The 461,373-nt window shown below is 36.1% G+C and carries 425 protein-coding genes, 13 tRNA genes, 6 rRNA genes, 2 pseudogenes and 2 riboswitches (2 of these 448 running past the window's edge); of the genes and pseudogenes, 239 read left to right on the top strand and 207 right to left on the bottom strand.

Annotated features, from left to right (window positions below; genetic code table 11):
* The 4 genes from EG359_RS15295 to ypfJ all read left to right on the top strand — a co-directional run.
* Window positions 1-574: the 3' portion of a YfgM family protein gene (locus EG359_RS15295; protein WP_076353013.1), read on the top strand. It extends 134 nt beyond the left edge of the window; 574 of the gene's 708 nt are visible here — the last part of the coding sequence; the start codon falls outside the window, past its left edge; the stop codon is at window positions 572-574.
* A 3-nt stretch (window positions 575-577) separates the two neighbouring features.
* A complete protein-coding gene (ribH, locus tag EG359_RS15290) occupies window positions 578-1,096 on the top strand; it encodes a 6,7-dimethyl-8-ribityllumazine synthase (RefSeq protein WP_076353012.1) in 519 nt (172 codons plus the stop codon).
* 211 nt (window positions 1,097-1,307) lie between these two features.
* Entirely contained in the window at window positions 1,308-3,386 is a 2,079-nt protein-coding gene (locus tag EG359_RS15285) for an LTA synthase family protein (protein ID WP_076353011.1), read from the top strand.
* A 74-nt stretch (window positions 3,387-3,460) separates the two neighbouring features.
* Complete coding sequence (ypfJ, locus tag EG359_RS15280) at window positions 3,461-4,324, top strand: KPN_02809 family neutral zinc metallopeptidase (protein WP_076353010.1); 864 nt, start codon at window positions 3,461-3,463, stop codon at window positions 4,322-4,324.
* 67 nt (window positions 4,325-4,391) lie between these two features.
* Here ypfJ and EG359_RS15275 read toward each other — a convergent pair whose 3' ends face one another.
* The gene (locus tag EG359_RS15275) at window positions 4,392-5,246 is read right to left on the bottom strand and encodes a GLPGLI family protein (RefSeq protein WP_076353009.1); all 855 of its coding nucleotides are present in this window, start codon (window positions 5,244-5,246) and stop codon (window positions 4,392-4,394) included.
* Between the two features lie 145 nt (window positions 5,247-5,391).
* Here EG359_RS15275 and EG359_RS15270 point away from each other — a divergent pair, with 145 nt between their 5' ends.
* The 5 genes from EG359_RS15270 (at window position 5,392) to sufD (ending at window position 10,008) form a co-directional block, all read left to right on the top strand.
* Window positions 5,392-5,721 carry a HesB/IscA family protein gene (locus EG359_RS15270; RefSeq protein ID WP_027372006.1) on the top strand — a complete coding sequence of 110 codons (330 nt, stop codon included), beginning with the start codon at window positions 5,392-5,394 and terminating at the stop codon, window positions 5,719-5,721.
* 84 nt (window positions 5,722-5,805) lie between these two features.
* Entirely contained in the window at window positions 5,806-7,254 is a 1,449-nt protein-coding gene (gene sufB, locus EG359_RS15265) for a Fe-S cluster assembly protein SufB (protein WP_076353008.1), read from the top strand.
* A gap of 6 nt (window positions 7,255-7,260) precedes the next feature.
* Window positions 7,261-7,767 carry a GNAT family N-acetyltransferase gene (locus EG359_RS15260; RefSeq protein WP_076353007.1) on the top strand — a complete coding sequence of 169 codons (507 nt, stop codon included), beginning with the start codon at window positions 7,261-7,263 and terminating at the stop codon, window positions 7,765-7,767.
* Between the two features lie 18 nt (window positions 7,768-7,785).
* Window positions 7,786-8,529: a Fe-S cluster assembly ATPase SufC gene (gene sufC, locus EG359_RS15255; protein WP_076353006.1), complete on the top strand. Its 744-nt coding sequence runs from the start codon at window positions 7,786-7,788 to the stop codon at window positions 8,527-8,529.
* Window positions 8,530-8,700: 171 nt separating this feature from the next.
* The gene (sufD, locus tag EG359_RS15250; RefSeq protein WP_076353415.1) at window positions 8,701-10,008 is read left to right on the top strand and encodes a Fe-S cluster assembly protein SufD; all 1,308 of its coding nucleotides are present in this window, start codon (window positions 8,701-8,703) and stop codon (window positions 10,006-10,008) included.
* Window positions 10,009-10,077: 69 nt separating this feature from the next.
* Here the strand turns inward: sufD and EG359_RS15245 are convergent, their stop codons facing one another.
* Entirely contained in the window at window positions 10,078-11,001 is a 924-nt protein-coding gene (locus EG359_RS15245) for a DUF3078 domain-containing protein (protein WP_076353005.1), read from the bottom strand.
* A 223-nt stretch (window positions 11,002-11,224) separates the two neighbouring features.
* Window positions 11,225-12,151: a DUF3078 domain-containing protein gene (locus tag EG359_RS15240; RefSeq protein ID WP_076353004.1), complete on the bottom strand. Its 927-nt coding sequence runs from the start codon at window positions 12,149-12,151 to the stop codon at window positions 11,225-11,227.
* 249 nt (window positions 12,152-12,400) lie between these two features.
* Between EG359_RS15240 and EG359_RS15235 the strand changes: the two genes are divergently transcribed.
* The 4 genes from EG359_RS15235 (at window position 12,401) to EG359_RS15220 (ending at window position 16,361) form a co-directional block, all read left to right on the top strand.
* Window positions 12,401-13,168, top strand: coding sequence for a rhomboid family intramembrane serine protease (locus EG359_RS15235; RefSeq protein WP_076353003.1), 768 nt, complete (start codon window positions 12,401-12,403; stop codon window positions 13,166-13,168).
* 33 nt (window positions 13,169-13,201) lie between these two features.
* On the top strand, window positions 13,202-14,311 hold the full coding sequence (gene dprA, locus EG359_RS15230) for a DNA-processing protein DprA (protein WP_076353002.1): 1,110 nt from the start codon (window positions 13,202-13,204) through the stop codon (window positions 14,309-14,311).
* A 190-nt stretch (window positions 14,312-14,501) separates the two neighbouring features.
* The gene (gene gdhA / locus EG359_RS15225; RefSeq protein WP_076353001.1) at window positions 14,502-15,860 is read left to right on the top strand and encodes an NADP-specific glutamate dehydrogenase; all 1,359 of its coding nucleotides are present in this window, start codon (window positions 14,502-14,504) and stop codon (window positions 15,858-15,860) included.
* Window positions 15,861-15,992: 132 nt separating this feature from the next.
* Window positions 15,993-16,361: an iron chaperone gene (locus EG359_RS15220; protein ID WP_076353000.1), complete on the top strand. Its 369-nt coding sequence runs from the start codon at window positions 15,993-15,995 to the stop codon at window positions 16,359-16,361.
* 44 nt (window positions 16,362-16,405) lie between these two features.
* Here EG359_RS15220 and EG359_RS15215 read toward each other — a convergent pair whose 3' ends face one another.
* The 3 genes from EG359_RS15215 to EG359_RS15205 all read right to left on the bottom strand — a co-directional run bounded on the left by EG359_RS15215 (window position 16,406) and on the right by EG359_RS15205 (window position 18,353).
* On the bottom strand, window positions 16,406-16,714 hold the full coding sequence (locus tag EG359_RS15215) for a hypothetical protein (RefSeq protein ID WP_076352999.1): 309 nt from the start codon (window positions 16,712-16,714) through the stop codon (window positions 16,406-16,408).
* Between the two features lie 178 nt (window positions 16,715-16,892).
* On the bottom strand, window positions 16,893-17,381 hold the full coding sequence (locus EG359_RS15210) for a YkgJ family cysteine cluster protein (protein WP_076352998.1): 489 nt from the start codon (window positions 17,379-17,381) through the stop codon (window positions 16,893-16,895).
* Complete coding sequence (locus tag EG359_RS15205; protein ID WP_076352997.1) at window positions 17,382-18,353, bottom strand: ion channel; 972 nt, start codon at window positions 18,351-18,353, stop codon at window positions 17,382-17,384. It abuts the gene before it with no gap.
* A gap of 155 nt (window positions 18,354-18,508) precedes the next feature.
* Here EG359_RS15205 and EG359_RS15200 point away from each other — a divergent pair, with 155 nt between their 5' ends.
* Together EG359_RS15200 and EG359_RS15195 are read left to right on the top strand one after the other, a co-directional pair.
* Window positions 18,509-18,889, top strand: coding sequence for a group III truncated hemoglobin (locus EG359_RS15200; RefSeq protein WP_076352996.1), 381 nt, complete (start codon window positions 18,509-18,511; stop codon window positions 18,887-18,889).
* Window positions 18,890-19,268: 379 nt separating this feature from the next.
* Window positions 19,269-19,682, top strand: coding sequence for a fascin domain-containing protein (locus tag EG359_RS15195; protein ID WP_076352995.1), 414 nt, complete (start codon window positions 19,269-19,271; stop codon window positions 19,680-19,682).
* A gap of 144 nt (window positions 19,683-19,826) precedes the next feature.
* On the opposite strand, the gene EG359_RS15190 is transcribed toward EG359_RS15195, so the two are convergent.
* The 9 genes from EG359_RS15190 to hflX all read right to left on the bottom strand — a co-directional run bounded on the left by EG359_RS15190 (window position 19,827) and on the right by hflX (window position 29,344).
* Window positions 19,827-20,897, bottom strand: coding sequence for a calcium:proton antiporter (locus tag EG359_RS15190; protein WP_076352994.1), 1,071 nt, complete (start codon window positions 20,895-20,897; stop codon window positions 19,827-19,829).
* 66 nt (window positions 20,898-20,963) lie between these two features.
* Window positions 20,964-21,302 carry a DUF6122 family protein gene (locus EG359_RS15185; protein WP_076352993.1) on the bottom strand — a complete coding sequence of 113 codons (339 nt, stop codon included), beginning with the start codon at window positions 21,300-21,302 and terminating at the stop codon, window positions 20,964-20,966.
* Between the two features lie 28 nt (window positions 21,303-21,330).
* Window positions 21,331-22,566 (bottom strand): hypothetical protein, encoded by a 1,236-nt coding sequence (locus EG359_RS15180; protein ID WP_076352992.1) that lies wholly within the window; start codon window positions 22,564-22,566, stop codon window positions 21,331-21,333.
* Window positions 22,567-24,525: a hypothetical protein gene (locus tag EG359_RS15175; RefSeq protein WP_228434979.1), complete on the bottom strand. Its 1,959-nt coding sequence runs from the start codon at window positions 24,523-24,525 to the stop codon at window positions 22,567-22,569.
* A gap of 95 nt (window positions 24,526-24,620) precedes the next feature.
* Window positions 24,621-25,289, bottom strand: coding sequence for a hypothetical protein (locus EG359_RS15170; protein WP_076352990.1), 669 nt, complete (start codon window positions 25,287-25,289; stop codon window positions 24,621-24,623).
* 131 nt (window positions 25,290-25,420) lie between these two features.
* On the bottom strand, window positions 25,421-26,140 hold the full coding sequence (locus EG359_RS15165) for a DNA alkylation repair protein (RefSeq protein ID WP_076352989.1): 720 nt from the start codon (window positions 26,138-26,140) through the stop codon (window positions 25,421-25,423).
* Between the two features lie 34 nt (window positions 26,141-26,174).
* Window positions 26,175-27,461 (bottom strand): cation:proton antiporter, encoded by a 1,287-nt coding sequence (locus EG359_RS15160; protein WP_076352988.1) that lies wholly within the window; start codon window positions 27,459-27,461, stop codon window positions 26,175-26,177.
* Between the two features lie 27 nt (window positions 27,462-27,488).
* Window positions 27,489-28,118, bottom strand: coding sequence for a DUF4919 domain-containing protein (locus EG359_RS15155; protein WP_076352987.1), 630 nt, complete (start codon window positions 28,116-28,118; stop codon window positions 27,489-27,491).
* Window positions 28,118-29,344: a GTPase HflX gene (gene hflX / locus EG359_RS15150; RefSeq protein ID WP_076352986.1), complete on the bottom strand. Its 1,227-nt coding sequence runs from the start codon at window positions 29,342-29,344 to the stop codon at window positions 28,118-28,120. Before hflX ends, EG359_RS15155 begins: the two co-directional genes overlap by 1 nt.
* Before the next feature lie 194 nt (window positions 29,345-29,538).
* On the opposite strand from hflX, the gene EG359_RS15145 reads away from it, so the two are divergent.
* A complete protein-coding gene (locus EG359_RS15145) occupies window positions 29,539-30,246 on the top strand; it encodes a LytR/AlgR family response regulator transcription factor (RefSeq protein WP_076352985.1) in 708 nt (235 codons plus the stop codon).
* Window positions 30,247-30,783: 537 nt separating this feature from the next.
* On the opposite strand, the gene EG359_RS15135 is transcribed toward EG359_RS15145, so the two are convergent.
* The gene (locus EG359_RS15135; protein ID WP_076353413.1) at window positions 30,784-31,218 is read right to left on the bottom strand and encodes an META domain-containing protein; all 435 of its coding nucleotides are present in this window, start codon (window positions 31,216-31,218) and stop codon (window positions 30,784-30,786) included.
* 86 nt (window positions 31,219-31,304) lie between these two features.
* Here EG359_RS15135 and EG359_RS15130 point away from each other — a divergent pair, with 86 nt between their 5' ends.
* Both EG359_RS15130 and EG359_RS15125 read left to right on the top strand, forming a co-directional pair.
* Window positions 31,305-33,509, top strand: coding sequence for a S46 family peptidase (locus EG359_RS15130; protein ID WP_076352984.1), 2,205 nt, complete (start codon window positions 31,305-31,307; stop codon window positions 33,507-33,509).
* A 74-nt stretch (window positions 33,510-33,583) separates the two neighbouring features.
* Complete coding sequence (locus EG359_RS15125; protein WP_076352983.1) at window positions 33,584-34,057, top strand: YdeI/OmpD-associated family protein; 474 nt, start codon at window positions 33,584-33,586, stop codon at window positions 34,055-34,057.
* Between the two features lie 17 nt (window positions 34,058-34,074).
* Here the strand turns inward: EG359_RS15125 and EG359_RS15120 are convergent, their stop codons facing one another.
* Complete coding sequence (locus EG359_RS15120) at window positions 34,075-34,347, bottom strand: hypothetical protein (RefSeq protein WP_076352982.1); 273 nt, start codon at window positions 34,345-34,347, stop codon at window positions 34,075-34,077.
* 220 nt (window positions 34,348-34,567) lie between these two features.
* On the opposite strand from EG359_RS15120, the gene EG359_RS15115 reads away from it, so the two are divergent.
* A complete protein-coding gene (locus EG359_RS15115) occupies window positions 34,568-35,791 on the top strand; it encodes a spondin domain-containing protein (RefSeq protein WP_076352981.1) in 1,224 nt (407 codons plus the stop codon).
* A gap of 81 nt (window positions 35,792-35,872) precedes the next feature.
* Here the strand turns inward: EG359_RS15115 and EG359_RS15110 are convergent, their stop codons facing one another.
* The 11 genes from EG359_RS15110 to EG359_RS15060 form a co-directional block, all read right to left on the bottom strand.
* Window positions 35,873-37,408, bottom strand: coding sequence for a YifB family Mg chelatase-like AAA ATPase (locus tag EG359_RS15110; protein ID WP_076352980.1), 1,536 nt, complete (start codon window positions 37,406-37,408; stop codon window positions 35,873-35,875).
* A 166-nt stretch (window positions 37,409-37,574) separates the two neighbouring features.
* A complete protein-coding gene (locus EG359_RS15105; RefSeq protein WP_076352979.1) occupies window positions 37,575-39,404 on the bottom strand; it encodes a hypothetical protein in 1,830 nt (609 codons plus the stop codon).
* Window positions 39,405-39,586: 182 nt separating this feature from the next.
* Entirely contained in the window at window positions 39,587-40,546 is a 960-nt protein-coding gene (locus EG359_RS15100; protein ID WP_076352978.1) for a T9SS type A sorting domain-containing protein, read from the bottom strand.
* Between the two features lie 47 nt (window positions 40,547-40,593).
* On the bottom strand, window positions 40,594-41,994 hold the full coding sequence (locus EG359_RS15095) for an outer membrane beta-barrel protein (RefSeq protein WP_076352977.1): 1,401 nt from the start codon (window positions 41,992-41,994) through the stop codon (window positions 40,594-40,596).
* The gene (locus EG359_RS15090; RefSeq protein ID WP_076352976.1) at window positions 41,987-42,553 is read right to left on the bottom strand and encodes an RNA polymerase sigma factor; all 567 of its coding nucleotides are present in this window, start codon (window positions 42,551-42,553) and stop codon (window positions 41,987-41,989) included. The genes EG359_RS15095 and EG359_RS15090 overlap by 8 nt, the downstream gene beginning before the upstream one ends.
* Before the next feature lie 94 nt (window positions 42,554-42,647).
* Window positions 42,648-43,223, bottom strand: a complete 576-nt coding sequence (locus EG359_RS15085; RefSeq protein WP_076353411.1) for a DUF4840 domain-containing protein — start codon at window positions 43,221-43,223, stop codon at window positions 42,648-42,650.
* 264 nt (window positions 43,224-43,487) lie between these two features.
* Window positions 43,488-44,903, bottom strand: a complete 1,416-nt coding sequence (locus EG359_RS15080; RefSeq protein ID WP_076352975.1) for an efflux transporter outer membrane subunit — start codon at window positions 44,901-44,903, stop codon at window positions 43,488-43,490.
* Window positions 44,890-48,048 (bottom strand): efflux RND transporter permease subunit, encoded by a 3,159-nt coding sequence (locus EG359_RS15075; protein WP_076352974.1) that lies wholly within the window; start codon window positions 48,046-48,048, stop codon window positions 44,890-44,892. Before EG359_RS15075 ends, EG359_RS15080 begins: the two co-directional genes overlap by 14 nt.
* Before the next feature lie 29 nt (window positions 48,049-48,077).
* A complete protein-coding gene (locus EG359_RS15070) occupies window positions 48,078-49,196 on the bottom strand; it encodes an efflux RND transporter periplasmic adaptor subunit (protein WP_076352973.1) in 1,119 nt (372 codons plus the stop codon).
* A gap of 236 nt (window positions 49,197-49,432) precedes the next feature.
* Window positions 49,433-50,197 carry a LytR/AlgR family response regulator transcription factor gene (locus EG359_RS15065; protein WP_076352972.1) on the bottom strand — a complete coding sequence of 255 codons (765 nt, stop codon included), beginning with the start codon at window positions 50,195-50,197 and terminating at the stop codon, window positions 49,433-49,435.
* Window positions 50,194-51,252 carry a sensor histidine kinase gene (locus tag EG359_RS15060; protein ID WP_228434977.1) on the bottom strand — a complete coding sequence of 353 codons (1,059 nt, stop codon included), beginning with the start codon at window positions 51,250-51,252 and terminating at the stop codon, window positions 50,194-50,196. The genes EG359_RS15065 and EG359_RS15060 overlap by 4 nt, the downstream gene beginning before the upstream one ends.
* 290 nt (window positions 51,253-51,542) lie before the next feature.
* Between EG359_RS15060 and EG359_RS15055 the strand changes: the two genes are divergently transcribed.
* The gene (locus EG359_RS15055) at window positions 51,543-52,367 is read left to right on the top strand and encodes a universal stress protein (protein WP_076352970.1); all 825 of its coding nucleotides are present in this window, start codon (window positions 51,543-51,545) and stop codon (window positions 52,365-52,367) included.
* A 185-nt stretch (window positions 52,368-52,552) separates the two neighbouring features.
* Entirely contained in the window at window positions 52,553-53,029 is a 477-nt protein-coding gene (locus tag EG359_RS15050; protein WP_076352969.1) for a hypothetical protein, read from the top strand.
* A gap of 46 nt (window positions 53,030-53,075) precedes the next feature.
* On the opposite strand, the gene EG359_RS15045 is transcribed toward EG359_RS15050, so the two are convergent.
* Window positions 53,076-53,945: an ATP-grasp domain-containing protein gene (locus EG359_RS15045; protein WP_076352968.1), complete on the bottom strand. Its 870-nt coding sequence runs from the start codon at window positions 53,943-53,945 to the stop codon at window positions 53,076-53,078.
* A gap of 193 nt (window positions 53,946-54,138) precedes the next feature.
* Between EG359_RS15045 and EG359_RS15040 the strand changes: the two genes are divergently transcribed.
* Genes EG359_RS15040 through EG359_RS15025 form a run of 4 tightly spaced genes read left to right on the top strand, consistent with a single transcriptional unit; the run spans window position 54,139 to window position 56,040 of the window.
* Window positions 54,139-54,648 (top strand): hypothetical protein, encoded by a 510-nt coding sequence (locus EG359_RS15040; RefSeq protein WP_076352967.1) that lies wholly within the window; start codon window positions 54,139-54,141, stop codon window positions 54,646-54,648.
* Window positions 54,645-54,992, top strand: a complete 348-nt coding sequence (locus EG359_RS15035; protein WP_076352966.1) for a tRNA-binding protein — start codon at window positions 54,645-54,647, stop codon at window positions 54,990-54,992. Before EG359_RS15040 ends, EG359_RS15035 begins: the two co-directional genes overlap by 4 nt.
* A gap of 16 nt (window positions 54,993-55,008) precedes the next feature.
* Window positions 55,009-55,710: a 3'-5' exonuclease gene (locus EG359_RS15030; protein WP_076352965.1), complete on the top strand. Its 702-nt coding sequence runs from the start codon at window positions 55,009-55,011 to the stop codon at window positions 55,708-55,710.
* Window positions 55,711-55,713: 3 nt separating this feature from the next.
* Window positions 55,714-56,040: an SUF system Fe-S cluster assembly protein gene (locus tag EG359_RS15025; protein ID WP_076352964.1), complete on the top strand. Its 327-nt coding sequence runs from the start codon at window positions 55,714-55,716 to the stop codon at window positions 56,038-56,040.
* A gap of 118 nt (window positions 56,041-56,158) precedes the next feature.
* Here EG359_RS15025 and EG359_RS15020 read toward each other — a convergent pair whose 3' ends face one another.
* On the bottom strand, window positions 56,159-56,995 hold the full coding sequence (locus EG359_RS15020) for a sulfurtransferase (RefSeq protein ID WP_076352963.1): 837 nt from the start codon (window positions 56,993-56,995) through the stop codon (window positions 56,159-56,161).
* A 114-nt stretch (window positions 56,996-57,109) separates the two neighbouring features.
* On the bottom strand, window positions 57,110-57,958 hold the full coding sequence (locus EG359_RS15015; RefSeq protein WP_076352962.1) for a hydroxymethylglutaryl-CoA lyase: 849 nt from the start codon (window positions 57,956-57,958) through the stop codon (window positions 57,110-57,112).
* A gap of 189 nt (window positions 57,959-58,147) precedes the next feature.
* Here EG359_RS15015 and pepT point away from each other — a divergent pair, with 189 nt between their 5' ends.
* Together pepT and EG359_RS15005 are read left to right on the top strand one after the other, a co-directional pair.
* Window positions 58,148-59,395 carry a peptidase T gene (pepT, locus tag EG359_RS15010; protein WP_076353409.1) on the top strand — a complete coding sequence of 416 codons (1,248 nt, stop codon included), beginning with the start codon at window positions 58,148-58,150 and terminating at the stop codon, window positions 59,393-59,395.
* A gap of 5 nt (window positions 59,396-59,400) precedes the next feature.
* Window positions 59,401-59,967 carry an energy transducer TonB gene (locus EG359_RS15005; protein WP_076352961.1) on the top strand — a complete coding sequence of 189 codons (567 nt, stop codon included), beginning with the start codon at window positions 59,401-59,403 and terminating at the stop codon, window positions 59,965-59,967.
* A 35-nt stretch (window positions 59,968-60,002) separates the two neighbouring features.
* Here EG359_RS15005 and EG359_RS15000 read toward each other — a convergent pair whose 3' ends face one another.
* Window positions 60,003-60,350, bottom strand: coding sequence for a hypothetical protein (locus EG359_RS15000; RefSeq protein WP_076352960.1), 348 nt, complete (start codon window positions 60,348-60,350; stop codon window positions 60,003-60,005).
* Between the two features lie 234 nt (window positions 60,351-60,584).
* Here EG359_RS15000 and EG359_RS14995 point away from each other — a divergent pair, with 234 nt between their 5' ends.
* From EG359_RS14995 to EG359_RS14985, 3 genes are all read left to right on the top strand, one after another.
* Window positions 60,585-61,181 (top strand): porin family protein, encoded by a 597-nt coding sequence (locus EG359_RS14995; RefSeq protein ID WP_076352959.1) that lies wholly within the window; start codon window positions 60,585-60,587, stop codon window positions 61,179-61,181.
* 77 nt (window positions 61,182-61,258) lie between these two features.
* The gene (locus tag EG359_RS14990; RefSeq protein ID WP_076352958.1) at window positions 61,259-62,317 is read left to right on the top strand and encodes a sensor histidine kinase; all 1,059 of its coding nucleotides are present in this window, start codon (window positions 61,259-61,261) and stop codon (window positions 62,315-62,317) included.
* Window positions 62,310-63,044, top strand: coding sequence for a LytR/AlgR family response regulator transcription factor (locus EG359_RS14985; RefSeq protein WP_076352957.1), 735 nt, complete (start codon window positions 62,310-62,312; stop codon window positions 63,042-63,044). Before EG359_RS14990 ends, EG359_RS14985 begins: the two co-directional genes overlap by 8 nt.
* A gap of 75 nt (window positions 63,045-63,119) precedes the next feature.
* Here the strand turns inward: EG359_RS14985 and EG359_RS14980 are convergent, their stop codons facing one another.
* The 5 genes from EG359_RS14980 to EG359_RS14960 form a co-directional block, all read right to left on the bottom strand.
* Window positions 63,120-64,028: a DUF6268 family outer membrane beta-barrel protein gene (locus tag EG359_RS14980; RefSeq protein WP_076352956.1), complete on the bottom strand. Its 909-nt coding sequence runs from the start codon at window positions 64,026-64,028 to the stop codon at window positions 63,120-63,122.
* A gap of 137 nt (window positions 64,029-64,165) precedes the next feature.
* A complete protein-coding gene (locus EG359_RS14975) occupies window positions 64,166-65,362 on the bottom strand; it encodes a multidrug effflux MFS transporter (protein ID WP_076352955.1) in 1,197 nt (398 codons plus the stop codon).
* Window positions 65,363-65,541: 179 nt separating this feature from the next.
* On the bottom strand, window positions 65,542-66,363 hold the full coding sequence (locus EG359_RS14970) for a helix-turn-helix domain-containing protein (RefSeq protein WP_076352954.1): 822 nt from the start codon (window positions 66,361-66,363) through the stop codon (window positions 65,542-65,544).
* An 89-nt stretch (window positions 66,364-66,452) separates the two neighbouring features.
* Window positions 66,453-67,505 (bottom strand): thiamine-phosphate kinase, encoded by a 1,053-nt coding sequence (gene thiL, locus EG359_RS14965; protein ID WP_076353407.1) that lies wholly within the window; start codon window positions 67,503-67,505, stop codon window positions 66,453-66,455.
* 91 nt (window positions 67,506-67,596) lie between these two features.
* Complete coding sequence (locus tag EG359_RS14960; protein WP_076353405.1) at window positions 67,597-68,091, bottom strand: acyl-CoA thioesterase; 495 nt, start codon at window positions 68,089-68,091, stop codon at window positions 67,597-67,599.
* 114 nt (window positions 68,092-68,205) lie between these two features.
* Here EG359_RS14960 and EG359_RS14955 point away from each other — a divergent pair, with 114 nt between their 5' ends.
* Genes EG359_RS14955 through EG359_RS14940 form a run of 4 tightly spaced genes read left to right on the top strand, consistent with a single transcriptional unit; the run spans window position 68,206 to window position 71,408 of the window.
* Window positions 68,206-69,408 (top strand): BaiN/RdsA family NAD(P)/FAD-dependent oxidoreductase, encoded by a 1,203-nt coding sequence (locus tag EG359_RS14955; protein ID WP_076352953.1) that lies wholly within the window; start codon window positions 68,206-68,208, stop codon window positions 69,406-69,408.
* Window positions 69,409-69,438: 30 nt separating this feature from the next.
* Window positions 69,439-69,849, top strand: a complete 411-nt coding sequence (locus EG359_RS14950; RefSeq protein WP_076352952.1) for a hypothetical protein — start codon at window positions 69,439-69,441, stop codon at window positions 69,847-69,849.
* A gap of 6 nt (window positions 69,850-69,855) precedes the next feature.
* Window positions 69,856-70,494: a DUF2306 domain-containing protein gene (locus EG359_RS14945; RefSeq protein ID WP_076352951.1), complete on the top strand. Its 639-nt coding sequence runs from the start codon at window positions 69,856-69,858 to the stop codon at window positions 70,492-70,494.
* Window positions 70,491-71,408 (top strand): YARHG domain-containing protein, encoded by a 918-nt coding sequence (locus tag EG359_RS14940; protein ID WP_076352950.1) that lies wholly within the window; start codon window positions 70,491-70,493, stop codon window positions 71,406-71,408. The genes EG359_RS14945 and EG359_RS14940 overlap by 4 nt, the downstream gene beginning before the upstream one ends.
* Before the next feature lie 38 nt (window positions 71,409-71,446).
* On the opposite strand, the gene EG359_RS14935 is transcribed toward EG359_RS14940, so the two are convergent.
* The 3 genes from EG359_RS14935 to EG359_RS14925 all read right to left on the bottom strand — a co-directional run bounded on the left by EG359_RS14935 (window position 71,447) and on the right by EG359_RS14925 (window position 73,077).
* Entirely contained in the window at window positions 71,447-71,842 is a 396-nt protein-coding gene (locus EG359_RS14935; RefSeq protein ID WP_174567015.1) for a ribosomal maturation YjgA family protein, read from the bottom strand.
* Window positions 71,843-71,923: 81 nt separating this feature from the next.
* On the bottom strand, window positions 71,924-72,580 hold the full coding sequence (locus EG359_RS14930) for a thioredoxin family protein (protein WP_076352948.1): 657 nt from the start codon (window positions 72,578-72,580) through the stop codon (window positions 71,924-71,926).
* Between the two features lie 8 nt (window positions 72,581-72,588).
* On the bottom strand, window positions 72,589-73,077 hold the full coding sequence (locus EG359_RS14925) for a TlpA family protein disulfide reductase (protein WP_076352947.1): 489 nt from the start codon (window positions 73,075-73,077) through the stop codon (window positions 72,589-72,591).
* 150 nt (window positions 73,078-73,227) lie between these two features.
* Between EG359_RS14925 and EG359_RS22485 the strand changes: the two genes are divergently transcribed.
* From EG359_RS22485 to EG359_RS22480, 4 genes are read left to right on the top strand one after another with little or no spacing between them, the layout of a single operon-like run.
* Window positions 73,228-73,386, top strand: coding sequence for a hypothetical protein (locus EG359_RS22485; RefSeq protein ID WP_162926219.1), 159 nt, complete (start codon window positions 73,228-73,230; stop codon window positions 73,384-73,386).
* Window positions 73,387-73,418: 32 nt separating this feature from the next.
* Window positions 73,419-73,580: a bacteriocin gene (locus EG359_RS14920; RefSeq protein ID WP_123867412.1), complete on the top strand. Its 162-nt coding sequence runs from the start codon at window positions 73,419-73,421 to the stop codon at window positions 73,578-73,580.
* Window positions 73,581-73,627: 47 nt separating this feature from the next.
* Entirely contained in the window at window positions 73,628-73,792 is a 165-nt protein-coding gene (locus tag EG359_RS14915) for a bacteriocin (RefSeq protein WP_123867410.1), read from the top strand.
* 29 nt (window positions 73,793-73,821) lie between these two features.
* The gene (locus EG359_RS22480; RefSeq protein ID WP_164463070.1) at window positions 73,822-73,980 is read left to right on the top strand and encodes a hypothetical protein; all 159 of its coding nucleotides are present in this window, start codon (window positions 73,822-73,824) and stop codon (window positions 73,978-73,980) included.
* Between the two features lie 36 nt (window positions 73,981-74,016).
* Here the strand turns inward: EG359_RS22480 and mutS are convergent, their stop codons facing one another.
* Window positions 74,017-76,608 (bottom strand): DNA mismatch repair protein MutS, encoded by a 2,592-nt coding sequence (gene mutS, locus EG359_RS14910; protein ID WP_076352946.1) that lies wholly within the window; start codon window positions 76,606-76,608, stop codon window positions 74,017-74,019.
* Between the two features lie 124 nt (window positions 76,609-76,732).
* Here mutS and EG359_RS14905 point away from each other — a divergent pair, with 124 nt between their 5' ends.
* Window positions 76,733-77,263: a GNAT family N-acetyltransferase gene (locus tag EG359_RS14905; protein ID WP_076352945.1), complete on the top strand. Its 531-nt coding sequence runs from the start codon at window positions 76,733-76,735 to the stop codon at window positions 77,261-77,263.
* A 4-nt stretch (window positions 77,264-77,267) separates the two neighbouring features.
* Here the strand turns inward: EG359_RS14905 and EG359_RS14900 are convergent, their stop codons facing one another.
* The gene (locus EG359_RS14900) at window positions 77,268-78,146 is read right to left on the bottom strand and encodes a cupin-like domain-containing protein (protein ID WP_076352944.1); all 879 of its coding nucleotides are present in this window, start codon (window positions 78,144-78,146) and stop codon (window positions 77,268-77,270) included.
* 201 nt (window positions 78,147-78,347) lie between these two features.
* On the opposite strand from EG359_RS14900, the gene EG359_RS14895 reads away from it, so the two are divergent.
* The 10 genes from EG359_RS14895 to EG359_RS14845 all read left to right on the top strand — a co-directional run bounded on the left by EG359_RS14895 (window position 78,348) and on the right by EG359_RS14845 (window position 86,925).
* The gene (locus EG359_RS14895) at window positions 78,348-79,226 is read left to right on the top strand and encodes a bestrophin family protein (RefSeq protein WP_076352943.1); all 879 of its coding nucleotides are present in this window, start codon (window positions 78,348-78,350) and stop codon (window positions 79,224-79,226) included.
* 329 nt (window positions 79,227-79,555) lie between these two features.
* Entirely contained in the window at window positions 79,556-80,086 is a 531-nt protein-coding gene (locus EG359_RS14885) for an RNA methyltransferase (protein ID WP_076352942.1), read from the top strand.
* 187 nt (window positions 80,087-80,273) lie between these two features.
* Window positions 80,274-80,927: a CBS domain-containing protein gene (locus EG359_RS14880; protein WP_076352941.1), complete on the top strand. Its 654-nt coding sequence runs from the start codon at window positions 80,274-80,276 to the stop codon at window positions 80,925-80,927.
* A gap of 1 nt (window position 80,928) precedes the next feature.
* Window positions 80,929-81,795 carry an NAD kinase gene (locus tag EG359_RS14875; RefSeq protein WP_076352940.1) on the top strand — a complete coding sequence of 289 codons (867 nt, stop codon included), beginning with the start codon at window positions 80,929-80,931 and terminating at the stop codon, window positions 81,793-81,795.
* A 69-nt stretch (window positions 81,796-81,864) separates the two neighbouring features.
* Window positions 81,865-82,935, top strand: a complete 1,071-nt coding sequence (gene fbaA, locus EG359_RS14870; RefSeq protein ID WP_076352939.1) for a class II fructose-bisphosphate aldolase — start codon at window positions 81,865-81,867, stop codon at window positions 82,933-82,935.
* Window positions 82,936-83,029: 94 nt separating this feature from the next.
* Window positions 83,030-83,884 (top strand): acetyl-CoA carboxylase, carboxyltransferase subunit beta, encoded by an 855-nt coding sequence (accD, locus tag EG359_RS14865; protein ID WP_076352938.1) that lies wholly within the window; start codon window positions 83,030-83,032, stop codon window positions 83,882-83,884.
* Between the two features lie 54 nt (window positions 83,885-83,938).
* Complete coding sequence (locus tag EG359_RS14860; RefSeq protein WP_076352937.1) at window positions 83,939-84,448, top strand: DUF6973 domain-containing protein; 510 nt, start codon at window positions 83,939-83,941, stop codon at window positions 84,446-84,448.
* A gap of 193 nt (window positions 84,449-84,641) precedes the next feature.
* Window positions 84,642-86,045: a nucleoside recognition domain-containing protein gene (locus EG359_RS14855; RefSeq protein WP_076352936.1), complete on the top strand. Its 1,404-nt coding sequence runs from the start codon at window positions 84,642-84,644 to the stop codon at window positions 86,043-86,045.
* 58 nt (window positions 86,046-86,103) lie between these two features.
* Window positions 86,104-86,469 carry a four helix bundle protein gene (locus tag EG359_RS14850; protein WP_076352935.1) on the top strand — a complete coding sequence of 122 codons (366 nt, stop codon included), beginning with the start codon at window positions 86,104-86,106 and terminating at the stop codon, window positions 86,467-86,469.
* Between the two features lie 63 nt (window positions 86,470-86,532).
* The gene (locus tag EG359_RS14845) at window positions 86,533-86,925 is read left to right on the top strand and encodes a hypothetical protein (protein ID WP_076352934.1); all 393 of its coding nucleotides are present in this window, start codon (window positions 86,533-86,535) and stop codon (window positions 86,923-86,925) included.
* A gap of 15 nt (window positions 86,926-86,940) precedes the next feature.
* Here the strand turns inward: EG359_RS14845 and EG359_RS14840 are convergent, their stop codons facing one another.
* The 4 genes from EG359_RS14840 to EG359_RS14825 form a co-directional block, all read right to left on the bottom strand.
* Window positions 86,941-87,831 carry a ferric siderophore ABC transporter substrate-binding protein gene (locus tag EG359_RS14840; RefSeq protein ID WP_076352933.1) on the bottom strand — a complete coding sequence of 297 codons (891 nt, stop codon included), beginning with the start codon at window positions 87,829-87,831 and terminating at the stop codon, window positions 86,941-86,943.
* A gap of 24 nt (window positions 87,832-87,855) precedes the next feature.
* Window positions 87,856-88,254 (bottom strand): ExbD/TolR family protein, encoded by a 399-nt coding sequence (locus tag EG359_RS14835; protein ID WP_076352932.1) that lies wholly within the window; start codon window positions 88,252-88,254, stop codon window positions 87,856-87,858.
* Window positions 88,255-88,347: 93 nt separating this feature from the next.
* Entirely contained in the window at window positions 88,348-89,052 is a 705-nt protein-coding gene (locus tag EG359_RS14830; RefSeq protein WP_076352931.1) for a MotA/TolQ/ExbB proton channel family protein, read from the bottom strand.
* Between the two features lie 175 nt (window positions 89,053-89,227).
* Entirely contained in the window at window positions 89,228-89,689 is a 462-nt protein-coding gene (locus tag EG359_RS14825) for a hypothetical protein (RefSeq protein ID WP_076352930.1), read from the bottom strand.
* 170 nt (window positions 89,690-89,859) lie between these two features.
* On the opposite strand from EG359_RS14825, the gene EG359_RS14820 reads away from it, so the two are divergent.
* The 3 genes from EG359_RS14820 (at window position 89,860) to EG359_RS14810 (ending at window position 92,645) form a co-directional block, all read left to right on the top strand.
* Entirely contained in the window at window positions 89,860-91,656 is a 1,797-nt protein-coding gene (locus EG359_RS14820) for a DUF885 domain-containing protein (RefSeq protein WP_076352929.1), read from the top strand.
* A 184-nt stretch (window positions 91,657-91,840) separates the two neighbouring features.
* Complete coding sequence (locus tag EG359_RS14815) at window positions 91,841-92,296, top strand: DinB family protein (RefSeq protein WP_174567014.1); 456 nt, start codon at window positions 91,841-91,843, stop codon at window positions 92,294-92,296.
* Window positions 92,289-92,645, top strand: coding sequence for a hypothetical protein (locus EG359_RS14810; RefSeq protein ID WP_076352928.1), 357 nt, complete (start codon window positions 92,289-92,291; stop codon window positions 92,643-92,645). Before EG359_RS14815 ends, EG359_RS14810 begins: the two co-directional genes overlap by 8 nt.
* 6 nt (window positions 92,646-92,651) lie before the next feature.
* Here EG359_RS14810 and EG359_RS14805 read toward each other — a convergent pair whose 3' ends face one another.
* Window positions 92,652-93,272 carry an endonuclease III domain-containing protein gene (locus EG359_RS14805; protein WP_076352927.1) on the bottom strand — a complete coding sequence of 207 codons (621 nt, stop codon included), beginning with the start codon at window positions 93,270-93,272 and terminating at the stop codon, window positions 92,652-92,654.
* 33 nt (window positions 93,273-93,305) lie between these two features.
* On the opposite strand from EG359_RS14805, the gene bcp reads away from it, so the two are divergent.
* The gene (bcp, locus tag EG359_RS14800) at window positions 93,306-93,755 is read left to right on the top strand and encodes a thioredoxin-dependent thiol peroxidase (RefSeq protein WP_076352926.1); all 450 of its coding nucleotides are present in this window, start codon (window positions 93,306-93,308) and stop codon (window positions 93,753-93,755) included.
* A gap of 82 nt (window positions 93,756-93,837) precedes the next feature.
* Here the strand turns inward: bcp and EG359_RS14795 are convergent, their stop codons facing one another.
* From EG359_RS14795 to EG359_RS14775, 5 genes are read right to left on the bottom strand one after another with little or no spacing between them, the layout of a single operon-like run.
* On the bottom strand, window positions 93,838-94,371 hold the full coding sequence (locus EG359_RS14795; protein WP_076352925.1) for a GNAT family N-acetyltransferase: 534 nt from the start codon (window positions 94,369-94,371) through the stop codon (window positions 93,838-93,840).
* Window positions 94,340-95,005 carry a hypothetical protein gene (locus EG359_RS14790; protein ID WP_076352924.1) on the bottom strand — a complete coding sequence of 222 codons (666 nt, stop codon included), beginning with the start codon at window positions 95,003-95,005 and terminating at the stop codon, window positions 94,340-94,342. Before EG359_RS14790 ends, EG359_RS14795 begins: the two co-directional genes overlap by 32 nt.
* A gap of 32 nt (window positions 95,006-95,037) precedes the next feature.
* A complete protein-coding gene (locus tag EG359_RS14785; protein WP_228434973.1) occupies window positions 95,038-96,120 on the bottom strand; it encodes a mannose-1-phosphate guanylyltransferase in 1,083 nt (360 codons plus the stop codon).
* A 2-nt stretch (window positions 96,121-96,122) separates the two neighbouring features.
* Window positions 96,123-96,713: a SprT-like domain-containing protein gene (locus EG359_RS14780; RefSeq protein WP_076352923.1), complete on the bottom strand. Its 591-nt coding sequence runs from the start codon at window positions 96,711-96,713 to the stop codon at window positions 96,123-96,125.
* Window position 96,714: 1 nt separating this feature from the next.
* On the bottom strand, window positions 96,715-98,037 hold the full coding sequence (locus tag EG359_RS14775; protein ID WP_076352922.1) for a TolC family protein: 1,323 nt from the start codon (window positions 98,035-98,037) through the stop codon (window positions 96,715-96,717).
* Between the two features lie 185 nt (window positions 98,038-98,222).
* Between EG359_RS14775 and EG359_RS14770 the strand changes: the two genes are divergently transcribed.
* The 5 genes from EG359_RS14770 to EG359_RS14750 all read left to right on the top strand — a co-directional run bounded on the left by EG359_RS14770 (window position 98,223) and on the right by EG359_RS14750 (window position 101,687).
* Complete coding sequence (locus EG359_RS14770) at window positions 98,223-99,467, top strand: bifunctional folylpolyglutamate synthase/dihydrofolate synthase (protein WP_076352921.1); 1,245 nt, start codon at window positions 98,223-98,225, stop codon at window positions 99,465-99,467.
* A 42-nt stretch (window positions 99,468-99,509) separates the two neighbouring features.
* A tRNA-Val gene (locus EG359_RS14765) sits at window positions 99,510-99,584 on the top strand.
* 33 nt (window positions 99,585-99,617) lie between these two features.
* Window positions 99,618-99,692: transfer RNA gene (locus EG359_RS14760), tRNA-Val, on the top strand.
* 117 nt (window positions 99,693-99,809) lie between these two features.
* Window positions 99,810-100,433, top strand: a complete 624-nt coding sequence (locus EG359_RS14755) for a hypothetical protein (protein ID WP_076352920.1) — start codon at window positions 99,810-99,812, stop codon at window positions 100,431-100,433.
* A 132-nt stretch (window positions 100,434-100,565) separates the two neighbouring features.
* On the top strand, window positions 100,566-101,687 hold the full coding sequence (locus EG359_RS14750) for a glycosyltransferase family protein (RefSeq protein WP_076352919.1): 1,122 nt from the start codon (window positions 100,566-100,568) through the stop codon (window positions 101,685-101,687).
* Here EG359_RS14750 and EG359_RS14745 read toward each other — a convergent pair.
* From EG359_RS14745 to EG359_RS14730, 4 genes are all read right to left on the bottom strand, one after another.
* Window positions 101,677-102,648 carry a glycosyltransferase family 9 protein gene (locus EG359_RS14745; protein ID WP_228434971.1) on the bottom strand — a complete coding sequence of 324 codons (972 nt, stop codon included), beginning with the start codon at window positions 102,646-102,648 and terminating at the stop codon, window positions 101,677-101,679. The two genes, EG359_RS14750 and EG359_RS14745, sit on opposite strands and share 11 nt — an antisense overlap.
* A 2-nt stretch (window positions 102,649-102,650) precedes the next feature.
* Window positions 102,651-103,070: a SufE family protein gene (locus EG359_RS14740; RefSeq protein WP_076352918.1), complete on the bottom strand. Its 420-nt coding sequence runs from the start codon at window positions 103,068-103,070 to the stop codon at window positions 102,651-102,653.
* 129 nt (window positions 103,071-103,199) lie between these two features.
* The gene (locus tag EG359_RS14735) at window positions 103,200-104,294 is read right to left on the bottom strand and encodes a glycosyltransferase family 4 protein (RefSeq protein WP_076352917.1); all 1,095 of its coding nucleotides are present in this window, start codon (window positions 104,292-104,294) and stop codon (window positions 103,200-103,202) included.
* On the bottom strand, window positions 104,294-104,518 hold the full coding sequence (locus EG359_RS14730; protein ID WP_076352916.1) for a uroporphyrinogen decarboxylase: 225 nt from the start codon (window positions 104,516-104,518) through the stop codon (window positions 104,294-104,296). The genes EG359_RS14735 and EG359_RS14730 overlap by 1 nt, the downstream gene beginning before the upstream one ends.
* Before the next feature lie 151 nt (window positions 104,519-104,669).
* On the opposite strand from EG359_RS14730, the gene EG359_RS14725 reads away from it, so the two are divergent.
* Window positions 104,670-107,210, top strand: coding sequence for an ATP-dependent Clp protease ATP-binding subunit (locus EG359_RS14725; protein WP_076353397.1), 2,541 nt, complete (start codon window positions 104,670-104,672; stop codon window positions 107,208-107,210).
* 147 nt (window positions 107,211-107,357) lie between these two features.
* Here the strand turns inward: EG359_RS14725 and EG359_RS14720 are convergent, their stop codons facing one another.
* On the bottom strand, window positions 107,358-107,885 hold the full coding sequence (locus tag EG359_RS14720) for a hypothetical protein (protein ID WP_076352915.1): 528 nt from the start codon (window positions 107,883-107,885) through the stop codon (window positions 107,358-107,360).
* Window positions 107,886-108,097: 212 nt separating this feature from the next.
* Here EG359_RS14720 and mnmA point away from each other — a divergent pair, with 212 nt between their 5' ends.
* Window positions 108,098-109,285 (top strand): tRNA 2-thiouridine(34) synthase MnmA, encoded by a 1,188-nt coding sequence (mnmA, locus tag EG359_RS14715; protein ID WP_076352914.1) that lies wholly within the window; start codon window positions 108,098-108,100, stop codon window positions 109,283-109,285.
* Window positions 109,286-109,390: 105 nt separating this feature from the next.
* Entirely contained in the window at window positions 109,391-109,597 is a 207-nt protein-coding gene (locus tag EG359_RS14710) for a hypothetical protein (protein ID WP_076352913.1), read from the top strand.
* 422 nt (window positions 109,598-110,019) lie between these two features.
* Here EG359_RS14710 and EG359_RS22650 read toward each other — a convergent pair whose 3' ends face one another.
* The gene (locus EG359_RS22650) at window positions 110,020-110,763 is read right to left on the bottom strand and encodes a glycine-rich domain-containing protein (RefSeq protein ID WP_076352911.1); all 744 of its coding nucleotides are present in this window, start codon (window positions 110,761-110,763) and stop codon (window positions 110,020-110,022) included.
* Between the two features lie 119 nt (window positions 110,764-110,882).
* Here EG359_RS22650 and EG359_RS14695 point away from each other — a divergent pair, with 119 nt between their 5' ends.
* The 3 genes from EG359_RS14695 (at window position 110,883) to EG359_RS14685 (ending at window position 113,524) form a co-directional block, all read left to right on the top strand.
* Window positions 110,883-111,779 carry a hypothetical protein gene (locus EG359_RS14695; RefSeq protein WP_076352910.1) on the top strand — a complete coding sequence of 299 codons (897 nt, stop codon included), beginning with the start codon at window positions 110,883-110,885 and terminating at the stop codon, window positions 111,777-111,779.
* A gap of 149 nt (window positions 111,780-111,928) precedes the next feature.
* Window positions 111,929-112,135 carry a hypothetical protein gene (locus EG359_RS14690; protein ID WP_076352909.1) on the top strand — a complete coding sequence of 69 codons (207 nt, stop codon included), beginning with the start codon at window positions 111,929-111,931 and terminating at the stop codon, window positions 112,133-112,135.
* Window positions 112,136-112,297: 162 nt separating this feature from the next.
* Entirely contained in the window at window positions 112,298-113,524 is a 1,227-nt protein-coding gene (locus EG359_RS14685) for a DUF6051 family protein (RefSeq protein WP_076352908.1), read from the top strand.
* A gap of 90 nt (window positions 113,525-113,614) precedes the next feature.
* On the opposite strand, the gene EG359_RS14680 is transcribed toward EG359_RS14685, so the two are convergent.
* The 6 genes from EG359_RS14680 to EG359_RS14655 form a co-directional block, all read right to left on the bottom strand.
* Window positions 113,615-114,358 (bottom strand): LytR/AlgR family response regulator transcription factor, encoded by a 744-nt coding sequence (locus tag EG359_RS14680; RefSeq protein WP_084180352.1) that lies wholly within the window; start codon window positions 114,356-114,358, stop codon window positions 113,615-113,617.
* Window positions 114,359-114,418: 60 nt separating this feature from the next.
* Entirely contained in the window at window positions 114,419-114,691 is a 273-nt protein-coding gene (locus tag EG359_RS14675; protein ID WP_076352907.1) for a 2TM domain-containing protein, read from the bottom strand.
* A gap of 20 nt (window positions 114,692-114,711) precedes the next feature.
* Window positions 114,712-115,002: a 2TM domain-containing protein gene (locus tag EG359_RS14670; protein ID WP_076352906.1), complete on the bottom strand. Its 291-nt coding sequence runs from the start codon at window positions 115,000-115,002 to the stop codon at window positions 114,712-114,714.
* Between the two features lie 147 nt (window positions 115,003-115,149).
* Window positions 115,150-115,719 (bottom strand): methyltransferase family protein, encoded by a 570-nt coding sequence (locus EG359_RS14665; protein WP_076352905.1) that lies wholly within the window; start codon window positions 115,717-115,719, stop codon window positions 115,150-115,152.
* A gap of 116 nt (window positions 115,720-115,835) precedes the next feature.
* Window positions 115,836-116,141 (bottom strand): 2TM domain-containing protein, encoded by a 306-nt coding sequence (locus EG359_RS14660; RefSeq protein ID WP_076352904.1) that lies wholly within the window; start codon window positions 116,139-116,141, stop codon window positions 115,836-115,838.
* Window positions 116,128-117,459: a 2TM domain-containing protein gene (locus tag EG359_RS14655; protein ID WP_076352903.1), complete on the bottom strand. Its 1,332-nt coding sequence runs from the start codon at window positions 117,457-117,459 to the stop codon at window positions 116,128-116,130. Before EG359_RS14655 ends, EG359_RS14660 begins: the two co-directional genes overlap by 14 nt.
* A gap of 316 nt (window positions 117,460-117,775) precedes the next feature.
* On the opposite strand from EG359_RS14655, the gene EG359_RS22470 reads away from it, so the two are divergent.
* Window positions 117,776-117,937, top strand: a complete 162-nt coding sequence (locus tag EG359_RS22470) for a hypothetical protein (protein WP_164463069.1) — start codon at window positions 117,776-117,778, stop codon at window positions 117,935-117,937.
* A 121-nt stretch (window positions 117,938-118,058) separates the two neighbouring features.
* On the opposite strand, the gene EG359_RS14650 is transcribed toward EG359_RS22470, so the two are convergent.
* The 3 genes from EG359_RS14650 to EG359_RS14640 form a co-directional block, all read right to left on the bottom strand.
* Entirely contained in the window at window positions 118,059-118,718 is a 660-nt protein-coding gene (locus EG359_RS14650; RefSeq protein WP_076352902.1) for a hypothetical protein, read from the bottom strand.
* Between the two features lie 49 nt (window positions 118,719-118,767).
* On the bottom strand, window positions 118,768-121,017 hold the full coding sequence (locus tag EG359_RS14645; RefSeq protein WP_076353393.1) for a TonB-dependent receptor: 2,250 nt from the start codon (window positions 121,015-121,017) through the stop codon (window positions 118,768-118,770).
* A gap of 92 nt (window positions 121,018-121,109) precedes the next feature.
* Complete coding sequence (locus tag EG359_RS14640) at window positions 121,110-122,015, bottom strand: AraC family transcriptional regulator (RefSeq protein ID WP_076352901.1); 906 nt, start codon at window positions 122,013-122,015, stop codon at window positions 121,110-121,112.
* A gap of 250 nt (window positions 122,016-122,265) precedes the next feature.
* Between EG359_RS14640 and EG359_RS14635 the strand changes: the two genes are divergently transcribed.
* Window positions 122,266-122,769, top strand: coding sequence for a superoxide dismutase family protein (locus EG359_RS14635; RefSeq protein ID WP_076352900.1), 504 nt, complete (start codon window positions 122,266-122,268; stop codon window positions 122,767-122,769).
* A 52-nt stretch (window positions 122,770-122,821) separates the two neighbouring features.
* On the opposite strand, the gene EG359_RS14630 is transcribed toward EG359_RS14635, so the two are convergent.
* From EG359_RS14630 to EG359_RS14610, 5 genes are all read right to left on the bottom strand, one after another.
* Entirely contained in the window at window positions 122,822-124,951 is a 2,130-nt protein-coding gene (locus EG359_RS14630) for a carboxy terminal-processing peptidase (protein ID WP_076352899.1), read from the bottom strand.
* Window positions 124,952-125,270: 319 nt separating this feature from the next.
* Window positions 125,271-126,059, bottom strand: a complete 789-nt coding sequence (gene surE / locus EG359_RS14625) for a 5'/3'-nucleotidase SurE (protein ID WP_076352898.1) — start codon at window positions 126,057-126,059, stop codon at window positions 125,271-125,273.
* A 200-nt stretch (window positions 126,060-126,259) separates the two neighbouring features.
* Window positions 126,260-127,663: a radical SAM protein gene (locus EG359_RS14620; RefSeq protein ID WP_076352897.1), complete on the bottom strand. Its 1,404-nt coding sequence runs from the start codon at window positions 127,661-127,663 to the stop codon at window positions 126,260-126,262.
* A gap of 9 nt (window positions 127,664-127,672) precedes the next feature.
* A complete protein-coding gene (locus tag EG359_RS14615; protein WP_076352896.1) occupies window positions 127,673-127,906 on the bottom strand; it encodes a hypothetical protein in 234 nt (77 codons plus the stop codon).
* Complete coding sequence (locus EG359_RS14610; protein WP_076352895.1) at window positions 127,884-128,639, bottom strand: prolipoprotein diacylglyceryl transferase; 756 nt, start codon at window positions 128,637-128,639, stop codon at window positions 127,884-127,886. Before EG359_RS14610 ends, EG359_RS14615 begins: the two co-directional genes overlap by 23 nt.
* Window positions 128,640-128,700: 61 nt before the next feature.
* On the opposite strand from EG359_RS14610, the gene EG359_RS14605 reads away from it, so the two are divergent.
* Window positions 128,701-129,738: a GMP reductase gene (locus tag EG359_RS14605; RefSeq protein ID WP_076352894.1), complete on the top strand. Its 1,038-nt coding sequence runs from the start codon at window positions 128,701-128,703 to the stop codon at window positions 129,736-129,738.
* 51 nt (window positions 129,739-129,789) lie between these two features.
* Here the strand turns inward: EG359_RS14605 and fabG are convergent, their stop codons facing one another.
* From fabG to EG359_RS14585, 4 genes are all read right to left on the bottom strand, one after another.
* A complete protein-coding gene (gene fabG, locus EG359_RS14600; protein ID WP_076352893.1) occupies window positions 129,790-130,533 on the bottom strand; it encodes a 3-oxoacyl-[acyl-carrier-protein] reductase in 744 nt (247 codons plus the stop codon).
* 173 nt (window positions 130,534-130,706) lie between these two features.
* On the bottom strand, window positions 130,707-132,221 hold the full coding sequence (locus tag EG359_RS14595; protein ID WP_123867406.1) for a WG repeat-containing protein: 1,515 nt from the start codon (window positions 132,219-132,221) through the stop codon (window positions 130,707-130,709).
* A gap of 7 nt (window positions 132,222-132,228) precedes the next feature.
* Window positions 132,229-132,903, bottom strand: a complete 675-nt coding sequence (gene rsmI, locus EG359_RS14590) for a 16S rRNA (cytidine(1402)-2'-O)-methyltransferase (RefSeq protein ID WP_076352891.1) — start codon at window positions 132,901-132,903, stop codon at window positions 132,229-132,231.
* A 2-nt stretch (window positions 132,904-132,905) separates the two neighbouring features.
* Complete coding sequence (locus EG359_RS14585) at window positions 132,906-134,249, bottom strand: hypothetical protein (protein WP_076352890.1); 1,344 nt, start codon at window positions 134,247-134,249, stop codon at window positions 132,906-132,908.
* 61 nt (window positions 134,250-134,310) lie between these two features.
* On the opposite strand from EG359_RS14585, the gene EG359_RS14580 reads away from it, so the two are divergent.
* The 6 genes from EG359_RS14580 (at window position 134,311) to EG359_RS14555 (ending at window position 143,062) form a co-directional block, all read left to right on the top strand.
* Complete coding sequence (locus EG359_RS14580) at window positions 134,311-134,898, top strand: thymidine kinase (RefSeq protein ID WP_076352889.1); 588 nt, start codon at window positions 134,311-134,313, stop codon at window positions 134,896-134,898.
* Between the two features lie 185 nt (window positions 134,899-135,083).
* Complete coding sequence (locus EG359_RS14575; protein ID WP_076352888.1) at window positions 135,084-137,531, top strand: bifunctional UDP-N-acetylmuramoyl-tripeptide:D-alanyl-D-alanine ligase/alanine racemase; 2,448 nt, start codon at window positions 135,084-135,086, stop codon at window positions 137,529-137,531.
* A gap of 2 nt (window positions 137,532-137,533) precedes the next feature.
* Complete coding sequence (locus EG359_RS14570) at window positions 137,534-139,690, top strand: patatin-like phospholipase family protein (RefSeq protein WP_076352887.1); 2,157 nt, start codon at window positions 137,534-137,536, stop codon at window positions 139,688-139,690.
* 4 nt (window positions 139,691-139,694) lie between these two features.
* Window positions 139,695-140,114, top strand: coding sequence for an rRNA maturation RNase YbeY (ybeY, locus tag EG359_RS14565; RefSeq protein ID WP_076352886.1), 420 nt, complete (start codon window positions 139,695-139,697; stop codon window positions 140,112-140,114).
* Window positions 140,115-140,260: 146 nt separating this feature from the next.
* Window positions 140,261-142,123, top strand: coding sequence for a tRNA uridine-5-carboxymethylaminomethyl(34) synthesis enzyme MnmG (gene mnmG / locus EG359_RS14560; protein ID WP_076352885.1), 1,863 nt, complete (start codon window positions 140,261-140,263; stop codon window positions 142,121-142,123).
* A gap of 117 nt (window positions 142,124-142,240) precedes the next feature.
* Window positions 142,241-143,062, top strand: coding sequence for a class I SAM-dependent methyltransferase (locus EG359_RS14555; protein ID WP_076352884.1), 822 nt, complete (start codon window positions 142,241-142,243; stop codon window positions 143,060-143,062).
* A 447-nt stretch (window positions 143,063-143,509) separates the two neighbouring features.
* Here the strand turns inward: EG359_RS14555 and EG359_RS14550 are convergent, their stop codons facing one another.
* Complete coding sequence (locus tag EG359_RS14550; RefSeq protein WP_123867404.1) at window positions 143,510-145,420, bottom strand: glycoside hydrolase family protein; 1,911 nt, start codon at window positions 145,418-145,420, stop codon at window positions 143,510-143,512.
* 335 nt (window positions 145,421-145,755) lie between these two features.
* Entirely contained in the window at window positions 145,756-146,946 is a 1,191-nt protein-coding gene (locus EG359_RS14545) for a phosphoglycerate kinase (protein WP_076352882.1), read from the bottom strand.
* Between the two features lie 648 nt (window positions 146,947-147,594).
* Between EG359_RS14545 and rpiB the strand changes: the two genes are divergently transcribed.
* The 7 genes from rpiB (at window position 147,595) to tsaB (ending at window position 154,684) form a co-directional block, all read left to right on the top strand.
* Entirely contained in the window at window positions 147,595-148,029 is a 435-nt protein-coding gene (rpiB, locus tag EG359_RS14540; RefSeq protein WP_076352881.1) for a ribose 5-phosphate isomerase B, read from the top strand.
* A gap of 596 nt (window positions 148,030-148,625) precedes the next feature.
* Window positions 148,626-150,779, top strand: coding sequence for a ribonuclease R (rnr, locus tag EG359_RS14535; RefSeq protein ID WP_076352880.1), 2,154 nt, complete (start codon window positions 148,626-148,628; stop codon window positions 150,777-150,779).
* Window positions 150,780-151,061: 282 nt separating this feature from the next.
* Window positions 151,062-151,748, top strand: a complete 687-nt coding sequence (locus EG359_RS14530; protein ID WP_076352879.1) for a LysE family translocator — start codon at window positions 151,062-151,064, stop codon at window positions 151,746-151,748.
* Entirely contained in the window at window positions 151,745-152,674 is a 930-nt protein-coding gene (locus EG359_RS14525; protein WP_076352878.1) for a S66 peptidase family protein, read from the top strand. The genes EG359_RS14530 and EG359_RS14525 overlap by 4 nt, the downstream gene beginning before the upstream one ends.
* Before the next feature lie 41 nt (window positions 152,675-152,715).
* Window positions 152,716-153,087 carry a YraN family protein gene (locus EG359_RS14520; protein WP_076352877.1) on the top strand — a complete coding sequence of 124 codons (372 nt, stop codon included), beginning with the start codon at window positions 152,716-152,718 and terminating at the stop codon, window positions 153,085-153,087.
* A gap of 82 nt (window positions 153,088-153,169) precedes the next feature.
* A complete protein-coding gene (locus tag EG359_RS14515) occupies window positions 153,170-153,919 on the top strand; it encodes an SDR family NAD(P)-dependent oxidoreductase (RefSeq protein WP_076352876.1) in 750 nt (249 codons plus the stop codon).
* Window positions 153,920-154,003: 84 nt separating this feature from the next.
* Window positions 154,004-154,684, top strand: a complete 681-nt coding sequence (tsaB, locus tag EG359_RS14510; protein WP_076352875.1) for a tRNA (adenosine(37)-N6)-threonylcarbamoyltransferase complex dimerization subunit type 1 TsaB — start codon at window positions 154,004-154,006, stop codon at window positions 154,682-154,684.
* An 18-nt stretch (window positions 154,685-154,702) separates the two neighbouring features.
* On the opposite strand, the gene porW is transcribed toward tsaB, so the two are convergent.
* From porW to EG359_RS14490, 4 genes are all read right to left on the bottom strand, one after another.
* Entirely contained in the window at window positions 154,703-157,297 is a 2,595-nt protein-coding gene (porW, locus tag EG359_RS14505) for a type IX secretion system periplasmic lipoprotein PorW/SprE (RefSeq protein WP_076352874.1), read from the bottom strand.
* Window positions 157,298-157,444: 147 nt separating this feature from the next.
* Window positions 157,445-158,008 (bottom strand): Maf family protein, encoded by a 564-nt coding sequence (locus EG359_RS14500; protein ID WP_076352873.1) that lies wholly within the window; start codon window positions 158,006-158,008, stop codon window positions 157,445-157,447.
* 9 nt (window positions 158,009-158,017) lie between these two features.
* The gene (locus EG359_RS14495; RefSeq protein WP_076352872.1) at window positions 158,018-158,536 is read right to left on the bottom strand and encodes a KdsC family phosphatase; all 519 of its coding nucleotides are present in this window, start codon (window positions 158,534-158,536) and stop codon (window positions 158,018-158,020) included.
* The gene (locus EG359_RS14490; protein ID WP_076352871.1) at window positions 158,526-159,278 is read right to left on the bottom strand and encodes a Rossmann-like and DUF2520 domain-containing protein; all 753 of its coding nucleotides are present in this window, start codon (window positions 159,276-159,278) and stop codon (window positions 158,526-158,528) included. The genes EG359_RS14495 and EG359_RS14490 overlap by 11 nt, the downstream gene beginning before the upstream one ends.
* A gap of 182 nt (window positions 159,279-159,460) precedes the next feature.
* On the opposite strand from EG359_RS14490, the gene EG359_RS14485 reads away from it, so the two are divergent.
* The 5 genes from EG359_RS14485 to lepA all read left to right on the top strand — a co-directional run bounded on the left by EG359_RS14485 (window position 159,461) and on the right by lepA (window position 164,064).
* Entirely contained in the window at window positions 159,461-160,012 is a 552-nt protein-coding gene (locus tag EG359_RS14485; RefSeq protein ID WP_076352870.1) for an RNA polymerase sigma factor, read from the top strand.
* Between the two features lie 17 nt (window positions 160,013-160,029).
* A complete protein-coding gene (locus EG359_RS14480; protein WP_076352869.1) occupies window positions 160,030-160,572 on the top strand; it encodes a hypothetical protein in 543 nt (180 codons plus the stop codon).
* Between the two features lie 9 nt (window positions 160,573-160,581).
* Window positions 160,582-161,091 (top strand): hypothetical protein, encoded by a 510-nt coding sequence (locus EG359_RS14475; RefSeq protein ID WP_076352868.1) that lies wholly within the window; start codon window positions 160,582-160,584, stop codon window positions 161,089-161,091.
* Between the two features lie 90 nt (window positions 161,092-161,181).
* Window positions 161,182-162,207, top strand: coding sequence for a hypothetical protein (locus tag EG359_RS14470; protein WP_076352867.1), 1,026 nt, complete (start codon window positions 161,182-161,184; stop codon window positions 162,205-162,207).
* 60 nt (window positions 162,208-162,267) lie between these two features.
* Window positions 162,268-164,064, top strand: coding sequence for a translation elongation factor 4 (lepA, locus tag EG359_RS14465; RefSeq protein ID WP_076352866.1), 1,797 nt, complete (start codon window positions 162,268-162,270; stop codon window positions 164,062-164,064).
* 38 nt (window positions 164,065-164,102) lie between these two features.
* Here the strand turns inward: lepA and EG359_RS14460 are convergent, their stop codons facing one another.
* Window positions 164,103-164,747 carry a DUF1579 domain-containing protein gene (locus EG359_RS14460; RefSeq protein ID WP_076352865.1) on the bottom strand — a complete coding sequence of 215 codons (645 nt, stop codon included), beginning with the start codon at window positions 164,745-164,747 and terminating at the stop codon, window positions 164,103-164,105.
* Window positions 164,748-164,870: 123 nt separating this feature from the next.
* Here EG359_RS14460 and EG359_RS14455 point away from each other — a divergent pair, with 123 nt between their 5' ends.
* The 13 genes from EG359_RS14455 (at window position 164,871) to EG359_RS14395 (ending at window position 174,921) form a co-directional block, all read left to right on the top strand.
* Window positions 164,871-165,566, top strand: a complete 696-nt coding sequence (locus EG359_RS14455; protein ID WP_076352864.1) for an NUDIX hydrolase — start codon at window positions 164,871-164,873, stop codon at window positions 165,564-165,566.
* 271 nt (window positions 165,567-165,837) lie between these two features.
* Complete coding sequence (locus tag EG359_RS14450) at window positions 165,838-166,380, top strand: NADAR family protein (protein WP_076352863.1); 543 nt, start codon at window positions 165,838-165,840, stop codon at window positions 166,378-166,380.
* Between the two features lie 31 nt (window positions 166,381-166,411).
* Complete coding sequence (locus EG359_RS14445) at window positions 166,412-166,963, top strand: 2OG-Fe(II) oxygenase (protein WP_076352862.1); 552 nt, start codon at window positions 166,412-166,414, stop codon at window positions 166,961-166,963.
* A 76-nt stretch (window positions 166,964-167,039) separates the two neighbouring features.
* On the top strand, window positions 167,040-167,375 hold the full coding sequence (locus tag EG359_RS14440) for a hypothetical protein (protein WP_076352861.1): 336 nt from the start codon (window positions 167,040-167,042) through the stop codon (window positions 167,373-167,375).
* Window positions 167,376-167,377: 2 nt separating this feature from the next.
* Window positions 167,378-168,232 carry a hypothetical protein gene (locus tag EG359_RS14435; protein WP_076352860.1) on the top strand — a complete coding sequence of 285 codons (855 nt, stop codon included), beginning with the start codon at window positions 167,378-167,380 and terminating at the stop codon, window positions 168,230-168,232.
* Between the two features lie 3 nt (window positions 168,233-168,235).
* Window positions 168,236-169,306: an adenylosuccinate synthetase gene (locus EG359_RS14430; protein WP_076352859.1), complete on the top strand. Its 1,071-nt coding sequence runs from the start codon at window positions 168,236-168,238 to the stop codon at window positions 169,304-169,306.
* Between the two features lie 67 nt (window positions 169,307-169,373).
* Window positions 169,374-169,784 (top strand): ADP-ribosylation/crystallin J1, encoded by a 411-nt coding sequence (locus tag EG359_RS14425; protein WP_076352858.1) that lies wholly within the window; start codon window positions 169,374-169,376, stop codon window positions 169,782-169,784.
* A 55-nt stretch (window positions 169,785-169,839) separates the two neighbouring features.
* Window positions 169,840-170,475: a DUF4291 domain-containing protein gene (locus tag EG359_RS14420; protein WP_076352857.1), complete on the top strand. Its 636-nt coding sequence runs from the start codon at window positions 169,840-169,842 to the stop codon at window positions 170,473-170,475.
* Window positions 170,476-170,507: 32 nt separating this feature from the next.
* The gene (locus EG359_RS14415; protein WP_076352856.1) at window positions 170,508-171,194 is read left to right on the top strand and encodes a Sir2 family NAD-dependent protein deacetylase; all 687 of its coding nucleotides are present in this window, start codon (window positions 170,508-170,510) and stop codon (window positions 171,192-171,194) included.
* Between the two features lie 24 nt (window positions 171,195-171,218).
* On the top strand, window positions 171,219-171,701 hold the full coding sequence (locus EG359_RS14410; protein WP_123867402.1) for a hypothetical protein: 483 nt from the start codon (window positions 171,219-171,221) through the stop codon (window positions 171,699-171,701).
* A gap of 15 nt (window positions 171,702-171,716) precedes the next feature.
* A complete protein-coding gene (locus EG359_RS14405) occupies window positions 171,717-172,259 on the top strand; it encodes an RNA 2'-phosphotransferase (RefSeq protein WP_076352854.1) in 543 nt (180 codons plus the stop codon).
* 72 nt (window positions 172,260-172,331) lie between these two features.
* Window positions 172,332-173,063 carry a metallophosphoesterase family protein gene (locus EG359_RS14400; protein WP_076353391.1) on the top strand — a complete coding sequence of 244 codons (732 nt, stop codon included), beginning with the start codon at window positions 172,332-172,334 and terminating at the stop codon, window positions 173,061-173,063.
* A gap of 133 nt (window positions 173,064-173,196) precedes the next feature.
* Window positions 173,197-174,921: a M14 family metallopeptidase gene (locus EG359_RS14395; protein WP_076352853.1), complete on the top strand. Its 1,725-nt coding sequence runs from the start codon at window positions 173,197-173,199 to the stop codon at window positions 174,919-174,921.
* Between the two features lie 57 nt (window positions 174,922-174,978).
* Here EG359_RS14395 and EG359_RS14390 read toward each other — a convergent pair whose 3' ends face one another.
* Complete coding sequence (locus tag EG359_RS14390; RefSeq protein ID WP_076352852.1) at window positions 174,979-175,860, bottom strand: cupin-like domain-containing protein; 882 nt, start codon at window positions 175,858-175,860, stop codon at window positions 174,979-174,981.
* A 647-nt stretch (window positions 175,861-176,507) separates the two neighbouring features.
* Between EG359_RS14390 and EG359_RS14385 the strand changes: the two genes are divergently transcribed.
* Window positions 176,508-179,219 (top strand): Plug and carboxypeptidase regulatory-like domain-containing protein, encoded by a 2,712-nt coding sequence (locus tag EG359_RS14385; protein ID WP_076352851.1) that lies wholly within the window; start codon window positions 176,508-176,510, stop codon window positions 179,217-179,219.
* Between the two features lie 51 nt (window positions 179,220-179,270).
* Here EG359_RS14385 and EG359_RS14380 read toward each other — a convergent pair whose 3' ends face one another.
* A complete protein-coding gene (locus EG359_RS14380) occupies window positions 179,271-179,768 on the bottom strand; it encodes a DinB family protein (RefSeq protein ID WP_076352850.1) in 498 nt (165 codons plus the stop codon).
* Between the two features lie 159 nt (window positions 179,769-179,927).
* On the opposite strand from EG359_RS14380, the gene EG359_RS14375 reads away from it, so the two are divergent.
* From EG359_RS14375 to EG359_RS14330, 9 genes and pseudogenes are all read left to right on the top strand, one after another.
* Complete coding sequence (locus EG359_RS14375; protein ID WP_076353389.1) at window positions 179,928-180,836, top strand: GLPGLI family protein; 909 nt, start codon at window positions 179,928-179,930, stop codon at window positions 180,834-180,836.
* 181 nt (window positions 180,837-181,017) lie between these two features.
* Complete coding sequence (locus tag EG359_RS14370) at window positions 181,018-181,224, top strand: FeoA family protein (RefSeq protein WP_045501762.1); 207 nt, start codon at window positions 181,018-181,020, stop codon at window positions 181,222-181,224.
* Window positions 181,224-183,257: a ferrous iron transport protein B gene (gene feoB / locus EG359_RS14365; protein ID WP_076352848.1), complete on the top strand. Its 2,034-nt coding sequence runs from the start codon at window positions 181,224-181,226 to the stop codon at window positions 183,255-183,257. Before EG359_RS14370 ends, feoB begins: the two co-directional genes overlap by 1 nt.
* Window positions 183,258-183,475: 218 nt before the next feature.
* Window positions 183,476-183,772 carry a hypothetical protein gene (locus EG359_RS14360; RefSeq protein ID WP_076352847.1) on the top strand — a complete coding sequence of 99 codons (297 nt, stop codon included), beginning with the start codon at window positions 183,476-183,478 and terminating at the stop codon, window positions 183,770-183,772.
* A 14-nt stretch (window positions 183,773-183,786) separates the two neighbouring features.
* Window positions 183,787-184,487, top strand: a pseudogene (locus EG359_RS14350) (DUF4421 family protein); the annotation flags it as partial.
* Between the two features lie 70 nt (window positions 184,488-184,557).
* A complete protein-coding gene (glmM, locus tag EG359_RS14345; protein WP_076352844.1) occupies window positions 184,558-185,940 on the top strand; it encodes a phosphoglucosamine mutase in 1,383 nt (460 codons plus the stop codon).
* 51 nt (window positions 185,941-185,991) lie between these two features.
* A complete protein-coding gene (locus EG359_RS14340) occupies window positions 185,992-186,573 on the top strand; it encodes a Crp/Fnr family transcriptional regulator (protein ID WP_076352843.1) in 582 nt (193 codons plus the stop codon).
* A 139-nt stretch (window positions 186,574-186,712) separates the two neighbouring features.
* On the top strand, window positions 186,713-187,684 hold the full coding sequence (locus EG359_RS14335; protein WP_076352842.1) for a quinone oxidoreductase family protein: 972 nt from the start codon (window positions 186,713-186,715) through the stop codon (window positions 187,682-187,684).
* Window positions 187,685-187,891: 207 nt separating this feature from the next.
* Window positions 187,892-189,274, top strand: coding sequence for a tetratricopeptide repeat protein (locus tag EG359_RS14330; RefSeq protein WP_076352841.1), 1,383 nt, complete (start codon window positions 187,892-187,894; stop codon window positions 189,272-189,274).
* A 74-nt stretch (window positions 189,275-189,348) separates the two neighbouring features.
* Here EG359_RS14330 and EG359_RS14325 read toward each other — a convergent pair whose 3' ends face one another.
* Genes EG359_RS14325 through EG359_RS14315 form a run of 3 tightly spaced genes read right to left on the bottom strand, consistent with a single transcriptional unit; the run spans window position 189,349 to window position 191,305 of the window.
* Complete coding sequence (locus EG359_RS14325) at window positions 189,349-190,227, bottom strand: DMT family transporter (RefSeq protein WP_076352840.1); 879 nt, start codon at window positions 190,225-190,227, stop codon at window positions 189,349-189,351.
* The gene (aat, locus tag EG359_RS14320) at window positions 190,214-190,867 is read right to left on the bottom strand and encodes a leucyl/phenylalanyl-tRNA--protein transferase (protein WP_076352839.1); all 654 of its coding nucleotides are present in this window, start codon (window positions 190,865-190,867) and stop codon (window positions 190,214-190,216) included. Before aat ends, EG359_RS14325 begins: the two co-directional genes overlap by 14 nt.
* A 60-nt stretch (window positions 190,868-190,927) precedes the next feature.
* Window positions 190,928-191,305: a DUF3127 domain-containing protein gene (locus EG359_RS14315; RefSeq protein WP_076352838.1), complete on the bottom strand. Its 378-nt coding sequence runs from the start codon at window positions 191,303-191,305 to the stop codon at window positions 190,928-190,930.
* 179 nt (window positions 191,306-191,484) lie between these two features.
* Between EG359_RS14315 and EG359_RS14310 the strand changes: the two genes are divergently transcribed.
* The 10 genes from EG359_RS14310 (at window position 191,485) to EG359_RS14265 (ending at window position 197,408) form a co-directional block, all read left to right on the top strand.
* A tRNA-Leu gene (locus tag EG359_RS14310) sits at window positions 191,485-191,566 on the top strand.
* A gap of 4 nt (window positions 191,567-191,570) precedes the next feature.
* Window positions 191,571-191,646, top strand: a tRNA-Gly gene (locus tag EG359_RS14305).
* A gap of 5 nt (window positions 191,647-191,651) precedes the next feature.
* A tRNA-Leu gene (locus EG359_RS14300) sits at window positions 191,652-191,735 on the top strand.
* Between the two features lie 132 nt (window positions 191,736-191,867).
* Window positions 191,868-191,949, top strand: a tRNA-Leu gene (locus EG359_RS14295).
* Window positions 191,950-191,999: 50 nt separating this feature from the next.
* A tRNA-Leu gene (locus EG359_RS14290) sits at window positions 192,000-192,081 on the top strand.
* Between the two features lie 181 nt (window positions 192,082-192,262).
* The gene (locus tag EG359_RS14285; RefSeq protein WP_076352837.1) at window positions 192,263-192,700 is read left to right on the top strand and encodes a very short patch repair endonuclease; all 438 of its coding nucleotides are present in this window, start codon (window positions 192,263-192,265) and stop codon (window positions 192,698-192,700) included.
* 114 nt (window positions 192,701-192,814) lie between these two features.
* Window positions 192,815-193,141 carry a helix-turn-helix domain-containing protein gene (locus EG359_RS14280; protein WP_076352836.1) on the top strand — a complete coding sequence of 109 codons (327 nt, stop codon included), beginning with the start codon at window positions 192,815-192,817 and terminating at the stop codon, window positions 193,139-193,141.
* Window positions 193,142-193,144: 3 nt separating this feature from the next.
* Window positions 193,145-195,652, top strand: a complete 2,508-nt coding sequence (locus EG359_RS14275) for a DNA cytosine methyltransferase (protein WP_076352835.1) — start codon at window positions 193,145-193,147, stop codon at window positions 195,650-195,652.
* Window positions 195,649-196,209, top strand: a complete 561-nt coding sequence (locus EG359_RS14270; protein ID WP_076352834.1) for a hypothetical protein — start codon at window positions 195,649-195,651, stop codon at window positions 196,207-196,209. Before EG359_RS14275 ends, EG359_RS14270 begins: the two co-directional genes overlap by 4 nt.
* Window positions 196,206-197,408, top strand: coding sequence for a hypothetical protein (locus EG359_RS14265; RefSeq protein ID WP_076352833.1), 1,203 nt, complete (start codon window positions 196,206-196,208; stop codon window positions 197,406-197,408). Before EG359_RS14270 ends, EG359_RS14265 begins: the two co-directional genes overlap by 4 nt.
* 27 nt (window positions 197,409-197,435) lie before the next feature.
* On the opposite strand, the gene EG359_RS14260 is transcribed toward EG359_RS14265, so the two are convergent.
* Window positions 197,436-198,041 carry a helix-turn-helix domain-containing protein gene (locus EG359_RS14260; RefSeq protein ID WP_076352832.1) on the bottom strand — a complete coding sequence of 202 codons (606 nt, stop codon included), beginning with the start codon at window positions 198,039-198,041 and terminating at the stop codon, window positions 197,436-197,438.
* 185 nt (window positions 198,042-198,226) lie between these two features.
* On the opposite strand from EG359_RS14260, the gene EG359_RS14255 reads away from it, so the two are divergent.
* From EG359_RS14255 to EG359_RS14245, 3 genes are read left to right on the top strand one after another with little or no spacing between them, the layout of a single operon-like run.
* Window positions 198,227-198,592 carry a hypothetical protein gene (locus EG359_RS14255; protein ID WP_076352831.1) on the top strand — a complete coding sequence of 122 codons (366 nt, stop codon included), beginning with the start codon at window positions 198,227-198,229 and terminating at the stop codon, window positions 198,590-198,592.
* A gap of 43 nt (window positions 198,593-198,635) precedes the next feature.
* On the top strand, window positions 198,636-200,051 hold the full coding sequence (locus EG359_RS14250; RefSeq protein ID WP_076352830.1) for an aminotransferase-like domain-containing protein: 1,416 nt from the start codon (window positions 198,636-198,638) through the stop codon (window positions 200,049-200,051).
* Between the two features lie 13 nt (window positions 200,052-200,064).
* Complete coding sequence (locus EG359_RS14245; RefSeq protein ID WP_076352829.1) at window positions 200,065-200,550, top strand: GNAT family N-acetyltransferase; 486 nt, start codon at window positions 200,065-200,067, stop codon at window positions 200,548-200,550.
* 78 nt (window positions 200,551-200,628) lie between these two features.
* Here EG359_RS14245 and EG359_RS22775 read toward each other — a convergent pair whose 3' ends face one another.
* The 7 genes from EG359_RS22775 to EG359_RS14215 all read right to left on the bottom strand — a co-directional run bounded on the left by EG359_RS22775 (window position 200,629) and on the right by EG359_RS14215 (window position 209,592).
* On the bottom strand, window positions 200,629-201,621 hold the full coding sequence (locus tag EG359_RS22775) for a DUF4983 domain-containing protein (protein WP_262707019.1): 993 nt from the start codon (window positions 201,619-201,621) through the stop codon (window positions 200,629-200,631).
* A gap of 249 nt (window positions 201,622-201,870) precedes the next feature.
* On the bottom strand, window positions 201,871-202,482 hold the full coding sequence (locus tag EG359_RS22770; protein WP_228434969.1) for an alkaline phosphatase family protein: 612 nt from the start codon (window positions 202,480-202,482) through the stop codon (window positions 201,871-201,873).
* A 218-nt stretch (window positions 202,483-202,700) separates the two neighbouring features.
* Complete coding sequence (locus EG359_RS14235; RefSeq protein ID WP_076352828.1) at window positions 202,701-203,369, bottom strand: HAD-IA family hydrolase; 669 nt, start codon at window positions 203,367-203,369, stop codon at window positions 202,701-202,703.
* Window positions 203,370-203,375: 6 nt separating this feature from the next.
* Complete coding sequence (locus EG359_RS14230; RefSeq protein ID WP_076352827.1) at window positions 203,376-204,530, bottom strand: TIGR03364 family FAD-dependent oxidoreductase; 1,155 nt, start codon at window positions 204,528-204,530, stop codon at window positions 203,376-203,378.
* An 11-nt stretch (window positions 204,531-204,541) separates the two neighbouring features.
* Window positions 204,542-205,840, bottom strand: a complete 1,299-nt coding sequence (locus EG359_RS14225) for a DUF5690 family protein (protein ID WP_076352826.1) — start codon at window positions 205,838-205,840, stop codon at window positions 204,542-204,544.
* Window positions 205,841-205,849: 9 nt separating this feature from the next.
* The gene (locus tag EG359_RS14220; protein WP_076352825.1) at window positions 205,850-208,675 is read right to left on the bottom strand and encodes a TonB-dependent receptor; all 2,826 of its coding nucleotides are present in this window, start codon (window positions 208,673-208,675) and stop codon (window positions 205,850-205,852) included.
* A gap of 347 nt (window positions 208,676-209,022) precedes the next feature.
* Window positions 209,023-209,592 (bottom strand): helix-turn-helix domain-containing protein, encoded by a 570-nt coding sequence (locus tag EG359_RS14215; RefSeq protein ID WP_084180350.1) that lies wholly within the window; start codon window positions 209,590-209,592, stop codon window positions 209,023-209,025.
* 219 nt (window positions 209,593-209,811) lie between these two features.
* Here EG359_RS14215 and EG359_RS14210 point away from each other — a divergent pair, with 219 nt between their 5' ends.
* From EG359_RS14210 to EG359_RS14165, 10 genes are all read left to right on the top strand, one after another.
* Window positions 209,812-210,519 carry a response regulator transcription factor gene (locus EG359_RS14210; protein WP_076352823.1) on the top strand — a complete coding sequence of 236 codons (708 nt, stop codon included), beginning with the start codon at window positions 209,812-209,814 and terminating at the stop codon, window positions 210,517-210,519.
* Between the two features lie 3 nt (window positions 210,520-210,522).
* Window positions 210,523-211,926, top strand: a complete 1,404-nt coding sequence (locus EG359_RS14205) for a sensor histidine kinase (RefSeq protein WP_076352822.1) — start codon at window positions 210,523-210,525, stop codon at window positions 211,924-211,926.
* Window positions 211,927-212,112: 186 nt separating this feature from the next.
* Window positions 212,113-212,607, top strand: coding sequence for a hypothetical protein (locus EG359_RS14200; RefSeq protein WP_076352821.1), 495 nt, complete (start codon window positions 212,113-212,115; stop codon window positions 212,605-212,607).
* Between the two features lie 31 nt (window positions 212,608-212,638).
* The gene (locus tag EG359_RS14195) at window positions 212,639-213,466 is read left to right on the top strand and encodes a YoaK family protein (protein ID WP_076352820.1); all 828 of its coding nucleotides are present in this window, start codon (window positions 212,639-212,641) and stop codon (window positions 213,464-213,466) included.
* A 239-nt stretch (window positions 213,467-213,705) separates the two neighbouring features.
* The gene (gene mutL, locus EG359_RS14190) at window positions 213,706-215,493 is read left to right on the top strand and encodes a DNA mismatch repair endonuclease MutL (RefSeq protein WP_076352819.1); all 1,788 of its coding nucleotides are present in this window, start codon (window positions 213,706-213,708) and stop codon (window positions 215,491-215,493) included.
* A gap of 5 nt (window positions 215,494-215,498) precedes the next feature.
* Window positions 215,499-216,227, top strand: coding sequence for a rhomboid family intramembrane serine protease (locus tag EG359_RS14185; protein ID WP_076352818.1), 729 nt, complete (start codon window positions 215,499-215,501; stop codon window positions 216,225-216,227).
* A gap of 9 nt (window positions 216,228-216,236) precedes the next feature.
* Window positions 216,237-217,235 (top strand): endonuclease/exonuclease/phosphatase family protein, encoded by a 999-nt coding sequence (locus EG359_RS14180; RefSeq protein ID WP_076352817.1) that lies wholly within the window; start codon window positions 216,237-216,239, stop codon window positions 217,233-217,235.
* A 74-nt stretch (window positions 217,236-217,309) separates the two neighbouring features.
* Window positions 217,310-218,281 (top strand): endonuclease/exonuclease/phosphatase family protein, encoded by a 972-nt coding sequence (locus EG359_RS14175; protein WP_076352816.1) that lies wholly within the window; start codon window positions 217,310-217,312, stop codon window positions 218,279-218,281.
* Window positions 218,282-218,285: 4 nt separating this feature from the next.
* Entirely contained in the window at window positions 218,286-218,648 is a 363-nt protein-coding gene (locus EG359_RS14170; protein ID WP_076352815.1) for a hypothetical protein, read from the top strand.
* 23 nt (window positions 218,649-218,671) lie between these two features.
* A complete protein-coding gene (locus EG359_RS14165; RefSeq protein WP_076352814.1) occupies window positions 218,672-219,118 on the top strand; it encodes a hypothetical protein in 447 nt (148 codons plus the stop codon).
* 86 nt (window positions 219,119-219,204) lie between these two features.
* Here EG359_RS14165 and EG359_RS14160 read toward each other — a convergent pair whose 3' ends face one another.
* From EG359_RS14160 to mraZ, 17 genes are all read right to left on the bottom strand, one after another.
* Window positions 219,205-220,725 carry a GH3 auxin-responsive promoter family protein gene (locus EG359_RS14160; protein ID WP_076352813.1) on the bottom strand — a complete coding sequence of 507 codons (1,521 nt, stop codon included), beginning with the start codon at window positions 220,723-220,725 and terminating at the stop codon, window positions 219,205-219,207.
* A gap of 106 nt (window positions 220,726-220,831) precedes the next feature.
* Window positions 220,832-221,242, bottom strand: coding sequence for a BrxA/BrxB family bacilliredoxin (locus tag EG359_RS14155; protein ID WP_076352812.1), 411 nt, complete (start codon window positions 221,240-221,242; stop codon window positions 220,832-220,834).
* Between the two features lie 458 nt (window positions 221,243-221,700).
* On the bottom strand, window positions 221,701-222,147 hold the full coding sequence (locus EG359_RS14150) for a GatB/YqeY domain-containing protein (protein ID WP_076352811.1): 447 nt from the start codon (window positions 222,145-222,147) through the stop codon (window positions 221,701-221,703).
* 95 nt (window positions 222,148-222,242) lie between these two features.
* The gene (ftsZ, locus tag EG359_RS14145; protein ID WP_076352810.1) at window positions 222,243-224,156 is read right to left on the bottom strand and encodes a cell division protein FtsZ; all 1,914 of its coding nucleotides are present in this window, start codon (window positions 224,154-224,156) and stop codon (window positions 222,243-222,245) included.
* A gap of 78 nt (window positions 224,157-224,234) precedes the next feature.
* On the bottom strand, window positions 224,235-225,620 hold the full coding sequence (gene ftsA, locus EG359_RS14140; RefSeq protein WP_076352809.1) for a cell division protein FtsA: 1,386 nt from the start codon (window positions 225,618-225,620) through the stop codon (window positions 224,235-224,237).
* A gap of 67 nt (window positions 225,621-225,687) precedes the next feature.
* On the bottom strand, window positions 225,688-226,665 hold the full coding sequence (locus tag EG359_RS14135) for a cell division protein FtsQ/DivIB (RefSeq protein WP_076352808.1): 978 nt from the start codon (window positions 226,663-226,665) through the stop codon (window positions 225,688-225,690).
* Window positions 226,666-226,729: 64 nt separating this feature from the next.
* Window positions 226,730-227,107 (bottom strand): GxxExxY protein, encoded by a 378-nt coding sequence (locus EG359_RS14130; protein WP_076352807.1) that lies wholly within the window; start codon window positions 227,105-227,107, stop codon window positions 226,730-226,732.
* Window positions 227,108-227,283: 176 nt separating this feature from the next.
* Complete coding sequence (gene murC, locus EG359_RS14125; protein WP_076352806.1) at window positions 227,284-228,642, bottom strand: UDP-N-acetylmuramate--L-alanine ligase; 1,359 nt, start codon at window positions 228,640-228,642, stop codon at window positions 227,284-227,286.
* A gap of 74 nt (window positions 228,643-228,716) precedes the next feature.
* Window positions 228,717-229,814: an undecaprenyldiphospho-muramoylpentapeptide beta-N-acetylglucosaminyltransferase gene (gene murG / locus EG359_RS14120; protein WP_076352805.1), complete on the bottom strand. Its 1,098-nt coding sequence runs from the start codon at window positions 229,812-229,814 to the stop codon at window positions 228,717-228,719.
* Window positions 229,815-229,846: 32 nt separating this feature from the next.
* Window positions 229,847-231,085 (bottom strand): FtsW/RodA/SpoVE family cell cycle protein, encoded by a 1,239-nt coding sequence (locus tag EG359_RS14115; protein WP_076352804.1) that lies wholly within the window; start codon window positions 231,083-231,085, stop codon window positions 229,847-229,849.
* 57 nt (window positions 231,086-231,142) lie between these two features.
* On the bottom strand, window positions 231,143-232,468 hold the full coding sequence (gene murD, locus EG359_RS14110; protein ID WP_076352803.1) for a UDP-N-acetylmuramoyl-L-alanine--D-glutamate ligase: 1,326 nt from the start codon (window positions 232,466-232,468) through the stop codon (window positions 231,143-231,145).
* An 86-nt stretch (window positions 232,469-232,554) separates the two neighbouring features.
* A complete protein-coding gene (mraY, locus tag EG359_RS14105; RefSeq protein ID WP_076352802.1) occupies window positions 232,555-233,796 on the bottom strand; it encodes a phospho-N-acetylmuramoyl-pentapeptide-transferase in 1,242 nt (413 codons plus the stop codon).
* A gap of 44 nt (window positions 233,797-233,840) precedes the next feature.
* Window positions 233,841-235,301 carry a UDP-N-acetylmuramoyl-L-alanyl-D-glutamate--2,6-diaminopimelate ligase gene (locus EG359_RS14100; RefSeq protein WP_076352801.1) on the bottom strand — a complete coding sequence of 487 codons (1,461 nt, stop codon included), beginning with the start codon at window positions 235,299-235,301 and terminating at the stop codon, window positions 233,841-233,843.
* Between the two features lie 65 nt (window positions 235,302-235,366).
* The gene (locus EG359_RS14095; RefSeq protein ID WP_076352800.1) at window positions 235,367-237,358 is read right to left on the bottom strand and encodes a penicillin-binding transpeptidase domain-containing protein; all 1,992 of its coding nucleotides are present in this window, start codon (window positions 237,356-237,358) and stop codon (window positions 235,367-235,369) included.
* The gene (locus EG359_RS14090; RefSeq protein WP_076352799.1) at window positions 237,342-237,707 is read right to left on the bottom strand and encodes an FtsL-like putative cell division protein; all 366 of its coding nucleotides are present in this window, start codon (window positions 237,705-237,707) and stop codon (window positions 237,342-237,344) included. Before EG359_RS14090 ends, EG359_RS14095 begins: the two co-directional genes overlap by 17 nt.
* Window positions 237,708-237,746: 39 nt before the next feature.
* Complete coding sequence (gene rsmH / locus EG359_RS14085) at window positions 237,747-238,640, bottom strand: 16S rRNA (cytosine(1402)-N(4))-methyltransferase RsmH (protein WP_076352798.1); 894 nt, start codon at window positions 238,638-238,640, stop codon at window positions 237,747-237,749.
* A 47-nt stretch (window positions 238,641-238,687) separates the two neighbouring features.
* Window positions 238,688-239,146 carry a division/cell wall cluster transcriptional repressor MraZ gene (gene mraZ, locus EG359_RS14080; protein WP_076352797.1) on the bottom strand — a complete coding sequence of 153 codons (459 nt, stop codon included), beginning with the start codon at window positions 239,144-239,146 and terminating at the stop codon, window positions 238,688-238,690.
* A gap of 272 nt (window positions 239,147-239,418) precedes the next feature.
* On the opposite strand from mraZ, the gene EG359_RS14075 reads away from it, so the two are divergent.
* The 3 genes from EG359_RS14075 (at window position 239,419) to EG359_RS14065 (ending at window position 241,312) form a co-directional block, all read left to right on the top strand.
* A complete protein-coding gene (locus tag EG359_RS14075) occupies window positions 239,419-240,180 on the top strand; it encodes an alpha/beta fold hydrolase (protein ID WP_076352796.1) in 762 nt (253 codons plus the stop codon).
* A gap of 63 nt (window positions 240,181-240,243) precedes the next feature.
* Window positions 240,244-240,870, top strand: coding sequence for a ribosome biogenesis GTP-binding protein YihA/YsxC (gene yihA / locus EG359_RS14070; RefSeq protein ID WP_076352795.1), 627 nt, complete (start codon window positions 240,244-240,246; stop codon window positions 240,868-240,870).
* Window positions 240,860-241,312 (top strand): GNAT family N-acetyltransferase, encoded by a 453-nt coding sequence (locus EG359_RS14065; RefSeq protein ID WP_076352794.1) that lies wholly within the window; start codon window positions 240,860-240,862, stop codon window positions 241,310-241,312. Before yihA ends, EG359_RS14065 begins: the two co-directional genes overlap by 11 nt.
* Before the next feature lie 111 nt (window positions 241,313-241,423).
* On the opposite strand, the gene EG359_RS14060 is transcribed toward EG359_RS14065, so the two are convergent.
* The 10 genes from EG359_RS14060 to EG359_RS14020 all read right to left on the bottom strand — a co-directional run bounded on the left by EG359_RS14060 (window position 241,424) and on the right by EG359_RS14020 (window position 248,895).
* Complete coding sequence (locus EG359_RS14060) at window positions 241,424-241,639, bottom strand: TM2 domain-containing protein (protein ID WP_076352793.1); 216 nt, start codon at window positions 241,637-241,639, stop codon at window positions 241,424-241,426.
* Window positions 241,640-241,642: 3 nt separating this feature from the next.
* Entirely contained in the window at window positions 241,643-242,269 is a 627-nt protein-coding gene (locus EG359_RS14055; RefSeq protein WP_076352792.1) for a PH domain-containing protein, read from the bottom strand.
* Between the two features lie 17 nt (window positions 242,270-242,286).
* Entirely contained in the window at window positions 242,287-242,820 is a 534-nt protein-coding gene (locus EG359_RS14050) for an SH3 domain-containing protein (protein ID WP_123867400.1), read from the bottom strand.
* 6 nt (window positions 242,821-242,826) lie between these two features.
* Entirely contained in the window at window positions 242,827-243,894 is a 1,068-nt protein-coding gene (locus EG359_RS14045; RefSeq protein ID WP_076353387.1) for a type I restriction endonuclease, read from the bottom strand.
* 10 nt (window positions 243,895-243,904) lie between these two features.
* The gene (locus EG359_RS14040) at window positions 243,905-244,237 is read right to left on the bottom strand and encodes a YegP family protein (RefSeq protein ID WP_076352790.1); all 333 of its coding nucleotides are present in this window, start codon (window positions 244,235-244,237) and stop codon (window positions 243,905-243,907) included.
* A 143-nt stretch (window positions 244,238-244,380) separates the two neighbouring features.
* Complete coding sequence (locus tag EG359_RS22465; protein ID WP_164463068.1) at window positions 244,381-244,533, bottom strand: hypothetical protein; 153 nt, start codon at window positions 244,531-244,533, stop codon at window positions 244,381-244,383.
* Window positions 244,534-244,551: 18 nt separating this feature from the next.
* Entirely contained in the window at window positions 244,552-246,273 is a 1,722-nt protein-coding gene (locus EG359_RS14035) for a hypothetical protein (RefSeq protein ID WP_076352789.1), read from the bottom strand.
* A 68-nt stretch (window positions 246,274-246,341) separates the two neighbouring features.
* A complete protein-coding gene (locus tag EG359_RS14030; protein ID WP_076352788.1) occupies window positions 246,342-247,007 on the bottom strand; it encodes a response regulator in 666 nt (221 codons plus the stop codon).
* A gap of 13 nt (window positions 247,008-247,020) precedes the next feature.
* Window positions 247,021-248,661 carry a tetratricopeptide repeat-containing sensor histidine kinase gene (locus tag EG359_RS14025; RefSeq protein ID WP_123867398.1) on the bottom strand — a complete coding sequence of 547 codons (1,641 nt, stop codon included), beginning with the start codon at window positions 248,659-248,661 and terminating at the stop codon, window positions 247,021-247,023.
* A 54-nt stretch (window positions 248,662-248,715) separates the two neighbouring features.
* Window positions 248,716-248,895: a hypothetical protein gene (locus EG359_RS14020; protein WP_123867396.1), complete on the bottom strand. Its 180-nt coding sequence runs from the start codon at window positions 248,893-248,895 to the stop codon at window positions 248,716-248,718.
* A gap of 381 nt (window positions 248,896-249,276) precedes the next feature.
* Between EG359_RS14020 and EG359_RS14015 the strand changes: the two genes are divergently transcribed.
* Window positions 249,277-250,092 (top strand): hypothetical protein, encoded by an 816-nt coding sequence (locus tag EG359_RS14015; protein ID WP_076352786.1) that lies wholly within the window; start codon window positions 249,277-249,279, stop codon window positions 250,090-250,092.
* A gap of 42 nt (window positions 250,093-250,134) precedes the next feature.
* Here the strand turns inward: EG359_RS14015 and msrA are convergent.
* The 10 genes and pseudogenes from msrA to EG359_RS13965 form a co-directional block, all read right to left on the bottom strand.
* Window positions 250,135-250,765, bottom strand: a pseudogene (msrA, locus tag EG359_RS14010) (peptide-methionine (S)-S-oxide reductase MsrA).
* Window positions 250,766-250,943: 178 nt separating this feature from the next.
* Window positions 250,944-251,912, bottom strand: a complete 969-nt coding sequence (locus EG359_RS14005) for an ROK family protein (protein ID WP_076352784.1) — start codon at window positions 251,910-251,912, stop codon at window positions 250,944-250,946.
* 79 nt (window positions 251,913-251,991) lie between these two features.
* Window positions 251,992-253,200 (bottom strand): PepSY-associated TM helix domain-containing protein, encoded by a 1,209-nt coding sequence (locus EG359_RS14000; RefSeq protein ID WP_076352783.1) that lies wholly within the window; start codon window positions 253,198-253,200, stop codon window positions 251,992-251,994.
* Between the two features lie 51 nt (window positions 253,201-253,251).
* Window positions 253,252-255,366: a TonB-dependent receptor gene (locus EG359_RS13995; RefSeq protein WP_076353385.1), complete on the bottom strand. Its 2,115-nt coding sequence runs from the start codon at window positions 255,364-255,366 to the stop codon at window positions 253,252-253,254.
* Window positions 255,366-256,568, bottom strand: coding sequence for a PepSY-associated TM helix domain-containing protein (locus tag EG359_RS13990; protein ID WP_076352782.1), 1,203 nt, complete (start codon window positions 256,566-256,568; stop codon window positions 255,366-255,368). The genes EG359_RS13995 and EG359_RS13990 overlap by 1 nt, the downstream gene beginning before the upstream one ends.
* A gap of 39 nt (window positions 256,569-256,607) precedes the next feature.
* The gene (locus tag EG359_RS13985; RefSeq protein ID WP_076352781.1) at window positions 256,608-258,752 is read right to left on the bottom strand and encodes a TonB-dependent siderophore receptor; all 2,145 of its coding nucleotides are present in this window, start codon (window positions 258,750-258,752) and stop codon (window positions 256,608-256,610) included.
* Between the two features lie 41 nt (window positions 258,753-258,793).
* On the bottom strand, window positions 258,794-259,015 hold the full coding sequence (locus tag EG359_RS13980) for a hypothetical protein (protein ID WP_076352780.1): 222 nt from the start codon (window positions 259,013-259,015) through the stop codon (window positions 258,794-258,796).
* A gap of 150 nt (window positions 259,016-259,165) precedes the next feature.
* Window positions 259,166-262,240 carry a preprotein translocase subunit SecA gene (gene secA / locus EG359_RS13975; RefSeq protein WP_076352779.1) on the bottom strand — a complete coding sequence of 1,025 codons (3,075 nt, stop codon included), beginning with the start codon at window positions 262,238-262,240 and terminating at the stop codon, window positions 259,166-259,168.
* A 125-nt stretch (window positions 262,241-262,365) separates the two neighbouring features.
* Complete coding sequence (locus EG359_RS13970) at window positions 262,366-262,587, bottom strand: DUF2795 domain-containing protein (protein ID WP_002662059.1); 222 nt, start codon at window positions 262,585-262,587, stop codon at window positions 262,366-262,368.
* Window positions 262,588-262,723: 136 nt separating this feature from the next.
* Entirely contained in the window at window positions 262,724-263,752 is a 1,029-nt protein-coding gene (locus tag EG359_RS13965; protein WP_076352778.1) for a GDP-mannose 4,6-dehydratase, read from the bottom strand.
* Between the two features lie 88 nt (window positions 263,753-263,840).
* On the opposite strand from EG359_RS13965, the gene EG359_RS13960 reads away from it, so the two are divergent.
* Together EG359_RS13960 and EG359_RS13955 are read left to right on the top strand one after the other, a co-directional pair.
* Window positions 263,841-264,638 (top strand): DUF2797 domain-containing protein, encoded by a 798-nt coding sequence (locus EG359_RS13960; RefSeq protein WP_076352777.1) that lies wholly within the window; start codon window positions 263,841-263,843, stop codon window positions 264,636-264,638.
* Between the two features lie 34 nt (window positions 264,639-264,672).
* A complete protein-coding gene (locus EG359_RS13955) occupies window positions 264,673-267,333 on the top strand; it encodes a DUF748 domain-containing protein (protein ID WP_076352776.1) in 2,661 nt (886 codons plus the stop codon).
* Window positions 267,334-267,458: 125 nt separating this feature from the next.
* On the opposite strand, the gene EG359_RS13950 is transcribed toward EG359_RS13955, so the two are convergent.
* Window positions 267,459-267,809: a hypothetical protein gene (locus tag EG359_RS13950; protein WP_076352775.1), complete on the bottom strand. Its 351-nt coding sequence runs from the start codon at window positions 267,807-267,809 to the stop codon at window positions 267,459-267,461.
* Window positions 267,810-267,983: 174 nt separating this feature from the next.
* Between EG359_RS13950 and EG359_RS13945 the strand changes: the two genes are divergently transcribed.
* The 12 genes from EG359_RS13945 (at window position 267,984) to rrf (EG359_RS13890) (ending at window position 282,277) form a co-directional block, all read left to right on the top strand.
* A complete protein-coding gene (locus tag EG359_RS13945) occupies window positions 267,984-268,178 on the top strand; it encodes a hypothetical protein (protein WP_076352774.1) in 195 nt (64 codons plus the stop codon).
* Between the two features lie 121 nt (window positions 268,179-268,299).
* On the top strand, window positions 268,300-269,346 hold the full coding sequence (locus EG359_RS13940) for a PA0069 family radical SAM protein (protein ID WP_076352773.1): 1,047 nt from the start codon (window positions 268,300-268,302) through the stop codon (window positions 269,344-269,346).
* Between the two features lie 1,039 nt (window positions 269,347-270,385).
* Window positions 270,386-271,902: ribosomal RNA gene (locus tag EG359_RS13935) — 16S ribosomal RNA — on the top strand.
* 197 nt (window positions 271,903-272,099) lie between these two features.
* A tRNA-Ile gene (locus EG359_RS13930) sits at window positions 272,100-272,173 on the top strand.
* A gap of 87 nt (window positions 272,174-272,260) precedes the next feature.
* Window positions 272,261-272,334 (top strand) — tRNA-Ala (locus EG359_RS13925).
* A 204-nt stretch (window positions 272,335-272,538) separates the two neighbouring features.
* A 23S ribosomal RNA gene (locus tag EG359_RS13920) occupies window positions 272,539-275,300 on the top strand.
* Window positions 275,301-275,444: 144 nt separating this feature from the next.
* Window positions 275,445-275,552, top strand: a 5S ribosomal RNA gene (rrf, locus tag EG359_RS13915).
* A 1,557-nt stretch (window positions 275,553-277,109) separates the two neighbouring features.
* Window positions 277,110-278,626: ribosomal RNA gene (locus EG359_RS13910) — 16S ribosomal RNA — on the top strand.
* A gap of 197 nt (window positions 278,627-278,823) precedes the next feature.
* Window positions 278,824-278,897, top strand: a tRNA-Ile gene (locus tag EG359_RS13905).
* 87 nt (window positions 278,898-278,984) lie between these two features.
* Window positions 278,985-279,058 (top strand) — tRNA-Ala (locus tag EG359_RS13900).
* A gap of 204 nt (window positions 279,059-279,262) precedes the next feature.
* Window positions 279,263-282,025: ribosomal RNA gene (locus tag EG359_RS13895) — 23S ribosomal RNA — on the top strand.
* A gap of 144 nt (window positions 282,026-282,169) precedes the next feature.
* Window positions 282,170-282,277, top strand: a 5S ribosomal RNA gene (rrf, locus tag EG359_RS13890).
* Together the 16S, 23S and 5S rRNA genes with 4 tRNA genes alongside form the textbook arrangement of a ribosomal RNA operon.
* Before the next feature lie 424 nt (window positions 282,278-282,701).
* On the opposite strand, the gene EG359_RS23005 is transcribed toward rrf (EG359_RS13890), so the two are convergent.
* Both EG359_RS23005 and EG359_RS13885 read right to left on the bottom strand, forming a co-directional pair.
* Window positions 282,702-282,866 (bottom strand): bacteriocin-like protein, encoded by a 165-nt coding sequence (locus EG359_RS23005; RefSeq protein ID WP_449384909.1) that lies wholly within the window; start codon window positions 282,864-282,866, stop codon window positions 282,702-282,704.
* A 254-nt stretch (window positions 282,867-283,120) separates the two neighbouring features.
* Window positions 283,121-284,071 carry an isopenicillin N synthase family dioxygenase gene (locus tag EG359_RS13885; protein ID WP_076357161.1) on the bottom strand — a complete coding sequence of 317 codons (951 nt, stop codon included), beginning with the start codon at window positions 284,069-284,071 and terminating at the stop codon, window positions 283,121-283,123.
* An 84-nt stretch (window positions 284,072-284,155) separates the two neighbouring features.
* Here EG359_RS13885 and menD point away from each other — a divergent pair, with 84 nt between their 5' ends.
* Complete coding sequence (gene menD / locus EG359_RS13880; RefSeq protein WP_076357159.1) at window positions 284,156-285,832, top strand: 2-succinyl-5-enolpyruvyl-6-hydroxy-3-cyclohexene-1-carboxylic-acid synthase; 1,677 nt, start codon at window positions 284,156-284,158, stop codon at window positions 285,830-285,832.
* Here menD and EG359_RS13875 read toward each other — a convergent pair.
* Together EG359_RS13875 and EG359_RS13870 are read right to left on the bottom strand one after the other, a co-directional pair.
* The gene (locus tag EG359_RS13875) at window positions 285,829-286,455 is read right to left on the bottom strand and encodes an aminotransferase class IV (RefSeq protein WP_076357157.1); all 627 of its coding nucleotides are present in this window, start codon (window positions 286,453-286,455) and stop codon (window positions 285,829-285,831) included. The two genes, menD and EG359_RS13875, sit on opposite strands and share 4 nt — an antisense overlap.
* Entirely contained in the window at window positions 286,439-287,416 is a 978-nt protein-coding gene (locus EG359_RS13870; protein ID WP_076357155.1) for an aminodeoxychorismate synthase component I, read from the bottom strand. The genes EG359_RS13875 and EG359_RS13870 overlap by 17 nt, the downstream gene beginning before the upstream one ends.
* A 44-nt stretch (window positions 287,417-287,460) precedes the next feature.
* On the opposite strand from EG359_RS13870, the gene EG359_RS13865 reads away from it, so the two are divergent.
* From EG359_RS13865 to EG359_RS13850, 4 genes are all read left to right on the top strand, one after another.
* On the top strand, window positions 287,461-288,186 hold the full coding sequence (locus EG359_RS13865; RefSeq protein WP_084180546.1) for a hypothetical protein: 726 nt from the start codon (window positions 287,461-287,463) through the stop codon (window positions 288,184-288,186).
* A gap of 72 nt (window positions 288,187-288,258) precedes the next feature.
* Window positions 288,259-288,990: a beta-carotene 15,15'-monooxygenase gene (locus tag EG359_RS13860; RefSeq protein ID WP_076357151.1), complete on the top strand. Its 732-nt coding sequence runs from the start codon at window positions 288,259-288,261 to the stop codon at window positions 288,988-288,990.
* A gap of 18 nt (window positions 288,991-289,008) precedes the next feature.
* The gene (locus tag EG359_RS13855; protein ID WP_076357149.1) at window positions 289,009-290,085 is read left to right on the top strand and encodes an AI-2E family transporter; all 1,077 of its coding nucleotides are present in this window, start codon (window positions 289,009-289,011) and stop codon (window positions 290,083-290,085) included.
* Between the two features lie 19 nt (window positions 290,086-290,104).
* Complete coding sequence (locus EG359_RS13850; protein ID WP_076357205.1) at window positions 290,105-290,332, top strand: DUF3820 family protein; 228 nt, start codon at window positions 290,105-290,107, stop codon at window positions 290,330-290,332.
* 127 nt (window positions 290,333-290,459) lie between these two features.
* Here the strand turns inward: EG359_RS13850 and EG359_RS13845 are convergent, their stop codons facing one another.
* From EG359_RS13845 to EG359_RS13830, 4 genes are all read right to left on the bottom strand, one after another.
* Window positions 290,460-291,908: a T9SS type A sorting domain-containing protein gene (locus EG359_RS13845; RefSeq protein ID WP_076357147.1), complete on the bottom strand. Its 1,449-nt coding sequence runs from the start codon at window positions 291,906-291,908 to the stop codon at window positions 290,460-290,462.
* Between the two features lie 376 nt (window positions 291,909-292,284).
* On the bottom strand, window positions 292,285-294,276 hold the full coding sequence (gene uvrB, locus EG359_RS13840; RefSeq protein ID WP_076357145.1) for an excinuclease ABC subunit UvrB: 1,992 nt from the start codon (window positions 294,274-294,276) through the stop codon (window positions 292,285-292,287).
* Window positions 294,277-294,412: 136 nt separating this feature from the next.
* Complete coding sequence (locus EG359_RS13835) at window positions 294,413-295,702, bottom strand: M56 family metallopeptidase (RefSeq protein WP_084180545.1); 1,290 nt, start codon at window positions 295,700-295,702, stop codon at window positions 294,413-294,415.
* Window positions 295,703-295,704: 2 nt separating this feature from the next.
* Window positions 295,705-296,076 carry a BlaI/MecI/CopY family transcriptional regulator gene (locus EG359_RS13830; RefSeq protein ID WP_076357141.1) on the bottom strand — a complete coding sequence of 124 codons (372 nt, stop codon included), beginning with the start codon at window positions 296,074-296,076 and terminating at the stop codon, window positions 295,705-295,707.
* Window positions 296,077-296,181: 105 nt separating this feature from the next.
* Between EG359_RS13830 and EG359_RS13825 the strand changes: the two genes are divergently transcribed.
* Window positions 296,182-297,399 (top strand): PQQ-dependent sugar dehydrogenase, encoded by a 1,218-nt coding sequence (locus EG359_RS13825; protein ID WP_076357139.1) that lies wholly within the window; start codon window positions 296,182-296,184, stop codon window positions 297,397-297,399.
* Window positions 297,400-297,470: 71 nt separating this feature from the next.
* On the opposite strand, the gene EG359_RS13820 is transcribed toward EG359_RS13825, so the two are convergent.
* The 8 genes from EG359_RS13820 to EG359_RS13785 form a co-directional block, all read right to left on the bottom strand.
* Complete coding sequence (locus EG359_RS13820) at window positions 297,471-299,912, bottom strand: TonB-dependent receptor plug domain-containing protein (RefSeq protein ID WP_076357137.1); 2,442 nt, start codon at window positions 299,910-299,912, stop codon at window positions 297,471-297,473.
* A 162-nt stretch (window positions 299,913-300,074) separates the two neighbouring features.
* Window positions 300,075-301,232: a pyridoxal phosphate-dependent aminotransferase gene (locus EG359_RS13815; protein WP_076357135.1), complete on the bottom strand. Its 1,158-nt coding sequence runs from the start codon at window positions 301,230-301,232 to the stop codon at window positions 300,075-300,077.
* Between the two features lies 1 nt (window position 301,233).
* Window positions 301,234-302,310 carry an FAD-dependent monooxygenase gene (locus tag EG359_RS13810; protein WP_076357133.1) on the bottom strand — a complete coding sequence of 359 codons (1,077 nt, stop codon included), beginning with the start codon at window positions 302,308-302,310 and terminating at the stop codon, window positions 301,234-301,236.
* 284 nt (window positions 302,311-302,594) lie between these two features.
* Window positions 302,595-303,971, bottom strand: coding sequence for a tryptophanase (locus tag EG359_RS13805; RefSeq protein WP_076357132.1), 1,377 nt, complete (start codon window positions 303,969-303,971; stop codon window positions 302,595-302,597).
* 88 nt (window positions 303,972-304,059) lie between these two features.
* Complete coding sequence (locus tag EG359_RS13800; protein ID WP_076357131.1) at window positions 304,060-304,677, bottom strand: DUF502 domain-containing protein; 618 nt, start codon at window positions 304,675-304,677, stop codon at window positions 304,060-304,062.
* Between the two features lie 24 nt (window positions 304,678-304,701).
* A complete protein-coding gene (miaE, locus tag EG359_RS13795) occupies window positions 304,702-305,280 on the bottom strand; it encodes a tRNA-(ms[2]io[6]A)-hydroxylase (RefSeq protein ID WP_076357130.1) in 579 nt (192 codons plus the stop codon).
* Between the two features lie 75 nt (window positions 305,281-305,355).
* Entirely contained in the window at window positions 305,356-306,444 is a 1,089-nt protein-coding gene (locus tag EG359_RS13790; RefSeq protein ID WP_076357129.1) for an acyltransferase family protein, read from the bottom strand.
* Window positions 306,445-306,561: 117 nt separating this feature from the next.
* Window positions 306,562-307,449, bottom strand: a complete 888-nt coding sequence (locus EG359_RS13785; RefSeq protein ID WP_076357127.1) for a neutral zinc metallopeptidase — start codon at window positions 307,447-307,449, stop codon at window positions 306,562-306,564.
* 183 nt (window positions 307,450-307,632) lie between these two features.
* Between EG359_RS13785 and rplU the strand changes: the two genes are divergently transcribed.
* The 3 genes from rplU (at window position 307,633) to EG359_RS13770 (ending at window position 308,839) form a co-directional block, all read left to right on the top strand.
* A complete protein-coding gene (gene rplU, locus EG359_RS13780) occupies window positions 307,633-308,208 on the top strand; it encodes a 50S ribosomal protein L21 (RefSeq protein ID WP_076357125.1) in 576 nt (191 codons plus the stop codon).
* A gap of 12 nt (window positions 308,209-308,220) precedes the next feature.
* Complete coding sequence (gene rpmA, locus EG359_RS13775; protein WP_027372929.1) at window positions 308,221-308,478, top strand: 50S ribosomal protein L27; 258 nt, start codon at window positions 308,221-308,223, stop codon at window positions 308,476-308,478.
* A 193-nt stretch (window positions 308,479-308,671) separates the two neighbouring features.
* Window positions 308,672-308,839 carry a bacteriocin-like protein gene (locus EG359_RS13770; RefSeq protein ID WP_123867394.1) on the top strand — a complete coding sequence of 56 codons (168 nt, stop codon included), beginning with the start codon at window positions 308,672-308,674 and terminating at the stop codon, window positions 308,837-308,839.
* Window positions 308,840-309,167: 328 nt separating this feature from the next.
* Here the strand turns inward: EG359_RS13770 and EG359_RS13765 are convergent, their stop codons facing one another.
* Both EG359_RS13765 and EG359_RS13760 read right to left on the bottom strand, forming a co-directional pair.
* The gene (locus EG359_RS13765; protein WP_228435128.1) at window positions 309,168-311,651 is read right to left on the bottom strand and encodes a DUF5686 family protein; all 2,484 of its coding nucleotides are present in this window, start codon (window positions 311,649-311,651) and stop codon (window positions 309,168-309,170) included.
* A gap of 459 nt (window positions 311,652-312,110) precedes the next feature.
* Window positions 312,111-312,184: transfer RNA gene (locus EG359_RS13760), tRNA-Asn, on the bottom strand.
* Window positions 312,185-313,173: 989 nt separating this feature from the next.
* On the opposite strand from EG359_RS13760, the gene EG359_RS13755 reads away from it, so the two are divergent.
* Entirely contained in the window at window positions 313,174-313,356 is a 183-nt protein-coding gene (locus EG359_RS13755; RefSeq protein ID WP_123867392.1) for a hypothetical protein, read from the top strand.
* A 146-nt stretch (window positions 313,357-313,502) separates the two neighbouring features.
* Here the strand turns inward: EG359_RS13755 and EG359_RS13750 are convergent, their stop codons facing one another.
* The 5 genes from EG359_RS13750 to EG359_RS13730 all read right to left on the bottom strand — a co-directional run bounded on the left by EG359_RS13750 (window position 313,503) and on the right by EG359_RS13730 (window position 322,744).
* Complete coding sequence (locus tag EG359_RS13750) at window positions 313,503-318,554, bottom strand: T9SS type A sorting domain-containing protein (protein WP_076357124.1); 5,052 nt, start codon at window positions 318,552-318,554, stop codon at window positions 313,503-313,505.
* Between the two features lie 21 nt (window positions 318,555-318,575).
* Entirely contained in the window at window positions 318,576-318,791 is a 216-nt protein-coding gene (locus EG359_RS13745; protein WP_076357123.1) for a hypothetical protein, read from the bottom strand.
* 1,769 nt (window positions 318,792-320,560) lie between these two features.
* Window positions 320,561-320,634, bottom strand: a tRNA-Asn gene (locus EG359_RS13740).
* Window positions 320,635-320,715: 81 nt separating this feature from the next.
* A complete protein-coding gene (gene rseP / locus EG359_RS13735) occupies window positions 320,716-322,197 on the bottom strand; it encodes an RIP metalloprotease RseP (protein WP_076357122.1) in 1,482 nt (493 codons plus the stop codon).
* A gap of 106 nt (window positions 322,198-322,303) precedes the next feature.
* Window positions 322,304-322,744 (bottom strand): DUF6646 family protein, encoded by a 441-nt coding sequence (locus EG359_RS13730; RefSeq protein ID WP_076357121.1) that lies wholly within the window; start codon window positions 322,742-322,744, stop codon window positions 322,304-322,306.
* 186 nt (window positions 322,745-322,930) lie between these two features.
* Here EG359_RS13730 and EG359_RS13725 point away from each other — a divergent pair, with 186 nt between their 5' ends.
* On the top strand, window positions 322,931-323,683 hold the full coding sequence (locus EG359_RS13725; protein WP_076357120.1) for a nitrilase-related carbon-nitrogen hydrolase: 753 nt from the start codon (window positions 322,931-322,933) through the stop codon (window positions 323,681-323,683).
* Window positions 323,684-323,737: 54 nt separating this feature from the next.
* On the opposite strand, the gene EG359_RS13720 is transcribed toward EG359_RS13725, so the two are convergent.
* The 3 genes from EG359_RS13720 to EG359_RS13710 are packed head-to-tail and all read right to left on the bottom strand — an operon-like array spanning window position 323,738 to window position 325,840.
* Window positions 323,738-324,037 carry a thioredoxin family protein gene (locus EG359_RS13720; protein ID WP_076357119.1) on the bottom strand — a complete coding sequence of 100 codons (300 nt, stop codon included), beginning with the start codon at window positions 324,035-324,037 and terminating at the stop codon, window positions 323,738-323,740.
* Window positions 324,038-324,054: 17 nt separating this feature from the next.
* Entirely contained in the window at window positions 324,055-324,426 is a 372-nt protein-coding gene (locus EG359_RS13715; protein WP_076357118.1) for a rhodanese-like domain-containing protein, read from the bottom strand.
* 4 nt (window positions 324,427-324,430) lie between these two features.
* Complete coding sequence (locus EG359_RS13710) at window positions 324,431-325,840, bottom strand: MBL fold metallo-hydrolase (RefSeq protein ID WP_076357117.1); 1,410 nt, start codon at window positions 325,838-325,840, stop codon at window positions 324,431-324,433.
* Between the two features lie 354 nt (window positions 325,841-326,194).
* On the opposite strand from EG359_RS13710, the gene EG359_RS13705 reads away from it, so the two are divergent.
* The 13 genes from EG359_RS13705 (at window position 326,195) to EG359_RS13645 (ending at window position 341,135) form a co-directional block, all read left to right on the top strand.
* The gene (locus EG359_RS13705; RefSeq protein ID WP_076357116.1) at window positions 326,195-327,721 is read left to right on the top strand and encodes a helicase HerA-like domain-containing protein; all 1,527 of its coding nucleotides are present in this window, start codon (window positions 326,195-326,197) and stop codon (window positions 327,719-327,721) included.
* Between the two features lie 145 nt (window positions 327,722-327,866).
* Window positions 327,867-329,090, top strand: a complete 1,224-nt coding sequence (locus EG359_RS13700; RefSeq protein WP_076357115.1) for a 3'-5' exonuclease — start codon at window positions 327,867-327,869, stop codon at window positions 329,088-329,090.
* Between the two features lie 260 nt (window positions 329,091-329,350).
* Window positions 329,351-330,553 carry a diaminopimelate decarboxylase gene (gene lysA, locus EG359_RS13695; protein ID WP_174567039.1) on the top strand — a complete coding sequence of 401 codons (1,203 nt, stop codon included), beginning with the start codon at window positions 329,351-329,353 and terminating at the stop codon, window positions 330,551-330,553.
* 245 nt (window positions 330,554-330,798) lie between these two features.
* A complete protein-coding gene (locus tag EG359_RS13690; protein WP_076357113.1) occupies window positions 330,799-332,532 on the top strand; it encodes a thiamine pyrophosphate-dependent enzyme in 1,734 nt (577 codons plus the stop codon).
* Window positions 332,533-332,655: 123 nt separating this feature from the next.
* Window positions 332,656-333,135, top strand: coding sequence for an energy transducer TonB (locus EG359_RS13685; protein WP_076357111.1), 480 nt, complete (start codon window positions 332,656-332,658; stop codon window positions 333,133-333,135).
* A gap of 53 nt (window positions 333,136-333,188) precedes the next feature.
* Complete coding sequence (locus EG359_RS13680) at window positions 333,189-333,560, top strand: energy transducer TonB (RefSeq protein WP_076357109.1); 372 nt, start codon at window positions 333,189-333,191, stop codon at window positions 333,558-333,560.
* 238 nt (window positions 333,561-333,798) lie between these two features.
* Window positions 333,799-335,235, top strand: a complete 1,437-nt coding sequence (miaB, locus tag EG359_RS13675; RefSeq protein ID WP_076357107.1) for a tRNA (N6-isopentenyl adenosine(37)-C2)-methylthiotransferase MiaB — start codon at window positions 333,799-333,801, stop codon at window positions 335,233-335,235.
* Window positions 335,236-335,244: 9 nt separating this feature from the next.
* Entirely contained in the window at window positions 335,245-335,763 is a 519-nt protein-coding gene (locus tag EG359_RS13670; RefSeq protein ID WP_084180542.1) for a hypothetical protein, read from the top strand.
* Window positions 335,735-336,532, top strand: a complete 798-nt coding sequence (locus tag EG359_RS13665; RefSeq protein ID WP_076357105.1) for a tetratricopeptide repeat protein — start codon at window positions 335,735-335,737, stop codon at window positions 336,530-336,532. The genes EG359_RS13670 and EG359_RS13665 overlap by 29 nt, the downstream gene beginning before the upstream one ends.
* 36 nt (window positions 336,533-336,568) lie before the next feature.
* Window positions 336,569-337,858, top strand: a complete 1,290-nt coding sequence (locus EG359_RS13660; protein ID WP_076357103.1) for a sigma-54 interaction domain-containing protein — start codon at window positions 336,569-336,571, stop codon at window positions 337,856-337,858.
* A 14-nt stretch (window positions 337,859-337,872) separates the two neighbouring features.
* Window positions 337,873-338,574: a DUF4013 domain-containing protein gene (locus EG359_RS13655; RefSeq protein WP_076357101.1), complete on the top strand. Its 702-nt coding sequence runs from the start codon at window positions 337,873-337,875 to the stop codon at window positions 338,572-338,574.
* Window positions 338,564-339,115 carry an LptE family protein gene (locus tag EG359_RS13650; RefSeq protein WP_076357199.1) on the top strand — a complete coding sequence of 184 codons (552 nt, stop codon included), beginning with the start codon at window positions 338,564-338,566 and terminating at the stop codon, window positions 339,113-339,115. Before EG359_RS13655 ends, EG359_RS13650 begins: the two co-directional genes overlap by 11 nt.
* Window position 339,116: 1 nt before the next feature.
* A complete protein-coding gene (locus tag EG359_RS13645; protein ID WP_076357099.1) occupies window positions 339,117-341,135 on the top strand; it encodes a tetratricopeptide repeat protein in 2,019 nt (672 codons plus the stop codon).
* Window positions 341,136-341,182: 47 nt separating this feature from the next.
* On the opposite strand, the gene EG359_RS13640 is transcribed toward EG359_RS13645, so the two are convergent.
* From EG359_RS13640 to EG359_RS13625, 4 genes are all read right to left on the bottom strand, one after another.
* Window positions 341,183-341,782, bottom strand: coding sequence for a DUF4126 domain-containing protein (locus EG359_RS13640; RefSeq protein WP_076357097.1), 600 nt, complete (start codon window positions 341,780-341,782; stop codon window positions 341,183-341,185).
* Window positions 341,783-341,981: 199 nt separating this feature from the next.
* The gene (rnpA, locus tag EG359_RS13635) at window positions 341,982-342,353 is read right to left on the bottom strand and encodes a ribonuclease P protein component (RefSeq protein ID WP_076357095.1); all 372 of its coding nucleotides are present in this window, start codon (window positions 342,351-342,353) and stop codon (window positions 341,982-341,984) included.
* A complete protein-coding gene (locus EG359_RS13630) occupies window positions 342,353-343,078 on the bottom strand; it encodes a tRNA threonylcarbamoyladenosine dehydratase (RefSeq protein WP_076357093.1) in 726 nt (241 codons plus the stop codon). Before EG359_RS13630 ends, rnpA begins: the two co-directional genes overlap by 1 nt.
* Complete coding sequence (locus tag EG359_RS13625) at window positions 343,071-343,697, bottom strand: TatD family hydrolase (RefSeq protein ID WP_076357091.1); 627 nt, start codon at window positions 343,695-343,697, stop codon at window positions 343,071-343,073. The genes EG359_RS13630 and EG359_RS13625 overlap by 8 nt, the downstream gene beginning before the upstream one ends.
* A gap of 96 nt (window positions 343,698-343,793) precedes the next feature.
* Between EG359_RS13625 and EG359_RS13620 the strand changes: the two genes are divergently transcribed.
* The 7 genes from EG359_RS13620 to EG359_RS13590 all read left to right on the top strand — a co-directional run bounded on the left by EG359_RS13620 (window position 343,794) and on the right by EG359_RS13590 (window position 351,165).
* On the top strand, window positions 343,794-344,423 hold the full coding sequence (locus tag EG359_RS13620; protein WP_076357089.1) for a TetR/AcrR family transcriptional regulator: 630 nt from the start codon (window positions 343,794-343,796) through the stop codon (window positions 344,421-344,423).
* Between the two features lie 103 nt (window positions 344,424-344,526).
* Window positions 344,527-345,522, top strand: a complete 996-nt coding sequence (locus EG359_RS13615; RefSeq protein WP_076357087.1) for an outer membrane protein assembly factor BamD — start codon at window positions 344,527-344,529, stop codon at window positions 345,520-345,522.
* Between the two features lie 42 nt (window positions 345,523-345,564).
* The gene (locus EG359_RS13610) at window positions 345,565-345,888 is read left to right on the top strand and encodes a DNA-directed RNA polymerase subunit omega (protein WP_029298198.1); all 324 of its coding nucleotides are present in this window, start codon (window positions 345,565-345,567) and stop codon (window positions 345,886-345,888) included.
* A gap of 137 nt (window positions 345,889-346,025) precedes the next feature.
* On the top strand, window positions 346,026-347,234 hold the full coding sequence (coaBC, locus tag EG359_RS13605) for a bifunctional phosphopantothenoylcysteine decarboxylase/phosphopantothenate--cysteine ligase CoaBC (RefSeq protein ID WP_076357085.1): 1,209 nt from the start codon (window positions 346,026-346,028) through the stop codon (window positions 347,232-347,234).
* 36 nt (window positions 347,235-347,270) lie between these two features.
* Window positions 347,271-348,173, top strand: coding sequence for a type IX secretion system protein PorD (porD, locus tag EG359_RS13600; RefSeq protein ID WP_076357083.1), 903 nt, complete (start codon window positions 347,271-347,273; stop codon window positions 348,171-348,173).
* A 200-nt stretch (window positions 348,174-348,373) separates the two neighbouring features.
* On the top strand, window positions 348,374-350,023 hold the full coding sequence (locus EG359_RS13595) for a DNA repair protein RecN (RefSeq protein ID WP_076357197.1): 1,650 nt from the start codon (window positions 348,374-348,376) through the stop codon (window positions 350,021-350,023).
* A 203-nt stretch (window positions 350,024-350,226) separates the two neighbouring features.
* Window positions 350,227-351,165: a Dyp-type peroxidase gene (locus EG359_RS13590; RefSeq protein WP_076357081.1), complete on the top strand. Its 939-nt coding sequence runs from the start codon at window positions 350,227-350,229 to the stop codon at window positions 351,163-351,165.
* 120 nt (window positions 351,166-351,285) lie between these two features.
* Here EG359_RS13590 and fumC read toward each other — a convergent pair whose 3' ends face one another.
* The gene (gene fumC, locus EG359_RS13585) at window positions 351,286-352,680 is read right to left on the bottom strand and encodes a class II fumarate hydratase (protein ID WP_076357079.1); all 1,395 of its coding nucleotides are present in this window, start codon (window positions 352,678-352,680) and stop codon (window positions 351,286-351,288) included.
* Window positions 352,681-352,817: 137 nt separating this feature from the next.
* Here fumC and EG359_RS13580 point away from each other — a divergent pair, with 137 nt between their 5' ends.
* Complete coding sequence (locus EG359_RS13580; RefSeq protein WP_076357077.1) at window positions 352,818-354,425, top strand: fumarate hydratase; 1,608 nt, start codon at window positions 352,818-352,820, stop codon at window positions 354,423-354,425.
* Between the two features lie 94 nt (window positions 354,426-354,519).
* Window positions 354,520-354,804 (top strand): hypothetical protein, encoded by a 285-nt coding sequence (locus tag EG359_RS13575; protein WP_174567038.1) that lies wholly within the window; start codon window positions 354,520-354,522, stop codon window positions 354,802-354,804.
* Between the two features lie 93 nt (window positions 354,805-354,897).
* Here EG359_RS13575 and EG359_RS13570 read toward each other — a convergent pair whose 3' ends face one another.
* On the bottom strand, window positions 354,898-355,758 hold the full coding sequence (locus EG359_RS13570; protein ID WP_076357075.1) for a helix-turn-helix transcriptional regulator: 861 nt from the start codon (window positions 355,756-355,758) through the stop codon (window positions 354,898-354,900).
* A 145-nt stretch (window positions 355,759-355,903) separates the two neighbouring features.
* Here EG359_RS13570 and EG359_RS13565 point away from each other — a divergent pair, with 145 nt between their 5' ends.
* From EG359_RS13565 to scpA, 7 genes are all read left to right on the top strand, one after another.
* Window positions 355,904-356,956 carry a T9SS type A sorting domain-containing protein gene (locus EG359_RS13565; RefSeq protein ID WP_076357073.1) on the top strand — a complete coding sequence of 351 codons (1,053 nt, stop codon included), beginning with the start codon at window positions 355,904-355,906 and terminating at the stop codon, window positions 356,954-356,956.
* Between the two features lie 171 nt (window positions 356,957-357,127).
* A riboswitch (SAM riboswitch) is annotated at window positions 357,128-357,233 on the top strand.
* 93 nt (window positions 357,234-357,326) lie between these two features.
* Window positions 357,327-359,771, top strand: coding sequence for a TonB-dependent receptor plug domain-containing protein (locus EG359_RS13560; RefSeq protein WP_076357071.1), 2,445 nt, complete (start codon window positions 357,327-357,329; stop codon window positions 359,769-359,771).
* Between the two features lie 7 nt (window positions 359,772-359,778).
* Window positions 359,779-361,107, top strand: a complete 1,329-nt coding sequence (locus tag EG359_RS13555) for an APC family permease (protein WP_076357069.1) — start codon at window positions 359,779-359,781, stop codon at window positions 361,105-361,107.
* A 94-nt stretch (window positions 361,108-361,201) separates the two neighbouring features.
* Window positions 361,202-362,287 carry a peptide chain release factor 1 gene (gene prfA, locus EG359_RS13550; protein ID WP_076357067.1) on the top strand — a complete coding sequence of 362 codons (1,086 nt, stop codon included), beginning with the start codon at window positions 361,202-361,204 and terminating at the stop codon, window positions 362,285-362,287.
* Between the two features lie 84 nt (window positions 362,288-362,371).
* Complete coding sequence (locus EG359_RS13545) at window positions 362,372-363,037, top strand: hypothetical protein (RefSeq protein ID WP_076357065.1); 666 nt, start codon at window positions 362,372-362,374, stop codon at window positions 363,035-363,037.
* 105 nt (window positions 363,038-363,142) lie between these two features.
* On the top strand, window positions 363,143-365,245 hold the full coding sequence (locus EG359_RS13540) for a prolyl oligopeptidase family serine peptidase (RefSeq protein ID WP_076357063.1): 2,103 nt from the start codon (window positions 363,143-363,145) through the stop codon (window positions 365,243-365,245).
* Between the two features lie 176 nt (window positions 365,246-365,421).
* A complete protein-coding gene (gene scpA, locus EG359_RS13535; RefSeq protein ID WP_076357061.1) occupies window positions 365,422-367,554 on the top strand; it encodes a methylmalonyl-CoA mutase in 2,133 nt (710 codons plus the stop codon).
* Window positions 367,555-367,610: 56 nt separating this feature from the next.
* Here the strand turns inward: scpA and EG359_RS13530 are convergent, their stop codons facing one another.
* Window positions 367,611-368,339 (bottom strand): hypothetical protein, encoded by a 729-nt coding sequence (locus tag EG359_RS13530; protein ID WP_123867388.1) that lies wholly within the window; start codon window positions 368,337-368,339, stop codon window positions 367,611-367,613.
* A 695-nt stretch (window positions 368,340-369,034) separates the two neighbouring features.
* On the opposite strand from EG359_RS13530, the gene EG359_RS13525 reads away from it, so the two are divergent.
* From EG359_RS13525 to EG359_RS13510, 4 genes are all read left to right on the top strand, one after another.
* A complete protein-coding gene (locus EG359_RS13525; RefSeq protein WP_076357057.1) occupies window positions 369,035-370,426 on the top strand; it encodes an RtcB family protein in 1,392 nt (463 codons plus the stop codon).
* Between the two features lie 84 nt (window positions 370,427-370,510).
* Window positions 370,511-371,056: a hypothetical protein gene (locus tag EG359_RS13520; protein WP_076357055.1), complete on the top strand. Its 546-nt coding sequence runs from the start codon at window positions 370,511-370,513 to the stop codon at window positions 371,054-371,056.
* Between the two features lie 2 nt (window positions 371,057-371,058).
* Entirely contained in the window at window positions 371,059-371,757 is a 699-nt protein-coding gene (gene prfH / locus EG359_RS13515; protein ID WP_076357053.1) for a peptide chain release factor H, read from the top strand.
* Window positions 371,744-372,253 carry a tetratricopeptide repeat protein gene (locus EG359_RS13510; RefSeq protein WP_076357051.1) on the top strand — a complete coding sequence of 170 codons (510 nt, stop codon included), beginning with the start codon at window positions 371,744-371,746 and terminating at the stop codon, window positions 372,251-372,253. Before prfH ends, EG359_RS13510 begins: the two co-directional genes overlap by 14 nt.
* Window positions 372,254-372,292: 39 nt before the next feature.
* Here the strand turns inward: EG359_RS13510 and EG359_RS13505 are convergent, their stop codons facing one another.
* Together EG359_RS13505 and EG359_RS13500 are read right to left on the bottom strand one after the other, a co-directional pair.
* Complete coding sequence (locus EG359_RS13505; protein ID WP_076357193.1) at window positions 372,293-372,580, bottom strand: c-type cytochrome; 288 nt, start codon at window positions 372,578-372,580, stop codon at window positions 372,293-372,295.
* A gap of 21 nt (window positions 372,581-372,601) precedes the next feature.
* Window positions 372,602-372,895, bottom strand: a complete 294-nt coding sequence (locus EG359_RS13500; protein ID WP_076357049.1) for a c-type cytochrome — start codon at window positions 372,893-372,895, stop codon at window positions 372,602-372,604.
* A gap of 195 nt (window positions 372,896-373,090) precedes the next feature.
* On the opposite strand from EG359_RS13500, the gene meaB reads away from it, so the two are divergent.
* A complete protein-coding gene (gene meaB / locus EG359_RS13495) occupies window positions 373,091-374,083 on the top strand; it encodes a methylmalonyl Co-A mutase-associated GTPase MeaB (protein ID WP_076357191.1) in 993 nt (330 codons plus the stop codon).
* Here the strand turns inward: meaB and EG359_RS13490 are convergent.
* Window positions 374,080-374,628, bottom strand: coding sequence for a DUF4251 domain-containing protein (locus EG359_RS13490; RefSeq protein WP_076357047.1), 549 nt, complete (start codon window positions 374,626-374,628; stop codon window positions 374,080-374,082). The genes meaB and EG359_RS13490 overlap by 4 nt on opposite strands.
* Before the next feature lie 106 nt (window positions 374,629-374,734).
* Between EG359_RS13490 and EG359_RS13485 the strand changes: the two genes are divergently transcribed.
* Both EG359_RS13485 and EG359_RS13480 read left to right on the top strand, forming a co-directional pair.
* Window positions 374,735-375,541, top strand: a complete 807-nt coding sequence (locus EG359_RS13485) for a M48 family metallopeptidase (protein ID WP_076357045.1) — start codon at window positions 374,735-374,737, stop codon at window positions 375,539-375,541.
* Between the two features lie 86 nt (window positions 375,542-375,627).
* A complete protein-coding gene (locus EG359_RS13480) occupies window positions 375,628-375,939 on the top strand; it encodes a hypothetical protein (protein WP_076357043.1) in 312 nt (103 codons plus the stop codon).
* 37 nt (window positions 375,940-375,976) lie between these two features.
* Here the strand turns inward: EG359_RS13480 and EG359_RS13475 are convergent, their stop codons facing one another.
* From EG359_RS13475 to EG359_RS13420, 12 genes are all read right to left on the bottom strand, one after another.
* Window positions 375,977-376,588, bottom strand: coding sequence for an outer membrane beta-barrel protein (locus EG359_RS13475; protein WP_076357041.1), 612 nt, complete (start codon window positions 376,586-376,588; stop codon window positions 375,977-375,979).
* Window positions 376,572-377,381, bottom strand: coding sequence for an ABC transporter ATP-binding protein (locus EG359_RS13470; protein WP_076357039.1), 810 nt, complete (start codon window positions 377,379-377,381; stop codon window positions 376,572-376,574). The genes EG359_RS13475 and EG359_RS13470 overlap by 17 nt, the downstream gene beginning before the upstream one ends.
* Window positions 377,381-378,133: an MlaE family ABC transporter permease gene (locus EG359_RS13465; protein WP_076357037.1), complete on the bottom strand. Its 753-nt coding sequence runs from the start codon at window positions 378,131-378,133 to the stop codon at window positions 377,381-377,383. The genes EG359_RS13470 and EG359_RS13465 overlap by 1 nt, the downstream gene beginning before the upstream one ends.
* Before the next feature lie 96 nt (window positions 378,134-378,229).
* Entirely contained in the window at window positions 378,230-379,600 is a 1,371-nt protein-coding gene (locus tag EG359_RS13460) for an exopolysaccharide biosynthesis polyprenyl glycosylphosphotransferase (RefSeq protein ID WP_076357035.1), read from the bottom strand.
* A gap of 43 nt (window positions 379,601-379,643) precedes the next feature.
* Window positions 379,644-380,273, bottom strand: coding sequence for a 7-carboxy-7-deazaguanine synthase QueE (locus EG359_RS13455; protein WP_076357033.1), 630 nt, complete (start codon window positions 380,271-380,273; stop codon window positions 379,644-379,646).
* A gap of 7 nt (window positions 380,274-380,280) precedes the next feature.
* Window positions 380,281-381,165 carry a bifunctional 5,10-methylenetetrahydrofolate dehydrogenase/5,10-methenyltetrahydrofolate cyclohydrolase gene (locus EG359_RS13450; RefSeq protein ID WP_076357031.1) on the bottom strand — a complete coding sequence of 295 codons (885 nt, stop codon included), beginning with the start codon at window positions 381,163-381,165 and terminating at the stop codon, window positions 380,281-380,283.
* Window positions 381,166-381,192: 27 nt separating this feature from the next.
* Complete coding sequence (locus EG359_RS13445; RefSeq protein ID WP_084180541.1) at window positions 381,193-382,017, bottom strand: class I SAM-dependent methyltransferase; 825 nt, start codon at window positions 382,015-382,017, stop codon at window positions 381,193-381,195.
* A gap of 3 nt (window positions 382,018-382,020) precedes the next feature.
* Complete coding sequence (gene pgi / locus EG359_RS13440; RefSeq protein WP_076357029.1) at window positions 382,021-383,661, bottom strand: glucose-6-phosphate isomerase; 1,641 nt, start codon at window positions 383,659-383,661, stop codon at window positions 382,021-382,023.
* Window positions 383,662-383,865: 204 nt separating this feature from the next.
* The gene (locus EG359_RS13435; protein WP_076357027.1) at window positions 383,866-384,471 is read right to left on the bottom strand and encodes a hypothetical protein; all 606 of its coding nucleotides are present in this window, start codon (window positions 384,469-384,471) and stop codon (window positions 383,866-383,868) included.
* Window positions 384,461-384,970 (bottom strand): RNA polymerase sigma factor, encoded by a 510-nt coding sequence (locus tag EG359_RS13430; protein WP_076357025.1) that lies wholly within the window; start codon window positions 384,968-384,970, stop codon window positions 384,461-384,463. The genes EG359_RS13435 and EG359_RS13430 overlap by 11 nt, the downstream gene beginning before the upstream one ends.
* Before the next feature lie 24 nt (window positions 384,971-384,994).
* Window positions 384,995-385,870, bottom strand: a complete 876-nt coding sequence (locus EG359_RS13425) for a TraB/GumN family protein (protein WP_084180540.1) — start codon at window positions 385,868-385,870, stop codon at window positions 384,995-384,997.
* 151 nt (window positions 385,871-386,021) lie between these two features.
* A complete protein-coding gene (locus EG359_RS13420; RefSeq protein WP_076357023.1) occupies window positions 386,022-386,927 on the bottom strand; it encodes a DUF4349 domain-containing protein in 906 nt (301 codons plus the stop codon).
* A gap of 209 nt (window positions 386,928-387,136) precedes the next feature.
* Here EG359_RS13420 and EG359_RS13415 point away from each other — a divergent pair, with 209 nt between their 5' ends.
* Window positions 387,137-388,495 carry an acyl-CoA dehydrogenase family protein gene (locus EG359_RS13415; protein WP_076357021.1) on the top strand — a complete coding sequence of 453 codons (1,359 nt, stop codon included), beginning with the start codon at window positions 387,137-387,139 and terminating at the stop codon, window positions 388,493-388,495.
* 27 nt (window positions 388,496-388,522) lie between these two features.
* On the opposite strand, the gene EG359_RS13410 is transcribed toward EG359_RS13415, so the two are convergent.
* The gene (locus tag EG359_RS13410) at window positions 388,523-388,900 is read right to left on the bottom strand and encodes a MauE/DoxX family redox-associated membrane protein (protein ID WP_076357019.1); all 378 of its coding nucleotides are present in this window, start codon (window positions 388,898-388,900) and stop codon (window positions 388,523-388,525) included.
* 154 nt (window positions 388,901-389,054) lie between these two features.
* Here EG359_RS13410 and EG359_RS13405 point away from each other — a divergent pair, with 154 nt between their 5' ends.
* Window positions 389,055-389,300: a bacteriocin-like protein gene (locus EG359_RS13405; protein ID WP_076357017.1), complete on the top strand. Its 246-nt coding sequence runs from the start codon at window positions 389,055-389,057 to the stop codon at window positions 389,298-389,300.
* Window positions 389,301-389,413: 113 nt separating this feature from the next.
* Here the strand turns inward: EG359_RS13405 and EG359_RS13400 are convergent, their stop codons facing one another.
* Window positions 389,414-390,526: an AI-2E family transporter gene (locus tag EG359_RS13400; RefSeq protein ID WP_076357015.1), complete on the bottom strand. Its 1,113-nt coding sequence runs from the start codon at window positions 390,524-390,526 to the stop codon at window positions 389,414-389,416.
* A 214-nt stretch (window positions 390,527-390,740) separates the two neighbouring features.
* On the bottom strand, window positions 390,741-393,146 hold the full coding sequence (lon, locus tag EG359_RS13395) for an endopeptidase La (RefSeq protein WP_076357013.1): 2,406 nt from the start codon (window positions 393,144-393,146) through the stop codon (window positions 390,741-390,743).
* A gap of 260 nt (window positions 393,147-393,406) precedes the next feature.
* Between lon and EG359_RS13390 the strand changes: the two genes are divergently transcribed.
* The 11 genes from EG359_RS13390 (at window position 393,407) to serS (ending at window position 405,252) form a co-directional block, all read left to right on the top strand.
* The gene (locus EG359_RS13390) at window positions 393,407-395,560 is read left to right on the top strand and encodes a peptidylprolyl isomerase (protein WP_076357011.1); all 2,154 of its coding nucleotides are present in this window, start codon (window positions 393,407-393,409) and stop codon (window positions 395,558-395,560) included.
* Between the two features lie 129 nt (window positions 395,561-395,689).
* The gene (locus tag EG359_RS13385; protein ID WP_076357009.1) at window positions 395,690-396,640 is read left to right on the top strand and encodes an MlaD family protein; all 951 of its coding nucleotides are present in this window, start codon (window positions 395,690-395,692) and stop codon (window positions 396,638-396,640) included.
* 8 nt (window positions 396,641-396,648) lie between these two features.
* Window positions 396,649-397,977: a (Fe-S)-binding protein gene (locus EG359_RS13380; RefSeq protein ID WP_076357007.1), complete on the top strand. Its 1,329-nt coding sequence runs from the start codon at window positions 396,649-396,651 to the stop codon at window positions 397,975-397,977.
* Window positions 397,978-398,100: 123 nt separating this feature from the next.
* Window positions 398,101-398,724 carry a hypothetical protein gene (locus tag EG359_RS13375; RefSeq protein ID WP_076357005.1) on the top strand — a complete coding sequence of 208 codons (624 nt, stop codon included), beginning with the start codon at window positions 398,101-398,103 and terminating at the stop codon, window positions 398,722-398,724.
* Window positions 398,714-399,493: a (Fe-S)-binding protein gene (locus EG359_RS13370; protein ID WP_076357003.1), complete on the top strand. Its 780-nt coding sequence runs from the start codon at window positions 398,714-398,716 to the stop codon at window positions 399,491-399,493. The genes EG359_RS13375 and EG359_RS13370 overlap by 11 nt, the downstream gene beginning before the upstream one ends.
* Before the next feature lie 97 nt (window positions 399,494-399,590).
* Window positions 399,591-400,406: an FkbM family methyltransferase gene (locus EG359_RS13365; RefSeq protein WP_076357001.1), complete on the top strand. Its 816-nt coding sequence runs from the start codon at window positions 399,591-399,593 to the stop codon at window positions 400,404-400,406.
* An 82-nt stretch (window positions 400,407-400,488) separates the two neighbouring features.
* On the top strand, window positions 400,489-400,977 hold the full coding sequence (locus EG359_RS13360) for a hypothetical protein (protein WP_076356999.1): 489 nt from the start codon (window positions 400,489-400,491) through the stop codon (window positions 400,975-400,977).
* A gap of 6 nt (window positions 400,978-400,983) precedes the next feature.
* A complete protein-coding gene (locus EG359_RS13355; RefSeq protein ID WP_076356997.1) occupies window positions 400,984-402,096 on the top strand; it encodes a glycosyltransferase in 1,113 nt (370 codons plus the stop codon).
* A gap of 38 nt (window positions 402,097-402,134) precedes the next feature.
* Window positions 402,135-403,382, top strand: a complete 1,248-nt coding sequence (locus tag EG359_RS13350) for an oligosaccharide flippase family protein (protein ID WP_076356995.1) — start codon at window positions 402,135-402,137, stop codon at window positions 403,380-403,382.
* Window positions 403,383-403,396: 14 nt separating this feature from the next.
* Window positions 403,397-403,918, top strand: a complete 522-nt coding sequence (locus EG359_RS13345) for a hypothetical protein (protein ID WP_076356993.1) — start codon at window positions 403,397-403,399, stop codon at window positions 403,916-403,918.
* A gap of 65 nt (window positions 403,919-403,983) precedes the next feature.
* Window positions 403,984-405,252 carry a serine--tRNA ligase gene (serS, locus tag EG359_RS13340; RefSeq protein WP_076356991.1) on the top strand — a complete coding sequence of 423 codons (1,269 nt, stop codon included), beginning with the start codon at window positions 403,984-403,986 and terminating at the stop codon, window positions 405,250-405,252.
* A gap of 54 nt (window positions 405,253-405,306) precedes the next feature.
* On the opposite strand, the gene EG359_RS13335 is transcribed toward serS, so the two are convergent.
* From EG359_RS13335 to EG359_RS13295, 9 genes are all read right to left on the bottom strand, one after another.
* On the bottom strand, window positions 405,307-406,050 hold the full coding sequence (locus EG359_RS13335) for a hypothetical protein (RefSeq protein ID WP_076356989.1): 744 nt from the start codon (window positions 406,048-406,050) through the stop codon (window positions 405,307-405,309).
* A 22-nt stretch (window positions 406,051-406,072) separates the two neighbouring features.
* Window positions 406,073-406,798 (bottom strand): sulfite exporter TauE/SafE family protein, encoded by a 726-nt coding sequence (locus EG359_RS13330; protein WP_076356987.1) that lies wholly within the window; start codon window positions 406,796-406,798, stop codon window positions 406,073-406,075.
* Entirely contained in the window at window positions 406,789-407,241 is a 453-nt protein-coding gene (locus EG359_RS13325) for a FixH family protein (protein ID WP_076356985.1), read from the bottom strand. Before EG359_RS13325 ends, EG359_RS13330 begins: the two co-directional genes overlap by 10 nt.
* Window positions 407,242-407,250: 9 nt before the next feature.
* Complete coding sequence (gene ccoG / locus EG359_RS13320) at window positions 407,251-408,705, bottom strand: cytochrome c oxidase accessory protein CcoG (RefSeq protein WP_076356983.1); 1,455 nt, start codon at window positions 408,703-408,705, stop codon at window positions 407,251-407,253.
* 95 nt (window positions 408,706-408,800) lie between these two features.
* Window positions 408,801-409,682 carry a cbb3-type cytochrome c oxidase N-terminal domain-containing protein gene (locus EG359_RS13315; RefSeq protein WP_076356981.1) on the bottom strand — a complete coding sequence of 294 codons (882 nt, stop codon included), beginning with the start codon at window positions 409,680-409,682 and terminating at the stop codon, window positions 408,801-408,803.
* 9 nt (window positions 409,683-409,691) lie between these two features.
* Window positions 409,692-409,892 carry a cbb3-type cytochrome oxidase subunit 3 gene (locus EG359_RS13310; RefSeq protein WP_027373015.1) on the bottom strand — a complete coding sequence of 67 codons (201 nt, stop codon included), beginning with the start codon at window positions 409,890-409,892 and terminating at the stop codon, window positions 409,692-409,694.
* An 18-nt stretch (window positions 409,893-409,910) separates the two neighbouring features.
* The gene (gene ccoN / locus EG359_RS13305; RefSeq protein WP_076356979.1) at window positions 409,911-412,172 is read right to left on the bottom strand and encodes a cytochrome-c oxidase, cbb3-type subunit I; all 2,262 of its coding nucleotides are present in this window, start codon (window positions 412,170-412,172) and stop codon (window positions 409,911-409,913) included.
* Window positions 412,173-412,193: 21 nt separating this feature from the next.
* A complete protein-coding gene (ccoS, locus tag EG359_RS13300; RefSeq protein WP_076356977.1) occupies window positions 412,194-412,406 on the bottom strand; it encodes a cbb3-type cytochrome oxidase assembly protein CcoS in 213 nt (70 codons plus the stop codon).
* Between the two features lie 109 nt (window positions 412,407-412,515).
* A complete protein-coding gene (locus EG359_RS13295) occupies window positions 412,516-414,894 on the bottom strand; it encodes a heavy metal translocating P-type ATPase (protein WP_076356975.1) in 2,379 nt (792 codons plus the stop codon).
* An 88-nt stretch (window positions 414,895-414,982) separates the two neighbouring features.
* Here EG359_RS13295 and EG359_RS13290 point away from each other — a divergent pair, with 88 nt between their 5' ends.
* From EG359_RS13290 to EG359_RS13235, 12 genes are all read left to right on the top strand, one after another.
* Complete coding sequence (locus EG359_RS13290; RefSeq protein WP_076356973.1) at window positions 414,983-415,696, top strand: Crp/Fnr family transcriptional regulator; 714 nt, start codon at window positions 414,983-414,985, stop codon at window positions 415,694-415,696.
* A 63-nt stretch (window positions 415,697-415,759) separates the two neighbouring features.
* Window positions 415,760-416,575 (top strand): 3-methyl-2-oxobutanoate hydroxymethyltransferase, encoded by an 816-nt coding sequence (panB, locus tag EG359_RS13285; protein WP_076356971.1) that lies wholly within the window; start codon window positions 415,760-415,762, stop codon window positions 416,573-416,575.
* 3 nt (window positions 416,576-416,578) lie between these two features.
* A complete protein-coding gene (locus EG359_RS13280; RefSeq protein WP_076356969.1) occupies window positions 416,579-416,893 on the top strand; it encodes a hypothetical protein in 315 nt (104 codons plus the stop codon).
* 8 nt (window positions 416,894-416,901) lie between these two features.
* On the top strand, window positions 416,902-417,582 hold the full coding sequence (locus EG359_RS13275; RefSeq protein ID WP_076356967.1) for an RluA family pseudouridine synthase: 681 nt from the start codon (window positions 416,902-416,904) through the stop codon (window positions 417,580-417,582).
* 132 nt (window positions 417,583-417,714) lie between these two features.
* Window positions 417,715-417,811, top strand: a riboswitch (TPP riboswitch).
* 57 nt (window positions 417,812-417,868) lie between these two features.
* The gene (thiS, locus tag EG359_RS13270) at window positions 417,869-418,075 is read left to right on the top strand and encodes a sulfur carrier protein ThiS (RefSeq protein WP_076356965.1); all 207 of its coding nucleotides are present in this window, start codon (window positions 417,869-417,871) and stop codon (window positions 418,073-418,075) included.
* A 22-nt stretch (window positions 418,076-418,097) separates the two neighbouring features.
* Window positions 418,098-419,909 (top strand): phosphomethylpyrimidine synthase ThiC, encoded by a 1,812-nt coding sequence (gene thiC / locus EG359_RS13265; protein WP_076356963.1) that lies wholly within the window; start codon window positions 418,098-418,100, stop codon window positions 419,907-419,909.
* Window positions 419,906-420,496: a thiamine phosphate synthase gene (locus EG359_RS13260; RefSeq protein ID WP_076356961.1), complete on the top strand. Its 591-nt coding sequence runs from the start codon at window positions 419,906-419,908 to the stop codon at window positions 420,494-420,496. Before thiC ends, EG359_RS13260 begins: the two co-directional genes overlap by 4 nt.
* Window positions 420,469-421,209: a hydroxymethylpyrimidine/phosphomethylpyrimidine kinase gene (locus EG359_RS13255; RefSeq protein WP_076356959.1), complete on the top strand. Its 741-nt coding sequence runs from the start codon at window positions 420,469-420,471 to the stop codon at window positions 421,207-421,209. The genes EG359_RS13260 and EG359_RS13255 overlap by 28 nt, the downstream gene beginning before the upstream one ends.
* A 5-nt stretch (window positions 421,210-421,214) precedes the next feature.
* Window positions 421,215-421,835: a thiamine phosphate synthase gene (locus tag EG359_RS13250; protein ID WP_076356957.1), complete on the top strand. Its 621-nt coding sequence runs from the start codon at window positions 421,215-421,217 to the stop codon at window positions 421,833-421,835.
* The gene (locus tag EG359_RS13245) at window positions 421,828-422,604 is read left to right on the top strand and encodes a thiazole synthase (RefSeq protein ID WP_076356955.1); all 777 of its coding nucleotides are present in this window, start codon (window positions 421,828-421,830) and stop codon (window positions 422,602-422,604) included. Before EG359_RS13250 ends, EG359_RS13245 begins: the two co-directional genes overlap by 8 nt.
* Before the next feature lie 11 nt (window positions 422,605-422,615).
* Complete coding sequence (gene thiH / locus EG359_RS13240) at window positions 422,616-423,734, top strand: 2-iminoacetate synthase ThiH (protein ID WP_076357185.1); 1,119 nt, start codon at window positions 422,616-422,618, stop codon at window positions 423,732-423,734.
* Between the two features lie 28 nt (window positions 423,735-423,762).
* Window positions 423,763-424,473 carry a HesA/MoeB/ThiF family protein gene (locus EG359_RS13235; protein WP_076356953.1) on the top strand — a complete coding sequence of 237 codons (711 nt, stop codon included), beginning with the start codon at window positions 423,763-423,765 and terminating at the stop codon, window positions 424,471-424,473.
* A gap of 79 nt (window positions 424,474-424,552) precedes the next feature.
* On the opposite strand, the gene EG359_RS13230 is transcribed toward EG359_RS13235, so the two are convergent.
* Together EG359_RS13230 and EG359_RS13225 are read right to left on the bottom strand one after the other, a co-directional pair.
* Window positions 424,553-426,769 carry a TonB-dependent receptor domain-containing protein gene (locus tag EG359_RS13230; RefSeq protein WP_076356951.1) on the bottom strand — a complete coding sequence of 739 codons (2,217 nt, stop codon included), beginning with the start codon at window positions 426,767-426,769 and terminating at the stop codon, window positions 424,553-424,555.
* 100 nt (window positions 426,770-426,869) lie between these two features.
* Complete coding sequence (locus EG359_RS13225) at window positions 426,870-428,990, bottom strand: outer membrane beta-barrel family protein (protein ID WP_076357183.1); 2,121 nt, start codon at window positions 428,988-428,990, stop codon at window positions 426,870-426,872.
* Window positions 428,991-429,151: 161 nt separating this feature from the next.
* Between EG359_RS13225 and EG359_RS13220 the strand changes: the two genes are divergently transcribed.
* Together EG359_RS13220 and EG359_RS13215 are read left to right on the top strand one after the other, a co-directional pair.
* Window positions 429,152-430,159 (top strand): sensor histidine kinase, encoded by a 1,008-nt coding sequence (locus EG359_RS13220; protein WP_076356949.1) that lies wholly within the window; start codon window positions 429,152-429,154, stop codon window positions 430,157-430,159.
* Window positions 430,156-430,833: a LytR/AlgR family response regulator transcription factor gene (locus EG359_RS13215; RefSeq protein ID WP_076356947.1), complete on the top strand. Its 678-nt coding sequence runs from the start codon at window positions 430,156-430,158 to the stop codon at window positions 430,831-430,833. The genes EG359_RS13220 and EG359_RS13215 overlap by 4 nt, the downstream gene beginning before the upstream one ends.
* A 294-nt stretch (window positions 430,834-431,127) precedes the next feature.
* On the opposite strand, the gene EG359_RS13210 is transcribed toward EG359_RS13215, so the two are convergent.
* Window positions 431,128-433,395, bottom strand: coding sequence for an aconitate hydratase (locus EG359_RS13210; RefSeq protein ID WP_076356945.1), 2,268 nt, complete (start codon window positions 433,393-433,395; stop codon window positions 431,128-431,130).
* Between the two features lie 303 nt (window positions 433,396-433,698).
* Window positions 433,699-436,479 carry a bifunctional aconitate hydratase 2/2-methylisocitrate dehydratase gene (locus EG359_RS13205; RefSeq protein ID WP_076356943.1) on the bottom strand — a complete coding sequence of 927 codons (2,781 nt, stop codon included), beginning with the start codon at window positions 436,477-436,479 and terminating at the stop codon, window positions 433,699-433,701.
* A gap of 310 nt (window positions 436,480-436,789) precedes the next feature.
* Here EG359_RS13205 and EG359_RS13200 point away from each other — a divergent pair, with 310 nt between their 5' ends.
* The 8 genes from EG359_RS13200 (at window position 436,790) to EG359_RS13165 (ending at window position 446,269) form a co-directional block, all read left to right on the top strand.
* Window positions 436,790-437,560, top strand: a complete 771-nt coding sequence (locus tag EG359_RS13200; protein WP_228435125.1) for a WG repeat-containing protein — start codon at window positions 436,790-436,792, stop codon at window positions 437,558-437,560.
* A gap of 282 nt (window positions 437,561-437,842) precedes the next feature.
* Window positions 437,843-439,960: a TonB-dependent receptor gene (locus tag EG359_RS13195; protein WP_076356939.1), complete on the top strand. Its 2,118-nt coding sequence runs from the start codon at window positions 437,843-437,845 to the stop codon at window positions 439,958-439,960.
* Window positions 439,961-440,202: 242 nt separating this feature from the next.
* Window positions 440,203-440,955 carry a hypothetical protein gene (locus EG359_RS13190; RefSeq protein WP_076356937.1) on the top strand — a complete coding sequence of 251 codons (753 nt, stop codon included), beginning with the start codon at window positions 440,203-440,205 and terminating at the stop codon, window positions 440,953-440,955.
* Window positions 440,943-441,494, top strand: coding sequence for an acyl-CoA thioesterase (locus tag EG359_RS13185; RefSeq protein WP_076356935.1), 552 nt, complete (start codon window positions 440,943-440,945; stop codon window positions 441,492-441,494). Before EG359_RS13190 ends, EG359_RS13185 begins: the two co-directional genes overlap by 13 nt.
* 143 nt (window positions 441,495-441,637) lie before the next feature.
* The gene (locus tag EG359_RS13180; RefSeq protein WP_076356933.1) at window positions 441,638-442,567 is read left to right on the top strand and encodes a 2-hydroxyacid dehydrogenase; all 930 of its coding nucleotides are present in this window, start codon (window positions 441,638-441,640) and stop codon (window positions 442,565-442,567) included.
* 184 nt (window positions 442,568-442,751) lie between these two features.
* Window positions 442,752-444,014 (top strand): serine hydrolase domain-containing protein, encoded by a 1,263-nt coding sequence (locus EG359_RS13175; protein WP_076356931.1) that lies wholly within the window; start codon window positions 442,752-442,754, stop codon window positions 444,012-444,014.
* Between the two features lie 25 nt (window positions 444,015-444,039).
* Window positions 444,040-445,806, top strand: a complete 1,767-nt coding sequence (locus tag EG359_RS13170) for an Ig-like domain-containing protein (RefSeq protein WP_076356929.1) — start codon at window positions 444,040-444,042, stop codon at window positions 445,804-445,806.
* Between the two features lie 4 nt (window positions 445,807-445,810).
* Window positions 445,811-446,269, top strand: a complete 459-nt coding sequence (locus EG359_RS13165; protein ID WP_076356927.1) for a heme-binding domain-containing protein — start codon at window positions 445,811-445,813, stop codon at window positions 446,267-446,269.
* A 126-nt stretch (window positions 446,270-446,395) separates the two neighbouring features.
* Here EG359_RS13165 and EG359_RS13160 read toward each other — a convergent pair whose 3' ends face one another.
* From EG359_RS13160 to EG359_RS13140, 5 genes are all read right to left on the bottom strand, one after another.
* Complete coding sequence (locus EG359_RS13160; protein ID WP_076356925.1) at window positions 446,396-446,908, bottom strand: NUDIX hydrolase; 513 nt, start codon at window positions 446,906-446,908, stop codon at window positions 446,396-446,398.
* The gene (gene xerD / locus EG359_RS13155) at window positions 446,905-447,819 is read right to left on the bottom strand and encodes a site-specific tyrosine recombinase XerD (RefSeq protein WP_076356923.1); all 915 of its coding nucleotides are present in this window, start codon (window positions 447,817-447,819) and stop codon (window positions 446,905-446,907) included. The genes EG359_RS13160 and xerD overlap by 4 nt, the downstream gene beginning before the upstream one ends.
* A gap of 6 nt (window positions 447,820-447,825) precedes the next feature.
* A complete protein-coding gene (locus EG359_RS13150) occupies window positions 447,826-448,248 on the bottom strand; it encodes a deoxycytidylate deaminase (protein WP_076356921.1) in 423 nt (140 codons plus the stop codon).
* Window positions 448,249-448,299: 51 nt separating this feature from the next.
* Window positions 448,300-449,067: an enoyl-CoA hydratase/isomerase family protein gene (locus EG359_RS13145; protein ID WP_076356919.1), complete on the bottom strand. Its 768-nt coding sequence runs from the start codon at window positions 449,065-449,067 to the stop codon at window positions 448,300-448,302.
* Window positions 449,068-449,172: 105 nt separating this feature from the next.
* Window positions 449,173-450,660 (bottom strand): catalase, encoded by a 1,488-nt coding sequence (locus tag EG359_RS13140; RefSeq protein WP_076356917.1) that lies wholly within the window; start codon window positions 450,658-450,660, stop codon window positions 449,173-449,175.
* A 133-nt stretch (window positions 450,661-450,793) separates the two neighbouring features.
* On the opposite strand from EG359_RS13140, the gene EG359_RS13135 reads away from it, so the two are divergent.
* From EG359_RS13135 to EG359_RS13100, 8 genes are all read left to right on the top strand, one after another.
* Window positions 450,794-451,744, top strand: a complete 951-nt coding sequence (locus EG359_RS13135; protein ID WP_076356915.1) for a LysR substrate-binding domain-containing protein — start codon at window positions 450,794-450,796, stop codon at window positions 451,742-451,744.
* Window positions 451,745-451,979: 235 nt separating this feature from the next.
* The gene (gene metK / locus EG359_RS13130) at window positions 451,980-453,260 is read left to right on the top strand and encodes a methionine adenosyltransferase (protein ID WP_076356913.1); all 1,281 of its coding nucleotides are present in this window, start codon (window positions 451,980-451,982) and stop codon (window positions 453,258-453,260) included.
* Window positions 453,261-453,344: 84 nt separating this feature from the next.
* On the top strand, window positions 453,345-453,836 hold the full coding sequence (locus tag EG359_RS13125; protein ID WP_076356911.1) for a hypothetical protein: 492 nt from the start codon (window positions 453,345-453,347) through the stop codon (window positions 453,834-453,836).
* 197 nt (window positions 453,837-454,033) lie between these two features.
* Entirely contained in the window at window positions 454,034-454,624 is a 591-nt protein-coding gene (locus tag EG359_RS13120) for an RNA polymerase sigma factor (RefSeq protein ID WP_076356909.1), read from the top strand.
* 203 nt (window positions 454,625-454,827) lie between these two features.
* A complete protein-coding gene (locus EG359_RS13115) occupies window positions 454,828-455,523 on the top strand; it encodes a YjjG family noncanonical pyrimidine nucleotidase (protein WP_076356907.1) in 696 nt (231 codons plus the stop codon).
* Window positions 455,524-455,786: 263 nt separating this feature from the next.
* Window positions 455,787-456,236 carry a PepSY-like domain-containing protein gene (locus EG359_RS13110; RefSeq protein WP_076357181.1) on the top strand — a complete coding sequence of 150 codons (450 nt, stop codon included), beginning with the start codon at window positions 455,787-455,789 and terminating at the stop codon, window positions 456,234-456,236.
* Window positions 456,237-456,614: 378 nt separating this feature from the next.
* Complete coding sequence (locus tag EG359_RS13105; protein WP_076356905.1) at window positions 456,615-457,286, top strand: response regulator transcription factor; 672 nt, start codon at window positions 456,615-456,617, stop codon at window positions 457,284-457,286.
* The gene (locus EG359_RS13100) at window positions 457,286-458,572 is read left to right on the top strand and encodes a sensor histidine kinase (protein ID WP_076356903.1); all 1,287 of its coding nucleotides are present in this window, start codon (window positions 457,286-457,288) and stop codon (window positions 458,570-458,572) included. The genes EG359_RS13105 and EG359_RS13100 overlap by 1 nt, the downstream gene beginning before the upstream one ends.
* 84 nt (window positions 458,573-458,656) lie before the next feature.
* Here EG359_RS13100 and trpS read toward each other — a convergent pair whose 3' ends face one another.
* The 4 genes from trpS to EG359_RS13080 all read right to left on the bottom strand — a co-directional run.
* The gene (gene trpS, locus EG359_RS13095; protein ID WP_076356901.1) at window positions 458,657-459,625 is read right to left on the bottom strand and encodes a tryptophan--tRNA ligase; all 969 of its coding nucleotides are present in this window, start codon (window positions 459,623-459,625) and stop codon (window positions 458,657-458,659) included.
* A 121-nt stretch (window positions 459,626-459,746) separates the two neighbouring features.
* Complete coding sequence (locus tag EG359_RS13090) at window positions 459,747-460,607, bottom strand: hypothetical protein (protein WP_076357179.1); 861 nt, start codon at window positions 460,605-460,607, stop codon at window positions 459,747-459,749.
* A gap of 1 nt (window position 460,608) precedes the next feature.
* On the bottom strand, window positions 460,609-461,319 hold the full coding sequence (locus EG359_RS13085) for a hypothetical protein (protein ID WP_076356899.1): 711 nt from the start codon (window positions 461,317-461,319) through the stop codon (window positions 460,609-460,611).
* Window positions 461,320-461,345: 26 nt separating this feature from the next.
* Window positions 461,346-461,373, bottom strand: the 3' portion of a protein-coding gene (locus EG359_RS13080; protein WP_076356897.1) for a SanA/YdcF family protein. Its footprint extends 617 nt past the window's final position; 28 of the gene's 645 nt are visible here — the last part of the coding sequence; its start codon lies off the right edge, out of view; it ends in the stop codon at window positions 461,346-461,348.

Genomic DNA, 461,373 nt, shown 5'->3' with positions numbered 1-461,373 from the left:
ATTTGGAGCTTTGATTTTAGGGGTTTTAGGATTCTTCGCCTACAAACAATTTGTAGTTGCTCCTAAAAACGCTGAAGCTGTGAAAAGTTTCCTTGCTGCTCAGAAAAACCTTACAGACGGTAAAGAAAAAGAGGCTTTAGGTGGGAAATCTGCTGCAAACCCAGGTTTTGTAGGTACATATAACGAATATTCTGGAACAAGCATTGGTCAGCTTGCATCTTACAATGCTGGTCTATTAAAATTCAAGGAAGGAAAATTCCAGGAAGCTTACGATCTTTTAGATAAATTCTCTTCTGACAACAAAACTTTAGTAGCCATGAAATATGGTGCTATGGCAGACGCAAAATCAGGATTGAACAAAAATGATGAAGCTTTATCATTATTAGACAAAGCAGCGACTGCATCTGATGATCCGTATACTACTTACTTCTTCACAAGAAAAGCAGGTATCGTAGCATTAGGATTAAAGAAAAATGCAGAAGCTAAAAAATACTTCTCTGTAATTGACGAGAAATATCAGGACTACGACAACGGAATGTCTGATTCTTATATTGAAATGACTAAATATTATTAAAAAATGGCAACAGTTAATCTTTCCGATTACAAGCCACTTCATATAACTAATGCCGAAGATTTTTCTATCGGCATTGTTTTTTCTGAGTGGAATGATTTTGTAACGTACAATCTTCGTGATGCAGCTTTGGAAATCCTTGAGAAAGAAGGGGTAAAACCTGAAAATATTAAACTTTTCCCTGTTCCCGGAGCTTTTGAATTAAACTATGCAAGCATGCAGCTTTGCAAAGAAAGAAAATATGACGCTGTGATCTCTATCGGATGTGTAATTCGTGGAGAAACCCCTCACTTCGATTATGTATGTTCCGCAGTAGCACAAGGAATTAAGGATTGTAACATTATGACAGACACTCCTACTATTTTCTGTGTACTTACAGATGATACAAAAGAGCAGTCTATCGCAAGAAGCGGTGGTGATCTTGGAAACAAAGGTGTTGAAGCAGCAGTAACAGCATTAAGAATGATTGATTTCAAAAAGAAATTATCTGATAAAAAAGGAAATATCGGTTTTGGACACCCTTAACCTTTGCACACCTTAACAATACACAAGGACTATTTTTTAATAGTCCTTTTTTGTTGAACTATTTGGCAAAGGTCATTCATCTCAATTGACGCCCTCATTCTGATTAAAAAAACTCATAAATCTTATTAATAAAAGCTATGTTTTGATTTTTTTATATTAAAAGTTCTACACAAAAACTATCTTTGTGAAAACTAATATAGACAGTCAATACATGTTTTTAAAAAAAGTAAAACCGTTCCTATATTTAGGAGTTTTTTATCTTATTATTTCATTGATAATAAGAACCGTATTCTTTTTTCATCCTATTACTACCGCTAGTTTTGGATTTTTCGAAATTGTCAAGGTACTTTTAGTAGGGCTGGTGAATGATATTCTTGTATTCATTCTGGCCAGTGCAATTCTTGCGCTCTACTTCTTGTTTCTTTCCAATTCAAAATATAAAAAACCTTATGGGTATACTATATTTGGGGCATTCGTCTTATTCTTTTTATATATCTGGCTTGTTCCGAACAATATCTTCAAACAATATGGAGGTTCTGTAACAGAAGTAGCATTAACCTTTGTTGGAATAAAAACATTTTTATTCGGATTAATGCTTTTCTTACCTACTCAGAGAATTAAGATACGTAATGTTTTATACTTCATCACATTACTTTTATATGTTCTGCTCATCATTTTCAATGGAGTAAGTGAATACTTCTTCTACAATGAATTTGGAGTTCGTTACAACTTCATAGCAGTAGATTATCTGATTTATACCAACGAGGTTATTGGAAATATCATGGAAAGCTATCCTGTAGTTCCTTTATTCTCTGCCATCCTTATCGTAACCCTTACCATTACTTGGTTTATTTATAAAAAAACAAAGGATGAATTGCTGGATTTACCCAACTTTAAGCAAAAGATGATTCTGCTGGGATCCTTTATTCTCCTTTGTGGATTAAGTTTCTTGGCGCTTCCATCACTAATGCAGATTAAATCTGACAATGTTTTTGCCGATGAAATTGAAGCCAACGGACTTCCTAAGTTCTACTGGGCTTTTACCCATAATGAGCTGGATTATTTCCAGTTTTATTCACAACTTAATCAGCAACAGGCTGAAAAAAACTTCCTAAGCCAATATCCACAGCAGACATTGTCAAGGAATATTGTAGCTGAGCAACCTGAAGCGAAGAAAAATGTAGTTCTGATTTCCATCGAAAGTCTTTCTGCTGATTTTATGGAGCATTATGGAAATACTCAGAAGATCACCCCTTTTCTGGACAGTCTTGCTGAAAAGTCATTAATGTTTACCAATCTTTATGCTACAGGAAACAGAACCGTACGCGGACTGGAAGCTTTAACGCTCTGCATCCCTCCTACAGCCGGAGAAAGCATTATTAAAAGAGATGACAACAAAAATAAATTCACAACAGGAAATGTATTCAAATCAAAAGGATATGATGTTAAATTCCTGTATGGCGGATACAGCTATTTCGATAATATGCAGGACTTTTTCGGAGGAAATGGCTATGGAATTGTAGACAGAAATAACTTTAAGCCGGAAGAAATTACTTTCGCGAACGTTTGGGGAGTTGCTGATGAAGATATGGCCAGAAAAGCAATTCAGGTGATGAATGCTGAAGCAAAATCCGGAAAACCATTCTTTAATCACTGGATGACTGTTTCTAATCACAGACCATTCACTTACCCTGATGGAAGAATTGATATCCCGGGAACCGCAAAATCCCGTGAAGGAGGTGTAAAATATACAGACTACTCTCTAAAGTTGTTCTTTGATATGGCCAAAAAGCAGGATTGGTATAAAAACACAGTCTTTGTGATCATTGCAGATCACTGTGCATCCAGCGCCGGAAAAACGGAGCTTCCAATGGATAAATATAGAATTCCTGCTATGATCTTTTCGGAAGGATATATCCAGCCTCAGAAATTTGATGCATTAATGTCACAGATTGATGTAATGCCTACTCTTTTTGGATTATTGAACTTCAATTACCAGTCTAAATTCTTAGGGCAGGATGTTTTCAAAAAAGAGTTCCAGCCTAAGGCTTATATTGCTACTTATCAGGATTTAGGATTTGTAAAGGATGGTCGTTTAACAATCATTTCACCAGTAAAAAAGGCAAAACAATACTCTTTAGAACTGGAAAAAAGCACTTTGGCTCCTGAGTTTAAGCTTTATTATGATGAAAAGCTATTAAAAAATACAGATCAAAAGCTGGTAGATGATGCTATTTCAGCATATCAATCTACTTCTTATTGGCTGAAAACCAAACAGCTTAACCGATAAAAATCTAGACATTTTGTTCTAATAATTTTTATAGATTAACTTAAAATATTTAAATTCACAAAAAAGATATTACTATGAGATGGACAGACGACAGAGGCGGAAACGTTGAAGATCGCAGAGGCTCCGGAGGCGGAGGTGGCGGTATGATTGTAGGCGGTGGTCTCGGAACTTTAATTATAGCTGCAATTGTATTCTTTTTGGGAGGTGATCCTTCCGGTATACTGAATTCCGGCAGCATACAAACCTCAGGAGGATCCGGTGAAAAAAGAGAACTTACTGCCGATGAGAAAAAAATCGGTGATATGGTAGACATGATGACCACATGGAATGACCAAACCTGGAACCAAGTCTTTAAGGAAAATGGTATGACCTATACCAGACCCGCTGTAGTCCTTTTTGAAGAGACAACACAATCAGCTTGTGGAACTGCTCAGTCTGCAATGGGACCTTTTTATTGCCCTGCTGACCAGAAAGTTTATATGGATATGAGTTTCTTTAATGAACTTCAACAGAGATTTGGAGCCAAAGTCACTGAATTTACAGTAGCCTATGTCCTTGCTCATGAAATAGGACACCATGTGCAGACACTTCTGGGGACTACGCAAAAAGTAGACGCCCTTAGAAGAAGCGGAAGATATTCGGAGACAGAAATGAACAAGGTATCGGTTGCTACAGAATTACAGGCAGATTTTTATGCCGGAGTTTGGGCCAGACGTACAAATGATTCCAAACAGATTCTTGAACCCGGAGATATTCAGTCTGCAATAGATGCAGCAGAAGCAGTGGGTGATGACAATATTCAAAAAAGAGCACAAGGATATGTTAATCAGGAAAGCTTTACCCATGGATCTTCAGCACAACGTAAGGAATGGTTCATGAAAGGATATAATACCGGAGATATCAGACAAGGAGATACTTTCAACCAACTTTTAAAATAATTAGTTTTTAAAAGCTTTAGAAATACAAAAAATAGGCTGCCTCAAAAGTGAGACAGCCTATTTTTATTTATTGTAATTCAATTGGATTCGTATTCTTCTTGGCTTCCTCTTTTACTCTCCCCTCCATTCGTTTTCTCATATCAGCAGGATCTTGATTCCCTCCTCCTTGGCCTCTTCCTCCACCAATTCTTGTAACAGCAGCCATTCCACCAGGCCCACCACCTTGATTCATAAATGACATTGGGTCAGTTTTAAATTTTTGCTGTTGCTTAATAAAATCTGTTCTTTTTACTTTCAAAGTATTTCCAAACTGATTTAATGTTGGAAGCTCCGCAATCTTGTAATTCTTCATTAAATCAAAAGAATAATCTCCTTTATCATCTTCCACTTTTACAATTAAACCCGGCAATCCTCCAAATTTATAAGGTCCATCCTGATAAGGCAGGTCTGTAGTAAACCATGCCGTCCATTTTCTTCCTGCAAAATCCGTTTCAGCTTTTTGAACCTTATACTCTCCTAGTTTAGTTGTTTCTGAGGAAATTTTCCACGCCAATGGTCTATCTTCTTCATAAGAATAAATATCACGTCCTATTCTATCTTTAAAATAAGTCTTTTGATTCGTCTTATCTTTTTCCACAGAATAATTGATGTTGGTTCTTAAACTTTCCATCTGATCCCTGTTGATATTTCCTCTTCCACCACCGCCTTGAAAAGCTTTCTGCATAATGGAATCCCTTTTAATTCTGTTTTCAGAGTAAAAAATTGATTTCTCCTGAGAAATATCAAGATATGTATTTTCTGTTTTAATATCAGTTTTATTTTCAGCATCCGGCTTCATTGTTACCTGATATACAAATCTGTTCGTCTGTGCGGAAACCTGCTGTATAAAGAGCGCCAGCGCGATAATACCTATTTTTTTCATTCTAAGTCTATTTATGTTTTGGATTTCAAAACATTACCAAGGTTAAACTCATCAATGATAAAAATCGATAAAATAAAAATGCTGATTTTTATATCCTGATTTTTGTTCGTATTTTTGCGTCATTAAATCATTCTAAATAAATACAATGATAAAAGTATCAGACTATGCAAAGGAAAAAGCCATCCAACTTATGACGGAAGATGGTTTTAACCCTGCTGAAGATTATATAAGAGTTGGGGTGAAAAGCGGCGGATGCTCTGGTTTAGAGTATGTTTTAAAGTTTGATAACCAAAAAACAGACACAGATCAGATTTTTGAAGATAATAACATCAAAATTATTATAGATAAAAAATCCATCCTCTATTTAGCAGGAACCACTCTTGAATACTCAGGAGGATTGAACGGAAAGGGGTTTGTTTTCAACAACCCGAACGCATCCAGAACATGTGGATGTGGAGAGTCATTTAGTCTTTAGAGAAAAGACATAAGATACCAGATTCCTGGATTCAGACTTATTTCTGAGCCTTGAAATCTAAAATCTGAAATCTAAAAAATAATAATGAGTAAATATACTGAAGACGATTTAAGAGTCGATCTAGAAAATAAAAAATATGAATTCGGTTGGGAAACCAAAATTGATTATGAAGATTTCCCAATTGGTTTAAATGAGGATATCGTCCGTGCCATCTCTGCTAAAAAAGAAGAGCCGGAATGGATGACCGAATGGCGTTTAGAATCTTTCAAAATCTGGTTGAAAATGGTTGAGCCTAACTGGGCAAACATCAAGTATGAAAAGCCGGATTTTCAAGCTATCCGTTACTACGCAGCACCAAAGTCTAAACCTGAACTAGAAAGCCTAGATCAGGTAGATCCGGAATTATTGAAAACCTTCGAAAAGCTAGGGATTAATATTGAGGAACAAAAAAGACTTTCAGGGGTAGCCGTAGATATCGTAATAGACTCAGTTTCTGTGAAAACAACTTTCCAGGATACCTTGGCAGAAAAAGGAATTATTTTCTGTTCAATCTCTGAGGCTATTAAGAATCACCCAGATTTAGTAAGAAAATACCTTGGAAAAGTAGTTCCTAGAGGAGATAATTTCTATGCAGCATTAAATTCCGCAGTATTTTCTGACGGAAGTTTCTGCTATATTCCAAAAGGGGTAAAATGCCCAATGGAACTTTCTACTTACTTCCGTATTAACCAAGCAGGTACAGGACAGTTTGAAAGAACTCTTGTAATTGCAGATGAAGGTAGTTATGTTTCTTACCTTGAAGGATGTACAGCACCTTCAAGAGATGAAAACCAGCTTCACGCAGCAGTGGTGGAACTGATTGCTCTTGACAATGCAGAAATTAAATATTCAACTGTACAGAACTGGTATCCAGGTAATGAAGAAGGAAAAGGAGGTGTATTCAATTTTGTGACGAAAAGAGGACTTTGCGAAAAAAATGCAAAAATCTCATGGACTCAGGTTGAAACAGGTTCTGCTGTAACATGGAAATATCCATCTTGTATCCTTAAAGGTGACAATTCAATTGGTGAGTTTTACTCTATTGCAGTAACCAACAATCACCAGTATGCAGATACAGGTACTAAAATGATCCACATTGGAAAAAATACCAAGTCAACGATCATTTCAAAAGGTATTTCTGCAGGAAAATCACAAAACTCATACAGAGGATTGGTAAAAGTAATGCCTTCTGCAAAAGGAGCCAGAAACTTCTCCCAGTGTGACTCTTTATTGATGGGTAACGAGTGTGGAGCGCACACATTCCCGTATATTGAGATTAAAGATCCTACTGCACAATTGGAACATGAAGCAACCACTTCAAAAATTGGAGAAGATCAAATTTTCTACTGTAACCAAAGAGGGATTGATACGGAAAGAGCAATTGCTTTAATCGTAAATGGTTTCAGTAAAGAAGTTTTAAATAAGCTTCCGATGGAATTTGCTATTGAAGCACAAAAACTATTGGAAATTTCATTAGAAGGCTCAGTTGGATAAAACAATATGATAGCTACAGAAAGATTAATTTTAAGGAAACCTACAGAAGAAGATTTTGAAAGATTCTTTGAAATTAATCATGACCCTCAAACCAATATTCATAATCCAGGTGGACCAATGAGTTTTGAAAAAGCAGAAATCACATTTGCAAGAATGCTTGATCATTGGGAAAAGCATAACTTTGGAAGCTGGGCCATTGTTGAAAAGAACAGTCCAGAAAATATAATAGGTTTTGGAGGAGTAAGCTATAAATTCTACGGAGAAGAAGAAAAATTGAATTTAGGCTATCGTTTTGCTTCCGAGGCATGGGGGAAGGGATACGCAACAGAATTCACAAAGAAAACTATAGATTTTGGGTTTAATGAAGACAATAAAGACGAAATATTCGCCATTGTCCGTCCCAGCAATATAGCTTCTGTTAAAGTTTTGGAAAAGGCAGGCATGACACAAATTGGGACACTTGATGATGTTCCTGGTCAACCTGAAAGTTTAGTATATAGAATTCAAAAATAATTTGTTTAAGCAAATAAAATGTTAGAAATTAAAAACCTTCACGCCAAAATTGAAGATGGCGCAGAAATATTAAAGGGTATTAATCTTGAAATAAAGCCGGGCGAAGTTCACGCTATCATGGGGCCGAACGGAGCAGGGAAATCCACTCTTTCTTCTGTTATTGCAGGAAAAGAAGATTACGAAGTAACTGGTGGAGAAATCCTTTTCGAAGGAGAAGACATCAGCGAAGATGCTCCGGAAGACAGAGCACATAAGGGAATCTTCCTTTCTTTCCAGTATCCAGTGGAAATTCCGGGAGTTTCTGTAACGAACTTTATCAAAGCTGCTTTAAACGAAACAAGAAAAGCAAACGGATTATCAGAAATGCCGGCAAAAGAAATGCTTGCATTAATCCGCGAGAAGTCTGAAAAACTAGGAATCAAAAAAGATTTCCTTTCTAGATCATTGAACGAGGGATTCTCCGGAGGTGAAAAGAAAAGAAACGAAATATTCCAGATGATGATGCTTAATCCTAAATTAGCAATCCTTGATGAAACAGATTCAGGATTAGATATCGACGCTTTAAGAATCGTTGCAGATGGAGTAAATCACTTTAAAAATGAAGGAAATGCAGTTCTTTTGATTACCCACTATCAAAGATTGCTTAACTATATCCAACCTGACTTCGTTCACGTTCTTGCCAACGGAAAAATCATCAAAACAGGTGATAAATCTTTAGCATTAGAGCTTGAAGAAAAAGGGTACGACTGGCTTCTTAACTAAGAAGGAAATCGATTATTTCGGAGATCAAAAATTTTTCGCTGTCATTCTGAGTGAAGCGGAGGAAAATAAAGAGTCTCTAATATTAAAAATTTGGATTCCTTGTTCCTTGGAATGACAATATTTTAGTTCAAATAAAAAGAAAAAATGGTGCAAACCACAGATATACCAGTAATGGCATTAAAAGAACAAATTATAGAAAACCATAATGAGTTTTTGGAGAGTCTTCGTCACAGATTTCTGGATGATGATAGAAAAACTGCTCTTCAAAAGTTTGAGAAACTTGGTTTTCCGACAAAGAAAGACGAAGAATATAAATATACCAATCTAAAGGAGATCACGGAAAAAAATTATAATTTCTTTCCGAATGAGCACCATAACATCACCAAGGAGCAGTTCGATCAATTGCATCTGGGTGAGGAAAATTTCGATTGGATTGTTTTTGTAAACGGTAAGCTTCACAAAGAGCTTTCAAAGGTTTCTATTGAAAATGTAGAGTTCCTTTCATTCAATTATGCATTGAATGATGATAAGCATAAAGAGGTTTTTGAAAAATATTTCAATACAATTGCTTCCAAAGAACAAGCTTTCACTAATTTAAACCTTGCATACTGCAAATATGGTTTCTTCTTGAAAGTTCCTAAAAATGTGGTGATTGAAAAACCAATCCATGTTTTCTATATTTCTCAAAACCAAGAGGAAAATACATTCTACAACACGAGAAATTTATTGATCGTAGAAGATGGGGCAAAAGTAGAAGTGATTGAAAGCCACCATAACTTTGACAGTACTTATGTATTGACAAACTCGGTGACCGAGATCTTCGCTTATCCTAACGCAAAGGCTGATTGGCATAAGCTTCAGAATGATAACAATACATCATACCTTATCGACAGTACTTTTGCAAGACAGGAGAAAGACAGCTTAGCCACTGTAAATACTTTCTCTTTCGGAGGTAAACTGGTAAGAAACAACCTGGATTTCATTCATAATGGATCAAATATCAATTCATTCATGAATGGTATTACTATTATTGGAAAAGATCAGTTGGTTGATCATCATACAGCAGTTCACCACAACTTCCCGAACTGTGAAAGTTATCAAAACTATAAAGGAATCTTTGACGGAAATGCACATGGTGTATTCAACGGAAAGGTTTTTGTTGATAAAATAGCTCAAAAAACGAATGCATATCAGCAGAATAACAACGTTTTACTAAGTGAGGGAGCAAGCATTGATACCAAACCTCAATTGGAGATTTTTGCTGATGATGTGAAGTGTTCTCATGGGTGTACCGTAGGTCAGCTGAATGAAGATGCCTTGTTCTATCTTAGAGCTAGAGGAATCTCAAAGAAAAAAGCTCAGGCATTACTTTTATATGCATTTGCCAATGACGCGATGCAGAATATCGATATTGAGCCTTTAAAAGAGAAAATTTCAAAGCTATTGGCTGAGAAATTAGAAGTAGATATAGAGTTTTAAAAATTATATATATTGATACACAAAAGCACTTCAAAATGAAGTGCTTTTTTATTGTTATGATATTGACATTTATTTCTTAAACCAACTTTGGTTATCCTTATTATCTGAACGTTTCTTTCCATTATCAATGTTATAAGCCAAACCTACTCCTAGAGTTTGTTTCAACTGTGTTTTCCAGATCTGGTTGTGGTCATACAATAAGTCCAGAGTTACATTCGTAGAAATGTATTTATTGATCTTCATGCTTAAAACTCCGCTATATCCAAGAACCAATCTATCAGGATGATCCAGATAGTTTGAGAAGACAGAAGCGGTATTAAGTAGGCTGATATTCTCCATGATTTTCAACTTATACATCGCGGTTCCCAAGAAACCGAACTGGAAAAGAGAAGAATCACCATCATTTTTAAGGCCATAAGTACCCGCTTTCTGAAGATCCTTATCCAAAACAAAAGTCCATCTAGCATTTGCAGGACGCATAGTCACTGTAAAATTATCATTTGGACGATAGGTAACCCCTAGCCCTACATTTAGGTAACCTGGGGCCATAAAGTTTGAAATTTTCTTTGCATCAGGATTATTACCATCTTCATACCCTGGAGCAAACTGGGTTTGAAAACCTACTCCTCCAGAGAGATACCAGTTTTTAGCAAACTCTCTACCATAGTTTGTAGAAAGATTAATTACATCCTGCGTTTTTCTTACTCCTGTTCCTTGTGTATTGTTTTGTCCGTACCCTAGAATAATGATATTTTCCCAAAGATCCTTATTTTTTTCATAAGTCAGGTTATAATTAACACCGGCAAGCCATCCTACGTTGTTGGCTCCACCTCCTACCCAATTGGAAAAAGCCGCCTGATTAAGCATTAATGTGTTTTGTCCTTGAATAGACCAAGCTTTAACGGTATCTGTTGCGGGAGCATCCGTTTTAGTCTCTTGAGCCATTGCAAAAGCTCCAAAAGAAATAGAAGCGATCAATAAAACTTTTTTCATAATTAACGATTTCCTACAAATGTATAAATAATAATTTATGCCTGATTAAAATTCACTTTAAAATGAATTTAATAATAGAAAAATATTCTTTATAACACAATGAAATTTAGCATTTTAAAAAGCGTGATTTTAAACTCCAAACTTAAACCAACTTAAAATAAAAATAAAAAGCACCCCATAACTGAAGCACTTTTTAATTAAAATATAGTATTTGTAACCTTATTTATTTTTTTATCCACCATTGGCTGTCTTTCCGCTCAGATCGCTTTACCCCATTGTCCAAAGTATAAGCAAAACCAATTCCTAATGTTTGCTTTAGCTGGGTTTTTGCGATCTGATTATGATCATACAAAAGATCCAAAGTAATATTAGAAGAAATATACTTATTCACTTTTAAATTCAAAAGAGCTCCATAAGCCAGCGCCAATCTATCCGGACGATCCAGATAATTGGAAAAGACCGAAGCCGTATTTGTCAAATAAATATCTTCCATTATTTTCAGCTTATATATGGCTGTTCCCAAGAAACCGAACTGCAATAATGAAGAATCCCCGTCATTTTTCAAACCATAACTTCCGGCAAATTGAAGTTCTTTATCCATTACAAAAGTCCACCTGGCATTGGTAGGACGCAAAGTCACCGTCAGATCATCATTAGGCCTATAAGTGATACCCATACCGACGTTAACGTAACCAGGCGCCATAAAGTTCGAAATTTTCTTTGCTTCGGGATTATTTCCATCTTCATATCCTGCGGCAAACTGAGACTGTAAACCCGCACCTAAGGATAAATACCAGCTTTTGGAAAACTTTCGCCCATAGTTGGTAGAAACATTAATAACGTCCTGGGTTTTTCTTATTCCTTGCCCTTTGGTATCATTCTGGCCGTATCCAAGAATAATAATGTTCTCCCAAAGATCATTATCTTTTTCATAGGTGATATTATAATTGATACCGGCAAGCCAACCAACGTTATTGGCTCCCCCTCCTACCCAATTTGAAAAGGCAGCCTGATTAATCATCAAGGTATTTTTTCCTAATACTGACCAGTATTTTACCGTGTCTGCTTTCACGGAATCCTTTTTTAATTCTTCCTGCGCACTGGCATAAATCCCCACAAAAGAGGAAAGAATAAGTAAAAACTTCTTCATTACTCTAAATAATTTTCAATGCAAAAATATTAATATAATTTTTTTTAAAGGTAAATTTAGCCTTAAAGTATCTAATTTCATTAAAGTTTAATCCCTTAGCAACAAGATACTTCAATAAAATTGATGCCAAATAATAGACGTAAAAGTTAAAATTGATACCTTTTGTCTTAAAATCAGAGAGGTAGCAACCTATTCATCGACAAATTTTCCGAAATTTATCCTTGGCTTTTGATTTGACGTACAACCCTCATGTTTAAAAATGTAATCTCCAAAAAAGCAATTATATACCCCTTGCTGATGCTTTCTGCAATGTGGTTCGGATATTTTTTACAAATGCAGGGCTTTTTTGGAAGTTGCTTCGGAGCCATCATTCCATTGGTCCCTGAAGGGCTGCTTGGGATATTTACTTCGCCATTATTACATGGAAATATCGATCATATTATTGGGAACTCCATTCCAATCGCTGCATTGATGTTTTTGCTGTACCAATTTTATCCAATGGTGGCTAACAAGGTTTTTATTACAGGATGGATTGCAACAGGATTTTTGGTGTGGCTTCTTCCTCCTATTGACATCATGACCGGCGAGTATATGTATACCTGTACCATTGGAGCCAGCGGCGTAGTCTATGTTCTTGCTTTCTTCCTCTTTTTTAGTGGGGTATTCAAGTGGAATACAAAGCTTCTTACCATTTCAATGCTGGTTGTACTATATTATGGCAGTTTGGTTTGGGGAATGCTTCCTGAGGAGCTTTTCTATAATATGCAGGAGCCAAGTAAAATTTCATGGCAGGCTCACCTTTCCGGAGCATTAGTGGGAAGCATTATTGCCTTTATTTTTAAGAATGTAGGTGAAAAAAAGAAAAGATTCATTTGGGAATTCCCTAATTATTATAGTGAAAAAGACGATAAATTGTGGCAGGAATACAAGGAAAACCATCCCGATGATTTTCTGGAATTACCCTATAAAAAAAGAGACGATATTTGGGATCATTTGGATGAATTAAGAAGAAAATAAAACTTAATTTACTACATTTGATAAAAAACACACATGATTTCCGAAGAATATTTTTACGCAATTGCCCTACGCGAATGCAGCCATATTGGCGACATCAATTTCCACAAACTTATCCGAAATTTTGGAAGTGCTCAGGAAGCATGGAAAAGAGGTAAGAAAGAGTATAAAAAATTGGATGGAATGGGACTTAAGACTGTTTCTGACATTGGAAATGAAGAACATCTGAAGTTTGCAGAAAGAGAGCTTGAGTTTTGCGAAAGGAATGCTATTCAGATTAAGCTAAGACACCTGGGAGAAGCCCCCACTCTCCTTAATGAATGTATGGATGCACCGGCTATTCTATATCAAAAAGGAAACATCAACGACTCACTTCAAAAACTAAGTATTGTAGGCACCCGAAACATGACAACTTATGGCCAACAATTTATTGAGGATTTTTTCGGGGCAACCCAATCTGCAGCATATGCATCTGTGAGCGGTTTAGCTTTAGGGATAGACAAGGAAGTTCATGAACAATCTATTCGTCACCAAAAGCCAACCATAGCCGTTCTCGCCCATGGATTTCAGTTTTTATACCCGGCAAAAAACAGAAAACTTTCTGAAAAAATAGTACAGGAAGGAGGGGCTTTATTAACAGAATTCAATTCATCAAGAAAGCCGGATCGGGAAAACTTTATTCAGAGAAACAGAATTGTGGCTGGAATTTCCTCATCCACTATAGTTGTAGAGACTGGTTTTGGAGGAGGATCTGTGAGTACAGCAGCCTTTGCCAATGATTATAACAGAGATGTTTTTGCTCTTCCTGGGAAAATTACAGACGTCTGCAGCCAGGGCTGTAATCAATTGATTTTCCACAATAAAGCAACCGCTATTTCAACCGTAAAAGATCTCATCAATATGCTTGGCCTGAACAATCCTCAGGAAAAAATTGAAGAGTTGTTTCCCTATAGCGAGACTTTAATACAATTAACTGAAAATCAAAAATTTATTTATCAAAGTATTAAAGAGAATCCGCAGATTTCTTTGGATGATTTGGGACAGAAAATCGATATTCCTTCTCATAAAATTTTACCAATAATTTTAGAATTGGAACTTTTGGGGAAAGTAAAATCATTTTCCGGGAGACAATTTATTGCAAATTAAGAATTAATGATTTCTTAATATTGCATTATTTCATACATAACATTTCATTTTTAATAAAATTTGATCATTAATTATCAATTTAATAATATTCCGAAACATTATTATTTAATTTTTAACAATGTTGAAATAGAGTGTTGTGAATCTTGAAAAAAAAATTAAATTTGTTGACAATAATATTCAACCTTAATATATGGAACAATATAATATTGACCAGAAAATCCAAGAGTTTATTGCAAAAATTGAAGCAAAAAATCCTAATGAACCGGAATTCTTACAGGCTGTAAAAGAAGTTGCCGTAACTGTAATTCCATTCATTGCTACGAGAAAAGAATATACAGGAATGAAGCTGCTTGAAAGAATGGCTGAAGCTGAAAGAATTATTATTTTCAGAGTTCCATGGGTTGATGATAAAGGAGAGATTCAGGTTAACAGAGGCTTCAGAATTCAAATGAACTCTGCTATTGGTCCATACAAAGGAGGAATCCGTTTCCATCCTACGGTAAACTTATCAGTTCTTAAGTTCTTAGCTTTCGAACAAGTGTTTAAAAACTCTTTAACTACTCTTCCAATGGGTGGTGGTAAAGGAGGTTCAGATTTCGATCCACAAGGAAAATCTGACATGGAAGTAATGCGTTTCTGCCAGGCTTTCATGACAGAATTATGTAAGCACATTGGTCCTGAAACAGACGTCCCTGCAGGAGATATTGGTGTAGGAGCTAGAGAAATCGGATATTTATTTGGACAGTACAAGAAAATCAGAAATGAATTTACCGGAGTTCTTACAGGAAAAGGTCTTGCTTACGGAGGTTCATTAATCCGTCCTGAAGCTACAGGATACGGAGTGGTATACTTCGCTGAGCAAATGCTTAAAACAATTGGAGAGAACTTCCAAGGGAAAATAGTAACTGTATCAGGTTTCGGAAACGTAGCTTGGGGAGTTATCAAAAAGGCAACTGAGCTTGGAGCAAAAGTAGTAACTCTTTCTGGTCCTGATGGATACATCTATGATAAAGATGGTATCAGCGGAGAAAAGATTGATTATTTATTAGAGCTTAGAGCTTCTGGAAACAACAGAGCTGAGGACTATGCTAAAAAATATCCATCTGCTGAATTCCACGCTGGAAAACGTCCTTGGGAAGTAAAATGTGATGTAGCATTCCCATCTGCGACTCAAAACGAATTAGATTTAGATAATGCAAGAAAATTAGTTGAAAACGGATGTGTTTGTGTAACTGAAGCAGCTAACATGCCTTCTACACTAGACGCTATTAACTATTTCTTAGACAATAAAGTATTATTCTCTCCTGGTAAGGCTTCCAATGCTGGAGGTGTTGCAACATCAGGTTTAGAGATGACGCAAAACTCTATCCGTCTTAACTGGACTTCTGAAGAGGTAGATGCAAGATTAAAGGAGATCATGATCGGTATCCACAAAGCTTGTAGAGACTACGGAAAAGACGAAGACGGCTATGTAAACTACGTAAAAGGTGCAAATATTGCAGGCTTCGTAAAAGTAGCAGAAGCAATGTTGGCTCAAGGAGTTGTGTAACATGAAAAAACAAAGGTTGGGAAAAACTCCCGACCTTTTTTGATATAGCCTGTTCCCGGGATAATGGGAAAAAAGTAAAAAGTGAAAGGAGAAAGTGCTGCTATATGCAGCACTTTTTTTATTTTTATAATAATGAAAAATACCTTTAAAGATATTGACGAATACATCCTTATGTTCCCGATAGATGTTCAGGAAAAGCTTCTTGAGCTAAGAAGGTCCATTCACTCTCGGGTATCGGACCTTGAGGAATATATTGGATATCAAATGCCTGCTTTCAAATATATGGGTAAACCTCTGGTTTATTTTGCAGGGTATAAAAAACACATCGGATTCTATCCCGGCGCTGAGGGAATCAGAAATTTTGAAAAGGATTTTAAGGAAAGAAACTACAAATTTTCTAAGGGAGCTGTACAGTTTCCTATCAATGAAAATATTCCTTTGGATTTGGTTAATAGAATTGTAGACTTCAAAAAGGAAGAAATCGGGCAAAAAAAATCCTGAAATACAAGATTTCAGGATTCCGACTAGAGTTTACTAAAGTACGATCACTTTTTCTTTTTAGATTTCTTTTCTTGTTTTGTAGCTTCTGCAGGTGTAGTTGGTTCCGTTGCTGTTCCCGTGCTTGTAGTTGCTTCAGCTACCGGACTTGCTGTGGAGGATCCCGTTGTTGTACTTTGTCCACTTGTTGTAGAAGACGTATTCCATTCTGTTGTGGCTTCAGCTTTTTGAGGTGGATTTTGGGTTGTTGTTTGGGTATTAGTCGTGGTTTCAGTAGGCTTCTTCGTGTCTGTTTGGGCTGATACTGCGATTACTCCGACTAATGTAAATGCCGCCGTTAAAATTAACTTTTTCATAATGTAATATTTAAATGATTGTTTAAAGTAAACGAGCCATCATTTATAAAATTATGTGTAAGTATTTTATTTAACGGACTTTATAATTATTTAAGAGGATTTTGCAAAACAATATTGAGTCCCGAATTTTACTACTAAGTGTAAAAACATATCCTATCAACACACCATTAATAAGCCTTTATTTGGCTATATTCTTCATCATTTTCTCTACAAATACAAAGGCCGCCGGACAGATTACCGTATTCTTCAGCATCAAATGATTGATCTGATAAATTTTTTTACGATCTGTATGCGGATATTCTCTGCAGGCCTTTGGTCTTACTTCATAGATAGAACAGGTATTGTCATTATTGAGGAAAAAACAGGGAAGGTTCTGCAATACTTTGTCATCATCTTCATCTACCCTTAAAAACTTAGCTTCAAAATCAGCGGACTTCATACGAAGATGCTTGGAGATACGTTCAATATCCTTTTCTGTATAAAGAGGTCCTGTTGTTTTACAGCAATTCGCACACTGTAAACAGTCTATTTCTTCAAAAACTTCATCATGGGTTTCCTGCACAACATAATCAAGATTTTTGGGTGGTTTTTTCTTTAATCCATCCAAAAACTTTTTATGTTCTTTCTGCTTTTGTAAAGCCTGCTTTTTATAAAAATCTAAATTCATTTATTCTTTATTTCCTGCCTGAACAGGAAGTTCTGCTTTCTGATGTTCATTGATCTTATCCAAATCTAAAATGGTGGCAAGATTACCTTTATTAGGATAATACATCGGGACAAATTTTGCACCATAAACAATCTCACCTGTAACATAGGATGATCTTTGAACTACCGTATTTGAAAAAACTTCATCAAATGCACGTATCTGTACAATAATTTCAATATCAATATTATTAAAATCATTCTCTGAAAACCCATAAAACGGGGAATTTTCATCAATTTTATGAACAACGGTCCAATTCAGAGCTAAGGTGTTTATTTTGCTTAAATGAGTATCCAGTCTGTAAAAATTACTCTTGGGAACATCATTTTCAATCACTTCAATAGCCGTAGATACAATGACATCGGCGTCCGTAAGTGCATTATTTTTATAAGGAGCTAATCTGAACATTAAAGCGGTAGAATCCTGAAAAGGGGCTACCACTGCTATATCAGAAAATCTTAAATAAGCCCTTGGTCTTGAAAATCTCCCATAGAAAAGTCCCGTTGCAATGGCAAAGGTAAGCAATCCTAGAAAAGCTTCAAAAGTAGCTACCAAACTCGCCATAAAACCAACCGGAGCAATTCTTCCATAGCCAACTGTAGTAAAGGTCTGTGAGCTGAAAAAGAACACATCAATAAACTCATTCAGTGGATCACTCTTGTCTATTCCTGTAAGATGCTCTACCCCGATGAGGTAATAGATCATTGCAAATACAAGATTAATGAGGATATAAGCAACGACCAGATAAGAAATAAAGCGAAATGACGACAAATTCAGCATGGTATGGTACCAGCTCAACCTGTTGAAAACATTTACGCCTGTTCTCTTCACATTTGGAAGCCCATCCTTATTGATGAATCTCCCTGAGGCATTGCTTCCAAACCCACTGTTCTCAGTATTTTTCTGACGGATTTTTTTTCTGAATCCTCTTGCCATCTTTATATCATTTGTTTTTTAATAGTTTAATCAGAATAGAAAGTTTTATCCTTGACTTTTGCTCTATTCTAAATGCAAAGATAAAATATTGTTTTCATGAATTTTATCAATCGAATCATTACTTATTCAATTTGATTTTGCAGTACATTTGAATCATGAAAAAGCTGGAATCAAGAGAAGACATTGAACATCTTGTCAATTCATTTTATACAAAGGTAATAAAGGATGAAACCATTGGTTTCTTTTTTAATGATGTTGCCAAGGTAGATTGGGACAAACATCTTCCCAAGATGTATTCTTTTTGGGAATCTATTCTTTTTGGCCAGATGAGTTATAAAGGCAACCCTATGGGGGTTCATTTTCCAATCAATGAAATTCAGGCGATGGAGCAAAAGCACTTCGACCGATGGCTGGAACTATGGAGAACCACCATTGAAGAGAATTTTGTAGGTGAAAATGCAGACATGGCGATTTATAAATCTGAAAACATTGCCAAATTGATGGCTTTTAAAATGGAATTAGCCAGAAGACTTTAGCAAAACACATAATATATTTGGAAATACAACAGGTTTTCTATTATAACCTCTGCTACATTCAATACTATCCCCTTTTCAAAAATTATCACTCAAATTTATGCATCTTTTCATCTGAAATTTTTAAAATTTTTTGATCACTAACCCACAGCTTATTTCTAATTAAAAGTTGGAAACGTCCATCAATAATCAAAAAAAATAAAATATTTCACCATTCCGTTACTTTCACAAATAACTGATTTTTAAGTATTTCTACTGATTCGAAAACTATTTTTAATCTCTACCTTTACCTTATCAAAATTATTCAAGACGTCTTAAAACCAAATTTTGATTGCGGTATCCGAAAAGCAATTAGAGTAGGAAACTAAAAAACTCAGAAATCATGGAACTCATTAAAGAAAACGTAAAAACAGCTACAGTAGTATTATTACAAGCTCAAGGAAAAGAAAAAGGAAAATTCTTAAGCCATGGAAATGGAAATGTTTTCCTTCAAAACGGTATTCAGGGATTAGGCGAGGTCTTTATTCTTGAAGAATTATCAAATAATAGAGTCGCACTAAAATGCATTAGCAAAGAGAATGGATTATACTTAAGTCATGCTTTTGATAAATTATGGCTTCAGAAAGGCATTCAGGGAGAAGGAGAAGAATGGGAAATGAAAGTACATAGCCCTAATAAAGTTTCTTTTAACTGCTATGGTAAAGAAGTCGGTAAAACGCTTAGCCATGCATTTGATAAAATGTGGCTGCAAAATGGCTATCAGGGAGAAGGAGAGCTTTGGGAAATTCAAGATTAACAGTAATATACAGTCTATAAAAAAGGGGCTTACAATCAGAACAAAGATTGTAGGTCTTTTTTGTTATTTAACCATCTGAAAAATGTGATAAAGCGTATTAAACAGCATTATTCTTAGAATTTAAATTCTTTGTGAATTCACCTTTTAAGGGACAATCACCGTAAATATATAGGCTGCCAGGTTCACCAATAGAACTGTTCCATAAAGGATATTGGTTTTTCCACGGCTCAAGGAAAGCATTACAATAAATACAGATAAGGAAAGCAAAATTACATCTTTTTTATCCAATCCTAAAACCAAAGGAATATCATACATGATGCAAACGGTAGATACTGCAGGAATGGTAAGCCCAATACTTGCAAGCGCTGACCCTAGTGCCAGATTTAAGCTAGACTGAATCTGATTACTTCTTGCTGCTCTAATGGCTGCAACACCCTCCGGAAGAAGAACTACAGCAGCAATAATAACTCCTACAAGCGATTTTGGTGCTCCCAGACTTCGTACCATATCTTCAATGGTTCCGGATAAACCTTTTGCCATAAGAACTACAATAACCAAGCAAACCACCAAAAAGACAAAGCTTATAAGGGTTTTAGTTAACGTAGGTATATAATGTTCTTCAGGATGTTCGTCAGGAACTATAAAATAGCTTCTGTGGCGCAAGGTCTGTACCATCAGGAAAACACCATAGATTACAAGACAGGCAATGGATATAAAAATAAGCTGGGCTTCATTATAGAAAGGTCCATTGACGCTTGATGTAAAATTAGGAAGGACCAAAGTAAGGATAAGGATTGAAACAATACTCACCAGATAAGTGGTGGCAGAAGTTCTTGCAAAGAACTGTTCATGATATTTAACGCCACCTACCAGAATACAGATTCCTAAAATTCCGTTAAGAATAAGCATAACAGCGGCAAAAACGGTATCTCTTGCCAGCGTGATCGCCTGATCTCCGCCGGCCACCATCAGCGAGATGATAAGCGCAACTTCAATAATGGTGATACAAAGCGCCAAAATAATGGTACCAAATGGTTCCCCTACTTTATGAGCAACTACTTCGGCATGATGCACTGCCGATAAAACGCTTCCAATAAGTAAAATCCCGGCAATAACATCATGAATAACGTCACTTCCCATCAGTCCGGAAAAGTAGTACCCTACAGCAAGGATAGGAAAAATATAGGTATAATGTAAAAGTTCTCTAAGTTTCATAAAGCGACTACAAAATACAAAAAATCTATAACTTTTGAAATATTAAAAGAAAATATTAATAATATTTTAATGAGGCCAGAAATTAAAGTCCTGATAATCTGTGAACATATGAAACAGAAGCCCGATTCCTATAATTCTTATATTTCCTTTAAAGAACAGCAGCAAAAAATACACCGCAATGGCGTAATAAGAATGTAAAAAATGAAAACCTATACTTTCTCTTGACGGATCAAAGATCGGATTGGCAAAAAGATGGTCCAGATCTACCAACATGGTGGCAAGAAGAATAAAATACGCTTTTTTCCAATTTTTACGATAAAAAACCAATGCAATAAAGACAGGAAAAACAAGATGTAAAAAATAATGAGTAAAGGTTTTGAGCAATGCGATATCTGATAGAGCCATTAACGATGATTTTATCCGGTTTTTAAACTTACCATCGTAAAATTAAGGGTAATTCTCCATTTTTTGCTTTTATTTTCATCCAATAATCTTTTGATTTATTAACATACAACACGTAATCGATGTCAGAAATGATCTTTTTCTCGGTGTTACTCAATGTTTTCAAAGAAGAATACAATAAAGTACTATTTCTGATGAGAATGTAATTTTCTTTTTGCGGGGAAGATAGTGATACTGGCTTTCTGGTTGATTTTATAATAATCCCTTTACTATTTCGGCTGATTTCGTTTGGCAAGAAAGGGATTGCTGTGAATTGGTTTTCTTCATTGATCCATTTTTTAGACTGGAAATATTCCCATGTTCTATTGGGATCATCACTTTTGATGTCAATGATGTAATTCGGTTGAGTAATTTTTTGAAAGCTCTTCTTTTCAACTTCATTGAAATTATCATCATATTCATAGCTGATAATGGTGTCATTTATCTGTTCGAGATTTGAGGCGGCCTTTAAGGAAGTAAATTGCGAGGAGTCCGCAATGTTTTTATTGAAAAAACGGGTAAAGTTTCTGATGTTTTCCTTGTCTAGTTCCAGCTCCAGAAATTGATTCCCTTTCTGAATTTTTGAAGCAATGGTATTTAAAAATTGCAGATTTGAATTGTTTTTTATTTCAATTTCATCATCTTTTAGCTCAATAGAAAAATTTTGGATTTTCTGCCCTGAAAGAAAAGAAACACTCCCTGTGGTATTTTGAGTAAACTGATCTGCATTTAAAATATTTTTTGGTGAATCCTGAAAAATCTGCTTGTTTATGGCCCCAAAACCCGAATAGGAAGTCCCTACAATACATTTCTCACCTTCTATACTAAGAAAGACACGATCTTTTTGAAAAACATTCTTCCCTTTATCGGTAAACTTTTGCTGTTTTAAAAATGCAATAAATTTCTGTGAATCCTTAAGTTCTAGGACACTGTACCAATCTGAAACCCCAGTCCCTTTAAGGTGGAAAATTTGTAAAAAATCCGGGATTATGATCCCCGATTCTCTCAAAGAAGCTGAGCTTTTTCCTTTCGTTTTACTCCCCCATTGTGAAGGGGTGGTGATCAGGCTGAAAATATATTGCCTCGTCAGATTCTTTACATCTATTAAAACAACGGCATCAGCATTTTCAGGAATGAACCTGAGCTTCTTATCCTTATAAAAAAGCACAAAATAAGCCGTAACAGCCAGTAACAGAATAAACGAGGCAATAACTTTCTTTTTATTCATCTACAATATCTGTGGTTTTTTTTCCGAATCTTTTATTTTAAAAATCTCATTAAACAGATCAAAGAAATACATCAGACTGTTTTCAGAAGAATTTTTAATGTTATAATTCATTTCTGTTTGTATGCTCTCTCCTTTTACTTCAGTTTTATAATACAGTTCACCTACATTTTTTCTAAACAAATCCAATGTTTTTCTTTCCGAAGGACTTTTAAACTCTTTATCTAAACCAATTAAAAGCTTCTGCAGATCAAGTCTTCCTGATAAAGGATATTTTGAAGAGTCTTTTGCCCATTTTTTAGAAATATCAGATTGAGTTGTAGGAAGAATATTTTCTGTAGAGCTCATTATATATACAATACCGTCTTTTATTGTAAAGAACAATTGGTCAAGGTATCCTGCTGTCTTTTCGTTTTCTTTAAAAGAGTAAAACTCGCCTGTTTTTGTAAATTTTTTAGCCAGCTTTTTATTAGTTATCAATAGATTAAAAATACGTTTCCAGTAGCCTTCATTTTCCGTTGCAAAAGCGAACGTAAAGTTAGGAACCGCTACATCTTTGGTTTTCTTTACTTCCTTTTCATTATAATCCTCATCGTATTCGTAATCCGTATATTCTACTTTTTTGGATTTCAGTTCATTTAAAACGAAGATTCCGTTTCCTGGTGCAATTTTAGCAATAGCTTCTTCATCCAGAACAATTTTCATGGTCTCCATGATTAGTTCCATCTCTTTTTTGTACTTACTGTCACTGTCTCCAGAATCCTGAAGAAGGCTGTACATCAAATCAAAACATTTACCACCACTTACATTAACTGCATAGTAACCAACGCTTTTTTCATTGATGAGTTCCAGCAGCTTTTTATTTTTCTTGCCTTTGTAAATTGAAGCAATATTTTTCTGAATCTCGGTATTCTTGTGCTGATAATTATTGATCAGCTTTACTTTGTCATTATCAAAATACAGGTTATATGCAGAATTTGAGTTGTACATTTTCTGGAAAACCTGTCCAAAATCGTAGCGATTCATCATTTTACCGTAGATTCCGTCATTAACGATTCTTCCATAATCTGTATAAACGAAAACGTCAGAATTCGCATCTCTGAAAGTCAACATTTCTTTAGAGGCTTCCACTTCCAGGTTAGAGCTGAAATATTTGTCAAAATGATCTTCAGCATATTTTTTTACAATCTTGAAGTTTTCTCTGCGAATAGAATCCTGCTCTTTTTGGTAAGCCTTTTCTGATTCGGCATCTTCATACTCCGAGCCATAGCTTTCTTCTCCCTCTTCTTGTTCCGGAGTTAAAACATTCTCTTTTTCTTTAGGATATTTATGATGTTTTTGCAGGTATTTGATGTCTTTCTGAATTCTTGCGATTTCCCGATTGTTATCTTTGATGCTTTCTTTCAGGTATTGAATATCTTCTTTCAGGCTCTTTATTTCGTCTTTATAATCAAACGGTTTTTCCGGCTCATCTGCATAAGCATCTACGGCATCTACTGCTACTGCAACGCTGTCTATAGCTACTACTGCACTGTCTGCAACAGCTTCCGCAGCCCAAAGACCATTATAAGGCTTCGTATAACTTATCATGCTAAGCGCCGCACGGCTCCCATTCCATGCAATAAAAATATCATCATTGATATCTACGTAAGAATAGTTATTTCTCTTTGATACCTCCTGCCCTTTTCTCTTTACAGAATTAATAAACTCCTGAAACTTTTCTTTATTATCAATGATAAAATGCGTGTTGTAGGTCTTAATAGAATCATTAAAACTAGCATAGTGATATTGAACAGCATCATACTTGATTCCTGTTTTGGAATAATCTGACCATGAAAGCTTTTCTTTGCTTTTTTTACTTAATTCATTCAATAAAGGATTTAGTTTGTTCCAGTTGATTTTATTATTAAGCTGTTTCCCATTGACTTCCATATAAAATATAGCGTCATTTGGGACTTTCATACTATTTTGAGCCAAAGCTATGGTAAAGCCAAAGAGTAATAAAAAAATTATTTGTGTTTTTAATACGATAGATTTCATGGTGGAATGTTAGAAATTTATTGGAAAAGAATTGTGTTTTGTAATTGTTTTTTCTGAAGAATTACATCTAAGATATCAGCGTCCATTTTTACTGCTTTTTTATTTGGAGAAAGCATATAAGCGCTATTTGTCTGGGATTTTACCGTGCTTTCGAATTGCATTACGGAAGTATATGTGGCACCATTAAAAACTTCTTTGTCTGCCTTGCTCATCTTGTCGTAATCCGTTTTGAATGTATTCACTTTATTTCTCGTCAACACCTTTTTTTCAAGATTCTGACTGTAGATCTGTGTTGGAATCATTTTACCCAGCATATTCTGGGCCTTCAACTTCTCTAGCCCGGCATTGATATTTTCAATTTTCTTAAAATTACAACTCAGCTTGATGATGTAATTATCAAAATCCACAGAGGTTTTAACATTACTGATTCCTGGTGTTGCTTTGAAAATTTTAGAGGCTTCATTAATTTTATTTTCAATTTCTGACTTTTTAGGAACCTTTTTTCCATTAATGGTTTCCATTTTTGAAATTGAAGCAAGTCTTGTTTTGCTTTTACTCGCATTAAGAATAACAGTATATTCTCCTGTTCCGTCAGCTTTTAGATTAATCTTATCCAGAATATCAAAACAGCTTGTCAGGAATAATAAGGGTAGAAACAGAAGACATAACTTAAGAATATTTTTCATGATTGGGCTTAAGGCAGCAAAATTACTCAATTTCGGTCTTAAACTCTTACAATCTTTGATTTTTTGGACATAAATAGCTGTTTTCAGCTAGTTTTTCAAGAAGTGAAATGATACTACTGGGGCTTTTATTTTTAAATACGCCCTTTTAAATAATCCTGCCTTACTTCTTCATCCAGCTTTTCTATGGCATATCGCAGGCATGTTCTCGGTATTTCCTTATAATATATATTCAGATAACTGATTAGTTCTTTTTCATTTTTGTTTCCCATTTCCCGAAGCAGCCACCCATTTGCTTTATGCATCAGGTCATGGGAATGCTTTAGGTTTCTGGTTACAAATTCCTTGGTAAGGTCATAAGATCCCTTTTTCACGTAATGCATTGTTCCTACCACAGCAATTCTCTTATGCCACATCTCCTCTGCTTCTGAAAGGTCCCTCAAAATGCTTTCTTTCTTATTTTCAAAGGCATATCTTCCTAAAATCTTATAGCAGCTGGAATCTACTAAATCCCAATTGTTAACATATTTAAGGTGATTAAGATAAAATTTTACAACTTCATCTTTTATAGTATTCTCTTTTGTTTTCTCAAACTTCGAGATGAGCATGAAAAGAGCTGTCAGCCTATGTTCATGATATTTTGAAGAAAGCAATTCACTCAATTCTTCTAAATTGAGTCTTGAGTAGTATTCCTTGGCTACGGCTCTCTGATCAGGAACTTTCACTCCCAGAAACAAGTCTCCTTCACCATATTCTCCTTTTCCTGTTTTGAAAAACCTTGGAAAGAATTCTGCTTTTTCAGGTATGGATAAAACGGCTAATGCCTCCTTTATTTCTTTAACAATGCTGCTCATTTTGAATTGTTGTTAATTTTTTACTATCAACACATTAAGCTTTCTCTTCCAGAGCAATGTTTTCCTGCTCCTCCTCTTCCTTGGCAATTTTATTGGGATTTGCCACCTTAGCAATGGTAAGCCCCTGAACAATAATTGAGAATACAACTACACAATAAGTGATACTTAGAATAATTTCACTGTACTCACTCTTAGGAATAGACATTGCCAGTGCTATGGAAACTCCTCCTCGAATTCCTCCCCAAACTAATACTTTCACGGTTTGCGGGCTAAAGCTTCTTCTTAGGGATGTAAACTTCGTAGGTCCCCAGATTGAAATAAACCTTGCAAAAAGAACTACAGCAATAGCCAATACTCCAGGAATCATAAAGTGTTTCAGATCTTTAATCATCAAAAGTTCAAATCCTATAAACAAGAATAACACGGCATTCAGAATTTCGTCAATCAATTCCCAGAATTTAATCAGATAATCTTGGGTCACGGACTTCATTTTGAAACTTCTATTGAAATTCCCCATGAATAATCCCGCTGCTACCATCGTTAATGGTCCAGAAATATGCATCTGTCTTGCAATAAGATAACCACCCATTACAACAGAAAGAGTCACTAATACAGATATAATATAATCATCCACTTCGCGCATAAGCCTTGAGGTAACCCAACCCAGTAAAACCCCTAGTAGAATACCTCCACCAGCTTCTTTAAGTAAAAGCAGTCCAATACTTTCAACACCCAGATCCACTTCTTTTCCTACCGCCAGCTGAAGAACTACTGTAAAGACCACAACTGCCATACCATCATTGAAAAGCGATTCTCCTGCTACTTTTGTTTCCAGAGATTTGGAAACCTTAGCCTGCTTCAGCACACTTAATACCGCCACCGGATCAGTAGGCGAAATCAAAGCTCCAAAAACCAGACAGTAGATAAAAGGCAGATTCACTCCTAAATAAGGCAACAGATAAAACATACCGAAACCTACCACAAAAGTTGAAATGACAACTCCAACGGTGGAAAATATCAGTACGGGTCTGAACTGTTCTTTAAGGTCATTAATGTTAATATGAATTCCTCCTGCAAAGAGAAGAAAGTTCAACATGGCCCCCATCAGAATCTCTGTAAAATCAATACTTTCCATCAGATTATTAAGATGTCCGAATGTTCTTGGAAGTACCGTTTCTCCAAACATAACCAGGAAAATGGAAACCACAATGGCAATCACCATAATTCCGATGGTACTGGGAAGTTTTAAGAATCTGTAATTAAGATAGGCAAATATGGATGCTAGTACGATTAATGCTGAAAATGAATAATATAATTCCACTAAGTATTTTTTAATTAATTTGTAGTTCTAAATATCTAAATAAAGGACCTTAATATAGATTTTCTGCCCCTCCTTTTCCCACACATCAAACATTCCGTCTTTAGATGGTTTTGATCCTCTTGTATAATCCTTTCCTATATTCAGAATATTCAGCAAGATATATTCATCTCCTACAGAATTTACCAGATAGGCCGTCTTTTCAGACTTCCCATCTCCTGAGCTTTTTATTCCATCCGCAAGTGACCGGAACTGGCTTAGGTGGTGCATAAAATTATTTCCATCCTTTACAGAATCGTATGCCCTGAGAAGAATCAGCAGGATATCCAGATTCGTAGGATCTTTATCATACAAAGTCTTTCCCTGCTTGATGCATTCTTCGAAGTTGTTTTGCTTAAAGGCTTCTGCCAGACTTGCGAAAGCCTCGTCTGAAGTAGTTACTTTATCAGTCCTGAAATTTCTTCCGTAATAAAGATATTGAGCTTCTATACTGTCCAGAGACTTTGGATAGCCTTTGTACTTAAAAATAAGTTTCTCATACTTGTACGGAGAATCAGAATTATTGAAACTTTTCTCGATAGCTTTAAAATCCACTTTTGATTTCTGGCTGAACCCAAAAACCGAAAACATCATGAATAAAAGAAAAAAGTAATATTTCATTAATTGTTGTTTTCTTCTTCCTCTTCGTCATCAAAATACTCGAAAAGGAAATCGTTGTAAGGAAATCTTGAAATATGGATTTTCATGACCTCATCATAGATCATCTTTTTCATTTCCGGGAAGTTTTCCTTTGTAAGCGCAGATATGAAAACCGTAGGATACTTGGATTTTGCCATCCATGTTTTTTTCCATTCTTCAAGAGAAATATTTTTCTTTGAACTAGGTGTCAAATCATCTTCATCCTTCTTCTCATAGCTGAAATCATCAATTTTATTGAACACCATGATCATTGGTTTCTGATGGGCGTTGATATCCATTAAAATCTGATTAACAGAAGCGATGTGGTCTTCAAAACTTTCATGGGAAATATCTACCACATGAATCAGAAGATCTGCTTCACGAACCTCATCTAACGTAGATTTAAATGACTCTACCAATTGGGTAGGTAATTTTCTGATAAATCCTACAGTATCGGTAAGCAAAAATGGCAGGTTTCCAATCACCACTTTTCGTACAGTAGTATCAAGCGTTGCAAATAATTTATTTTCGGCAAAAACCTCAGATTTTGAAAGAGAATTCATCAAAGTAGATTTTCCAACATTGGTATACCCTACCAAAGCTGCACGAACAACCTTTCCGCGATTGTTACGCTGAGTGGCCATTTGTTTGTCAATAGTCTTTAATTTATCTTTCAATAAAGTGATTCTGTCACGAATAATACGACGGTCAGTCTCAATTTCCGTTTCCCCGGGACCTCTCATCCCGATCCCCCCTTTTTGACGCTCCAAGTGAGTCCACATTCTGGTCAATCGAGGCAAAAGATACTGATATTGAGCTAATTCTACCTGAGTTCTCGCATAAGAAGTTTGCGCTCGTTGTGCAAAAATGTCAAGAATAAGATTGGTACGATCCAAAATTTTAACTTCCATTTCTCTTTCCAGGTTTTTAAGCTGCGAAGGAGAAAGTTCATCGTCAAAAATTACCGTTCCTATTTCGTTTTCTTTTACGTATTCTTTTATTTCGAGTGCTTTTCCGCTCCCAATAAAGGTTTTGGAATCAGGCTGTGTTAATTTTTGTGTGAAGCGTTTTTCTACAGTTGCTCCAGCAGTGAAAGCCAAAAACTCCAGTTCATCCATGTACTCAACCAGTTTTTCTTCGTCTTGATTTTGAGTAATAATACCCACCAAGACTGCTTTCTCATAATTATGTTCTTTCTTTTCTAACATTAAGTTCTGTCTATGTTTATGATTTTTACAAGATAATATTTTTCAGAAAAAAAACAAAATCAATTTTTATTTAATAACATTTTTTAATATAAATTTAAGGTTAACCCCTATTGTTTTATAAAAAAATAATAACTTTATATAGCAATTTTCTGATTTTTAAACATTTGAATTAAAAAACTAATATCCAGAAGATCATGATTACCCATATTAGATGTATGATTATTGATGATGATGAACTGGACAGACTGGTTCTTCATCACTATATCAAACAGTACGAGAACATAGAAATTGTCGCATCTTTCGATTCGGCTGAAAGGGCAATACCCTATCTTGAACTTCCCATTGACCTTCTCATCACTGAGACCAATTTAAAGGGAATGAGTGGTCTGGAACTCAGAAAACTAGCCCATAAAGTTCCCGCTTGCATCTTCGTAAGCTCACATCCCGAACTGGCAGCCTGCGTTTTTGAAATAGACACCCTTGATTTTATTACAAAACCTTTAACCACGGAACGTTTTCACTATTCCATGCAAAAGCTTTTTGACTTTTTTAAAGTTAAAGAGAAATGTGAATGCTATGATGCCATTCTGGGACAGGACTTCATTAACCTAAAGGAAAGCGGAAATATTTTTCAGGTTAGAAAAACAGACATCCTTTATCTGGAGGCATTAAAGGATTATACCCGAATCATCACCCTTGAAAAAAAACACTGTATTCTGGATTCCTTAGGTAACCTTCTTCATAAAAGCTTTTTTGATTCTTTTGTGAGAATACATAGAAGCTACGCTGTACCCCGCCATCTCATCCGTGGAAAAAATTGCCATGAAATAGAATTGACACACCACATCAAGCTTCCTATCGGCAGAGCCTATAAGGACAATCTCTCTTTCTTTAAGCCTTAACAACCCATTGAACTTCTATAATAATTCACAAATTGTCATTGGTCGATTATTTCTGTCGTTGGTCTATTTTTCTATTATTCGATTATGAATGGGAGTAATTTAGTCTTCCCAAAATCCATATGGAAAATGATTTCCAACTAGTAATTTAAAAACTGTTATTTATGCAAAAATATTATTATTGTTTGGAATCCTGTTTGGTCTCTTTATGGGACTTTGTCAGGCTCCAGAAAAAATGAGCTAACAGGCCGTCGTAAGAAATGGTTCAGGACAGCTACTTCCCAATACAGCAAGTCTTGAAGACATAAAAAAAACCATTCCCAACAGACAGGTAAATCATAATAAAAAATTCTAGGAACACAAATAATACAATGATTGGGTTCCCCAATACAGCAACCCTCAAGGAAATAAAAAAACTATTCCCAAAAACTAGTGACCTCTCAAAAACTAATAACCCAAAAAGCTAATAACCAAACTAGATTTTTCAAACCAAAAAGAAGTCCGCTATACAGCGGACTTTTATATTTCGACCCCGAAACATTAATCCCAATCTGCCGCAACAAACTTCATGGAGTTTCCATTATCATCAGACAGCGTAAGAAAATGCCCCTCAATTGTGTATTTTGTCATGGTTTCCAATTTCTTCTGAAAAGAAGCTTCCAGACTCATATTCTGACAGGCTTTCATTGTGCTTACTCCTTGAGAAATTTTCACTTTTCCGTCTTTTTTAAATTCGAAAGTAAATGACATCCGGTTACATCCCATAAAGGCACTCCCTTGAATTTCACCATTTTCCATCTTGCCTGTTAAATTAACTTCAGCTTTATTGGCAACTAATTCTTCTTTGGAAAATCCGCCGAAAGAAATCATCATCCATTGTCTTTGGAGATAAGGATTTTTATCGGGTACTGCGGAACAATTTAAAGCAAGTCCTAAAAATAAAACTGCAAAAAGGGATAATAGTATCTTTTTCATGCGGATTATCATCCCATTTTCATACCAATCCGGGACAGAATCTCGTAAAAATTAGTAAATTAGCGACACAAAAATTTTTTTATAAAATGAAAAGACTATTTCTACTATTCACTTTCTTATTGGGCTTTGCTCAAATGAGGGCGGATGAGGGGATGTGGCTGCTAATGCTCATCAAAAGACTTAACGGTGTTGATATGCAAAAAGAGGGTCTACACCTAACGCCTGAGGAAATTTATTCAGTAAATAATTCTAGCTTAAAGGATGCTATCGTAAGCTTCGGTGGTTTCTGTACAGGTGAAATTGTTTCTGATAAAGGACTTTTATTCACGAACCACCACTGCGGTTATGGTGCGGTTGCTGCTGCTTCTACTCCAGAGAAAGACTATTTAAAAAATGGTTTCTGGGCAACGAAACAGAAAGACGAATTCAACGCAAAAGATCTTTACGTAAGATTTTTAGTGAGAATGGATGATGCTACTCAAAGAATCACTTCCAAGCTAAACAACAATATGACGGGAGCAGAGAGAAAAGCTGTTATTGATGCTGAAACAAGCGCAATTCAGAAAGAAAACTCTGAGAACGGAAAATACACTGTAGTTGTAAAAGATTTCTTTAATGGAAACGAATTTTATTATTTCGTATACCAAGACTACAAAGACATCAGATTAGTAGGTGCTCCACCTTCCTCTTTAGGAAAATTCGGTGGTGATACTGATAACTGGGAATGGCCAAGACATACTGCAGATTTCACAGTATTCAGAGTATATGCTGACGCTGCAGGAAATCCTGCTGAATATTCTCCGAGCAATACTCCTTTGAAGCCTAAGCACTTCCTGCCGGTTTCTCTTAAAGGAATTAAGCCTGGTGATTTCTCAATGATCTTAGGATATCCTGGAAGAACAAACCGTTACCTGACTTCTTACGGAATTCAGCAAATGGTAAACAAAGACTACCCGGCTTGGGTTGAGGCTTCTAAGACTGCTATGGATGTGATGAAGAAATACATGGATAAGGATAAGGCAACTCAACTTAACTATGCTTCTCAATATGCTTCTGTAGCTAACTATTGGAAAAACAGACAAGGAACAATTGATGCCGTAGAGAAAAACGGAACAATTACTGATAAGAAAAAAATAGAGGAAACGTTCAAAGCGTGGGCAGCAATGCCAGGAAACACTATGTATGATGGTGTTTTAGAAGAAATTGGAGCTTACTACAAGCAAACTTCTGACAGAAATGTTGAAAAAAACTATGCTGCTCAGTTCTCAAGAAATGCAAAGTATACTTCTCTAGCTCTAAATGTAGGTTCTGTGCTTAAGGCTTATGCTGCTCAGGATATGCAGGGAAGATTGGCAATGAAAGCAAAAACAGAAGCTGCTATTAAAGCTGCTTACGAAACTTTCAGCCCATCTTTAGAGGGAGAAATGCTTGCTGCAATGACTAGCCTTTATCAGGCAAGAGTAAACAAAGATGTGGCTTCTGCTACTATTTTAGGTTTAGATGCAAAAACTGTTTCTAACCTTGCTTATTCTTCAATCTTTGCTAATAAGACTTCTGCTACTAACTTTTTATTGAATCCTGATGCATTAAAGCTTGATGCTGATCCACTTTGGAAAGCGGCTAACGGTATTGCGGCAGACCAGAAAATGAGCAATGAAAGATTCGTTAAAGTAGATGATAATTTTGCAAAAAACAGCCGTCTATTCTTAGCTGGTCTAGTAAAAGCTATGCCTGAAAAGAAATTTTACCCGGATGCTAACTCTACTATGAGATTAACTTACGGTACTGTAGATAAACTTCCTATCAGAACTGACAGAAACTACTTCGGAGTTACTGATAACTATTATACTGATATGTCTGGTCTTGTTGGAAAATACAAGAAAGGTGACGAAGAGTTTGATCTTCCTCAAAGAGTGATTGATCTTTACAACCTTAAAGATTTCGGACAGTACGCTGATGCTAAAGGTTATATGCCTGTAAACTTCCTTTCTAACAATGATATTACAGGTGGTAACTCTGGTTCTCCGGTAATTGACGGAGATGGAAACCTTATCGGTATTGCATTTGACGGAAACAGCGAAGCATTAAGCGGAGATATCGTATTCGAGCCTGAATGGCAGAAAACAATCAACGTGGATGTTCGTTTTGTTCTTTGGACAATTGACAAGTATGCGGGTGCAAGAAGATTAGTTGATGAATTAAAGCTTGTAAGAGATGAAAATACTCCGGCTGATACAAAAACTAAAAACTCAGGTACTACAGCAACACCTAAGAAAACAAAGAAAAAATAATCTCATTTGATATATTTTTGAAACCGTGAAATTTACTTTCACGGTTTTTTTATTTTTATAGCAAAATATTGATCATGAATTCACCTATAAAATTCACTGCTGTTATTAAGCAAAATGGAGAAATGAATGCTGCATTTGTAGAATTTCCTTTCTCTACGGAAGAACTATTTCATACAAAGGGACAAGTAAAGATTAAGGCTACATTTGACAATAAGATTGAATACCGTGGAAGTTTGGCCAAAATGAAGTCTGATTGCCACATTCTGGGACTAACGCAGGAAGTCAGAAAACAACTCGGAAAAACCTTTGGAGATGAGGTTTCCGTTTGTCTTATTGAAGATAAAGAAGAACGTGTGGTTGATATTGCCAATGATATAGCCCTTATTTTTAATGAAAATCCCCAAGCAAAAGAATTATTCGATAAAATGAGCTATACCCACAAAAAGGAGTATATCCGATGGATTGAGGAGGCGAAAAAAAACGAAACCAGGGAAGCCCGAAAAATTAAAATGATTCAAATGATTTTGGATGGAAAAAAGGGGATTTAATGCATTTTTATTCATCATCAGCCTAAAAGTTCAACTTCTAAGTGCTGCCCTCCACCACCATTTGTAACAGTTATGAATCCGTCGTAATGGGCTATTTTTACTCCAAGATCATTCATTACTTCTTTAAAATAACCTTTCTTTTCTACATCATTGGATTGCCAGAGGAACTTTGCCAGTTGCCCTGTCTTATTTTGAAAGACTAACGTACTTCCAAACCCGAATGGTTTAATATCTACTACTGCACTTTCATTAGCCACAAAATCCTTTGCTAATACAATAAAATCACTCATTTAATAATATTCCGATTATTGATTTAATAAAAAATGACCTATATCTTTTTTTATTCTGAAGCAAATATCTCTCGATACGACGACAAAACTCGACGTATTATTTACAAAATAAAATCTCCTTGAACAATCTGGTTTTCATTATTCTAAAAAGTATTTAATCTTTTTTGTCAGGATTTTTAAAAGCGTGCGACTATACTTTCAACTATAAAAAATTATTTTTATGAAAAAGACCTTTTTTAAAATGACAGTATGTGCAGCTGGAATTATGACAGCATTTACTCTTTCATCCTGCAGCGATTCGGATAATAACATGATGGACATGTCTACTCAAAGAACCATCAGTTTTGAAAATGTTGTTACTCCTAAAGATTTTGTAGAAAGCGGAAGTTTTCAGGGAACAGGAACGGCTCCCGTCATTATGCCGGGCCAATCTGTATCTATTAAATTCAGTGCAGGAAAAGCTCAATCTTTGATGTTTGCTACTATGTATGGACTTTCCAAAGATTGGTTCTTTGCCTCTCAGCAGCCGGGAATAAAGTTGTTTGATACCAATGGAAAAGCCATCACCGGAGATGTCTCTTCAAGCGTATTGCTATGGGATAACGGAACGAAAGATAATGTAACAGGACAAACCGAAAGCAAACCTATCACCCAGGTTCCTAATATCAATGCCTCACAGCTGATGAAACTTAACCTTAATTACAATGAGATAACGTCTGAGTTTACTTTAACCATTACCAATACTTCTGGCGGGACAGCAAATGAAACGCCTTTCTCTCCCGGTGTTTGGGCTGTTTCCAATTACAATGGCTCTCAACTGCTGAATAGCGCTCCGTTCTTTACTCCCAACTCTTTATCCAATCCTGAAATTACAGATATAGCCCAAATGGGAAATATTGATAAGATGAAAGTAAAGCTTAATACAAATACAGGGATTATGACAGGATTATCACCGGCTTTGGTCGTAATTTATCGCGGGGATAAAAATCCAATTTATGAATTAGGAAAAATAGATAATGGAATGGGGTTAAAAGAAATTGCACAGTTTGGAAATGTCAGTAAACTTCAAAGCAGCTTACAATCTTTCCCGGGTATTAAAGGAATTTACGTTGCCGGAAATGCTCCTGTTTCACCGGGCAGTAAGATCATGACTAATTTCAAGGCAGATCCAGGTGATAAGATTGCTTATGTTACCATGTTTGGTTTTTCCAATGATTGGTTTTATTCCAATGAGGTAAATATTGATGCTACTGTAAAGGGTGATCTTAGTTCTAAAACAGCTTTATTCGATTCCGGCACCGGAGTAGACCAATATCCCGGAGCAGGAAACCGTCAGGCTTTATTCGGAGGAACTCCACAAAGTGAAACGATGGTTATTTCAAAGGTTGGAACTCAATATCCTATTCCTGCTGTACAAAACGTGATTAAAGTGACAGTAAATTAAACTTGTAATAGAAATAAAAGAAACCAGACTAATTTTTGTCTGGTTTTTTTAGCTTCAAAGAATTGATAAGCATTATTTTTACTAAGCATTCCAAAACTCTCGGTCTAGGCTTCTGTATTGTATGGCTTCGGAAACGTGATGAGAAAGGATTTTGTCAGATTCTTCAAGATCCGCAATGGTGCGGGATACTTTTAAAATCCTATCATATGCTCTGGCAGAAAGATTCAGCTTTTCCATTGCCAGTTTTATAAGGCTGAAAGATGTTTCGTCCAAATCACAAAATGCTTCAATTTCTTTGGGCCCGATCTGGGCATTACTACTGATCGTAAGATTTTTATATCTCTCATTTTGAATTTCTCTTGCTTTTTGTACTCTTTCTCTTATATCCTTACTTTTTTCGCCTTTTCTCTTCTCGGAAAGCTGCTCAAATTCTACTTTCTGGACTTCAATATGAATGTCTATCCTATCCAGCAATGGTCCGGAAAGCTTATTCATGTAGCGCTGCATTTCGTAAACAGAAGATGTATTGTTAGGATCATCCGGAAAAAATCCACTGGGACTGGGATTCATGGAAGCCACAAGCATAAAATTTGCCGGATAATTTACCGTAAACCTTGCTCTTGAAATGGTGACTTCCCGATCCTCTAGGGGTTGTCTCATTACTTCCAGTACTGTTCGCTTAAATTCTGGCATTTCATCAAGAAATAATACCCCATTATGAGCAAGAGAAATTTCTCCCGGCTGAGGATAGCTTCCACCACCCACCAACGCCACGTCAGAAATTGTGTGATGAGGTGATCTATAGGGACGAACAGTCATTAATGATGCCTCCGTGCCTATTTTGCCTGCTACAGAATGTATTTTTGTGGTCTCTAAAGCCTCTTTCAGCGTCAATGGAGGTAAAATACTGGGAACCCTTTTGGCTAACATTGTTTTACCACTTCCCGGAGGACCAATCAAAATGATATTGTGTCCGCCGGCAGCAGCAACTTCCATTGCTCTTTTTGCTGTTTCCTGTCCTTTCACTTCAGAAAAATCAAATGGAAAATCGTTAATCTTTTCATGAAATTCTTTTCTTGTATCCAGAATAACTTTTTCAATGGGTTTTCCTTCATTAAAAAAATCGATGACCTCCTTAATATTTTCTGCACCATATATATCCAAATCATTAACAATGGCAGCCTCCCTTGCATTTTGTATGGGAAGAATAATTCCTTTAAATCCTTCTTCCCTGGCCTGTATGGCAATAGGCAAAACACCTTTTATAGGCTGCAAACTTCCGTCCAGAGAAAGTTCTCCCATAATAATGTAATTCTGAATTTCTTCAGCCAAGATTTGATCTGATGCCGCCAGAATACCAATCGCAATACTGAGGTCATAGGCAGATCCTTCTTTTCTAAGGTCAGCCGGAGCCATATTAATGGTGATTTTCTTTCCCGGGATTTTGTACCCCACATTTTTCAATGCAGCAGAAATCCGGTAACTGCTTTCTTTAATGGCATTATCGGGAAGCCCAACCAAGTGGTACCCTACTCCTCCGGTATCCACATTTACTTCAATAGTTATCGTCTGTGCAGCAACTCCATGAATGGCGCTGCCATAAATTTTGATCAGCATGGTGTGTTTTTGAGGTAAATGTAATTAATATTTCATTTTGAAAAACACTTATTTAAATTGATAATATTCTAAAAATCAAATTTATTAAAGAATAAACAAAAAAAATCTTCCGGAAATTAATCCGAAAGATCTATATACTATCTATGTGAAATTTTTCCTGTTATGGTTATGAAATTTCAATAAAACTTCCCCAGGTTGTTTGATTCATAGCTTGTCTTCTCCAAATTTTACCATGATTATTAGGAGATGGATATAAAGTCTGATACACATGAGGGTAGTAATTGTCCGCTATATTCTCACGAGACATTTTTACTATAGCAGTTGGGTCTCCCACAAAACCTGTTGGCATCGTTCCTGTCATCTGAGATTGACTTTCGCCATACATTACCTTGTTGGGAGTAATACTGTCGAGTGTAGGATTATTATTTCCATTAACGAAATAATACAAGTTTACAGGTGAAATATTGGGACCATAAACATTGTCTTTTACCATGCTGGTGATAAGCTTTTCAGGAGTTGCTGAAGAAGAAGTAACCAATGGAAATTGAACATTGATTGCTGAAGATATAAATTCATTTTCTACAATTTTTCCAATTCCATGGGGATCGTTAATCGTAAGAAATGTACCTGAGAAGTTAAAAAATTGATTCTCAATGAGATTTATATTTTTAGTAGTTCCAACAAATGCCAGTCCATCCGGATTTTTGAAATTATCAAAAGTGTTTTTCTCAAAAGTTATATTTTTACCTCCATCAGCACGTATTACCGTCATGGTTTCTGAAGTCACATTTTTGAAGAAATTGTTATAGAATAATACACCATATGCTTTTCTTAAATCTCCAACACCTTCTGTATTAAGGATTCTGTTATTCTTGAATATCACTCCATAGTTTGAAGTCTTCGTCATAAAAATATCATTCCCTATTACAGACAAAGGAGCTAGCACATCTTGAAAATCACAATTATCAATAATATATCCTAAATGAGAAATTTTTTCTACTGTCCCTTTATAATTTCTCAAAAATAAAGTAACCGCCCCGTTAGCCCCTCCAATCTTTCTAAAACTGCAGTTTGAAATCACTCCTCTTCTTGAAATCGTATTGTCTGTATCAGGTTCTATATCAACAGCTCCTATCATATCGGGTCTGCAAATATTTTCAAAATTGCAGAAATCAATACTGAATCCATCACAGTAGTATAAAGAGATTCCCTGTCTGTTATCATTATTTACCCCATCAAAATTACATTTGTAAAAATTAACATCTCTATTATAAGCATCTCTGATGATAACACCTTTCTCTTCTTCCTTTAGTCCTCTACAAACGGCTACTCCATCTCCCATAAAGCCCACAAAAGAACAATATTCAAAAGTCACATTAGAAACACCATGCATACAAACCAGATGAAGTAATTCATCAAAACCTTTTTCATTAACATTACCACTAAACTTAGCTCCTATAAACTTAATATTCTTAATGGAGTTGGAATCATCGGTCTGGTTAGAGACCTGAGCATCAAACACAAACATCCCATCTGCTGCTCTGTACCTTCCGTATGTCTTAAGTATACCATTTGGATCCTTTGGAGTAGGGTTAGGAAATTGAATTTGAGTACCCAAATGTTGAATAAACTCAGCGTCATATGCCAATATGGTAATATTTGAGTATTTTTTAGTTAAACAATCCACATGGCTCAATTTGTATTTTCCGGCAGGGACAAATAGAGTTCCACCACCAATATCAGCGATAAATTCCAATGCTTTATTAAAATAAATGGCTTCATCATTGATTCCATTTCCTAAAGCTCCAAACCATTTCACATTAATTTTCCCATCGTGAATTATCCTACGGTAGTATTTGTTATTGATTTTCTTATACATTTCACCGTTCTTCTCACACATAATATCTGTAATCAGATTACCATTATATGTTTCCGTTGTTTCTAAAAAAGAGGTCCATTCTCCTGTGAACGGATCATTTAATTCTATACAATTCATTTTTTAATATTTAATAATTAAGGTTTTATAAATATATTCCTGTGGCACGCCAAAAATTGACGTATTATCAATAACTTAAAAATGTATAGAGTGAAAAAGCTATTATCATCACAAAAAAAAACGGCACAAAATTATGTGCCGTTCAAACCATTATTAAAAACTAACGAAAAGATTATTTAATCCTATTTTTTTATAAATTTATTTCTATAGACTTCTCCATTTTTACTTTTGGAAACAATGATATAATTTCCCGGAACCAAATGACTTACATCAACAGGTTGCTTATATTGGTGATCATTTTTCTTCAGAACCAGTTTTCCGGACATATCTATGATCGTAATCTCCTTATATACCTCTGATTCTTTTCCAATATAAAGGAATTGTGCTGTGGGGTTTGGGTATATATTAAGTGCATTACTTTTCAGTTTGATTTCTCCTGTACCCAGATCTCCACAGAAAGGCCAATTACCAAAGTTCAGCTGTACAAATGAAAACGGATCTAACATTTGGCATTGATTAGGACAGTATTCTGTACAAGCATAGAAGCCATATTTCCCACTCTTTTCTGCCTTATAGGTATCTCCTATTGCACCAGGAATAACACATGGGTCTCCTGTAAACGGAGCAGATGTAGAGGGAACGCATTTAAACCAGGTATGGGTTCCGTACACTACAGGAAATACGTTTTCAAACGTTACCGAAGCTCCTTCACAGATATTAGCTTCTCCTGTATCTGTAATTTCATAAGTTCCGGGGATAAATGTAGAGATCATAGCCGGAAGGCCATACATATAGCCATCTGCCATCACTGCCGGACTTTCGGCTGCACAATCACCATCGGTAACTTTTACCTTGAAGTAAAACAGCTGATCTCCTCCATTAATGGTTAATTGTTGTGAGGTAGCTCCGGGAATGGCAACCCAGGGGTTATTATTGGGAGTCTGCCACGTCCATTCCTGCTTGTACCATTGGTAGGTACTAAAGGTTTGTGTAGAAAGCACCTCATCTTCTCCCTCGCAGAACAGAATCTTCTCTGAAAATATAGCACCAAGTCTGGGACTGGTAATGGTAGGATTACATTGCGCTTTTAGATTCAGAAAACTGAACAATAAAAACGTTAAAAAAATTAGTTTTGTTTTCATATGTTGACATTTAAGTTTGATGTCCTTGGTAAGGAGCTATTAGTGCTCTAATCAATCAATAATCTGATTCCAAATTTCACATTAAAATGCAAAGGTTTTTCCTTATAGATTGTATTGGGAGAATTGTCATCCTTAAAATGATATCCTATTCCCGGCTCTGCATAGATTCCCAATCGGTTGATGACTTTTAACTGAAGTCCCACAGCCGTATTCACCGAAAACTGAAGAGGCTTGTGATCAATACTTTCCTTAGAAGTCTCTTTTACTTCATCATCCACTACATAGGTGGTTGTAATGCTTCCCGCTACCTGTTTCTCCACCAAAGCACCTCCTGTTACATATCCTGTAAATTTTCCTTTCTGAATCACATTGTAATTGACCTGAACCGGAATTCCTATATAATGAACAGTCTGATTTCCTTTAATATAATTAGCATTAGTTCCTGAATGAAGCTCAGAAGCTAGTTTTGTGTAGTTCAGCCCCGTTCCTATGCCCCATCTTTTGCCCAAATTATAATAAAGTGATAATCCGAATGTTACAGGAACCTTATGCCGTATTCTTGCTTCTACAGGCTTACTCTGGTTGGCCAGTAATATTTCCGTCAAAGGATCATCCACATACTCGGAGGCACTCCACACTGCTTCAATATTCATGGGTTTTCCATCCATAGAGGCATATCCGGGGAACTGTTGTTCCGCAGAATTGGAAGAAGCATTGCCTGTAAGCATGCTCAGCATCCAGGATTTATCTTTATGAGATTTTAAAGCCTTATTTTTCTTATGATCAGCATATTTTTCTTCTATTTTTTCCCTTTTAAAAAGACCCTCATCTGTTTCCTTTTCATCAATCTGAGCCTTTATCGTTTCATTCGCCAAAGGCAAAGCTGATGAAGCTTTATTCTCCTGTCGGAAAGGTTCTACGCTATCAGTATTGTGTATAATTACCTGAGATTCTTCATTATTTACGGTCTCCTTTCTCCCTATATCTTCAGGATTTATCGTAGATATGCTTTTCTCTGAGCTTATTCCGTTAAAATTATTTTGAACAAGAGGATTACCCATGATAGGCTTTCCCTCAACATTATTATCTTCCTGATCTTCTGAATCTTTTAAAACTGAATTTCTATCGGCTCCCTTATTTAAATCGGGATGATTCTTTGAAAAAGTCTTGTTATTATCCTCTTGTGGCAATATCTTCACGATCATAAAAACCAAAGCCGCCGCCGCTGCAATCCCTCCAATACGATAAAACAAGGATTTATATCCTGCATTTTCACCTCCTTTTTCTTTTTCCACCTCATCATTGACTACCGGAGCAACACCAGCCATGATCTTGTTCTCTTCTTCTAAGAACAATTCATCCCTAATGTCATCCCACAACCCGTCCGGAACACCCTCTTCATGGTCTTCCATTCTGCTTCGCAGGGTATTGAGCCATTCGTTATTCATATTGTGCTTTTTTTGACATTTTAAACTCTTTTATTTTCTGAACAAGCAGCCCTTTTGCACGATGAAACTGTGAGGCAGAAGAGTTTTCTGCAATTCCCAACAACAATGCAATTTCCTTATGACTCTTTTGTTCAAATACATACAGATTAAAGACTGTTCGGTATCCATCCGGAAGTGACCGGATGATTTCCATAATATCAGCCTTTGGAATTTCCTCAAAATCTGGTTCCTCTTCATTGGGAAGGTCGGGAAGATCATCTACCTCAACAGTTGATTTAAAGTCTCCTTTCTGCTTGATGTACTTTAAGGATTCATTTACTGTAATCCGGGTTATCCAGGCTTTCAAAGAACCACCTCCTCTATATTCAAAAGATTCTATCGAGCGGAACATTTTGATAAAACTGTTTTGGAGGACATCATGCACATCCTCTCTTTCAGACACATATCGGGAACATACATAGGTCAGATTACCGGAAAAAGCTCCAAAAAGCTCTTTCCAGGCGGCTTCCTCCTTTTGCAGAAGGCGCTTTACCAAAATCTGTTCTTTACTTTCTTCCATGTACTGCTCCAGTATCCGATATATTGATTAAAATTTTAAAGCAAAAATAGATTGCATCTTATAAATGCAATCCATTTATAGTAGTAACTATTCATTACATCTTCACACAGAATGGAAAATTATAATTAATAGCTTCATAAGGGGCTAGTACTGTACCATCTACGGTAATCTTATCTGCTATCAGGGCAAATCTCAACGATCCGTCCAAACCTACATAAAATCCTTTCTGCTTTGCTACCAATATAACTTCTGTCTTTTTGGTCACTCCATCCACAGGGATAAGGATTTCCATTACCTTGGGCGCAAAAAGCAGTTCTACTGCATTAATGGAAGTATTTACCGAGGCTGTATATTTAAGATCATACTTCACTTTTCCCATTGCTTTTATTGCCACTTCTGCCTTTACCGGATCCTTTACTACTGTTTTCACAATTTCATCTACCGGAAACTCTGCAAAGGCAATGGTATCTTTTTTTACTTTAAAATCCTTTATTTTTTCTGTTTTTACATTTCCCTGTATGGTAATCAGTCTCCCTTTATAATTTCCTTTAACATCATCCAGCTTTACCGGCGGAATTTCCGGGCCGTCATTATTACATGAGTAGAAAGTGAAACCTGTGAATACAAGTAAAATGGCTATCAAAAATTGAGATACTGTAAATTTCTTCATTACATTATTTTTTTCATTAAACATTAATTATTTCGAGTACTCATTGATATAAACCCTCTTTTTCAAAAATCTTGCATGTGTTTTTTTAAAAAAAGCAGATTTTTTTATAACTATATGATTTAATGAGTGTAAAAAAATCACTCTCAAAGAAAATTTTTCAAACAAAAAGCAAAAATACTTCTCAATATTATATTTTAAAGTTTGATTTAATGAAAAAAGGAAGCTGCATGGTACAACTTCCTTTTATGATTCATTATTTAAATGTTATTCTGCCCCACCGCCAAGCGCCCTGTAAAGGTCAACCTCAGCATTTAATCTTTCAAGGGTAACATTAATGGCCTCCAGATCATTCTGAAGCTTATTGTTCTGGGCTGTGATGACTTCCAGATAGGTTGCCATTCCGCTTTTATACAGCTTTAGTGCATCATTGATGCCTTTATCTAAAATAGCCGTTCTCTGTTCTAAAAGCTGTAGTCTTTCTGATGAACCCTGAGACTTTGCCATGGCATCAGAAACTTCTCCAACAGCAGTCATTACTGATTGTTTAAAGTTAATTGCTGCTTTTTCCTGTTCAATTAAAGCCGTTTCATAAGCTGTTTTTAATTCTTTTTTCTGAAAAATAGGAGCGGCAAGATTTGCTGCAACTGCCTTGGTAATAGATCCCGGGATATCAAACCATGAACTAAATTTATTGGAATTCACACCAATCTGTGGGCTCAGGCTGATACTTGGGTACATCGCAGCTTTGGCCAATCCTGTTTTTGCATTCAGACTGATGACATTAAATTCTGCTACTTTTAGATCCGGTCTTCGGCTTAACAGCTGAGCGGGAAGACCCTGTAAAAGTTTATTTTCAGGAATCATCATTTTCAGATTTCCTTCTCTTTCAATTTTAGCTGGATATTCTCCACAAAGGATGCTCAGTGCATTTTCCTGAACGGAAATATTCTGCTTGGCCAACGGAATCAATAGTTCAGCAGTCTTTTTCTGCGCTTCAGACTGCTGCACAGCCAATGAATTAATCTGCCCTGCCTTAAACTGAAGATCCATCATTTTAAGGGTATTGTTGCTTAATTCAATATTCTGTTCTGCAATTTTCAACTGCTCATCTAAGCTTATCAGGCTATAATAAGCCTGTGCTACCTGAACAATAATCCTGCTTTTTACAGCATTTAGATTTTCCTTTTGGGCAAAATACTCTGCAGCAGCAGATTCTTTCTGCATCTTGGCTTTCCCCCAGATATCAATTTCCCATGAAAGTCTTAGGGCCGCACTAAAGTCATCCATATACTTGGTTCCTACAAACTGCTCATTCAGCGATCCGTTAAGGGTATTTGTGGATGCCCAGCTACGGTTGGCTCCAGCAGTGAAGTCCAAAGTAGGCATTAGGGATAACTTGGCCTGTTTGTAGACAAGATTCAGTTGTTCTATGTTTTTCAGGGCAACATTCACTTCGTTATTTCGTGTTAAGGCTTTATCTATTAAGCCAATCAACTTAGGATCCTTAAAGAAAGTCTTCCATGGAAGCACCATTGTATCTCCTGTTACCTGCACAGATTCTCTATAGGTTTCCGGCACCTGAAGATCTGTTCTTGTATAGGATTTCCCTACGGCGCAGGACACCAGTACTGATGCCATTGCGCCTGAAATAAGGAAATTCTTTATATTAAATATTTTCATTTGTCAATTGATTTTGGATTACGGGATACTTCTTTTTGGATGAAAATTTTTCATCCAGATATTGGAAGAACATATACAGTACAGGAATTACAAATACTCCCAGAACAACTCCGCTCAACATTCCTATTGCAGCACTTACACTGATGGATTTATTTCCTGAAGCCATTCCTCCGGTAGAGATCATCAATGGAATCATCCCTACAATAAAGGCCAGTGAGGTCATAATGATGGGGCGCAGCCTTGCCTTTGCTCCCTCCAATGCTGAATCTAGAATGGAAAGTCCTGATTTTCTTCTTTGGACAGCAAATTCTACAATAAGGATTGCATTCTTGGCCAGTAGACCAATAAGCATGATTAATCCTACCTGTACATAGATGTTATTATCCAGTCCTATCGCTTTTATTCCAAGGAAGGCTCCTACAATTCCTGTTGGGATGGAAAGCATTACTGCCAAAGGAAGAATATAACTTTCGTACTGGGCTGCAAGAAGCAGATAAACGAAAAGTAAACATAATCCCAGAATGACAACAGTCTGACTTCCTGCTGATTTCTCTTCCAAACTTAATCCTGTCCATTCATAACTGTAGTCGGATGGAAGTTTATTCAATGTAGGTTCAATTTTATCCATCAAGGCTCCATTACTGATTCCTGGTTTCGGTACCACGTTGATATTAAGAGAATTGTAAAGATTATATCGCTGAACGGATTCTGGACCATATACTTTTTTCAAAGTGATTAAGGTATTGGCGGGAACCATTTCGCCTTTATTATTCTTGACAAAAATATCATTGAACGCCTGCTCATCCATTCTGAAAACACCGTCAGCCTTTATATTTACTCTATAGAACTTTCCGAATCTTGAGAAGTTCTGAGACTGATCTCCTGAGAAATAGGTCTGTACTGTTCCCAATAAATTAGCAATGCTTACTCCTAACTGCTTCGCTTTATCTTCATTTACTTCAAGCTCCAACTGAGGATAATCTGCCCTAAACATGGTATAGGCGTAGGCAACTTCCGGAACCTGCATTAACTGCCCAATTACATCATCTGCCTTTGCCTTAAGAACCTGTGGATCTCTACCCATACGATCCTGAAGAACAATCTCGGCATCATTTGTCACCCCATATCCTTCTACCGGCGGCATTCTGAAACTCATAACACTTCCTTCTTTGATTACAGACAACTTTCCATTAACGATATTCATGATTTCGTCAATATCCTGAACGCTACCCCTTTCCTTTTTAGGTTTTAATTTTACAAACCCCATGGCATAGGCTGGTCCCGCACTGTTACTCAACAGGTTGAATCCTGTAATGGATGTATTTTCCTCAACAGCGTCTACTGTTTTTAAAATGGCATTGATCTTATTGGAAACCTCAGTCGTTTTTGTTAATCCCGTTCCTGGCGGCATACTTAATGAATAGATAAAGAATCCGTCATCTTCCATTGGAACAAAACTCTTGGTTGTACTTGTCATAAGCCATGCTGACAATCCTATAATCCCTGCTACCAAACCTGCTGCGATCCATTTGCGTCCAATTAAAAATCGTACTCCTTTTGCATAACGGTCTGTCATGTTACTAAATCCTGCGTTAAATGCAACGGCAAATCTTTGCCCGAAACCTTTTGGTTTTCCGCTTTCTTCTGCATGATGGTTTTTCAAAAATACAGCACATAAAGCCGGTGTTAAAGTAAGGGCATTCACTGCTGAAATAATAATGGCAATGGCTAATGTATAGGCAAACTGCTTATAAAATAATCCTGCCGAACCTGACATAAACCCGATAGGAATGAATACCGCAGACATTACCAGCGTAATTGAAATAACAGCTCCTGTAATTTCACTCATCGCCTTGTGGGTGGCATCTCGTCCTGAAAGGTCTGTTCCTTCCATATTACTGTGAACGGCTTCCACTACTACAATGGCATCATCGACGACAATCCCAATGGCCAGTACAAGGGCAAACAATGTCAATACATTGATGGTGAATCCTAATACCAAAAGGAAGAAGAATGTACCAATAATGGCTACAGGCACTGCAATTGCAGGAATAATGGTAGATCTGAAATCCTGTAAAAAGATAAATACCACAATAAATACTAGGATAAATGCTTCTATCAGGGTAGATTTTACTTGTCCTGTTGCTTCATCCAGTCTTTCCTTGGTGCTCATTACCTTGGTGTATTTTATCCCAGGAGGAAATGACTTCGATAATTGATCAATAGCTTTATTTACTCCGATTTCAATTTCATTGGCATTGGATCCTGTAGTCTGCATAATGGCCACCGTAACCGCATTTTTACCATTGGAAAGGTTATCTCCACTGTTATTGATGGATCCAAATTCTACACGGGCCACATCTTTAAGCCTGATTACATTGCTGCCATCATTTTTAACAACGATATTTTCGTATTGTTCCGGTTTATTCTTTTTCCCTTTATATCTGATAACATATTCCAAAGCGGCATCAGATTCTTCACCCAATTTACCGGGAGCAGATTCTAAACTGTGATCTGCAATAGCATTGGAAACATCTGACGGTTCAAGCCCATAAGAGGACATCTTCTGTGGATTAAGCCAAATTCTCATGGAATAATCCTTAACTCCGAAAATCTGTGCCTGTCCTACTCCTTTTACCCTTTTGATCTGCGGGATAAGGTTGATATTGGCATAGTTCTGAAGAAAGGTTTCGTCATACAGTTTATTGTCTTCAGTATAAATATTGAAAATCAATACCATACTGTTCTGCTGCTTGGAGGTTGTTAATCCCATCCTTACCACCTCCTGAGGCAGTATCGGAGTGGCCTGCTGTACTCTGTTCTGAACATTGACTGCTGCCTGATCGGCATTGACTCCTTGCTTGAATATAACAGAGATTGTAAATGTTCCATCATTACTTGCTGTGGATTTCATGTAGCTCATGTCTTCCACTCCATTAATTTGTTCTTCTAACGGAGTTACCACGGAACGAATGACCGTTTCACTGTTTCCTCCCGGATAAGAACCGGAAACCGTAATAGTGGGTGGAGAAATATCCGGAAATCTGGTAACTGCCAGCTGGTTCAGTCCTATGATCCCCAAAATGACAATAATAAGGGATATTACTGTCGCCAGTACCGGACGATCTATTATCTTTTTTAACATTTTCGAATTTTCTAAGAATGATTATAAAATTATTTTGAAGGAATCACTTTAGCTGCAACCGGAGCCCCATCTGTAAGGGCATCTATCCTATTGATTGCAATTTTATCTCCTGCATTCACTCCATTTTTTACAAAGTAATCCTGAGATGTGCTTCCTGATACTTCAATCTGAGTCATCTTCACTTTATCTTTACCTTCAAGTTTATAGACAAAGAATTTATCCTGAATATCCTTTACCGAAGTCTTTGGAAGCCTGACAACCCCATCCAATGCATTGTGAAGCATCACTCTGGCGGTTCCTCCTGATCTTAGCAACTTATCAGGATTTTGGAAAACTGCTTTCATCTGAATACTTCCTGTATTTTTATCAAAGTTTCCACTGGCATTTTCCAGCTTTCCTTTGAATGAGTAGGTGGATCCGTCTGCTAAAACAAGTTCTACGTTGTCTACACTTCCACCTGAAGCTGCAGCTCTGCTATGGGCAATAAAGTCTGCTTCGTTCATTGAGAAGTAAACATTTACACTACTGATGTTTGAAAGCGTTGTTAATGGAGACGGGTCAGACGGACTGATGAGGTTTCCTACCCTGTTCGGGATTCTTCCTATGTATCCGCTCACCGGTGCCTTGATATAGGTAAAGTTCGCATTGATCTTTGAGGAACCCAATGAAGACTGTGCTTGTGCCACTTGTGCTGATGCGGCCTTAAGACTTGCCTGTGCTGTCTTCAGCTGCATATCGGAAACAACTTTTCCTTCTACCAATGGTCTTAATTTTTCAACTTCTAGTCTTGCTGTTTCCTGAGAAGCTAATGCGGCTTTTAATGCAGCTTCATTGGTATTAACCTGCTCATTATATACGGATGGGTTAATCCTAAATAAGGTTTGCCCCTTGCTCACGTATTGTCCCTCTTTTATATATACAGCTTCCAGGTATCCTGTTACCTGAGCCTTAATGTCTACATTATCCTGTCCCTCTATACTTCCCGGGTATCCCGTAGAAACATCTGCATTTCCGGATTTCACCTGGATAAAGTCGGTAGGAAGTGCCGGCTGCTGTTGGGCATTTTCCTGACCGTTCCCAGAACCACAGGAGTACAGTATTACTGCTGCTGTAAGTGAAAGTGCCAGATATCCTTTTCTGTAATTCATAACATTTGATTTTAAATTTTACAACAGCAAAATAAATTCATATAATAGGGATATTCATCTAAAAATCTGGTGAAACGTAATTAATCGCAGGTGAAGCGTATGATACCAAAAATGAAAGGAAAGGGAGCTTTTCACTCTATTCAGAACCATTAAATAGCGCTTTTTGCTTACGTATGGAAAAGATAAAAGCTGCCTTAATAAGACAGCTTTTTATATAATGTATGTTTATTTTCTAACTAATAATCCATCCAGGATTTGAATATGGATGCTTTTTCTCTGCTTACGATAACTTCCATTTCCGGTTGTTTTCTGAGTTCCAGTTTAAGCTTACCATTAAAGTGATTGAAGATCTGTTTTACAGAATCTATATGGATTATAAATTGTCTGTTTGCCCTGAAAAAGAATTTCGGATCCAGTTGTTTTTCAAGCTCTTCCAATGTTTGCGGAATATTCTCTACAATACCTGTATTTAGCATTGCCTTACTCATTCCCAGTTCTGTATAAAAGTATAAAATGTCTTCTGCTAAAACCGTTTTATAGCCATCACGGTGTGTAATGAGAAAACGTTTTCTATAATCTTTCGGCTGGATATAATTGAGTAAGCCCTCTATTGCTGAGCCTACTACGGGAACAGATTCCATAAAGGTTTCGTAGCGCTTGAGAGCGGCATCCAACTCTTCTTCATCTATAGGTTTTAAAAGATAATCGATGCTGTTATATTTAAAAGCCTGTACCGCATATTCATCATAGGCTGTTGTGAATATTACTGCACTTTTAATTTCATGTTTATTAAAGATCTCAAAACTTAACCCATCTGCCAGACGAACATCCATCATAATAACATCCGGCACCACATTGTTTTCCAACCAGTTTACCGTAGATGTAATTGAATCTTCTACGGACAATATTTCAATATGGGGTCTTAGCTTTAGCAATAGTCTTTTCAGCCTATCTGCATTGGGCCTTTCATCCTCGACTATTAAAATTTTATTAATCTTCATATCAATGGAAGTTTTACAATAAATTTATCTTCAGTTTTTTCTATTATCGGTTTTGTGTACCCCAGAATCTCATATCTTGTGATGATATTGGTAAGGCCAACTCCTGAGGAATCCGGCTTATTAATCAGTGGTAAAAACGTATTGGAAACAACCAGTTCGCCGATAGAATTTGTATATACATGAATCTCCAGTGGATTTGCCTTTGAGGTTTGGTTGTGCTTTATTGCATTTTCAACCAATAACTGTAGGGATAATGGAAGGGTGTACATAGATCTGTACTTATCCTGAATATCAATTTTAAATATTACTCCCTCACCAATTCTTTTTTCAATCAGGAAAATATAAGAATCCAAAAACTTTAGTTCCTCTTCTACGACAATGATGTCTTTTTTGGAATTCACCAGAAGATATCGATATACTCTTGCAAATTTTTCTGAATATTCATACCCCAATTGCTGGTCTTCCAAAATAAGTTCCGACAAAACACTGAGATTATTAAAGATAAAATGCGGGTCTATCTGTAGCTTAAGTGCCTGAAGTTCTGCGGCCATTGCTGCCTGCTTATGCTTGGAAGCCCTTACTTTATGCTGGGCAGCTTCTACGGCTGTTTTTTTCCAGTTTTGAAGTAAATAATCCACCGTGTTAAATCCACTGATGATAAGGGATATCACAATATTGGTGGCTACCCATTGCCCTAATAATGTATATTCTTTTCTGGAATCCATTTCCGGCAAGTTGTCTGAGGTACAATCTACAATAGCATTAATGATCATAACGATCAGGACACTTCCTACAATCTGAAGAAACCCCTGGATTAGTAATCGCTTTATCGTACGATCTTTCCAAGGAAGTAACTTATTAAGGGTCAAATCTATGAATATACTAACCTCTGAGATGATTACCGAAAAAAGAAGTACCCAAAGGGCATCTTCAATTACCATTTGCAACGGAGTCTCTAAGTATCCTTGCCAAACGGGATCAAAGGGGTCAATCAGATAAGAAAAGCCACAAAAAGCAATGACAGCTACAGCCCAGATCACCAGCCTCCTTTTCATTGCAGAAAGTATTTTTTTACTCCGTACTATATTTTTTCTAATGGTCGAAACCCTACTCATATCCGAGACTTTGTGAGTGTAAATATAGAAATAGATTTTAGAAAGGAATGGCCTATTTTGAACGAGACCGCCAAAACGCGACCTGAAACATACAATAGAAAGGTTCAAATGGAAGCCAACGTTTCATCACCAGAAAAATACATTTCATCATCACTTTATGCAATGTCACCATATTTTTAATGAGATAGAAAGGCATCCCGCCTTAGTTTTGCAGTATCAAATCCGGTACAATGAAAACTATAATTGTCTGCACAGATTTTTTTCAGGAAGCTGAAAATGCCACTCATTATGCGGCCTCCATAGCTAAGGAGAACCAATATAAGGTCGTTCTGTTCAACTTACAGAGCATTTCCATTCATGCTTTGAATGCCCAGGTTTCTACTGATTTTTTTTATGAACAAACCCTTAAAAATCAAATAAAACTTGCTGATAAGGCAAAAACAATCAGTACATTATACAATATAGAAACAGAATATTATCTGGCCTCAGGAAACTTTATTGAAGAGCTTAATAATTGTATACAAACCACCAAGGGCGATTTCATTGTTATGGGAATGGCAGAAAAAACGCTTGAGCAAAGGCTATTGGGAAATACAGTAACGAAAGCCATCCACAGGATAAAAACCCCTATATTGATTGTTCCCGGGCATATAGAATATACAGGCATCCGAAAAATTCTTTTTGCTTATGATAACCACAAGTCCATGACCTGGTCTGCCATGAATGATATTTATTATTTCATCAGTGAATTCAGTTCCGAGATAGAGGTATTCAATGTAAGCGAAAGTCTGGAGGATTTTACAGAAGTCATTGAAGACATCGACTTAAATTCGGGATACAACATGGACGATATTAAGTACAGTTTTAAAATGACCCAGTCTATGGAAATCATCAAAGCCATCGAAGAAGAAGTTAAGCTTACCAATGCTGATCTGCTTACCATGATCCCTTACAGATACAACCTTGTGGAGTCTCTTTTTCACCGAAGCAAAACCGCCATCATGGCGTACAAAAATAAAGTGCCTTTATTATCAATTCCTTTAAACATAGATTAAGAATCAATAAAAATCTGTACACTTTTGAATTATCCTTTTTGCCTTTAAAGGCTAAATTTTACACTTAATCTTGTTTAATAGGACCGAAATAGATTTTCGGTCCTATTTTTATTTTAATTTCATATTATTGCTAACGGAGCAAAGAGGCTTCTATGAATATATTTTAATTAACAACAATAACCATTATGTCCCATCTTTTTCTTTCTCATAGATATCTTATTATTTTCGTTTTATTTATTGGATGCTCATTATCAGCCCAAAATTTTAAATTACAGAAAGATATCAGCAAGCAATGTATGCAAAAGATGAGGCTGGTTTCAGATAAAATTGTTTTAGCTAAGAACAATTTTGAAATGTATATTCCATCCGAAATAATCATAGATCCGCTTCAATCCACCATCATTACCAATGTTCAGAAACCGAATAAACAAGAAAAGACAATAACCAACTTTATCATTAAGGAAATTAAATGTAAGATGAATGAAGATATTACTTCAGGAACTATAACCTATATGGTAAAAAATAATAATCCAAAATCAGTTTATCCCCAAAACGGTTTTATCTTAAAAGCAACAAGTGAGGGATTGACTTTTTTAAGCAGTACCGATCCAGCAGATGATACACCTGTGATGCCTATAATGAAATTTGAAATTATGAAGTAGTTCTTCAATAGAAAAACACTTCAAACGGAAATTGGCAAGTCTTTTTTTAAGAAACCAGTTCCATTAATGCTTCATAATAGTTTTCCAATAGGTGATGATCTTCATTCAAAAATAAATAGGGTTCTATCAGCTCTAATTCCATTAAATAAAATGAATTATTAATTAAAACACCATCCACTCTTGCATAAAGTGTTGATTGTGGCAGGCTTTTTAAATAAGCTCCTGCCTGTTCTACATGCAGCGGCTCTGGGGCTGGATAGCTAATGCTTCCGCCATGATAGTGCTGCACTCTGAAATCACCTTCTTTAGGAGTTTTTAAAGAACAGTGGCTATATTTTCCATTGAAAAACAGGAACGACCATTCTCCATTTTTAATTTCCTCCACAAATGGTTGTACCATATAATCCTGCTCTTTCAGAAGCTGTTCAATTTCTGTGGATCGCTCATTAAAATTATCCTTACTGACTGTGATCGTATTTTGTGCCCCTGCACTTACGCAAGGTTTTACCACCAATTTATCGGTTTTAAAAAGATCAAAAAAATGATTATCAAAAGATGAATCTTTGTCCAGATATTCTGCCGGAATTACAGGAAGCCCCTTTTCAGAAATATCCTTGAGATAATGTTTATCACTGTTCCACGTAATAATTTCTACGGGGTTTAAAACTTTAACACCCAGATCCTCAACACGTTCCAGCCAGTCCAAAAACTCTTCTAAATGGTTATGGTAGTCCCACGGAGATTTAATAATTGCCACATCAAAACTGCTCCAGTTTACATTTTCATCATTCCAGATTGTGGGAACAACGTCCAACCCTTTGCCTTTTAAAAAATTAATGAGTTCTGTATCTTCATCATTCGCCACTCCCTGAGAAAGTCTCGCTTCTTTTTTATAACCTACTATTGTGATTTTCATGCGTCTATTATTATATATTTATCTTAAGTAAATTTCGGAAGATAACATGAATAAGCACAGACACAGATTTTTTTAATTGGACGGATACAATTGTAGGATTTAAAAATTATTTAATCATTCTCTATTTGTCACCTCTATAAACATTACTAATATTCTCAATATTTTAATACATTTGTTATAAAACATATTCCCAATGAATTTCGAGCAAATCCATCTACACCTTGATGCCTACAAGGAACATAACCAGATTTTGGATGCCGCAAAGTATCTGATTCACTCCTTTAATCTGGAACATGAAAATTTTGCGGGTTTTGGATTCAGGGAAGAGCTTTCTCCCACCTCAATGCTTCTTACAGCAGAGGGAGAATTGGGCGGGCCACAAACCGTAATGATTCCCAGAAATTTATTTGATTTTGACCTGAATCTTGTCCTGAATATGGTAGCCCACGAAATGCTTCACGTAAGACAAAAGGCTCCCGGACAGGTGATCGAAGACAAAAATGAAAGAGAGTTTCAGGCCTATTACGAGATGCTTTTTCATAAGGTTTTCCCAAAGGTCCCTGAGGTTTCAGATTTTCATAAAAAATTCTTTGGAAACAAGGCTTTGGAATATTATAAAAGAATGGGTGAAAACTCAGTCTTACAACAAAAATATGAAGAACAGAAAACAGAAGTAGAACATTTAATTAACGCATTACCATGACCACAAAACCAGACATCACTTGGGCAGATTTTGAAAAAATAGACATCAGATGTGGAACCATCCTTTCAGTAAATGATTTTGAAAAGGCAAGAAACCCGTCTTATCAGCTGGAAATAGACTTTGGAGATCTGGGAATCAGAAAATCCGCAGCTCAGATCACTTCTCTTTATGAAAAAGAAGAACTGGTGGGAAAACAAATTTTAGCAGTTGTCAATTTCCCTAAAAAACAGATTGCCAACTTTTTTAGTGAATGCTTGGTCTTAGGATTATATGGAGAAGACAAAAAAGATGTCACCCTTTTAAGTCCCTCATTGCCCACAAAAAACGGAATGCAGGTAGGATAGCAAATAAAAAACACACATGATACAGAACATACCATTAGAAAGAATCTTATTCCTTGATATAGAGACCGTTCCACAGGCTGGATCCTGGGACGAATTATCAGAAACCGAGCAGTATCTCTGGGACAAAAAAACAAAATTCCAGAGAAAGGAAGATATTTCTGCAGAAGAATTCTATGACAGGGCCGGAATTATGGCGGAATTTGGAAAAATCATCTGCATCACCATCGGAATGCTTGAAAAGAATGAAACTCTTAAAATTAAAAGCTTCTCAGGACATGATGAAAAAAAGATGCTTCAGGAATTTGGAGAAGTCTTCAACAGCCCGAGGCTTCATAATGTAATTCTCTGTGCGCACAATGGAAAAGAATTTGACTTCCCATGGATTGCCAGAAGATACCTCATCAATGGAATGCAGCCTCCCGCACCGTTCCAAATGTTTGGAAAAAAACCTTGGGAGGTTCCTCATATAGATACCATGGAACTGTGGAAGTTTGGGGATTATAAAAGTTTTGTATCATTAGAATTATTGGCTCATGTCTTTGGTATTCCTACTCCAAAGGATGATATCGACGGCTCAATGGTTTCATCAATTTACTACATAGAAAAAGACTTGCAGCGAATTGTTGACTATTGTGAAAAAGATGTCTTAACTTTGGCAAATATTTTCCGACGTATGCGTCAGGAAGATTTGTTGAAAAGGAATATCAATCTAGATTAAAAAATGAAATTTACAGACGATCAAATTGCTGACATTGGTGAGGAAATCATCAGCGTGCTAAAAACCGTATATGACCCCGAAATTCCGGTAGATATTTACGAATTAGGGCTTATTTATGATGTACAGATCTCCGATGATGCTGACGTAAAAATTATAATGACACTTACTACTCCTAACTGCCCCGTGGCAGAGACTCTTCCTCAGGAAGTAAAGGACAAGGTAGCAGAAGTAGAGAATGTAAAGAGTGTTGATTTAGAACTTACTTTTGAACCGAGCTGGAATAAGGACATGATGAGTGAAGAAGCTAAGTTTGAACTAGGAATGCTATAAAATTTCGGTATTTTCTAAAAAGAAAAATACTATTGTTCAATAGTATACTCAAATAAAAAGGATGTCAGGTTATGACATCCTTTTTTGTATCATTAAAACCAAGAACTTAGGGTTTATTTTAAATTTCTTTTGCTATTTCTTTTCCCTCTCTCCTGCTCCATTCGCTCCATGAGCCTACATATAGTTTCGGTATTGGAAATCCTGCATAATCCATTGCTAAAATAGTATGACATGCCGTAACTCCGGATCCACAATGAATAATCAGATTTTCAGGATTATTCTTCAGTAATTCGTGATATTTTTCTTTTAAAATTTCAGGGCTTAAGAACAATCCATTTTCATCAAGATTTTCAGAAAAAGGAATATTGATAGCTCCCGGAATATGCCCTGCAACCAAATCAATAGGCTCAGATTCTCCTCTGTATCTATAGGCATCCCTTACATCAATAACTGTAGAGGAATTACTTTTCAATTGACTTTCAACCTCTTCAAGGCTTGAAATTGGAAATATCCAATCCTCTTTTTTAATCAATGGAGCTTTTTCAAATATTTCTTCTCCTGATGAAAATTCTATGCTTTCCTTTTCGGCAGACTGTATTCCTCCACTAAGAACCTGTACGTTTTCCAACCCAAAGGATCTTAGCATCCACCAGGCTCTTGCAGCTGCATTAGAACCGTTTTTATCATCATAAATAACAATGTGGGAACTTTCAGCTATTCCAAGATTTGAAAGAGTTGTTGCAAATTTTTCAATACTTGGAAGCGGGTGTCTTCCTCCAAAAGCGGCATTTTCTCCTATCTCAGCCAGATCTTTATCCAGATCAATGAATCTTGCTCCTTTAATGTGCTTTTCCAGGTAGCTTTGCTTGATATCTTTTCCGACTCTTGCATCAATGATGATGAGGTTTTCTGAAAAATTTTTCTTTAACTCGGATGATGAAATTATTGGAGACATTGTATTAATTTTTGGTTTGATTTTAATTAAATTTTGGCTAAAGCCATGTGTATATTAATATAGTAAAGCGGGCTAAAGCCCGCTCCTATTGATTTTTTTATTTTTTATAACTATTTAAAAATGAAAAATATCCTTAGCCTTGTTATAAGAGCTTTCAAAATTCAGCAGATTCAGTTTATGGTCTGCTTTTTCAACACTCATAAAATTAATCACCTGTTCCGTAGGCATATTTCCTACAAGATCATCCTTGGCCATGGGACATCCTCCAATACCCTTGATTGCACTGTCAAATCTTCTGCAACCTTTGTCGTAGGCCGCTTTTAATTTTGAATAAGATTCCTCATAACGATTATGAAAGTGTCCTCCGAAGTTAATCTCAGGGTATTTTGATGGGATTTTTTCAAATAAAAGAGCAATTGTTTCCGGTGTTGCCACTCCTGTTGTGTCAGAAAGCAGAATATCTTTTACACCAATGTCCGAAAATCTTTGTGCCCATTGGTCTACATCTTCCCACTTCCACATTTCACCATAAGGGTTTCCAAAAGCCATGGAGAAGTAAATATTTAGTTGTTTTCCTTCACTTTTTACCAATTCCAGCATTTTAATGATTTCATCAAAAGCCTCTTCCTGACTTTTATTGGTATTTCTATGCTGAAAGGTTTCAGAAATAGAGAATGGAAATCCAAGAATATCCACCGACTCATGTTTCAACGCTTTTTCAGCTCCTCTATAGTTTCCAATAATGGCAGAAACTTTTGTCTTGGAACGGGATTTATCAATATTTTCAGCCACCTCATCAGAGTCAGCCATCTGTGGAATTGCTTTTGGAGATACAAAGCTCAGACAATCCAATACATCAAAGCCAACATCCATTAAGGAGTTGATATAATCTATTTTTTTACTGGTAGGGATAAACTCTCCCCATCCCTGCATGGCATCTCTAGGACATTCGGTAAGAAACATTTTTACTTTTTGATTTTCTCAAATATAATAAAACTAAACTAGTTCGTATACTGTACATACAAATCTAACACTATTTTGATTTTCAAATATTTATATCTGATTTATAATTTCAATAATTGATATTCAGTCGCAAATAACGTATTCTGAGCGCCAAATTTGCTAACTTTGTTAAAATTTATGATCAATCTGATGAGTACAATAGAATTCAATCCATTATGGAAAGAGAAATTACTGAACCGTTTTCTTAGCTATGTAAAAATATATTCAACCAGTGATGCAGAAAGTGAGGCTACTCCTTCTACTCCTCGCCAGTGGGATATTGCCAATTACATTACAGAAGAGCTGAAAACGATCGGTCTGGAAGATGTTTCAATTGATGAAAACGGGTATATTATGGGCTATGTTCCATCTAACCTGGAAAATGATAACAGACCTACAATTGGGTTCATTTCACACTATGATACATCACCGGACTTCAACGGAGAAAATGTAAAACCTCAGGTTTGGGAAAATTATGACGGAAATGATCTTCTACTGAACCAGACTACCGGATTCACATTATCTTCTTCAAAATTTGAAAGTCTAAAAAAATATATTGGTCAGACGTTAATCACAACAGACGGGACTACTCTTCTTGGTGCTGATGACAAGGCTGGTTGTGCAGAAATTGTAACGGCTGCCGAATATCTGATTGCACACCCTGAGATTAAGCATGGAAGAATTGCTGTAGGATTTACTCCTGATGAAGAAATCGGAAGAGGTGCACACAAGTTTGATGTAGCTAAATTTGGTGCTGAATGGGCCTATACTATGGACGGTGGAGAAGTTGGAGAATTGGAATATGAGAACTTCAATGCTGCGGGAGCTGTGGTAAAAATCCACGGATTAAGCGTACACCCAGGTTATGCTTACGGTAAAATGGTAAATGCTGCATTATTAGCTGCTGAGTTTATCCAGATGCTTCCTGCCAACGAAACGCCGACTACCACAAAAGGGTTTGATGGTTTCTATCACTTAATGGATGTTACCGCTGATATTTCAGAGGCTAAACTTCAATATATCATTCGTGACCATGACGCTGATAAATATGAGGCAAGAAAGAAATTCTTGGAGGAAAAGGTTGCCGAATTTAACCAAAAACATGGTGAAGGAACTGCTGAGGTAGAAATCAAGGAGCAGTACAGAAATATGAAGCAGCAATTCGAGGGCAAAATGCACATTGTAGATCTTGCTGCCAAGGCAATGACTGAAGCTGGTATTGAGCCTAAGATTAAGGCCATCAGAGGAGGTACAGATGGCGCACAGCTTTCTTATATGGGTCTTCCTTGCCCGAATATCTTTGCCGGAGGAATTAACTTCCACGGACCTTACGAATATGTAGCCCTGGAAAGTATGGAAAAGGCAACCGGAGTAATTATTAATATTGTAAAAGCCTAATTGAGATGAATAAACTCCTAGCATTAGCATTTATATTTTCGTTTGCTTTCGGAAGTGCCCAGGTTTCGGGATTTGAGAAAGCAGACTCTAAATATGAAAGAAAGAAAAAGGCCCTGTATAACAAATATCCTAAGCCTAATGATTTAAGAACTAAGCTAGAGTGGCTTCTTACTGAAGATAAAATAACATCCTATAAAAATGCCCTTGAGAAAATTTCTGAAGACGAAAAGAAAGCATTAGCCAATGACCCGCCTATTAAAACAAAGGTGAGCAAGGAAGCTGAATACGAGGGCGGAAAAGCAGCTTTTCAAAAGTCATTGTATGAGGCTGTAGATCTTACTTTCTTAAACTATACTTCAGATTCTTATAAAGCAACCTTAAGCTTTGTAGTAGATTCAAAGGGAAATGCGCTTAATGCTCAGGTAAAGGGAAATAATGACGATGTAAATGCATTTATTGAAGCTGCTTTCTACCGTATCAGAGAGAATGGCAAGTGGAAACCTGCAGAAAGCAATGGAAAACCTGTATCATCCATGATTTCGATTCCTTTGGTTTTAACATTCAAAAAATAAGAAAAAACCCCAGTACACCCTACTGGGGTTTTCTTTTAATCGGAAATCATATCCAAGGACTTATAATATTGGTATTTCTTGTTTTCATCTTTCTTATATATCCTTGTTTCCCTGGAGTTTTTATCCTTACTCAAAGAATCTCCAACCAATGAAACTTCCTTCACCCATCCTTCATAAAAAGCTAAGTGCATGATGCTTCCTGTTGATAAATATAAATCATCAAAACCTCTGGACCCGGGCTTTTGAGTTAGGATAATTCCATTATATGTACTTTCATATTCCTTATTGAAACTATACTTTTGGGCAATCTTCAGTCCTAAATAGCCTAAAATGATTAGCCCAATTACCATAATAGTGCTTAGATAATTTTTCTTTTTCGCCATATCAATTTTGGAATAAACTCCTGTCCTAATAAGGACAAGATACTTCGAATTTAGTGATTATTTACAATTATTTCTCCATGGTTATTCATTCTTATGGATGAATACAAAAACCTTTAATTTCCTTTCTTTCCATATCTACAACTCATCAATATCCCATTGCCATTCGTCAAATAAAATTTTATGATCCTTGCCAGAGTCGTTGTTTTGCATCAAATTTTTAATAGTAATCAATTTATGAAACAACAATTTTTGGCACTCAGCTCATTATTTTTATGTATTACCTGCTCCATTGAAACGCATGCACAACAAACACCTGCTTTTCATATTGGAGTAAAGGGAGGTGCAAATTTTACAAAAACCTCAACGGAATCTTCTTCCTTGGAAGGGAAATACGGTTTCGGTTATCAGGCAGGGGTAATGACAAGATTAGACATTGGAAGCCTGTATGTACAAGGAGAGGCTCTATTCAACAAAAGAAAAACATCCTACGATACAAAAGACGGTGGTTCTGCAAAACTTACTTGGAATGCCATTGATATCCCAGTGGTCATTGGTTATAAACTGGTAAATACAGATGATTTTAATGTAAGAGTATTTGCCGGCGGAGTCTACAGCTATGCATTTAATAATAAAGTATCCAGCTCACAGGCTTTTCAGGAGGGTTTTAAAAATTTTGATAAATCCAATATTGGTGTCACAGGAGGTGTGGGTGTAGATTATAAGAACTTTACGGTAGATCTGAGATATGAAACCGGGCTTTCAAACATCAGCAAGGAATTTAAATCCAAGCCACATAGTTTTAGTCTTGGGATAGGTTATTTTCTATTCTAAAAACTTAAATTATCTTTACTCATTAGAAACTGCGGCTCTGCAGTTTCTATTTTTTTATTAAATTATTTTAAGCTTCTATGACAAAATCATTTGTTTTAAGAGAACACATATTCACCTTTATTTTCTGGCTTGTTTTTACGATTGTATTATGGTGCAATTTCCAAACCGACACAGACAAATACCTCGCAAGCATTCAAGCTGTTATCATTGCTATCAGTTCTTTTATGTTTACCCATTTTTTAACCAATAAACTTCTCCCAAAAGCTTTACGGGCAAAAAAAATGAAAAGGTTTCTGATCCAGACAGTAATGGTTATTTTTCTTTTGAGTATCATTTTTTCTGTTATTTTCACATATCTCGAGGTTTCTCCAAAAAGACAGCTCCCTTCAAAATTTTGGGATCACATTCCCTTTTTATGGAAGGGCTTTTACATGTCTTTACCCGCCTCTTTTTTGATCAATGGCTCTGCCTGTGGCATCAAATTCTATAAGGAACACGGAAGAATAGAGCGAGATCATATCCTCCTTCAGCAGGCCCATCTTGAAAATCAGCTTAAGCTTCTTCAGGATCAGATCAATCCGCATGTGGTATTCAATATCCTTAATCATATTCATATCCTGATGAAACGCGATACGGAGCTTGCCGATTTTTTACTGATGAAGTTTTCAGATATTCTGCGGTATCAGCTGTATCATTGCAATCAAAATCTGGTTCCGCTGGATAAGGAAATTGAATATCTTCAAAATCTTGTTGAGGTGGAAAAGCTAAGGTGGGGAAATGAGCTGGATGTAAAGTCAACCTGGGAAATCGGAAGCAAAAAGGCTTTTATTGCTCCCTTACTTTTGGTTCCTTTTATTGAAAACGCCTTTAAATATGTTTGCAGGCTTCCGGGACATAAAGGCTACATTAAAATCAATTATAAGGAGGAAGCCGGAAATCTCTCTTTTTATGTAGAAAATTCTTATTCTGACGTGGCCATGTACAAAAAGAAAGACGGAGCCGGCGGAATTGGTCTTCAAAATGTAAAAAAACGATTAAAACTACAATATCCGGATTCTCATGACCTGAAAATTGAATCTGATGGTCTTGTTTATAAAGTAACTTTAACCTTAAAACTCTCTGAAAAAAATGAGTAATATGATTCCTAAAATGAAATGTCTGATTGTAGATGATGAGCCACTGGCAAGGTTCCATCTTAAGGAATTGGCAGATCAGATTGATTTTTTATCCGTGGAGGGAGTGTGTGCCACCGCACTGGAGGCAGATACCAAGGTAAAGGAAAGTGAAATAGATCTTCTTTTTCTGGATATCAATATGCCTTACCTTAGTGGTCTTGAGTTTTTGGAACAGCTTGAAAATCCACCTTTATGTATCCTTACAACAGCTTATTCAGAATATGCATTGGAGGGATTTCGGCTACAGGTAGCCGACTATCTTTTAAAGCCTATTGCCTTTAATCGTTTTTATCAGGCAGTGAATAAAGCTCAGCAACAGTTTATTATCAATGAAAAATTAAGAAAGAATACGCCTTTGGATGATCCTTTTCTGTATGTAAGACAATCTGATACGTTCATCAAGATTTCCTGGGTAGATATTTTATTTGTTGAAAGCATGCAGAACTATACCAAGCTTCATTTTAAGGATAAATTCCTGGTCATCCATCAAACCATGAAGGCTATTGAAGAATCCTTGCCCACCGATCATTTCTTCAGGATTCATAAGTCATTTTTAATCAACATCACCCATATTGACATGATTTCCGGAGGGCGTTTATTCATTAATAAGATAGAGCTTCCTATCTCCCGCACCCGAAAAGAAGAATTGCTCAATCAGGTAGTGTATAAGAAGTTGATTAGTAAATAAAGGAAAAAATAAGGGCTGGAAGAGAGAAATTGTAGTAATCTGAAGATCACACACTTCTTTCCTCCAGCCTTTTTATTAAGGTAAATTCCAGCGTATTGCAAGGGCAGCATAGAATGTACTGGTAAACTTGGGATCTGCTATTTTTTTGTCTTTAAAAATGCTTGAGATTTTTCGCTCACTCTCACTGAAGTTTCTCAGTAAAGTTGATCCACCTGTAATACCGAGGCTCAATTTATCATTGATCTTTATTTCCGGTCTTAGACCTGCCGTAATCTGCTGATAACCAAACATCATAGATTTTCCGTCCTTATTTCTTTCTACTGACATTCCACTGAGGTTCACTACTGCCTTTAGGGTAAGGGCATCTGAAAATTGATATCCTGCCTCTGCTCCTTCAGGGAAGTTAATCTTGAACTTGACCTTTCCGTTGGTTTTCCAATCAAAATAAATCCATGGCAAAACCATTGGCGTTCCAAAGGCTGTTGTAAGCACTGGCCCTCCTCCTAAGGCAAGGTTTGGATTAAAATGTCTGATAAACAACACTCCTCCTTGTCCCAATATATCATCTGAACTGATTCTTTCCAGATCGGTATACAATCCTACTGAAGCCATCATCATCATACTCCATTTCTTTCCTAAGGGTCTTATGTGTTGCAGCCCAACCTGAGCATTCAACATTTCACTCGGAAATAACGGGGTTTCGTAGTTTTTATGTGATATCCTTGCATAGGATCCGCTGAGAAGCATAGACCATGCTTTAACCTTTCCATTATTGTCCTTTTTGATAGACAATGGAATACTCAAATTCAGGTTTACTCTTTTAAAATCACTCTTAGAGTTGGTTTTAACACTATCTTCCGGACGAATATAGTTGGAGAAGGGTGTGTATTCTGTCTTCAATTCTGCAGATATTCCCGTCTGTGCATTGATCAAATATCCTAACGGCAATAGGCAGCAAAAAGCCGTCAAAAGGTTTCTTTTCATATTCTAAATTTTATGCAAAGAGAACCTTTTGGCTATTTTTTTCAAAAATTACTTGATTAAGTGTAGGTCTATGATGACCAACAGGAATAGTAACAGGATCTTATTTTGAAAACTACCTTAATATACCCTGCTTTTTCTTATGCAAATGCTTTGATTCGTTTCAATGAACGATAGCCAAACCATACGGCAATTAATCCTATTAAGGCTCTTGTAACCACCATCGGGATGATTGAATCTGCTTCCATTAATCCTACAATTCCTGAGATTACAAAGGTTACCATTAGTTGCATAAAACCCATTAATGCTGCTGCTGTGCCACGTCCCTCCTTAAATGGTGACAAGGCATGAGCAGAGGTAATCGGGAATAAAATTCCTATGGCTAATAGCGAGATATGCAACAATACAATTTCCAACCCAACAGACAGCTGATACATTGAAACCAGGATATGAAGACAGCAGGAAGATAATAAAACAACAGTGGCCCAGAACTTAATTCTGGTTTCTTCAAACCTCTTGATCAGCCTTGGAGTAATGTAAGCCGCCAAGATTAAAGCCACAGAATTGAAAGCGAATATAAACCCGAAGACTTCACTGGAAAAACCATGCAGTTCCATAAACAGAAACGGAGCATTGGAAATATAAATAATCAGGGAAGCAAAAGCAATGCTTCCAATCATCGTATTGTTCACAAAGTCTCTGTTCGCAAGAATTGTTTTAAGCTGTTCCATGAGGTTTATTTTTTCCTCCACAACATCATTGTCTTTGGATAGAAGTCTCGCATTGGTTTCAGGAACACATTTATATACTAGAATCAATGTTATAAAACCCAATATTACCAGGAAAGCAAAAGAACTGTTCCATCCCCAAAATTTAAGGAATACACTCCCCAGCAAAGGTGCCACAATAGGTGCTACTCCGCTGATCTGGGATTGTTGGGAAAATATAGCTACGGATTTTTGTTTATCATACAGATCTATAATGATGGCTCTTCCTATCACAATTCCGGCACTTCCTCCAAATGCCTGTAGAAATCGCATGGCCCATAGCATATAGATATTTTTTGTAAAATAGATTCCTATTGCTCCTACAATAAACAATAGCAGCCCACAATACAGCATCGGTTTTCTTCCTTTATGATCTGATAAAGGCCCCCATAAAAGCTGTCCAATGGCAAATCCTGCAAAAAATACAGAGATGGAGATTTGTATGTGCCCGATATCCGTCTGAAAAATTTGAGCCATACTTGGGAATGCTGGTAAATATAGGTCTATACTCAACGATTCCAACGTATTAAGCAAGGCTAAAATAAAAATAACGACACCTAGGTTTTTCATAAATAGTATTAATTATTAAACAATCTACTCATGGGGTTTTCATGGGGTGCAAAGGTCCTCCAAAAAAGCAGGCGTTTCAATAACAGAACTGAAGAAATAACAGGACAAACTGAAGATTTTAAAATAAAAAATAAACAAAAACCATTAATTCAAATCAATATTATTGTACATATTGAAGATTACTCTTTTTCTTTATTTTTAAAATAATCGGGGTTTTGACCGGTATGTTTCTTGAAAAATCGGGAAAAATATGAAGTATCGTTAAAACCAAGCTTGAAAGCAACCTCTTTAATGGATAAAGCTCCAAAACTAAGTTCTCTTTTGGCTTCGAGAATAAGTCTTTGGGCAATCATTTTCTTCACAGTTGTTGCTCTTAACAAACGAACAATATCATTAAGGTGATGGGTACTGATTTTTAAATGTTCAGCATAAAAGGATGTGTTTTTTTGGGTAATATAATTTTCCTCAATTAGTTTTACCAGTTGCTGAATACGCTGACGGTCATTCAATAAAGGTTCCTGAGGAATAATTTGTTCTCCGATGATGATACAAAACGCTTTCAGATAAGCCTTTAAGAGTTCTGTTCTTGCGGTTGTTTTATATTCCTGCTCCATCAATGCTATAATTGTTCTGCAGGTTTTTTCATTTTGGGGATTTAAAAAAAAGGGCAGCTCTCCTCCCGTAAGCACCGATTCTATGGTACAGGCTTCGTTGAAAATTTCCCTACTTATTGCCATGGCATACCCCTTCTCTCCTTCTAATTTCATGTTGAATGCCTGCCCCGGCGCAATGATACAGATTTGATTGTTCTCGAGTTTATACCTTTCAAAATCCAATTCTAATCGGCTGTTTTCATACACTTCCATAAACCAGATGATTTCAAAAAAATTATGTCGGTGAACATCATGAAAGTTCTCTGGACCTGCATCAGTCAGAGTACTCATCTGAAATTCTTCAGAAGTCAGGTGATGAACCGGAATCTCTTTTTCTGGCGTAATCATTACTAAATTATTTAGCTATAAACAAAAACCACAGCAAAAAAAGTGCTGCGGTTTTCTTACAATATTTAAAATTAAATATAATTTTTATTTTATTGATTTAAAAAAGCATCCCATCCCTGAGCGGTTAGCGCTACCAGCTGGTTTGATCCTCTTGCTACCATAAAGTTTCCATCTTCTTTTTCAACGGCATGTCCTATAATGGTAAAGTCCGGATGATTTTTAATTTTATCAAAGTCATTGGGTGAAATAGTGAATAATAATTCATAATCTTCTCCTCCGCTTAATGCAGTCATTACAGGATTTAAGTTCATTTCATCTGCTGTAGAGATCGTTAGATTATCTAAAGGAATTTTCTCTTCATACAATCTAAATCCTACTTTTGACTGATCGGAAAGGTGAAGAATCTCGGAAGCTAAGCCGTCTGAAATATCAATCATAGAAGTTGGTCTAATATCCAACTCTTCTAAAATATTTTTAACATCTGTTCTTGCTTCAGGCTTCAATTGTCTCTCAAGGATATAGTCATAGCCTTCCATTTCCGGCTGCATATTTGGATCTGCAAGATAAACTGCATGCTCTCTTTCCAGAATCTGAAGTCCCATATAGGCTCCTCCAAGATCTCCTGTAACTACAAGAAGATCATTTGGCTTTGCTCCGCTTCTTTTGACAATATTTTCGTCAGTTTCAATTCCTACAGCAGTAATACTCATCACCAACCCTGCGTTAGAACTCGTTGTATCCCCTCCAATAAGGTCAACTTTGTATCTTGCACATGCTGCCTGAATTCCTGAATAAATTTCTTCTAAAGCTTCAACTGGAAAACGATTGGAAACAGCCAGAGAAACTAAAATCTGTGTAGGAACGGCATTCATTGCAGCAATATCACTAAGGTTTACTACCACCGCCTTGTAACCAAGATGTTTTAATGGAACGTAACCAAGGTTAAAATGCACACCCTCCGCCAAAACATCTGTCGTAAGAACCACTTTTTTATTGCCAGGATTAACAACTGCCGCATCATCTCCTACTCCAAGCTCCGAAGACTCATTGGATAATGGAAAATGCTCCGTCAAATGCTTAATAAGACCGAATTCTCCTAGTTTTGAAATGGGCGTAAGCTCCTGTGATTTATCTTCAAACATAAAATTTCTTTTTTGTACAATGTCCAATGTAAAATGCATTAATAACCCAAAGGTCTTTCATAACATTGAACCCTGAACTTTAAATTTTGAATTAATTTGTCAATTCTGCCGGATCAATATTTTGTGGGTGGAAAGGAAGCTTTTTAAAATCCTCTTTTGAAAGCACCACCGTTTCCGGGCTTTTATATTTATTCATTGCCTCCACTACATCGTCTGGTGGAGTCGTCATTTTTCTAAGCATCATATCGATCCATACCCCTGTAGCTTCTGCTGTAGCACAGTGTATGCCATCCGGTGTATAGAATTTGTGTACGAAACGATAGATAGAAGAATCTTCTGAACAACCGTCTATTTCTACACTTACAATTACGATCTGATCTGCATAGATCTCCTTGAAGAAAGAATATCTCTCATGCAGAATTACCGGACCAATTCCCCATCTGCTCAATTGGGTAACCCCCATTTTCTCTTTGGTCATGAAAGCCATTCTGGCTTGTGCACAATACTGTACATAGGATGAATTAGCCAAATGCTTATTGGCATCAAGATCACTCCATCTCACTTCAAATTTATGGTAGAAAATCATATGAAAATCGTTTTTGGTATAATTAAAATTATAATCTTCAAAAATACTCAAATAAGATGGTTTATAAAAATTGTACTTTTGAAAAAATAATCTTCAGCATAGGATTACATATACATGAAACAGATCATCATAATCGGAGGCGGGGCTGCAGGCTTTTTCTGCGCATCGAACCTTGACGAAAAGAAATATACAATTACGATTTTAGAACAGAACTCTGATGTTCTTCAGAAAGTAAAGATTTCCGGAGGCGGACGCTGCAATGTTACCCACGCATGCTTTGATCCAAGGGAACTTGTTCAGTTTTACCCGCGTGGAAACAAGGAATTATTAAGTGTTTTCACCAAATTCCAGCCGGGAGATACGATGGAATGGTTTGATCAGCGTAATGTTCCGTTGAAAATAGAAAATGACAACAGAACTTTCCCTGAAAGCAATTCTTCACAAACTATCATCAATACTTTTTTGAATGAAACTCAAAAGAAAAATGTTACCGTAAAAACAAAATGTGCCGTAAAGGAGATTGAAAAACTGGATGAAAAGTACATCGTAAGAACTAATTCCGGGGACTTTGAAGCAGATTATATTGTGTATACAACCGGAAGCTCTCCCAAATCTTTAAAAATGATTGAAAATCTGGGACATAAGATCATAGACCTTGTTCCTTCTCTTTTTACTTTTAATATCAAGGATGATTTGCTAAAAGATCTTCCGGGAACAAGTTTTGAAAACGCAGGTATTTCAATTCCTAAACTGAAGACAGAAGAAAGCGGTCCTTTGCTGATTACCCACTGGGGACTTTCCGGGCCGGCTGTCTTGAAAATTTCTGCATGGGAAGCGATAAGCCTTGCCAAGGTTAAATACAATTTTGAAATTGAGGTTAACTTTATTTCAATAGATGTGGATGAGGCAGAAGAAACCTTTCAGAAATTCAAACAAAACAATCCTAAAAAGACTGTCGGGCAATCCAAGATATTTGATATCACAAACAGATTCTGGCAGAAAATTCTGGAGATTTCAAAGGTTGACCTCAACAAGCAGGTTGCCAATATTTCAGGAAAGGAAATGCAGAAAATTCTGGAAAACCTTTGTGCGAAAAAGTTTCAGGTAACCGGAAAATCAACATTTAAGGATGAATTTGTAACGGCTGGAGGTGTTGATTTAAAGGAAATTAACTTTAAAAATATGTCTTCAAAATTACTTCCTAATTTTTATGTTGCCGGAGAGGTTTTGAATATTGATGCGGTAACGGGAGGTTTTAATTTTCAGGCTTGCTGGAGTGAGGGGTGGCTGATTGCCCAGGATCTCAACAATTTATAAAAAAACACTACTTTTAATAAAAACTAAAACATGAAAAAAACACTAGCATTCATTTTATTTCTTGGATTTGGGCTCGCGTTTTCTCAGGTAAAGGAAACTGAAATTCTACCGGTCAAAGATCAGCATGAAGAGCCTGTTTTCTCGAAAGACACAAAATCTGCAGAATATCCCGGAGGATGGATGGCACTTCGAAAAGATATTGCTGATAAAATAAGGATGAAAAAAATAAAAGGGCAAGGAATAATCACTGCGAAAGCAAAGTTTATAGTTAATATCAAAGGCAAAATAGAAGACATCATAGTAACTGGAGATAATGCCGATTTCAATAAAGAGACAGAAAGAGCGATAAAATCTTTGAAAGCCCAATGGAAACCAGCAGAATCCAAGGATCGTATTGTCCGCAGCTATTATAGTTTTCCTCTTACTATAACCTTTGATTAACAGACAATGCTTTCTGTCAAAAGAAATACATTGACCTTTTTAAAAATCCTACTTATCATAGGATTTGGGTATTTCTTTTGGCTGATGCTTACAATAACCCTCGAATATATTCCGCTGGATCCTAATGTTAGCTTTCTGATGATTAAACAGACAGAGGTTCAGCATAGACCAGAATACCTTGGTTTCTTTTATACCCATGTTTATACAAGTATTTTTGTATTGCTTTCGGGGTTTATCGCCATTATAAGGAAAGATTTTTGTTTAAAAAATCTTCACAGAAACATGGGAAAGATGTATATCTTCCTCGTCCTTATTTTTTCTGCTCCATCCGGAATTTACATGGGATTCTTTGCTAATGGAGGAATCTTTTCAAAGGTTTCCTTCGTTATTTTAGGCTTTTTATGGTGGTTTTCCACTTATAAGGCTTATCAATTGGCCAGGCAAAAAAGGTTTACAGAGCATAAACAATGGATGTGGAGAAGCTTTGCGCTTACTTTATCTGCCATCACATTAAGGATGTGGAAAGTTATTATTGTATATTTATTTCATCCCAATCCCATGGATGTCTACCAAATCATAGCATGGCTGGGCTGGATTCCTAATCTCCTTTTAATTGAATACTTAATTACAAAAAAACATATATGAAAATTTTAAATTACACTCTTATTTCCCTGCTTACTCTTTCGTTGGTAGGCTGTAAAAAAGATGGGAAAACCAACGGATCAGGAAATGATTCCCTAACTGCAAAAAAAGATTCTGTTATCATTCCGGAAGTTCATCAAGAATACTACGGAATCTACACTGGCGATTTTGCCGGTATGGAAAAAATGATTGATGAATCTGATGGTTCAGAATATGAGGGAAGCGTCTACAAAAGAATCTCGCTGAAAATCAACAGAATTACAAAGGACAGTGTTTACGGACAAAGTATTGTGAATGGAAATCAGCGTCCTATCAGAGGAATCTTCAACGAATCTTCAAAATCCTTTGTGCTGGATGAGCCGGGAAATGATAAAACAGATGGAAGATTTGAGGTAAAATTGAATGGTGACAGCTTAACCGGAAAGTGGAATGCATTTAATAAGACCGCGGTAAAGTCTCCTTTGAAAACCCTTAAGCTTACCAAAAAAGAGTTTGTTTACAATCCTAATTTCATGCTGGATCCGGATTCTAATCTGGTAGACTGGACAAATCCTAAGGATTTTGTAGAGAAATATACCGATAGTGAAGGAAAAACAGAGAGTTATACTACATCCAAAAACAGGGTGGCTTCCGATGCGGTATTCAAGCTTAATGCATCCAAGCAAAAACTGAATGAAAAGGAGATTAAAAATCTAAGAAAACTGGATCTTGAGATCATCAAAAATTCTGTATTTGCAAGACATGGTTATTCCTTTAAAAAGGAAACCTACAGAAATTTCTTTGAACAGACGGATTGGTATATTCCTGTTTCAGGAAATGTTGACAATGAACTTTCTCCCATGGAAAAGGAAAATGTAGCTTTACTGAACCGTTTTATCAAGTATGCAGAGGATAAATATGATAGTTTTGGAAGATAAGTGTTAGGTTATGGGTTATGGGTTGTAGGTTGCAGAAATCAGGAATTGGCAGGTGTAGTTTTATTTTCTGTCATCTTTACGAAAATGTAGATTAACAGACACCCTGCTGCATAACACAGAATATCTATCCAGGAAAAAGAATTTCCGATAACGATATACATTAGGCTTCCCTCTCGGAAGCCTAATTTTTCTGCAATATTGAAGTATTGTGCAAACTCCACCATACAGGAAAAAATTAGAATCCCCCCAATAAGCTTTTGGTTATCTACCCTGAAAAAACTTTTCACCAAGGTATAAAGAAGAATAACGACAATGACATCGCCAAGATAGGCCCGCACAAAGGAAACATCCTTCAGCTTGGTGGCAATTAAAACTTCTATAAGAAAAATGAAGATCGATATCAGGAAGTATTTCAGGCTAAATTGTAATTTCATCATTATTGTTTTTGATCTTAAAAATTAAGGCATAAAAAATCGGCATTTAGAAAAACACCGATTATTATTTTAGCAAATATATTATTTCTTTACCTTTATTGTACACCCTATGGCAACAGTTTTTGTCATTTTTACAGGCTCTCCTTTTATCAACGCATTTACCGCATCCTGAGCATAATATTCAGATATGTCATTTGGGTTATCGTAGTTATTGTCAATAGCTCCTATATATTTTACGATATTTTTTCCGTTTTCCTTTTGCAATACAAAGACATGAGGTGTTTTTGTTGCTCCGTATTGAGGATAAATTTTTTGTCCCTCATCCACTAAGTACGGGAAAGTAAACCCTTTCTGTTTCGCTCTGTCAATCATCTGTTTATAACCGTCTTCAGGCTGTACATTTGGATCATTTGGGTTGATAGCAATAACTGGGTACCCTTGGTCTTTATATTTTTTATCAAGCTCTACAATTCGGTCTTCATACTTTTTTGCATAAGGGCAATGGTTGCATGTAAAGATAATGATAAACCCTTTTGCCGTCTTAAAATCACTTAGGGAAACCATCTTTCCATCAATATTTTTAAGCTTAAAATCAGCAGCCTCATCCCCCACTTCATAGCCTTTTACAGCGGCCGTCTTTTCTTTTTGAGGTTTATTTTTATCATGATCTGTTGTTGTAAAGCTCAACAAGCCCAAACCAACGATAAATGCCGACATTAAAATTTTCAGATTTTTCATAATATTATTTATTGTAAATTTTCACTAATTGTTTTATCAAGGTCTTCCTTGCTCATTTCTCCGTCATTGAAAAATACTTTTTCTCCATTCTTATAGAAGAGGGTTACCGGAATATTTCCATCCCAATCCTTTTCAAACCTTGGAATCCAGGTGTTCATTCTTTTGATATCATCCAGCAGAAGAACCTCAGCCGTCAGATTTTTATTCTTTATAAATTTTAAAACCCTCTCCTTATCTACCAATCTGTCCAATGAAATCAGAATCATCTTAAACTTAGGGTTTCCGGCAAATTTATTATTGACTTCCATAAAGTGTGGTAATTCTTTCACACACGGAGCGCAGGTTGTTGCCCAGAAATTAACGACCAGAAATTTATCCTTTTCCTGTTGAATCCTTTTTTCAAGGTCTTCATATTTGACGACAGAAACCTCAGTCTGCTGCGCTTTATAAACCGTGCAGAACAAAAAGATGGTCAATATTCTTATTAAATTCTTCATACTCAAATTTACCAAATGCATTCTTTCTCTATGATTATCAATATGTTAAAGTTTGTTAATAATGTTTAATTATTGTATAATTTTCATTCACCACCTATTGAATTATTCAAAATAATATGTAAATTAGCTTACAACCAAACTAAAATTATCATGAAAAAATCAAACATTCAACAAAGAAAATTAACAAAACAAGAATTAAAGGAAATTAATGGCGGAAACAGAGTATTCTGCCTAAGGGGATTCTGTATGGTTCCCGGATCTGATGAACTGGTACGAGGTCTTATAGGAGAAGATGGATACTGCTGTTAATCTAATTAAAATCAACCAAAACAAAAGATACCATGAAAAAATTAAACATTCAACAAAAGAAACTGTCAAAAAAAGCATTAAAAAAAATTAGCGGAGGTGGCGGACCAGATATCTGTATGGACGGATTCTGTATGGAAAGAGGGTCTAATGAGGTACAACTAGGCCTTATGGACAGAAATGGCTATTGCTGCTAATAGACAATAATTTATTAATATCTGACAATCAGAAAATTAAAACTACTATGAAAAAGTCAACTCTACCACAAAGAAAGCTTTCCAAAAAGGAATTAAAAGAGATCAGCGGCGGTCTTAGACCTGTCTGCCCTCGAGTAATAAGCTGTACAGATATGAAGACCGGAATAGAAAAATCAGGAGTTCCGGGTATTCAGGATGGGCCTTGTTGCTAAAAGACATCTGTAACCAAATTCAAAATCATATGAAAAAGTTAAGTAGTCAGAAACGCAAACTTACCAAAAGCGAGCTGAAAGAAATTAATGGAGGTGCTGCCAACTGTGCAGAAGGTTTATGTAAACTTCGAGGAGTAGGCCATTTCCTTATTATAGGTCCTGTTGGAAAAAACGGATACTGTTGCTAGCTATTTTTCAACCTTATTAAAAGAAAAATGATTGGATTATTTTCCAATCATTTTTTTTATGGCATTCAGCTTCATTAAAGCTTCTATAGGTGTTAAGGTATTAATGTCAATCTTCGTAAGTTCTTCACGGATATTCTCCAAAACGGGGTCATCCAGCTGGAAGAAAGAAAGCTGCATATTTTCTTCAGTTACCCTTTTAATACTTTCAGATGTCCCATTATTTCCCTGCGTTCTGCTGGCTTCAAGGGTTTTAAGGATTTCGTTTGCTCTGTTCACCACTTTCGCAGGCATACCCGCCAGTTTTGCAACATGAATACCGAAACTATGCTCACTACCCCCGGGAACCAACTTTCTTAAGAAAATAATATTCCCTTTGTTTTCCTGAATGGATACGTGAAAGTTCTTCACTCGCTCAAAATTCACAGTCATTTCATTTAACTCATGATAATGAGTGGCAAATAAGGTTTTCGCCTGTGTAGGATGCTGGTGAAGATATTCTGCAATGGCCCATGCAATGGAAACTCCGTCATAAGTAGACGTTCCACGGCCAATCTCATCCAGAAGGATAAGGCTTCGTTCAGAAATATTATTCAGAATGTTAGCCGCCTCGTTCATTTCCACCATGAATGTGGATTCACCTGCTGAAATATTATCTGTGGCTCCCACTCTTGTAAATATCTTATCCAATAATCCGATCTCTGCATGTTTCGCAGGCACAAAGCTACCAATCTGAGCCAAAAGGCACACAATAGCCGTCTGACGCAGAATTGCCGACTTACCGGCCATGTTTGGTCCTGTAACCATAATGATCTGCTGAGAATCTTTATCTAAAAAGATATCATTCGGGATATATTTTTCTCCCAATGGAAGAGCATTTTCAATGATCGGGTGTCTTGCTTCCTTTAGATCAATGGCATATCCATCATTCAAAATAGGTTTTGTATAACTCTCTGAAACAGCTAGTTCGGATAATCCAGCAGCTACATCCAATTGTGCTATGATATTAGAGTTCCCTTGAATTTGATCTATATAAACCATTGTTTCAGCACATACATCTCTGTACAGCTTACTTTCCAGAACACCAATTTTTTCTTCGGCGCCTAGAATCTGGCTTTCATATTCTTTTAGCTCCTCTGTAATATATCGTTCAGCATTCACAAGGGTCTGCTTTCTTAGCCAATCACTCGGAACTTTATCTTTGTGAGTGTTTCGAACTTCAATATAATATCCAAAAACGTTGTTAAAATCTATTTTAAGACTTGAAATTCCTGTTCTTTCGATTTCTCTTTGACACATTTCATCCAGAAATCCACGGCCTTTGCTCTGGAGATTTCTCAATCTGTCCAGTTCTTCAGAAACATCATTCTTGATGACATTACCCTTGGCAATATTTACCGGAAGTTCTTCATTAAGATGATTTTGCAGGAATTTGATAAGCTCTTCAAGATCAAATAATGGTTCAAGCCATGCCATCACATCAGCATGAGGATGCAATAAAGCCTTGATTTTATGGATGTTAATTAAACTTTGGCGCAAATATCCCAATTCTTTTGGTGAAATTTTTTCTGCTGCCAGTTTTCCCATCAATCGGTCAAGATCAGAAATTGATCTTAACAGCTGTGCTATTTCATATTTAAGAGCATCTTTTTCATTCAAAAAATCAATCAGTGAAAGCCTTCTTGCAATTTCATCCACAGATTTCAGAGGAAGAATAATTCTTCTTCTCAATAGCCTCCCTCCCATTGGAGTAGAGGTCTTATCAATGATATCCAGAAGTGATTTCCCTTGCGGATTGCTTGGGTAAACGATTTCCAGGTTTCTTAATGTAAAATTATCCATCATCAGGTAGTCTTCCTGAGGAATAACCTGAAGCTTGGTAATATGGGCAAGAAGATTATGATGGGTATCTTCCACGAGATACGCGAAAATAGCACCGGCCGCAGTAATCGCCAATGGTAAATTTTCAATTCCAAACCCCTTTAAAGAATTAGTTTTGAAATGGCTTGTTAACTTTTCGTAGGCAAAATTGTATTGAAAAGCCCAGTCTTCAAGCTTAAAGGCATTTTTATTCTTAATCTGTTCAGGAATCTGTACACTTCTCTGGAAAATAATCTCACTTGGATCAAAGGTATTGACAATATGCAGCAGTTTTTCGAGATTTCCCTCACTCACCAGGAACTCACCGGTAGAGACATCTACTAATGCAATCCCATATTTCTCTTTTTCCTTATGCAAAGAAAGCAGGAAGTTGTTCTTTTTAGAATTTAGGACCTGATCATTGAACGTTACCCCCGGAGTTACCAATTCCGTAACCCCTCTTTTCACAATCCCTTTCACCATTTTCGGGTCTTCCAGCTGATCGCAGATAGCCACTCTCATGCCTGCTCTTACCAATTTTGGCAAGTAAGAATCTACAGAATGATGTGGAAATCCGGCCAACTCGATGTGTCCGTCTCCGTTTGCTCTTTTGGTAAGAACAATTCCTAAAATCTGAGATGTTCTCACGGCATCCTGCCCAAAAGTTTCATAAAAGTCCCCTACTCTGAAAAGTAAAAGTGCATCAGGATATTTACCCTTGATGGTATTATACTGGGTCATTAGTGGAGTTTCCTTCTTCGATTTTGCCATAGTAAAAAATGAACCCCAAATTTAGAAAAATAAATTCAGGGTTACAGAATTGTTTGATGGTTTATCATTGAATACACTTTTCCCTATCAGGAATTAATTGTATTTTCACCATAAAATCAAATCCATGGAATTTCCTGTTCTAGAAACTGAAAGACTTATTTTGCGACAGCTTACCCTGAATGACTCAAAGGATGTTTTTGAGTATTTTTCTCAGGATAAAGTTATGGAATATTATGACCTTGAAACCTTCAAAACTCTGGAGGATGCGGAAAACATCATTCAACATTTCAACAGTGAATTTGAGAAAGGAAAAGGCTTTCGATGGGCTCTGGAACTGAAATCTGAAAAGAAAGTAATTGGTACCTGTGGCTATCACAACTGGTATCATGAGCATTTCAAAGCAGAGATTGGATATGAACTTAATCCTTTATACTGGCAAAAATCTTTTATGAAAGAAGCCATACTTCCTATTCTCACATTTGGCTTCGAAAGTATGAGGCTACACCGTGTAGATGCATTTATTGATCCGGCAAATATCTCCTCAGAAAAACTACTCTCATCTCTCAACTTTCAGGAAGAAGGAACCATGAGAGATTACTTTTTTGAAAAAGGAAAATTTGTGGATGCTAAACTCTTTGGACTGATTAATAAATAAGACGTTATTTCTCAGATTTCAAATGCTGAGCTAATGCTTCTGAGCTTTTTTTATAGGCCCATTCTTGCTTATATTTCACCCATTTAGCCTTAAAAAGCTTACGCATAATCTTATCTGTATACCTCATGATAAAAACATGATACAACATATTGGCAAAAACAGCCGGCTTATTCGGAAGCGCTCTTAATGACAGTGAAAAACCAGGCTCTATATATCTGTTGAAATGCCAGAATGCTCCCGGAATAAAAAGTGCATCCCCATGCTCCATAAAAATTTCATATCCTTTTGCGTATTTGAGCGCCGGAAATTTTTCATAATCAGGATTTTCATAATCCAGATCATAAATGGTATGAACGGATAAGGGAACTTTATACAGAAATGGTGACTGCTCCTGATCAAATAAAAGAATCCTCTTTTTACCCTCAAAATGAATATGCATAAAATCCCCTAGATCCACATCATAATGCATCAGAACATGAGCTTCACTTCCTCCAAAGAATAAAGTAGGAAGTCTTTTGAAGAACTTCATTCCCAGATCCGGATAGGTGAAATTTTTCAGCAACTCAGGAAGCCTGTCTGTAATAATGTAGAAAAAAATACGAAGATCTGATGGCTTACTCTTTATTGTATCAATATAATCCTTCATCTTCATATTGGCTACCGGAGCATCAGTACTTTTGGCTGCATCTGCGGGCTTATTGTCATATAACGGAACATCCTGATCACCCGCTTTCTCTCGGATGTAAGCCAGATTCCATTTGTTAAAAGCATCCCAGCGGCTAGCAAAGTTCTTAATTAAAAGAGGCTTATGCTTCTTGAAATAATTTTTCTGAAAATCTTCTTTACTGATATCATTTACAACATCTACGTTTTCGAGGATCATGTATTTTGTATTTTAGGCGAAATAAAAATAGTGTTTTTTTGAAAACTGCAGAAACTTTAAGAGAGGAGAGTAAAACCCCTTTCTTACAAATTCTTGCATGAAATAAAAATTTTATGTCACCCAGATTTTAAAATAATTTTAAGGCTTTCTATAAAGCAGAGCTCAAATGAAAAATTTATATTTGTGTTATTAAGCGAATTTATGAGAGTCTACAATACTAAGCATTTCCTTAAGATCCTTTTCAGCTTACACAAAAGCGATACTTTAAAAATTCTTTTTCCAAGCATGATCCTTGTAGGACTATACTCTTGGGGAATTGAATATTTGGAAGTAGAATATCTTCATCTTACTTCAAAATCCGGGATCAGTAATGTGGGAATGATTCACTCTCTGCTGGGTTTTGTGCTTTCCCTTTTATTGGTTTTCCGGACCAATACGGCCTATGACAGATGGTGGGAAGGAAGGAAGCTTTGGGGAAAATTAGTTAATGATACCCGAAATTTTGCCATAAAGATCAATGCTATTCTTGGAGATCATCGTCAGGATGCAGAACAAATTGCAAGATATTTAAAGTATTTCCCTCATTTTTTAGCCAAGCATCTTTCTAAAGAATCTACCCGTTTGGCACTGGACGAAGATTATTCTGAAATTGAGAAAACATTAAAGAACCACGGTCCCAGTGAAATTATTATTCTTTTAACCCATAAACTTAACCAATTAAAGAAAGAAGGAAAAATCACTGAGGTTGAAATGTTATATTTAGACAGTCAGCTTTCTGGTTTTCTGGAGGTATGCGGAGGTTGTGAAAGAATTAAGAACACTCCTATTCCCTATTCATATTCTTCATTTATTAAAAAGTTTATTATTCTGTATGTATTTGCGTTGCCCATTGCCTACGTTATTACCATCGGGCTTTTCATGATACCTCTTACCGTTTTTGTATATTACGTTCTGATGAGTCTGGAACTTATTGCTGAAGAAATTGAAGACCCTTTCAATAATGATGAAAATGATATTCCAATGGAAACAATCGCTCAGAATATTGAGAAAAATGTTCATCAGATTATGGGTAAAAAATAATAAAGAAGGCTTTTAAAGATCCTTTTCTTTTAGTTTATTGCCAGTTTTATGCTTTTTTGCTCATGCATAAAGCCTCTTAAAATAGGTTTGTAAATAGTAAGTATTTTACTATTTTTGAAATAAAAATATCCACGACAATAGCTTTAATGGAATTTTGCAAAGCTTCATGGAGAAACCAGATTGACAATTATGAAAATGCTCTTGTCATCGGAAAATAGAATTAGCCAACGGTAACCACAGCGGCACTATAATCTACTACTGTGAAAACGGAAGCATTGAAAAAACAGAGGTCTATAAAGACGGAAAATTAATCTCAACAAAATAATACATTGGTACAGAAACTAAAATTGGAAGAACTTAACAGAATAGATGTTGAAACATTTAAGAAAGTTGAAAAAATTCCGTTGGTCATCATTTTAGACAATATCCGAAGTATGCACAATGTAGGTGCAGCTTTCAGAACGGCAGATGCCTTTTTAATTGAAAAAATAATCCTTTGTGGAATTACTCCGCAACCTCCTCATCGTGAAATTCACAAGGCTGCACTGGGCGCAACAGAAAGTGTAGACTGGTCTCATGAAGAGGACACAAATAATGCCATCTCTGATCTGAAAAGCAAAGGCTATGAAGTGATCGGTATTGAGCAAACGACAAGCAGCCAAATGATCACAGACTTCACGATTGATAAATCGAAAAAATATGCCCTAGTCTTAGGAAATGAAGTAGAAGGAATAAGTGATGAAGTACTGCCTAATATTGATGTATTCTTAGAAATTCCGCAGCTTGGAACCAAACATTCTCTTAACGTAAGTGTATGTGGTGGAATTGTGATGTGGGAGTTTGCAAAGGCCCTAAAATAAAAAAACTGCATATGTCATTAGTAGACAGTGCAGTTTGAAATAAATCTAATAAAAAGTAAAAATGAAAGGCGACAAAGGTACTTTTTTTTTCCTTACAAACAAATTTTGGCGTCATTTTTTTTGTTAGATCTTAAAAAAAATCATGTTTTCAGAAAAAGTTTCATTTAATTTTTTATAAATTAGCACAATGTTTATCAAGGACTATATCTCAAAAGATTTCCCATGTTTTAACCTGTCGGACTCCATCGAGTCGGCCAGAAATACATTGGAAGATTTCGGATATTCTCATGTATTCATCAAGAAATCTCATCACTTCTATGGAGCCCTTGCCAAGGACTTTTTATATGAAGAAGACGGAGGAACCTTGAAAGATCTTGATCATCAGATTGAGCGGTTTGCCATTCTGGAGGATAATAACATCATGGATAGTATACGCCTTTTTTATACATTCAATTCTAATGTGATCCCGGTGATCAACAAGAATGAAAAGTATCTGGGCTATATTACCTGTGAGGATATTTTCCAGGACCTTTCCCGTTATCCTTTATTTTCAGAATCAGGAGCCATTCTTACTGTGGAAGTTCCTGCCAGAAAATATTCAATGACGGAGATTGCCAATATTGTGGAGAGTAATAACTCGAAATTTTATGGAGGCTTCATCAGCTTTATGTCTGAAGAGGTAATTCACGTGACCATAAAGATCAGCAATGAAAACCTGGCCTCGATAGACGCAACGTTTGACCGGTATGACTACAGAATTGTTGAAAAATATTATTCTGATGAGAAAACCGACCTTTTTAAGGACCGATTTGGTTTTTTCCAAAAATTCATAGAAATATAACATGAAGGCAGCTATATATTCTCAGAAAAAAGATCTTGATACTTTTTTATATCTAAGCAAGTTTATCTCTGAACTTGAAACCAGAGGTGTAAAATCTGTTCTGTATGATGAAATGGCTGAAGCTCTTCAATTTTCGAAAATCTTCGAAACATTCAACAGTAAACAGGATCTTGTAGACAAGGAGGTAGACCTTTTCTTTACTTTTGGTGGAGATGGGACCATTGTAAACTCCTTAACGTTTATTGAAGATCTTGAAATCCCAGTAGTAGGTGTAAATACCGGAAGATTAGGATTTCTTGCCTTTTTCACTAAAGAAGAAGCCTTTAAAGAGTTGGATTCTATCCTAAAAGGAGATGTAAAAACAAGCCGCCGCTCTGTAATTGAAGTGGTTTCTCCAAATCTGGAAGGATTTTTCCCTTATGCATTGAATGATGTAACTGTGTCTAGAAAGGAAACAACCTCCATGATCACGGTAGATTCTTACATTAATAATGAATTTTTAAATGTATTCTGGGGAGACGGAGTAATTATTTCAACACCAACAGGTTCTACTGCCTACTCTTTAAGTTGTGGAGGACCTATCATTTCACCCAATAACGAAAACTTCGTCATCACTCCTATTGCTCCTCACAATCTGAACGTAAGGCCTTTAGTGGTAAATGACAAGGTAGAAATAAAATTCAGAGTTGAAAGCCGGGTACCACAATACTCTCTTTCCTTAGACTCTAGATTGATACACATTGAAACAGATAAGGAAATCATCATCAAGAAAGCCGATTTTCAGCTTCTTTTGGTGCAGCCCAACAATTTGAGTTTCTACGAAACCATCCGTCAGAAGCTACTTTGGGGACGAGACAAAAGAAATTAATGATTTCTTAAAAATGATTACCTTTACACGAAATTAAACACCTAATAAATTTATAATAAAAAGTAAAACATGAGCAGAATTTTTCCGGCAGGAGTTGCCACAGGTCAGTTAGTTACTGATATTTTTCAGTATGCTAAAGAAAACAAGTTTGCACTACCTGCAGTAAACGTAATTGGATCAAGCAATGTAAACGCTGTGATGGAAACTGCAGCGAAATTAAACTCTCCTGTAATTATCCAGTTTTCAAATGGTGGAGCTGCTTTCAATGCAGGAAAAGGATTAAGCAACGACGGACAAAAGTCTGCAATCTTAGGAGCTATTGCGGGGGCAAAACATATTCACACTCTTGCTGAAGCTTACGGAGCAACAGTAATTCTACACACGGATCACTGTGCAAAGAAATTACTTCCTTGGATCGACGGATTAATGGATGCTAACGAAGAATTCTTCAAGCAGACAGGCAAATCTCTTTACTCTTCTCACATGCTAGATCTTTCTGAAGAGCCTTTAGAGGAAAACATCGAGGTTTCAGCTAAATATTTTGAAAGAATGGCTAAACTTCAGATGACTCTTGAAGTAGAAATCGGGGTAACTGGTGGTGAAGAAGATGGTGTGGACAACTCAGACGTTGATAACTCTAAATTATATACTCAACCAGAGGATGTAGCTTATACTTATGAAAAATTAAGAGCTATTTCTGACAACTTTACAATTGCTGCTGCATTCGGTAACGTACACGGAGTTTACAAGCCAGGAAATGTGGTTCTTACTCCAAAAATCCTTGACAATTCTCAGAAATATGTTCAGGAGAAATTCGGAACGGCCGCTAAGCCGGTAAACTTTGTATTCCACGGAGGTTCAGGATCTACTTTGGAAGAGATCAGAGAAGCAATTGACTACGGAGTAATCAAAATGAATATCGATACTGACCTTCAGTTTGCATACACAGAAGGAGTGAGAGATTATATGGTAAACAATATTGATTATTTAAGAGCTCAAATCGGAAACCCTGAAGGAGAAGAAAAACCTAACAAAAAATTCTATGACCCAAGAGTTTGGGTAAGAAAAGGTGAGGAAACATTCTCTACAAGATTGGTGAAAGCATTTGAAGATTTAAATAATATAGATACTTTAAAATAAAATTTGTAAAAAGTAAAATGTATAAAGCGCAAAGTAATTGGTCTTTGTTTTTTATACATTTTACATTATACACTGTACATTAATACAATACAAAATGGCATTCGACTGGTTTAAAAGAAAAGCAAAAAACATTACCACCTCTACTGATGAAAAAAAGGATGTTCCTAAAGGCCTTTGGCATCAGACTCCTTCTGGAAAAGTTGTGGAACACGATGAATTAAAGAGAAATAACTATGTTTCTCCTGAAGATGGATTTCATGTGAGAATAGGAAGTGCGGAATTTTTTGATATCCTTTTCGACGGCGGTAAATTTACTGAACTGGATGCCCATGTTGAAAGTATTGATATCTTAAACTTTAAGGATACAAAGGCCTATAAAGACCGTTTAAAAGAGGTAAAGGCAAAGACAAAGCTTACAGACTCTATCAGAAATGCTGTAGGAACTGTAAAAGGAACTGAAATGGTGGTTTCTTGTATGGATTTTGCTTTTATTGGAGGTTCTTTAGGCTCTGTAATGGGAGAAAAGATCAGAAGAGCGGTGGATTACTGTATCAAACACAAACTTCCGTACATGATCATTTGCCAGTCTGGAGGAGCTAGAATGCAGGAAGCAACTTATTCCCTAATGCAGTTAGCTAAAGTACAGGCTAAACTTGCTCAGCTTTCAGAAGCGGGACTTTTGTATATCGCTTACCTTTGTGACCCTACTTTTGGTGGAATCACAGCTTCTTTTGCTATGACAGCTGATATCATCATGGCTGAACCAAAAGCCTTGATCGGTTTTGCAGGACCAAGAGTAATTCGTGAAACTATCGGTAGAGATTTACCGGAAGGATTCCAGACATCTGAATTCCTACAGGAAAAAGGATTTGTAGACTTCATCGTAAAAAGAACTGAAATTCAGGATGTTGTTGCAAAAACAGTTAATTTATTAGCTGTAAAAGCATAATTTCTGTAACAAAAACATTACAATCTCTCTCTAATTGGGGAGAGATTTTTATTTATGAGGACTTTCAAGATATTTTTCAATACCATCCGAAGCATGAGCTTTAAAAAGATTATCCGTCTTTTATCGCTTATTCTTCCACATCCTCTTTTCGCAATCCTCAGCTTTCATGCCACCGTAAAAGCATTCACAATAGCACAGAAAAGATTTCCTGCAACAGCATCCAATAATGGGATAGGAAACGCTTTCAGGCACGCACTTTGGTGCTGTTTTATTATTATGTATTGCAGCAAGGTTTCATCCCCTAAAAAAGCATTGGATTTCTGTAAGAAAATAACGGATATGCATGAAGAGTTATTTCCCAATCAGCCTTTAGAAACCAAAATGGATCTTCATAACAATAAAGTTGGAATGGATTACTTTATGGAACTTCTGCCAGGAATTCACCGTCAGTTTTTTGAAAAAAGCTTCTTTGTGGATGGATTAATCAAAAAAATGGATGATGCCAAAGTCTTGAAAAATCTGGATGATGATTTTGAGGGACATCTCGTTTATCTGGAAGAGTAAATGCGTTTATTTCAACTACAAAATGCTATTCAAAATAAGACTTTAGAACACTAAAATAAGATTAATATTACACTTCATAAAAAGCACACACTGGATGAAAATTAAATATTTTCAAAAGCTTAAGTGTTTTATTTTTTTGTGCCTTTTGCAGTTTAAAGTATTTTTGATAAGTTTAAACAATTAAATCAATCGAATGGTTCTCAGCAGAATTTGGTCGGCTTTTATTATTATCGCCATTACCATTGCCAGTATAAAATACATTTCGTCAAGCCATTACAAAACCATTTTCAATGATATGGTGGTAGGAAAAGGCGGTGATACGGTGAAAATTGCATCACAACCCATGACCACCCTCTCTCCTATTGTAAAGGACAGCCTGATGAAAAAGAATGATTTTGCAGACAGCAGAATTCATTATAAAACAGATTCACTAAAGCAGAATGTAAGCGTTTATCGAGTTCAGGAAGCAGATGGTGTTATCGGAACCTCAGAAACAGCTGTAAAAATCTGTATTGGATTAATTGGAATCATGACACTCTTCATGGGTTTCATGAGTATTGCTGAAAAAGCAGGAGGAATTAATCTTTTAAGCAGGTTTATTCAACCTTTTTTCTCCAAATTATTTCCGGATATTCCTAAAAATCACCCGGCATTTGGCCATATGCTGATGAACTTCAGCGCCAATCTTCTTGGACTGGATAATGCGGCAACACCATTTGGATTAAAGGCTATGGAAAGCCTCCAGACCCTTAACCCTAACAAAGATACAGCCAGCAACTCACAGATTATGTTTCTTTGTCTCCACGCAGGCGGAATGACGTTGATTCCTGTATCTATCATTGCCATCAGGGCTTCTATGGGTTCAAAAACTCCTACTGATATTTTCCTGCCGTGTATGATCGCTACTTTTGCGGCGACCCTAGCCGCAATGATTATTGTTTCTTTATATCAAAAGATTAATCTTCTCCGTCCTGTGGTTATTGCCTATGTAGGTGGAATCTCAGCAATTATCGGATTATTGGTGGTGTATTTGGTACAATTGAGCAAGGATGAACTTGATGATTTCAGCAAGATATTAAGCAACGGTCTTATTCTTTTTATTTTCCTTGCCATCATACTTGGAGCCGTTTATAAGAAGATCAACGTTTTTGACGCCTTTATTGAGGGGGCTAAAGAGGGGTTTACTACCTGTGTAAAGATTATTCCTTATTTAGTTGGAATGCTGATCGCTATTTCACTTTTAAGAACTTCCGGTGTTTTTGATGTTATTATTGATGGAATGAAATGGGTTGCCAATGCAGCTCACCTGGATCCAAGATTTGTAGACGGACTTCCAACAGCCTTAATCAAACCTTTATCCGGTTCCGGAGCAAGAGGAATGATGGTTGATACGATGGCAACTTTCGGAGCAGATAGTTTCCAGGGAAAATTAGCCGCAGTTCTTCAGGGAAGCTCAGACACCACGTTTTATGTGATCGCAGTATACTTTGGGGCCGTTGCCATAAAGAACACCCGATATACGGTAATCGCTATGCTACTAGCCGATTTGGTGGGTGTTATTACTGCAATAGCGTTGGCTTATTTATTTTTTGCTTAATAATAAAAAGTTGCAAGTTGGCAGTTGCTGGTTTTTTTAATCGTTAAAAAAGATATTAATGAGCTACGAGAAACTTGATATTTATAATATTGCTTTTGAGTTGTTTATTGAAACACATTCGTTATCACTCAAGCTACCCCACTATGAATTGTATGAGTTAGGCAGCCAATTAAGACGATCTGCCGACTCCGTTGTCACAAACATTGCAGAAGGCTATGGAAGAAACAATTACAAAGGTGATTTTATAAGATTTCTCACTTATTCTCAAGCAAGCTGTGATGAAACGATATGCCACTTGTCAAAAATCAACAGGCTTTATCCTGAATTAAATTTAAACTTCAAAGAAAAAACAGAGCAATATAAACTCTTAGGAGGAAAAATCAATAACTTTATAAAATACGTTCAATTAAGCTGGCACACATAACCCAAACTAGCAACTAGCAACTAGCAACTAGCAACTAGCAACTAGCAACAAAATTACCCCACTATGATTACAGATAAAGAATTCACACTAAGGCTTATCCGCCAATTGACTCAAGCATTAGAAAAGCTTATTCTGGATAAACCTGAAGAAAGCTTAATGCAGAAAGAGCTGGATTTTGATACCTTAATGAGAGATATTTTCAAGATGAGCTTTACAGAGATTTCCTCCAAGACTAAGGAAGAAATAATTGCCATTGTCAACGAAAGGCAGGAAAGAGATCATAAAGACTATTATGAAATGTTGGGGAATCTATTCTACTTTAAGAGCAGAGAAGATCAAAATAAAGACTTTCAGGATAAAGCAAAAACGTTCTATGAGCAATATCTGCAAACCAGTGGAATCTTTGCTCTTCCCATTATCAATAGAATTAACGAATTAAAAAAAGCACTTGAATAAAGTGCTTTTATATTTTTAGAATGTAATTTTATAAGATCCGGTGGAAGATGTATTGGCTTTTTCTGCTTTTACATACTTCTTAACCCAGGATACGGATGTAGATGATACGCAAGGATCCGAAACTCCGCCTGATCTTCTTGCTGAAACCACATTTCCGGCTTTATCTACGGTGTATGCAATTGTAATGGATCCACTTGCTGTACAGCTGTGAGAGGGCTGTGATCCTCCTCGTCCCATCGTCCCCGGAATATATCCAACAAGCTTTCTGTCAATTCCTACCTTACTATCTCCATTTCCGTCACCACCCAGGGGATCTCCTGCATTACCAATTCCATCTCCTGTTCCTTGGCTTCCAGCTTTTGTTCCTCTTCCTTTAATCAAATTTCCAATAGCCGCATTCCCTTTTCCGTCACCATTTCCTGTTTTAGAATTGGCAGTGGTTGCTCCTGCTTTTTTAGTATTCTTAGAAGCTGCTGTACTGGTTGCTTCCTTTTTTTCCGTCTTTTTGGCTTCCTCCTTTTTAGGAACTGTATTTTTTAAATTATTTCCAGTGATTACCTTTTCCTTTGCCTCAATTTTCTTTGGCTCAGGTACAGGGACGGGTTCTGGCTTTACCACTGTCTTTGTTTCTGTAACTGGAGTTTCTACAGGCTCTGGTGTCACCTCTTCTGTCGCAGCGGCTAAACTTCCGGGTTGCTCAGCAGGTTCTTCAATACCTTTTCCGTTCCTGTTGTCTCCGAAGTTCACCAACATGGTAGTAATAACTTCCGGATCTTTATCCAGTTCAGGTTTTAATTTATATAAAAAAACAAAAAGCAAAATGGCACACCAAATAAGAATAGAGAGTATTGCACTCTTTATCCTGTCGCGGTTTTCCTCGTTTTTGTTTGCTGTATAGCTTCTCATCTAAAAAATGATTCTTACTATTTATTATTTATCCTTAACCGTTGCAATCGCAATGTTAAATTTATGTTTTTCAGCGATTTCCATAGCAAACACTACATCTTTATGCATGGTATTTTCGTCTGCTCTGATCGTGAAAGACTTATTTGTCTGACTGGTTAGCTTATCAACAATAATCTGTTCCAATTCTCCTTTATTCACCGGGTTATCATCTACAAAATATGAACCATCCGGCTTAATGCTCACCGTCAAAGGATTCGGAATATTATCATCAACGGCTCCGGCTTTCGGAAGATTCACATCTATTGCGCTCTGATTGGCCGCAGATGATGTAATCATAAAGAAGATCAGCATCAACAGGATAACATCTGTCATCGCTGCTAAACTGAACTCCGGGTTCGCTTTATTTCTTCTCTGAATTTTCATCTGTTTATTCTAATATTTTTAAGGGTCAGATGGAATCGCTTCATTAATAATTCCCTAAAAGAACTTTTCTCAGAGCGATTTCATAAGAAAGATTTATAAAGGTTTGTTGATAAGGTCTAAAAATTCACCTGACATATTCTGAGCCTTTAATACAAACTTGTCAATTTTTGTTAAAAGAATATTATAACAGAAATTTGCAGGAATTGCCACCGCAAGACCCACCGCCGTTTGTCCTAACGCAGTATAAATACCTTCCGAAAGTGTTTTTGGCGAGAAAGATCCCGTTGCATGAGATAAATTAAAGAAAGCAATAATCATCCCGATTACAGTTCCTAAAAGCCCTAACATCGGAGCAATACTTGGTACTACAGCCAAAAGGTTCAGGTTTTTTTCCATATTGGCAACTTCTACCTGAGCCTGGGATTCCATAGCACTTACAATATCAGAAACAGGGCGCCCTAATCTTGAGATTCCTTTTTCAAGGATTCTACCCTCAGGAGAATTCTGTGTTTTACAATAATCTGCTGCTGCTTCTATCTTTCCTTCTTTGATAAAATCTTCAATATTATTCATGAAATTAGAATCGGTCTTTGAAGTTAATCTCTTGATAAAGAAGAATCTTTCAAAAAACAGGTATAAGGAAAACACTCCAAGCACCAATACAGTCCCCATCACTATTTTAGCGAAAGCTCCTCCATGGAACATGATTTTCCAAAATGAAAATTCTAAATTGTCTGTGGCAACAGCGGGTGTAGCAATCTGTGCAAATAAAATCTGAGAAAGTTCCGTTAACAGCATTAAATGTGAATTTTATTAAAGTTTCAACGACAAATGTAGTGGAATATTATGAATTGATATCTTAAAAATTGCTTAAAAACAACTTAAATTTTGTTAGAATTGGTAAACAGCAAATTTCTTTCCAAAAGAGATTTTGAAAAGAAATTTGATTTTATTAAAAAGATTGAGACCGTTCTTAGTCTTCGTCTACCTCAATATCGTCTTGTCCGAATTCACATTTTAATCTAAAAGGAATCGGTGTATCTGATCCGGTATAGAAATCATCAATGGTACCTTTCCAGATTACCTGAAGTTCTCCTTCCTCGTTCTTCTCAAAAATAAGCTCATTATCATAGATATACGCATCTTCATCGTCGAACAGGTCTACTTCCGTATAGGTTTCGTCGTCAGAGTCATTGATTGTAATAGTTTTTCCTTCTATCTCTCCAGAGTCAATAGGAAAATCGAAGACCTCAAGTGAAAGCTGAGGAAAATTGTACTGTAATGAATCATCATCTACATGATCCAACCCGTCATCCGTTATAATTTCAACCTCTAAAAAATGTTGTTGGTTGCTGTAAACCGCTTTACAATAAGTGTTTCTGATATTGTACTTTAGCGTTTCTTCCGGATGGTAAATTTTTAAAATCCCTTTCATTATTTCTTAAAAAAAGAACTGTAATAATATGATTGTTAAACGTTTTCAACAAAGATAAAAAATTGATTTAAAGTGAAAAGGATTTTGAAAAATATTTTTTTTAAAATCGATCGGTACAATGATAGGAATCACCCAATAATACTTATTTTTGTTTCATAAAGATTCTGAAAATGAAAAATATTTTATCTAAAAGTATTCTGGGACTAGGATTGTTGATTGGTCTTGCCTCGTGCAAAAAAACCGATTCTCCCCTTACCAAGGTGACTCCTACCAATCTGGATTCTATTGCATCCAACTATTATGAACAGTATCTTAAACTATACCCATTAGATGCTACTTCTCAGGGAGACCTGAGATACAATGATCAACTTCCCATCAATATCGACAAGGATTTTATCTCGGGAGAGATTGCTTTCTACAACTCAGTACAGAAACAACTGGAAAGTGTAGACTATAAAGCTCTTTCTGATGATGACAAGGTGGTATATGATGTTTTGGATTATACTTTAAAAGATAAAATTGAGGCTCATGCCTATCATCCTGAATATATTCCTTTCACACAGTTTGGTGGTCTTCCTTTAAGCTTTCCTTTATTTGGAAGTGGACAGGGAAGTCAGCCTTTTAAAACTGAAAAAGACTACAGTGACTGGTTAAAAAGAATGGAAAAATTCCCGGAATGGATGGATGCTGCTACAGATAATTTCCGTGAGGGGATTAACAACAAGGTAATTCTTCCTAAGAAACTGATTATCAAAATGATTCCTCAAATGAAATCTGAGGAAATCACATCTTCCGATATGGATAAGAACATTTTCTATGGACCTGTTAAGAATTTTCCAAAAGACTTTACTCAGGCTCAGAAAGATAAATTTTCTGCTCTTTACAAAGATGCCATCACAAAAAAAATCATTCCTGCCTATACCAAAATGGGAACATTTTTGGAAAAAGAATATTTACCAAAGGGACGAGATACTGATGGATACAATAGTCTTCCTAATGGAAATGAAATTTACAGCTATTATGTAAAAAGCTGGACTACAACGAAGAAATCCCCTGAGGAAATCAATAAGATCGGACTTCAACAAGTCGCTATGCTTCGTGCAGAAATGGAAAAAGTGAAACAACAAGTAGGTTTTTCCGGAACGCTTGAGGAATTTATCACTTTTGTGAAAACGGATCAAAAAGCGATGGCTTATAAGACTTCCAAGGAAGTTTTAGATGGATTCAACAGTATCCTTACTAAAATTACTCCAAAGCTGAAAACGATGTTTAATGTAACACCTAAAACAAAGTTTGAGATCAGACAGACAGAGAAGTTCAGAGAAGCCAGTGCAAGTGCAGAATATATCCCTGGAACTCCTGATGGAAAAAGACCAGGTATTTTCTATGTTCCGATTCCTGATCCTGCCAAATTCAATGTAACTTCCGGAATGGAATCTCTTTTCTTACATGAGGCTATCCCTGGACATCATTATCAGGTTTCTCTACAACAAGAGAATACAAAACTTCCTAAATTCATGAGATTCGGATGGTTTGGAGCTTATGGTGAAGGATGGGCGCATTACTGTGAGACTTTAGGGCCTGAGTTTGGACTGTACACAGATCCTTACCAAAAAATGGGATATCTAAGCGATCAGATGCTGAGAGCAGTAAGATTAGTTGTGGATACAGGTTTGCACACAGGAAAAATGAGCAGAGAAGAAGCCATTAAGTATTTCCTAAGCAATATTTCTTATGATGAGGGTGCTGCAGTGGCTGAAGTAGAAAGATATATGGCAATGCCTGGACAGGCTTTAGGATATAAAATAGGGTCTTTAAGAATCCGTGAACTAAGAGAGAAGTATCAGAAAGAGCTTGGAAAGAAATTTAATCTTGCCAGCTTCCATGATGAAGTTCTAAGCCAGGGATGCCTTCCGCTGGAAGTTTTAAACAGAAAGATGGAACTTTGGGCTAAAAAACAGAAATAATTAATATCAATTAAAATGTAAGTGGGGCAATTGAATAGTTGCCTCATTTTTTATTTCTAAAACCATGTAAATGGTTACCTAATTTTTATAATTTTAACAAGATTAATTTCTTCGTAAGAAAGATAAAAATTCGTCATATCCAATCATATAATAACCCATATAATTAATTGAAAATTCAGTTACCATGATCATAGAATCTTTACGTTCTCTTTACAACAGAGATTTAAACAAGCTAAAAGCTGAAATTGAGGCTTATCAACATGAAGAAAACCTTTGGAAAACAGATAAAAACATCTCCAATTCTGCAGGAAATCTTTGTCTCCATTTAGTTGGGAACCTCAGCCATTTTATAGGAGCACAGCTGGGAAACACGGGCTATGTAAGGCATCGTGAGCTGGAATTTTCATTAAAGGATATTCCAAAAGCCGAGCTTATTGAAAAAATTGAGGCAACAACAATAATCGTTGATTCAGTATTAAGTCAGCTTCCTGAAGAAGCTCTAAAAGAAGAGTATCCACTGGTTGTTTTTGAAGATAAAATGACAACCGATTTCTTCCTGATTCACCTTATTGCTCATCTGGATTATCATTTGGGTCAGATTAATTATCATAGGAGGTTATTAGATTTGCATCATGAATAATCCATTTACCCCTAATATCAATAAAATAAATTTTGAAAACAAGGTTCTCCGATTTCAAAATAATGAAGGTTGTAATACCATGGTCGTCAATACTATTCATGCAAAAATTAATACACAGAATGTATATCAATCTTTTTTAAGTATATGTGAAGAGTATCATATAAATTATGAAGCTTTTTTAATAGAAAACATCTGTAAAATCTGTATCATGATCAATGGCTACGAATCATATACTCTCACCTATGAAGATAAAAATAAGGATGTCAGTATTGAACTGGCATCCGTTTTATATCAACAGTTATCTATACAGATTCGCAACATAGACTTTGTAAATAAGGCTAGAAAGTAGATCTCTTTACTTCTCAAACATCATTTTGGTAATAAAGTCCTTATCACCCTTACCTCTTGCAGGAGAATATTCTCTACCGTAGAAAATAATCTGAAGATGAAGCTTATTCCATACCTCCTCTGGGAAGAGTTTTTTTGCATCACGCTCGGTTTCCACAACATTTTTACCGGAAGTAAGCTTCCATTGTGTCATCAGACGATGAATGTGGGTATCCACCGGAAATGCGGGAAATCCAAAACCCTGGCTCATTACTACTGAAGCCGTTTTGTGTCCCACCCCCGGAAGCGCCTCTAATTCTTCGTAAGTCTGCGGAACGATACCATTATGTCTTTCCAATAAAAGTTCAGCCATTCTCTTTAGGTTCTTGGCTTTTGTATTGGATAATCCTATTTCTTTAATTAATTCTTTGATTTGAAACTCCTCCAGTCTGGCCATTCTCTGTGGAGTTCCGGCCACCTCGAAAAGATTTGGGGTAACCTCATTCACCTTTTTATCTGTGGTTTGTGCAGAAAGTGCTACAGCAACCATCAATGTATACTCGTCGGTATGATCCAACGGAATAGGTGTGGTAGGATATAATTTATCCAGTTCTATCTGAACGAGTTCAGCCCTTTGCTTTTTTGTCATTTTACCCTTAAATTTGAACAAAATTAAATCATTATGCTGAAAGTTGGAGACAAATTACCTGAATTTGAAGGAATAAATCAGGATGGAGAGGCAATAGCTTCGTCCAAACTCATCGGAAAAAAACTTGTTGTATTCTTTTATCCGCAAGCCAGTACTCCAACATGTACTGTAGAGGCCTGCAATCTAAGTGATAATTATTCTATGCTTGAAAAAGCAGGATTCCAGCTATTGGGGGTGAGCGGAGATTCTATCAAGAAGCAAAAAAACTTTCACAGCAAATTTGCTTTTCCTTATGATCTTATCGCTGATGAAAACCGTGATATTATTGAGAAATTTGGTGTTTGGAAAGAGAAAAAGACATTTGGTAAGACCTATATGGGAATTGTAAGAACTACTTTTATTTTTGATGAAAAGGGAATTTGCACAAGGGTTATTGAAAAAGTAACTTCAAAAACAGCCGCTGAGCAAATTTTAGAAGGGTAGTTTCTTAACACGAATAAAAAGAATAAATCCACAAACAGACAATCGTGCTATTTGTGGATTTATTTATATTGTAAGCTTATTTTTACTCTGTTTCGTAATAATTCAGTTCTTCCCTCTCTCCGGGAAGTGTAACGTGTTTCTGAAACTTCAGACCTAATTTTTCAATCAGCTTCTGGGAAGAAACGTTATCCTTTGAAATGATTGCTGATATCTTTGGCAGCTCAAAGTCATCCATACCAATAGATTTAACCTTTTGGGCGGCTTCATAGGCGTATCCTTTTCCTTCAAATTCTTCCAAAAGAGAATATCCTATATCTACAATATCCAGACCTTCTCTTTCAAAGATACCAACTGCTCCTATTTTCTTATTTTCCTCTTTGGTAATCAAAAGATAATTTCCATACCCCAATCTTTCGATCTGTGGCATAAACCTGTTTCTGATATAGTTTTCTGCATCTTCAATTGTTTTAATATTACGATCACCAATATATTGGATAAATTTTGGTGCGTTGTAAAGTTCAAAAACGAAATCCCTGTCTTCTGGTGACATAGGACGAAGAATTAAACGTTCAGTTTCGTAAATCTTATCTGCGTTTGGTTGTTTTTTTAGGCTCATCTTTCTTTGGTTCTTCCTTTTTTTCGATTTTTAAAAGTCTCGGATTATTAGCACATTTTTTATTGTAAAGCTCAATATAGGTACCGTTGTCCTTTACATTGGAAACAAGCCCCGTAGCCTTATTTACTGTTAAAGTATAATGTGTTTTCTGGTAAGGACATTCCCTTGAGGTCACTTTTCCAAGATCCAGATAATAATTGGATTGATCCTCGTGGTAGTTTCCTGCAAGATCCTTAAATTCTTCGTCAACGATATAACCGTCTGAAGCCAATAAAATAGCGGCTTCCTGGGGGGTATCAATTTTTCCGACAAACTTCTTTAAAGCTTCTACATCAAGAACGTAATTTATCTTTCCTCCTAAAGAATAGGCTATATAATAAAAGCTGTCTTCACTGGGAAACAGATTAAACCCTGAGAATTGAGGGATATAGCTCATTTTTCCTCCGGAAATCTTTATTTCCTCACCTTTCCCATAGCTATTGTAAACTAATGTCCAAGAATCTACCTTATCATCGGGACTTATTCTCTGTAGAATATTTGGAATACTTGAAAATTTCTTCTTCTCCTGAGAATATCCCAGAATTGCCCAAAACATACATATAAAAGTCGTTAATCGGAATGCAATTTTAATCATAGCTTAAAAATCAGCATAAAAGATACCAAATATTACATAAACTTATCGCCTTTCTTGAAGTTCTTTAAATCAAGAACGTAGTCTTTGATCAGCTGATCGTTATCTCTTGGACAAATCAGAAGCGCCTTGTCTGTATCAACTACAATATAATTTTCAAGCCCGTCAATAATAACAGCCTTGTTATTGTTTCTTAAACGGATAATATTCCCCTTTGAGTTATAAGTAAGTAAGTGCCTTAATTTCACAGCATTACCATCCTTATCTTTTTCTGTATTTTCATACACAGAGGTCCAGGTTCCCAGATCGCTCCATCCTAAATCTGACGGAATTACATATACATTTTTAGCTTTTTCCAGAATCCCATTATCAATAGAAATTTTTTGAACTTTAGGATAAATTGTTTCTATGCAGTTATTTTCCTTTTCCGAGTTATACTCACAAGCCATAAAGTGCTGTGTCATTTCGGGAAGATACGTTTCAAATGCATGGTGAATACTTTTCATATTCCAGATAAATATACCTGCATTCCAAAGAAAATCTCCACTTTCGAGAAAACTTTGAGCCAGCTCAAGAATAGGCTTTTCTGTAAATGTTTTTACCTTAAAATATTCTGAGTTTTTCTTTTCTACAAATTGAATATATCCATAGCCTGTATCGGGTCTTGTAGGGGTAATTCCGAGTGTAACCAGGTAATCATGTTTAGAAGCCAGATCAAACGCCAGCTCCACTTTTTCCAGAAAAACGTCTTCTTTCAGGATCAGGTGGTCTGCCGGAAGAACAATCATCGTGGCATTAGGGTTAATTTCAGCAATCTTATTAGCCATGTAAAGATTACAGGCTGCCGTATTTTTCATCAAAGGTTCCCCCACAATATTCTCCTCCGGAAGTTCCGGAAGCTGTTGGTGAGAAAGCGCTACGTATTCTTTATTCGTAATCACGAATATCTGCTCCTTAGGAATTACCTTACTGATTCTGTCATACGTCTGCTGAATCATCGTACGTCCGGTACCTAGAATATCCTGAAACTGTTTGGGGAATTTCTGCGTACTCATCGGCCAGAATCGGCTACCGATCCCTCCTGCCATTATCACACAGTATCTATCTGATTTTAACATTCTTAGCTACATTTTTCTACCCTTGCTAACGGCTTAAAAGAATACTTTCTTCCAGTAGCCAGGTTCTTACAAAGATAGTTTTTTTTAATCAGACCTTCTAATAAATACTTTTCGTTGCGATATATAAAAAATTCACCTTTCTGAAGCTCTTCAATAAAACGTAGGCTATCATCTTGTTTTTCAGTATGAAAATATCTTACCAGATCAGGGCTAGCCATAAAATTCGCCTTTGGTGATTTTGAAAACTTTACGATAATGGGCCTCAGATCTTCCTCATAAACTTCCAGGCTTTCAATAAGCATATTTCTAAAAGTTTCTTTCCACTCATTACCATGGGGAGAAATTCTTCTTCCATACTTTTCAAAAGCAATTAAATGGGCCAGCTCATGGGTAAGCACAAAGAAAAAAAGTGGTGGGGTAAGCGTTGAGTTTACCGTAATTTCATGAGAATTATCTGGAAGTTTTCTATAATCTCCCAGTTTAGAATTTCTGTTCCTAGTGACCTTTATATGAATATAGTAGTCTGAAAACCAAATTCTTAAATATTTAAGTGTATTTTGTGGTAAATATTTTTCTAATGATTGAATAGGCATTTTACAAACTTAATGGAATTCCCGCATAGAAATTCAATAATTTAAGACTGAAAAGATAATTATATTTGGCCTGGGCTACTGATCCCTGTGCATTTGCATAATTATTTCTTGCAACGTTAACATCGTAAATGGTTGTTTTTCCTGCAGCATAGCTTTTATCAGCAAAATCTAGAGCCAGCCTAGAGCTCTTTTCTGCTTCTACTGCAGCAAGATATGTTTCATAATTGGCATCAGCATCAAACTGAGCTTTCTGTATGTTTTGTCTTACCGTTTGTTTCTGCTGTTCAAGGGCAATTTTACTAACGCTTTCATTTAACTTAGACTGCTCAACCTGTAATTTTGTCTTTCCTTTATTGAAGATAGGAATATTAAGTGACAGCGCTACACTTTGCCCAAACTGATCATTATATTGCTCAAAAAAAGTTCCCTGCACAATACCTGGTGGAACATTAAATGATTTATTGTAGAATGTATTAAGACCAGCACTAGCAGTTAATGTAGGCCAAAATGCCGTTTTACTTATCTCGGTTTGTGCTTCGGCAGATCTTATTCTGCTTTCGGCTGCTTTTATTTGTGGCTGCAAATCATAAGCTTTTGTAAGAACCTCGTCAACGGTTACCAGCTGTGACTCTAATACGTCAGAAACATCTACATTTTCCACATCAAAATCCTTATAGTCTTCAAGCTGTAAAAGTTGAGCAATAGCGAACAAAGCTCTTCCTACGTTAACTTCTGCCGTTTTAAGATTTTGTTTTTCTCTGGCTAATGCTGCTTCAGATTCTGCCAGCACCGTCTGAGCAGTAGTTCCAACCTGGGTTGTTATTTTTGCTCTGTCATATTGCTTTTTAGCATTTTCTACAGCACTTTGAGAAATCTTAACAATTTCTTTGTTTAATAAAGCAGTTAAATATTGCTGGGCAATTTGTACAGAAATATCATTTTTGATTGCTTCAATATCGTATTGGCTTGCCTCTACATCAAACTGGAGCTTTCTTACATTCTTCTCTAATCTTCCATTATTGTAAACCAAAACATCAGCACTTACCCCAACACTGTTATTGAATCTATCGTTTCTATAACTTCCTGCTCCTAATGATCCTTGTCCAAAGCTCACACCATTCATCATACTCCCCGATACAGAAGGCAAATAATCTTTTTTAGCTGCTTTAAGGTTGTATTCTTGGTTTTGCTTGGTATATTGATTTTGGATAACCTGAAGATTATGCTCCACTGCATAGCTTACGCATTCTTTTAAGGACCATTTCTTCTGAGCACTTAGCCCCAGACAACTTAGTCCAAAAACGATAATCCAAACTTTTTTCATATTATGTAGATGTTTATTTGTTTTTAATGGTCGTATGGAATCGTATTATTTTTATCGGTAATTATCCTTACAAATCACAGCGATTTCATACTAAGATTTTTCCCTATTAGACGAAGTAAATATAAAAAAGTTACAGATTGAAAAAAATTGTTTCATTTTCATAAAACTTTTGAGAATTTTGTAGCATGACAAATGAACAATACCAAGCAGCTATTGATTGGCTTTTTGTACAGATGCCCAACTATCAGATAGATGGACAAAAAGCCTACAAACCAGGACTAGATAATATTACCAAGCTTTGTGCTTTCTTTGGAAATCCTCAGGAGAAAATCAAGTGTATTCATGTAGGTGGAACCAACGGAAAGGGGTCTTCAAGTAATATGCTGGCTTCAGTTCTTCAGGAAGCGGGCTATAAAGTAGGTTTGTATAATTCTCCTCACCTTATAGATTTTACTGAGCGAATTAAAGTGAATGGAAAAAACTGCAATAAGGAATTTGTCTTTGACTTTGTTCAAAAGCTTAAAAACATTCCGGAAGAGATCCGTCCTTCTTTTTTTGAATTTACAACCATCATGGCTTTTGAGTATTTTTATCAGCAACAAGTGGATTTTGCCATTATTGAGGTTGGCCTAGGCGGAAGACTGGACTCAACAAACATCATAACCCCCTTGATTTCTGCAATAACGAACGTTCAGCTTGATCATCAAAACATATTGGGAGATACCATTGAGGAAATTGCAGCAGAGAAAGCGGGTATCATTAAACATAATACCCCCATTATTTCAGGAGATGAAACTGAGGTTGTAAAAGATATCATCAGGAAAAAAGCTACTGCTGAACAGGCACATTTTATAGATGCTACTCTACTTAATACAGATCTTAGTTCTGATTTGAAAGGAAATTATCAGCGAAAAAACATCCGTGTCGTCCTTGCAATTGTTCAAGAATTAAGAAAACTACATGTAAACATTACAGACAAGGATTTGGAAAATGGTTTACTGAATGTTCATAAAAATACGGGATTCATTGGTCGCTGGTTTGAATTTTCAAAAGATCCTCTTACCATTTGTGATACGGGACACAATCAGGCAGGCCTTGAGTATGTTTTTTCACAATTAAATTCTATTGATAAGCATAAGCATGTTATTTTAGGGTTTGTAAATGACAAAAATATAGATGAAGTGATGGGATTGCTTCCTAAAAATTCTGAGTTTTATTTTGCTAAACCATCCATCAACAGGGGAAGACACCCCGAAGATTATGAAAACCTACTCCAAGAATCAAAAATTTTTTATAAAATTTTTGATTCTGTACAGGAAGCGTATCTATCTGCAAAAGAACAATGTACAAAAGAAGAAATGATTTTTATTGGCGGAAGTAACTTTGTTGTGGGAGATTTTTTAGAAAAAAATTTGGAGATATCTAAATAAGTCGTATATTTGCACCACTCTAAACAAGAGAACAAGTCTAGAGGGTTCTTAGCTCAGTTGGTTCAGAGCATCTGGTTTACACCCAGAGGGTCGGGGGTTCGAATCCCTCAGGACCCACAGAAAGGAAACGAAACCTTTAAAAAAAATATCGGGCTCTTAGCTCAGTTGGTTCAGAGCATCTGGTTTACACCCAGAGGGTCGGGGGTTCGAATCCCTCAGGGCCCACAAAATCTCTCAGGAAACTGGGAGATTTTTTTGTTTTAGATATATTCCTTAGTCTTTACTTTTATTTTGTATAAATCCTTTTTAATTTTTAGTTTTATAAAACTAAAAATTAAAACCATGAAAAAACTATTACTTCCATTACTTATCTGTTATGGAGTTACAACAAATGCGCAAAAAAACAATGCTGCTTTAGCTGTAGGAGTAGCCGCCGCAACCACACTTACTTTTATAGCTGCAAATGCCGCTAAAAAGGAAACCGCAAAAACTATTTCTCAATTTAGATCCAAAGAGTTTATTATTAATAAAATAATTGGAGACGCAGGTAATAAAGAAATAAAATTTGAAACAGAAAGTTTAGCCTCGGACGATAGTGGAGGTCTTATTTCCATAGCTTTCAATTGTGATGAAATTAATGAAAGAGGTCTTTTATTGGCATTCTTTGGAGAAAACCGAGATGAAAACGGATATTTTGGAAATGCCTACGCCTTTAGATACTTACCTTTAGAAGAAGCAAAAAACGTCTTAGAAAGACTAGAAAAAGTGAGAGAAAATAATTCTAAGTACCTGTCTGAGTCATCTAATGTAAATAATGTATTTGTACAACATAAAGATTTAAAATTTGTATTCTATAGAGAAAATGGCAATCAAATTAGAGTATTTTGGAATGGGTTTGAGGTAATTTGGGAACAAGTTGCTTTTGACCGAACGAAAAGAAGGCTTAACAAATGGTTTAATAAATAACCCAATTATAATACCTGCTTTTTATTTATATATTTCTCAAACCTATCTACATATTAACCTTACTTTAAATTAGGAAAAGATTCCATGGGATTTCTTTACCTTTGCCTCCCTATAGATTAATAGTTAATACCATTGAAAGCTCTTCATGTCATATCATTTAATTACCCCTACCCTCCTTCATATGGTGGCGTTATAGATGTTTATTACAAAATCAAGGCTTTATCAGATCTTGGAGTAAAGATTCATCTGCACTGTTTTGTGAACCAAATCCCTGAAAAAACAGATCCGGAGATTACAGATATTACAGAAAATGTATTCTTTTATCAAAAGAAAAAAAATCCGTTTCTTTATCTCTCATTTATGCCATTTGCTGCCGCAATAAGGAATTCTGACATTCTGATTAATAATCTTGCGAAAATTAAAGCCCCTATTCTTTTTGAAGGCTTACAAACCACCAGCCTCCTTACTCAATTAAAAAGCAAGGAACATCCCCTGTATCTGAGACTTCACAACAATGAAGCCGAATATTACAAAGGAATCTCATTTTCGGAAAAGAATATTTTTAAAAAGATCATTTATAAGATTGAAGCTATCAAATATAAAAGCTATCAAAAAAAGTATTTACAAGAGTTCGAGTCTGTATTTTGTCTTTCTGAAAAGGAATATCGAGAGACAGAAAATTATTCAGGAAACGCAAAGCTCATTCATATTTTTCATGGAAATCAGACGGTAAAGAATCTTGACAAGAAAGGCGCTTATTTCCTTTTTCATGGAGACCTGAGTATTTCGGACAATAAAAAGGCATTAGATGAAGTAATTGAGCTGTTCAAGGGTCTTTCTGAATACAAGCTAGTTGTAGCCTCAGATCGAGCCTCAGATGACCTTAAAAAGAAAATCAATGCTGTTGAAAATATAGATCTGGTTCCTATTGAAACCAATGAAAATCTATATCATCTTCTAGAAGATGCCCATGCCAATATTTTACTGTCTTTTCAGAATTCCGGGACCAAGGTAAAGCTTTTTAACTCACTCTATAACAGCCGATTTGTTATTATCAATCAAAACATTACGGATGACAAATCACTAAAAGATTTGTGTCTCTATGGCGCTAGCATACAGGAAATCCGACAACATATTATTGATATTGCAGAAAAGAATTATACCGGAAGTGAACGTAGAAAAAAAGTTTTGGAACAAACCCATTCTGACGAATCTAAAGCACAAGAGATGATAAAGGTTATTTTTAAAGATTAACAGCCTGTACTACTTTCTGAATATTAAACTCCTCCAGACACGCCCAATCTCCTCTATAGCATTCTTTATCACCGAAAACAGAGCATGGCCTGCAGCTTAGATCCTTCACCTGAATGACATCATCTTCACTCTGTCCGAATCCTAAAAATCCAGCATAAGGATGTGTTGCTCCCCATATTGAGATACACCTTGTCCCTACAAGACTTGCCAGATGCATATTAGCAGAATCCATTGAAATCATTATTTCCAGTTCAGAAATTTTATTAAGCTCTTCCATGAGGCTTAATCTTCCGGAAAGACTTTTGGTATTTGGGATTTGACGCTCCCATTCCTCAAGGGTTTCGGTTTCCTTTTTTCCTCCTCCAAAAAAATACACTGTATGTTTTTGAGCCAGGATTCTAGCCAGTTCAAAAGATTTTTCCAGGGGAAGCATTTTTCCTTTGTGCTGAGCAAAAGGAGCAAAGCCAATTCCTGATTTAGGCCCCGGAAGAGGTCTAAGTTGATGAGAAAGTTCTACTTTAAATCCCATTTCCCTGAAAACATCAGCATACCGTTCAACCGTTTTTTTCAATTGAACTTTATCCAAATTCCAGACATCCGTAAGATGTTCTTTTTCTTCCTTTCCCTTATTGATTTTAAAAACCTTTAATCCTTTTCTTCTGTAAATCCTGTCCAGAATTTTAGTTCTGATCACATCATGAAGATTGGCAACACAGTCTGGATTAAATTCCTTAACCAATTCATTACTCAATTTTCTTAATCCAAAGAATCCTTTATAATCATCAAGATCAATTCCTTTAAATGTAACATTGGGAATACCAGAAAATAAGGCTTCAAAATTTTTTCTGGAGACCATAATAATTTCCACATCAGGATTTTGCTCCAAAAACTCCCTGAAAACAGGAACAGTCATTGCAACATCTCCAAATGCAGAGAAACGATATGCTAAAATTCTGGTCACGGTTATGATTTCAGTTGGTAGGCAACTGCATAAAATTTAATTTGTTTTGTCATTGCCATCAGCCCATTTGCTCTGGATGGCGAAAGAAATTCCTGTAATCCGATCTCTGAAATAAATTCAAAATCAGAATCCAAGATCTCCTGAGTAGAATGCCCACTATAAATGCTCACTAAAAGTGAAACAATGCCTTTTGGCAAAATTCCATCAGAATCTGCATTAAAGAAAAGCTTTCCTTCTTTAAATTCAGCATCAATCCATACTTTACTTTGGCAGCCTTTAATCAGGTTTTCATCTATTTTCTTCTCCTCCGAAAGCCCTTTTAATTCCTTTCCAAGATCAATAATATATTCATATTTCTGCTCCCAGTCGTCAAGAAACGCAAATTCGTCGATTATTTCCTGCTGTTTTTCTTTAATGGTCATTTTTCACAAATTTCTTTGTGCAAAGATAATTAATTTTAGACTTTTAAGATTTTAAGATAAAAGATTAGTCTATAGAATATAAAAAAATCATCTATGTACCATAACCAGGACCTCCTGATTGAATTTATTTTATTGGGACGCTTTATTAAAAACTTCCAGTAATTTTATTTCCTCATTATCCCAGCAAAGAGCTTTTGAAGCTTTTTCAAGTTCTTCCAGATAGTTCTTTCGTCCTTTATTTAAGACTTTTTCAACCGCAGCGGCAATATTTTTTGGCCGATGATCAGGGATTATTTCCCCTACATCAAACTGATTTTTAATATTTTGCAATTCAGGAATATTTGACAGGATCAAAGGAACGCGTGCCTGAATACAATCTAAAACCTTATTTGGTAATGAATAGAGATAGCTGTCTCCTCCGTTTTCCTCAATGCTCATCCCACAATCAGCAGTTATTGTAACCTTTCTCAAATCCTCGGGCATTAATTTTCCCAAAAACTGAACTTTATCCTGAAGTTTTTCTTGAATCACTAAATTTTCATACTCTTCTTTTCTTGGGCCGTCTCCTGCTATTTTTAGCACTACATTATTTAAATGATGCATTGCCATAATCACTTTATCAATACCTCTAAAAGGATTGATAGCTCCCTGGTATAAAAGTATTTTAGGATTATTTTCAGGAATTTCGAAGTCAAAATTCATTTTTCTTGGTGCGTTTTGAACCACAACCGCATGAATTCCATATGTTTTTTGAAACCATTTTGCATAGCTTCCACTCGCAGTAATCATCCATGTAAGTTTTGGAATGACTGTTCTTTCGACATACCGCCATAATTTTTGTGACATTTTGCCCTGAACTGCAGGCATTTCTGAAAAAATTTCATGACTGTCAAAAACAAGAGGAATATTCAGCTTTTTAGCAATAAGATAATTTGGTAACAGAGCATCGATATCATTGGCATGAAGAATAGTATTCTTGTCTGCCTTTCTTTTTAATTCATGATATAATTTCCAGTTAAATTCAAAATAGGCTGTTTTTAAGCTTTTTGAAATGATGTGGATCCTTGAAAAAGAATAAGGACGCTGCATTTTTTCAGCTCCTTTCCAGTCATTTCCAATTAGTTCAATAGTATATCCATTTTCATGCAAAGTCTGACAAACCTTTTCAATACGCTGGTCTGTATACAAATTACTGAAAGCAGATGTTATTATTTTTTTCTTCATTACTCCTTCTTTCCAAGCAGTAAATGATACACCTGAATAAAGCAAATAAGTCCGTTTGGAATGATAACCGGCCATAAAGGTCCGCTAAAGAAACCATAAATGACAAAGCAAATACAGCCGATCATATTAACAATTCTGATTTTTCTTACATCTTTCAATATGAAACTCAGTACGATAAAAACTGAGGCTGAGTATCCGATGTAAGTAGTTAATTCAGGATTCATGGGGAAATTTTAAGAATAACAAACTTAATCATTTTCAATAAGATAATAAAATTTTTTCTGCCATAAAGTCATTAATTGATTTTTGGTAAAATATTTGTAATTTAGATAATGAATAAATGGTAATGTTGCCTTTATTCTAATGAGATATATTATGGATTATAAGTTTTCACAAGGTTTGAGCCAAGTGTTCAAACAAAGCAAAAGCGAAGCTAAAAGGCTGAAAAGTGAATTTCTCAATACAGAACATCTACTTTTAGGTATTATAAAAACGGAAAACTCTGCAAAAGAAATCCTTCAAAACCTTAATGCGGATTTAACACAAATCAGAAGAAAAATTGAAACTCTAAATACAGCAAGTCTTAATCCTATTTCTGAGGAGGTTACCAATATTTCTTTCACCAAAATGGCAGATCATGCTATTAAACGTGCAGAGCTAGAATGCCGCCAGTACAAAAGCAATGAAATTAATACCGTTCACCTGCTTTTAGGTATTCTTTATAAATATGAGGACCCTACTTCAAATATTTTGGGAGCTTATGACATCGACTATGAGGGTGTTTCAAAAGAGTACCAAACTATGCTTAAAAATTCCGGGCAATCACCACAAATGAGTGCTTATGATGATGATGATGAAAGAGAAGATTTTGAGCAAATGAGAAAGCCTACAGGAAATCTAGGCTCTGCAAAAAGCAAAACTCCAACTTTGGATAACTTTGGTAGAGACTTAACTTCCCTGGCTAGAGATGGAAAATTGGACCCTGTAATTGGTCGTGAAAAAGAAATTGAGAGAGTTTCTCAGATCCTATCACGTAGAAAAAAGAACAATCCGCTTCTTATCGGGGAGCCGGGAGTTGGTAAATCTGCGATTGCAGAAGGATTAGCATTGAGAATCCAACAGAAGAAAGTTTCAAGAGTTCTTTACGGAAAGCGTGTTATCACATTAGACCTTGCTAGTTTAGTAGCAGGAACTAAATACCGTGGTCAGTTTGAGGAAAGAATGAAGGCCATCATGACTGAGTTGGAGAAAAACAGAGATGTCATCTTATTCATTGATGAGCTTCACACCATTGTAGGTGCAGGAAGTTCTACAGGAAGTCTGGATGCATCCAACATGTTCAAACCAGCCTTGGCAAGAGGTGAAATTCAATGCATCGGGGCTACAACTCTGGATGAATATCGCCAGTACATTGAAAAAGACGGAGCTTTAGAAAGAAGATTCCAGAAAGTAATGGTGGAACCTACTTCTATTGAGGAGACCATTCAGATTTTGAACCAAATTAAGGATAAGTATGAAGAACACCACAATGTAATTTATACTCCTGAGGCAATTAATGCGTGTGTCAATTTGACATCAAGATATATTACAGACCGTTTCCTACCGGATAAGGCTATTGATGCCATGGACGAAGCAGGTTCCAGAGTTTATATTAAAAACATGAAAGTTCCTACTGAGATCATTGATTTTGAAAAGAAAATTGAAGATATCAAGGAATTGAAGCAAAAAGCGGTAAAAGCTCAGGATTATCTTGAAGCAAGAAAGCTGAAGGATGAGGAAGAACGTCTTCAGATGGAACTAAATGCTGCTCAGGAAAAATGGGATAAAGATGTTAAGGAGAAAAAAGAAACCGTAAGTGAAGAAAGTGTAGCAGAAGTGGTTTCTATGATGAGCGGAGTGCCTGTAACGAAAGTTGGCAAAAACGAGCTTGATAAATTAGCTCAGATGGATGAAAAACTGAACGGAAAGGTTATCGGTCAGGAAGATGCTGTGAAAAAAGTGGTTAAGGCTATTCAAAGAAACAGAGCCGGACTTAAGGATCCTAACCGCCCAATCGGTACATTTATCTTCCTTGGAACAACAGGGGTAGGTAAAACCGAGCTTGCAAAAGTAATGGCGAGAGAACTTTTTGAATCTGATGAATCTCTGATCCGAATCGACATGAGTGAATACATGGAGAAATTTGCAGTTTCAAGATTGGTTGGAGCGCCTCCAGGATATGTTGGATACGAAGAAGGTGGTCAGTTAACCGAAGCTGTAAGAAGAAAGCCTTATGCCGTGGTTCTTTTGGATGAGATTGAAAAAGCCCACCCGGATGTATTTAATATCCTGTTACAAATCCTTGATGAAGGGCACGTTACAGATAGCTTAGGTAGAAAAATAGACTTTAGAAATACAATTATCATTCTTACTTCCAACATTGGAACAAGAGATCTTAAAGATTTCGGAGATGGTGTAGGATTCGGAACTTCAGCTAAAAAGACAACGTCAGACTCAAGAGCAAGAAGCACTATTGAAAATGCCCTTAAAAAAGCATTTGCTCCGGAATTCTTAAACAGAATTGATGATATTGTGATCTTCAACTCTCTTGTACAGGATGATATCAAGAAAATCATTGATATTGAACTGAACAAACTTTACAGCAGACTTGAAAAACTAGGTTATAAAGTAGAATTAACTGAAGAAGCAAAAGACTTTATTTCTGAAAAAGGATGGGATAAAGATTTTGGTGCAAGACCTCTGAAGAGAGCCATCCAGAAATACATTGAAGATTTATTGGCAGAAATGCTGGTAAACAAACAATTGAACGAAGGAGAAACCGTAGTTCTTGAGCTTAATGAAGCAAAAGACGGATTGGTGGGAAAAACTTCAAAGCCAAAGAAATCATCCGCAGCTGAGAAGTCATCTCAACCTTAATAAATAAACAATTTAATTTCAATAGAAAAGCACCGGAAAGTTTCCGGTGCTTTTTATTTTTAATGGTATTCTAAATAGGTATCTTCATAATCTGGGAAAATCTGCGAGATTATATTTAAGCTGCAAGGTTTTTCCGTAGATTAATGATTAAAGCCCTACAACAAAACCTATATTGGGAACCAAGCCATTTGAAAATACACTTGAATTTTCTTTCCAAAGCACATTATACATTAATCCTATCTGCATAAAGGAGTTATTCCCTATTCTCTGCATGTAACCTCCACCAAGGTATAATGCATTTTCTTCTCTGTTGTACTTGTAATCGTAATACTTATCATTATAATTGATGAAATAATGCTGGAAGTTTGCACTTAAATAAAACGAGCGTGCAATATAATAATTAACAAAAGGTCCTATTCCAAACATCGTGGATCTATAATAGTCTGAAGTCTGCCATGAAACACTTCCCACGGCTCCCGCTTCAAGATCTTCGGTAAGGCGGTATCCTAATCTTGGAGAAGCCTGCAGATAAAACGAACTATTACTTCCAAACCCCAAACCTATTCCTCCTCCAAAAGTCCATTTGCTGTTTTCTTGCACCGGAGCGCCTATAGAAACCTGGGAAAAAACTGATCCTGAGATCATCAGCACCATTGAAATAATAAACTTTTTCATATGTAAATATTTTATTTTGTTTAAGGATATTTATAAATCATCATCATTTTCACCCTCATCTCTCCATTGAAAACTTCATTAACAGTATCTTTTATACTACTATCGTTTTTATCAATGTTTAAAATTATGGTTTTTTTACGAATTTTTTTAGTTGTATTTTTGCCGGGTCAAACTAAGAACTCCCGTTAAGAGTTTCGTAAAATTGAAATAAAATGAAAGTAGTAGTAGGCCTCTCCGGAGGTGTAGATTCAAGTGTTACAGCATATTTGTTACAACAACAAGGTCATGAAGTAGTTGCCCTGTTTATGAGAAACTGGAATGATGCTTCCGTAACATTAGAAGATGAGTGTCCTTGGATTGAGGACAGTAATGATGCCCTGATGGTTGCCCAGAAGTTGGGTATTCCTTTCCAGGTTATAGATATGAGTGACCTTTACAAAGAACGTATTGTAGATTACATGTTCGATGAGTATCAAAAAGGAAGAACTCCCAACCCTGATGTTTTGTGTAACAGAGAAGTAAAATTCGATGTCTTTATGAAAACAGCAATGTCTTTAGGTGCTGATAAAGTGGCTACGGGACATTATGCAAGAGTAGACTCCACTATTGATGAAAACGGAAAGGAAATCTTTCATCTTTTAGCCGGAAAAGATAACAATAAGGATCAATCTTATTTTCTTTGCCAGCTAAGCCAGGATCAGCTATCTAAAGCCCTATTCCCGATTGGAGAGCTTACAAAGCCCCAGGTAAGAGAGATTGCGAAAGAAATAGGCCTGGTAACGGCAGATAAAAAGGATTCTCAGGGATTGTGCTTCATTGGAAAAGTAAGCCTTCCACAGTTCTTACAACAACAGCTTAAGCCGAATGAAGGTGAAATTGTTGAGATTTTCAAAGATTCACCATTATTTGCAGAAGAAAAACCTGAATTCTCTTCAAAGAAAGAGGAACTTGAATTTCTTTCAAGAAAAATCAACTATAAAAAGACCGACGGAAAGGTAATCGGAAAGCATCAAGGTGCTCAGTTTTTCACCATCGGACAAAGTAGAGGACTTGGTATTGGCGGACATAAAGAAAGCTGCTTTATCGTATCCAGAGACATGGAAAACAATATTATTTTTGTAGGAGAAGGAAATCAATTCCCTGGTCTTTATAAAAAAGCTTTAAAAATTGACAATTCTGAATTGCACTGGGTTCGTGAAGACATGAAACTGAACAATGGTGAGTCTATGGAGGTATTGGCAAGATTCAGATACAGACAGTCTTTACAGAAAGCCACTCTCTATCAGTTTGAAGATGGTTTTTACGTTGAATTTGAAGAGCCACAGTCAGCCATTGCTGAGGGACAGTTTGCATCATGGTATATTGATGATGAACTGATCGGAAGCGGAGTGATTTCGTAGAGCCTATTTTGAAGTTTGTTTTTAATTAAAGATATTTTTGATTTTTTTTGTAACGTATGTTGAATTGTCATACTTACTGGATAAATAACAATAAAAAATATCATTATGAAAACTTCAACAAACCAATATGCTTATGCCAACAATATCCTGATCGCTTTAGTATCCGCTGTTTTTGGCTATAATCTTTATCAGGCAATTGTTCATCCCGATAATTCAAACATTGGAATAAGCCTTATTTTAGTAGTACTAACCTCTATTATGGTTCGAAAATATGGACATAAAAAAGTAAAGGATAATCAGGAAAATAATTAATTTCAACAATTTATATAAAGCCCGAAGCAGTTTTTGTTTCGGGTTTGTTTTTGATGCTAATTCTTAATTTTATTCTTTACATGGAATAACATAAATAATAGCATTACAACACATTCCACAATTAAAATCATTACCAAAAACCCAACAGGTTTTCCTAATAGTATTCCCCTTATTAATTTTATGACTCCCCACACGAAGATGAGCAACATAAAATAAAGAGTGGTTTTCGAAATGGTTTCCTTTAATAATTTCAAAATAAAAATTGAAAAATAAAACCCAAGTAAAAGGAGTAAATAAAACTTCAGAAATCCGGCCCCTTTCAGCGTAAACGGATTAAGAGTCTGGCATGTTTTGATAAGCCATATAAAACTTATCACTACTGAAACTGAGTGAATGATTATCTTTTTCATAGGTATTCATTTTTATCCACCACAGCCACCTCCACAACCTCCACATCCACCTCCGCAGCTTCCCCCACCGCCACAACTGCTTCCTCCGCTACAACCTCCTCCACTGTCACTGCTTCCTCCACAACTTGATCCGGAATCTTTATTCTTTTTACCACTTGTATTCTGGAGTAGAGAAATAACAATTCCAAAAGCAAAAATTCCCAGCAAGGTAAAAACTATAGATGTTATTGTACTTATAATCTCACCAATACAGGACGATAACATTAAAAGAAGTCCAAAAAATGGAATTAGCCGTATTCTTCTCCACCAGTTATCCTTACCATAAACCCCTTCCTGTTCGTGCCAGATTTCCTTAGGTGCTTCTGTGAGAAAAATCTCTTTGTAACTTTTTAAGGTACTTGTAAACCAATGCTGATGCTTAGTGTTTTCATTAAATCCTCCCTTCGATGGATGGTGATGCAAAGGTTTTTTTAGAATATTCGGGCAAAATTCCTCCCAATAGTTTTGGGTATAGATCAGATGCATATGCCATACCTTATCTACTATTTTGCTTGGTGAAGCACCATTGGGAAGAACACAGCAGAGATAAACAAATCTTTTATATTCTTCTATGGCTTTTCGGGCAAAATCAAGGCTCCAGTTTTCTTCTTTTGCCAGTTTTCTCGAAAAAGGAAAATCAGCATCCGGAGCGTCCAGTGAAAATCCCTGAATTCTGTTCCAAAGGGACTCATCTTTTAATAACATTCTTGTTTCCATTGTTCTAACTTTTGTTTTTCTACTCAAATATCAATGGATTTTACAATATAAAAGTCTTTCTATAGTATTCTTTAGTCTGATAAAAATCTTAAATTAGTCTTGTAAAAATATAATAACAGATGAAAAAAGAAGATATTCTACACCTTGAGAAATTGATGAACTTCTTAGGCCGTCAATTTTTAAAGAAAAACCATTGGGAAGACGTTACCAAAACAGAATGGTCCTACATCTGTGCAGAGCTTAATGATCTTATTGCCAATGATCATGCTGAGAAAGGGATAAAAAAGAATCCGGATCTTCTGGGTTCAAATTACCTTTATGAACACCTGATTATCAATAAATTAAAAAAGTTCCACCAAAATGAAAATGCAGTCTTAAGCAGGCCAAATCTGGCAAAATTAAGTCTGATTGTCAGGGTTTTGGGGTACTCGAATTACATTGATTTTATTAATTCCAATACCGAAGCATTCAATTTTAATGATCTTAAGATTGATATGAATAATGTGAAGCTGAATACCACGTTATTGGATCGCTTAGTAGGTTGTTGGTATTCCTACAACAGAAATCTTCCTGAGAACCCTACACAGGCTAAAGAGAACAGGATGTGGCGCTCTGCCATGGAAATCTATAAGTCTGAAACTACAGGAGAGTATTTTATTGAAAGAAGCGGTGGTGACCATCATAAATATTTTGGAAAAGTAACAGCCTATTCCGATTATGTCTTTATTATCATGAATAGCAATACATTTATCAGACAGAGGCATTTTATCTCGAGAATAAAAGATATCAAAGAAAAACTTAAGAATCCGGATTATAAGCTTCATGAGCTTCACTTCATCAGTACTTGTATCAGTTTTAATCAGGAACCTATTGCCTTATTTGAAATCTTTCAGAAAGCAGACAGAAAAAACTTTATTTCCGACTCCATCAGCCTTCCCATCGATAGTGATGAGATCCCGGAATCTATTATCAAACAACTTGAAGACACTGAATCTAACAGAATTGATTACAGATAGTTGCGAGTATAATTCTTCAGATGTAAGCTCATTATCATTTTGATTTTGTATTACTGAATGTATCTTTTGAAAGAAGAGATAAAGTTTTTTGAAATTTATCTGTAACGTATTTTAAATCGCCATACTTACTGAATAAATAAAACATCATTATGAAAACTTCAACCCCAGACAACCAGTATGCAGAAGCCAACAATGTTCTGATCATTATTGTATCTATCCTTTTAGGCTATAATATTTACCAGGAGATTTATCATCCTGAGAAATCAAACCTTCTCTTATGTATTGCTTTGGTAGCACTTACCTCGGTACTGGTAAAAAAATACGGCACCAAAACTGAGCAAAAAGACAAGAAATAAACATCAATATCTATTCACCATATCTACCCCGAAACAATTCTGTTTCGGGTTTCTTTTTATTTCTCCTATGTCTAGAATACTTTTAAGCTTTTAAAATCAGCACTTTACCATAATAATTACCTACCTTAATTGTTTTAATGATGAACCCCCAATTATCTTGTTATGGAATATTATGAATTATATGAAGTTTTGAAAGATCATTTTGATTCCAAAAAAGAGATTGTGGAGATCAAGGATTTAAATATAACCATTGAATCTATCCCCTTTGAATCTAAGGTATCGGATTTACTTCACGGCTCTGAAAATCTGGCCTGCCCAAAGCACCATCAATCGCTTAAAATCAATGAAAGCGATTATTTAATGTATCATCAACCCTCCATAGACATTAAGGATTTTGATATAGAATGTAATAAAAAATTTGAATATTATATTCTCAAAAGAGCCGATGTAGAAACTGCGAATGGATACATTATTTTCTTTCATGGCCTGAATGAAAAAAAATGGGATAAATATCTTCCCTGGGCTTATGAACTGGCTCAAAAAACGCATAAGGCTGTTATTCTGTTTCCCATAGCCTTTCATATGGACCGCGCGGAAGCCATTTGGAGTGATCGTCATCACATGATGGAAATTGTAAAGTTCAGAAAGGAAAAGTATCCGGAAAACACTCATTTTTCCTATGTAAATGCTGCGATAAGCTCAAGACTGGAAGCTCATCCGCAAAGAATCTTTTGGTCGGGATTACAGACCTATTCTGATATTATTGAAGTGGTAAAGGAGATTAAAGCCAATAAGATCAAAAGCATATCTCCGGACGCGAGTCTGGACCTGTTTGGATATTCTATAGGTTCATTTCTTTCCATGATTATTAAAATGGCTGATCCATATGGATTCTTCACCAAATCCAAGGTGTTCTGTTTTTGTGGAGGAATGACCATTGACAGGATGTTTCCTATCTCAAAATACATCATGGATTCTCAGGCCACGATTAAAATGCAGTCCGTTTTCACTGAGTTATTAAGTTCAGATTTTAAGTTTGATAACAGACTGAAGCATTATCAGGATGAAACCCTTCATCCCCAGGAAAGCTGGTTCAAAAAAATGCTCCGATATAATTATTTTCAAAAGGAAAGAGAGGAAAGAATCTCTGAGATCCAATCTCAAGTGAAGGCTTTTGTACTGGAAAAAGATAGTGTTGCTCCACCAATGGAGGCTTTAAATACCCTGCAGGGAGGCTATCGAAACATCAATGTGGATGTTGAAATAAAGGATTTCCCTTTTGATTACTCGCACATGGTTCCTTTCCCTCTGGCTCATAAGCACAAGACGGAAGTAACTGAAGCCTTTCATACAGTGATGAAGTCTGCCAGTGATTTTTACACCCGATAATAATCAGGGGTAAAAAATAGAGAGAAAAAGCTTAAAAAGTAGTAGTAAAAGGTCCATGGTATTGTTTTTTGAGGTTATTGTATTGATGGTTTAGCTTACAAGCCAGTCTTTGAAATCCTTTACACGATCTCTGCTTACCGTAATTTCTTCCTGCGGCTGAAATTCAAGGTCTACTTTGTAATAAGGCGATGTATGAATATTTTTTATGTAGTCTGAATTGATGATAAACTGTCTGTTGACACGGAAGAATTTCTTCTCATCCAAAAGATCCTCCAATTCATCCAGCGTAAAATCTGATGGATAGGTACGATCTTCTGTTTGTAAATAGACAATCTTATTTTCACTGAAAAAACAACTTATTTCCTGTGCCTGAACAATTTTCAGATTATACCCAATCTTCACCAAAACTCTGGAAAGGGTAGATTTTTCTTTCCTGATCAGCTGCTTGATATCCTGCGAACCAATAACATCGTTTGCCGGAATAAATGACTTAAATTTTTCTACAGCGCCTGCAAGATCTTCTTCAAGGATTGGTTTCAGAAGATAGTCTATACTATTTAGTTTAAAGGCCTTTAACGTGTATTGATCAAATGCAGTTGTATAAATGATAAACCCTTTGGTAGGTACCTTTTCAAAGATATCGAATGACAATCCGTCTCCCAGAACAATGTCAGAAAAGATCAGCTGAGGATGTTCGTTCTCAGAAAACCAGGCTACTCCCTCCTCTACTGATTCTATTTTAGTAACCACTTCAATTTCAGGAAAGTTACTTAACATTCTTTCTAATTTCCTTGAAGCTGGTTTTTCGTCTTCGATAATAACCGTTTTGATCATTGAGTTTACAGTTTTAGTTTTAGAATTTTGGAAATAAAATTAGATAAAAAACAGGAGGTTTTAAAGATCTATTGGCTTTTTATCTTTTTTAAGCTCCTTATTCATGATTTCATTTTCCCACGAGTCATCAAAAACAAACAGAGAAAATGCTTTTATGGTGAGAAAAATTGCCCAGATAGTTAATATCAAATGTCCGCTCAATATATTATAATGCATCCCGTTCTTAATAAGATCATTCCCGATAATGATTGCTGCAATAATTCCAAACCACATAAGGTTTTTATAGAATTTTTTCAATTGTTGAACCCTGTTGTGTGCTCTATTATAATCCATGATATTGTTTTTAAAAGTTATTATAAAGTTTTTGTTTTTCCTCTTTCCTGATCCATCAGCTCCTTAATTTTCTTTTCTTCCCAGTTTTTTCCAATTCCAAATATATTGACTGCATGAAAAGCGATTCCTATTCCCCAGCCTAACATTGGCCATAAAAACCATAAATATCCGGGTGCTGTGATAATATTCAATAAGGCTAGAAAGGGAATTACGATACAGAAAGAAGTAAGATTTCCATAGAATTCTTTTAATTCTTTTACTCTTTTTGAGGCTCTTTCATAAGCGGTTGTTTCTTTGCTAAAAGTTTCCATACTATTTTTGATTTAAGAGTTAATTTGTTTTTTTCTTGAATCAAAGGTATGATGGAAAAGGGCCTCAAATCAATTTTATATTACCGAATGGTAGTTTATGCTTCCCGAATGGTAAAAACATCAGATTAACGGAGCCAGACACGGTTTTTAATAAATAAAAGGGATTAGTTTTTTTGTCGTTTTTCGGTATTCAATATATTCTTGCCCAAACTGCTCTAATAGAGCTTGCTCTTCAATTTTAATTCTATAGGCAAAAGCTAAAAACGGAGGAACAAAAGCAAATAGTAATGACAACCAGTTATTTAAATATAATCCCAGGCCAAGTGAAGTAAGCAAAGAAAAGGCATAAGATGGATGTCTCAGATATTTGTAGAAACCCTCTTTCTTTATCTTATGATCCTGTCTGATAGTAACATCCACAGTAAAATATTTACCTAAAGACCTGATGATTATAAATCTGAGGATAATACCGATGAGAATAAGTGCTTCTCCTACATACAAAATCCATTTTTCCCTGGTAATTGGCAGTGTAGACAAATTAGAAATTGTGATTGCGGCTGCAATAGAAAACGGAATGGCCAGCCATAGGATATTAAGCGTGGATTTATCCTTGTCTTTTCTATCTTCTTTATTGGATTTCAAGATGTTTTTGTAAAGAAATTCACTAAGGAACCATACAGCCATGGAAATAGAGAACAGTATTTGTAAGGGAGTCATATCGTGATTTTTTAGTGTGAAAAAGGTAAAATTCCGAAAGGCTTACTAGCATACTTTTACAAAAGATTGCTTTTTAGCAATAAGCTTATCTATGATTCTGTCGATTTAAGGCTCTATTACTCCTTCTTCTCTTTTTCCATCAGCTCACGGATCTTTCTCTCTTCCCATTTCTGTAGATAACTGGCTTTGGAAACGAAAACTACTGCAGCATGTGCTAAAATCCCAATACCCCAAAACGTTGCTGTAAAAAAGTTTTTAAACTGAAAATAGCTTTCTCCGGGTTTTAAGTGGGTATAATTGTAATAAACGATCACCAGATTGATGATAATATAGATGAAAAGATGGCTATAAAACCCTCTTAGCCGTTCTACCTGGCGTTTTGCTTTCTGATATTGAATATCATCTTCGTCAAATGTTTCCATCGTTTCTATTTTTTTGTTTGTCCATAATTTCACGAATCTTTTTTTCCTGCCAGGATTCTCCTACCCCAAATACCTTAAAAGCATGGGACGCCAAACCAATTCCCCAACCAAATACCGGGAACCAAAACCAATGACTTCGGCTTCCTGTAAAAAGATTGATAAAAATCAAAAAGGGAATAACGATGCAATAAGAGATCAAATTGCTATAGAATCCTCTTATTTCCTTTACTCTCTTTTGCGCTTTTTTGTAAGCTTTATAATCATCATTGGGTTTTGTGCTGACAATATTAGGTTTATCCGCAAGCATTGGAAGCTTTACTTTAAAATAATCCTCGGATTTTTCTATAAAAACATTTCGCTTGGTAAGCAGTGAATAACGCTGTACAATATTGGATAATCCAATTCCTGAGCTCTCCTTAATTTGTTCTCTTACCTGTAAATTATTCTCAATGCAAAGGATATCTCCCTCTGAAAATATTCTTATAACCAAAGGTTTTGAAGAAGTCGCAAAATTATGCTTGATACAGTTTTCCAACAGAAGCTGTAAGGATAATGGTACTACATATTTCCGGTAGTCTTCTTTTTTAACATCAAAGTTAAAATCTACACTATCTTCAAATCTTGTTTTTAAAAGATCACAATAGGTTTTTGCAAATTCTATTTCATCCTCTACGGTTACCAGTTCTTTATCTTTCTGTTCAAGTACATAACGATAAATCTTTGACATTGAAGCTGTAAACTTTTGTGCCTGCTGCGGATTTTCGTCAATCAGGGAACTTAAAACATTTAAAGAATTAAAAAGGAAATGAGGATCCAATTGGTTCTTAAGGCTTTCAAATTGTGCGTTTGCAGATTTGGCAATAAGCTTCTGTTCTACCACTTCTTTTCTGGAAGTTTTCTTCAGCTCTTCCATAAATCCCTTTGCATGCAGGAATGCTGAAATAAGCAATGCAATATTGATGGTAAACCAATTGGCAAGGTTATATTTTCCTGAGAAAAACTCCTCGGTAGTACTTGCTTTCTGAATCAACACAAAATTGATATAGTTACACAAATAAACCAATACAATGTTAGCTATAACAATGGAAATAATACTTATTACCGCTCTTTTGGTTGTTTCTTCAGACCATGGAAATCTTTTATTGAGAAAACTGTTGAGGAACCCATTTCCACCTCCCAATGCCACAGTATAGAGCAGGGAAATAAGTATGGTAAGTACAAAGCTCTCTATACTTTTCTCTGATGTAAAGGCAAAAAAGAAAAACATAGAGACTATGAGTGATACCCAAAATAGTGTTATAATTTCCTTGCGTTTCATGATTCATTTTCTTGGTTCAAAATTAGCTTTTATTAAAGGTATGTAAAATTATTTCTTACTGAATAGTAGCTTTTCGTTTCTGAATGGTATTTGAAGTCATGATCGAAAAAGACTTTCAAATACTAGGTTTATTTCAATAATTAAAATTAACAATTCATTACAAAAATCAACCATTTATCCATGTTATCCATTAAAAAATAAACATTTTAATGAAAATAATTTTGTTTATTCCAATATTTATCCTAATTTAGGGAAATACAAATTAGCGTTATCCGAAAAGCTTAAAGAGTAGGAAACATCAAAAAAACAAACTAAAATGAAAAAACAAACCAAGTTAAAAGAACTAAAAAAATTGACCAGAGACGAGCAAAAGAAAGTCGGAGGAGGATTAATGATAAAAGATCCATTTGAAGATGATGGATGCGGATGGAACATGTGCAGAAACCAATTTGGAAGATGCTCTGTTTTTGCATGCTAATATTCAAATAGTTTAAAGTATAAAATCGGCTGCCTCATTTTGAGGCAGCCGATTTACTTTAATCTGTAATAACTGATGTCATTTGCTATTTATAACCTGTAGAAAAATGAAAATCAATTCATTACCTACCCTTTTCTGCAGACAAACTCATGAAATACTCCGCTTCTCCTCTTCCCCAGTTCGGATCTAAAGCGGTTTTAGGTTTGTAAGCATTAAATTTTGCAATTGCCTCCTTAAACATTTCTATTCCCTTGGTTTTACTCCCTCCAAACTGTTCTGGCGTAAAATAAGTATCCTCTGCCTTAATAAGAGCAATTCTTGGGTTGGTAGGATCCAGTTTCTCTGCTCTGCTAAGCTCTTCAGATGCTCTTACACCATCTGTCATAAAACGTTGTTGTGGATTAACCATCATTCTTAGGGAATAAGCCATTTTTTTTAACAAATGAATCTCTGCATTGTCTGCTCCGGCAAGATTCTGTGCTGTCCCTAGATATTTTTCAGCCTGTGCTGCAACGCCATCCAGCTCCTGCATATTACCATCCCTCATCATGATTCGTCCTTTTTGAATGTAGGAAAAAGCAGCGTAGTATGACGGAAGCCATTGTCCGCTTTCTTTACTTCCTATTCTCTGAAAATCATTTGCCAGCGCCTGGAATTCCTCTGTTGTTTTACAGGCTTCTATCTTCCCTATCTTTTCAGACATAATTTTTTCATAATCTGACTGAGCAAAAGCCGTTAAGCTCATCAAAACTAAAGCAAAGCTTAAAATGTATTTTTTCATTATATTAATTTTAAAAAGTTAGTTGTATTGTTTTTTCGAAGATATGTTTTTATAAATTACTGTTGATTACATCCTCTGTTTTATCTACTCCAAAGATGAAAAATGCACCAACAAATACAAAGGTATTTACCGGGGGTAAAACAGCTGAACTTCTGGACCCATCTGTTGAAAAATTATATCCATACACATTTTTTGACCCTAAAATATTGGAAACACTCAAAACAAATATGGGAAACACCTTTGCATCTTTCTTTCCGATATTGGGCAGGTAATTAAAGCTGAGATTAAGACTGTTATAATCTTTTAATTGCCCCTCATTTCTAGTATAATTAACTGCTTTTCCGTCTTCCCATCTTGATGCAATGTCGTAGTAAGGTCGTCCTTTTGTGTACAAATAAGATAGGTTGGCTCCCACTTTCCATTCCGGAATAAATCTTTTAACCACTACCGATAATGTATGCTCTGCAGCAAAGTTAGGCTTCATACTTACCGGATAATTAAGAAAATCCCTTTTGGTATCCAGATAAGAGTAAGTAATCCAATAATCAATATTTTTAAAGGTTTTATTGTTATCTCTCCAGAATACTTCTACTCCTTTTGCGTAGCCGTAACCATCATTGTTTAAGGCTGTTTGTACCTGCTGTTGCTGATCTTTCCCCGGAATGATGTTATAGGTTTTGATCAACTGATCATATTTTTTGTAGAAAGCCTCCAGACGTAGTGATCTTCCCTCAGAACTTCTTTGCACCTGAAGAACATAGTGTTCCGATTTCTGAAATCCTAAATTAGCAGGCCCATTAATGTATTTGCTTTCTGGGTTTTGGTAGAAAATTCCATAAGCTAATGATGATGTCCAGTTCTTTGCTAAACGGTATGCCAGAGCAAATCGGGGTGCAAAATTATTCTTTCCCAAATAAGATGAATTCTCTGCCCTCACGCCTATTTTTGCTGATAATGCATTGCTGAATCCAAGATCTGTTTCTACAAATGCTGAGGAAATTAGATCTCTATAATGCTTACGAACATCTTCAAAGTTCAATTTTTCATCGGCATTATTCAACTCAAAACCTCCTCTGATAGCGCTGATTCTATTGATTTTTCTTTCAAGAACAGCCTTAAGGTTGATATAGTTTCCATCTGTAAGCAATCTGGTTCTTTCTGATTCTACATTGTTGGTTTCTGTAGAAAAATTAAGGTCTGATCTGTTAAATGCATATGAAGTTCCCACATTCAGCAGGTATTTTCCGAATTTCTGTCTAAAGGTCAAATTATGGTAGGTACTTTTTCCTTTCAATCTTACGAGAGAAAAATCACTTCCGGGTTCCAGACTTTCTGATTTCACCCCCATATTATTACCGGTATACATTCCGTAGTATTTTATGAATCCGCCTGATTTTGTTTTAATTCTAAAATTAAAGTTGCCATTCAGTCCTTTGGGAGAGTCTACGAAGTTTGTATTATAATTGAATACTTTCTGCATTAGGTTTAAATCTGAATAATTCAAAGAAACACCATAAGAATGCCTATTGTCATTGGTTAATTTTTGAAATCCGCCACCAAGAAAAATTGGTGAAACTGAAACATCATAGGAAGTCTGGTCCGGTAAATCAACACTTTCCAACAATAATGCTCCGGAAAGAGCCTGCCCGTATAAAGCAGAATAACCACCACTTGAAAATACATTCCCTTTAAAAATAGAGGTATTAAACTGATCTCTTCCTGCTATTCCTGCTACTGAATTGGAGAAATAATTGTTGATTAAAATTCCATCCATGAATATTTTCGCTTCTGTTCCAGTACCTCCTCTGATAAAAACCCCCTCCGTTCCTCCTACTTTCTGGACCCCGGGAAGATAGTTTAATGCGGAGGAAACCTGAGCATCGGCTCCTGCGATGGTATAAATATCCGTGGGTGTGAGTAAAGCGCTTGCTCTTTTCTTATCACTCGCTTCAATGGAACCTGCAGAAACCACTATAGCATCAATCTCACTTACCTGTTCTTTAATTTCAATATTCCCTAATGAAATATCCTGATTATCAATAATAATAGTTTTGTTAATCTCTTCATATTTCGGGTGGGTAAAAGTTAAAACATGACTTCCTTTCTCTGAGGTTTCAAAGGAAAAATTTCCTTGTGCATCCGTTGTTGCTCCGTCATAGGTATCTTTTAATGTGACATTTACCTCATGTATTCCTTTATTTTTAAATGTCACTTTCCCCGACACCTTTATCTGAGAATATCCTATTGCAAAAGAGAGGAGGGCAATAAGAAAGAATATTTTATGAGCTTGTGCTTTCATGGCTATTGTTTTCTGGATCAAAAATAATACGATAAATACCTTTCTGTAAAAAAATATTACTGAAAGGTATTCTTTTGTTACCGAATGGGAAATTAATGAATCGGAATACAAAAATCTACGATCATTTTTCCTTCAGGATGTTCTTTAAAGTTGGAATGATAGATTTCAAACGGGAATGTTCTTCTCATGGAATGATGATGCTCATTCATCCACAAAAACAATGATACCCAGCACTGTTCAAAGTCATGGAGGGTTACTTCTCCGGTACCTACAATAAATCTTCCGGCTTCTATGGTTTCTGAAAAAACTTCACCCTTTAGTTCTTCTTCCGGCTTTTCGTCCAAAAGGATACAGGCATGAATTCTTACCTTATCCGGAGGGGTTACCTTGAAGCTGTCATGATACACTGAGATCATTTTAACATTTTCGCGGGGAAATAGATTCTTACTTTTCGCCCAATCTATCAATACATTGTAAGAAGATTCCACCTGGGTAATCCCAAGGCTCATTACGGCTGCCAGATTCATTTTCGGCATTTCTTTTACTTCGATTTTTAAATTCATTGCTGTCCAATTTAATAGGTTTTCAATAGTGCAAATGTATTGGCTGAAAACGGTATCAATTTGTCCATTCTTGCTCTGTGTTTGTAAAATCTTGTGAAATACTTCGGGAGCTGTTCTACGAAATTCTGATGGAGGCAGCCCATAATATTTTTTAAATGTTTTGCTGAAAACAGAATGGTTTGAGAATCCAAAGTCAAGGTAGATTTCCTTAATCTCTACCTTCTTATTTACGGCAAGAAAAAAGGCACTCTTTTCTATTTTTTTCCTCGTAATATAACTTTGAAGTGTTTCTCCTGTAACAAGCTTAAATATTCTGTGAAAATGAAATGGTGAATAGGCACTGATCTCTGCAATTTTTTCCAGAGAGAGATCTGCATCAAGATTTTCATCAATGTATTGAATTGTTTTTACAATTCTTTTTTTATATTCTTTCACTTCAGGATATTAATCTACAAAGTTATTGATCTGAAATAGGTATCATTTGTCTTTTATTGCTCTTTTTCAGGCTTTCTTTTAACCTCATTTAAAAATAATTATCTTGGTGCCCAACCAACAGGTTTAGAGGATAAAACAAGGTGTATTGCAATTTTGAATAATAAGACTTTCCGAAAAAAGACTGAAATCATAAAGGGTTCTGGAAAATCTTTTTTAAATTTATCATAAAATCATTATAAATCATTTAAAAATGAAAGTACAAACATTAGCATTATTGGCGGGATGTGCACTTTTTGCCGTTTCTTGCGGAACTACAAAAACGTACAGCGTAAATGCCAAAAGCGGAACACAGACAGGCGGAACAGCAAAGTTTACCCAACAAGGAAATGATGTCATCATGAAGCTGGACATAACGAACCTTACCCCTGGAATACATGCTGTACACATTCATGAAAAAGGAGATTGTTCTGCTGCAGACGGAACCTCTACAGGCGGACACTGGAACCCATCCAAGAACGATCACGGAAAATGGGGCGCTGAACATTTCCATATGGGAGATATAGGAAATTTGGTTGCTGACCAAAGCGGAACTGCAACACTTACATTCAAGACGGATAAATGGTGTCTTGGTTGTACAGATGACTCTAAGAATATTATTGGAAAAGGGCTAATTGTACATGCGGCTGCCGATGATTTCCATACTCAGCCTACGGGAAATGCCGGAGGAAGAGTGGGATGTGTAGAAATTAAGTAATCTTTTTATTCAATAAAAAAACCGCTAATTTTCATTAGCGGTTTTTTTATGTTTATGATTTTGTTCCCATATCTGAAACAATATTCATTGCTTCCTGCAGGTAAAGATCCTTTTTAAGGTTCTTGATCCACATTTCAGATTTTTTCTTGAACGCTTCATCTTTTTTCTCTCTTTCAACCTCACTTGGATACATGATAAACTGAAGTCCGTTTTCAAACTTAGTCAGTACCTTAAATTTTTCAATCTGAGATTTTCTATGTTTCATCACTTCATTGAATTTATTGATATTCAAGGTGATGCTTTCTTCTTTATCTAATTTTTCTCTCCATTGAGCTGATTCTAGCAGTAACTGATAATTATTGTTTTTAGCCATTCTGCCTGCGCTTGCCTTTTCAAGAGCCTGAATATTAAAGAAGTTCAGTTTCTCAAATTTGGTCGCCGGAATTTTATCCCAAGCCAGGGCATAATCATCATATCTCTCTCCTACTTCTGCATAGGTAAAAAAGTCTTTCATCTGGATATCTGAAACAATTCCTTTTCTCTGCGTAGATTCTCCTGTAATTCTATAGAATTTCTGAATGGTTAGTTTTAAAGATCCAAAATCGTCCTCAGTATTCAGGAATCTGTTCAGGTCAACAAAAGTCTGTACTGTACCTTTCCCAAAAGATTGTGGAGATCCTATGATCATTGCTCTTCCATAATCCTGCATTACTCCTGCCAAGATCTCAGAAGCTGAAGCAGATAATTCGTTTTGCATAATCACTAAAGGACCTGTCCAGATTGGAGTTTCGTTTTTATTCTTTAGCGTCTGTATTTTTCCATTTCCATCCTTTACCTGTACATAGGGTCCGGCATCCATGAAAAGTCCCATAATATCTCCTACTTCTGTTAGGGAACCTCCACCATTATTTCTAAGGTCCAGGACAATTCCTTCAATATTCTGAGCTTTAAGCTTAACGATTTCATTTTTAATATCATCCGAAGCATTTCTTCCTTTAGAGTTCTCAAAATCTGCATTAAAGCTTGGAAGATTAATAAACCCATATTTTTTTCCATTAGGAGCATTCACTACAATACTTCTTGCAAAAGTATCTTCAATGGCAACTTCCTCACGGATCATGGTTACATCTTTTATGGTACCGTCTTTTTTCTGAACCGTTAAGGTAACTGGTGTTCCTTTTTCTCCTCGGATTAATCTTACTGCTTCATCAGAAAGCATTCCTACTACATTTACAGCATCATCTTTCGGCTTAGATTTTACTTTTAGAATCTTATCACCCTCGGAAAGCTGCTTGGATTTCCATGCCGGAGCACCAATTGTAAGTGCACCCAGATAAAGATTTCCTTTTTTCTCCTGGATTAAAGCTCCAATACCTATTACTTTTCCGGTAAACTGGGTATCAAAATCTTCTTTATCTTTTGGAGAATAATAGTTGGTGTGTGGATCAAATACTTCAGTATATGCATTCATATACACTGTAAACCAATCCATTTTCTTTCTCTTTTTGAATCTTGTAAACGTATCCTTTACAAGATCTTTTACTTCATCTGTAGCTTTTTTGATCTTTTCATCCTGAGTAAGAGGCTTAAACTTGATCGTATCCTGTAATTTGTACTTCTGAACTGAATCTTTCTTTTCTTTTTGAGCTTCTTCCTTACTGTTCATAGATTCAATTTCCTGAAGGATATTGTATTTGATGAACTTTTTCCACTCATTGTACTGTTCCTGCTTGTTGGCAGGTACCTTTTTAAGTTTTGGCTCTAGAATAAGTGTTTCGTCTTCCTGAAGATTAAGCGGCTTACTGAAAATATCCTGTGTAATCTTATCAATTTCGTCTACTCTCTGGTAAAGTCTATCTATGGTAAGCTTATAGAATGTAAGATCTCCCTGGTTGATATAATCATCAAGCTTGGTTTCATGCTTGCCAAATTCATCCATATCAGATTGAAGGAAATATCTTTTTGCAGGATCTACTAATTCAAAATAGTGCTTATAAACATCCTTTGAATAGGCATCATTAATAGTTTTTGGACTATAGTGCAGGTAAGAAAGGGTATTTTTTACGCTCACCATTATTGTCTGCATCTTTTCATCATCGTTCTTTGGCGAGTTGAAGCAAAACATTAGACTGGTTAATGGAATCAGTAGTAAAAATTTATTCAGTTTGAAATTTTTCCACATAAACTGTCTTTATTTATAATTTTAAAAATATAAGTATTGTAATGAGTAGCAATAATTAGCAGACTGTTACAAACTATCAAATTTAATACCTTATTTACAAATATCGTATAGATTTAAGATTTTTTATTCAATAGATGTGCGTCTTTTTTTATTGCAAAAACCGTCAACTTAAATATAGGGTAAAAAAGTGAAACTGCTTTCATCAGCTAGGTATCATTCTTTGAGAAAGCATTGAATTTATTGACATTGAAAGAAAAGGGCAGGAAAAAACCATTTCCTACCCTAAGTATGTTTATGAAATCAATGTTTTTTAAAAAGCCTATTTAGCATCCTTTACGGTATCAAAAACCATCACTTCCTCCAACTTCTTCATATATTCATATGCTGTAAGGTCAAACTTAACAGGTACAATCGAGATATATCCGTTGGCCAAAGCTGTTTCATCAGCATCCTCAGAATCATCCATATTATTGAAATAACCGGTTAACCAGTAATATTTTTTTCCGTGTGGGTTTACTCTTTCATCAAAGCTTTCTTCCCATTTAGCATTAGCCTGCTTACAAACTTTTACTCCTTTTATTTCCTCTTTAGGAAGTTTCGGAATATTTACATTCAGAACAATTCCCTTTGGCATTGGGTTTTCTAATGTTCTTCTTACTATATTCTGAATAAATTCTTTAGCCTGAGTAAAATCTGCTTCCCAGCTGAAATCCAACAATGAAAATCCAATGGCAGGAATTCCCTCTACACCAGCTTCTACAGCAGCAGACATTGTTCCTGAATAGATTACATTGATAGACGAGTTTGCTCCGTGATTAATTCCGGAAACTACGATATCCGGTCTTCTTGTTAAAATTTTATCAAGAGCCATTTTTACACAGTCTACAGGAGTTCCACTACAGGAAAAATCAACCTGTGGACCCTCTAGAGTTACTTCTTCGTAACTTAGAGTAGAATTAATAGTGATAGCGTGGCCTTTTCCACTTTGGGGAGAGTTTGGAGCTACAACAATTACTTCTCCGATTTCATTCATAAAATTGACAAGGTTTCTGATACCTGGTGCTGTAATCCCATCATCATTAGTAACCAGAATAAGTGGTCTTTCCATATATTATTTTAATTTTTTTTAATACAAATGCGTGCAATCTGTTCATTTTGAGAATTGAACAAAAAGAATTTTCACCCATCAAATGTAGCTAAAAATAAGATGCTATAAAACAACAGATTTGTTAATCATTGAATTAAATAGAGAGACTTCCACTCTATTTGAAAGGAAACCCTGTTGTAGAAATAGACAACGCCTCAGCATTAAAACAATACTCTATCTTCTTTTCTTAATTCTTCCAAATAGCTTTTCTTATCATCACGGTAGAAAAGGTTCATGGTTTCAAATGGAATTAGTTTCAGGTCTTTATTGACAATGTGAACACACGACTTTTTCACAGCCCGAACATCAAAATCATGAGCATCCATAAAATTCATAATAATAATTCTGAAAAGATTATCATAATCAAGATCCGGAGCAGAAATTTCAGGCAGACAGCAAAGTAACTGGTTTACTTTAGGTTTTACTTTATCTACGGAAATTCCTGTGCTGAAAATATCAAGAAGCTGCATCTGCAATCCTGTATCCTGTTCGTAAACAATAGTATTCCGAGTTTCATTGTTCAGTAAATCAGCAGGATTAATATATCTTGTTAAAGGAATTGTTTCGCCTTCCAGTTTCAGAATATATCCCATTGCCAAAGCATCCGGATTACACGGAACAGGAATAATATCATCAGAATTCAGCAACGGAAACTGGTTTAAAATTTCCTGTCTTACTTCTGTCAATGTAATTTTTTCGTGAGCAGAATCTTCACGGTTTCGTCCTGCAATTTCAACAGGCTGAAAAGTGATTCCTCTAACACATTTCTGTTTTAAGGCAAAATCAATAATCTTTCCTATCTCGTCAATATTTTTATCTTTTTGAAGAACAATAACCAATGTTGTAGAAAGATTTAATGCATTCAATTTCTCCAATGCTTTCATACGCACATCTGTTAAATCTTTTCCCCTAAAATCCTGTAAAACTTCAGGTTTAAAGGAATCAAACTGAAGATAAATTTCAAATTCCGGTGCATAGGTTGCCAATTTTTCTGCAAAACCGGGATCATTGGCAATTCTTACCCCATTTGTATTGAGCATAAGGTGTTTGATCGGTTTTGACTTTGCAATATCCATAATCTTGAAAAATTCCGGATGAATGGTCGGTTCTCCGCCACTGATCTGTACAACATCCGGCTCACCTTCATTTTTCACAATAATATCAAACATCGCTTCAATTTCCTCCAAGCTTCTATGACTTCCGTAATGAGGTGAAGACATCGCATAACATGTCGGACAAGTGAGATTGCAGCGGTCTGTAACCTCAACAATTGACAGACAGCTATGCTGTTCGTGATCTACACAAAGTCCACAGTCATAAGGACATCCGTATTCTACATCAGTCCCGAAATGATGAGGCATTTCCGAAGCTTTGTTATAGTTTCTGATATTTTTATAGTAATGAACATCGGAAGCAATCTTGGTTTTAAAGAATCCATGATCAGGGCATCTTTTGGTCATAAAAACTGCTTCATCTTCAATAATGATTTTCGCTCCTACTCTTTTCAGGCATTCCGGGCAAAGACTGATCGTGTAATCGTAATAGGTATAATTTCTTATGGGCATACTATTCTTTTATAAGTTAAAACCACAAATGCAGCCTCCTGCAATAAAAATTAATACTCCGACAAGAATTCCTATCAAAGCTGGTTTAAAATTGTATTTCTTTTCGGTATTAGAAGCAGTCATAATTCCTAAAATAAAGGCAACTAATATTGAAATAGCAAATACAACGAGACCTATAAAAAGGAAAATTAATCCCAATCCGGCAAGATCTTCTCCAAAATTACCTACTTCTAATAATTTCATGTTTGTTTTTTTTCAATAGATAAATATAGTAAATGATCATTAAAAAGCACACGATTTGTATGGTACTCAAATTAAATACGACATTATATTTTGGTTTGATAAAATCCAGAAAGAATCTGAAAGAAAAATAAAAAAGCATAAAACCCTGGAAAAGCACCCCGGATTTGTAAGTATAATTCTTCTGAAAGTATTTTAAAGCTAAAAATAAGATTGCTAAAAATATCATTTCATATAAAGCAACGGGATGTCTTTTCATATGATCTCCCAAATCCATCCCGAAAATTGAATTGGTAGGTAATCCATAAGTTTCTTCATATACTCCTGTAAAAAAACACCCGATTCTGCCGATAAACATTGCCAAAATTAAAGGATATACCATTCTGTCGCCTGTACTTTCTTTTTTGCCAATAATCTTTTTCATGACTTCAACACCTATAAGACCTCCGGCTAATCCGCCGACAATGGTATTGTTTAACCAAATATACATCCATATATCAGGAGCTTTCATTAGGTCGTCCGGTCTTTCCAAGGAACCAATTACATGAGAACCGATTAATGCACCAAAAGTGGCGGCAATAAGAATCAGTAAAGAATTTACACTGCTGAATTTTTCTTCATCTTTTCTTTTTAAAAAAGTATAATAACGCATTCCGACAAAAATCCCTAAAGATTCTGTTATCGGATGCAGTAAAACCTCTTTGCCGAAAATGTGAAAAGTAACAGGAAAATCCATATCCTCAAAAATAGTCTATTTCAGATTATTTACTACCTTTATTCTGATAAATAAATACCAAATGCGTATAGAATATGATATAAAACTAGGGTTTAAGGATGTAATGTTCCGCCCTAAACGTTCCACATTAAAATCCCGTTCAGAAGTAAATCTGGAAAGGGAATTTATTTTCAAGCACACTAAAAAGAAATGGAGCGGCGTCCCTATTATTGCGGCTAATATGGATACCGTAGGAACCTTTGAAATGGCCGTAGAGCTGGCTAAGGATAAAATTATCACAGCTGTACACAAACATTATACTCCCGAAGAATGGGACCAGTTTCTGCAAAGCCAGCCCGAAAGCATTCATCAATATATTGCTTTAAGTACCGGAACAGGAAAAGCGGATGAAGAGAAGATTCGCTTAATCCTTGAAAAGCATCCAAAAATAGAGTTTCTCTGTATAGATGTTGCCAATGGATATTCAGAGCATTTTGTTCAATTTGTGAAGACCGCAAGGGCTAATTTTCCGGATAAGATTATCATTGCCGGAAATGTGGTGACCGGAGAAATGGTGGAAGAACTTCTTTTGGTGGGAGCAGATATCATCAAAGTTGGGATTGGTCCCGGGTCAGTGTGTACAACCCGTGTAAAAACAGGGGTAGGCTATCCTCAACTTTCAGCTATTATTGAGTGTGCTGATGCAGCCCACGGATTGGGAGGTCATATCATTGCAGATGGAGGCTGTAAGGTTCCGGGAGATGTTGCCAAGGCCTTTGGTGGTGGTGCAGATTTCGTTATGCTGGGTGGAATGTTCGCCGGTCATGATGAAAGTGGTGGCGAAATGATTGAAGAAAATGGTAAAAAATACCGCTCATTCTACGGGATGAGTTCTAAAACGGCTATGGATAAACATTCCGGAGGGGTAGCCGAATACCGTGCTTCTGAAGGAAAAACGGTTAAGGTGGCTTATAAAGGGCCTGTTGCAGAAACAGTAAAGGATATTTTAGGAGGAGTGCGATCTACCTGTACCTATGTAGGGGCGTCCAAACTTAAAGAACTTTCCAAAAGAACTACTTTTATAAGGGTTCAGGAACAGGAAAATCAGGTTTTTAATTAAAATAGAAATAAAAAAAGAGGCTACACATATTGTATAGCCTCTTTCTATTTTTTAAGTTAGCATTCCGCCATCTACATTTAATGTTTGTCCGGTAATATAGGCTGACATATCACTTCCGAAGAATACACAAGCATTCGCGATGTCTTCCGGCTGTCCTCCTCTTTTCATTGGAACGCCATCTCTCCATCCCTGAACTGTTTTTTCATCCAGAACAGCTGTCATTTCAGTTTCAATAAATCCAGGAGCAATTGCATTACATCTGATGTTTCTTGATCCTAGCTCCAATGCCACAGACTTCGTAAATCCAATTACTCCAGCCTTAGAAGCAGCATAGTTAGCTTGTCCTGCATTTCCTTTTACTCCAACTACTGAAGTCATATTAATGATAGATCCTGACTTTGCCTTCATCATCGGCTTAATTACCGCTTTTGTAAGGTTAAAAACTGAATCCAGGTTTACCTTGATTACTTTATCCCAATCGTCCTTGGACATTCTCAATAACAGGTTATCTTTTGTAATTCCTGCATTGTTTACCAAAATATCAATCTTTCCAAACTCCTCCATTACATCTTCTACTAGTTTTTGAGCTGCATCATAATCTGATGCGTCAGACTGGTATCCTTTAATTTGGGTTACAGAACTTAAAGCTGCCTCTAATTCTTTAGCTTTGTCTACAGAGCCGGCATAGGTAAATGCTACTTTTGCCCCTTGCTGAGCAAACATTTCAGCGATCCCCTTTCCGATTCCTCTTGTAGCTCCGGTAATTAGTGCTACTTTTCCTTCTAATATTTTCATATCTATTGACAATTATTTTCTTTATAACACGTTCAGCATGTGATTGCTGACTCAATTAGTATTCATAATTCCTTTCCGGAATTAAACGGTTTGCAAAGATATTATAAATTGTTATTCAACACATTTAATTCATTAAAATACTGAACTTTTTTATGTGTTTTTTTGCAATTATATTAAAGTTCAACAGAATTATTTCTAAATCTGGTGAAATAAATGAAATCTGATTTTTTATCTTTGCTCACTTTCAATACTTCTTTCATCCAAAAGTAAGAGTCATAAATAATCTCTGTTAACGGCTCATTCTGAAAATTTAGAACTCCATATTTGTTATCTTTCTTTACAACAAATTCATTTTCAAAATATTCAAATGGAATAATATCTTCATAAACAAATGGTACAATTTCCGTTCCCTTTCCATCCAGAACACCATAAAGATTGCTGGTATTCTTACATACAAGCGGCTTTGAGTATTCATTAAGGATGTTAAAATATCCAATATCCTGAGCTTTAACGAAATCAATTCCTTTGAGTTCAACTCTAGATTGGGATGTCACTGAAAATTTATAATACTTATCTTTATTACTAATAATCAAACTCTCGGGATAAAAGCCAAGAATCTGATCTCCTTCATTCAAAACGTTTTTAAGGTCGTTATTAAGAAGCTGTTCCTCACTTCCTTTTTTAAGGTAAATAAAATCCTTTCCGGAAATGGTAAAATCTCTAATAAAATCATACTCATTAGGCAATATCAAACTTCCCTGAAGATCAACGATACCATATTTCTTTGATTTATCATTGTAGACACTTAAAAGGTCTTTCAATAAAGGAGTAAGGTATTCAAAATTGCTGGGGTATAATTGTCGATTCTTTTTAGAAAAAACAGTTATTTTATTCTTCTTTTTAAGATAAATATATTCTTTCTTACCAAAGTATTCTGGGGTGATGTCATTAAAAACTTCATCAGCAATGACGTTTTCATCAGTATCAATCAACCCGTATTTTCCGGTGGAATTATTTTTTGTAATTAAAAATGGATATGCATTAATATTATCAATCTTCTTTGAAAACTTATGCAATGTCTGCCCATCCTTTCCTATAATTTCACTCTGATTTTCTTCATTGATGATAAGGGCTTTACCATTTTCAAAGTTATAGTCGTCTTTAAATTCGCGATCACTGGTTTGCTTACCATTAAAGTCATACAAAAACCATTTTTTATCTTTCAAAACAAAGAATCTGTCTTTTCCTGCAAACCTAATTTTATCTGAATAAGGAATTATCTGCTTTCCATTGTAATCATAAACCGCCTCCTTTCCCTGTTTGGAAGAAATAATACGCTCCCTGCTCCACCAAGGAGTATTGAATTCATGGTCGTCCAAAGGAACAAGTTCATGCCCTTTTTCATCAATAATAGCAGATCTTCTCTTGTTATTGGATTCTTCTGAGTAAAGAATAAATCTTTTTTCGAAAATATGTGAAATTCCACCTTTGTAGGGTGATTCAAAGGTTATGGTTCCTAATGCATCTACAATTCCTCCCTTTTTGGAAACAGGGTCATACACCGTTCCAAATCCATCTGAATATGAGCTTACCTCCTTACCGATTTTTTTGGAAAGGATAATCTTCGTGTATTGGTTAGTCTGCGCCATACAAACTGCGGAACACAATACAAAAATTAGTTTTTTCAATTAAAGTTTAAATAGAATTATTGACAATAAGAACGATCTCTCCTTTTAAAGTTTTACTCTTGGAAAATTCAATTAATTCATTGATAGTCCCACGTTTAGTTTCTTCAAATTTCTTGGAGATCTCACGGCTTAAGCTGGCCTTTGTTTCTTCACCAAAAAATTCCTTGATCTGTTCCAATGTGGTATTGATCTTATGTGGGCTTTCATAAAGGACAATTGTTTTTTTCTCTTCTGCAAGCTGTTTAAGTTTGGTTTGTCTTCCTTTTTTCTGGGGCAAAAATCCTGCAAACAAAAATTCATTATTGGGAAGCCCGGAAACCACCAGGGCCGGAATAAGTGCAGTTGCTCCGGGAAGACAGATCATTTCTATATTGTTATCTGCTCCTGCTTTCGCCAGCAAATATCCAGGATCAGAAATTCCAGGGGTTCCGGCATCAGTAATAATTGCAATATTCTGACCGTTTTTAAGGTCTGTAATCACTTTCTCTGTTGCCTGATGTTCATTATGTAAATGATAGGATTTTAAAGGCTTAGAGATTTCAAAATGCTTTAAAAGTATTCCAGAAGTTCTGGTGTCTTCACATAAAATATAATCAACTTCCTTAAGAACATTTACTGCTCTGAAGGTCATATCTTCAAGGTTCCCAACGGGTGTAGGAACAAAATATAAGATTCCGCTCAAAATTATAAGAATTTATTTTCCACCAATATCCAAAGTCTCTGAGCATATTCATCCACTCCATTCCATTTTCTTTCATAGTAAAGGTCACTCAGATATTCCTTGGCTTCCTCCAGTGTTTTGAATTGGTTCAGATAGGCTACCGTTTCATTAAGGTCTGCCTGACTTCCACCAAACAGCATTTTTGAAAAGGCAATTCTATCATTCAAATCCAATTTAAACTCTGGTTTCTGCTTTTCAGCTTCCATAAAATGGGTAGGAATATTAGATTTTACAACACTCCCTGTGTCTTCCTTTACAAATGTAGTTTGGCTTTCCATTGGAAATTCTCTTTCCAGCGGATCATCGTCAAAGAGGGATTGAACAGCTTTCAACCCTTTGATATTGGCTAATTTTATTTTTTTCTCCTGATGATATTCATCTAAGTTTTCAAAACTTTCATCAGAAGGATGTCTTTCTGTTTCTTCAGGAACAGGTTTGTCTATTTCAACAATTTTTCTTCGGTCATAAACTTCTGCAAGAACATTTTCTTCCTTAGTTTCTTGTTCAGAATGATCATTTTTAATATCACTCAGAATATTTTCAACGTTAGAAGTTTCTGTTACCAGTTCTCCTTGTTCTAATGATATATTTGAAGTGGTAAATTGCTCTTCATTTTCCTCAATCAGCATTTCATCATCAAGCATTTCGGTGTCGAAAATACTTGGAATTGTTTCAGTAACTACCTTGTTTTCTTTAGGTTCATTTACTGCAGCGTAATCCACATCATTTTTTTCTTCGGATTCATCATCAACGTCTATTTCATTCAGTTGATTGTTGAATATTGCCTCTTCTTCTGTAACGTCATCACTAAACATATCTTCATTAATATCCTCATCTGAATCAGGTTTAGCATCTGAAAGAATTTTCTCTTCGTCTACAAAACTCAGAATTGCATCCGGAGCAATGGAATGTTCATTTTCATCAATCTCATTCAATTGACTATTGAAAACAACTTCTTCTTCATCGGATCCGACAATAAAATTGTCATTTTCGTGCTCATCAATTTCATTTAGCTCATTATTAAAAATCGCTTCCTCCTCCGTTACTTCATTACCGGAATCATGATGTTCCTGTTCTCCTGAAGCAAAAGAATTGGAATGATTGTCCGAATATTTAACTTGTTCGTCTGCTATGAAATATTCAATGTTTTTTTCCAGCAGTTTCAAAAAAGAAATCCTGTTAGCAAGCTCATCTACAAGATCTTGCTTGGAAAGTAACTCGTCTACATTATTTATTTTGTCCAGATTATCAATGATATTCTTGGATTCAAAAAAAATTTTTTCCTTTAAATCTTGGATATTTTGCATAATAAGATTCTTATTAAAATTGCTTACTTTTGATTTTGAAAATATACGGCTAATTTAACAAATGTTTTTAGAAAATACAATTAATCATTCCAAACAAAGTGGTTGGATGGAAGTGATTTGTGGCTCTATGTTTTCGGGTAAAACCGAGGAGTTGATCCGAAGATTACGGAGAGCTGAAATGGCAGGACAAAATGTGGAAATTTTTAAACCGAAACTGGATATCCGGTATTCTGAGGAAGATGTAGTTTCTCATAATCAGAATAAAATACGCAGCAGTGCAGTAGAGAACCCGAATGAAATTCTTCTGCTGGCATCCAATTGTGATGTAGTAGGGATAGATGAAGCTCAGTTTTTTGATGAAAGTATTGTTGAGATTGCTAATCAACTGGCCAATAGCGGCGTAAGAGTAGTTGTTGCAGGATTGGACATGGACTTTTTGGGACGCCCCTTTGGGCCAATGCCTAATCTTATGGCTACGGCAGAGTACGTAACAAAAGTGCATGCTATTTGCAAGAGAACAGGTAATCTCGCTAACTATTCTATGAGAACTTCTCAAGGAGATGATCTGGTAGAATTGGGAGAGACTGAAAGCTACGAAGCAGTAAGCCGCCGTGTATTTATTGATGAAGTACTTTCTAAAAGGAAGTAGTACATATAAAAATTAAAATTGCAAAAAAGCTATAAAATATTGTAGCCGGTAAAATACATTCACAGAATATTAATAAATGAAAAACGAAAAAGCAATTTTGTAAAATTTCAAAAAGGGAGAAATAAGCTTTTCTAACTTCTTTGCATTTTTGCGGTTTCGCCAAAAATAAAGCAGAAAGGGCACCAATGAACTATACAGTACATCAAATTGCAGATATCACCAATTCACAGGTTATTGGAGACAATAATTTAATGGTTAAAAACATAGCTTATGACAGCAGGATTATTTATTCAACTAAGAATACTGCGTTTATTGCCATTAATACCCATAAAAATTCTGGTGAAAAGTTCATTGAATCTGCCATTGATAGAGGAATCAATATCATTATTTCCGAACATCAATATCCACAGTTTGAAAATGTAACCTGGATTATTGTTAAAAATTCCGTGGATTTTCTTCAGCAATTAGCAAAGTATCACTTTGAAAATTCTCATTTGCGATCTATTGGAATTACTGGAAGTAATGGTAAAACCATTGTAAAGGAATGGCTTTATCAATGTTTATGGAATGAGTTTCCTACTGTAAAAAGTCCAAAGAGTTTTAATTCTCAAATTGGGCTCCCTCTTTCCTTACTTCAAATTAACGAATCTCATCAACTGGGAATTTTTGAGGTAGGAATTTCCAAGCCGCATGAAATGGAAAAACTTGAAAACATTTTCCATCCACAAATCGGATTGTTAACCCACATAGGAACTGCCCATGCTGCCAACTTTTCTTCTGAGGAAGAATTGATAGATGATAAGATCAGACTTTTTAAGGATTCTGAAGTGATCATTTATAATGATGACCATCCTTTGGTAGATGAAAAAATCAAAAATTTATATTCAGATAAGAAATTAATCTCTTACGGATTTAAAGAAGGAAATCAGGTCTTCATCAAAAACAATATTTCCAAGGATGAAAACATCATTGTGGAATATTTTGGTGAAGAAATCAGTTTTCCTGCCCACCAAAGAGACGAAGCGACGTTAACTAATGCTACAGCGCTTATCGCCGTTCTTAAGGAGCTAGGAATCGAAAATAAAAAGATCGTTGAAAAAATCAACCTTTTAAAGGCCGTTGAAATGAGGCTTGAAGCCATCGAAGGAATTAAGGGCAATATTGTCATCAATGATTCATTTAACCTTGACCTCGATTCTTTGAAAACTGCCCTGCAATTTTTAAATGAATACAATAAACCTAAAAAGTCATTGGTTTTAACGGATATTTTAGGAGTGAATACTAATTCTCAGGAACTCTATGAAGAAGTTTCCGAATTGGTGAATGATCAGCATTTTGATTCTGTCTTCTTAATTGGTGATGAAATTTCAAAATCCAGTGAATTATTTAAGTCTAAAACTTATACTTTCATAGACACTAAGGAACTTATTGAAAGTAAACACCTTTCTGAAATAGAAAATCAAATCATCCTTCTAAAAGGAGCGAGAAAATTTGAAATAGAGAAGCTTAAAGATATTCTTGAACTCAGAAAACACGATACGGTTCTGGAAGTTAATCTGAATGCTATTCTTCATAATATCAATTACCATAAATCATTACTAAAGCCCGGTACCAAAATGATGGCCATGGTGAAAGCTAATGCTTATGGACTTGGCAGCTATGAGGTATCAGAATTTCTACAGCACCACCATATCGATTATCTTGGGGTGGCTTATGCTGATGAAGGTGTTGAGCTTCGTAAAAAAGGGATCACCACTCCTATTATTGTGATGAACCCTGAGCAGCACAGTTATCAAACAATCATTGAATATAATCTGGAACCTGAAATTTACAGTTTCAGGGTATTGGAGCTTTTCTATGAAGCGGTACAAAAATCCGGATATGATAAAAAGTACCCTATCCACATCAAACTGGAAACGGGAATGCATCGTCTTGGATTTAAAGACTTTGAGCTGGACCAATTAAGCGAGATTTTAAGCCAGAAAAATCTTAAAGTTCAAAGTATGTTCAGTCACCTATCTTCCTCAGACATGCCTGAAGAGAAAGAATTTACTTTAAAGCAGCTGGAGGTTTTTGAAAAAAACTCTAGTTATTTAACTGAAAAATTAGGCTACGCTCCTATCCGACATATTTTAAATTCATCTGGAATTACAAGCTATACGGATCATCAGCATGATATGGTGAGAATTGGTATTGGAATGCTTGGAGAGTCACCAGACAGTGAAATACAGAAACAATTACAATCTGTTGTAAGTTTTAAAACAGTTATCTCTCAGATTTCTATGGTTGAAAGTGGAGAATCTGTAGGCTACAGCAGAAAATATAAGGCAGATCATAAGACTAAGATTGCAACGATCCCTGTTGGATATGCTGATGGTATTCCAAGATTGATTGGAAATCAGGTAGGCCACTTGGGAGTCAATAAGACATTGGTACCCATTGTTGGAAATATCTGCATGGACATGATGATGATTAACGTAGAAAATGCTCCTCACGTAAAGGAAGGAGATACTGTAACGGTCTTCAATGCCCAACCAAGTTTAAAAGAATTCGCAGGCTACTGCAAAACTATAACCTATGAAGTATTAACTTCCATTTCACCTCGGGTGAAACGGATTTATATAAAAGATTAACTATGAGAAAACTCCTGATTCTTCTTTTCGTATTCCAATTGCTATTGTTCAACTCTCAGGTAAAAAAAGACTTAGTAATTCCGAAGAACCCCAAAATAGGACTATCGCTAGCCGGTGGTGGTGCCAAAGGTTTTTCACATGTCGGAGTACTAAAGGTATTAGATTCTTTGGGAGTAAAGGTGGATTATATTGCCGGAACAAGCATGGGAGCCATCGTTGGTGGTCTATATGCTTCCGGATATTCCGGAAAGGAAATAGAAAAAATCGTTATGGATACAGATTTCTATTCCTTAATCATGGATCCAAAATCAAGACAGGAAGCAAGTTTCTTCAATAAGTCTGTGGACAAATATCTTTTATCTATTCCATTGAAAAATGGAAAAATTACACTTCCCTCCTCTATCAGTACAGGCCAGAGAAATGTTTATCTTCTAAAGGAACTTTTCAAAAATGTTTCCAATATTGAGGACTTTTCAAAAATGCCAATCCCTTTTTTATGTGTTGCTACCAACCTTGAAAGTGGAAATATGCAAATCTTTGAAAAGGGAGATCTGGTACAATCTATAATGGCGAGTTCTGCTTTCCCTTCTTTAATGGATCCTATTAAAATAGGGGACAGTATTTATATTGATGGAGCTATGACGGTAAACTATCCCTCAAAGCCGTTAAAAGACAAAGGAATTGATGTCGTTATCGGAGTGGATCTTAACCAGGATCTTTCAAAAAGAGAGGATTTAAACAATATTATTTCAATTCTGAATCAGGTTATTGACTTTGGAATAAAAAGGGATACAAAAAAACAATATCAGTATACGGATATCAATATTAAGCCTAACCTTAAAGGAATGTCTGCCACAAGCTATGATGACAAGAAAAAAATCCTTGACAGTGGCTACGTAGAAGGTTTAAAATATACTCAGGTTCTCGATCAATTACCCAAACGTCCATTTGACCGTCTTAGACAGCGCGTAAATCCAATATATTCCAATGTATATAAGATAGACAGCATCTCCATTGAAGGAAGCAAAATCTTTGGCAAAAACTATACGCTTGGGAAAATGGGACTGCGCCTACCCTCTTTACAAACCTATGGCAGTATCAATAAGATGATTGATAAGCTTGTTGCAACAAATAATTACAAATTCATCAACTATGATATCGTTCAGGAGAATGATGCCAATTATCTAAAGCTTTATGTAACGGAAGATGACGCCCGACATTTCTTAAGATTTGGATTGCATTATGATGAAGTTTTTAAAACTGGATTGCTATTAAACTACTCTGCAAAGAGACTTTTATTCAAAAACTCTAACCTTTCTGTAGATGTAATTGTGGGTGACAAGCTCAGATATTATGTAAACTATTTTATTGATAACGGATATATTCCCGGATTTGGTATTTATTCTTCTGGAATGAGCTTTGATCTGAAGAATGCAGATAATTATGTTATCGACAAATGGGAATGGGCCAGAAATGAAGCTTATATACAGTCTATTTGGAAAGATAAATTCGCCATTGGCGGTGGTATTAGCCATGACTACTTCAGAGCTGAAATTAATGGCGAAAACAGGCGTTATAGCCGTTTTTTAAATCCTTATGTATTTCTGAAGACCGATACTCAGGATGATAAGGAATTTCCAACAAAAGGAGTTTACTTTGCTGCAGAAGGAAAGGTAATTGACCTTTTAAAATCTGAAGTAGAGAGAAGAATCGTTCAGATAAAGGCAGATTTGAAGGTAAATATTCCACTTGGTAAACAGTTTACCTACCGTCTTAACTTATTTGGAGGTGTAACGCTTGGAGAGCATCTTCCTACCTATTATCAATATAGACTGGGAGGACTTTTCGAACAAAATATTATTAATTTCAAAAGCTTTGGAGGATTCTATTTTGCACAGTTGCATACAAATAATGTGATATTGGCATCCAATGATCTTCAGTTCAAATTCAATAAGAACTATTTTATCAGCGGAAACTTTACCTTTGCCAACCTTTCAAATGATATTAAATTTGAAGATGCAGTTAAAGTAAATTTTAGTTCAGTTGGGCTTACGGCTGGATATAAATCTCCTTTCGGGCAGATTAAAGTAAACTTCAGCCACTCACTAAAAAACAATCAAAAAGGCATATTCAGTGTTATTTTAGGACACTGGTTTTAATACAATGATACAATTCTTTTACGAAAATTTACCAGAGTCGGTAAACACAGATTACAAAAAATGGCTGGAAGATCTTATTCTTTCAGAAGGAAAAAAACTAGGAGAAATCAATTACATTTTCTGTGATGATGAATATCTATTGAAGATTAATCAGGATTATTTACAGCATGATTATTATACCGATATCATCACTTTTGATTATGTAAAAGGCAAGACAATAAGCGCTGAGATTTTCGTATCTTTGCAGCGCATTTCTGATAACGCCTCTACCCTTTCCCGAGATCCTGAAGAAGAATTAAGAAGGGTTTTAGCCCATGGTATTTTACACCTTGCAGGCTACAAAGACAAGACGGAAGAGGAAGAAAAAGAGATGCGGAGAATGGAAGATTTGTACTTAGCGAAATACAGGGATTTAAAGAATTGAAATTGAACAATCACTTAAAGTCCCATATCTAAAGTACTCTATTCTAGTAACAATATAAGTTTACCTAGAGTTCATTCTCCAAAAATGTTTCACGTGAAACATTGGTAATATAGATAAGGTTTAAAGCTTAAACAAGCGAGATAAAAATGATTTCAGAAATATATGATGTGATCGTAGTAGGTGCAGGACACGCAGGATGTGAAGCAGCAGCAGCAGCAGCCAACCTGGGTTCAAAAACCCTATTGATTACAATGAATATGCAGACCATCGGACAGATGAGTTGCAACCCCGCAATGGGTGGAATCGCAAAAGGACAGATCGTAAGAGAGATTGATGCAATGGGAGGATATTCCGGAATTGTAGCAGACAAATCAGCAATACAATTCAAGATGCTGAATCTTTCAAAAGGTCCTGCCATGTGGTCCCCAAGAACCCAAAATGATAGAATGCTTTTCGCGGAAGAATGGCGACTTGCATTAGAGAATACTCCCAATCTTGATTTCTTTCAGGATATGGTGAAACAGCTAATTGTAGAGAACAATAAAGTAACCGGAGTCATCAGTTCTTTAGGAATTGAAATCAAAGGAAAATCTGTAGTTCTTACCAACGGAACTTTTCTTAACGGATTAATTCACGTTGGAGATAAACAATTAGGAGGAGGAAGAATGGGTGAACCTAGAGCGTTTGGTATTACCGAACAATTGGTCACTTTAGGTTTCGAAGCAGGAAGAATGAAGACGGGTACTCCACCAAGAGTAGACGGAAGAAGTTTGGATTATTCTAAAATGGAAGAACAGAAAGGAGATGAAAATCCTCAAAAGTTTAGCTATCTTGATACTCCGAAATTAACAAAACAATTAAGCTGCCATATTGTTTATACCAACGAAACGGTTCATGATATCCTTCGTGAAGGCTTCGATAGAAGTCCAATGTTTAATGGTACCATCCAAAGTTTAGGCCCAAGATACTGCCCAAGTATTGAAGATAAAATTAATCGTTTCGCAGAAAGAAACAGACACCAGCTTTTCGTAGAACCGGAAGGATGGAAAACTGTAGAGATCTATGTAAACGGATTTAGTTCTTCTCTTCCTGAGGATGTACAGATCAAAGCCATGAGACATATTCCAGGATTTGAAAATGTAAAAGTTTTCCGCCCAGGTTATGCTATTGAATATGACTACTTCCCTCCTACCCAATTGAAGCATACCCTGGAAACAAAATTAATTGACAATTTATATTTCGCAGGACAGATCAATGGAACCACAGGATACGAAGAAGCGGCAGGCCAAGGTTTAATCGCCGGAATCAACGCACACAATAAAGTTCATGAGAAAGGAGACTTTATCCTTAATAGAGATGAAGCCTATATTGGAGTATTGATAGATGACCTGATTACAAAGGGAACTGAAGAACCTTACAGAATGTTTACTTCACGTGCAGAATACAGACTTCTTTTAAGACAAGATAACGCTGATATCAGGTTAACTGAAAAAGCTTATAACCTAGGACTTGCAAAAGAGGAAAGATTAAGAAAAGTAGAAGCTAAAATAACTGACAGTCAATCACTTGAAGAATTCCTTAAAGAAACTTCTTTAAAACCAGGTGTTATCAACCCTATTTTAGAATCTGTAGAAAGTAATCCTGTAGACCAAGCCTATAGAGCAGCTCAAATTCTTACAAGACCCAACATTACATTAGAAAAATTAGATGAAATTGATTTCATTAAAGAAATTTCTAGTCAATATAATGATGAAGTAAGAGAGCAAGCACAAATTAATATCAAGTATAGAGGCTATATTGAGAAAGAAAAGGAAAATGTGGCTAAACTTAATCGTTTAGAAAATATTAAAATTCCTGAAGACTTTGATTATATGAAGCTTTCAAGCCTTTCTGCAGAAGCAAAACAGAAGATGTCCAACGTTCGTCCCAAGACTATTGCACAAGCAGGAAGAATAAGCGGGGTTTCTCCGGCTGATATTAACGTTTTATTAGTGTATTTAGGACGTTAAAAAAGAAATGTTTCACGTGAAACATTAAAATAAATAAAGCAGAAATTAAGGTATTTATGAGCCTGCAATATATCTCTAAATATCTTAATTTTTTAAATATAACAGATAGCGAATTCAATGAAAATAAAAGATCATTTTCTTTCACAGGAAATATTTGAAATTAAGGAAACAGAAACGAAAGGAGTATATAAAACCTCCCCTATCCCATCCAATATTTCCAAATACTACGAAAGCGAAGATTATATTTCCCATCATCAGGATTCCGGAAGCTTGAAAGAAAAGCTTTACAAATTTCTTCAGTCTTTCAATTTACAATACAAAAAAAATATTCTTGTTGACAGAATTAAAAAGGGATCAAAAGTACTAGACTATGGATGTGGCGCAGGAGAATTTGTAAGATATATAGAGAATGATTTTGAAACATTCGGTTTTGAACCCGATGCAGATGCAAGAAATGCTGCACAAGGAAAAATAGCAAAGGCAAAAATTCTGGATGATATCAATAAAATTGAGGAAAACAGTTTAGATGCTATTACGCTTTGGCATGTATTTGAACACATCGAGAATCAGGATGAAATGCTCAATGCTTTTCACGGGAAATTAAAAGAAAAAGGACTTCTTATTATTGCAGTACCCAATCCTACTTCTTACGATGCAAAACATTACAAGGAATATTGGGCAGCCTATGACGTCCCAAGACACGTCTACCATTTTTCAAAAAATGGAATGGAAAATTTGATTTCAAAAAAATCAGACTGGAAAATGAGAAAGATAAAACCATTGGTCCTGGATTCCTATTATATCTCCATGCTCAGCGAAAAATATAAAAAATCACCTCTATTTTGGCTAAAAGCTACAATCTACGGAACGATTTCGAACATAAAAGCCCTTTTTTCGAGCGAATTTTCAAGTTTGATATATATTATCGAAAAAAGATAGAAAATCGATTTTTAAGCCGTTTCTGAAAGCCAAATTTCAGTATTTTCATCAAAAAATATAAAAAACTCAGGATAATTACTCCTGAGTTTTTATTTTTATAAAAGAATGCATCACAGATTTATTTAAAAATTTATTCATAAAAATTCAAAATAGAAAATTAGATTTCTAAATAATCAAATTTTGCATTTCCACTCCTACTCTATTTTCACATGAAAAATATTTAGTACTTTTTAGATCGGGATAAATTTAGAAAATAAACAATTATTCAAAAAATCAAAAAAACAATTTCAAAAGAAAAAAAACACATAGAAACTATCATTTCAAGCTTTATTTCTTATTGAGCATACAAATACTCGGAAATATTTAGTTTTTTGACTTTTAAAGCATTTATGAATATCAATTTTCAAGCTCAAAAAAATAAAGACCGGAATAATTCCGGCCCTGGTTTTATAAGTTAACAATCAAGTTACTAACTAAATTTGGATTTCCTGAAAAAATGGTTGATGTCATGTTATCAACTTTAAATTTCACATCCGAAGTTCCTCCGGCACCAAAAGTATGGGCATTGAAGAAAAGTTCAGGAAATGGATAAGTTGGCTGAATTGTGTACATCCCCCCTACCCTCTTGTGGCTACTTGAAAGTACAGGACTAATAAAAGCTGATGCCCCACCATTAATACTAGGTACAGGTGTACTGACTAGGGACAGAACATACTTAGCTTTATTGGATGGATCAGCCAAGAATACTGAAGAAGGTGTAAACTCAACTTTTGGCTGGTTTGAAATATAAATATTATCTCTTACTGTTGTAGATTGAATAATATCACTGTTGATCTCAATTAAGTTCTCCATAGAGCTATTATCAAGAACAGTAGAATTGTTAGCAATTAAACAATAATTTAATTTTCTCGCCTCAATTGTAACTAATTTAGATGAAGAAGTAAAATTATTACCTGAAATTTTAATAAATGAGTATTCACTTAAAACAGGATTAAGTTCGTCATGATCTAAATCAAATGAAATTCCTAAAGAATGTCCAATAAAATGATTATCACATATTTCTAATGATTCAACATTACTAGCAATACCAGCAGCATATCTGGAATAATTACCGTTAGTATACAAAATATGAGAAACATTATTACGAACCGTAATCCTTTTACAATCGCCACCTTTTCCTTGAATAATAAAGAGGCATTGAGTTCCATTATACCACATATCCTTTCCTGGAACATGTATATGTTTAATGTTATTTGAAGAAATTAATAAGTTTGATACACTTGCTTTCGAATTTGGCCATATATACACTCCACCACTCGTAACCTCTGCAATATTATCTGAAATTGAAATATCTGAAACACTTCCTTTTTCACCAATATTCCCTACTACAAAATTCATTCTCAAATAGTTGTATATTTTATTATTTGAGAATGATGCATTGCTGCCATGAATCTCACATGCACATCCAACTAATTTCATCTGTTCATTCCCTATAAATATATTATTGTGAACAGTTAAAAAATTAGCATTTCCGTAGATTGTAGAATGGTCATAGTTAGATTCTTCATGACTTTTAGTTAACTCCTCAAAAATACAATTTTGAATTATAAATTTATTGCCATTTTCAGCCCAACCAGTTCCAATACAATTACTTAGATCTCCATTTACCCAATGTAGCCCATCTATAAGAACATTAGTACAATTACCTCCTTCAAAACCAAATCTTCTAATAATGCGATTTCTATCTTTTCCTCTAATCTGTGACAAATTTCCATTGAAGTCGATTGTTCCCTTTCCTTTAAGTGTAATATTGGATATAGGTGTTAACATATTCGATTCTTCATGATTAAAACCTGAAAATAAAACAAAATTTTTATTATCAAAATAAGTTCCCAATTGAATGACACTGTATTCTTCAAACTCAATATCCAAATTAGATTTAAGCTCAAGGATATTACTATGTGCCCCTCTTAATTTAATATCGTCAGTATATGAATTAATAAGAAAATAACCGTTTGGAAAAACAAGCTTTAACCTGAGTTCTGAGCAAATATTAATCGCTTTTTGTACAGAAGATCTTTGATCAAAACGTAAATCCGATACTACTCCAAAAGTTGTAACATAAACTCTTTTTGAAGAAAAAACTACCGTGTTTACATAGTATTCACTACCCCTTGATCGATAAATAATCTCATCACTCAATACTCTGGGATCATTCACACCAAGAGCTTGCCCATCAATCCAAGTACTTACTTTTCTAAAGTTAACATTCTCTCCTGTAAAACTGTCAATTAGCTGTACAAGATCATCATTAGGAGCTGTATTTCCTACTGCGAAAAATTCATTTGTATACATCATAATATTTTAATTTGATACTGCAAATGTATTTCCTGCCAGCGTCAAAACTTGACGTATAAAAAATATTCAGAAAGAAAAAAAGATTTAATTTTTACTCCTAAAAAAAAATAGAATTCTATTCAAAATTTGAAATTAAAATGATCATTTTTCGTATTAAAAAGCTTGTTATAATATAACTTTCTATCAATGAATCAAGTATATTTAGTATAACCTAAGGTTATATCTAAAAATGATAAAAACCATGATCAATTCAGGATTTCTCAATAGAATTTCAAGCATAAAAAAGCCTGCTAATATAATTAGCAGGCTTTAAAATATAGATCTTAATTTCTTATTTAATTGTTGATAGCAGCTACTCCAGGAAGCTCAAGTCCCTCAAGACTTTCAAGCATTGCTCCACCTCCGGTAGAAACATAGCTTACTTTATCAGCATATCCAAACTGCTTAACAAAAGCAACACTGTCTCCTCCTCCAACTAAAGAGAAAGCACCTAATCTTGTAGCTTCAGCAATACTGTCACCAAGTGCAACAGTTCCTCCAGCAAAATGTGACATTTCAAAAACTCCAATTGGACCATTCCAAAGAATTGTTCTTGAATTTAATAATACATCATTAAACTGATCTCTTGATTTGTGGCCTGCATCCAATCCCATCCATCCTTCGGGAATTGCATAAATATCTGCTTCTTTTCTTTCAACATCATTACTGAAACTTTCAGCGATGATGGCATCAGAAGGAAGATAAATCTTAACTTTATGTTCTTTTGCTTTACCTAAGATTTCAAGAGCTAAAGGAATCTTATCTTCTTCTACTAATGAATTTCCAATTTTACCTCCCAGAGCCTTAATAAATGTGAAAGCCATTCCACCTCCAATAATCAAATTATCTACTGCCGGAAGAATGTTTTCTATAATGGTAATCTTAGTTGAAACCTTAGATCCACCTAAGATTGCAGTGATAGGTTTCTCACCACTTTTCAAAACTTTATCGATTGCTTGAAGTTCTTTAGCCATCAGTAAACCGAAGAATTTAGTTGAATTAAAGAATTTCGCAATTACAGCTGTTGAAGCATGAGCCCTGTGTGCTGTTCCGAAAGCATCATTTACATAAGCATCCCCCAATTTAGAAAGCTGCTCAGCAAAACCTTCATCACCTTTCTCCTCTTCATTGTGAAAACGTACATTTTCCAATAATAGAATTTCACCAGGCTTAAGCTCAGAAGCTGCTTTTTCAGCCTTTTCCCCAATACACTCATCAACGAACTTCACTTCCTGACCAAGAACACTGGAAACTTCCCCTAGGATGTGCTTTAGAGAAAACTCATCCTTAACCTCTCCTTTTGGTCTTCCAAGGTGTGTCATTAAGATAACAGAGCCGCCATCTTTAAGGATTTTCTCTACCGTTGGCTTCACTGCAACAATTCTGGTATTGTCAGTTACCTTCAGCTGGTCATCCTGTGGAACATTGAAATCAACTCTTACAAGAGCTTTCTTATCTTTAAAATTGAAGTCGTTAATTGTTTTCATTTTTATATTTAGATTTATTTTTTTCTAAGATCGCCTGGAACCGCCAACTCAGCTGTAACAGCTTTTCAGCAAATTTCGGCAGAGGCAATTCCATAAATTTCTTTGGATTTTCGTTTCACAAATGTAAGGTTTTAAACTTTTTCAACAGATTGATTAAAATAAAAGTTTTCAAAAACTTTCCCCGAACCCAATCACCCATTAATCAACATTTCTTCTCTCTTTAAAAAAAAGAATAATGTAGTTGTTGTTGTGTATTGTTAGTATCGGGGATAAGTTTTTAGCTAAAAATTGATAATATTCAACTGGTATCCAATTCATATTTAACTCACAATGTAAATAGCTATAAACCTGCATATTCAGACACTTATTCACAATTGTTGATAACTTTGTCAAGAAATCATTATTAGTTATTTTATTATGGAGAAATCTGGGGATAGCTTGAGAAAAGATCTGGAAAGTTGTGGTGAAAACTTTCGGAAGGATTTTCTATTACGAAATAAATTTATCTTTAAAAATAGAAAGTTGAAAAAAGTTTTCCACAGTTATTAACATACCTTTTCACAATTAACTCACGGTTTACTAACACGAATTGTTATTATTCTTACCTTTGTAAGGAAATAAAATCTAAAAAAGCTTAATAAGAGTATTATGAAAAGAAAAATTGCTATCGCAGCGGACCATGCAGGCTATGAATATAAGGAGATTGTTAAGAACTACCTTTCAGAACAATTTGAAGTTCAGGATTTTGGAACGTTCTCCACAAACAGTGTGGATTATCCAGACTTTGTTCACCCTGCTGCAACCTCTGTGGAAAACGGAGAAAATGAGCTTGGAATTTTGATCTGTGGAAGCGGAAATGGCGTTCAGATCACTGCTAACAAACATCAGAAGATTAGATGCGCGCTTTGCTGGATGCCGGAGATTGCAACATTGGCAAGACTGCATAATGATGCGAATATGATTTCCATGCCGGCAAGGTTTATATCAAAGGAACTGGCAATTGAAATTGTAGATAAATTTCTTTCTACAGATTTCGAAGGTGGAAGACACCAAAACAGGGTTGATAAAATTGCTGTTTGCTAAATATACTAGGGCTTGTAATTTGAATTACAGGCCTTATTTATTTTTTATTCGTACATTTGCAGTGTTCAATAGAAGTTATACTCTATTCTTCTCCAGAACCTTTATAATATTAAAACATATTAAATAGAAGGTTTTTCTCTTTTCTTCTCGATATTTGTATTAAATTTATACAAAACTAAAGCTTCCGTTATTAAGTAGATTTAGAAAAATAAGGTTGAATTAAACATTAAGGTTTGATGAAAAAAAGAATATCTGTAGTATTGTTTTTTGTGGCTTGCTGTTTCCAGGCTTATTAAATAATAGTGAAGAATTCTTAAAAAAGTGTAGAATCATTTTCACAACAAAGCTCACCCGAATGGATGAATTTGAAATATGAAAATGTTATATATTAAGTAAAGAATAGAATATTGAAAAGTTACCATTGATAATACTTATATTCGATCAGAATATGGTCATGATTTATAATCAATGAAAGAGGGTAACTGAAATGTTTACCAATAGAGATGGTAACTTATCTCATATTAAATTCAATCTTTAAAAAAGATTGGCTTCTGACTTAGGGAGGAAGTAAAAAACGAATTAAAAAAGAAAATTAAATGTCAAAAAAAAGAAAATATATAAGTCATAAAAATGATTTGAAACTCATGGAAATCGGAAGATTGATCCTACGTTTCATGAATGCAAATGCATCAAAAATTTATAATTATAAGCAGATTTCGGACGGAATAGAATACAAGAATCCAAGACAAAGAGAACTTGTGATCCAGGCTTTGCATAAACTTCAGGGCTCTGAAAAGATCAAGGAAGTGGAAAAAGGAAAGTATATCGTAAACATGAAAATTGCAGGAACATTAACTGGGATTATTGATTTTAACCAGAGCGGAAATGCTTACGTAAATGTTGAGGGAATGGAAAACGACGTCTTCATTCACGCTAAAAATGTAAAGGATGCTTTACAGGGAGATAAGGTTCTTATTATAACTTATCATTATAAAGGAAAAAAATTGGAAGGCTCTGTTTTGGAAGTTTTGGAAAGAACAAGAACGGAGTTTGTAGGAACTTTTCAAAAGGTTGCTCACAAGGATTTCGGGTTTGTAGTTTGTGATAAAAAATCTATCAATACAGATATCTTTATTCCAAAAGATAAGTTCAATAATGTTGAAGATGGAGACAAGGTAATTGTGAAGATGACGGAATGGAAACCGGGAGATAAAAATCCTGAAGGTGAAATCCTACAGGTATTGGGTGCTCCGGGGGAACATGAAACAGAGATCCACTCTATTCTTGCAGAATATGGTTTACCATATGAGTTTCCACCAGAGGTAGAGGCTGATGCAGATAAGATTGACAGAAGCATTACTGATGATGAAGTGGCAAAGCGTTGGGATATGCGTGACATATGCACATTTACCATTGACCCTAAGGATGCGAAGGACTTTGATGATGCCTTATCCATGAGAAAACTAGAAAACGGAAACTGGGAAATTGGTGTTCACATTGCCGATGTATCTCATTATGTGGTTCCGGGAACGATCTTGGATGATGAAGCATATAAGAGAGCTACTTCAGTTTACCTTGTAGACAGAGTTGTTCCCATGCTACCGGAAGTATTGAGTAATGATGTTTGCTCTCTTCGTCCAAACGAAGATAAATATACATTCTCTGCAGTTTTTGAATTGAATGATGAGGCTGAGATTCAAAAACAATGGTTTGGAAGAACAGTGATTCACTCAGACAGAAGATTTACCTATGAGGAAGCTCAGGAGCGTATTGAAACTGGTGAGGGAGATCTGGCTGAAGAAATCAATACCCTTGATAAACTTGCTAAGATCATGCGTAATGAACGTATCAGAAAAGGTGCAATTACATTTGACAGAAGCGAGGTAAGATTCAATCTGGATGAAAATAATGAACCAATTGGGGTTTATTTTAAAATAAGCAAGGATTCCAATCACCTGATCGAGGAATTTATGCTTTTAGCCAATAAAAAAGTATCTGAGTTTGTATCCCTAACAAAGAAAAGAGAGATCACTAATAATACATTTATTTATAGAGTTCACGATGATCCGGATCCAGCGAAACTGGAAGCTTTAAGAGACTTTGTTTCCACATTCGGATATAAAATGGACCTTGCCAATACCAAGAAAGTTGCAGAATCTTTGAATAAACTTCTTCATGATGTAAAAGGAAAAGGCGAAGAAAATATGATTGAAACACTGGCGATGAGAAGTATGAGTAAAGCCGTGTATTCTACAGAACCAATAGGTCACTATGGGTTAGGTTTTGAGTACTATAGCCACTTCACCTCTCCTATCCGTCGTTATCCGGATTTATTGGCACATCGTCTTCTTCAGCATTATCTGGATGGAGGGAAATCTCCGGCTAAGCCTGAATTGGAAGAAAAAGCTAAGCATTGTAGTGCTATGGAAAGACTGGCAGCAGATGCTGAGAGAGATTCCATTAAGTATATGCAGGTTAAATTTATGGAAAAACATCTTGGTGAAACTTTCACAGGAGTAATTTCCGGTGTTGCTGAATTTGGATTCTGGGTAGAAATTCCTGAAAATGGTGCTGAAGGTTTGATCAAATTAAGAGACTTAGTGGATGATTCTTATACGTATGATGCAAAAACCCATGCTGTATACGGAAACAGACACGGAAATAGGTATCAATTAGGAGATCAGGTTCAAATTAAGGTTGTAAAGGCTAATTTGATTCAAAAGCAATTGGACTTTAAGGTGGTTAACTAGTATCAATAATCAAGATATAACAATAAAATGAGATTGTTCCCTAATAGGAATGATCTCTTTTATTTTTAGGACCTATTAAAAATCATAAAAGTGAGTTTTTAGTTGCTTGTGTATACTTTGGTGACTTCCCTATTTCCCATCTATAGCTTATTTTCTTAGAAAAATCTTTTTCCCGACTCGTGTCAAATACAATTGATATATCACAACTTTATTGAATAATTAAATCATAAAGTATAACTTTGTATAAAACGGAATGAATTTTTTCATTTTAAAATATATTAAATGCTTGAACTTGTACTATCTGCCGTCATATTAGGATTCATGCTGAGTCTGGTTTTTATAGGACCTATTTTCTTCCTGCTCATAGAAACCAGCTTCTCCAGAGGCCCAAAGCATGCCTTATCATTGGATCTTGGCGTTATTACTGCAGATTTATTATGTATTGTAGCTGCATATTATGCCAGTACGGATATTGTAACTTTAATTGACAAGCATCCCGGGTTCTATAGAATTACTTCCATACTTATTTTTGTTTATGGTATTGTAATGCTCGTCACAAAGACCAAAATGCATATGCCTGGTGAAGAAAGAATCATTGGTCAAAACTATTTTAAGACCTTTTTTAATGGCTTTTTCTTTAATCTTTTAAATGTTGGCGTGATCCTTTTCTGGCTGGTAACGGTAATTTCCGTAAGGAATCAATATCCGGACACCAGCAGTTTTATTTTATACATAGGAATAGTACTAGCGACCTATCTTTCTATTGACCTCGCTAAAATATTTCTCGCCAAGCAGTTTCACGATAAATTGACACAAAAACTGGCCAACCAGATCAGAAGAGTTGTTGGCTGTATTCTTATTATATTCAGTTTCTTTATTTTCCTACAAAGCTTCAAGAAGTTTAATCAGTTTGAAAGACAATTGGAAGAAGCAGAGAAAAAAGAAGTAAAATATCAAAAAACAAAATGAAAAAAATAATCTTTCCAAAACCTCTTAAAAAAGGGGCAAAAATAGCTGTTATCTCCCCTGCCGGAGCCGTAGATGCCTCTCAACTTGAAAAGGGCATAAAATTGATTAAAAGTAAAGGATTTGAACCTGTTTTAGGAGAACATCTTTACACAAAATTTGCCAACGGCTACAATTATGCAGGAACAGAAAAGGAAAGAATAAAAGATATCAACTGGGCCTTAAATGATAAGGAAATTGGAGCAATCTGGGCTTCCAGAGGCGGTTATGGATGCCAGCATCTCATTCAGCATCTGAAGTTGAAAAATTTCACAGAAAATCCAAAATGGTATATCGGTTATTCCGATAATACTGTTATCCAAAGTTATCTATTGAAAAAAGGTTTTGCCTCCATTCATGGGCAGACCATTAAAACATCAAGCTTCGGAGTTACCGAAGAAAGCTATGATTTAATTTTTGATATTTTAAAAGGGAAAACGCCTGATTATAGCCTAAAATCTCATCAATTAAATACAAAAGGTATTATTGAGGGAGAATTGGTTGGAGGGAATTTAGCTCTTGTTTACGCCCTTTTAGGAACCAAATACTCATTTGACTTCAAAGATAAAATTTTGTTCATTGAAGATATCGGAGAAAACTTTTATGCGCTGGATCGTATGATCATGAGCTTGGAGCTGGCGGGTGTCTTCAAAAAAATCAAAGGACTTATTATCGGTGGAATGACCAATATGGGTGATGAAAAAGAGAACAAAAGCTATGAAGAAAGCTTTGACGAATTTGCCTATAAACTGATCTCCGAGAGAATTTCAAAATATAAATTCCCTGTAGTATTAGCATTCCCAAATGGCCACATAAAGGACAACAGACCCCTTATTATCGGAGGAAAAGTTAAGATGAAAGTGCATACTAAGGTGAAGATTGAATTCTAGATAGTAGCACTCTCCCACTCTGATATACTTAAATAAAAGATATGGCTGATCATAATGACTTTGGAAAAATAGCAGAGGATATGGCTGCTGATTATCTTCAAAAAAGTGGCTATAAAGTTATAGCCAGAAATTTCAGGTTTCAGAAAGCTGAGATTGATATTATTGCTGAAAAAAATGATTTAATAATCATTGTTGAAGTCAAGGCCAGATCTACGGACGCATTTATGCTGCCTCAGGAAGCTGTTACCAAAACCAAGATCAAATCAATTGTTTCTGCAGCCAATCACTATATGGAAGAATTTGATAAAGATAACGAAGTAAGATTTGATATTATCTCCGTTCTTCCCGATGAAAAAAGAAACTTAATTATTGACCATATACCCGATGCTTTTCAGGCGTTGGATGCAAATTAGTAAATCAATAAAATAATGTGTGAATGTATCAATATCATACCATGAGTAAAGTTCTATATTCATACATGTAATAAACAATTTTATGAAGACAATATTAATCACAGGTGCCACTTCCGGAATAGGTAAATCCACAGCAGAACTTCTGGCAAAACAAGGAAACAGAATCATCATTTGCGGAAGAAGAGATGAAGTACTTAAATCTTTAGATACTGAGCTTTCTCAATATACCGAAATATTTAGTTTAAGGTTTGATGTAAGGAATCTTGAGGAGGTTGAAAGCGCGATCAATTCTCTTCCTGAAGAATGGAAAGACATTGATGTTCTGATCAATAATGCAGGGAATGCTCATGGGCTTGATCCGCTCTCTTCAGGAAAGACTGATGACTGGGATTCTATGATCGATGGAAATGTAAAAGGATTATTGTATGTTTCCAAAATGATCATTCCATCTATGAAAACTAAAAATTTAGGTCATATTGTGAATATTAGTTCTGTAGCAGCAAGACAAACCTATGCCAATGGAGTAGTGTATTGTGCTACCAAAAAAGCGGTAGATGTTATTTCAGAAGGAATGAGACTGGAACTTACCGAATTTGGAATCAAGGTGACCAATATTCAGCCGGGAGCAGTTGAGACAGATTTCTCATTAATCAGGTTCAAGGGAGATAATGAAAAGGCTGCTAACGTGTATGCCGGCTATGATGCACTGAAAGCTGAGGATATTGCAGATGCCATTGCTTATTGTGTAAATGCTCCAAAACATGTTACTATTGCAGATATGACTATTTATCCAAGTGCACAGGCTGAACCAAGAACAATCTATAGAAAGTAGTCTCAAAATAATGGAGTAAATTTGCAGAATATTAAAAGCGATTTTGCAATTTTGCAATTTTGCAGTTTAGCTTAAAATGATACAATGAAAATCCTATATCTCGAAACATCATCTAAAAACTGTTCAGTAGCTGTATCCGACGACGATAAACTACTGTGTCTCTGCGAAGAGGTTTCTGAAAACTATAAACAATCTGAAAGTCTTCATACCTATGTAGAATGGGCATTGGAAGGGGCTGGAATTTCACTTAAAGACATTGAAGCCGTTTCTCTGGGAAAAGGACCAGGGTCTTATACAGGCCTTAGAATTGGTGCAGCCTCTGCAAAGGGGTTCTGCTACGGACTGAAAGTTCCTTTTATTGCCATAAATTCTCTTGAAAGCATGATAGAGCCATTTTTAGGACATAACTATGACTTTATAGTGCCTTTGATTGATGCAAGGAGAATGGAGGTTTATACGGCCGTTTATGACGGTTCTACGGGAAAAGAAGTCTCCGCTACCGAGGCGAAAATCTTAGATGAGACCTCTTTTGAAGAATTCAGGGATAAAAAAGTAATATTTGTAGGAGATGGAGCAAAGAAAGCTAAAGATATTTTAAATCTTCCTGATGCAGATTTTAACGAGAATATCTATCCATCTGCACAATACCTTATCAAAAAGACGCTGGAAAAGATAAACAACAAGGAGTTTGAAGATATGGCTTATTTTGAGCCTTTCTATCTCAAGGATTTCCATGGGGTAAAGAAAAAGAAAAGCGAAGAGTAAATCTTCGCTTTTTTATTTTTATTGTGGTCCTCCCGGAGGGACATTTGATTTTACTGTACCATTTGGACTTCCGATGCTATTTTTCTGCTGTTGGACATTATTGGGAGTATTTTGTTGAGGCGGTGTTAATTCGAAATTTTGCGAATTATTTACCCCTCCTTGTTTTTTTTCTCCTTGATTAATCATTTGTTGGGAATCATTAACCGGGTTACCAGATTGAACAGGGGAGGTTGGCTGTTGCAACACAGGATTTCCTTTATTGTCAGTAGCCTGGAAGCTTAGTTCACTTTTCAGGTAGTTAAGCATTTCCTTGGCTCTTATCCCTTCCGGAGTTTTAGAGTAGTTTAAAGCGATCTGCTCAAGCTGAAGGATCATTACCTCCTTTCCGCTGGATTTTCCTGCATTAAAAGCATTTAATAGATATAATTTTGGAACCAATGCATCTTTTGGGAATTTTTGAAGAGTCTGATCAATAACTTGTCTGCTTTCTCCAAACTTTTCCAATTCATAAAGTGCATATGCTCTTTTATATTCATTCTCAACATCTTCCGTTGATTTTACGAAAGAAACATTTTTAGGATTTCTTGCAAACTCTGCATAGGAAGTGTAAGGATAATCAGTCAAAAGAATTTGTTTTGCCCTGTCTGATGCCTGAGGATTTTTCTCATAATTCATGGCAAATATCTCATACAACGCCTGGAGCATTACCTTTTCTTCAGGTTTTACATCTACAAGATCATAAAGAGTTTTGGTAGCTAGGGGAGTATTGGTAAAATAGTTCTGATACATGATACCAAGTCCTAAGGAAGCCGTATCTCTGTCCTTTTTTAACTGGCTTAATTTGCCTTGGTCAGTAGGGATCTGTTCAATATAATAGCTCGGTTCAAAACGTCTTGGATTAGGAGCTGAAGTTACCCCAAGAGCTTCATTCTTCATATCCTCAATAGAAGCCATCTTTTTGGAGAAACGCCAGTTATCCGAAAGAGCTCTGTCACCCCAAACCTGCTTAAACGAAGATGTTCCCTTACTCACAGTTCCGGTATTATTGAAATAAAAACCTTTCGTAGTTACCCCAAAATCCTCAAAAGCATTGGAATTATTATTGGCAAAAATTGAATTAGCGTTATAATCTCCGGTATCAAAGCCTTTAATTCTCTCAGCACGTTTTCTTTCTAGTTCATCCTTTTCTTCCTTGAGCTTTAATTTTGCAATATGCTTTGAGAAAAAATCTGTTTTCTGTGCATCATCCATTTTAGCCAAAGAAAGAATACTGTCATTCTTCTTGATCAGGTAGTAGTTTTTGGAGATCTTTTTGATGTATTCAGACTGATCCTTCAATAGGATTTTTGATGGCTCATAAGTCATTACTGCAAGTGCAGAATCATAATAACTACCGGCTCCGATATAGTCATTCTTATCCAGATAGCTTTTCCCTATCTCATAATAAGCCAACCCACGGATTTGTGGATCAGAAACCTTTTCAAATAAAGATTTTCTGAAAAATTGCTGTGCTTCGTCTTTTTTTCCTGCTTTATTGGCCATTAGACCCAAAGCATAGTAAAATTCGTTCTTTCTGGAGCCATAAGTTCCCTTTTTACTGATTCCTTCCAGATAGTTTTTAGCCCCATTATAATCTCCCTTACCATTAAAAGTCTTGGCAATGGCAATTTGAGATTTTACTTCAAATTCAAAATCACTGGAATACTTGTAGGCAGCAGTATAACTTTCTCTGGCCTTATCATTTTGACCTAAGTTTTCAAGAACCTGACCTCTCAGGTAGGCAATTCTACTTTTCAGTTTTCTGTTGGAATTCAGTTCAAAAGCAAGATCAAGTTCCTTGGATGCCTCTTCTTTTTTACCAGCATCCAAAAGGGATTCAGCATAATAAATACTTAACAGCTTTGCATAAGTTTTACTAATATCCTCGCCCTTTAGTTTGGCAAAAGTTTCATGGGCTCTGTGATAATCTTTGACTTTATCATAAGCGACTCCCTGATAAATTCTTGCCAAAGGAACCCTTTTGTCATCCTTCATATGAGTGAAAACATAATTGAGGGCATCCATGGCCTGTAGAGGCTTATTCTGATAAATTCTTGACTGTGCAAGAATCATATAGGCATCAAAAATCTGCTTGTTTTTTTCTTCACCGTTTCGGGTTACAGAATATTTGTTGATTGCTTTTAGAGCCTTAGCTTCAGCAATTTCTAATGTCGTAGCACCCTTATTCTGACTTTCATCAGGGTTATTTTGGCCAGGTCCTCCCGGTGGTCCCTGCATGGCAGGTGGCCCCGAATTACCTCTTGATGAAGATCTGTTGGCTACTTCAGCCATTTTCATGGAATTCTCAGCAAAAGCGGTTGATTGGCCAAGATCACTTCCTAAAGGCTGATCTTCAAAAGTAAGGATAGGAATATAGGGAGCATAAAAATTATCCTTATGTCCTTTATCTCGGGCGGTAAACTCACTGTTCAATGCATCTTTGGCATTAAATAGAGTATTGTAATATGTGGAAAATCCTTTTAATAGTTTTGATCGTTGTTCCGGCTTTTTTGTTTTGGTAGCACAGGAAGCAACGAGACAGATTACTAAAAGGAACAATATATTCTTTTTCATTATTCAATATAACTCGCTAATTTGCTTTTTATTATCAGCAGTTTGATGATTTTGTAAAAATAATAAAATTTTATAATGAATAATATTTATATTTCTTTCTGAAATATTTTATTTCATCTTTATCGGGGTCAGGAACCTCATAGCTTTTTAAATCATTGAGGTTTCTTTCAAAATTTTATATACAAGATGAGTAGGAAGACCCATAATGGTGTAAAAGCTTCCTGTCATTTTACTGATTTTTGCCATTCCAAGCCATTCCTGAATGCCATAGCTGCCGGCTTTATCAAAAGGCTTGTACTTTTGAATGTAATAGTTTATTTCATCATCACTAATGTCATCCAGTGTTACATCTGCTACATCCGTTTCGGTAAAGGTTTTATTGGCAGTTTTAATAGTAATTCCGGTATACACCTGATGGATTTTCCCTGAAAGGCTGCGAAGCATATTGAAAGCATCTGCTTCATCCTTGGGTTTTCCAAGAACCTGATTATCAATGGCTACTACCGTATCTGCGGTTAGTAGAACTTCGTCATTAGTTAAGCCTCTGAATGCATCTGCTTTTAGTTCAGATAAATACGCGGCAGCTTCTTCTATTTTAATATATTCAGGAAGAATTTCCTCACAGTCAATTTTTACAACTTCAAATTCAAAACCAAGGCTGGAAAGAAGTTCCTTTCTTCTTGGTGATTGTGATGCTAAAAGTAATTTCATAAATAAAGATTATACAGATTGAGTGTTATCATCATGCCAGTTTCCCTGAACCTTCATTACCTGTTCTATCACATCACGTACAGCACCACTTCCTCCTTTTTTAGGAGAAATGTAATCCGATACTCCCTTTACCTCAGGAACAGCATTTTCAGGACACGCTGCAATCGCAGAACTTTCCATAATGTGGATATCCGGAAGATCATCACCCATCGTTAGAATCTCCTCATTTTTAAGGTTGTACTTCTTTTTAAAATCTTCAAAATCCTCTATCTTGTTATGAGATTTCGGGTAATAATCCTGAATTCCAAGATAATTGATCCTGTGTTTTACCATTTCATCATTTCCACCAGTGATTACACCTATTAAATAATTGTTTTTTAATGCTTTAACTACTGCATATCCGTCCAGAACATTCATTACTCTGCACATATTTCCTCCGGGCATCAGATAAACACTTCCGTCTGTAAAAACTCCGTCTACATCAAATACAAATGCCTTAATATCCTTTAATTTCTCTTTATAACTCATACATTTTTTGAATAGAATGATTCATTGTCTTGTAAATATCAAGACTCTCTTCGTTTTTTATTAACTGCTCATGTAACTCTAAAACCCTTAGATCATTTCTCACTGCGGGTCCGGTTTGGGCCATTTTAGGTTCTATTTCGTGAATCTTCTGAATTGTTTCATCAATCAGCGGTAAAAAATAATCAAACGGAATTTCCTGAGAATCCGAAATTTCTTTCGCCCTTGAAAAAAGATGATTCACAAAATTGCAGGCAAAAACGGCTGTCAAATGAATGTATTTCCTTTTTTCATGATTGCTTTCCATTACATTTTTTGAAACTCTCGAAGCAAGTTCAACAAGAGTTTTCTGATCCGCCTTATTCTCGGTTTCAATAAAAAACGGAATTTTTTCATATTCCAGTTCTTTTGATTTTGAAAAGGTCTGCAAGGGATAAAAACTTGATTTTCTGTATTCACCAATCAGAACTTCCTTGGGAAGGGAACCTGAGGTATGAGCCACCAAACAATCTTTTTTAGTAATGATTTTTGATACTTGCTCTACAGAATTATCACTTACACAGATGATATAAAGATCAGCGTCTTCCAAATGTTCTGTGGAATACGGAATACTTAATTCTTCAGAAATCTTATTTAATTCTTTTTCGTTCCTGCCAAAAATCTGGGCCAGAGAAATCCCTTTCAATGTGAAAGCTTTTGCCATGTGATAGGCAACATTTCCGGAACCGATAATTACAATTTGCATCTAACAAATATAGGATTTTAAGCTGAGTCGGGAAAGGAAGATGAGTACAGAAGCCATGAAGATAAATATAGGCACGTTTATTGCGTAAGTGTCTCATATTATTTTTAATATTTAAACTGAAAATTGAATAATTAATTTAACTTTCAGTTATTTTTGTAATCCAAAACAGTGAAAGGCATCTTATGAAGATTAAGGACGCGGAAATTATTTCGTTGATGCAGAATCCACGGACCCAGGATAAAGGTGTCCGTGCCTTGATGGATGCCTATCAAAGCAGATTGTACTGGCACATAAGAAGAATTATTGTGGACGGGGATCTTGCCCAGGATACTTTGCAGGAAACTTTTATTAAAGCTTATCAGAATTTTCATCAGTTCAAGAACGATAGCCAGTTGTATACCTGGCTGTACAGAATTGCTACCAATGAAGCCCTGCAGCAGGTTAATAAAATGAAGAAAATGCAGAAGACTGATGAAGATCCGGAATATCACATGCAAAATCTTGTTGCAGACAATACTGATGATGATGCCGAAGAAATACAAATTTTGCTTCAGAACGCTATACAAAGCCTGCCCGAAAAGCAGAAACTGGTATTTATGATGCGGTATTATGATGATTTGCCCTATGAGGAAATTTCAAAAATTGTAGATATGTCTGTAGGGACATTAAAGACCAATTATCATTATGCCAAGCAGAAAATAGAAGAGTATATTAAAAAAAATTACGAAAGATAATTTTTGAGAAAACAAAGATGAAAGAGTTCGACATAGAAAAATTAGAACGTAAAAACATTTACAAAGTCCCTGATAATTTGTTTGAAAATATTCAGGAGAATGTTTTGAATGATATAAAGACAGAGAAGAAAGAGCCTGTCTTTAAGCTAAACTGGATGTATGCTGTAGCTGCATCACTGGCTTTAATCTTTGGGATAACATTTGTTTTTAATTATAATAATGATTCAGCAGATAAAGGATTGAATTCAAAAGAAACATATGCTGTAAACAAAGGAGAACCTAAAACTGAGGGTGAAATTGCCTATGAAACATTGAAAGCAGATTTAACTTCAGTGGAAAGTAATAATCAAACATTTGTAAATCAGAAGAATAATGTAGATTTTTCCACCAACGCTGAAAACGGAAGTGGAAAAGAAACAGTATCAAAAAAACCCGTGAAAGCTGTAGTGAAAAAAGAAGAAAACAGAATGAATGAATATCTGGATTCATTTTCCAATTCTGAAATTGCAGAATTGGCAAGTAACTCAACTCAGGACGTTTATTTGGATTTATATAACTAATAAAGAAAGATGAAAAAGATAATATTGACGTTTTTTATTATTTATGGTTTTGGCTTTAATGCTCAAATCAATGATTATGATTGGAAAAAGATGGACCCTAAACAAAGAAAGGAAGTCATCAACAATCTCTCTCCTGAAGAAAGAAAGGAGCTCCTTAAGAAATTCAGGAACAATATGATCATGGATAATTTGAATGTTGATGCCGGTGATAAAGCAGAATTTACACAGCTTTATAACGAGTATCTGGACAGTCAGAAACAGATAAAAAGTCAGTTTGACCCAGGCTTTAATCCTGAAACTTTATCAGATGATGAAGCTAAGGCAAAATTACAGCAAAGCTTTGAAATAGGACAAAAGCTTCTGGATAACAGAAAGAAATATGCAGAAAAAATGCAACAGGTAATTCCCTGCCAGAAAGTTCTGAAGCTGTTTCAGTCTGAGGGTATGATGCGGGATAAAATGAATGAAAGAAAACCTCACGGAAACAATAATGCTGTGGGACCTAAACAGAACCCATAATAGTTTATTTTTTTAATGTTGGACGGCTCTCACAGATTTTTTTGTGGGAGCCGTTTGATTTAAATTCATACTTTTGCGGAAACCGGTATCATGAAGAAGATATTACAAATTGTACTTATTTGCATCACAATAATCGCTTTCGCTCAGAACAAGGAAATTATAAAGTTGAAGGGAAGTATCCCTAATAATGGGGAAAATGAATACATTGCATTACACGTTATAGACCAGAGAATAGATAAGACGATCGGAATTCTCCCTTTTGATGATCATAAAGAAACCAGAGAAGTTGTTTTTGAAACTTCACCCAATGACGATTTAGGAAATTGGTATCGTAAAAGCAACTATAAAGGAGGAAAACAAGAACTGATTTTAGTTTTAAAAGAGTTAAAGCTATCTGTAAAAGAGTCGGGAGGGACAAGAGATTTTGGGACCATTGATTTCTCAGTACAAGCTTTTGCAAAAGAAAGAGACGAATATCATTTTTTGTATAAAAAGGATACTGTTTTTGCCTTCAGTGGTAAAAATGTCTCCGATATTATGGTTAAAAATATTCACCATATTTTCTCCGGTTTTCTTTCATTAACCTATAATAAAAAGCCAAATGTGGATATTTTAACCATTAATGAGGTTTCAGACTATGAGGGTTATATTAAAAATAACTACAAAATCTTTAAAACAGAAACTCTTAAAGATGGAGTGTATCTGGACCATATATCGTTTTTTAAGCAAATTCCTGAAGATGGAAATTTTGTTCTGGAAAAAAACGACCATGGTGGAGGTGTTGTAAGAGCTATAGCAGAGAAAGATGGTAAAAAGAGGAAAATTTCTGCCTCTAAAATGTTTGCTTACGTAGAAAATGGAAAAGCTTATAAAAAAGTATCTGAAAGGTTTTTAGAATTAAATAGAAATGAAAATGGATTTTATTTATTGTCTAAACCTGCTGATATTTTTTCAGCACAAGTAAGTCCTTTTGCCATGATGGGTTTGGCGGGAGTATTAATACAAAGTATAGCAACAGATAGAACAAATAATGATGCTGTGAAAGAAATTTACATTGATCCTCTCACTGGAGAATATGACATTTCTGACGAAAATTTAAATAAATTGATACAATAAGATGATGAAAGACAATAATCTCTCTCTTTTTTTTATCTTTGCAAATTACAAGATTCTTAAATGAAAAACATACGAAATTTTTGCATAATCGCTCATATCGACCACGGTAAAAGTACCTTGGCAGACCGTCTTTTGGAGTATACGAATACAGTTACCCAAAGAGAACTACAGTCTCAGACGCTTGATGATATGGATTTGGAAAAAGAACGTGGGATTACTATTAAATCTCATGCGATCCAAATGGATTATGAATATAAAGGCGAAAAATATATCTTAAACCTGATTGATACACCGGGGCACGTTGACTTCTCTTATGAGGTTTCCCGTTCCATTGCTGCCTGTGAAGGAGCGCTTCTTATTGTAGATGCTGCACAGAGTATTCAGGCACAAACGATCAGTAATTTATATTTGGCCCTGGAAAATGATTTAACAATCATTCCGATTTTAAATAAAATTGACCTTCCATCCGCAAATCCTGAAGAAGTAACCGATGAGATCATGAACCTGATTGGTTGCGAATATGAAGATGTATTAAGAGTTTCAGGAAAAACAGGAGAGGGAGTTCACCATTTATTAGAGCAGATCGTAGATAGAATTCCTGCACCTGTAGGAGATCCTGACGGTCCACTTCAGGCTTTGATTTTTGACTCTGTTTACAATCCATTTAGAGGAATTGAAGCCTATTTCAAGGTGGTAAACGGAAGCATTACTAAAAATGAAAAAATTAAATTCTTTGCTACCGGTAAAGAATATGGAGCAGATGAGGTAGGTACCTTAAAGTTGAAGCAGGTTCCAAAGAAAAGTGTTCAGTGTGGAGATGTAGGATATCTGGTTTCCGGTATTAAAGATGCTCGTGAAGTAAAAGTAGGAGATACGATTACTTCGTTTGACAAACCTGCTGCTGGCCCAATCGACGGATTTGAGGAAGTGAAGCCAATGGTATTTGCTGGTATTTATCCAATTGATTCTGAGGATTTTGAAGAACTAAGATTCTCCTTGGAGAAATTAAGATTGAATGATGCTTCCCTTGTTTTCGAACCGGAAAGTTCTGCAGCTCTTGGTTTTGGATTCCGTTGCGGATTCTTAGGAATGCTTCACATGGAGATTGTTCAGGAACGTCTTGATAGAGAGTTCAATATGAACGTAATCACAACGGTACCTAACGTTTCTTACTTCGGATATACTAAAAAAGAACCTGAAGTTCCAATCTTGATCAATAACCCATCAGAAATGATGGATCCATCAACAATGGATAGAGTAGAAGAGCCATTCATTAAGGCATCTATCATTACAAAATCTGACTTTGTAGGAGCAGTAATGACTCTATGTATTGAAAAAAGAGGTGAGATCGTTAATCAAAGTTATTTAACATCAGAAAGAGTAGAATTGATCTTCAATATGCCTTTGGCTGAAGTTGTTTTTGACTTCTATGACAGATTAAAATCAATCTCTAAAGGATATGCATCATTCGATTATCATCCAATCGGATTTAGAGCTTCCAAACTTGTAAAAATGGATATCCTGATCAATGGTGATATGGTAGATGCTCTTTCATCACTAATTCACGACAGTAATGCTTACTATATCGGTAAAAGGATGTGTGAAAAACTTCGTGAGCTGATCCCGAGACAACAGTTTGATATTGCTGTTCAAGCAGCTTTAGGAACTAAAGTTATCGCAAGAGAAACCATTAAGGCACTAAGAAAAGACGTTACGGCAAAATGTTACGGAGGAGATATTTCCAGAAAGCGTAAGCTATTGGAAAAGCAGAAAGAAGGTAAGAAGAAAATGAAGCAGATAGGAAGGGTAGAAGTACCGCAATCTGCATTTATGGCTGTATTAAAGCTTAATGATTAAATATAAAAACCCGCATCCATGGATGCGGGTTTTTTATTTTATTTTTTACGAGTGAATTTTATTTCCATTGTTTTCATTTCTTTTCCTGTTTTAGGATTAGGACCATACATTTCCAAGGTATGGTTATTGTCATCAGTAAAAGTATAGACCTCCCTTACTTCACATTCTTTTCCCGGCTGGCTGGGGTCTGTCATTTTACCTCTAAAATCAATTGATTTCTTAGTTGGGTTCCAGTCACCTTCCGCGTGCATTAAGCCCGTTCCCATATTGTCTATCCAAGTACTTACAAACTTTTTTTTGGAATTATCGTATCCCATAATGCTCATTCCTTCAAATGGCATTCCCATGAAATTTCCTTTGTAATTGCTTACCTGATAGCGGCCTTCAAAAATCATTTTATTGGTGCATTCAGAAGTACTGGTAGTTGCCTTTCCGCTATCGTCCATCCACATACTGGTAGCACCAGTCCAATTTCCATCAAATTTGGCTAGCATTTTGTGCATGTCACCCGGGGTTGCAAACTCCATCCATGCTTTCGTTGCAGTAGCAGAATCTACAGGCTTCCATTCAGAAGCTGAAGTCATAGAATCTTTTTTCTCCGAATTTTCAGAGCTAGAGGTTTTTCCTTTTTCACATGAGATAAGTAAAAAACCAATCGTGATGATTGCTAATAAATTTTTCATAAATGTTTAATTTTAAGTTGGTTATAATGATAACTTAAAGGTAAGGACTTTTATTATAGATGAAAAAATTTTTTATTCTTCTGATAAATCGTAACTTTGTGTATTCGTAACGCAAATTAATTTATGGAGTCTCCTAAAAAATTACAAGATATAAAAGTGGCTGTAGATGCTGTTATTTTCGGCTACTTTGATAAGAAAGACCTGCAAATACTTCTCATCAAAAGAAATATTGAGCCTTTTAAAGGAGGATGGGCGCTTCCCGGAGGATTGGTTCTAGATGATGAAAATCTGGATGATGCCGTGAAAAGAGAGCTGCATGAAGAAGCTGGCATTAAGCCTGATTTTTTAGAACAACTCTACACATTTGGCAACGTAGGTCGCGATCCACGAAATAGAGTGGTTTCTGTGGCTTATCTGGGGCTTGTAAACCCATCTTACCATGAACTGTTTGCAGATTCTGATGCGGATGATGCACAATGGTTCAGTATCAACAAGCTTCCATCGGTTGCCTTTGATCATAAAACGATTATTGATATTGCCTTAAAAAGACTCCGTACAAAAATTCAATACCAGCCAATCGGTTTCAATCTTCTCAATGAAGAATTTCCTTTCTCGGATCTTGAAAACCTTTACAAAACAATTGTAGGACAGGAAATAGACCGAAGAAACTTCCGTAAAAAAATAATGAGCTATGGATTGCTTAATGAAACCAATAACGTTAAAAAAGAGGGGAGCGGAAGACCAGGAAAGCTTTTCACATTCAATCAGGAGAAATATAAGGAACTTGAAGAAGAAGGATTCTACTTTGAAATCAAATAGGTTTATTTAAAAGATTCATAATACCATACAAATGGTATTCAATAGGAACGGGCTAAAGCCCGTTTTTTTTTATAAATATACATTACATTGTCTTCAGCCAAAATCTATTTAATTCTTGTTATTTATATAAATATTTTATCACTTTATTTTTTTTTGGATTAAAATTTATTCACTGTAAATCAGTACCTTATGTTTATTAGTGTAAATATAACGCAAATAAATTTGGTTGGGAAAATAATAATCCTTTAAATTTGTGTAAAAATAACACATAATGAATTACACGATACAAAATATTAAAGACAGATTTCAGAGGAAAGAAAGAATTAAGTTCCTGTTTTTCTGGGGACACACTGTTAAAGATGAAATTACCAAGTCATGCTTTAGCCAATGGTTTTTAGGAAGATTTGAAGAAAACGGAATCATTTATAAAACTGCGGAACATTATATGATGGCCGGAAAAGCAAGATTATTTAATGATAATGAAACCCTGGAAGAAATATTGCAGGCGGCTACTCCCAATCAGGTAAAAAGTCTGGGTAGAAAGGTAAAGAACTTCGATCCGAAAATTTGGGACGAACATAAATATGAAATTGTGAGAAAAGGCAATCTTTTAAAATTCTCTCAAAACAAAAAATTTAAAGACTTTCTTTTATCTACCAATGATAAAATACTTGTAGAAGCCAGTCCTTATGATAAAATATGGGGAATAGGAATGCTGGAAACAGATTCAAGAGCAGAAAACCCGTTGCTATGGAACGGAGAAAACCTTTTAGGATTTGCTCTGATGGAAGTAAGGGATGAATTGAGAGGGTAAAAACACAATAACCAACCACAAAATAGTAATCATGGAAAAAATAGAATTGCACCCACAAATATTTCTGATTGAGGATTTTCTCACAGAAGCTGAATGCAATGATTATATAGCTTTGTCACACGAAAAGGTTTTTGAAGAAGCTAAGATTAATGTTGGAGGGAGGCAGCTTATGAGTAAAGGGATCAGAAATAATAACCGACTGATGATTTTTGATAATAATCTGGCAGAAGAACTTTTCAAAAAAGCGGCTGAATTTCTTCCACAAGATCATGAAGACTTTGCTCTTCTGAATTTCAATGAAATGTTCAGGGTATACAAATACTCGACGGGACAGCAATTCAAAATGCATAGGGACGGAAGTTATATAAGAAATGAAAAGGAGAAAAGCTTCTACACATTTTTGATCTATCTGAATGATGACTTTGAGGGTGGAGAAACAGAATTTGAAAACTTGTTTACGGTAGCCCCTAAAAAAGGAACAGCATTAATCTTTTATCACCCTTTAAGACACGAAGGAAAAACACTAATCAGTGGTTTGAAGTATGTTTTGAGAACAGACGTAATGTATTCCCGTAAAAAGTAAAGAACTTAATGCAGGAATAATGCATAGCTATGTCTTTTTTAATTAGCGTAATAATAACACAAAAAAACAATCAAGTATGGAAGATGAATTAAAACCAAGATTTATCGAATCATTACAAAGAAATAATGACCAGATCAGAGAAGACCGTGCAAGAACAATCGGAGAAGATTCAGAATTGATTTATAGGCGCAGGGTTGAAGATCTCGAGTTGAAAATAAAAAGACTTGAGCGCGAGCAGGAGGGGCTTATTGATATCAGCCCTTTGGATAGAAACAGTTTGACTTTTGTGGATTTTAATCCCGAAGCATTCGTTCAGAAAGACATGGAATTATCATTAACAATCAGAAATCTAAATATCCAACTCGAAGTTACCCAAAAGCGATTTGAATATTTATTTGGAAAAACATTTTAGTCATGGGAAGTACAAGATACGATATAGAGGCTCGTTATGACAGAGCAAGCAGAGCAGGTTACGGAACAAAATCTGCGGGGGAAATTTTCACACAGAACGCCAAAAGAATGGCACATACAACAATGATTCCTCACGGAATTGCTTTCAGAGAATCCAGAGATTCTGAGGTACATCCAAACTCGGTTCCGATTATTCTTGGATTGGATGTAACCGGAAGCATGGGACATATTCCACATGAACTGATCAGGGAGGGCTTGCCTAAACTGATGGGTGGAATTATTCAGGGTGGAGTTCCGGATCCGGCACTGCTTTTCCTGGGAATCGGCGATCATGAATGTGACAGCTATCCATTACAGGTAGGTCAGTTCGAATCAGGTGATGAAGAATTGGATATGTGGCTTACCCGAACCTACATTGAATCCGGAGGCGGTGGAAATGCGGGTGAGAGCTACCTGTTGGCCTGGTATTTTGCAGCTTTCCACACCAGAACAGATGCTTTTGAAAAAAGAAACCAAAAAGGATTGCTATTCACGGTAGGAGATGAACCTTGCCTTAAAGTACTTCCAGCATCTGCCATTCGGGAGATTATGGGATCCGGACAGCAAACCTACACACATTATGAATTACTGGAGGAAGTAAAAAAACGATACGAGGTTTATCACATTAATGTTCTCCATTCCGATCAGGCACTAAGAGCAAACAGAGATTGGAAAGAATTATTGGGACAAAACTGTATATCAATAGAAGACCATAGAGAAATTCCGAATGTTATTAAAAAAATTATCTGTGAAAAATATAAGGATAAAACCTTTAGAACAACAGATATAGAAGGATTAGACAACGTTGAAATGCTTTAGATTATGAAAAAAGCGCAAATAGTTATAGGATTGGGTTTCGGTGATGAAGGAAAAGGAATAACAACGGATTTTTTGGCTTCTCAGAATCAAAATTCCGTGGTAATAAGGTTTTCAGGAGGGCAGCAGGCTGCTCATACGGTCATGATTGATGATCAGAAACACGTTCATTCCAGCTTTGCAAGCGGAGCACTTCGAGGATTACCCTCTTATTTTACCGAACATTGTACCATTTATCCTACATTTTTACTGAATGAAAGAGAGGAATTAAAGGCAAAAAAAGGAAACATAGAGCTTCATATTCACCCATTAGCCAAGGTAACCACTCCTTTTGATGTCTGGCAAAATAGGACAAATTCAAAAAATCTGGAGCACGGGACCTGTGGTAAAGGAATAGGAGCCACCATGAAAAGACACGAAAGCCCTTATAAACTATTTGCCATTGATCTTATTGCTTCAAGACAGATGTTGATTGAAAAACTGAAAGGAATTGCTTATTACTATGGCTTTATGGAAGAAGATCAGATAAAAGAACAGCTAAAGTCCTTTTTAGAAGCCATTGATCAGATAGATTGGAAAATTGATGATTATAACTATCTGAAATCTTTTGAAAATCTCATTTTTGAGGGAAGTCAGGGTGTTTTACTCGATATGGATCATGGTGTTTTCCCGAATGTAACCTACGCTCACACCACCTCAAAAAACGCCTATGAGATTTGTAATCTGCTTAAGATTGAAGAAGTAGAAATGTTTTATGTGACAAGAAGCTATGTGACACGCCACGGAAATGGCTGGATGAGCAATGAAAAGGAGATCATTTTAAAAAACAACCAAGAAGAAACCTGTACTTTTAATGAATATCAGAAAGAACTTCGGTTTGGGGATTTAGATTACAATTTATTGAATTATGCCTTGAAATTGGATGGAGCTTATATCTGCCCAACGAAAAAGAATCTTGTTGTAACCTGTTTAGATCAGATGGATGAAGAATTTAAAATTGATAAGCTGGAAATGAAGTTTAATACTGTTTACGGATCATATTCTCCTTATGCAAAGGATTTTAAACAAATTTTTTAATTCCTGAAAAAGGAAATATCCCAAGAATAAAAGCATTTCTTTTATATTTAATGATAGAAAAATAAACATGAAAACAAAAACATTATATAGACCGGTAGGAGAAAAAGAAATGATTCTGATTATAGACAGTGGATATAAAAGCTTCCCACCAAGGTTAGAATGGCAACCTATTTTCTATCCTGTTTTGGATGAAGCTTATGCCTCTGAAATTGCTGAGAAATGGAATACCAGAGATGAATCTGGAAACTATCTTGGCTTTGTGACCCGTTTTGAAGTTTTAGAAGAAATTGCTTATCAATATCCTGCGCAGAATGTAGGCGCAAAAAATCATAATGAATTGTGGATTCCCTCTGAGGAGCTAAAAACATTTAATGAAGCTATTGTAGGAAATATTGAAGTGATAAAGGTCTTTATCGGGAAAGAATTTAAAAGATCAGAAAATAACGAAATAGTTGAATTGATCAACATTTTAAAATAATACTCAGGAATGTACCAATGAAAAAATTTGTGCGTTCGTGGAAAAAACACACACAATGAAAATTAAATTGAAAAATTATAAAGAACAGTTGTCTAATTGGCCTCAAAAAGGGCATCATATCATGGCACAATATGACGATGAGAAGATCATAGTATATCAGTCATATAAAAAAGAGATAGGCAAATTTGCGACTAAAAATCAATATTTTGGTGGCGGATTTAGCATGGAAAGAATGACTTGGATAAAACCAAATTTCCTTTGGATGATGTATCGCAATGGTTGGGGAGCAAAAGAAGGACAGGAGTGTGTATTGGCAATTCATCTAAAGCTGAGTGCTTTTAAAAAATATCTTGAAAGTGCGGTATACTCATCCTACAATACTAATCTTGGAATATCAAGAGAAGAATGGCAAGATCAAGTGAAAGAGTCTTCTGCAAGGTTACAATGGGACCCAGATCATGATCCCCATGGAAATAAATTAGAAAGAAGAGCTATACAGATTGGTTTGAGAAATGAACTTATCCATTCTTTTGCTAAGGAAGATATTCTTTTAATTGAAGATATTTCAGATTTTGTAAAAGAACAATATAATTTTGTTTTGAATGATGACTTGGATAACCTGATTATGCCAGAGGAAAATTCATTATTATTTGAGGATGAAGAATTAAATAGAAAACTCAATTTGGCATAAAATGATTTACAAAAAATTATTAGATTAAACCAATGAAAAAACTAACCATATTAAGCGGAGCTGGAATCAGTGCCGAAAGTGGAATACAAACATTCAGGGATGGAGATGGTCTCTGGGAAAATCATAAAGTAACGGATGTGGCAAGTCCGGAAGGGTGGAGAAGAAATAGAGAAATGGTTTTGGAATTTTACAACCAAAGAAGACGTCAGCTTCATGAAGTAGAACCTAATGAGGCACATCAATTGCTGGCAGAACTGGAAAAATATTTTGAGGTTCAGATTATTACCCAAAATATAGATGATCTGCACGAAAGAGCAGGCTCCACCAATATTCTTCACATTCATGGTGAGTTGTTCAAGTCTTGCTCATCTAATAATAAAAGCCTGATTTATGAACAAAAAGGAGATATCAGTTTAGGTGACAAAGCCGAAGACGGCGCACAGTTAAGACCTTTTATTGTCTGGTTTGGGGAAGATGTTCCTTTGTATCAGGCGGCGAGAGATCTTGTAAAAGATTCGGATATCTTAGTGGTTATTGGAACTTCATTGCAGGTTTATCCTGCAGCTGGACTGATTCATGATATCAAGGATGATTGCCTTTTAATTGTTATCAATCCCAACGAAACAGGCTTTGGCTACGGGCAGAGAGCCGTAGTGATGAAAGAACCCGCAACAAAAGGAATGAAACTGTTATTTGATAAACTGGTAAACCTTGCCTGATAAACATAAATATTCCATATAACAATGAAAACCTTAATACAAACAATATCAAACCTTTTTTGCAAAAAAGAGAAAGTAGATTTGAAGAAATTTCCTGAAGGAAGCTTACCCGAGTACAACGGAAAAGTTGAGGTTGATAAATACATTGAAATTGACTATATCGGTGTAAAGGATTCAGACGATTATTTATTCAAAACGCCTAGTGAAATCCTGAAAATATTAAATAATAAAATGTTGCTTTGGGTGGATCAAAAGAATAATTTGTTAGGATTTTCAGATAGCAAAAGAAGTAAATTATTTATTTTGACTGATATTAAAGGGTTTGAAATTCAGAATATGCTTCCTGCAAAAGGATCGGGAAGGGCATTTCTTTCCGTTGGTTTATCACATGGAAAATTCTATGAGATTTCTGAAGGCGAAGTTCATACCTTTGATAAATATGCAGAGGAAATATCAAAAATAACAGGAATAGCAGTGACGTTCGCCCCCGAATATTATAATTGCTAATTATAAAAAATAACCATGAACGAAATAGAAACAAAGAAAATAAGTAAATTTTTAAGCCTTATTCTAAGGCACCAACCTGAAAGTATAGGACTAAAGCTGGATGAAAACGGCTGGGCAGATGTAGAAGAGCTGAGAACAAAATCAGCTAAAAAAAGAATGCATTTTACCTTGGAGGAACTGGATGAGGTAGTGGAAACCAATAATAAAAAAAGGTTTGCTTTCAATGATGATAAAACCAAAATCAGAGCCAGTCAGGGACATTCTATCGATATAGATCTGGCCCTAGAAGCATTGCAACCGCCTGAATTTCTTTATCATGGAACTGCAGAAACCAATATTTCTTCCATTTTAGAAAAAGGAATCGAAAAAAGAAATCGTCAACACGTGCACTTAAGTGCTGATAAAGAGACCGCAACAAAGGTAGGGATGAGACACGGAAAACCCGTTATTCTGACCATCAGAACCGGGAAAATGCATGAAGATGGGCTGTTCTTTTATCAATCAGCAAATGGCGTATGGCTGACGGAGTTTGTAGATTCAAAATATATATCAAAATAAGAGGAATAAAAACGCTGATTGAAACCATAAAAAATGTAGCTTCCCGTCAAATGATAAGTGAAATATAAAAAGATGAACAGAACTTTAGTAATAGGTGATATACACGGAGGATTTAAGGCATTGCAGCAGATTTTTGAACGTGCTGAGGTTACTCCAAATGATAAATTGATCTTCCTTGGAGACTATGTAGATGGCTGGAGTGAATCTTCCCGGATTATTCAGTTTCTAATAGATCTTTCTCAAAAGCAGGAATGTATTTTCATCAAGGGAAATCATGATGCCTGGTGCGAAGATTGGCTGGCATTGGGACAAAATCCTGATATGTGGCTTTTTAATGGTGGAAAAAGTACAGTAGAAAGCTATGCAGAGTATGAGCAGGAAGAGCTGGATAATCACCTTGAATTCTTTGAAAGGATGAAAAGCTATCATGTGGATGATCAGAACCGATTGTTTATTCATGCGGGATATGCTTCCATGCACGGTCCTGAGAAAGAAGTGTATTCCAGCAACTATCGTTGGGACAGAACCCTTTGGGAAACAGCAGTAGCAATGGATAAAAAATTAGAAAGAAATTCTGAATTATACCCCAAAAGACTGCTTTTATTCAGGGAAATATTTATCGGGCATACCCCAACACTGGATATTGGAAGTAAAATACCAACTAACAAAGCCAATGTCTGGAATATGGATACCGGAGCAGCTTTCACAGGATCCTTATCCATAATGGACATAGACACTAGAGAATTCTGGCAAAGTGATCCGCTTCCATCCCTATATCCTGATGAAAAAGGAAGAAATCAATGATTTTAAATAAGCCTCATGCGTTTTCAAAACCGATGAGGTTTTTTATTTTATGCAACAGTTTTACCTTTTTATCATTTTACTTTTTTTGACAACTTCATATTGACTAATTTTAAATCCTGAAAATAATACGTCAATGAAACTGAAATACCTCCTGCTTACGCTGAGTTCGTCTCTACTTTTTGCTCAGAAAACATTTCAGACCCCTTTTGAAAAAGGAAATGGTAACCAAACCGTTACCTATGATGAGATGAATTCTTATTATGAAAATTTAGCCAAAAATTTTAATACCATTCAATATCTTAAAAAGGGAGAAGATGATAACGGAAAATCCATTTACGTTGTCGTTTATAATCCTTTTCCGGAAAAAAATATTGATAAATTAAGGAAAAATAAAGCGATTCTCTTTGTCAATAACGGAATCCATCCCGGAGAACCCGACGGAATTGATGCAACTATGATGTTGATGCGTGATCTGGCAACCAAGAAGATTAAGACCCCACAAAACTTTGTTATAGCTGCTATTTCTGCTTACAATGTCAGCGGAATGCTGAATAGAGGATCCCATTCCAGAGCCAATCAGAACGGACCGGAACAATATGGTTTTAGGGGAAATGCAAGAAACTACGACCTGAACAGAGACTTCATTAAGGCAGACTCTAAAAATGCCAGAAGCTTTCAGGAAATTTATCAATGGTTAAAACCTGATGTCTTTATTGATAACCACGTAAGTAACGGAGCAGACTATCAATATACATTTACTTATATCTCAACATTTAAGGAACGTTTAGGAGAGGTTCTTGGCGCCTATTTTTATAATGACTATCAAGCCAAAAACCTTGATGATATGAAGAAATTGGGATATGAAAGTACCCCCTATGTAAACATCCACGGCGATGTTCCTGAAGTTGGTTTTGCTTCCTTCGAAGACTCTCCGAGATATTCTACGGGGTATACAACTCTGTTCAACTCGTTGGGTACCGTTCCTGAAACGCATATGCTGAAACCCTATGACAAAAGAGTAGATGCTACCTACAAGTACATGCTGGTTAATCTGCAGAATTTAGATAAGGATTACCAGAAAATAAAGCAATTTCGTTTGGATAATCTAAAACAATATCAGGCAGGAAAACAATACGGAATCCGTTGGAAAATCGATTCTACCAAGTTTACGACGATGGATTTTAAAGGGTATGAAGGAAAATATAAACCCAGTGAAATTTCCGGAAAACCAAGACTGTATTATGACAGAAACAAGCCCTTTACAAAGAACATAAAACTCTTTACTACGGCTGTTCCTACAGGATATATTACCATTCCCAAATACTATATAATTCCACAGTCACAGTACAGAATTATTGAGGAATTCAAAAGAAACGGAATTCAGATGAAACCCATTCAAAAAGACAGTACAGTTTTAGTAGAATCCTATAAGATCAGAGATTTTAAAACAGTAAAAAATCCTTACGAGGGACATTATCTGCATTATGAAACCACAGTTGACAAAGTTTCTAAAAATAGAATATTTACTACAGGGGATTACATGGTTTCCACAGATCAGCCAGGTGTAAAATATATTATTGAAACCCTTGAGCCTGAGGCACTAGACTCTTTTTTTAACTGGAACTTTTTTGATGGAATTTTGGCCCAGAAAGAATATTATTCAGCCTATATTTTTGAAGATACCGCTGCAGAACTATTGAAAAATGATAAAAAGCTAAAAGAAGCCTTTGAAGAAGCCAAAAAATCAGATAAAAAACTATCTGAAGATGGAGAATCACAGCTGGATTGGGTATACAGACATTCTCCTTATTTTGAAGAAAAAACCTTTAGGCAGTATCCTGTTTATAGAGTGTTGTAATGTGTTGTAAATCATGTGGTAAACTAAAAAGACGTTTCAAATGAAACGTCTTTTTAGTTATTTTGGCAAGCCTCTTTTTAGAGCGATCTCCGCCCTTTTGATGGCCACCTTTTCTTTCCAGTCCATATATTTCTTTCTGAAATTGGATTTCATAATATCATCAAATTTACGCTGTACAGTAAGGTTCCATAAAGAATGTGCCTTTACTGCCCATGATTTGTCCCACGCTCGTAATGAAATGGAGAAAGAACCATCCAGATACTTCATCCAGTGCCACCATCCTGTAGGCATAAACAATGTATCTCCATGCTCAAGGAAGCATTCAATACCCTCTACACCATCCAATGCAGGAAATTTTGTAAGATCAGGATTTTCAATATCATAATCCTCAAGAGCATAGGTAGCATAGGGAATTTGATATAGTCTCTCTTTCCATTTATAGTCAAAAAGAAGAACGTGCTTTCTTCCATTAAAGTGAGTATGAAAAATATGCGCCATATCTATGTCAAAATGCAAGAACGTAACGGATCCTTTTCCTCCAAAAAACATATTAGGATACTTATCAAGGAATCCTCCCATTAATTTTTTGGGAGAAATATAATCTTCCAGAAGTTTTGGAGCATATTTTATGGGGTCGAACAGGAAAATTCTCAGATCAGTAGGTTCACGCTGGATAAGATCTATATAATCACCGAATTTCATTTTGGCTGCAGAAGCATTGATGGGAGCAGAGGGATCTGCCTTTGAACTGTCATATAATGGAACCTCCACATCTCCTACGACCTCTTTCATGTATTCCATCGTCCATTTTTGGTAAGCCGGCCAGTTTTTTGCCATATTCTTGATGACAACGGGCCTTCTTGGCTTTAGATATTTTTCGTAGAATTCTTCTTTAGAAATATCATCTACAATATCTATAGGCTTTAAATTAATTCCCATTTTGTAAATTTTATGTTACAAAATTATTAAATAATTATTTACGAACCCAGATTTAAGCTTTTTTTAATATATACATTGCCTTAAATTTATTATTTAGAATTAATTAAAATAATTATTTTTTTATTCTGTGAGGTAAAAGCCGTTTTTCTTATATAAATATCAACAGAAATCCTTTGTAACAATAGTACGAGGTAAAAACATATTTAATGAATAGAAATCTACTCAGACACTAGTATATAGATTTTACTTAACAGAAAGGATGCAGATAAAGTTCATAAAATGAAGAACTAATGATTGTAGAATTATATTAATTCAATAAGTGTAGAGATATTTTTAATTTAAATTTTAAATATTTCAGATTAACAAAACATTTTTTAATTTGAAAATAAAAATAGCTTTTTTTTATAATTAATTTAAGCGTTGATAATGTGAGTGTTATGTATTTAATTATTCAACATATAGTGATTTTGAAGAAAAAAAAGGACATTTTTTTTCAAATCTAAAAGTAAGGATCCTTTCTATCCTTAATAAAATCAAAAGTATAACGATGCTTTTAGTGATATGATTTAACTTTCAAGAATAAAATACATCTTTAAAAAAGTGTAACGAAAAACCACAATGATTAACTAATTAATCAAATAGTAAATATGAAAAAAAATATTTCCCTATTTCTGATGCTTTTTTTTACTGTGTTTACATTTGCACAGAAAACCGTTTCAGGAAAAATTACTGATGACGACGGGGTAGCTATACCAAGTGCCAGTGTGACCATTGAAGAGCCTGGTAAAGATGCCATTCTTGCCTATGGAATTACCAATTCTAAAGGAGAATACAAGGTGACTTTTACTTCTCCAGAACCCAATGTGGACCTTAAGGTAAAAGCATTCAACCAAAAACCTCTTACAAAACAGGTTGGAAATAGTGATCAGGTTCTGAATTTTAAAATGCAGTCTGAGGCTACAGAAATAAAGGAAGTACAGTTGAAAACCAAAATGATTACAGCAAGAGGAGATACCATCTCTTATGATCTAAAGGCATTCAATAGTAAAAATGACAGAACCCTGGCAGATGTAATGAAAAAAATCCCCGGAATTGAAGTCAATACAGATGGAACCATTCTTTACCAAGGAAATGCCATCAACAAATTTTATGTGAACGGGAAAGACCTTATGGAGGGAGGTTATGGAACCATTAACAACTCACTTCCGAAAGATGCTGTACAAAAGGTGGAGGTCCTTGAAAACCATCAACCGGTAAAAATTCTTCAGGATAAAGTGCCTTCAGATCAGGCAGCAATCAATATAAAGCTTAAAAACTCCGTAACCATGACCGGTAGAGGAGAGGTCGGAACCGGTTTTGGAGATTCATGGCTTTGGAATGTAAAATTGACGCCCATGTTTTTTGGACAGAAAAGCCAGTGGGTAGTCAATTATAAAACGAATAACATGGGTGAGCAGGTAGAAAATGAGGGAAACATTCTGGCTTTTGGAAGCGGATGGGAAGGGAAAAGATCAAATATCTCTCAAAATAACTGGCTAAGTGTAGAAAATGCTGAAGCCCCCAATCTTCCTGTAAAAAGGTACTTGCTGAATAGTGTACATTATCTTTCTGCCAATTACCTTACCAATATTGACAAGAAAAAAGAATGGGAGCTTAAGGCCAATGCCAACTATACTAATAATGCGGTAGAAAGAGAGTCAAACAGTGTTACTACAGACCTTCAACAAGGAACGCAATATAATACCAGATTTCTGAATAATTTCTATACTGATAAGCTAAAAGGAGAATTGATTTTTACTAAAAATGCTAAAAAAGGATTCTTTAAAAATACCACTACATTTTCTCAGTTTTGGAATGGAGACAGAGCTTTTGCTGAAAGAAATGATAAAATTGGCTACAGATTTGGAAATGAAGTTTTACAGTCACCAACGACATCGTTTCAAAACTCTTTGAGTACAATTATCCCTTGGAAAGAGAAAATGGTTAATTTCAAATCATATGTGAGTTACCAAAACGATAAACAAGTTCTGGAAATTTCTCCTGCTAGCTACTTACAATTTCCATATAAAGAACCTGGAAGCAAAGATTTTACTACCATTAAGTTCACACCGGGATCTAACGCTTTACAAAGTTTCAGAATTAAAAGTTTAGATACATCCCATTCAGCAAACATTAGTTTTTCTACAAAAGGCTGGACTTTCACGCCACAAGTGGGAATTGATTTTTCTACAGATAAGCTGACAACCAATTTTGATGGAAGTACAATTAGTAACTCTCCGGATTTCAGTACTCCGGCCTATGAAAATGATTTAAAATTCACAAGAGTTAATCCATCGGCTTCTGTTGGAATTAATTATAAATCAGAAGCATGGAGCTTATTTTCCAGCTTTCCTGTAAACTTTAATAATATAAAAGCAGAAGACGAGTTCAGAAACGTTTCAAAGTCTTTAAGTAAAGTAACCTTTACACCCAATATTTTTGCTCAATATTCTTTTGCTTCTTTCTTTAAGGCAAGTATGAGCGGAGGTATCAACAATAATTTTGGAGATATACAGACTGCTTATGCCGGATATATTCTGACAAGTCCAGGAGGATTTAATGTGATGAATCCTAAAAATCCAATCCCCCAGACGACTACAAAAAATGCAGGGGTAAGGCTGGAATACAGAAACCCACTTAATAATCTTTTCTTTAATGTGGGGTATAGATTAAGTGATGCTAAAAATAATTTATTGGCATCCAGTGCCGTAAACGAATTAGGTTTTAGCGTTATAGAATATATTGAACGTGAGAATAAAAGAACAAGCAATAGCTATTATGCAGAAATTGGAAAGTATTTTCCAAAATTTAAAACAAATGCTTCCCTATCATTTAGTAATACCAATTCAAAATCCGAATCCAGAAGAAATGAGCAGGATCTTAACACTAAAAATGATGCAAATTCATTAGGGTTTAAATTCAACAATACCTATTTCTCATGGATGAGTGTAGATTTCAACATGACAAAATCATGGAATAAGCAGTCTAACGGAGTTATTCAAAACAATTTAGGGAAAACAGAGGGTTACACACACAATTTGAATGTATTCTTCTATCCACTGGAAAGCCATACAATAGGTTTTTACTGGGATCAAATCAATTCAAAATTGGGAGATACAAAACTAAATAATGGTTTTTTTGATGTTTCATACCAATTTAGCTGGACTAAGAAAAAAGTTGACTTTGAATTAAAGTGGATGAATATTGCCAACAGAAAAGTATTTGAAAAAATCAGTGTAGGAGATGCAACAATTATCCAAACAACAATGCAGCTTCGCCCAAGTCAGGTTATGTTTAGCGTAAAATTCAATTTTAAATAAAGTAAAAACCAATCCCTAGGGATTGGTTTTTTATTGAGATATATTGATGTATTAGAAGCCTTGATAATCGGCAGAGGGCCCATAACTTCCCGGCAAAGGAATGTCATTTAGCCTGTAATAAACGCCTAGCTGTGCTCTGTGATGAGTAATTTGATTTAATGCATGACGAATCGATTCATATTTTGTCCATTTTGCCAGTTCCTGTCCATTGTTTTTCAGTGCCCAGGTTCCATTAAGGTCATTTTCATTGGCATTTTCAAGGGCCTCCTTACCTGATTTGAAATTTTGGTCAAGAGCCTGTAAAAGATCATCTTTAGTAGAAAGCTTCTTGGGTTGATAATCACCTTTTCCAAAATCCAGATCAGAGGTTTTGAGCATCGTATTAGGCCATTCAAAGATTTCAGCAATATGAGTGGCAAGAGGCATCAGTTTCATGCTTTTTTCATGAGGGGCATACTCATTTTTTCCGTCAGGATATGTTTCAAAGAATTTTCTGGTGGTTTGATATTCCGTCTCCAGCTCATTTTTAAATTGTGATAAAGTGTCCATAATATTTTGTTTTTGAGAAAGTTAAAGTTAAAACTTTTACCCCTGAAAATGTTTTAACAGAATCATAATTTTTAAGGTTTTGCTCTAATCTGTGAAAGAAAATTGAAAAAAACTGTAACAAAACTCCATAACCTATTACTAATTAATAAAACTTGGAAAATGAAAAAGTTATTTTCAGTATTTCTTATCACTCTTTTTGCTTTTGCTGGTGCTCAGGATACCAAAGAAATGGCTAACCGATTCTTTTATGAACTGACTTTTAAACCTAAAAAAGATTCTACAAAACTAGATAAGGTAATTACAATCTTAGACATTACAGATAAAAATCGATCAGTTTATCAGGATTATACCGTAATAGCACAGGATTCTATCATGAAAGTTGAAATAGAAGCCATGAAGAAAGCCGGGATGATGAAAGACCTTAGCAAGTCACTTAAAACCCCCAAAATTTCTGCAAGAATATATAAGGCCTATCCAAGCATGAAAGTTCAGTATGTAGACAAAATTGCTAATGGTTTTACACCAAGTAATATTGGTTACAGTGAAGATTTAAAGTTCAACTGGAATATTCTTAGCGATAAGCAAAAGATTGGAGAATATAATACTCAAAAGGCAACTACAGAGTTTGGAGGAAGAAAATGGACGGCATGGTTTAGTACAGATATCCCTTTTCAGGATGGGCCGTATAAATTTTCAGGACTTCCGGGCTTAATTGTAAAGATTGAAGACGCAGATAAAAACTATTCTTGGGTATTGCAAGGGAATAAAAAAGTAAAAGATTATACAGAGTTTTCCTACATTGAAAGCTTGATGGGAGCCTCCGGAGGAAAAGTAAATGAATTATCAAAAGAAAAATTTGAAAAAACATTTAATGATTTCAAAAAAGATCCATTTGCTTCTGTACGCCCAATGATGACACAGGACATGATGTCTAAAACAATTCCAGGAATGGACGGAACACTGGGAGACATGATGAAGAAACAGGAAAAGCAATACAAGGAGTTTTATAATGCCAACGATAATCCTATCGAAAAAGAGCAACCTGCTTCAGATAAAAAGAAAAAATAAGCATTCATATCAACTAAATTATATTTCGAGTCAACCCAGATACAGTAATGTATTTGGGTTGATTTCTTTTATGAGCAATCGTTATTTAGATTAAATTTAAATAGCGTATATTTGCAAGACAAAAATTTAGGCTTTGAAAGAGAACGAATTACATAAATTAAGTGGATTTCCTAAGAACAAAATGGGAAAGATATTGGGATATGATAATGACCATCTGAAAATGCCCAATAAAATCATTGAAATGGGCCTCCTTCCGGAGACTGTATTCAGGATTTTGTACCAGGCTCCGTTCAATGGGCCAATGTATGTAGAATTTGGAGCAGAGAAAAGCCGGATTGCTCTTCGTGAGGAAGAAGGAGATTATATCATTGTTGAAGAATTGAATTAATGCAGGCAAACAAGAAAAAACAAATACTTTTAGTTGGGAATCCTAATGTAGGGAAGTCAACGGTTTTTAATGCACTTTGTAACAAAAAGCAGAAAACCGGGAACTATGCAGGTGTTACCGTTGCAAGTCATTCGGGAAATTACGCCTATAAAAATGAGGACGTTGAGGTTGTTGACCTTCCGGGTTCTTATAGTGTATATCCAAGTTCAGAAGATGAGGCTATTTTTTCAAAATACCTTATTGACGAGCAGAAAAACTATGCAGGAGTTGTTTATATTCTTGAGGCATTAAGCCTAAAAAGGGGGCTTCTTTTATTTCAGCAGATTCAGGATCTTGGAATTCCAATGATTTTGATTGTGAATCAGATAGATCAGGCAGAACGAAGAGGAATTACCATAGACATTCAAAAGTTTTCTGAAGCATTAGGAATTAAGATCATTCAAACCAATGCAAAAGAACAAATTGGCATTAAAGAAGTAAGAGACGCTGTTTATAACAATGAATTTGTAAAAACAGATAAACTTTCTTTTGAAACGCCGGCCGAACACAGAGATTTCATCCAGAAACTAACTTCTCATAAAGGGCTGGATAATGAATATAAAGCATGGATGAGCCTTTCATTAGGAACAGATCTTGGAAAGATAGGGTCTGTAATGGAACAGATCAATGAATCTGATGCTAAAAGTTTGGTTCCTAAAAGATTACAGGTTCAGGAAACCGTTAGGAGATACCAAAATGTTGATAAAATATTACAGAATGTAATTTCCAAGAAGCCGCAGTTCAAAGAATTGCTAACGGAAAAACTGGATAGGGTTTTAGTTCATAAGTTCTGGGGTTACATTGTTTTCTTAGCCATCCTATTGGTAATTTTCCAAAGTGTTTTCTTCCTTGCAGAATATCCAATGAACTGGATTGAGGAGTCTTTCTCATGGCTTGCTGCCTTTACCAATGAACATCTTCCGGAAGGACCCGTCAATTCCTTAATTTCCAACGGAATTGTGCCGGGAATAGGAGGAATTGTAGTGTTTGCACCACAAATCGGAATTTTATTATATTTCCTTTACTTATTGGAGGATTCAGGATATATGGCAAGGGTTGTTTTCCTTATGGATAGACTTCTTCGCCCATTTGGACTTAACGGAAAAAGTATCGTTCCCCTTGTTTCAGGAACTGCTTGTGCAATTCCGGCAGTAATTTCTACAAGGAATATTGAAAACGTTAAAGAAAGATTACTGACAATATTGGTAACGCCGTTCATGACGTGTTCAGCTAGACTTCCGGTGTATAGTATCATTATTGGATTAATCATTTCTGAAGGAACTTTCCTGGGTATCAAATATAAGGCACTTGTATTGATGGGAATGTATTTGCTGGGCTTTTTAGTGGCATTACTTTCTGCAGCAATTCTTAAGGGATTTATTAAAGACAAAGGAAAAACATATTTGGTAATGGATCTTCCTGCTTATAAAAAACCACTTTTTGGCTATGACTTTAAAATGGTTTTGGGTAAAGTATGGGACTTCATCACCGGAGCGGGTAAAATTATCTTCATCGTAAGTATTATTATTTGGTTTTTAAGCTATTTTGGACCAAAACAAAATCCAAACGAATTGGTAGCCACAAATGTAGAGCTAGACCACTCTTACCTTGCCAAAATGGGTAAAGGAATTGAACCGGTAATTGCTCCATTGGGATACGACTGGAAAATGGGAGTAGGGATTCTTACAAGTTTCGTGGCAAGAGAGGTATTTGTAGGAACAATGTCAACACTTTATAGCCTTGAAGATGATGCTCCTGAAGTAAAAGTGATTGATAAAATGAGACGAGATGTGAAGCCAAATGGAGAGAAGGTCTTCAGCTTTGCAACAGGCATCTCAGTTCTTCTGTTCTATGCATTTGCAATGCAGTGTATTTCTACACTGGCAGTAGTCTATAGAGAAACCAAAAGCTGGAAATGGACAGGCTTTCAGGTGGCTATGATGACAGGTTTGGCATATTTTGTGTCGATGATAGTATATCAAATTTTAAAGTAATGGATTCTTCATTAATTTTTCAGTACGTACTTATTGCATTAATTGTAGCTTTTGCGTGTTTCTCCCTATTCAAGGTATTTAAAAAGAACTTTGCTCCAAAGAAATTCAGTTCCAAAAGAACAAATTGCGATAAAGACTGTGGCTGTTCTTAACATAATATTCAACGGATAATTGAAAAAAATGTGGTAATTTCATTTTTTTAATTTAAAATATTCAGTTTGAGCGTTCCAAGAACAGTACTTGCATTATTATTTTTTTTATTTGCCATTCTGGTAAATGCACAAAAAGATACTACTAATATCAAGTCTTACGCAGATCAGGTAATGATTCGTGCCAATCTGGATACCAATATTGAAAGCTTTATTTTCTCAGAGGGAGAGGAGGGAAAAGAAAAGCAGCAAATATTTACAATCAACAATAAAACAAAGGTTTCCTTATCTGTTGACTATAAAATCATAAGTGCAACCCATCGTTTGCGCCTAAGTTTTTTTCAGATAACAAGGACAACGAATTAAAGGGAAACAGTTCCTATACAGACTTTAGTTTCAGATTATTCCCCAAAAGATTTATTCAGACTCTTTATTATAAAAACGTTAAGGGGTTTTATATTGAAAACATGCAGGACCTCTTTCCCGGTTGGAAAGAGGGTGATCCTTATATGCAGTTTCCAGACTTAAGAGTACAGAGTTTTGGAGGCTCTACATCCTATATTCTTAATAAAAATTTTTGGCAAAAAGTATCTATACCCAGGGGGAATGGCAGAGTAAAAGCTCCGGAAGCTGGGTTCCGTTTCTAGATTATGACCTTACTGTTCTCAGAAATAAGGTAGATGACAAAAAAGTTAAAGAAACACAGTATAAAATTGGTGGGAATATCGGCTACTTCTACAATTGGGTGCTCGGGAAGAATGTAAATATGTCGCCCTATCTTGCCCTTGGGCTTGGTGGGAAATTTTCAACCTATCGGGATGCTCAGGAGGATAATTCAAGAGTAAATGCACAATATTTAACATTGAGAATGGAGGGGGGGCTTCATGTGGGATATAACACGGATCGATTTTTATTTGGCGGAAAAATGAACTTCAGTGCCTATACCTATAATCAAACAAAAAATCAGGCTGTAGAAAACAATAATATGTATGGATTACTCTATATTGGATATCGTTTTGCTCCTCCCAGGGTGGTAAAGAACACCTATGACAAAATTCAAAAAAAGATTCCTGTTTTATAAGTTGAAAATCTTTTTAAGTATCTTTGTTTCGGACAAATTATAATACTAACAATAAGAAATAAAAAACATAATGTCGTTAATAAAATCTATTTCAGGAATTCGCGGAACCATTGGCGGAAGAGTTAATGATAATCTTACACCGCTGGATGTGGTAAAATTTGCATCCGCATTCGGAACCTGGCTTCAGAACAATAAAAATAAAAAAGACCTCACTCTTATCATAGGAAGAGATGCAAGAATCTCTGGTCAAATGGTTTCTTCCCTGGTTACTGCAACATTGCAGGGATTAGGAATTAACGTGATAGATTTAGGCCTTTCTACAACACCAACCGTTGAGATAATGGTACCTGAATTGAATGCTGACGGAGGAATTATCCTTACAGCATCTCACAACCCAAAACAATGGAATGCCCTTAAGCTTTTAAACGAAAAAGGAGAATTCATCAGTGGGGAAAACGGAGCTGATGTTCTTGCTCTTGCAGAAAGCGAAGACTTCAATTATGCAGAGGTAGACAACCTTGGGAAGTACGAAACAAGAGAAGATGCCTTTGATATCCATATTCAGCAGATTCTTGATTTGCCAATGGTAGATGTTGAAGCCATTAAAGCAAAAAACTTCAAGGTAGTACTGGATGCTGTAAACTCTACAGGAGGTATTGCAATTCCAATGCTATTGGATAAATTAGGCTGTGAGACCATTAAATTATACTGTGAACCAACAGGTCACTTCCCTCACAACCCAGAGCCTTTAAAAGAACATTTGGGAGACATCTGTGAATTGGTTAAAAAAGAAAATGCAGACCTTGGAATAGTTGTAGACCCGGATGTAGACAGATTGGCCCTAATTGATGAAAAGGGAGAAATGTTCGGAGAAGAATATACATTGGTCGCAGTTGCAGATTACTTGCTAAAACATAAAAACGGAGTGGCAGTCTCTAACCTTTCTTCAAGCCGTGCCTTGAGAGACGTGGCACAGTCACATAACTCAGAATACTTTGCAAGCGCTGTAGGAGAAGTAAATGTAGTGACCCTAATGAAAGAGAAAAATGCAGTAATTGGAGGTGAAGGCAACGGAGGTATTATTTATCCGGAATTACACTACGGAAGAGACTCTTTAGTAGGTGTAGCCCTATTCTTAACTCATTTAGCTAAGGAAAATAAAACAGTTTCTGAACTAAGAGCAGGATATCCAAGCTATTTCATGGGTAAAAAGAAAATAGAACTGACACCGGAAATTGATGTAGATGCTATTTTAAGCAAAATGGAACAGGAATACCAAAATGAAGAGGTTTCTACTGTAGATGGTGTTAAAATAGACTTTGAAAACAATTGGGTTCACCTTAGAAAATCCAATACAGAGCCAATCATCAGAATTTATACAGAAGCTAAATCTCAGGAAGAGGCTGATAAATTAGGAGACGATATCATTGCCAAGATTAAAAGTTTAATTTAAATAAATCATAAGAACGGAACCCATAAAGCTCCGTTCTTTTTTTATACCAAAATGTTTGAGCACATCAAGAACAAGTCCCCTTTCCCAAAGGAAAAATGGAGAAAGTTTTTAGGAAGTTTTGAAAGAATGGAAGTTCCTGCTAAAACCCTGCTTTTACACGAGGGAGAGGTTTCATATAATGCTTTTTATATAGAGAAAGGAATCATAAGAGCCTGGTATAATAATGATGGTAAGGATGTGACATTTCAGTTCTTTCTGGAAAACACTATGTTTTCTTCTTTGGAAAGCTTTAAAAAGGGTCTTCCCAGCATGGTTTCCTTTGAAACAATAGAACCCTGTATTCTGTATAAAATCAAGAAGCCCGATGTAGAGGCCTTTCTGGAAGAGGTTTATGATAATCCGGAACTTAGAACCCTATTCATGGATGCTCTTTTTGAAAGGATATTCGATTATATGAAGCATTTCTTTTCATTCATCAAGGATACTCCACTGCAGCGATATCTTAATCTCGTTAAAGCAAAACCCGAAATCATCAAAAGGGTTCCCCAGCATTATATTGCTTCCTATCTTGGGATTACAACGGTACATCTAAGCAGAATAAAAAGCAAAATTCTGAAAGAAAACCTTTTATAATACAAGGCATACAAAGAATTTATTACGTCTATTGATAGGGCTTGATAAGTTCCGACTTTCGTATTGCTTTTAAAACTGATAACAAATGTTATCGCTTTTCAGGTCTTTCCGGAAATAATTTTGCATAAAAATTAAGATAATGAAAGCAGCAGTCGTATTTGAAAAAGGACAAATCCCCCAATATGCAGATTTTGCGGAACCGAAGGGAATACAGGAGAATGAAGTTCTGGTATCCGTAAAGGCAGCATCCATCAAAAACCTTGATAAGGCAAGAGCCGGTGGAAAGCATTACTCTGCCGAAAATAAAACACATCAACCAACTATTGTAGGGTCTGATGGAGTGGGATACTTGGAAAATGGTTCAAAAGTTTATTTTTTTAGTAAAAAAGGAACCGTTGCAGAGAAAGCGGTTGCAGATAAGAAAATGATGGTTGAAATTCCTGAAGAATTAGACTTTTCTACAGCTGCAGCATTGCCAAACGCCGTTATGGGATCTGCAATGGCTCTAAAGTTCAAGGCAAGAATACAACCCGGAGATGTTGTATTAGTAAACGGAGCAACAGGAATTACTGGTAGAATAGCCGTGCAGATTGCAAAACTTTATGGTGCTAAAAAAATTATTGCTACCGGAAGAAATGAAAAATCCCTGAAGGAACTTCAGGAATTGGGAGCTGATGAGGCTATATCCCTGCAGCTAAGTGATGAAGACTTTAAAGAAAAAATAAAAAAGATTCACAATGAAACACCTATAGACATTGTGCTGGATTATATCTGGGGACATTCTGTGGAGATTATTTTATCTGCATTTAAAGGTGATGGAACATTTTCTCATAAGACAAAGCTGGTTACGATAGGAGGAATGAGCGGAGATACCATTCAATTGTCTTCACAAATCCTTAGAGGAACCGATATTCAAATTTCAGGATCAGGGTTGGGAAGCTGGACCAAAGAAGAATCTGCCCTTTTATTTTCAGAAATCATCCCGGAAATGTTTCAGGCGGCCATAGAGGGAAACATTAAAATAGAAACAGAAGAGGTTGATATTAAAAATATCGAAGCTGCGTGGAATACAGAGATACAAACCGGAAAAAGGCTTGTGGTAAGAATTTAACCCCAATTTCCATTTTTTTATCCACAATCCTTTTATTGGTTTTCTTTTTTTACTATTTTTATAATAGAAATTTATGAAATGGTTAATTCAAAAAAAAATCGCAACTTTGCATAAATATTTGAATATCAGTTTCAGATGTATTATTAATTAAACGTTTGCCGGGGTCTGTAAGTAACTTCAGGCATCGGGCCGACAAAGAGGACACTATTGGAAGAGTATTTTGGAAATGAACTTGTAAAAAAGTTCGAGGAAATGATGGAAAACAATGACGAATTCTACTTCGATACAGAAGAGTTAGAAGATATCATTGTTTATTATTTGGAGCTTGGTGATTTTAATTACGCCGATATGGCTGTTAATTATGGACTTAAGCTTCATCCTAATTCATTGGATATCAAGATTAAAAAGCTTGAGATTCTTTTGGAATGGGAAGAGTATAATACGGCGAAAGACCTTATCAACGAGTTAAAAGGTTCTTCTATGGAGAATACAGACTTTTTGGTATGCTACGCCAAGTATTATTCGAACCTGGGAAATCCCAGAAAATCCATTGAAATCTGCAAGAAAGCTTTGACCTTAGAAGAAGAAGAAAATTTTCTTCACAACTTTATTGCGGATGAATATGTGAATCTTGGAGATCCCTTTAACGCTCTTAAGCACTATAGAAAAGCATTGAAGGAAGATCCTTCCGACGAATATGCCCTTGAAAATTCCATGGTGTGCTTCAGTGACCTGAACAAGAGTGAGGAGGCTATTGCCTTTCTTAATGAATATTTAGATGATTTCCCTTATTCCGAGATTGCATGGTTTGAATATGGGCAGTTCTATTTCAATAGAAAAAACTACGAAGAATCAATAAGAGGATATGACTATTTAATAGCCATCAATTCAAATTCTGTAGGAGTTTATGCCAATAAAGCAGCTTGTTATGAAGCCCTGGGACAGTATCAAAAAGCAATCGAAACTTATGAAGAAATGCTTGAACTTGAATATACCAAGGCATTTACTTTTTATAAGATTGGATTATGTAATAAAGCACTAAAGCAACCTATTGTAGCCTTAAATGCTTTCCAGAAATCGTTAAGAGAAGACCCACAGTTTTACCTTGCGATGATGGAGCAATCATACCTGTATGAAGAAATGGGTGGGATGACAGAGGCGCTACATTTTGCTAAAGAAGCCACCCAATTGAATGAAGACAACCTTGATTATCAAAAAAGATTGGCATTTTTATTCATTGATTCAGGAAAATTTGAAGAAAGCCTTTCCTGTCTTAAAAAATTGGTCAGTGCGGAGCCGTCAAGGTTTTATAACTGGTATGCCTATTCTGAAGTATTGATGCTTGTGGGTGAATATGAAGAAGCCGTAACAGTTTTGAATGCTGCAGTAAAGAGCCATCACAGAGCGGAATTGTTTTATCAGTTAAGCAACTGTTTTTTCAACCTAAAGCAACAGGATAAAGGAGTAGAATCTCTTCAGAAAGCTTTGGAGCTTGACCCTTCTCTTGCTAAGGATATGCAGAAAAAATATCCGTTCATCAAGGATGAGGTGAAAAAGGTTAAGACAGCCAAAGTGAAGAAAAAGAACTAGATTTAATCTAAAATAATAAAAAAAACCTGCAGAAATGCAGGTTTTTTTTATTGAAAATGATATTTGATATAATTCTATTTTTTTTGATTAGTCCTTAAAAATATTAATCCAGCAATGATGATACCGGCACCTATAAATTGTATATAGGTTAGCTTTTCACCATCAATAATTCCCCAGATAATTGCAACAATTGGCATAACCAAAGTGACCGTAGAGGCAAAAAGAGGTGTAGAAACTTTCAATAAACGGTAATTCATCATCATAGCGAGTCCTGTTCCGAATACAGACAATAAGCTCACAAACATTAATCCTATCAAATTATCTCTTGAGAAAGTAAATTCAGAAAAGAATCCCGTGCTGGTAAGGGCTATAATAGATGGGAAAAACAAAACAAATGAAAATACAAATGCAGATAAAACCGTGGAAGAGACTTCCATAAGTTTGGATTTTACCGTTGTGGTACTTAGGGCATAGCATAAAGTTGCCAATAAGAGAAGTAAAATCGGTATTATCTTAAGTTCTCCACTGTCACCACCCCCAAAGGCGAGAATACAAACCCCCGTGAAACTTATTAATGTTCCCACAATTTGTTTCTTAGTAGTTTCAAACTTCCAAACCAATGCCCCAACGATAATTACAAAAATGGGCATCATAGAGTTGATAATCCCTGCAATGCTGCTACTTATCTCCGTTTCAGCGATAGGAAACAGGAACATTGGGATGAAATTCCCAGTAAATGCAGCTAAAATAAGCCACTTTAAATGTTTTTTCGGAAAAAGCTTATAATTGGCAATAGCTATAGGAAGCAAGATGATGCCGGCAATAAGAACCCTTAATGATCCTACCTGAAACGGATTAAAATGTTCCAGCGATTTTTTGATTAAGATAAAAGAAGATCCCCAGATAATACTAAGGATAACCAGAAGAAGCCATTTTTCTTTATCTGCGTTCATTGTTTTCGTGTAGGATTTTTAAAAATTCTTTTTTAGGAATCATTTTAGCACCCAAGCTTTCCAAGTGCTCAGTATGAGACTGGCAGTCAATTAATTCAATCTGATCTTTGTTGCTTTCCACAAAATGAATAAATCCTGCCTTTGAAGCATTGCTTACCTTTGCAAACATGCTTTCTCCACAGAATACATTTCCGATTTGTAAACCATAAAATCCACCAACCAATTCACCATCCTGCCACACTTCAATACTTTTGGCCAATCCATATTCATGAAGTTTAATGAAAGAATTCATCAATTCATCAGAAAGCCATGTCCCTGATTGCCCCTTTCGGTGAGATTGCTGACAATTTTTAATCACTTCCCTGAAATTTTGGTTCTCAGAAAAGGTGAAAATGTTTCTATTCATTATCTTTCTCATCGATTTTGAAACCTTGATCTCGTCAGGGAGCAAAATAAATCTTGGATCCGGGCTCCACCATAGAATTTCTTCTCCTGGATTGTACCAGGGAAAAATCCCCAATTGATAAGCAAACCATATGCGTTCCACAGACAAATCGCCTCCGTAGGCAATAAGTCCATCATGACCGTCATACAGTTCAGGATCAGGAAATGAAATCTCGTTTTCGTCTAGTCGGACCATCTTTTAGCAAAAAAATCCCACTTAATAAAGTAGGATTTATATTTGATCTTTATTCTTTAATTAAAAAGGTAAATCGTCGTCATCATCTCCGGCAAACGGATTCTCATTAGAAACAGGAGAAGCTGACTGCTGAGGCATTGCCTGTGTAGGCTCAGATCCATTGTCTAAAACTTTCTCTACTCTCCACCCTGTAATAGAATTGAAGTACTTAGTTTCACCTTGTGGAGAAACCCATTCTCTTCCTCTGATGTTGATTCCTATCTTTACATTTTCACCTTCTCTAAGGTTATCTAATAAACTGATCTTATCAGACAAAAATTCTATGTTTATCGGCTGTGGATACTGTTCCTGAGTTAAAATAACCAATTCTCTTTTTTGAAACCCGCTTGCAAATGTTTGAGTTTCAGAAAGTTTCTTTACCGTTCCTTGTAATTCCATATTGTAATTATTAACGTTGTAAAAGTAAGAAAATGAAATGTAATATTAGGTGCCATAGGTGAAAAATGTAGAAATTTTAATTTTTTTTCCGAAAAAGTTTGGAGGTAAAGGAAATTGTCCTATATTTGCACTCACAAAAACGAAGCAAGCTCTTTAAAACTTACAATATAAAAAAACCAGCGGATGTGGTGTAATTGGTAGCCATGCCAGACTTAGGATCTGGTGCCGTGAGGCGTGGGGGTTCGAGTCCCTTCATCCGCACTATGCGAAAATAGCTCAGCTGGTAGAGCACAACCTTGCCAAGGTTGGGGTCGCGGGTTCGAATCCCGTTTTTCGCTCCACACCTGCCCTGGTGGTGGAACTGGTAGACACGCAGGACTTAAAATCCTGTGCCTCTTTTGGCGTGCGGGTTCAAGTCCCGCCCGGGGTACAAAGCCCTCTGTATTTTCGTTACGGAGGGTTTTTTGTTTTTATAGAGAGTATAGAGTTCTTTAAATTAAAAAATATTCTTATATTTGTAAGAATTATAGATTGTATCTGTGAAAGCAGATCAATATAACCAGCGGATGTGGTGTAATTGGTAGCCACGCCAGACTTAGGATCTGGTGCCGTGAGGCGTGGGGGTTCGAGTCCCTTCATCCGCACACAAAAAAAAGTAGGATTTCTTCAGATCCTATTTTTTTTGCCCTCACCAGCCCTGGTGGTGGAATTGGTAGACACGCAGGACTTAAAATCCTGTATCTTCGGATGTACGGGTTCAAGTCCCGTCTGGGGTACTAAAACCCTCTGTATTTATTACGGAGGGTTTTTTGTTTTAAAAACGGGTACTATTTTTATCTTTTATTAGATTAGAAATACTGTTTCTTTTATGTTTTTCAGAAAATAATTCCCAACATACATTGATTTATAGAATTGTAGTAATTTTATTGTGACACAATAGCAAAATAATTTTAGGTCATGGCAAATCCAAACGAAAGTAACTCAAGAAGCTATATCATGAGTATGATTAAAGGGAGGGATACAAAGCCTGAGCTTTTAGTACGAAGATTTCTGCATTCAAAAGGGTTGCGATATAGTTTACATCCCAATAAATTAGCAGGAAAACCTGATATTTACTTGGCAAGATATGGCATTGTGGTAGAAGTTAGAGGGTGTTTTTGGCATGGTCATGAAAATTGCAGTCTTTTTATATTGCCCAAGACAAATAGGACCTGGTGGAGCAAAAAGACCCAGAAAACAAAAGATAGAGATTATAGAAATGAAATGATTCTTTTGTCTCAGAAAATCAAAACCATTGTGGTTTGGGAGTGTTCGCTCCGAAGCAATTGTAGAAAGCAAAGTCTTGAAAATCTATATAGCAAGATTGTTGATTCCTCAGATACTTTTCTCTATTAAATTCAGGTTATTTTCCATCATTATTTTGATACAAAACAGAACAAAAAAAGAATCGATTTTAAGTGTAAAAGCATTACATTTGTCAATAATTGACAAGTTAAAATTGACAAGTCCATGAAAGTAATGTTCGGTGAATATATCAGAGAGTTAAGGACCAATAATCATTTGACCTTAACGCAGCTTGCAGCAAGACTTGAGCTTGATTCTGCAAACCTAAGTAAAATTGAAAACGGAAAAAGAGATTTTGACGAAAGACGATTGGAAAAGTTGGCTGATGTTTTTAATCTTGATATTGAAAAATTGAAAGTGGAATATTTTGGAGATCAATTTGCAAAAAAAATGTTTAAATACAATTGCTTGCCTGAGGCTTTGAATGTGGCCAAGGAAAAGATTAATTACATGAGGAATATGAACGTAAAACAAACCGAAATAGAATTCTAAACGATGAAAAAGCCACTAACTTATATTAGTTTATTCAGCAGTGCAGGAGTAGGTTGTTTTGGGTTTAAAGAAAATGGATTTGAATGTATCGCGACAAATGAGCTGCTTTCAAAACGTTTAAAGATTCAGGAGCACAATCAAAAATGCAAATATGAAACTGGATATTTGGATGGAGATATAACTTCTGAAAAAGTTCAAAGTCAATTATTTACAGAAATAGATATGTGGAAAAAGAAGCATCATATTTCTGAACCCGATATTATTATCGCAACACCTCCCTGCCAGGGAATGTCTGTTGCCAATCATAAAAAGAATGATGAATTAGGGCGAAATTCATTAGTGGTTGAATCCATCAAGATTACAAAAAAGGTTAATCCAAGGTTTTTTGTCTTTGAAAATGTAAGAGCTTTTTTAACAACAACTTGTACAGATACAGACGGATTAGAGAAAACTATTGGTGAAGCTATTATACAAAACCTTGGCGGACACTATAATATTTTATCTAAAGTAATCAATTTCAAGGATTACGGGGCCAATTCAAGCAGAACAAGAACCTTGGTAATTGGTGTCCGAAAAGACTTGCAAAATATAAGTCCGTTTGATATTTTTCCTCAAAAGCAGAAACCTAAAACATTAAGAGAACTCTTTACAGGTCTGGAAAAACTTAATAAAATGGGAGCTATTTCTGAAAATGATATTTTTCATTCATTCAGAGAGTATGACGTAAAGATGCTTCCCTGGATTGAAAAATTAAAAGAGGGTGAATCTGCCTTTCAAAATGAAGAAAAGGAAAGGATTCCTCATCAGATAAAGGATGGTGAAATTGTTTTCAATAAAAGCAAGAATGGAGATAAATATGCCCGCTGGTACTGGGACAGAGAAGGACCGTGTGTTCATACAAGAAATGATATTTTAGCCAGCCAGAATACCGTTCATCCCTCTGAGAACAGAGTTTTCAGTATCAGAGAACTGATGCTGATGATGAGTATTCCGGAGAATTTTGCATGGACCAATGTATCTGTGGAAACATTGGATGAATTAGATGTTGAAGAGCAGAAAAAGTTTTTGAAGAAAGAAGAACTTAATATCAGACATTGTATAGGAGAGGCAGTTCCTACAGGGGTTTTTGCTAATATTGCCAAGAGAATTAAGGACGTTGTTGGGCAAAAATTTCTTTCGGCAACAGAACTCAATACAATTATTAAAAAAGAAGAACTGCATATAACAGAGAATCTGATTTCTTTAATACAGTCTGATTTCAAAAAATTCGGGCTTGAAAATATCTATCAGATTGCTGAATATGCCAACTCAAGCCGTCAGGAAAATGCTGCATTTTTCACAAGAAAAGATATTGCTTTCACGGTAGTAAAGGATCTTCCTGAGTTTAAAGGCAAGAAAAAGATAAGGATTTTGGAACCGTCTGTCGGAATTGGAAACTTCATTCCGCTTCTTGTTGAAAAATACGAAGATAAGGACGAGGTTATTTTTGACCTTGTAGATATTGACGGGAACTCTTTTGTGGTTTTAAAGGAAATTTTGAGCCACTTGAAGCTACCGAAGAAGTTTAAGTTTAACTTTATCAATGCCGACTTTCTGACTCATCAGTTTGATGTAAAGTATGATCTTGTAGTAGGAAATCCACCCTATAAAAAGCTTACCAATAGTCAGGAATTGCTGGCAACATATAAAGGGCAATCTCAAAATAAAGAAACGAATAATCTGTTTTCTTTCTTTATTGAAAAGGCCATTACAATTGGAAAATTCGTATCATTAATTGTTCCTAAAAGCCTTATTAATGCTCCTGAATTTAATATGACCCGTGAAATATTAAAGGAACAAAATCTTTTGAAGATTTGTGACTACGGAGAAAAGGGATTTAAAGGAGTTAAAATAGAAACCATCAGCTTTTTGCTTGAAACATCGGCAAAAAAGATTTCTGAGACTATTTTAATTGAAAGTTATATTACAGAAACGGTAAAGGAGAGCAAAAAAGACTATTTATTTTCTGCTCAGTTTCCCTACTGGCTGTTGTATAGAAATGAAGAATTTGACCAGATTTTTAATAAAATGAAGTTTGATATTTTTCAGAGCTTCAGAGACAGACAGATCACCAAGCTGTTAACAAAAGAGAGTGGTAAATACAGGGTTTTAAAGTCCAGAAATGTTGGAACCAACCAGATCATAGAAATTGATAACTATGACAGCTATATTGATGATGCCGAGAAGTTGGCTGTTTCCAAATACTTAAATAAGGATGGAGTAGTGATGGTTCCCAACCTAACCTATTATCCAAGAGCAAGTTTTTTGCCTAAAAATACTATTGCAGACGGATCTGTTGCTTTGTTAACATTAAAAAATGGAAGCAGGATGCCAACGGAAACCGATCTGGAATATTACGGAACAAAAGAATTCGAAAAATTTTATAGAGTGGCCCGAAATTATGGTACCCGCTCCTTGAATATTGACAATAATTCCGTATTTTTCTTTGGTCTTTTAAAAACCATGGAATGATCAAAGTACTGATATCAGATGAGATGAAAGCTCAGGCTAAAATTGAAGCTCAAAAAAGGGATGCCTTTATAAAGCATCATTTTGAAGTAGAACATCTGAGTTCGGAAGAAAGAGATGAATTGGGTTTTTGGGGAGAATTTGCTTGTTCTACAGCCTTACATCAAGACTGGAAACAGAATATACGGGAAAACTATCTGACCATAGACAGCTATGATATTATAGTAAACGGTAAACGCATTGATGTAAAAACAGAAACAGTTCCGGAAGGATTTGCCCGAAAGATTTTATCAAAAGAAATAAATGATGATAAAGCGTATGGAAGACGCTTAATTAACAAAGGACAATTCGATCTGCTATCAAAATATGACTTGGTCATTTTTGGGTTGTTTATTCGGGAGATTCCAGAAGTTTGGTATCCATTGGGATATTTGGAGACTAAGATCATCACAGATCAGTATCTTCCCACTTATGATCGTCCGTATGGAGGAAGATATCCATTTCCTGCATCACCTGTTCCCACATCATTGCTAAAACCATTCAATGACTTATTGATATGATTGAATTATTTACTGATTTTTTTGCTTGCTTTGATTTTGATGTCAGAAAGTCAAAAGATGCCAGATTCATGGATCAAAAGGTAACTCCTGATGTACTTTGCATTATAGCAGACTGTGTCCTTAATTTTGTTGCAGACAGAGATATTGAATTTACTAAGGATGATATCTGGAATGACGATTACTTTAATCATAATGTAAAAGCAATCTTTAATAAACCGGACGCAGGGAATGAAACAACCAGACAGGAATATGATAAATTTACCTCACAACCTTTAAGAACACTAGCCTATGCAAATGTTCTGAGGATGCGTAAAGATGGTAAAAGAAACCTTTACAGCATTAATAATCAGGTAATTCTTGAGTTTATAGCGATGAAAGAAAGGAATGCCTATATCTTTCTATATCATTATCTTATAAAAGTACTATCGGACAGCGGACAGATCAGATATTTTGATGCTTTCAAGGATAGGTGCTTGGATAAATCCGTTACAAATAATGACTTTGCAGAACTTAAAGAAAGGTTCCAAAGATTTATGATTGGCAATACTGCCATCAATGGAGAAACTGAAGTTAATAGAATTTTTCCAAAGATTCTGAATGTATATGCATGTGAGAATAACATTCAAGGAGCTGCCAAGGGAAGAATATCCCCTAATCAATTCTACTATACCGATCTGATGTATAATCGTCCCAATTGGAGGGATGTTGGGAAAAACAAAAATATTTCAAGAAACGAAGCGATAGAAGAGCATGAATCATTGTTAATGAATCAAAATGGAGCCTACTCTGATTATTTGATTCAAAAAGCGATGAAAATAATTCGTAAAATGTACAAGGAAAGTGAAATTAAGGATCAATGGGGGAATGGTGAAGCTACTCAGGTACATCATATTTTCCCCAAGTCTAAATTTCCATCCCTGGCTCACTATCTTGAAAACTTAATTAAGCTCACCCCTACACAGCATTATGCAAAGGCCCATCCGGGTAATAAAACGGATGCTATTAACAGAGACTATCAGCTCGTTTGCCTGCTTGCCAAGACCAGTAATATTGAAAAATCCCTTAATCAAGGAGAGTTTCTGTACAGAAAAGAATCTTTGATCTATGTTATCAATACAGGCCTATCTCAAAATCTGGATTATGACTTAGATTTTAGAGGGATTAAGGAAGAATTGATAAGAGTTTACAATATGAACTAAAATTTATAACCATGTATAAACAACTTTTCACTCTTTCCTTTCTAATTTTTCTAGCCTCTTAAAAATATCTGTGAAAATATTTTTTTCAGAGATTGAAACCTGTCCTACAATTTTATAAAGGTTCTGTTTATCTGTACGGGAGGCATATTGTAAATTACCATCAGTATAAACCAATAGATTATAGGTTGGATCAATTTTAAGATCAGCCTTATTCAGAAATAAGATATCTCCGTAATTGTATTGAGGAAGCAATGGGTTTTCTGTTGTAAATTCATAGATCAGATCTACGGATGCTAATATTTTTTGCAGAACACTGTGGTTTTTGGAATTATTATCCTGTAATGATGACTCCTCATTCCTTTCATTAATAGTAGTTTCTGGAAAAAGACTTAGTTGATCCATGCCTGAAACATTGAGTAATTGATCTGTTTCCAGAGTTTCAGTCAATAGCTTATCAAGATCAAGACTAAAGTGGCTGGCTACCTTTAATATCGTTTCAATCTTTGGCTCTGCACGTTCCTCTTCATATGAGCTTATCACTCCTCTGTTTAAGTCAAGTAAATCAGCAAAAGCTTTTTGGCTCAGTCCTTTAACTTGTCTTATTTTCTTAATGTTAGTTCCAAAGAAACTCATTTTTTGTCTAATAATTTTTGCAAATATAAAAAATCATATAGGAATGCTTAAAATATTTGCATTCCGACAATTGATTGATAATTATAAATGGTTCTATATCTATCTGTATCCATAATATTCTATTCTTCTGTATCTGTATCCAAGCTTTAATACTCCATAATTTTGTTTGAGTAAAGCAGAATACTATGGAAACCAATATTCAACATCCGGAATCACTTCAATATGCTGAGGTCTATATTTCAGACATGTTGGCGCTTAAAGATATATTTTTACAAAGCCTAGATAGTCAGAAAGTAAGCCCTGATTTTGGGATTCCTTTTCTTTTAGCTAAAAAAGAAAATAAGATTACTTCATTTGCCAGCCTTATCATAGATGAGGAAGGTAAAATAGACTTTAAGATCTATGATAAAAAAGAGATAAAAGAATCAGAAAAGAAAAGTTTTATAGCGCGAGTAGAGAACTATTTTAGAAAAAATAATACCCCTAATTTTAGAGATCCCAGACAACTAAAAAGCAGTATTAATGGAATGATAAACTGGCTTAATCCTTAGAAAAACAGGGATAAAATTGTACATTTACTTAAAACTGTGATTCATGCCCAAAGATGTCCTTTACCTTAAAATAGCCAATTCTGTCACCGAACAGATCAAAAGTGAGACGTTGCAGTTTGGAGACAGGCTGCCTTCCTTAAGGAGTGCTCAAAAGTTGTATAATGTTAGTTTAAATACTGTAAAACAAGCATATATGGAGCTTGAAAGTCGTTCTCTGGTAGAATCACGCCCAAAATACGGATATTTTGTAAGCCAAACCTCACAACGTAAGTTAGCATTGCCCTCTGTGGCTAAAATGAAAATTTCTGAGGGAAAGAATACTCCTGAAGATCTTATCGGGAAAGTATTCGGAACCATTGGAGGAACAGATGTGACGCAATTTGCATTGGGGATTCCGGGGAAAAGTCTTCTTCCTGTAGCCAAGATGAAGAAATGCATGATTGATGTAATAAAGAGGAAAAGTGACAGTGGAACGAATTATGAACCCGTACAAGGGAATGAACAGCTTCGCAGGGAAATAGCCAAATGGTCCATTGTGATGGAGGGGAAAATTACAGAAAAGGATCTGGTCATCACCTCGGGAGCTATGAACGGGGTGTATAACTGTCTGATGGCCGTTACACAACCCGGAGACTCCGTAGCGGTGGAAAGTCCGGTTTATTTCGGGATTCTTCAGGCTATTCAGCTGTTGGGATTGAAAGCGGTGGAGATTCCAACCCATCCAATTACGGGAGTTGACCTGGATGAATTGAAAAAGGTTCTTCCAAAGCTATCTGCCTGTTGCTTTGTGGTTAATTACAATAATCCACTGGGTTTTCAAATGCCTGACGAGAACAAGAAAGAATTAGTAAGAATGCTCACCGAACATAATGTTCCCTTGGTAGAAGATGATGTGTATGGAAACATCTATTTCGGAGCCGGAAGACCAAAGCCGTGTAAATTTTATGATGAAGCAGGTATTGTGATGTGGGTAGGGTCAGTTTCTAAGACGTTGGCTCCAGGATATAGGGTTGGATGGGTTGCTCCCGGAAAGTTTAAGGAAAAGATTATCCGTCAGAAATTGGTTCAAACCGTTTCCAGCCCGTCTCTGTTTTCGGATGTAATAGCTGATTTTCTTGAACATGGGCGGTATGATCATCACTTAAGGATGTTCAGGAAAAAGCTTTATGCGAACTATCTTCAGATTCAAAAGTCGGTTACCCAGTATTTTCCTGACAATACTAAGATTTCAGAACCAAAAGGAGGGTTTATGTTGTGGCTGGAGCTAGATAAAAGAATCTGTACAGAAGATCTTTACGATGAAGCAGTTAGCCAAAAGGTAAATTTTGCTCCCGGAAGAATGTTTTCACAGTATAATCAGTACCAAAACTGTATGCGTCTGAATTATGCTCTGGAATGGACGGACCGTGTAGAAAGTGATCTTGAGAAATTGGGTAAAATGATAAAAAACAGAATTTAATAAACCAATAGAGATGAATGATATTAATAATGAAGTAAAAATTATAGCTTACGAACCCCAATATAAGGGAGCTTTTAAGGCTTTAAATGAAGAATGGATCAAAACATTCTTTGTGATGGAGGCGAGCGATTATAAGCTTCTGGATAATCCTGAAGAACAAATTTTAAATAAAGGAGGACATATTGGGTTTGCATTGCTCAATGGTGAAGCGGTGGGAACATGTGCTCTGGTAAAGGCCAAAGATGAGCCCCTTACTTTTGAGCTTTCAAAAATGGCGGTAAGCCCTAAAGCACAAGGGAAGAAAATCGGATATCTATTAGGTAATGCCTTAGTAGAGAAAGCAAAAGAGCTAAAAGCAGAGAAAGTATTTTTGGAAACTAATTCTGTCTTAGTTCCTGCCATAAAACTCTATGAAAAACTAGGCTTCAGACATATGCCGATCACTAATCCCGGATATGATAGGGTAGATGTACAAATGGAGCTAGATCTTAAAGCTTAGTTGAAATAAAAAATATTAGAACTCGGATAGTAATATCCTTGTTCTAATATCAAAAATTAATCTAATTGCTTTACTATTTTACTTCTTTACAAAAGTCTTTGTCTGGGAATTCTTAGTCCCGCTGAGCCTAATAAAGTATACTCCTGCCGGAATATTTTCAATATTTATTTTCTCATCAAAAAGACCATTGGAAGATTTTAAATTTCTTGAAGAAATAAGAGACCCTTTCGTATCAATAATTTCTGCTTTCACTTCTTTATCTAAAGACTTATAAAGAATACCAATTTGGGTAGAAGCAGGGTTGGGATAAACCTTAAAATCATCAACTGTTTTTTGGGCTTCTTTGGTGGCTAAACTTCCGTTGGAACATTCAGGAATCCTGTTTACTCCATCTATTCCCCATGAAGAGGAAACCGGAATGCAAAGCCAGTTCAAGACCGTTGGAAAATGATCTGTTTCTCTGGTTGTTGAGGTATAGTCATAGATTTTAAAATTGCCTGTAGTATTATCATTATAAGCAGGAGATCCTGTTATGGTCATATTATTTGCATTGGAGCTAGAGTCTGTCAGAGTATTTCCGGATGTTTCATTGCATTTCCAATTGGAAAGAAGCTGAGCGTAATAAGGATGTGAGGATGTAATCTCCTGATTTGCCCAATTAACGATTACATTCCCTGGAAGAGCAGATTTCCAGATTCTGATGTCTTTGTAGGAAGCAGCAAGGTTTATTCCATAGGTATTGGTTCCGTCTTGGTTTAATGTTAAAGGAAGTCCGGAATCAATATTTCCGATGGTATTCATTTTAGCAAAAGTTACAGGAACACCATCTTCATATAAAGTTACCAGCCCATCTCTGTCAAAGCTGGCCGCAATATGCTTCCATTTGTTCGTTTCCACTTTTCCGCCTACCAGATCAATTCTGTTAGTTCCGTCTCCTATATTCATTTTAAAGTTTTGTCCGGTATATCCTGAGAAGATAATTCCTTTGTTTTTTCCATTTGCCCAATTTTTATTACCTATCATTACCGGATCACCCGTGTAGGCTGCGTTAGGTTTTACCCAAAATTCAATCGTAAAGTCCTGATTGGATCCGAAATTAAAAGGGGCCTGATTGTTTGGTTTCGCATAAGTTCCTGCCGGAAAATTAAGCTGGTTAAAGGTTTTATTGGATTCAATAATCGTTTTGCTGATCTGCTGAGGAGTAAATCCGGGATTGGAATAAACGGTAAAAATATTTCGCTCAGAAAGGTTTCCGCCACCGTGAGAACTTTCTATGGCACCGTGATCTGTAGTTAAAACAACGAGCCAGTCCTCGTTACTTTAAGTAGCTCTGTTTTTCATAGCATTCACGATCTCGCCAATATAAGAATCCGTGGTTTGAATAGAAGAAACATATTGAGGAACAGAAGAAGAAAAGCCATAGGAGTGCCCCGCATGATCTACATCATCAAAATCCACAAAAAGAATATCAGGATTATCATTCTGTAAAGCGCTTACCGCGGCATTTTTTACTGCAAGATCTGTTGCCAGATTAGTCTTTACATCAGCACTTTTTACAATCTTATCATTAATGGGTGCCCAGTTTGCCAAAGAAATTGTTCTAAGATTAGGATTGTAAGCTTCCGCTCTTGTCATAAAATCCGGATAATTGATGTAATTAGGATTAGTAAAACTATTATCCTGAACATTGTGCTTGGTATGCCATACACCCGTAAGCATCGTACTCCAGCCGTTTCCGCTCCATGTGGTAGAGGCACAAAGCCCGTCAAGAGAATAAATAGATTGATTGATGAGGTTTTGGATGTTGGGAGTAGGGGTAGACATCATAACGTCTGCGCGGCATCCATCAATACCAATAAAAAGGACTTTCTTGGTTTGCGCTCCAAGGAAGCAGCTCATTACAACAGCCATTGAGAATAGTTTTGTTTTCATGGGGTAAAAAGGTTTTAAAACATAAAAGTTTACAAATAGTAATTTATTTTTAACTATTGTAAAATTAATTTACTATTTGTAAACATGTGTGAACTGAAAATTAATTAATTGATAATTAAAAAGTTCCTGTTTCTCTGAAGATTATACCGGTAAGCATGAGCTAAAAACACCAATGGCACAAATACAGATCTGTGCCATTAGTAGTTGAAAAAGAAATTTTAAAGAATATTTTCAGCCTCAGAAATGGTTTTCAAAATATAGTCAGGCTCAGCCTTTTCCAATTCTGTTCTGCTCTGTGCTCCAGAAAGCACTGCAATGGTAAGCCCACAGCCTGCATTTTTACCTTCTTCAACATCAATGACAGAATCTCCGGCCTTTAAAACTTTATCAGCTTCAGTAATATTGAATTTTTTCATGGCAAGATGAATCATTTCTGGGCTTGGGCGGCTTTCCAAAACATCATCTGCAGTAATAAGTGCATCAAAATGGATATTTTCCATCCAGTTTAATTTGTTTAAAAGCTGATGGGCAATCTCAGAAGTATACCCCGTATTTAACACTATTTTTTTATTCTTAGCTTTCATTTTAAGAAGAAAATCCTCTGTCCCGTTGATCGGTTTTACCTCAAGATTTCTATAAGACTCCTTGAGCTGAGATGAAAAATTCTCAAAAATAGCTGGAGCATCTTCTTCATTACCGTTAATTTCCCTTAGCAGGCTTGTGATGGCTTCCAGTTTCTCCATACCGGCACAGGTAGATAATACTTTATCCAAACTTACCTCATAACCATAGTCATTTACAGCATTTGTCAATGTTTTGTATACTACATTGTCCTCGTCAATTGTTGTTCCGGCCATATCCAGAACCAGTAATTCTATATTTTTCATTTAAATTTATGCGTAGATTTTTTCAATATTAAACTTGGAGAAGCCTCCGCTTCCCGTCATTCCTTTTCCTCCTATACCCGTTACGATGTGAACATTAGGAGATGGGCTGTGCTCAAAGATATCTTTCGTTTTGCACTGAGAATACACCCCAAACCATCTTCTCTGAATTTCATATGTTGGAAGATCAATGATTTTCCTGGCTTCATGGATCATAAACTCATCAATTTCCATATTAAGATCATAGCCAAGGTCATCTGCATTTTTGGCATCTGCGTATTCATGAGAATCCCCAAGAATGATAGATCCGTCCAATGCCTGCTTGAATAAAATATGAACACCATACCTTTTTTCAAACGAATTAGGATTTTCCAAAGATTTGATCTTTTGGAAAGATGGACATTCCCCAAATGCTTCATACCTTCTGATGGAAAGACCTGTAAGAATATTTCCCTGGAGAGAATAAATCCCCTGTGGTTTTGTCTGAAGCATTTGAAGCTTACTTACTTCCAGATCACTTTCATTGAATACATTAGGATATAATGTTTTAAATTCATGACCGCCGCAGATAATGATTTTTGAAGCGGTGAATTCAGTTCCATCCGTTGCTGTGGCTATACACTTTTGGTTATCTTCATGAGTTTCAGAAATGGTAGTATTATAGAAGATCTGTAGTCCCATTTTTTCCTGTAAAAGCTTGTGAAGCTTTACAATCATATCAGCAGAATCTACAGAAAGCTCCTGTGGAAAGAAAAGACCTCCTTTGCAATAGTCTGAACGAAGGCCGTCAAATTTCTTGATGCAGTCATTTTTGGATAATAAAACAGATTCATAGTCATTGTTTCTGTTGATTTCATACAGCTCTTCAATCAACTGAAGCTCTTCATCATTGGAAGCAATGTATATGGAACCGTTTTTTCTGATGGTAAGATCTGCCTGGGTATGAAGTTCATTATATATTTCAAGACTTTCTCTTCCAAAGTTTTGCCATTTAAGATCCATCCCAGAAGGTACTACCTGTCCGAAGTTTCTTACCGTTGCACCTTGAGGTACAGCATTTCTTTCAAGGATGGCTACTTTAAGATTTTTCTTCAGGGCATGATAAGCATGGAATGTTCCAAGAATTCCGCCTCCCACAACGAGTAAATCAAATTTTGTTGTCATTGTACTATAGTTTATAAGATTTTCGAAGTATCGAAATTGATGAATTGATTAGAGTTTGATTTCGGTTTTGACTTTTTTCTGAAAGAAAGAAATGCAATGACCGAAAGGATTAAAACAGTGAATGTTATGATATAATTTAAGGTAATATAAAAGCTAAGCCATGAAGTCTGGGCAGAACCAAAATTCTTGTACAACAGAATCAAAACACTTCCAAGATATCCAAAGGAATCTACAATATAGATCAGGAATCCTACATTACCCTTAATATCAAAGGCGGCAATCATCCTGTCAAAATAAATTCCGTTAAAAGGAATATAACAGATATACATCCCAAAGCCTGAAATAGTCATCCACAGAAAAGGAGATAATAAGTTTTGCTGAAACAGATAGGTTGAAAGTCCTACGGTAAGAATTCCCGCAAAAAGAATGTAGTGATAATAGGCAAATGCCCTTTTATTGTTTTTAACCCTTACCATGAAGCTTAGGATTAATAATACCATTGCTGCAATTGGAATTTCCGTTAAGGTGAAGATAGAACTGTCAAAAGTGAAATGCAACCCATCCCAGATCTCACGGTTGAAGTTATCTCTGAAATCTCTTAAAATCGTTAAGCAGATATAAAGAAAAATAACACATACGATTGGAATGAAAAACTGATAAATAAGCGCCTTTCTGCCTTTTCCGTTAAGGGGTTCCCTTTTACTTTTAAGCAAAATATCTTCTTCTGTGGGCTGAGGGATTTTTTCCAAAAGCATTCCGAAAATAAGTAATGGAACAATAAAGATCAGCCCGGCAGAAAAAGGCATCCAGAATTCCGAAATAGAAAATGTATCCATCAAAAACTTTCCTACAGACTTTGTAAATCCTGAAGAAATTACAAAACTTGAGCATAAAAACAATCCGATAATTTCAGTTGTTTTACGCCCCTCAATGTATGAAAAAACAATTCCCCAGATCATTCCCAACGGAATACCATTAATGAACATAAAGAGAATATTATAAGGAGCGGGAACTACTGCAAATCCTAGCAGGGCAAGCTCAGCCACAGCAATGAATATAAATAAATATCGAATCCTTTTTTGTGGCTTTAATTCTGAAATGAATTTGATCCCAATGAATTTCGAAATAAAATAGCCCACTGCCTGAGCAATAATAATTAATATTTTATAATCGACCCCAAAATAAGAAAGACTTTCAAAGGAGGCTACAGTAAAGGGCTTTCGAAATCCATACATGCAGAAGTAAACACCGAAAGCAGCAAAGGCAGCTTTCAGCGTTACTATTGTTTTTTTATTGATGGTTTTGGCCATTGTTGTGGTTTAGAAGTTCAGTTTTATTCCAAGATTAAATCTTACTCCATAATATTCCACCTGCTCAGGGCGGTCTTCGTTTTTACCGAAGTGATAGATCAAGGGTTTGTTCAGAATATTGTTGACATCTGCATATAGCGTCAGGAACTTGGTAAACTGATAAGATCCTCCAAAGTCCAGATTGCTGTATTTCCCGTAGTAAGAATCATTCAGGTCTTCCTCAGCATATTCCACTGCATACTTTCCTTTATAGTTGTAAGCAAGTCTTGCATTGAATCCCTTTTTCTCAAAGAATAGCTGTACGTTATACAATTCCTTGGCTTGGTAAGGAAGTTTTACTTTTCTTCCGCTTGGTTTTTCCATTTCTGAAGTCATAAAGGTGGCATTCACCTGTGCCCCGAAATATTGAAGGAAACCTGGCAAAAAGTCAAATCTTTTATTGATGCCTAGCTCAACTCCTCCCAACCATGCTGCTTTTCCGTTATTGGGAGCCGAAAACTGTACTCCGTTCATCCCATTATAGCTTCCGGTAAATGAATCCTGAAAGATGGGGTCTGTAATGGATTTATAGAAAACTCCACCACTCAGAATACCCACATTTGAGAAATAGTATTCTCCCATCAGGTCAAAATTTAAAGAATAAGTAGGATTAAGATCCGGATTTCCACCTTTGAATTCATTGTCTGCTTCAATATAAGTTCCTCCAGGGGTCAGATCTCCGAAATTAGGTCTTGAAAACGTTCTCGTAGCGGCAAATCGGAGGTTGGCTTTATCATTTAAGGTATATTTTAAATGAAGCATTGGTAAAACAGCAAGATAATTTTTAGTGTGCTCCACAGGCGTAAGAACATCATCAATTACATTATATCCTTTTACTTTTGTGTTGGTATTGGATAATCTGACACCACCTAAAAGAGTAATCTTATCATTCAGTTTATAGGTTGCCATTCCGTATGCATCGGCATGTTTTTCAAAAACATCAAAGTTTCTTCCTAACGCCTTATTGTATTCTAATGCTTCAGAATCAGCAGTGTTGATCTTTAGATTTCCCTGATTCTGGTACCAAAACTGATTCATTCCGGAAGTAGATAGTACCGGCCCAAAAGAGTTCCCGATATGGGCGTTCATTTCGCTTAAATATTTTGGCCCGTTTGCTTGTGTAGTAATATATTGTCCATAATCGGATAAAAGAGGAGCTGTTCCATTGCTCCAGTTGTAGAAAATATCAGAGAACCTTGCATTACGTTCCTTATCCCTATACTTTAACCCATATTTTAAGGTAAGTTTGTCGGAAGTATTGATTTCATGATTAAAAGCAGCAACGATTTTGTCCTTTTCTTCTACAAAAACCTTATAGAATTCAAGATCTGTAAATCTCATTTTAGTAGCATCCATTTTGAAATTAGGATCGCTGTAGAACCCAAATAAGGCATCCGGGTTTTTATAATCTAATTTTCCGCCATCTGCTTTCCAGTAGGCTCTTGGCCCATTTCCGTGATCGGAAATATAATCAGGGTTTATTCCTACTCCTGACTGAGTATATTTGATTACATAATAAGAGTTATTCTGCTTATCAGGAATGTTTCCATACTTGAATCGATTGTCATAATAAGAAAGATCCCAGTCAATTTTTCCCTTACTTAAACTATGAATACCACCCAATGAAACTGAAGTAAGTTCTGTGATCAGTAAGTTGTGAATATTTTGAAGCTCTACTCTCGCCGTATTATTGGCAGAACTGAATTTATCGAATCTGATTCTGTGCTTATAATGGGTTTCATCATCAGAAAGGGTTCCATACATTCCTTTTAGATAGAAAGTGTTTTTCGGAGAAAGGACATACTCAAAAGCAGCATTGATTCCTGTTGTCTTTCTAACGCCGTTATAATCACGAAGCTCTAACCTGAAAACGCCCTCGTCACCACTTCTTCTTGCTTCGAAGTTATCAGTAGACCAGTTTCTGATGAAATGAGCAAAATTAAAAAGATACCCGAATTTTTTATCCTTTGTTCTTCCGCCATATAACAAGCCAAGATTATAAACTCCTTTATCTGCTTTGGCGTTGTAACCACTTCCTAATGTGGCTTTAAACTCAGTTTTCATGGGTGGTGTCTTGATAATAAAGTTAACACCGCCACCAATTCCATCAGCTTCCATATCAGGCGTAAAAGATTTGTTTACATGCACATAAGAAATCAGCTCTGTAGGGAAAAAATCAAAAGCTGTAGCCCTGGATGTTGTTTCCTCTTCAGCAGTTGGCAGCCTGTTTCCGTTAATTGTAGTGGAGGCCCAGAAAGGAGGAAGCCCTCTTAAGGAAACAAACCTTCCCTCGCCCTGATCTCTTTCAATGGATACGCCCTGTACACGTTGTACGGTCTCTGCTGCATTTCTGTCCGGAAGTTTCCCGATACCATCTGATGCGATGACGTTGGTGATGTTAATGGCATTCTTCTGTAGATTTAAAGCTCTAGCTTCTGTGTTTTTTAGGGTTCCGGTTACTACAACTTCATCAAGATTTTTTCTTGGTTGTGATAATCTTATGGTTCCCAGATCTATAGTGGCTCCGGATTTTAAGTCAATATCAACATCTGAAGATTCGTAACCAATGTAGCTGATCTGTAGACTGTATTGGCCGTCTTTAATGTCATTGATTGTAAATTTTCCATCAATGTCTGTGGTGATGCTCTTCGATAAACCTTTTATTTTAACGGTTGCACCGGGAAGCGGTTGGCTGTCATCAAGAACAGTTCCTATAATTAACTGCTTTTGTGCTGAAACAAAAATGATAAAACAGACAAAAACAAGGGTAAGTAATTTCTCTAAATTTGTTTTCATTTTTACATATATTAAATTTTTTATGCAAAACAAGCTAATAATTTTAATATATATAAATATTTCGTGTTAAGTATTGTTTAATAAATTATGGGGATTTGTTACTCATTTCTTACTCTGAAAATGATTCGAAAAGTAGAAAAAGGAAGTTACGTGTTATCAAAAAATCCTTTATTTAAAGGGATTATAAAGTAATTTTGATAGAATGTTATTATGTGGATTTTTTCTGTAAAAAGAACTTTTGTCATTAACATAGCGTTAATTTTAAGCATAACGGGAAATTCAAAAGTTTACTATTTGTAAACTTTTTAGAAAATAAAGGATAAAAATAAATGGGCTGTCTATAGAATTTATGCAGTGTAAAAATAAAGAACAAGCATTACACAGCTTTCATTACTGATGCTTACAGGAACGTGTGGAAATTTACCATTGAAATAAAGAGAATCTCCCTCTTTTAAGATAATTTCTTCGTTATCAATGATGTATTTTACCTCTCCTTTCAGGATATATTTAAACTCCCAGGCATCAGTAATCACCTTTTCTCTTTTAGAGTTGGGTTCAAGAGTAAGCAATACGGCTTCAAATCCTAAAGAGTGAAGACTTTTACTGAAGATATGCATATACTTGAATCCTTCGGCTTCCACTTCTTTTTCTATAAGCTGCTGGTTTTCCTTGGGAACATAAATGAATTTTGCATTGGACTTTTTCTCAACGCCTTCAAAGAAGTAGCTTGCATCAATTTCCAGAGACTGAATAAGATCAAGTAAAACAGGAAGAGAGGGAATGGTTCTGCCGTTTTCGATACGGGAAACAAGCCCGTTACTTACATTGGCTTTGAAAGCCAGTTCATTAATGGTTAAATTATTCTTTTTTCTAATATCCTTTAATCTCTTACCGATACCTATTAAAAAGTCATTCATGCTGTATTCAATTTAACCTAAATTATTTTCGTCATTATATGAAAGGCAAAGGTAATACTATTCTATATAGGTTGTATGGTGTGCAGTATCAATTCATTTAAAATTATTGTTGAGGTTTAAGATTAAAATGCAAAGAGGTAAAATCGCAGATTTGAATAATAGCCTTTTCGCTTTCCCAATAAAATTTCCTTATTTTTGTAAAACTCCTTATTTCATTTCATGAAAAAAATTATTCTTATCGAAGACGAAACCAGCGTAGTTTCTTTTATTAAAAAAGGACTGCAGGAAAACGGATATGAAATTTCTGTTGCTTTTGATGGGCGTACCGGTGTACAATTGGTACAAGCGAACGATTTCGATTTGGTAATTTTAGATATTATGCTACCGGAAATGAATGGGCTGGATGTTTGTAAGGAAATCAGAAAAACCAATCAGAGTGTTCCCATTTTATTTTTAACAGCCCTGGGAACTTCAGAAAATATTGTTCTTGGATTGGAGAGTGGTGGTGATGATTATCTGGTAAAGCCATTTAAGTTTATTGAATTAGTAGCCCGCGTAAAGTCTCTTTTGAGAAGAAGCCACAATAATGGGCCACAGGAAATAGCTGAACCGGAGCCGGATAACGAACACGTATTTCAGTTTTCTGATCTTACTGTAAATGATTATACCAAAAAAGTTACCCGTGGTGGAGAGGAAATTACCCTTACCTCTACTGAATATAAACTTTTGCTCTATTTCCTTAATAACCCCGAAAAGGTGATTTCCAGAGCTGAAATTCTGGATGCAGTATGGGGCGTAAACTACGAATTGGGAACCAATGTGGTAGATGTTTATGTGAACTATTTAAGGAAAAAATTAGATAGTCAGGATGATAATAAATTGATCCATACGGTAATAGGAATGGGTTATGTATTGAAAAAAGCGTAATGAATGTTTAACAAAGTGATTACAAATCAGACCAAAACGATGGTGCTTTTAATGTTGGTTTTTACCGCCATTATTTTACTGTTCAGTGGTTTGGTTTACTTTTCAATTGTTAATTTTTCACATCAGAGGTTTTATGAGCTGCTAAAGATCCGTACAACTACCATTGTTCAGATTGAAAAAAGTAAGGATCATCTTGATCTTCCCGAAAATTATATTCTCAACAGCCTGAATGACGAGGAGCTTCCTATGGAAAAAGACTATGTCTTTGCGGTTCCTGCAGACTCCAATTTCAGAAAAATCTCCCAGGAGGTTCATATTCCGGATTATTTTTTCAAAAATATTGTCAGAAAAGGAGAGGACAATTATAACGACAAAGAATTCTACTATATTGGTCAGAGCTTTAAGTATGATGATAAAGATTATATTGCTATTGCTTCTGCCAAGAACCATTACGTAATCTATTATCTTGGATTCTTGAAAAGAACACTGCTTACATGTATTGTGCTTTCGCTGTTCTTCAGTATGATATTTTCTTTTTATCTCTCGAAGACCCTCTTTAGGCCTATTTTAAAGATTACAGGAAAGGTAAAGGAAATAAGTTCAGAAAATCTTCACCTTCGATTAGAAGCACAGCCTGATAATAAGGAGCTGAACGAGCTTGTAGATACCTTTAATGGTATGCTGAACAGGATTGAAACCTCTTTTGAAACCCAAAATCACCTGATTGGAAACGTCTCTCATGAGCTGAGAACACCTTTAACTTCCATTATGGGTGAAGCAGACGTGGCACTTTCAATCAGCAGAACACCTGAAGAATATAAGGAAACTTTGGAAATCATTCTGGATGAAGCCGAAAAGCTTGATAAAAAAATCAAAGCCTTACTAATGATTGCCCAAACCGGTTTTGATGGCAAGATCCAAAAAATGGATAAGGTAAGAATAGATCAGCTGCTTTGGGATGTTATTGAAACCCTGAGAAAAATTGACTCCAGGAACAATATCTATCTGGATATCAGTATGCTTCCCGATAATCCTAAAAAACTGAAAGTACAAGGAAACGAACAGCTTCTACACCTTGCTGTTGCCAATATTATCAGTAATGGTTGTAAGTATTCCAATTTCCAGCAGGTAAAAGTTTCTCTCGGAGCTACAGATACGGATGTCTATATTATTGTAAAGGACAATGGTATCGGAATTCCTCAGGAGGAAATGAACAAAATTTACGACCCTTTCTTCAGAGCATCCAATACCAACAACTACGAGGGCTATGGAATCGGGCTTCCATTGGCAAGAAACATTGTACGAATGCATCACGGAGAATTGATCGTAAGTTCACATGAAAACCAAGGAACAACGGTGCAAATGCGCTTTCCAAACTTCTACAGTACACAGAGGGAGAATACCTAATGTGAGGATGAGAGTTTGCAATTTCTTCCCTCTACAATCTTACCTATATTAATTTCCATTAACAATTTTCTAATCTCATTTTAATCTCTTTAATGACATTTTAATTCCGTTCCAAAGAACTTCTAATTTGGCCACTTTAGTTTTGTATCATCAAAAAAGATCAACACAAAACAAAATAATAAGAACATGGCTAAAACAATTTTAATTGCAACAGATTACTCTCTTGAGTCATTAAACATATTAAAAAAAGTACTAAAGGAAAAAGATGCATCCGGGGATCAGAATCAATATAATATTCTTTTGACCTCAGGATATGATTCGGGAGATTCTATCAGAGACCTTTTGTTCAATACGAAAACCACAATCTTCAATAAGATAAGACCTGCAGAGTTCTGTGATGCCTTTGGGATCATAAAGAATAAATATCCGCATCTGGTTAATAAAATCATCTGCGATATTTTCACAGGAAGCTTCCAGAGAACATTTAACCAGTATGTGAAAGCTGAAAATATTGAGGAAGCATACTATTCTTCATCCATCAAAAGCAAGGGCAAAGGTAAGTTTGATATTATCCCTTATATCAAAAAGTGCAAAGATCTGAAATCCCATGAAATAGCAGTTGGGGCTAGAGAAAGACTTCCGGAAAGAGGAAGACTGGCTGAGATCTTTGTAGAGGTTTAAAAGTACAAAACAATTTAAAAAAAGTAAAACAATGTTAAGAAATTATAGTAACAGCAGGACACTGGGAGACAATATCAGGTTGGGGACGCTGACTGCATTTACGGCAGGTACTATAAATATAGCATCCCTACTCATATTTCTTTCTTTTACGTCCAATGTAACAGGACACTACGCCATTTTAGCAGCAGAAATAAGTAAAGGCAACTGGACACAGGTGGCAGTAGTTGGAGGATGGATTTTCTTATTCTTCTTCGGAAGTTTCCTGTCCAACTTTATAGTCATCAACTTTAATAAGAAAAGTAAATACTTTGCCCACTCCATGCCGATTGTACTGGAAATAATATGTCTACTCTTTGTGGGAGTATACGGACAGTTTTATTACCAGAAAACATTGGAAGAAACAGAATATCTTGTGGCTCTGATGCTTTTTGCAACAGGATTACAGAATGGCTTAACGGCCAGTATCTCGAACTTCTCGGTTAAAACAACCCACCTTACCGGAACAACAACCGACCTGGGAATTCTCGTCTCTATGTTTACTCAAAAGAAATACAGACGAAACGGAGAACTGATCGGAAGAGCTAAACTATTATTGAGTATCATGCTTGCCTATGTTTTAGGTGCTGTTTTCTCAGGATTAACATATTACTATCTGGAATTCAGAGTATTCTATGTAATAAGTGTATGTCTTCTGATCGTTATCGGATATGATGCCTATAAAATTCATGTACGACACTTTAACACAAAGTACAGATACAACAGGATTTACAGAAAGCCTAATCTTTTAGCTTTTCTGTATGAAAAAATCCATGGAATCCCTAAAAGAAAGGAAAAGAGGAAACTCGCTTTCGAAGACTAAATATCGGGTGAAATATTTTTCACTATTATTTTTTGTATAAACTAGCTGTGAATCAATCCTCTATTGGTATAAAACAATAGGGGGTTGTTCTATTTGAAAAACAACGGTGATGAATGGTTTGGAACGGGATTTGTAAAAAGGAGTATTGTTGAAATGTTGATAATTAAATATTAATTCACGGTTTTAATGTTTTAATTCCCGTTTTCATTGACTATTTTTGTAAGTTGATTTACGTTTTTATGTCAGATATTATTCAGCTTTTACCGGATCATGTAGCGAACCAAATTGCAGCGGGAGAGGTGGTGCAGAGACCTGCATCCATCGTGAAAGAACTTTTGGAAAATGCTATAGATGCAGATGCAACGAAAATTGAATTGATCATCAGAGATTCCGGGAAAAACCTCATACAGGTGGTGGACGACGGAAAAGGGATGTCCGAAACAGATGCCAGACTGGCATTTGAAAGGCATGCTACGTCCAAGATCAGAGGAACAGAAGATATCTTTAAGATTGCAACCAAGGGGTTTCGTGGAGAAGCTTTGGCTTCCATTGCTGCGGTTTCACAGGTTGAGCTGAGAACAAAGCAGAAAGACTCCTCTATTGGAACCAACATTTACATTGAAGGGGGTGTTTTCCAGTTTCAGGACCCGGTTCAGACAGCAGAAGGATCAAACTTTCTGGTAAAGAATCTCTTCTATAATGTTCCTGCAAGAAGAAAATTCCTTAAAAATAATAATATTGAATTCAGACACGTAATTGATGAATTTCAACGTGTTGCATTGGCGCATGAGGGGCTTGAATTCTCTCTGTTTCATGATGATGAACCTGTTTTCAGGCTAAGAAAAGGAAGTCAGATGCAACGTATTGTGGATGTTTTTGGAAGAAAACTACAACCACTTTTGATTCCTATAAAAGAAGATATTATCTGGTGTAAGCTTCACGGATTTGTTGCTAAACCTGAAGGATCGAAGAAAGCCAGAGGAGAACAGTTCCTTTTTGTAAACGGAAGGTATTTCAGGAGCCCATATTTCAACAAAGCAGTTCAGGAAGCATTTGAGGGACTACTTTTACCGGGATATGTTCCGTCATTTTTCCTTTTTCTGGAGCTTGATCCGGAAAAAATTGATGTGAATATTCATCCACAGAAAACAGAAGTAAAATTTGAAGATGAGCACCTTATTTTCGCTTTACTTAGATCTACAATCAAAAGATCTTTAGGGATTTATAATGTTTCTCCAAGCCTTGATTTCGATAGAGATCCAGAGTTGGATGAAATGATGAATAAGCCGATTCCCAGCAAAGGAAATGGTGGTGGAAGTGGTGTTATAAAAATGCCTGAGATCATTGTAGACAAAGACTATAACCCGTTTTTGGAAGAAAGAAATGTGCGTCCGGAAGAAATTCAAAACCTTACGGAAATGTATCATCAGAATATTACTGCCGAACCTTCAAAAATCAATTTGTTTGAAGATGAGGATTTTGACGAAGACCTGATGAGGCTTCCCAACGGATATTGGCTTTTCAATAAAGGCGACATGACTCTCATGCTGGATCTTGGAAGAATGCATAGGTTATTGGTTTCTGAAAACAATAAATCAACCAGAAAATCAAATACAAATAGCCATGCACTCTTGTTTTCCTTGGAGTATCATATGAATGAGATAGAGAAAAATAAATATCAATCTATCAAAAAATATCTTCCAGAGCTTGGGTTTGAGATGAAAATTGCTCATGAAAGTGTGCTGAGGATAGATTCTCTTCCTGAAGGATTAAAAGAAACGCAGGCAATGAAGTTTCTTGAGAACCTTTTTGAAATCCTGGAATATAAAACAGAAGAAGAATTTATGGATTATTACCATAATCAATGGAGTAAAATGCAGTCGAAGTCAAGATTTGACTTTATTTATAAAAAAGATGCGGAACAAGTTATCAAGGATTTTACAGCATTAGGTTTCCCGGAGTTTTTACCAGATGGGAAAAGATGTTTCTACGAGGTTCCGTTTAATGATTTTAAAAATAAATTTTAAAAAACATGTTTAACAATATACCACCAATTACAAGAAATATTATCATTATCAATGTTATAGTATTTATTGTTACCTCTTTAATGGAAAATCAGATTATCGGTTATCTTGCCGGTTTTTATCCTTTTTCTCCCTATTTTCATTCTTGGCAGATCATTACCCATATGTTCATGCATGGTAGTATTATGCATATTTTATTTAATATGCTGACATTATATAGTTTTGGGCCGATTTTGGAGCAAACACTGGGTGACAGAAAGTATTTGATCATGTATTTTTTAAGTGGATTAGGGGCTTTTTTCCTTTTTAATCTTTGGAACTTTGTTGAAGTTCAACAGATTTCCAATGGGTTGCAGGAACTCGGCTTCAATATTGGAGCTTATCTTTCCGGTGCGAGTGTAGAATTTAGCGGAAATGCGGCTTCAATCCTTAAGCAGAAAGAATTATTAGAAAGCTTAAAAGACATTGTGGCAACACCTATGGTTGGTGCTTCCGGAGCAATCTTTGGAGTAGTGGCTGCTTTTGCAACATTATACCCTGACTCCAAAATTATGATGATGTTTATTCCGATTCCCATAAAGGTAAAATACCTGATGCCTATTGTAATTATTGTTTCAGTATACCTTGGAATTTCCGGTAATGGAGGGGGAATTGCTCATCTGGCTCACGTTGGTGGAGCTTTGGTAGGCTGGATTTTAGCAAGAATTTGGAAGAAACATTTATATAGATTCAATTAATTCATTTTTGTGAAGATTTTCAGACTTATACTTTTGATCCTGCATCTGGGAATCCTTTTTCTGTTGTTGGGAACCTTATTGAATGCTTATATTCCGCCTAAGATATTTCCGTGGTTTAATTTGCTTTCACTGGGCTTTCCAATTCTGATCATTTCCTATATTATACTAACGATTTTCTGGGTTTTCAGTTGGAAAAAAAGAGCTTTCGTATTTATGTTTGCCGGACTGGCTTTTATAAACCCGGTAAAACGATGGGTTAATTATTCTTCAGATAAAAAAGAAGACGGAGATATAAAAATGGTTTCTTTTAATGTTAAAGGAGGAACCCTCGGGAAAGAATCAATACAAAATTATTTAGCAGCTCAAAATGCAGATGTTATTTTTCTGCAGGAAGACGCAGGAATGGAATATCCATTGTTAAAAGGTTATCATAGAACCACTACAAATGGATTTTTAACGATTCTGACAAAACATAAGCTTTTAAATAATAAATTGATCTACTCAGCAGATGAAAGCATTGATTTACCTAGTGGAATACAGGCAGATATTGAAATAAAAGGTAAAACGTATAGATTTATTGATGTATATCTTCATCCATTTAAGTTCGAAAAAGATATGGTTAAGCTTAATGGGTCCTCAGATGCTAATGAGCAAAAAGTAAAGGATGTTGTAAAAAGGCTTATTCCAACCTTTAAAAAGCATCAGGATCAGGTAGGATTAATCAGGGAATCTATTGATAATTCTCCATATCCGGTTATTGTAGCAGGAGATTTCAATTCCGTTCCCAATTCTTATGAGTATTATCATTTATCAGAGGGGCTTGAAGATGCATTTTTAACTGCAGGAAGAGGAAGCGCAACCAGCTTTCACGATTATAAGTTTCCGATAAGGATAGACTATGTTTTTTCTTCAAAATCATTAAAGGCTGTTTCCTATGTCGTTGACCGTTCTGTCAGTCTTTCAGATCATTATCCGGTAATTTCAAAGATTTCAATAAACGACAAATAATCATAAAAATAGTTAATGTTTGACTGCTTGGTAGGGTTTTTGCTTAAAAAAATCCGTACCAAGACCGTTTTTTCATGAAGTCGAATCAGATATTACTATTTATACATATTGCCGTTGCCGTTTTGCTCTTATGCACTCTGGGAAATGCATGGGTTCCACCTAACCTTTTGGGGAATCTTAATCTTCTTTCTCTTGGTTTTCCTTATCTGATACTGGCGCATTTACTTCTTACCCTAATCTGGGCTTTTAAAAAACAAAGAATTGCAATCGCCTTTGCCTTAGGTACCTTGGTTTTTTACAATCCAATAAGACGATGGATTAATTTTTCTCCCAAAACAGAAAATGTAAAGACAATACGAGATATCAAGGTTTTAACCTTTAATGTGAAATATGGGGACTATGGATGGGATAAGGTTAAAAATTATATTAAAGAACAGGATCCGGACATTATTCTGGTTCAGGAAAAGGATACTAACCGTGCCTTAAGACAGGATCTCGTAAAATACCCATCGGTAATTCTTAAAACAAAACATAAAATTTTAAGACAGGCTGAAATCATTGAAGATAATTCTAGAGGAAACTCTTTCTATGCAGATGTGGATATTAACGGAAAGATTATAAGAATTGTGAATGTTTATCTGGAACCGTTCCGACTTCACAAAACGATGTTTACAAAATTGGAGAGTTTGGGAATAGGAAATGTTTCAACTCTTCTTTCCCGTATGATTCCTACGTTTCAGGCTCACGAAGATCAGATCAAAAAGATCAGAAAGGTTATTGATTTTTCTCCTTATCCTGTAATTTTAGCAGGAGATTTTAACTCTGTTCCCAATTCCTACGAATATTATAGCCTTGGGAAAGATCTTCAGGACGCCTTTTTAACGGCCGGAAAGGGTAGTGCGAGTAGCTTTCATGATTATAAAGTTCCTTTAAGGATTGATTATATCTTCAGCTCAAAATCTATCATTCCCCTGAGTTATAAAGTAGATCAATCTGTGAAATTGTCGGATCATTATCCTGTAATTGCAGAATTTCTGCTAAATTAGTTCCATGAAAAATTTACTGCCTGCAATTTTTATTTTTACCATTCTTATCACAGCGTGTTCAAAGAAAGAGACGCCTGATATTAATGCTGAACAGGAAATTAAAATGCGTTATGATACCACAGCAGTTGATTCCTTTTCAACAGGCGCTGTTTCAGTGGATATTGCCCGTAAGATCAAAATGTCTTCGCCACAATATCTAGACTCTGTAAAACAGGTTAAAAAGGCTCAGGAAGAAGAAAAAAAGCTTAAGACTGAACTTGAAAAGGAGAATAAACAGAAAGCAGAGGAAGAAAAGAAAAAAACAGATGCGGAAAAGAAGAAGAAAACTTCAGAAACCGCTCCGGTAAATGAAACCAAAACAGAATAAAAAACATTCCTAAAATATACAATATGAAAAAACAAATTCTAGCAGCAGTAGTGATTTCTATATTCACTGTTGCTTGTACAAAATCAACAACAAAAACAGAACAGGTAGAAAGTGCTGACGGATCAGTTACTACCACAACCACGACGGTTTCAGAAACATCTCCTCACATCGTTGACTCAGCAAAAGTAAATGAAGCTAAGAAAAATGTAGATGAGAAGTTAGATCAGGCTGGAAATAAGATTGACAATGCGGCCCAGAAAGCTAAAGATAAAATTGATGCCACTGCAGATAAAACCAAACAGGATCTTAACAAAGCGGGGCAGGACATTAAAACTGAAGCCAACAAGGTAGGGAAAGATATTAAAAGCGGAGCTCAGGAAGCTGGGAAAGACGCAAAAGACGCCGCAAGAAAAGGAGCTGCAAAAGTAGAAGATGCAGCTAAAAAATTAAAAGAAGACTTAAGCAAATAAGAGAAACCCGCAGTTAAATTTTAACTGCGGGTTTTATTTTTAGCGTACTCTATCAATAAAAATGGAAGTAAACGCTTTTTAAGACTTTAATTTGACTTATTAAGTTCTAACAGCGGTTCTATATACTCCCTGTCATTACTTAACCTTGGTACCTTGTTCTGTCCTCCAAGTTTTCCTTTGGATTCAAGCCAGTGATAGAACAAATTATCTTTTGCAATATGTACAATAGGCCTTTTAAGGGTCATATTGTTGTATCTTTTTGCTTCGTAATCCGAATTAATGGTCTTTAGGTGCTGATCAAAAGCATCAATAAATTTATCGAGATTATCCGGATATTGACTGAATTCAAAGATCCATTCGTGAGCACCCCCTTCATTATTTTTCATAAAGACCGGAGCGCCGGTAAAGTCTGTAATCTGGGCGCCTGTATTTTCACACGCCTTTGAAAGAGCAGATTCTACGTTATTAATCATTAGCTCTTCCCCAAAAGCATTGATATAATGCTTGGTTCTTCCTGTTATTTTTATCCTGAAAGGGTTTGTGGATGTAAAGATAACTGTATCTCCGATTAGGTATCTCCATAGTCCGCCGTTGGTAGTGATAACCATAGCGTAGTTTTTCCCAATTTCCACATCCTCCAGACTTACTACCTTTGGATCTGAGAAATGAAACTGATCCATTGGTATAAACTCGTAGAATATCCCATAATCCAACATCAGAAGCATCTCATCACTATTGGATCTGTCCTGTATTCCAAAGAATCCCTCAGATGCATTGTAAATTTCGTAGTAATTGATGTTTTTTCCGATAATCTGCTTGTATTGTTCCTTATAGGGCTTAAAGCTGATTCCACCGTGGAAAAAGACCTCCAAATTAGGCCACAGCTCAGAAATACTTCCTACGCTGGTTTCCTTTAATACGCGCTGTAAAAGAACCATCATCCAGCTAGGAACTCCCAAAATACTTCCTACATCCTCATTTTTTACTTCCGAGGTAATTGCTTTCAGTTTGCTTTCCCATTCTCCCATCAAAGAAACTTTCTTGCTTGGGGTGGTGGTTATTTCTACCCAAAATGGGAGGTTATCAATTAAAATAGCAGATAAGTCGCCAAATTTTGTGTTAAAATCAGCATACAGTTCCGAACTTCCGCCGAGACGTAAATTTTTATAATTAAAAAGCTGATTTTCAGGATGGTTGTTTGCATAAATGGAAACCATGTCTTTTCCAGCCTTCATGTGACAATATTCAAGACTTTCTGCTGAAATAGGAATAAACTTGCTTCTTGCATTGGTTGTTCCCGATGATTTAGCAAAATGTTTAATCAGTCCCGGCCAGCTGACATCCTTGTGACCCTGGCGCGCCCTTTCAATATAAGGTTCAAAATCTTCATAGGTAACGATAGGGACCTTATTTTTAAAATCCTGATAGCTTGAAATAGAGTTGAATCCATGCAGTTTGCCATATTCTGTATCCTCTGCATGAAACAGTTGAGAAAACAATATACCTTTCTGTGTTTCAATGGGATGATCCATGAAATTTTGAATCTGGTCTATCCTTTGACGGATGAACCAGTTGACCACAGTATTGAAAAGTGCCTTGGTTGCCATTCCAACAAATATAATGATATTTGAATGTTTAGAGAATTTTTTTGTAATGTTAAATAAAAAAACCGTTACAAATTTTGTAACGGTTTAATATTGAGTTTATTGTTTATTAACAGTACTCGTCATAAGCAGCCTGAAGGTTTGCTGCAATAGCTCCCGCAGGGTTTCCTTCGATGTGGTGTCTTTCCAACATGTGAACCAATTCACCATCCTTGAAAAGCGCTACACAAGGTGAGCTTGGAGGAAATGGAGCAAGGTGTTTTCTTGCCTCAACTACAGCTTCTGTATCAAATCCTGCAAACACAGTTGTTAAATGATCAGGTTTTTTATCTCCAGTCAAAGAGTAAACTACTCCTGGTCTTGCAGCTCCCGCAGCACATCCGCATACGGAGTTAATAACCAATAATGTAGTTCCAGACTGCTTTAACGCCTCTTCTACCTGTGCAGGAGATGTTAAATCTTGAAAACCTTTATCTGTAAGTTCAGCCTTCATAGGCATTACTAAATCTGTTGGGTACATATATTTTGTTTTTTTTATCGCTACAAAGTTAAACATTTCTTTACGTTTGTTCAATACATAAAAACTATCAATGGATTAGTCAATATAAAATTAATTGAATATTAATAATTTAATAATATTCATAAAAATGTGAATTAAAATTAGGAATAATAAAATATAATTATTAAATTTGAAATGATTCTGAAAAACAAACGACCATGAAAAAAACATTTAAGGCTTTCCCTCAAGCAATCAGCCACTTATTATCTACTCGAATAGGGTAATAAGCTATCTTTTTTTTCAAATTTATTCAAAACAGAATAACACACTGGAATATCCACAAAAATGAAGCCCGAGACTCAAAAGTCCCGGGCTTCTTTAATCAAATCGATATGCAAAGGTTGTATATCCTTAGTTGGGGTATGAGATACGTGTTTGCGAGATTTGGAACTACTCCAAAACCCGAAACCCGGATCGCATTATGAAAGGAGTTTCTTAACCATCTCGGAAATACTTTTTCCGTCAGATTTTCCGGCTAATGCCTTTGAGGCTGCTCCCATTACCTTTCCTAAATCCTTAATGGATTCAGCGCCGGTGTCAGAAATTATGGTTTTAATTTCTGTTTCTAATTCTTCTGCTGAAAGTTGTTTTGGTAAAAACTTCTCAATTACTTTCATTTGAGCTTCTTCTACTTCAGCAAGGTCTTGTCTCCCTTGAGCAGAGAACTGTTCAAAAGAGTCTTTACGTTGCTTAATCATTCTCTGAAGAATAGCAATTTCCTGTTCTGCAGAAACTTCAGCACCTCTGGCTTCAGTTTTTAAAAGAAGAATTTGGGACTTTACAGCACGCAGAGAATCCAAGGCAACTCTGTCCTTTTCTCTCATTGCTGTTTTTATTGCGTCGCTTATTATATTTTCTAAACTCATTTTAATTAATTTACCAATGTAACAGTATATCAATGTACCAATTATAAAATGAACAGATTTGTTACAGTATTTGATTGGTACATTGTTACATTATTTTAGTCTACGTCTTTATTCAAGAATCTATTTTCTCTGATCTGCATAGAACCATTGTTGTCAGACATATAAGTGTTGATATTCTGGTCTGATGCATTGGTTCCGTCAATCGAAATATTTTTTCTTTTGAAAGCAGGAATAGACTCGAATTCACTTGTGCTGTCAAAGCTTTGATAACGGGAATTGAATTCTTTTAGTTTATTTCTTCTTTCTATTACCCTGTCCTGATCAATCGTTTTATTCACGAATGTGAACTCAGATTCTTCAGTTTTTGGGGTTTCGATTTCTGTTCTGGTTTCAAAAGCAGGCCTTGTTTCAGTTCTAGGCTCCTCTTTTTGGTAGAATGTCTCTATCTTTTGAGTAGGCTCTACAACAGCGCTTACCGGAGCACTAAACTCGGCTTTAGGCTGCCCAAAATCTGTCTTTGGCTCATTTCTAACAGGTTCATTCACAAAGAAGCTGAATTCAACAGGTTTTTCTTGTGAAGCTGAATTGTTGAATGTATTCCCTGATTGAGGCTCATCCTTTTTATTTTCAAAATCAAATGAGAAAGACTGAATTTCCAGGTCGTTTGGATCTTCGTCTTCTTCATCAATAGAGAATAGGCTGAAAGCATCCTGACCATCTTCGTCTTCATTTCTCCATTCCTGTTCAGGTGTGTTTACTGTATTTTCCTCTTTATCAAAGAATTTTATTTCCGTTCTGATTTCCTCTTCTTCAATAATCATTTTTTTTTCAGTAGACTTCATATTGAACTTGGGAGTATCATGGTCTTCGTCATCTAATCTGAAAAGGTTTTTTCCTCCGAAATCATGTGTTGCTTCAGGAGTTGATGCTCTTTCTTCTCTTGTTTTAAAGGGAGAGGATTTTGGAGCTTCAAAACTGTCATTAAGACTGATTCTGATTTTCTCTGTAGGACCAGAGAATTTCTTATTGTCATTAGAGAATCCTGTAGCAATAACAAGTACACTTACTGCATCTCCTAATTCCTCATCAGCACCTACTCCAAAAATGATGTCTGCAGTATTTCCTGCTTCTTTCTGGATGTGGTCCATGATGATACCAATTTCGTCCATTGTTACCTCTTCTGCACCACTTCTGATTAGCAATAGTACGTTTTTGGCACCTGTAATTTTATTGTCATTCAGCAATGGAGAATCAAGGGCCTTTCTTACTGCCTCTTCTGCTTTGTTTTCGCCTGAAGCTGTTCCTGTAGACATTAGTGCAGTACCAGAGTTCTGAAGTACAGATTTAGCATCTCTAAAGTCAATGTTTACATCAAAGTAACCCGTAATAACCTCTGCCATACCTTTGGCAGCATTGGCTAAGACTTCATCTGCTTTTGAGAATCCTTGCTTAAATCCAAGGTTTCCGAATTGCTGTCTTAATTTATCGTTATTGATTACAATTAATGAATCAACGTTGTTTTTTAATTTTTCCAGACCGTTTTCTGCCTGTTCCAGTCTTCTTTTTCCTTCGAAGCTGAAAGGAACTGTAACGATTCCCACAGTCAGTATTCCCATATCCTTTGCTACTTTAGCAATGACAGGAGCTGCTCCGGTACCGGTACCACCACCCATTCCGGCAGTGATGAACACCATTTTCGTGTTCTGTCCCATAGCTGCCTTGATATCTTCAATACTTTCGATTGCAGATTTTTCTCCTACTTCAGGATCTGCACCAGCTCCAAGACCTTCCGTGATGGAAGTTCCTAACTGAACTTTATTGGCAACGGGGTTATTATCTAGAGTTTGAGCATCTGTATTACATACCACGAAGTCAACTCCATGAATTCCTTTTTCGTACATGTGCTTTAGGGCGTTGTTACCACCGCCTCCTACACCGATTACTTTTATGATGGATGAATTCCCTTTTGGTAGATCAAATGAAAATCCTTGTGTACCTATATTTTCCATAACTATACTTTTAACAATTGATGAATGATGAGTGAAGGTGGATAAGTCAATTATCCGTTATCATCTATCATTTATACTTTATTCTACTTCTTCAAAGAATTTTTTTACTTTTTCCATAAGCGATTGTCCAAAGGTCAATTTCGCTCTTCTATTTTCCTGTTTCTGATCGGAAACGGGTTGTTCCTGAACGGGTACTGCCTGCTGAATTGGCTGAACAGTTTCTGCCTGTACGGATGTTGTCTCAGGTTTAGGCTGCTCATTTACCACTGGTTCCACTTCTTCATCTATATTCAGCCTCTTATCTCTGATCTTTAAACTCTCCATTAGTAACCCAATAGAGGTAGCAAATTCAGGGCCTTTCAGGTACTGATTCTTATCGTTGGCAATATATTCGTTTGCAAAACCGATTCTGCTATCAAAACCTGTTGTATAATTGGCTAACTGACGTAGATGTTTCAGGTTTGAACCACCACCAGTCAAAACGATTCCTGCAATCAGTTTTTTCTTTTGCTCAAAAGCTCCATAGGCTTTCAATTCTGTGTTAACCATTTCCAAAACTTCTTCTACTCTTGCGTTGATGATCTGAGCAAGGGTTTTTAAAGAAATTTCTTTATCTGGACGGCCGTGAAGCCCCGGAATTGTTACAAAAGTACTGTCTTTTTCTAATTCTGGCACAGCCGAACCGAATTTTACTTTCAATTGTTCTGCATGTTTTTCAATAATAGAACAACCTTCTTTGATATCTTCGGTAATAATTCCGCCTCCATAAGGGATAACACAGGTATGACGGATGATATTATCTTTAAAGATAGCAATATCTGTGGTACCACCACCAATATCTACAATTGCTACTCCTGCTTCTTTTTCTTCTTTGGTAAGAACGGCTTCGGAAGATGCTAATGGCTCCAAAGTAAGGGCCTCCATTTCTAGCCCGGCTTCACGAACGCATCTTGCTATATTTCTGATGCTTCCCATCTGCCCAACTACAACATGGAAGTTAGCTTCTAAACGTTTACCGTGCATTCCTACAGGCTCTTGAATTTCACCTTCGGAATCTACTTTATATTCTTGTGGAAGTACATGGATAATTTCTTCTCCAGGAAGCATAACGAGCTTCTTGACCTGATCTTTTAATGCTTCAATGTCATCATCTGTAATAAACTTATCCGGATGTTCACGCATAATATAATCGGAATGCTGCAGAGAACGAATGTGTTTTCCAGCAATACCTACCGTAACTTTGCGGATAGGAACTCCAGCACTGGATTGTGCTTCGGAAACTGCGGCCTTGATTGAATTAATAGTTTGTGAAATATTATTCACAATACCTTTATGAACACCAAGACTTTTAGCTTTTCCTACACCGAGAACTTCTATTTTCCCGTGTGCATTCCTTCTTCCGACAATCGCGACTATCTTTGTTGTCCCGATGTCCAGACCTACTGAATACTCTTGATTTTCCATTTTTTATATCGATTTGATTTTTTTCTACTTTTTCTATAATTAGGACTGAGTCCTACTTTGTGCTGAATTATTCTATTTTCACCTTTGATTTCGGCTTTGGCTTGGACTGTGCCGGGGCCGTTGTTTTTTTATCTGTTTTTTTTATTTCCTTTTGTTGTGTTTTCGGTTTTGCGCTTTCTTTCGGTTTTGCCGAAGCTGTATTTGTTTTTTTTATTTCTGTTGCCTTTGGCTTGGCTTCCTGTTTTTTTGTGGTTGCCATTGAGGTAGGAACTTTAGCCAATTCCTGTTTCCCTGCTTTCAGGATACTGTCGTTTTCCTTGAAATAAGGGTTTAGGGTGGTTACAATCTGGTTTTGATATTTTACAGAAACCATATTGTACTTTTGAGGATCCTGATATACCAGATATTTTTCTACAAAGGTTTTAAATCCTTTTACTTTAAAATCAATATTATCTAAATCTCCAATCTCTACTCGGTAATTTCCTTCGCTTGTCAGAAGATTGTAGCTTTCTTTATATTTTGAAATTCCAATAAAGAATTTCTTGCTGAAATCATCTTTGTCAATTTTTCCGACCAATTCTGCCAGTTTCTCATATTCATCCGGCCGTACATCTCCTGTAACCAGCATACATGGATGCGAATATGTTTTTGAAATAGGAAATTCAACTCCTTTCTCATCTACATAGAAATCTTTTCCATCTTTATTGAGTCTGAAAACAGGAACTCTCTGCTTGATATCCAGATTCAACTTTCCGTTTAAGTTTAAGTAGACATTCGCACTGTCTACGGCAGGAAGTGAATTGATCTTTTTTTCTAATGCGGGAATATTAAGCTCCCCAACTTTTCCAGATGGGTTTTCCTTTTTTACAATCTCTCTGATATCTTTTTCATCAACAAAGTAAACCGGAGTTTTTTCATTCATTTTTACAGAAATCTTATTGTCAGTAATCTGCTGGCGGCCGAATCTCTTCAATGAGAAACTCAGCAACAATCCTAGGATGATTACTGTGACAACAATTTTTAATATTCTGTACTTATTTTTCATACATTCTTTGTATTCATGTATTTATGTAAAATGTATTCATGAATACGTAAATACATTATTATTTTTACAATTTATTTACAACTCGTTTTACTCCATTTTTGAATAACATTGAATGAAAGTTCAAAATCATTCCGAGTTTTATGTTTGTTATTCTTAAATAATTTAAAAGGTGAAAAAAATGATAATCATTAATCTCCTGAACTGCTTTTATTTCAATTATTAATTTGTTTTCAACTAATAAATCTACTCTGAACGCTTTAGATATCTTTAATTCTTCATATTCAATGTCAATGTTTTTTTGACTTTCTACATTCAATCCTCTATTTTTTAGTTCATAAACTAAGCACTCTTCATATACATTTTCATAAAGTCCAATTCCAAGCGTACGATGTATTTTCATTCCAGCACTGAAAACAATCTCTGAAATTTCATTTTCTATCATACATTTTGTGTTTTTTGTTTAACGCTATGATCGCAAAGCAATCTGTTTATTTTTCCGTTCGCGAGGGCGTTTCAGTCAGCGAGGGCTATAACTTATATAATTTGTTTTCTCATTTGCTAAGTGAAACGCCTTTGCGAACGATTTTATATTTTTCTTTGCGAGCATTGCGTTTATATTCAAATTTTCTCAATCCATTCACAAATAGGGTCATACAGGGTATCAATGTTTCCTGCACCTACTGTAAGGAGGATGTCAAAATCTTTTTCTTTTATTTTTTCAAAAGCATCGGATAAATTCGATACTTCTTTTTTATCTAATGTTACTTTTTCCAATAACCAACTTGAAGTAATTCCTTCAAAGTTCCCCTGAAGCTCTCTTGCCGGATAGATATCCAGTAAAATCAGTTCTTCAGCCTTGCTTAGGCTTTCTGCAAATCCATCCGCAAAATCTCTTGTTCTACTGAACAAATGGGGCTGGAAAACAACCAATAATTTTTTATCAGGATAAAAAGTCTTGATAGAACCCACTACGGCATTAATTTCCGTTGGATGATGAGCGTAGTCATCAATATAAATTTTACCGTTTTCGTAAATATGTTTGGTATATCTTCTCTTAATTCCTTTAAAATTGGCAATTGCCTTTTTCAGCGTATCAAAATCTGCGCCCAAATTGTGTAAAATAGCTAATGCTACTGTTGCATTTTCTACATTATGAATCCCAGGTATTTCCCAAACAAAATCTTTTATTGTTTCTGTGGGAGTATGGAAGTCAAAATAAATCTTATCATGATCCATACGCAGGTTATCTGAGTAATAGTCTGCCTTTTCATTCACGGCGTAGGTTTGATGCCCTCTGCCGATTTCAACTCCTTTTCTTACAAATAACTTTTTATCTTCCGGAACTAGTGCTGCAAATTGTCTGAAGCCCTCTTCAATATGGTTCTTATCACCATAAATATCCAAATGGTCTGCATCGGTAGAAGTTACTACTGCCCAGTCCGGAGAAAGGTTCAGGAAGCTTCTGTCATACTCATCTGCTTCTACTACGGAGTAGGTGGAGCCGTTGTATAGGAAGTTTGATTTAAAGTTCTCTGAAATACCTCCCAAAAAACATGAGAACGGTAAGTTAGCTTCTTTACATAAGTGGGAAACCAGTGTAGATGTTGTTGTCTTTCCGTGGGTTCCTGCTATAGCAATACAGTCTGTGTTTTCTGTGATTAACCCTAAAACTTTTGCGCGTTTTAAGATCTCAAACTGATTTTCATTGAAGTAGTCTAAAATTCCAAGCGTTTTGATAGCCGGCGTGTAGATTATCAATGTATTTTCTTTTTGAAGAGAAGTGATTTTTTCGTCAATAAGATCTTCGAAAACAATATCAATTCCTTCGTTCATTAGATTTTGAGTAAGCTTGGTATTGGTTTTATCGTAGCCCAATACATTTTTTCCGGATGCGTGGAAATAACGCGCTAATGCACTCATTCCGATACCTCCGATTCCAACGAAGTAAAAATTTTGATATGTTTCTAAATTGCTCATTCTTTTCCTTGTATTGATGTATTCATGTAAAAAGTATTGATGATTTTCATTAATATTTTTTACAATTTTACTTTTTACATTAATTTAAATATCTCATCTACAATCTCTTTTGCAGCATTTGGCTTGGCAAAATATTTCAGATTGTCGGACATTTCCTTTCTTACACTTTCTTTTTCGCAGATTTCTGATAATGTATTCCAGAATTTTTCCTGCATTTCAGAGTCTTTTACCATTCTGGCTGCATTTTTTTCAACCAGATTCATGGCGTTTTTGGTTTGGTGATCTTCCGCTGCAAAAGGGAAAGGAACCAATAATACCGGTTTTTGTGCTACAGCCAATTCTGAAATGGCTATGGCTCCGGCTCTTGAAACGATGATATCTGCAGCAGAATAGGCCAGTTCCATGTCTTTGATAAATTCAAGGATCTGAATATTTCTGGTTTCTGTATCTTTTGTTTCTTCTAAAATATCTTGATAATCAAGCTTTCCTGTTTGCCAGATAAGCTGATAATTTTTGTCTAAAATATCCTTTAAATGAGACTTCCAGGCATTATTCAATGTTCTGGATCCTAAAGATCCACCTACAGAAAGAATCGTAAGCTTGTCTTTATTTAATCCCATTTTTTCCTTTGCCTGAATGGTTTCCTGCATTCCTGAAATAATGTTTTCACGAATAGGATTACCCAGAAACTTAATTTTTTCTGCTGGAAAACCTTCTACTTTTGGATAGGCTGTAAAAACAGCTTTTGCTTTTTTACTTAGGATTTTATTGGTTACTCCCGCATGGGCGTTCTGTTCCTGAATAAAAATTGGAATGCCCAATTTACTTGCCTCATACAAAGCCGGTCCACTTGCAAAACCACCTGTTCCAACAGCAAAATCCGGAGCAAAGTTTTTAATGATCTTTTTGGACTTTGATAAACTTTTCAAAATCTTGAAAGGTAATCCCAAATTGGATAACATGTTTCCTCTGTCGATTCCGGCGATATCTATTCCTTCTATTTTGTAGCCAGCCTGAGGAACTTTTTCCATTTCCATTTTTCCGTTGGCTCCAATGAACAAAAATTCTGCATCAGGAAATCTTTTCTTGATTTCATCCGCGATAGCGATGGCAGGGAAGATATGTCCTCCTGTTCCTCCGCCTGATAATAATATTTTTAGTTTTTTGCTCATTTAAATTAATGGGACTCTGTCCTACTTTTTGGTTATGCGATATCGTTTATTTCTGCTATACTTTGTTTTTTACCCATTCCTTCTTCATCATAAATTTGAATTCTTGAGCTTATATTTAAGATAATTCCTAACTGTAAATAAGTTACCAGCATGGAGGTTCCTCCGTAACTGATTAATGGTAAAGGCTGTCCTGTTACCGGGATCAGATTAACAGCAACGGCAATATTTACCGCCAGTTGTATAAAGATCATTACCCCGAGACTGAGCACGAGCAAGGATCCGAAGAATGCCGGCATTTTACTGGCGATCATTACAATCCGTATCATCATGATCAGATAGAGACTGATCAAAAAAGCTGCTCCGATTACTCCATATTCTTCTACAATTACGGCGAAGATAAAGTCGGAAGCAGACTGAGGAAGCATTTGCTTTAATGCACTTTTTCCAGGTCCCATTCCGGTAATCCCACCGTGAACGATGGCTGCCTTGGCCTGCATTACCTGATAATTCTTGGCTTTTACGCTTTCATCATCGGTATCTGCTGATTTTGCCTTGCTTGATGTAAAGGTTTCAATACGGCTCATCCATGTATGAACACGGTTTCCACCAATCATATTGGTATTCAATGCGATTAGTAAGAACAATATAATGGCTATAAACGAGGCAGAAATGAAGCCTGCAATGTATTTCCAGTGAAGCTGTCCTATAACTAGAACAATCACGGAAACCATTAAGATCATTAATGCTGTAGATCCGTTATCTTTTGCAACCAGAACAAATACGAGAAGAATAGGCCCAAAGATATACATGATGTTCTCTATAGGAAGCCTTTCTCTTGTGATCTTTTTGGTTAAATATCTACACAAATAGATGATTAGCATCAGGAATGCAAAAGACGATGGCTGGAAAGAGATTGGTGTTCCCGGAATCTTCAGCCATCTGGAAGCACTGGCTCCATCAATTGTTTGTCCGGTAAACATGGTAACAACCAATAAAACGATCATAAGGCCAAGCAGAATACTGCTGAGCTTTCCGATGTATTCATATTTTACGGTTCCTACGAGTCTCATGATTCCTAACCCTAAGACTACAAAGAACATATGCTTAATAACGTGGCCTGTAGTGGTTCCGTTATTAACAATATATTCCAGATTTGAACTTGCAGAATAAACAGGGAAAATAGAGAAAATGGAGATCACAAGAATGACCATCCAAAGTACTTTATCGCCCTTTAGAAATTCAACTCTGCTTTCTGTGTTCTGCTCGTCCATATTTTTTGTATTGATGTATGATGTACAAAGTAAAATGTACTTTTTACATCCGACATTTTATTTTAATACTTGTTCTTTAAACTGACGCCCTCTGTCTTCATAGCTTTTGAATAAATCAAAGCTTGCACAACATGGTGATAGTAAAACAGTTTCGCCATTTTTAGCCAATGATTTGGATATTTTCACGGCTTCTTCCATGCTGGAGGTATCATAAATAAATTCCTTTTTTCCTTTGAAGAAATCTATAATCTTTTTATTGTCAATTCCCAGGCAAACAATTGCCTTTACTTTTCTTTTAACTAAATCCTCTATTTCTGTATAGTCATTTCCTTTATCTAATCCACCCACAATCCATACGGTTGGGGTTTTCATGCTTTCCAGGGCATAATATGTTGCATTCACATTGGTAGCCTTACTGTCGTTGATGTATTTAACACCCTCTATTTCAGTTACAAACTCCAGCCTGTGTTCTACTGCCTGAAAAGTCATTAGGGAATGTCTAATGCTTTCATTGTTGATTTTCAGTATTTTACCAGCTATTGAAGCTGCTAGGCTATTAGCTACATTATGGTTTCCAAGTAAGGATAATTCTTCAACTTTCATTGAGAATTCATCCTTCATTTTTACCACAATTTGATCTTCGTTGACAAAACCTCCTTCTTCCAGCTTTTCTTTTGTAGAGAAGGGGATCATTTTCGCTTTTATTTCCAGCTTCTCAAGAAGGTTTTTGCTCATTTCGTCATCTTTGTTGTAGATGAAGAAATTGTCATTCTCTTGGTTTTCAGTTATTCTGAACTTTGCCAAGGCATATTCTTCATAGTTGTAGTTGTACTGATCCAGGTGATCCTGAGATAGGTTCAACAATAAAGAGATATAAGGTCTGAAATTCTGAATATCATCTAATTGGAAAGAACTTACTTCCAAAACATAATATTCGTGGTTTTCATCTGCAACCTGTTTTGCAAAGCTGTATCCTATATTTCCTCCTAAACCTACATTTAACCCGTCGTTTTTCAGGATGTAGTAGATCAGGGAAGTGGTCGTTGTTTTTCCGTTGCTTCCTGTGATGGCAATAATCTTTGCGTCTGTAAATTCAGAGGCAAATTCAATTTCTGAGGAAAGTCTTATTCCTTTCTCATGAATTTTATAGATAATTTCAGCCTTTTTTGGAATTCCCGGGCTTTTTACAATCCAATCTGCATTTAAGATTCTTTCTTCGTCGTGGTTTCCTTCTTCAAATTCAATTTCATTTTCTGCAAGAAACTGTTTATAGTTATCCTTAATGGCTCCTTTATCTGAAAGAAATACTTCCAGACCTTTCTTTTTTGCCAAATAAGCAGCTCCACATCCGCTTTCTCCTCCTCCTAAAACAACTATTTTCATATTTAATCTTTTTTGTAAAATGTAAAATGTAAAACGTACAATGCGTTTGGTGTCCTTACATCAGTACTTTCTACTTTTTACAAAAATTATCTCATTTTTAGTGTGATCAGACAAACAATTGCCAGTATTACTCCTATGATAATCATTCTGTTAACGATTTTACTTTCGTGAAATCCGTCTTTCTGATAATGGTGGTGTAATGGTGACATTTTGAATAATCTATTGTTTTGGGCATATTCCAACCCGTATTTTCTTTTTCTGTATTTGAAAACGATAACCTGTAGCATTACGGATAGGTTTTCAATTAAGAAGATTCCGCATAAAACAGGAATCAACAGTTCTTTTCTTAAAATAATTGCTAAAACAGCAATTACTCCTCCCAGCATTAAGCTTCCCGTATCTCCCATGAAAACCTGAGCAGGATAGGTATTGTACCAAAAGAATCCAATCACAGCACCCACCATGGCAACTGCAAAAATGGTGGTTTCTCCCATATTCGGAAGGAACATGATATTCAGATAATCTGCAAAGATGATGTTCCCGGAAAGATAGGCAAAGAGGGCGAGGGTGAGCAGTATAATGGCACTGGTTCCTGCGGCGAGGCCATCTATTCCATCGGTGATATTGGCTCCATTTGAAACAGCTGTTACAATGAAGATAACTATGGGTATAAAGACAATCCATGCCCATTCGTGGGCATCTTTTTCATTCATCCAAAACAGTATTCCGCTATAATCAAATTCATTGTTCTTTGCGAATGGAACGGTGGAAACGGTAATTTTTTCTGTAGGCATAAAGTTTTGCTCTACATTGTTTCTGTTCACCACCTTTGCATCTGCATACTTTCTTTTAACGGTGATATCCGGGTGGAAATACATTGTAATTCCGACAATTAAGCCTAAACCAACTTGTCCTACTATTTTAAACTTACCACTAAGTCCGTCTTTATTTTTCTTGATTTTCTTTAAATAATCATCCAAAAATCCAATAGCCCCCATCCAAAACATGGAAACAAGTAACAATACGATATAGACATTGGCGATTCTTGTAAACAGCAATACCGGAATAATGGTTGCCAAAATGATGATAAGACCTCCCATGGTAGGAGTTCCTTCTTTTTGCTTCTGTCCGTCTAATCCAAGGTCACGTACTAATTCACCCATCTGCTTTGTTCTAAGGTAATTGATTACTCTTTTACCGTAGACAAGAGCAATAATTAAAGAGAACAGTACAGCCATTCCGGCACGGAAGGAGATGTATTTCAACATTCCTAATCCCGGAACGTGAATTCCATGGTCGGTTAGATATTCGTATAGATAGTATAGCATGTTTCTTTTTAATTTAAATCTTTAAATGAGTTTAATCTTTCAATCTATTTAGACATTAATCTCCAAAGCTCATTGATTGTCTCTTTGTCATCAAAATGATGTTTTACACCATTTATCTCCTGATAAGTTTCGTGGCCTTTTCCGGCTACGAGAACAATATCTTTAGGTTCTGCAAACTTTATGGCCATTTTTATGGCTTCTTTTCTGTCCGGAATTGAAGTGTATTTGCTGAAGTTTTGAGGTTCAACCCCCGCTTCAATCTCCTTAATAATTTGTGCGGGATCTTCTGTTCTCGGATTATCTGAAGTGATGATAGCCAAAGTTGATTTTTTAGTGGCAATATTTCCCATTTCAGGTCTTTTGGAGTGATCTCTGTCTCCTCCGCATCCGAAAACTGTTATTAATCTTTCGTTTTTTGTTCTGATATCATTAATGCTATCCAGAATGTTTTCCAACGCATCCGGAGTGTGGGCATAATCTACAATAAAGAAAATTCCTCCGTCTGACTTGAATGTCTCAAATCTTCCCGAAACTCTTTTCAGCTTACTGATAGCCTGAAGAATTTCATCTTGTTCAAATCCTAGCTCAGCAGCAATTCCGAAGACCAATAATAAGTTGTAAACATTGAATTTACCTGTCAATGTTGTCCAAAGTTCTTTTCCATTGAAATTCACCAACATTCCGTTGAAATCAACTTCCAGTAGTTTTCCATGGTAATCCGCCATCGTTTTCAAAGCATAAGACTTCTTTTTAGCCTTTGTGTTTTGAAGCATGACATTTCCGTTCTTGTCATCTAGATTGGTGATGGCAACGGCTGTATCTTCCAGTCCATCGAAGAATCTTTTCTTTGTTTTTAAATATTCTTCAAAGGTTTTATGATAATCTAAATGATCGTGGGTAAGGTTTGTAAAGCCTGCTACCTTGAAGTGAAGTCCTTCAATTCTGTTTTGAGCAATTCCATGAGAGCTTACTTCCATGAAGGCAAATTCACAACCTTTTTCAACAGCTTCAGCTAAGATTTTGTTGATGGTAATCACATCCGGAGTGGTGTGGGTTGCCGGAATAATTTCTTCCCCGATTCTGATTTCAACAGTTGAAAGTAACGCAGAAGGGTAGCCCAGATTGGTGAAAACATCAAAAAGCAGAGTAGAGACAGAGGTCTTTCCGTTGGTTCCTGTAACTCCTATCAGCTTAAGTTTCTGAGACGGATTTCCGTAGAAGTTGGAAGCAAGGTGGCCTAATGTCTTAGCAGAGTCTTTTACCTTTACATAGGTTACGTTTTCTGCTAATGTTTCAGGAAATTCTTCACATACAATGGTTGTTGCTCCTTTTTCAATAGAGGATGCTATGAATGTATGTCCATCCACAACCGTACCTCTCATGGCGATGTAAAGAGAGTTCTCCGAAACCTTTCTGCTGTCGAATACCAATTCAGAAACCTCACGGTTACTATCACCGTGAATTTCTACTACTGGAATTCTGTTTACTAATTCTGTTACTGTCATTTTTATCAATAGGATTTCGTCCTATTTTTGTTAAATCGCCCTTTTGGGACGGGTTCTTCTAATTTTTAATTTTGCAGAGATAAATATATTCTCTGGTTTTTACTGATGGTAGTGCCTTCCAACGGGAATTGTTCTTTTATTCTTCCAACTCCCTTGTAGTCAACTCGGTAGCCTAGGTTTTCCAATTGTGGAATAACATTTTTCCCGATTAACCCTACTACACTAGGCATCTGCTTGTTATTAACTGCTACTTTCACATTCGGCTCAACCATTTTGCTAAGGTTTACCTTTTTGTCTACAAGCATTTCTTTTTCAATATTCTGAGGAGTTTTCAGGAATGTTTTTCCTGCAATTTCCTTAAATACCGGCGCTGCTACCGGTCCTCCATAGAATCCTATTGATGTATTAGGTTCGCTTACCATTACATAGCAAGTATATTTTGGAGCATCTGCGGGATAAAATCCTGCAAATGATGCGCGGTACTTCATTGGGCCAGGAAGCCAGTATTCAAACCTTGCAGTTCCTGTTTTTCCTGCCATTTTCAGGTTGGGTGTGAAGATGCTTCGTCCTGTTCCTTTTTCTACAGCCTTGGTTAAGGCGCTTGTCATCATTTTAATGGCTTTTTCTGAGGCCATTTTGTTTACCATAACTTCAGGCTTTGCATTGTACATTACCTTTCCGTCTTTCATGATTTTATCGATGAATAATGGCTTAAGCATTTTACCTCCATTGGCAACTCCGTTGTAGAACGTTGTTAGCTGTAATAGGTTAACGTTTGAGGAGTAACCATAAGAGATAGAAGCCAGTGTAGCGGCGTTCCATCTTTTATTTTCAGGAGTTAGAATCTTAGGTTTTGTAATTCCCGGAAGTTCGATGTCCATTTTGTCGAATAATTTCCAACGCTTTAAATGGTCAAGGAAGATCTGTGGTTTCTCTGCATAATATTTTGTAATCAGCTTGGAGGTTCCTACGTTACTGGATTTAGCCAATACATCACTGATGTCATAAGTTCCACCGCCGTGACCGTCAGAAATTCTCTGCTTGGCATACGTCCAAACGCCATTTCCTACATTTACGGTTGTATTTTCATCGATGAAACCATCATCCATTGCTGCTAACAGAGAAATAGTCTTGAATGTGGATCCCGGTTCAATGTTGTCTTTTAAGGCATAGTTGTAAGAGTCTTCGTATTCGCCATCTTCTGTTCTTCTTAGATTAACCAAAGCGCGCACCTTTCCGGTTTCAACTTCCATAACGATTACGGTACCGTGTTTTGCTTCGTAATGAATCAGTTGTTTCTCCAGTGCAGAGTGTGCAATATCTTGAATTCTAAGGTCTAAGGTAGTGTATACATCTTCTCCATCCACAGGTTCCTGAACTTTCCAAAAGTCAATAGGCTTCCATTGTGAAGAATTGATTCTCTGTTCTAATCTTTTTCCGTCAGTACCGGTTAAATACTTTGAAAAAGCCCCCTCCAGACCGGATCTAAGCTCTCCGTTGTCTATACCAATGGTTCCTGCTCCAATTTCTGAGGTAGCAAGTTCTCTTTTGTAGTTTCTGTCAACAATGAACCCCCCTTTATTTTTACCTCTTTTGAAGATTGGAAACTTTCGGATTCTGTCGTATTGATCAAAATCAAGTCCTTTTACTAAGGTATAGTATTGGTTTTTCTTTTTCTTCTGTTCGTCAAATTTTTGTCTGAACTCTCCTCTGGATTTTCCGAACATTTTACTCAAAGAATCCGTTAAAGCCCCGATGTTGTTGCTGTAGATCGTATCTTTCATCGTTTTGAAGTCAAGATAGATGTCGTAGCGCATCACGGTTGTTGCCAAAATGGATCCATCTGAAGCGAATAAATTACCACGGGCAGCCTTTAAAGTGGCTTCACGATAGTTTTTATTAATGTAATCATCCTTAATCTCCTGAACATTGGTATTCTGAAGAATTACAATCCTTGCCAGGAACATTACAAACACGCACAAAGCTACCACTGCAAAGAGGTAGCCCCATCGTAAAGTTTTTTTACGCTTATTGTCGTATTCATTTTGCTTTTGCATCTGTACTGTCCAGTTTTATTAGCAATTTATGAGGATGGTTTTCCAGGGTCATTAATGAGTCCCGGGCAACCTCTTTCCCCAGCTCTGATTCCATTTTTACCTTGATCAGCTTACTTTGAGCGTAAGCGTTTCTCGATTTATATTCTTCTGTTTCTTCCTTTAAGGCGTTTACAATTCTAATTTTCTTGTTGACGAGGTGATTACTATAAATCATGGCCATCATCAAGATAAACAACAAGAGAAAATACCTGTAATGTATTTTGATCTCATCACGATTCAGAAAGTTTCCTTTTATAATGTCTATAAAAGTGAGTCTCTTCTGTGGGCGATTTGTTGTTCTTTTTGCCAATTTTATTTCAATTTGCTTTGCAGTGAATTCACTGTTGCTTTATAATTTTATTCCGGTTCTCATTTTTGCACTTCTTGCTCTTGAGTTTTCTTCAATTTCCTTATCATCGGGGATAATCGCTTTACTCTTTATCAATTCAAATGCCTTTTTATAATTTCCGTAGATATCTCTTGTCGGCTCTCCCTCAAACATTCCGTTTTTCAGGAATCTTTTTACCAATCGGTCCTCTAAGGAATGATAAGAAATTACTACCAATCTTCCTTCAGGTTTTAAAACATTGTAAGCCTGAAGAAGCATTTCCTTTAACACTTCAAGCTCCTGGTTTACTTCTATTCTTACCGCCTGAAAAAGCTGAGCATAGAATTTATTAACCTTGTGAGGAGGAATATAGCTAAAAAGCTTTTTTAAATCCTCTGTGGTTTCTATAGTTTTTGTTTTTCTATGATGAGCAATTTCTCTTGCCAATTTTCTTGCTTCCCTTAATTCTCCGTAGTGATAAAAGATATCTGCAAGCTCTTCCTCTCCATATTCATTAATCACTCTTTTGGCATCAAGGCTCTGCATCACATTCATTCTCATATCCAAAGGAGCGTTGCTTCTTGTAGAGAAACCTCTGTCTGCCTCATCAAACTGATGAGATGAAACTCCAAGGTCAGCCAAAACGCCATCCACCTGAGGTGCTCCATACATTAGTAATGAGTTTTCCAGAAATCTGAAATTCTGATTTACCAATGTAAACCTAGGGTCATCAATTGTATTTTTAAGCGCATCGAGATCCTGGTCAAAGCTGAACAATCTTCCTTTATCAGAAAGTCTGCTCAAAATCTCCCTCGAGTGTCCGCCACCCCCAAAGGTGCAGTCCACATATATTCCGTCAGGATTCGTTACCAAATCATCAACACTCTGCTTCAACAAAACGGGGTTATGATACATGCTTAATTGTGTTTTTTGTTTAATATAATCTTAATAACTGATACCGCTTATTCTTCATCGAAAGAGCCCATCACATCCTCGGCAAGGCTGGCAAAATCGGTTTCATTGGTGGAGATCACTTTTTCGTAGGCTTCTTTATCCCAAATTTCGAAAAGTTCTCCTGCGCTGGTGATTACCGTATCTTTCTGAAGATTTGCAAAACTCATTAAGTCTTTGGAAATCTGTAATCTTCCTGCGTTGTCCAATTCTACTGTTTTTACTCCTGCCGTAAACATTCGTATGAAATCAGCATTCTTTTTAATGAACCTGTTCAGTTTATTAATTTTGCCCATAAGTTTATCCCATGCATTCATTGGATAGACCTCCAGACAAGGTTGGAACACAGATCTTTTGACTACAAATGCTTTGTCCTCGAAGTTTTCCATCTGTTTGATTAAAGATGAGGGAACTTTTAGGCGGCCTTTGTCGTCAATTTTACACTCATATGTTCCAATGAAATTTTTCATTTGGGACAAATTTATATAATAATTTCCAAAATTTCCCACTTTTTCCCACTTTTTGACTCAATGTTAATAAGTTTTATTAAAGATTGAATTCCAAGAATGTAATTTGCTGATATGTAAGGGGTTGTTAAAACTGTTATTTAAGCCATAGTAAAGCGGTTTTTAAAAAAAAAGTTAAAAAGGAGAATATTGTATTATTTTTATCTTAAATTAGGGTAATCAAAATATTTTTGAGGTTTAATTTGTATTTTTGCAAGGCTTTATTAAGGCGTTTTATGATATTTAGTACAAAAAAAGAAAAGAAATACTCCTATATAGAGGCAGGGGAAGGACATCCATTAGTGCTGTTGCACGGGTTAATGGGTGGTTTGAGCAATTTCGATAAGATGGTAGATTTTTTTTCGGAGAGAGGGTATAAGGTTTATGTTCCTCAGCTGCCAATCTACGATTTGCCAGTACTCAATACGAATCTTACCACTTTAGCAAAATATATCATCAAGTTTATAGAGAGCCATATTTCTGGCCCTGTAACGATTGTAGGAAACTCGATGGGAGGACACGTGGGACTTATTCTTACGTTGGCAAGACCGGATTTGGTAAAGAATCTTGTTTTGACTGGAAGTTCTGGTTTATATGAAAGAACTTTTGGAGATAGCTTTCCAAGGAAAAACGATAAGTCTTACATAAGAAAGAAAACTGAAGAGGTTTTCTATGATCCTAAAGTGGCTACTGAAGATCTTGTAGATGAAGTTTTTGGGGTGGTAAATGATAGGATGAAAGGAATAAAAACGGTAATGTTAGCAAGAAGTGCCATTAAGCACAACATGCTGAATGATCTTCCTAAGATTTTGACTCCTACCTGTCTGATTTGGGGAAAACAGGATAATGTAACTCCTCCGGAAGTAGCGGAAGACATGCATAAGTTTATTCCTAATTCAGATTTATTCTGGATTGATCACTGTGGCCATGCTGCCATGATGGAGAAACCGGATGATTTCAATGAAATCCTGTACAACTGGATAAAAGATAAAGTTTAAATACATAATAAATGACCATTAAGAGCTTTTCTTAGTGGTTTATTTTTCTAAAATATTTTCAAAATGGTTATTAAGACAGCAACGTTCGTAAAAAGTAGTGGAAAATGGCAGGATTGTCCGGAACCTACTATGCCTGAATATGCTTTTATCGGAAGATCTAATGTAGGAAAGTCTTCGCTGATCAATGCAATGATGAATCATAAAGATTTGGCTAAAACTTCGGGAACTCCGGGAAAAACTCAGCTGATCAATCATTTTCTAGTGAATGAAAACTGGTACCTTACTGATTTACCCGGATATGGATATGCAAAGGTTTCAAAGTCCATTCGAAAAGACTTTGAAAAGTTGATTACGAATTATATTCTGAACAGAAGAAATCTGGTGAACCTTTTTGTGTTGGTAGATTCTAGACACAATCCGCAGAAAATTGATCTGGAGTTCATCCAATGGTGTGGAGAAAGTGGAGTTCCTTTTTCAATAGTCTTTACAAAGTCAGATAAGTTAAAACCGAGTGAAATTATTAAAAACTTTGAAAATTATAAGACAGAACTTCATAAGACATGGGAAGACCTTCCTGAGCTGTATATTACCTCAGCGGAAAAGAAAACGGGTGGTGATGAGATTCTGAACTTCATAGAAAAGACGAACGACTTTTTAACTCAAAATAGTGTAAGCTTCGATGAGCAGTAATATTATCTGGAAAATAAAAACCTTTGATGAGTTTACCGTTCCGGAGCTGTATTCAATATTGAAAGCTCGTATAGATGTTTTTGTTATTGAGCAGAATTGTCCTTATCCTGATCTGGATAACTATGATCAGAAAGCGGTTCACATCTGGGCTGAAGAAAATGGTGAGGTTCTTGCCTATTGCCGTATTTTCAATAAGGGAATAAAATATGATGAAACCTCTATTGGAAGAGTTCTGACCACTGAAAAGGCTAGGGGTAAAAGCTTGGGAAAACAATTAATACAATATGCTGTAGAAACAATAGAAAATCGCTTTCGTACTTCTGAAATCAGAATATCAGCACAGGATTATCTATTGAGATTCTATACTGGATTTGGTTTTGAAGATACCGGAAACAAATACTTAGAAGACGATATTCCGCATACGGAAATGATAAAAAGATAAAAAAAGGTAGTTCAGCTGAACTACCTTTTTTGTTATATATGTTGAGTGTTTTTTATAATAAGATAAGTCAACAAAACTATTAAAGAATGATATCTATTAAGATCCTTTATTTTAAAATCCAGTTTGAAGATTGTATTTGTAATTGAAACGCTCTTCAGACATTGTTATAAAAATTAAGAAATCAAAAAAAGCAATCAATGCAGGAACAAAAGTCCAAAAAAATAAAAGATATAAAATGCCTTTAATGTTTTGTCCCAAATAAAATCTATGGATGCCCAATCCTCCTAAAAACAAAGCAAGTATAGTGGCTGTAAATTTTGACTTCATGGCTTAAACTCTTGATAAAATTTCATTCTTTTTTTCTTCAAACTCATTTGTGGAAATTATTCCATTTTCCATTAAACCTTTTAACTTTTGTAAAAGAGCAAAAGGATCTTCATTTTCTATTAAAAGTGGTTTTTGCTGATGTTGAAATTGCTGATGTTGGGCAATAATTGGTGTAGCATTGTTTACAGTGACCCCACCTGCAGAAGCTCTTCGAGTTTCAAGCTCTTTTTCTCTTCTTAGGCCTCTCATTTGTTCCTCAATTTCCTGAGCAAATTGATAGAGTTTTCTAGCTTGGTTTTTAGGGAGATAGTCCATCATATTGGTAAGCCCTCTTATTGTTTTCATGAAAAATGTAGCTCCAAAAACACTTTCCTTAATGTGACAATCTGCAACATCCACCCAACTATAATCCTGAAAATCCATGGACAAACCAAATGTTTTAGGTCTGCAGAAAATAATCCGTCTGTTGGTAAGTGCAATACAGTCGGGAGAAAAGTTCATTACAGGTTTTTTTTGAACTGCAATATATTCTACAAATTCCTGTGATGTCAGAAGGCTGTTGATTTTTTCTAAAATCCTTTCTACTGCTTTTGGATCTTGCTCTTCGTTTAAAAATTGTTTTAAGTTCATATTATTTTGTTTTTTAGTTATTGGATGTCATTGCTATTTATATATCCTACTTTTCCTGACTTTTGTACTTTTACTTTATACCATGAACTATTTTTTGAAATTTTGATTAAAGAAGTATTTTTCGATACTGTTTCTATTATTTTTGATTTAAAAGATTGTTTTTCAAAAATTTTTGTAGCACGATTGGAAATGATAATACTATTTAAGGTAAGATTAATACTTAAATCTTCAATGGAAGACTTTGGAATTTTTGTAGAGCTACCCTTACTATTGGGTTTATAATAAGAGTCAGACTTGCTTCTAGAGCTAGATTTCTTTGATGGGCTACGTTTAGATGGTATAGTTGTTGGTGAAAAATTACTTTTACATACACCGCAGGTTCCTCCACCTGAACAATGCCCACATCTAGAGCAATTGGAACAGGCAGTGCAATAGGTAGAGCCAGTACATTTTCCACCATGATGGTCACTTTCTTTTGTTATCCATAATAGAGAAGAACTTGAAATACCCTCAAAAAAACAGAAGAATAGTATAGATATGAGTAGATTCATGGTTAGTTAATAGTTTTCAAGTGTTTTATGAAGTGCCTCTCTGAAATGGTATATTTCATCTAGGTTATTAAGCAATACTTTTTCTCCGGAATCTTTTCCGTTATGAAAGGTTTCAATGTATTTATTGGCTGTATTGAAATGAAGCCTGCATAATGGTTTTCTATTGTTATCATCCAATAAAATTCCAAAGTAGGAGAGTGTATCTCTATAGGCAATGCGTGCTGCAGGAACCTTTTCTCTCATGATGGCTTTTACAATTTGGAATCCTTCAAGCTCTTCTTCGGTGGTAACAATTTTAGAATCGTTGTTTTCATCAATAGGCTGGGATGTTTTTACGTCCTCATCCTGTTTTTCAATTTGCTCATTAATGCTCAAGGCAGATTTAAGCCTGAAACTTATCGATTCATTGATGGAAGTGGTAAGGGCTTTTTTGGTATACTCCTTAAAGGAAATCATTCTGTTCGCTGTTATAGGCTTTTCAAAAAACCTACTCACCAAAAGTTTTACAATTTCATCAGATGGTGTTTCTATTTCTTTCTCAAATTCTTTTCTTATTGCCTTAATGTATTTTAAAGCTTCCGCAGAATCAAGAATGCTTTCGAGGTTATAGTCCTTTTTTGTAAAGCTTTCAAGTATTTTGATAGAGCTGTCTTTTAAGTCTTCAATATCGATGGTGAAAAAGGGTTTTTCATCCATAATGTTGGGCTTTTCAAGATCTGTATAGAAATTATAAACAATACCATTGGTAAGAACTCCAAACCTAGTCTTAGAAACGTGGTAATATCTGTGAAGTTGAGAATTGTGGGCATCCGCATTCTCTTTCCAGTGCTTGCATTCTATAATAAAAATAGGTTCGTCATTGTTTTTGATCACATAGTCTACCTTTTCTCCTTTTTTGGTTCCGATGTCACATACATGTTCAGGAACAACTTCTGTAGGGTTAAATATATCATACCCAAGAATCTGAATAAATGGCATTACAAATGCGTTTTTAGTCGCTTCTTCGGTAGCAATCTGATCTTTTAATCCTACAACTTTCTGTTGTAATTGCTCAAGTTTAATTTTAAGATCCATGGTTTTAATTTTAAAGGGTTTCATCAATTATTTCTGCCTCAGGAGCATTGGTTTTTACAGAAGAAATTCCATTTTCCATTGCGGTGTTCGAGCTATACAACTGGCTTTTACCAATAATTTCCCCGTTTCTGGCTTTCAGAACAAAATAGTCTTTATTATTGACGGCTACTCTTCTGTCATACCTTGAGTCTTCCTGAGAATTAAGTCTTACAGACTCTATTCCTTTATGGCAAGATGCTTTTTGAACATAGCCCTCGCTGGTAAGAATAATTTCTCCGTTTTTAGCCCTAAGATTGAATTGATATTCATTATTTATTCTTCTGGTGATAACAAATTTTCCCATAATTGTTCTTATTTATGGGTCAAAAGTATAGCCCTTTAAAGGTTATTCCTTACGGGAAACCGTAAAACAAAAAACCTTTCAAAAACTTGAAAGGTTTATAGGGTAGAAGTAAAGATTATATATTACAATTGAATAATCTCTAGTTATGATTTGGGTTTTACGATCTGATTAGGAGGAAGAATATCCCAATCTGGGAACTTTGCATTTTGTTTATCCTTTCTTGGGGTACTTTCAGGTTGTTTGTCTTCTTTCTTTATTTCTTTATTGTTTTCGGTGTTATTTTCCGGATTGCTCATCTTATTGAGTGTTTGTGGTTATGATGTAGTTCTTGAATTAGCTAAAAACTCTTCAGCTCGAATAGATTGAAGCATTGTTTTTACTTCTGAAGCTTTTGCGTCTTCCCTATCGTATTCTGCTTTGAAGTCTTTCAGTTCTGTAAGGCATCCTCTTAATGCTTCATCGGACTTTATACGGGATTCATTAACTTTTCTTCTTGCATCTGCTTTATTTGAACTTCCGGCCCAAAACATTAATGCCAGAAATCCAGTACATACGGAAAAAATAATATAACTAAGAATATAAGCCTTTGGATTGGTTAGATAACAAAATAGACCAAATGCGTAAAAGGGGATCGTTATTGCAACGATACAGCCGTTGCCGGATGAAGCTTTCTTTACCTCATCTTTTAAAATCTTATCCCAATATTCTCCGTGTACTTTCATCTGCTCTGCTTCATCGGTGCTATCTGAAGATATTTTATAATTTTCAATAGTTAAATCTGCGGTGGTAACAGTATTCATTTTGTACTCTGCTGTGTAGGCCTCGTGAGCCTCCACAATCCAAGGGCTGCTTATGGCTACTGCCAAAGGTTGGGTAGCATGTGTTCCTCCTGCCAATTCCGGAATAAAAGCTACGTTGGTAAGCATCTGAAGAAAGTTTGTTTTTTCTTCAAAAGCTTTCTCCTGAGCAGAATAATCAGGCTTTGCAGATCTTTTATCCCTTTTTTGATCTATAATCAGCTGATTGAGTTTTATCTTCTTTTGTAATTCAAACTCTTCATCATCAAAATTAGTAATCAGTAATGACAGAATCTCATCTAACTGATTTTTTGATGTTTTTGACTCATCAACAGGAGAGTTGAGTATATTTTTAATATAAGAAATCAGAAACTGATGAAGCTTCACTTTTTTCATAGAAGACTTAAGATCTGCCCAATTGGTACAGTATTTCTCAAGAAATGGATACTCTTTATGATCTAAACGGCCTTTAGACTGGAAGAATTTAAGCCATTCATTTTTCTGCTCATTAATATACTGATCCGTTTGTGTTAAAAGGTTAAGCCATCCATCTACAGTAGAAATAATCAGCTCTCGGGAAGCTTGGGGAAATGATCCGGTTGCGGCTGCCTCCAGAACCATCACAAATTCACGGTCAAGACGATATGGGTCCTGATGCATCAAATACCTTTGTACCCATTGATGGCAGGCCTCATCTCTACCTAGTCTTCTCATAAGAAGCATGAAGAACAGTGTTGTCTTATAATCATCTCTCCTTAATGCCTCATTCAGTGCTTTTTCAGTATCTTCACGATCATCTCGAACCCAGGCAACAATAGCAACCATTGCAGGAGCCAGCCAGTAATTGGGCGTTTTTATCATTAAGCTTTCAGCGGCGTCCTGCATGATCTCATGCCTTACAATTCCACTGTCTACAGCTTGCAAAATACCCAAGACGGTTCTTCTGATCTCTTCATAATAACCGAATTTGTTGCTAAGGTCCTGCTTTAAGCTTTCCTGCATGTTTTCAGCAAGCTGAAGCTCTCTTTTTTCTTTATCAGCTTTGATAAAATCATCAATAATACCGGACATATCATTCATCCTCCCATCCAGAGCTTGCTGCTGGTTATTAATGTTACCTATTTCAGAATTGATATTTCCTAATTGAGAGTTGAAAGAATTCAGATTGTTATTAAGGTGATTGATATTATTGTTAATCCCCTTAAGGTTATCATTAAGTAAAGAGTCTTCCTGTGACATTTCCTTGTGTTTTTAAAGATATTAGTTTTCTTATTCTGACAAAAGTATACAAATATCTTTTTAATGGACTAAATAAGTCCCAAATCTTTACAAAAAGCAACAAGTTGTTCATTGCTTGTAATCTGAAGCTCTTCTTTCAGACTATTCAGCTTTTTCTCTACGCTGCTTAGGCTGTTGGGTTTGATATTATTATTTTGGAGATACGTAGGAATATTCTTTTGAAGTACTCCCTGTGAAAGAAGCGAAACAAGAATAATATCATATTCTGTAAATTCATAGCTGTTCAACTGTTTTACATCCTGTCTAAGATCAAGAGAAAGATAGTTTTTATTGTCATAAACAGATGCGATGGCTTTTTTCAGTTCTTTAGAGTCATTTCTTGCCTTACGAACGAAACCATTGATTCCATACTCTTTAAAAAGGGAATCTATAACACCAGATTTGTGTTCCGCAGAAAAAACTATAGTTTTCAGTGAAGGATGGATTTCCTTAATAGCCCTAATAAGTTCTTTGCCGTCTTTAATATTTTGCTCACGATGATCTTCTTCATATTCAAGATCAGTAATTAATAAGTCGTAAAGGTCTTTTTCGCGGATGGATTTTTGAACCCTTCCTAATGCATCATCACAATAGTAAACATAATCTACATTGGAAATATTAAGGTCTTCAAGTGTTTTTTGAACAGAAATACTGCTGCTTTCGTGGTCTTCGGCTATTAAAATTTTTTTGAACATTCTTTTTTCTTTTTTAAGAAGTGGGAAATGAAATGTACACTTTCAGTCCCTTTTCGGTTTTAGTGTCAAAAATAACGGTACCCTTAATTTTTTCAATACGGGAAACCGTATTTGTTAACCCATTTTTATGAATAATCTCTCCCGGAATTCCAACTCCATTATCTGTGTACTGAATCTGTATAAGGTTGTTATTCCTCTCAAACTTAAAGGCGACAAGAGTAGCTTGGCTGTGTTTTTTCATATTCACCAAAAGCTCACGGATTACCTGATAAACTTCGTTTTGGGTAGAGTCATTCACATCACTCCATATATTTGGACTATTTCCTGCCAGAAAGGTTTTTACAGTGTCATTTTTAAAAGAACCAATAAGACCTGATATTTTTTCATGAAACTCAGTCTTGTCATTAGAATCAGTTTTGTCATAAGAAATATCACGGGATTTTTCATATACAAATTCCAGTTCATCAAGGGCTTTATCCCTATCAAAATGTTCCTGGTTCTCAATTTTGGTCATTACCTGGTAAATTCCGTTGGCCACCACATCATGAACCTTTTTCGAGATCTTGAGCTCGTTTTCTTTTATTTTTAACTCGTTTTCTTTTTGTAGTCTTTTCTTTCTTCTTTTATAGTAGAAAAAACCTCCGACTAAAATAATGGATAATGCTCCTAAGCCTATATTTCTTTTAAAAATTTCGACTTCATTTTTTGCGTTTTTCACCTTTAGCTGCTCAGAGCCAAACCTTTCAAGAGCAAACTGGCTTTTAGATTTGTTGCGGGCTATTTGTAAGCTGTCATCCAAATCCTGATATTTTTTGAAGAATATTTTGGTGTTTTCCGGAGTTTCTAGAAGAATTATTTTTTGCAAAGCAGCTAATTTTCCATCAGCGTTTTGAGTTTTTGAAGAAACATCAAGCATTTTATTTGCGTAGAATAAAGCTTTCTGAGGATCGCGATTTTCAAAAAAATCTGATAAATGGAAATAACTGGCATTTAATCCTGTAATATCATTTATACTGTCTCGGATTGTAAGAGCTTTAAATAATTCTTGTTCAACATTATAATTCTTGTTTTTCAAAAATCGAGTATATGCTAAATTATCATATATTCTGTAATAAGTTGTTGGATATTTTTTTAGATCAGACGACAATAAGGCTCTATTCAGAATATTTATTGCAGAATCATATTTTTTTAAAGAGTAATAAGATACCGCCTTATTATTGACTTGTGCCAGCTTGTTTCTAATATCTGTAGAGAACTTAGCTGCATTATCATGAAATACAATTGCCTTTTCATATTCATTAAGTTTTTGTGATGCTATCCCTAAATTATTATAGTTTGCTGAAAGTTCGGCAGAGTCCTTTTTTTCATCTAAGTACTTAATTGCAGATAAAGCTGTTTCCTGACTGCCATAGTAATCTCCTTTTTCACATTGAATAATTCCCATAATGACCAGGCAATTTCCTGCAAATGAATGATATCCTTTCTCAATCAATTCGTCCTTTGCTTTATTGAAGTAGGTGAAAGCACTGTCACTTTGTGAAGCATCATAAAAATCATAGGCTTTGTCATAGGTTGCCCTGTCCACTTTTGAGATTTCTTTTCTATGGCAGGAGCAAAGGACAAGGATGAATATGATGTGAATAAAGTTTTTCACGGTTTTCTTTCAAAAATAATAAAAAAAGCGAAAGAATTTCTTTCGCTTTGCTATTTACTTTCTTGGAGGCGGAGTTTGTTCTGTTTCCCCTCCTACAGGTCCTCCATCATCCGGAGTAAGTGGTACTGTTGAATAGGTTGTTACTGTACCAGAATCTTGATTATTATGAGTTGTTGTATCTGCGTTATTATTGGTGAATGTTAAGCCTAGTAACATTAATATGAATTGAATCATCTTCTTAAAAATTTAAAAATTGAGCATTTCTGTAGTTGCCGGCGAAACTGATCACAGGTAGAGCTACACGAGTAAAAAATTTGAAGCGCTTCTAAATTTTTGGGAAGTGAACCTTCAAAAACGGAGGAGAAACATCTGCTTCCCAACCCGGAGTTTTACCTCCGTTTTATCTGGTGATTTTGAAATCAGTTTTGTAAATTTGTTTTTGTAATGTTTTGTTTGTCACTGATTTCTGAAGCAAAGATGCGACAAAGCGTGACGCAGGTGTTAGTCACGTTTTGGACTTTGAAGGACAGGGAATGGACACGGGAGGCTTTATGGGAATCCGTAATGTGGTATGATTAGGAATCACCTATTTTGTAATGACCGAAAAAACTATATATGACCAAGAAAAAACTACTAATTCATGAGGTGTTTAAGAAAGCACAAAAAGACTTTCCGGCGACAAGTACAAAGAGTGGTCTATCTTCTGCACTCTCTAATTATTTTGAGGAGAGCTTAAAATTTATGATTAACGAAAGATCGTTTGTCAGATATCATAATGCATCCATACGTGATAATAGAGATCCTGATATAAAAGATGTTTTAATTCTTGATAAACTTAGTCAGTATTTAGGCTGTACAGACTTTCTTGATTTCTCCAGAACATTTGTAAAGCATGATGAAGATGCCAATAAAACAACGGTGAAAATAAAAGTGGATGAAGATGAGGAGTCTTTAACAGAAAAGCTGTCTAATATTATTATCAATATAACAAATGAACAGCATTTCAAGATGCCGGAATTTGTAAAGCAAAATGGATTGGGGATTGTTGGAATTTTCCTTATTGGAAGTGTTTTGATTGGAAATTACTCTGCAGGAAGCAAAAGTAAGAATAGCAGTACGCCATTAAGTTTTTTTGGGGGGCTTGCCAACGAGCAAAATTGTATGTTTTGGGATGACAATGAGTATAAGTTGATGGATTGTGAGGATAAGAATCCCCAACGGAATCCTGTTCCTAAGGATACGGTACAATTGAGGTATTTTAAAAGGATCACAAGAAAAGATACCCTTACGGTATATAATGCATTGGGAAAGACATGGTACTCAAAATTCAATGGGAATGTAGAGTTTTTTACAATGGATGGTGTAGATCCGGATAATGGACGGGAATTAAGGGCTTCAACAGTTTATATTATTCAAAAATATGCTCAATAAAAAAAGCGAAAGAATTCTTTCGCTTTATACTTGATTGTTGTATTACTCTGCATTCAGCATTTCCAGCTCTCCAAAATGCTTTTTAAATTTTTGGATCTTAGGACCTACTACTGCACTACAGTAGGGTTGTGTAGGGTTTTCATTATAATATCCCTGATGATATTGTTCAGCAGGCCAGAATTTTTCGAATTGAGTTAATTCCGTTACATAGGTACCAGCCCATCTTCCTGATTCCTGAGATACTTTGATCGCTTCTTCAGCTTTTGCTTTCTCAGCATCATCTTTATAATAAATTACAGAACGGTATTGAGTTCCAATATCATTCCCCTGTCTGTTAAGTTGAGTAGGGTCGTGAAGAAAGAAAAATACATCCATCAGTTGTTCATAAGAAATAACAGCAGGATCATAAGTAATTTGCACCACTTCTGCATGTCCTGTTTCTCCTGTACAAACTTCCTGATAAGTAGGATTATCCTTATGCCCGCCTGAATATCCTGAAATAGCAGATTGTACTCCTTTCAGCAGATTGAAACAGCTTTCTACACACCAGAAGCATCCACCTCCGAAAGTAATCTGTTCTAAATTATTGTTGTCCATTTTTGGTAATTATATTGTTGTATGATCTTTTCCAAACACAGAAAAAGCTGATCAAAAGTATGAAAAACTTTTTCATTTGAACATGATTTTATGTCGTAAACTCAAATTGCAATGATAGATGTGACAAATGATTTTAAACACAAATAATCATAAGAAAAATAAAGAATACTCGTCTGTGGCAACCTGTGTAATCTGCGGAAAAAAAAGAAAGCACCCTAAAAAGGATGCTTTATATTATTTAAAAAAGTCTTCAGCTATTTTTCCCAAACTAAAGCACTTGCTCCAAGAATAGCAGCATCTGCTTCGTCAAGTTCACTGAACACTAATTGTACTTTATTTCTAAAGATAGGAAGAAGGTTTCTCTCCATATGAAGTTTGGCAGGCTTTAGGATAAAATCTCCAGCCTTGATCACTCCTCCAAATAAAAGAATGGCCTGCGGTGAAGAAAACATTACAAAGTTGGCTAATGCTTCACCTAATTTTTGCCCAGTATATCTGAAAACCTCAATAGCAATTGGGTCTTCTTTCATAGCGCATTCATACACTGTTTTAGAATTAATTTCGTCTTCAGGATATTGATTCAGCATAGATTCTGGAAACTCTGCTCTCATTTTTTTAGCAGTGATGGTAATTCCTGTTGCAGATGCATAGGCTTCCAGGCTTCCTTCGGATCCTGTACTCCAGTGCTTTCTTCCGCCCGGCTTTACAATAGTGTGTCCCAGTTCTCCTGCAAAACCGTCATGTCCATAGATGAGGTTTCCGTTGGCGATGATTCCGCTGCCAACTCCTGTTCCCAGAGTAATCATGATAAAGTCTTTCATTCCACGGGCAGCTCCGAAAAGCATTTCTCCCAAGGCTGCAGCATTAGCATCATTGGTTACAGTACAAGGCAAATTGAATTTTGCCGTCATTAGCTCAGCAAAAGGAATAACACCTTTCCAGGGCAGGTTAGGAGCTAGCTCTATAGTTCCTTTGTAATAGTTTGCATTGGGTGCGCCTACACCAATTCCGTCGAAGTGCTTTTCTGTACCATGTTTTTCCATCAAGGGAGCAACATGTTCATACAATGCATCGATAAAATCCTCTACTTTATCATAGGCATCGGTTTTAAGGTTTCCTTTATCCAGAACTTCTCCACGGTGGTTTACAATTCCGAACTTAGTATTGGTTCCGCCGATGTCAACTCCAAGGGCAACTTGTTTTGATAAATCTATTAATGACATTTCTATTATTAAATTCTAGGGGCTAAAATTATAAAAAAGATTGTATTAATAGATTATTAACTGGGTTTTATTTAATATGTTAAACTGGTTTTGGTGTTTTTTTCTTTTTTCTTCCCCACCAGATCATAAATCCAGTTACGGGAAGAGAGGCACAGATAATACTTACAATAAAAGCAATGATTTTGGTAGGAAGACCTAAAATAGCGCCTACATGAATGTCATAATTGGCATTCACTACCTTTTCACCAAAATTTTTGTCCTTAGGATCATGGGTGTGTAGTAGTTCTCCGGAATTTTCGTCAAAAATCAGGCTGCTGCTCTTGTGATACGAGTAGGTAAGATGCTTTACATACACTTCAAAATTAGGATGTTCATGGTCATCCATATGCTCATGTCCTAAATCGATGGCAAAACCATAAGAATCAGGATACTTTTCTTTAACAGTATTGATGATCTTATCCAGAGTTGTTTCTGTTCTCAGTTCTATAGGGGCCTTTGTTTTGATGTGGGAGAAGTCAGGGTATTTTGTTTCCCCTCCGGAGAATAGAACATAGATCATTGCCTGTACAACAAAGAATGCATAAAACAATCCGGTAATGGAAAAGATAAGCGCGAAAATTGAAGCATAAAAACCTAATACATTGTGAAGATCATAGTTCTTTCTTTTCCAGCTTTTAATGTTTTTCCATTTAAAAGAAAAACGCTGCTTTCTTGCTGCCTTATTTTTGGGCCACCATAGAATAATCCCGGAAATCAGCATGATGATAAAGATGATAACGGGAATTCCCACTACATATGTCCCCCAGTCCTGTTTTAAAAGATAGCTCCAGTGAATCATTTTTACAATATTGAAGAACCCGTTTTTCTCATCATAAACCCGTAACACCTTTCCGGTATAAGGATTTACATAGGCTTGCTTATAAACAGGAAACTCATCAAAGTAATTCCAGGCGTCCGTATTATGTTCATACCAGAAGAACATATAGGACATTTTTTTATCGATGGGAATATTGACCCAATGAATCGGATATTTCTCCTTTACCTGATCAGCAACGGCCTTTTCCATAACCCTGATGGGAAGGATTTCTTTCTGATCAATATTTTGCTCGTGGTGATAGATAACATCTTTTCGGGTAATGTTCTCTACTTCATCCTTAAAAACATACAATGCTCCGGTAATGGAAATAATAAAAATTAAAAATCCTATTCCCAGCCCGAACCACAAATGCAGTTTGGCAGACCATTTTTTAAAGAATCCGGGTTTCTTTTTATGATGATTTTTCTTCATATTGCAGTAAAAAGTAAAGCAAAGATATGCTTTACTTTTTATTTAGTTTAATTAAAATTTATATTCAACAATAAGGGTTCCTCTTTTCCCAAGGGAGTTGATGAATTCACTGTCTCTTGCAGACCACCATGCAATAGATGGCTGATATAATCTATTAAAAAAGTTTTCTATACCCAAGGAGACTTTCCAGTTTTTGTAGACTTCACAGCTTACTTTCACATTAAAAACTGTATAGTCGGGAACAAATCCTTCTCCATAGGTATACTGTCCTGTTTTTGCATTAGGAGTAAATCTATCCTGTTTGAAAGAGTGAAGCATATCAATACCAATGAAAAGCTCCGGCACTGGTTTTACCTGTAAATAGGCAAGGACCTTTGGTGCAGAAATTCTACTGTTGTTAATTTTAGCTGAATAATTGTCATTATCATCAGGAGAAGTAATCCCTTCCATCCAACTGTAGCTCCCCCCAAACTGAAGCCATTTGACAGGAGTGAAATGTAAAAATCCTTCTACTCCATAGATAATTTCCGGAGCCCTTTTAATGGTTAAAGCTCTGTCTGCACTTTGAACAAACGTTGCTCCAAGCTTAGAGGTACTCACATAAGAAGTTAGTTCATAATTAAGCCAGTTGGAAATTTGTCCTGTTGCACCCAATTCATAATTGTTTACAATGATTGGTTTCGTTTCCAGATTCTTAATGGTTTCAGAGGTTGAGGTTCTTAGGATTCTTCCTAATTCATTAATGGAATACGCCTGTGAAAAACTTCCGAAAAGGTTAATGTAAGGCTCAATATTATAACGAAGTCCAATATTTCCTACGAGTGCATTATAGCTTAATTTTCCTCCTGCTACCGGAATACTTTGTGTAAATGTTCCGTCATTTTTAATCACAGAAAGTGTATTGAAATCATCAACATTTACCTTAATATTTTCGTAGCGAAGACCTCCTTTGATGGTTAATTTTTTGAACAGGTCAATTTTAGCTAATAAGAAAGGGGCAATATTGGTCATACTCATATTGGGAGTCCAAAAACGTCCGTCTTCCAGCTTTTGTACGGTTTCATCATTCAGAATGTCAGCTCCATAGATGATTTCTCCCTGTGAGTTTTGAGAATTCCAAAGCTGTGTATCAAGATTAAATCTGGCACCTGCTTTTTTTGAAAGAACATTGGATTGACCACCATTAAAAAAGGTATCACTATATCCATACACTGTTTTAAAATCCTGATAGTAAAGATTAACGTTTAATGAAGTTCCGGTGAATAAATTCTTATTATCATAGCTTACTCTGATATTGTGGTTTCTTGGAGTTCCCTGAGGAGTGGTCTCTAGGCTTTTTCCTTCTCCCTCACCAATGGTAGGAGTGACACCGTATTTTCCTGTTTTTAATCCTAAATCCAGATTTGATTTTGAAGAGTAACCAATATAAGAAGCTTCAACCCTTTGATTATCATTAATGTCATAGCCTAACTTTAACATTCCATTGTAGTTATCCATCTTTGCGGTACTGTAGGTAGGGCTTAGATAGACTTTATTGGCATCTTTCATATAGCCAGTTCTTTCATAGGCTAATGAAATGGCATAATCAAACCTGTTCATTTTTCCGGTTAAAAGCTGGCTGGCTCTTGCCCCCAAAGTTCCACCGGAGTTTTGTCCTGTAAACCCAATCTGAGAGATTCCTGAAATCTTTTTATCAGTTTTATTTCTTTTTGTAATATAATTGATGATACCACCGTCTGCACCGTTTCCATAAATAGAAGAGGCCCCTTTGATGACTTCAACTCTTTCAATAGCTGATGGATCAATTACCCTTAAATCTCTTGCCCCGTTTCGAAGTGGGGTAGATTGTGGAACTCCATCAATTAAAACCAATACTTGACGTCCTCTTAAAGTCTGGCCTGTATTGGACGTTTGCCCGGAATTGGTTCCTAAACTGGGAACAGTATATTGTAAGATACTCGTGATATCTGAATTGACCGTCAATTGGGACTGAATCTGCTTTTCTCCTACGATTGTAATAGAGCTTGGAACTTCTTTTATGTTTTCTTTTTTTCTGGAGGCAGTCATGACAACCTCGTCTACATTTTTAGTTTGTAGAGTATCTTTTACCTGAGCAAAAACGCTAGTAGTTCCTAAGCAGGCAGCTGATAAAAGCACTTTTTTCATTATATTTTCTTTCCTTGTTTCTTTCTTTTTCCCCACCAAACCAGGAATCCGGTTACAGGGAGTGATGTACAGATGAGGCCGGCTATAAACCATATAATTTTTCCAATGATTCCGAAGTAGGATCCGGTATGGATATCATAATTGGCGTTGGAGTATTTCTCAGCAGTATTGAGTTTGTGATGAGGTTTATTGGCTAATAATTTTCCGGAGTATTTGTCAAATGTCAGAATGTTTCTTTCACTGTATCTTCCATCCAGTCCATAAACTGTTACTGGAAGGTTTTTCAGTTCTTTTCCTTTTTTATTCTTTCCGTTTAGAGTAATTCTGAAGCTGGATGATTTTGCATACAATTTTTCAGTCTGTGCCGCAGCCAGATCAAAAACAGCTTCATTCTTTGCCATCAAAGAGTCCGGAGATTTTTTTTCTTTTTCCTTTGGAAGTTCCCATGATCCGGATAATGCGAATGTAAACGTATTTTTTACGTAGGGATATGCAAAATAAATCCCGGTTATACTTAAAAGAAGAGCAATAAATGATGCATAGAATCCTAGTATGTTGTGAAGATCATAGTTTTTACGCTTCCAGTTTTTTACATTTTCCCAATTGAACCAAAAACGTCCTTTTCTGGCATTTTTATTTTTAGGCCACCATAAAATGATTCCTGTAATCAGCATAACGATAAAAAGAATGGTTGGAATTCCTACGGTATATGGACCCCATTCTGAATTGAGCAGAAGTCCCCAGTGGATATATTTCAGAATATTGAATACATCATATTTTTCATCGTAGACTGCAAGAATTTGCCCGGTATACTGATTCACGTAGACCTGCTTGTTGATGAGTACCTGCTGAAAATAGTTCCATCCCTTTTTGCTTTTTTCATAGTACTGAAACTGGTAGGACCTGGTTTTATCCAAAGGAATTTCTACAGCATTTACAGGATACTTTTCATTAAGTTCCAGCGATACTTTTTCACGAAGAAGATTAATAGATAGTGGCTTTGTTCCGATATCCTCTTTTTTCAGATAAATGGCTTCTTTGCGTATACTATTCTGTATTTCATCCTTAAAAACATATAAAGTCCCTGAAAGTGAGACTATAAACACAATGATACCAACGGACAAACCAAACCACAAATGCAGTTTGGCAAACCATTTCTTTGTTGGAGAAACTTTCTTTTTATGATGACGTTTATTTTTCATAGCAAAAAGTTAACCCCCGAGAGGGTTAACCTTTATTTTTTAGAATTTATATCCAATTGATAATCTCCAGTTACGTGGGGCATTGTATATCCATGCATACTCACCTCCATCACCTCTGTATCCGCTATACAGCTTTCTATTCAGGGTATTGTTAAGAAGTAGATTGATGTCGAATTTTTTTGCAACATAGGAAACTCCAAAGTTCGTGTCAAAATAATCTGGCAGGCTTTGATCTTTCGTGGCGTCTACTCCAAACCATGATTGTCTTCCTCCCTGATATTGATATCCTGCTGAAATTCCAAACCCTTTTAATGTTCCGTTTTCAAATCTGTAGCTGATCCAAGTATTTTGAACATTTTTAGCATTTCCGGGTGACTGTACACCTATTCTTGAAACATCCGTGTCTTTCACTGTTTTAGCATCTGTATAGGCATAATTGATGACAATATTCAATCCCTTTACGATTTCTCCTTTGATGTCTGTTTCAAAACCTCGGGCTCTTTGCTCTCCTGTAGCGATCTGAAAAGGGTTTCCTTCGTTTAGGTCTTTATTACCATTCACAAGAATATTTTTTCTTCTTATTTCATATACTGCAAAAGTGGTATTCCATTTTCCTCCGAACCAATCTTTTTTCAATCCAAATTCTATATTTTGACCTCTGAAAGGATCTGTAATTGTAGTCTGCTTGATTCCTGTTCCAGATTGTGGAACGAATGTCTTATCATATATTCCATAAACAGAAAAATCTTTCATTATAGAATAACTCACACCTACTCTTGGGGTAAATTCTCCTGCTGTATCGGGTTTTACTTCTCCAAGGTTAGGATATCCGGCATAGGTCTTTCCGCTTGTATATCTTCCTGCTAATGTTATTCTTAGCTTGTTGTTAAACATTTCAATCTGATCCTGAGCATAATATGAAGTGTATTTTACTCCTTGATCATTGTAAAATGGTGCCGAAGTATTTAAGCTATAGAAGTCTGAAGTGGGAAGAGTAGAGGGATCAACTCCATAGTGAACATTGTAAATATTAATTGGGAATTTCCCTTGAAAAGAAGAGAAGTCTGCATTATATTTTCTATCACCGTAGTCAAACCCTGCAATTATTTTATGAACAATATTTCCTGTATTAAGGGATCCTCTTACGTAGGTTTGGAAAATGTGGTTTTTACCTTTTGCTTGCCAATTACTTAACGTTCTGTTTAAAATATCTTTGTTATTAGGGTCAAATGTTCCCCACCAAGAACCTCCGTCATAATTAAGATCCATATAAGAATACTGTGTACTCCATACCCAATCTTTAAATAGCTTTTGGTCTAAACTTAAAAATAAACTCTGATCTTTTACCTCAGTCTTTTTAAAATTAGGATCATTAAAGTTAGTGTGGACATTTAAAGAAGCGTATCCGTCATTTGACATCAGATAGGCTCCAGGTTGATTGAACTTCAGATATTGGTAATTATACTGAGCTGTAAAGGTTGTTGTTTTCGTAGGTCTGAAAGTGATAGACGGGGCAACAATTATTTTGCTTGTTTTATCATTTTCTACCCATGATTTATTAGAACTTCCCATTAAGTTTAAACGATAGTCTAAAACACCATCCTTAATAAGAACACCATCTAAATCTGCTTCTCCTCTAAAAAGATTATAGCTGCCCGTTGTAAAGCGTACACTATTTGCAAATTTTCCGGTTGGTTTTTTTGTTACAACATTATAAAACCCGGCAGGATCTCCCATTGAACCCATAAACCCGGCAGGTCCTTTTACGAATTCTACCCTGTCAATAATAGATGCATCAGGATTTATTGGTCCCCATGTGGAAGACACATTCATTCCATTCATATAAGTAGCAATTCCGGCTCCTCTCATAAATACATTGGAATATACATTATCCCAATGTTCTACTTTTCTGGCTCCGCTGACATTTCGTACAATTCCTTCAGACATATTCAATGTAATCTGATCTGCCAAAATTTGTGAACTGATGGATTGTACGTTTTGCGGAAGCTCTATAATTGGAGTTTGGATTCTTAATGATCCGGAAACTTCATTCAGTTTATATTTTTGATAATATCTTCCGTTGACAACTACTTCTTCAATATCATTAGATTTAATCGTGTCTTTTTCCTGAGCAAAAATTAACATGGAAGTTAATAATGCAGCTCCTATCGTCAGTTTTTTCATTGTTTATATAAGGGTAGTAAATTATTGTAACAGTTTAGAGTTTATAAGTAAAGGTCTCCAAGGTATTGATTATCTATGCTTGAAAAAGGTTGTGGGTTTTCAATAGCCTTTAGATGCATTTTATTTGAATATTCACGATCCTTTTTTATGTATGAGTTAATGACAACTACTTCTTCAATGCTTCTGGTATGGGTAGAATCCTTTTCCTGAGCGAGGGGCAATATTGGACCAAGCATTGAAGCATAGATCAGTACATTTTTCATGAAAGGCAAATTTTTTGCAAATATATTATTTTTAAGTATTCTAAATAAATAATATGTTTGATATTTATCATGAAAATAGTATATACTGAATAACAAAAAACCGCTCTGGCAATGCCAGAGCGGTTTTTTTATTATATCACTAATTGTTTCTTACGCTGGAATTTCTCCTTTGTATAAGAAAGAAACAATTTCTTTGTTCAATTTATCCATCATTTCGCTGAATAAGTGGAAAGATTCCTGTTTGTAGATAACAAGTGGATCTTTTTGCTCATAAACAGCACCTTGAGAAGATCTTCTTAGGTCATCCATTTCACGAAGGTGAAGCTTCCAGTTTTCATCAATGATTGATAAAGTGATGTTCTTTTCAAAATCATTGATTAAGCTTTCACATTGAGTATCGTATGCTTCTTTCAAATCAGCAACAATAGTCATTGTTTTGTGCCCGTCTGTGAAAGGGACCTGGATCATCTTAAACATCGAACCTTGATTTTGGTAAACATTCTCAATGATTGGGAATGATTTTTCCTTTAATAGGTTCAACTTCATTTTATAATCTTCCTGAGCGGCGTTGAATAAGATGTTAGTTAAATCCTGAACTGTTTTATTATTAAAATCACTCTGGGAAACCGGAGATTCCATTGTGAATGTTTTAATGATTTCGTATTCAAAATCCTTATAATTTCCAGTAGCTTTTCCTTTCGCAACGATAGAATTAGCAACATCGAAAATCATGTTTGTAATATCATATTTCAAGTGGTCCCCGAATAGGGCATTCTTTCTTCTCTTGTAGATTACGTCACGCTGCTTGTTCATTACGTCATCATACTCAAGAAGTCTCTTTCTTGTTCCGAAGTTGTTTTCCTCTACTTTTTTCTGAGCTCTTTCAATAGACTTGCTGATCATAGAATGCTGAATGACTTCACCTTCCTTATGACCCATTCTGTCCATCATTTTAGCAATTCTTTCAGAACCGAATAAACGCATCAGGTTATCTTCAAGAGAAACATAGAATTGAGAACTTCCAGGATCTCCCTGACGTCCTGCTCTACCTCTCAACTGTCTGTCAACACGTCTTGAATCGTGTCTTTCTGTACCGATAATGGCAAGACCTCCCGCTTCTTTTACCTCCTTAGAAAGCTTAATATCCGTACCACGACCCGCCATGTTGGTTGCAATAGTTACAACCCCCGGCTGTCCTGCTCCTGCAACAATCTCAGCTTCTTTCTTGTGAAGCTTCGCGTTCAGTACCTGGTGCGGAATTTTTCTTAATTGAAGTGCCTTTGAAAGCAACTGAGAAATTTCAACAGAGGTTGTACCTACCAGTACAGGTCTTTTTGCTGCAGTTAATCTTTCAATTTCCTCAATTACAGCGTTATATTTTTCTCTATTAGTTTTGAAAACTAAATCTTGTTTGTCATTTCTTAAAATAGGACGGTTGGTTGGAATTACCACAACATCTAATTTGTAGATTTCCCAAAGCTCACCTGCCTCTGTTTCAGCAGTACCCGTCATCCCCGCAAGCTTATTGTACATACGGAAGTAGTTCTGAAGAGTAACGGTTGCAAAAGTTTGCGTTGCTGCCTCAATCTTTACATTTTCCTTAGCTTCAATAGCCTGATGAAGACCGTCTGAATAACGACGTCCCTCCATGATACGTCCTGTTTGCTCATCAACAATTTTTACCTCACCATCGATAACTACATATTCATCATCTTTTTCAAATAATGTATAAGCTTTCAATAGCTGGCTCATGGTATGAACACGTTCTGATTTTTCAGCAAAATCAGAGAAAAGTCTTTCTTTAGCCTCGAATTCCTCTTCTTTAGATAAGTTTTTAGCTTCTACTTCAGCAATTTCAGTCCCAATATCAGGAAGAACGAAGAAGTTAGCATCAGAGTTACCCTGAGACATGTATTCAACACCTTTGTCTGTAAGGTCAACCTGATTGTTCTTTTCTTCAATCACGAAGTATAGATCCTTATCTACAATCGGCATATCACGGTTGTTATCCTGCATGTATTGCGCCTCAACTTTCTGAAGCAATGCTCTGTTTCCGCTTTCCGATAAGAATTTGATTAATTGTCTGTTTTTAGGAAGACCTCTGTAAGCCTGAAGCAATTTGAATCCTCCTTCTTTAGTGTTTCCTGCAGCGATTAATTTTTTCGCTTCATTGAAGATTGCAGAAACTGTTTTTTTCTGAACGTCAACAATTCTGTCGATAGAAGGTTTCAGAACATCAAACTCCTGTCTGTCTCCTTGAGGAACCGGACCGGAAATAATTAACGGTGTTCTTGCATCATCTACCAATACAGAATCCACCTCGTCTACGATAGCAAAGTTCAATTCTCTTTGTACCAATTCGGTAGGTGAAGTCACCATGTTATCTCTCAAATAATCGAAACCAAATTCATTGTTGGTTCCATAAGTAATATCTGAGTTGTATGCTTTTCTTCTTCCGTCTGAGTTCGGCTGGTGGTTGTCAATACAGTCAATAGACATCCCATGGAACTGATAAAGAGGTCCCATCCACGCGGAGTCTCTTTTTGCAAGGTAGTCATTCACTGTTACAACGTGAACCCCTCTTTCGGGAAGTGAATTTAAGTAAATAGGTAGTGTTCCTACTAAAGTTTTACCTTCACCAGTTGCCATCTCGGCAATTTTACCACCGTGAAGAATAATACCTCCGATAAACTGAACGTCATAGTGGACCATATCCCAAACTACAGGAGTTCCGGCAGCGTCCCATGAGTTTTTCCAAACAGCTGTGTCTCCTTGAATTTCAACGAAATCTTTCCCTGCAGCAGCAAGTTCTCTATCCCAGTCACTTGCAGTTACACGGATTTCTCCATTCTGAGCCCATCTTCTTGCCGTTTCTTTGATCAATGCAAAAGCTTCCGGAAGAACCTGAACCAGGACTTTTTCTTCAATTTCGTATGATTCTTTCTTTAAAGACTCAATTGTTGAGAAAAGAGCTTCTTTCTCGTCAACGTTTGTTGAGTTTTTTATCTGCTCTTTAATCTGTTCTATTTGAGCTGTGATCTTACTGGTTGCAGATTTTATATTCTCTTTAAACTCAGCAGTTTTTTGTCTCAAACCATCATCCGACAATTGTTGGATGTTTGGTTCTACAGCCTTGATTTTTGTTACAACTTTTTTTACTTCTTTTAGGTCCTGCGCTTTTTTGTCTCCCAAAAACCCTTTAAGAACTTTGTTTAAAAAACTCATAAATTTTTTGCTTTATGCTTAATGCAAGATGCTTTAAGCGTTTTAAATGACACGCTTATCGTGTAAGTTAATATATAAAAAGGGCAAAAAAGCTCTAAGCACGCAGCCTAAAGCTTATCGCTTTATTAATATTCGTCCTCGTTCCAAAGGAAATCTTCGTCCGTAGGATAGTCACTCCAAACTTCCTCAATAGATTCATAAATTTCTCCTTCATCTTCGATTGCCTGAAGGTTTTCAACTACTTCCATAGGAGCACCAGTTCTGATTGCGTAGTCAATAAGCTCTGCTTTTGTCATTGGCCAAGGTGCGTCACTTAGATATGAAGCTAATTCTAATGTCCAGTACATAATTTTCTAATTTTTTGCAAAAGTATAAAAATAGGTTGTATAATAAACTTTTTTATACTTGATTTTCAATTCTTTTTATAATTTTTTCTTATAAATGACTGTCACCAACTGCATGGCAGCCATGTCAGTAATTTACTTAATGTCGTTTTCTCAAAAACCATTCCACAAATTTTTTTATGCCATTTTGGAAGTCTGTGGAGGGTTCATAGCCTATTAAAGCCTTTGCTTTGGTAATATCTGCATTGGTTTTTGTGACATCACCCGGCTGCATTGGCAGATTTTTTCTGACAGCAGTCATGTTCATGACATTTTCTATGGTGGCAACCATGTCGTTTAAGGTGATGACTTGATTTTCTCCCAGATTAAGAATTTCATAGACGTCAGAATTCTTTTCCAGATAAAGAATAGACTTGGTGATGCCATCAATAATATCATCAATATAGGTGTAATCTCTTGCTGTATTTCCATTTCCGTAGAAAGGGATTTCCATTCCTTCAGAAATAAGTTGAGTGAATTTGTGTATGGCAAGATCAGGGCGTTGCCTTGGCCCATATACTGTAAAAAATCTTAGCTGGATCATATCAATATGATAAAGCTCATGATATACATGTCCCAGAATTTCTCCACATTTCTTGGTCGCAGCATAAGGAGAAATAGGGTTGTCTACATTATCTGTTTCTGCAAAAGGCGTCTTTTCATTATTGCCATAAACACTTGATGAAGAAGCACAAATGAATTTTTTAATGTTAAAATCCTTACACAGTTCCCAAAGGTTCATAGTGCCGCGAACATTCACTTCTTCATATTCCAAAGGTCTTTCGATAGAAGGGCGAACGCCGGCTAATGCTGCCAGATGGATCACCATGTCGATAGAATGGCTTTTGAAAATATTTTCAAGTCCTTTTTTATCTCTAATGTCCTGATAATAAAGGGTATAATTGTGAGCGTGAGAGAGGGAAACTAGGTGCTGGATATCAGTCTCTTTGTCAGAGAACTCAAAATCCGAAATTTTATCAATTGACTCTAAAGTGTTTTTAATTTTTATCTGATAGTTGTAGAAATCATCAAAATTGTCAATGTTTATGACAGAATGTCCATTTCTTAATAATCGTTCAATTAAATGGGAACCGATGAACCCGCTGCCTCCTGTTATAAGATAAATCATCTGTGGTTTTATTTATACAAAAATATAAATTTTACTTTTTGAAAAATATAATCATTAAATTTACGTAAAAAAGTAATATAAATATAATATGCAGTTTCAAGGGCAAATATTAAAAATGACAAGCTACGATGGAAAACCCATCCAATATTATCTCAATCTTTCTGGGGATTTGATCCACATGAATGAGCTGTTTGGAAAGGAGTTAAGCATTAAACATGTCGGCTTCCAGTGTGTAAATTGTGGTGAGAATAAACCTATTTACAGAATGGGATTCTGCAAGAGTTGCTTTTTTGAAAGCCCTTATGCAAGTGATACCATTATCCGGCCGGAGCTTTCCACAGCACATTTAGGAGTGGCAGAGCGTGATCTGGAGGTTGAAAAACAAATTCAGCTTCAGCCCCACACCGTTTACCTGGCTTATACTGGTGATGTAAAGGTGGGAGTAACCAGAAATACTCAGATCCCAACAAGATGGATTGATCAGGGAGCAACCTTTGCATTACCCATTGCAAGAACAGAAAACCGTTATGAAGCAGGGATGATAGAAGTTGCGCTAAAGGATCATTTACAGGATAAAACAAACTGGAGAAAAATGCTTCAGGATGACTTTGAGGGAGAGCTAGATCTTGCAGATTTTAGACAGAAGATTAAAGAATATTTTCCTGAAGATTTTCAAAAGTTCTATAGTGAGGGAGAAGAAGTGTGGAAATTTGATTATCCTTTTGAAAAGCCGGAAAAGGTAACTTCATTTACCTTAGATAAAAAACCTGAGTTTACAGGAAAGCTTGTTGGTATTAAAGGTCAGTATCTTGGATTTGATGGCGGAAACTTCATCAATGTAAGAGGACATGAGGGCTATGTAATTGAATTGGCGATAAAGAATTGATCTTAATTTAACATAGATTAAACCAAATCACAGTATGAAAAAATGGGTTAAACGACTATTAATAAGTTTCGGAATTCTGGCAGGATTGCTTCTTGCTGCTAATTTTGGACTGAATATGTGGCTGAAAACCCAGCTTCCAAACTATATAAAGAACAATACAGAATATAAGGTTTCCTATAAAAATCTGGATGTGGATCTGGGAACAGGCAATATCCTTGCAACAGGAATTTCTGTGAATAGTAAAGATCCACAAAATACCAGTGTTTTAGGTCTTCAGGGGACTATTGATACTTTAAAGATTAGCCGCTTCGGAATTTATGATGCTATTTTCAACAAAAAAATAAGCTCTTCAGATCTCTTGCTTGCAAAACCCAATCTGAATGTAATTCTGGCTCAGCCTCTTGATCGTAAAACAGGTAAGAAAAAGAATCCGTTTTTATTCGAAAATATAAGGATAAATGATGGGTCTGTAGCTATTTTCAGACATACCAAACAGAAGTTACTCTCTGTACAGAAACTTAATCTATTTGTAGAAAATCTACAGATGACGGAAGAGTCTGTGGAGAATAAATTGCCTATTGTCTTTGATAAATACAGCATAAAAGGAGAAAGCTTCTTCTTTAGGCCAGATAATGTATATGCTATTACTATCGGGTCCATCAATACGGCTGACGGACAAATGTCAGTTAAAAATTTAAAGCTGATACCACTTCTGTCCTTTGATCAGTTTAAGAAATATTATCCTAAAAAAACTCAGCTGTTTGAGTTTTCTATTCCTGAAATGAACTTCAAGGATGTGACCTTAAGTAAAAATAAAATTTCTTTGGCAGATGCAGACTTCCAAAATCCTCTTGTTAACGTTTATAATACCGGAGTAAAAAAAGCTAAAAAAACAGAGAAACCATTAAATTTTGAGATTAATTTAGAGAATATAAGACTGAAAAATGCTATTGCTCAAGTCAATAAACCCGATGGCAGCAGGCTTTTATCTGCTGGTACCCTGAATTTGAATATCAATAAGCTGGTATTTAACAAAGAAACCTCAGAACAGGTTATTCCAATAGGATATAAGGATTTTACTTTTTCAGGAAAGGATATTACATATTCCAATCACCAGAACATTACCGTTGGAAGTATTGCGTTGAAGCCTGCCAATGGGGAGCTTAGGAATATTTCATTCTCTCCAAATGCTGTTGCTAATGGAAAAACAACACTGGATTTAAAATCTAATCACGTTGCCTTTAATATTAATAAACTTGAATTCATCAATAAAAAGCTGAATCTGGATATCAAGGATTTTCTTGTTGAAAATCTAAACGGAACGATTAAGGCGGGAGAAAATAAGCAGAAGAAAAATGTTGATTCAGGGATCATAGGATCTGTTATCATAAGAAAGACTTCATTAAAAAATTCAAATCTTATTTATGATAAAGGAAAAGAACCATTGGCATTCCATGATCTGAATGCTACGGTAAATGGTATTGAAATAGTACCAAAAGCCAATAATCAGGGTCTTTCTTTTAAGGTAAAGGATTATTTTCTAACCACCCGTAATTTTGCTTATAAGACACAGTTTTACAACATCAGTCTTGGTCTTTTAAAATTGAATAAAAATAAGGTCCAGATCAATAATTTTGCAATGAAGCCTCTCGTTTCGAGAGCTCAGTTTATCAAAATGATACCTGTAGAAAGAGATTTGTATGATTTAAAAATGGCACAAGTAAACGCTGAGGGAGATTGGGATCTGTTTTCGAACAATAAATCCATCAATGCTTCTCATGTTACAATTCAATCTGCAAATGCCAATATTTTCAGAAGCAAGATTCCTAAAGACGACCCAAAGGTGAAGGCTTTGTATTCAAAGATGCTTAGATCCATTAAAATCCCTATGAATATTAATAACCTGGACCTGAAAAACTCTATTCTAGTTTATGAGGAAGATACACCAGAAAGTATGGGGCCGGGGAAGCTAACGTTCAGCAACTTTAATATGAATGTCAAAAATCTGAACTCTGCCAAGGCAAAAGGAAAGCCTACTAAGGTTGATATTAAGATTAATTGCTCATTCATGAATATGTCGCCACTTTCCGTCAACTGGAGCTTTGATGTTGCAGATCAAAATGATAATTTTGCTATTTCAGGTAAAACCACTAATCTTCCGATGAATGGGATCAATCCATTTATCAGGCCTTATCTTCATGTAACGGCTACTGCCGGAACTATTCAGGAAATGCTTTTTAATTTTAAAGGAAATCCGGCCGGTTTACATGGAACATTCAACTTAAAGCATAAAGACTTAAAGATTGCTGTTTTAAACAAGCATAATCACGAGAAAAAAGGCTTTTTAACTGCTGTTGCGAATGTCTTCTTAAAATCAAATTCGGGCAGCTTCCCAGAATCCGTTTCTGTGGAAAACGTAGAACGTGACCCTACAAAATCATTTTTTAATCTATTTTGGAAAGGAATTGAACAAGGGTTAAAGAAAACTCTGATTGGAAAAAATGTGGAAAAAACGGAAGCAAAAGTAAAGAATGCGGTATCTTCAGTAAAGGAAATGAAGCAATCGGTAAAAGAGATTAAAAAAGAAATAAAAGATTCAAAGGATAAAGAATCCACCCCGAATACTCCGACAGGAGATGAGAAAAAGAAAGGATTTTTCAATAAAATATTTAAAAAGAAAGACGAAGCAAAATAATCTTTTAAACCATTAAAATGTATTAATCCTTAACTTATCATGTCAATTGTTAATATGAGATTGAATTTTGTTTTTTAACCAAAACAGCCTTAATGGTTTAAAAAATTAATATTTGTATTCTTTATTTAATAATTGAATTCATCACTATCCAAAACAGGAATGTTTCTCAGGAATTCATCAAACTTTTCACCAGGATAATTGCTGTCTGCACCATAGGAATCAATGATCATTCCACGGTTTCCTTCGCTGTCTTTTAATACATATAACACAGCATTGTCATCGGGATTACTGTCCCCTTCAAAACGATAGGTTTTTAAGATCACCAATTCAGAGGGTTGGTAGACTTTGTCAGAATTTTCAAATTTCATTTCACAGTTCTCATTCATTCTGAATTCTCTCTTAATCCCCCTCTCAGAGAGCGTTTGCATAACCTGGCTTAAGGTTGTCATTCTATCGCTGTTTTCTGAATTTTCCATAATAATATTTTTGTTGATAAGTACAATAATTAAACCATTGCTTTTCTAAAGATAAGAAAAATAATGGATTAGAGTTTTCTTGAAAATAGAGGTTAATGTTAACAAAATTTATAATTCAGAAAAATAAAATAGGTACACTTTTTGCAATGGTAACAATAATAAATCAAAGAAAATATGAAAAAAGAAGTTGGAGTTTTACTGGCAGGAGGAGTTGGTCTTTTGGCAGTATTAAGCTTAATAGGATTAAAAAAGATATTAACGAAAAAAGACAAAAAATATAGTGATACCTATTCGGACTATCACAGACACTTTGATGAAAAGAACCACGACGATGAAACACACGGAGTGGAATTTTATGCGCTGAAGTAGTAAAAAAATATATTTAATTATGTTTAATCCAACGCTTTTGAAAGTGTTGGATTTTTTTGTGGAAAACTTTAATGTTAAAGTTCATTATTTTACAGGAATTCCATTTTAATTTTACATCACAATGAAAAACGAAAACTTCATAAAAGGACAAGGGGCTCAGCGGAACGTAGTCAATCGTTTCGACAGGTATACCTATGAGCCTGAAGATGAAGATTTCGAAACCACAAAGACTACTTTTACCGAAGTTTTTCCGAAAACGATTGTTAATCAGGTTAAAAGTGAAGATCTTCCAATGGAATATTCCATGAATCCTTATCAAGGGTGTGAACATGGTTGTTCCTACTGTTTTGCAAGACCTACGCATGAATATTGGGGCTATAGCGCAGGAATTGATTTTGAAAGAAAGATCATGGTGAAGAAAAATGCTCCTGAATTATTGGAAAAATTTTTTCAAAAAAGAGGACATAAAGCGGCGCCAATTCTACTGTCAGGCAATACAGACTGCTATCAGCCCGCTGAAAGACAATTTGAAATCACCAGAAAACTACTGCAGGTTTGTCTTGATTACAGACATCCTGTCAATATTCTGACAAAAAATGCAATGGTCTTACGGGATTTGGATATTTTAAAACCAATGGCGGAGCAAAACCTTGTTTCTGTTTCATTAAGTATTCCTACTATTAATGAAGACTTAAGGAGGAAAATGGAACCAAGAACAAGTTCCGCAAAAAATAAACTAAAAGCCATAGAAATTCTCACTGAAAATAAAATTCCCGTACATGTCATGGTAGCACCTATCATTCCGGGACTCAACAGTGACGAACCTTTAACGATTCTTAAAACGATTGCGGATGCGGGAGCTTTAAGTTTCGGATATACCATAGTTCGGTTAAACGATACCGTAGAACCTGTTTTTGTTAATTGGATAGAATCTCATTTTCCAGATAGGTCACAAAAAGTACTCAACCTGATCCGATCCATGCGTGGAGGAAAGCTTGGAGATAAAAGATATTTTGAAAGACAAAGAGGAGAGGGGAATATTGCAGACATGATTCATACAACCTTTAAAATAGGGAGAAAGAAATTTTTTGATGGAAAAGAATTCCCTAAGCTTTCCACTGTCAATTTTACAGGGACACGAGATCAGCAACTGAGATTGTTCGATTAATTTCCATTTTCCAATAATGAACTTGTACCTATATGATATATAATAGGAATAAAAGGTTCACATATTCCTCACTCTTTATCATTAGTGTTTTTTTTAGTAGCTTTTTCCTGCTCTCCATTTTTACTCCTCGCTCACTGTATTCCAATGCCCAGGCCGGACGCCTTTCCACTGCGTGCTGTGGGGTAACCATTCCTATCAGGGCTAGTGGGAGGTCTTCCACAAAAATCCATCTCCTGCCTACACCTATTCACTGGGGATGAGCTTTAATCCATGCTAATATAAAATCCCCGTCAAATTTGGCCCTAGTCCCGCCTAAAAAATAAAAACGGCATCCCGAGAAGTAGGAGAGGGATTATTACCAACCTCCTTATATACTATAATAGGATATCTTCCATTACCCATTACCCATTACCTATTCCCCATCCCTTATATAATGACTGCAAATCCCCCCATTTCTCCCCACTTGCCCTCCCGCCCTCCAACCCTCCCACGCTTGCTCCCCCTCTTCCAAACATTTGTTTAAAATTTTTGTCCCTGCATTCCAGGGGCTTATGGAAAAAAGGGATGCAAATATGAACTTTATGTTAAATAATCTTGCGGGGTATGGTATAAGTTTCTATCTTTGCCCCACTGAAAACGAGAGTACATTCAGTAGCGCAGAGAGCCCTTGGATGGACATAAACATTATACACTACGAGAGAGACAGGCGAAAAAAAAACTTTCAAGTTTTAGTCACTAAAACTTGCGGGATAAAAAAGAGTTTGTATCTTTGCAGTCCCGATAAAACGGGAGCGCAGGAGTAGGTTGATTGAGGTTTAGGATAAAGTTTAGGGTTACTTAAAAAACTTTAAATTTATTTCAGAAACATTTGGTCATTACAAAATAAAGTTTTACTTTTGCACTCGCAAATATGGAGCGCCACTGACAGAGAAGAGTGCTTCATTAAAAAGCGGAAGATATAAAGATCATTGACATACAATATAACAACCAAGTAAGGAAAAACTAAAGCGTCAAAACTTTGAGTGAGTCAGACAAACATACAATGGAGAGTTTGATCCTGGCTCAGGATGAACGCTAGCGGGAGGCCTAACACATGCAAGCCGAGCGGTAGAGATTCTTCGGGATCTTGAGAGCGGCGCACGGGTGCGGAACACGTGTGCAACCTGCCTTTATCTGGGGGATAGCCTTTCGAAAGGAAGATTAATACCCCATAATATAAGAAACGGCATCGTTTTTTATTGAAAACTCCGGTGGATAGAGATGGGCACGCGCAGGATTAGATAGTTGGTGAGGTAACGGCTCACCAAGTCAACGATCCTTAGGGGGCCTGAGAGGGTGATCCCCCACACTGGTACTGAGACACGGACCAGACTCCTACGGGAGGCAGCAGTGAGGAATATTGGACAATGGGTGAGAGCCTGATCCAGCCATCCCGCGTGAAGGACGACGGCCCTATGGGTTGTAAACTTCTTTTGTATAGGGATAAACCTTTCCTCGTGAGGGAAGCTGAAGGTACTATACGAATAAGCACCGGCTAACTCCGTGCCAGCAGCCGCGGTAATACGGAGGGTGCAAGCGTTATCCGGATTTATTGGGTTTAAAGGGTCCGTAGGCGGATCTGTAAGTCAGTGGTGAAATCTCACAGCTTAACTGTGAAACTGCCATTGATACTGCAGGTCTTGAGTGTTGTTGAAGTAGCTGGAATAAGTAGTGTAGCGGTGAAATGCATAGATATTACTTAGAACACCAATTGCGAAGGCAGGTTACTAAGCAACAACTGACGCTGATGGACGAAAGCGTGGGGAGCGAACAGGATTAGATACCCTGGTAGTCCACGCCGTAAACGATGCTAACTCGTTTTTGGGTTTTCGGATTCAGAGACTAAGCGAAAGTGATAAGTTAGCCACCTGGGGAGTACGTTCGCAAGAATGAAACTCAAAGGAATTGACGGGGGCCCGCACAAGCGGTGGATTATGTGGTTTAATTCGATGATACGCGAGGAACCTTACCAAGGCTTAAATGGGAAATGACAGGCTTAGAAATAGGCTTTTCTTCGGACATTTTTCAAGGTGCTGCATGGTTGTCGTCAGCTCGTGCCGTGAGGTGTTAGGTTAAGTCCTGCAACGAGCGCAACCCCTGTCACTAGTTGCCATCATTAAGTTGGGGACTCTAGTGAGACTGCCTACGCAAGTAGAGAGGAAGGTGGGGATGACGTCAAATCATCACGGCCCTTACGCCTTGGGCCACACACGTAATACAATGGCCAGTACAGAGGGCAGCTACACGGTGACGTGATGCAAATCTCGAAAGCTGGTCTCAGTTCGGATTGGAGTCTGCAACTCGACTCTATGAAGCTGGAATCGCTAGTAATCGCGCATCAGCCATGGCGCGGTGAATACGTTCCCGGGCCTTGTACACACCGCCCGTCAAGCCATGGAAGTCTGGGGTACCTGAAGTCGGTGACCGTAACAGGAGCTGCCTAGGGTAAAACAGGTAACTAGGGCTAAGTCGTAACAAGGTAGCCGTACCGGAAGGTGCGGCTGGAACATCTCATTTTAGAGCGTCTTTGGACGATAAACAAAATTAGTATCGCAAGATACACGCACTTGCTTAAAGAGAAGCTTTAGTTTTTTATTTGGTTGATATATATATAAAATACAAAACCCACTAGAAATTAGTATTAGGGAAAGAGATTGGGAAGTGAATGTATGAATTGGGAATTTCCTTTTACACATCACTCACTACCATAACAAAGTCTCGTAGCTCAGCTGGTTAGAGCGCTACACTGATAATGTAGAGGTCGGCAGTTCGAGCCTGCCCGAGACTACTAATTATAAGACGGGAAGACATCAGATATGAGACGTCAGACATTTAGGTCTAAAGTCTGTAATCTGACATCTGAAGTCTACTAGAGGGGGAATTAGCTCAGCTGGCTAGAGCGCCTGCCTTGCACGCAGGAGGTCAAGGGTTCGACTCCCTTATTCTCCACAGTTTTGGAAGTTTGATTTAAAAGTTACGGATAGAGCCAAAAACAATATCTGTTCATCAGACGGACAAGAAGACATTAAGATCATTGACATTAACGGTAAAGACATCACAAAGAGATAACCGAGCACTTTCGAGTGCCGAGTTTATAAAAATATCGATAAATGAGAATTTATCAAAAAATACTGAACTAATATAATTATTAGGAAAGAAATCGTTAAGGGCGTATGGCGGATGCCTAGGCTTTCAGAGGCGAAGAAGGACGTGGTAAGCTGCGAAAAGCTGCGGGGATTGGCACACACGAATTGATCCGCAGATGTCCGAATGGGGCAACCCGTCTGGTTGAAGACCAGTCACTCCAATTTATTGGAGAGCAAACCCGGAGAACTGAAACATCTAAGTACCCGGAGGAAAAGAAATCGAAGAGATTCCGTAAGTAGTGGCGAGCGAAAGCGGATTAGCCCAAAAGCTAATTTATGTTTAATAGAACGTTCTGGAAAGAACGGCCGTAGAGGGTGATAGCCCCGTATATGAAAGGCATATTTAAGTGATAAATGAGTAGGGCGGGACACGTGAAATCCTGTCTGAATATGGGGGACCATCCTCCAAGGCTAAATACTCCTGAAAGACCGATAGTGAACAAGTACTGTGAAGGAAAGGTGAAAAGCACTTCGAATAGAAGGGTGAAATAGAACCTGAAACCGTACGCCTACAAGCGGTCGGAGCACCTATATGGTGTGACGGCGTGCCTTTTGCATAATGAGCCTACGAGTTAATTTTACTAGCGAGGTTAAGGTATTAAGTACCGGAGCCGGAGCGAAAGCGAGTCTGAATAGGGCGCTTAGTTAGTAGGATTAGACGCGAAACCTTGTGATCTACCCATGGGCAGGTTGAAGCTCTGGTAACACAGAGTGGAGGACCGAACCGGTTGACGTTGAAAAGTCTTCGGATGACCTGTGGGTAGGGGTGAAAGGCCAATCAAACTGGGAGATAGCTCGTACTCTCCGAAATGCATTTAGGTGCAGCGTCGTATATAAGTTTATTAGAGGTAGAGCTACTGATTGGATGCGGGGGTTTCACCACCTACCAATTCCTGACAAACTCCGAATGCTAATAAATGTTCTACGGCAGTGAGGGCATGGGTGCTAAGGTCCATGTCCGAGAGGGAAAGAACCCAGACCAACAGCTAAGGTCCCCAAATATATGTTAAGTTGAAGCAACGCGGTTGGACTGCATTGACAGCTAGGATGTTGGCTTGGAAGCAGCCATTCATTTAAAGAGTGCGTAACAGCTCACTAGTCGAGCGGTCCGGCATGGATAATAATCGGGCATAAACATATTACCGAAGCTATGGATTTGTACTTTATAGTACATCTGGTAGGAGAGCATTCTATTTGCGCCGAAGCAGTACTGTGAGGTATTGTGGAGCGGATAGAAAAGAAAATGTAGGCATAAGTAACGATAAAGCGGGCGAGAAACCCGCTCACCGAAAGACTAAGGTTTCCTCAGCCATGCTAATCAGCTGAGGGTTAGTCGGGACCTAACGCGAACCCGAAAGGGGTAGTGGATGGACAATGGGTTAATATTCCCATACTTGCTCACACTAAAAAGGGGACGGAGTGCCGTACCTGCTGGAGACTGACGGAATAGTCAAGGCCTAGCCTTCGGGCGAAGCTGCTGCAGGGAAAGTGCTTCCAAGAAAAGCCGAAGTGAAGCAACCCGTACCAAAACCGACACAGGTAGTCGAGGAGAGAATCCTAAGGTGCTAGAGTGAATCATGGTTAAGGAACTAGGCAAAATAGTCTCGTAACTTCGGGAGAAGAGACGCCATCAGCAATGGTGGCCGCAGTAAAGAGGCCCAGGCGACTGTTTATCAAAAACACAGGACTCTGCAAAATCGAAAGATGCAGTATAGGGTCTGACACCTGCCCGGTGCTGGAAGGTTAAGGAAGGTGCTTAGGGTTAAACCGAAGGCATTGACTGAAGCCCCAGTAAACGGCGGCCGTAACTATAACGGTCCTAAGGTAGCGAAATTCCTTGTCGGGTAAGTTCCGACCTGCACGAATGGTGTAACGATCTGGGCACTGTCTCAACCATGAGCTCTGTGAAATTGTAGTCTCGGTGAAGATGCCGAGTACCCGCAATGGGACGAAAAGACCCTGTGAACCTTTACTATAACTTCGTATTGACTTTGAGTAAGTAATGTGTAGGATAGGTGGGAGGCTTTGAAGCGGGCACGCTAGTGTCTGTGGAGCCGACGTTGAAATACCACCCTTTACTTACTTGGAGCCTAACTTCTTTTAGAAGGACATTGCGTGGTGGGTAGTTTGACTGGGGTGGTCGCCTCCAAAAGAGTAACGGAGGCTTTCAAAGGTACCCTCAGCACGCTTGGTAACCGTGCGTAGAGTGTAATGGCATAAGGGTGCTTGACTGTGAGACCTACAAGTCGATCAGGTGCGAAAGCAGGACATAGTGATCCGGTGGTTCCGTATGGAAGGGCCATCGCTCATAGGATAAAAGGTACTCCGGGGATAACAGGCTAGTCTCCCCCAAGAGCTCACATCGACGGGGAGGTTCGGCACCTCGATGTCGGCTCGTCACATCCTGGGGCTGGAGAAGGTCCCAAGGGTTGGGCTGTTCGCCCATTAAAGTGGCACGCGAGCTGGGTTCAGAACGTCGTGAGACAGTTCGGTCTCTATCTATTGCGGGCGTTAGATGTTTGAGAGGGCTTGATTCTAGTACGAGAGGACCGAATTGAACAAACCTCTGGTGTATCAGTTGTACCGCCAGGTGCACCGCTGAGTAGCTACGTTTGGAAGAGATAAGCACTGAAGGCATATAAGTGCGAAACTCGCCTCAAGATGAGACATCTTTTAAGGGTCGTTGGAGATGACGACGTTGATAGGCTACAGGTGTAAAGACAGTAATGTCATAGCCGAGTAGTACTAATTACCCGTAGATTTATAGCCTAATATGGCGCACGGAAGTGCAGCAAGGTTACCTCTTTGTGAAGGTTTTTATCGAATATAAACCAGGTAGCAGATGTTGGCTATTAGGAAGCAGGATAAGCCTGCATCCCTTTGCCTCTAACCTGCAACCTTATATACAGCCTTTAGGGTGGTTTTAGCGGTGGGGCTCACCTGTTCCCATTCCGAACACAGAAGTTAAGCCCACCAGCGCCGATGGTACTGCTAACGCGGGAGAGTAGGCCGCCGCCAGTTTTTATTTTATTTTTAAAAGTCTCATACAGTAGTGTATGAGACTTTTTTTTGTGCCATACCATAAAAATGGACAAACGAACTAGAGCCCATACCCATACCTTATCCATACACACACACAAAGGGAACCCAAGCCAATCCACTAAGCACAGGCATAAGCAACATGTAAACGTTCATTTGATCTGCAATACTGTAACTATGCACTAATGCTGAATCATATGCTTGGGGCTAGCCCCCTTCCATTGACTATTGAGAAGCCTCCAACCATTACTCATTATCCATTACTTATGATGAATGGCTTCCCATTGCTGTAATCCCTAAGGACTCTCAATAGGAAATAATACCAGGCCTCTTGTAGAAAGCAGTATTTAAACTACAAATTGCTTCCGGAGCTAAGTCATAGACGGGCAAACTTTATTTATCCACCTGCTGATTTTTGGCATAATCCATTTTACCGGTATAAACCATAGATTTGGTGATACCTTTACCTTGATTACTTTACCATCAGGCACCGAGTGCGCCAAACTTGCCTACGGTTCAATATTTATATTTCCCAGATCCCAACCCTTGTTTCTTTTATTATTAATATGATAGCCCCACTATTTCATAGGATACCTCGTAGGTATTATTAAATATCCTGGCTATTTCTTATCAATGGCTACCAGAATCTGAGGGATGATATTATCCATTGTGATTGCCAATCTATTTTATTCATTATATGGATCCGGCTTCTGTTAATGTCTTTACTCCACCCTTTACAGAAAGTCAGTTTTTTCCTTACCATAAAATATTCACACCTTAATTATTTATTATCATCACTTCTCATGTAGAAGTCCCTATGAAAAATGATTGCAATCATTTTATTCATAAATCCACTTGATTCCTGCCGTACATCTTATGCTTTCCCCAACCCCGCAATAGCACGTATAGTTAAATATTGAAGCTATGGAAGACGACCATGGGCTACCATCTAGCTTCCTTCATTATTGTAAATATTTACTCCCCATTATTGTGGATAACTATATGATATATTATAAATAGCTCTTTATCATTTGATTAGATATAGTAATTTTCCACAATTAAGTCGCATGGTTTAACTTTATGTTAAATAATCTTGCGGGGTATGGTATAAGTTTCTATCTTTGCCCCACTGAAAACGAGAGTACATTCAGTAGCGCAGAGAGCCCTTTGATGGGCATAAACATTATACACTACGAGAGAGACAGGCGAAAAAAAAACTTTCAAGTTTTAGTCAATAAAACTTGCGAGATAAAAAAGAGTTTGTATCTTTGCAGTCCCAATAAAACGGGAGCGCAGGAGTAGGGATGACTAAGGTTTAGGATAGGGTTTAGGGTTACTTAAAAAACTTTAAATTTATTTCAGAAACATTTGGTCATTACAAAATAAAGTTTTACTTTTGCACTCGCAAATATGGAGCGCCACTGACAGAGAAGAGTGCTTCATTAAAAAGCGGAAGATATAAAGATCATTGACATACAATATAACAACCAAGTAAGGAAAAACTAAAGCGTCAAAACTTTGAGTGAGTCAGACAAACATACAATGGAGAGTTTGATCCTGGCTCAGGATGAACGCTAGCGGGAGGCCTAACACATGCAAGCCGAGCGGTAGAGATTCTTCGGGATCTTGAGAGCGGCGCACGGGTGCGGAACACGTGTGCAACCTGCCTTTATCTGGGGGATAGCCTTTCGAAAGGAAGATTAATACCCCATAATATAAGAAACGGCATCGTTTTTTATTGAAAACTCCGGTGGATAGAGATGGGCACGCGCAGGATTAGATAGTTGGTGAGGTAACGGCTCACCAAGTCAACGATCCTTAGGGGGCCTGAGAGGGTGATCCCCCACACTGGTACTGAGACACGGACCAGACTCCTACGGGAGGCAGCAGTGAGGAATATTGGACAATGGGTGAGAGCCTGATCCAGCCATCCCGCGTGAAGGACGACGGCCCTATGGGTTGTAAACTTCTTTTGTATAGGGATAAACCTTTCCTCGTGAGGGAAGCTGAAGGTACTATACGAATAAGCACCGGCTAACTCCGTGCCAGCAGCCGCGGTAATACGGAGGGTGCAAGCGTTATCCGGATTTATTGGGTTTAAAGGGTCCGTAGGCGGATCTGTAAGTCAGTGGTGAAATCTCACAGCTTAACTGTGAAACTGCCATTGATACTGCAGGTCTTGAGTGTTGTTGAAGTAGCTGGAATAAGTAGTGTAGCGGTGAAATGCATAGATATTACTTAGAACACCAATTGCGAAGGCAGGTTACTAAGCAACAACTGACGCTGATGGACGAAAGCGTGGGGAGCGAACAGGATTAGATACCCTGGTAGTCCACGCCGTAAACGATGCTAACTCGTTTTTGGGTTTTCGGATTCAGAGACTAAGCGAAAGTGATAAGTTAGCCACCTGGGGAGTACGTTCGCAAGAATGAAACTCAAAGGAATTGACGGGGGCCCGCACAAGCGGTGGATTATGTGGTTTAATTCGATGATACGCGAGGAACCTTACCAAGGCTTAAATGGGAAATGACAGGCTTAGAAATAGGCTTTTCTTCGGACATTTTTCAAGGTGCTGCATGGTTGTCGTCAGCTCGTGCCGTGAGGTGTTAGGTTAAGTCCTGCAACGAGCGCAACCCCTGTCACTAGTTGCCATCATTAAGTTGGGGACTCTAGTGAGACTGCCTACGCAAGTAGAGAGGAAGGTGGGGATGACGTCAAATCATCACGGCCCTTACGCCTTGGGCCACACACGTAATACAATGGCCAGTACAGAGGGCAGCTACACGGTGACGTGATGCAAATCTCGAAAGCTGGTCTCAGTTCGGATTGGAGTCTGCAACTCGACTCTATGAAGCTGGAATCGCTAGTAATCGCGCATCAGCCATGGCGCGGTGAATACGTTCCCGGGCCTTGTACACACCGCCCGTCAAGCCATGGAAGTCTGGGGTACCTGAAGTCGGTGACCGTAACAGGAGCTGCCTAGGGTAAAACAGGTAACTAGGGCTAAGTCGTAACAAGGTAGCCGTACCGGAAGGTGCGGCTGGAACATCTCATTTTAGAGCGTCTTTGGACGATAAACAAAATTAGTATCGCAAGATACACGCACTTGCTTAAAGAGAAGCTTTAGTTTTTTATTTGGTTGATATATATATAAAATACAAAACCCACTAGAAATTAGTATTAGGGAAAGAGATTGGGAAGTGAATGTATGAATTGGGAATTTCCTTTTACACATCACTCACTACCATAACAAAGTCTCGTAGCTCAGCTGGTTAGAGCGCTACACTGATAATGTAGAGGTCGGCAGTTCGAGCCTGCCCGAGACTACTAATTATAAGACGGGAAGACATCAGATATGAGACGTCAGACATTTAGGTCTAAAGTCTGTAATCTGACATCTGAAGTCTACTAGAGGGGGAATTAGCTCAGCTGGCTAGAGCGCCTGCCTTGCACGCAGGAGGTCAAGGGTTCGACTCCCTTATTCTCCACAGTTTTGGAAGTTTGATTTAAAAGTTACGGATAGAGCCAAAAACAATATCTGTTCATCAGACGGACAAGAAGACATTAAGATCATTGACATTAACGGTAAAGACATCACAAAGAGATAACCGAGCACTTTCGAGTGCCGAGTTTATAAAAATATCGATAAATGAGAATTTATCAAAAAATACTGAACTAATATAATTATTAGGAAAGAAATCGTTAAGGGCGTATGGCGGATGCCTAGGCTTTCAGAGGCGAAGAAGGACGTGGTAAGCTGCGAAAAGCTGCGGGGATTGGCACACACGAATTGATCCGCAGATGTCCGAATGGGGCAACCCGTCTGGTTGAAGACCAGTCACTCCAATTTATTGGAGAGCAAACCCGGAGAACTGAAACATCTAAGTACCCGGAGGAAAAGAAATCGAAGAGATTCCGTAAGTAGTGGCGAGCGAAAGCGGATTAGCCCAAAAGCTAATTTATGTTTAATAGAACGTTCTGGAAAGAACGGCCGTAGAGGGTGATAGCCCCGTATATGAAAGGCATATTTAAGTGATAAATGAGTAGGGCGGGACACGTGAAATCCTGTCTGAATATGGGGGGACCATCCTCCAAGGCTAAATACTCCTGAAAGACCGATAGTGAACAAGTACTGTGAAGGAAAGGTGAAAAGCACTTCGAATAGAAGGGTGAAATAGAACCTGAAACCGTACGCCTACAAGCGGTCGGAGCACCTATATGGTGTGACGGCGTGCCTTTTGCATAATGAGCCTACGAGTTAATTTTACTAGCGAGGTTAAGGTATTAAGTACCGGAGCCGGAGCGAAAGCGAGTCTGAATAGGGCGCTTAGTTAGTAGGATTAGACGCGAAACCTTGTGATCTACCCATGGGCAGGTTGAAGCTCTGGTAACACAGAGTGGAGGACCGAACCGGTTGACGTTGAAAAGTCTTCGGATGACCTGTGGGTAGGGGTGAAAGGCCAATCAAACTGGGAGATAGCTCGTACTCTCCGAAATGCATTTAGGTGCAGCGTCGTATATAAGTTTATTAGAGGTAGAGCTACTGATTGGATGCGGGGGTTTCACCACCTACCAATTCCTGACAAACTCCGAATGCTAATAAATGTTCTACGGCAGTGAGGGCATGGGTGCTAAGGTCCATGTCCGAGAGGGAAAGAACCCAGACCAACAGCTAAGGTCCCCAAATATATGTTAAGTTGAAGCAACGCGGTTGGACTGCATTGACAGCTAGGATGTTGGCTTGGAAGCAGCCATTCATTTAAAGAGTGCGTAACAGCTCACTAGTCGAGCGGTCCGGCATGGATAATAATCGGGCATAAACATATTACCGAAGCTATGGATTTGTACTTTATAGTACATCTGGTAGGAGAGCATTCTATTTGCGCCGAAGCAGTACTGTGAGGTATTGTGGAGCGGATAGAAAAGAAAATGTAGGCATAAGTAACGATAAAGCGGGCGAGAAACCCGCTCACCGAAAGACTAAGGTTTCCTCAGCCATGCTAATCAGCTGAGGGTTAGTCGGGACCTAACGCGAACCCGAAAGGGGTAGTGGATGGACAATGGGTTAATATTCCCATACTTGCTCACACTAAAAAGGGGACGGAGTGCCGTACCTGCTGGAGACTGACGGAATAGTCAAGGCCTAGCCTTCGGGCGAAGCTGCTGCAGGGAAAGTGCTTCCAAGAAAAGCCGAAGTGAAGCAACCCGTACCAAAACCGACACAGGTAGTCGAGGAGAGAATCCTAAGGTGCTAGAGTGAATCATGGTTAAGGAACTAGGCAAAATAGTCTCGTAACTTCGGGAGAAGAGACGCCATCAGCAATGGTGGCCGCAGTAAAGAGGCCCAGGCGACTGTTTATCAAAAACACAGGACTCTGCAAAATCGAAAGATGCAGTATAGGGTCTGACACCTGCCCGGTGCTGGAAGGTTAAGGAAGGTGCTTAGGGTTAAACCGAAGGCATTGACTGAAGCCCCAGTAAACGGCGGCCGTAACTATAACGGTCCTAAGGTAGCGAAATTCCTTGTCGGGTAAGTTCCGACCTGCACGAATGGTGTAACGATCTGGGCACTGTCTCAACCATGAGCTCTGTGAAATTGTAGTCTCGGTGAAGATGCCGAGTACCCGCAATGGGACGAAAAGACCCTGTGAACCTTTACTATAACTTCGTATTGACTTTGAGTAAGTAATGTGTAGGATAGGTGGGAGGCTTTGAAGCGGGCACGCTAGTGTCTGTGGAGCCGACGTTGAAATACCACCCTTTACTTACTTGGAGCCTAACTTCTTTTAGAAGGACATTGCGTGGTGGGTAGTTTGACTGGGGTGGTCGCCTCCAAAAGAGTAACGGAGGCTTTCAAAGGTACCCTCAGCACGCTTGGTAACCGTGCGTAGAGTGTAATGGCATAAGGGTGCTTGACTGTGAGACCTACAAGTCGATCAGGTGCGAAAGCAGGACATAGTGATCCGGTGGTTCCGTATGGAAGGGCCATCGCTCATAGGATAAAAGGTACTCCGGGGATAACAGGCTAGTCTCCCCCAAGAGCTCACATCGACGGGGAGGTTCGGCACCTCGATGTCGGCTCGTCACATCCTGGGGCTGGAGAAGGTCCCAAGGGTTGGGCTGTTCGCCCATTAAAGTGGCACGCGAGCTGGGTTCAGAACGTCGTGAGACAGTTCGGTCTCTATCTATTGCGGGCGTTAGATGTTTGAGAGGGCTTGATTCTAGTACGAGAGGACCGAATTGAACAAACCTCTGGTGTATCAGTTGTACCGCCAGGTGCACCGCTGAGTAGCTACGTTTGGAAGAGATAAGCACTGAAGGCATATAAGTGCGAAACTCGCCTCAAGATGAGACATCTTTTAAGGGTCGTTGGAGATGACGACGTTGATAGGCTACAGGTGTAAAGACAGTAATGTCATAGCCGAGTAGTACTAATTACCCGTAGATTTATAGCCTAATATGGCGCACGGAAGTGCAGCAAGGTTACCTCTTTGTGAAGGTTTTTATCGAATATAAACCAGGTAGCAGATGTTGGCTATTAGGAAGCAGGATAAGCCTGCATCCCTTTGCCTCTAACCTGCAACCTTATATACAGCCTTTAGGGTGGTTTTAGCGGTGGGGCTCACCTGTTCCCATTCCGAACACAGAAGTTAAGCCCACCAGCGCCGATGGTACTGCTAACGCGGGAGAGTAGGCCGCCGCCAGTTTTTATTTTATTTTTAAAAGTCTCATACAGTAGTGTATGAGACTTTTTTTGTGCCATACCATAGGAAAGCGGGCTAAAGCCCACTTCTATTGAATCATATAGTTTGAATTGCTACCATCTTTATTATTCATTATCCTCATTGATTATTTAGTAATTGCTCATTAGGGCCTTATGAAGAATTATATTACGAGAAAAAAGATACTATTATCTCTTTCTGTTACTTTGAAATATTGATGAATATAAGCCGTTTTAAAGCTATATACTAGAATGGATAGACTTTTGATATTGAGATTTAGAATTAAGGAAATTTAAGCAGGCTTACAAGGCTGCTATAAATTGTTAAGTATAGTGAATAAAGCTAGGCTTTATTAAAATAACCACTCGGGAATGAGTGGTTATTTTCTTAGGTAGTAATTAGCTTTATTTTACATTTGACTGTTTATGTCGGGACATTTGAAGTCATTACTACAAGTTGCACAAACTATAGTCCCATTGCAATAATACATACAGAATTCTGGTTCAGGAAGTTGAATTCCTGCTCCGTTAATACCTTTTAATTGATCTTTTCTTAGTTTTTTTAGATTTTTCATATTGATTTAATTAAAAATTTGATGGTAAAATAAAATTAATCAAAATATTTTTAATTAAACCTAATATTTTTTGAAATTTGTAAAAGTGAAAATTTATAGAAAGAAGGATTTAGATAAAAGGAAGAAAAAGTATTACTTATATATCTTGTTGAAAGAGTTTCTATATAGTGTATATAATAAAAAAATAGTCAATAATTAATCAGACTGTTACCAGTAGATGATCAATTATTGACTACTATAGATTAATTTATTTATTATTTCTTAATTAATCCCAGCTCAATAAGTCTTTCATGTAAGAATTCTCCTGCTGTTGTATCTTCGTACAATTTTGGGTTGTTTTCGTCTACACAGTTTTCAAGAGCATTTAAAGACATAGCACTGATTGGGTGCATAAAGAAAGGAATTGAATATCTTGAGGTTGTCCACATCTCTCTTGGTGGGTTTACCACTCTGTGGATTGTAGATTTCAATTTGTTATTGGTATGTCTTGAAAGCATATCTCCAACATTGATCATCAATTCATCCGGTTCTGCAATCGCATCAATCCATTCACCGTTGTGGTTTTGAACCTGAAGCCCTTTACCCTGTGCTCCCATTAAAAGAGTGATAAGGTTGATATCTCCATGAGCAGCTGCTCTTACAGCATCATCTGGTTCTTCTGTGATTGGTGGATAGTGAATAGGTCTTAGAATTGAGTTTCCTTCAGCGATCTTGTCGTCAAAATAGAACTCATCTAGTCCAAGGTGCAATGCTAATGCTCTCAGAACATACTGTCCTGTTTTCTCAAGCATTTGGAATGCCTCTTTACCAACTTCGTTGAACTTCGGAAGTTCTTCAACGATTACATTGTCTGGGTACTCAGCTTTGTATTTTGAATCATCAGACACATACTGCCCAAAGTGCCAAAATTCTTTTAGGTCTCCTTTTTTGAAACCTTTTGCAGTCTCTTTACCAAATCCTACATAACCTCTTTGTCCACCAATTCCTGGAATTTCATACTTCTTTTTAGTTTCCACTGGTTGTTCAAAAAAGTTTTTAACCTCTTCATACAAATCATCTACTAGGTTGTCATCAAGAAAGTGGCCTTTTAAGGCTACAAAACCAATTTCTTCATAAGCTTTTCCGATTTCATTTACAAATTTCTGTTTGCGTTCCGGGTTGCCCGAAAGGAAATCACGCAGGTCTACACTAGGTATTTTGTCCATTTTTAGAAATTTACGAATAGCAAAATTACATATTTTTTAATTTAAATGATTTTAAAATCATTATTTATAAGTTAAATTTGCTGTATGAAAAAATATTCTTCCAAGAGAAGTATCCAAATACTTGCACATCTTCTTCAGCAGTATGGAATTGCAGACATTGTAATTTCACCGGGATCAAGGAATGCTCCTTTGGCGATTCACTTTTCAGAAGTGGATAGTTTTAATTGTTATAGCATTGTAGACGAAAGAAGTGCTGCTTTTGTTGCAATGGGAATGGCAAAAAGTGAAAAAAAACCGGTCGCAATTACCTGTACAAGCGGATCTGCGGTAGTTAATTACTATCCTGCTGTTACAGAAGCATTTTACCAAAATATTCCACTTTTAGTACTGACAGCTGACAGGCCAACGGATTTTGTTGATATTTTTGATGGTCAGACGATCAGACAGAAGGATGTTTTTCATCAGCACTCTTACGGTGATTTCCAGCTTTTGGAAGACAGTAAGGAGAACGCAGAAGATATTAATTTTGATACGATTAAAAAGGCGATCGAACTTTGCTTTGAAAAGCAGGGGCCGGTACATATTAATATACCATTGGAAGAACCTTTGTATGAATTGGTTTCAGAACTTCCTCCTTTCCCTACCGTTGAAAAAACGATCAGACATAAGGAATATGAGGTTCCATCCAATCTGATTGCAGAATGGCATACCTCTCAAAGAATTATGATATTGGTGGGAACCAGGGACTACAGCCCTGAATTGGAAAATCAGTTGACACAATTGGTGAAAAACCATTCGGTGGTTGTGTTAAGTGAAGCCAATTCCAATCTTTACCACGAAAAGTTTTTCAGACATATAGACCGCTATATCTTCAATTTTACAGAAGAGGATTATAAAAAATATGCTCCGGATTTATTAATTACAGTGGGGCAAAATGTGGTTTCCAAGAAAGTTAAACAGTTTCTTAGAAGTGCCAGACCAAAGCAACATTGGCATTTGGACGAAGTTTGGCAGCCAGATACTTATTTCTCATTAACAGAGAAAGTAGAGGTAAAACCCGAAGTTTTCTTCTCCAAATTATTGAAATTCATTAATCTGGAGCCTAGACCTTATTTTAATCTTTGGGATGTACTAAGAGATAAGAAAGATGCTAAACACCAGCAGTTTTTAAATACAGTTGAGTTTTCAGATTTTTATTTTTTCAATAAAGCATCACAAACGGTTCCAGAAAATTATAATATTCATTTTGCCAATTCTTCTGCCATCAGATATGCGCAGTTGTTTGATTTTGGTAAAAGAAAGATGTACTGTAATCGCGGAACCAGTGGAATTGACGGTTCAACATCTACAGCAATGGGCTTTGCGATCAAAAATGCAAATCCAACCTTGTTGATTACGGGAGACCTGAGCTTCTTTTATGATATCAACGGTCTTTGGAACCAATATATCCCCCCATTTGTAAGAATTATCATCTTCAATAATGGAGAGGGTAATATCTTTAAAATTATTCCAGGCCCAGGAAATGCAAACCCCAATACGCTGGATGAATTTATCGCTACAAAACACCGTAAAAATGCTGAACATTTGGCAAAACATTTCGGGTTTTCCTATATTAGAGTAGAAGATGATTTGACTTTAGACAGGGTATTGGAGAATTTTTTCAAGCCGGATGTATTACCAAAAATTCTGGAAGTAAATACATATGGTAAAAATAGTGCAGATGTGCAGAAAGCTTACTTTAATTTCATGAAAGAAAACTAAAGATCAAGATATTCTTCATTCCCTGGCAGATTAATAATTCTATCAATAGGGTAAATAAACATATCATCAAAATCATTTAAGGCATTGATGAGTTGAAAGTGGCTGAATTGCTTTATATTCTGTAAGGTAATTTCAGCCTCTTTTATTTTTTTCTGTTTTAAAAGGTGTTGTCTTTGTACTCCATTTAGCAGATAAGTAGTGGGAGTAAGCCACTCCTTGCCTTTTAAGAATAATAGATTGGAAAATGAAGTATCGGTGATATGATTGTTTTTTACAATGATAATTTCCTCAGCCTTAGACTTCATTTTCATTTTATCCAGTTCCTTACGGTCTTCAAACTTGAAGGAATAATCGAAGCTGTTGTTTTCCACCAGTTGAAAGTCATGTATTTCCGGGATAGCATAGGGAATCATCTGAGTTTTTATCCTTTTATCCATGTCATAGGAAATTCTTAACTTAAAAAGTCCGTCTTCATCATGTTGTAGATTTTTGTAGATTTTGGACAGGTCAATAGAGTCTTCTTTTCCAAAGTTGGAAAATGTTTGATTGACACGTTTTTGATGGAGTTCTAATAGAAAAATTTCCTGATCTTCTACTTTAATGCTTTCAATGAATTGGGACATAGATTTTATTTTTCATTTCCTGATATTCGTCTTCTAATTTACTCATGTGCGTTATACCGCCTCCGCTTTTGAAGTAGAGCTTATCACCCTCTTTTTCTATAAAGCGTATCATTACACAGCTGTCTACGTTTTTACCATCAAACCAGCCACAAACCCCTGTATAGTATCCTCTGTCATATCCTTCTGCATCCAGAATTATTTCCAGTGTTTTAGGTTTTGGAGCGCCCAAAATAGAACCGGCAGGAAGAAGCTTTTGCATAATACTTCCTATTTTTCCGTCAAATTCAGGCTTTACAATTCCTGAAATTTCAGAACTCATCGCATATAGATCCTTTTGCCTAGTTTTGATGAAGTCAATTTGCTGAAATTGTTCAACATGTACATCATCAGCAACCATGCTCAAATCATTGCGAAGGAGGTCTACCACGGTATAATGCTCTGCTTTTTCCTTTTTGTCATTCTTCAAAATCTCAGAGGCATTTTCCAGCGAGGCATCAATGGTGCCCTTCATTGGATAAGTTAAGATTTTGTTGTCTACAATCTTCACAAAAGTTTCAGGAGAAAAAAATACAAAAAAATCTTTATAAAATACCTTATACTTGGCATCTGAGTGATAAAAAATTTCTTTTAGGTCTAAATTGGTCTCAATTTCGGTTTTCCGGGTATAATTTACAAGATATGAATTTCCAAGGCGAATATTTTTTTGAACCTTATCAAAGCCTTTTTTGAAGCTTTCCAAAGTCTCCGGAAAGGATTTCCAAGCTATTTTTTTATTTAATTCAGGTACTTCTTCTATGGTTGAAAAGTTCTGAAAATCAATAATTAAGCCTGATTTTTTAATTTCATTTTCTGGATATATTTCTACATTTTCTGAAAGGAAGTCGATAACGAAAAAATAGGGAACCTTCTTAAGAGAAAGCTCGTCCATTTCTATAAATTTTTGATGATTCATTGAAAACATTCAGCAAAAATAATTATTGATGTTTACTTTTGCATAAAATTTTTATGATGCAGAGCAAATATCCTCAGAAACCGGGAATAGATTTTATACTGAAGCAGGCTTTTTATTATTGGAATAAGACATTAGTTTTCCAGTTAATGTTTTCAATAATCTTTTTTGGAATATTTCTTACTTCCCTATATTTCTTCGGAGTCAAATATGAAATATGGGAACAAAATCAAGTGTTAACAGAAGCACTTAACGAAGGCACGAAAGCCTATATGGAAAAAATATCCCAATTAAGTGCTACAGAGAATTATCAAATGTTTACACTGGCGATTTGGGGGACTACAGCATTTTTATATCCCTTAAATCTTGGATTGTTTCAGATATTCAGAAAACTTGATCTTCAGGAAAAGATTGTGCTGGGAGATCTGTTCGTAGGATACAATGGGCTTAACTTTTTTAAATATCTTGGTTATTACCTTTTCTGGTTTATGATCTACAGACTGACGGTTCCTACTGTATTATTGGCCGTGATTTGGGTTGCGATGACTGTATTTGTTGCTCCATTAATGTTTTTTACTGATAAAAGAATCTTTGAAGCCATTTCTTTAAACTTTAAGGCACTCAAGATGTACTTTATAGAAATAATGGTGTGTGTATTTGTGGCTTTCTTATTTAAATATCTGGGATTCACCCTGTTTTTAGTAGGAGGACTATTTACATTTCCTTTCTGGAATGCGATGATCTATTCATTATATAAAACAGTTTTTTCTGAGAAAAAGTAAATTTCAACTGTGTTTAATATGTTTTTTTGTCAAAAAAAGTTAAATTTGGTAAAATCATAAAATATTTAAACTATGTCTGAATTTAACGAATTTGATCAACAAGGCTCTGCCCCAAACAGGGAAACGGGGTCAATTATTTCTCACGCTTTCGAAATGTATAAAGGGGTTTTGGGCTACGCTGTGGTTGCTATGATCGTTTATATGTTGGGTGGATATATCATCCAGCTTATCTTCGGAATTGATTCTGCTTCAATGGTGGAAGAAATGAGAGAGTCTGGAGGGAACTTTAATTACTGGAGCACTCCGGGACTTCCATTGTATATGGGAGCTTCCAGTCTTTTCGGTCTTTTATTGTCTCCTTTATATGTCGGTTTGATCTACATAGTAAATAAATACAATACTAAGAACCCTATTGAGTTTTCTGACCTTTTTATTGGATACCGTCAGAATTTTGTAAATATTCTTATTTATAGCTTACTTACGTGGCTTATTTCTTCTGTTGCCCTGGCATTATGTGTGCTGCCTATTATTTTCGTGTATCCTCTTCTATTAATTGGATATCCTATTCTTTTATTTGAAAATGCTTCGGCTATAGATGCTTTATCTAAGTCTTTTAATATTGCAAAAGAAAATTATGGAACTTTTCTGGCAACAGGTCTTTTAGGAGTATTAATTTCATTTGCGGGAATCTTTCTTTGTGGAATCGGGCTTATTTTAACGGCTCCGTTTATTATGATTGTCATGTATTCCACGTATTGTGCTTACCTTGGAAAGCCAAGACAAATAATGTTTAAGCAGCCATAAAATATAAAACCATTTACGATGAATAAAGATAATCAGATAAGCAGTGTTGCCATAAAGCAAGTCGCCCTGCTGGCCATTATTTTGATATTGGCAGGATTGATCTGCTTTAATCTGGCCTTATTTATCCCATCGGTTTTAGGGGCTATTACCATTTATGTTGTCTGCCGAAAGTATAACTTTTATCTTCAGGAAGAAAAAAAATGGAAATCTTCTCTTGCGGCATTTGCATTAATGTTTGCCAGTCTTATTGTTCTGATTTTACCAATTTATTTTATTGCAGATCTTATCATTGATAAATTAGGAAATGCACAAGCCTATATGGCTAAGTTTAATGTATTTTTAGATAAGATACATTCCTATATTTATTCCAAAACAGGTTTTGATATTCTGAGTAAGGAAAATATGAACAAGTTGAAAGATTCTGTAGGGAAGTTTTCAACTTCAGCAGTTAGTGGTACTTTCAATACTCTTACTGTCGTGATGTCCATGTATTTTATTCTTTACTTTATGCTGGATAAACCAAGGTTATTTGAAAGAATTCTTACGACTTCGGCACCATTAAAGAGATCCAACATCTCATTAATTGGCGATAAAATGAGAAAACTGATTATGGCCAATGCTATCGGGATTCCTGTTGTTGCAGTTGGGCAGGGGATTGTAGCGCTTATAGGTTATCTTATATTTGGAGCGCCCGGGGCTATCCTGCTTTTTGCCTTAACGGCGGCGGCATCGGTTATTCCTGTTGTTGGGACGGCAATCATTTATGTTCCGGTCTGTATCTTTATGATTGCAGAGGGAAATACTGTACAAGGAGTAGGGCTAGCTATTTATTGCGTCGTAGTTGTAGGACTTACGGATAATCTGCTTCGTTTTACTCTTCTGAAGAAACTGGAGAACATCCATCCACTCAATACTGTATTCGGAATTATTATGGGAATGAATCTGTTTGGCTTTATGGGGCTTATTTTTGGGCCTATTCTGATCTCGCTTACCCTTCTTTTGATACAGGTGTATAGGAATGAATTTTCGGACAAAGAAGTGCATCCTGATCTGGAATTGCCCAATGAGGAAAATATAGAGAATAAATTAATTTAATTATATAAATGTGGAGGGAATAAATCCGGAAATATTAAAGGAAATTTGTGTTTTTAAAATGCCATTTGGTAAATATGAGGGAACGATCTTAGTAGATCTCCCGATTAGCTACCTTGAATGGTTTCACAGAAATGGAATGCCTAAAGGAAAATTGGGAATGCAGCTGGCAACCGTTTACGAGATCAAATTAAATGGTTTGATGGATCTGCTTATACCTATCAGAGCTGCGGTGAGAAATGGATTATAAAATGATAATGATGGTATAAAGTATTAACAATATTTATCACTTTCAGATTCAATGAAATATCTCTGAAATGAGCATACTAAAAAAGCTTATTTCAGAGATTTCTTTTTCTAGTTCTATAATGGAAAAGTTACCTCGACTCTTTAATAATTATTTTTTTCGTTTCTTTCTTTTTATTTTCAAAAAGTACTTCTACAAAATAAACTCCCTCTGGTAAATGGTTTTCCAGATTAAATTGATGTTTGGAAGCTGTCAAGGTTTCTGTATAAACAATTTTTCCGCTCACATCACTAACCTTTATTGATGAAATTTTCCCGTTTTTTGAATTGATTACGAAGTTTCCGTTGGATGGGTTGGGGTAGACCTCATTTTCGACAGAACTTGTACCCTCTTGTATGGATAATACTGCATAGGGAGCAAGTTTGATGGCGCCTATCTTGCTTTCATTTACATTTTTTCCTGTAAATAAATACCCATTATCCGGAGTCTGCACAAGCTCTCCATTACGAAGAGCATATGTTGTATCAGGGTTTTGCCATCCCCACAAAATATTTCCGTTCAGGTTGAGTCCTTTTATAAAAATGCCTCCACTTCCAAAGACAATCTGGCCATTGGTGGATTTTATAATATTCAGGTCATTCCAGAAATCAGAATATGGAGTATAATCATTCTGCCAATGTAAAAGGCCATTGGAGTGGAATTTGGTAATCTCTACCCCGAATGTATCGTTTTTGGTTTGCATATAAATCAAAGCACAACCATTATCTGCCGTATCAGTAATTCTTACATAAGGATAATCATGGGAAGCTCCGTCAAAAGCATTCTCCCATAAGAGAGTTCCTGTTGAAGACACTTTGATAGCCCAAGTTGCATACGAGCTGGTCACATTTCCTCCGTTACTTACATCGCCGTCTATAGAATTGGTTCTTCCGGAAAGATAAAAGTTGCCTTCGGCGTTTAACGCTATGTCATCTAAAAAATCCCATTTACTTCCACCAAAAGTTTTCCGCCATTGTTCGTTTCCATCTGCATCGGTTTTCAATATAAAAAAATTAGAATCATCAGTACTTTTATATATTATTCCTCCTAGAAGAAAGCCATTGTCCTGTGTAGCTATAACTTTAGTCATAGAGATAAAATCCCATCCTGCTGATACCGGATAATTTTTGGTCCAAAGTTTATTTCCGTTCTCATCAACTTTTATCATTCGTCCCTGTTTTGCAAAGGAGTCATTGTTGCTTGTCGGAACGATTCCACCTGCTAATACGTAGCCTCCGGCTGTAGGTTGTATATCATATATTTTTGTAGCATGCTCTACATTGGTCTGCGAAAACTCTTTATTCCATAACAATATTCCTGCAGGGGTTGTTTTTGAAAGAATCCCATATTGCGGGGACGGATAGACTTCGTAGTTTTGGGTAAAGAACAGCCCATTTCTGGAAGCATTCCCATGAACATTCATATAGATGTCATTTGCGTTATAATTTCCATAAGATTTTTGCCATTCGATCCCAGAGACCTGGGCATTGGTAGTTTGCAGAAAGAACAGACTAGCTGCAATTAATAATTTCTTTTTCATAATTGATGTTTTTTGTTGTACTTTATAATTGTTTGTTATTCATAATTTATACATTGTCTCAGACGATATTTAGGAGGAATCATATTCAATTTTTTCTGATTGATGTTGTAGTTTTCTATTTACAAATTTGCATATGAAATGCTGATGAAACTATTTTTATTAACTACAGAACAACTACGATTACATTTATGAATAACTACAGAGTGACTACATCTTTTTTATAGAAAATGTTTTGTATGTTTGTTAGGAGTGGTTTTCGGGTGAATGTCTAAAATGTAAACATCAAAATCTTAACAAAAAAATCGTAATGCAGAATAGTACATTACGATTTTAGGAGACAGCATTAAGAATGTTGTCCAATATTTTTATGGTTCAATTAAGCTTTCAGGGCTGCAATTTCATCCCTTAGTTTGGCAGCTTTTATAAAGTCAAGACTTTTAGCTGCAGCTTCCATTTCTTTTTGTTTCTGTTCGATCATTTTTTCAATATCTTTTCCTGTATAAGTAGCTTTTGTTTCTGCTACCTTTTGCATAATTTCCTTTTGAGTGTATTTTTCATCCGGGAAGTCTTTGCTTCTTCCGACAAGGTTTTCAGATATCTTTTTATTTAAGGCTTGTGGTTTTTGGTTATGATCTTTATTATATTGCATTTGCTTGGCACGCCTGTATTCCGTTTCGTCCAGTGTTGCCTGCATAGATTTGGTAATCTTGTCTGCATACATGATGGCTTTTCCGTTAATATTTCTTGCTGCACGTCCTACCGTCTGAATCATTGATCTTCGGCTTCTCAACATTCCCTCCTTGTCTGCATCCAAAATAGCAACTAATGAAACTTCTGGTAGATCCAGCCCTTCTCTTAGTAGATTGACTCCAATCAATACATCAAAAAGCCCTAAACGTAGATCCTGCATAATTTGAATACGTTCCAGAGTTTCTACATCAGAGTGAATATATCTTGTCCTGATTCCGAATTTTACGAAGTATTTGGTAAGTTCTTCAGCCATTTTCTTCGTTAAGGTGGTCACTAAAACCCTTTCGTCAGCATCAGATCTCTTTTGAATTTCTTCCATTAAATCATCAATCTGGTTCAAAGAGGGTCTTACCTCAATGATAGGATCCAACAATCCTGTAGGACGAATGATCTGTTCAATATAGGCTCCACCGGTTTTTTCCAGTTCATAATCAGCTGGAGTAGCGGAAACATAGATAACCTGATTTTGTATCCCTTCAAACTCTTCAAATTTTAAAGGTCTGTTATCCATAGCTGCAGGAAGCCTGAAGCCATACTCTACCAAAGATTCTTTTCTGCTTCGGTCTCCGCCGTACATGGCGTGGACCTGAGGTACCGTTACGTGGCTTTCATCAATAACCATTAAGAAATCCTTTGGGAAATAATCAATCAGACAGAAAGGTCTTGTTCCCGGAAGTCTGCCGTCAAGATATCTGGAATAATTCTCAATTCCTGAACAGTATCCCAGCTCTTTGATCATCTCAAGATCCAGTTCAGTTCTTTCCTGAAGTCTTTTGGCTTCCAGAGGCTTTCCGATAGAGCTGAAGAAATCAACCTGCTTTACCATATCATCCTGAATATGTTTAATCGCTCCATTTAATGTATCCTTTGATGTTACGAAAAGATTCGCAGGGTAAATCTGTATCTGATCAAAACTGGAATCTACATTTCCTGTTACTGGATCAAAGCTTTGTATTTTTTCAATTTCATCTCCAAAGAACTGAACTCTGATAGCATTGTCTGCATAGGCAGGAAAAACATCAATTACATCTCCTTTTACACGAAAGGTCCCTCTTTGAAACTCGTTTAACGTTCTTGCATATAAAGCATTAACCAAAGAATGAAGAAGGGCAGTTCTTGTTACCTTGTCTCCAATAGCAATTGAGATTAAGGACTTGTGGAATTCTGTTGGATTTCCGATACCATAAATACATGAAACAGAGGCTACAATCAAAACATCTCTCCTCCCTGAAAGTAGGCTGGCTGTTGCAGAAAGACGCAGCTTTTCAACCTCTTCGTTGATGCTTAGGTCCTTTTCAATATAGGTTCCGGTTGTTGCGATATAGGCTTCCGGCTGATAGTAATCATAGTAGCTGACAAAATATTCTACAGCGTTTTCCGGAAAGAATTCCTTAAACTCCATAAAAAGCTGGGCGGCCAAAGTTTTATTATGAGCCAAAACCAAGGTGGGACGTTGAACATTTTGAACAACATTCGCTACGGTAAAGGTTTTTCCGGATCCTGTTACCCCAAGAAGAGTTTGGTACTTTTCACCAATCTCTATTCCTTCAGTAAGTTTTTCGATGGCAAGAGGCTGATCTCCTGTAGGTTTATATTCTGATTGAAGCTTAAAATCCATAAGAAAAGAATGTATACAACAAAAATACGAAAGAAATAATTAGGGTACATCAACTTTGTTTTTTTTCAGACAATGGGTTTTTAACGAGAAATGAGAAATTCAGTATATGAAAAAAGCGCTAGAAAAGCGCTTTGTGTTATGGTCGAATAAAAGTCATTGTTGCGGGTAGTTTTAATACTGATGCTATTGCTTTTCCATCTTTTGTAGCAGGTTTCCAGGCTGTTTCGTTGCTGATTGCTGTAACCGTTTTAAGAAATTCCTTGTTGAAAGTCTCATTATTTCCTGATACAGTTACATTGGTCATTTTTCCGAGATCATCTATATGGAGATAGGCTGTGGCTGTTATTGTCCCATTCAGGGGTTCAAGTGCACCGGTATCCATAATCTTACTTACCTTAGTTCGCAAACTCATCAATCCGTCCGGATATTGCGCCGGAATAATATTTGTGTTGTCTTTTATTTGAGTATTTTTTCTTGGAGATATGGTATCAGAAATAGGTTTTGAATCTTCTTTCCTATATTCTGGGGCGGTTATATGGTTTTCTTGTTGATGTCTTTCGTTCTTTACAGAATTATTTGCATAAATCCTTTCTGAAAATAGGATTGTTGCTACTGCCAGTGCCGTGATTCCGGCTGTTTTTCGTAACAGACTAAATTTTGTTTTTTTTGCTTTCATCATAATAAATCGTTTTTTGGTATTGTTAAAATTAAATGAATGGGTAAGGGGAAGATTCTGGCTGTTTTGTATTTCTTCAAGAATCAGATTCTGGTATTCTTTAATACTGAATTTATTGTGTAATACAGCTTCATCTGCTAAAAATTCGTGATTGGTAACTATTGCTTTCTTATAGAGGAAAAGAGTAGGATTGAACCAGGTGAAGATGTTTATGAGTTGTACAATGGCAAGGTCTATACTATGTTTTTGATCAAGATGGCTTTTTTCATGAAGGAAAATCCTTGGATCAATGATATTATTTTTCACATACTTCTTTCCTATATAAATGGTCCCCCAAAAGCTAAATGGGGAAGTATTCTTTTCTGTCAGTACAATATTGTAATGATAATAACTTCTCTTTTCTCCCTGTATTCTTTGAATTTTTATGATGGCAAGAATACTTTTTATAAAGAGAAATAGAGTAATCATTGCGTACAAAAGCCATAAAATATTTATCCAATTAAAATCTATCCGATCCCCTTGACTTAAAACTATTTGTTGTGCTGTTTCCTCAATGATTAATTGTGGATTATTTTTCACTTGAGCTGATTGCACTGTGATGGTTATAAAAGGGATTATATAGGAGAAAATTAGTGAACTTAATAAGTAGAAACGATTAAACCTATATATTTTCTCTTTTTCCAAAAACAGATAATATATTGCTATGAAAAGTGATGAACACAATATTATTTTTAATATAGCAGTTAACATGGCTACTCTTTTATTTGTTCATCTATAATATCACGAAGCTCTTTCAATTGTTTTTGACTAAGTTTTGCGTTGGATGTAAAAAATGATGCAAACTGCGTCACAGAACTGTTGAAAAAACGATCAATCATGGAAGTCATTTCTTCCTTGAAATATTCTCTTTTCTCTACCAACGGGTAGTATTCGCGAGAATTTCCATATAATTTATAGCCTACAAGTTCTTTGTTTTGCATTCTTTTCAATAGGGTTGCTACTGTGGTAGCAGCCGGTTTAGGCTCCGGATAGGTTTCAAGGATGTCTTTCATGAAGATTTTCTTTTTCTCCCATAAAATATCCATGATAACTTTTTCAGAATCAGTTAATTTAATTTCTTTCATTCTACAATGTTATAATTTGTTCTACAAATGTAGAATAAAAATTTAATTACACAAATTTTATGGCATTATTTTTCCATTCACTTTACATAACCTAATCGTAATATTATGAAAATCAGTCAATTTTATATTCCGGCAATGAGCATTTTTCTGATTTTATCTTCATGTAAAGAGAGTCAGGCAAACGCACAGCAAATTGGAAATGATGGTAGTGTAGAAACGGGAAGACCAAATTCTGAATATGAGCCTGCATTCAAAGGGCAGACAAGAATTAAGGCAGTGAAAACAACTACTCCCTATAAAGTAGAGGTATTGAATAAAGATCTCGGGAAGCCTTGGGGGATTATCAATTTACCGGACGGACGTTTTCTTATTACCGATAAAAGAGGTTATATGAATGTTGTTTCAAAAGATGGTAAGCAGGTTTCTAAAATTGATGGCTTTCCAAAAGTAGATTCCAAAGGTCAGGGTGGAATGCTGGATGTAGCACTTGATCCTGATTTCAATACGAATAATATTATTTATTTTAGTTTTTCAGAACCTTTTGGTAAGGGAAATTTGACTTCTGTGGCTAAAGGGAAGCTTTCTGCAGATCTTAAAGCTATTTCGGAGGTTAAGGTAATTTTCCGTGCAGAACCTTCCTATGATGGAGACAAGCATTACGGAAGCAGACTGGTTTTTGATAAAGATGGAAATTTGTTTGTAAGTACAGGAGAGAGATCAGATAAAGAAACGAGGGTGTATGCTCAAAAAACAGATAATTATTTAGGCAAAATAATAAAAATTACAAAAGATGGAATGCCAGCGCCGGGTAATCCATTTATCGGAAAGCAAGGATATAAGCCTGAAATCTATGCTTATGGAGTCCGAAATCCCCAAGGTTTGGCGATAGATCCCCAAGGGAATCTTTGGGATGTAGAAATGGGTCCTAGAGGTGGAGATGAAATTAACCTTATTGAGCCTGGAAAAAACTATGGCTGGGGCGATGTAACCTATGGTATTGAATATTCCGGAGATAAAGTAGGGCAGGGCATTACCCAAAGAAAAGGTACAGAGCAACCGGTTTATTATTGGGATCCTGTAATTTCTCCCAGTGGTGTTACTTTCTACACGGGAAATATTGATGAATGGAAAGGAAATCTTCTCGTAGGATGCCTAAGCGGTGAGCATATTAATAGAATCGTAATGAAAGATAATAAGGTTGTGGGAGAGGAACGTCTTCTCACGGATCAAAATGAACGCTTTAGAGATGTACTGAACGGAATGGATGGTAATCTATATGCAGTAACAGATAGCGGAAAATTGTATAGAATTTCAAAAAAATAAAATAAAAACTCCTGAAAATAGCTTCAGGAGTTTTTTATAAAATCTAGGAAAAGAACGCTCTTCCGTTTTGTTTAAAACTTAAAATTAAGTCTTGCAAAGACCTGTCTTCCTGCAAATCCCATCTGTACAGGATCAAAAATTCCTCCTGATTCTGTGTTTCCTGTAGTTACCTGCGTTGTTTGCAGTGTTGGATATCTGTTGAATACATTTTTGCTTCCCAGTGTTAAGTTAAGATTCTTAGAAAACTCATACCCAAAAGAGATATCGGATGTCACTTTAGGGTTATAAACCTGTTCTGCATCATCATATCCGATCAATGTAACTTTATCAAACCTCACAAGCTGTAGATTGACATTGAATCTACTGATCTTGTAGTTAAGATTTAGATTGATCTTCGTCTTAGGAGCAGATGCAAGAATAAACCCTCTTTCTCTTTGGCTTAAATAAATATCTTCTTTTCCTGCCAGTTGCTTTGAAGTATTCACTTTCGTGATTTCCATATTATTGTAATTTCCTGCTAAAGTGGCAGTCAGTTTTCCAGCGCTTAAAGTCTCATTGTAGCTTAGGATAACATCAATTCCTTTTGTTCGAGTGTCGATGGCATTGGAAAAGAACTGTGCCTGATCAATGTATGGATAATCAGCTTGAACACTAAGAGGAAGCTCATCCCTTGAAAAATTTCCTGTAAGCACGATTCTGTTTTTTACACTGATATAATAACCATCTACTGTTGCTGTGAATTTTCCTGTATTAAAAGTAAATCCTGCACTTCCGTTGACAGATGTTTCCTGTTTTAGCTGATCAATTCCTACTCTGTTTGCCAAGTCACTGTCATTAGAAGCCAATTGAATGGTTACCAGTTTACCGCCCTGGAAATTGGTAAACTGCTGAGCGTAATATTTCTGAGCAAGAGAGGGTGCTCTAAAACCGGTAGAAACAGATCCACGGAAAGCCAATTGTGGAGTAATTGCGTATCGTGTGGCGAATTTACCGTTTAGAGTACTTCCAAAGTCATTGTAATTCTCAAATCTTCCGGCTATACTGATCATCCATTTTTTTGTAATATCCAGTTCGGTATCTACATAAGCTGCAAAATTATTTCTGCTCTTACCAATGTCTGTAGAATAGCCGGGGAATCCCTGTGAGCCTCCCGGTCTTACCTCACCACTTAAAGGGTTTTTAACAAGTAAACTTTCAGGGGTACTGGATGTTACAGGGTTCCCATTGATATCATACATGGTGTAAGAAGCTTCTTCTCCTTTGATGATTTCAAATTTTTCATATCTGAATTCCGAACCAAAGGCAATATTAAGCCCTTCCAATACCTTAAACTGTCTTACGGTGTTAAAGCCTGTCGTATTTTGCAGCAATGAATGTCCGCCTGCATAAAAATTTGTAGGAGATTTTGCTCCTAGAGTGGCATTGACGGTGTTATTAATATCATAGGTAAATCTATTATTACCAAATGCATTGTAAAAATCAACGTCCCAGTTGGCAACTTTAAATTTTAAGCCGTTATCAAATGTGAAGTCTGTAATGCTGGTATTTTCAATCGGATTGAAGCCTGTGGGATAGATTTCAGGGATATTTCCATCTGCATCAGCTGTTCTGGTCCACGCATAAGCCTTGGTATTTCTATGTGAAAATCCTTGACGGGAATAGAAAGTAAGTCCATCAGATAATGGCAGTTCAATGTTTCCGAAAAAGTAAACATTTTGAGCCTTTGCATCTCCAAAACGCTGTCTGGGTGCCAATGACGGTTGATTGTAAATGTCAGGATTAGCATTTCTTATCGCATAATCTTTATTGATGAATTCTGCCGTGAAGTTTCCAAAGCCTCCCTTTGATCCTATTTTTGTTCCCAGATTTCCATTGAAGTTAAAGGTCATCCCGTCTACTTTATGATCAGATACAATATCATTGTTTCCGGGACTTTTAAAAAGGTTCATTCCATAAAAAGCATTTCCCTCAAAGCCCTTATTCCTATCATTAAGAATAACATTGATTACCCCCGCTATGGCATCAGATCCATATTGGGCAGAAGCTCCATCACGCAGAACTTCCACTCTTTTAATGGCTCCAATCGGGATGGTATTCATGTCGTATCCTGTATTTCCTCTTCCCTTGGTTCCAAAAAGGTTGATTAATGAAGATTGATGGTATCTTTTTCCATTGAGTAAAAGAAGCGTTTGATCTGGGCCTAACCCTCGTAATGTAGCAGGGTCTACCGCATCAGCACCGTCTGACCCCGACTGTTTATTAGAATTAAAAGAGGGGGCAGCAAATTGTAAAAGTTGGTTTACTTCAACCTGTCCCGTCGCTTGGCTTACCTGTTTGATATCAATAACATCAATAGGTACGGGAGTATTGATAACCGTTCTTTTTTTGTTCCGGCTTCCGGTAATGGCTACTTCTTCTATTTTTGATTCTTTTGCAAGGGTATCTTTTACCTGTTGTGCATACGATAGAGTGGAAGCGCTGAGAAAAATGATGCTTATGTATTTTACCTTCATATTGATAATTTTGTGTGGTGGTTAACTCAAAATTATCAATATTTATTTTTAAATCATTATTAAAATTGATTAATTGTTATGGATATCTTAATTCTGTATCATTTTTAATGAATGGAAGAAAAATAGCAATCAATTAGCGTGTTTTAATGAAAATTATAAATTTTAAAAGCTGGTAATGATTCTATTAAGTCCTTCTTCTAAAATTTCCTGTGAAGTAGAGAAGCAGATTCTGATATGTCCTTCTGCGCCTTTTCCGAACCATCTTTCTGATCCGGGAACAATGGCTACTTTTCCTTGCTGTAAAACATGTTGTGTAAATTGGTCGCTAGACATTCCGTTTTCAATCTTCGGGAATAATACGAAAGTGGCTTCAGGAAAGTTGGGAGTTACGATTTCTGAGCGGCTCAGTATTTTAAAGGCAAGATCACGATTATGCTGCAGGTGATTCAAAAAATCTTTGTACCAGGGCTTTGCTTTTTCCAACGCCACACTTCCTGCAATTTGTGATAAGGTAGAAACACCTTCTATGGTAGAATTAAAATTTGATTTCTCTATAAAGTCCTCAAGAATTTCCTGATCATTACACAGAACTGCACCAATCCTTAGCCCTGCAATTCCAAATGATTTTGAAAATCCATAAACAGTAAAGCTCTTTCTCTTTGCTTCATCAGAAACGGATGAATAGGTATGAAAATCTTTATTATCATAAATAATATCACTCCAGATTTCGTCGCTCATTACCCATACATCATGAGAAGAAGCAATTTCAGAAACCTTTTTCAATATTTCTTTAGAATAAACCTTACCAAGCGGATTATGTGGATTGCATATGCTGATAAGTTTGGTTTTTTGAGTAATTAATGAAACAAGTTTTTCAAAATCAATCTCTCCGGTTGTGGTATCAACAGGACATAGCCTGACGATACCACCAGCTGTTTCCACAGATTTTTTAAACAAGAAATCTACAGGATCAAGGATAATAGCCTCGTCACCAGGTTGCAAAACATAGGATGCAATCAGAAACATTCCCTGTGCTGCACTGTTTACAGCAAGAACGTTTTCAGGAGAAAATGTTCCGTGCTTTTCCTGATTAAAATGGTCTGCAACACTTTTTTTAAATTCCGGAAGCCCTGAAAATGGACCGTAGCTTAAATAGCCATCTTTAATATATTCAATGATTCCCTGCTCTATTTCCGGAGCTGTCCTGAAATCCGGATCAGCGGCAGTTAAGGGAATAATTCCGTCTTCAAGTGTAGCCCATCTTCCATTGTAGGCTTTTCTTTTTAATGCTTCAAAGTTGATATCGTTATTAGTAAACATTTTATTTATAAGATATAGGTAAAATATTATCTGTATGTTGGTCTATTGGGAGGAGAAACTGATTTAGTAAAGTTCTGCCATTCTTGATGTGGGTTTCTATTTCCGGCTTTCTTTCTGCTTCATATTTCTTAAAAGCTTCGGTTATATTATTTTCTTCAACTAAGTGTTTAGTTAATACGTGAGAATCCTTTAGTGCTGAGGTTACACCCTGGCTTGTAAATGGTATAAGAGGGTGTGCTGCATCACCAATGAATACAATGTTATCTGTATGAAAAGGATTGAGTTCTTCCAATTCATATACACACCATAAATGTACGTTTTCGTAACTGGATTTTTGTATGATTGATGATACTAATGGATGCCAATCTTCAAAAACCTCAAGCATGTACTTCTTTAAGTTATGGGAAGAACATTCACTGATCTGGTATATTTCATTATCAAATTGAGAATACCAGAGAATGGTGTCATGAGAAAGCTTAAGGATTCCAAAAGTAAGTCCTCCCTGATCATGGTGGAATTTCATAAAGTCATTCTCTATGCTATTTGCTATTTCCTTATCCTGAATAATGTTGACAACCTCATTTTCTCTTACTGTTCTCATCTTTTCATCTTTAAAGAGACTTTTTCTGATGCGACTTCTGGAGCCATCAGAGATAATAGCAATGTCAGCTTCAATATAATTTCCGTCCGGCTGCTTCAGGCTTCCTTTTTGCCGATCGCAAGGAATTACTGTTTTTTCATATGTTATTTTCTCCGGAGAAATATTCCTCGATAAAAGATTAATCAATGAATGTCTTGAAATTGCAAAAACATTGTTGAGGTCTTTCTCTGCCAGTATCTTTCCTGTATGGGAATATTGTATATATTTTTTGAGAAAACTTCCATGCTCAAAAAGAAGATCGGGATCAATAATCTGTGTTAGGTATTCAATTCCCTCTTGTGGAATGAGAAAGCCATGACCGGCAAGATCCTCTTTTTTTCTTCTTTCATAGATGTGGTAGTCTATCTTATGTTTCTCGAGATAATTCGCCATGCTTAAGCCGGAAATACCAGCGCCCACGACAGCAATTTTGTTCATTTTCGGAATAACAGTTTTTTTCAGGTTAGTGTTTAAGTTATTTTTTTATCTGCATTTAGGTCGGTACAAAATTAAAGTAAAAACATTCACTATTTTGAAAAAATAAATTATTTTGACTGCGGATTATTGAAATGTTAGATGGAAAGCATAAGATGGCAAAAAAATGATTTAAAGCAATATTTTGAAGATGATGACTATTCAGAAGATGAGGTCATGAGAATCTATTTACCATATCGTTTTAAGATAAAAAAACCGGAAAAAAATTCCGGTTTTGCTTTTTATCATTATGCTTTTTCAAGCTGAACAGTAAAGTGTCTTAAAATGTCTGGTTCCCAGGTAATTTTATAGCCTTTAGCTATTTCTTCACGTCTTTCATATACGTTCTTTATAGCTGCTGCAATATAGTTCATATGATTATTAGTATAGGTTCTTCTAGGAATGGCAAGACGTACCAATTCTAGTTTTGGATAGCGGTTTTGTCTTGTTTGCGGATCCCTGTCTGCTAATAATGTTCCGATTTCAACAGTTCTGATTCCAGCTTCCTTATAAATTTCAAGACCCAATGTCTGTGCAGGATATTCCTCACGGGAAACATTCGGAAGAAAATTTAATGAATCAATGAAAACAGCATGTCCCCCAATTGGTTTTTGAACAGGAATTCCATATTCAATTAATTTATTACCAAGGTATTCAACCTGAGATATTCTGCTTTCAAGATAAGCGAACTCAGTTGCCTCATCAAGACCTACGGCCAATGCAGCCATGTCTCTTCCTGCCATTCCGCCATAGGTAATAAAACCTTCATAAATGATGGTAAAATTGGATGCTTTTCTGAAGATTTCCTCACTGTTTAGAGCAATAAATCCGCCGATGTTTACCAATCCGTCCTTTTTAGAACTCATCGTCATACCGTCACCATAGGAGAAGATTTCCTTACAAATTTCCTTGATACTTCTGTTTTCCTGACCTTGTTCTCTTTTCTTAATGAAATAGGCATTTTCCGCAAATCTTGCAGAATCAAAGAAGACAGGAATTCCATATTGGTCAGAAAGTTCTTTTACGACCTTCATATTTTCCAAAGAAACAGGCTGGCCTCCTGAAGAATTACACGTAATGGTAATCAGGCAGAAAGGGATGTTTTCCTTAGGGTGACTTTTATATACTTCCTCCAGCTTTTCAAGGTTAATGTTTCCTTTGAATGGATGTAGGTCATTAATATCAAAAGCTTCATCTATTGTACAGTCAATGGCATGTGCCTTTCTGATTTCAATGTGTCCCTTTGTGGTATCGAAGTGAGAGTTACCCGGAACTACATTTCCTTCTTTTACCAATACAGAGAAAAGAACATTTTCAGCAGCTCTTCCCTGATGGGTTGGTAATAGATATTTGAATCCGGTAATTCTTTCAACAGTATTCTGTAATTGTTCAAAAGAACGTGATCCAGCATAGCTTTCATCTCCGGTCATCAAGGCTGCCCATTGTCTGTCAGACATTGCTCCCGTTCCTGAATCTGTTAAAAGATCGATATATACTTGTGAAGATTTTAAATTGAAAAGGTTATAATTGGCTTCTTTAAGCCACTGCTCTCTTTCTTCTCTGGTGGATTGATAGATTTCTTCCACCATTTTAATGCGGAAAGGCTCCGCGTACGGTAATTTCATGAGTTAATTATGTTTTAAATTGTATGTAAAGAAAATTTATTTGAAAATAATTTTCAAATTCATCAAAGTATAGATAAGATGGCAGAGCTTACTCTGGAGCCTTAAATATATTTTCATCAGAATGGAATCCTGCTACACCACCGCTTACTGCAAACTTCATTGCAGACGCTGCTGTCATTCCCACTACAGGTTTGATGTTTTTTTCTTCAGTAACAATTACCCACCCTGAAATTGCGTACGAGTGGGGTAAATATACCGCAACGTAATTATGCTTTTCAACGTCCGACATTTCTTTTTGGGTTAAAAAACCGATTCTCCAGATCTCCGGATTTTCGTTGGTTTTTACCCATACAGGATCGTTGAATTTTTTCTTGTCACCCACAAATGAAGACATGACGTCTTTAGTTGGAGTATAAATGTGCTTTACTCCAGGAGTCTTTTCTAATAAACTATCCATGGTATCGAAGAAAAATCTTCCTACCACAAATTTATTCCCCAGAAATCCTAAAATAGCAGTAAATAATATAGTTGAGACGAAAACAAGACCTGGGACCTGTTTTGCAAGCGAAGGGACAAGATTGTCAATAGCGCTGACAATGTACCAGATGACAAAAATGGTCAGTCCAATAGGTCCAATAATAACCAATCCCTGAAAAAAGTTTTTCAGAAAAAAATTGGTAATACTTTCAAAGCTTGGTTTCTTCAACGTTTATTTTTTACTATTTATATGTTAACCGTGTATCGTTTCTTTATTGCCATAGGATTTAATGATGTTGGCTTCATATTCTAGCCATGCATCCCAACGTTCATTTACTTTTTCCGGATCTCCAAGCTGTCTTGCAAATCCAATGAAAGTAGTATAATGATTAGCTTCAGAGATCATGAGTTCCTTGTAAAAAACCTTAAGCTCTTCGTCCTTAATGTTTTCTGTAAGAACCTTGAATCTTTCACAACTTCTGGCTTCAATCATAGCAGCAAATAACATTTTGTCTACAATTAAATCCTCTCTGCTTCCCTGAATGATAAATCTTGCCAATTCATTTACATAGTCATCCTTTCTAGCTCTTCCGAAAGTATAGCCTCTTTTCTTAATAATCTCATGAACCTGATTGAAGTGATCCAGCTCTTCCTGTGCAATGGCAAGTAGCTCTGTAACGATCTCCGGGTATTCTGGAAGCATTGTGATGAGACCAATCGCATTGGTAGCTGCCTTTTGCTCGCACCAAGCATGATCCGTTAAAATTTCTTCTATGTTTCCTTCTGCAATGTTTGCCCACCTTGGATCGGTAGGAAGTTTCAACTTAAACATGTTGTAAAATTTTTGTAAATTTAAAACAAATTGAATTAAAAAGTAGGACTTTATTTCAATTTGATAGGTAAAATGTTAAGAAGCTGTCTTTCTTCTTAGGAATTCCAAAATATTCCAACCCAGGGTGTCTACTTTTTTTAACCCTGTAGAAATGATGAATGCCAGAGTGATATTAATGATATAAATTAGTACCATCAAAAGCCACCAAGGCATATTTTCCTTTAATGGAACTACGAGAAAATAAACCAATGAAGAGCTTATTCCTTGAGCAAAATAAAAGAAAATAGCATTTTTACCAATGTAGGTGATGAAGTTTTCCTTAGTGATCTTTAATCTGTTGTATAGAACAAATAAGGTAACCAATGAGAATTGTGCCCATATGATATAAGGGATTTTAGGTGGGAATTTATTCTTATTGATCTTGTAGAAAATTTCATTTCCGTAGTACCAAAACATCCATGTTAATGCAATGGCAACAAGAGCATATAAAACAGGAATTGCTTTAGTGGGAATTTTTTTTCCACGCATTTTGTTTCCAATTAGAAATACAGCAAGATAAAATGCTACATAGCCTACCTGTCCGGCCGGATAGTATTCAGGGAATATATTAAATAATAGCGTAAGACCAATGCAAAGGCCAATGAACCAGTTAATATGCCTTGGGAAAAATCTTAGGATTAATACACCAAAAACGGTTAGAATAAAATAAACTTTCAGGTACCAAAAGCTTCCCATGACCACCGGAAATGTATCTGCGTTGGTATATTGGTGGAGATACCAATTGCCAAGATTTTGCCATTGAGGCATTGTTGATATTTCAGTGGCAGAGTATTTTGATCCAAAGGTTGAGTAAAAATTCTGTAGCCATTCCAAGGAAAAGAAAGTCAGACCAAAAACCTTAAAGAAGTAATCTAAAAAGAAAAGAAATGTTACAAAGATCATATACGTGATCTGTAGTTTCAATAGTCTGTAAAAGGTTTTCTCAATATTTGCACCTGATGTGATTCCGCTTAATGCATAGAAGAGAGCTACATCAAAAACAAGGGAAAATACCCTTACTTCCGCAGGGATATAAAACTGGCCCGACCAAAAAGCTGTATGGATAAAGATGATGGAAAGCGTAGCCAATCCTTTTGCGAAGTCAATATAGAGGTCTCTGTTCATTATTATGGGATATGGCTCAAAAGTAAATAAACTTCTGTTATTTTTCAAATCAAATAAAAAGAGGCAGAACATGCTCGTCTACCTCCTTTCTTAAATATGCTAAAATGAATGTTTCGATTATTGAAGATGCTTAAATTCTTCCGCAGAAATTTCACCAGACTGAATTTTTCTTAATTCATCTATATACTGGCTCATGTAAGCATCAATTTCAGGGTTAACAGTGTTTTTCGCTACTTTATAAGTTCCATTTAGAACTCCTTGATAGTAGTAGAAAAAGTTATAGTCAAAATTTGAAGCATTTAGATCATATTGTCCCAAAAGGAAACCTAAACGAACCGCAGATCTTCTTTGTGCAGGGGTTCCGTGATGTCCAGGGCTTGATGTTTGATAATCTCCAATGCTTTGTGCGAATTCATAGGCTGCTGCAATCTCAGAGAAATTGGTTTTGTTGTAGCCATTTGGTCTTCTAAGATAGTATCCTGCAAATCCATCTGCTTCCAATTCATTAGGTCTTGCTGTATTTTCTGTTATAGACGGAAGCCCGAAGATGTATTGTAGTTGGTGGCCATATTCATGGGCTAGGATCATTGCGTTTACGATATCTCCGCCTTTAGCCTTTGCATCATAATAGATCGCATAGCCATAGTAGATCTTTCCTGTAGAATAGGAAATCGCATTATACGTTGAATTGAAATTGGATGGGTCATTCACAAATCTCAGCGTAGGATTGCTTCTTCCCCATAAGCTTGCAATTTTAGTCATTTGAGAATTCATAAAATTAGTGTCTGTTGAGTTTTGAAGCCCTGTCACTAATACTGAATTGTTACTCCAATTGTTGTCTACGTAGTAACATACTTTTTCAAGTTCACTAGGTTGTTCAACCTTTGCACTAAGTGTTTCTTGTTGTGGTAGAGCGGTGTCTTCCATTTTGTCATCACTACATGCTGTCAGAAATGATCCAGCAATGGCGCCTGCTAGTAAGCAGAGATTAAAGTTTCTTTTCATATAATAATTAGTTGGTGAAACGAAGTTATAAAATTATCTCTTATATATGAGCACATTATTATGAAAAATTATTCAAAACATAGTGAATTTGTTTTTTATTAAAAAAACATTGCTTTGATTGTAAGCTATTTAGAAATTTAATTGTATATTTGCACCTCGAAATAACTAAAAATTTTATAAACAATGTTTGCAATTGTAGAAATAGCAGGGCTTCAATACAAAGTTGAGCAAGACCAGAAGTTGTTTGTAAACCGTTTAAAAGGAGATAAAGGAGGAAAAGTTTCTTTCGATAAAGTTCTTCTTACTGTAAACGGAGCAATCACTGTAGGCGCCCCAGCTGTAAGCGGTATCACTGTGGAAGCAGAGATCCTAGACCACGTAAAAGCTGATAAAGTAATCGTTTTCAAAAAGAAAAGAAGAAAAGGTTACAAAGTGAAAAACGGTCACAGACAATCTTTAACTCAAATCGTAATCACTGGTATTACAGGTTTTGAAGGTGGAGCTAAGAAAGCTGCTAAAAAAGAAACTGTGAAAGCAGAGGTTCTTTCTGACCACGCAACTGTTAACTTTGGTGAAGATCACGAGCTGAACTACCACTTAAAGAAAAACAACTTGTCTCAGTCTAAAGAGAACAGAGAAACTTTGATTACTTTAGGTAAAGCAGTTAAAGTTGAATTAGAAAAGAATATTCTTACTCATGAAGAAGTAGATGCTGCTATCATTAAGAATATCGATCAATTTAAAGCACTTAATAAATAATCCAGTAATAAAATGGCACACAAGAAAGGAGTCGGTAGTTCCAAGAACGGTAGAGAGTCTCACTCTAAAAGATTAGGTGTGAAGATTTTCGGAGGACAAGCAGCTATTGCCGGAAATATTATTGTTAGACAAAGAGGTACTCAACACCACCCAGGTGATAACGTTGGTATCGGTAAAGACCACACTTTGTTTGCATTAGTAGATGGTAAAGTAGTTTTCAGAAAGAAAGCAAACAACAGATCTTTCGTATCTGTAGAACCAAACGCATAATTTTAAGCGTTTTATAAAGATTAAAGCCTCGGTATTTACCGAGGCTTTTTTGTTTTCAATAGATATATAGGATTTTTTTTATAATTTTCATTCATCGGTGAAAAATGTATATATTTGTTAACTATCAAATAACAAATTACTTGCGTAAGCCGAAAAGCATATAGAGTAGGCAACAAATTAAAACAAAATATCTATGAAAAATCTAAAAAAACTAACAAAGAAAAATTTAAAAGCAATTAATGGAGGAGCGGGAACATGTCCGCTACCAGCTAATTCTTGTATGTCTTGGTGCAGATGGACTACTTGGCAAAAAATGCATTGTCCCTCAAATGTTTTTGAAGAGCCTTGTGAGTGTATTTAATGACTCATCACCTAACATCTATTCATATGAAAATCTTAAAAAAATAACCAAAAAATAGTTGAAATCACTCAAAGCAGGAAATGATTATAGTTGTCCTGATTTTCTGGCAACGACGTGTGTAGAGTGGTGTGGATTGACCGCGTGGCAGCAACAACACTGCTTAAATGCTGTTATTGATCCTATGCCTTGTAACTGCTAAAATTTATAATGTTCTCCAAGCTATTAATATAATATTCGAAAGTTCTATTATTAAGATATATGTTGGATGAGATTTGAAAATAGAATGGGCGGCTTCGAAGAAGCCGCCCATCATCATATTTATATTTATTTAGAATCCTACCTGGATTCCGGCTTTAACACCAAATTTTGAAACGTTAGGTCTGTCAAGGTAATTGCCTCTCCAGTTGAAATCTACTCTAAATAATCTAAGGTTACCAATACCGATGTTTTCGATTCCGAATCCATATTCGTAGTAGATGTGCTCATTAGGAGCAGAATATTTAAATCCCTCGACATTAATGGCCTTAGAGGCATCGCTTAAAGTTCCATACGCTGCTCTGATAAAGGCTACTTCTCTAAACTTCAGTTTTTTTATCAACGGGATATAAGAAAGTATCTTACCATTAAAATGGTGCTCTAAATGAAGTGTAGTATAGGCATCCGTCACAAACTCATAATAGTTAAGCTGAGAGAATGAATTTGGAACTAAGCCATATGAAAGGTTTGCAGGAATGATATTCTGCAATGCCAAAGGAACTGTATTAAAGTTCTTTCCGGCTTCAAAGTTTACCACCGTTTTTCCAATGGTTCCAATTAAGAAAGGCTTAGAAAACATAAACTGAAGCTTGTTATAGTTAAAGTCTGCATTGAAAAGCCCTTCAATACCTCTTGTATATCTTAAAACAATCGTAGGTGCCAAATTTCGAGCTTGGTATCTGTCTATACCGGTTTGAGAGAATTTTGCCCCTGGTTTAGCGATTATGCTTATGGTGACATGGGAATCATTCACAGTTTTTCTCAATTGACCATCCTGATAATACATAAGGTTGAATTTCTCAGGAATGGCAGATTTAATGCTCTGCATTACTCCATCTACCCTTATTTGGATATTCTTCCAAGGTTCAATAGCAGCAAAAACACTGGTTTGATTTACAGAACTTAAAGAAATGTTTTCTCCTCTTGCAAAAAAAGTACTTGAAGATAGAGAACGGGATGCAACACCATCACCTGAGGTCAGTTGCCCTCCAAGCTGAACAATATCTCTACTTGTTCCGGCACCAATCATAAATCTGTTGAGCCTATTGAACATGTATCTTGCTTCAACCCCATATTTTACCTGGTGATCCTTAAATCCATAGGCGGTATAAAACTGAACCCTCCAAGGGTCATTCAAACCAAAATACGTCCTTGCCCCTAATCTTATTCTGTCTCCTTCTACATCGTTTCTTCCGTATATTGAGAAAATAGGGCCAATATCAATCCCTTTAAAGGCATTGTAGTAACGAGAACCAAGGGTTTCAAACAGTTTTACCATTCTGTTGAATTTCGGGGTCTGTTGTAGCTGGTCCAACATTTGATAAACTCCTTGTTCAGATTTTGATAAGGTATCAGGTCTTGCCTTGGTCCAATAAGCATCATCTTTATTGGTAAACTTATCCTCGTATTCTTCCTCTTTTCGTTTAAATACAGTTGGATCCAGAGGCTTATTGAATTCATAATTAGAATAATCAACAGATCTCTTAGCAATAATACTTTTAGATCCTTTCTTTTTCGAAAAAGGACTCATTTCAAACTCAGTAACAAGCTTTTTAGGCAGGAATGTGGTCTCATCGGGATTGTCATATTCCAATTGAGTATAAACGCTATTAATAAAGTTAACATTGATTTTTTGTGTTGACTTTAAAGTAGCTCCTATTACAGCATAGGTGTCCGTATCTATATAAAGGTTTCCCTGGAATGCCAGTACATCTTTTCTTTTAGGTTGATACCTTATTTGAAAGGCTTTTTCTCCTCGAATAGAAATGGTGTCAACTAAACTATAATCGTAAGTTCCGAATCCATCTGTTCCGGCAGGACTTTGAAATCCTATATCGAAGTAATTTAAGGTATTGTCGTAAATATTGATATCCCGATATAGGTTCTTTGCTGAAACGGTAATCACCTGGTTATCTTGAAAACCAGAAGTTTTTTGGGCAACCAAAGTTCTTTTGCTGTCTATACTGGGCTTGTTTTTACCATAGTTTTCATAGACCGCCTCATTTAGGAATATCGGAAGTCCAAGTCTGCCACTTGCTGTAGAATCTGCATAGGTGAATATGAAGTCGAGCTTATTAAAGATCTTTTTCTTCATAAACGCACTGTCTATGTTGTTGAGGTCATATTCAATCTTCTCGTATTCCTTGTAAGAATAAGTATCAAATTTTTCTAACCCGTTATTTCTTTTTTGTGCCCATACTTTTTGCATGATGGCATATGCGGGATTTTCCTTTTTGTTTTTGTATTTGGTTTTCCCCGCCTGAATAACCACCTCCTGAATACTGCTTACTTTGGCCTGAGAAAGCTGAACGAAAATATTTTCTGCATTTTCAGGTGTAATTTCCAGTGTTTCCGGAGTGTAATTTTTTCTGGAAAACTTTAGTTTATGAATAAGACTGTCAGACTGAACGGTAAAGCTTCCAGAGGTTGTTGTAAGGGTAGGTGTTTTGTTATCGTTGATGAAGATATCAACTTTGCTGAGTTCTTTATTACTTTTTTCGTCAACAATCTTACCGCTGGCTCTGTTTTGGGCACATACTAAACTAGTAATAGTCAAGAAAAAAAATAAAAAGTAGTGTTTTTTGGAGTTATTGTTTAACATCATTCGTTTCTTCAGGCAATTAGCACAAACAAAAAGTATGCAGTTTTTTAAAAAATATATAAAAAAGTAAAATATTTTTACTCTTCTATGTAAAACGGCAAATTTAACGAAAATAGTACTACAAAATGATAAAAAATCGACAGTAAATTTTTAGGTTTAAAATATAAAGAATCAGGTGTTTAATGAAGACGTGAAAAGTCTATATATTTAGGGTATATTTCACCAGGTAATGACCTTTTTATGGCAAAATGAAATAGGAAATTTGAGAGGATATTTAGCAAAAATGTATTATTTCAAATGTGTGGAATTTATATAAGGACAATTGTTTTTGTGGGGGTAATGTTTTTATCAGAAGTCGTGGGTTTGCCAAGGGCCTTAAAATGAAAAAGACCTACATTTCTGTAAGTCTTTTTGCTCCTCCTGCTGGGCTCGAACCAGCGACCCTCTGATTAACAGTCAGATGCTCTAACCAACTGAGCTAAGGAGGAATGTCCTTTGTTTTAAGTGGTGCAAATATAATATGAATATCCGTACCAAGCAAGTTTTTATCTCTTAATATTTAATGAAAATTGCTATCGATTTATTTTTCAATAAATTAAAATTACATAAAATTTCACAATGGTTAAATGATAGGCTTTAAAAATTACCTTTTTATCCTTTGAGAAGTTTTTTTACGGTTTGTCCCCCTCAAAATAAAGGCTTTCTATTTAAACAAAATAGAGTAGTTTGAATTGTCTAAAAAATTTGAGACAATACTGTTCGTGCTATCAAACGAAATAACATTACTTCATTGAGCTTGTCAATCTTGATTTAAAATTTCGAATTCCTATTTTGTATGGGCTTAACTTTTGTGTCCTATTATCTAATACTATTGTTGCCATAATAGGGATGGTTGCTTAGGGCAAGAACAAATAAGTAATCTTGTTTATCATTTAATGTAAAAAGAGAGGCTGTAAGGTATATACATAAAAAAAGATCTACATTTCTGTAATTCTTTTTTTTGCTCTTTCTATTAAAGCCACCTCGAACCAATTAGTGATAATATTCGGTGAATTAATTTGATTTTCGACCGCTTACAAAGCTCGAAACGCATTGGTTTTGAATTTAAATATTCGAAATAATGATTTTTAAGATTATAATATTTTGCTAAAAACACAGATACAAAAAGTATCACATGAATATCAAATCCTGCTATGCTTTAGGAATCTAAAATGAAACTCTTCCCGAAAGATCATTAAAGCCAACCTAAATGTTTTTGTTAATCAGATTAAAAATTTTTCTGATGATTTTTCCATTGCTAAAAAAAGCTTTTTTTGATGATTTCAAAGAGACAATATTTATTTTGACTAAGAAGCGACCGGAAGTTAGTCTTTAGCAAATCTTTAGTCGGACCATGCTTCAAACGAAGACCCAAACAAATTTCTAATAGAGAAATTTCTATCCTCAAAATACATGAATATGAGAGTAAGCACAAAACGTGGTACATCCGTTCCATCTTGGGAAAGGCAATTCGTTATGGAGTAGTTTCTATGGCGTAAACCTAACGAGTGGTGACGATGTCAACCTATCTGGTACAAACATGATGGAAACATGGATATTCCTAAGTGAGAAAACCTATGAAGAACCCAAGAAAGAAAGCTTCCATCCTAATGAAACTTAACCGTGTCTCGAAACTCAGTCTTTTTGAATGATTAATAGAGGGAGCCATAAAAAAACCACGCCCAAGAGCGTGGTTAAAATTTCAAACTTCATCCAAATCTTGGATAAAAGTATGAGAAAAACTAGTTGTTCAAATATATCGTCATTTTATTTTTTGATTATTTTAACAACAGAATCAGAATCATTAATTCTTATTAAATATGCTCCTGAAAGTAAAGAAGAAACATCAGTCTGCTTATTTTCAAATTTTCCGGTTTTTACTAGCTGTCCGGACATATTATAAATTTGATAATAATAGTCTTTAGTATCTTTTGCATCAATATATAATATCGTGCTTACAGGATTTGGATACACTACAAGTTTATCAGATTGTACTTTTTGCTCAACTTCTTTTTTAGCAAAAGCATTAGCCGCCTGTTTTCCTGTATTGTTTGTTACGGGGACACCCAGATATCTAGGCCCATCTTTTGCACAACGACAAGACATAGCAGCTTGAGGATAAACTCCGGTGCCAGAAGCTACACTTCCTATATAACCAGCAGATGGTGATTGAATTCTAAGTGCAATGGCCCAACCTGAATTTAGGTCTCCTAATGATGCTGTCCATAGCCCAGTAGAAGTAGCAAATGTTGGCGTTGTATTTGTAGATGTCCCAATTGATTTTGGTATCCATCCACTTCCGCCAAAAAGTCCTCTAATTCCACTTGTAGGAATATTTCCAATGTTATACTTAGACCCATTGAAGTTAAATACCCATCCCCAATAACTATTAAACCTTGAGTATGTCACAGATGGATCGTAACCATAATAGGCAACACTGGCGGAGTTAGCAAGCATATAGCCAGGATATTTAATCTCACCAACTGAGTTATTACTAGCTCCTTTTAATTGTGCTATAACACCTTGTCCAATTCCGTATGTTGTTAGGTTTGGAGGAGTATTATTAGGCCCATTAACATTAGCAAGTCCTTTATTATAAAACCAGGGTGATGAGCCTTGGTTGAATCCAAATAAACCAGCCATAGTAGTATCAGGGATTCTATAGCCATTAGGACAAGGGTCAAATGGTGATTTTTCTGTATTATGTCCCCATCTTTCTGGCATCATTTCTTTTTCATCAGAAATCCAATCTTTTACTTGGGCATTAGCCACATTTCTATTCTGTTTTGCAAATCTAGCATCTGCAGAATTATATACAATTTCTTCAAAACCAACCTCGGTAGGTGTTGTAAGTGAAGGATTATTATCTAAAGATGTATTATGAAATAGAAAGTAAAAAGGATTTTCTATAGAATACTTTAGAATCTTTCTTGTTTTCTCACTTGGAGTATCAGTTGGGGAAACCCCAGCTTCCTGCTTATAGGTGTTATACTCTCTGGAATAACCACTTGCTGTTTTATCTCTAAAGTTAGCATCTGAGATTCCTGCTGAATAACTTGTTAAATTTATAGTACCATCAATATTCGTGGCTGCTATCTGTCTAAACACTTGATAAGATGGGTCGTTGTAAATAACGTTTGGAGCAGCGGTACAGGTAGAACATCTGTAGAGTGTACCACCGTTAAAATAGAAAGTTGGCAAAGGATCTTTTCTACCCCACTGGTAATGCAATCCACTTGCAAAGTGAGTTTTGATATTAGATTCTGTTCTATCAGGTGTATTAATATCTACTGGAAGATTTTCTAAAGCTCCTAAATCTCTATCCATAAAAATAGTTTCCATAGGTGCAACTCCGCTTTTTGTAGGATTTACAATGTGTCCGCTTGTATTTGGTATTATCATTCCGTTATCCGCCGCCACATTTGAATTTTCTTCCGTCACATATTTTGGTAAGTCATTAACAGTAGATCTAGGGGCCCAGATATGCCAGCTCCAAACCACAGGATCCTGCATCTTAGAGTTAAGCCATTGTCCGGAATTTCCCCTATGAAAAGCAACCACTGCGTTACCCATTGCATTTGGTTTTAAAGTAATCCAAAGTTCGCTATTTTCGTCAATATTATTAGGATTAGGATATATTTCCATTTTACTGATTAAATTTCTATCTGTTGTCCATACAATACTTGGCGTATTTTTAGTTCCTTCTCTGAAAGTTCTATTGCTCCCTCCATTAAGGTAGAGTATATCCATTGCAATTGCTTTTTTTAGCTTTATTTTTACAATTCTGTCATCAGGATTAGTTGTATTGGTATAGGCTATAAAACTGTGAGGTTCTTTTGCCCATTCTTTCAATGTTGTGGCATCTGCTACTACATTATTCCCCTCAAGATAACGAGTGGCAAACCCTTGATTAGCATCAATAATTTGTTTATTAGGATCTGCTATACATCTACATGTACTAGCTCCTTTAGTCATTGAAGTTTGGTTAACTGCAAATAACATCTTGCCAGTGTAATCATTTAAAAAGTCACTTACAATTCCTACTCCTCTTATTCCATTCCAGGGAGAATAGGTTGCTGTTGGTAAGTTTCCTGTTGATCTCCAGTTAATATAACCCATTCTGTTAAAACTAGATACATAATCTACTTTTTCATTAGGTCCTAAAAACACGTACGCTCCTGTAATTGGGAAATATCCAATATTTCTATTATAGTTTGGATCAGATTGATTTTTTTGATTCGTAAAATCAAACCCAATTTGAGGATATACTTTTACATTACTTAAAACAGGATTAACTGTAGTGTATTTGAATTTAGAATTATCACTTAAATCATCATCTGCACCGCTATTTAATCTTCCCCAAGGGCTCATGTTATTTCCAAAATTGCTTCCTAAACTGCCTGCATAATGAGATGGGATTCTCCAGCCATTAGGGCAAGGATCATAGGGTGATTTCAGCTCATATGATTTGCTGTCTGCTTCTATTAAACGATCTTCTTGAGTTGCACTTGCGCCACGATCAGAAGCTTTTCGCCCATTAGAATATAATCCTTTTCTGTTGTCTGACCAAAGATCCCAAGAAACTCTATTATGTTCACTAGTTCCTAAAAACTTATATTGTACATCCGAAAACCAAGTTCCATAATCGGTATTATCATAACCATTCCATCCGGCATAAGTAATTATTTTCAACGGATTATTTACAGAATATTTTAGGTTGTTCACTATATTCTCGTGTCCAATTATATTATTCCTTAAAATCCAACCTGTTTTTGGGGTAGCTTGATATGAGAGTTCTCCAAAATCAGCCGCATTATACTTGCCTGCTTTTCCATTAATAAAATAAGTAGAGCCGTCTTTGTGAGCTAATGGCGGAATAGGATCTTTTCTTCCCCATTGGTACATAAGTCCTACTGATTTATTAGAATCGTTTCCTAAGAACTCAGTATTTGTAGCTCCTAAATTTCTGTTCATCCATTGCCACTCTTCATTTGGGATTGGAGTATTATCTACTCTTGTTTCAAAACCTTGTCTGAAAGTAGAGCCATTAGCAGTAGGGTCATCTGTAACCCAAATATGCCAACTCCACTTCACTTCATAATCATTGGCTGTAGGATTAAATGCATTTAAAGAAACCACTGCATTACCTTTTCCTTTAGTAATATCAATAGGAACTTCTATTTCCGCATTTTCTCCTGTACCTCTAATTGCTAATTCATAACCAGTTCCAGACATTACTAAACCTGCTTTATCTTCCCAATACAAGTAAGCTTTAACATCAGTACTGTTTATAGGATTATTAAAAGAAAAATCAGCATTAGAATTATCTTTCCACATTGCATATGCTTTTTTTACTGGTATTAGCAATCCTTTCTTACTTTTATCTTTTTCTATGTCAAAAATATAAGTATTGGGTGCTTTTGTCCAGTCTTGGATAGCATTATCAGGCTGTGCTCCTGTATTAATCATAAGACAATTGCTAGAGCAATCGGTATAATCATAAGCTGTAGAGCTTCCAAAAACCCCTACATATTTTATAAATTTTTTGATCTCTGCTTCTATTTCTGATAAAGGCCTAGAGGTTCCATTCCAACTAGCAGTTACTTTTTTATTTCTAATGGCTCCAATTCCGTATAATGTAGCTTTTGAAGTGTTACTCAATGAAAAATTTTCAGAGCCAGGACCTCTGTCTTTTTCATAAAGTGGTGGATATCCATAATCATTAGTAGTATTATAATTACTTATTGCATTAAGGGAAATATATTGTCCATTTTCTTTATACACTCTTAAGCCTGTTACTTCACTTATAACAATCACTACAGGTTCTTGATCTGCAATAACATCGGTTAGTTTTTCGGTAATATAATTGTAAAGATTAAAATATCGATTAACTAAGGCATTTGGATTGTTAAAATCTAAATATCCTCTTCCTGCTTGTTCTCCACCCCATTCTTCGGTCATAAACCAATTACTGAAATTAATGAAAAAACCAGCATTTGAAAATTTGCCAGCAAACATATAAACGGGGTCGTGATAAGAATATTCCCATGGACTTGTGTCACTACCCTGATAGATATACTTTTGAGAGCTTGCAATCGTAGTAAGATTGTTTGGGTTTTCAATTTTGACAGCTGGTCCATTAACATTTGTATTGTCAATTGTACCATTACCAAGAATAGACAATGCAATGTTATCTAATTTCTTGGCCAAATGCTGAGATGTTACCCTATCTTTTATGCTAGAAACGGTTCCGTTAGGGTTTAATGATACTGTTTCACTTTTTTTAGGGGTAAATAATATTGTATACTCATTTTCATCCAACGCACAATTATTGGTGGTATAATCGGATTGCTTATAATGGCTTACCGATTTGTTCCAAGAAATAGATTGCCAATTCGTGAGATTGCCGTTGGAATTTAATTCAATCTTCAAATTTCGTAAACTTACCGTTGATGCTGGCAATTCAAATTTTGCGTCAAGGTATTGATTATATTCGGTTCCTGCAGTAAATGTTTTGCACCAAACACTAACCCAGTTGCCTAAGTTATCTTTGTATTTAATGATAATCTTCACATCATCCGTAGTGATTGGTTTTATAAAGTTTCCTTTAATCACAACAGCTCCCTTCTCGTTTACCGTTTGAGTGATTTCAATGTTTGAGTCTAAATCATAAACTGGTGGGATTACAAGTTTATAAAAGCTCGAAGCGACTGCTTTTTCTCCAAAATCGATTTCTGTGACTGTTCGGGAAAAAACCTGACCAAATGCAATACAGGAAATTGCAGTAATGGTCTTAAGAATAAAATTTTTCTTTGTCATTCTACTGTTTTTTATTTTTTCCTACTCTTTGGCTTTTCGGATTCCGCCTTTTTGATAATTTTCTATGCTAAAAAATGAGGTTTCAGTACGAATTTGTGAATTTAGTCGATAAGACTTTGAACCAGTTCGAACCATTACTAAACCATTGATTTCTTCATTTTGGAAATCGGTATTTGTTCCCAGTTCTTCATTTCTTTTGGCGTTGTTGTATGTGATTGGAGCGTCTTCATCAAGCAAAAAATATTTTTTGCCCCCATTTGTTTCCTGCGATTAGTAAGGATAACTTTCAGTTGACTCTCTATAAAATAAATTTTTAATTAATTTAAGTATTTGCTTGCTCAATTCGTTGCTTTCATCAGTTTGGTTAATTTTTTGAAAAAAACAATAAAATGTACCGAAAATAACAGGTTGAATTCCCAATACACCAAAGATTATTACTTTTTCATTTTCTGAAAATTTTGTTTTGTTTAATGGTTCAATTTTCCAAGCTTGCTTTTATAGCAGTTCAAAAATGTTTTTTTTTGAAAAATTTACATTTACTATTCGTGGGTTTAATGATACTGGTTGTAGGGTGTAAAGTTTTGCATCATCCTGTAATCCATTCGCCTTGAGTATTCTAATACTTGATAGAAAGTAAGATGTTCCTGTTTGTAAAAGGTTTATTAAATAGTCGACTCATAATAACCAATGCTTTTTCATTCATGTTTTGTGAAATCACAATGAGTGAATCTAGATCATAACTGTAAGTGGTATAGGAATGAAAGGAAACTGTCCCCAAATTACCGGTTTGTAGTTCCTTCCAATGAGGTGTAAATTATTACAATAGCACATATTGCAGTCAAAATTGACAGTAAGGGTCTTTTTCCATAATTGTGTTGTTAATTCTTTTAAGCCATTGATAAGTTTAACATAGTTTAAGTAGCCTTAGTTGGGTTTGGATCTTTTTTAAACTATTATTTAACTATTTCATTGATGTGTGATTTTTTACAAAACTTCATGCCTGCAAATTTTCGATTATTTGTATTGCTAATGTAAAACGACCGAGCGATAAATACAAAAAGTTGTAGGCGGATTTATAAATATGGATGTGAAAATTTATAAATTTTTACATCTATATTTATTAACCTATTAATTAATAAATTGTTAGTGTTTTTGAAAAGCAAGACAATTAATTTCACTGTATTTAATTTAATTATCATTTTTTCTTAATTACTTTTATAAACACACAAATGATCAGAAAAATAAAAGCATTTTTCCTAACTTCATTTTTGCAAGTACAGGATTTCTATTCGGAATTACGGAATAAATATTAGAAATATAATGAAAATGACTCTAGGGCATTTATTTTCATTAATCTGGTAATATCTACGGTCAAAAAAGAAAAAAATTACCAAACTTATAAGGATGCCATAAGATCCTCACCAAATAAAAAACTTAAATATGCCGATAGTGCAAGTACGGCAGAAAAATTATCAATAAGTGGATTTGATTTTCAATAAGAATCAATTTATTCTTCCGGAACTGCGAAAAATTATTAGAACTTATTAACTATTAAAAAACAGAATGACACAAACAGGAATTACTACATCAGATAACTCTTCTACATCCTAATAACCCGATTCGAATCAATATGTAATGGTAATTAGTGGGGTAGGTTGATTTGTAGCCCCTTGCAAGGCTCGAAACATTTGAATTGAAGGATATTTAGATTTGAAAATTCGAAGTAGGTGGAAAAATAATTTTGATGATATAAAATTTAAACTTCCTTCCGTTTATTCCCATTGGATACTTCTCTATATCTCCAAGATAATTATATACACGTGCCTGTCAGGATCTAATTCTTTTACCTGCAAAATAAGTTGTTTCACTTTTTCCGGACCACTTACTTACGCTTTGTAAACCAAATGTTGCGCGGAAGTCTTTCTCGAACCCGTTTTTATATGGTGGTAGTTTTGTTTATCAAATGGTTATAAACGAAAAAACCATCACATAAATGTGATGGTTTGCTCCTCCTGCTGGGCTCGAACCAGCGACCCTCTGATTAACAGTCAGATGCTCTAACCAACTGAGCTAAGGAGGAATGTCCTTTGTTTTAAGTGGTGCAAATATAGGACGAATATTTATACCCTACAAATATTTTTAAGAAATATTTTTCAAAAAATTATAAAGTTCCTGAAAGCCACTTAAATATATCGCTTCCGAAGATCAGTAACATTAAACCTAGTAAGAAAATCACACCAACCATTTGAGCATTTTCCAATACTTTTTGAGGTACAGGCTTTCCTACAATCATCTCATACAGCGTAAATATAACATGCCCACCATCAAGTCCCGGAATAGGAATAAGGTTTAGGAATGCCAACCATACAGAGAACATTGCCGTAAAGCCCCAGAATGCCGTCCAGTCAATTGAAACATGACCTGATGCATCTTTATTTACAGGCATATTCTTTACGATGGCAATAGGCCCACCTACTTTTTTGTATCCCTGAACTTTCTTGTTGAAAATTAATTTAAACTGCTTAATCTGATAGGTTAAACTTTCAATAGTAAGGGTAAATCCTCTTTTAATGGAACTAAAGAAACCATAGTCGCTATGAACCATATATTTTTGAATTTCCTTAAAAGAAAGAATTCCGATGGTTCCCTCTTTGGAAACAGGAATCTTTAGATCTTCAATCTGGTTGTTTCTTGATACCTTAAAATCAACTACTTTTCCAGCATTTGGAATTACTAAAGGCTTAAGTTCATCATAATAACTAATAGGAGTTCCGTTGATGGCAAGTATTTTATCACCAACCTTTAACCCTGCATCAATTGTTGACTTTGTGACAATAGTATCAACAATTGGAGTCATTCTCGGTGTTAAGAATGATCTTGGTTCTGAATCATGAAAAGCCAATACCTTTCCATCATCATTGGTAGGGAAAGTAACTTCTTTCCCATTTCTTGAAACCGTGATTTCATCACTTAATAAAACGTCTAATGCCAGTTTCTTGAAGTCCTTTTGAACTTTTCCGTCAACTTTTAATATTTTGTCTCCATCCTGGAAGCCCATTTTCTTGGCAGCTTCTGTATAATGAAGAGGAGTTGTAATTTTATCTGCTTCAAAGATGGTTTCTCCATTCTTTCCAACTAATGCAGAGAAGATTAACCACGCAAGGAAAAAGTTTACCGTAACACCACCTAACATGATGATAAGTCTTTGCCAAGCCGGTTTGGATCTGAATTCCCATGATTCAGCCGGTTTTTTCATTTGAGCAATATCCATACTTTCATCCACCATTCCGGCAATTTTTACATAACCTCCGAAAGGAAGCCATCCAATTCCGTATTTAGTTTGTTCAGGATACTTTCTCCAGTCAGTATCTGGAAGTTTAGATATATCGATAGGAACTTCTTCCTTCTTTCCGTTTACCTCTTTTACTTCAGTATCCGGGAGGTTCTGAGAGAAGAATTTATACTTCCATTTTCCGTTGATTTTCTTCATTGAGAAAATTGAAAAATAAGGATCAAAGAAAAGGAAGAATTTTTCGGCTCTTGTTTTAAACCATATGGCCGGTAAGAAGTGCCCAAGCTCATGAAGAACTACCAGTATAGAGATACTCAGAATGAACTGAAAGAGTTTGATTGCTATTTCCATTAATAGATTTTAGATTTTAATTTGCAAAGGTAACAATTATCAAAACTATGCCAAACAAAAAAGCTTCCCGAAACGAGAAGCTTTGTCATATTTAAGGACTATTTGATTATAAATTGAATGAAACACCTAGGCTTCCGTTGTTACCCACCTCTGCAAATACACCAATTCTTTCAGTAAAGAAGTAGCGTGCACCAATATGGGCACCTATTCCAAAGTCTTTTCCTACTACTCCTACATCAACACCGGGGTAAACATCCCATTTGGCAGGTAAATTCAGGGCTTCTTGCAGGTGAAAATTTAGCCTCCCAAAAACAAACACACGATTGTCTTTATCATTATTTTTGTAGTTGCTAAAATAACCGTTAAGACCAGCTCCTACTGATATAAGCTTATTAAGGCCGTAGTCGTAGGTTCCTGTTATACCAGTTCCGTATCCCCAAGCACTTAAACCCAGCTGAACCTTTTGATCTCCTTTTCCTGTCCAAGCCTGAGCATTAGCTGTGGCCCCGAAAAAGAATATCATCATCATAAAAACCAATTTCTTCATAAATTTTTTAATGTTTAATGATATTAATAAAAATTAGCTGCATCAAAAATGAAACCGAAAGATATTGAATACTTAAAAAAATAGCAGACTTTAATAAATATTAAGAAATACGATTCCTCTTTCCCGGATAAATATAAAAGGCGTATTTTTATAAAGCAGATATTGAAATAATTTAAAAATAAAAAAATGAAGATTGTAGGACTCAATTTGGATATTGTCTGGAAAAATAAAGCTGAAAATTTTAAAATAATAGAGAAAGAACTTCAAAACCTTGAAGCCGATCTGTTTCTTCTTCCTGAAATGTTCTCAACAGGGTTCTGTATGGATGCGGCAGAAGTCTCTGATAGAAATGAGGAATCCCTTGAGTTTTTAAAAAAAATCTCAAAAGAGAAAAATGCGGCTTTCTGTGGAAGTGCTCCGGTAGAGGAAAATGGCAATTTCTATAATAGAATGTACTTTATAAAACCAGATGGTGAAGTGTCCTTTTACGATAAAAGACATTTGTTTTCTTTTTCTGGTGAAGACAAAGTATATACTCCTGGTAAAAAGAGAGTAATTGTTGAATATAATGGAGTAAGGTTCTTGCTTCAGGTCTGTTATGATCTTCGTTTTCCCGTGTTTGCAAGGAATAATGATGACTATGATACCATTCTATATGTTGCAAACTGGCCTGAGAAAAGAGTAGGGGCATGGGAGCACCTTTTAAAAGCAAGGGCTATTGAAAATCTGTCTTTTACTTTTGGGTTAAATAGAATAGGAACGGATGGAAATAACTTGTTGTATCAGGAAAGTTCTCATTGCTTTTTTGCGGATGGAAGAGAAATCTCACATAAAAACGGAAATATTGTGTCAGCAGAACTGGATATGAATGAACTGAAAGATTTTAGAAAACACTTCCAGTTTTTAAATGATCGCGATAGTTTTTCAATCCATTCATGAAAATAAACAAAAAATAAGGCTGAGTTTTACCAAAACCCAGCCTTATTTTTAACTTTAAGTATATTGCTGTAGAAGCTGAGTCAATGTATTGACATCATGTACTCCGCTTTCTTTCCAAAGAAGTTCTCCCTCTTTAAAGATCGCCAAAGTAGGAACCCCTCGAACGCCATATTGTGCTGCCAGAGCAGGGTATTGATCTACATCTACCTTTATAATTCTGGCTCCTTCGCCAATATTTTCCTTTACCGTATTTAAAACTGATGACTGAACCTTACAAGGTTGGCACCATGTAGCAAAAAAATCAATAAGTACAGGTCTATCGGAATTGATGATTTCCTGAAATTTTTGTGACATAATCTTGGGTTATTAATTTACTTTTTATCAGCTTGGTCCTGGATGCCCTTTACATTCTTCCAACTCGTTCCATCATAGGCCTCCACACCGTTTTTCTTTAAAATTTCCATCGCTTGATCTGCCTGTACTCCCTTATTACAGAAAACAACAACTTTTTTACCTTTAAGAGTTTCAATGTTGTTCTGAATTTCAGCCAAAGGAATATTAATGGCATTCTTCGCAGTTCCCGCAGCGTATTGTTCTGGAATCCTCACATCTACCAATGTTACATCTGAACTGGTTACCACTTCCTTGATGCTGGCTTTAGGAACTTCTGCTTTGTGATTTGTTTTACAGGCACTTAGCATAAAAATAGATGCTAGGGCAAATCCGAAAAATTTAATTTTCATAAGCCTAAGACGTTTTGGATTGACATACAAAATCCGTAGTGGGAAGTTTTTCTGTTTTTTTGATCCCATTAAAGCCACCTTCGATTTCAGTAAAGTTTCTGATTCCGTGTGAATTAAGGATGCTTGCTGCAATCATGCTTCTATATCCTCCCGCACAGTGAAGAAAGAAATGTTCGGAGCTGTCAAGATTACGAGCCCAATCGCTTATCGAGTCCAAAGGTCTGTTGTAGGCATTATCGATATGTTCTGCAGAATACTCTGTTAGCTTTCTTACATCAATTACTGTTGAATCTGCTGTAAACTGCTCTGCAAATTCAGCTGGAGAGATTCTTTTTACTTCATCTATCTCCTTACCGGCATTTTTCCATGCTTCAAAGCCTCCTTCCAGATATCCAACTACATTGTCAAAGCCTACTCTGCTTAATCTGATAATCACCTCTTCTTCAGTGCCTTCATCTGTTATCAGTAATAAAGGATGCTTTACATCTACAATAAGAGTTCCTACCCAAGGAGCGAAATCACCCTTTAATCCAATATTGATGGCATTGGGAACAAAACCTTTATGGAATTCTGCAGCACCTCTTGTATCCAGGATTAAAGCGCCAGATTCTTCTGCCAATGCTTCAAAATCTTCAGGAGAAATAGGGTGTAATCCTTTGTTCATAACTACATCCAGACTTTCATAACCATTTTTGTTCATGGCCACATTCATTCCGAAGTATTTAGGGGGAGCAGTTAACCCGTCAAGTACTTCCTTAATGAAAGATGTTTTGTCTGGCTGGTTAAGTGCGTAATTTGTTCTTTTTTGATTTCCTAAAATGTCTACCGTTTCTTTTTGCATATTTTTTCCACATGCAGAACCTGCGCCATGGGCAGGATAAACAGTAATGCTGTCATCCAATGGCATAATTTTGTTCTGAAGACTGTCATAAAGAATTCCTGCAAGGTCTTCCTGGGTAAGGTTTGTAGCCTTTTGGGCAAGATCCGGTCTTCCCACATCTCCTAAAAATAAGGTGTCTCCTGTGAAAATAGCAGTTTCTATACCGTTTTCGTCAATTAATAGGTAGGTGCTGCTTTCCATGGTGTGACCAGGAGTGTGCAATACTTTGATTTTTACTTTTCCAATCTCAAAAACCTGATTGTCTTCTGCGATAATAGCTTCAAATTCAGGTGCTGCAGTGGGGCCATACACAATAGGAGCTCCTGTTTTCTTACTCAGATCCAAATGTCCGGAAACAAAATCTGCATGGAAATGGGTTTCAAAAATATATTTTAAAGTGACATTGTCCTTTTCCAGACGATCCAGGTAAGGTTTTACCTCTCTTAGCGGATCAATGATGACAGCTTCATTTTCTGATACAATATAATAGGCACCCTGAGCCAGACAGCCCGTATATATTTGTTCAATTTTCATTGGATATTTTTTTAATAGTTAAAGATACAAAGTATTAGATAAATTCTAAATGAAATGTTAAATCCCATTGATAGTTTCTTTCAATACCGTGTTAAACGATTGTTTAATGTTCCCTGTTTTTCAGCAAAAAGAATGCCTTACATAATGCTAATGTATAAATGCTGTTTTTTATCATGTTTGATTTATGGAAAATATTCTGATATGAGATGATTTTTGGTTTTTTTAGTCATGGTTTGAAATTTGCTTAAACTGTGGCAAAACTCTTTCCCCAAGCTATTAATGGAAGTTCGATGGGAAATATCATTAAATGTTTTATAAAAACTTTTATATTTATAAGTTTAAAAAATTGATCAAATGGCAGACAAAGCACAATTTATTGAAGAATTAAATACTAAATACACACCCAAGGGAGAGCACATTATATTAGGAAAAGGAATGCTGGACGGCGAAGTTGTTTCTGAAGTGAATGTAACCATTCCTTTGAAAACAATCAACCGCCACGGTCTTATTGCCGGAGCTACCGGAACCGGTAAGACCAAAACATTACAGGTATTTGCAGAACAGCTTTCTCATGCGGGAATCCCATCTCTGGTATTGGATATCAAGGGAGATTTCTCCGGAATTGCTGAAGCAGGCCAGATGAACTCCATTATTGAGGAACGATATGCGAAAACCCAGCTTCCTTATACTCCACAGGGATTTCCTGTAGAGTTGATGAGCATTTCAGGAGGAAAGGGAGTGAAGCTGAGAGCTACGGTAACAGAGTTCGGTCCTGTTTTATTAAGTAAGATCCTTGAACTTAACGATACGCAGCAAAGTATCATGTCTATTGTCTTCAAGTATTGTGACGATAAAGGGCTTCCATTGATTGATCTGAATGATCTGAAGAAAGTATTGCAATATGTAACAGATAATGCTCAGGGAAAAGCTGAGCTTGCAGCCAACTACGGCTCAATAGCACCGGCTTCCTTAGGCGCAATTCTAAGGTCTATTGTTGCTTTGGAACAGCAAGGAGCTGCGGATTTCTTTGGAGAATTAAGCTTTGATGTTCAGGACCTGCTGGAAACAAGAGACGGAAAAGGAGTCGTGAATATCTTAAGGGTGGCAGACATTCAGAACAAACCGCAGTTGTTTTCTACATTTATGCTTTCACTTTTTGCGGAAATTTATATGACATTCCCTGAAGAAGGAGATAGCGGAAAGCCAAAATTAGTGTTATTTATAGATGAGGCTCACTTACTTTTTGATGAAGCATCAAAGGCTCTTCTTTCGCAGATTGAAACCATGGTAAAGCTGATTCGTTCCAAAGGAGTGGGGATCTATTTTATTACACAAATTCCGGGTGATGTCCCAGAAAATGTGCTGTCACAATTAGGGTTGAAGATTCAGCACGCCCTTAGAGGGTTTACCGCAAAAGATAAAAAAGAAATTTCCAAGGCAGTAGAGAACTATCCTATTACGGAGTACTACAATGCTTCCAGTCTTATTCAGAATCTGGGAATTGGAGAAGCTTTTGTAACGGCCTTGGATGAAAAGGGAATCCCAACACCATTGGTTCATACTTATCTTATCTCACCAGAATCCAGAATGGATGTTCTTAGTGAGGCTGAGATTTCAGAACTGACTGCACAATCGGCTTTGGTAGCAAAGTACGAAGAGCCAATAGACAGGGAATCTGCCTATGAAATATTAACCAACAGAATGGAACAGGCTGCCCAAAACCCTACATCTACTCAAAGGACAAGACCCGTAAAAGAAGAGCCGGGAATGTTTGAACAGGTGCTACAGAGTTCGGCAGGAAGAACTTTTACAAATACGCTAATGCGTGAAGGAGCAAAAGCAATTCTTGGAATGTTTGGCTTGGGAGGTAGAAGAAGATAGTTCTGATGTATAATCTATGATGACCTGCTATGATTTGATATATTTTTTGTTATTTTAGCAGGTTATCTTCACCCATGAGGAAAGTTTCTCACGGTAAAGAAATTAGGATTTTAATAAATTTGAAATAGCAGTTAAAGGGAAAACAATGTATTCGATTATAGATATAGAAAGTAATGGTGCAGGTTATAGACATGAATGCATTATAGATATTGCCATCTACAGATACGATGGTCAGAAAATTACTGACCAGTTTATATCCCTTGTCAATCCTGAGGGCGATATTACTCCCTTTGTACAGAAACTAACCAACATTACCCCTAAAATGGTAAAAACGGCTCCAAAGTTTCACGAAATAGCAAAAAGAGTAATCGAAATCACAGAAAATACAACACTTGTAGGACATAATATTGATTTTGATTACAGGATGCTTCGTCAGTCGTTCAATCGGCTAGGTTATGATTTTAAAATCAATACTTTAGATACAATTCCATTGGCGAAAAAATTGATACCGGATGAAGTAAGCTACTCATTGGGTAAACTTGTGAAGTCACTAGGAATTCCATTGACTAACCATCACCGAGCTGATGGGGATGCCAGGGCAACCTTGGAGCTGTTCAAGCTTTTGATATCAAAGGATACTGAAAACGAAATTATTCAGAAGCAACATGATGAAACCAATGCCAAGACCTATATCAATAAGATTAAGGAACTTACACAGGATCTTCCTAATGATAAAGGTTTTGTCTATTTTCAGGACGAGTCAGGAAGAATTATCTTTTCTGATTATGCGCAGGATATCAATAAGTTTTCAAAAAAGGTTTTTAATTCCAAATCAAAAAAATGGGAACAGATCCAGAAAAGTGTAGAACAGATTAATTTTGAGCTTACCGGAACAGATATTATTGCAAAACTGATTCTTAACTCCAAGAACATTAAGAAAAAAGAAGTTTTACCTTTTGGGCTGTATTTCAGAAACAATAAATATGTTGTTGAAAAAAATATACTTAATAAAACGGAAAAGCCTATTCTCAAATTCAGATCATTTACTCAGGGAACAAAAGCGGTTCAGTTTATCGGTGCTATAGAAGAATATAATGATGTAGCTGTATTAAAGCAAAAAATAGAGTTTAGAAAAAGAAATGAACTCTGGTTGGGTACAGGAAGAAAATTAGGTGAAAAATTATTTTTAATTATTGAAAACGGAAAGGTTATGTCCTTTGGTTTTTATGATTTATTTACGCAGATTCAGACGTTAAGTAAGCTGGCTAAACTGAAAATTGACCTCCCTTTATCTTCCGTTGATTTGAACAATGAACTGCAATTAGCACTTCTTCGTGGAGATTTTGAGACCTTACCGTTGCCAAAATAATAGAGAAATTTAAACGTTACAAACTTTTATTAAGAAGGTGGTTTTCAAATCATTTTTCTTGAAATAAAAAATAAATGGTATTTTTGCAAAAATTAAATAGAAGCAATGCAAAATTTTAAACAAAATAAAACTGGAAAAAAGGGAACTGTAAAGTTCTCTAAGGTTTGGAATATTTAAAAGACTTGTCTTGCATAAAAAATAATCAATGTGGCAGGCTCTTTTTTCGAAAGATCTGCCTTTTTTTATGTTAAAATGAAATTATGAATTCAAAAGAATTATTAAAGATTGCCAATGAGTTTGGCACACCAGTGTATGTTTATGATGCTGAGTCCATCAAAGTTCAATACGAAAAACTCACATCTTCTTTTTTAAAACATACTAAGTTCTTCTATGCAGCGAAGGCTTTGACAAACATCAATATCCTTAAGTATGTCAAGAACCTGGGTGCTTCTTTGGATTGTGTATCTATTAACGAAGTTAAGCTTGGATTAAAGGCGGGATTTTCGAAAGAAAAAATATTATTTACTCCAAATTGTGTTGACTTAGCTGAAATAGAGGAAGCAATGACTTTCGGAGTTCATATAAACATTGATAACATTTCTATTCTTGAGCAATTTGGGAATAAATACGGAAACACTTATCCAATCTTAGTAAGAATCAACCCGCATATTTTTGCCGGAGGTAACTATAAAATTTCAACGGGGCATATCGACAGTAAGTTCGGGATTTCTATTCACCAGGTTCGTCACATTGAAAGAGTGATGAAAAGTACAAACCTGAATGTTGAAGGACTTCACATGCATACGGGAAGTGAAATCAAGGATCCGGATGTATTTCTACAGGCTTTGGAGATTATGCTGGAGCTTTCTGAGCATTTCCCTAACCTGAAGTATCTGGATATGGGAAGCGGCTTCAAAATTCCTTATCAGGATAGTGAAGAAGAAACTGATGTTAGAACATTAGGCAAAAAAGTAGAAAAAGTAATTTCTGAGTTTTCAAAAACTACAGGGAAGAAATTCGAACTATGGTTCGAGCCGGGGAAATTCCTGGTTGGAAAAAGCGGATATTTATTAGTGAAAGCTAATGTAATCAAGCAAACTACAGCCACTGTTTTCGTGGGAGTGAATTCCGGATTTAATCACTTGATTCGTCCTATGTTTTATGATTCTTACCATATGATTGAGAATTTATCTAATCCAAAAGGAGCTGAAAGAATTTATACCGTAGTGGGAAATATCTGCGAAACAGATACGTTTGCATGGGACAGAAAATTAAATGAAGTAAGAGAAGGAGATATTCTAGCATTCCATAATGCCGGAGCTTACGGTTTTGAAATGAGTTCAAACTTCAATTCAAGATTAAAGCCTGCAGAAGTTTTATTCCTTGATGGAAAAGCTCTCCTGATTCGTAAAAGAGACGAGTTTGAAGACCTATTGAGAAACCAGATTGAAGTGGTTGTTTAAGCTATTTCAAATAATAATATTGAATCGGCCGCCCTTATGGGCGGCCGATTTGTTTTTAAATAGAATACAATAGACTGTTGTAAACTTTTAACATGATCCGGATTTCAATAAAAAATAACAAAGTTTTAATACTAAAACTGTCTGGAAGTTCCAATTAATTAGCTAAATTTGATAGGATTAGAGGGATTTACATCCTCTTATTATCATTCTTTATAAAGAGAAAATAATCACCAAATCTATTAATTATGGCTAAAAATATAGCAGAGCAAATTGTTGAAATGCTCGAAAATGCGGGTGTGAAAAGAATTTATGCAGTAACAGGAGACAGTCTCAATCATCTTAATATTGCGGTCAAGAAAAGCAGTATCCAATGGATTCATGTACGACACGAAGAAGTGGGGGCCTATGCAGCAGCGGCAGAAGCTGAACTTGACGGCTTTGCGGTATGTGCCGGAAGTTGTGGCCCCGGGCATGTTCATCTTATCAATGGAGTATATGAAGCCCACAGATCACATATTCCGATGTTGGTTATTGCCTCTACAATTCCTAGTGATGAAATGGGAATGGATTATTTTCAGGAAACGAATACCATAAAGCTTTTTGATGACTGCAGCTATTATAATCAGATGATTACACGTCCTGAACAAGTACAAAGAACAATTCAGACAGCCATTCAGCATGCCATTTCAAAAAAGGGAGTTGCTGTGATAGGCCTTCCTGGTGATGTTTCCGAGCTTGATGCAGAAGAGGCGTCCACTTCCGCTCAAATATTTAAGACCAATCCGGTTATCAGGCCATCAGACGATGAGTTGAATAGCTTGGCAGCGCTTATCAATGAAAATAAGAAAGTAACCCTTTATTGCGGGATAGGTGCATCTGAGGCCAGTGCAGAGGTTATAGAATTATCTAAGCTATTAAAAGCTCCCGTTGGATATTCATTTCGTGGAAAAATGGCCATTCAGCCTAACAATGCGAATGAAATTGGACTTACAGGATTGTTGGGTTTCCCTTCTGCCTATCACGCCATGCACGAGGCTGACGTAGTTGTTCTTCTTGGAACCGATTTTCCATATCAAAAATTCATGCCTGTAAAAAATAAAATTGTTCAGATAGATGAAAGTCCTGAAAGATTAGGGAGAAGGGCTAAGCTTGAAATGGGACTTGCAGGTGATATTAAGCAAACAATCATGGCTTTGCTTCCCTTGCTAAAAGAAAAAACTGACCTTGACTTCCTGAACGAGCAGCTGGCGTTTTATGAAAAGGTCAAGGAAAATCAACTCGAATATGTCAAGGATTTTGGGAAAGAAGATGCCATTCAGCCGGAATATGTAGCACACACTTTGGATCGACTGGCCAAAAAAGACGCTATTTTTACCGTAGATACAGGGATGTGTTGTGTTTGGGGAGCCAGATTTATTACTGGAACCGGAGAAAGAAAGATGCTAGGTTCCTTTAATCATGGGTCTATGGCTAATGCAATGCCAATGGCAATAGGGGCTTCTTTGGCGCATCCTGATAAACAGATTATTGCCATGTGTGGAGATGGCGGACTGTCTATGTTATTAGGTGATATGGCTACAATTTTTCAATACAAATTACCCATAAAATTAATTGTCTTTAATAACAGAACCCTCGGAATGGTAAAATTGGAAATGGAAGTAGGAGGGATGCCAGACAATGAAACAGATATGATTAATCCGGATTTTGCATTGGTGGCCCAAGCGATGGGATATCCAGGGAAAAATGTACACAAGCCAGAAGATGTAGAAACTGCTATTAAGGAATGCTTAGATCATAATGGTCCTTACCTGCTGAATATCTTCACCAATCCTAATGCGCTGGCGCTTCCTCCAAAAATTGAATTTAATCAGGTGCTGGGAATGACCAAATCTATGGCGCAGCTAATGCTCGGCGGAAAAATGGATGAGGTTCTTGAAACCGTGAAATCAAATTACAAACATATCAAGGGGATGTTATAACATGCTCATGATAGCCTTTTAGGCGTAAATACTCTTAAAACTTCATATTCGTATGAAGTTTTTCTTTTTTATAAGACCTCTAAATATTTACCTTTGTTCAATAAATTAAGAATAAAATTCGATATGAGAACGATACTTGTATTTTTTGCTCTTTGTGTGGCAAACTTTGCATTTGCCCAGGAGCTTGAAGATAGAGATGATTCCTTTATTGTAGAAAATAATAAAAATCTTTTTAAAATAGATATTAAAGAACCATTCTTACAGGTTGCTGCTAAATGTAATGATTTTAAGCCGGCTTCTTTCGAGGGAGGAGCTTCAGTGTATAAGAGCATATTGAGTAAATATATGTATACTTATCTGAATGCAGACTTTTATACGTTGAGTGGTGATTTTACATTTTCACTAATTATAGATGATAAAGGAAAAGTTATTGATGCGGTTGGCTCTCCAAAAGTTCTTCACAGTGAGGCTTTCTTTGATGATATGCAGTATGTAGTAAGAAGAATTAAGAAACCCTGGAACCCTGCAACCTGTAATGGACAACCTGTAAAATCTGAAATGAGAGTAAGAATGAACTTCTCTTCCTTATCTGTAGATATGTAATGCACATTATGATGAAAAAATATTTTTTATTCCTGTTCTTATTTTTTAGTTTTATGGGATACTCACAAGAATTCAAGACTAAGAATGATCATGCAGAAACTTATCAAAATGCAGAATTTCCTGGTGGTGATGAAGCTTTCACCAAAGAGTTTTTACAAATGATATACTCTTATATTGATCTTAAGAAATATGCAGTCAACGGAAAATTTGTTTTTGTATTTGATGTAAATACAGCCGGCAGGGTTGAAAATCTTGATGTTTTACCAAAAGTAAAGAACAGCGAAATGTTTATTGATGATATGCGTTTTGCTATTAAGAAGGTAAAAAAGAAATGGACGCCAGCAATGAAAGACGGGAGGCCTGCGGTTTCCAAGAAAATCATTAAAATTGATTTTACATCAGATCATTTTGATCATGGAGATTAACAGTCTTTTTAATTGTAAAACAAACCATACAAAAGGCCTTAGAATCCCTCGAGGTATATAAAATATCCCAATAAATAAAGGATTGCATTGTTGTTATATTTTTCAATAAATTTTACTGTAAGATAGCCCTGACATTCTGTCACAATATTTTGTATCTTTGCAAACTTATCTGTTCGTAGATTAAAATTCCCGGAATAATTCGCCTGAATTTTAAATACCGAACCTTAAATTGATTATCGTGCAGGAAAAATATATAGACGAGACAAAACAGGGTGAAGCTTTTGCTATTGCTGAAAGACCTGAGAATTCTAAAAAACTGTTTTTAGAAAGCTATGGTTGTCAGATGAATTTCTCTGACTCTGAAATTGTTGCATCCATTCTTAATGAACAGGGATATAATACTACGATGAAAGTTGAAGAAGCAGATTTGATCCTGTTGAATACATGCTCCATTCGTGAAAAGGCAGAGCAAACAGTAAGAATGCGTCTTTCCCAGTTCAAAAACCTTAAGAAAGAAAAACCTAACATGACGGTTGGAGTTCTGGGGTGTATGGCGGAAAGATTAAAAACCAAATTCTTAGAAGAAGAACAATTGGTAGATCTTGTTGTAGGCCCGGATGCTTATAGAGACTTGCCTAATCTTTTGAAAGAAACAGATGATGGAAGAGACGCTATCAATGTAATTCTATCAAAAGAAGAAACTTATGCAGATATTAATCCGGTACGTTTAGGAGGAAATGGAGTTACAGCTTTTGTTACCATCACCAGAGGGTGTGATAATATGTGTACATTCTGTGTGGTTCCCTTTACCAGGGGAAGAGAAAGAAGCCGTGATCCACACTCCATCATAGATGAGTGTAAAGATCTGGCCAATAGCGGATATAAAGAAATTACCCTTTTAGGTCAAAACGTAGACTCTTACCTATGGTATGGGGGAGGTCCTAAAAAAGACTTTGCCAAGGCATCTGAAATGCAGAAAGCTACAGCAGTTAACTTTGCTCAATTGCTTGATTTAGTAGCCAAGGCTATTCCTGAAATGAGAATCAGATTCTCCACATCTAATCCTCAGGATATGAGTCTGGATGTGTTCAGAATGATGGCCAAGCACGATAATATCTGTAAATATGTACACCTTCCTGTACAAAGTGGAAGCAATAATATGCTTGAAGCCATGAACAGACAGCATACGCGCGAAGAATATCTTGAGCTCATTAGAAAAGCAAAGGAAATTGTTCCTGAAGTAGCTTTTTCTCAGGATATGATTGTAGGATTCTGTAACGAAACAGAGGAAGATCATCAGGATACATTAAGTCTGATGAAAGAAGTGGAATATGACTACGGTTATATGTTCGCCTATTCAGAAAGGCCGGGAACACCTGCGCACAAGAAAATGGAAGATAATATTCCGGCTGATGTGAAGCAGAGACGTCTTGCTGAGGTTATTGCCCTGCAAGGAGAGCTTTCCAGAAAAAGAATGGTATCTTATGTTGGAAGAGTGCACCAAATTCTAATCGAAGGAATTTCCAAGAAGAATAAAAACCAATGGAAAGGAAGAAATTCCCAGAATGCAGTCTGTGTCTTTGATAAACTGGAAGGACAGAAAATAGGTGACATTGTGGACGTTTTTGTGTATGATAACACCCAAGGCACGCTTTTAGGAAGAATCACGGAATAAATTGAGGTTTTGATAAAAGCGGTTTACCTTTTTACACTATTTTCCTTTGTTCTGATCTCGTGTCAGACAGAGAAAAATACAGGGAGATATCCAGATACTGTAGGTGATGCTATATTTAATGAAAAACTGGATGATGCTGGTTTTAAAAAATGCGGAGCAGGTAAAAATAGACCTTTCAGTTTTCAGTATTATCACGGACAACAGCCGGTTGATTATAAAGGAGAGAAAATCGCTATTGTTGAAAAACTAAAAAAAGAAAATATATACACTGAAAAGGAGATTAATGGTTATGTTACCGTTAGATTTTTAGTAAATTGTGAGGGAAAGACAGGATGGTTCAGGCTGAAACATATGGATTCAGAATTGAAAGATACTATCCTGGATGAAGAATTAGAAAATAAACTTTTAAAATTCACAAAATCACTCAATGGCTGGATGCCAAAAGAGGTAAAGGGTTTAAAAATAGACTATTATCAGTATTTAACCTATAAAATTGAAAATGGACAAGTTTCAGAGGTATTACCTTAGCTTTTTGTTACTTATAGTGTACACCAATACTATTGCACAGGTCAACTGTAATGCAGTAGAGGGTGAGGACTGCAAAAAAGCGTGCGAGTTATACAACTGGGCTTCAGATTTACAAGGTTCCTGGGAATCTCAGGAAGGGTTTGATAAAGCTATTGAACTTTGTCCGAGTTTCTCCAATAGCTATATGGAGAAAGCGGTTCCTTATCTTAAGAATGGTGACTTTGCAACCTGGAAAATATTAATTGATAAGGCCGTTGCTTTAGACCCTAAAATGCATCTTGGATACAGAGGCTGGTGCAAATTCCAGTTTTTGAGAGACTATAAAGGCGCTATCCGGGATCTGGAGGAATTAAAAAAATACTATCCGGAAGATTTAGGAAGATCCTTAAATGGAGATTATAATCTGGACGTAGTGAAAGCTATGTCTTACAGTGCTTTAGGGCAAAAAGAAAAGGCAGCAGGTATTATAGAAAGACTTCTGGTTACCAGAGGGTATGTCAAGGGAATGTTCGATCATTACCAGCTGGGGGTAACCTATTTCGAGCTGGGCAGATATGATAAAGCCCTGGAAAATTTTGAAAAACAAAGCAAGGAAAACGACTTTGCTGAGAATATATACTTTAAAAGTAAAGTTTCTAAGATTAGAAACAAGGATTATTTGGATTTGAAAATGTTAGCATTAAAAACGTATGATGACGGAAAGACAATGAAAGACGTCTACACTCATCATTTCAACAAAATCTACAGAACACAGATAGAAGAACTGTAGAACATTAACATTGAATCAATAATCAAATATTTACTTATGAGCAACGAGTTACAAAACATAAAAAACCGCTTTGGAATTATCGGGAATTTTCCGGCACTTAATAGGGCCTTGGAAAAATCTATCCAGGTTGCCCCTACAGACATCTCCGTTCTTGTTATTGGAGAAAGTGGAGTAGGGAAAGAATTCATTCCAAAGATTATCCATTCAGAATCCAAAAGAAAACATCAGCCTTATATCGTAGTAAACTGTGGGGCAATTCCTGAGGGAACCATAGATTCCGAATTGTTCGGACACGAAAAAGGTGCTTTTACAGGAGCTACAGCAACCAGAAAAGGATACTTTGAGGTGGCTGATGGCGGAACGATCTTTTTGGATGAGGTGGGAGAGCTTCCCCTACAGACGCAGGTTCGTCTTTTAAGAGTACTGGAAAGTGGTGAATTTATGAAGGTAGGTTCTTCACAGGTTCAAAAAACCAATGTGAGGATTGTAGCTGCTACTAACGTCAACATGATGAAGGCTATTCATGACGGGAGATTCCGTGAGGATTTATTTTACCGTTTGAATACCGTTCAGATCGATATGCCGCCTTTAAGAGAGAGAAAAGGTGATATTCATTTGCTATTCAGGAAGTTTGCTATAGATTTTGCGGAAAAATACAGAATGCCTGAACTGGAGTTGGAACCTAATGCAGTTCATTATATAGACAATTATTCTTTTCCGGGAAATATCCGTCAGCTAAGAAATCTTGTAGAACAGATGACCGTTGTGGAAAGAAACAGAAATATCACGGCAGAAAAGCTTGCAGAATACATTCCAATGGAGACCCATCTTCCAATGGTAGTTAATAATCAAAGTACACCAAAGCAGAATGACTTCGGAAGCGAAAGAGAAATTATGTATAAAATTCTCTTTGATATGAGGAATGATATTAATGATTTAAAATCCTTAACTTCGGAATTGATAAAGAACAGAGGAACGGGAGACTTAAGCAATCATGAGAAAAATCTGATCAACAGAATTTACACTCCGGAAAGTCAGCCACAGATCAACTCAGGATCCTTATTATATTTTGAAAATAATAACGATGCACCAACTGTTCAGACGCCAACTATTATTTCAAGTCCGGAAGATAGCTATGAAGACTTTGAAGACATTGAAGTAGAGGAGAACAGGCCAGAATCACTTTCTCTTCAGAATAATGAAAAAGATTTGATTATCAAGGCGTTGGAGAAGCATAAAGGACGAAGAAATAGGGCTGCAGACGAATTGGGAATCTCACAGAGAACCTTATATAGGAAAATAAAACAATATAATCTGGAAGATTAAACACAATATAAATAATGAAAGTAATTTTAACACCTAAACCTATCAATTTTAAACTCGGAGAATATATTAATAAAGGTTTTGAGTTTTTAAAGAAAGACTTCGGTAATATTTTTGTGGCGTTTTTAGTATGCTGTCTTATGTCAATTATTCCTTTTTGCAGCTTACTGGCAATGGGAAATTTATATAAATATCTTCAAAAACTTAATAGAAATCAGGCAGCAAGCCCCGGAGATATTTTTGACTTTAAAGACTTTATGCCTTATTTTATCTTACAGTTAATTGTTTTTGGAGGTGTTTTAGTACTTTACATTCCTTTGATTATTGTGATGGCTGTAACCGGCGGAATGTCAGAAAATAATGAAAACCCGGTTGCCATAATTTTTATGATTCCTTATATATTTTTAATAATAGCAGCTATCTATTACTTCGTATTGAGAGGCTTCTATATTACCCCATTAATTAGTCTTAAAGGAATTAAGGATATAAAAGAGGCTTGGAATATTTCAAAAGTAATGAGTAAAGGAAATTTAATATCAATTTTGCTTTTCTCAATAGTAGTGGGTATTCTAGCTCAGATTGGTGTTATTGCTTGCGGAATAGGGATTTTTCTTACGATACCATTTTTATATACTGCAAATTATTTTGCCTATGAAGATGCTATTCAACAAATTGAACATGATGAAATTACTGAAATTGGATCTAAAAATGAATTTTAAAAATAAAAATATTAGTCTGAAACAGCCAATACTGGTTGGAGTTCTTTTTGCTTTACTGGGAGTGCTAAACTCTTGCTACAGCTTTACAGGATCATCCCTTACAGATGAAAAGACCGTTCAGATCAATGAATTTCCCAATAATGCAACCCTTGTAAACCCTGCATTATCACAGCAGTTTTCAACAGATATTCAGAATAGATTTCTACAGAGAACTACATTGAAAGGGACTAAAGAGAATCCTGATCTATTGATTGAAGGAGAAATTACAGACTATACCATTACGCCAACTACGATCAGCTCTAACACATCGCAAACTCCAGCGGGCGGAGTGATACAGCAGGCACAGAATAAGCTTACAATTACTGTAAAGGTGCATTATGAAAATAAAATACATCCTGATTCTAGTTTTGATAGAACCTATACTGATGAAGCTGCCTTTAACAGCAACTTGTCACAATCTGATATCGAAGCTTCACAGGTGAAAATTGTAACAGAGAGAATTATTAACAAGATTTTTAACGACATTGTAGCGAATTGGTAAGATGAATCCCAGAGTTTTAGAATTAATAAAAAATCCGAAAAATATTCAATCAGAAGACCTTGGTCTTTTGAAAGAAGAGATTCACTCTTTTCCCTATATTCAAAATATAAGGGCACTTCATTTATATGGAGTACACCTGTATGAAAAAGAAAATTATCAGAAAGAGCTTTCCATTACAGCAGCTTATACTACTGATAAAAAAATTCTTTATCAACTGATTAACGGGAAGATTCAGCAGAAACGTAAACCCGAAGCTGTAGAAGAAAAACAATCCTCCAAGATTGTTGAAAAACCTCGATATGCCTATAAAGAAAAAGCTTTTCCAATAAAACGGGAAGAAGCTGTTCCTGAAAAAAATGAAGAGGAGGGAAAAGAGTCATGCATATTGCAGGCTCCCCAGCAAGAGGTGAATCATGTCTTTGTTAATGGAGAAAGAAACAGAATCTTATTTGAGGGCGAAGAAAACTTCCTTGATGAGGAAAATACTGAAACCATTGATCTTGAATCTACATTAGAATCCGGAACACTGGTTACCCAGAAGCTGGCATCCATATCAGAAGAACCTGCTCACAATAAAGAAGAGGAAAAACAGACCGAAACTGAAGAAAATACAGGTGAAAGCTTTACTCCAACAACAATTGTTGATGAAGACGCAATTATTTCAGAAACTGAAGAAGAAAAAGTAGAAGAAGAGGAGAACCTAAGCTTTGAAGAAACGGAGGCCTTATTGCCGGTAGAAAATATCGAAGAAAATAAAGCTGAAGAATCAGTAGAATCTGAAGCAATCATTGAAAACGAAAATATTTCAGCTCCTACATTCGAAGATGAGACAAAACAATCCGATGCTGAATTAAGCTTCCACGGAACTGAAGCATTTCTGCCTGATGTCAAAATACAGGTAAATAATGAAGAAGTGAAAGAAGTTGCTGATGTTTCCCAGCCTGTAAATAAGCATGAGGAGGAAATGAGACGTCTGATTGAGGAAGTAGAGAAAAAAATGAAGGAAACAAAGTCTGCTCCACAACCTGAGAAAGAAGAGCCGGAAGCTTCCAAAGATCATGAGATCAGTTTTGCAGAAACTCAGAATTTCCATTTTTGGTCTACAAATCAGGACAGTCCGGGATCCGAAGAAATAAAAACAGAGCCTATACAGCAGGAAAAACCTGTTGAACATATAGAAGTACCAGTAGAAAGCATTACGAAGGAGGAGGTTGTAGAAGAAAAAGAAGAAGCAGCTCCTGAAATTCAAACTACCTGGAGACCAATGAGCCTTGAATCTAATACACCTGATTCTTTGATCAAGAAGTCAGCAGAAGTTGTTATCCCTATAAATACACAGCTTCCTGCTACACAGGTTGAAAAGACTGAAAACGTAGAGGTTATTAATGAACCTGAAGCTGAGCTGAAAGAATCAGATGACAGTGTTTTACCGATAATAGAAGAAATTTCTGAGCCGGCAGAAGATCAGCCTGAAAATAAAGAAGTTTCAACGGAAAATATAGGTGCAGCCACTCCCAAAGAAGAAGCACCTGTAATGAATGTTTCATTCTTTGGTTCAGATATTTCAAGCCTAAGGGTTGAAGAGGCAAGGAAAGAAAATAAAGAAGGATCAGTAGACGAAGAAACAATGCAGAAGGCTGTGGTAGATAATATCCCTCAATCCTCTATCAATAGTAACGTACCAGGGTTTATCAATACTTGGCAAAGTTGGCTGAAAATAGATAGACCAGAAGAGGTAGAAAAGGAAAAGGTGGAGATCAAAGAGAAAGCAATTGAAGCTTTTATTGAAAACAATCCTAGAATCAGTCAGCTAAGAGAGGAAAGCTCCTACGTTGTAAAAGAAAAGAATGATGATATCTCACATTTGATGACAGAAACGTTAGCTAACCTTTATTTTGAACAAAAGCTATACACCAAGGCGATAAAGGCATTTGAAATATTAATCAAGAAAAATCCTGATAAAAAAGAATATTTTCAAACCAAAATCAAGGATATAAAAGATTTTAGAAGTAAAAACTAAATAAAAAAGTACAGTTGAAATAACTGTACTTTTTTTATATTTAAACCTTAGGGAGCACTTTTACTGCCCCGTAATTTCTTCCAGGCTTTCCGTCCAAAGATAACCACAACAACCAATAAGACAATAGCTAAAATAGCGGCAATAATAGGTGCTGCCATAGCAAGAACAGACATGATGCCTGCACCAGCCGTTTCTGTGGTTCCTACAACAGAATTTCCCAGTCCTCCTGTAGTGGCAGTAGAAGCGGCCCGTATTCCTGCAAATCCTGAGCTAATAGTAGCAGCTGTTCCTCCACCGGCAATTAATGCCAATGCCCATTGTGGAAATGTTCCCAGCTCAGCAAACTGACTGGCAAATAAAATAGAACCGGCAACTGTAGCCATGGGAATGGTGACAGTATCCAATAAATGATCAACAAAAGGGATGTAATAGGCCAGAATCTCAGCAACCGTGGCTATTCCTGTTGTAATAAGCGTTGGCAAGCCCGCAAGCCACTCAAATTGCTCATTCATCGGGATCCAATGGAAGTAAGAAGCCAGACTTACAATAAACATGGGTAAAAATACCCTGAAGCCCGTAGCGGCAGCCAGTCCAATGCCTATAAAGGCACTGATTACATAGGAAAGGTAGGGAATGTTATCTAACATATTCGTTTTCAGATTTAATGTTTTCTATAAAATTACAAAAACTATCTGAGATTTGATATGTTGTGAAATCTTGGTTAATACAGGAAAAAATAAAAATCCATAAAATCAGCAAGCAAAAAATTGTAGATCTTCATAAATCTCCATACTGAATTGAGCATTGAGAAGCTGTGATAGCTTCATATTGTTGTATTAAAGAGTATTACTTCTTCTGTGCCTCACACAATTTTATAAACTGTGCTTCAACGTCCTGAAACTTTTGTGGCATTTCAGGAGAAACCCAAAATAACATAGCAATAGTCTTTTCCCCAAAAGCATTCTTAAATAAATCCTTATTCAATCGGTAACATTCCCGAAGAAGTCTTTTTACACGGTTTCTATGAACCGCTTTTTTGAAATATCTCTTTGAAACAGATACGCCAAACCTACCGCTTTGTACCGGAAGAGTAGGCTTGTCTTTCAAAATGATAATTCTTAGATTTCCAGAAGTCCTCCATTTACCTTTTTCAAAAAGTAAACCGATCTCTGTATTCATTTTAAGCTTTTCCGCTCTGGGATATTTGGTGTTCTGCATTAATCTTGTTGCACTAGATAGTTAATGACTTCAGCAGCAGTATACAAACCGAAAATTGCAGGCATATAGCTTATTGTTCCGTAAAAAGATCTTTTATAGTTGGTTCCGTCAGTCATTTTTAAACTTTCTTCATCCTGAATATCATTGGCAAAAACACAACGAACTCCCTTGTCAATTTTTACCTTTTTCAGTCTTTTTCTCACTTGTCTTGCGAGGTGGCAGTGTTCGGTTTTGCTAATATCTCTTACCAATACTTTGCTTGGATCGGTTTTTCCACCGGCTCCCATTGAACTTACAATTTTTATCCTTCTTCTTTTGGCAGCAATAATCAAACAAAGTTTTGGAGTAACGCTGTCAATACAGTCCAAAACATAGTCAAATTTTGCAGAATCCAAAACTTCATCCATTCTTTCAGGATTTAGAAACTCATTGATTTTGGTTAAGTTAAGATCAGGATTAATATCTAAAAGTCTTTCTGCAACAACCTCTACCTTATGCTTTCCAACGGTAGAACGTAAAGCGGGTAACTGTCTGTTGATATTCGTAATATCCACTGTATCACCATCCACGATTGTCATGTTTCCTACTCCGGCTCTTGCCAGAAATTCAGCAGCAAAAGAACCTACTCCGCCTAAACCCACAACCAGAACAGTGGCTTTATTCAATTTTTCCAAACCTTCTTCTTTTACCAGAAGTTCTGTTCTTTCCAACCAGTATTTATCCATTTCTTATCGTGTGTAAATTTTCTAAAATTTGTTCGTTGAGTTGTTCCATAGAAATCTCTTTTATCTCCGAAACTTTTAGGTACAATTCTTCGATCTTAAAATCTTCATTGTCAGTTTCTAAAAAGAGTCTATCTAGTGGAGTGTTTTTTAAAATATCCTGCAAAGATAAATTATACAAAACAGCTTTTCCAAAACTCAGGTAAAAATTATTGGTAAGAAGATCCGTCGCAATTTGCTGTTTCTTATTAAAACCATGAATGATCATAGCCTGACTGGACTTTTTCCTAAATGAGATCACCTCATAGAATTTTCTCACGCAGTGAATAATAATCGGTTTTTTTACCTCATTGGCTATTTCAATCTGCCTTAAAAAGACTTCCTCCTGAATTTTTTGATCAATTGGAACCATAGAATCCAGGCCGCATTCACCAACAGCAAAGCAATTTTGGAACATCATACTTTTCATCCAGCTAAGCTGCAGGCTGATATTAATAACATCAATATCATTGGGATGAATGCCTATTGAATAAGGAAAATCTGGCGGAATCCCCTCAATGTCCAAATTGTAAATTCCGTCTCTGATATTTTTTTTATGATGGTGAAAATCAAAAAATTCCATTTTCAAAAATACTATAATTCAGAATTAATTAAAAATTATTAAACAATCGTTTATAAATGTGTTAAAAATTTCTTAACTTTACTCAAAGTACACTTCATGAAAAAAAAATTTACAGAAAAACAGATTCACATACTGGATATTGCAGAAGAGCTGATTGCAAAAAAAGGATACGAGGGAACTTCTGTAAGAGATATCTGTTCTAAGGCAAATATAAATGTCGCTATGATCTCTTATTACTTCGGTTCCAAGGAGAAAATGATGTCTTATCTCTATCAGTACAGAGTATTGAAGACCAGGGAGAATTTCTCAGAATTTGCAGACACCATCAAGGAAGGAAAACCTGAAATGCAGATGCGTGAAATGATCAAATATATCGTTTCCCAACTATTCAAATACAATTATTTTCATGGGTTTGTTACTCAGGAGCTTCGTCATACAGAGAACCTAAAGGATGAATTGCTGGACTTCTATCAGCTGTTTGTAAAGAAACTGGATGAAGTGATAAAAAAAGGGGTTGCTTCCGGAGTCTTTACCTTTACTCCAAAACCAGAGGATATTCTTACCATGATTATTGGTTCCACATTGTTTGTAATCCGAAACAAAAACTTTTATGAACTTTACGTACCAAGTAAAAATGAAGAAGCCTACTCAAAAGAGGCTGAGAAAAAAGTGAGAATGAATCTTTTATTGAGCGTTTTTGCTATTTTGGGATACGCTGCAGACTAAATTTACGTTAAATATTCATAAAAAAAAATCTATTGACAAAAAAGTTATATTTTTGCAAATTAGTAAATCGGCTGTGTAATCCGAAAACTGTTGAATTTTTTATATGAAAAAATATATTTTAGGTCTTTTTGCTGTAGCAGTAATTGCCTCATGTGTAAGCCAGCAGGAAAGAGCAATGAAGAGCGCTGATAAAGAGTTTATCTTAAAAGCAGCTAATGAAAACTTCGCGAAGAAGAAGTGGAAAAATGCATTGGCTCTTTACGACAGACTTGCCAATCTTGTGGCAGGAACAGATGACTTTCCTAACGTAGGTTTCAATACAGCGTATGCAAACTACTATGACAAGAACTATAAGTTGGCGGGTCATCAGTTTAAAAATTTTGCAGTTAACTTTCCAAAGGATCCAAGAGCAGAAGAAGCAGCTTATATGTCTGCATTATGTTACTATGAGGGATCTATGGATTACAACCTGGATCAATCGAGTACAGAATTGGCTATCAATGAACTTCAGGATTTCCTGAACAATTATCCAAATTCCGAAAGATCAAAAAATATTTCTCAACTTATTGATGAGCTGTCTTATAAATTGGAATTCAAAGCCTATGAAAACGGAAGACAGTATTTTAAAATGGGACAGTATAAAGCTGCCAATGTAGCATTGGAAAATGTATTGGAGGATTTCCCAAGTACAAAGCTTCGTTCAAAAATTTATGACTACATCATGAAGTCACGTTATGAATTGGCTACAAAATCAATTTATGATCTTAAGGATGAGCGTATTGAAAGTGCTTTGACCTATGCAAAAATGGTAGAGAAGGAACTTCCTAATACAGAATATTCCAAAACTGCAGCTGATCTTAGAGTAAAGCTGGAGAAAGAAAAACAAAACTTTGTTGTTGTTAAAAAGCAAACTGAAGAAAGAATTGCAGTTTTAACAGCAAGACAGAAAAAAGAAGCTGATAAGCTGGCTAATCAAAATAAAGCAGACCAGCAGATTAAAGATCAGATTAGCAATGAAAAGCAAGCAAAGCAGATGCAGAGGGACAGTGCAGCCCTTCAGACACCTCCGCCTGCAGCGACTTTCAAAATTCAAAGATAATTCGTAAATTTGCCATCTTATAAATAAAATAATTTTCTCAAAATGAGTGTAAAAGATACAAAAGCAGAAGTAAATACTATCACTTACGATAAGGATAAGATTGAAGATAAAGTAGGTTCAATCTATGAAGCTATTGTTATCATGGGAAAGAGAGCAGAGCAAATCAATGCGGAGATCCGTACGGAACTTCACAATAAATTAGATGAATTTGCTGTTCACAATTCTACATTAGAAGAAGTTTTCGAAAACAGAGAACAAATTGAGATCTCTAAGCATTACGAAAAACTTCCAAAGCCAACTTCAATCGCTATTGAAGAATGGTTAAACGGAGATGTGTATTTCAGAAAAACAGAAGAGAGAAAATAATCATCTGTGTTTTTTATAAATGAAGGTCATAAAAGAAAAGAATTCTTTTATGACCTTTATTGTTTTAAACCCTTATTTTTAAACCCTTATTGTGGGAAAAAATAAGTATTTTAGTGTTTCAAAAAAATTAAAGCTAAATGAGTGTTTCCGGTAAAAAGATACTTATCGCCGTTTCAGGAGGAATTGCGGCTTATAAAGTTCATTTTCTGATAAGGGATTTTGTGAAAAAAGGAGCTGAAGTGCAGGTAATAATGACTCCCGATGCAGAGCATTTCGTTACCAAATTAAGCCTGTCTACATTGTCCAAGAAACCTGTTTATTCTGATTTTTATGGAGATAATGGAAGCTGGAACAGCCATGTGGAATTAGCCTTATGGGCAGATGCCATGGTTGTGACACCCTGTACAGCAAATACCTTAGCTAAAATGACTCACGGGATGTGTGATAATCTCGTTATTGCAACCTACATGTCAGCAAAATGCCCTGTGTTCATTGCCCCTGCAATGGATTTGGATATGTATATACACCCATCCACAAAGAAAAATCTGGAACTAGCTGAAGGCTTTGGTCATACCATCATTCCTGCAGAAAACGGTGAGCTGGCAAGCGGATTGATCGGACAGGGAAGAATGGCAGAACCTGGAACTATTTTTAATGTTATCGAAGACTATTTTACAAATAGTATGTCAACAATAAACAGTCTTCAGGGAAAAACAGTCCTGATTACTGCCGGACCTACTTATGAAGCCCTTGATCCGGTAAGGTTTATAGGAAATCATTCCTCAGGGAAAATGGGGTTTTCTCTGGCTGAGGAAGCTTCAAGAAGGGGGGCAAGGGTAATCCTAATTTCAGGACCAAGCTCACAAATCCTTAATGATAAAAAAGTAGAACTTTATAAAGTAACTTCAGCAAAGGAAATGTTGGCAAAAGTATTTGAATTTTATGATAAAATAGATATTGGGATTGCAAGTGCTGCGGTTGCGGATTATGCTCCAAAAGAGATTGCCAAAGAAAAAATCAAGAAAAATGATGAAAATCTCACCATTGAGCTGATTAAGAATCCTGATATTCTTAAAACAATGGGAGAAAAGAAAACCCATCAGTTTTTGGTAGGATTTGCTTTAGAGACTCAAAATGAAGAAGAAAATGCAAAAGGAAAGTTGGAAAAGAAAAACCTTGATATGATTGTTCTTAACTCTCTTCGTGATGAAGGGGCCGGATTTAAAAATGACACCAATAAAATCAAGATATTTACCAAAACAGAGAAAAAAGAATTTGACCTGAAATCGAAAGGAGAAGTTGCAAAGGATATTCTCAATTTTGTTGAATCTCAGCTTTTAAAATAATTTTAATAAATTTCCGTTCTCAATTTTTAATAGACAATGAAAAAAATTATAAGTTTATTTTTTCTGTTTTTTATATGCAACCTTGGTTTTTCTCAGGAATTACTGGCTACGGTTCAGGTAAATTCCCAACAGATAGGAGGAAGTAATCAGCAGGCATTTAAGTCATTGGAAAAAAGTCTTAGAGACTTTATCAATAATACCAGCTGGACAGGAAAGAAGTTGCAGAATTTTGAAAAGATTAAATGTGGCTTTGCCATTGTTATTTCAGAAAGAAATGTAAACAAATTCACGGGAACAATTGTTGTGCAGGCAGTGCGTCCCGTTTATAACACAACCTACGAATCCCCTTTACTGAATCTTCAGGATCAAAGATTCAGTTTTGAATATATTGAGAACGAAAACCTTATTTTTAACGAAAGACAGTTTTCCGGCAAAAACCTTACTGATGTTATCAGTTTCTATATTTATCTTATTTTGGGATATGATGCAGACAGTTTTCAGTCAATGGGAGGAAGCCCATGGTTTGCAAAAGCTCAACAGATTGCTCAAAACGCTCAGAACAGAAACTATGATGGATGGAATACCATTAATGAGCCAAGAAGCCGTTCAATACTAATTAATGAAATTATCAATCCTAACTGGAGCCAGTTGCGCTCTACCATATACACCTATCACAGATCAGGGATGGATAACCTTTTCAATCAGGATCAGACTGCGGGTAAAAAAGTGATCTTCGATGCTCTGATGCAGCTTAAAAGATATGAAAACTCATTCCAGCAGGGATTTTTCTTCAATCTTTTTATGGATACTAAAAGTGATGAGATCTTCAATATTTTCAATTCCGGAAATAATGGCGGGCTTATTCTTAATGATTTAAAACAAAACATGATCATTCTTTCACCGAAAAACGCTGATAATAAGTGGAATAAATGGAAATAATGAACAATCGGGGAAAGATTGAAGGAATTATTGATCTGATGCTTAATTTTTTGAGTATCAATATAAAAACTTTTATGATTTGCTTACTGAAATTCCCCAAAAATAGGTTTGCATAGTAATTGATATTTGCCATTTCTGTTTTCATTAAAAAAACTTATTTTTACCATTCAAACTCCAATTGGATTATAACCAGATTATCAATGCTTTCGAGAATTTACATTAAAAACTTTGCCTTAATTGATACCTTAGAAGTATCATTGAAAAATGGTTTACAGGTAATAACTGGTGAAACAGGTGCTGGGAAATCCATTATTCTGGGTGCACTGCGTCTTATTTTAGGAGAAAGAGCAGATGTAAAATCCATCGCCAAAACAGAGGAGAAAAGTATTGTAGAAACAGAGTTTGATCTTAATAACCAGTTTAAAAAGTTTTTCATTGAAAATGATCTGGATTATGAACATCAGACCATTATCAGAAGAGAAATTCTTCCATCAGGAAAATCCCGTGCATTTATCAATGACGTTCCTGTGACACTGGATGTTCTTAAGGAACTTTCTTCCCAATTAATTGACATTCACTCTCAGTTTGAAACATCAAATCTTTTTACTTCAGAATATCAATTTAAAATTATTGATGGACTTTCTGAAAATAAGAAGATTATAGAAGAATATCAGCAGGAGTTTTTAGATTTTCAGAATCTTAAGATGCTGCTTAAAAAATTAAAAACACAACTTTCAGAATCTACCAAAGAAAGCGATTATAAAGAATTTTTACTTAACGAACTGGAAGAATTAAAATTGGATGACGTAGATTTTGAAGATGTTCAGAACCAGTTGTCTATTCAGGAAAATGCCGGAATGATTTCTGAAAATGTAGGACAGATTTTATCAAGATTTCACCAGGAGGAAATCGGGATTCTGTCTTTCTTTAATGAAGCAAAAGCTAAGCTTTCCAGAATCTCTGAAGTTTCTACCAGCTTTGCAGAGCTTGATCAAAGGCTTGAGATTTCTTTTGTAGAGCTGAAAGATATTATTTCCGAACTTGAAGATGAGGCAGAGAAAGTAGAAATCAATCCTGAAAACCTTGTATCCCTTACAGAACTGAACAATAAAATCAATGCATTATTCCTTAAGCATAATGTGTCAGATCTTCATGAACTGATAGAAATAAGGAACGAATTAGCGGGAGATCAGAAAGGAGCTTCAGAGCTGGAATCACAGATTGCTGAAACTGAAGAAAATATTTCTAAAAAAGAAAAAGCACTTCAGACTCTTGCTGAAAAGCTTTCTAAAAATAGAAAAAAGAACGTTTCTGTTTTTATTAAAAAAGCAGAAAGTCTTCTTAAAAAATTGGGTCTTGAAAAAGCAAAGGTAGATATAGAATTGCAGGATGCTGCTGAATTTACCCCATTTGGAAAAGAAAATATCCAGCTTTTATTTCAGGCAAATTCAGGCTTCCCACTAAAGCCGATCCAAACAGCAATTTCCGGAGGTGAAAGATCAAGGGTAATGCTTGCTGTAAAGAAAATTATTGCAGAAAGTGACGAGCTACCGACTTTAATTTTAGATGAAATTGATACCGGAGTTTCAGGAAAAGTAGCAGAGGAAATTGGGAATCTTATGCGTGAAATGTCTGAAGATATGCAGTTGATTGTTATCTCCCACCTTGCACAGGTTGCCGCTAAAGGAAATGATAACTATAAGGTTGTAAAGCAGGATATTGCCGGAAAAACCCAGTCTACTATTATTCCTTTGAGTGATGAAGATAAACTGAACGAAATAGCTCAATTGCTTTCCGGAAGCAAGATTACAGAAGCAGCTCTTGCACAGGCAAAAGAGTTGATTGGCTAATACCGTAATATTCTCTACCCCAAATTATTCTGAGAGTAGTTTCAAGATTTAAAAATCTGTGGAGAAAGCTATATTCTTTACTCCTGAAGAAGATTTGTGTTTTGAAAGCATCCCCTATTTTTAAGCATTAAAAATTAAAGATTTTTTATCGTACACCGTTGAATTCTCTGATAAGTTTAAATAACTTTACTACAAAAAGATAGATGAGTACGATAGAATCACAAAATGTAACTGATTATCCTAACAGTAATACCATCTTTATGGTCTGGAAACTTCATGATAGTCCCCAGCTAAAAGATGCTTTTCAGAATCTATGTGCCTTGGTGCTAAACCTTAATAATTCGGGTTTCAACAGATTTCCGGACAGTAGGGTAAGTTGTGTGATGGGAATAGGTGCCGAAGCCTGGAAAAAACTGGAACTTCCAACACCTGCACCCAAAGAACTAGCAAATTTTAAAGAAATAAAAGGAGAAAAGCATACTGCCGTTTCTACACCGGGAGATCTTCATTTTCATTTAAGGGCAGATAACAAAAGCCTGATCTTTGATATGGCCATTGAAATATCAAAGCTATTGAAACCTGTTGCGGAAAGTATCTTGGAAATTCACGGATTTAAATATTGGGATGCAAGATCTATCCTTGGTTTTGTGGATGGTACAGAGAATCCACACGGAGATGATCGTGACTATTTTGCAAAGATCGGAGACGAAGATCTTCAGTATAAAGGCGGAAGTTATCTGTTCGTTCAGAAGTATCTTCATAATATGGACGCTTGGAAAAGCCTTACCAAAGAAGATCAGGAAAAAGTAATCGGAAGATCCAAGGAAAATGATATTGAAATGTCTGATGATGTGAAGCCATCCAATTCTCACATTGCCTTGGCCAATATTGAAGGTGAAAATGGCGAAGAATTAAAGATTGTAAGAGATAATATGCCTTTTGGAAATCCGTCCACCAATGAGTTTGGAACTTATTTTATTTCCTATGCAAGTACATTTACCACCACAAATAAAATGCTGACCAATATGTTTATTGGAAACCCTCCGGGAAACTATGACAGAATATTGGATTTTAGTACAGCCGTTACGGGAACGCTTTTCTTTGTTCCTACCAGAAATATGCTGGATGACTTTTCAGGATAAATATAAACGATTAAGCTAATATTCTACCAATCATCCTATCACGATTGAATAGAATCTCTGACTAATATAAAAAGCCCCGAAATTTTCGAGGCTTTTTACTATTTAATCTATATTCTAAAATTATTTTAAACTACCAACCATATCTTCCGGTTTTACCCATTCATCGAATTGTTCAGCTGTTAAAAGGCCTAGATTGATGGCTTCTTCTTTTAATGTTGTGCCATTTTTATGGGCAGTTTTTGCAATTTTTGCAGCATTTTCATATCCAATGTGAGGATTTAAAGCCGTTACAAGCATTAATGATTTGTCAACGAGTTCTTTAATTCTCTCATGGTTTGGCTCAATACCCACTGCACAATGATCATTAAATGAAATACATGCATCAGCAATTAATTGCGCAGATTGTAGGAAGTTATAAGCCATTACCGGTTTGAAGACATTCAGTTCGTAATTTCCTTGAGTGCCGGCAAATGAAATGGTAGTGTCATTTCCCAGAACCTGAGCACAAACCATTGTTAAGGCTTCATTTTGAGTAGGATTTACTTTACCAGGCATAATGGATGATCCCGGCTCGTTTTCAGGAATATGAATTTCCCCGATTCCGGAACGTGGCCCTGATGCCAGCAATCTAATATCCTGAGCAATTTTAAATAACGAAACAGCAAGCTGCTTTAATGCTCCATGACTTTCCACAATAGCATCATGAGCTGCCAATGCCTCAAATTTATTCTCTGCTGTGATAAACGGGTGACTGGTAAATTGGGCAATATATTCAGCAACCTTTACATCATAACCGTTTGGTGTATTCAATCCTGTCCCTACAGCCGTACCTCCAAGAGCAAGTTCAGCAAGGTGTGGCAAGGTATTTTTTAAGGCTCTTAAGCCAAATTCCAATTGAGCCACGTAGCCCGAAAACTCCTGTCCCAATGTAAGCGGAGTCGCATCCATCAGGTGGGTTCTTCCGATTTTTACCACATCCTTGAACGCTTTGGATTTTTCAGAAAGAGTATTTTTTAACTTTTCAACGGCAGGAATGGTTGTCTCTACTACTTTTTTATAAGCTGCAATATGCATGGCAGTAGGATAAGTGTCATTGGATGACTGAGATTTGTTAACATCATCGTTGGGATGAATTTCAGACTTGTCACCTAACGTTCCTCCATTATTAACATGTGCTCTGTTGGAAACAACTTCATTAACATTCATATTCGATTGTGTTCCCGAACCCGTCTGCCAGATCACCAAAGGAAACTGATCGTTAAGCTTTCCCTCAAGGATTTCATCACAAACCTTGGCAATCATATCTCTTTTTTCAGGAGAAAGTACCCCTAAATCAGCATTGGTATAAGCTGCTGCTTTTTTTAGATAGGCAAAAGCTTCAATGATTTCATGGGGCATTGATCCCTCAGGGCCAATTTTAAAATTGTTTCTTGAACGTTCTGTTTGTGCTCCCCAAAGTTTGTCTGCAGGTACCTGCACATCTCCCATGGTGTCTTTTTCTATTCTGTAATTCATTGTGATTGAAATTTTTATAAAGTTACTGATAACCGCAGAAATTCGCAATTTATAATCATTATAAATATCAATCTAAATGACTGATTTTGCTCATATTTTTTATGAGGAGCCGTATTTTTGTACAAACAAAAAATTGAATGGACTTTAGATATCAGGATCCGTATCCGATTCAGAAGGATGATACGGTGTATAAAAAACTTACATCAGATTATGTAAAGGTTGAAAAACTGGGTGACAGAGAAATTTTGACAGTTGACCCAAAAGGATTGGAATTATTGGCTGAAGAAGCTATGGCAGACGTTTCCTTTATGTTACGTTCTTCACACTTGGAAAGCCTTAAAAGAATCATTGATGATCCTGAAGCTACAGATAATGACAGATTTGTTGCCTACAACTTACTACAGAATGCTGCCGTAGCCGCAGAAGGTGCTCTTCCTTCTTGTCAGGATACAGGAACAGCTATTGTAATGGGTAAGAAAGGTGAAAACGTATACACTGGAGTAGATGATGGTGAATTCTTAAGCCGTGGAATCTTTAATACCTACCAGAAAAGAAATCTAAGATATTCTCAGGTAGTGCCTTTAACAATGTTTGATGAGAAAAACTCAGGATCAAACCTTCCGGCACAGATCGATATTTATGCTAAAAAAGGAGATTATTATGAATTCCTTTTCCTTACAAAAGGAGGAGGTTCTGCGAATAAAACATTCCTATACCAAAAGACAAAATCTTTGTTGAACGAAAAATCTCTTGAAGAATTTATCAAAGAGAAAATTTCAGATTTAGGAACAGCGGCTTGCCCACCATACCACTTAGCTTTGGTAATTGGAGGAACTTCAGCAGAAGCGAACCTTGCAGTAGTGAAGAAAGCTTCAGCAAAATACTATGATAATCTTCCAACAGAAGGAAATGAAGCAGGTCAGGCTTTCAGAGATCTTGAATGGGAGGCTAAAGTTCAGAAAATTTGCCAGGAAAGTGCTATTGGAGCACAGTTTGGAGGGAAATACCTTACTCACGACGTAAGAGTAATCAGACTTCCGAGACATGCTGCATCTTGTCCGGTAGGAATGGGTGTTTCTTGTTCTGCAGATAGAAATATCAAAGGAAAAATTACAAAAGAGGGAATTTTCCTTGAGCAGTTGGAACAAGATCCAAAGAGATTCTTACCTGCTACACCACCACATTTGGAGGAAGCTGTTGAGGTTAACCTGAATAAGCCAATGCCTGAAATTTTGGCGGAGCTTTCAAAATATCCAATCAAGACAAGATTAAAATTAAATGGAACATTGATCGTAGCAAGAGATATTGCTCACGCTAAGATCAAGGAAATCATTGATAGTGGTAAACCAATGCCTGAATATTTCAAAAACCACCCAATCTACTATGCGGGACCTGCAAAAACACCAGAGGGAATGGCTTCAGGAAGTTTCGGGCCTACTACAGCAGGAAGAATGGACGTTTACGTTGATGAATTCCAGAGCCATGGAGGAAGTATGATTATGCTGGCGAAAGGAAACAGAAGTAAGGGTGTTACAGATGCTTGTAATAAATACGGAGGTTTCTACCTTGGATCAATTGGTGGACCGGCTGCTATTCTTGCAAAAGACAATATTGTGTCTGTAGATGTAGTAGATTTCCCGGAATTAGGAATGGAAGCCGTAAGAAAAATTGAGGTAAAAGACTTCCCTGCATTCATCATTACCGATGATAAAGGAAATGATTTCTTTGCAAATCTTGCCCACTAATTAGTTTAAAATTAAAATAAATTAGAAAATAGAGCATGTATCTTTTGTGTAAACAGGAAAAAAGTTCTATTTTTGCCTAAAATCTTTAAGAGATATGATAACGATTTTATCAGCATTTTGGCCGTTTTACCAGTTCCTATGGACTGTATTCTTCATTACTATGTTCTTAGTGGGGTTCTGGTGTATTTTTATGTTCTTCGGATTAGTAATCCCAATGTGGCTAACTGAAGGTTTGAAAGAGTACTTCGGAAAAGTGAAGCCTTTCGATCCTGAAGATATCAGAAGAAAGCTTATTACTGAGCAGGAGGGAGTAGAGGTAATCTATAGCCAGCCTAAAGGAAACGGACCTTTTATTCACGATCACGGACATCATCATTAATTGATTGTCATTGCTTTTTCACCTTAATTCTGAAAAAGTAATATCAAAGCAAAACAACATATATAAACCGCTTAATTTTTTTAGGCGGTTTTTCTATTTATTATTCCTCAGGTGCTCCGGAGAGACTCCGAACTTCTTCTTAAAGGCACGGGTAAAGTTCTGGATGTACTCATAGCCACACTCAATGGCGATTTCCTTAATCATAATATCCTTGTCGGAGATTAATTTTTTTGCTCTCAGCATTCTAAGTTCCGAAATATAGTGTGAAATGGTGGTGTGATATTCTGCCTTAAATTCCTTTCTGATCATATTCTGATTAACCCCCATGAGCTTTCCGATTTCCTCTGCCTTAATATTTCGATGGTAATTTTCATCAATAAACTTTTTGACCATTTCTGGATTCTTGGATGTTGATTCCAGCAAATTTTTTTCATTGAACTGTTCGAAGATAAGGATCAGAAGCTTAATGATCTTGGCTTCAATAAATAATTTCTGTATCATTCCCTTTTTAGAAGAACCTAAAATCTCCTTTAATATCATATGCATTTCTACGGTCATATTCGGGGGAGTTGCTTTCTGGAGGAAAACAAAATTATTATGAATCATGCTTTTCAGGATTTCTGCTCCCTCATCATTGGATTCAGAGTAAATCAGGTTTGAAACATACCGATAATTGAGTTGGATATGCAAATATTTTAAACTTTCCTGATCCTCAGTCCATAGTTCAGCATTGCTTTCCCGGGGTGAGTAATGAAGAATGTATTGATTTTTTTTGAACACTAATTGTGTACCGCAGTCATGAGCTTTCAGATTGACATTAGGACTCAATAAAAAAAGAAGATTAAAGCTTGATTGACCTTCATGGATAGATGATCTCGAAATCCTTTCAGAATCAGGGTCTTCCTGTATTACAATCTCGATGTTATCGGATTTAAACACTCTTTCACTTCTCATACAAGAAAATTTACGGTTATGGTACAACTTAAAGCAAATCCTCAATAGGATAACTAAAAGTTGGGAAATGATAACCCGGAATTAATTACGAGGAGTACTTTTGCGCAAAATTAAATTAAATTTAGAATAATTAAAAATAATATTTATGATTGGAGATTTATATTTTGCAGTAAGAAAACTGGGAGTAGGGATAATATTGATACTCATGACAGGAAGTACAATGTTTGCGCAGCAGGGGCCGGGAGTTCCTCAGAGTTGTAATAATACAGATCCTGGAAATAATACAGGAGATATTGGTTGTGTTACTTTTACATATCAGGGGCAGCCTGTAACTTATACTACGGTACGTGGCGGAGATGGAAAAGTTTGGCTTCGACAAAACCTTGGAAGCTCAAGGGTTGCCAATGCAATCAATGATGCAGAATCCTATGGAGATTTATTTCAATGGGGAAGATGGGATGACGGGCATCAGTTGAGAAATTCATCTACAACATCATCCCCCGCTGTTAATAATCCAAAAGGGGTACAGGGTATAAATTCTTATATTACTGGTAGTCCTGCTTGGTGGGAAACAAATGCAGCTGATGATAAATGGATAGGATCCAACTTAGCAGATGTATCAGAGACCGTTGGTATTGATCCTTGCAGGGCAATAGGCCCAGAATGGAGACTACCCACACAGGCTGATTGGGCAAATATTCTCCCAATTGAGGGGATTACGAATCCTACAAAAGCTTTTGAAGGAAGTCTAAAATTGCCGATGGGAGGATTTAGAGGTTCTGAGGGAGGCTTTACATTTGTAGGACAAAGAGGTTATTTCTGGAGTTCTAATGCTACAGGAACAGGTGCAAAATATCTATATATAGGAGCCACAGTTACCAATGCAGCGGCAGGCGCACCAAGATGGCAGGGAGCATCCGTAAGATGTATTAAAATAACTGCAGGATTAGGGACTTCAGAAACTCATATCAATCGTTCAACCCCTGATGTTTACCCCAATCCTACCAATGGAATTCTTATGGTAAAGACGGATTCCGGAATTGAGGGAGTAAAGGTTGTAAATGCTGTTGGACAAAGAGTTCCCGTTTTGTTTTCAGATAATCAAATCAATATGAATGGACTTTCGCAAGGGTTATATATGATTGAGCTAAAGTTAAAGAACGGCCAGTCTGTCTTTAAAAAAATCATGAAGAAATAATAATTTCTCAGGATTACAATCAATAGATCTTTAGAATTTTCGTTCATACAAAATAGTTCATTACAATTACTTTTATTGAAAAGCTCATGAAATTTTTCATGGGTCTTTTTTCTTATTGGTGCAGGCGTGCCTTTTTTTGGATATTTAAAAAAATACTCTACCTTTGCAGTAGATTTATCAAGAAAGGTGGAGGGATTTGGCCCAAAGAAACCTTAGCAACCGACACAATTCCAGAAGTGTAAAGGTGCTAATTCCAACCCGATGGGGGAGATAAGTGAAGTCAATATTCTTATATGAATTCCATTTCTTGAAGTCTTGTGTATCTGCAGCATGTTCTGTGGAGAAATAGTATTAATTGGCAAGAATAAAGATGAAAAAACTAAGTATAGCTGTATTACTGCTTGGGACAATTTTAACTGCAGCCCAGGAGCAGGAAGAAAAAGGAAAACAAATTGAGGATATTATTATCGTAGGAAACCGAAGTGCTAAAAGGACAAAACTGGATACTCCGGTTCCTGTAGATGTTATTAATATTGATAAAATTCAAAAATCATCACCGCAAATGACTGCTCAGGATCTCCTGAATTATGTTATTCCGTCCTTTAATTCTGTAAGGCAATCTGCTTCCGATGGTACAGAACATATTGATCCTGTAACCTTAAGGGGAATGGGTCCGGATCAGGTATTGGTATTGCTTAACGGGAAAAGAAGGCATACAACCTCTTTGGTGAACTATCAGAATACAGTTGGGAATGGTTCTGTGGGAACGGACCTAAGTACTATTCCTATCATTGCCATCGAAAAAATTGAAGTTTTGAGGGATGGTGCTGCGGCACAATATGGTTCAGATGCCATTGCAGGAGTTATCAATATCATCCTTAAAAAAAATACCGGAGCTTCAGCAAGCTTAACCTATGGATTAAGTGGAAGAAATGATGGAGATACCTATCAGGCTGGTGTCAACTATGGTGCATCTCTTGGAAAAAATGAAGGTTTTGTGAATCTCTCACTACAGCTAAGCCACAGAGGAAAAACAACAAGAACTCAAAACCATGACCTTGATATTTTCGGAAATAATTTTGCTTATGAATTTGCTGATAATCCGGATATTGCAAGAAAAAATGATGATGATATCATCAAAGAAAGAGGACTGACACGAGATGATTTCAATTTTCAGGTTGGGGATGCGCAAATCAGGCAAGGACAGTTATTTTTCAATTCAGAATATCCTTTGAATGAACAATTTAAACTGTATTCATTTGGTGGTTTTAGTATCAAAGAAGGAAATGGATATGGTTTCAGAAGACTTCCAAGCGAAACCTCGAATGTAGTTTCATCAATCTATCCTAATGGTTTTCAGGCTGTCTTAGGCTCTCAGATCTATGATATTTCCTATGCTGTAGGAGCAAAATATAATGTGAATAATTGGTTGATTGATCTAAGTAATACATTGGGCAGCAACACATTCAACTATAACATTAGTAATACCAATAATGCTTCCTTAGGAGCAAAATCACCCACTCGTTTTTATGCTGGAGCGCATAGTTTCCTGCAAAATACAGTTAACTTGGATGTTTCCAAAAATATAAAGAATTTCAATATAGCATTTGGTGGAGAATTCAGATTTGAACAATACCAGATTAAGGCTGGAGATGAAGCTTCTTATGCCCAATATGATGTCAACGGAAACATTGCTGTGGACGGATCTACAGTGAGCGGAGTAGGCGGGGCACAATCCTTTATTGGTTTTTCTCCACGTAATGTGTTGAAAAAGGACAGGCATTCAACGGCGGTGTATGCTGATTTTTCATATGATTTAGATAAAAAACTAAATATAGATGTTGCTGGAAGATTTGAAAACTATTCAGACTTTGGAAATAGCCTGAACGGAAAACTGGCAATAAGGTATGAGTTTGTAAAAAATTACGCTGTAAGAGCTGCTGTGGGAACGGGGTTTAGAGCACCATCACTTCAACAGCAGTATTTTAACAATTCCTATGCAGATATTTCTACTACCGGTTTGAAGATTGTTACCAAGGGAATTTTTAATAATGACAGTAAGGCGGCTGAGGTTCTTAATTTTGACCGTTTAAAACAGGAAACTTCGGTTAACGGAAGTGCCGGATTTACGTTAAAACCGGCAAAAGGATTGTTCATTACAGTAGATGGATATATCATTAAAGTAAAAGACAGAATTGTTATTACCGGAAATATTACAGATCCAAGACTATCAGATCCTAATGTGGTAGGGAAAGGAAATGAGGTAGAAAGCGGACGATTTTTTGCTAATGCCATAGACACGGAAACCAAAGGGGTAGATGTTGTGGTTTCCTATGATTGGAAATTAGGTGGAGGAAATTTGAATGTAAACCTTGCCGGAAATTATACAGAAACAAAGATTACAGACTTCCATTTTCCAGAAAATATAAATACCCCAAGAGATCAATATTTCGGGCCGGATCAGATTAATATTATTGAAACCCTTTCCCCAAAGACCAAAGCATCATTAGGCCTGAACTACGGAATAGGAAAATTTAATTTTCTCGTGAGAAATACCTACTTTGGTAAAGTAATAAGAGATGGCTTCCCTTTTGGAGAAGTTCAGGAATTTTCGCCAAAGGTAGTTACTGACGTTAGTGTGGGTTATGATATCACAAAAAACATCAACTTTACGATAGGGGCTAATAATGTACTGGATGTCTTTCCGGATCTTCAGGTCTATAAAAATTCATATTATGGAGTATTCAAATATGCGCCGGTACAAATGGGAACGTTGGGAAGCTATTTCTTTGGAAGACTTAATTTTAACTTTTAATCATTAAATGAGCACTGCTTCACATCAGATCGGCTGGAAAACAGCTGCAGCCATCGTCGTTTCCAATATGATAGGAACGGGAATCTTTACTACCTTGGGATTTCAGCTCTCTGATATCACCAATACCTACAGTATTTTTCTGTTATGGATCATCGGAGGAATTCTTGCTTTGTTCGGAGCTTTCTGTTATGCAGAATTGGGTTCTCACTTCAAAGGAAACGGTGGAGATTTTATCTATCTTAAAGAAACATATCATCCTTTATTCGGATATTTAATAAGCTGGATTTCCCTTATCATTGGGTTTTCCTCACCCGTTGCACTGGCGGCATTGGCAATGTCGAAATACCTTTCCGTATTTGATTTTTCCTTTGGAAACGGTTTTGCCATTGTAGCAATTTTTCTGGTAGCCATTAGCTTGTCCTTCAGTTTAAAAACCTCAAGCCGATTCCATAATTTTTTTACTTTTATTAAAATAGCCTTTATTATAATATTGGTTATTTTGGGAATAGGGCTTTCAGAATCTCCTCAGATTGGAAACAGCCTGAATTTTAGTGACAGCTGGCAGAAAGAAATTATGCTTCCTGCCTTTGCAACTTCGCTGGTTTTTGTTACCTATTCATATACCGGCTGGAACTCTGCTTCTTACATTGCAGGAGAAATAAAAGATGTTCAAAAAAGTCTTCCCAAGTCCCTGATTATAGGAACTGTGTTTGTGACGGTAAGCTATATCCTTGTCAATTATATTATGCTGAAACATGCGCCTATAAGCCAGTTGGCAGGAAAAGAAGATGTAATGGGAGAAGCTGCTGTTAATATGCTGGGACTTTCCTTTGGGAAGATTGTCAATATTTTTATAGCATTACAGCTTATTGCCACTATCAGCGGCTACCTATGGGTAGGTTCAAGGCTTACACAAGCCTTTGCAAAAGATACCTACCTTTGGAAGCCTCTTTCGGCAGGAAACAAAAAAGGAATTCCGGTAAGGGCTATTTTTGCCCATGCTATGATTGCTACTGTTATTATTTTAACAGGAAGCTTTAAGGAAATTTTTGTTTACACAGCTTTCATACTTCAGCTATTTGCAAGTCTGGCAATCTCTACGGTGTATTTTCTTAAAAAGAAAGACCGGAAAATCTTTAGGTCCAATGCCTTTTATATTTTCCCAACCGTTTTTTTATTGTTCAGTGGATATATTCTCTATTTTACATTTATCCATAATCCAAAGGAAAGCTTGATAGGATTAGCCATTATAGCTGTAGGTATTATTTTACATTTAATAGACAGAAAGCTTTCCAGAGGAGGTAAAGAAGAAATTAACAACATTAAAAGCAAATAAGCTCCCTATTTTATACTTTTAGCCTATTGTTCAAAAATTTATACTTTAATTTTGAATTAATAATTCTTATCTTTGCACCCACAAAAATTCCAGAATGTCTAAATCATTAATTCCAAAATTAGAAGCTATAAAACAAAGATATAATGAGGTTGCTGACCTTATTATACAGCCTGATGTTATTTCAGACCAAAAAAGATATTCTTCTTTGAACAAAGAATATAGTGATTTGGGTAAAATTGTTAGAGTTTACGATCAGTACAAAGGTGCTTTAGACAGCATTGAAGAATCTGATGAAATCATTGCTGACGGATCAGACAGAGACCTGGTAGATTTGGCTAAAGAAGAAAAACTGGAAGCACAATCTAAGATTCCAGGACTGGAGGAAGAGCTTAAAGTTCTTTTGATTCCTAAAGACCCTGCAGATGACAAAAACGTTATCGTAGAACTACGTGCCGGAACCGGAGGTGATGAAGCAGCAATTTTTGTGGAAGATGTTTACAGAATGTATACCATGTATTTCAAGACTAAAGGATGGAGACATGAAGTGACAGATTCCAATGAAGCAGCAAAGGGCTACAAGGAATTGATCATGAAGGTAGAAGGAGAAGGTGTTTATGGAGTTATGAAGTTCGAATCAGGAGTTCACCGTGTACAACGTGTACCGGAAACAGAATCTCAGGGAAGAGTTCACACTTCAGCGATTACAATTGCGGTTTTACCGGAAGCAGAAGAAGTAGACTTCGAATTGAATCCTGCAGATATTGAAATGCAGACTTCACGTTCAGGAGGAGCCGGTGGTCAGAACGTAAACAAGGTTGAAACTAAAGTTCAGCTTACTCACAAACCTTCAGGGCTTGTAGTAGTTTGTCAGCAGGCTCGTTCTCAGTTAGCAAACCGTGAATTGGCAATGGAGATGCTAAGAACAAAGCTATATGATATCGAATTACAAAAAGTACAGGGAGATATTGCTGCACAACGTAAATCGATGGTTTCTACAGGAGACCGTTCTGCAAAGATCAAAACCTACAATTATCCACAGGGAAGAGTAACAGATCACAGAATCAATAAATCAATGTATAATCTGGATGCTTACATGAACGGGGATATTTCTGAAATGATTGACGCCGTAATTATGGCAGAGAATGCAGAAAAAATGAAAGGAGAAGAAGAAAACTACTAAAGTTTTTTAAAAATAAAAATAAAGCCTCTGATTTTTTCAGGGGCTTTTCTTTTAAGCCATATCATAATTAACAAAATATAAACTATGAAAAACTACAAAATTATTTTACTGTTGTTCCTTACCATGATGGGGCAGCACCTTACAGCACAAACAGAAGTAAAGAAACCTAAAGAGGTTTTTGAACTGTTTTTTGGTTCCTTTTTGAATAATGATGAATCCACTCATCTAAAACTTAATGATTACCTAAGACCAACAGTAGAGGGTAAAGATGCTTTTGAGGTAGATTTTAAAGGTACCTCTGAGAGCGTGGTAAAAAGCAGTGCAGAAGCTTTCTTATCAGCATTTCCCAAAGCGGCTGCTAATGCATGTAAAAAAGAAGCTGAAGACTATTTTACCGTTTTATTTTCAAATTTCAGAAATGGAAAACTTAATATTAAAGAGGTAAAGGTGGTTCCCAATGAATATGTTGAAGGTCAGAAAATTGCTGAGATAACCTATTCTGTAAGCTTTAAAGTACCCGCGAATATAACACCAGAGCCAGTAGCAGATCCAAAAAAAATAAAGGCCGATGAGCTGAAAAAATATCTGTTACAATTGACTCAGGATTTTAAAACTGCAGACAAAACAGTAACTGTGGATCAGGAATTTAGTTTATACGAATTGAAAGAGGGTGATAAAATATATTACTGGAATGGTAGCCCTGATCAGATTGTAACGAACCTTACCGATTTCTATTTCGATAATTTTTAATCAATGAAACGTTGATTAATAAACAATTAAATAAAAAAAAGCTCTGATTTTTCAGGGCTTTTTTTATTTCACTTACTTTACGTATTTTTGAGAAAACCGTTCAGTATGAATTTTAAACCTATGTTATTAACTGCTGGAGTACTGTTTTCAGCATCTTTTTATTCTCAAACAATGAATTATCCAAAAGCATTAAAGGGAAGTCAATCCGACACCTATTTTGGAACTGCTGTTTCCGACCCGTTCAGGGATCTGGAACATGACTCTGATGCTACCAAAAAATGGGTAGATGAAGAAGTAGCTTATAGCCAGAATTATCTTTCAAAAATTCCTTTCAGGGATAAAATAAAAAATCAGCTGAAGGATATTTGGAATTACGAGAAAATATCAGCTCCATTCAAGGAAGGAGACTATACGTATTACTATAAAAATGATGGCTTACAGGCACAATCTGTTTTGTACAGAACAAACAGTAAGACCAAGGCTACAGAAGTGTTTTTAGATCCGAATAAATTTTCAGAGAAAGGAACCACATCGCTTTCTAATCTTTCATTCAACAAAAAAGGAAACCTTGCAGCTTACTCTATCTCTGAAGGCGGAAGTGACTGGAATAAAATTATCATCATTGATGCCATTACCAAAAAGCAGATTGATGAAACTTTACTGGATGTAAAATTCAGCGGAATTTCTTGGCAGGGAGACGAAGGGTTCTACTACTCAAGCTATGACAAGCCGAAAGAAGGAACCGTACTTTCCGGAATGACAGATAAGCATAAAGTTTATTTTCATAAGCTAGGAACAAAACAATCTGAAGATAAATTGATCTTTGGAGGAGAAAAAACACCAAGAAGATATCTTGGAGCTAGCGTTTCAGACGATCAGAGATATTTAATTATTTCAGCAGCCAATGCTACGAATGGAAATGAACTGTTTATCAAAGATTTGAAAAAAGGAGGAGACTTTGTACAGATTGTAAAAGGATTTGACATCAATGCAGGAATTGTAGATACAGAAGGAGATGAGCTTTTCATTTCTACCGATAAAGATGCTCCAAATATGCGTCTTGTAAAAACAACCATCAGTAATCCGGCTCCTAAAACTTGGAAAGATGTAATTCCACAAACAGAAAACGTATTGGGAATCTCTTCAGGAGGAGGATACTTCTTCGCAACGTATATGGTTGATGCAATAGACAAGGTGAAGCAGTTTGACAAAACAGGAAAATTGATCAGAGAAATCAGCCTTCCTGGGAAAGGAAATGTTTCAGGATTTGGAGGAAAGGAAAAAGAAAAAGATATTTATTACTCTTTCAGCAACTATATTACACCGGGAACTACCTATAAATTTAATGTAGATTCAGGGAAATCGGAAGTATATCAGAAACCAAAAGTGAAGTTTAATCCAGATGATTATGTTTCTGAGCAGGTATTCTATACTTCAAAAGACGGAACAAAGGTTCCTATGATGATCAATTACAAAAAAGGAACTAAACTTGATGGTAAAAACCCTACCATTCTATACTCTTACGGAGGATTCAATATTAGCCTTCAGCCTTCTTTCTCAGTAGTCAATGCGATCTGGATGGAAAACGGTGGGATCTATGCCGTTCCAAACATCCGTGGTGGTGGTGAATATGGTAAAAAATGGCATGATGCAGGAACAAAGCTGCAGAAGAGAAACGTTTTCGAAGACTTCATCGCAGCTGGTGAATACCTGCAAAGTAAAGGATATACTTCAAAAGAATATATGGCACTTTCAGGAAGATCAAACGGGGGGCTATTGGTAGGAGCTACCATGACTTTACGTCCTGATCTGGCAAGAGTTGCTTTCCCGGGAGTTGGAGTATTGGATATGCTAAGATATAACAAGTTCACTGCAGGAGCAGGTTGGGCATATGACTACGGAACAGCGGAAGACAGCAAGGAAATGTTTGAATACCTGAAATCATACTCTCCGGTACACAATGTAAAGGCAGGAACATGTTATCCATCTACCATGATCATTACCAGTGATCATGATGACAGGGTAGTTCCGGCTCACTCATTCAAATTTGGAGCAGAACTTCAGGAAAAACAGGCATGTAAAAATCCTATCTTACTAAGAATCGAAAAGAATGCAGGACACGGTGCCGGAAGATCAACAGATCAGGTAATCGGTGAAAATGCAGATCTTCTGTCATTTGCATTGTATGAAATGGGGATAAAACTTTAATCATAAAAGGTGAAAATCAGACTTGTCACAAAAGATAAGCAGACCCAATAAATTGAATAAAGACCGGATACTTGTCCGGTCTTTTTCTTTTGCTAAAATTCAGAAAAACTGAATGTTAACAGAAGTTTCATGTTTCGTTCAAAAAAATTAACTTTACGGAGACAAAAATTATTGGAATGCGAAAGACAATTTCTGTGAAAAAGCCTGATTTTAATGTATTACCTCTGGAAAGAGAAATTTACAATTTCGAAAAAGACGGGTTGGAACTTAAATCATCTTATGAAAAAGAGGATGTAAAAGATGAATCATTAACACAGACTTCTCCAGGAATTGAACCCTACTTGAGAGGACCGTATTCTACCATGTATGTTCAAAAGCCTTGGACGATTCGCCAGTATGCAGGTTTCTCCACAGCAGAAGAATCCAACGCATTTTACAGAAGAAACCTTGCTGCAGGGCAAAAAGGACTTTCAGTAGCATTTGACCTTGCTACCCATAGAGGATATGATTCTGACCACGCAAGAGTAGTAGGTGACGTAGGAAAGGCAGGAGTGGCTATTGACTCTGTAGAAGACATGAAAATCCTGTTCAACGAAATACCGTTAGATCAGATCTCGGTTTCAATGACAATGAACGGGGCTGTACTTCCTATTTTGTCTTTCTATATCGTAGCAGCAGAAGAACAAGGCGTGAAGCAGGAATTGCTTTCAGGAACCATTCAAAATGATATTCTGAAAGAGTTCATGGTAAGAAATACCTACATCTATCCACCTGCGCCATCCATGAAGATTATTGCAGACATTTTTGAATATACTTCGCAGAACATTCCAAAATTTAACTCTATTTCCATTTCAGGATACCATATGCAGGAAGCAGGAGCTACTCCGGTACTGGAAATGGCTTATACCTTGGCAGACGGTCTTGAATATGTAAGAACAGGAATAAAAGCAGGAATGAATGTAGATGACTTCGCCCCAAGATTATCATTTTTCTGGGCCATCGGAATGAATCACTTCATGGAAATTGCTAAAATGCGTGCTGCAAGATATATCTGGGCAACCCTTTTAAAGCAATTCAATCCACAGAATCAAAAATCTCTTGCGCTAAGAACCCATTCGCAGACTTCAGGATGGTCATTGACAGAGCAGGAGCCTTTCAATAATATAACAAGAACTGCCATTGAAGCTTTGTCTTCAGCATTAGGCGGAACACAGTCTCTGCACACCAATGCATTGGATGAAGCCATTGCACTTCCTACAGATTATTCAGCAAAAATTGCAAGGAATACACAGATCATTCTTCAGCAAGAAAGCGGAATATGTGATGTAGTAGATCCAATGGGAGGAAGTAACCTTGTAGAAAGCCTTACCCAGCAAATGATTGAAGAGGCAATGAGGTATATTGATGAGGTAGAGCAGGAGGGAGGAATGACCAAAGCCATTGAAGCGGGGATTCCAAAAATGAGAATTGAAGAAGCTGCCGCTAAAAAGCAGGCTAAAATTGATAGTGGCGAAGAATTTATTATCGGGGTTAATTCATTCAAATCATCATTAAAACAGGATGGAATAGAGATCCTTGATATTGATAACACAGAAGTGCGCAGAAAGCAAATCGAAAGACTGAACAACATAAAGACCGAAAGAAACGGTGACGCGGTAGAGCAAATCTTAAATGAGATCCGTGAAAGTGCAAAAACAGGAAAAGGAAACCTGTTGGCATTATGCATCGAGGCTGCAAGAAGAAGAGTGACCCTTGGGGAAATGAGTGATGCTATGGAAGAAACTTTCGGTAGATACAAAGCAAACATTAAAACAATCTCTGGAGTATACGCTATGAATGCAGGCAAAAACGAATACTTTGAAAAAGCCCTTAATCTTACTCAGAAATTTGAAGAAGAAGAAGGACGTCGCCCAAGAATCATGGTCGCCAAAATGGGGCAGGATGGGCACGACAGAGGAGCAAAAGTAGTGGCAACAGCATTTGCAGATATGGGGTTTGATGTGGATGTAGCCCCATTATTCCAAACTCCGGAAGAAGTAGCAAAACAAGCCGTAGAAAATGATATTCACATTTTAGGGGTATCTTCATTAGCAGCTGGACACAAAACGCTGGTCCCTCAGGTAGTGGAAGAGCTTTCAAAGCTTGGAGCAGATGATGTTACCATAGTTGTAGGAGGTGTCATTCCACAACAGGACTATGAATTCCTCTATGCCAACGGAGCTGACTTTATTTTTGGCCCCGGAACCAATCTTCCAAAATGTGCTGTGGAAATATTAGAAAGGCTATTAGCCGGTTCATCAGAACTATAAACTATTTTTTATACAATAATAAAGGCTGTTTCTCATTGGGGAAACGGCCTTTATTTTTAGCTTTTGGTTTGAACTATGTTACCATCATCCATAATCTGGTAATAGGTCTCCATAATCTTCTGTGTTTCTCCATTGAGCGTATGATCGGTTTTTACGGTAATTTTTCCGCTTTTATTGATTTCATAGCTGCTGAATTCCCTTTTATTGTCTTCTTGTCCGGGGTCAAACCATTCTCCCTCTACGTAAAGCTCTCCAATAACCTTATTCTCTGATACAGTAAGAAGATAATACCGATAATCAAAATCACCACAATCCATAGGAACCAGAATTAGCTCAATATTTTTATATCGGGTTAATGGAAAATATCTGAACTTAGTACCTCCACAGCTATACTCTTGTGAACCCTCCAATAAGAAGTCAGTTTCCAGAAATTTGACATCTACTTGTGGAAAGCTTTTAACAGGTAAACTATATTTTCCTTGTTTTAAATCAGACTCAATCTGAACAGGCTCATTCTCTTTTTGTCTCCATGCCTCAATAGAAATATTTTCCCCTGAAACCGGATCCGCGATCTTTAGAGAATTACATTGGTCTCCTGAAGCATAAAAAATATGATACGTTTCAAAACGTTCAGGCCCGTTGTAGCCCGCAGAAAAAGAATAATTCCAAATATTATTAACCCTTGTACTGTCTATAAGAAACGCAATACCGCTTTTGCCTTTAGTCAGAGAATCCAGAAATTTGGCTTGAGCTTTCACTTCATCCAGCTCAAGAATTTTTTTCATAAAATGAGGTGAAAAACATTGGGTATCAGAAGTTTTTATTTCATCTTTTTTTACCGGAGTTTCTTTTTTACAGCTAATAAAAAGCAAAAGAAACAGGACTGGAAAAAATCTAGACATAATTTTTTTTTACAAAAATAAGATTTCAAAAATAATTGGAGATTTCAAAAATAATTTTATATTTGCACCTGAAAATCAAGTTTAACCATTTAAAAACAACGAAGCAATGTTCAGAACAAAACAGAATTCTACAGTTGGATTACCACTTATGGTGGTAGGGCTTCGTGGTTTGGTACACTCATAGAATAACATTATAGTGATATATCAAAACCCGAAGTCGTAGAGATTTCGGGTTTTTTATTGCGCAATATTTCAAACTCACGTTTCCCCGAAATTTTTTAGTGTCATAAAAGACAAAAGTTGATAGGCTTGTTAAGTTTAAAAAACTCTTTTGTCATTATTATCAACCCTCTCAACTATTGTTTTAGTTGAGGAAGAACGTAAATAAATAGCAAGTCTCATTTTAAGGGCTTGTATCTGATATCTTGTGTCTTATATGAAAAATCCAATCTATGGAAAATGGAATATGAAACACATCTTATCAAAAGCAGGAAATATGTTACCTGTATAATGTCTGCAACGGAGATTGCAGAATGTTTTGAGGACTTGTAGGTCCACTATTATTTAAAACAAAAACAATGGGAAATTTAAAACTAAAAGGAAAAGATATATTGAAACTGGGCTATCCCAATAACCAAAGCGTAAACGTAGCCTTGGAAGTCATGAAAAGAAATTTTGCAACCAAAAATATCCATTATGTAAAATCTCTTTTAAAGGAAATTCTGATTCATCCGGAGAATTTTGAGAAAGATTTAACCTTCGGACAGATTGCAGAGACCTTACTTTCATCCAAGAAAACAGAAAAAAGAATGTTGAATTCACAACGTGCAGCTTTTCAGGTCTTCGGAAATAATATTTCGGATGAAGCTAAAAATCAGCTGTACACTGCATTGAAACTACCAATCTCTACTCAGGGAGCTTTAATGCCTGATGCTCACAGTGGGTACGGACTTCCGATAGGAGGAGTTCTGGCGGTAGAAAATGCCGTGATTCCCTATGGAGTGGGAATGGATATTGGCTGTAGAATGAGCTTAAGTATTTTGGATACACCGGTTTCATATCTTAACGGAGCAAGGGATAAATATGAAAAAGCCCTTGCCGAACATACAAAATTTGGAATGTATGAGACACACAAATCTCATATAGACCATGAAATCTTTGATAGGGATACATTCGATCTGATCCCTATTCTTAGAAGATTAAAAGGAAAAGCCATCAAGCAGATGGGATCATCAGGAGGCGGAAATCATTTTGTTGAGTTCGGAGAAGTGGAAATCACTGAAGAAGATGAACAAATTGGCTTACCAAAAGGAAAATACCTGGGAATCCTTTCACATAGCGGTTCCAGAGGAATGGGAGCAGAAATTGCCCAGTATTACTCAAGGGTAGCCGTAGAACAATGTCCGTTACCAAAAGAAGCACAGCAATTTGCATGGCTTGATTTGAGTACCCATCTTGGCTTGGAATACTGGACAGCCATGAATCTTGCGGGAGACTATGCTTCAGCGTGTCATGATGATATTCACAGAAGATTGGTGAAAGCCGTTGGCGGAAGAGTGAAAGCCAGAATTGAAAACCATCACAATTTTGCATGGAAAGAAACTCACAACGGAAAAGAAGTAATTGTTCACAGAAAAGGAGCCACTCCAGCCAATGAAAATGAGTTGGGAATGATTCCGGGATCCATGACGGCAAAAGGATTTATCGTCCGAGGAAAAGGAAATCCTGAATCTCTTAACTCAGCATCACACGGAGCTGGAAGAGCACACTCAAGAGGTGAATGCAGAAGTCTTTTCACCGAACATGATATCAAAAAGGAGCTGAAACTTAAAAACGTCACCCTAATGGGCGGCAATACGGAAGAAGCACCAATGGCCTATAAGGATATTCATGAGGTAATGAATGCACAAAGTGAATTGGTAGACATTCTGGGAACATTTCAACCAAGAATTGTGAGGATGGATAGATAAATTAAGTTGAAAGTTTATAGTTGCGGATTGAGAACATGTAATTCGCAGCTATAAATACCCAACACCCAATTAAAAATCAAAAAAATGGGAGCACCACATAACATCAAAAGATATGGAGAAGTCTGGCCGGAATTTAGAATACGTTTTGGACTTGAAATATTAAATAAACTAAAAGATAAAGTAATCATATCCGGCGGATGGGCATGGCATTTTATGTCAGAAACAGGACATACAGAATACAAACATGCTCATGATTACAAGGACATTGATGTATTTGTAATGAAAGAAAATGTTGCTGAGGTAGTAATGATTCTTCAGCAGGAAGGATTTCAGAAAGTATGGACACGTTATGATCATCTGCCAAGTGAAGAAAATTTCCGCAGATATGAAAAAACAGTAGAATGGGAAAATGATAAATTCCATAGAATTACCATTGATTTTTTTGAAAAAGATAATCTTGAAACGGTAATAGCCAATGGATTTACTGTTGTGGAACCTAGTGTTCTGCTTTCATTCTACAGAAATATTCACTCCAGTGATAAATGCTGGGCAGTAATGGCTGCAAAAGATTTAATACTAAAGGGAATCGATCCGGTAGGACATTCCTTGTTAAGTAAAATACCAAAATAACAATGGAAAAATTGATACAAATAACTTCAGGAAGAGGTCCTTTAGAATGCCAATGGGTAGTTTCCAAGGTTCTGAAAACCTTTCTTGAAGAAGTAAAAGAAAATAATATAGAGTATGAGATGATTCATCGTGAAAACGGTGATGAAAATCTGACATTGAAATCTGTAACCCTGCTTTTAAAAGGAAAAGATTTAAAAGAATTCTTACAAACATGGTTAGGAAGTATTTGTTGGGTAGGCAAAAGTACATTCAGAAAACTACACAAAAGAAGCAACTGGTTCATTGGGATCTTCGAATTGGAAAATTTGAAAACCATAGACTTCAAGGAAAGAGATATCAAGTTTCAGACTGCCAGAAGTCAGGGAAGTGGCGGGCAGAATGTCAACAAAGTGAATACAGCCGTTCGGGCCACTCACTTTCCAAGTAAACAGTCTGTATTTGTGCAGGATTCAAGATCACAATTGGAAAATAAAAAACTTTCCATTATCAGATTAAAGGAAAAGGTAATGGGAGTCTACATTCAACAATTGGAAAGTAAAATGAAAGAAACATGGAGTCTCAATCTCCAGGTAGAGCGTGGAAATCCTGTCCGTACATTTACCGGAACAGATTTTAAGAAAAATTATCAGGATAAATCCTATAAAAGACAAAGGAATGTCCTTAAAAATGAATTAAAAAATTACAGCAATGACCTTAACTAAAAATAAATACTATTTTGAAGCCCTGGACTATTTTCCATATAATATGGCTGAATGTCTGGATGCCCTGAATTACGCCCTTTCCTACGAACCTGAAGATGCAGACAGCCTGTGTCTGATGGGTAGAGTATATTCAGAGGTTTTAAAGGACTATGAAACCGGGAAAAAATATTTCGAGGAAGCTATGCAAAGCAACATAGGAAACATCAATACACCCAGATATTATATCGAATGTCTTTTAAGCAATGAAGATTATGAAGAAGCTGAGAAATTGATTGGATATGCTTTGAGAATGAAAGGTATAGATAAATCAGAGATTCTAAATTGTAAATCTCTTTTAATGGAAAGAAAAGGAGAATACAAGCAAGCTCTGGAGCAACTTAAAGAGGCTAGAAAATTCAGCTACTGTAGAAGTTCCCTAGAGATACTGGAAGATCGGGAAAAACTGATTAAGGATAAAATGCCTGTACCAAGAACCCGAAAAAAGGCAACTGCTTAATCAATGTATAATTAAAAAAATAAGCTTTCATTTGAAAGCTTATTTTTTATTGACAGAGATCAGATAATCATATACCATTTGATGTTGTTCATCATTAAGCTTAGCCTTGGGAGCCATTCTGCTTAAAGTATTAATCCAGCCCTGATTGTCGTGCTTTGTCGGTTCAGGCAGTTTGTGACATTTTGCACAGGAATTTTCAAAGATTGTTTTTCCCTGAGCCAACTGTTCAGATGAGGTATACTTCGGCCCTGTTACAGCCGTACTTTTTGGGCCACAAGACACCAGAAATGCTGATGCTGCAATGCCGCTTAAAATTAATTTTTTCATACCCATATTTTTGTTTGTTGATTATTTTTTCACAGAAACAATGTAATCATAAACCCACTTATGTTGGTCATCCGTAAGTTTCGCCTTTGGTGCCATTGCATTCATAATTCCCACCCATTGTACAGAATTGTGTGACGTAGGATCCGGGAGTTTATGGCACTTTCCACAAGAATTCTCAAAAATAGTTTTCCCCTGGGCAATCTCTTCAGCCGTAGATGTAGCACTTCCTGCAGTAGCAGTAGATGTTGAAGCTTTCGGAGTACAGGAAACTAAAAGGATAGCAGTGAATGATGCCGCAGCAATGAGTTTTTTCATGTTTCTTATTTTGATATATAACAAATGTAATAAATTCCGGAAGCCTTTGATACAGTGGATTCTAGTTTTAATTTAGAAGAAATAAAAATTAAAATACAATGAATAATAAAATGTGAAATGGCCCATAATCAACTTTTTTTAGACATTGATACTGAATTCTTGACCATTCACTTTTTAATTATTATTTTTGAATCAATGAAATTTTCTACAGAAGAACTAGTTGAGGGAATACAATCAGGAAACAAACGCCTGATTGCAAAAGCGATTACCTTAGTTGAAAGTAAAAAGGCAGAGCACAGAATACAGGCAGAGGAACTTCTGAAAAGAATTATGCCCTTTACAGGAAAGTCAGTAAGAGTAGGAGTTACAGGAGTTCCGGGTGCCGGAAAATCCACTTTTATTGAAAGCTTTGGGAGACTGGCAATTGCCCAAGGTAAAAAAGTAGCAGTTCTTGCTATTGACCCTAGTTCTTCAATCAATAAAGGAAGTATTTTGGGAGATAAAACCCGTATGGAAGAATTAGCCAAAGAAGAAAATGCCTTCATACGTCCTTCCCCAAGTTCCGGATTTTTAGGAGGGGTTGCCAATACCACCTTTGAAACCATGATGATCTGTGAAGCCGCAGGTTATGATTATATCTTGATTGAAACCGTTGGAGTAGGACAGTCAGAAGTGCTGGTTGCAGATATTACCGATGTTTTTCTATTTCTTAAAATTATTGGTGGCGGCGATGAGCTTCAGGGAATAAAACGAGGCATCATGGAAATGGTAGACGTCATCTTCATAAATAAAGTAGATCAGGATAATTTTCAAAAGGCAAAAAATACAAGACTGGAGTTAAAAAGAGCATTAGATTTTATTCCACCTAAAGAAAAAGGATGGAAAATCCCCGTATTATTAGGGTCAGCTTTACATAACGAGGGTTTGCAGGAAATCTACGACAAAATCTCTGAATTTATTGACCTGAAAAAGAATGCAGGACGCTTCGAGGAAATTCGTACCCAGCAGGCCGAAAAACGCTTTGAGTATTGGGTTCAGGAATATATTTTATCGCTGATGAAAAAGAGTAATGTTGTAGAGGAAGCTTATATAATGCACAAAAAAAATGCTTCAGAGATGGTTTCTAATCCAAGCACTGAAGCAAAATTATTTGTTGAAAAATTTTTATTGGGAGAAAACAAGGGTTAAAGTTTTTCCTTTTCCTGTTTTACTTCACTTTTAGAAACATATCCGTCATAGGTGATTGGTTGTCTGTCATTACTTCTCATAGAAACGAATGCCTTTCCATTTTTAAAAATCTCAATATTAATCTCATCTACGGTTTTTACATCATTAGGCTTGATCCTAAAAACCCAGGTACCTTTTTTATTTTGAGATTTATTGATAGAGAAATCTTTTGAGGTAAATCTGTAACTGTTATTATCCGTATTTCCGTAAGTTGGGTTGAATAATCTTCCAAAGTAAGGCAATACTACTTCCACACTGCTTTTCGTTACATCAATGGTATAATCTCCGTCTAGATTCAACATTCTGGTAGATGTGGTATTTGGCATCGAATTCATAACGTTGATCACATCATAATTCGTAGGATTGGCTCTTTGTGCATGGAAAGTAAACTCCTGAGAATCCACCAACGTATTCACTATTTTTGGATCTGATGAACCCTGTGATGCACAGCTCTGAAAGAAGAACAGAAACCCAAAGATCATCAGAAGAGAAATATACTTTTTCATAATAAATATAATTATTACATTTAAACAGCAAAATGTATGCAAATATATTCCTTCTTCAATATTTTGGAATAAAAATTGTTAAGGTTGAATTATTAACACTCAAACTATGAAAGTTACACATCTATTTGGAATTGGAGCAATCGCTCTGTCGATCACAGCCTGTACGACAAACCCGATCACGGGGAGGTCGTCTTTACAGCTGGCCAATAATTCAGAAATTTTAACAATGTCTGCACAAGAGTACAAAACGACATTGTCTAAGGGTAAAGTTATTACCGGAACATCAGATGCTAAGAGAGTGGTAAATGTAGGAAACAGAATAAAAAATGCAGCAGAAAGATATTATCAAAATATAGGAAGATCTGCTGATCTTGCCAGCTATAGTTGGGAATTCAATCTTCTGCAAAGTAATGAGCTGAATGCATGGTGTATGCCTGGAGGTAAGGTGGCTGTTTATACAGGGATCCTACCTGTTACAAAGGATGATAACGGACTTGCCGTAGTAATGGGACATGAGGTTTCCCACGCATTGGCGGGCCATGGAAACGAGAGAATTTCTCAAGCTATGATGGCGCAATATGGAGGAGCTATTCTTGGAGGAGCAATTTCAAATGCACAATGGGCAAACGTTTTCCAGAAAGTATATCCTATTGGCTCTCAGGTAGCATTATTGAAGTACGGTAGAGGGCAGGAATCTGAAGCTGATGAAATGGGGCTTTATCTGATGTCTATGGCCGGATATGACCCAAGGGCGGCTATTCCTTTCTGGAACAGAATGGAGGGAGCTTCTTCAGGTGCAAGACAACCTGAGTTTTTATCCACGCACCCGAATCCTGAGACAAGAATCTCAGATATCAATAAAGATTTACCAAAAGCTTTAGAATATTATAAGGCTGCAGGAGGAAAAATGTAATTAGAATTTTAATCTTGAGTAGAGCCTTATTAAATTTTTAGTAAATTTGGTAAGGCTTTTTTATGTAACCACCTAAACACAATATTATGAAGAGTTTATCAATTACCGGACTTATTCTATTAGCAGTCTCTGCTTTACTTTTTTATCTTACCACAGATTTTGCGGTAGAACAGATTAAAATCTCTCATATCATGGGTATGATGGCCGGTGTCGGAATAGGATTAATCATTGGAGGAATGGTAGGGTACCTGAGCAAAGGAAGTGCGATGAAGGCAGAACAAAAGAAAAAAGAGTTTAAGCAGCTTCAAAAAGAAAAAGAAGAACTTGAAAAACAGGCTGCAGAAATTGCAAAACGCCAGGCTGAGCTTGAAAACCAAAATAAAAATCCTCAAATATAAAATTTGAGGATTTTAAGTTGTTATTTTCGATTTTTGATTAAAATTTATATCCCAAACCTACCATAAATAAGTTAGGCCTGTTGTCATATCTGATCTCAGAACCGGAAACCTTGTTGATGAAATTTCTTTCATCCTTACTGAATGCTCCTTCATATTTTGCATTCACAATAAGCTTTTTGATTTCAAGCTGTGCCCCGAATTGATATCCAACTGTAAAATCATTTTTAGCATTTTCCTTGAAGTCATTATAGGTATTGTCCTTGCTTAAATTAAAGCTTCCTACAGGCCCTACAAAAACACCCAGCATATTACCCAAAACATTGTATCCTAAAAGAACCGGAACATCTATACGGTTGCTTTTAACATCAAAAGTTGTGTTCTCTGTAGTAAACTCATTTTTGAAGTGAGTATAGTAAATTTCCGGCATCAAAAAGAAAGCAGTAGGCAGCCCTACCTTTAAGGAAAGTCCTGCATTGAATCCTACATTGTTTTTTCCTGTTCCCTCAATAGCATCATTCACGGTTCCTTTAATGTTTGACCATGATGGTGAGCCTGTAGGAAATATTAAGTTAGCTTTAGCTGCCAGTGATATCTGCGCAGAAGCCCACATTGAAAACCCTACTAACGCTATACTAAGTACCTTTTTCATTATCGTCTATTTTTGTATTTTCAATCGTTTTATTATTCTCAAGTAAGTATTCTCTCAGCTCTTTAAAAAGTTCTGAAGAATAAACGAAATCAATCAGATTTTTATTGCCTGCCGTAATCAGGATATCCTTATTACCCTCCCATTCCTTGATTCCGAGTCTTAGGTATACAATTTTCTCGCCAATCGTCATTACAGAGTTCATGTCGTGAGTATTGATGATAGTTGTAGTGTTATATTCCTTGGTGATTTCGTAAAGAAGATCATCAATTACCTTTGATGTATACGGGTCAAGTCCGGAATTGGGTTCATCACAGAACAGATATTTAGGATTGTTTACAATTGCTCTTGCAATAGCAACCCTTTTCTGCATTCCCCCGGAGATTTCAGATGGATATTTCTTATCGGCCTTGTCAAGATGTACTCTTCCTATTACTTCGAAAACTCTTTTCTTTTTTTCTCTATAAGTAAGGTTGGTGAACATATCAAGCGGGAACATAATGTTTTCCTCTACCGTTAAGGAGTCAAACAATGCACTTCCCTGGAATACGGTTCCTATTTCTGAACGGAGTTGCTGTTTTTCTTCCCTGTTCATGGTGTTTACATCTCTGCCGTCAAACAAGATTTCTCCGGATGATGGCATATAAACATTCAACAAACTTTTAAGAAAAACGGTTTTCCCGGAGCCACTCTGCCCAATAATTAAGTTTACTTTTCCTTTATCAAATGACGTTGAAATTCCCTTAAGCACTTCAACATCATCAAAACTTTTCTTAAGATCCTTTACCTCAATCATTAGCTTAATATTAATTGGGTTAAAATTAATTCAGAAATGATAATGAATACCATTGTCCATACCACGGCCTGCGTACTGGCTCTACCTACTTCAAGAGATCCTCCTTTTACAAAGTATCCGAAATAAGACGGAACCGTTGCAATGATGAATGCAAAAACAGTGGTTTTGGTAAATGCATAATAAATAAATATATTAGGCATATACATTTGAATACCAGTGATATAGTCGTTAGGCGTCCAGTTTCCTGTTAAAAGGCCCGCAATATACCCACCACCAATACCAAATACAATACTGATCGCGATAAGAAGAGGATTGAAAAGCATACAGGCGATGATTTTTGGAAATATCAAAAAGTTGGGTGAATTTACTCCCATAATATCCAAGGCATCAATCTGTTCAGAAACCCTCATTGTTCCAATACTGGAAGCAATATAGGAACCTACTTTACCGGCTAAAATTAAACTGATAATGGTAGGTGCAAATTCCAGAATAAGTACTGCTTTTGTTGCATATCCTACGAATGCGGGAGGAATAGGAAAAGAAGAAGCATCAAAGTTATTGAACATTTGAATGGCTACTACTGCTCCTACGAATATAGACGTGAAGATGACAAGTCCGAAAGAATTTACTCCCAAATCATTAATTTCTCTCATGAACAGCTTCCAAAAAACTTTCATTTTCTGGGGTTTCTGCAGGGATTTTCCTAGAAGGATCATATATTCCCCTACTGCTGTGAAAAACTTTTTTAACATGTTGCTAAATTAGACTTTTTTATTGAATTAGGCTAAGGTTGAAGTGAAGACTAAAGCCTAGAAAATGTTAAAATTATCCTCACCTTAAGCTCAGCTTTATTTTGCGTTTTTATCACCGCCAATGACTAATAAAACGGTTTTTAAAATAATGACCAGATCCAGTACAAAACTCCAGTTTCTTACATAAAATGCATCAGCCAGAATTCGTTTTTTCATTTCTACTTCTACATCGCCGGAGTCTCCGCGTAGCCCATTTACCTGTGCCAGACCAGTAATTCCGGGGCTTACCATACTCCTTAAACTATATCTCCCGATTTTTGGTTTGTAGTAATTATCTACAGCCAGCATATGAGGGCGTGGTCCTACAACGGACATTTCTCCTTTTAATACATTCAGGAATTGTGGCAGCTCATCAAGGCTTGTTTTCCGTAAAAATTTCCCTATTCTGGTAATTCTCGAATCATTTTCTTTGGTGGTTTGTGTTGTAGATTCGTCATTTACAACCATGGTTCTGAATTTGACACAGTCAAAAACCTCCTCATGGAAACCATATCTTTTTTGCAGAAAAAAAACAGGCCCCTTAGATGTTGTCTTGATTAATATGGCTATAATCGGAAATACCCAGGAGCAAATAAAAATCAATACAATAATTGAAAAAGCAATATCAAACGTTCTTTTCATCAGGAAGTTGGAATAATAATCCAGTGGATATCTCGCCTGATTAAGAACGGGTTGAGTCTGTATATATCCAAGATCATACAGGAAAAAATCACTTTGTGTGATGCTTGGAATCAAAGAAATATGAACCTTATTGTCTTCTGCCAGTTTGAATATTTTAGATTCTACATCTTCGCTGTAAGAGTTCTCTGTAGATAAAAATAAGGTATGAATTCCGTTGCTTTTCCAAAAGTCAACCAATTCTCCTGTGTTGATATCTAGGCTATTATATTCAAATATCTTGTATCCATAGTCTTTACGATTTTTAAATATATTTTTCAGAATCTCAGTGGAATCGTTATCTCCTAAAAACATTACATTTCTATAGTTAGCTCCTAAAGATCTGAAATACTTAATGGAAAAATAGATAAATGACTTTGCCAAAAAGATAAAAGCGAACAGATAGAAAGACAACCAGTAAATATCCGAATTGAAGAATACATTTTTACTTACCTTTCCAATAAGCAGAACACCAAGTATAAAAGATATAAAATGAATTAAAAGGCGCTCCAGAAATAAGGTATAGGTAAGATTCCTTGGGATATTGTATATTTTTGTTCTGCCGCTTAGTAACACCCAGAACAAAAATATTAACATCAGTGAAAAAGCGTTCTGATACCAGGTTTCCGTATGATATTTTAAATCTTCGTTTCTGCTTATAAAAAAGAATATAAAGATAGATGCAATAACCATAAGGTCAAGCAAAATGATGATCGATTTCAGGTATCTAGAGTATCGAATTCTCTGCATCTATCGGTATTATATCGAATACGGCTAGCTAATGTACGTATTTTTAAGGGATATTCAGATATTTATGTGTCTGAACTGATGCCTGCCATTCCGGATGCTCCAGAATGAAGTCCGTAATCTTAGGGTACATCTCATCTCTTTTGCTCCATTCGCTTTGAAGATAAAGCTTACAGTTTTCGGAAACTTTTGCTGCCTGTTCCTGCGCAAATTCAAAGTCATGATTGTTGAAAACGATCACTTTAAGCTCGTTTGCGTTATGATAAATTTCTTCTTTTGGCAGCCCGGTTTTCTTTGGTGAAAGGGTGATCCAGTCCAAATGTCCACTCATAGGATAAGCTCCTGAAGTTTCAATATGAATAGTGCATCCAAGTTCTTTTAGTTTGGATGTTAGTATTTCCAGATTCCAGGTTAGGGGCTCACCACCTGTAAGAACTATTGTTTTACAATGTTTAGCTGCTGTTTCCGCAATTTCAGCTGCATCCATCAACGGATGAAGTTCCGGGTTCCAGCTTTCCTTTACATCGCACCAATGGCAGCCTACATCGCAACCACCCAGCCGGATAAAGTAAGCGGCTTTTCCGGTATGTGCTCCTTCTCCTTGTAAAGTGTAAAAATGCTCCATTACGGGGAGCATTTTACCTTCTTTTAATAAAATATCTTGTTCTTTATTCATTTTAAAATTAGTCGTTATAGACCGAAGTTTTATAGGCAATGATGGTATTTTTCATCAACATTGCTCTTGTCATTGGGCCTACTCCTCCGGGAACCGGTGTAATCCAGCTTGCCTTTGCTGCACAGCTATCAAAATCTACGTCACCAGCAAGGTAATATCCTTTTGGAGAATCATTATCTACTCTTGTAATACCTACATCAACAATTACAGCTCCTTCCTTGATCATTTCACCTTTCAAAAAGTGAGGATCTCCTAAAGCGGTAATTACAATGTCAGCCTTTTTAGTATATTCTTCGATGTCTTTAGTGTAAGAGTGTGTAAGCGTTACAGTAGAGTTTCCAGGGAAATCCTTTCTTCCCATCAGGATGCTCATTGGTCTTCCTACAATTTTACTTCTTCCAATAATTACACAGTCTTTTCCTTTAGTCTCAATATTATATCTTTCCAATAATGTTAAGATTCCGAAAGGGGTAGCTGGTAAGAATGTGTCCATTTCCAATGCCATTTTTCCGAAGTTTTCAGGGTGGAAACCATCCACATCTTTTCTTGGATCAATAGCATTAATAATTTTTTCCTGATCAACCTGATCCGGTAGAGGTAACTGAACAATAAACCCATCTACAGATTTAGATTTGTTTAATTCATCAATTTTCTCCAATAATTCAGATTCAGAAACTGTGCTTGGGAATTTAATTAAGCTGGATTGAAATCCTACTTCCTCACAATCTTTTACCTTAGCATTTACATAGGCCTTGCTAGCTCCATTATTTCCTACAAGAATAGCTACCAAATGTGGTGCCCTTCTTTTGCTTGCAAGGATTTTTTCCACTTCAACCTTGATCTCTGCTTTTATTTCCTTGGATACTTTAAGTCCGTCAAGAATTTCTGCCATTTTTACTTTTTTTACTTTTATTTAGATTTAGATTTTTTCAAATACAACAATATCCTGAAACTCATCGGCATTTTCTTTTTCTACATCATTTCTCCAGAATCCTTCTTTTATGGTGATAACTTTCAACCCTGTTTCCTGTGCCATTTGATTCAATAGCGGAATGCTTACGGCAATATTTGCAGCAGTTACCTTATCGTCCATCAGCCTGTATCCATCATATTGATGTGGGAAACTCATGCTGCCCCTTTCTGTTTTAGATTCATCATACAGAAAAAATGTAGCCAGACACTGTCCGTTGTCCTTTAATACTCTGCTGATTTCTTGCAAATATTGCTTGATCTCAGGAATTTGCATATGCGTAAATACTGAGAATAGAAAAGCCTTGTCAAATTGAGCATCCTCATAAGGAAATGTAAAGTTTTCAGCTTTTTGACTGAAAGTATTGTACAGATCATTATAAATAGGTGTAAACTTAAAATTGAAGTTCGGATATTTTTGGTGAATGTGTTTGTCACACCATTTAATTCCTTTTTCCACAGCATCAAAGCCATCATAAGTTCCCTTATCTATAAATCCGGATAGGGCAACAGCTGTTCTTCCGATTCCGCACCCTACATCCAGAACATGATCTGAGTTTTTAAGAGCAATGTATTTTTTCAGAACGTTCATCTGACGAATCCCATGAGGGATAAAGTCACTGCCTCCCACATAAATATCACCCTTTTTAGGTTCATTTTTAGCTCTTTTCCCGGTAAGTCCTTCATACAGGTCTATAGGAAAATAATAAATTTTTCTTCCTAAAAGACGAAGCCCGGGTGGCAGTTTATAATAATATGATCTTAATGCAGACATCTGCTATTTGTTTCCTTTATAATAATTAATCAATCCATTGGTAGAGCTGTCGTGCGAGCTTACCACTTCACTGCTTTCAAGTTCAGGTAAAATTTTGTTGGCTAAAACTTTCCCTAGTTCCACCCCAAACTGGTCAAAGCTGAAGATGTTCCAGATAACACCTTGAACGAAGATTTTATGCTCATACATAGCAATTAACTGTCCTAATGAAAAAGGAGTTAATTCTTTGAATATCATTGAGTTTGTAGGTGTGTTTCCGTGGAAGACTTTATAATTTAATAATCTGTCGATTTCCTCATCAGATTTTCCTGCATTTGTAAGCTCTTCCTCCACTTCTTCTTCAGATTTTCCAAAGGCAAGTGCTTCAGTCTGAGCAAAGAAGTTGGCTAATAATTTATCCTGATGGTCAGAAACTTCATTACAGCTTTTTGCATAAGCAATAAAGTCTGCAGGAATCAATTCTGTACCTTGATGAATCAGTTGGTAAAATGCATGTTGGCCATTTGTTCCCGGTTCTCCCCAGATAATTGGCCCTGTTTCGTATTCAACAAATTCACCGTTTCTGTCTACACATTTTCCGTTGCTTTCCATATCTCCTTGTTGAAGATAAGCAGCAAACCGGTCTAAATATTGAGAGTATGGAAGAATTGCATAGCTTGTTGCAGCATAGAAGTTACGATACCAAATTCCTAAAAGTCCCATTAATACAGGAACGTTTTCAGAGAATTCTTCAGTCTGGAAGTGCTGATCTGTGTCAAAGGCACCTCTTAGCAGCTGTTCAAAGTTTTCATATCCTACAGCTAATACAATACTTAGTCCGATAGCACTCCAAAGAGAGTATCTTCCGCCAACCCAATCCCAGAATTCGAAAATGTTTTCCTGTGCAATTCCGAAGCTTTTAACTGCTTCAATATTAGTAGATAAAGCCACAAAATGTTTGGCTACGTCTTCCTGTTTTCCAGCTTTAAGGAACCAGTCTTTTGCTGAATTTGCATTCGTCATGGTTTCCTGAGTTGTAAACGTCTTGGAAGCAATGATGAATAGGGTCGTTTCAGGATTTAGGTTTTTAACAACCTCTGCAATATGATTTCCGTCTACGTTAGAAACAAAGTGAACATTTAATCTTGTTTTGAAATGCTTTAAAGCCGAACAAACCATTACGGGTCCCAAATCTGAACCTCCGATTCCGATGTTTACAACATCTGTAATCTCTTTTCCAGTGAATCCTTTGTGAGTTCCTGAAATGATTTCCTCAGAAAATGATTTCATATGATCAAGAACACTTTTGATCTGTGGCTTGATATTTTCTCCGTCCACAAGAATTTCACGGTCAGAAAAATCCCTTAAAGCAGTATGCAGCACCGCTCTTCCTTCTGTTTCATTGATTTTATCACCAGAAAACATTTTGGAAATGGCATCCCTTAACTGGCATTCTTCTGCCAATTGTAATAAAAGTGCCTTTGTTTTTGAATCGATTAGGTTTTTAGAATAATCAAAAAGAAAATTGTCCTTTTGTAAAGAGAATTCTTCAAAACGGTTAGGGTTATACTGGAAGAGACTTCTTAAGTCTAAATCTGTTGATGCGAAATGTTCGTCAAGGGCTTTCCAGCTGTTGGTTTGTATAGGATTTATTTTTGATAGCATGCTTAGAGAATTAAATGATTCAGAAAATAATGGCTAGGATCAAAATTTTTAGAAATCCATAACACTTTATTTCTGATCTGCAAATTTAAGGAAAAATAAAACCTCAAATAAATTTGAAGATGATAAATAACAATTTTTTAAAAAACAAAACCTCAGAAATACTCTGAGGCTCATTTTTAATGTCTGTAAAAGATACTTTAAATGTTATTCATCTATTTCGTTTAGAATGTTTTCCAGTTGTTTGGCATGACGGCCATAGATGTATTTTGTCCATAGAACAATATTAACTATAATAGCGATTGTGCCAATAAGAACACTTATAATAAGAGTTTGCTGATAAGAATTGGTTACACTTTCAAGGGTCATTCCTTTTTTTGCCAATACTTTATAAAATTCAAGACCTAGGGTGATCATAAAGTGAGGCAATAGCAGGAATCCGAAAGACTGGTATCTTTCCATATTAAGTTTTAATTCATGGTAGATTTTCCAGAGACTGTGTTTAGTATTTCCGGTATAAAGTTCTGTCTGCTTATAAAATTTGTAAAATCCAAATAAGTAATAAGAGGATATTACTACAAGCATGGCATAAGAGGTATAATAAATAACGTATTGAGAAACTGGAAATTTTAGTATTTGAGGAAAGAATCCGATAAGAATGATGGCAAGAACCTGCATTGGAAACTCTTTCTTCATACTCTTTTGAATTTTTTCTATAGGATGTCTGCTTTCCTTTAATTGCGCTATGTTGTCAGGAATAGTGACGTTACCGTCTTCATTATTCCATTGTTCTTTTAATTGATCAAAGTTCATAACCTGATTTTTTTATGATTTGTTGTATTTTTTCTTTTGTTCTGTTCAGTTTTACACGGGCATTGCCTTCGCTAAGCCCGAGGTTGCTTCCTATTTCTTTGTGTGACATTCCCTCCATGAAATAAAAGATGACGGCTTTCTCCAAAGAGTTTAATTCTTGGACAGCATTATAAAAAATTTCTAATTGCTTATCTTTTGTTGGGTTATAATCTTCCTGTTGTACTTCAAAATGATGTGGAGCATCTGTATGATTGCCGGACCTTTGTTTTTCCTTTTTCAAATAAGTGATGGCAGTATTGATAGCGACACGATACATCCAGGTAGAAAATTCACTGTTTCCCTTAAAGCTCTGATAGGATTTCCAGAGCTGAATGAGGATTTCCTGCTGGAGATCTTCCCGATCCTCTATAGAATCGGCGTAGATTCGGGAAGCTTTATATAGAATGCCTTTGTGCTGATTAACAAGCTTTAAAAAGGCTGTTTCAGTTGGGTTACTCACAATCGTTTCATGGTTTAGTTATCACTATAAGCTTGATACAGGTTTTACAGTGTATCCTTTTGCTTTCAAAAGGTTGATTAGCCCGTTCTTTCCCCAAAGATGACCGCTTCCAACGGCAAAGAAAGAGCTTTGTTTCTTCATTATCGCGGGCATTTTTTCTGCCCATTTTATATTTCGGTCAGTCAGCATTAATTTTTCCTGTTTTTTATTCATGAATTTTGGGTCTTTAATAAGCTGGTCCAAGGTTTTTAGATTTTCATTTTTAAAGGCTTCGGTCATTTTTTGTGAAGTGATGGCATATTCATTACCTAATTTCAGTTGGGATATTACTTCTTTCAGGTTGTATGCTTCCCCAATTGCATATGCTTGATCATCAACTTTTTCTAGCCCATTCACACTTTTTTTGTTTTTTAAAGCCGCTTTAAGAAGTTCAATTTCATACATTTTCACTTCAGTCTGAGGACATGGGATGGCCTTTGTTGCTACAAGAGCGTAAAGAGCCTGTGGACTGTAGCGGTCAACTTTTTTCAGATCTGCTCCATAATTGACAAGTACTTTATCCAGTTCTGCGGCCTCTTCAGAAGTAAGTTGTTCAGATATTTTTTTATCTGCAGACATCATTTTTTGCATGGCACCCATTTCGTTTTGATCGGTGTAATTGATCTCCATAACAAAATTTTCCGATTGATTAAGCGCGTTCCAAATCTTAGGTTTTATATCAAAATCTTTGTTGCATAAGATATGAAATGTTCCGGCAATATAAGATGGCTTAGAAAGTCCATTTCCGGATACTTCCCACAGCAGGCTGTTGTCGTTGTCCGTTTTCTTATCCTGCGCTGCTGAAGTCATGAAATTCATTGATAATAATGCTGTGAATCCAAGTTTTACTAAATTTTTCATATTATTTATTTTTTGATTTTCTGTTCTTTTAAATAGTAGGTAAGGACAGTATTATTATCGTTACAGTTTTTTTTCAAAAAAATAAAAACCTCCCATAAATAGGAGGTTGTAAAATCTAAAATTATGATGATAACCAATTGGTTAGGTGTTTTTATTCCTGGATTTTAGGTTGCTCAGGTCTTATGGCTTTTCTTTTTCTGAAAAAATAGATCAGTCCGCCGGCAATTAATAAGAGTGGCCAGATGTTAATAAGTGCAACAAAGATTCTTTGAATCAGGTAGAATCCATAAACGAAGCCATCTTTAGCATCGTAGATAAAATTGTATCTGTATTTATTGTCAATGCTGTTGGTAACCGCAATTTCTGCAACACGTAATTTTGGTTCCTTGATGTAAATATCAACAGTGCTGTATTTCAGATTGTCTGCCATGTTCATCGTAGTTAGCTTTTGAAGATTTCCCTCAGACATATTCTCATTGCCCAATGCTACCTTGTCTTTATTAGCTTTGATCTTATCAATGTTTTCAGAAGTTTTTTGGTTTCTTTTTGCTTCCAGTTCGGAGTATTTGATATTAGCCGTTATATCCTCTGCATTAATGGTTCGTGAGTTGAGAAACAATTTGTTCGTATTGATTGCTGTCAAAAAATCTCCCAGTTTTTCAGTGGGTACTCGTACCTGTATTGTATTTTCACTCTTGTATTTTTTGATGAGCATGGCTTCCGTGTCAGAAGTGTTGTAGGTGTCTTCAGAAACAACATTGCTTTGAAGATTGCTTTTGGTAACAAAACCTCCAAGCTCCTGAACTGATTTTTCAATGGCAATGGTAGCATTATACACATCTTTTACATCCATATTGACATCTGCTGTTTTGATAAACTGCTTGTCCTTTACTTCCATGCTCGCAGCTGATGAAATGCTGTCTGATGTTGTAACTGCGGCAGAATCAGCAACTGCATAATTACTAAGTTCATTGGTACTGGCTTCTCCTTTTTTACATGAATAAATTCCCAATAGAAGAACTGCAGATAATGATAATTTAATGTAAGTTGTTTTCATAGTGTACTATTTTTGAGGTTTTGCTTGAGTCAAAGTTCTGTCAGGATCTTTTGTAATGCTTGAAAATCAAAAGTAAAAAGTTTGTAAAGGAAATGTTCTGATTTAATTTGCTGAATATTAGTGTTTTGTAAAATAGTATATTGGGTGGTGACTTGGTTTCGGAGTAATTTTTGCTTATCTTTTTACAAACTAAATCACAATATATCATTATGTCAAATACCTTTTCCAAAATCAGAAATGCAATAGGATTGTTTACATCCATAGATTTTGACCAGTTAAGCGCCATCTCTAAAAAAGTAGATTTGCCCAAACTGATGCATAATTTTTCAAAATTGGACGATAAACAGCTTTCAGGACTTATGAAAATGCTTGATCCTGATAAGAAAAAGAAAGAACTTCCTCCCATTGATGGAGATTTTTATGACATCTACCATACCTTGTCTCCTGAGCAGCGAGAAATTCAACTGAAAGTAAGAGCCTTTATGGAAAAAGAGGTGAAACCTTTGGTGAATCATTATTGGCTAAGAGATGAATTTCCTTTTGAATTAATCCCAAAATTCCAAAAGCTGGATATCTGTGGAGTTACTTACGAAGGGTACGGATGTCCGGGAATGCCATTCCTGATGGAAGGGGTCATTGCAATGGAAATGGCGAGAATTGATGCTTCCATTGCTACTTTTTTCGGGGTACAGTCTGGATTAGCAATGGGGTCTATATACATTTGTGGCTCAGAAGAACAGAAACAGAAATGGCTTCCACAGATGCAGAAGTTTGAAAAGATAGGGGCATTTGGACTTACAGAGCCGGAAGTTGGCTCCGGAGCTGCGGGAGGCTTAACGGTAACCTGTAAAAAAACAGAAGAGGGCTGGGTGTTGAACGGACAGAAAAAATGGATAGGAAATGCAACCTTTGCAGATCTCGTTATCATCTGGGCAAGAGATTTAGACAGTGGAGAGGTAAAAGGATTTATTGTAGAAAAAGATAATCCCGGATATTCTGTTGAAAAAATCAAGGGAAAAATGGCGCTCAGAATAGTTCAGAACGGGTTAATTACCTTGAAAGACTGCCTGATTACAGAAGAAAACCGCTTGCAGAATGCTAATTCATTTAAAGATACAGGAAAGGTGCTGCGAATGACAAGAGCTGGAGTAGCTTGGATGGCAACAGGTTGTGCAAGAGGAGCCTATGAAAGTGCATTGGCATATACCAGAACAAGGGAACAGTTTGGAAAGCCTATTGCTTCATTTCAAATGATTCAGGGGCATCTTGTGGAAATGTTATCCAATCTTACGGCCATGCAGACTATGGTCTTCAGGCTGTCTGAAATGCAGGATGAAGGAATTTTAAAGGATGAGCATGCTTCACTGGCCAAGGTTTTCTGTACCCTGAGAACAAGAGATATTGTTTCCAGAGCAAGAGAAGTAATGGGTGGTAACGGTATTTTGCTGGAATATGATGTTGCCCGTTTTGTAGCTGATGCTGAAGCAATTTATTCTTACGAAGGAACAAAAGAGATCAATTCGCTCATCGTAGGACGATCGATTACAGGATTCAGTGCATTTGTGTAAAAAGTAATAGATAGTAATTACTACCGGTTAGCCCACTAGGTTTTTATACTTGTCTTTATTGTCAATAATGATCCAGATATTAATAATGAACAGTACAGCAGAAATTGTAATGCCTATATTTGATGGATCCCTGAATAAGTTATGGATTAAAATTCCCACTAATACCGGCAGTATAACGATAGCACCTAATGCTCTTGTTTTTGGAAAAATGAATAATAGTCCTCCAATTACCTCTACAGCTCCCACTAAAGGTAGTAACCAGCCTATTTCTCCAAATGCAGCATAAATTTTCATTTGGGCTTCAGTAAGTGGCGGGGTTGGATTGTAATGAAAAAACTTGTCTAATCCTGCATTGATAAACATAATTCCGAATAAGAGGCATAGAATGAATTTTATATATTTCATGATTAAATATTTTATATCTAATGTAAAATAAAAATATTATTTTATCATTCATTTTTAATAAAAAATGAATAGGGTTGTGTTAATGGTAGGTTAATGTTGGATTTTGTACAATTTTATTATTTATATTTGAAATACAAATTAAACTGATAATATTATGTTGAAAAATCTTAAAAAATTAAACCGTACATCTTTAAGAGAAATTCAAGGTGGAGTAGGTATTGGGAAATGCGATATCGGTCCTATAGGATGTCCGTGTAAGATTCCCCCAGGTGATCCTTGTTTAGGAGGAGGCCCGGGAGGTGGAGGAGAAGATTATGGTTACTGCCCTGATATACAATCTAATATTCTTTGTACAGAAACCTGTCCAAACGGAATGAGCCCCTATTGCGCTCTTCCTTAATAAAATAAAAAAGACTGTCTTATTTCAAGGCAGTCTTTTTTATTTAAAGTTTATTATGAATCAATTGTAATGATTTCAACTAAATAGATGTTTTCATCACTTATTGATCATTATCAATCCATTTCTTTCAGGGTAATATTCTTTGAAATTTTATAACTTTTCTTCTTTTTATTGGGCTTTTCTTCTTCACCAAGCAATTTACCCCAAGGTCTCAGATCCTCCACCCTTTCACAGATAATTTTAATGATGGCAATGGCTGGAATACAAAGAAACATTCCAGCAATACCCCAAAGGTGTTCGCCCAAAAGAATTCCCACAAATGAAAATAAAGCATTGATCTTTACCTTAGAACCTACAACAAATGGAAGAACAATATTTCCATCCACGGCATGTACGGCAATATAGCCCATAGCTACATAAATACAGGTTGATGGGCTGGAAGTGGCAAATGCAATGAAGCACGAAATTACTAGAGAAATAAAAATTCCCAAATAAGGAATTACATTCAGCAAGCCTGTTAAAACAGCCAGAAGAATGGCGTATTTTACTCCTAAAACAGTAAGAACGATTGAAGTAAGCGTAGATACTATAATAACCTGAAGAAAAAGTCCGAAGATATATTTCTTGGTCATAATGCGGATTTCATTCACCGCTTCTTCTACACTTGACTTGTGTCTTTCATTAAAGACCGCAATAATAAAGTTATTTAAAAGTCTTCTGTAATTTAAAATAAAGATGAAAAATATGGTAAAGAATATGATAAAGCCAAAGCCTGTTGAAAATATTCCGAATGTAAAACCTAAGATGGCTCCTGATGAAGAAAGCAACTTATTCAGTCCCTGGTTGATATAATCCACCTGTTCATCTACCTTTACATTGAATGTCTTCGAAATCCAGTGCTGGAAGCCATTAAAGACTGTCGTAAACTGTTCCCTGAGATGGGGGAGATCTTTACTGAAATCTGATAATTGGGTGCTAAAGAAATATATTAACCCGCTTAAAATCATTAACATGATAAAAACAGAGGTCATTGTTGACATAGATCTTGGGAACCTTAGTCTTCTCTCCATAAATGTTGCAGCCGGTAAAAACAGCATTGCCATTAGGAAAGCAAGAAAAAACGGAGCTAAAATGCTCTGTCCTAATGCCAAAAGATAGCCAAGGCCGATGATGGAAATAACAACGAGCGTAAGTTTAACAAGGAAGGGTAATCTAAGAAAATTCATAATCTAAAATCTACAGTATGGAATAAAAATAAGCAAAACCCATTGAATTAAAGAAATTTTTATTCAATCAATGTGGATTTTTTTTCTGCATATCAAATTTCATTCCACCTGATGGAGCAAAGAAAAGCTTTGATATACAAAAACAGAAACACGTTCCAATGATCAGAACGTGTTTCCTTATTGAGAAGTTAATATGTTATATTGATAAGTTGCCTTATTTTTCAATGGCGATGTCAATGACTTCCTCCATTCTGTTTACGTAGTGTACTTTAAGGTTCTTCAAGTAGTCTTTTTTGATTTCCTCTACGTCTTTTCTATTAGCCTCACAAAGAATTACTTCCTTTATACCGGCTCTTGTTGCAGCAAGAAGTTTCTCCTTGATTCCACCTACCGGAAGAACTTTTCCTCTTAGGGTAATTTCCCCCGTCATGGCAAGGTGCGGCTTTATCTTTTTGTTTTTAAAAGAAGAAACCATAGAAGAAAGCATTGCTATACCTGCCGATGGTCCGTCTTTAGGAGTTGCCCCTTCAGGAACGTGAACGTGAATGTTTTTCTTATCCAGATCTTCCTGAGCAATTCCCAATTCATCATGCTTGGCTTTAATATACTCTAAGGCAATGGTAGCAGACTCTTTCATAACGGTCCCCAGGTTTCCGGTCATCGTTAATGTACCTTTTCCGTTGCTTAAAATACTTTCAATATACAAGATGTCTCCACCTACGCTTGTCCAGGCTAAACCTGTTACTACACCGGGAACTCCTGTAATCTCAGATAAACTCTTCGGTCTTGGAACTCCAAGAATTTCATCCACTTTTTCAAGGGAAATTTTTGGATCATAATCTTTTACTAAAGCAGTTTGTAACGCTACCCATCTTGCAATGGAAGCAATCCTTTTCTCTAAAGATCTCACACCACTTTCTGAAGTATGAGCTTCGATAATGTGCTTAAGTTCAGGATTTCCAAGCTTGAAAGATTTAGTATCCAAACCATTTTCCTCTTGTTGCTTCTTGATTAAGTGTCTTTTAGCAATTTCAATCTTTTCCTCAAGCGTATATCCTGCAATTTGAATGATTTCTGTTCTATCCAAAAGAGGCGTTTGAATGGTTGAAAGGGAATTGGCTGTTGCAATAAACATTACCCTTGACAAATCGTATCCCATTTCAAGGAAGTTGTCATAGAATGACTTATTTTGTTCAGGATCAAGAACTTCTAATAGTGCAGAACTTGGATCCCCGTGAAGACCTTGTCCGATTTTATCAATCTCATCCAAAACAATTACCGGATTGGAGGTTCCTGATTTTTTAATAGACTGCAGGATTCTTCCGGCCATCGCACCAATATATGTTTTTCTGTGTCCGCGGATTTCACTCTCATCATGAAGTCCACCCAGAGATAATCTTACATACTTTCTACCCAAGGAGTCAGCAATAGATTTTCCTAAAGATGTTTTACCTACTCCCGGAGGGCCTACCAACAATAGAATAGGAGATTTCATGTTGTTTTTTAATTTTAAAACAGCCATGTGCTCCAAGATTCTTTTTTTAATGTCTTCCAGCCCGAAGTGCGCTTTATCTAATACTTTTTCAGCTTTTGCAATATCGAAAATATCTTTGGTGTAGGTATCCCAAGGAAGATCCGTAAAGAAATCCAGATAGTTTCTTTGTACGTTGTAATCCGGAGAATTAGGATTTTGACGCTGCAGTCTGCCAATTTCTTTTTGGAAATGTTCTTCAACTTCCTTACTCCATTTTTTCGTTTTTGCTTTAGCAATAAGATCTTCCACATCACTTTCAGGTCCGCCACCCAATTCTTCCTGAATGGTTCTGATCTGTTGATTCAGAAAATACTCTCTTTGCTGCTTATCAAGATCCTTTGAGGTTTTTTGATGAATCTGGTTTCTTAGTTCCAGCTTTCTGAAGTCCTCATGCATCATTTCATAGCATTTATTGGCTCTCTCCATCATGCTTCTTTCCTCTAGTAATCTCTGCTTTTCAAGAGATGGGAAGCTTGCATTTGTACAGATGAAGTTCAGCAGATCATCATTGTTGTTAATGTTCTTGATAGCAAAATTTGCTGCATTGGGAATATTGGGATCCAGTTCAATGATTTTTAAAGCTAGATCCTTAATGTTTTCCAGCAAGGCATCATATTCCTCCTCATTTTTAGGCTTAGCATCTTTTAATTTTGAAATTTCAGCTTTAAAATAAGGCTGATTATCAGTCATTTTTTTGATTTTGAACCTGTGAAAACCTTTTGTAATTGCTGTGATATTACCCTCAGGAAGCTTAATGATCTTAATGATCTTCGCAAGTGTACCAGTGGTATAAATATCTTTCTCAGTAGGCTGTTCAAGATCAGAGTTTTTCTGGCTTATAATCCCAATAAAATCTCCGTTCTTCTGTGCTTCCTCAATAAGCTGTATTGATGTTTTTCTTCCAGCAGTAATAGGAATCACCACATTCGGGAACATAACCATATTTCTTACGGGAAGTATCGGGAATATTTTCTGTTCGGAATTCTTATCAGTCTCTGCAAAGTCGGAAAGATTGATTTCCTCAGCTACAATATCAAAACCGTCGCTGATCATTTCCTCTAAACTCATATCTTCAAATTCTGTCATAATGAATCAAATGACAAATTGTCATTTTCGTTTTTAATCGTTAAATAGATTTTTTATAATATAGCCTGAAAACGTGCATTATATTATAATGTTGTAAAATGCACAATACTTATGCCATTTGTTTTTTGCTAAAAAATATGGTCAAAATTTCCTTTTTTATGTAATCTTTAGGATTTAAAATTAAAATAAGGAACTTCTATTTCTGTAATTTCTTAAAAATGTGTATTTTCGCAAACTGATAAAAAACTATAATTTATAAAATGGCAATTTTAGGACAGATTAGGAGTAAGCCTTGGCTTTTGATGGGAGTAATAGCCCTAGCGCTTTTGGCGTTCTTGGTAAACCCAGATAGTATCGACAAGGTTTTTGGTAAGAATCCTGACGTTTTAGGAAAAGTAAACGGTGAGAAAATCACCCGCGAAGAGTTCAATGATCAACTTTTCGTGCTGCAACAACAGGCAGAGCAACAAGGTCGTCCGAAAAACGGTCTTGAAGAGCAGGCTTGGCAGTTACTTGTACAATCTAAGCTTATCAAGCAACAGTTTGAGAAATTGGGCTTTGAAATGACTGATGATTATTTCTGGAACCAGATCCAGTATGATCAGATGTTTGCCCAAAATCAACAGTTCTTTGATGAGAAAGGTAACTTTAAAACTCAAGAGCTTAAAAAAGAAATTGAAACATTACAAAGCACCAATCCTCAAGGATATGCTCAATGGTTAAAAACCAAAAAAACAATTGAGTATAGACTGATGGCTAGACAGGTGTTTTCCAATATTTCAGCAGGTATCACTACGGGTAAAAAAGAAGCTGAGGAATTGATGAAGCAAAGAGATCAGCTTGCTGATATCGACTTCGTAAAGGTAGACTATGCAGCATATCTTCAGAAAACGAAGATCAATGTTTCTACAGAAGATCTTGCGAACTACATCAAGCAGCATCCGGTAATGTTCAAGGCAGAGCCTAGCAGAAATATCGGAATTGTATATTTCCCGTCTAAACCAAGTGCAGCAGATGATGCAGCGGCTTTAAAGGAAATTACGAAATTATACTCAGGAGGTACAGATGCTAGTGGAGGTACTGAAAACTTCCAGAACACAAAGAACGATTCTATGTTTGTTATGGCAAACTCAGATTCTCCTTTCAATCCTCAGTATGTAAAACCTACACAATTGCCTGCAACCATACAAGGTCAAATCGCAACAGCTGCGGTAGGACAAACATTTGGTCCTTACAAGGAGCAAAACTTCTATGTAGTTTCTAAACTTGTAGGTAAGAAGACTTCAGATTCTACATTGTCAAGACATATCCTGATTGCTTTCAAAGGAAGCCCGGCAGGAGAGGGTGTGACAAGATCTAAAGAGCAGGCTAAAAAATTAGCTGACTCTATTGGAGCAATTGTAAAAGCAACTCCGGCTAAATTTACAGAGTTTCTTAAACTTTCAAGTGATCCAAATTCTGCAGCACAAGGGGGTAGTCTAGGTTGGACAACTCCAGAAACACCTTTCGTTCCTGAGTTCCTTGCTTATTTAGCAAGCAATCCTAAAGGTGCAACAGGTGTTGTGGAAACACAATTCGGATATCATATCATTAATATTGAAGATAAAAAGTCAGGATCAATGGGCTATCAGGTAGCTAATCTTGTAAAAGAGATCAAGCCTTCAGATGCTACGGAAGCTGACACGGATAAAAAAGCTAGAAAATTCATTCAGCAGGTTCAGGGGAAATCATTTAATGATTTTGTGAATATTGCTAAAAAAGATAACTATCAGTTCTCTAACCCTAAAGCTGCAAAGAGATTTGAAGGTCAACTTCAAGGATTAGGTACAGAAAAAGATGGAGAAATCTTGGCTTGGGCTTTCGATAAGAAAAGATCCAAAGGAGATACAGAATTCTTTACTGTAGACGGAACGGGTGATAAAATTGTAGTATACCTAAACGGAAAACAGGAAGCAGGTCTTGCTGATCCGGAATCTGTAAGAGACCAAATTGAGGTTCTTGTTAAAAATAAATTGGCTGCAAAACAAATTTCTGATAAAATTGCAGGAGCGAAAGCTTCAAACTTAGATCAGATTGCTAAATTATTTGCTACTACAAAACAAGCTGCTCAGGTAAATCTACTGAACCCTTCAATTGCCGGTTCAATGGAACCTAAAGTTGCCGGTGCTGCATTTGGTGTGGCAAAAGGTAAACTTTCTAACCCGGTTGAAGGAGGAACAGGAGTTTATGTATTGATCAAAAAATCAGAGACAGTAAACAAACAACCTGGTGATCTTAAGCAGTTCACAGAGTCTATTACCCAGAGAAATGCAGGTATGTTCGGACAGGCTTGGTTAAAGAGTCTTCAGGATAATTCTGACATTCAGGATTACAGAATTGAGATCTGGAACAAGGTAGGAAACCAACAACAATAAGAGATTCATCTTATCAATATAAAAGCGACAAATATTTTTGTCGCTTTTTTTTTGTATTTAACGCAGAATAATAAAGGAAAAGATTTATTTAAAATGTACTATATTTGCTTATTAGAAAAAAATTAGCAAGTGAAGTTCAGTAAAGAATTAAAAGCTGGTGTGATCACACTTTTAGCTATCGTAGGCTTTGTGTTGTTGTTTCAATTTATGAAAGGGAAGAGCCTTTTTACTACCGACAATATATTTTATGCAAAATATGACAATGTAGAGGGCCTTGCGCAATCTTCAGCTGTTTCTATTAACGGGCTGAAAGTAGGGCAGGTTGATAAGATTATTCCCCAAACTGCAAAAGATGGCAAAATTAGTTTTGTCGTTAAAATTACAGTGGACAACAAGTTTGAGTTTTCAAAAAACTCAACCCTTGAAATTTTCGAACCTGGATTAATGTCTGGGAAAGAAATGAGAGTAAACCTTGTATATGGAGGAACTCAAGCAAAAGACGGTGATACTCTTATGGGTGCATTTAAGCTAGGAATGATGGGAAGTCTTTCTTCTCAGGTAGGCCCGGTTAAAGATCAATTACAGGTTGTATTACACAGAGTAGACTCCTTAATGACGAATGCCAATCAACTCGTTGATGCGCAAAATAGAGCTGAAATTAAAGCTTTATTATCCAACCTTAATAAAACAGTAGGAGCATTAGAAACCACAGCAGGAAGTGTAAACAGTCTGGTGGGACACAATGATCCTAAGCTTCAAAAGGTCTTAGATGATGCAAGTCTTACTATGCAAAGTGGAAAAGTAACTTTGGATAAGTATGGAAACCTTGCACAGAGTATTGATACCAAGCAATTGAATTCAACTATTGCAAACCTAGATGCTACCGTAGGAAAACTGAATCAGGTGATTGGTGGAATAGATAAAGGGCAGGGTAGTTTAGGTAAACTGATGAAGGATGAGCAACTTTACAATAATCTGAATTCAGCATCTTCGAATTTGAATTCATTGATTGAAGATATGAAAGCGAACCCTAAGAGATATATTAATTTCTCTGTTTTCGGTAAAAATAATAAAGACTAATACGCCTTATGCAGTACATCGATAACATTATTTTCCTGATTTTATTAGTGGCAGGATTTGGACTGTTTGCCAAAAGCCTGTTAAAGATCTATAGAAATATCAGACTAGGTCACGAGATCAATAGAAGCGATAGAAAATCTGAACGCTGGAGTACCATGGCAAGAGTAGCTATGGGACAAAGCAAAATGGTAAAACGCCCTGTTGCAGGTATTCTACACCTTTTTGTGTACGTAGGTTTTGTTATTATTAATATTGAACTTATTGAAATTATTGTTGATGGATTATTCGGTACGCACCGTTTCCTTTCCATCTTAGGACATGATTTTTATAATTTCTTTACTGCAACCTTGGAAGTCCTTGCGCTTCTTGTTGTTATTGGTGTAGTTGTATTTTTCATCAGAAGAAACTTTTATGGAGTTAAAAGACTAACCATGAAAGAACTTTTCGGATGGCCAAAACATGATGCAAACTGGATTCTTATCATAGAGTTTGCCCTAATGATGGCTTTCTTTAAAATGAACGCTGCAGACTTTGTATTGCAGCAAAGAGGATTGCTTCCGGAACATGGGAGTTTTCCTATTAGTTCAGCCATCTTAGGTCCCATTTTCGTTAATTTTGGTGACGGAACTTTATTCTTTACAGAGAAAGCTGCTTGGTGGTTCCACTTTGTAGGAATTCTTTTCTTCATGAACTATCTTTATTATTCAAAACATTTACATATAATTCTTGCTTTCCCAAGTACATGGTATGCCAATCTTGAGAAAAAAGGGAAATTCAATAATCTTGATTCTGTAACAAAGGAAATCAAATTAATGATGGATCCTAATGCTGATCCTTATGCCGCTCCGGCAGAGGGAAGTGAAGCAGATACTCCGTCTAAATTTGGGGCAGAAGATATTTTTGATCTTAATCAGGTACAATTGCTCAATGCTTATTCATGTACAGAATGTGGACGTTGTACTTCTGTTTGTCCGGCTAATATTACCGGTAAGCAGCTTTCTCCGAGATTAATCCTGATGAAAACCAGAGATAGATTGGAAGAAGTAGGGAAAAATATTGATAAAAACGGAAAATTTGTTGATGACGGTAAGAAGTTGTTAAACGATTATATCACAAAAGAAGAGCTTTGGGCCTGTACTACATGTAACGCATGTACAGATGCTTGTCCTGTGTTGTTAGACCCACTATCTATTATCTTTGAAATGAGAAGATTCCTGGTAATGGAACAATCTGCTGCACCACAAGAGCTAAACCTAATGATGACGAACGTGGAAAACAATGCTGCTCCTTGGCAGTATAACCAAGCTGACCGTTTGAATTGGGCCTCAGAAAACTAGGTCAGAGAGCAGTAGTTATGATAGCGCTTTCACTTACCTGAATTATATTGCTCCAAATTACTTTGTTAGCAAAAAAATTGAAGAAAACCCTGTAGAAAAACCCATTGAAACCAATGATTTGAAATGAAAAATATATTTTTTGCTTTTTTATTGATTTGTTCCGGTTTTTTGATGGCACAATCTGCAGATCAGAAAAAAATACTTGAGGATTCAAAAGCCTTTATGTCTTTGTTTGAAAAGAAAGACTACGAGGGAATGCTAGACCTTACCCATCCTGCAATTTTTGAAAAAGTTGACAGAAAAATGATGGCTGACAGTTTCAACAGCCTGTTTGAGGGTAATGATGAATTCAAAATGGAATTGGTAGAAACTGATAAAAACATATTCAGTGTTTCAGATGTTTTTACCACTCAGGATAATACCAAATATGCATTCAGTACCTATCTGATGAAGATGAAAATGATCTTTCTGAAAGAGAGTTTTGATGAAGATAAAAAGAAAATGATGCTGGGAATGATGGAGGCACAGGGTATGAATGCCAAATTTTTAAACGATACAACCTTGGAAATGAGTAAGCAGAGTATGATCCTTGCCCTCAATGATAAATCAACAGGAAATACCTGGAAGTATCTGAATTATGACGAAGCTAATCCTTTATATGTTTCCATAGTACCTGTGGAGGTCATGAAAAAGGCAAAGGAATATTATGCTAATTTATTAATTAAACAAAAAGAAAATGCAAATTAAAACAATGGCAGAATATGCTGCCGAAGGAAGATCCCCGGAAGTTTTATTTTGGGTTGGATGTGCTGGAAGTTTCGATGACCGCGCCAAAAAAATTACAAAAGCATTTTGCAAGATATTAAATAAAATAGGTGTTGAATTTGCGGTTCTGGGACAGGAAGAAAGCTGTACCGGAGATCCTGCAAAAAGAGCTGGAAACGAATTTGTTTTCCAGATGATGGCCCTTACTAATATTGAAGTTCTGAATGCTTATGAAGTAAAGAAGATTGTAACGGCTTGCCCACACTGCTTCAATACCCTTAAAAATGAATACCCAAGCCTGGGTGGCCACTTTGATGTAGTACACCATACCCAATTCCTTAAAACCTTAATGGAAGAAGGAAGATTAAAAATTGAAGGAGGTGCTTTCAAAGGAAAGAAAATCACATTCCATGACCCATGTTACCTTGGAAGAGCTAACGATGAGTATGAAGCCCCAAGATTACTGCTTGAAAAGCTGGATGCAGAGCTTGTAGAAATGAAGCGTTGCAAAACAAACGGTCTTTGCTGTGGAGCAGGGGGAGCACAGATGTTTAAGGAACCTGAAAAAGGGAATAAAGACATTAATATTGAAAGAACGGAGGAAGCCCTGTCTTTTGAACCTAAGGTGATTGCCACCGGATGCCCTTTCTGTAACACGATGATGACAGATGGAGTAAAGCATTTCAACAAAAATACAGAGGTTGCTGTAAAAGATATCGTAGAACTTCTTGCTGAAGCAGACGATTTATAAGAAGTAATCTATATAGAATTATAAAACTCAGGAATCTTCCTGAGTTTTGTTTTTTTTGCTTAAAATTACAGCATCTTACAACCTATTAAAAACTAATATGAGAAGTTTTTTAGCCTCATTTTTTAAATTTATTTTAAGCTTTCATTTTTTCGGACAGAAGTATTTTGCCTTTCATAAATATATTTTCAAGCCCTATCGTCTTTTTCGAGGAGTACAGAAAAACATTATTTATAGAGGCTCAATTCAACTTGATCTGGACCTGGATGATTGGATTCAACAGCAATTGTATTTCTTAGGTGATTACGAAAAAGCTGAAATAGACTACTTGTGTTCTAACTTACAAAAAGGAGATAACTTTATTGATGTTGGTGGAAATATTGGACTTTTTTCCTTAAATGCTTCCGGGATTGTTGGAAGCGGTGGAAAAGTGTACGCTTTTGAAGCTTTTAAACCTAATTACGAGAAGTTCTCCAGACATCTTAGCCTTAATAGTTTCAAGAATGTCACTTTGGAGCATCTTGCTATTTCCGAGAAAAGTGGTTACCTTGAAATTCTATATAATGATCATTATGATAATGTAGGAATGGCATCATCCTATCTAAATGATTTTACGGCTAAAGAGATAGTAGAAAGTGTAAGCTTGGATGATTATATAAGGGCCCAGAAAATAACAAAAATTGATATAGTTAAAATAGATATTGAAGGTGGTGAGTTTTCAGCATTAAAAGGGATGTCAGATATTTTAACACATTATCAGCCTAAAATAATTATAGAAATCAACAATATAGCGCTAAAGAGTTCTAATCATAGTGAAGGCGAACTGATACAGATATTGCACGGAAAAGGCTATACTAAAACAAAAATACTAAGCAAAAGTGAGGGTTCTTATAATGCTGTATTTGAGCGTATTTAATCCTTAGTTATTTTCTTGAAAGATATTCTTCATTCGCTTTCTGAAGAAAAAATCGTAATTTTATACTTTAAATAGAAAGGATATGAAAATTGAAGAATCCAATATTGTAGAAACCAACGACTATAGAGTTATTATATATCCGGCATCAAGGCCATTTGAAACCAAAGAAGCAAAAACTATTACTGAAAAATTATTCGATTTTTTAGCAACGTGGGCTGCTCATGGAAAACCCCTTTCCTCATCCTTTAAAATTGAAAAAAATCAATTCATTGTTATATGTGTAGATGAGGAGAAAGAAATGGCTTCAGGATGTAGTATTGATGCTCTTGGGAAAATAATGAGAGAGATTGATGAAGAATATCAGTTGGGCTTATTCGATAGAATGAAAGCTAGTTTTATTGAAAATGGTGAAGTGAAAACACTGAAACTTATTGATTTTAAAACAAAAATAAGAAACGGGGAATTATCAAAAGATATTCAAGTCTTTGATTTTTCTAAAAATACCTACCTTGATTTCTTAAGCCATTTTGTTTTACCATTTGAAAAAAGCTGGGCTTCTTCCATAAAATAATCTCCATTGAAAATCCTGTTTATTTCCTCATGGTTTCCGAACAAGCTGGAGCCTACTAATGGCAACTTTGTACAGCGTCACGCAGAAGCCGTGGCGTCGTTACATGAGGTAGAAATATTGCATGCTATAGGAGATCCTGCCCAGGATCAGGAATTTATTTTCGATGATCAGAAGATCAACGGAATAAGAACACTTGTGGTGTACTACAAAAGCTCTAAAAATCCGGTATTGAATTTTAGAAATAGAATGCAGGCTTATCAAAAAGGTTTTCTGGAGTTGCAAAAACCAGATTTGGTACATGCAAACATATTGCACAATTCCATGTTTTTTGCTGTTTATTTAAAGGAAAAATACAGGATTCCGTTTGTGATCTCAGAACATTGGTCAGGTTTTCTTCCGATAAACAGATCCAAACTTTCATTTATAGGCATTCTTACGGCACGATATATTGCCCGAAGAGCCTCTTGTTTACTTCCTGTGAGTAGTATTCTGAAAGATAATCTAAAGGAACTGAAAATAGGTAAAAACTTTAAGGTTATTGGAAATGTAGTCAATACAGAACTATTTTCCCCGAAAGAAAAACAACATAAAGCTTTTATATTTCTTCATATATCGAATCTTATTCCCCTTAAAAACCCGGATGCTATCATTGAAGCCGCAGTTCGGCTTAGAAAAGATTTTAAGAACTTTGATCTCCAGATTGGAGGTGACGGAGATGTAAAACAATTGAATAAGCTCATTGAAAAGCATGATGGACAAAGCTACATCAAAACATTTGGTGAAATTTCACATGCAGAAGTTGCTGAAAAAATGAAAAAAAGTGATTGCTTTGTTCTTTTCAGTGACTATGAGAGCTTCTCTTGTGTCCTATTAGAATCTCTTTCTTCCGGTGTTCCGGTAATTGCAACTCGTGTAGGGGCAATTCCTGAAATTATTGGAGAAAATCATGGAATCGTTATTGAAAGATCTGAAGAAGAGCTTTATACAGCAATGAAAAATATGCTGAATGGAGATTACAAGGCAGATTCTCCGGAAGAACTTCATCAATATGTTGTCGAAAAGTTTTCAGTACCAGCCATTGCAAACGAATTTAACAAAGCATATAAAAATATTATATAAGACTGTCAAGGTTTTAATGCTCCGTTGATCAGATCAAAATGAACAGTTTAAAAGATTTTATCAGGGCTTTTTTTGCCAATAAAGGACAGCATGTATTTTTATCTTTGCTGATTACGAAGATATGCGCATTTTCAGGATCTCTCTTCATGATCAGAATCTTGCCGGAAAAAGACTTTGGGCTATTGAGTATTGTTGCTTCTGTTTTTGCAATCTTCGCGCCCTTTAGTGGGTTCGGAAGCTCTCAAAGTCTTATCAGATTCGGATCACTAAGTAGTTCTGATGATGAAAAAAAAGAATTGTCAGCTTATCTTTTTAGAAAAGGATTTTTATATCATCTTATCTTAAGTTCTGTATTTTTTTTATTAGCCTTTTTTTATGTAACTCATTATTCATACATCTTTTATATCTTTTTTTTCTTTACCGTTCGTCTGATTGGAGTCTACTTTCTTAGTCATATTCAGGCAGAGCGTCGTATTTATTTAAAGAATAAGGAATTTGCAATGGTCAATAACGTTGTCAATATTTCAGGATTATTGATGATGATTGTTTTCTCACTATTTTGGGGATTGTACGGATATCTGATTGCCAATGCAATATCTCCGTTTCTTTCTCTTTTTTGGTTTAAAGGGCCGCTGCCAAAAATTACAAACCTTTCATTAAAATTTACTACAAAAGAAATCTGGAGCTTTGCATTACACGCTTCTATAACTGCGCTCTTGTCGGATGCTTTCTTCTCTGCAGATATACTTTTACTGAATTTTTTCAAAAATGAGAGCGTCGTAGCCAATTATAAGGTAGCGTTGCTTATTCCCGCAAACATTACCTTTTTAGCTCTTTCTTTTATGCAGAGTGATTATCCGGTTCTTGCTAAAAATCATCGCAATAAATCCTTTCTAAGAAATTATATCATTAATTACTATAAGATCTTTATCCCTATATCTCTGTTGATATTGATTGTGGGATGCTTCTTAAGTAGTTTTATAATTCGTATTTTCTTTGGAGAACAATACACTGACAACTCATTTGCCTTCTCACTTTTGCTGGGGGTATTTTGTGGAAGTATGTTATTGAGAAACCTATATGGAAATCTGTTATCTGCAGTTGGATTGATGAAAATGAATACCTTTTTTTCCATTCTATCTTTGCTTCTTTTAGCTGTTTTTTCTTATTTTTTGGTTCCAAAGTCAGGAGTAGTTGGGATGGCAATTTCCTTGGGAGCTACATTAACTTTTGTTGGATTTTTAATGATGTTTTCATTTTTCTCTTATCTTAGAAAGTTGAAATAAAGTATCTTTGCGTTATGAGAAACATTGTTTTTGGAATATTGGTTATTGTTTCTGCACTGATAAGTTGTGGCCAGGATGAAGAATCTTTGCAAAGAATCGATCAAATCCTGAATATCTACATGAAGTCAGATACCAATCCGGATTTATTGAACAGTAAAAAAGCAGGTTCATACACTTCTTATAGTGTGAATGATATGTTTGGAACCAGAGACGATTCTCCGGTGACTATTCCCCTAAGAATGACAACAGATTCTGTGTTTTACATGGAATATATTGCAGGAGCAAAGAGAAGAAGACTGGATTCTGTAAGTCCAAGTAATCCGGGAACCGGGAATTCTTACAATTCAAGAATGATGGTTACGCTAAGAAAAACAGTCAATAATACAACAGAAACAACGGTTGACACATTGGAAATTCAATACCGTAAATCACCTACATTGTTTCAGGTTTCAAAGGTTATTTACAATGGAAAAGAGAAATTTTCCAAGGAAGCAGATGCACCTAATTCAATAAATACGGTAACTATCGTAAAATAATTTTAAATTTGTAAAATTGTTAGCTTATATTAAGCCAAACATCTAATATTTAACATCTAAATAAAATGTTACAAGTCAATTTTTTACGCGACAATAAAGAACGCGTTTTAGAAGGTCTTAAAAAAAGACAATTCAAGAATCTTGAGTTGGTAGACGAAGCTATTTCTACTGACGAAGAAAGAAAAAGAATCCAATTTGAATTAGATTCCCAGCTTTCCGAGATCAACAAAATCTCCAAGGAAATTGGACTTTTGATGAAGGAGGGAAAGAAAGAAGAGGCGGAATCGGCAAAGTCTAAAACAGCACAGTACAAAGAGTCGAGTTCAGAATTGAAATCCCAGCTAGAAGTTAAGGAAACTGAATTATTAAATATTCTGTATCAAATTCCAAACATTCCCAATGAATTGGTGAAAAGTGGGGCTTCAGCTGATGATAATGAAATTATTTTCCAGTCTCATACAGTGGAGGGTCTTGGTGAAGGAGCTATTCCTCACTGGGAACTTGCAAAGAAATATAACCTGATTGATTTTGAACTAGGAGTGAAGATTGCTGGTGCCGGTTTTCCTGTTTATTTAGGAAAGGGAGCAAGATTGCAGAGAGCTCTAGTTCAATATTTCCTGGATAAAAATGTGGAAAAAGGGTATACTGAAGTAAACCCGCCTCACGTTGTAAATGAAGCTTCTGGTTTTGGAACAGGGCAGTTGCCTGATAAAGAGGGGCAAATGTATTATATCAATGAAGATAAACTATATCTGATCCCTACAGCAGAGGTCCCTGTAACCAACCTTTACCGTGATGTATTGTTAGAGGAAAAAGATCTTCCAATTAAAAATACTGCATTCTCTCAATGCTACAGAAGAGAAGCGGGAAGTTATGGTGCTCATGTAAGAGGGTTAAACCGTCTTCACCAATTTGAAAAAGTAGAAATCGTAAGAATTGAAAAACCGGAAAACTCTTATGCTGTTTTGGAAGAAATGGTAGAGCATATCAAGGAAATCCTTACTGATCTTGAACTTCCTTTCAGAGTTCTAAGACTTTGTGGTGGTGATACTGGTTTTGCGGCGGCTATGACGTATGACTTTGAGGTTTGGAGTGCTGCACAGGAAATGTGGTTAGAAGTAAGTTCTGTATCTAACTTTGAAACATTCCAGGCTAACAGACTTAAATGTCGTTTCAAAGCAGATGGTAAGTCTCAATTGGTTCATACCTTAAACGGATCTGCAATGGCATTACCAAGGATTATGGCTGCATTGCTAGAAAATAACCAGACTGCGGAGGGAATTAAGCTTCCAAAGAAGATTGCAGAATATGCAAGATTTGATGTTATAAACTAATTGATTTAGTCTCAAATAAAAACCCACCGAAGAAGTTCGGTGGGTTTTGTTATTTTATTCTGTTACGATAACTATTTTTTTATCTGCATTTTTAAGCTTAGGATACTTGTCGTACAAAGTTTTCAAATCATATTGTATCCTTACGGAATAATCATCAACCTGTTTCAGCCAGTCATGTTTACCGGTGATAGATTTTATTTTATTTTCAAACTTTAAAGTAGTTCCTATATTTTTGAAAAACATCATCATCATCCCTTCCATATTGGCTGTTTCTTCTTTTGATCCTTTCGATTGGAGTGCTTCTTCAATATTTTTAAGATTGAAAACATCTGTATTAATAACGAGTGTTTTTCCATCCCAGGTATTGAGGAAATTTTGATCAAGAGGTAATTTCTCGTCTTTATTGAAATTTTTAATTAACTCATAATCATTTGGAGTGAAATGATCCATTTTAAAGGAAAACCCAACAGGAACAGGTTTATTATCTGCTTTTGTAGATTTCAAAAAAAACTTTTTAAGGATTCTAATAGTGTCTTGATTCTCAGTCTTTAATTTCCCCTCTTTCTTTAGAAGATCATACATGCTCGTCCAGATGGTTGGAAACCTATCCATATCCTTAAACTTTTCCTGTTTTATTGAATCAGGTGTCATCGCTTCCATTTCTGCCATAAATTCTCTGGTATCAACATCGGTAATTACAGATGAAGCCGAGTCTTTATGATAAATCATTTCAGTATTTATGGTACAGGATTGTAAGGTGAACAGGCTTATTAAAAATAAGACAATCGTTTTCTTCATGGTATATTGTTATAATTTCTAATTAATGGCAATTAACAGCTTCGTTCGGATCTTTGGAAATAGTCATAGCTTCTGCTTTCGGAGAAACATAAGGGATTCCAAGTTCCAGGCCTCTCAGAATGAACAGACCTCCCAGAATGATCATAATCACGGGTACGGCTTTTAAAACTTTTATTCTAAAAGCTTGATTCATGAGGTTTCCGGCCAAAACAACGGCAAACATGAATGGAAGTGTTCCCAATCCGAATAAAGCCATATATAAAGCTCCCTGCCATATTCCGCCGCCTGCCAGACTTGCTGTAAGAGCCATGTAAACCATTCCGCATGGTAAGAAACCATTAAGAATTCCGGTTGTAAATCTGGAGCGGTAGTCTGCTTTTTGAAGTAATCGTCCTAAGTTTAACTTTACCGAGTATAAAAACTTGGATAGAAATGGAATTTTTGAAGCAAAATCTTTTCCTCCAAAAGAAAATACAGCCATGATAATAAGCAGAACACCTGCAGTAATTGTCAGATATTTCTGAAATCCTGCCATCTCAAACCCTTGTCCAATAATCCCCAAGAGTGCACCCAGTAATGAATAAGTGAATATTCTTCCAAATTGATAGGTGAGATTCTGAAGATAGAAATTGGCAGCTTGTTTTTTGGTTAATCCCATCGATAAAGCAATAGGTCCACACATTCCGATGCAATGAAAACCGGAAGCGAAGCCTAAAGCAATAGCCGATACAATAAGTCCTATTTCCATATCACGTCATAATCCATTCTATAGTCTGTTTTGTCTTTTGTCCAACTCAATCTTAGGGTATAATTTCCCATTTTCAATACCTGTGCAGGTATCATAAAAGTTTGGTTGGCATCAAGCTCTACAGATTTTTTAATGTCTAAATTCTGGTCGTCGGTTCTGTTTAAAACAAATTTTACCGTAGTATTAGAATTATTATATTCTTTTGGAAAAGTGATTTTAATTCCATTAGCTTCCTGACTGTATACAGGTTTTTCCTGTAACTCATCAGCTCTTTTCTTGGCATCAATTACATCTTGGTATTGTAGCTCTTCTTCATAGTAATTGTCCGTTACCATTTCTGAGTTCTTCTGCCCGTTCGGGAAAAGAAACATCATGGATAGTATAAAAACTATGAATGCAAATAATGCAATTACAACACCGTGTCCCCAACTAAAGTTCTTCATTTTTTCTATTTAAAATTGCAGTTTGAATGGTCCTTCAAAATAAGTCTGGTAAGAATCTACGAGTTTACCTTTCATATCATAAACCCCGATGGTAATATTCTGTTTAGATAGCCTCATTTCATTCTCAGGGAAGCTGATATTAATGGTTCCCTTGGAAATTTTGTCTCTGTCTACTTGTATCTTACTTGAAGCACTATATGTGATTTCTCCATGAGCAGGATCTATTACCTTAATGGTAACGATCTTTTTGTCATTTGTTTTGTTTAAGAATGTATAATTATAGGTATTGATAATTTTTCCATCTTTTACAAAGAATGTACTACCTGCCGGTTTAATAAATTTAGCTTCCATTTCTCCACGGCTGTAAAGCAGATATCCTAAGAATCCCACCAAAAGGAATAAGAAGATACTGAATCCTTTCATTCTTCCTGTAAACTTGAATTGAGTTTCTTTCTCAATTTCATTTTCAGAAGCATATCTTACAAGTCCCTTCGGAAGGCCTACTTTTTCCATTACTTCATCACAGGCATCAATACACGCTGTACAGTTTATACACTCCAGCTGTTGTCCGTCTCTGATATCAATTCCTGTAGGACATACCACGACACACTGATGACAGTCGATACAATCTCCTTTACCTGCTGCCTTTCTGTCTTCTCCTTTTCTCCATTTTGATCTGTTTTCTCCTCTCTTGAAATCATAAAAAACATTGATCGTATCTTTATCAATCAGTACACCCTGAAGTCTACCATATGGGCAAACCAATGTACATACCTGTTCTCTGAACCATGCAAATACAAAGTAAAATGCAGCGGTAAGAAGAATCATTACGATAAAATTGGTAGGATGTGCAAACGGTCCTTCGGAAACAATTTTAATTACTTCTTCATAGCCCACAATATACATGAACATAAAGTGAGTAATGATTAATGAAATAATAACATAAACAGACCATTTTAAGCTTCTTTTCCAGATCTTCTCACTATTCCATTCCTGTCTGTCCAGCTTCATTTGCTTATTTCGGTCACCTTCAATCAGATATTCGATTTTACGGAAGATAGATTCCATAAAAATTGTCTGAGGGCATATCCACCCGCAGAAAATTCTTCCGAACGCAATCGTAAAAACAATAATAAAAATTAAGGATGCGATGGCACCTAAAGTAAGGATAAAAAAGTCCTGAGGATAGAAAGGTTGTCCAAAGATAAAAAACTCTCTGTCTATTACATTAAACAATAATAATGGATTGCCATTAATTTTAATGAACGGCAATGCAAAGTAAATAATTAATAAAAGATAGCTTACAAGATTTCTATAGTTGGTGTATTTCCCTTTAGGCTTTCTTGGAAATACCCATCTTCTTTTACCGGATTGCTCCATTGTCCCGATAGAATCTCTGTAAGTCTCAGGGTCCAGAACCTGTCCCTGTCCGCCTCGTACTTCTATTTCTTCTATGTCTGACATATTGTAATGTGTTTAAAAAAGAAAAAACATAATTCGTTACTATTTTTAAGGTAATAACAAATTATGTTTTTTTCATATGTTTCTAATTTTCTAAATTATTCTTTTTCCCAATGTGCTTCAGTTCCTTGAGGAGCTGCTCCTCCTTGAGCCTGAGTCACTGGTGCTACTTCCTGGTTGATGTGATATACATAAGCTGCAATCTTTTCAATTTCAGCTCCGGAAACCTCTCCGTTTTTACCAAATGCTCTCATCGCAGGGTTAGTAGGAGAACCATTCCAGTCCATATGGAATACGTTCTTGAATAACGTCTTCTCTGGCTGGTTGATCCAGAAGTTATCGGTCAAGTTTGGTCCGATACCTCCACTACCATCTTCTTTGTGACAAGATGCACAGTTAGTTTTAAATAATTCTTTACCTTCTGCAATGTTGTCAGCTGAATATTTAGCTGTTTCAATTGTTACAGGAGGCTGCTCGCTTTCATACTTCGCAATGCTTGCCATTTGCTCCTTGTATTCTTTTTCATATTCGCTTAATGGATGAGCGAAATCTGTGAAAGAATAAGCTGCAATGTATACAATACAAAAAGCAGTCCCAAAATAGAATAAACCTACCCACCATTTTGGTAACTGGTTATCCAATTCCATGATACCATCGAAACCGTGGTCGATAAGGATATCTTTTTCTTCTGAAGCAGATTGCTTCTTGAATGCAGCATCGTACATTCTTTTTAAGAAAGGAATCTTCTTCTCAGCTAAATAAGCTGCTTTTTCTTCCGGAGATAAAGTTTTGAATTTATTGTTTTCAATCAAATCTCCAATAGCACTGTGGATGTATGCTAGAATACCAGCAATTACAACAGTTCCCCAGAAGTAAGGCGAAGCTAGGAACGCGTAGCTCTGTACAAACAAATAATAAAAAACGATTAAAAGTCCGATTATTATTAAGATGTTTACGATAACAGGTGTTCTTTGTTTCATAAAAATAGTTTAATTTTTTAAATTAAAATCGTCATCTTCATCATCCCCAAGTGGTGCTTCTTCTTCTTCTTTGTAATATTTTTTAGGCTTGCTAAAAACATAGATTATCAAAGCTACGAAGAACAGCATAAAGAAAATCAGAGCCAGAGTCTGGTAAAACCCAGCATTTTCCGTATTGGATAATATATCTTTAAAGTTCTGAGGAATCATATGAACCTTTTAATGTTTTTAGTTATTACTTGCTGTTTTGATTTCAGTTGTCTTGATATCAGTTCCTAATCTCTGAAGATAAGAAATAAGAGCTACAATTTCTTTTTTCTCTAATTCTCCCTGAGGTCTCTTAGCATAAGCCTCTTTCAAGTCATTTGCTTCAGAGAAGATATCTTTTACAATTTTTGCCGATTGGTTATTTGCCCATTTGTCTGCAGAATCAATTTGAGCCTTTGTATAAGGTACATCAAACGTATTCTTCATCAGCTTCATTTTATCTACCATTTTAGATCTGTCTAAGTCAGTAGCGATTAACCAAGGGTAACGAGGCATAATGGAACCTGCAGAAGTAGATCTTGGGTTATACATGTGCTTGTAGTGCCAAGAACTTGGGTTTTTACCACCTTCTCTATGTAAATCCGGTCCTGTTCTTTTAGAACCCCATAGGAATGGTCTGTCATATATAAATTCTCCTGCTTTAGAGTATTGTCCGTTTTTACCGTTGAATCTTGTAATCTCATCTCTGAACGGTCTGATCATCTGAGAGTGACAAGCGTTACAACCTTCACGAATATAGATATCTCTACCCTCTAATTCAAGTGGAGAATAAGGTTTTACTGCTGATATTGTAGGAACACTTTTCTTAAGAGATAGGGTAGGGATAATTTCTACCATACTTCCAATTGAAATTGTACACAATGACAATACTGTTAACAATAATGGCATTCTTTCCAACCAAAGGTGGAATCCTTCTCCTTCTTTACGTTTGTTTCCGATGTTAGCTAAAGCTGGTGCTTCTGCAGGAACCTCTTTTTGGAATGATCCTTGTCTTACCGTAGCAATAACGTTTACAATCATTAGGATAGCTCCTGAAATATAGAAGATACCTCCTAAGAATCTCATTTTAAAGTAAGGAATAATAGCCGTTACAGTATCCAACCAGTTTTTCCATAATAAGGTTCCGTCTGGGTTGAACTGCTTCCACATTAATCCTTGTGTGAATCCAGAAATATACATTGGTACTGCATAGAAAATAATTCCTAATGTCCCTAACCAGAAGTGCCAGTTAGCTAATTTTACAGACCAAATTTTTGTTCTCCACATAATTGGTACCAAGTAATAGATAACCCCGAATGCCATGAAACCATTCCATCCAAGAGCTCCTAAGTGTACGTGACCGATAACCCAGTCTGTAAAGTGACCAATTTTATTGATGTTTTTAGTTGCTAAAAGCGGTCCTTCAAACGTTGCCATACCATAACAAGTAACTGCTACTACGAAGAACTTAAGAATAGGGTTTTCTCTTACTTTATCCCAAGCTCCTCTTAAGGTTAGAAGACCATTTAACATACCTCCCCAAGATGGTGCAATAAGCATAATAGAGAAACCTGTTCCTACTGCCTGTGCCCATGCCGGAAGAGCCGTATACTGAAGGTGGTGAGGACCAGCCCAGATATATACAAAGATTAGTGACCAAAAGTGAATAATAGACAGTTTATATGAGAATACTGGTCTGTCTGCCGCTTTTGGTAAGAAATAATACATTAAACCTAAAACCGGAGTTGTCAAAACGAATGCTACCGCATTGTGACCATACCACCATTGTACAATGGCATCTTTTGCTCCTGCATATGCAGAATAAGATTTCCAGCCAGTGAAAGATAATGGAACTTCAAGATTGTTGAAGATATGAAGCATTGCTACTGCAACCCAAGTACCAAGATAGAACCAAATGGCTACATAAAGGTGTCTTACTCTTCTTTTTGAAATGGTTAGAATCATATTGACCCCGAAAATGATCCAAGATATCGCAATTAATATATCAATTGGCCATTCATGCTCAGCATATTCCTTAGAAGTATTGATACCCATAAAGAATGTAATGAACGTAGCTACGATCATAAACTGCCAAGTCCAAAAATGGATCCAAGATAATGTATCACTGTACATTCTTGTTTTTAATAATCTTTGCGTAGAGTAATACACTCCAACATAAACAATATTACACACGAACGCAAAGATCACGGTGTTGGTGTGCAACATCCTGATTCTACCAAAACCAAATGCTCCATGAGTGTTTATTAACCCTTGAATGTTACCTGATGATAAACTATTAATGGTTGTATCATCTGTACCGAATAAGAATTCCGGTAATTCAGGGTAGAAAAGCATTAATGCCGCCGTAAGCCCGAACGTAAATCCTATGAAACCAAAGATGATGGTCGCATAGAGGAACGCACGGACAATACTATTGTCATAACTAAACTTTTGTGTTTCCATATCAACTATTCACTATTTTTCTCAATTTTTATTATTTTCTCCTATCTCTTTTCCGTCTTTATTATTGTCGCCATTCTCATCTTTTTCTTTGACTCTTTCATCATCAAAAAGGATTCTGACAGCAGGAGATTCATCATCTTCAAACTGTCCTTTTCTGGCATACACTATAAATACGACCAAGAAAATGGCAGCTAAAGAAACACTGCAGACGATCATTAAATATAGAATATCCATTGGACAACAAAATTAACCTATTTTCGGGGTTCAAATTTAGTGAAAAATAATGACATTCATCACGAAATGCCGATTTCAGCTAATTTAAAATCAGTCTAAATAAGGGCGTTTAAGCCTGTTTTTTGAAGTGTTTGCGACCCAGTATCCAAGTCGAAACTGTGGTGAAGGTAACTACCGTGATGGAACTAACTGGCATGATGATTGCCGCAAAAAGGGGATGCATGTGCCCTGTAACAGCGTAACTTAACCCAACAATATTATAAAGAAAACTGATTATAAATGTCATTTTCACAATTGTGATAGAGCCTTTGCAGACATTCAGGTAATTGTTCAGAGTGACTACTTTTTCTCCATTCATGATGACGTCAGAAGAGGGTGTAAAGCTGTTGGTATCATCTGCGATGGCAATACCTACGTTACTTTGCTTTAGAGCTCCCGCATCATTTAGACCGTCGCCCAGCATAGCTACCTTCATGTTCTGATCCTGAAGATTTTTGATGTAATTCAGCTTGTCTTCCGGACTTTGATTAAAGGCCATTCCCTTATAGTTAGGGATGAGTTCCTTAAGCTGAACTTCCTCTGAGGAGTTGTCACCGCTCAGGATAAATATTTTGTAGTTGGTAAGTTTTTTGAATAGATCCTTAAGCTTAGGGCGGTATTCATTCTTGAAGATGAATTTACCTAAAAACTGATCATTTTTACTGATGTAAACAGCGGTTTCAAGATTCTTTGGTTCCTGATTATTATAACGGGCAGAGCCTATTTTGTAAACATTTCCTCTTATGCTGGCTTCGTAACCTTTTCCGGAGATTTCCTGGAAATTTTCCACTGTAAAATAATCATCATTGACTTCTATGAATTCATAGAGTGATTTTGAAAGTGGATGGTTGGAGTTTTTCAGTAATGTTTTGATATTGAGCAAGTCAAACTCTTGGATCTCAGTGCCACTGTATTTGATGCTTGATTTTTTTCTGTGAGTAATAGTGCCCGTTTTATCAAAGACAATGGTGTCTAATTTTGCAATTTTTTCAATGGTTAAGGTGTCTTTTACGTAGAATTTATTTCGGCCTAAAATCCTCATAATGTGTCCGAAAGTAAACGGTGCAGACAAGGCAAGGGCACATGGGCAGGCGATAATCAGAATGGCTGAAATTACCTGGAACATCTTCTCTAAATCAATGAAAGCCCAATAAATTCCAGAAATAAGTGCAATGCCTAAAATGATGAATGTGAAGTATTTGCTGATGTTGTTGGTCAGTGTGTCAAGTCCTGTTTCATGCTTTTTAAAGGCTTCCTTATTCCAAAGCTGAGTAAGGTAACTCTGATCCACATCTTTGATGACTTCAAGCTCTAAGGATGATCCTACTTGTTTACCTCCTGCGAAAATTTTGTCTCCGGGTTGCTTGCTAATACTTTCACTTTCTCCGGTAATAAAGCTGTTGTCAATATTACCTTCTCCGTTGATAAGAATGGCGTCTACAGGTATAATTTCCTGGTTTCTAACCAGAATTCTGTCTCCAACTTTTATTTCAGAAAGAAGAATGTTTTCCTGTTTTCCGTCAAAGTCTACTTTTGTTACCGCAATAGGGTAAAAAGATTTGTAATCCCTGTCGTAAGAAAGTGCGCTGTATGTTCTTTTCTGGAAAAGTTTACCCATCAGCATGAAAAATAGCAGGCCACAAAGGGTGTCGAAATATCCGGGACCGTAATCTGTAGCCACTTCATAGATACTTCTTCCAAAAAGAACAAATATTCCCAATACAATAGGAACATCAATATTGACGATCTTGTTTTTTAATCCGTACCATGCAGATTTGTAATAGTCTGAGGCAGAATAAAAGACAACAGGACATGCCAGTAGGAACATCAGTACTCTGAAGAGTCCTTTGTAATGCTCCATCCAATAATCCTCTCCTCCTACATATTCAGGAAATGCCAAAAACATCCCGTTTCCAAATGCAAAACCTGCAATGGCAAATTTCACAAGAAGGGATTTGTCTAAATGGTCAACATTTTTCTCAGCTGTTTCAAGACTGATCACAGGTCTGTATCCTAGATTGGTTAAAAAATTAGCTAGTTCGCTTAATTTGAAGTCGTTATGATTGAATGAAATCTGTAGAGTCTTTCGGGTAAAGTTAACCTGTGAATACTTAATATAAGGATTCAGGGTGTGGAGGCTTTCTAGCAACCAAATACAAGAAGAACAGTGGATTACAGGGATTTTGAAAGTGACAAGACTGGTATTTCCCTCAGAAAAATCAGTGACCTTTTCGAAAATTTCCGGAGTGTCCAGATAATCGAACTGGGTAGAGTTTTCATCACCCGGACGAATTCCTGCCCCTTTGTTAAGCTCGTAGAAATTACTTAAATTGTTCGTATTCAGGATTTCATAAACAGACTTGCAGCCATTGCAGCAGAAAGTCTTTTCATCAAACAGAATTCTCTCTTTTTCTATCTCTTGACCACAATGAAAACAGTTCTCGCTCACCCCATAAAATATTGAACTACAAAATTATAACAATTTTTTTTGTTTATCGCGTTAAAAAGTTCTATTTTTGTGATAAATATCATATAAAATGCCGCAGGAACAACAGATAGCAATTGAAGAGAGGTTCGCCAGAGTTTTTAATGATAAATCATTTAAGGAAAGACTTTCTAGCGCAGATTTTGAAAAGTACATTAATGGCAAAAAAAGACTGAGTTTTCAGAAACATGACACCATCTTCGAGGATGGAGAAACTCCAAGAGGAGTTTTTGTTCTGGAAAAAGGGGCTGCCAAACTTTCAAAATCAGGAGCTTTTGGGAAAGATCAGATTTTAAGATTTATTAAAGAGGGGGATATCATCGGCTATCGTTCTTTGCTTTGTGGGGAAAACTTCCAAGCCAAAGCAGAAGCAATGACAGATATAGAATGTGTTTTCTTACCAGCAGATATTTTCATGTATCTTTTGGAGGTAGATCCGCAATTATCTTTCGTAATGCTTCAAAAAATTTCTTACGAATTAGGAGAATCTTCCAACACCATTACTTTCCTTGCCCAGAAAACGGTAAGAGAGAGACTGGCGGAAATATTGCTGCTTTTGGAACAGAAGCTGGGGGTAGATCCGGAAGGCTTTATCAAGATCTCTTTAACAAGGGAGGAAATTGCAAACATTATTGGTACTGCTACTGAAAGTGCCATTCGATTAATCTCCGAGTTCAAACAGGATAGCCTGATTGAAGTGGATGGGAGAAACATCAAGATTCTAAATCACGATAAACTCATGAAACTCGGTCACGTAGTTTTATAAAAATCATACAAAACTTAAGTCGGCCAAAGGCCGACTTTTTAACTTTAAAAAAATAGATAAATTATGTCTGTTCACTCTGAAATTAAAAAAGTTACGACTGAAACCTTGCGTAAAATGAAATTCGACAAGGAAAAAATAACAATGCTTACAGCCTATGATTTTACCACGGCAAAGATGGTAGATGCAGGTGGAGTAGATGCTATTTTGATTGGAGATTCTGCTGCGAATGTAATGGCTGGTTTTGAAACTACATTGCCTATTACATTGGATCAGATGATCTATCATGCGCAAAGTGTGGTAAGAGGAACTGACAGAGCTTTGGTTGTGGCAGACTTACCTTTCGGAACTTATCAGAGTAATCCTGAAAAAGCATTGGAGTCTGCAGTAAGAATGATGAAAGAGGGAGGTGCTCATGCGGTAAAGATTGAAGGGGGGAAAGAAATTTCCAAATCAATCAAAAAAATCATTAATGCCGGAATTCCTGTAATGGGACATTTGGGATTAACACCACAGTCTATTTATAAATTCGGAACCTATAAAGTAAGAGCTAAAGAAGAAGCTGAAGCTGAAAAGCTGATCGCTGATGCACAGCTTTTAGAAGAATTAGGTTGTTTTTCTGTTGTACTGGAAAAAATTCCTGCAGAACTTGCAAAAAGAGTAACGGAAAGCATCTCTATTCCTACTATCGGGATTGGAGCTGGTTCAGACTGTGACGGGCAGGTTTTGGTATATCATGATATGGTAGGAATGAACAAAGGATTCAGTCCAAAGTTCCTAAGAAGATATCTTGATCTTTATACTGAAATTACAGGAGCCGTTGCTCAATATGTGAAAGATGTAAAGACTGTTGAATTTCCAAACGAAAACGAAAGCTACTAATTTATGCAGAATCAACAATCCATCCAGGGGATGTTATCCATTGGAGCCCTAATTTGTCTTGCTGTAGGTTGGTTTAATTTATTTTCTCCGGAAATTAATCATTTGCTTTCCGGAAAAGTTTTTTATGTCCTGATAGGAGCTAGCTTCTTTGTTCAGGCACCTTTGCTTACAAACAAAAACTTTATGTATGCAATGTATGTAGCAGCAGGGATTTGTGTAGTGGGAGCATTTTTACCGGAAGATTCAAAACTTTCTGTACTGAAGACTATTGGCCTTTTGGGAGGTGTTATCCTTTCCCTTTCTAATAGAAGAAGATAGACTAAAGGATTATGAAGGAGCAGATTGTATATGAAGATAATCATCTTCTGGTGGTTAATAAAAAAGTAGGCCAACTTGTACAGGGAGACAAGACTGGTGATGAATCACTATTAGAATCAATAAAGAATTTTATAAAAATAAGAGATGCCAAGCCGGGAAATGTTTTTCTCGGTTTGGTTCATCGTATAGACCGTCCCACTTCCGGATTGGTGATCTATGCTAAAACTTCCAAGGCACTTTCTCGTCTTACCCAAATGGTGAAAAATCGTGAGGTTAAAAAGACCTATTGGGCTGTTGTGGGAAAGGAAATGATTCCCCAGACTCAGAGATTGGTTCATTATTTAAAGAAAAACGAAAAGAATAATAAGGCTATCGTTTTTCCTAAGGCTACAGAAGGAGCAAAGGAGGCTATTCTTACCTACAATGTTATAAAGACATTGGATAATTATTTGCTTCTTGAAATTGACCTTGAAACGGGAAGACATCATCAGATTCGGGCTCAGCTATCCAAAACGGGAGTTCCGATCAAGGGAGATCTGAAATACGGATCCCCGCGTTCCAACCCGGATGGAGGAATTAACCTTCATGCCAGAAAATTAGAATTCATTCATCCTGTCACAAAAGAAAATATTGAAATTATAGCGCCCGTTCCGCAGAATGATGCGATTTGGAGAGCTTGTGAAGAATAGCACCCTATTGATATACCGATACAAACCTTTGTAGAAGTATTCTTTACTAATAAATAAACCACCTCAATTCTGGGGTGGTTTTTTATTTGAAAAAATCAATTTTGCCTATTCTGAAAAAATAACTAACTTCGTCCCATACTTTAGGGGTGTCTGTTATCCACAGACTGAGACTTTACCCTTTGAACCTGATCTGGATCATACCAGCGTAGGGAAAAGTAGGTGACTTTTGCTGTACATTCTATTGTACAATAATGGCCATTCCTAAAGTATATTTAAAATATTAGGAATGGAACTTATAATCAACCACACCCGAAAAACATTTAATGTACTTCCTGAAAATCTGGAAGCACTATTGGCTATGGAATTACCCGGAAAAAAGAAAGGAATTGCTGTAGCCCTCAATAATCGTATCATTCCGCTGTCCGCCTGGGCAGAAACATTTCTTAAGGATCAAGATTCAGTTTTAATCATTACTGCCACTCAAGGCGGTTAATTCATATTTAATACCAATATTTATGGCTCATTCAATTACGTGTTCGCCATTTCCGAACTCAAAGAAAATTTATATTGAAGGAAAAATTCATCCTATCAATGTAGCAATGCGAGAAATACAGCTTAGCCCTACAAAGCTTAGCAAGGGCGGTTTTGAAGAAAATGCTCCGGTAACGGTTTATGATACTTCAGGGCCTTATACTGACGAGAATGCAGAAATTGATATTCAAAAAGGACTTCCAAGGATAAGGGAGCAATGGATTCTGGATAGAAAAGATGTTAATATTCTGGACGGAATTACATCAGAATACGGAAAAGCCCGTCTGGCAGATACAAAGCTTGACGAATTACGCTTCGCTTATGATCACAAACCCAAGGTGGCACAGGAAGGAAAAGAAGTGACTCAGCTTTACTATGCAAAACAAGGGATCATTACTCCTGAAATGGAATATGTAGCCATCAGAGAGAACCAGCGTATTGAACAACTGGAAACTGTTTCAAAAGAAATGTCTTTTCAGCATGTTGGAAATAGTTTTGGTGCCAACACGCCTAAGGGTAAGATTACACCAGAATTTGTAAGAGATGAAATTGCGGCAGGAAGAGCTATTATCCCGAATAACATCAATCACCCTGAAAGTGAGCCTATGATTATAGGACGAAACTTTTTAGTGAAAATCAATGCCAATATCGGAAACAGTGCTGTTTCATCAAGTATTGACGAAGAAGTGGAGAAAGCCGTTTGGGCATGCCGATGGGGAGCAGATACCATTATGGATCTTTCAACAGGAAAGAATATTCATGAAACAAGAGAGTGGATCATCAGAAATAGTCCGGTTCCCATTGGTACAGTTCCTATTTATCAGGCATTGGAAAAGGTAAAAGGAGTGCCGGAAGATCTTACATGGGAAGTTTTTAGGGATACATTGATAGAGCAGGCAGAGCAGGGAGTGTCTTATTTTACCATCCATGCCGGAGTTCTTTTACGATATATTCACCTGACAGCAAACAGAGTAACGGGAATTGTATCCAGAGGAGGTTCCATTATGGCAAAATGGTGTTTATTCCATCATAAAGAAAGTTTTTTATATACTCATTTTGAAGAGATTTGCGAAATCATGAAGAAGTATGACGTAGCTTTTTCTCTGGGAGATGGTCTTCGCCCGGGTTCTATTGCTGATGCCAATGATGCAGCTCAGTTTGCGGAACTGGAAACTTTAGGAGAGCTGACAAAAATTGCTTGGAAACACAATATACAGGTCATGATTGAAGGTCCCGGACACGTTCCCATGCACATGATTAAGGAAAATATGGAAAAGCAGCTGGAAGAATGTCAGGAAGCACCATTTTATACCTTAGGCCCTTTGACTACTGACATTGCACCGGGTTATGATCATATTACATCAGGAATTGGAGCTGCAATGATCGGATGGTTCGGATGCGCAATGCTTTGCTACGTAACTCCTAAAGAACACTTAGGCCTTCCCAATAAAGACGATGTAAAAGTTGGGGTAATTACCTACAAGTTAGCAGCTCACGCAGCGGATTTGGCAAAAGGACATCCCGGAGCACAATATAGAGATAATGCATTAAGTAAAGCCAGATTTGAATTCAGATGGGAAGATCAGTTCAACCTTTCGCTAGATCCTGATACGGCAAGATCGTATCATGATGAAACGCTACCTGCTGACGGAGCAAAAATTGCCCATTTCTGTTCTATGTGCGGACCAAAATTCTGCTCCATGAAGATTACACAGGAAATTAGAGAATCTGCAGAGCAAGGAATGCTGGATAAATCACAGGAGTTTATTGAAAAAGGAAAGGAAATTTATATATGATCCTCGTTATCACTCCTGAAACTATAATTCCTAATGAACAAGAGATTATTAATCAAATGTTTTATGAGGGGCTGGATTTGCTTCACATCAGAAAACCGTGGATCAATAAAGAAGAAATGACCGATTTTATAAACGGAATTGATAGCTCTTTTTATGCTCAGTTAGTTTTGCATACTCATTATGAACTTGGAAAGGATTATCGTATTGCCAGATTTCATTTTAGAGAACAGGATCGAAAAGAGGGAAAGTATAAGGAATTTATCAATGAAAATATAATTTCAACCTCTGTGCATGATATCATAACCTATAATAACTTGGAAAAAGAATGGGAGTATGCTTTTATAAGCCCATTTTTTCCGAGTATTTCCAAAAAAGGATACGGTGTTGATTCTACGGTAATGGATAGTGTAAGACAAAGAGATAATCCGGAAGTAAAGCTGATTGGCTTAGGAGGAATTAATGCTGATCATATTCACGAAGCTTTTGATACAGGAGTAGACGGAGTCGCTTTATTAGGAGCAATTTGGGAAAGTAATGAACCTTTAAAAGTTTTTAAAGAATGCAGACAGAACGTCCCTTTGTCATAAGCATTGCAGGATTTGATCCAAGTGGAGGAGCCGGTTTATTGTCGGATATTAAAACCCTGGAACAGATAAAAGTAATGGGATTGGGAATTTGTACAGCCCTTACCTTGCAGACAGCTTCTCAATGCCTTAGTCTGGAATGGCGGTCCATAGATGAGATTGTCAAGGAAATTAATGTATTGATGAGTCATTATACGGTTTCCGTTGTGAAAATTGGAATTGTAAAAGATGCGGAGTTTCTGATTGAAATTATCAATGCAGTTAAGGCTTGCAATGCTGACGCTAAAATTGTTTGGGATCCTGTATTGAAAAGTACATCAGAATTTACTTTTTTCAATCTTGAAACACTTCCGTTATTGAAAAATTGGATAGACAAGATTAGTTTAATTACCCCTAACTATAATGAATACAATGTTTTAAAGAATGTTGGTCTCTTGTCAAAAGAAAACTCCTGTTCAGTGCTTATCAAAGGAGGACACAGAGAAGACCTTTTAGGAACGGATGTTTTAGTTGAAGACGGAATTGAAACCTTGTTGGCACCAAGCAACGGAGATTTTGTATACCATCCAAAACATGGATCCGGATGCGTTTTGTCCTCCGCAATTGCAGGAGAACTGGCTAAAGGTGAATGTCTGGAAACCGCCTGTAGAAAAGGAAAATTATATATCGAAAAATTTTTAAAAAGCAGTCCCTCTTTACTGGGAACACATTCATAGTAACTATGGAAAAACTACAATACATATCACAAGGAAGTACACATCAGGAGCAGGAACTTAATATCCGTAAAGCTTTAGACAACGGAATAAAATGGATACAGGTCCGTTGGAAAAACGCCCCTGAAAATGAATTAATCAGCCTTTGTGAAATTTCAAAACAGCTTTGTTCAGAATATCAATCCGTTTGTATCATTAATGATCATGTTCAGTTGTCAAAAAATATAGATGCCGACGGTGTTCATTTAGGATTGAATGATGGCTCTGTTGAAGAAGCAAGGCTTATTCTAGGCAAAAATAAAATCATTGGCGGAACAGCAAATACTCTTTCTGATGTACTTCAAAGAATAAACGAATCATGTGATTACATAGGCTTGGGACCCTTGAGGTTTACTTCTACCAAGGAAAAGCTTAGTCCTATTCTGGGATTTGAGGGCTATCAGGAAATTATCAGTCACCTGCAGGAAAAATCAACAGAAATCCCCAAGATATTTGCCATTGGCGGTGTTACCCTTGAAGATATTACTCTTCTGCAGCAGATCGGAATTTATGGAGTATCAGTTTCTGGCCAGATTACAAACCAGCCGTCCATCATTAATGAATTTAAAAAAGCAATGATATATGCATAATCAAAAGTTAATAATAGCAGACAGAACCTTTGAATCACGACTTTTTTTAGGAACAGGAAAGTTCGGAAGCCTTATGGATATGGCCGCATCTGTCGTTGCTTCAGAAACCAATATGGTAACGATGGCCTTGAAAAGAATCGATGCCCAATCAGCCGAAGACGATCTTCTGGAATCGTTAAGAGAAACAAGTGTTCATCTTTTACCCAACACCTCAGGAGCAAGAACAGCTAAAGAAGCCGTATTGGCAGCACAATTGGCAAGAGAAGCCCTGGAAACCAACTGGGTAAAGCTTGAGATTCATCCAGATCCAAAATATTTATTGCCAGATCCTATTGAAACCCTTTATGCAACGGAAGAATTGGCGAAGCTTGGATTTGTGGTAATGCCTTACATTCATGCAGATCCGGTTTTGTGTAAACGTCTGGAAGATGCAGGAACTGCTGTGGTAATGCCCTTAGGAGCGCCCATAGGAACCAATAAAGGATTAAGAACATTAGACTTTTTAGAAATCATTATCAGCCAAAGTAATGTTCCGGTTGTGGTAGATGCAGGAATAGGAGCGCCGTCCGATGCTGCCAAGGCAATGGAAATGGGAGCCGATGCCGTTCTTGTCAATACAGCAATAGCCGTTGCCAGAAATCCGGTGAATATGGCCGTTGCCTTTAAAGAAGGAGTCATTGCAGGAAGAAGAGCTTTTGAATCGGGATTAGGAGCAATAGCCAACCATGCAGAAGCATCAAGTCCGTTAACCTCGTTTTTATTTGAATAATAATTAAGATGATGAATAGCTTTAAAGATGTTTTTGAACAATATCAATGGGATGAGGTAAAAGCTAAACTTGAAAAGGTAGGTATATCTGATGTTCAGAACAGTCTTCAGAAAAAGAATAAAACACTGGACGACTTTTTGAATCTGCTCTCACCAGCAGCCTCGCAAGAATTGGAACTGATGGCCAAGATGACACAATCTCTTACCCAAAAACGCTTTGGAAAAATCATTCAGTTATACGCTCCATTGTACCTCAGCAACGAATGTCAGAACATTTGTACCTATTGCGGTTTCAGTTTGGATAATAATTTAAGGAGAAAAACCCTTACCGATTCGGAATTAATGATTGAAGCTTCCGTTCTGAAGTCAATGAGTGTTAATCATATTCTGCTGGTGAGTGGGGAAGCCAATAAAATAGTGGGAGTTCCTTACTTTAAGAACGCTGTTCGTTTATTAAGACCTCTTTTTTCCAATATTTCCATTGAAGTCCAACCTTTGGAAGAAGAAGAATACAGGCTTCTTCATGAAGAGGGAGTTCATTCCGTATTGGTATATCAGGAAACCTATCATCAGGAAGTGTACAAAGAATATCATCCAAAGGGTAAAAAATCAAACTTTCATTTTCGTTTGGATACTCCAGACAGAATTGGAAGGGCTGGGATTCATAAAATGGGATTAGGCGTTTTACTTGGATTGGAGGACTGGCGTGTGGATAGTTTTTTCAATGCTCTTCACATCGATTATCTACAGAAACATTACTGGAAAAGTAAATTTTCGGTATCCTTTCCGAGGCTCAGACCGGCAGAGGGAATTATTGAGCCTAATTTTATTATGGAAGATAAAGACTTACTGCAATTGATCTGTGCCTACAGAATTTGGAATGAAGATCTTGAAATATCAATATCTACAAGAGAAAATGAGGTGTTCAGAAATCATATCGTATCACTGGGAGCCACTGCAATGAGTGCCGGTTCAAAAACCAATCCGGGAGGTTATTCTGTAGATAAAGAATCACTGGAGCAGTTTGAAACCAGTGATGAACGAAGCATGGAAGAGATCAGGAATATGATTAAACAGTCTGGTTATGATCCTGTAATGAAAGATTGGGATTCCGTTTACAGTGGGATTTAAGCATAGTGGTTCATTTATACTATTCAAAATGCAAAGCAAAGATATTTTCAAAAGATACAGCCGACAGATTTTTATTGATGAAATAGGACTGGAGGGACAAAGGAAAATTATGGCAGCCAGAGTTCTTGTTATAGGAGCGGGTGGCTTGGGAAGTCCTGTGATCCAATATTTAGCAGCTGCAGGAGTTGGGACTTTAGGACTTGCCGACTTTGACTACGTAGAGCTTCATAACCTGAACCGACAGATCATTCACAATGAAAATGGAGTAGGAATGCTGAAGATAAAAAGTGCACAAACCTTTGTGAAAAACCTTAATCATCAGATAAAAGTAATAGGTATTGAGGAGAAAATTACTGCCGATAATGCTTCGGAAATATTCTCCCAATATGATATTGTTGTAGATGGATCAGACAATTTTTCAACAAGATATTTAGTCAATGACACTTGTGTAACATTGAAAAAAACATTGGTTTATGGAAGTATATTAGGGTTTTCCGGACAAATGGCAGTCTTCAATCATCAGGGAAGCAAAAACTTGAGAGATCTTTTTCCTGAGCCACCTGTTGATGAAGAGGTACCAGATTGTGATAGCTTGGGTGTTCTTGGGGCTTTACCGGGAATTATAGGAAGTATGATGGCTCTTCAGACCTTGAAAATAATTACGGATCTTCCTGTAACCTTAGACCAGCTAACACTTGTTGATACACTTGACTGGAGATTTCAAACGATAGATTTTTAAACATAAATCATTGGTCAAAACAAAAAATGAGGCAGTAAAATTATTACAGCCTCATCTTGGTTTATTTTATCATTTAAATCTATTGTCCCTGTTGCATTACGCCTCCATTATCCTCTTTTTTAGGTTGGTTTAAGATGCTTGCATCTTCCTTGGCCAATTTATTCTTGGTAGGAATTTTATAGTTGATCGAAATACCAAAGTTTCTTGAATCATACTTGGTTCTTAGCAATACAGATTCGCTGGCTGGCAGATTAGAGTAAGCCTGCATCACCTGACTGTTGAAAATATCATTAGCAAATACAGAAACACTCAGACGTTTATCCATAAACTTTTTAGTCAATGTGATGTTTAGGGAGTTATTAAACGGTTTATCAGCAGTAAAATAGAAGTAACCTCCTTTTGCCGTTATATAACTGTAATTTACATTCATGTTGATTCCCTTTGGAAGAATCAATTGAGTCATAAGGTTGAATATCCAGAAACCTTTATTGTTAAGGTTGTCAATTTCATGCTTTTGATATCCTGCATACAGATACATAAAATTAATTTTATCAGGATTGAAATTAAACTTCATCACCTCACTCAATGGCTTACTGAAAAGCATGAACGGAATAGGAAGTCCCACATTGAAGTTATGAATCTTCATGTTGGCAATGTTAACCTGTTGATTGTATAGGTTATTTCCACTTTTTCTAACAATCTGCGCAACCTGATTCGTTGCTGAGCTTACACTATAGCCGATAAATGCATAATCAAAAGCAGAAACCTTTACTTCATAATTGTCAAAAATAGTAGGCTGTAGGTTCGGGTTACCTGTTATTTGAGTATTGGGACCACCAAATGTTGTATTATTCGGGTTTAGGGCAGAAATACTTGGTAAACTGATCTTTCTGTTATAGTTAGCCGCAACGTATACCTGATTCATCATGTTATACTGAATGCTGGCGTTCGGAAAGAACTTAAATTTATTAAAAGGAAGCAAGTCAGCCTGAACCAATTTTTCATCCTTATCAAAGTACCTTGTCACTCCGGAAATATCATAGTTTTCAAAACGTGAACCCAATGTAAAGTCAAATTTCTTCAGCTTAGCCTGAAACTCCAAATAGGTGGATGCCGTCTGTCTCTGATATTCAAGGTTTGTAAGTCCAAAACTCTCTGTATCATAATCCTGTCTTTCATACAATCCTCCCAGGCTTACCTTTCCACCATCAAGAAGTTTTATAGGCTGAGAATAATCTACCTTAAAGTTGGCTATTCTCATATCCGATGTATTGTTAATAATATTTCCTCTGGAATAATTAAAAGGTTGATTATCAGTTGTAAATTTCCCTTTTTGGTAGAAGTTGTCCTGTCCAAACTTACTGTTGGATTTTGTATACCCAAACTGGAAGTCTAATTTTTGAGATTTATCAGAAAAACGTTTTTGATACGTTACAACAGCTTCCTGTCTTACATTGTTTGTATTGGCTGTATCATAAGCATCAAAAAGTCCCTCTTTGTATACATTAGGCTTTGTGCTTACAAGAATATTGGCAATACCACTACTTAAAGTATAGTTGTCATTATTGTTGTGGTAAATATCATAGTTCAATAATAATCTGTCCTGCCCAAGATCAAAAGTAGCACCTGCTTTCGCAAAATAACCGCGTGCTAATCTATCTGAATTCGCATCCAGAATATTTTCTTGTTGAGAGCTCAACATACTTTCGCGGTAGTTTTGGCCTACATTAAGCTGCCATCCGAAAAGCTTATTTCTGGCGTTCAGATTAACAGAGTTGGTTGTTCTGCTTCTGAACTTATCATAATTGGTGAATGTATAATTCCCCGAATAAGTAGCTGTTAAATATTTATTGGCATTTTTGTTGGTGATGATATTCATGATGGCGCCCCCTGAAGTAGCAGGAAACTCTGCTCCCGGCTGGGTAATCACCTCAATTCTATCCACAGAGTTAGCCGGCATTCCCTCAAGAAAGGCATTCAGATCGTTGGACGTAATATTCAAAGGTCTTCCGTTTAAGAAAACATCCAGAATCTTTCCCTGATACATCATTCCCGCAAGATCAGTGGCTACCAGCCCAGGAAGTTTTTTAAGCCCTTCCAGAACATTTCCATTATTCAGCTGAGGCTGCTCAGAAAAATCAAAAATGGTACGATCTGCTTTTTGTTCAACGGCTTTTTTAGTTTTGGTAATAACAACCCCTTCAATTTGTTTCTCAGTGGCTGTATTATTGCTTTTTTCCTGCGAGAAAACACACACAGAAGTTATAAGCGATAAAGCGAATATAGTTTTTTTCATAATGTTTTTTACAACTATTCAGTTAGACGCACAAAATGAAAAATTGTTACGGAATAATTTTCAAAAACTTCTTTTTTTAGTAATTTTTTATTTCTGAAAACTATTGTGCCCTATCTTTCTCCTCAAACTTAATGTTCTTTTTATTGATACTCTTTTTGCCAGTTCCAAAGGTATAAGTGGCGCTTAATCGAAAGCTTCTTCCATCCCAGTAATTATCAAAATGCTGGCTGTTATCTTTAAAATACATATCACCGCGGAATCTTTGGGCAAAAATATTGGTAACAGTTGCATTAATCTGCAGTTTCTTTTCCATGAGAGAGATTTTTAATCCAGACGTTAGCTCCGGAAAGTTGTGAAAATAAGAAGTCACATTTTTGTAAGGAAGGCTGTGATCAAAATTCACAAATAAAGCAAGAGTTTTTTCTTTGTTCAGGGCAAAAGTATTGTTGATAGAGTAACTGAATGAACTTCCTTTTTTAGGTTCTGCCTCAATGCCGAATACGCTAGAGTTTTGAAGAGATGCATTCAAGGAAATGCTAGCTTCCCAGAATTTGAAGAAAGTATCGGTATAAGAGGCGTTTACACCCCAAAAATCATTATTATAATAGTTCAGATAAGTACTGATTTGTGATAATCCGTCTATATTGGAAATCTGACCGAATGCATTTTTCATTTTCAGGTAATAAGCACTTACTGATAGCTTATTGTTAAAGGTATATCCCAATTCCCAATTGTTGATGTAAGCAGGCGTAAGCAAAGGATTTCCTGAAGAATATGAATACGGGTTTGAATACCATCGGAACGGATTAAGATTGCTCATACTTGGACGGTTGATTCTTCTGGAATATGAAAAACTGAATACATTTTTATCTTCCTTATAAGAAATGTAAGCAGAGGGAAACCATTGCCCATAATTGTATTGATTACCTGTATTGGAAGAAGGGGTAAAACTTTCTGCATTTGTATTTTCATAGCGAATGCCAGCCTTGGTTTCCCAATGTTCTCCAAAAGACTTTGAAAAACTTACATACCCTGCGTAGTTTTCTTCTTTGTAGTGAAAAACATTCGCTCTTAAAGGGTCAGCAACATATTGCCCGGATATAAGGGTAAGATATTGTAAGTCCGAAGTATTTTTAAATTGATTGAATTTCACCCCAGTTTCAATAGTTCCAAAAGAAAACGGAAGTTCTAAATCTGCCTGTGCAGAAAAGATCTGTGGTGCAACAATGGAAATAGTTTTAACATCCTCAATAGATTGATTGGAGTATTTCAACGTAGAGAAGTTAACATCCGTGTCAGAATTATTTTTATAAAAATTTCCTGCAATACTTAATTTTTTTCCTAGTGAGTCTAACTTTACATCATAATAAGCACTCAAAGTATGAGTAGGAAGCTTTTCCCTATGAAAAGTATTGGTGAGAAGGTTTTCTTCCTTTAAGTCAGAATCAACATTTCTCGTTTTGTTGATGATATCCATCCCTGATTTTTGATGTGCATAGATATATTCAAATCCGATTTGTGAATTTTTACTGATTTGATAAGAGAGACTAAGGTTAGGAGTCAGCTCTTTCCACATGTCTTTTCTTACCGAATTGCTGTAGTTTTGGCTGGCTCCCAAAATCGAATAATTTTCATCAGAACGTTTTGCAGAATCATAATAGGTTAGTTTAAGGCTGCTGCTAAATTTTTCCGTTTGGTAATTGAGTGAGCCATTGGAGCTGAACCCTGAATAACTTCTTTGGATGAGATTAGAATTGATATTTCCGCTAAAACCCATATTCGGATTTTTTTTAAGTATAATATTGATGATGCCACTGTTTCCCTGTGCTTCGTATCTTGATGGAGGAGTTGTGATAACCTCTATTTTTGCTATATTTTCGGATCTGATGGATTTCAAATAATTAAATAAAGCAGTTCCTGAAAGATTAAGCATTCTTCCGTTAACCATTACACTTACCGTACTTTTTCCGGTGATGGAAATTAAGCCTTGATTTTCATTCACTTTCAGCATGGGTACATTGGCAAGTGTTTCCGAAGCATCCATTCCCTGTGATACAATAGAAGCATCCACGTTGAATATCAGGCGGTCTGCTTTTCTTTCGATTAATTTTTTCTTCGCAAGAATATTGATCTGTTCAAGGCTTTGAGTGCTGTCTTTTTGAATCTGTGCTGATAAGGCTGAAGAAAAAAGGCTGATGATAAAAAAGTATTTTATTGTCATGGTTTGTAATCTTGAGACAAAGATATTTTCAAACTTTGTGTGCGGAAATGGCATCTAGATTTTAGCGGAAATTAATCCGTTCAAAAAAGATTCATCGGAAAAAAAACAGGTTTTGTCGAAAATGTATAGGAATTTGGAGGCACAGATTCTTACATTTGAATATGAAGCAAAAACAAATTCTTTTTCTACACTTTTCTTATTGGTTGTTGGTTCTTAGTAAAAACATATTTGCAATAATCACCTCTCAAAATGTCAATATTGATATTTTGAATCTTACTATTTTTACAGCCAGTTTTCTGGGGTTTTATGTTAATTATTTCTTTGTTGTTCCCAAGTTTTTTAACCCTAAGAAACTCTATTTTACCATTGTAGGCTTTTTTGTTGGTGTGTTTTTCTTTGCTCTATTTCGCTATTCTTTAGAAGAAATATTGCTTCCGAAAATTGCAGGATTTAGAAATTACGCAGAGGATACGTCTTTTACATATTATTTTTATGATAATGTGTATTATTCTAGTTTAACGATTTTTGTAAGTACCAGCTTGTGGCTTTTTACTTACTATTCTAAGTTGGAAAGAGAGCGGTCACAACTTATTGAAGAGAGAAAGCATGCCGAGCTTCAGGCTTTGAAAACACAAATCAATCCACATTTTATTTTTAATTCTTTAAACAACATCTACTCACTTGTCTATCAGAATTCAGAGAAAGCCTTGCCGGCCATAGAAAAGCTTGGAGAACTCCTTCGATATACCACTAAGGATCTTGAAAAAGAGTTTATCCGTCTTGACCAGGAGGTAGGATATATTGAAAGCTTGATTGAGCTGGAAAAACTGAGAATCGGAAACCCTGAGTTATTGATTGTGGAAAAGAAGATCAGCCAATCGGGAGTTCTTATTTCACCTATGATTCTTGTTCCATTTGTTGAAAATGCTTTCAAACATGGAGATTTCAGAGGTAAAGGGTTTGTTGTTTCTATCTCTGAAGACATGGGGAAATTGAATTTTTATCTTCAGAATTTTAAGATTACTCGTGAAAAAGATAAAGTGTCCGGCATAGGAATAGAAAACGTAAGAAAAAGGCTTGAAATCTTATATCCTAAAAAATATGAACTTCATATAAAGGAAACCGAGTCAGAATTTATTGTAGATTTAAGAATAGATTTGTCCGTATGAGAAAACTAAAATGCATTATTGTGGATGACGAGCCATTGGCGATATCACTTCTTGAAAATTATGTGCAGAAAATTCCTTTTTTCGAACTCGTTTTTTCTACAGAGAACCCTATTTTGGCACTGGAATTTCTACAGAATAACGAGTCTGATCTGATCTTTTTGGATATCCAGATGCCTGAGCTTACCGGAATTAATTTTATGAAGATTAATGGAGACAAGCAGAAGTATGTTTTAACAACCGCCTATTCTGAATATGCAATGGATGGCTATGAACATAATGTCATTGATTATCTTTTAAAACCGATCTCTTTTGAAAGGTTTATGAAAAGTGCATTAAAAGTCAAGGAACGATTTATTTTTAGTGATGAGGTAGATGCTCATTTCTTTGTAAAGTCTTCCGGACAGCAGCATAAGATAAGCTTTAAGGATATTCTTTATGTTGAAAGCATTAAGGATTACGTGAACATCCGAACATCTGATGAAGAATATATTGTTTTGGATACCCTTAAATCTATGGAAAGCCAGCTTTCTGACAGGTTTGTAAGAATTCATAAATCTTTTATCATAAATATGGATAAAATCAAAAGTATTGGGGCTAGGAAACTCATGTTATCTGAGCAGGAAATCCCGATTGGAGATAGTTATAGAGCAAATCTTTTAGAAAAATTAAAATAGAATAGGAGAGTTGCTCAAAGCTATAAGATTTATATCTGCTCAATTTCCAACATCTACGTGAGAATACCTTGTAGATCTTGCTAATAGTTTAGGTTTTTTAGATTTTGTATAAAGCTAATAAGGTGGTTTATTATGAAAAGCGGACTAAAGTCCACTCCTATTAAAATGTAATGATTGGACTTAAAGTGAAATTAACGACATAAGTATAGTTTTGGTATCAGTTTAAGTAATTAAAAATAAAAAAGGAGGCTTCAATGGAAGTCTCCTTTTTATTAATCGATCTAACAACTAATTTTATTTTTCTTGCTGTTTAATCAGGTTCAATGCAGAACCGGCCTTAAACCACTCAATTTGTTGGTCGTTATAAGTATGGTTTGCCATGATGATATCTTTAGTTCCGTCTTTGTGAACAAACTCTAAAGTCAGTTGTTTTCCTGGAGCAAACTGATCAAGATCTAAGAAGTTAACAGTGTCATCTTCCAGAATTTTGTCATAATCAGTCTCATTAGCAAAAGTGATTCCCAACATCCCTTGTTTCTTAAGGTTAGTTTCATGGATTCTCGCAAATGATTTTACCAATACCGCTTTCACACCAAGGTGTCTAGGCTCCATAGCAGCGTGCTCTCTCGAAGAACCTTCACCATAGTTTTGATCTCCTACAACAATAGTTGGAACTCCTGCGGCTTTGTAAGCTCTTTGTACAGCCGGAACTTCACCGTATTCACCCGTTAGTTCATTTTTAACATGGTTGGTTTCCATGTTGTAAGCATTTACTGCTCCAATCAACATGTTGTTTGAAATATTATCAAGGTGACCTCTGTATTTCAACCATGGACCTGCCATGGAAATGTGGTCAGTAGTACATTTTCCGAAAGCTTTGATCAATACCTTAGCGCCTTCAATGTTTTTACCGTCCCAAGCTGGGAACTCTTCTAGCAACTGAAGTCTGTCTGAAGTAGGGCTTACATTTACAACAACGATGGATCCGTCTGCAGATGGAGCCTGGTACCCGTTATCATCTACTGCGAAACCTTTTGCAGGAAGTTCAAATCCTTTAGGCTCATCAAGCTTTATTTGCTCACCGGCTTCGTTGGTTAGGGTATCAGTAATCGGGTTGAAATCTAGTCTTCCTGAGATTGCAACAGCAGCTACCATTTCAGGGGAAGCTACAAATGCGTGCGTATTCGGGTTACCATCAGCTCTTTTCGCAAAGTTTCTGTTGAAAGAGTGAATGATAGAGTTTTTCTCTCCTTTTTCAGCTCCTTCTCTGTCCCATTGTCCAATACACGGTCCACAAGCGTTAGTGAAAATTCTTGCGTTCTCAAATTTTCTGAAAGAATCCAAGAAACCATCTCTTTCCGCTGTGAATTTTACTTGTTCAGAACCAGGGTTGATTCCTAAAATAGCTTTAGGTTTTACTCCTTTTGCTACTGCATCTTCAACAATGGAAGCAGCTCTTGATAAATCTTCATAAGAAGAGTTGGTACAAGACCCGATAAGCGCCCACTCAACCTCTAACGGCCATCCGTTGGCTTCAGCTTTCGCTCTGAATTCGGCAACCGGAGTTGCTAAGTCTGGGGTGAAAGGTCCATTTAAGTGAGGCGTAAGCTCAGAAAGGTTGATTTCGATTAATTGATCGAAATATTGTTCTGGATTTGCATATACTTCAGCATCACCTGTTAAGTGTTCAGCAATTTTATCAGCGGCGTCTACGACATCCTGTCTTCCTGTAGCAGCCAGGTATCTTCTCATTGAATCATCGTATCCGAAAGTAGAAGTGGTAGCTCCAATTTCTGCACCCATATTACAGATGGTACCTTTACCCGTTGCAGAAAGAGATTCTGCCCCTTCACCGAAGTATTCTACGATACATCCCGTACCTCCTTTTACGGTAAGGATTCCTGCTACTTTTAAGATGACATCTTTTGCAGAGGTCCATCCGTTCATCTTACCGGTTAATTTTACCCCGATAAGTTTAGGCATTTTAAGCTCCCAAGCCATTCCGGCCATTACATCTACTGCATCTGCACCTCCTACACCAATGGCAACCATTCCTAATCCACCGGCATTTACCGTATGAGAGTCAGTACCAATCATCATACCTCCCGGGAAAGCATAGTTTTCTAATACCACCTGGTGAATAATACCAGCTCCGGGTTTCCAGAATCCGATTCCGTATTTATCACAAACTGAACTCAAAAAGTTGAATACCTCAGAGTTTTTGTTAATCCCCTCTTGTAAATCTTTGTCAGCACCTACTTTCGCTTGAATCAAGTGATCTGCGTGAGCCGTTGACGGGACAGCTACTTTCGCTTTTCCAGCCTGCATGAACTGTAAAAGTGCCATTTGTGCAGTTGCATCCTGCATTGCTACTCTGTCTGGAGCGAAGTCTACATAAGAGTTTCCTCTTTCATGTGCCTGTGTAGCGTTTCCTTCCCAAAGGTGGGTGTAAAGGATTTTTTCTGATAGGGTAAGAGGTTTGCCCACAATTTGTCTTGCTGCTGCAATTCTTTCAGGGTAACGTTCGTACACCTTTTTGATCATATCAATATCAAAAGTCATATCTTAATTTAGTTTTGTTTCTGTTAATACTCCTTTTTCTGATGTTTGAAAAAGAAAAATCATTTTTTATACATCAAAAAATGTTCCTATAATCCATCAATAGGGGTAATTGTGTCTCCAAAATCAATAGATTTTATAACTTTCAAGTTAAGAAAAAATAGACTTTATTTTTGGGGTTTTATCGAAAAAAAAACGTAACTATTATAAAATAGAAACGTTCTAAACAAAAAATTGAAAGATTTTAAATCCTTAAGGATCAAAATCTTTCAATTATATTATCTTAAAAGCTATTGTTGAAATCTATTAATGACCAACCTGAACCAGCTCCTTAATTGGAGGAGCAAACTTCGTTAGGTCAATACCCTCCACTGCTGCTTTATATTCATCGATATTAGGAATACGTCCGATAATTGCTGAAAGAACTACAACCGGTGTAGATGCCAATAAAGATTCTCCTTTTTTACGTTCAGAATCTTCTACAACTCTTCCCTGGAAAAGACGAGTTGATGTAGCCAATACGGTATCTCCCTTAGCTGCTTTTTCCTGGTTACCCATACAAAGGTTACATCCAGGACGCTCAAGGTACATTACATTTTCGTATTCTGTACGAGCTTCACCTTTTGGAGCATTGTCATTAAATTCGAATCCTGAGTATTTTTCTAGTAATTCCCAGTCTCCTTCTGCTTTTAATTCATCAATGATGTTATAAGTAGGTGCAGCTACTACAAGAGGAGCATTAAATTCTACTTTTCCTTGTTGTTTTTCAAGGTTTCTAAGCATTTGAGAAACAATTTTTAAGTCTCCTTTGTGAACCATACAAGATCCAACAAAACCAAGATCAACTTTTTTCTCACCTCCATAATAAGAAAGATCTCTAATGGTATCGTGAGTATATCTCTTAGAAACATCATCATTGTTTACATCCGGGTCAGCAATCATTGGTTCAATGATTACGTCAAGATCAACTACAACTTCTGCGTAATATTTTGCATTAGCATCAGGAGTTAAAGCAGGCTTTTCGCCAGATCTGATCTCTGCAATTCTCTTATCCGCTTTATTGATTAGTCCTTGAAGAACTTGATTATGGTTATCCATACCCTTATCAATCATAATCTGGATTCTGCCTTTTGCAATTTCCAATGATTCAATTAAGGTATTGTCTTCTGATATGTTGATAGAAGCTTTTGCCTTCATCTCTGCAGTCCAGTCTGTAAATGTAAATGCCTGGTCAGCAGGAAGTGTTCCGATGTGAACTTCAATGATTCTACCCTGGAATACGTTTTCACCTCCAAATTGCTTAAGCATTTGAGCTTGTGTTGCATGAACTACATCACGGAAATCCATGTGTTCTTTCATGTTTCCTTTAAAAGTTACTTTCACAGATTCCGGAATAGGCATAGATGCTTCACCGGTAGCAAGAGCAAGAGCAACAGTTCCTGAGTCAGCTCCAAAAGCTACACCCTTAGACATTCTGGTGTGAGAGTCACCACCAATGATGATAGCCCACTCGTCTACAGTAATATCGTTAAGAACCTTGTGAATAACGTCTGTCATAGAATGGTATTCACCCTTAGGGTCACGGGCAGTAATCAAACCGAAATCATTCATAAACTTCATCAGTTTTGGAATGTTTGCCTGAGCTTTTTTATCCCATACTGAAGCGGTGTGACATCCTGATTGGTAAGCACCATCCACAATTGGAGAAATTACAGTAGCTGCCATTGATTCAAGTTCCTGAGAAGTCATAAGACCTGTTGTATCCTGTGAACCCACAATGTTTACCTGTACACGAACGTCTGAACCTGCGTGAAGTACTTTCCCCGGAGTTGATCCAACTGCATTTCTGTTAAAGATCTTTTCTACTGCTGTAAGACCTTGTCCTTCGTGAGAGATTTCTTTTGATGGAGCAAAAACAATTGGAGCTTCAATTCCTAAAAGCTGTGCTGCAAATGTCTGTAACTTTTTACCAAATACGATAGCGTAGGATCCACCAGCTTTAATGAATTCCATTTTCTGAGGCGTGAATGCCTTAGAAATGTCAATCAGTTCCTGGTCTCCGTTATATAATTTTTTTGTTTTTGTATTGATGGTAAGAACTGTTCCTGTAGCTACTGAGTAAGCTTGCTCAAGAATAGGCTCCCCATTTTCATTACGAACAGGGTTTCCGTCTGCGTCCAATTTCTTCACCCAGTTTTTAAGGTCGATACCAATACCTCCTGTAACGTCTACTGTTGTAAGGAAAATTGGAGAAATACCATTGGTTCCTCCTACAATTGGAGCAAAATTTACGAATGGTACATATGGACTAGCCTGCTTACCTGTCCAAAGAGCTACGTTGTTTACTCCGGACATTCTGGATGAACCTACACCCATTGTTCCTTTTTCAGCAATAAGCATAACGCTTGCGTCAGGATGTTGAGCTTGTAAAGCTTTGATTTCTTCCTGTGCCTGAGGAGTAATCATACATTTACCATGAAGTTCACGGTCAGATCTTGAGTGAGCCTGGTTACCTGGAGAAAGTAAATCTGTTGAGATATCTCCTTCACCGGCAATAAATGTTACTACTTTAATTTCTTCAGCTACTTCTGGAAGTTTAGTGAAGAACTCGGCCTGTGCATAGCTTTCCAGGATTTCTTTTGCGATTTCATTACCGCTATTGAATGCATCCTTTAGACGGTTTGTATCCGCTTCATAAAGGTATACCTGTGTCTTAAGAACTTTAGCTGCTTCTTTTGCAATAGCTGCATCATTACCTAAGGCAAGATCTAACAATACTTCAATTGATGGACCTCCTTTCATGTGAGATAATAATTCAAAGGCGTAAGCTGGCGATATTTCTTCTACTACGGATTCACCTAGAATGATTTCTTTTAAAAATTTGGCTTTTACCCCCGCTGCACTTGTTGTTCCCGGTAAGGTGTTGTAAATAAAAAATTTAAGAGAGTCCGTTCGATCTGCATTACCTGAATCTTTAATTTGCGCAATAATTTCGCTTAGTAATTCAGCATTATCAATTGGCTTTGGATGAAGCCCTTGGTCTTTTCTTTCTTCAATCTCTTTGATGTAATCCTTATAAATATTCATAATAGAAGTCTTTCTCTTTTAAAGGGAGATTAGTGAAAATGACAGTTCTGTCATCACCTTTCTTTTACCGGTTTGTATATAATAAATAATAACATTTTGAGCCTCCGCATTTTGATGCGAAATTGGAACCGGATAAAGTCAGTATAATCTACGTCTTTTTTTAAGATTTTAAAATTATTAAACAATTCAAAATGTTCCCCAAAATTACGAATTTTTAATATTTTAAGGGAATGAAATTATTTAGATTCTTTATAAATATGAATTTTATAATATCTATTTTTGGTTGTATTTTTGCAACCAAATGATGAATATGAAAAATATACTGATTGTTTTATTCGTTTTAATTTCGATTTCTGCTTTTTCGCAGACCAAATCTGTGAAGAAAATTGGAGCTAAGAATGCCGCGAAGACCCCTGTGAAAAAAGGGAATTTAGTATCTAAGCCCAATCCTGATCTAGTGATTATCAATAAGGATCTTCCGGTTCTTATTCCTAAAAAGAAAGGGGATAAGTTTGGCTACGTCAATCAAAACGGAAAATTCATCATTCAGCCGGAATATCATATTGCCGTATTTTTTTATGAAGATTGTAATCTTCTGAATTCCCCAAATGAAAAAGCGAGAAAATACGGAACAAAGGATTATGCAACCGTAGAAAAGGATATGATTTCCTATCGTGTGGATCAATCTGGGAAAAGAGTTTATCAGTTTAAGGATTCAGATCTTGGAAAATGTAAGTTTGAGGAATACAAGCATCAGTTGTTTCAGGCTTATATTCTAAACGGATTTTATGGGATTATTGAAAAGGCAAAATTTGTGAATGCTGCAGATTATCGACAATATCAGATTTATCCTCAGTATCAATATCTTTATATCATGGAGGGAGATGACGTGGCTGATCCAATGATTGTTGCCTCTAACAATGATAAATTCGGGGTTATTGATGTTAATAACAAAATCATTGTTCCGTTCGAATATTCCAACATAAAAAGAAACTTCAGCTGGAAGCTTGGAAAGATGTTTGAAGTAACAAAAGATGGTAAAAACTACTATTACATTGATGCAAATAACAAAACCTACTAAAAACTGAATCGCGAATAGTGAATAATTGTTAGAGATATCTTCACATAGCCTCACATTCAGATATCCTGCATCTGGAAAGCTATATCCCTTAATTTAATCTTATCTCATATATTTTTTGTAATTTTGCGGCTGAAATAAAGGGGTGCTTTAACAGGCTGAGATTATACCCAATGAACCTGGAACAGGTAATGCTGTTTAGGGACGTAGACTCTACTAAAGGTCTATTACTGTATAATATCTTATCGATCCCCTTTTATTCATTAAATGTTAAAGATTTATAGAATGAAAGGATTATTTTTTTTAGGGCTTACTGTAGGCTCGGTAGCCTTTATCCAGGCTCAACAAAAGGATTCCCTGAAAATCAGGGAAATTGAAGCAGTCAGCTTTACCAAAAGACTTCCTGTTGCTAAGGAAATTATCAATGTTCAGAAAGATTTAGACGGGAAAAATTTGGGACAGGATCTTCCTATTCTTTTAAAAAATCAAACCTCCATCATCTCTACTTCGGATGCGGGAAATGGAGTAGGATATACTGGTTTTAGAATTCGTGGAGTATCAGGATCAGCAATAAATGTAATGATGAACGGTGTTCCTTACAATGATTCTGAAAGTCAGGGGACGTTTTTCGTCAATGTTCCGGACTTAACAAGCTCTGCATCACAGATCGTTATTCAAAGAGGAGTGGGGACTTCCAATAACGGGGTTTCTGCATTTGGGGCAAGTATCAACGTGATTTCAAGGGAGCCGGAAGAAAAGTTTTATTTTAAAACTGATGATAGCTATGGTTCTTTTAATACTTATAAATATTCAGCAGAGGTAGGTTCCGGAAAATTCTGGAAGAACCGTCTTTCTGTAATGGGAAGATATACCCGTATTCATTCTGATGGATATATAGACAGAGCCTCTTCAGATTTGCATTCTTACAACTTTACAGCTTTGTTTGAGGAAGGTAAAACGAAATTGCGTCTAATGGCTTTTGGAGGAAAAGAAAAAACCTATCAGGCCTGGAACGGAATCACGAGAGAAATGTGGGAAACAAATCCAAGATTCAACAATTCCGGTGCAATCAAGGATATCAATGGGAACGTAACAGGTTTCTATGATAATGAGACGGATAACTACAGACAAAACCATTATCAGTTGCTTTGGGAGCAAAAATTTGATGACCGTTGGAATTTGGAAACGACTTTTCATTACACCAAAGGAAAAGGATATTACGAAAATTACAAACAGAGAAGTTCTTTCTCAAAATACAATCTGCCTGATATTATTGAGAATGGACAGACTATTAAAAAATCAGATTTTATCAGAAAAAAATGGTTGAATAATGATTTTTACGGTGTTGTTTCAACGCTTTACGGTAAGTTTGAAAACCTTGATGTAAATGTTGGAGCAGTTGCCAATCAATATTATGGTAGGCATTACGGAAATGTTACCGGAGTATTTTATCCGCAGATTGACGAAAGTGAATATTACAGAAATCGTTCTGTGAAGAATGAGGTTTCTGGTTTTGCTAAAGCTTTATTCCGAATGGAAAATTTTGAATTCTTTGGTGATCTACAGCTTAGAAGTATCAACTATAATACTAAGATTTTAATGGCGGGAGACGGAGAAGGAGCCGACCTGGATAAAAACTGGCTGTTCTTTAATCCAAAAGCTGGGGTAAATTATAAAATCAATGGTGGAAAGATATTCTTATCCTATGCTCATGCCCATAGAGAACCAAACAGAGATGATATCATGGCTAACAATGATGTTAAGCCCGAAAAGCTTCATGATTTTGAAGCCGGTCTGGAAAAACAGTTTGGATTTTTATCCTTAACGGCGAATGTCTATTATATGTACTATGTTAATCAATTGGTTTTGAATGGGCAATTAAATAATGTAGGGGCATTCATCAGAACCAATTCAGGAAAGAGTTATAGAAGAGGAGTTGAAATAGGAGCATTGGCAAAACTATCGAAACAATGGGAGGTTTCAGGAAACCTAACGCTAAGCCAGAACAGAAATCAGGATTTTAATATAGAAGTTGGGGCTGCACCGGTAAGCTTGGGAAATACTCAGATTTCATTTTCTCCGAATATGATTGCTAATTTGGGAGTGAAATTTAATCCAACTCAAAATTTCCGGTTTGCTTTAATGAACCAATATGTTGGAAAACAATACATAGATAATACGGAAGATAAAAACTTAGAGCTTAAAGATTATTTCCTTACAGATTTTAATGCGCAGTACCAATTTAAAATTGGTAACAATGATATTGCATTAAAATTGTTGGTGAATAACCTGTTCAATAAAAAATATGTGAACAATGGTTCTATTAATGATGAGGGGAATCCCCTATATTTTGCACAGGCGGGAACTAACTTTATGTTCGGAATAAGCTGGAAAATTCAATAAATTGAGAAAGGAGAAGCAGTAAAAAATAAAGAAAAGGAGCTCAATAAGTGTATTTGCAAATTTGCCCTTTTACAATTTTATCTTTTTACCCTTTTCATAATAATGGCTAAGCTTAAAAAAAGAACTTTAAATAATTGTATTCATGTTTTAGTACAGAATACTCAAAAGACTGTCTCGGCAGTCTTTTTTATATCAGTTAAATATCTTAAAAAGTCGTGAAAAAGTTATAAATTTGCCACCAAATGAATATTTCAGCATACATTTTAGAATACTTAAAACAATTTGGAACTGCCACGGTTCCAGGCTTTGGTGTGTTTTCTCTGAAAAATTCTAAGGCAATTATCAATTCTGAAAACGGAAGTATTTTACCTCCGGCCAGCCAGATTGAATTTTCAATTGACTATGAAGTACAGGCTGAAGATCTTACCGCTTTTATAGCCCGAGAAAAACAAATGTCCTTAGAGGCTTCCAGAAGTGATCTTAAAATCCAGACTGATTTTTGGAAGAAAAAGCTTCAGGCAGAACAGATCCTGGAAATTCAGAATCTGGGAACAATCTTCATTGAAGAGGGGCATACCCATTTCAAAGGAAAAAGAGTAGAAGCCGGGCATCCGGATTTTTATGGATTGGAAGAAATCAGGTTCTCCGATATCAATAATGGAGAAAAAGTAAACGCTTCTGAAAACCGTGAAAAGGATTATAAATTTAAAAAGACGATCCTTTGGATTTTCCTTTTGATTATTCCTATCCTGGGTATTTTATACTTTGCATTTACCCAGCAGGAGCTTCTTTTTGGAAAGAAATCTTTCAATAAGGTTTCTGTACAGACCTCTACACACAGAATTGTAAAAGATACGGTGAAGATGGTGGCGCATACACCAGAAACTGCGGTTTCAGATTCACTGAAAAAAGATTCACTGGCAAAACCTGTCGGAAAAGGAACAAAGACTGTTCCGGCAGCTCCAAACAACACTAAGAATAAATGGCAAAAATAAAAAAAGCGTCAGAATCCCTGACTATCATGACTAATATCGTTCTTCCGAACGAAACGAACTCTTTAAGAAACCTTTTTGGCGGTGAGCTTTTAGCGAAAATGGACCGTTGTGCGTCTATTTCTGCAGCAAGACATTGCGAAAGAAGAGTAGTAACAGCATCAGTAAACCACGTTTCTTTCAATCACCCAATTCCTGAGGGAGGAGTAGTGGTTTTGGAATCTAAGGTTTCCAGAGCATTCTCTACTTCTATGGAAGTTTATGTGGATGTATGGTCAGACGATCCTATTAATCAGAAAAAAATTCATACTAATTCTGGGATCTATACCTTCGTTGCGGTAGATGAATTCAACCGTCCTATTCCTATTCCTGATATGATTCCGGAAACAGAAGAGGAAAAAGAAAGATATGCAGCTGCATTCCGTAGAAAAGAACTTTCATTAATCCTTTCCGGAAGAATGAAGCCTTTGGAATCAGTGGAGCTTAAGAAGTTATTCCAGGAGCCGGAGGAGCCGCAAACCTCTAAGAAAGATAAAAAATAAAACTTGAAATGCTTTTAATACTGGAACTTCCAAATTAAAAGCATTTTATTTTTATATCCGTATAATAAAATTACAAATGCTTTTGTCTGAAAATGATAAGGGTGTTATTTGTGAAATCAATTATTGATATTTGTGTTTAGATTATGAAAATTCTCCTTTTAGATAAAAACCATCCTCTTATTACCGAACAGCTTTTAGCTCAAAACTTTATATTGGAAGAAGACTTTACGTCCTCTTATGATGAGGTTTGTCAGAAAATCAAAAATTATGACGGGATTATCATTAGAAGTAGAATTCCTTTGGACAAAAGTTTTTTAGAACAAGGAAAAAACCTGAAGTTTATTGCCAGAGTAGGAGCAGGAATGGAAAATATTGATATTCCGGCTGCAGAAGAACTAGGGATTCAACTTATTAATTCTCCGGAAGGTAATAGAGACTCAGTAGCAGAACATGTTGTAGGAATGCTTTTAGTGATCATGAACCGTCTTTTTATTGCTTCTCAAGAGGTAAAAAACGGAATCTGGAAGCGTGAAGAGAATAGAGGAGACGAATTATTAGGAAAAACAGTTGGTCTTATAGGATACGGAAATATGGGAAAAGCTACCGCTAAAAGACTTTCGGGGTTTGGATGTAAGGTAATTTTCCATGATATTCTTCCCGGACTTTCTGACGAATTTGCTACGCAGGTTACATTGGATGAACTGAAGCAATCTGCAGAAGTTCTGAGTTTACATATTCCACTGACTTCAGAAACACATTATCTGGTTGATAAAACATTCATTTCTGAAATGAAAAATGACTTCTATTTTGTGAATACAGCAAGAGGAAAAAATGTAGAAACTAAAAGTTTAGTAGAAGCGCTGAAAATGGGTAAGGTAAAAGGAGTTTGTTTAGACGTTTTGGAATACGAAAAGTCTTCTTTCGAAAATATTGAAATAGAAAATGAAGATTTAAAGTATCTGCTGGAATCTGAAAAAGCAATTGTAACACCACATATTGCAGGCTGGACGCATCAGAGTAAAGAAAAGCTGGCGCAGTTTATTGTAGATAAAATAGTAGCCTCACATTGCTAGATTAATAAAATTACTGAGGCTGAGAAAGAAAGATAATTAGTAAAATTCCTATTTTTACTCAGCCTTATTTATTTGTTTTCTCTTTCGCTATTCTTGCTCATTATGTTAAATAATTCATAATGTCACCCTCATATTTACGATTTACTTTCGAGTTTTATTAAATTGCCGCTCATTTTTGAATCTCATGAAGACGCGTAACTTAGTACTTATTTTAACTGTTTTTTTATCCCTTTTTTCCTGTAAAAATAAATCTGAATCCAAAGAGGTTTCTGCTGAAAACACGACCAATCTTCCCAATTATGGAAATGTAGATCTGGCTAATGTTTTTACAAAAGCAGATGGTCAGCTTTCTGATAAAGAATCATTAACCGGATATATAGATCAATACTATAAAAAAATATGGGATGGTGGTGACTTGAGCGGAGGTATATTAGTAGCAAAAGGTGACGAAATTCTGTATGAAAATTACAGAGGTTTCGGAAGAGAAGGAAATCAAATGCCGATTGATAAGAATACACCATTACACGTAGCTTCTGTTTCGAAAACTTTAACAGCTATGGCTATGATGAAATTGGTAGAAGCCGGAAAAATTAAACTTTCCGACCATCTTACCCAATTCTTTCCAGGGTTTCCTTACCCGAATGTTACCGTTCAAACTTTATTGGATCAAAGAAGTGGTCTTCCAAAATATGAATATTTCATCACTAAAATACAACCTGTTCCGGCAGAACTTTCCAAGCCATTCATAACCAATCAGGATGTATTGAATATGATCATCAAATATAAACCTGATTTGGCAAGAGATACCGATACAGGATTTATGTACTGTAATACTAATTTTGCTTTATTGGCTTTATTGGTTGAAAAAGTAACAAAGACTCCTTTTCCACAGGCGATGAAAGAAATGGTTTTTACTCCTTTAAAAATGAATAACACTTACATTTTTCAGGAAAAAGATATTCCAACAGCTGCACAGTCTTTCTATTATGGGGCAAATAAACTATATCCACTAGACAGATTGGATCTTATCTATGGAGATAAAAACGTGTACACTACGCCAAGAGATTTATATAACTTTTCAAAGGCTATGTTTTCAAAGGACTTCCTAAAGCCTGAGTTGATGCAGATGGTCTTTACACCTTACAGCAATGAAAAGGCTGGAATGAACAATTATGGTCTGGGCTTTAGAATGAAAATATTTGATAATGGTGAAAAGCTGACCTATCATAATGGATGGTGGCATGGGACCAATTCCGTATTTGCTCATCTATTAAAGTCCAAGGTTACCATTGTGGCGATTGGAAATAAATATTCAAATAAAGTGTATACAGCACTTGCACTATCCGGATTGTTTGAGAATTTCCCTGTACAGCAGGAAAAACTTCAAACTGTAATGAACGGCAGTAAAGATACTTTGAATAGCGGACACGAAGTTTTTGGAGAATAATGTTTACTTTTGCTTAAACATTTTCATGAAAAGGTTTCTTTTATTATTTGTTATCTGTTTTCTTGTACACTCTTGTGCAAGAGTTGGGTCTCCTGTAGGAGGGCCTAAAGATACGCTGGCTCCAAGATTTTTAAGTTCAAATATTGATACCACAAGAATCAATGTAAAAAGAGATATTCACGAACTCCGTCTGGATTTTGATGAATATATTACATTAAAGGATATCAATAAAAACCTGATTATCTCTCCGCCAATCAAAAATATCAAGCGAATTCTTCCGTCTAATATTGCAAATAAATTTGTTCTTATCCAATGGACAGATACCCTTCAGGCAAATACCACTTACAATTTCAACTTTGGGAATTCAATTGTAGATAATAACGAGACTAATATTCTGCGTTATTTCAATTTTGCTTTCTCTACAGGGGATAAATTGGACGATTTATATATCAGTGGTGAGGTAAAAGATGCATTGGAAATCAAAAAGAAAACAGGGAGTAATGAAAATAAATTGGTTGTAGGACTGTATCAGGTAAAAGATACGATGAACTATAAGCAAAAGCCATACTATATTACGAAAGTAGATGAGGATGGATATTATGAACTGAATTACCTTTCTCCAGGGAAATATAAGATCATTGCTTTCGATGATGAAAACGGAAACTCCGTATATGATCCAGGAAAAGAAAAGATAGGATTTAATAAAGAAGTTATAGATTTTGAAAAATCCATTTCAGGATTAAACTTAAAAGTATATCCATCCAAGAAGCCTTTGAAATATTCAGAAATGAAAGAAATTGGTGGTGGAATTCTCATGACATTTGAGGGGCATCCCGAGGAAGTTAAAGTTCAGTCTGTTAATAATGACAAGCTTAAAGATATAAAGGTAACTCACCGTCCCAAATCAGATTCTGTGAGAATTTGGTTTGATGCTGTTAAAGATAACATAGGACAGGAAACTACAGAGAAGCTGCAGTTCAGCTACGATATTGGCAGTAAGCAGGATACTGTTTCTGTATTCTATAAATATAATAAGAAGAACGCAATGGATATTGTTAGTGATAATGGAGGTGGTTCATTAGCTCCAAAATCTGACTTTAAAATTGCTTCTGCATACATTGTTGATAAAATTGATCCATCAAAATGGGTGTTGAAAAGCGATAGTTTGACAACGCAGGAATTCACAGCTGCAATATCAAATACCAATCCATATCAGATTATCGTCAAATCAGATTTTGTAAGCGGGAAAAAATATCAACTTACCATTCCAAAAGAAACTGTTTCTTCTTTCTATACTAAAAATACACAATCAAAAAGATTCGATTTTGAATATGATAAAGTAGAGCAGTTTGGAAGTCTGGAATTTACACTTCAGAATGCGCCAACTTCAAGTTACTGGATTCAGCTATTGGATTCTTCTGAAAAGATATTGTATCAAAAATATACCAAAGGAAATATTATCAAGTTTGATATTCTGAAACCTGAAGAATATATCGTAAGGATATTGGTAGACAATAATGAAAACAAGTATTGGGATGAAGCTGATTTCAGTAATGAAACATTTGCAGAAGATGCTTACGTTTTCTATAAGAAAGCTGTGGTAAGACCTTTATGGGAAACCAGAGAAAATTGGGATCTGAAAGATACCAGAACACTTGATAATCCCAAAGGAAACTCTTCTTCAACAGCTCCTACAGGACTTTCTGCAAATCAGGAAGAATCTGTGAAGACAGAAGTAGAAACCAAAAAAGAAATAAAATCCGATAACGCAATTATAACTCCGGTAAAGTAGGCTTATGAAGACGGCAAAGAAAATCATATTTTGGGTTCTTGTAGCTTTTGCCCTAATCCAATTTATTCCTATCGATAGAGTTAATAAAGCTGTTGATTCCAAGGTGAATTTTGTTCAGGTTAAGAACACCCCGGAAAAAGTCAGTACATTGCTTAAAAACGCATGCTATGATTGTCATTCCAATGAAACGATCTATCCTAAATATGCTTTCATTGCACCTATTTCATGGTCTGTAAAGAGTCATGTAAATGAAGGGCGCCAACATCTTAACTTTTCTATTTGGGGAACCTATAACAAAGAGCTTAAGGAGAATATGCTAGATAGGTCTATTGAAGCTCTTAAACATAAGACAATGCCATTTCCCGGATATATTGTTTACCATAAGGAAGCCAATCTTTCAGAAGCTGAAAGGACACTGCTTATTCAGTATTTTGAAGAAATGTTGAAATCTAAGACCTATTAACTCCAGAAATTTCTAAAGTTATTTTTAATCATAAAAAATCTCTCGCAGATTTTGCAAATTAAGCGGATCATTAAATCATAATCATCTGCCGAATCTGTAAAATCTGCGAGAGAATATTTAGAAAAATTATTTCTTTAAATAATCCTCAAAGAATCTCTTCTGAGAATCAAAGGCGATATCTTCAAGCTGAAGTTCCTGCAAAGGAATCCATACCGCTTCTGAGATCTCTGAAAGTTCCAGATTTACCTCAAATTTTTCCGAAACATTGTATTCATAAAAGAGATCAATTGTATTGTAATCAATTTCCTTATACTGGTAAATATTGGGAAGACTTGTAAGGTATTTCAGGTTTGAAATATCAATGTCAAGCTGAAGCTCTTCAAAAAGTTCTCTTTTACAGGTTTCCTCTGCACTTTCTTTTGGATCAACGAAACCTCCGGCCAAATCCAGTTTTCCCTTTCTAGGGTCCCTATTTCTTCTGGTAAGATAAATCTCATCTCCAAACCTGATGACAACTGCTACAGCACCCGCCACATTGTTATAAAGTGAAAAACCACAATCAGGGCAGCTCCATTTCTTTTCGCCATCCCAATGCAAGGACTGTTTGCCACAGCTTGGGCAATATTTCAATAACTTCATTGAGTAATATTCATATTTCTAGGGTGATAGCTCAAGATAACATCCCTTAGTTCTTCTGTTTTCAGGTGAGTGTAGATTTCCGTTGTTGTAATACTGGAATGTCCCAGCATTTCCTGAATATAACGAAGGTCAGCCCCATTCTGCAGCAAATGAGTTGCAAAAGAATGCCTGAAAGTATGCGGAGAAATCTTTTTGTTAACCCCTGCTTTATCTGTAAGTTCTTTAATGATAAGAAAGACAATTACCCTAGACATGGATGTACCACGACTATTCAGGAATAAAGTGTCTTCATATTTCTTATTGATTTTACCCTTAGAGCGTACCTCTTTAATATAACTTTCCAACAACTCTGCCGTATAATCAGCCAAAGGAACAAAACGGGTTTTGTTTCCCTTTCCATTGACTTTAATATACTGTTCTTTGAAGTTGATATTGGAGATCTTCAGGTCAATCAGTTCAGAAACGCGAAGTCCGCAACCATACAGTACCTCAATGATACACTGGTTTCTTTTTCCGAGATCTGTATTGACCTCAATAGCTGCAATAATTCTGTTAATGTCAGGTAAGCTTAAAGTATCAGGTAGATACAATCCCAGTTTAGGGCCTTCAAGTAACGCCGCAGGATTATCTTCACGATATTCATCCTCTAGTAGAAATTTGAAGAAAGACTTTATGGAAGATATCCATCTTGCCTGAGATCTCTCGCTGAATTTCTGCTTAGAAAGATTGAAAATGTATTCCTGCAGGTTTTCGTAGCCGATAGAATCTGGACCGACGTTTTCCAGATCTTCTTCTGCGTAATCTTTTAATTTTTTAATGTCCCGAACGTAAGCGTCGAGCGTGTTTTCTGAAAAATTTCTTTCGAAGCGAAGAAATATTTCAAAATCTTTGATCTTTTCATCCCAAGTCATTTGTGCTTATTTTTTTAGTTCACAGTCAGATATTTGTTCTATTTCAATGTTATGGTTTCTCAGGAACGATATCCCATCGTCATCCGAATACTCATTAATATACACCAGTCTTGCAATACCAGCCTGTAGGATTAGCTTACTGCATTCCTTACAGGGTGACAGCGTTAGATATAACGTTGCTCCTTTTGCTGATTGTGTAGAAGCCGCTAGTTTTAATATAGCGTTGGCTTCTGCATGTAATACATACCAGTGCGTTTTTCCCTCTCCATCTTCACAGCAGTTTTCGAATCCCGAAGGAGTTCCGTTGTAACCATCTGAAATAATCATCCTATCTTTTACGATAAGAGCCCCTACTTGTTTTCTCTTACAGTAGGAGAGTTTTGCCCATTCCTGGGCCATTTTTAGATAAGCTTTATCAAACTTATTCATACCGCAGCATTAGTTTTTTCGAAATAATTTGGATTAAAATCTTTTTAAAGATTAGAAGTTTGGCTTTCTTTTCTCTAGGAAAGCTGTCACTCCTTCTTTCTTATCTTCCATTTCAAAAAGCTCCCCGAAATACTTGATTTCAGTTTCAAACCCTTTATCCGTGTCAGATAAGTTTACGGCATTTATAGCCTTGGATATTGCCATTGGTGAATTGTAGGCAATAGTGTTCGCTAATTCTTTCGTTTTGGTTAATAATTCTTCAATAGGGTATACTTCATTTACCAGGCCGATCTCTTTTGCTTTTTGAGCAGGGATCATCTTGGCAGAGAAGATCATCTCGTTGGCAATACCTTTTCCTACAAGCTTTGGAAGCCTTTGAGTTCCTCCGTATCCTGGAATTAATCCCAGAGTTACTTCAGGAAGCCCCAATCTGGCGTTTTCCGATGCATATCTGATGTGGCATGCCATGGCAAGCTCTAAACCTCCTCCCAGTGCAAAACCGTTTACGGCAGCAATAACGGGCTTAGACATATTTTCAATTTTGTTGAACAGAGAATTTTGTCCATTTCTGGCAAGCTCTTCCGCTTTTTCCTGTCCAAAATCGCTAAACTCTTTAATGTCAGCTCCAGCTACGAAAGACTTTTCTCCACTTCCTGTAAGGATAATTACTCTGCAGGAAGTGTCTGCATTAAGCTCATCCAGTGCTGTGCTGATTTCCTGAATTGTTTTTGCATTTAAAGCATTTAAACTTTCAGGTCTGTTTATGGTAATGATAGATAATTTATCTTCCTTTTTTAATAATATATTTTCGTAACTCATTTTTCCACTTTAAAATATCATCCTTTGCAAATTATGAATTTTTTACAAAAAAAAGGAAAAAATATTATTTTTTTTTCCTTTTTTTTTATTTATCGTTCAATATGATTATTTGGAGTGATTCATCATATTTGCATCAATATTTACGTTTAATTGTGAAGCTACTTTCATGCCAAGCTCAATGTTAGCGCGGAAAAAGTGACACAATTGTCGGTTAATAATCTCTTCTTTTTTTGGTCCGCTGATTCCTTTCATACTTCCTACAATATTTTGGATCAAATTGTTTCTGTCATCAGCATTCATCGCCTTTGAATAAAGAAGTCCCGGTTGAGTATAATGATCGCTGTCATTTTCATTTCTGTTGTAGCTGGCAACATGGGCGCTATCTAACTCATACTCATAGTTTTTGTAAGAGGAATCTGCCTTAATATCATCGAAGCTGTTCGGATGATAGTTGGGTTTGTCCTGATAGTGGCTCGAGTCTGCCATATAGCCATCTCTTTGATAGTTATTAACAGCAAAAGGACATCTGTTTACTTCCAGTTGGTGAGCATTTACTCCCACTCTGTATCGGTGTGCATCTGGATAGGAGAATAATCTTCCCTGAAGCATTTTATCCGGAGAGAAACTGATTCCGTTGATAAGGCTGCTTGGTGAGAATGTAGACTGTTCTACGTGTGCAAAATAGTTAACAGGAACTTCATTCAGTTCCATTTCTCCAACCTCAATCAATGGGAAGTCATCATGGAACCATACTTTGGTTACATCAAAAGGATTCCATCTGAAATCTTTTGCCTGTTCCTCAGTCATTACCTGAATGTACATGGTCCATTTCGGGAAATCCCCATTTTCAATGGCATTGCAAAGGTCTTCCTGTGCAAAGTCCGGATTTTCTCCTGCCATTTTTACAGCTTCTTCATCCGTGAAGTTTTTTACTCCCTGTTTTGTCTTAAAGTGGAACTTTACCCATACTCTTTCATTTTTATCATTGATCATGGAGAAAGTATGAGATCCGAAGCCGTGCATATGTCTGTAGCCATAAGGTGTTCCTCTGTCTGACATTAATATAAGGACCTGATGAAGTGATTCCGGATTTAAACTCCAGAAATCCCACATCATGGTGGCGCTTTTTAAATTAGTCTTAGGTACCCTTTTTTGGGTATGTATAAAATCCGGGAATTTTTTTGCATCCTTAATAAAAAATACAGGCGTATTGTTTCCTACAAGATCCCAGTTTCCATCTTCAGTATAAAATTTTAAGGCAAAACCTCTAGGATCCCTGGCGGTATCTGCACTTCCTTTTTCGCCTCCCACTGTAGAAAAACGTGCAAACATTCTGCATGAGTTTCCTACTTTTGAGAATAAATTTGCTTTTGTATACTGGCTGATGTCATGTGTTACGGTAAAGGTTCCGTATGCTCCGCTTCCCTTGGCGTGTACAATTCTTTCAGGAATCCTTTCCCTAACGAAATGTGCAAGATTTTCCTGAAGAATGAAGTCCTGCAGCAATACCGGGCCTCTTGGTCCTACCGTCTGGGAATCCTGATGCTCAAAATAAGGTGCGCCGTTGCTTAACGTTAATTTTTTAGAATCCATATAATTGATGATTTTGAATAATTGTTTCCTTTTTCTAAATCGAAGTGTAAAGGTAGTGAATATCAAATTTACTTGAATTTTTAATTGCTAATAACAAAAACGTTATATCTTTGTAATAGATAATATTAATCAAATGAACATTCAGCAACTTGAATATCTTATCGCTGTTGATAAGTATAAACATTTTGGTAAAGCAGCTCAGGCCTGCTTCATTACCCAACCTACGTTAAGTGCCATGATACAGAAATTTGAGGACGAACTGGATGTAAAGGTTTTTGACAGAACAACTCACCCGATCCGTACTACAGATGTAGGTCTTCAGATCATTGATCAGGCCAAGGTGATTATAGAATCTGTCAATGAGCTGAAAAACAAGGCAAACCTTTTGAATAATATTTTAGGAGGAACAATTAATCTGGGAATCATTCCTACAGTTTCTTCATTTATCCTGCCTATGGAAATCTTTAAATTCCTTGAAGACAATCCGAAGATCCAGATGAATGTAAAGGAAATGACTACTGATAATATTATTAAAGCTTTGAAAGCCGGAGAATTGGATGCGGGAATTATTTCCACTCCTTATGATACGGCAGACGAGTTTTATCAGGATTTCTTATTCAATGAAGAATTAATGATCTACAGCTCCAATACTGAAGCGAACAAAAAGAATTCTTACATCATCCCTGAGGACCTTAATGTAGAAAAGGTATGGTTGCTTGAAGAAGGAAACTGTCTTAGAAATCAGTTCGAAAATATCTGTCACCTTAAGGAGAATACTCTAAAACCTAAAAATTTAGATTTCCTGGCTTCCAATATTCAAACCTTGGTACACATGGTAGATAAGGTAGGAGGAATCAGCATTCTTCCGGAATTGGCATTGAGCCAGCTTTCTGAAGAGCAGAAAAAGAATGTCTTCAGATTCAAGAAGCCTTTCCCTTACAGAGAGATCAGTATTATTTATTATAAGCCAACCTTTAAGCAGAAGATTATTGATGAATTATCACATTCTATCAAAAGTTCTTTGGAACTTAAGCTGAATTATCACGCTAGTCCGAAAGAATTTGTAAGCATAAAGCCTCAGTAATTGAAAGGCTTTAAAGTGATATAAATCATTAATTTAAAGAAAATTATAATTAGTAAACAAAAATTTTGAGTATTACAAAAATAGTGCTTAAATTTGCTGACGTTTACCACGAGGAAAAATTTGACCTGATTGCAACCTCTATAAAAAAATGCTAAAACAGTATTCTTTTTTCGGGCAATTTTATTCTTATTTTTCTTCGTCAATATTTTTTTAATCTAAAAAAACAAAGAATAATATGTCTTATTTATTTACATCTGAATCAGTTTCAGAAGGACATCCGGATAAAATTGCAGATCAAATTTCTGATGCATTAATCGACAATTTCTTAGCGTACGATAAAAGTTCAAAAGTAGCATGTGAAACTCTGGTAACTACAGGGCAGGTAGTTTTGGCTGGAGAAGTAAAATCTGATGCGTATCTTGACGTTCAAACAATTGCTAGAGAAGTAATCAATGGAATTGGTTATACAAAAGGTGAATATATGTTCAACGGAGATTCTTGTGGAGTTATCTCTGCAATTCATGAGCAGTCTCCTGATATCAACCAAGGAGTTGACAGAGCTGTAAATGATGAATCTTTTGAAGCTAAAGCAAATGCACAAGGAGCTGGTGACCAAGGGATGATGTTTGGATATGCTACCAATGAAACGGCAAACTATATGCCTCTTGCTTTGGATTTAGCACATACAATTCTTAAGGAACTTTCTGCAATCAGAAGAGAAAATAAGGAAATCACTTATCTTCGTCCTGATGCGAAAAGCCAGGTGACTATTGAGTATTCTGACGATCATAAGCCAATCAGAATTGATTCTATCGTAGTTTCTACTCAGCACGATGACTTCGGAGCAGAAGAAGAAATGCTGAACAAGATCCGTGAAGATATCAAGAGTATTCTTGTTCCTAGAGTTGTTGCACAGCAGACAGAGGAAATTAAGGCTTTATTCAACGATCAAATTAAATATCACATTAACCCTACAGGAAAATTTGTAATCGGTGGTCCTCACGGAGATACTGGCCTTACAGGAAGAAAGATCATCGTTGATACATACGGTGGTAAAGGAGCTCACGGTGGTGGTGCCTTCTCTGGAAAAGATCCATCAAAAGTAGACAGAAGTGCAGCGTATGCTACAAGACACATCGCTAAAAACTTGGTGGCAGCAGGTATTGCTGACGAAGTTTTGGTGCAGGTTTCTTATGCTATCGGGGTAGCTGAGCCTTGTGGTTTATATATCAATACCTATGGAACTGCAAAAGTTGATCTTCACGATGGTGATATCGCTAAAAAAGTTTCTACAATCTTTGATTTGAGACCTTACGCTATCGAGCAGAACTTAAAATTAAGAAACCCTATCTATCAGGAAACAGCTTCTTACGGACACATGGGTAAAGAGCATTATATAGCTGATAAAACATTCAACAAAGGTCATAAGAATGAACTTACGTTGAAAGATCTTGAGTTCTTTACTTGGGAGAAACTAGACAAAGTAGAGGAAATTAAAGCCGCTTTCGGAATTTAATTTTTTCCTTGGAATAAATATATGAACTGCTTTATCCTCTGATAAGGCAGTTTTTTTTAATTTTACACGATAATAAATAGAGAGATGATGAATTTTCGAACTGCAGTTACAACCCTATCCCTGTTTTTGCTAAGCACATTGGCAAAGGCCCAGTATACCATGCATAAAATGATTACGGTAGGATATACCTATCAGAATCAAAGCTTTGGAGAAGTTGGCGGTAAATTGCTTTTCCTTAAAAATGATGATGTAATTTACAGATTAGGTGGTTCTGCCTTAATGGGAGTTGCTGATTCCAAATTTGCCATCATGCCGAAGCTTCAGGCAGATGTATTGCTTAATTTTGAAAAGAATGTAGATTTCTATCATTCCTATTACTTTTTAGTAGGAGCGGAGGGAACCAATAAGTATATAGCTCCGAAAATTGGGGTTACTTTATTTGGAATGCTGGATCTTACAGGAGGCTATGCTTTCCCTATAGGAGATACCCGATTGAACGGAAAGGAAATGAAAGGTCTAAATATTAATTTTACATTAAATATCCCTACTGTCTTTATTCATGATATGTTTAAATGATTTTTTTTAAATTTTTCTTGTGAAAATTTAATAATAGCTTAACAGTTATTAAAAAATTATTATATTTACACCATAATATAAGTGTACCGCCTATTGAAGAGACTCTACTCTAGAAAACTGTTTTGTATATACAGCAAAGACCAGATGAAATATCTGGAGGATTGCCTGTCTGCAAATAATTTATATTGAGAAGAGTTATGAAATCAAAATCGGATAGTTTACTAATTTCGCTTTACCAGAAAGGTGACGAGGGAGCATTGTCAACCCTCATTCATCGCCACCAGAAAGAGCTGTTTACATTCATTTTTTACAAAATTAATGATGAAGATTTAGCCAACGATGTTTTTCAGGATACATTCATGAAAATTATTGTTATGCTAAAGGAAGGACGTTATAACGAAGAGGGTAAATTTATCCTTTGGGCCAAAAGAATTTCCCACAACCTAATTATCGACCATTTCAGATCAAAAGCCAAAAACATCAAGGTTTCAGAAACTACGTTTGAAACTGATGAATATTCTATTTTTGACCTGATTAGAGAGCCTTCAGAAAATATTGAAGATCAATTGGTAACGAACCAGATTCAGGAAGACTTATTGAGAATGTTACAGTTTCTTCCACAAAACCAGCAAGAAGTAATCAAATTAAGATTCTTTGACGGGCTGAGCTTTAAGGAAATTGCAGATCATACAGATATGAGCATTAATACTACACTGGGAAGAGTAAGGTATGCGCTTATAAACCTGAGAAAAATCATGGAAGAAAATAACATAATATTAACCAGATAGATAATATTTTCTGAAATTTCACGTTTTTAAGGAAAACATACTTCGCCTATGAAAAAAAATGATTCCTTAAAAGTGAAAACTTTGAAACCTAAGAAACAAACCATTGATTTTCTGCTCAGCTTTTCTAAAAATCTTGAAATTGTGAAAAGCAAGAGCAATAATTATCCTATCTCAAAAAATTAAAATTATTAACTTTGTGCTGTATGAAAATGCAGCACGTTTTTTTTGACCTGGACAATACGCTCTGGGATCATCGCAGAAATGCCTACCTAACCATCAAAGAACTTTTCGAAAAAAAGGAAATTACTTCGAAGTACAATATCGGCTTTGAAGAGTTTCATGATGTTTACCACGAGATCAATGAAAGCCTTTGGGAGAAGATAAGAGATGGGATTATAGGCAAAGAGTATTTGAGAGAACACCGTTTTTATGATTCCTTCATGCATTTTGGAGTGGATAATAAAGAACTGTCACTTTATTTTGAAGAACATTTTCTGGATAACATTGTAAGCCATAATGAATTGGTAGAAGGTGCAGAAGATATTCTTGATTATTTAAAGGCTAAGAATTATACCTTACACATTATTTCTAATGGGTTTCAGGAAGTAACGGAAAGAAAATGTACCCTATCGGGCATAGCACCTTATTTTAAGACGATTACCAGTGCCGATGCCGTAGGAGTAAGAAAACCTAACCCGAAAATTTTTGAATACTCTCTAGGTCTTTCTGATGCTAAAAAAGAAGAAAGTATCCTTATCGGGGATGACTGGATTGCTGATGCTATGGGAGCGAGAGACTTTGGAATGGATTCTATTTTCTTTGATGTCTATAAGGAAGACAAACAAGGATCGGGATTGAAAGCCATTACGCACCTTCATCAGATCAAGGAATATCTATAATTTTCCGGATAAAGCTTAAACGCAAATTTATAATTAAACCATTAAGGCTATTGAAGCTCTTAAGAGAAAGGCTTACTGTATTGTGAACCTAAGAAGCAACAACGCTTTAATTCTCTTAAAAACTTACTTTACCTTAATGGTTTAATTATATCCATTATTCTTATCCTTTTATCACTTTATTTTGATCCATTAAGTTTTTCCCAATTCTTTCCTAAATTGATTTGGACCTTTGCTTTATAATAATGACAGAAAAACTTAATGTTATGAAAAATGTAAAGAAAATCACAGGAATATTTATTTTGATTTTTATGGTAATGGGAAGCTTAATGTTTGCACAGGACAGAGCTATTAACCCTAATCAACTGCCTAAGACGGCGAAAACTTTCCTTGCAGCTCACTTTAAGGGTATTGCTGTAAGTTCAGTGATAGAAGACAGGGAAATCTATGGGGTGGATGATTACAAGGTATACCTAAGCAACGGGATGAAAATGGAATTTGACAGTAACGGAAACTGGAAAGAAGTTGACGGAAAGCATCAGAAAGTTCCTTATGGCTTTATTCCTGCATCCATTAAAAACTACAGCACCAAGAATTTTCCAAATACCTACATCATTAAGATAGAAAAGAAAAGATGGTCTTATAAGGCTGAACTTTCCAACGGACTGGAGCTGGAGTTTGACAAAAGCGGAAATTTTAAAAGAATTGACGACTAATTCTGAGGTAAAGGTTAACAATAAAATTGTAATAGTATGGTTAATTGGAGTTTAATAAGCAGCAATGGAAGAAAAACTTCTTCCGGTAAGATTAGAAAAAGTATGGTGTCTTTTATGACCAAGCACCATCCGTGCAGTGTGGTTAGTTCCATTGAAAAAAAGTATAACGCCTATAAAATTCATTTAATGAATGGGTTGTGTCTCATTTTTGATGCAGATGGACGTTTTGTAAGATCAAATTAATTTTTAAAAGAAAGGAATCAGAGGACTAAAGAATGTTGAAATGACAAGCTTTAGTCTTCTGGCTTCCAACCTTATAATTTCATATATTTGATATAAGTTTAATCATGCGGTATAGCATTACAAACCACTGGTAGTATGAAGATTTTAATAGTAGAAGATGAACCGGACCTAAGGGATACTGTACAGAGATTTCTGGAAGCAGAACACTTCATTGTAGAGCATGCAGAGAATTACAGTTCCGGGTTGGAAAAGATTATTTCCTATGAATATGATTGTATTCTTCTGGATATTATGCTGCCTGACGGAAGTGGAATAGACCTGCTGAGAGAAATAAAGAAGCTGCACAAAAAAGATCCGGTAATCATTCTGTCTGCAAAAGATTCAGTGGATGATAAAGTAACCGGGTTGGAAATTGGGGCAGATGATTATCTTGCAAAGCCCTTTCACCTTGCAGAGCTGATGGCGAGGATCAGATCTGTAATAAGAAGAAAAAATCAGGATGGGGAGAATATTATCAGATATAAAAATATAAGCATTGATCCGGAAAACAGAAATGTAAAGGTTGGTGATGAGGAACTGGCTCTTAACCGTAAGGAATATGATCTTTTGTATTACTTTGTCATTCATCCGGAAAAAACATTGCAAAAAACCACTTTGGCGGAGGCTATCTGGGGAGATTATATAGATCAGGCAGACAGCCTTGATTTTATCTACTCACAAATTAAAAATCTTCGAAAAAAACTAAAAACACTCAATGCGGAAGCTGACTTTCAGGCAGTATACGGAATAGGATATAAATTTGTCTAATGAAGGTTTCTCTAAAATATTATACGATCAAGTACCTTATCATGATCCTCCTGCTGATTATTGCAGTTTGGGCAGGATTATTTTATGCCTATATTCTGGATGAAGTACATGATAATGTGGATGATGGGCTAAAAGATCGTAAAATACAGATCATTAAAGCCGTATATCTTAATCCTCAGCTATTAAAGAATAATGATTTTGGCTTCAATGAATTCAAAATCATGCCTATTAATGCCAGAGATTATAAAAATAAAAGCAGGCTCTACAATAAAATGTATTATATGGAGTATGACGATAAAGATCAGCCTTACAGGGTACTTGAGGCAGACTTTATTGATCAGTTCAAGAATCATCAGAGATTGGTGATCAGAACCTCTACTGTGGAGGAGGATGAATTAATCTATGACCTTACCACTGCATTAATTGTGCTTTATATTGTTTTGGTGATAAGCATTGTTGTCGTCAATGGATATCTCCTTAATAAAGCAATGCGTCCGTTCTATTTAATTTTGGATAAGCTTAAAAAATATCAGTTTGGAATTCCATTTTCACAGCAGGAGCAAAGCTATAGGATAAAAGAGTTTGAAGAATTGAATGTTGAAATCAATGAAATGATTGAGCGTAATGAACTGGTTTTCTATCAACAAAAGCAATTTATTGAAAATGCCTCCCACGAGCTTCAGACGCCGCTTGCCATTGTTATCAATAAAATAGATCTCCTGATTCAGAATGAAGATCTTGATAAAAAGAACCTGAACTTTCTTACAGAGGTTAAAACTGACTTGAGAAGAATGGTAGGACTGAATAAATCCCTGTTGATGTTATCCAAAATAGAAAACAGCCAGTTTAACACTATGTCGGGGGTTGATTTTAATGCCATGATTCATACACTGGTTCAGAATTATGAAGATTTTATAGCGTTTAAAAAAGTTGATGTTAATATCATTGAAAAAGGAAATTTTCAGGCAGATTTTAACAAGGATCTCGCAGATATTCTGTTGTCTAATCTTCTTAAGAATGCCATTAAATACAATAATGAAGAAAGAACGTTAAATATTATTATTGAGACAGATAGGATCACTTTTCAAAATAGTGGTACATCTGTTCCGCTGGATAAATCACAGATTTTTAACCGTTTCTATAAACAAGGCTCAGATCATGGCTCTACAGGATTAGGATTGTCTATCATTAAAACGATCATTAAACAATACCCCGGTTGGGATATTCTCTATGAATTTGATGATAAAATGCACTATTTTATTCTTGTAAAAAATAAGATTAGATAGTCTAAATATCATAAAAACAAACGATATCGATATATAGAAAAAGCCCTTCAATTTGAAGGGCTTTCTTATGTTTTGAAGCTGTGATTAAAAACCTAAGCTTGTTCTTACTCTTTTAAGGGTTTCCAAGGCAACTGGTCTGGTCTTTTCTGCCCCTTGTTGTAATTTTCCTTCCAGTTCGTCCAGATTGTTCATATAATAAGCGAACGTTTCTCTCTCTTTAGCAAAACGCACCAAAATAAGGTCTAAAAGCTCTTTTTTAGCATGTCCGTATCCAAAGTTTCCGGCAAGATATTTTGCTCTTAATTCTTCGGTCTGTTCCGGTGTAGCAATCAATTGATAAATAGCAAACACTTTATCAGTTTCCGGGTCTTTAGGTTCTTCTAAGCCTTTAGAATCAGTCTCAATGCTCATTACCTGTTTCTTCAATTCCTTTTCAGGTAAGAAGATATTGATGATGTTTCCTCTTGATTTTGACATTTTCTGCCCATCAGTTCCGGGAACATATTTTGTGTCTTCCTGAAGCTCAGATTGCGGAAGAACAAGAATTTCACCCATTTGATTATTAAATCTTGAAGCTACATCCCTTGCAAATTCTAAATGCTGAAGCTGATCTTTTCCTACAGGAACAATCTCTGCATCGTACAATAAAATATCTGCAGCCATCAAAATAGGATAAGTAAACAGACCTGCGTTCACATCCTGAAGACGATCTGCCTTATCTTTAAATGAATGAGCCAATGTTAATCTTTGATAAGGAAAAAAACATGATAAATGCCAAGATAGTTCACAGGTTTCAGCGATATCACTTTGTCTGTAGAAGAATGTTTTTTCGGTATCTAATCCACAAGCAAGCCAAGCCGCAGCAATCTCGTAGGTATTTTGTCTTAAAGTCTGCGCATCTTTAATCTGGGTAAGCGTATGAAGATTCGCAATAAATAAAAATGATTCATTTCCCTCCTGCTTAGAAAGTTCGATAGCAGGAATAATTGCCCCAAGTAAATTTCCAAGATGGGGAGTTCCGGTGGCTTGAATGCCGGTAAGAATTCTTGACATTTGTTTAAAGTTTATATTTAAAAATTAATGAATTGCAAATTTACGCAAAATTACATTCTAATCGCGTTATAGTATTAGATTCCTATTCTTTTCTTTAATGAAGAATTCTGGATCCATAAACCTATTTCTTTAATTCAATTTTATAAATAAAAGTAAGAACCTTGAAATGCCACAGTGTTAAAGTTTGTTCTGCAAATATAATATCATTTTCGGATCCAATAATGAGACAATCACGGAATGAACGTATAAATTGTGACCAATATTCACCTTTAGAATCTTTAAGTAAAAAATAAAAACCAGCATCACCAAATTTTTTTCCTGAAGAATTTAAAATCAGTTCTCCATTTTTTCCGACGCTGGGAATCATCAACACTGTTGCATTCCCATTGGGTAAAGGAAATACAGCCTTTACGCAAGTTTTTCCTGACGGTAAATTGCTGATACCGTAAACTCCGGAATAGATAACTTGCCCGGTGGATTCAATAGAACGATACCAAAACGTATATTTTATTTCATTGGTATCGGGGTCGGTGAGGTTAATGATTTCGCTTTTTAGAGATTCTGAACCGTCAATTTCTTTTGTAGGAATATTCAGTTGGTTAATTCTATTACTGAATAATTTATTAATTAAAATTCCAAAAAATTTGAAATAGGGATTCCATTTTATAGAAAAATTTAAGTTATGATTTGAGGTGTTTTCATAGAAGTCAATTACATTTTTGGATAAATTTGAGAACTCATTTTCAGATAAGTTAAGCTTTAGCATTGATGGAATAATGCCTTTTACTTTTGAGCCCTTTTCTACAATTAGATTTTCTTTTTCTGCAAATTGATGAATAAAATCCTCATTCATAGCATTCAAATTACCAAAAGGCCCCATCAACCAGAGAGTGTCTTCAGGCTTAATTTTTCTTCCACGCAGAATTACCCATTGTTGAGTAAACCAATCCTGGAACTTCTGTATCGGATGAGCAAATCTCATTTTAGCTGTTTTTGAGATATGGAATAATGTTGCGTTGCCCATTCCATTCCCCAAATTCTGAAATAGGTTTAAAGCGCAAAGTGGTAAATTCGAAATGAAAATCTTTTCGATCTCTTTCTTTCATTGCGTCGGCATGCCTTTTTGGTTTTGGAACTTTGCTATGTCCATGAACCATATCGGTCATTTCTTTTTGATTTTTCCAAATTGAAAAAGTAGAAACGGTATTAGGGAATTTGATGGAGGCCAAAGACAAAGTTGTTGCCGGATGGTCTCGAACCAATTTTTCAACCGGTCTTCCCCAATGAATAAATCTGGGGATTTCCAAAAATTTCATTCTGGCAATGGTGACTGCAACGACTGGCGAATCCGGATTTTCAGATTCTGTGGTTTCATCAGGAATTTCAAACTTGTTGAATTTTCCCCATTTTCTCATAAAAGTTAATCTTGTATGCCAGCCTTCAGATAAAATTTTTCCTAAACTGTCTTTAGCTAAAAAATTTTCGATATTACTTTCATCTTCCCATTGTGCAAATACAGCGATTTGTCTTATTAACATTCGAGAGGGTGAAAAAATAGGAGAGCCTAAAGTCATCACGGTCATAATTTCTGCGTGAATTAATCCTGGGATATTTCTTGACTTTGGTGAAGAAAAAAGAATTCTGAGTGCAGAAAAGTAATCTGTTTTTACTAAATGATACGTGAAGACACTCATTTTTTATGATTGTATTTTATTTAATGCTAAGGAATTAAAATCTTTTCCCCACCA

The organism is Chryseobacterium joostei, from assembly GCF_003815775.1.
Taxonomy (GTDB): Bacteria; Bacteroidota; Bacteroidia; order Flavobacteriales; family Weeksellaceae; genus Chryseobacterium; species Chryseobacterium joostei.
The sequence above is the reverse complement of the archived record's forward strand: the minus strand, read 5'-3'. Positions and strand labels throughout refer to the sequence as shown.

Coding starts and splice junctions, on each gene's coding strand:
- EG359_RS14825 (WP_076352930.1), bottom strand. CDS start 89,689: ATGAAAGGGATTTTAAAAATTTACCATCCGGAAGAAACGCTAAAGTAC.
- fumC (WP_076357079.1), bottom strand. CDS start 352,680: ATGAATTACAGAATAGAAAAAGACACCATGGGAGATGTGCAGGTACCT.
- EG359_RS14325 (WP_076352840.1), bottom strand. CDS start 190,227: ATGAACGCAGATAAAGAAAAATGGCTTCTTCTGGTTATCCTTAGTATT.
- xerD (WP_076356923.1), bottom strand. CDS start 447,819: ATGACTTGGGATGAAAAGATCAAAGATTTTGAAATATTTCTTCGCTTC.
- EG359_RS14150 (WP_076352811.1), bottom strand. CDS start 222,147: ATGAGTTTAGAAAATATAATAAGCGACGCAATAAAAACAGCAATGAGA.
- EG359_RS13865 (WP_084180546.1), top strand. CDS start 287,461: ATGATGCAGAGCAAATATCCTCAGAAACCGGGAATAGATTTTATACTG.
- EG359_RS14680 (WP_084180352.1), bottom strand. CDS start 114,358: ATGATCAAAACGGTTATTATCGAAGACGAAAAACCAGCTTCAAGGAAA.
- EG359_RS14945 (WP_076352951.1), top strand. CDS start 69,856: ATGCTTTCTGTCAAAAGAAATACATTGACCTTTTTAAAAATCCTACTT.
- EG359_RS13085 (WP_076356899.1), bottom strand. CDS start 461,319: ATGAGTGTCTTCACGTATCATTTAGTAAAAACAGATTACTTTTCTGCA.
- EG359_RS14460 (WP_076352865.1), bottom strand. CDS start 164,747: ATGAAAAATTTATTAGCAATCATCACGATTGGTTTTTTACTTATCTCA.
- EG359_RS13110 (WP_076357181.1), top strand. CDS start 455,787: ATGAAAAATGTAAAGAAAATCACAGGAATATTTATTTTGATTTTTATG.
- EG359_RS13750 (WP_076357124.1), bottom strand. CDS start 318,554: ATGACAAAGAAAAATTTTATTCTTAAGACCATTACTGCAATTTCCTGT.
- EG359_RS13490 (WP_076357047.1), bottom strand. CDS start 374,628: ATGAAAAAGTATATTTCTCTTCTGATGATCTTTGGGTTTCTGTTCTTC.
- EG359_RS14780 (WP_076352923.1), bottom strand. CDS start 96,713: ATGCCTATTCAATCATTAGAAAAATATTTACCACAAAATACACTTAAA.
- EG359_RS15090 (WP_076352976.1), bottom strand. CDS start 42,553: ATGGAAGAAAGTAAAGAACAGATTTTGGTAAAGCGCCTTCTGCAAAAG.
- murC (WP_076352806.1), bottom strand. CDS start 228,642: ATGAGCAATTTAGAAACATATCAAAATTTTTACTTCGTTGGAATCGGA.
- EG359_RS14650 (WP_076352902.1), bottom strand. CDS start 118,718: ATGAAAAAATACATTTTAAGCTTTGCTTTAGTTTTGATGAGCTTAACG.
- uvrB (WP_076357145.1), bottom strand. CDS start 294,276: ATGGATTTTAAGCTTCAATCAGAATATAAACCTACAGGAGATCAGCCT.
- EG359_RS14375 (WP_076353389.1), top strand. CDS start 179,928: ATGAAAAAGTTATTTTCAGTATTTCTTATCACTCTTTTTGCTTTTGCT.
- EG359_RS13990 (WP_076352782.1), bottom strand. CDS start 256,568: ATGAAAAATAAACGTCATCATAAAAAGAAAGTTTCTCCAACAAAGAAA.
- EG359_RS13205 (WP_076356943.1), bottom strand. CDS start 436,479: ATGAATATTTATAAGGATTACATCAAAGAGATTGAAGAAAGAAAAGAC.
- hflX (WP_076352986.1), bottom strand. CDS start 29,344: ATGTTAGAAAAGAAAGAACATAATTATGAGAAAGCAGTCTTGGTGGGT.
- EG359_RS14415 (WP_076352856.1), top strand. CDS start 170,508: ATGAAAAAACTAACCATATTAAGCGGAGCTGGAATCAGTGCCGAAAGT.
- EG359_RS13145 (WP_076356919.1), bottom strand. CDS start 449,067: ATGAGTTACGAAAATATATTATTAAAAAAGGAAGATAAATTATCTATC.
- thiH (WP_076357185.1), top strand. CDS start 422,616: ATGAATAGCTTTAAAGATGTTTTTGAACAATATCAATGGGATGAGGTA.
- EG359_RS14495 (WP_076352872.1), bottom strand. CDS start 158,536: ATGAGTTATAAAGAGAAATTAAAGGATATTAAGGCATTTGTATTTGAT.
- EG359_RS15240 (WP_076353004.1), bottom strand. CDS start 12,151: ATGAAGAAGTTTTTACTTATTCTTTCCTCTTTTGTGGGGATTTATGCC.
- EG359_RS15055 (WP_076352970.1), top strand. CDS start 51,543: ATGAAAACTATAATTGTCTGCACAGATTTTTTTCAGGAAGCTGAAAAT.
- EG359_RS15235 (WP_076353003.1), top strand. CDS start 12,401: ATGTTTAAAAATGTAATCTCCAAAAAAGCAATTATATACCCCTTGCTG.
- EG359_RS13485 (WP_076357045.1), top strand. CDS start 374,735: ATGAAAGTTACACATCTATTTGGAATTGGAGCAATCGCTCTGTCGATC.
- EG359_RS14665 (WP_076352905.1), bottom strand. CDS start 115,719: ATGACTCCCTTACAAATACTGTTCTCTATTTCCATGGCTGTATGGTTC.
- EG359_RS13940 (WP_076352773.1), top strand. CDS start 268,300: ATGAAAAACGAAAACTTCATAAAAGGACAAGGGGCTCAGCGGAACGTA.
- meaB (WP_076357191.1), top strand. CDS start 373,091: ATGAAATTTTCTACAGAAGAACTAGTTGAGGGAATACAATCAGGAAAC.
- EG359_RS13125 (WP_076356911.1), top strand. CDS start 453,345: ATGATGAATTTTCGAACTGCAGTTACAACCCTATCCCTGTTTTTGCTA.
- EG359_RS14410 (WP_123867402.1), top strand. CDS start 171,219: ATGAAAACCTTAATACAAACAATATCAAACCTTTTTTGCAAAAAAGAG.
- EG359_RS14385 (WP_076352851.1), top strand. CDS start 176,508: ATGAAAAAAAATATTTCCCTATTTCTGATGCTTTTTTTTACTGTGTTT.
- dprA (WP_076353002.1), top strand. CDS start 13,202: ATGATTTCCGAAGAATATTTTTACGCAATTGCCCTACGCGAATGCAGC.
- EG359_RS13405 (WP_076357017.1), top strand. CDS start 389,055: ATGTTGAAAAATCTTAAAAAATTAAACCGTACATCTTTAAGAGAAATT.
- EG359_RS14225 (WP_076352826.1), bottom strand. CDS start 205,840: ATGGCCAAAACCATCAATAAAAAAACAATAGTAACGCTGAAAGCTGCC.
- EG359_RS13290 (WP_076356973.1), top strand. CDS start 414,983: ATGCCGCAGGAACAACAGATAGCAATTGAAGAGAGGTTCGCCAGAGTT.
- EG359_RS14990 (WP_076352958.1), top strand. CDS start 61,259: ATGACAAAATCATTTGTTTTAAGAGAACACATATTCACCTTTATTTTC.
- EG359_RS14815 (WP_174567014.1), top strand. CDS start 91,841: ATGATCATAGAATCTTTACGTTCTCTTTACAACAGAGATTTAAACAAG.
- EG359_RS13170 (WP_076356929.1), top strand. CDS start 444,040: ATGAAAAGGTTTCTTTTATTATTTGTTATCTGTTTTCTTGTACACTCT.
- EG359_RS14445 (WP_076352862.1), top strand. CDS start 166,412: ATGGAAAAAATAGAATTGCACCCACAAATATTTCTGATTGAGGATTTT.
- EG359_RS14035 (WP_076352789.1), bottom strand. CDS start 246,273: ATGTCACAGGAAGACTCTTTACTTAATGATAACCTTAAGGGGATTAAC.
- EG359_RS15180 (WP_076352992.1), bottom strand. CDS start 22,566: ATGAATAAAAAGAAAGTTATTGCCTCGTTTATTCTGTTACTGGCTGTT.
- EG359_RS13410 (WP_076357019.1), bottom strand. CDS start 388,900: ATGAAATATATAAAATTCATTCTATGCCTCTTATTCGGAATTATGTTT.
- EG359_RS14195 (WP_076352820.1), top strand. CDS start 212,639: ATGTTAAGAAATTATAGTAACAGCAGGACACTGGGAGACAATATCAGG.
- EG359_RS14905 (WP_076352945.1), top strand. CDS start 76,733: ATGGAATTTCCTGTTCTAGAAACTGAAAGACTTATTTTGCGACAGCTT.
- EG359_RS14575 (WP_076352888.1), top strand. CDS start 135,084: ATGAACTATACAGTACATCAAATTGCAGATATCACCAATTCACAGGTT.
- EG359_RS15185 (WP_076352993.1), bottom strand. CDS start 21,302: ATGGCTCTATCAGATATCGCATTGCTCAAAACCTTTACTCATTATTTT.
- EG359_RS13845 (WP_076357147.1), bottom strand. CDS start 291,908: ATGAAAAAGAAATTATTAATTGCAGCTAGTCTGTTCTTTCTGCAAACT.
- EG359_RS13575 (WP_174567038.1), top strand. CDS start 354,520: ATGATAACGATTTTATCAGCATTTTGGCCGTTTTACCAGTTCCTATGG.
- EG359_RS13945 (WP_076352774.1), top strand. CDS start 267,984: ATGAAAAAAGAAGTTGGAGTTTTACTGGCAGGAGGAGTTGGTCTTTTG.
- EG359_RS13350 (WP_076356995.1), top strand. CDS start 402,135: ATGAACAGTTTAAAAGATTTTATCAGGGCTTTTTTTGCCAATAAAGGA.
- EG359_RS14570 (WP_076352887.1), top strand. CDS start 137,534: ATGAGAAAACTCCTGATTCTTCTTTTCGTATTCCAATTGCTATTGTTC.
- EG359_RS14615 (WP_076352896.1), bottom strand. CDS start 127,906: ATGAAATTATTAGAAGTAGGTAATTTTGGAGAAGATCTTGCCGGATTG.
- EG359_RS14550 (WP_123867404.1), bottom strand. CDS start 145,420: ATGATGTATACAAATGAATTTTTCGCAGTAGGAAATACAGCTCCTAAT.
- EG359_RS14545 (WP_076352882.1), bottom strand. CDS start 146,946: ATGAAAACAATTAACGACTTCAATTTTAAAGATAAGAAAGCTCTTGTA.
- EG359_RS14525 (WP_076352878.1), top strand. CDS start 151,745: ATGAAAAAAATAATCTTTCCAAAACCTCTTAAAAAAGGGGCAAAAATA.
- sufC (WP_076353006.1), top strand. CDS start 7,786: ATGTTAGAAATTAAAAACCTTCACGCCAAAATTGAAGATGGCGCAGAA.
- EG359_RS14100 (WP_076352801.1), bottom strand. CDS start 235,301: ATGACAGTAACAGAATTAGTAAACAGAATTCCAGTAGTAGAAATTCAC.
- ccoG (WP_076356983.1), bottom strand. CDS start 408,705: ATGTCAGACATAGAAGAAATAGAAGTACGAGGCGGACAGGGACAGGTT.
- EG359_RS15175 (WP_228434979.1), bottom strand. CDS start 24,525: ATGAAAGTCCCAAATGACGCTATATTTTATATGGAAGTCAATGGGAAA.
- EG359_RS13615 (WP_076357087.1), top strand. CDS start 344,527: ATGAAAAAATATATTTTAGGTCTTTTTGCTGTAGCAGTAATTGCCTCA.
- EG359_RS15065 (WP_076352972.1), bottom strand. CDS start 50,197: ATGAAGATTAATAAAATTTTAATAGTCGAGGATGAAAGGCCCAATGCA.
- rnpA (WP_076357095.1), bottom strand. CDS start 342,353: ATGCAGAACACCAAATATCCCAGAGCGGAAAAGCTTAAAATGAATACA.
- EG359_RS14160 (WP_076352813.1), bottom strand. CDS start 220,725: ATGGCAACCAAGGCACTTTTCAATACTGTGGTCAACTGGTTCATCCGT.
- EG359_RS15015 (WP_076352962.1), bottom strand. CDS start 57,958: ATGTTTCTTACCGAATGTCCTAGAGATGCCATGCAGGGATGGGGAGAG.
- EG359_RS13140 (WP_076356917.1), bottom strand. CDS start 450,660: ATGGATTCTAAAAAATTAACGTTAAGCAACGGCGCACCTTATTTTGAG.
- EG359_RS14115 (WP_076352804.1), bottom strand. CDS start 231,085: ATGGACGAGCAGAACACAGAAAGCAGAGTTGAATTTCTAAAGGGCGAT.
- tsaB (WP_076352875.1), top strand. CDS start 154,004: ATGAAAATCCTATATCTCGAAACATCATCTAAAAACTGTTCAGTAGCT.
- EG359_RS14130 (WP_076352807.1), bottom strand. CDS start 227,107: ATGATAGAAAATGAAATTTCAGAGATTGTTTTCAGTGCTGGAATGAAA.
- EG359_RS13640 (WP_076357097.1), bottom strand. CDS start 341,782: ATGTTAGATAACATTCCCTACCTTTCCTATGTAATCAGTGCCTTTATA.
- EG359_RS14820 (WP_076352929.1), top strand. CDS start 89,860: ATGAAAAATATTTTATCTAAAAGTATTCTGGGACTAGGATTGTTGATT.
- EG359_RS13135 (WP_076356915.1), top strand. CDS start 450,794: ATGAACATTCAGCAACTTGAATATCTTATCGCTGTTGATAAGTATAAA.
- EG359_RS14030 (WP_076352788.1), bottom strand. CDS start 247,007: ATGTTCAAAAAAATTTTAATAGCCGAAGACCACGAAAGCAGCAGTATT.
- EG359_RS15030 (WP_076352965.1), top strand. CDS start 55,009: ATGATACAGAACATACCATTAGAAAGAATCTTATTCCTTGATATAGAG.
- EG359_RS15165 (WP_076352989.1), bottom strand. CDS start 26,140: ATGAGCAGCATTGTTAAAGAAATAAAGGAGGCATTAGCCGTTTTATCC.
- EG359_RS14280 (WP_076352836.1), top strand. CDS start 192,815: ATGAAAGTAATGTTCGGTGAATATATCAGAGAGTTAAGGACCAATAAT.
- EG359_RS13225 (WP_076357183.1), bottom strand. CDS start 428,990: ATGACAATAAAATACTTTTTTATCATCAGCCTTTTTTCTTCAGCCTTA.
- EG359_RS13455 (WP_076357033.1), bottom strand. CDS start 380,273: ATGAATAAAGAACAAGATATTTTATTAAAAGAAGGTAAAATGCTCCCC.
- EG359_RS14380 (WP_076352850.1), bottom strand. CDS start 179,768: ATGGACACTTTATCACAATTTAAAAATGAGCTGGAGACGGAATATCAA.
- EG359_RS13335 (WP_076356989.1), bottom strand. CDS start 406,050: ATGAAGAAAACGATTGTCTTATTTTTAATAAGCCTGTTCACCTTACAA.
- EG359_RS13680 (WP_076357109.1), top strand. CDS start 333,189: ATGGGATACTCACAAGAATTCAAGACTAAGAATGATCATGCAGAAACT.
- EG359_RS14185 (WP_076352818.1), top strand. CDS start 215,499: ATGTTTAACAATATACCACCAATTACAAGAAATATTATCATTATCAAT.
- EG359_RS15095 (WP_076352977.1), bottom strand. CDS start 41,994: ATGAATAACGAATGGCTCAATACCCTGCGAAGCAGAATGGAAGACCAT.
- EG359_RS13545 (WP_076357065.1), top strand. CDS start 362,372: ATGAAAAACTACAAAATTATTTTACTGTTGTTCCTTACCATGATGGGG.
- EG359_RS13245 (WP_076356955.1), top strand. CDS start 421,828: ATGCATAATCAAAAGTTAATAATAGCAGACAGAACCTTTGAATCACGA.
- EG359_RS13580 (WP_076357077.1), top strand. CDS start 352,818: ATGGACTTTAGATATCAGGATCCGTATCCGATTCAGAAGGATGATACG.
- EG359_RS13510 (WP_076357051.1), top strand. CDS start 371,744: ATGACCTTAACTAAAAATAAATACTATTTTGAAGCCCTGGACTATTTT.
- menD (WP_076357159.1), top strand. CDS start 284,156: ATGAAAAAATATTCTTCCAAGAGAAGTATCCAAATACTTGCACATCTT.
- EG359_RS14860 (WP_076352937.1), top strand. CDS start 83,939: ATGAGGACTTTCAAGATATTTTTCAATACCATCCGAAGCATGAGCTTT.
- EG359_RS13190 (WP_076356937.1), top strand. CDS start 440,203: ATGAATATTTCAGCATACATTTTAGAATACTTAAAACAATTTGGAACT.
- EG359_RS14850 (WP_076352935.1), top strand. CDS start 86,104: ATGAGCTACGAGAAACTTGATATTTATAATATTGCTTTTGAGTTGTTT.
- EG359_RS13480 (WP_076357043.1), top strand. CDS start 375,628: ATGAAGAGTTTATCAATTACCGGACTTATTCTATTAGCAGTCTCTGCT.
- EG359_RS13280 (WP_076356969.1), top strand. CDS start 416,579: ATGCAGAATCAACAATCCATCCAGGGGATGTTATCCATTGGAGCCCTA.
- mraY (WP_076352802.1), bottom strand. CDS start 233,796: ATGCTATACTATCTATACGAATATCTAACCGACCATGGAATTCACGTT.
- EG359_RS14520 (WP_076352877.1), top strand. CDS start 152,716: ATGGCTGATCATAATGACTTTGGAAAAATAGCAGAGGATATGGCTGCT.
- EG359_RS14805 (WP_076352927.1), bottom strand. CDS start 93,272: ATGACAAAAAAGCAAAGGGCTGAACTCGTTCAGATAGAACTGGATAAA.
- EG359_RS15075 (WP_076352974.1), bottom strand. CDS start 48,048: ATGTTAAAAAAGATAATAGATCGTCCGGTACTGGCGACAGTAATATCC.
- mnmG (WP_076352885.1), top strand. CDS start 140,261: ATGATTTCAGAAATATATGATGTGATCGTAGTAGGTGCAGGACACGCA.
- EG359_RS14675 (WP_076352907.1), bottom strand. CDS start 114,691: ATGGATTATAATAGAGCACACAACAGGGTTCAACAATTGAAAAAATTC.
- EG359_RS15285 (WP_076353011.1), top strand. CDS start 1,308: ATGTTTTTAAAAAAAGTAAAACCGTTCCTATATTTAGGAGTTTTTTAT.
- EG359_RS13995 (WP_076353385.1), bottom strand. CDS start 255,366: ATGAAAAAAGTGCTTTTATCAGCTGCCTGCTTAGGAACTACTAGCGTT.
- trpS (WP_076356901.1), bottom strand. CDS start 459,625: ATGTCAAGAATTCTTACCGGCATTCAAGCCACCGGAACTCCCCATCTT.
- EG359_RS15220 (WP_076353000.1), top strand. CDS start 15,993: ATGAAAAATACCTTTAAAGATATTGACGAATACATCCTTATGTTCCCG.
- EG359_RS13400 (WP_076357015.1), bottom strand. CDS start 390,526: ATGAATTTTCTTAGATTACCCTTCCTTGTTAAACTTACGCTCGTTGTT.
- ybeY (WP_076352886.1), top strand. CDS start 139,695: ATGATACAATTCTTTTACGAAAATTTACCAGAGTCGGTAAACACAGAT.
- mutS (WP_076352946.1), bottom strand. CDS start 76,608: ATGGCAAAATCGAAGAAGGAAACTCCACTAATGACCCAGTATAATACC.
- EG359_RS13715 (WP_076357118.1), bottom strand. CDS start 324,426: ATGAAAATTAAATTTTTCGGATTTGCCCTAGCATCTATTTTTATGCTA.
- EG359_RS14255 (WP_076352831.1), top strand. CDS start 198,227: ATGGAAACCAATATTCAACATCCGGAATCACTTCAATATGCTGAGGTC.
- EG359_RS15060 (WP_228434977.1), bottom strand. CDS start 51,252: ATGAAAAGGAGGCTGGTGATCTGGGCTGTAGCTGTCATTGCTTTTTGT.
- pgi (WP_076357029.1), bottom strand. CDS start 383,661: ATGCTATCAAAAATAAATCCTATACAAACCAACAGCTGGAAAGCCCTT.
- EG359_RS15050 (WP_076352969.1), top strand. CDS start 52,553: ATGTCCCATCTTTTTCTTTCTCATAGATATCTTATTATTTTCGTTTTA.
- EG359_RS13390 (WP_076357011.1), top strand. CDS start 393,407: ATGGCAATTTTAGGACAGATTAGGAGTAAGCCTTGGCTTTTGATGGGA.
- EG359_RS14985 (WP_076352957.1), top strand. CDS start 62,310: ATGAGTAATATGATTCCTAAAATGAAATGTCTGATTGTAGATGATGAG.
- EG359_RS14425 (WP_076352858.1), top strand. CDS start 169,374: ATGAAAACAAAAACATTATATAGACCGGTAGGAGAAAAAGAAATGATT.
- EG359_RS14655 (WP_076352903.1), bottom strand. CDS start 117,459: ATGAAACGCAAGGAAATTATAACACTATTTTGGGTATCACTCATAGTC.
- EG359_RS22465 (WP_164463068.1), bottom strand. CDS start 244,533: ATGAGCAATCCGGAAAATAACACCGAAAACAATAAAGAAATAAAGAAA.
- EG359_RS14770 (WP_076352921.1), top strand. CDS start 98,223: ATGACAAATGAACAATACCAAGCAGCTATTGATTGGCTTTTTGTACAG.
- EG359_RS13500 (WP_076357049.1), bottom strand. CDS start 372,895: ATGAAAAAACTCATTGCTGCGGCATCATTCACTGCTATCCTTTTAGTT.
- glmM (WP_076352844.1), top strand. CDS start 184,558: ATGTCGTTAATAAAATCTATTTCAGGAATTCGCGGAACCATTGGCGGA.
- EG359_RS14435 (WP_076352860.1), top strand. CDS start 167,378: ATGGGAAGTACAAGATACGATATAGAGGCTCGTTATGACAGAGCAAGC.
- EG359_RS14060 (WP_076352793.1), bottom strand. CDS start 241,639: ATGAAGTCAAAATTTACAGCCACTATACTTGCTTTGTTTTTAGGAGGA.
- EG359_RS14835 (WP_076352932.1), bottom strand. CDS start 88,254: ATGAAAATTCAGAGAAGAAATAAAGCGAACCCGGAGTTCAGTTTAGCA.
- EG359_RS13105 (WP_076356905.1), top strand. CDS start 456,615: ATGAAGATTTTAATAGTAGAAGATGAACCGGACCTAAGGGATACTGTA.
- EG359_RS13650 (WP_076357199.1), top strand. CDS start 338,564: ATGAATTTTAAAAATAAAAATATTAGTCTGAAACAGCCAATACTGGTT.
- EG359_RS13875 (WP_076357157.1), bottom strand. CDS start 286,455: ATGTCCCAATTCATTGAAAGCATTAAAGTAGAAGATCAGGAAATTTTT.
- EG359_RS13570 (WP_076357075.1), bottom strand. CDS start 355,758: ATGAGAAGTGAAAGAGTGTTTAAATCCGATAACATCGAGATTGTAATA.
- EG359_RS14960 (WP_076353405.1), bottom strand. CDS start 68,091: ATGATTTTCTACCATAAATTTGAAGTGAGATGGAGTGATCTTGATGCC.
- rplU (WP_076357125.1), top strand. CDS start 307,633: ATGTTTGCAATTGTAGAAATAGCAGGGCTTCAATACAAAGTTGAGCAA.
- EG359_RS13365 (WP_076357001.1), top strand. CDS start 399,591: ATGAGAAGTTTTTTAGCCTCATTTTTTAAATTTATTTTAAGCTTTCAT.
- EG359_RS13520 (WP_076357055.1), top strand. CDS start 370,511: ATGGGAGCACCACATAACATCAAAAGATATGGAGAAGTCTGGCCGGAA.
- EG359_RS15070 (WP_076352973.1), bottom strand. CDS start 49,196: ATGAATTACAGAAAAGGATATCTGGCACTTTCACTTACAGCAGCAGTA.
- EG359_RS13525 (WP_076357057.1), top strand. CDS start 369,035: ATGGGAAATTTAAAACTAAAAGGAAAAGATATATTGAAACTGGGCTAT.
- EG359_RS13230 (WP_076356951.1), bottom strand. CDS start 426,769: ATGAAAAAAACTATATTCGCTTTATCGCTTATAACTTCTGTGTGTGTT.
- EG359_RS14725 (WP_076353397.1), top strand. CDS start 104,670: ATGGATTATAAGTTTTCACAAGGTTTGAGCCAAGTGTTCAAACAAAGC.
- EG359_RS14645 (WP_076353393.1), bottom strand. CDS start 121,017: ATGAAAGCACAAGCTCATAAAATATTCTTTCTTATTGCCCTCCTCTCT.
- EG359_RS14095 (WP_076352800.1), bottom strand. CDS start 237,358: ATGCAAAAGCAAAATGAATACGACAATAAGCGTAAAAAAACTTTACGA.
- thiC (WP_076356963.1), top strand. CDS start 418,098: ATGGCTCATTCAATTACGTGTTCGCCATTTCCGAACTCAAAGAAAATT.
- EG359_RS13425 (WP_084180540.1), bottom strand. CDS start 385,870: ATGAAAAATTTAGTAAAACTTGGATTCACAGCATTATTATCAATGAAT.
- EG359_RS14430 (WP_076352859.1), top strand. CDS start 168,236: ATGAAAAAAGCGCAAATAGTTATAGGATTGGGTTTCGGTGATGAAGGA.
- EG359_RS14470 (WP_076352867.1), top strand. CDS start 161,182: ATGAAGAAGATATTACAAATTGTACTTATTTGCATCACAATAATCGCT.
- EG359_RS14055 (WP_076352792.1), bottom strand. CDS start 242,269: ATGAACTTAAAACAATTTTTAAACGAAGAGCAAGATCCAAAAGCAGTA.
- mraZ (WP_076352797.1), bottom strand. CDS start 239,146: ATGAAAAATTTCATTGGAACATATGAGTGTAAAATTGACGACAAAGGC.
- EG359_RS14480 (WP_076352869.1), top strand. CDS start 160,030: ATGAAAGAGTTCGACATAGAAAAATTAGAACGTAAAAACATTTACAAA.
- EG359_RS14200 (WP_076352821.1), top strand. CDS start 212,113: ATGGCTAAAACAATTTTAATTGCAACAGATTACTCTCTTGAGTCATTA.
- EG359_RS13185 (WP_076356935.1), top strand. CDS start 440,943: ATGGCAAAAATAAAAAAAGCGTCAGAATCCCTGACTATCATGACTAAT.
- EG359_RS14660 (WP_076352904.1), bottom strand. CDS start 116,141: ATGGAAACATTTGACGAAGATGATATTCAATATCAGAAAGCAAAACGC.
- EG359_RS13220 (WP_076356949.1), top strand. CDS start 429,152: ATGAAGCAAAAACAAATTCTTTTTCTACACTTTTCTTATTGGTTGTTG.
- EG359_RS14810 (WP_076352928.1), top strand. CDS start 92,289: ATGAATAATCCATTTACCCCTAATATCAATAAAATAAATTTTGAAAAC.
- porW (WP_076352874.1), bottom strand. CDS start 157,297: ATGAAAAAGAATATATTGTTCCTTTTAGTAATCTGTCTCGTTGCTTCC.
- EG359_RS13325 (WP_076356985.1), bottom strand. CDS start 407,241: ATGAAGAACTTTAGTTGGGGACACGGTGTTGTAATTGCATTATTTGCA.
- EG359_RS14740 (WP_076352918.1), bottom strand. CDS start 103,070: ATGACCATTAAAGAAAAACAGCAGGAAATAATCGACGAATTTGCGTTT.
- EG359_RS22770 (WP_228434969.1), bottom strand. CDS start 202,482: ATGAAAACAAAACTATTCTCAATGGCTGTTGTAATGAGCTGCTTCCTT.
- EG359_RS13200 (WP_228435125.1), top strand. CDS start 436,790: ATGAAAAATATACTGATTGTTTTATTCGTTTTAATTTCGATTTCTGCT.
- EG359_RS13460 (WP_076357035.1), bottom strand. CDS start 379,600: ATGCAGAGAATTCGATACTCTAGATACCTGAAATCGATCATCATTTTG.
- EG359_RS15085 (WP_076353411.1), bottom strand. CDS start 43,223: ATGAAGAAATTTACAGTATCTCAATTTTTGATAGCCATTTTACTTGTA.
- EG359_RS15210 (WP_076352998.1), bottom strand. CDS start 17,381: ATGAATTTAGATTTTTATAAAAAGCAGGCTTTACAAAAGCAGAAAGAA.
- EG359_RS13830 (WP_076357141.1), bottom strand. CDS start 296,076: ATGAAAGAAATTAAATTAACTGATTCTGAAAAAGTTATCATGGATATT.
- EG359_RS13370 (WP_076357003.1), top strand. CDS start 398,714: ATGCAAATTAAAACAATGGCAGAATATGCTGCCGAAGGAAGATCCCCG.
- EG359_RS13620 (WP_076357089.1), top strand. CDS start 343,794: ATGAAAAAAAAATTTACAGAAAAACAGATTCACATACTGGATATTGCA.
- EG359_RS13330 (WP_076356987.1), bottom strand. CDS start 406,798: ATGGAAATAGGACTTATTGTATCGGCTATTGCTTTAGGCTTCGCTTCC.
- EG359_RS13250 (WP_076356957.1), top strand. CDS start 421,215: ATGGAAAAACTACAATACATATCACAAGGAAGTACACATCAGGAGCAG.
- EG359_RS13665 (WP_076357105.1), top strand. CDS start 335,735: ATGGACAAGTTTCAGAGGTATTACCTTAGCTTTTTGTTACTTATAGTG.
- lepA (WP_076352866.1), top strand. CDS start 162,268: ATGAAAAACATACGAAATTTTTGCATAATCGCTCATATCGACCACGGT.
- EG359_RS15155 (WP_076352987.1), bottom strand. CDS start 28,118: ATGAAATATTACTTTTTTCTTTTATTCATGATGTTTTCGGTTTTTGGG.
- EG359_RS14970 (WP_076352954.1), bottom strand. CDS start 66,363: ATGATTACGCCAGAAAAAGAGATTCCGGTTCATCACCTGACTTCTGAA.
- EG359_RS14165 (WP_076352814.1), top strand. CDS start 218,672: ATGAAAAAACAAATTCTAGCAGCAGTAGTGATTTCTATATTCACTGTT.
- EG359_RS14400 (WP_076353391.1), top strand. CDS start 172,332: ATGAACAGAACTTTAGTAATAGGTGATATACACGGAGGATTTAAGGCA.
- EG359_RS13160 (WP_076356925.1), bottom strand. CDS start 446,908: ATGAAGTTATTGAAATATTGCCCAAGCTGTGGCAAACAGTCCTTGCAT.
- rnr (WP_076352880.1), top strand. CDS start 148,626: ATGTCAAAAAAAAGAAAATATATAAGTCATAAAAATGATTTGAAACTC.
- EG359_RS14315 (WP_076352838.1), bottom strand. CDS start 191,305: ATGGAATTACAAGGAACGGTAAAGAAACTTTCTGAAACTCAAACATTT.
- EG359_RS13165 (WP_076356927.1), top strand. CDS start 445,811: ATGAAGACGGCAAAGAAAATCATATTTTGGGTTCTTGTAGCTTTTGCC.
- EG359_RS15105 (WP_076352979.1), bottom strand. CDS start 39,404: ATGAATTGTATAGAATTAAATGATCCGTTCACAGGAGAATGGACCTCT.
- EG359_RS14155 (WP_076352812.1), bottom strand. CDS start 221,242: ATGTACCCAACAGATTTAGTAATGCCTATGAAGGCTGAACTTACAGAT.
- EG359_RS14755 (WP_076352920.1), top strand. CDS start 99,810: ATGAAAAAACTATTACTTCCATTACTTATCTGTTATGGAGTTACAACA.
- EG359_RS14275 (WP_076352835.1), top strand. CDS start 193,145: ATGAAAAAGCCACTAACTTATATTAGTTTATTCAGCAGTGCAGGAGTA.
- EG359_RS14000 (WP_076352783.1), bottom strand. CDS start 253,200: ATGAAGAAAAATCATCATAAAAAGAAACCCGGATTCTTTAAAAAATGG.
- rpiB (WP_076352881.1), top strand. CDS start 147,595: ATGAAAAGAAAAATTGCTATCGCAGCGGACCATGCAGGCTATGAATAT.
- EG359_RS14900 (WP_076352944.1), bottom strand. CDS start 78,146: ATGATCCTCGAAAACGTAGATGTTGTAAATGATATCAGTAAAGAAGAT.
- EG359_RS13610 (WP_029298198.1), top strand. CDS start 345,565: ATGAGTGTAAAAGATACAAAAGCAGAAGTAAATACTATCACTTACGAT.
- EG359_RS14620 (WP_076352897.1), bottom strand. CDS start 127,663: ATGCCCATAAGAAATTATACCTATTACGATTACACGATCAGTCTTTGC.
- EG359_RS14270 (WP_076352834.1), top strand. CDS start 195,649: ATGATCAAAGTACTGATATCAGATGAGATGAAAGCTCAGGCTAAAATT.
- EG359_RS15170 (WP_076352990.1), bottom strand. CDS start 25,289: ATGAAAAATATTCTTAAGTTATGTCTTCTGTTTCTACCCTTATTATTC.
- EG359_RS13595 (WP_076357197.1), top strand. CDS start 348,374: ATGCTTTCGAGAATTTACATTAAAAACTTTGCCTTAATTGATACCTTA.
- EG359_RS22650 (WP_076352911.1), bottom strand. CDS start 110,763: ATGGAAACAAGAATGTTATTAAAAGATGAGTCCCTTTGGAACAGAATT.
- EG359_RS15120 (WP_076352982.1), bottom strand. CDS start 34,347: ATGAGTGATTTTATTGTATTAGCAAAGGATTTTGTGGCTAATGAAAGT.
- serS (WP_076356991.1), top strand. CDS start 403,984: ATGTTACAAGTCAATTTTTTACGCGACAATAAAGAACGCGTTTTAGAA.
- EG359_RS13120 (WP_076356909.1), top strand. CDS start 454,034: ATGAAATCAAAATCGGATAGTTTACTAATTTCGCTTTACCAGAAAGGT.
- EG359_RS13725 (WP_076357120.1), top strand. CDS start 322,931: ATGAAGATTGTAGGACTCAATTTGGATATTGTCTGGAAAAATAAAGCT.
- feoB (WP_076352848.1), top strand. CDS start 181,224: ATGCAGGCAAACAAGAAAAAACAAATACTTTTAGTTGGGAATCCTAAT.
- EG359_RS14340 (WP_076352843.1), top strand. CDS start 185,992: ATGTTTGAGCACATCAAGAACAAGTCCCCTTTCCCAAAGGAAAAATGG.
- EG359_RS14205 (WP_076352822.1), top strand. CDS start 210,523: ATGTTTAACAAAGTGATTACAAATCAGACCAAAACGATGGTGCTTTTA.
- EG359_RS14265 (WP_076352833.1), top strand. CDS start 196,206: ATGATTGAATTATTTACTGATTTTTTTGCTTGCTTTGATTTTGATGTC.
- EG359_RS14260 (WP_076352832.1), bottom strand. CDS start 198,041: ATGAGTTTCTTTGGAACTAACATTAAGAAAATAAGACAAGTTAAAGGA.
- EG359_RS13885 (WP_076357161.1), bottom strand. CDS start 284,071: ATGGACAAAATACCTAGTGTAGACCTGCGTGATTTCCTTTCGGGCAAC.
- prfA (WP_076357067.1), top strand. CDS start 361,202: ATGTCTAAATCATTAATTCCAAAATTAGAAGCTATAAAACAAAGATAT.
- mnmA (WP_076352914.1), top strand. CDS start 108,098: ATGAAAGTAGTAGTAGGCCTCTCCGGAGGTGTAGATTCAAGTGTTACA.
- EG359_RS14580 (WP_076352889.1), top strand. CDS start 134,311: ATGTTTTTAGAAAATACAATTAATCATTCCAAACAAAGTGGTTGGATG.
- EG359_RS13475 (WP_076357041.1), bottom strand. CDS start 376,588: ATGAAAAAGGTACTTAGTATAGCGTTAGTAGGGTTTTCAATGTGGGCT.
- EG359_RS14940 (WP_076352950.1), top strand. CDS start 70,491: ATGAAAATTTTAAATTACACTCTTATTTCCCTGCTTACTCTTTCGTTG.
- EG359_RS13645 (WP_076357099.1), top strand. CDS start 339,117: ATGAATCCCAGAGTTTTAGAATTAATAAAAAATCCGAAAAATATTCAA.
- EG359_RS13235 (WP_076356953.1), top strand. CDS start 423,763: ATGCAAAGCAAAGATATTTTCAAAAGATACAGCCGACAGATTTTTATT.
- EG359_RS13690 (WP_076357113.1), top strand. CDS start 330,799: ATGGCTAAAAATATAGCAGAGCAAATTGTTGAAATGCTCGAAAATGCG.
- lysA (WP_174567039.1), top strand. CDS start 329,351: ATGAATTCAAAAGAATTATTAAAGATTGCCAATGAGTTTGGCACACCA.
- EG359_RS15205 (WP_076352997.1), bottom strand. CDS start 18,353: ATGGCAAGAGGATTCAGAAAAAAAATCCGTCAGAAAAATACTGAGAAC.
- EG359_RS14720 (WP_076352915.1), bottom strand. CDS start 107,885: ATGAAAAAGTTTATTATTTCAATGGTGCTGATGATCTCAGGATCAGTT.
- EG359_RS14040 (WP_076352790.1), bottom strand. CDS start 244,237: ATGGGAAAATTTGTTATCACCAGAAGAATAAATAATGAATATCAATTC.
- metK (WP_076356913.1), top strand. CDS start 451,980: ATGTCTTATTTATTTACATCTGAATCAGTTTCAGAAGGACATCCGGAT.
- EG359_RS14075 (WP_076352796.1), top strand. CDS start 239,419: ATGATATTTAGTACAAAAAAAGAAAAGAAATACTCCTATATAGAGGCA.
- EG359_RS14005 (WP_076352784.1), bottom strand. CDS start 251,912: ATGTCATTAATAGATTTATCAAAACAAGTTGCCCTTGGAGTTGACATC.
- EG359_RS13630 (WP_076357093.1), bottom strand. CDS start 343,078: ATGGATAAATACTGGTTGGAAAGAACAGAACTTCTGGTAAAAGAAGAA.
- EG359_RS14585 (WP_076352890.1), bottom strand. CDS start 134,249: ATGCAAAATATCCAAGATTTAAAGGAAAAAATTTTTTTTGAATCCAAG.
- EG359_RS14920 (WP_123867412.1), top strand. CDS start 73,419: ATGAAAAAATTAAACATTCAACAAAAGAAACTGTCAAAAAAAGCATTA.
- rpmA (WP_027372929.1), top strand. CDS start 308,221: ATGGCACACAAGAAAGGAGTCGGTAGTTCCAAGAACGGTAGAGAGTCT.
- EG359_RS13810 (WP_076357133.1), bottom strand. CDS start 302,310: ATGAACAAAATTGCTGTCGTGGGCGCTGGTATTTCCGGCTTAAGCATG.
- EG359_RS15145 (WP_076352985.1), top strand. CDS start 29,539: ATGATTACCCATATTAGATGTATGATTATTGATGATGATGAACTGGAC.
- EG359_RS13790 (WP_076357129.1), bottom strand. CDS start 306,444: ATGAACAGAGACCTCTATATTGACTTCGCAAAAGGATTGGCTACGCTT.
- EG359_RS13820 (WP_076357137.1), bottom strand. CDS start 299,912: ATGAAGGTAAAATACATAAGCATCATTTTTCTCAGCGCTTCCACTCTA.
- EG359_RS15125 (WP_076352983.1), top strand. CDS start 33,584: ATGAATTCACCTATAAAATTCACTGCTGTTATTAAGCAAAATGGAGAA.
- EG359_RS14610 (WP_076352895.1), bottom strand. CDS start 128,639: ATGGATTTTCCTGTTACTTTTCACATTTTCGGCAAAGAGGTTTTACTG.
- rseP (WP_076357122.1), bottom strand. CDS start 322,197: ATGGAAATAGCAATCAAACTCTTTCAGTTCATTCTGAGTATCTCTATA.
- EG359_RS13590 (WP_076357081.1), top strand. CDS start 350,227: ATGAGTACGATAGAATCACAAAATGTAACTGATTATCCTAACAGTAAT.
- EG359_RS15130 (WP_076352984.1), top strand. CDS start 31,305: ATGAAAAGACTATTTCTACTATTCACTTTCTTATTGGGCTTTGCTCAA.
- EG359_RS13090 (WP_076357179.1), bottom strand. CDS start 460,607: ATGAGATTTGCTCATCCGATACAGAAGTTCCAGGATTGGTTTACTCAA.
- EG359_RS13825 (WP_076357139.1), top strand. CDS start 296,182: ATGAAAATCAGTCAATTTTATATTCCGGCAATGAGCATTTTTCTGATT.
- EG359_RS14135 (WP_076352808.1), bottom strand. CDS start 226,665: ATGAAAAATAAGTACAGAATATTAAAAATTGTTGTCACAGTAATCATC.
- EG359_RS15135 (WP_076353413.1), bottom strand. CDS start 31,218: ATGAAAAAGATACTATTATCCCTTTTTGCAGTTTTATTTTTAGGACTT.
- thiS (WP_076356965.1), top strand. CDS start 417,869: ATGGAACTTATAATCAACCACACCCGAAAAACATTTAATGTACTTCCT.
- EG359_RS14845 (WP_076352934.1), top strand. CDS start 86,533: ATGATTACAGATAAAGAATTCACACTAAGGCTTATCCGCCAATTGACT.
- EG359_RS14670 (WP_076352906.1), bottom strand. CDS start 115,002: ATGGAAACTTTTAGCAAAGAAACAACCGCTTATGAAAGAGCCTCAAAA.
- EG359_RS13310 (WP_027373015.1), bottom strand. CDS start 409,892: ATGATTCCTCAGAACTTTAAAGATATATTATCCAATACGGAAAATGCT.
- EG359_RS14790 (WP_076352924.1), bottom strand. CDS start 95,005: ATGATTAAAATTGCATTCCGATTAACGACTTTTATATGTATGTTTTGG.
- EG359_RS13530 (WP_123867388.1), bottom strand. CDS start 368,339: ATGAAAAAAATTCTTGAGCTGGATGAAGTGAAAGCTCAAGCCAAATTT.
- EG359_RS14915 (WP_123867410.1), top strand. CDS start 73,628: ATGAAAAAGTCAACTCTACCACAAAGAAAGCTTTCCAAAAAGGAATTA.
- ypfJ (WP_076353010.1), top strand. CDS start 3,461: ATGAGATGGACAGACGACAGAGGCGGAAACGTTGAAGATCGCAGAGGC.
- gdhA (WP_076353001.1), top strand. CDS start 14,502: ATGGAACAATATAATATTGACCAGAAAATCCAAGAGTTTATTGCAAAA.
- EG359_RS15040 (WP_076352967.1), top strand. CDS start 54,139: ATGAATTTCGAGCAAATCCATCTACACCTTGATGCCTACAAGGAACAT.
- EG359_RS14930 (WP_076352948.1), bottom strand. CDS start 72,580: ATGAAAAATCTGAAAATTTTAATGTCGGCATTTATCGTTGGTTTGGGC.
- rsmH (WP_076352798.1), bottom strand. CDS start 238,640: ATGTATCATAACCCCGTTTTGTTGAAGCAGAGTGTTGATGATTTGGTA.
- EG359_RS13555 (WP_076357069.1), top strand. CDS start 359,779: ATGAGCACTGCTTCACATCAGATCGGCTGGAAAACAGCTGCAGCCATC.
- EG359_RS15195 (WP_076352995.1), top strand. CDS start 19,269: ATGGAACTCATTAAAGAAAACGTAAAAACAGCTACAGTAGTATTATTA.
- EG359_RS13560 (WP_076357071.1), top strand. CDS start 357,327: ATGAAAAAACTAAGTATAGCTGTATTACTGCTTGGGACAATTTTAACT.
- EG359_RS14215 (WP_084180350.1), bottom strand. CDS start 209,592: ATGAATGACTTTTTAATAGGTATCGGTAAGAGATTAAAGGATATTAGA.
- EG359_RS14500 (WP_076352873.1), bottom strand. CDS start 158,008: ATGAAATTACTTTTAGCATCACAATCACCAAGAAGAAAGGAACTTCTT.
- EG359_RS14050 (WP_123867400.1), bottom strand. CDS start 242,820: ATGAATCTACTCATATCTATACTATTCTTCTGTTTTTTTGAGGGTATT.
- murG (WP_076352805.1), bottom strand. CDS start 229,814: ATGAGCAAAAAACTAAAAATATTATTATCAGGCGGAGGAACAGGAGGA.
- EG359_RS13730 (WP_076357121.1), bottom strand. CDS start 322,744: ATGAAGAAATTGGTTTTTATGATGATGATATTCTTTTTCGGGGCCACA.
- EG359_RS15215 (WP_076352999.1), bottom strand. CDS start 16,714: ATGAAAAAGTTAATTTTAACGGCGGCATTTACATTAGTCGGAGTAATC.
- secA (WP_076352779.1), bottom strand. CDS start 262,240: ATGAGTTTTTTAAACAAAGTTCTTAAAGGGTTTTTGGGAGACAAAAAA.
- EG359_RS13705 (WP_076357116.1), top strand. CDS start 326,195: ATGGCAGACAAAGCACAATTTATTGAAGAATTAAATACTAAATACACA.
- thiL (WP_076353407.1), bottom strand. CDS start 67,505: ATGTTTGAAGATAAATCACAGGAGCTTACGCCCATTTCAAAACTAGGA.
- EG359_RS13505 (WP_076357193.1), bottom strand. CDS start 372,580: ATGAAAAAATTAATTTTAAGCGGCATTGCAGCATCAGCATTTCTGGTG.
- EG359_RS22480 (WP_164463070.1), top strand. CDS start 73,822: ATGAAAAAGTTAAGTAGTCAGAAACGCAAACTTACCAAAAGCGAGCTG.
- EG359_RS15110 (WP_076352980.1), bottom strand. CDS start 37,408: ATGCTGATCAAAATTTATGGCAGCGCCATTCATGGAGTTGCTGCACAG.
- EG359_RS14635 (WP_076352900.1), top strand. CDS start 122,266: ATGAAAGTACAAACATTAGCATTATTGGCGGGATGTGCACTTTTTGCC.
- EG359_RS14235 (WP_076352828.1), bottom strand. CDS start 203,369: ATGAAAAATATAGAATTACTGGTTCTGGATATGGCCGGAACAACAATT.
- aat (WP_076352839.1), bottom strand. CDS start 190,867: ATGGTCCGACTAGACGAAAACGAGATTTCATTTCCTGATCCTGAACTG.
- EG359_RS14980 (WP_076352956.1), bottom strand. CDS start 64,028: ATGAAAAGAAACCTTTTGACGGCTTTTTGCTGCCTATTGCCGTTAGGA.
- EG359_RS14250 (WP_076352830.1), top strand. CDS start 198,636: ATGCCCAAAGATGTCCTTTACCTTAAAATAGCCAATTCTGTCACCGAA.
- EG359_RS13860 (WP_076357151.1), top strand. CDS start 288,259: ATGTCTGAATTTAACGAATTTGATCAACAAGGCTCTGCCCCAAACAGG.
- EG359_RS13870 (WP_076357155.1), bottom strand. CDS start 287,416: ATGTTTTCAATGAATCATCAAAAATTTATAGAAATGGACGAGCTTTCT.
- EG359_RS14795 (WP_076352925.1), bottom strand. CDS start 94,371: ATGAGCCTAAAAAAACAACCAAACGCAGATAAGATTTACGAAACTGAA.
- prfH (WP_076357053.1), top strand. CDS start 371,059: ATGGAAAAATTGATACAAATAACTTCAGGAAGAGGTCCTTTAGAATGC.
- EG359_RS14045 (WP_076353387.1), bottom strand. CDS start 243,894: ATGGATCTTAAAATTAAACTTGAGCAATTACAACAGAAAGTTGTAGGA.
- EG359_RS14690 (WP_076352909.1), top strand. CDS start 111,929: ATGAAAACTTCAACCCCAGACAACCAGTATGCAGAAGCCAACAATGTT.
- bcp (WP_076352926.1), top strand. CDS start 93,306: ATGCTGAAAGTTGGAGACAAATTACCTGAATTTGAAGGAATAAATCAG.
- panB (WP_076356971.1), top strand. CDS start 415,760: ATGTCTGTTCACTCTGAAATTAAAAAAGTTACGACTGAAACCTTGCGT.
- EG359_RS14405 (WP_076352854.1), top strand. CDS start 171,717: ATGAACGAAATAGAAACAAAGAAAATAAGTAAATTTTTAAGCCTTATT.
- EG359_RS14685 (WP_076352908.1), top strand. CDS start 112,298: ATGGAATATTATGAATTATATGAAGTTTTGAAAGATCATTTTGATTCC.
- EG359_RS14840 (WP_076352933.1), bottom strand. CDS start 87,831: ATGAGAAGCTATACAGCAAACAAAAACGAGGAAAACCGCGACAGGATA.
- EG359_RS13115 (WP_076356907.1), top strand. CDS start 454,828: ATGAAAATGCAGCACGTTTTTTTTGACCTGGACAATACGCTCTGGGAT.
- EG359_RS14855 (WP_076352936.1), top strand. CDS start 84,642: ATGGTTCTCAGCAGAATTTGGTCGGCTTTTATTATTATCGCCATTACC.
- EG359_RS14515 (WP_076352876.1), top strand. CDS start 153,170: ATGAAGACAATATTAATCACAGGTGCCACTTCCGGAATAGGTAAATCC.
- surE (WP_076352898.1), bottom strand. CDS start 126,059: ATGGAAAGACCACTTATTCTGGTTACTAATGATGATGGGATTACAGCA.
- EG359_RS14730 (WP_076352916.1), bottom strand. CDS start 104,518: ATGAATCCTGAATTAACTACTTACATCGGATACTCAGCCTCAGTTTTT.
- EG359_RS13955 (WP_076352776.1), top strand. CDS start 264,673: ATGAAAAAATGGGTTAAACGACTATTAATAAGTTTCGGAATTCTGGCA.
- EG359_RS13255 (WP_076356959.1), top strand. CDS start 420,469: ATGCAGACAGAACGTCCCTTTGTCATAAGCATTGCAGGATTTGATCCA.
- EG359_RS13965 (WP_076352778.1), bottom strand. CDS start 263,752: ATGATTTATCTTATAACAGGAGGCAGCGGGTTCATCGGTTCCCATTTA.
- EG359_RS14245 (WP_076352829.1), top strand. CDS start 200,065: ATGAATGATATTAATAATGAAGTAAAAATTATAGCTTACGAACCCCAA.
- EG359_RS14210 (WP_076352823.1), top strand. CDS start 209,812: ATGAAAAAAATTATTCTTATCGAAGACGAAACCAGCGTAGTTTCTTTT.
- EG359_RS13415 (WP_076357021.1), top strand. CDS start 387,137: ATGTCAAATACCTTTTCCAAAATCAGAAATGCAATAGGATTGTTTACA.
- miaE (WP_076357130.1), bottom strand. CDS start 305,280: ATGTTTAAGTTGAAACTTCCTACCGATCCAAGGTGGGCAAACATTGCA.
- EG359_RS15000 (WP_076352960.1), bottom strand. CDS start 60,350: ATGGCGAAAAAGAAAAATTATCTAAGCACTATTATGGTAATTGGGCTA.
- EG359_RS15190 (WP_076352994.1), bottom strand. CDS start 20,897: ATGAAACTTAGAGAACTTTTACATTATACCTATATTTTTCCTATCCTT.
- EG359_RS13685 (WP_076357111.1), top strand. CDS start 332,656: ATGAGAACGATACTTGTATTTTTTGCTCTTTGTGTGGCAAACTTTGCA.
- EG359_RS14475 (WP_076352868.1), top strand. CDS start 160,582: ATGAAAAAGATAATATTGACGTTTTTTATTATTTATGGTTTTGGCTTT.
- EG359_RS15080 (WP_076352975.1), bottom strand. CDS start 44,903: ATGAAAATATTTAATATAAAGAATTTCCTTATTTCAGGCGCAATGGCA.
- EG359_RS15020 (WP_076352963.1), bottom strand. CDS start 56,995: ATGTCTCCAATAATTTCATCATCCGAGTTAAAGAAAAATTTTTCAGAA.
- porD (WP_076357083.1), top strand. CDS start 347,271: ATGAAAAAAATTATAAGTTTATTTTTTCTGTTTTTTATATGCAACCTT.
- sufB (WP_076353008.1), top strand. CDS start 5,806: ATGAGTAAATATACTGAAGACGATTTAAGAGTCGATCTAGAAAATAAA.
- lon (WP_076357013.1), bottom strand. CDS start 393,146: ATGACAGAATTTGAAGATATGAGTTTAGAGGAAATGATCAGCGACGGT.
- EG359_RS14370 (WP_045501762.1), top strand. CDS start 181,018: ATGGGAAAGATATTGGGATATGATAATGACCATCTGAAAATGCCCAAT.
- EG359_RS14555 (WP_076352884.1), top strand. CDS start 142,241: ATGAAAATAAAAGATCATTTTCTTTCACAGGAAATATTTGAAATTAAG.
- EG359_RS14695 (WP_076352910.1), top strand. CDS start 110,883: ATGAAAAAAGAAGATATTCTACACCTTGAGAAATTGATGAACTTCTTA.
- EG359_RS13470 (WP_076357039.1), bottom strand. CDS start 377,381: ATGATTGAGGTAAAGGATCTTAAGAAAAGTTTTGATGATGTTGAAGTG.
- EG359_RS14485 (WP_076352870.1), top strand. CDS start 159,461: ATGAAGATTAAGGACGCGGAAATTATTTCGTTGATGCAGAATCCACGG.
- EG359_RS14530 (WP_076352879.1), top strand. CDS start 151,062: ATGCTTGAACTTGTACTATCTGCCGTCATATTAGGATTCATGCTGAGT.
- EG359_RS13980 (WP_076352780.1), bottom strand. CDS start 259,015: ATGAAAAATGTACTGATCTATGCTTCAATGCTTGGTCCAATATTGCCC.
- EG359_RS13175 (WP_076356931.1), top strand. CDS start 442,752: ATGAAGACGCGTAACTTAGTACTTATTTTAACTGTTTTTTTATCCCTT.
- EG359_RS15270 (WP_027372006.1), top strand. CDS start 5,392: ATGATAAAAGTATCAGACTATGCAAAGGAAAAAGCCATCCAACTTATG.
- EG359_RS13450 (WP_076357031.1), bottom strand. CDS start 381,165: ATGGCAGAAATTCTTGACGGACTTAAAGTATCCAAGGAAATAAAAGCA.
- EG359_RS14490 (WP_076352871.1), bottom strand. CDS start 159,278: ATGCAAATTGTAATTATCGGTTCCGGAAATGTTGCCTATCACATGGCA.
- EG359_RS13985 (WP_076352781.1), bottom strand. CDS start 258,752: ATGAAAAAACTGACGATAGGAGCTGCATTATTAACTTCCATGTTAATT.
- mutL (WP_076352819.1), top strand. CDS start 213,706: ATGTCAGATATTATTCAGCTTTTACCGGATCATGTAGCGAACCAAATT.
- EG359_RS13710 (WP_076357117.1), bottom strand. CDS start 325,840: ATGAAAATTGAACAAATATATACGGGCTGTCTGGCTCAGGGTGCCTAT.
- coaBC (WP_076357085.1), top strand. CDS start 346,026: ATGAGTGTTTCCGGTAAAAAGATACTTATCGCCGTTTCAGGAGGAATT.
- EG359_RS15100 (WP_076352978.1), bottom strand. CDS start 40,546: ATGAAAACAAAACTAATTTTTTTAACGTTTTTATTGTTCAGTTTTCTG.
- EG359_RS13360 (WP_076356999.1), top strand. CDS start 400,489: ATGAAAATTGAAGAATCCAATATTGTAGAAACCAACGACTATAGAGTT.
- EG359_RS14830 (WP_076352931.1), bottom strand. CDS start 89,052: ATGCTGTTAACGGAACTTTCTCAGATTTTATTTGCACAGATTGCTACA.
- EG359_RS13655 (WP_076357101.1), top strand. CDS start 337,873: ATGAAAGTAATTTTAACACCTAAACCTATCAATTTTAAACTCGGAGAA.
- EG359_RS14420 (WP_076352857.1), top strand. CDS start 169,840: ATGAAAATTAAATTGAAAAATTATAAAGAACAGTTGTCTAATTGGCCT.
- EG359_RS14785 (WP_228434973.1), bottom strand. CDS start 96,120: ATGTTAAAATCAGATAGATACTGTGTGATAATGGCAGGAGGGATCGGT.
- EG359_RS15260 (WP_076353007.1), top strand. CDS start 7,261: ATGATAGCTACAGAAAGATTAATTTTAAGGAAACCTACAGAAGAAGAT.
- EG359_RS14995 (WP_076352959.1), top strand. CDS start 60,585: ATGAAACAACAATTTTTGGCACTCAGCTCATTATTTTTATGTATTACC.
- EG359_RS13805 (WP_076357132.1), bottom strand. CDS start 303,971: ATGAAATTACCGTACGCGGAGCCTTTCCGCATTAAAATGGTGGAAGAA.
- EG359_RS13345 (WP_076356993.1), top strand. CDS start 403,397: ATGAGAAACATTGTTTTTGGAATATTGGTTATTGTTTCTGCACTGATA.
- EG359_RS13380 (WP_076357007.1), top strand. CDS start 396,649: ATGCAGTACATCGATAACATTATTTTCCTGATTTTATTAGTGGCAGGA.
- EG359_RS13540 (WP_076357063.1), top strand. CDS start 363,143: ATGAATTTTAAACCTATGTTATTAACTGCTGGAGTACTGTTTTCAGCA.
- yihA (WP_076352795.1), top strand. CDS start 240,244: ATGGTTATTAAGACAGCAACGTTCGTAAAAAGTAGTGGAAAATGGCAG.
- ccoN (WP_076356979.1), bottom strand. CDS start 412,172: ATGGAAACACAAAAGTTTAGTTATGACAATAGTATTGTCCGTGCGTTC.
- EG359_RS13435 (WP_076357027.1), bottom strand. CDS start 384,471: ATGAACTTTGATCAATTAAAAGAACAATGGAATAATGAAGACGGTAAC.
- ribH (WP_076353012.1), top strand. CDS start 578: ATGGCAACAGTTAATCTTTCCGATTACAAGCCACTTCATATAACTAAT.
- EG359_RS15005 (WP_076352961.1), top strand. CDS start 59,401: ATGAATAAACTCCTAGCATTAGCATTTATATTTTCGTTTGCTTTCGGA.
- EG359_RS14230 (WP_076352827.1), bottom strand. CDS start 204,530: ATGACAACAAAATTTGATTTACTCGTTGTGGGAGGCGGAATTCTTGGA.
- EG359_RS14065 (WP_076352794.1), top strand. CDS start 240,860: ATGAGCAGTAATATTATCTGGAAAATAAAAACCTTTGATGAGTTTACC.
- EG359_RS13720 (WP_076357119.1), bottom strand. CDS start 324,037: ATGTCACAAAAATTTCAGGAAATCATCAATTCCGATAGACCTGTACTT.
- EG359_RS13195 (WP_076356939.1), top strand. CDS start 437,843: ATGAAAGGATTATTTTTTTTAGGGCTTACTGTAGGCTCGGTAGCCTTT.
- EG359_RS14895 (WP_076352943.1), top strand. CDS start 78,348: ATGAGAGTCTACAATACTAAGCATTTCCTTAAGATCCTTTTCAGCTTA.
- EG359_RS14880 (WP_076352941.1), top strand. CDS start 80,274: ATGTTTATCAAGGACTATATCTCAAAAGATTTCCCATGTTTTAACCTG.
- EG359_RS14175 (WP_076352816.1), top strand. CDS start 217,310: ATGAAGTCGAATCAGATATTACTATTTATACATATTGCCGTTGCCGTT.
- sufD (WP_076353415.1), top strand. CDS start 8,701: ATGGCATTAAAAGAACAAATTATAGAAAACCATAATGAGTTTTTGGAG.
- EG359_RS14605 (WP_076352894.1), top strand. CDS start 128,701: ATGCGTATAGAATATGATATAAAACTAGGGTTTAAGGATGTAATGTTC.
- EG359_RS14875 (WP_076352940.1), top strand. CDS start 80,929: ATGAAGGCAGCTATATATTCTCAGAAAAAAGATCTTGATACTTTTTTA.
- EG359_RS22485 (WP_162926219.1), top strand. CDS start 73,228: ATGAAAAAATCAAACATTCAACAAAGAAAATTAACAAAACAAGAATTA.
- EG359_RS14285 (WP_076352837.1), top strand. CDS start 192,263: ATGGCAAATCCAAACGAAAGTAACTCAAGAAGCTATATCATGAGTATG.
- EG359_RS13215 (WP_076356947.1), top strand. CDS start 430,156: ATGAGAAAACTAAAATGCATTATTGTGGATGACGAGCCATTGGCGATA.
- scpA (WP_076357061.1), top strand. CDS start 365,422: ATGCGAAAGACAATTTCTGTGAAAAAGCCTGATTTTAATGTATTACCT.
- EG359_RS13625 (WP_076357091.1), bottom strand. CDS start 343,697: ATGGAATTTTTTGATTTTCACCATCATAAAAAAAATATCAGAGACGGA.
- EG359_RS14395 (WP_076352853.1), top strand. CDS start 173,197: ATGAAACTGAAATACCTCCTGCTTACGCTGAGTTCGTCTCTACTTTTT.
- EG359_RS15275 (WP_076353009.1), bottom strand. CDS start 5,246: ATGAAAAAAATAGGTATTATCGCGCTGGCGCTCTTTATACAGCAGGTT.
- EG359_RS15035 (WP_076352966.1), top strand. CDS start 54,645: ATGACCACAAAACCAGACATCACTTGGGCAGATTTTGAAAAAATAGAC.
- pepT (WP_076353409.1), top strand. CDS start 58,148: ATGAGTACAATAGAATTCAATCCATTATGGAAAGAGAAATTACTGAAC.
- EG359_RS13785 (WP_076357127.1), bottom strand. CDS start 307,449: ATGAAAAGAAACTTTAATCTCTGCTTACTAGCAGGCGCCATTGCTGGA.
- fabG (WP_076352893.1), bottom strand. CDS start 130,533: ATGAAAATATTAGAAGGAAAAGTAGCACTAATTACCGGAGCTACAAGA.
- EG359_RS14950 (WP_076352952.1), top strand. CDS start 69,439: ATGAAAAAAACACTAGCATTCATTTTATTTCTTGGATTTGGGCTCGCG.
- EG359_RS14440 (WP_076352861.1), top strand. CDS start 167,040: ATGGAAGATGAATTAAAACCAAGATTTATCGAATCATTACAAAGAAAT.
- EG359_RS14390 (WP_076352852.1), bottom strand. CDS start 175,860: ATGGGAATTAATTTAAAGCCTATAGATATTGTAGATGATATTTCTAAA.
- EG359_RS14455 (WP_076352864.1), top strand. CDS start 164,871: ATGGAGTCTCCTAAAAAATTACAAGATATAAAAGTGGCTGTAGATGCT.
- EG359_RS14170 (WP_076352815.1), top strand. CDS start 218,286: ATGAAAAATTTACTGCCTGCAATTTTTATTTTTACCATTCTTATCACA.
- EG359_RS14935 (WP_174567015.1), bottom strand. CDS start 71,842: ATGAAATTACAATTTAGCCTGAAATACTTCCTGATATCGATCTTCATT.
- EG359_RS13950 (WP_076352775.1), bottom strand. CDS start 267,809: ATGGAAAATTCAGAAAACAGCGATAGAATGACAACCTTAAGCCAGGTT.
- EG359_RS14335 (WP_076352842.1), top strand. CDS start 186,713: ATGAAAGCAGCAGTCGTATTTGAAAAAGGACAAATCCCCCAATATGCA.
- EG359_RS15045 (WP_076352968.1), bottom strand. CDS start 53,945: ATGAAAATCACAATAGTAGGTTATAAAAAAGAAGCGAGACTTTCTCAG.
- EG359_RS13465 (WP_076357037.1), bottom strand. CDS start 378,133: ATGTTAAAAAAGTTTTTCACAGCAGTAGGGGAATATATGATCCTTCTA.
- EG359_RS14020 (WP_123867396.1), bottom strand. CDS start 248,895: ATGATTCAATTCATATTAATGTTACTAGGCTTAACATTCACCAATAAT.
- EG359_RS13210 (WP_076356945.1), bottom strand. CDS start 433,395: ATGACTTTTGATATTGATATGATCAAAAAGGTGTACGAACGTTACCCT.
- EG359_RS13445 (WP_084180541.1), bottom strand. CDS start 382,017: ATGTCTGCATTAAGATCATATTATTATAAACTGCCACCCGGGCTTCGT.
- EG359_RS13770 (WP_123867394.1), top strand. CDS start 308,672: ATGAAAAATCTAAAAAAACTAACAAAGAAAAATTTAAAAGCAATTAAT.
- EG359_RS14925 (WP_076352947.1), bottom strand. CDS start 73,077: ATGAAGAATTTAATAAGAATATTGACCATCTTTTTGTTCTGCACGGTT.
- EG359_RS13100 (WP_076356903.1), top strand. CDS start 457,286: ATGAAGGTTTCTCTAAAATATTATACGATCAAGTACCTTATCATGATC.
- EG359_RS14630 (WP_076352899.1), bottom strand. CDS start 124,951: ATGTGGAAAAATTTCAAACTGAATAAATTTTTACTACTGATTCCATTA.
- EG359_RS13835 (WP_084180545.1), bottom strand. CDS start 295,702: ATGTTAACTGCTATATTAAAAATAATATTGTGTTCATCACTTTTCATA.
- EG359_RS14015 (WP_076352786.1), top strand. CDS start 249,277: ATGACCAAGAAAAAACTACTAATTCATGAGGTGTTTAAGAAAGCACAA.
- accD (WP_076352938.1), top strand. CDS start 83,030: ATGGCATTCGACTGGTTTAAAAGAAAAGCAAAAAACATTACCACCTCT.
- ftsZ (WP_076352810.1), bottom strand. CDS start 224,156: ATGGAAAATATAGGTACACAAGGATTTTCATTTGATCTACCAAAAGGG.
- EG359_RS13960 (WP_076352777.1), top strand. CDS start 263,841: ATGCAGTTTCAAGGGCAAATATTAAAAATGACAAGCTACGATGGAAAA.
- murD (WP_076352803.1), bottom strand. CDS start 232,468: ATGAAAATAGTTGTTTTAGGAGGAGGAGAAAGCGGATGTGGAGCTGCT.
- EG359_RS15115 (WP_076352981.1), top strand. CDS start 34,568: ATGAAAAAGACCTTTTTTAAAATGACAGTATGTGCAGCTGGAATTATG.
- EG359_RS13660 (WP_076357103.1), top strand. CDS start 336,569: ATGAGCAACGAGTTACAAAACATAAAAAACCGCTTTGGAATTATCGGG.
- EG359_RS15200 (WP_076352996.1), top strand. CDS start 18,509: ATGAAAAAGCTGGAATCAAGAGAAGACATTGAACATCTTGTCAATTCA.
- EG359_RS13150 (WP_076356921.1), bottom strand. CDS start 448,248: ATGAATAAGTTTGATAAAGCTTATCTAAAAATGGCCCAGGAATGGGCA.
- EG359_RS13375 (WP_076357005.1), top strand. CDS start 398,101: ATGAAAAATATATTTTTTGCTTTTTTATTGATTTGTTCCGGTTTTTTG.
- EG359_RS13420 (WP_076357023.1), bottom strand. CDS start 386,927: ATGAAAACAACTTACATTAAATTATCATTATCTGCAGTTCTTCTATTG.
- EG359_RS13565 (WP_076357073.1), top strand. CDS start 355,904: ATGATTGGAGATTTATATTTTGCAGTAAGAAAACTGGGAGTAGGGATA.
- ftsA (WP_076352809.1), bottom strand. CDS start 225,620: ATGGAAAATCAAGAGTATTCAGTAGGTCTGGACATCGGGACAACAAAG.
- EG359_RS22470 (WP_164463069.1), top strand. CDS start 117,776: ATGAAAAAACAAACCAAGTTAAAAGAACTAAAAAAATTGACCAGAGAC.
- EG359_RS13260 (WP_076356961.1), top strand. CDS start 419,906: ATGATCCTCGTTATCACTCCTGAAACTATAATTCCTAATGAACAAGAG.
- EG359_RS13700 (WP_076357115.1), top strand. CDS start 327,867: ATGTATTCGATTATAGATATAGAAAGTAATGGTGCAGGTTATAGACAT.
- EG359_RS14775 (WP_076352922.1), bottom strand. CDS start 98,037: ATGAAAAAAGTTTGGATTATCGTTTTTGGACTAAGTTGTCTGGGGCTA.
- EG359_RS13970 (WP_002662059.1), bottom strand. CDS start 262,587: ATGTACTGGACATTAGAATTAGCTTCATATCTAAGTGACGCACCTTGG.
- EG359_RS15025 (WP_076352964.1), top strand. CDS start 55,714: ATGAAATTTACAGACGATCAAATTGCTGACATTGGTGAGGAAATCATC.
- EG359_RS14710 (WP_076352913.1), top strand. CDS start 109,391: ATGAAAACTTCAACAAACCAATATGCTTATGCCAACAATATCCTGATC.
- fbaA (WP_076352939.1), top strand. CDS start 81,865: ATGAGCAGAATTTTTCCGGCAGGAGTTGCCACAGGTCAGTTAGTTACT.
- ccoS (WP_076356977.1), bottom strand. CDS start 412,406: ATGGATATTCTATATTTAATGATCGTCTGCAGTGTTTCTTTAGCTGCC.
- EG359_RS13855 (WP_076357149.1), top strand. CDS start 289,009: ATGAATAAAGATAATCAGATAAGCAGTGTTGCCATAAAGCAAGTCGCC.
- EG359_RS13180 (WP_076356933.1), top strand. CDS start 441,638: ATGAAAATTCTCCTTTTAGATAAAAACCATCCTCTTATTACCGAACAG.
- EG359_RS14735 (WP_076352917.1), bottom strand. CDS start 104,294: ATGAAGAAAAAAATAATAACATCTGCTTTCAGTAATTTGTATACAGAC.
- EG359_RS14975 (WP_076352955.1), bottom strand. CDS start 65,362: ATGAAAAACCTAGGTGTCGTTATTTTTATTTTAGCCTTGCTTAATACG.
- EG359_RS14955 (WP_076352953.1), top strand. CDS start 68,206: ATGAAACAGATCATCATAATCGGAGGCGGGGCTGCAGGCTTTTTCTGC.
- EG359_RS13815 (WP_076357135.1), bottom strand. CDS start 301,232: ATGTTTACTAATAACGATATCAACTTTGAAGCATTAAAAAGAAAAGCC.
- EG359_RS14220 (WP_076352825.1), bottom strand. CDS start 208,675: ATGAAAACAAATTTAGAGAAATTACTTACCCTTGTTTTTGTCTGTTTT.
- EG359_RS14450 (WP_076352863.1), top strand. CDS start 165,838: ATGAATTACACGATACAAAATATTAAAGACAGATTTCAGAGGAAAGAA.
- EG359_RS13315 (WP_076356981.1), bottom strand. CDS start 409,682: ATGAAACAAAGAACACCTGTTATCGTAAACATCTTAATAATAATCGGA.
- EG359_RS15245 (WP_076353005.1), bottom strand. CDS start 11,001: ATGAAAAAAGTTTTATTGATCGCTTCTATTTCTTTTGGAGCTTTTGCA.
- EG359_RS23005 (WP_449384909.1), bottom strand. CDS start 282,866: ATGAAAAATCTAAAAAAACTAAGAAAAGATCAATTAAAAGGTATTAAC.